Consider the following 460,297-nt stretch of genomic DNA (forward strand, 5'->3'; position numbering starts at 1 on the left):
CGTTATAGCACTCGGTGGTCCCGCTCTCGCCGGCCTGAAAGCGCAGATCGAATTCACGCGTCTCGCTCAGACCAATGAGGGCATGACGTTGGTCGACGGCAAGGATAAGTTCGAGTCGCACACCTACACGTTTGCTGGTTTGTCGGACATGCTTACGCAGTTCGCTCAGCAACTCTGTGGGGCACTCGGAATGCCTTTCACCCGACTGTTCGGGCAATCTCCGACTGGTCTTAGTGCCACGGGCGAAGGTGAGATGAAGCAGTGGCACGAGAAGGTGAAGCAGCAGCAAGAACGCCGGCTTCGTAATCCGGTTCACCGCCTCCTCTCGGTCATGTCTATGTCGACGCTTGGAAAGCCGCTCGATGATGGTTTTCAGTTTGAGTTCCGTAGCCTCCAGGAAATGAGCGAGGCGGAGAAAGCGGAAATAGCCACCAAGAAGACGGCGGCAGTCGTAGAGGCTGTTGACGCGCAGTTGGTGAAGCCATCCGTCGGCATGAAGGAATTGAAGGCGTCGGCGCCAGTCTCCGGGTTGTTCGGAAACATTTCGGACAAAGACATTGCCGAGGCCGAGAAGTTGGAGAAAGAGGCTCCTCCGCCAGAACCCGACGAAAACCCGCCTGATATCCCGAAGAACCCGACGAACGATTCATTCTTCAAGCGGTTCATGAAACGCTAATGCTGACCATTGACCGCAAGCGCGAACGGGAACGCAATCCGGTTCGGACCAAGCGCGCTGAGTTGCGGTACGGGTCTCAGTTGCGCAAGGTGGCCGAGCATGTCGGCGCGATTGTGCGGCCGTTCACCCCTGGCGATATGAGCCAGGTGCCGACGATCACGAACCTGCTCGACGCGTATTCATCCATGCTGCGCAATTGGGCGATTCAGACTGCCAGCAACATGCTGATGGACGTAGCGCTGCAGGACAAAAACGCATGGATGGAGCATGCGAAAGACATGTCGCGAGGCATTCGCGAAGAGATTCGCAACGCGCCTACTGGATCAGTTTTGCGAGCACTTCTCGAAGAACAGGTCGGACTGATCCAGAGCATTCCGCTGGATGCGGCGCAGCGGGTTCATCGGCTAACGCTTGAAGGGCTGGAGAATTCGACCCGCGCATCCGAGATAGCAAAAGAAATCCTTCGCACTGAAGACGTCACGAAAAGCCGCGCCACGCTGATTGCGAGAACGGAAGTGAGCCGGAGCGCAACAACGCTGACGCAAGCAAGGGCGCAGTCGATTGGCTCGCCTGGGTACATTTTCACGACGTCCCATGATTCCAATGTGCGCCCGTCGCACAAAGCCATGGACGGAAAGTTCGTTGCATGGGATGACCCGCCGACGCTGGATGGCCTCACCGGACACGCTGGTTGCGTTCCCAACTGCCGATGCTGGTGCAAAGTTGTTCTTCCCCGATAGCCCGCCCCGAGCGGGCTTTTTTACGCCCAAGGCTAGCTGATGGCACTCCCCGATTTTGTATTCACTGGCGAAGCGGTCATCGCCGCGAACGGTGTATCGCAAGTAGTTGCCGTTCCGGCGACCGGCACGCCGACGCAAGTCATTCTGACCAACCTCGGGCCGGCGGTGGCCTACGTCGGCTATGGCGCCACGGTCACGGTTGCCAATGGGCACCCGCTTGTGCAGAACGTGCCCGTCACGCTGAACCTCAATGCGAATACCAATCTGTCGTTCATTACGACCGGAGATCCCGCAGCAGTTCGCATTAGCGCCGGGAAGTGATGCATGACGTGCCAATGCGATTCTTGCAAGCGGACGCGAACGAACGATGCTGTAACGGCGTCGGGATTCTTCTCCACTGAACAACTCGGCCCCAAGCAGTCTTTTACTCCCGAAGGCTATTTGCTTTGCGAAGAGGTGCCGATCGCTCGTACCGGTGTGCAGGACTACGCCGAGATGGAGCTTGAAGGGATCGATGGTAAGGATGGGGTGATTGAGGTAGAGCGCGATGAAGATGCGGTGTTCGATCCTGAGACGATTGCAAGCTTTCTCGGCAAGCCGGTCACCCTGAACCATCCCAATGATCCTGTCACCCCCGACACATGGTCCTACCTTGCGAAGGGAACCGCGCACAACGTGCGGCGCGGCGAAGGCGAGCAAAGCTACCTGCTGCTCGCCGATCTGCTGATCACCGACAAGGGCGCAATCAACGAGATTCGCAATAACGGGCTGAAGGAAATCTCCTGCGGCTACGACGCCGAATACGAGCAAATCGCGCCTGGGCGGGCGCGTCAAGCGTCCATTGTGGGAAACCATGTGGCGCTTGTTAAGAACGCCCGCTGTGGCCCTGTCTGTAGTGTCCAAGACAGTTCAAAACTTTTGGGAGATTTCCCCATGGCAGCAAAGAAGGCTGTGCAAACGTCCGGCTTGATGGACAAGTTGCGCAAAGCGTTTATGACGCGCGATACGGACGAGTTTGAAAAAACCTTGTCCGAAGTGAAGGATGAGGATGGCATGGAAAAGAATGTTCCTGACATTCATATCCACATGCCCGGCGCGGAAAAAGGTGCGGACGAGGCAACCAAGGACGAGTCCGAAGCTGATCCGATGGCAAAGTGCATGGCCGCTATCGAATCGATCGCACAGTCTGTGGCTGCGATCGGCGAGCGCGTCGGCAAGCTCGAATCTGGTAAGACCAACGATTCCGAGGAAGAAAAGAAAGAAGAAACCAAGGACGCCGACGGCGACGATGAAGAGGGTGACGGCGACGACACCAACGATTCGGACGAGTCCGAAGAGAAGAAGGAAGACGATAAAAAGTCGACCAAGGACTCTGCCGCGTTCAAGGACGAATTCCAGGATGCCAAGGCACGCGCCGAAATCCTCGCTCCGGGCGTGAAGCTTCCGACGTTCGACTCGAAGGCTGAAGGCAAGAAGACTGCGGATTCGCTCTGTGTGCTTCGCCGCCGCGCCCTGCGCGCTGGCCTCGAAAACGGCAACGGCGAGCTCGTGCGCGCGATCGTCGGCGACTCGGACGTTTCGAAGATGAGTTGTGCCGCGGCGAAGATGGCTTTCCATGCGTCGTCGGAACTCGTCAAGCAGAAGAATGCACGGCCGTCGAATCAGACCAACGATTCCAAAGTCGAGCAGAAGAAAGACCTCAACCAAATTCACGCCGATTTCTGGGCGAACCGTAAGTAAGGAGCCGACATGCCTTCGTTGCAAGCTTATACATTTCGCATGCCGGCTGGTTTCGCCGGTGACCTTCAGCGCGCCGAGATCGCTACGATCGAAACGCAGCAAATCAACTCCGCCGCTCCGCCGACCGTGTTCGGTGTAGCCGTCAAGTTGGTGGGTGGCCTCGTCACGCCGATCAACAACTCGGCAGACACCGCGGCCCTGGTCTACGGTATCAATCTGCGCGCGTACCCGATTCAAGGCAACGGCAGCGACCCGCTCGGCACGTCGACGCCCCCGACCTCGGGCGTGACCGACGTTCTCAAGCGCGGCTATGTGGACGTCTCGCTTGGCGGCACGACTGCGGCAGCCAAGGGCGGCACGGTATATGTGCGCGTCGCAACTCCTTCAAGCGGTAAGCCCCTTGGTGGTTTTGAGGCAGCGTCCGACACGACCAACACTGTGGCGCTCCCGTCGAATACGTACTTCACCGGCCCCGCCGATGCGTACGGGATCACGGAAATCGCGTTCAACATCTAATCCCGGCGCATAACAGCGCAGCACAGAGACCCGCTTCGAGCGGGTTTTTGCATTTCTGGAGCATCAAAAAATGGACATGTCTGTTCAAAAATTCCTCAAGCGCCGGGAAATCGCCGAGGCGTCGCGGAAAGCAATCCGCCGCTTCACAGCCGACGAACAATTCACCTACGACCGAGCAACGGTTGACTCGACCGGCGTGTTTCTGGTCGGGCAACTTGAGCGCCTGGATCAGACTCTCAATGAGCCGCTGGTCGAATTTACCTGGTCGCGCGACATCGAGATCCGCACCGACGTTTCGCCGGCTGATGAAATCGCATCATGGACGAACTCCGCGTTCGCCATGTCGGGCGGCATCAACCCGGGCGGCCTGAACTGGATCTCGAACGAAGGCAACGCAATCGCCGGCCCGTCGCTCGATATCGGCAAGACGCCGCAACCGATGCGCCTCTGGGGCGCTGAAGTCAAGTACACGGTGCCTGAGCTGGTGAAGGCTCAGAAGCTCGGCATGCCCGTCGACGCGCAGAAGGTTGAGGGCATGAACCTCAAGCGCAACATGGACTTGGATAACATCGTCTATTTCGGCGATTCGAGTCTCGGCTTTACCGGCTTGGTGAACTCGAACAGCTCGGTCGGTAGCTTCCAGAACGTCGCAAACGGCGCTGCAAGCACGCCGCAGTGGACCACCAAGACAGCGCTGGAAATCCTGAAGGACGTCAATGAAATCCTGACGACTGCATGGTCTGCGTCGGGCTGGAAAGTTCTTCCCGACACCTTGCTGCTGCCGCCTGCGCAATTGGGCTATGTCGCCAGCCAGCCAGTCAACCTGGCCGCGCAAGAGACGATTCTTGCATACATCATCAAGAACAACATCTGCGCCCAGCAAGGCCAGCCGCTCAAGATTTTGCCGCTGAAATGGCTGATCGGCGCGGGCGTTGGCGGCACGCCGGGCACGCTCGGCACGGTCGACCGCATGGTGGCGTACAACAAGAGCAAGAAGTACGTTCAGTACCCGATGACGGAACTGCAGCGCACGCCGCTTGAGTATCGCTCGCTGTTCCAGATCACCACGTACTGGGCGCGCTTTGGCCAGGTGGAATTCCGCTATGGCACCACGTTGGCCTATCGCGACGCGATCTAAGCGGGCCGCGCCGGGCGCTGTAATATAAGCACTCGGCGCATCACCAAGGAAGGATCATGGCACGAGTAGCCAAACAGGACTTCACCCTGACCCGCGACGACTGCCGGCCGCTGTATTTCGTGACCGGACAGGATATCCCGGCTGAATACGAAAACCATTGGTTCGTGCTGCACCATACAGACGAAGCGCCGGTTGCCGATGTAGAAACAGACGAAAAACGCAAGCCCGGCCGCCCCGCAAAGGCGTAACGCATGAACCCCACTCAATTTCGTCTCGACTTCCCGGAATTCGCGGATGCGACGCAGTACCCTGACTCGCTGATCTCGTTCTGGCTTGGCGTGGCTGCTTCGCTTGTAAATGCTTCGCGCTGGATGGAGTTGACGAATCTCGGGCTCGAACTGGTGACGGCACATCATTTGGTGCTGTCGGCTCGCGACGAACTCGCCGCGGCGACGAGTGGCGTTCCCGGAGAATTGAAAGGACCGACATCGGCGAAGTCAGTCGATAAGGTGAGCATCAGCTACGACACGTCCGCTGCGACTTTGAGCGACGCGGGCATGTGGAACCTGACCAGCTACGGTGTGCGCTTCCTTGGCCTCGCGCGTTTGATGGGTGCCGGCGGGTATCAGACTGGCGGTTGGTGCGTATGACAGTAACGATTACCAAGGACCGGTTGTCCGCGGTGCTAAAGACGATCGGGGATCTTGCGAAGAAACAAGTGTTAGTCGGAATCCCCGATGGCTCCCCAGAGAACACGGATAAACCGATCACGAATGCGCAGATCGGCTACATCCAAGAGAAGGGTTCGCCGGCCAAGAATATCCCGGCGCGGCCATTTCTTGTGCCGGGCGTTGCCTCGGTGCAAGACCAATGCTTCGACAAGTTGCGCGACGCAGCAAGCGCAGCGCTCGATGGTCAGCCGTCCGGAGTGAATCAGGGGCTGACTTCCGCCGGGTTTATTGCCGAAGAGGCGGTGAAAGAAAAGATCAACAGCAATATCCAGCCTGAACTGGCTGAGTCGACGCTTGCCGCGCGCCGCGCGCGGGGCGTCACTCGAACCAATACGCTGGTGGATACGGCGGGAATGCGCAATTCTGTGACTCACGTCATACGCGATAAGTCGTAGAATCTTTGTGTGGTGAATGCGCAGGCTGATGCGCAGCCAAGGTAACGCCCTTACGTGCGGGTTGTGCTGAGAGATCCCGCCCCCAATCCGGAGATCAGTACCGGACACCACATTAAGCCCTGACCTAAAAAGTCGGGGCTTTCTCATTTCTGGAAATAGCATGCCGCTTTTAGACGTAAGTGACGTCCTGCTAGATCCAGAGTTCTTCGATTTCGGCCTCGTTTGCTACCGCAACGCGCAGACAGTCGACGGAACCGGCATCGCATCGAACACGACGACCTCAACGCCATTCGGTGGCGTCGTCACGAACAACGCTGGCGACTTGCTCGTGCGCCTCTCAGAAGGCACGCGCATCAAAGGTTCGATCACGATTCACACGAAATTTCGTCTCACTGCTGGAGCCGATGGTGTAGGTGCAGACGAAGTGACGTGGCAATCAAATCGCTACACGGTGTCCAACGTCGGCAACTGGTCGACGTACGGCGCCGGCTTCATGACAGTCAACTGTGATTTGATTCCGCTCTCAGGGGGCGCCATTGCCGGATAGCTCTACAGGCGGGTATCTCGTACCGGCCGCGCCTACGCCGCCAGTTGAGGATGCCGCCTTAGATGCGATCTTCCAGGCGATGATCGTCGGCCTGACAGGCTTGCCGGGTAGCATGGTACGGCCCCGCTGGCAGCCGGTGGTTCCGATCCAGCCAGACCCGAGCATGAACTGGTGCGCTATCGGTATTACAGATATCGATCCCGACGCTAACCCGTTCATGATGCACAACGGTGCGGGGCAAGGCTCGGACACGATGCTGCGGCACGAAGTCATCAAGTTGGCTGTCAGTTTCTACGGCCCCAACGCGATGCAGTACGCAGCACAGGCGCGCGACGGTCTGTATGTATCTCAGAATCACGCGATGCTCACGGCCAACAATATGGGCCTCGTGCGCGCGGACAGAATTATGGCTGCACCAGAGTTGGTAAATCAGCAATGGATTCGCCGGTTTGATTTCGACATCACGATTCGACGGCAAGTAGTGCGAACTTACAACGTGCTGAACGTGCTGTCGGCTGAAGGAACCGTAGATTACGACCCGCGCACCATCCCCTTCAGCGTTACCGATTAACAGTCCACACACGTTTTCCTAAGCCCGCCGCGCGCGGGCTTTTTCTATTGGGATCTCCATGACGACGAGTCAATTACCCATCTCCCGTTTGATTAACGGGACGGTGAATCTGTCTCCGAACGCGGCTCAGGCTCAGAACCTGAACACCGAGCTGATTCTTGGCTCGTCGCCCGTGATCGATGTAGTTTCGCGCATGCGCTCATATCCGAGCCTGACGGCGGTGGCCGGCGACTACGGCACGGCCGCACCCGAATACTTCGCGGCAAATGATTGGTTTGGTCAGTCGCCACAGCCGGCTTCGGTCTTGATCGGCCGATGGGCTCAGACCGCGACCGCAGCGCAGTTGTTTGGCGCGTCGCTGTCGGTGGCTGCGCAACTGATGACAGCATGGAACGCGGTTACAACCCCGGCTTTCTCGATCACGATCAACGGCACGCCTTTTACCATCTCGCCGGCCAGTTTCGCCGCGGCTACGAACCTCAATGGCATTGCGGCATTGATTCAGACCGCGCTCGCCGCGGCTGTGGCCGGAAGCACTTGCGTGTGGAATTCGAGCTTTGCTCAGTTCCAGATCACGGACGGCGTGACTGGCGTCACCTCGACGCTCAGCTTTGCGAGTGCGCCGACGGCATTCGGCAGTGTGACTTATGCGGTCAACCCGACCGCAGCGGCCACCGTCACGATAGGCGGCACAGTGGTGACCTATGTCACGGCTATTACGAGCGGCCCGCAAATCCTGATCGGCGCAACGCTTGCCATAACGCTCGCGAATGCTGTCACGTTCCTGAATCAGTCGGCAGATACGAATCTGGTCAAGGCTACCTATTCGGTGAATGCAGCCGGCACGGCGCTTCAGATCGTCTACAAGACGCCCGGCACCGCAGGTAATGCGTTCACCCTCGCAGGGTCAGTTGGAACCGTATCGGGCGCTACGCTATCGGGCGGTACTGGCACGGATATTTCGGCATTGCTCGGCATGACAGTGACTTCATCGGGCGCCTATGTGGCCAACGGCGTCGCGGCAGAATCAGCGCTGGCTGCGGCGACTCTCTTCGACAACAACTTCGGTCAGCAATGGTATGGCCTGACGATCTGCGGCGCGGCCGATTCCGATCACCTCGCAGTTGCTGCATTTATTGAGGCAACGACCAACAAGCATTTTTACGGTGTGACGACGCAAGAGGCCGGTGTTCTAGTGGCCGCAGTCACGACCGACATCGCTGCCGAACTCCAGGCGCTCGGTTTCAACAAGACCTGCGTGCAGTATTCGAGCAGCAGCGCCTACGCGGTGAACTCGTTACTCGGTCGGCAGTTGACGGTCGACTACACGGGCAACAACACCGTGATCACGCTGATGTACAAGCAGGAACCAGGCGTTCAGGCGGAGACGCTGAATTCAACGCAGATCGGTGCACTCGAAGCCAGCAACTGCAATGTGTATGTCGCCTACAACAATGGCACAACGATCATCGAGCCTGCCGTCGTGTGTTCGGGCGAATACATCGACACCATCGTCGGCATGGATGCATTCGTGATCGACGTGCAGACGGCTCTCTTCAATCGCCTCTACACCAGCACGACGAAGATCCCGCAAACCGATCCGGGGATGCATATCCTCGCGACGGATATTGAAGGCATCTGCCAGCAATACGTGAACAATGGACTGTTCGCCCCGGGCACGTGGACGACGGGCGGCTTCGGTACGTTAAACGAAGGTGACTTCTTGCCGAAGGGCTTCTACGTCTATCAGCCTCCGGTTGCGTCCCAGAGTCAAGCGGCACGCGCTGCTCGGCAGAGCGTGCCATTCCAGATCGCCGTGAAGCTCGCTGGTGCGGTCCACAAAAGCAATTTTGCAATTTCCGTGAATCCCTAATCGAGAGCAAAAATGAGCACGTATTCATTCATGAACTTTTCCATGACCTTAACGGGTCCTGGAGGCGCGATTGCTCTCGGTGATGGATCGGGGGATGCCAAGGAAGGCGTTACTTTCGAATTCGTCGAGAACGCCAACACGATGGTGATCGGTGCCGACGGTACGCCGATGCACAGCTTGAACGCAAGCAAGGGCGCGAAGGCCACGGTTCGATTGCTCAAGACCTCGCCGACGAACGGCCTGCTCAGCGCCATGTACAACTTCCAGCGCACGAGTTCGGCGAACTGGGGGCAAAACGTAATGGCAGGGTCCGACATTGTTCGCGGCGAGCAGTATTCCTGTCAGCAGGTTGCATTCTCCAAGTTTCCGAACAATACGTATGCGATGGAGGCCGGCACAATCGAGTGGAATTTCGATATCGGCATCATGGACCCGGCTTTGAGTTTGGGGATCTAAGTCATGAGTGAACCAGTTGATATCGGCGGCCATCTCTACCGCGTAGGGCATATGGACGTGCGCAAGCAGTTTCACGTCGCGCGCCGGATCGGTCCTGCGATGCTGGGGTTCTTGGGCGGCAGCATGCTCAAGGGAGCCAAGCTCTCCGACATGATCGGACCGGTGGTCGACGCTCTCTCGAAGATGAGCGACGAGGATTCCGATTACGTTCTCGATCAATGCCTGGCTGTCGTCACGCGCGCGCAGAACGGCGGCGAGTGGGCGCGCGTCATCGCTCCGAGCGGCGGCCTGATGTTCCAAGACATCGATCTCGCCCAAATGCTGAAGCTAGCTCAAGCGGTGTTGAAGGAGAATCTTCGCGGTTTTTTTCCTACCGCGGCTCCGGGTTCGAGCCAAGGGTAGGCCCGGGCATAGATCTTCTATCCCTACCGGATGGCGAAGACTGGCTTATGCGTCCGGTGGTCGAAGGGATGTGCAAGTACGAATCGCTGAAAGACGGCTCGCTCGATCTTGAAGACCTGATGCGCATGAATGACGCGCTCAATGTGCGCGATGAAAATAATAGGCGGCTTCAAGAAGCGGCCGAACGGGATCGGCCATGAACGATGATGTTTTGAAAGAGTTTTTGGTGTCACTCGGATTCAAGGTCGACGTCGTGTCGATGAAGAAATTCACCGACTCTGTTGCGACCGTGACTAAGGGCGTCATGGCGGCTGGCGTGGCCGTTGCTGCAACTGCAACAGCCATCGTCGCCGGCGTGGCTGTCATCTCCAATCAAATGGAGAAGCTGTATTACGCGTCACAACGTACCGGTGAAACCGTTGGCAACCTGATGGCGCTGCGTTACGCGGCTGGGCAGATTGGGCTGACTGCAGATCAGGCTCAAGGTGCGCTTGAGGGCTTCGCGCGCACGCTTCGGCTGAACCCGGGAACGAACAACCTGCTTACGTCGCTGGGCGTAACCGGGGATGGTCCGGCGGCCAAATTCGAAAGCTTCGTCGAACAGATGAAAAAGCAGAAGCCCTATGTGGCTGCTGCATACGCAGGCTTGTTCGGGATTGACCCGGACACGCTGCTGATGCTCGAAAACGGTCTTCCGAAGCTGGAGGCTGCGCAAGATAAGTATCGTGAAAAGTTGGCGGCGTTTCACATTACTCCGGATCAAGCTGCGGAAGCAGGCAAGGACTTCGACAATTCGATTCGAAATCTGGCAGATGACATACATCTGTTTTGGGTGCTCCTTCAAGAACACTTGGCGCCAGTCTTAAGCACGATCACAGAAAAGTTTACGAAATGGGAAGAGTCCCATGCCGACGTAGTGGCCGGAAAGATCGCGACAGCGCTTGAGGCGGTTGCGAACTGGGTGGCGCAGATCAACTGGAGTGAGGTCGGTAAAGACGTCGATATATTCCTGACCAAGGCGTGGGAAGTGGCGAAGGTTATAGGCAATATCATCGGCGCATTCGCAAATGTCGCGAAGTTCCTAGGGGGTGGCAGTTCAGGGGGCGGGACGCCGAGCAGCACAGACGGATCAACGCCAGCGCAGGCCGAACAACACCCGGGAGAGACGCCATTCACCGCTTGGATTCGGCGGCACGTTGATAAGTGGCGGGATGATTTCAACGGAACCCATTCGAGCGAGAATGGCGGATTCCAGGCCGACGGAAGCATTGTCGAGGTCCCGGCGGCCAATGGCGCGCCGCGCGGTATTCGCAACAACAACCCCGGCAATATCCGAGCTGGCAGCTTCGCGAATCATGCTGGTGCCACCGGTGATGACGGTGGTGGTTTCGCTACGTTCGCATCGATGCAGGAAGGCACGCAAGCGGCAATTCGCCTTCTGCAAAGTTACGCGGCCCGAGGCTATGACACCGTTAAAACGATAATCTCCCGATGGGCGCCGGGTAGCGAAAATAATACTGCGGCGTATATCGCCGATGTCGCAAAGAAGCTTGGCGTATCGGCTGATGCGCATCTTTCTGGCAACCAGCTAAGCACGGTTGCGCAGGCAATTTTCGAGCATGAGAACGGGCTAGCGTCAGGCAACGGGGCGGCACTAATGTCTTCTGCCAGAAATACCCGGCTCGGAGGTGCGGCTCTTAGCGGGCGCTCAGTGACGGTAACGCAGAAAACAGATATTCATGTCAACGGCTCGGCAGATGCGCATGGCACGGCGCGCGCAGTTGCTAGCGAACAAAGCCGAGTCAATGGTGATCTGGTCCGCAATTTCTCTGGGGTGGTGGTGTGAGCATTCTTGGCAACGCTGCCGCGGTCGGACAGATCGCACTCTCGCTGTTGGTGGTAAAGCCGAAGAGAGGCTTTTATCCATCAACAGGGTCAACGGCTACCGCATTGGTGGCTCAAGTGACCGTCGAAGAGATGCACCAGGACGAAGCTGAAATCACGGAGAACCCGGTCGAACAGGGGGCAGTAATTGCAGATCATGCGTTTGTTCGCCCTGCCGATGTCGTTATTACGGCGGGTTGGTCGAACAGTCCAAGTAATTCCGGGCCGGTCAATCAGATCTTGGGTGCGGCAGCCAATTCTAGTGGCGCGATTAAAGCCGTGATTGGTGCGGCTGAACTGGTGGGAGGCGTGGTTAATCTCTTGAGCGGCGGTCAGGATGCGGTAACGCAGGCGTATCAAAGCCTACTGAACACATATCGATCAAGAGCGCTGGTCGACGTCTACACAGCGCGCCGCATCTATAAAAACATGCTTATCAAGAGCATGGCGCTGACGACAGATCAGAAGACCGAAAACTCGATGATTATCAGGATCACGTTCCGGCAGATATTGATGGCACAGACGCAAACGGTGACGCTTCCGGACTCATCGGTGATGGCTAATCCAGAGAAGAATGCTGTAACCGAGACCGGGGCGACATCGTACCCAGTGCCGGCACCGAACATCAATGTGAGCGCGCTCCCATGAGTACGTATTTGGAGATCCCGCTCTCCGCGAATCCCCAGTCATTTAAAATTTCATTGGTTGGTGTGACCTACGAAATGACGGTCGTATGGAACACGCCGAATGCATCTTGGGTACTCGATATCGCCGACGCGAGCGGGAATCCAATTCTGTCCGGCATTCCAATGGTGACAGGTGCCGATTTGCTTGAACAATACGCGTACCTGTCGTTCGGGTTTCAATTGGTGTGCCAGACCGACAACGCCCCTGATGTAGTGCCAACTTTCGCCGATCTTGGCACTACTGGGCATTTGTATGTGATCACCCCATGAGTAATCAGTTCGGGCGCAAGGCGTCCTTGGTCGTGAGCGCGGGTGTGCAGCCTGGCGCGCCGGGGTTGGAGCTTTCGGAGTTACGCTTCAAGTTCTTTACGCGCGTTGCCGACGAACAAGCGCCCAACACCTTATATGTGCGTATCTACAATTTGTCAGCAGGAACGGTCAATAAGATCGGCAAGGAATTTAACTCGATTACCTTGCAAGCCGGTTATGAAAACGGCGGGAACTACGGGGTCGTCTTCCAAGGAACCATCAAGCAAACCGCGACGGGTAGAGAGCGAAGCGTAGACAACTATGTCGACGTGTGGGCGGCGGACGGCGATGAATTTTATAATTTCGCCGTGATCAGCCTAGCGCTGAAGGCCGGGCAGACCCCCGAGCAAGTGATCAATGCGATTCAGAGCGCTCCGTCTGTCAACGGGGTGTCAGCGCTCCCGTTTGCTGGTGATGCGTCCGGGTTAATTGCGGGGGCTGGTGGCGGGACGGCTCAGGCGCTTTCCCGTGGGAAGTCATTGTTTGGGATGACTAGGGACTACGCGCGAGACTGGTCCAATAAGTATGGGTATAGCTGGTCGATGCAGAACGGCCAGTTTGTCGTAGTGCCGATCACAGGATATCGGCCCGGTGAGGCTGCCGTGCTGTCGTCGACAACTGGGCTCATCGGCATTCCGGAGGCGACTGCGGATGGCGTGAAGGCGCGCGCGCTTCTCAACCCGTTAATCCGCATCGGCTGTCTCGTACAGATAGCGCAGTCAGATATTAACCAGATCACGACGCAGCAGCAGGGCCTGACGTACTCGCCCGCAGTTGCTACTGTCACCACTGCAGCTGGCTTCTACCGGGTGCTGGTAGCCGAGATGTCCGGTGACACGCGTGGCAATGACTGGTTTTCGGATCTTACATGTCTGGCAGTCGATATATCGGCAAGCGACCAGAATGAATCGGTCAAGCCGTACGGTTAATTGTGCAGGTTATCGATCATCGAAGGACTTGTAACTCCCGCAAATGGGAGTCCATCCTTCATGATTCCCCAGACGACTGGTAGGTAGCCGTCCTCCATCTTGACATTCATGGGCGTTCCGGCCGGCACGAACTGGCATCGGTAATCGGACGGTTTAGGTTCTGCCCCGACGTCATACCCATTAACGAGCGCAGCCCTCTTTCGGAGTTCAGGAGAGAGGGATCGCTGAGCGTGCCGAGCCGCATTAATCTGGCCGAAAAGCCAATTCGCCTCATCCATTGACGGGCAAACGATCGCTCCATCTACAAGATCCATGCCCTTCGCTGTCGGCTGAGAAAACGCCGGCGCAGACGCAAAGACCAGCAACAGCACAATATTTTTCATGGTGTCTCAAGGCAAAGATGCAACAGACAGAACGCCTAAATTCGTTCAGTGAGGCGCTTCTATCGGCCTTGGACGGCAGGCAGGCCAATATCTGGACAACATTGCCGGGGATCATCGAGCAAGTCAATGGTAACGGCACTGTGGTGGTTCAGCCGGCCATTAAAGCGCAGGTCAGATCGCCAAATGGAACCATGCAGTGGGTGGCATTGCCGCTGCTGCTGGATTGCCCGGTCGTCTACCAGCGCGGCGGGAACTGCACCTTCACGTTTCCGATCGCGAAGGGCGACGAGTGCCTTGTCTCCTTTTCCTCGCGCTGCATCGATGCGTGGTGGTCGTCGGGAGGCGTTCAGGTTCAGTCAGAACTGCGGATGCACGACCTATCCGATGGGTTCGCGACAGTCGGGCCCTTTTCGCAGGCGACGCTGATTTCGGATATCAGCACGACGACCGCACAACTGCGAAGCAATGATGGTTCGACGTATGTCGAGCTAGACCCGGCCGGCAAGGTGGTGAATGTGGTCGCGCCGGGCGGCATGACGATCACGGCACCAACTCTGACCGTTACCGGCGTGATCAACGTCGAGAACCAAGCCGGCGCCACGAACGCATCTACGTACAACGGAAGCATTGCCACAACCGGCGATGTGGTTGCCGGGACCGTCAGCCTGCAGAACCACTTGACCAGCGGCGTCCAGCACGGAACAGATGAAAGCGGGCCTCCAGTGTCCGGCACGTAACGCTCAACCAGCCCGCTTCGGCGGGCTTTTTTACGCCCATACGACATGAGATATCGCGAACTGACGGCAACAGGCGACATGCAGTTCGGGCAATCGCAAGTCAATTTTTTGGTGAATAGCCCCGCCACCGTCGCGCAAGCCGTCCTCACCCGCCTGAAGTTGATTCAACTCGAATGGTTTCTCGATCAGACGGCCGGCGTCCCGTACAGCACCGACATTCTCGGTGCTGACACCGGGTCGACCCGCGATCTTGCTTACCAGACCGTGATTCTTGAAACGCAGGGCGTGACCGCTATCACCGAATACGCGAGCTATCTCAACCCGGCGACGCGCGCGTTCACCTTGGCAGCGACGATCGACACGATTTACGGCACGACCACAATCACGACGGGCACCTGATGGCAACGACTTACCCTCTGGCAACGCTCTCGGCTCAGATCACGTCGGCCGGTATTTCAGCGCCGTCGTATGCAGAAATTTTTGCTTCATTGCAGGCCAGTTATCAGTCGATCTACGGCAGTGACATTTACATCGACCCAGACAGCCAAGACGGCCAGATCATCGGAGTTTTCGCTCAGGCTATCAGCGACTGCAACCAGACTGCAATCACCGTCTATAACGCCTTCTCGCCGACGTATGCGCAAGGCGCAGGGTTATCCAGTGTCGTGAAGATCAACGGCATCCAGCGCGAGATCTCGACTTATTCGACGGCTCTACTGACGATCGTCGGGCAAGCTGGGCGCACGATCAATAACGGCATCGTGCAGGACGCATCGCAGAACAACTGGGCTCTTCCTGCGCTTGTGACCATTCCTCCGTCCGGAACCATTTCGGTTACTGCGACGTGTCAGACGATTGGCGCGATTACGGCTCTTCCGAACACGATCACGAATATCACGACGCCGCAGCAGGGCTGGCAAACAGCGACTAATCCTGCGGTATCGGAGCCGGGCAATCCTGTCGAAATGGATGCAGCGCTTCGTCAGCGTCAGACCATCTCGACGTCGCTTCCGGCTTTGACACCGCTCCAAGCAATTATTGGAAACGCTGCCAATGTGGTCGGGGTCGGCCGCTATGCGATTTATGAGAACCCGACGAAGATCACGGACAGCAACGGCATCCCCGCGAACAGCATTGCAGTTGTTGTCGAGGGCGGTGATGTCACGCAGATTGCGACTGCCATCGAGGTTAAGAAATCTCCTGGTACTGGGACATACGGCACCACCTCGGTGATTGTCTACGACCCGTCTGGCGTGCCGATTGATATCAGTTTCTTTGAACTCACCGAAGTACCGATTTTCGCACTGATCGATATCACGCCGCTGGTCGGGTATTTGTCGACTACGGGTGTGGCTATCGAGGAATCAGTTTCAGCCTTCATTGAAGCGCTCGCGATTGGCTCCGGCGTGAATCTGAATAAGGTTCTTTCGCCAGCCGGCCTTCAGGGTAATGCGGCGATTACAGCCACGGGCTTGACCCAATCGCAACTCACAACGCTGGCTGCGACCTACGACATCGATTCGGTGTACATGGCGCGCGCCGACATGAGCGTGATTGGCGGTCCTTATGGCGCAGGCGCAGTAGCAGTTTCGGTAACCAATCCGACGAATTTCTCGGTCGGCCAAGGCATTACGTTGATCGCCAGCGACTCATCGCAGATCGCCGCCGCGGTGACGTCGGTCGTCGGCTCGGTCGTCGGATTCTCGCCAGCCATTCCATCCGGAAAAACGATCAACAACGGCGCGCTGATTTATGTGGCCGGCAACCTCGCGATCGCGTTCACCGAGGCCGCGGCATGCAGTTCGGCCAATATCCTTTTGAGCACGTAAATGTCGGCAGATATCTACGCGTACACGTCGCTCATTACGAGCCAGCACAATGTCCAGCCGAATTTCATGGCCACGGTAGCAGCGCTCGTGCAACCGGCGGCCGATCTTCAAGCGGTTCTCAATAGCATTCCGGCCCTGTACGACCTGGATGTTGCGGTAGGTGTTCAGCTTGATACGGTTGGGCAATGGGTCGGACAAACCCGGAATCTGAAAGAGCCGATCACGGGCGTGTATTTCAGCTTCGATACCACCGGCCTCGGTTTCGATCAGGGAACATGGCTTGGCCCGTTCGACCCAACGTCAGGACTTGTCGCGCTGCCTGATGACTCATATCGGATTCTGCTTTACGCGACCATCGCCGCTAATTCATGGGACGGCACTGTTCCATCTGCTTATGCGATCTGGGGAACGCTCTTCGCCTCGCTTGGGTATGAAATCCTGATTCAGGATAACCAAGACATGACGATGGGGATCATCCTCATCGGGCCTACGCCAAACGCTGTGACGCTCGCTCTTTTCTCCGGCGGTTATCTGAATCTCCGGCCCGCAGGAGTGCTGATCGAGTTCTACGGGGTCCAATCTGTTCAGAATGCTCCCGTCTTTGGGTTTGACGCCTCGCTATCTGCTTTTTTGATTACCTCCGGCGGGCAGCAAGTCGTCACTGCAGGAGGAGAGGCCGTGATAGTTGGCGGCACTGGCGGCGGATCAAGTGTTGCAGGCTTTGATATAGGGGCGTGGTTCACCTACATAACCCCAGCATAAAACCAAATACAGCCACCTTCGGGTGGCTTTTTTATTGCCCGCTCGGAGCATAAATGGCTGTTGAAAATGACTTCTTGGTGTTCGCTGGCCAATCCGGCGCGAACGTCGTTCCGCAGAGCTCGTATGCGGGCCAAACGTGGCAGCAGGGCGGATTTGTAGCTGGCATCGCCCCGTCTGCACAGTTGAATAAACCGTGGCGCCAGTCGAGCATCATGGCAGCGGTGCTTGCGCAGTTCATCGTCAACAACAGTGGTCAGCCCGCGATTGACGACGGCACGACCGCGACATTGTTGGCGAATCTGCAGGCCGCTATGTCGGCTATTCATGGGTTCGCCACTTTTACGTCGAGCGGAACATTCACCGCGACTTACACGGGCACCCATTTTGTAAGTGGCGCTGCCGGCGGCGGCAGTGGCGGTGGCGGCGGCAGCAATAACATTACCAACGCCGCAGGCGCATGTGGAAGCGGCGGCGGTGCTGGGATGCCGGTCTTGCTTCAGGCATTCAACCTAGTACAAGGGGTTGTTTACACCGTCACCATCGGGGCTGGTGGCGTTTCAGTGGCCGGTGCGGCCCAAGGGGTTGCAACTGCTCCTAATGGCAACCCTGGTGGCAATGTTGTATTTAGCGGCTCCGGGATAACTACCTTAACTCTCACGGGCGGAAGTGGCGGCCTCGGTGGCGGTCAAGGCATCAACACGGGAAATGTGAGTGGGCCAATCGGAGGGACCGGGTTTCCTGCTGGCGGACCGGCCCCAGATGGTCTGAATGCTGGCAGTGTCCAGGCATATGCGGCTGTAGGAGGAGGAGGAGCATCGGGGCCATTTGGCGGCGGCGGATTCGGGGGGCGTGCTGGCCAGGGCGGCGGCATAGCAGCAACACCAGGTTATGGGTATGGCGCCGGCGGCGCCGGCGGCGGGTCTGCCTATGGTATCGGCGGGGCTGGTGCCGCATCAAGCGCTGGTATGCCCGGCTTCTTAACGATCGAATGGTAAGCAATACGCCGCCGTCATCTCGTCGCATTACAACCACCTTCGCGGTGGTTTTTTATTTGGCACTCACATGACCGTTACTGGCGAGCAGTTAAAGCAGTTCCCCTCAGCGGGAGCAACGCAAGACGCGGATCTGGTCTATACGTCTCAGAGCGGAGCCGAGGCAGCCACGACTGCGGGTCAGTTAGCGGCCTATGTCAATGCCAAAGTAAATCCGGCCAATCTCACTTTCAGGAACACGCTCACCGGCGCGGAGAAGATCGCCATTCTGCAATCGGGATCGCTCGTCTACGCCACGGTCACTGATCTCACGACGACGAACGCCACGGTTGAGACATTTACTGCTGGCCCGACATTCACTGGTTCTATCAGCGGCACGACGCTAACGTCCAGCGCCGTAACTGGCACCATCGCGATTGGGCAAACAGTTTTCGGCGCGGGCGTCACTGCGGGCACGACCATTACTGCCGGTTCTGGCACATCATGGACGGTAAATCACTCGCAAAGCGTCACCAGTGAATCGATGGGCGCCGCGAGCGCCTCTCAATTCGCACCTGGCTTTAGCACGAGCATTGCGCTCGCTGGAACCTATGGGGCAATCGCTAACGTTCCGATTTACTTCGATTCTGATCGGCAATGGGATTGCACTCTCGCCGGCCAAGTTCTTAGCTTTAATCCGACGGTTCCTCTAGGAGTTCTGGCGGTCTATGCCGCAGGCGGTTCGACGCGCACAATCGGCGTGCCAAGCTCCGGCACTGTCGGCGACGCTCAACTGTCTTGGGGGGCGATCCTTCCGCGGGTGCTCGGCTCGGTCGCAGCACTTCAAAACCTGAACGTAGCCATCTACCAGCGAGCATCCACGAACGCCTATTACCCCGGTGGACCTGGAGCCGGCGATTACTGGTACGACTCGACGTGCCCGCAGTCGAGCGCCAACGGTGGGACCATCATCACGAGCAACACCGGAACAGGCTGCTGGCGTTTGATTCCGTGTGGCGCGGTTACGCTTTTTCAGTTCGGCGCCAAAGGAAATTCGAACGGCACAACGGGAAACGGGGCCGATGACACTGCTGCAATTCAGGCTGCCGTAACATGGCAATCGACAACTGGCGCGCCGATCGTCGCAAACTCTGTTTCTGCTACATCCGCATATCGCACCACCGCTCCGATTACGTCGTCTGCTACCTTCAATATGCTGGGCGAGGGCTGCGAGCTGTTCAAGGGTGCAGCTGGCACACCCACAAACGGGCGCGGCCCGGGTTCATGGTTTTACTTTGATCACGCCGGACAAGGATTCGCTGTCAACAGTGGAAATTCCACGCTAGTCACCGCGACGGTTAAGGGCATTGGAACGATGCGCAACCAACCGACGCCAAACGGGGGCGCGTACACGCCAGCAGCGAACGATTTCGATTTCTATTTCTACGATTGCGAATTGGAGATGGACGACTTTGTCACGCTCAATCCGACCAAAGGCGTGATGTTCACTTCCGGCGCGATGTCGCAATCGCGCGCCTCTATCCGGCACTGGAAGGGGCAGCCGTTGTCGGTCGGTTTGCAAATTGACATGGCCGCAGACGTGGTGAAAACCGACGACATCCACTTCTGGCCGTTCTGGTCATTCGACGTGGGCGTGACGAACTACACGCTGGCGAACGGGATCGTTTATTACTCGGGGCGGAATGATAATCCTCAGTTGAGCAATATCTTTGCGTATTCGTACGCATACGGTGTTTTGCTTTATCTGGCCTCTCAGGGCGCGACCAGCAAATTTGCGGCAGTAAATTGCGATTTCGATTCGGTCGGGGTTGCCAGCCTCTATGTGGGTGCGAATGTGTCATCGTTCGTCGGCTACCTGTCGAATTGGGTAGCTCAAGGGCCGAATGGAGCAGTCGGAACTGGCATTGTCTTTGACGCTGCGTCGTCTGGAAATGAGCTTCTTCTCAGCAATTGTGATATGGGCAATTTCCCCGGGAGCGCTCTTTTCATCGGCGGCACGGCAAACAACGTGGTGCGGATGTCTAACACGCGGCTTTATTCGTACAACCAAGCCAACACAGGGAGTCCTGCCGTCGGCATCACCGCGAATAATTTCCTCTACTACGCCCCGGCGACTTGCGCGTTTCTCGCTCCAGGCAGTGGTGCGCTTCCGTTTGGCGCTACTGGAACGATCGTCTCAGGGGTGAGCGCATGGGCAGCGGCTACGCAGACGACCGATGCAAACGGGCTCGTTACCGTCACCCATAGTCTCGGACATACGCCGACGGTCGCGTTTGCGATTCCGACTGGCACGACCGCCGCACTATCGATGAATGCTATCGCGGTGACCCCAACGACAGCCGTGTTCAAGGTTTTTAATCCCACTACTGGTGCGGCCTTGGCTACCACATCGGTTCCATTTTATTGGACCGTATCCTTTTAATCGGGATGTCAATGAAACGTCTTATAGCCATCGCGCTTGCGCTGTTCTGCGCTTCTTCCTTTGCCACGACCCCCAGCCCCGTTTCTCTTCTAAGCACAGCGGGATCAACATCCGGTCAGGCCATCGTGTCTCCTGGTCCGGCAGGTCCTGCTGGTTGGGGGAATGTCTCTGCCGCTGCTTTGACAGGCATAACACCTGCCATAAACGGCGGCACAGGCGTCACCACGGCTGCGGCAGAATTGGCGAGAATTGGCGCAGGGAGCACTGCTAGTCCGTTGTCTCAATTCGCATCAACCACCTCGGCGCAATTGGCTAGCGTGATTTCGGATGAAACTGGCTCGGGCAGCGCGGTATTCGGGACGTCTCCAACAATCGCTACCCCGGCCATCACTGGCGGTACGATATCGGGGACGCCAATCAGCGGCAGTACCGGGTCCTTCACGACATTGGCGGCCAGCAGCACGGTAAGCGGGGCCGGGTTCACTTCGTTACTGGCGCCCTATGCTCCGCTGGCCTCCCCAGCGCTAACCGGATCACCCACCGCGCCATCTGCCGCCGCGCACAACAGCTCCACGCTGCTTGCCACGACACAGTTCGTCGAGAATGAGTTGGCGAACCCACCAGCGATCGGAGCCGGGACGCCGGGGAGCGGCGCTTTTACGACGTTGATTTCGTCGAGCAATTCTAAGGTGTTCGCGCAAAACTCAGGCGGTCAGTCAATTGCAAACAGCACCGCCACGACGGTGACAGGCTGGACAACGGTGTTCGATACCAATTCGAACTTCGTCGCGAGCACAGGCGTATTTACAGCGCCGCGGGCCGGTCAGTACCTCGTGAGCGCCAACGTGACCTATGCGGCAGCCCCATGGTCTGCAAGCACGGTGGGGCAAATATTCATCCTCAAGAATGGGACGTCTCTTGCGGCTACTGGCGCTGCTGTAGGCGCCGCAGCAACAGAAGCGCTGCGAGTTGGCTCCCTGATGATTATTGTCAACTGCGCTGCGGCCGATACGATTACGGTTCAGACATCGCAGAATTCGGGGGCCGCAGTTGCGCTCGCGGCAACTGCTTCTTTTAATACGCTATCCATTACCGAACTTCCGTAAATCTTACTCTGGTGTAATATCTCGCCATTCGAAATAGGGGCGAGTCATGCGGAGAGCAGGGTATTTTATAGGGTTGGTCTTGGCGTGCTGCCTGTCGATTTATCTGTTCTTCTATAAGCAAATCGACAGCGGAATGACCGTCATCTATGGTGATGCGTATGACGCCGTCATTCAGTCTGTCCTGATATCCCACTGGTTCGAAGTCTTCAAGTTGCACCACGTCTGGAACGAGCCGCTTTATTTCTATCCATATCCAGACGTGCTCGGCTATAACGACGGCTATTTCATCAATGGCTTGATCGCCAGCGTCTATCGCCTGTTCGGGTTCAACCTACTACTGAGCAATGAATTCTGCTCGATGACGATCCGCACGATTGGGTTCTTCTCGATGGCGGCTCTGCTTCGACGCCTCAAGTGCGGCGACATTGTGAGCATTCTCGGCGCGGCGCTCTTCACGCTTTCGCTTGCGATCTCGGTTCACGCCGGCAACGGCCAGCTTCTCGATGTGAGCTTCGCGCCCGGGCTTGCGTTGCTTCTGCTCAATGCAGTTCGATCGATCGACAAAGGGAATGTCAGGTCGGCTTTCTGGTGGCTCGCAGGCTTTATCGTGCTGTACGGCGCGTTCCTGATGAGCGGCTTTTACATGGCGTGGTTCTTCGGGCTGTTCACGATCCTGTTCGTTGTGGCGCTCGCGGTAGTGGATTTCGATTATCTGAAGGGCCTCGTATGTCGGTCACGGGCTCTCCTGTGGTATCTGCCTGCACTGTCATTCATTGCCCTGATATCGGTCGCACCGTTCCTCTACGTCTATCTTGCGACGCTAAAATCGACCGGCGGCCAGACCTACGAAGCCCAGAAGCTGTACATGCTGTATCCGATCGATATTTTCAATGCGGGACTGTACAGCGCGATTTGGCATAGCACATTTGCCGCTCTGGATCAGAAACTCCCCGGTCTTTTCAGGATCGGCGTGACAAGCAACGGCTTCACGCCGGACGTGATCGCTGCGATGGCCGTGATCGCCGCGGTGCTGTTGCTCAGAAAGTGGAAGTCTGTGCCGCGCGCCTATGTGGCGCTGGCTCTCGCGGTGTCCGTCGGGCTACTTCTGCCGCTGACGGTTGGCGGGTATTCGCCGTGGTTTCTTGTGAACGTCCTGATACCTGGCGCGCGCGGGATGCGAGTAGTTGGGCGTTTCTACCTGTTCCTGTCGTTTCCCGTGGCCGTCCTGATTGCAGTGTTCATGTCACGCCTCAAGCTGTGGTTCTCGACAATCGCGATGCTGGTGCTTTGCGCCACTCAGGTGAACGCTTCTCCGTATGTAGCGCTGAACGTTCCGGCCGAGATGGCGATAGCTGAGCACGCCGGCCAGCCGCCAGCGTCCTGCAAATCGTTCTACGTGGTGAATCCGAGCGCCTCAACCTCAGAAACCGAGCTTCTGTACAAGCAGAACATGCATGCCATGCTGCTCGCGGATCGATTCGACCTTCCGACGCTCAACGGATTTGCGTCATTCAACCCGCCAGATTGGGTATTCCGCCAGCAGCCGGACTACCAGGAGAAGGTGAAAGCCTACATTCTGGCGCACCGACTCGAAAACGTCTGCGCCTATGATTTAGGAACTGGCGCCTGGTCGAGATAATGTGCGGCCTGATGCATCGCCTCGCCACTGGCTTTCTGCTCAGCGGTGGGTGCGAGGAAATAAAACGATAGCGCTACCACTATAGCCAGTGCTGCTGCGCCTATTAGGCCATTGGAAACTCTCATAACCTCTCCTTATATTTTGTGACCAGATCTTACCGCAAATTCTAAGATGAGCATTTTCCGCCCGCGAGGCGGTTTTTGCGTTCAAGTTTCGCAGCACCGCAAGCCGCCCTCCGAGGCGGTTTTTTATTGTCTGGACCGCATGGACGACCACATGATGACCGTCACCAACGAAGCGTTGCAGGCACAGATAAAAGGCCTTGATGAGAAGGTCGATGAGCGTCACCAGAACAATTCGAGGTCTCTAGAAGAGATCGGCAGAAAGATGGACACGCTGATCGAACTGAACCTCGGACAGAAGCTCCAGGCGCAATTGATCGGGCAGCTCAGCGAGAAAGTGGATTCGCACGACGAGGCGTTCAAGGATTTTTACAAGCGCCTCAACAAGGCCGAATCCACTATCAATGTTCACGGCTGGGCGTGGAAGATCACCGGCACTCTTTTGCTTGCATGCCTGCCGGTCTGCGGCTGGATCGTTGTTCAGATTCAAGAGTTCTACCAAAATTTTCAACATGACGAAGCTCGCGTGGCGACGCTCGAATTTTTAGTGCAGGGCCGCACGACGCCCGTGCTTCCGCCAGCGCAAACATCATCTGGTAAGTAGAGGTTGCCATGCAATATTCCCAGGAAGGTCTATCGCTTACCGAGTCCTTTGAAGGCTGCAACCTAACTGCCTATCAAGATTCAGTTGGCGTCTGGACGATTGGCTATGGCCACACGCAGGGCGTCGCGCAGGGCATGACCTGTACGCAGACTCAGGCCGAGCAATGGCTACTCGCCGACGTCGCCAATGCTGAAGCCGCGGTGAATCGACTCGTGCACATCGCGATGTCGCAAGAGGAATTCGACGCCCTTGTCGATTTCACCTTCAACCTCGGGATCGGCAACTTCGCAGGCTCGACATTGCTGAGGCTGCTCAATGTGCGCGACATCGCAGGCGCCGCCAACGAGTTCGAGAAGTGGGATTTAGCTGGCGGTGTCGTAGTCGCCGGCCTCTTGCGCCGTCGTCAGGCAGAACAAGCGCTGTTCTCGCTCGGGGCTGATTTCAGCGGTTCGACCACATAACACACCCCGCACCACCGAATACCCCAGCCGCCTCGCGCGGCTTTTTGCATTGAAGAGGCGGCATGGCTTATAGCAAGAGCGTCGTCTTCACATCGCTGCCAGTGGTTCTGCCAGCGGACTTCAACCCGGCAGATAACACGATTTACGCGTGGGGTGCTGCGGGTGCGCCCGGCTATGGAGAACTGCCCGGCGGCGCCGGCGGCGCCATTGCATGGCTGTTGAATTATGCAGGTACGCCTGGCGCGACTGTCACTTCCCAGATCGGCGTAGCGGGCACGTCCGGCACGTCCGGGTCTACCAGCGGCACAGCGGGCACGGACACGTGGTTCGTCAGCACGACGACCCTTTTAGCAAAAGCGGGGCAGCCCGGCACGTCGGCCAATACCGCACCGCTCGGCGGTCAGGCTTCCGCGTGCGTGGGGACGGGCAAGTTCTCGGGCGGCAGCGGTGGCATCGGTGTCAATGCGGCCGGTGGGGGTAGTGGCGGTGCTTCGGCTTCGCCTACTGGCGCTGGAGCCAATGGAGCTACGGGAACCACGACCGGTGCAGTGGGTGGCGCTTCACCTGGCGCTGGCGCTGGCGGTCTAGGCGCGCCGATTACCCCGGGCACTGGCAACACTTCAGCGAATAACGGCGTCAGCAACGTCCTCGGCGGTGGTGGTGGTGGTGGATGCGGTGAAACATCTGGCGGTGCAGGCGTCGGCGGTAACGGCGGTTTCCCGGCCGGCGCGGCCGGTGCGGGCCAGTTCGGTACAGCAGGCGGAACAAGTGCCGGAGGCCAAATCGTTGTTTCTTACAACCCGGTCATCGCCTCCCTCGTCTGGGACAACAACGCGATGTATAGAAATTTCCTTGTGAGGTAGCAACGTGCCGAGAGTTTATACAGTCGAGTTCAATGCAGTGGCATTGAGCGCGCAGCAGGATTTGATCTCCTTGCTCGCTGGCACGAATCAGCCAGTGATCATGATGGAGCTTGGCTTATCGCAAAGCACGGACGTGAGCGATGCCAACGAAAAGGAATGGAACCTTGTCCTGAAATCCGGTGCGACGTCGGCCGGCTCGGCCGGTAGCAGCTATACCCCCGTTCCTATCGACTTCGGTGATTCCGCGGCTGGCGCCACGGCGCGCACCAACGATACAACGATCGCTTCGGCTGGCACGATCGTCACGCATCTGGCATGGAACTGGAACGTACGCGTCCCGTTTCAATACATCTGGATGCCTGAGACGCGGATCGTCATTCGCCCCGCGCGCCGGATTGTTTTCGGGCTGGCAACAACCCCTAACGCGGCGACGACTTGTTCGGGCTATGCCGTATTTCAAGAAATTGGTTGATTTTTAAGCGAGATAACGATGGCAATCGTAACGACGACGCATGGCGATATGGATCAGGCGGATCTGCTGAAACTGGAAGGCGGTTTCGAAAACGACAATGAGATCGTGACGTGGGTGCAGTACCACCTTCCGGCCAGTGGCGAGATGGTCCACCGCAGCGCTCATGTGCATTTGAAAGATCCGGTCGCCGCGGAAGCCATTGCTGCGATGCTCGGCTAATCCACCACTTTTTATCAGCGAGATAACTCATGGCTAGTAACGCACAGGCAATGGTCACTTCGTTTAAAGTCGACCTTCTCAACGGATTGCATGCCTTCGGCGCAAGCGTGATCCGAGCGGCAACCACGAAAGACACGTTCAATGCAGCCCTATATTTGACGGGTAGCAGCATCGGCGCAGCAACGACGGCATATAGCGCAACCGGCGAAGTGACCGGCACCAATTACACGGCCGGCGGCGTCGCTGTCACGACCGGCACTGCGCCGGCTGCATCAGGCACCGCGGCAATCTTTACGCCGTCCGCATCGATCGTCTACACGAACGTCACGCTTGCGACCGCCTTCGATTGCGTGTTGATCTACAACAACACGGCCTCGGGCAAGAATGCCGTCAGTTCACACACGTTCGGCGCGCAGACCATCACGGCCGGAACGCTCACCTTGACGATGCCGGCTGGTGGCTTAGGCACTTCGCTTCTGCAGATCACCTAACGCGAGGTCGTTATGGCCGGCGTGTTTCGTGTTCCATTTTTCCGGCCGCCGCAACCATCACCGATTGCCACACTCACCGCTCAATCAAGCGCGGGTGCCGCGCTCACTGGAAATTCAGGCACGGGATCGGTGGCCGGCGTCACCGTTTCCGTCACGATTGGGCTAACTGGAAACTCAGCAACCGGCTCGGTCGGTTCTATCGCACCGAATCTTGGCGCGGCTCTGTCTGGCAATGTCGGAATCGGCGTCGTAGGTTCTGTAGGACCGGCTGCGACTTTCGCGCTGAGTGGTAACGCAGGCACAGGAGCGATCGGCTCTCTAGTTTCAAGCCAAGGCATCACGGGCAACGCAGCAACCGGCGGCGTTGGATCTGTAGGCGCTGGCGTCACCCTGGTCATTACGGGTAATTCTGGCGTTGGCGCGGTTGGCTCGCTTAAGCCGAACGTCTCCGCGGCGCTCACCGGGAACAACGCGACGGGCGCAGTAGGCAATGTCGCGCTCGTGACTGGATTGACCGGCGTTGCGGGTTCCGGTTCGGTTGGCGCTGTCGGCGTCAAAAACACGCCTGCCGCGCTCGGTGGGAATACCGCCACCGGCAGCGTCGGTTCGGTCTCGCAATCGGTCTCGATTACGCTTTCGGGCAACGCGGGTGTCGGCTCCGTCAATAGCCTGGCGCTCGTCACTGGTCTGACTGGTAATTCGGCAACTGGTAGCGTCGGCGCGCTTGGCGCAAAGCTCTCTCTGCCGGTCACTGGTAACGCGGGAGTTGGTTCAGTTGGTTCAGTCTCGGCCGGCGGCGCAGGCGTCGTATCACTGTCGGGCAATAGCGGTACCGGCGTTGTTGGAAACATAAGCGCAGGCATCACGCTCGCTCTTACCGGGAACGTCGGCACGGGTTCAGTTGGGTCAGTAGCGCCATCCAGATCAGCAGCGCTGGCTGGGAACAATGCGACCGGCTCCGCAGGATCGTTGATCGCTGGAAGGGCGCTTTCAGTTTCCGGAAATAGCGCGACAGGTTCTGTGCAGTCGCCTACAGAAGGCATTGCGATAGGTCTGTCTGGTAACGCCGCGGCTGGCTCAGTCGGCACCGTGGCAATCACTGGCGGGGCATCGATAGCGCTAACGGGGAATATTTGCGCGGGATCGGTTGGGTCATTAACCGCAGCTACGTCGATACCCATCCCGCCGATCGTGTTCACGGTCGCTGCGGAAAACAGAGCATTCACGGTTCCCGCTGAGTTGCGGTCCTTTGCGGTGCCAGCCGAGAACCGGTCATTCACCCTCGCCGGGCAGAACAGAAGTTTCGTTATCCCTGCGGAGGTACGAACTTTCGTGGTCGGCCGCCAGTAATCTTTTTCGGAGCCGCAATGTCGTTCCCAAGTTTTAACAATGTGCCTCCCAAAGATCCTTTGGACGTGCTGCCATACGCGTTCGATTGGACGGCATTTTTGCCCGTCGGCTCAACGATCGTCAGTGCAACGGTCTCCGTACCAAGTGGAATCACGCTAGTTGCGCCAGCCGTCGTCAATGGCTCGGTCGTGAACTTCACGCTGTCGGGTGGCGTGGCAAACAACGCTTACCTGATCTCCTGTTTCATTCAAATGAACCCGCCTGATGCGGCCAACCGATCGTTCACGCTGAACGTCAAAAGCCTTTAGTCCGGTCCATTGACAACCTTGCGCCATCTGTTTGTCAACCTTAGCTAGCAGTTTTGTCAACCAACCGGCCCTGAGCCGGTTTTTTTACGTCTTCAACTTTTAGGAAATCATCATGACCAAGACCGTTCTCGTTGTTCTCTCCACCGTCGACTCCGACCAGCCCGCAGGAACCGCTGCTCAAGGCGGCATCACGTTCACGCTTTCGAATGGCGCGCCCGCTCAGATGATCGCCGCCGCTCCGTTCTCGGCATCGTTCGCTGACGTTGCCTTCGGCTCGTACACCGTGACCACGCAAGCCGTCGATATCAACGGTCAGCCGGTCGGCGCACCGTCCGTTTCTGAGGCCTTCAACGTCATCGACGACTCGGTGAAATACCAGTTGCCGGGCGGTATGACGATCACGGTGAGCTGAGGTGTTCACGGCATTGCGTAGGCTGCCCGCTTGGTGGCCGGTCTGGTGCCGCCGTCGAAAGCCGGTGGTCTACCAGATGCCTCATTCGTACAAGATCCACATCCACAAGTAGCCGCCTCCGGGTGGCTTCCTCGTTTCTGGAGGTTCCATGAACTGGAATCTGTTCCTGCAATTCATTGGCTACGCGTTTTTGATCTCGATCTACGCGATCTTCGCTTGGTCCGGAAAGGTGCCAGTCGAAGGCTTCATTGTGGTCCTCGCAAGCGCGTTGTCCACCCTGAGTTCGGCGCATATTTCGGCTTCCGCAGCCAAGCGTGCGTCTGATGCGGCGCAAGCAGCAAACGACGCCGCATCGACGCCTGCGGCTCCCGCGCCTTCACCAACCGTCGTAGTCCAGTCGTGATCCGCGCCGCGCTCGTCCTCATGGCGCTGACGCTCTGCTCGTGCGCCGGGATCTCCACTTACGATGTCCGTCCATATTACGACGCCGCGACCGGGCAGCAGGTTTGTTGCTCAGCCGTCATTACGAGTGGACGCGATGTGGCGAGCGCAACGGTTGACGTCACCAAGTACGCCGACGGCACCGTCACAGTTCATTTCGCTGAAAACGGTGTGAACGCAACGGCGCCGATTGCTGCAAATGCTGAAACGGCTTCCGCGGTCGCGGGTGCTGTGTCCAATGTGGCGGTCTCCGCCGCGAAAATCCTCCACTAGGAACCATCATGAAAACGTTGTTCATCGCCGCGCTTGCGGCTATTTGCGTTGGCTTCGCGGGTTGTGCATCCACGGGCACTCCGCAGACAGCCACTCAGTTGCTGGCAACCGTCCACGCCGATATCACGACCGCGTGCACCGTCGCCGGCCCAACGCTCGCTTCCATGCAGACGATGGAATCAGGGTTGACCGCCGATCAGGCTGCGATCGTCGACAAGGTCTATGCGGACGCGACTGCATTCTGCTCGGCGCGCTCGACGATCAGCGTCGCGAGCATTGCCGACTTTGCGAACACCGCCATCCCCGCCGGTTTGAAATTGGTCAATGCCTCATCGCTTTCGACGGACGACAAGACGTTGATCGCCATTGGCGTCATGGCGCTTCAGGCATCGCTTAACGCCGCGCTGGCGCAATACAACTCGGCATTGCCGGCTGCCGTTCCGACTGCAGCTTCCGCCCCCGCCGCATAACACCCAGGTCGTATCAACGCAGGAGCCAACAATGGCACCAGTAATCACATCGCCCGTGCCGGGCGCGACGGTTAGCGGCACAGTCAATCTCATCGGAACTTATGGAGGCGTAACCGGAGAGGTCATGAACGGTACGACCGTCATCGGTACGGTGGTTCTCGTGCAGCCGGTGCCTTTCAGTGTTCCTGTCGATACGACGCAACTCGCGAACGGAGTCCAGCCGCTCTCATTTAGCGACGGGGTGAATGTCGCCACGGTGAGCGTCATCGTGAACAACGTCGTCGCGCCTCCTGTTACGACTCTGACGATCAGTTCCCCCGCGGCCGGAGCGGCAGAGGGCGAAACGTTCAGCGTTACCGGAATCGCTGGCTCGCAATGGGTCAACGTGTCGGTATTCGATGATGCGACTGGAACGAAGGTCGGCACGGACGTCACACCTGGCGTCGGCGGCGCGTTCACGATCCCGGTCAACATGGGCGCGCTCTCAGGCACGCGCCAGATCGACGTAATCGGGTTCACCGTGCCAGCGGGTCAATCGGGTGGCACTCAAGCAACGGCGTCTGTATCCGTGACGATCACGCCCGCGCCCACATTGGCTGTGAGTGCCCCAACAAACGGATTCTCCCAGGCATCACCGGTGACTGTATCGGGCACCACCAATCAATCGAGCGTTGTCATCTCCAACGCGGCCGGTGCGGTGCTCGCCACGGTCACGCCGGCCAATGGCGCGTTCAGCACCAGCCTGACTCTTGCGGCTGGCTCCTACGCTCTTTCGGTGAGCGCCGGGACGGCCACGCCGGTCGCGGTGTCGGGTACGGTGACCGCGGCGCCGCCGGCAGCCAAGCTGCCGTATTGGGCTGTGAACTGTCACTACAATCAAGGTGGCTGGTATTCGCAGACTCCGATCGCCACGCAGGTCGCTCTGATGCAACTGATTGGCGCGGAAGGTTGTCGGCAGGATATGTACGACGTCGGCGACGCACAGACCATTGCGGGTCTTATTTCCCAGTTCGCGCCGATCAAAGTCTTGCCGTGCTACATCCCGACGTACTCGGGAAGCACCGCGCAGGTCTACGCAGCTGCATACGCCGATGGGCAAACCCTAGCCGGTCTCTTCGCTGGGAAAGTTCCGATGGTCGAAATCGGCAACGAGTGGAACCTGGCCGACATCTCTGGCAATGCCCAAGGCAACTTGCCCTCGAACTTTAACGAGTCTGAGACGGTTTACTCAATGGCCGTTATGGCTGGGTTCTGCGAAGGCTTCCGCTCGAAAGATCCGACTTCGCAGACCCTGCTCGGCGTCAACACGACGTATGTGGAGTTCGGCTGGCTGCAGATGATCGTCAACAATACCCTGCCGAATGGTTCTGCCTCCGGCTATACGATCAATTTTGACGTGGCGACATGGCACGACTATCAGACTGGCGGCGATATGGCCAACACCTCGACGCCCTCAGGCAACGTCAACGTGCTGCAGTCGATCAAGGCCATCACCAGCAAGCCGATCTATTTCAGCGAATGCGGGGCTGGGAATCCAAATCTGAGCGTGGCAGCGACTCAAGCCTATATCTCCAGCCAGTTGCCGGAAATGCTGGCAGATTCGCAGGTCGAAGGCTCATGTTGGTATGAACTGGTTGACTTCACAGATGGAGACTATGGTCTTGCCGACTCGAACGGCAACATCAAGGCGCAAGGGACCGCGCTCAAGAACTTCATCGCGGCGAATCCGAGATGACGGCTGCAATGAAATCAACTGGTAGGTTATCCTGATTATATGGAGTAGAATGACGGAAGCCCATAAGCGCTACCAACGCGAACGGGCCTCCTAACCAACAACACTTCTATCTCGGAGAAGCGATGTCAGCTGCTGTCCAGTATACCGTAGGTCAACGTTTCAATTCCCTTTCATACCTGAGAGACGAGCCTCCACGAGGGAGGGCGCGCATGGCGACCTTTCTGTGCGATTGCGGCCGGGAAACTCTGACCTATGTCGGCAACGTAAAGAAAGGGCACACAAGGTCCTGCGGTTGTCTGAAGGAAACAAGGAGTCGCAACCAAGCATCAAAAATCGAATATGCCGAAGGTGATCGACTGCACTCGGTAACATTTATCAGGGATGCGCCCTCTCTGCCAAAGCAGCGCAAAGCAGTTTTCCGTTGCGATTGTGGTAATGAGTTCGTTGCTTATATTAACAACGTCAAGAAGGGAAATTCGAAGTCTTGCGGATGTATCCGAGATGCGAAACGCCCATTCAATAATCTAAAGCATGGTCGTGCAAGAATCGGCGACAGAGCCTATAAGTCATGGACTCACATGCTAGGGCGATGCAACAACCCCAAGGACGCGAAGTACCCGGATTACGGTGCGCGTGGGATTAGTGTCTGCGAGCGCTGGTTATCATTCGAGAATTTTCTTGAAGACATGGGTGATCCGCCGCGTGGGACCACGATCGACCGGAAAGAAAACGACGGCAACTACGAGAAGTCGAATTGCCGCTGGGCCACTCCGACACAACAAGCCAACAACCGCCGTTCAAGTCGGTTTTTAGAATTTGAGGGCGAGCGTTTAACTGTCGCTGAATGGAGTAGGAAGAGGGGGATTGATTATAGCGTCCTCTTATATCGCATAAACGCTGGATGGAGCGCCGGCAAGGCATTATCCGAGCCGATCCGAGTCTGGTAGGTAATCTGAAAAATATTGCCCGCAGGAATAAACGCCTGCGGGCTTTTTTACGCCCATAGGAAACGCAATGTCCAAACCCATTCGGGTCGCTCTCAGCGGCTCGGGATTCCGGCTGGGCGCCCATCTTGGAGCGCTTCAGGCTATTGAAGATGCAGGCTATGAGGTGGTTGAGATAGCGGGGACGTCCGGCGGATCCATTGTGGCGAGCCTTTACGCATCCGGCATGACGCTCGATGGATTGCGAGTTCTTTGTATGACGCTCAACTGGGCGCCGTACATGACATTCTCGCCTTGGACGCTGCTGACCAGGCAGGTGCTGTGCACCGGCAATGCGTTGCTTGATTTTCTGACGAGACAGACCGCGGGGAAGAGGTTTTCGGATCTCGCGATTGACCTGAAATGCATCGCTTCCGATCTGGTGACCGAAAGTGAGTTTCAGTTCAGCAGACAAAACACTCCAGATATGTCGATCGCCCTGGCTGCACGCGCATCTGCGTCCATACCGATTGTGTTCGCACCGGTTGAATATGGCGCGGGAGTGTATCAGGACGGGGGAATGTGCGACAACATCCCGGTCTCCGACCTGACCATTGATGCCATCCCGCGCATTGGTATCTACCTGCAGTCGAATGACCCTCCGCTGCTTCCCAATAAGCGGAGCATTATCGACCTGGCGCCACGGATGATCGACTTGCTACTTGCGTCCAATGAAGCGGCGCACGTTCATCTTGATACAAAAAATGGCGCACTGATTGTCCCGGTTGAAACGGCTTATGCATCAAGCTTCGATCGCAACATGTCGCTCGACATCAGGCAAAGATTATTCAATGACGGCTATGCCGCTGCGGCCGCTGCGCTAGCTAAGAACGCTACGCCGGCGGCATCATAACCCTCCTGCGCCGCCCCAGATCACCTTTCCAGTGCCGCCGATGGCGTCTCCGGATGAGGTACCGCCCGCGCCGGCAGAGCCTGTCGGCCAACTGACGGCCGATGCACCGCCACAACCGCCCTTCAAGTTGCTAGAAGAGACACCGCATGCGCCCGCGCCCGCAATAGGCGCAGCATCAAGTTCGACATTCGGAAGCATGATCTTCACGTAGCCATTTTTCTCGAGCATGTCGGCAGCGTTGCGGAGCGCCTGGACATCTTCCTTGTCCGTGAACTCATACCAGATTGTTGTTTTCATTCTTTCTCACTGATTCGCCCGCACAGCATCGCGCACATGGTTGGGCGACGAGTCGTCTGGCGGTGCGGTGGTCTCGCCGCCCGTCAGGGCACCGTGGGTGTGACCAATTAGCCATTGATCGAGATATACGCCCGTAGCGACGGCAGGAGCAAGGGAGTCAATCAGTGGTTCCCAAAGCCTAGCCATAAGCCGAGCACGGTAATCAAGGTCCGTTTCCGCGCCAGCGCGCGGAAGATCTACGCCTCGCATCGCCCCGATTCTGTCGAGTCCATATCCGGACTCAAGCACTACGGTTTGCCGCGGGTCGATCAGGCTCATATTCAACATTTCCCCTCCTTCGGCACCATCACGTCAACCGCCTTCGCCACCAGTTCAGCCGCTTGGGCTGCGCGCTCTTCGAGTTGCTGGATTCGGGCGAGTAGGGCGGATTCGCGGCTCACCAGCGCGTCGAAGGCTTCGAGAGCCTTGTCTTTCCGATATTCGTTTTCGTCAACATCATCGACAAGGTAGGATTCTTCCTCGAAGAACTCCTCGATGTAGCGCCGCAAGTCCGCGTTTGTGCACGGCATTTCATCTCCTCTCGCTATAAGCGACGATCAATCAGCCCGCACTAGCGGCGCGCCAACCACTACCGCCTGTCCCTTTGCCCCGATCTGCAAGCAGAGTCGGCTATGAGGCGGCTCGTCTCCATAATCCACCCGCCATGCGTCGTAAGGGTCTTCCACATCGGGAAGGCGGTAGACGTCGCCTTGTTCGCCGGAAGGGTGACAAATAGCATCTCCTTCCCGAATCGGGTTCCCCTCGTAATCTGGCCACGGCGCCATTCTCATAACTTCCTCCAGTTCACCACCATCCCCGATCCGGCCGAATATCCGGATGCTTCTCTCCCGGTTCAGTCGGCTCGTTCCCAGTTAGTCCCGCTGCGAACAGCCGCCACCGCGTGTCACTCGGCTCGGCGTGCCCATGTTTTTTGCACCACCGAAGCGTCAGAATCGTCTAGAAGTGCTCGGCCTCGTAACCCTTCATACACTCCCACATTATCGCAGTGCGCTCGGCCCAGAATTCTGCGGCGTTGGAGCCGTCGTCGGTTTCCATCTCAAATTCTTACGTCTGCTCGGAGAAACAGTTTACCCCGCAGTCGCCCTCCAAGCCCCGTTCGATTTTCAGGGACAATCCCGGGGACAATTAAGGGGTAGGCAGGGGTATGGCGGAACAGAAATTTCATGATAATCAACGCGTTATTTCCCCTATGGTTCCCTGTATACCCCTGCTATTTGGGCCTTTCACCCATACTCGGCTGGATTCGACGCCTGGAATGCAAGGAAAAGAACTGGGGTTCGGTCTGTACTTACCAAATATTTCCAATTGACCCAACTGTTGTTCAAGATGCGCGTAAATGGCCGGCAAGCGTGTTTTTTTAACGAGCGGCGTGCGGTACGCTAGGGACACGATCAGGGCTGGTCAAGAATTTTACTTAAGGCTTACGATGCCTTCTGAGCGTTAGCTACGCGACTGGTCGCTGCATTGCATGCGCGGTAAGTCAGGGTAAGGAGCCTGGAAAATATTGCGGTCATTCTCTGATGATCACAGACTGTTACGCGCGATCATTCGATGTGGGAAGACAAGTTGGCGAGTTGTCACATATCTGCCATGGGCGGAAGCGCACACGACGCAGCGGGCTGCCGCCAGCGTGGAGCGAGTCGCGCTGGTTGTCGTTATCATCGAGGCTACGGCGCTCAAGGCCAATGCCCCGGATTGAACCTGACGGCCTAAGCCGCTCACGGGGTAAGCGAGGCGCCGGGTGAAAGAAATCAAGGATCTGATCAGTGCATTGGTGGAGCACGTAAGTGTAGGCCGAAGCTGAAGGTGATGTGGCTTCTCCCCTCGCTAGTTCCAAAACATGGCTCATCGGAGTTGGCATATGTTGAAAACGGTCGCAACCTCTGTATTGCGTCCTGGGATGTTCTTGCACAGTCTGGATCGGCGCTGGCTTGATCACCCATTCTGGAAGAACTCTTTTTTGCTCACCGCTATCGATATCGAGAAGATCGTCGCAAGCGGAATTACATCCATCGTGATCGATACGGATCGAGGCCTGTCATCCCCTGAGGACGGCCTTGGCGAACCGGTCGACCCGTTCGACGCCGCCAGTTCGAGCAGCCAGACGGGGGACGTCCAGCCACTCGCCACGGGAGGCGCCGCGCGCCCGCATCTGCCGCGAAGACCCGTAGGCGAGGAAATCGAGCACGCAAAGCGTCTGTTCGAATCGGCCTCCAATGAGATGAAGGTCGTATTTCAGCAAGCCCGCATGGGGAGAGCCGTGTCCGGCGCCAGCATGATGCCGTTGGTGCAGAGCATTGCTGCGTCCGTTATGCGCAACCCGTACGCATTGACCAGCGTGGCGCGCCTGAAGCACCACGACGGCTACACGTATATGCATTCCGTTGCCGTGTGTGCGCTGATGACGGCGCTGGCGCGTGAACTCGAACTTGACGCACCGGAGGTGCTGGAGGCCGGCGTGGCCGGTTTGCTGCATGACCTCGGCAAGGCGCTCATGCCGCTCGCCGTGCTGAACAAGCCCGGGAAGCTGAGTGTGGAAGAGTTCGAGGTCGCCAAGAAACACTCCTACGACGGCTGGCAGATGTTGCAGTCAGCCGATGTCAGTGACGGGGTGCTGGAGGTCGCACTGCACCACCACGAAAAGGTCAATGGCCATGGGTATCCACATGGGCTCAAGGACAAGGCCATACCGCTTCTGGCACGCATGGGAGCGGTCTGCGATGTGTACGACGCAGTCACGTCGGACCGGCCATACAAATCGTCCTGGCATCCGACCCAGGCGCTTCGCAGCATGGCGTCGTGGGAGGGACAGTTCGACAAGACCATTCTCGCCGCCTTCGTCAGCACGGTGGGCATCTATCCGGTGGGCTCGCTGGTCCGGCTGGAGTCCGGCTTTCTTGCTGTCGTACTCGATCAGGGCAACGGCTCGATCCTCACACCGACCGTCAAGACATTCTTCTCCTGCAAGTCGAATCAACCGGTCTTCCCTCAGATAGTAGATCTAAAGAAATCAAAGGGTGCCGACCGGATAGTGGCTATTGAAGATCCCAAACAGTGGAACCTTCCACAGCTAAACGACCTTTGGTTGAATCAGGCTGGACCCTTTGTGTAAGCCATGCGGGGTGCGCCAGTGGAGTTTGCATTGCATCGTCTAGCCAGATCCGGGCCGCCCCGGGTTTACTTAAGCGAATCATTCGGACGCCGCCATTCCGGCTTGACTGCGTAACGCCGAAATTCCATTCCGGTCAGACACGAAATCACATACGCGTGATTGATCAGGCGTGGCGCGAAAAGAGCGCCGGCTGACTTGTTGCGTTCGCGCTCCCGTCCAGGTAATGCCCGGTAAGCAGATGGCATCTACAGCCCGTAATTGCCGAAATGCCCCTCTTCCAAGCGCTCTAATCTCTCTCTGCGTGCATGGAGTCCTCTGCGTTGGCTCCTTCAAACGCACATCAGGTCCATGACGTGAAGCTGCGTCAGGCGCCTCGGAGTTCCGGCCGGTCCATACCGCAGCAACGACTGTTGAGGGAGAAAAATCTTGCGGCGCTGCATTTTCATCGCGATGCTCTTTTGCATCCTCAATCTTCAAGCGTGCGCCAATTCGGTAGAAACGTTTGCCCTAGGCGGAATCGTCGGCGCAGTGGCGGGCGTATCGGCCATTGTCTGTGCGGTTGGATGTAAATGACTCGCGCCACGAAGCGCACAAGTGCACGCGACGTTCCCCGCCGCACCGCCTCACTCGCGCGGCACAACACCCAGCATGCGAGCCAGGGGCTTGGGAATGTCACTCGGTTCCACTCGTTACCGGAACCCTTGCACTCGCTTGCGGATCACGGCGTCATACCGGTCATGCAGCAAACACTGACAACCGAGCTTTCGCACAATTTGAGCGAAACAATGATCGAGCGGCTTCTTAAGCGCAACGACGTTGTATTGCTGATGGAGTGCGATCAAAAGGTGAGTCGCGTACCCTATCGCGGCAAGCAACGCAGGGGCGACATACTGCGCTTCCTGAGAATAGCGGGCCCACAGGTGCGGGCGCTGGTGTATAGCCACCAGGCTGAAGAGGGACCTGTCTGGATCGACGTCATGTCGGGCGAAGTCTCCGCCCGGTAACAGAGCGCCAGCATCCGCCTGCTCTTCTCGTGTCTCGTGCCGCTTTCGGGCCGATGCAAGGCAGTGTCGATTAGCGCCGCTTCAACTGCGGTAAGGACACGTTGTTAATGATTCTGTATTTTATGAACCAACGAGACGCCATCAGGTATCTCGTGGAAGTCCGGCGCGACACGTTAGCCAGGCCAAGCTCGAGAGTCATCGTTAAAACGCATTTGCATGAAACTCCCGGGCTTGAAGGCGTCGAACGCGTTCTGCTCGACGTGAGAGCCTCACGTACTGCCTATTTCGTGGAATGCGGTTCGACGGTGGGGGACCGGATCGTGTTTATTTCCTGAATGCCGTGCCCCGCTGATCGCGGGGAGCCGTTGACAGGAAGCCATGGCAGGGAGCGGGCTTCTTGATACGTTCGATCATGCCGCTTCGAATCGCCACTCCTCAAAGCTTCTTAACTCCCCGGTCTGGATGTCGACCCATAACATATCTCCGTCGGATGTGTGGCTGAAGACCAGTGCGCGAACCTCGCGCTGACTATCCAGAAATCCCAGCACCGCTCGCAGCGTGTGCTTACCTCGATACCGAATTGCACGGCTTGCCACACCTTGACCGCTAACTAGCATGATGGGATTGATGCGCACTTTGCAAGCAATCTCGCCGGTCGTGGAAAAATTCATTTCATCCTCCAAGTACGTTCAATACTCAGTGATAACGTCAGCGGTGCGAACAACCTTAGGTTACGAAAGACCCGGTAAGAGAATTGACTAAAGGACGCTATTTGCTTTAGAAGATAGGCCCTCAATTGCCGGATCGCCAAGGTCGAGTTTATTGCATTCAACGTCAGCAAAGAAATATAAAGATCGCACCCTTAGCAAGCTGCCGACTAAGCGGAACGTAATGACCGTGTTACCGGATCTTTCATTGTCTTGGCCGCATCGCTTAGTGCATAAGACCGTCGTCAAGCTTGCCGGCGTCAGCTTCTTACCCCGCCTTTCCAACACTACAGATTCATGCTTGCCAGGTCGATATGACGTCTGGGCGAATGAATCCGTGCACTCGCCAATCAATCATACGCAGCACTGAGAATTTGCTCCATGCAGCCGATTCGGCATCACGGAACAACCAACCGAGAGACACCATGGCACTCGATTCCAGCATGTCAATTTCATCTTCTGATTTTCCCAACAGCACGGCAAAGCCATCGGCTAGTGTGCCTGCCAGCGCGCTTCCCGAGCGGCAATCGACAATATCTTCTGGAAGCGGCGACGCATTAATGGCGGCGCTCAAGCTTACGTTGCAACGCCTGGGGCTAGACCCAAGCGGGTTCGCGCCAGCCAGTGACGGCTCTACGGACACTGATTCCTTTTCGGGAAACTCGGGCACTACCGCCGAGTTGCAGGCGCGCGGCGAGACGAACAAAAGCGCAGGCAAGCAATTCCTGGTAGCGCTGTATCAGGCGCTTGTCTTGCAACACGGCCTCAATGCGCCCGCCCTGCAAGAGAGCGATGCGACGACAGCGGACCAGGTGACATCAGCCTATGTCGATCTTGGTTCTTCCATAGAAGAGCTTGCGAAGACAGTCCGGTCTACCTCCATAAGTCGCGATGATCCGGCCGACACCTGGGACTGGCAACTCGATGACCCGCTGGGGTCCACGTCCGGCAGTGATGATAGTGCGAGCGACAGCACCGCAATTTCTGGCGCTGTGGGCACGCTCGACAACGCATTGCAATCCTATGTAGCACCGGACGGGGATGCGGGAGAGGTGTCGTTAGCAGATGTTCTTGATGGATTGAGCGAAGAGACGAAGGGCATCAGATGGGATCCGATCGGACTGCTGGTCGATGTAAAGATCTAGGCTTCGCGGTGCCGGATGATCATCCGCGGCGCAAGCCGGGCGCTGGCATTGATTGCGGCGGAGACAGTACGGTAAGTGCTGGTAAGGAGTCGAGAAAAAGCGCTGATCTTTCATTAATCAACCTTAGCCGTTAGGCGTGATCATTCAATGTCGAAAGAGAGTTCTAGCGACCTGGCATGCATTCAAGTCTGCTTGAGGCTGCCTCGATCCCTTCATCCTTATTGAAAGCGAGCCCGACCATGAATGTGAACAACTATAGCCCCGCACAAAGTATCGCGCCGACACCCATGCGCCCGACCGGCGGCAGCTCAGGCAGCGCAGCCGGCAATAGCGTTAAAACAGATGCACCATCGCTGCCGATCGAGCAAGCGACTCCCCCAACGCTGCCGTCGAACGGCCTGGTTGGCACACGCATCAATACCAGCGTCTGAAAGGGTAGTGGTCCCATTTATGTTTAATTTGCGGTCTTACAAACGCTACGTGCGGCTGGCGGCATGCCTGATGGCAGGCGTGGTCATATTGCCGATGGAAGGTTGCGCGGTGGCTGCACTGCCGTGCCGCCTGGTGTCGGCCACGCTCAAGATCGTGCCAGCCGTGGGGCATGCGGCCGCGGCGCCGTTCGATACATGCGCCGATGCTATCGATTGATAATGACCGGCTCGCCGCTAGAGATGACAAGCGGCGAGCGCGACTCATAGCTTGGCGGCAAGTTGGCAATCCAGACGCCGGCCATTATTTCATCATGCCGCGCGTGGCTAAGTACCTTATTCCGGCGAACCATTAAAAACATGAACTCGTTAAAGTTTGCGATTCTGGCTGGCAGTATGGTTTCGTTAGCTGGATGCTCCGGCGGCTCGAATTCTATCGTCGATATGCCGACGTTCGCGCCAGTCGTGGTCTCAAGTCCGTTGAATATTGAAACGGGCGGCGCGATCTTCCAGGGTGGCAATACGCTGGCCTTGTACGAAACGCCTCGCGCGCAGCACGTGGGCGACGTGTTGACGATTCGTCTCTCGGAGTCCTATTCGGCTAATAACAGCGGCAATGCCTCAGCTGACCGGGCAAGCGAGATCAGCGCGGAAGCAGCAGACAAGTCCAGCGGCGCAGCGGCGCGACTGGCCAAGCTGTTTAACGTCGGGTCCGCTAGCACGACGTTCAAAGGGCAGGGAGCAGTCACCAACACGACCGGGATGACGGGGACGCTGGCGGTGTCGGTTATCGCCACGCTGCCGACCGGGAATCTTGTGGTCGCGGGCGACAAGATCATTGCGATGAACCAGAACCGCGATCGCCTGCGGCTGTCGGGTATCGTGAATCCCAAGGACATCGAGGTTGGAAACTACGTGTCGTCCAGCAAAGTTGCCAACGCCCGCATTGAGCAGGCCGGTGTCGGGATGCTCGCCGATGCAACTACGGTGGGCTGGCTGCAGCGAATGTTTCTTAGCGTGCTGACGTTCTGATCCCGCGAGGGCCGGGGTTGGCGCCGGGTCGCTGGTGCCGGACACTCCGGCATCCCGGCTGAGCACTTCAAGCCAGTGTCTTTCCCGCTGATTAGTTCGGCCGGGATTGCAAGACTGCCGGCTATCTTTCCGACGGTCCCGGCACATCCGAAGAGATCATCCGGTTCAGCGCCCGCATGGCGGGCGCGCGCTTTGCGGAGCGCTTTATGGAGCGGATGGATGTTTCGCCAACGTGCTCAGATCTTCATCCAGGCTCGTGCGAATGGTCGTAATTGCCTGGTCCACGTTGGCCGGGTGCAGCAGGTTACGCGCCAGTGCTTCATAGACGTATTGGCGGATTGCCGGGACCTGCGTCTTCAGCAGGACATCGTGGTAGACATCCCTCATCTCGCTTTCCCGGCCGTTCAGGTCATATAGCCTTTGCAAATGCTGAAGATCATTAACCACCGCAAGGCTCGCTCCGAAACCTTCGCGGCCAACCCGGCCGTCATCCAGATTGGATGACGAAGCGCTTTGAGCGAATGCGCTGCCGGCACCGGTTGCCAGGACGCTTGCGAGAAGGAGGGTTTGGGTAAGTTGTTTCATGATTATCGAGTAGGACTTCGCTTAAGCGGAAGTCGAGTAAGAAATGACAATGCAGCCTCACCGTCGACAGGCCACACACTTCCAACACTGCTGATCATTCTCACTGGCGACAGCCTTGTATGCATTGACTAAGGAGAGGGCGGGGCATGACTGCGATCAAGCCATTCCTCCCCATTGCTTCGTCAATTTGCAGGGTTATGATTGCGCACTTTCACTAACGGTGAAACGTCGAGCAACATACGCGTTCGCCAAGTCCTTTCTGAATCTTATAAATAATTTCGCCGCGTTTATTCGCTTGGGGAAGAAGAGTGCGTGCGTTTAGGAAATGATAGGCAATTAAAGGAAATACTCCGTAAGCCTTAGGGCAAAGCCTTGTCTTTTCCACGCAATTTACTTGAGAGGAAAGGAGCATCATTTGGTTTAGGGAAGCTTGTTACCAATACAATGTGGCACTGCTCCTAACGTTTTCGTCAAACGATCAATTGATCGATTCATCGACGATGTTTTTTTGGGCTCTGTAAAATTCGCGGAGGGAGCATGTTGCTAATCGGCGGTGCGGTAGGTTTCATGTCCGGGGTTCTGCTTATGTTTTTCCTCCTGGGACTTCGGGCGTCTGAGGATCGGGTAATCGATTTCAACGGCACTCTGATTGCGCATAGCCGGCCTGAAGCGCGGACCCGGAGCGGGGAGCCGTTCTTGCAAGTGCCCGGTTCCCGGGCTTGAATCGCGGGCTTAGCGTCATTGCGCTGGCCGATGCACCTGTCGAGCAGTTTGTATAAGAAGAGGATTACGCCAATGGCGAAGAAAAGCATTAGTGAAGACGCTCAGGACGTGATGCGGGCGGCCATCCTGATCGAACTCGGTGCGCGTATTCAAGTGCTGGAAAGTGAAGTCAACCTCTCTCGTGACCGCATGATTCGCCTTTATCAGGAAGTAAAGGGCGTGTCTCCGCCGAAGGGCATGCTGCCGTTCTCGGTCGACTGGTTCCTGACATGGGCGCCGAATATTCACGCATCGCTTTTCTACAATATCTATAGGTTCCTCAAGGATCTCGCAGGCTGTTCGCATTTCGATGCATTGACGAAGGGCTATCAGCTTTATCTCGAGCATTGCGAGCGTCACGACAGTTACATCATGTTGAGCTTCACGCGCGCCTGGACGCTCGTGCGTTTCTTCGATGCCGGCATCCTTCAGTTGACCCGCTGCTGCAACTGCACGGGCAAGTTCGTCACGCGCAAGCAAGACGCAGCTCACGGCGCGGTGTGCGGCAGTTGCCAGCCGCCGTCACGGGCTGGCAAAAGCGCCAAGGCTGCTCCGCGGATCACGGATCACGAAACCGCAGGTGAATGCGGCGCTGCACAGCCCGAGGCCGTGGAGGAGTTGGATTCGACGCTACCCGTTTGCGTCGACGTAGAGCAAGCTCGGCACGAAGCATCCTACGGGCAGGCCGCCTGAGCCTCGCTATAGAGTCTGCGAGTCCCGGTTGGGTGTCACCGGGCTCGTGATGAAGCCGCGGCCTTTCTGGCCGCATTGGCGCTTCAATCTCGAATCAATCCGACGTTGCAACCACCATCTTGTCGATGAGCGCCGTGACCTTGGTCGACGTGCTCGCGAAGCGGTCGAGCTTCGCGCCGCTCGTCGCGTAGCTCGCGGCGACCACGATCTTTCCGCGTTGGAGCAACGTGAGGTTGATGGCGGAAAGGTACTGGGTGTATCCGTCGGTGAATGTCCGGTGCCCCCAATCCGTGGCGGCGCTATAGACGAGTGTGGCTTCGCAATTGGCGGGTGATGTCCCTGGCGCATACACGGTCGACTCCACTCCGCGTTTGTGCAACGCGTATTGCAATGCGGGGACGAAGTCGCCAACGGGGACCAGGGAATTCCACTCGATGCACACGGCATGAAGAGATGCCCGATCGCCATTGATAACGGTGGGTGACGCGTGATTGGACGCAATGCTCAAGCCGGCTTGTACGACCGAGCCGGCTGCATCGACCGCGGAGATCACGGTCAATGCGCACCCGGATAACAAGCATGAGCTGAGCGCGGCGCAGATGAGCGAAACATGACGCACAGATCGATTAACCCGGCAAGCGATGCCGCCGGTTGGTTTGGAGATCTCGGTCATGCCGAGGCGAATGACGGGTTCGACAATGGCCGAACTGCATCCTTCAACCCTACATTCGATCGAGCTGACCATGACACTGCCACTCCTGGTTTGCGTTCTTCAGCGGGTAGCGAGCAGGTGCAATTCGTGTGAAGCTTGCACGCTTGCGGTAAGGCTGGCTCGACCCGATGCGCTCTTGATGATGAAATGACCGCGATAACGACAAGTGACATTGCTGCTGACTTGCATGATTGACTTCCGGGGATAAAGAGGGCGTTTGTTGCGATTCGACTTGTGCAAGGCAATGGATCGTCTGACCGCAATTCCATGGTCGCGTATTTCAGCCGACGGTGAAACGGCAAGCAACAGACGGCTCCCGCGCGTCCTTTCTCAACCTTTCCGCAGCGCTCGAAAAATCATGCAGCTTGCACGGGAGGAGCACTTGCCAACTTGCATCAGCTCGCATCGACGCTGCTGGTCTTCCATTGCTGCACAACGGACTTCACCCAGGCGTCGGGCGCTTTCAGCAGATAGACGAGGGTGGCGTTGCGCGTGGCCGGCAAGAAACGCAAGGTGATCGAGCTCACCGCGTTGTCCCATTCGTAGACCGGTAGCGCGTTGCTTGCAGAGGTGGAGGCCGACGCGTGGGCGCCAGCCCGCGGCGCGCCATAGCGGTCCGCAAGCGCGTGGCGCAGATCGGCTGCGGTGCCTTCGTCTATGACGAACGACATTTCGTATAGCCTGAAGGTGGTTTGTCCGTTGACTCGTGCGAAGCGCAGCATGTGGTCCTGCGCCGGCGCACCGTCGACCACTGCGCGTGATATCGACCAGACACTGGCGCGTTGATGCGCCCAGCGGCAGGCAACCGTCAGGCTTTCGCGTGTCTTCAGGCTCATGCCAAGGGAGCCGGCGATCACATCGGTTTCGCACACGGGCACGCTGTCGATCGGGGTCGCCCTGACGGTCGCGCCAGCCTGGAATGCGTCGAGGGTGATGCCCAGAGGAATTCCACGGAACTCGAAGGGCGTATCTTGAAGGCGCCTTTTCTGATCACCGGCTTGGCTTCTGGAGCTGCCCGCATCGTGCGCGACCGGGTCTGCGTGAACGTTGACGAACGGAGTGAGCGACAGCACTCCGGCAGCTAGCGCAAGTGCGCAGGCAAGAAGGGTGGGTTTCATGGTTCAGCCGATCGCCAACGCAAGCATGTCGAATGACATGCTTGTGGTTTGTTCCGAGAACCTGGCGCTTTGCGGCGTTGCTGAAGGCCAATGACCGCATTGACCGCATTGGGCCGTTGTGGGCACGTGAAGCCGGTTTGAGAAACCAGCAAATACTCGATTGCCGTGATGGGTCATGATAAGCCTCGCGTAGCGCATTGATTCCCAGCTTCTATTCGACGCCACGCATCGCAGCCCCGGGCTTGCGGGTGAACGATGCGCGGTGAAGCGTATTACGTGTCGAATCATCGCACCGGGTTTGGGCGTGCGATATGAGAAGGAGTGCGCGGTTTCCCGCAGTGCTTACGAGCTGTTTCCGCTGCTTACCAATTTTTAGTCAGAACATCGTGTTGTCGTTAGCCGCGTGCTCGGGCACCGGTTCAATCACATCCCAATGTTCGGCAATCTTGCCGTGATCGACGCGGAAGATATCGACGATGGCGTTGCCCCGATCTTGCGGGTTGCCGGTCGAATGAACATGAAGGAACACGAGATCCCCGTCGGCTGCGCTGCGCACGATTTGCGAGCGTGCCTCGGGGTTTGCCTTGAAGCGCTCCGTAAAGAAGCTGATAAACGGCGCCGACCCGCTTGGCACATGCGGGTTGTGCTGAATGTAATTCGGCGCGAGCACGGTGCTGGCGATGCTCAGGTCGTGCTGGTTGAATACCGTGTCGTAGAAGCGCACGACCAGTGCGCGGTTGCTTTCCTCCTGGGCGAGATTGCGCGTTCCCGTATAGGCCGGCATGGCGCTATCTTGCGCGCAGGCGGCATGGCTTGCGACCATGGCAAGCAGTGCAGTAGCGGCGAGTGCACGGCGAAGGAAGGGTGTCTTGGGCGTCATATGAAGTCCGTTAAGTAGTAGTTTGCAGGCAGGTTGCAGGCTCAGTGGTCATCTCAGCGCAAGCGCCAGTTCCACGAACTGCTGAACGCGTGAGTTCACATCGCCATGACGATGAGCGATATAAAGCGTCGTCTTGGTATCGTCGTCATCGAGTTCCCTGAACACTACGCCTGGTATCGCGATGGCCTTCAGCGTGGCCGGCACCAGCGCGATCCCCAGGCCGGTTGCTGTCAGACCGATGAGCGTGGACGCCTGCTGCGCTTCCTGGACCACGTAAGGCTCGAAGCCGCGCTTGGCGCACAACGCCACCGTTTGCTCGTGTACGGCTACGCCCGCCTGCCGAGGATATGCAATAAAGGACTCGTTGCGCAGGTCTGCGATCTTGATGGACTTGGCCTTGGCAAGCGGATGGCCCGCATGCATCGCGAGCAACAGCGGCTCTTCGAGCAACGGTGTAAATACCAGGTTCGACGGCGGCGTGGAGAGCGGCAGGCGCAGGAGTCCGACATCGAGATCACGGGCGTCGAGCTGTTCAATCTGCTGCGACGAAGACAACTCATGCAGTGCGATCTGCACGTTCGGCCGCTGCGTACGGTAGGCGTGGATCAACCGTGGAAAAAGTGGCGATAACGATGACGCATTCGTAAAGCCTAGCCGCAAGCGCCCGACCTGTCCGCTAACCGTCTGCCAGACATTTTCTTTAGCGAGGTCGATGCGCGCGAGGATGTGCTTCGCATCGTTCATCAGGGAAAACCCGGCTTCGGTCAATGCCACCGAGCGACTCGTCCGATGAAAGAGCCGTGCGCCGAGTTCGGTTTCGAGCGCCTGGATCGCGAGACTCAGGGGCGCTTGCGTGATACCAAGCCGTTCAGCGCTGCGCCGGAAATGCAGTTCCTCTGCGAGCACGACGAAATACTCAAGATGCTTGACGTGCATTGATTGTCTCTGTGAATCAATAAGTTTTTCTAGAGAATAAATCAGAATGGATTCTGAGGCGATACTTGTTCCGAAGCCAAATAACAGAGGGAGACAACATGAACGGTATCGAACTGACCGAGCGCTTGCGCGCAGGCGTTCCCGTCTACGCGCTCGGGATTCGCGCGTCGCGAACCACGGATGTCGTGCGCTGGGCGAAGGCGACGGGCTACGACACCATATGGATCGACATGGAGCACAGCACGCTGCCCGTCGATACGGTGGCGCAGTTGTGCTCATGCGCGGTCGATCTCGGCTTGACGCCGTGGGTCCGCGTCCCGGAGCGTGACTACGGCACGATCAATCGCGTGCTCGACGGCGGGGCGCTAGGCATCATCGTCGCGCGGGTGGAGACGGCGGCGCAAGCGAGAGACGTGGTGACGGCAACGCGGTTCCCGCCGCTTGGCCAGCGCTCGCAACTCGCGACGCTGCCCTATGTGAACTTCGAAAAGCTGCACGCCCGCGAACTCAATCAAACGCTCAATGACGCCACCGCAATCAAGGTGCTGATCGAGAGCCGCGCGGGTGTGGAAGCGGCCGATGCGATAGCGGCCGTCGACGGCGTGGACATACTCGCAGTCGGCTGCAACGACCTGAGCGCGGACCTGGGACACACCGGCGAGTCGACGCATCCCGAGGTTGTGGAAGCATGCCGGCGCGTGATCACCGCTGCCCAGCGCTGCGGCAAGGTCGCGATCGTCGGTGGCATGCCGGACAGCGATGCATTGACGAGCCTCAGGAACGAAGGGGCCGCGCCCTTCATTTTCGCGGGCATTGACACGGACCTGTTCCTGAATGCGCTGCGTCAGCGAATGGAGAGCAGTCGTGCGGCGTTGCGCTAAGCCATTCAAGTACTCCAAATCAAATCCAACAAACCTGACTATTCACGACCTACTTTCATGGCCGAAATTCCGCTGATATCCACACCGATGCGTGCGTTCGACACGCTGTCACGCCCCGCCTTCGAGATGCCCGCTCATGCTTGCGATGCGCACATGCACGCGTTCGGCCCGCAGGCGCTGTATCCCCACGTAGAGCATCCGCACTACACCTTGCCGGACGGCAAGCTCGACGCTTACTTGCAGTTGATGAACGTGCTTCAACTCGAACGGTTCGTGATCGTGCAACCGAGTTTCTACGGCACCGACAACCGCTGCCTGATCGACACCTTGAACGCTGCCGGACCGATCGCGCGAGGCGTGGTGATGATCGATGAGGGTACCGACGCAGCCACGCTTGATGGCTACCATCGGGCAGGCGTTCGTGCCGTGCGGCTCGACCTGTTCGCGCGCTCGGCTTGGCCGACCGAAGAGATTCAGCAGTACATCACCCGCATGGCGCGGCTGTGCACGAGCCTCGGATGGCATGTGCAGTTCTACGCGCCGGGCTGGGTCGTGCGCAACCTCATTGCCTTCCTTGCGGATGTGCAATCGGACTTCGTGATCGATCACATGGGGTACATGCTTGAAGAGGACGGTCTCACGCCGACGGATTTCGAGCGCCTGCTGAACCTGCTCAAGGACGGCAACTGCTGGCTCAAGCTCAGCGCGCCTTACCGGATCGCTAAACATCGCGGATATGACGCTGTTGCGCCAATGGCGCAGAAGATAATCGACGCGGCGCCGCACAAGGTGATCTGGGGTTCCGACTGGCCGCACATTCCCGATTCGACTCGCGACACCGGTGAACTGCTCAATCTGCTCGGCGCGTGGACGGACGACCCGGCGATACGCCAGATGATTCTCGCCGACAACCCCGCACGTCTGTTCGATTACTGACCTGCATCACGGAGCCTTCAGGCGATGACTTATCAACCGCATCCCGCCTTTGCCGCGCTGTTCCGCGCGTTTACATCCGACCCGGCCAGTATCGGCAACCAGTTGACGCAACAGATGATGCAGCGCGAAGCGGACGCGCCGCTGTTGGTATCGACCGGCTCGGATATCGTGCTGTTTCCGGGCGGCGGCCGGCCCGCGTCTATCGAGAGTTTTCGCAAATCGACGCGGGGCTTCATTGAACTGACCGCCGTGTCGCACCTGCCGCTTGCCGTTGCCTACCTCGCCCGGATGCGCGAACTGGGTACCTGTGAGAACGCCTGGCAGCACGAAGCCATGAAGTTGATGGTTCATGCGCGCACTACGCTCGAGGCCAATTCACCGGCGCTATGGCGCGACGAGATCGCTGTCCGGAGTCTGCAGGGCTTCGACGTGAAGCTGGCAAACCTGGTCGACTACACGTGCGCCACCACCATCGATTTACTCGAGCGCGTGGTGGACGAACCCGCGTTGATGAGTTTCGATTTCTTGCGTGACAACTATTTCGCGCCACTCGATTCCGATGCGGTTGTGGTGCCCATGAACGACGTGATGTTCGCGACCTTCGGTCTCGCGTTCCTGGATATCGTGTATCGGATCGGCAATTGGCTGCGTGCACAGGAACTCGACTGGGCTCGGCTGATGGTGCTGGTCAGCGGCAGGTCGGGCCGCCCGACGGCGGGTGCGACCTGGGCAACCAACAACATGTGCCATCTGGTTTGGCGTGTCTCCGGTGGGGCATTGCCGCCGGAACGCGTGTTCGTGGCGCCCCATGCACCATCGTTCTCGGTGGCTGAGTTGCCGGACGAAGCAGGCCTGGTTGCGCTTGAGAACAACTATCGGATGCTATGGCTGAACACGCGCGCAAGCATAGACGTGGCGCGTGAGTTGTTTCCGGATCATCCGGGATATCGCTTTGAGCCCGCAACCGCCGAGAGCATGCCGCCGATTACGTCGGTGAACGACCGGGATGCCACGACCGCGCGACTCAGACGCATCATGGAGGACCCGTCGCAACTGTTGTCGAACTGCGTGGCGGACTACATTGTCGATCAGTTGCAGGCCAACGGAAACCATCCGGAGCGCGTGGAGATTCCGGGCTTTACGAACGTGACGTATCCGGGGCCATTGATGAGCTAGTCCCGCAGCAGATGCAGCAGGAAACAAGACATCGGCATCGCAGGGCGGTGGTGCCGGTTTGTATAGAAAGCCCATTATGGAGACGTCACATCATGAATCATTTTGAAGCCGCATCCTCCGGAGGCCGGGCTGTCCGCTCGGTCCTCAGCATCACGCTCGTCTGCTTCGCGGTCTCCATGATCGATGGGTTCGACACGCTGATGCTGTCATTCGTCGCGCCGCTGCTGGCGAAATCGTTGCAGATCGATCATGCGTCGCTCGGGCGTGTGTTCGGCGCCGGTTTTGTCGGCACGGTGCTGGGCTCGCTGATCATCGGCCCGCTTGCCGATCGTTTCGGCCGCAGGAAAATGCTGGTGCTGGCACTGGTCGTGACCGGAGGCTTCACACTGGCCTGCGCATTCGCCAGTTCGGCAGGCACGCTCGCTGCGTTGCGGTTTCTCGGCGGCCTCGGCATGGGCGGCGCGATTCCCCCTATCGCCGCAATCACGGCCGAGAGCGCTTCGTCGGAACGCCGCTCGTCGCTGGTCATCCTGATGTTCATCGGCTTCCCGCTCGGTGCGGTCGTAGGCGGCGCGATCACCGCAGCGGTGATGATGAAGTTCGGCTGGCCATTCGTGTTCCTGATGGGCGGATCGTGCGCGCTGGCGGCCATCATCCCGGTGCTGCTGATCCTTCCGGCGGCGACGCCGGCCGAGACGACGATCAAACCTGTTCTGCAAACAAGCGACGGTCTCGGGGGCGATCTCATGGCCCGGTTCGTCGGCAACCTGTTTGCCGAAGGGCGTCTCGCCGCGACCTTCGCGCTCTGGTTCGGCGTGCTCGCCAGCATGATCCTGTCAGGCTTCCTGGTCAGCTTCATGCCAACCATCCTCAACCTTAACGGCGTGGCGCCCGACCGGGCTGCGCTGGGCGCGGTCGTGATCAACGTGGGGGCGATCGCCGGAGCGTTGCTGATCTCGCTGATCGTGAGGCGGGGAGCGCCGTTCGTCGCGGTGGCCGTGGCGTTTGTTGCCGGCGCCGTGATGGTCTTCACGCTCGGCCGGGTGATTGGCGCGGGCAACGCGGCGTTCGGCTTGCTGTTCCTGGTGGGCGCGTGCATCGTCGGCGGCCAGTTGACCTTTCCGGCGATAGCAAGCTGTCTCTTTCCGACCGGCGTACGCGCAGCGGGCGTGGGCTGGACACTGGCGATCGGACGCACCGGGTCGATCATCGGACCTGTGGCCGGCGGCATCCTGCTGGCACAGAACTGGTCCCTGGGGCACCTGTTCCTGGCGGCTGCGCTGCTGGCGTTGTTCGCGGCGCTTGGCATCACGCTGGCCAATTCATGCCGCCCGCGCGACGACGGCACCCTGCGCCGCAAGCCGCTTGAAAAATTATTGATGACAGGACAGGAGGTTGGTAATGGGAAACACTGAGGCGCACAAATCGCTCCTTACGCCGGTGCAAAGGCTGGCGACCAGCGGTGCGCGCGCGGTCGAAGTATTCAACACCGACGGGCGCTTCTTTGCTGTCATTCCTCAACTGGCGCGTGATATTCCCGGGCAGGCGCCCGGAATGAACGTGGGTGACAGCGACGTCGATGCATTGATCTATACCTGGGAAGCGGGGCGGCTCGTCGAGCACGACGCACTGGCGGTACCGGGCGGAGAAGATGCAGAGTACTTCGAGATTGGCGGCCGGCGTTTTCTCGCGACCGTAGGCGTGCGCTCCGGCAGCGGCCCCTATACGCTCGACAGCGACGCGATCCTGTACGAACGGGGCGACAATCAGTGGATTGCGTTTCAGCGCTTTCCGACGTTCGCCGGCAAACAGTGGCGCTTTTTCTCTATCCGCAACCGGCATTTCCTGGCGCTGGCCCAGGGTGTCACGGTCGAAGGCGTGACGCCAGATAATCCGCGTGAATCCTGCATTTTCGAATGGGATGGAAATCAATTCGGATTGCTACAGACACTGGACGGACGCTGGGGTTACAACTGGGCGTTTATCACGTTCGGGGGCCAACACTACCTGGCCTACGCGGATCATGTCAGCGGCTCTTCGATTTATCGCTGGCGGGGTGAGGGGTTTGAGGTTGTTCAACGCTTCGACGAACCGGGTGGACGCGCATTCAGCTTCTTTATCGAACAGGATGCGTTGTGGATGGTGCACGCGAACCTGATGGGAGAGACGCGCTTGTTCCAGTTCGACGCCGCCCGGATTCAGTTCGATCCGGTCCAGTCGCTGGGCACGGCAGGCGGGCGCGAGCTGCGGCTGATCGACGGTGCGCACGGCCGCTATCTGGTGCGTGTATGTTTCATTACCGGCACTCCCCATGCGCCGCATACGCAGCAGCAATCGCAAATATTCCTGTGGAAACAGGGGCGTTTCGAGCTCGTCGATGAGTTCCCCACTTCGGGCGGGACGGACGCCGCCGCCTTCATGGCGCAAGGGCAGCGCTATCTGCTCGTCAGCAACGCCCTGGCAGAGGACGTGCGCTTTCGTGTAGATAGCGTGCTTTATCGATTCGATGGCTGAACGTCCATGCGATTCTGACACGCTCCGAGTTATCACCTACAATCATATTAAAGGTGATAACTCGGAGCGCCCATGTCATCGTTTCACGAACTCGCTTTTCAAACGCTCTTCGCGCAATTGGAGGACACCGCGCAGTCGCAAGCGGTCATTCCGCTTGAGTCGCCCGGTTTGAAGATCGAGCGGACGGTGAAGGGTATCGACTATGTGTATTGGCGCAGAACAAAGGCCGGCAGGCGGGAAGAGGAACTGCTCGGGCGTGCCGACGCTCCCGCCACCGCCGATAAACTCGTCAAGCTCGAATCAATTCAAGCCGAGCAGAAGACGCTGATGTATCGATCGTCCCAGCTCCGCAAGGCAGGCTTCGCAGCCGCCGATAATTCGGCGGCGCTCACGATCGCGTCCATCTACAATGCCGGCATCTTCGAGCACGGCGGTGTGCTTGTCGGGACGCACGCTTACGGCACTCTGATCAACAGCCTTGGCATTCGATCGCCTAAAAACTACCTGACTGCCGATGTCGACATCGGCACGACGCAAGGAATAACGGTCGCGATCCCGGAAGACAAGAGCTTTCTTGAGGTCTTGCGCAATAGCGGTCTTCAATTTTTGGAAGTCCCTCGCCTTGATCCGGGGAAACATGCAACGTCTTTCAAGGTGAGGGGAATAGATCTCAAGGTGGATCTACTTGTTGCAGGTGACGATACATACGCGTCCAAGCCGATTCCCGCGTTGAAGGCGCATGCAATGGGGCTGCCCTTTTTTAAGTATCTGATGGCTGAGAAAGCGCCAGGCATTGTGCTTGGGCGAGATCACGTCGTGCCGGTGAAGGTGCCGAGTCCGGCCAGGTTCGGCATTCACAAGCTGATTGTCAGCACGCTTCGCTCGAAAACGAGCGCATTGAAAGATGAAAAGGATCTGCATCAGGCGGTGACGCTCATTAGTGCCGTGCTGCAAAAGCATCCGACCGATCTTGATGATGCTGTGGCGGCTCTGGACTCGAAGGGGCGCAAGCGGGCTGCATCGGGAGCACGTAACGCCATGGCCATGATGTTGGATATTTCCCCCGAAGCCGAGGATTTCCTCGCGAGTTTGGCCGGATGAAATATCAAAGTTATCACCTCTGTTTAAATTAAAGGTGATAACTTTAACAGCGGAAAAAACGCGATCCACTCGGGCGACGCCCTCATCCAATCATCCGATGAAACGAACGCCACGCCGCGCGTGACATCCCGCGACATAATTGTTGGATGGAGATCGCGCGGTCATTCATTCATACTTCACTTCGTTGCAGGAACGCCAGAACGCGCAGATCTAACGCAGATTCAATGCTGATCTAACCCGGCGCTTTCCGCACGCAGAGAGCGCCGATGATCAGCTATCCAAACTTGTTTATCTCATCGGACGACGTGATTGAACAATCGAGACACGATGGTGTCGATGAGAGGATGAACATGCTGAATATTCTTAAGATGTTGGCCGGACGAAGCACGCTTCGCGCACTGTCCGCCTTGGCCTTCTGTGCCGTTTTGCTGACTGGCTGTGCTGGCGGCGTGACCAACGTGAGTGCTTTTCCCGCGGCGACGCAGGTGCGGCCGGAGACCATTTATGTCTACGCGTTTGAGAGCACGCCGGAGCAGGTGAAACTCGACGGTGGTCTGCTCCAGAAGGTGAAGACGCAATTCGACGGTGCGTCGGCCATGAAGAAGCAAGCCGACGACGCGCTCGAAGTGCGCGAGCAGGTGGCCAATGAAATCGTCAAGCAACTCCAGTCGATGGGCTTGCACGCAGTACGTGCGGATTCCCCCGCGCCTACCGACCGGAACATCCTGATCGTGCAGGGCAGCTTCGAGACTATCGATGCCGGGAATCGCCGCCGCCGGATGCTGGTCGGTCTGGGCGCGGGGAAAAGCCAGGTCGGCACGTCCGTGCAACTGGTGTATCAACCGGCGGGCGAAACGCCGAGGCTGGTACAGAGTTTCGAAGCTAACGCGGACAGCGGCAAGGCGCCCGGCGTGGTGGAAACAGCGGGTATTGGCGCCGCTGCCGGACACGTCGCGACATCGGCAGCGGCAGGCGTGGGTCTGCATGCTGTGTCCGAGACCAAACACGCCGGAGTGTCGGAAGATGCGAAGCGCCTGGCCGATTCCGTCGCGAAGCAGGTTGCGCAGGTCGGCGTGAGCGAGGGCTGGATGACGCCTGACCGGATCAAGGGCTAAGACCCGGGCCGCCCCATGGAAGAACCGGCGGCATCCAGCTTGATCGAAGTACTCATTCAGTATTCATGCAGCGGTCGCGGTCAACTGCCTTAGCTGTTCCAGCAACATGACGGCGGGGCGCGGCAGGATGCCCTGGCGACGTCGGAAGGCCGTTAGCGTGCGACGCGCGGCGAGCCCTGGAATGGGCAGGGTATCGAACACGCCGGCCGCGCTTTCGGTGTCGTACATGGGAGCGGCCATCCAGCTTAAAAACCCCGCACGCGTGACAAGACTCTTCAGGACAGTAATGGATCGTGTCTCGACCGCGATCTCCGGCATGGGCAGCCCATGCTCGGCAAATACACGCTGCATGTGCTCGAATGGGCCGGTGCCCCGAGGCGGGACGCACCACTGCTGATCGAGGGTATCCGCCAGGCAGAGCTCCGTTTTCGCACGCAGCGGATGATCGAGCGCAGCAACCACGTAGCTCGTGTCCTCCCAGCAACAATCGGATATGGCTGTAATCTCCTCCGTATCGGGCGCTGCCATGCTGAGCGCCAGGTCGATCTCCTGCTTAAGCAGGCTGTCGGCGAGCCGGTCCCACACGCCCTCAATGATCTGCACGCGCAAGTTCGGCCAACGAGCAAGCACGCCGCTGACCGCCAAGGGCAGCACTAGGGTTGCAATGCTCGCCACGGCGCCTACCCGGATCGTGCCCTTGGCGAGACCGCGGATCGCGTCGATCTCTTCGCGCGCATTGTCGGCTTCATGCAGCAGCAGGGTGGCGTGAGGGAGCAGGGCCTCGCCAATCGCTGTCAGCTGCATGCCCTTCGAATGACGTTCGAACAGAGGGGCGCCGAGCTCTTCCTCCAGCCGCTTGATCGTCCGGCTCAAAGCGGGCTGCGTCACATGGAGAACCTCCGCCGCGCGACCGAGGCTGCTGCTTTCGACGATTGTCGTGAACGCATGAAGCTGCTGAAGACTAAAGGTCATGATTGCTTGGGAGCGGAAGGCTAAAGGGGAAGCAGATCAACGCAATGTTCGCTTAACAATAAAGGTTAAAACGAAAATGTGTGCCGGAGAGCGGGGTTTGCGGGTGGAAGCCGCTTTCTGGAAGCTGGATGTAACGCGGCATGGACGTCAACGTGACGGGCGTGTTCCGGAGCTCGAAGAATGGATTTCGACGATGCCGAAGCATGACCTATCGCCGCAACAATATATCGTGCATAGCTTTCCCGCTATGGGTTGAAACGATTGACGGTGATAAGTTTCGCTAGCTTCGACATGATCGAGTCGAAGACAAAACGCATGAAATTCGGGCGGCGATTGATTACCGGCCGGTTCATCCGCGTGGCGCTCACGAGCGCCACGCGTGTCAAGCTGTCCGCGCTCACAATGACAATTGCAATCAGAGTCGATACCGACGCTACCATCCAGATCCGCAGCTTCGCGCGGAGCATCGGCCAAATCGTGCTGCAGAGAAACGCCGCGACAGGCGGGATCCTGGTCCTCGCTTTGTTGTGCTTTAGCCCCCGCCTTGCATGCGCATTGTTACTAGGCACGCTGACGGGCAATGTGCTCGCGCATATCTTCGATGACCATGGTTCGCCGGCAACGCGCAACGACTTGCATGGCTTCAATGGAGGGCTTGCGGCACTTGCTGCGTTCACTTTCATCCATGACGATTCGCGCGCGAGCGCCGTCGCAATTCTCGCGGCCGTGTTAGCCACCGGTTTGTCGGACAGGCTCACGCGGGCGCTCAGCCGTTGGAATTTGCCGGCCTATTCGAGTCCTGCAGTGCTTGTGACATGGGCTTGGCTGCCTTTATTCGCGGACCCATCCGTCCCAAACGCGACAGCGAGAGTGACTGCCGCGGTGAGCGCGGACAGCGTTATAAGTTTGCTTTTTAGCGTCGCCCCTGCCTTCCTTCGGCCCGGCCTCCAGGATATTGTCGCAGGCCTGGCGCCGATCGCTTTTGCCGCGGGGCCTGCTGCGGGGGCTTTGATTCTCGTCGGCCTCCTGGTGGCGAGGCCATCACGCGCCGCATGGGCGCTTGGTGGTAGCGCGCTCGGATTTGCGCTGTATGCGGTTATCGGCACATCCGCGGGCATGCTGCAGAGCGGGGCATGCGGCTTCAATCCCGCACTGGCGGCGCTTGCGACGTGCCGGTTCGGTGTCAAAGCGGCCCTTTCATCCATCGGTTTGGCCTTGCTGATCGAGCTCGCGGCGTCAGCAGTTGGCATACCCGCGATGACTGCGCCTTTCGTACTGGCTTCGTGGGCTGTGCAGTTGCTCGAGCAGCGCTTCAATCCACGTACAGACCACAAAGACACCCATGTCGCTCACGCACAAAACTGATCGCGGCGCTCCTGCTTAAGCTCCATCGAATCGCTTAGGCGACACTGCCGGGGCGGCTAGAAATATTCCAAATGGATGTTTTGAGGGTATATCCATTGCCGCAAGTGAGCGGCGACGACGTCCATGAAGGCCGTCGGCCCGCAACAGTAGGCGTGGGTATTTGATGGAGCCGCTTCGACGGCATAGCCCACCGCACGGTCGGTTGCCTCAGGCGTGAGCCCATAGTGATAATGGACTTGTCCGCTGTGTTCCATTTCGCTCAAGCGATCCTGAAACGCAGCAAACTCGGTCGATCGCGCGAAATAGTGCAAATCAAACGGGCGCTGATTAAATGCCAGCTCTTGAGCCATCGATAGCAACGGCGTGATTCCAATACCTGCAGCGAACAGGAGCGCCTTCTGCGAAGAGTCGAACAACTGAAGATTGTTACGAGGCAGGCCAATGAAGAGTTTGTCTCCTTCAAGAACGTCCCGGTGGATAGTGGCTGACCCTCCCCGGGACCGGCTATCCTCCTTGATCCCCAATACGTAGGCATCCTTGTCCGTGGGACCGTTGCAGAGCGAATACTGACGAACGATGCTTTGAGCGCATTTGTGCTGAGGGATGTGCACGTCAATGTACGCGCCTGCCGCGAATGCGGGGAGCTTGACTTGTGCGTCCGCGACTAACTCCAGGCCGACAATGTCCTGTGCCACGGCCCATTTCCTACGAACAACAACAGCAAGCGTATCCATTTCGGTTTCCTGATTAATAAGTGTGAGCGATCGAAAATTAATAATTCATTTACATCCAGATCCAAAGAATTTTTATAAGTAACTCAGCGCGCACGGTCGCTTCCGGGGCCAGGTGGGAGCGCATGGGTCTAGTGAAGCAGGCGATCCGTTTAGGGACGAATCACAGCAAGGTGACAGGAAAATCGTACCGGGAAAACACTGCCTGGACGGTCGGCAATCTGAGTGCGAATGTCGCTGGCGCCACTTTAAATAGCGGTCGGAAGATACTCGTGAGCGATCGTGGTGTTCCTCAAATGTAGCGGTTTGTCACGCTCAGGGATATGCAGTCGCGACGAATTGCAGGTATACCGCAAATGCGATCTTGCTCATCGGGGCAGCGTTTCCGCATTGACGGAGGTGACGGCGGCAGCGTCAAAGATCGTCGAGCATGTGGAGACGGTGAGGTGATGGCGTGGGTCGCGTTTGATCGATTTATTCTCAGCCGCCAAGCGCCGCCTGATTCAAAGTCATGCGAAAAAGTAATGCCTTTTTCTTAAAAAGGCAATATTCACGATGTGTGCGCGATTGGATAATCATGCAACGGATTAAGCGCTCACTCACTGGATTTTCAGGAGGCATTTGCATGACAGGCAGCACCCCACAGCAAGCTGGTTCAAGTCGCGATCAACGCGCGTGCATTACGGTTCGCGACGCCGTGATCGATTTCATGCGACGCGTGGGAATGACGTCGGTATTTGCGAACCCGGGGTCGACCGAGTTGCCGATGTTCCGCGATTTCCCGGCTGATTTCCGCTACATACTCGGGCTTCAGGAAGCCGTTGTGGTCGGCATGGCCGACGGTTATGCGCAGACAACGGGTAACGCCTCGCTGGTAAACCTGCACTCGGCAGCAGGTGTCGGCAACGCGATGGGCAATATTTTTACGGCGTTTCGCAACCGGTCGCCGATTGTCGTGACCGCCGGACAACAGGCCCGTTCGATCCTCCCGTTCGACCCCTTCCTGGCGTCGACGCACGCAACCGAGTTACCCAGGCCTTACGTGAAATGGAGTATTGAACCGGCGCGCGCTGCCGACGTGCCGCTGGCAATCGCGCGGGCTTATCGCATAGCCATGCAGGAGCCGCGCGGACCTGTGTTCGTTTCTATTCCTGCTGACGATTGGGATCAGCCGGCGGACTATGTGCCGGTGAGTGACGTCAGCACGGTGACGCGGCCCGATCCGGTCATGTTGGCGCGCATGGGTGACGCGCTCGATCAATGTGCGCGGCCTGCGTTTGTCGTTGGTGGCGGCGTGGACCGCGCGGGCGGGGTGGACGAAGTAGTGCGCCTCGCCGAACGTCATCAGGCCCGCGTGTTTGTGGCGCCAATGTCGGGACGCTGCAGCTTTCCCGAGGATCATCGGCTGTTCGCCGGTTTCCTTCCCGCCATGCGCGAGAAGATCGTCGAGATATTGGACGGCCATGATCTCATCTGCGTGCTCGGTGCTCCCGCGTTCACTTATCACGTGGAAGGCAACGGTCCGCACGTCCCCCCGGGCGCGCAACTATTCCAGCTTGTCGATGACCCTGGTGTGGCCGCCTGGACCCCGACCGGCACGGCGACGGTCGGGAACATCCGGCTGGGCATCACGGACTTGCTGGCGCGGCCCGCGCCCAGGGCACGTCCGCTGCCGCCCGTTCGCCGCGCGCCTCCACGTGCCGAGGCTTCGTCACTCATGTCGGTGGCATTCGTGTTGCAAACGCTTGCCGAAATACGCAACCCGGCCGATATCGTGGTTGAAGAAGCGCCGAGTGCCCGGCCGGTCATGCAGGAATATCTGCCGTTCACCCGCAGCGGCACGTTCCTGACCATGGAGAGCGGCGGCCTTGGATACGGCATGCCCGCGGCAGTGGGCGTCGCGCTCGCCAAACCGGGTACCCGGGTAATCGCGCTGATTGGCGATGGTTCCAGCATGTACTCGATTCAGGCCATATGGAGCGCGGTTCAGCTAAACCTGCCTATTACGTTCGTCATCCTTAACAACTCACGATACGCGGCATTGCAGGATTTTGCACCGGTGTTTGGCTTCGCACCGACCGATCCGGTACAGGGAACCGACCTTCCGGGTCTGGATTTCGTGACGCTTGCTGCCGGCATGGGATGTCGCGGCGCGGCGGTGAGGGAGGCCGCCCGCTTGAAGGACGTATTGAACGAGGCTTTGCACACCGCCGGGCCGATGCTGGTCGAAACCATCGTGGCTTAGCGCGCGTGGCGCAACGACCACGCCTTACATAAAAATCATCAGGAGACAGACGATGAAAACCATTACCATGTTGATCAACGGCGAGGCGGTCCAGGCAGCTAACGGCGCGACCTTCGAGCGCAGCAATCCACTGGACGGCGAGGTGGCCACGCGTGCACCGGCCGCATCGGTGGCCGACGCGCTCGCCGCGGTCGACGCCGCCGCCAGTGCATTCCCCGCGTGGTCCGCTACAGGACCGGGCGAGCGACGCGCACTGTTGATGCGTGCCGCGCAAGTCATCGAAGCAAAGCGCGCCGCCTTTGTGTCCGCCATGGCGGCGGAAACCGGGGCGTCGGCTATCTGGGGCGGGTTCAACGTGCATCTGGCTGCTTCCGGACTCATGGAGGCAGCGGCGCTCACCACGCAAATCGCCGGCGAAATCATTCCATCCGATGTACCTGGCAGCCTTGCAATGGGCGTGCGCCAACCGGCCGGTGTGGTGCTCGGGATGGCGCCGTGGAACGCGCCGGTGATCCTGGCGGTGCGTGCTATCGCGTTGCCGCTCGCGTGCGGCAACACGGTCGTCCTCAAAGGGTCCGAGATATGTCCGGCAACGCATGGCCTGATCATCGACGCCTTGCAGGAAGCCGGATTTCCCCCGGGTGTAGTGAACTTCGTGACGAACGCACCAGCGGATGCCGGCCCGGTCGTTGAAGCGATGATTGCTCATCCCAAGGTGCGGCGCGTCAACTTCACGGGTTCGACTCGCGTCGGCAAGGTCATTGCTGCAAGCTGCGCGAAGTACCTCAAACCAGCGGTCCTGGAGCTTGGCGGCAAGGCGCCGCTGCTTGTGCTGGACGATGCCGATCTTGACGCCGCAGTCGATGCGGCCGTGTTCGGTGCGTTCGCCAACTCGGGACAAATTTGCATGTCGACGGAGCGCATCGTGGTGGATCGCAAGGTGGCCGACGCGTTCGTCACCCGGTTCGCCGCCCGGGCGGTCGAACTGCCGCTGGGCGATCCGCGCAACGGACCGGTCGTGCTCGGCTCGGTTGTCGACATGACTACCGTCGCACGATGCAATGCGTTGATCGACGATGCACTTGCGAAAGGCGCGCAGCTTGTGTGCGGTGGCAAGGCCAGTAGCACGCTGATGCCGGCCACGTTGCTGGACCACGTCAGCGCCGACATGCGGATCTACCACGACGAATCGTTCGGACCGGTCAAGGCGATCGTGCGCGTGAACGGCGACGAAGAGGCCATTGCCTGCGCCAACGACAACGAATTTGGTTTGTCTTCAGCGGTGTTCAGCCGGGACATCGCACGCGCGATGAATGTTGCGAGGCGCATTGAGTCAGGGATCTGTCACATCAACGGCCCGACGGTGCACGACGAGGCCCAGATGCCATTTGGTGGTGTCAAGGGCAGCGGATTCGGTCACTTTGGCGGCAAGGCGGGCATCGCGGAATTCACGGATCTGCGCTGGATCACTGTGCAAACCACGCCGCGTCATTATCCGTTCTGATGTTGGGACGCGTGGCGCGTACGGCCGCGTCGTCCCCAACGGTAAGGATCGTTAAGCGATCCTCATAAAAGCTTTTTGCAAAGCAAGCGAAAAGACGGATACCCCCACTAGTAGCAAGTTGAGAAGGTCATGCAAGAAGGTCATGACTTTTACGCTAATTGGCAATATCAAAAGAGCGAACCTCGCTCACATAATTCGCTCAAGAAAATAAAGATGTGCGGGTCGAACCTGCGCAAAAACAGGAGACAGTCATATGACCAGCTACGTACCTCCCGCTGTGTTCGCCGGAACCGCGCAGTCGGAACATGATCAGACGATGGAGCCGGAGGACACGAGCAAGACAGTGGACATTGGGCGCGTGCTGGACGACGGTCCATTCACCATATTCCAGAAGCTCATTGTCCTGCTGGCGGCGCTCTCGATCATTGTCGATGGTTTCGACAGCCAGTTGATCGGCTTCGCCATCCCCATGCTGATCAAGGAGTGGGGTATAGCCCGCAACGCGTTTGCCCCGGTGGTTGCGGCAGGACTGATCGGCATGGGAATAGGCAGCGCCTGCGCTGGTTTGTTCGCGGATCGTTTCGGCCGGCGCTGGGCGGTGATCGGCAGTGTGCTGGTGTTCGGCGTCGCGACCTGCGCGATCAGCGTTGCCCCGAACCTTGCGGTGATTGCCGCACTGCGCTTCATCGCCGGGTTGGGAATAGGGGGAGCGTTGCCGACCTCCACCACGTTGACGGCGGAATATACGCCCGCGCGAGTGCGCACCATAGCGGTCACGGTCACGATCCTTTGCGTGCCTCTGGGAGGCATGGTGGCGGGATTGTTCGCCAGCGTGATCCTGCCGTCCTATGGGTGGCGCGCGTTGTTCCTGACGGGCGGCGTGCTGCCGCTGATGCTGGCGGTGTTACTGCTGTTCGCGCTGCCTGAGTCGCCACGCTTCTTGTCGCGTCGCCCGCACCGCTGGGCCGAACTGGCGGCGCTGCTGGGCCGCATGTCACGCCCGGTCGCGAAAGATGCAAGCTTCACCGACATCCGCGAACGCGATTCAGAGAAGCACGTAGGGTTCACCGCGCTTTTCAAAGATGGCCGCGCGTTGGACACCGTTGCGATCTGGTGCGCATTCTTCATGTGTTTGCTGGCCGTCTACGCTGCTTTCAGCTGGCTGCCGACCATGCTGGCCAACGAGGGTTTGTCGATGCAGTTTGCCGGCTACGGGCTGACGGCCTATAACCTGGGCGGTGCGATTGGGGCGTTGGCGTGTGCGGTCACCATCGCACGATTCGGTTCACGCTGGCCGTTGATCATCTGTTGTTCTGGCGCTGCCGCCAGCGCGTGGCTGCTGCTGACAGTGGACGTCCCACGGCATGTAAGCGTGCTGATGTTGGGACTTTTCACACATGGCCTGTTCGTCAACGCGGTGCAGTCCACCATGTATGCGCTTTGCGCCTACGTGTACCCGACGGGAGTGCGTGCGACCGGAACGGCCTCGGCGCTGGCATTCGGGCGGATAGGCGCCATTGTCAGCGCATTCGCCGGCGCCGCGGTCATTACCGCGGGCGGCGCGTCGTCGTACCTGGTGATGCTGGGCGCGGCAATGACCGTGGTGATGATCGCGCTTGCGCTCGTGCGTCGACATATACCGAGTGCGATCCGATAGAACGCCGGACGTACTTGCATCGAATCTTCCGATGTGGTGTTGAGTGATCCTCACCCCCGCACGCTTCTGACTGATCAGGTCGTTCAAGCGGAATTCGAATTTCTTGAAATATGAATAAATTAGCATACCTATTAAATATTGATTGCCAGGTCTGAAACAACACAGGAGGGTCGAGCGCGCAACATGCTTGACCGTCGTCGGAACAAGAAATTTTCAACCTGCATTCCAAAGCGCAGGTCAGGGGACACGGAGACCATGAAATACAAAATTGCATTGTTGGGCGCACTGCTCTCGATCAACGCGGCGCCATCTCTTGCGCAAAGCAATGTGACGCTCTACGGGATTATCGACACCGGCGTCGAGTTTGTGACGCATGCCGATGCATCGGGCAGCAGCGTGGTACGGATGCCGGGTGTGACGGGTGAACTGCCATCGCGATGGGGCATTCGCGGCAACGAGGATCTGGGCGGCGGCTGGTCGAGCATCTTCACGCTGGAAAGCGGCTTCAATACCAAAGCCGGAACGCTGAACCAGGGTGGCCGCCTTTTCGGCCGGCAAGCGCTGGTCGGTTTGACGGGACCGTATGGCAGCCTGACGTTCGGGCGCCAGTACACCATGACGTACTGGGCTATCCTCGACTCTGATCTGCTCGGGCCGGACATCTATGGCGGCACGGGTTCCTTCGACCAGTATCTGCCCAGCGCGCGCAGCGACAACACGATTGCGTACAAGGGAACCTTTGGCGGCCTGACCGCCGGTGCGACCTATTCCTTCGGCCGTGATTCGGCTGGCACCGGAAATTCACCGGGGCAGGGCACGTGTGTCGGCTCGGTCCCGGGCAGCCCTCAAACCTGTCGCGAATGGTCGGCCATGCTGCGTTATGACTGGAAGGGATTCGGCGCTGCTGCAGCCTACGACGAACAACGCGGCGGCCCGGGCGCCTCGGCGAACTTGTTCGACGGCACGCCGACATTCGCGTTGACCAACCCGGGCGACAAAGATATCCGCATGCAGTTGAACGGCTACGGGGCGATCGGAAAACTGAAGATCGGGGGCGGCTGGCTTGGACGGAGGGTGGAGACCGTTTCAGCCGCCACGCCCAACGTGAGGTCGGATCAGTTCTATCTGACGGCCGCGTATCCGGTTACGCCCGCGTTCCTGGTGGACGGCGGTATCTACCGGATCGTCAACCGGCAGGACGACACGCGCGGCACGATCGAGGTGCTGCGCACGACCTATTTTCTGTCGAAGAGTACGGCCGTGTATTTGCAAGGAGCGTATCTCGCGAATAGCGCGAAAGCCGCCTACACGGTGAGTCAGGGCGGAGGCGGTACGACGCCTGCAGCGGGCGCTGGGCAACTCGGTGTAATGGCCGGATTGCGGCACAGTTTCTAGCTGTTTGAGATCTCTCTCGCTACCCCGTTGAAGTCTGAGCGGTTAAGCGCGTCCGATGACAAAAACACCACGTCCCGGGGCCGGTTTGATCACTGGCCCTATCCGCGAAAAGGCTTTATTTTCCGGAAAATCTGCCATTTCGCATTAATTTTCCATTTTTTTAACATGCACCATAAGGGGGCCAGGCGCGCTGGGGCACGCGGCGAACCCATTCAACGATGACAATAGTTGCAAGAAAGCCAGTCATTCCCGCGCTAACCGGCGTTCGCTTCCTGGCAGCGTTGAGCGTTGCGCTCTACCACCTTTCGCCTGATGTCGCCGCGTCGTTAGGGATTTCGCCATTTTATTTCTATGAGAATTCGGGCGACCCCGTCGAACTGTTCTTCATTCTTTCGGGGTTTATCCTCACCTATACGCATCCGGAAATGGGCGGCGCGCAAGCGCCTGCCGTACGACAGTTCTATTTTTCCCGGTTCGCAAAAATCTACCCGATCTATTTGCTGGGATGGATCGTATTTGCCCCGCTGGTGTATTCGAACCTCGTTGCGTTGCACGGTCACTCGGCCGGTTTATATGCGCGGCTCGCGTTTTACGGGGTGTTTTCCCTGGCGTTGCTACAAGCCTGGACGCCGGTCACCGCAAACGCCTGGAATACCCCGGGCTGGTCGCTCTCCGCGGAAGCGGTCTTCTACGCGTCGTTTCCCTTCCTGTTTGCTTTCCTGAAAAATCGCAGCGTCGGCGTGCTGTTGAGTTTGATCGGAGCGTGCTGGTTATTTTCCGTTATTCCCACGTTGACGCTATCGTTGCTGCCAGCGTCATTAGGACAGGCGCATTGGTTGCAAGATCTGGTCAAATTTATGCCGGTGCTTCGGATAGGCGAGTTTATCGCCGGGATATGCATGGCGCGTCTTTATCTGAGCCAGGGCGTGGCTAAGGCATTCATCTTCGATGTAGCAGCTTTCGCAGCTTTGGCCGCCGCAGTTGCAGTCATCGTGTTTGCGAATCACGTGTTGGCCAAGGCGTTGCTATTCCCCGCCTTTATCCTGCTTCTGTATTTTCTGGCACGCGCGAAAGGGGTGCTAAGCGACTGGCTTGGGAGCAAGCCCATGGTCCTGCTAGGGGAAGCGAGTTTCGCGTTCTACATCCTGCACGTGCCGCTTTTCAGGTATGCAAAGATGCTGTTCCCGAGCGTTGCCACGGCTCCCGCTCCATTCGTGGCGTTTTTGTTCGTGCTAACGGCCGTGTCGATCTTCAGCTTCCTGTCGATTGAAAAGCCCTTGTGCGCATACCTTCGCAAAGCCTATAAAAGCTCGCGCTCACCGCGTGCGATCCGGCAGCCTGAGCACGCGCATTAAGTCTCGGATTGCCCTTGCAACGGGGCAGCACGCTTTCGACGCTTCAATCTGAATCGTGTAACTGGATCGAATGCCCGGGACGCTTGAGAAGTCCCGTAACAGAGAGGGCTTAAGGCGCGCTGTCGACTTCCTGACGAGTCGGAATGGAGGGTTGTGCGCCGGCGCGTGTAACGGAGATGGCAGCGGCTCTCTGCGCAAGGCTGATCGCCGCCTCTATGGGTTGGCGTGCGGCCAACTGAGCGGCAAAGACGCCGATGAAAGTATCGCCGGCAGCAGTCGTGTCCACCGCGCTCACCTTGGGCGCGGGGTAGTGCGTGCCTTCGCCTGCCTCGGGTAACAGATACGCACCTTGCGATCCAAGCGTCACGATGACGTTACGCGCTCCCGCTCGCTGAAGTTCTTTAGCCGCCCTGCGCGCGCCGCTTTGCGATTCGACCGGCAACCCGGCGAGGATCGCGGCTTCGACCTCGTTCGGAACCAGATAATCGACCAACGGCAGCCACTCGGGCGGCAGCGGACCGGTTGCCGGCGCCGGATTTAATACGGTCAGCTTACCGAATCTCCGAGCGGTGACAAGCGTGGCATAGACGGAATCCCATGGGGTCTCGAGCTGACACACCACCACGTCAGCGGCCTTGATCACCGCCTCATGGCGCTTGACCATCTCGGGAGTGACCTGGCCGTTGCTGCCGGGCACCACCACGATCGTGTTCTGACCGTCGTCCGCTACGGTAACGATCGCGACGCCGGTCGGCACTGACGGGTCGGTTTCGACGGCGCTGCAATCGATCCCTTCCGCTTCGAGATCGGCCAGCCGTAATGTGCCGTTGGCGTCGCCGCCCACGCATCCGGCCATGACCACGTGGCCGCCGATACGTGCAGCCGCAACCGCCTGGTTGGCGCCCTTGCCGCCGGAGATCTGCGCGAACTCATGGCCGCTGATCGTTTCGCCCGGACGCGGCAGGTGCGGCGAGCGCGCGACCAGATCGGTATTGATACTCCCCATGATGAGGACGGAGCCTTGCTTGTTTTCTTTGGACATTTCAATTTCTCCTGCTGGCAAACGGGTCGATCATCGGGCTTGAGCTTTGGTTAAGTACGCGCGGTAAGCACACTGGTCCCAAGCCGGGCGCCACAGACGTCACCCATAATTGGGACGCACGGGCGCTCGGGACCAGGCGCTGCCTACGCTTACACGGTGCGTCGTTTGCTGCGGTACGTATCCAGCACGACCGCAACCACGATCACCGCACCGGTGATGATCCGCTTGGTCGGCTCGTTCGCACCGATTTGCGCGAGACCGGCCGCCAGCACCGAAATGATCAGGACGCCGAAAAACGTGCTGATGACAGAACCGCGTCCACCCATCAGGCTGGTACCGCCGATCACAACTGCGGCAATCACCTGCAGTTCGATCCCTGATCCGGCATTGGGGTCAGCCGCTTCAAGCCGGGAGATCTGGAACAGGGCGGCAAGACCCGAGAGCAGGCCCATCAGCGCAAACACGATGATCTTATACGGGCGCGGGTTCACGCCAGCCAGCCGCACGGCTTCCTCGTTGGTGCCGATACCGACCAGATAGCGGCCAAAAACCGTTCGCGTGAGCACGAGTTGCGCCACGACCATCACGGCGATAGCAATCAGGAATGAAGGGGAAATGCCGAACGCGATGGGATTCGAGAGAAAGTCGAAGGCGTCGCCGATGTACGCCGTGCGCGAGTTCGTCATCTGGTATGCAAGACCGCGTGCCGCTTCCAGCACACCCAGCGAGACGATGAACGAAGGGATGCGCCAACCCACTGTTACGGCGCCAGTCACGCAGCCGGTAAGCGCTGCACCGGCCATGCCGAGCAACGCGGCCGGCAGCGCCCCCCAGTGCCATTGCAATGCGGCGACGCTGGTCACTGCCGCGCCCAATGCCAGCACCGATCCCACTGACAGATCGATACCCGCAATGATCAGCACGAACGTCATGCCGACCGACATCACCACCAGATCGGGAATCTGGTTTGCGATCGTGCTGAAGGTGTCGTAGCTCAAGAAGTGCGAGCTTAGCACGGAGAACAGCGCGATCATGGCGATCAGCGCGCCCAACAGGCCCAGGTAGTTCGAGAAACCCAGCCGGGTGCCGATCGGCTTCGCGCTCTTGGGCGGCTCCGTCTGCGACTTCGGTGTAGTTGTTTGTACAGTCATGACTGGTGCTCCGTGATTGAGGTGTCCGGCGTCCCGTCGCGCGGCGTGTCGACGCCCGGTTCAATAGATTCGCTGAGAATTTTATCGCGGGCTGCATAACCCGAGAACGCTGCGGCCAGCAACGCGTCCTGCGACCAGTTATCGCGTTCGAAGACGCCGGTCATGCGTCCCGCCGACATCACGCCGATCCGGTCGCAGATCAGCATCAGCTCGCGCAGGTCGCTGGAGACCACCACCAGCGCGCGGCCCTCGCGCGCCTGGGCGCCCATCAGCGCATAGATATCGAACTTGGCGCCAACGTCGATGCCGCGCGTGGGTTCGTCGAAGAGCAGGACGGTGCAATCGCGGGCGAGCCAGCGCCCGATCACTACCTTCTGCTGATTGCCGCCCGACAGTTCGGACACCGGTTGCGCGGCGCTCGACGTGCGAATCCGCATGGCGTCGATCTGCTTCTGCGCGAGTGCGGTCTCTTGGTGGGCATCGATGAAACCGTACTTCGATACCGCGCCGATATTGCCGAGCGAAATGTTCGCGGCGATCGGCTGGGGCAACAACAAACCTTCGCCCTTGCGATCTTCGGTGATGAGCGCGATACCCTGGCTCACAGCATCGGAGGGCGACTTGATGCTGACGGTCTTGAGCTCCCCACCGCGATGCGCGATCGAGATGCTGCCGCCATCCGCCCGATCCGCGCCGTAGATCAGCCGCATGAGTTCAGTTCGGCCCGCGCCGATCAGCCCGCTCACGCCGAAGATCTCGCCGGCCTTTACTTCAAACGATACGTCGCGCACGGCGTGGCCGCGCGTCATGCCCTGCACCTTGAATGCAGTCGCGCCGATCCTGCGTTCACCGAGGTCGATACGCTCGCCAATATCGCGTCCGACCATCAGCGTGACAAGCTTGTCGCTGCTGAGGTTGCTCATGGTGTCGACGTGGACCAGCCGGCCGTCGCGCAACACAGCCGCGCGTTCGGCGATGCGCGCCAGTTCTTCCAGCCGATGCGAGATGTACACCAGCGCAACGCCGCGCGACTTCAGGCGCTCGACTTGCTCGAACAGCAAGTCGACTTCGCGCGCCGTGAGCATGGCGGTGGGTTCATCGAGGATCAGCATGCGGCAATCGCCGATCAGGTTGCGCGCGATCTCGACCATCTGCTGATGGCCAATGCCGAGTTGACCCACGAGCATATCCGGGTCTATGGCATCGAGGCCGACCTGGGCCATCGCCTGACGCGCGTCTTCGCGCAGCGTCGTGCGGTCGATCCAGCCCAGCCCGCGTTTTGGCAGGCGATTCAGAAAGAGGTTTTCAGCCACGGACAGCGTGGGCAGCAGGTTCAGCTCCTGCATCACCATGCGCACGCCGAGCGCTTCGGCGCTACTGCGGCTGGCCGGTGCATATGACACACCGCCGAGTTGCATGGAACCGGTGGTGGGCGTGACAAGACCGCCTACGATCTTCGAGAGCGTGCTCTTGCCGGCGCCGTTTTCGCCTGTCAGCGCGAGCACTTCACCAGGACGCAATTGAAGCGAGACGTCCGTGAGCACCGGTTCGACATAGGTCTTGCCGATCCCGTTAATGGTCAGCACCGGCGCTATGTCGGCGGAAGGGACGATTGAACTTGGCATCGCTTATGAGAGGCTAGGGCAGCTACATGAATGCGAGTTGCGCCCCGGCGATCAAGCACCGGGGCGCACCACACGTTTGGACATTTGGAGCTCAAGCCGCACGCGTCGGAACACTCTACGCTGCTTGCGAAATTTCGGCATGCATGCGTCGTCGTGACCCATTGCGGCTTGCCACGACGACTTATCACGACGACGCATACCGGTCGGCTCGAGGCCGGCCGACTTACTTGGTGACCAGGTTGACCGGCGTTTCCACCACGCTCGACAGTTCCGACTGCTTCTGATGCGCGGAGAGCGCCTTCAAAGCGGTGTCGATACCAAATACCGCCTGTTTCGCGGCGTATTGGTCGGCGGTCGCCAAGACCCGGCCGTCGGCCAGCATCGGCTTGATGGCGTTGATGTTGTCGTAACCAACCACGTATACCTTGCCTGCCTTGCCGGCTGCCCGCACTGCAGCAACCGCACCAAGCGCCATGTTGTCGTTGCCGCACAGCAGCGCCTTGATGTTCGGGTTCGCGTTCAGGATCTGCGATGCCACCGCGTTGCCCTTGTCGATTTCCCACTCGCCGGATTGCAGTGCAACAACCTTCATGCCGCCTGCCTGCATTGCCTGCTTGAAGCCGGCCGTGCGTTGCTGCGCATTGGTCGTGGTCGACACGCCTTCGATAATGCCGACTTCATCGCCGGATTTCAGTTTCTTGGCCAGGTAGTCGCCCACCAGTTTCGCGCCCTTCGCGTTGTCCGGGCCGACGAACGGCACGTTCAGGTCTTTCGACTTGAGCACTTCCGGATCGAGCTGGTTGTCGATGTTCACCACGATGATCCCTGCATCCACGGCCTTCTTGATGACCGGAACGAGCGCCTTGGAATCAGCGGGGGCGATCACGAGCGCATCGACCTTCGAGACGATCATCTGCTCGACAATGCGGATCTGGCTCGCGGTATCGGTTTCATCCTTGATGCCGTTCGAGATGAGCGTGAACTTGCTGGCGTTATGCGCCTGATAGTCCTTGGCGCCGGTTTCCATGGTGAGGAAGAACTCGTTGGCGAGTGACTTCATCACGAGGGCGACAACGGGCTTTTTAGCCGTTTGAGCGAATGCCGACGAAACCGGCAGGAGTGAAAATGCGGCAAATACCGCGGTTGCAGCGAGTACGCGGCGCCGTGCTGGGTTGGCTTTGCGGGTCATAGAGTCTCCGTTAGTTCGCTCTTCGGTCTACTGAGGGATAGCCGTCGAATCGTTCAGGCAGTTAGTCGATTGGTCGATTGCTCGGTGCATCAATTTGAATGACATGCTTGTTGCCGCTTTGCTTTAACGCTGATACGTGAAAACCCGATGCATGAGCCAAGGCGTGAATCCAAGCGGCAATCCGGCCCATCGGGGTCTAATGCTATCCTCGCGAATCGCGATATGCTACGTCTAAAATCGAAAGCGAGCGTTTCAAAAATGGAACACGTTGACTGGGACGATCTGCGGCTTTTGCTCGCCATCGCCCGCGAAGGAACCATGAGATCAGCCGCGGCGGCGTGTGATCTTAGCGCGGCGACGCTGTCGCGCCGCCTCACCGAGCTTGAAAGAAGATTAGGTGAACCCCTGATTGACCGCGTGCCTTCGGGCTGCGCAGTCACGGCGTTCGGGCAGCGGGTGCTCGCATGGGCCGAGCAGATGGAGGCCCTGGCGCATCAGATCGAACGGGCCGGAGATGTCACGGGTTCTCACGGTCTTGAAGGTACAGTCAGGATCAATGCGGTCGAGTGGATGTCCTACATCCTGATGAAGTTGCTGGGCTCCTTCCAGGAAAGGTTTCCCGGACTGGCCATTGAAGTGCTGACCTCGCAGCAGCCGTACAACCTAGCCCGGCGCGAAGCCGACATTGCCATCTGGTCGGAATGCCCGGACGAGGGTGACTTGTATGTGCGCCGGATCGGCAAAGTCCGCTTTGGTTTATACGCATCGCGGGACTACTACCTGCGTCACAAGGTGGCGATCAAGAAGAAGGAGTGGAGCAAGCTGTCCTTCGTCGGTTATGACGAGCGCCGGGGCGATCATCCTGCGGCCCGCTGGCTCAAGACGCTGCCGGGCGCGCCCGCGCCTAGCCTTCGCAGCAGCTACGTGCTGGGCGTGTTCGACGGCGTGCTGGGCGGCTCGGGCCTGGGCGTGCTCGCTCAACTGGCGGGAGATACGACGAGCGATCTGGTGTGCATCGAACCGCATATCAGGGAGCTGGATCAGGATGTCTGGATGGTCCTGCACCCGGCGCTTCGCGGCAGCGAGCGCATACGGGCGGTGTCGAACCTTGTCGCCGATATTTTCAGGTGACGACGGCCTTACGCTTAGCCTCTTGAGGGGCGCATGCCGCGGCGCTTCACCGAGCATGGGGATTATCCGGTCCTGCAATTTTCATTTAACGAGCACGGTTTTTTGAAAGCTGCCAATAAATATCGGCGCAATCTATCTGCGATAATCCGTTCGGTTTCGCTTTGTTCAAAGAACTCGGAAATTCCATGCAATCCAATAATAAATGGCGGTACGGGGTAGTTCTGTGGGCGGGGGCGGTGGTCTGCACGGCGGCGTGCGTCGCACCCACTGCAATGGCGGCAACGCCTGCAGGGCAGGATTCGTCGTTGGCAGCGGGGAATGCGCTTGGCGACACGAGTGCGAAACGCGGTCTGCTGACCAACGGCGCGGCTGACGAACCGCAGGCGCCGGGCAACGGCAACATTACCGAGTTGCAGCAGATGATCCGCGACGGCAAGGTCGTAGAAATGCGCACGACTTATAACGGCAGCTATGGTGCGAGCATGTTGTTTTATCCGGACCAGATGACGTATTACGTCGCGCTGTTCCAGCAAAAGAAGTTCTGGCGCGTGATCAAGACGCAGACCGATACGCGTGCCGAAGCGGTCTATGGGGACTTCGCGAAAAACACGGCGCTGCTTGCCGATTCGGAAATTCGCCGGGAGAAGCTGCAGGCTGAAAATGCCTTCGCGGATCGGCTGATTGCGTTGCAGCAGAACCGGGCGAACCGCTTGCAAGCGGATGTCGATGTGGCGCGCGCGCAGCAAAGCCAGGTCGTTGATCGTCAGGCGCAACAAAGGGACGCCATTGTTGCCTTGCGGGCGCAGCAGGACGCGGCTCAGGCTGAATTGCGTGCGTTGCAGACCAAGGTGCAGGATCTTCAGCGTCAGGCGGATGGGGATTTGATGCCGGTGCAGTGAATTTCGCGGGGCTTGGGGGGCGGGGGCGAGGTTCTGCGGCTAGGTTTCTGCGTTTGCGGTTGGGGTCAGTGCCAAGCGCCACCAACACACGCGAGCGCTTGCTAATGAAAAAGATAACGGAAAAAGGCCGCGCCATGACAGATACCACGCCGGAAAAGGTTGCCCACACGATCAAAGAGTTTTGCGCGCTCTATCACATCGGGCGCACGCACTATTACGCGCTGCAAGCAAGCGGCGAAGGCTCGGTCGAACTACGCGCCGGGCCGCGCAAGGTGCTAATTACGCGCCGCAGGGCTAAAGCGTGGGAACGGCGTTTCGAGAAGCAACCCGTAAACGGTGATAGCGTCAGCGACGCGGCATAAGTCTCGCGACGCCGATAGCGACGAAGGAAGGCCCGCGCTGCGGGCCGATGACCTAAGCCTTTGTCGAATCCCCCGGCTCGCTTTCCGTTGTGATCGACAGCTTGCCTTTTAGAATCTGCGATCTGGACGCAAGCGTAAGCAAGATCATTCCGCCCAAACGTCGGGCGAAATCATCATCGAGTCGGTTTTGAAAATCATCCAACGGAAGGTCAAAGCTAGTACGCCTAGCCAGTGCTCCGGCAATGTCATCGACTGGAATATGAAACGTTGAAATCGTGTTCGTTTCCTCGTTGTACAGCGACACGCTGCATGTCGGACGTTTTGATAACATTAATACCCTCTGCACTGTTGATAGTTGGCGAAAGCGCGACTTTTGCATTCTAAAAAATAAGCGGGGCTTTTGAACATCGCTCCGCCCGCCGAACATAGATCCATGTCTAGTTCGTACTTTGCGAAGCAATCAGCCTCCTGTTCCTCGCCCACGCCGCGCGCCGCTATCGACATTACATCATCGCCCGTCACGCTCTTGACGTACTCAAACGGCGCCGCGTCGCCCAGCGGCGTGGTGACGCTTCCAACGTCTGTTACATCGCCAAGATCGAAAGCGGCATCGTCACCGGACGATGGCAGCGCAGACGCAACACCGGAAACCACGGATACAACCGATGCCGCAAGCGCGCTTGCCGCCTCTCTGGCGGTGCGAGCGGCAATGTTACGCGCTTGCGCTTCCGCCATCGTTTCAACGTGCCGGAAGGGTTTTTGTAGTGCCCGAGCTTCTCGTGCGATGCGTTCGTCTATCTCCTGGTTATACGCCTTCAGGTCATCTCGGTATGCCTTCGAGCGGGCCGCGTAACTGCTGGCGCGTTCGGCAATGTCCCGTTGATACGCTTCATAGTCGAATTCTTGCTTCGGAACAAAACCGTCGTGAGCGATGTAAGCGGGTTCCGCTCGAACAATCACCACGTCCCCGCTGCGCAGTTCCTGACAAAGCGCTTCGATAATGTTCTTGGGGCTTTCACCGTAAGGGCTGGGCCGGTAAGCCGGGAACGAACCGATAAGAAACTTTTGCACCCGCTCCACTAGCTCGGGCTGGCTCGCCCAATGCTCGATATTAGCGGCTCTGAATAGAGCTTTTCCAGCGTCTAGCGCTTCTTGCTGCTCTTTCGTTCTCGTGTTTCGTGCGTAGTCCCACTTTTTGTAAAGCAGGTAGCGATAGCGACCATACCGCATCAATTCGATTGTCATCTCAGTTATTTTGTTGTTGCAACACCCCGAACGCTAACGCACTTTTCCGCGCGTCCATCTCAATAAACTGACGCGCGGATGGTGACTCTTACGGAGTGCGCATCAAGGAGTTTTGCGTCAAGGGCTTTGCAGCAACGCGCGGATGGTATCGACGCGCCAGAACAGACGTTGTACACGTCAACAGGCATAAGGGATCCGTGCAAAGTCGCGTTAGGCGCGGATACGGTGATCGACGGCTACATTGACCGCTATGTGGTGAGCATCGACGCAGGCGCGCATACGATGCAAATCATCGGACGCGGCAAGTGTTGTGACTTGGTTGATTGCACGCTCGAATATCCGGGTACCCGCGACTCCCATCCCCCAAAGCTTAGTACCTTAAAACGCCTCTTTAACCCCCGCCCGGCTCACGGCTTTCCCACCCACCAGACAGACGATCAACGCGGCTAGCAACAGCGCACACAACGCGAGACGCAACCCCAGGAAACCTGCGCCCAGCCCAATCAAGGGCGGGCCCACCAGAAAGCCGGCATAGCCCGCCGTGGCGGCCATGGACACACCAACGGCCGGCGTTGTTGTAGAACGGCCCGCAGCACTAAAGATCACCGGCACGATGTTAGCCAGACCAATTCCCACAAGCGCAAACCCCACGCAAGCAGTGACCACGTTTGGATACCCCAGCACCAGCGCCAAGCCAAGCGCTGCGATAAGCCCTCCGCTAGCGACCACTACGCTCGCGCCCAAACGTCGAACCGATACATCGCCGACCACGCGGCATGCCGCCATCGCGAAGGCAAACGACGAATAGCCGAGCGCCGCCGCGCTCGCTTGCGTGTCGAGTGCCGAGCGCAGGAACACCGCGCTCCAGTCCGCCACCGCCCCTTCAACCAGCATGCAGAGAAAGGCGAGGGCGGCGAGTTTCATGACGCCTGCACTAGGCAAAGTGAAACCGCTAGCCGACGCCAATGCCCTCGGTCCAATATCCCGCAGCGCAAATACAGCGCTTGTCAAAACCAGCACGCCGATAACGACGTCAGGCAGCAGCAATCCGCCTATCGTGCCGATGCCGTTGGCCTGAAGCGCCGCACCCCCCGCTGCGCCTAACAGACCACCCATGCTCCAGGCCGCATGAAACGACGACATGATGGGCGACTGCCATTCGCCTTCGATGGCACTGGCATGTCCGTTCATCGATACATCCAGTGCGCCGTTCGCGGCGCCTAACGCAAACAGCACGACGCATAACAAGGCAAAGTCCGGGGCTAGCGCGGGCAAGGGCAGCCCAATGACAAATGCAACGCCCAGGAATGCGGTGACGCGGCCGCTTCCAAAGCGTGGCGCCAGCCGGCCCGCTAGCGGCATCGCCACAATCGCGCCTAAGGCAAAACAAAACAGCGCGATCCCGAGCGATGTATCGCTTAGCGACAAAGCTTCCTTGATCCGCGGGACTTCGACGGCCCACGCGCCAATGCCCAGCCCGTTACCGAGAAAGACCGCCGTGGTGGCAATGCGTTCAGCGACGGGCTTCATGATCGAGCCTCCGCGTGAGCCACGATCACGTTGCCGCAGATCTTTTCGAATTCGGCTAGCCGTTGCACGGACACATCCGGCTCCACGATCAGATGCTCGACACTGGAGGTTGCCGCTACAAAAAAGGGCGCCGAAGTCATCAGTTTCTCCGACGTCATCGCGATGGCGACCTGACCGCTTGACTTGACCATCGCGCGTTTAAGCTCGGCTTCCTCCGCCTCGAACGCCGCCACGCCCTCGTCCGGGTCGATGGCGCATGCGCCGAGGAAACAGAGGTCAGCCTTGATCTGCTGGACCTGCAAAAGCGCGGTGGACCCGAGAGACCCCGCTCCACGCGCGCTCATCCGGCCGCCAATCAGGATGACGTCGAAGCCGGGACGATCGAGCAAGCGCGAGCAGGCATCGGGGGAATTGGTCACCACCGTGAGCCCCGCGTTGTCCGGAAGCGCCGCGGCGATAGCGACGTTGGTCGACCCGGCATCGAGCAGGATGATGTGCCCCGGCCGGACGATGGACACCGCCGCAACAGCCAGTCGGGCCTTTCGGTCGGCCGCTTCGCGCAGACGGGTGGACCCGGATGGTGTAGCGGGCGAGATCAGCAGCGCACCGCCGTACACACGCTTGCAATGGCCCGCGTCGGCCAGATCGCGCAGATGGCGGCGAACCGTGTGCTCGGAGGTGTTGAATTCGAGCGCGAGTTCGGTCGCCAGCACGCGGCCGTGCGTTTGGAGCCTGCCCAGTATCAGCTTTGCACGTTCGTCGGGAAGCAGCCCGTCTACGGCATCACGCCGGGTTCTTTGCATGTCGTTGGCCTCTGTTTGCGCTTATTCAGTCGTCGTCAATCGATCATAATCGAGCATAATGTATCGTAAACGAGATAATCCGGGCAAATTTTTTTGTACAGGTCTTAGGAGGGCGCGCGTCCCGTCGCGCGCATCAAACGCGGATAGCATTGACGTCGAGCGTTATCCTGACGTGCCGTCGCAAACGGTGATGGCAGATGCCGCCAGAACGTGCGGTGCGGATGTGGAGATGTGGACCTGAAGGATTGCCGCGGCAACAGAGGGAACAAACTTGGAACTTCGACACTTAAGGTACTTCGCGGCGGTCGCGGAAAATCAAAGCTTCCGGCTGGCCGCTGAGCATATCAATGTCACGCAGCCGGCGATTACTCGCCAGATACAGGATCTCGAGCAGATGCTGGGTGCGCGGCTTTTCGACCGCACGCCGCAGGGCGTCAAGCTCACTGTCGCGGGCGATTTATTCCTGCGCGAAGTTCGCAAGTCGCTCGGCATACTCGAGTCGGCCACGCGCGCGGTGAGGCTGGTTGCATCGGGGCTCCAGGGCACGTTAAGCCTTGGCGTGGTCGACAATGCAAGTTGGGACGGCCTGGTTCCTGATGCGTTTAACAGTTTTCAGCGCGAAGCACCCGAGGTGAGCATTCATCTGGCGCCAATGAACACGCCCGAGCAGGTCGCCGAGATCCTTGCCGGAACGCTGGACGGCGGGTTTATCTACACCTACGGCGAGCTTCCGCGTGCGCTGCGTGTGTTGCCTCTGGTCATTGACGATGTGGTGGCCGCGGTACCGCGAAGCTGGAATCTTCCGCAGGGCCAGGCGATTTCCGCGCGTGAGCTGAACGGCCGGCCGATGGTTTGTTTTCCGCGGCAAACGTACCCGGCGTATTACGACATGCTGGTCAGCGCGTGCAGCGAGGCCGGATTGACGCTGGACGTGGTGCAGGAAGTGCCGACCGAGGCGGCGATCCTGTCGCTCGTCTCGGCCGGCATGGGAGCCGCGATCGTCAATGCCGCGAATCTCGGGCGGCCGCCGGCACGCGCGCAGTTCCTGCGCTTCACCGACCTGTCGGTGCGGATGCCGCTGGCCTTCGCTTATCTGGAGACGAATCCCAACGCGGCGTTGCAGCGGCTGCTTCGCGTTCTCGGCGCAATGGTGCAGCCCGACGTGAGCGTAGCGGCCGTTAAACAGCGGTAGGGGCATCATTAATTGCCGCAGACAAGCCGACCATCACTCGAAAGATCTTCACACGAAGCGCCAAGCGAAGCCGCCGTTGCTTTGGGCCGAGACATCCCCCACCTCCACCGCACCCGCCGATGTCCCGGCAAAGTGCGGCGTGAACACGGTCGCGCCCGTTTCGACTGCCCGGTCGAGTACCCATCGGCGGGAGACAGTTGCACGATGCTGGTCGGCACAAAACACCGAACTCCACGCCGGACGATAGACCTGGATCGGGTGATGCCATACATCGCCGCTAAAGAGCGCGTGCGCACCCGCCGACTCGATTTCGATCGACATGTGCCCGGCGCTGTGACCCGGCGTCGGATGGAAGCGGATGCCCGGCAGATATTCGCCGCCCTCGGGACCAATTTCTTCGGCGAGTCCCGCGTCGATCACGGGCAACACGCTGTCATCGAAAACCATGCGCCGGCTCTCGCCAGCGGGTGTATCGAAGTACTCTCGTTCGACGCGTGAGAACACGTAACGCGCGTTGGGAAAAGTGGGCACCCAACGGCCGTTGTCGAGCCGGGTATTCCAGCCGACGTGGTCCACATGCAGGTGCGTAAGCAGCACGAAATCGACCTCTTCGGGCTTCACCCCCGCGCGCTCCAGCCGCTCGAGATACGGTGTATTCAGTTGATGGAAGAGGGCGCTGAATGGACGGTCCTTATGATTACCGCTTGCGGTGTCGATCAGGATGACCTTGCCGCCGACTCGCAGCACCCAGGTATTGACGTTCAGGACGAAGTGTTCGGCGGCCGCATCGACTTGGCCGTTGGCGAGCCATGCTCGATGCTCTTCAATGACAACGGGGTCGAAGTCGGGGAACAGCTTGCCCGTCTTCAACTGAAACTGTTGTTCGGTCACGCGGGTGATCAACGCATCGCCGATGCGGTAGGTTGTCGATGGTTCATCCATGTGGGGTCTCCGCTTGCGACTTTCGCGATTCAATAGGATTCAGCAGCATGGCGACCGCACCGGCGAGCGCGATGGCGACGATGGTCAGCATGCCGGCCTGCATGTCGCCGGTGAGCGTCTTGACGACACCGATGATGATCGGACTGGCGAAGCCGCCAAGCGCGCCGCAAATGTTGATGAAGGCAATGCCGCCCGCTGCCGCTGCCGTGCCCAGGTACCCCGCGGGGAGCGCCCATAGAACAGTGTAGGACGCCCAGAGCATGGCGGTAGACAGCGCGATGGCAGGCAGCGCGACGCCGAGCTTGTCTGGGTACAACCCGGCGATGGCCAATGCGACGGCGCCCACGATGCTCGCGATCGCACTATGGCGGCGGCGTTCGTTGCGACGGTCTGAGCTGCGGCACAGCCATCCCATTGCGGCAATGGCTGCAACGTAGGGTAAGGACGACCAAAGGCCGATCGCCATTGTGCCCGCAACGCCAGCGGTCTTCAGGATAGTGGGCAGCCAGAAACTCACTGTATAGATCCCCGCGATCACGCAAAAATTGCTGAAGGCAAGCGTCAGCACGCGCGGGTCGGAGACAACGGTTCTCAATGATTGATGCCGCGCTTCGCTCGCCGCACGGTTCAGGCGTTGCGCATCGAGATCAGCGGCAAGCAATGCCTTCTCTTCATCGGAAAGCCAGTTTGCCTGCTGCGGACGATCATCGAGGAAGAAGAATGCAATCACACCCAGCACGCAGCACGGCAGGCCTTCGACAATGAACATCCACTGCCAGCCTTCAAGTCCATGCGTGCCTGCCAGCGTAGTCATGGCCCAGCTCGACAGCGGTCCGCCGATAACACCGCCGATCGGTCCCGCCCACATCACGACGGCCATCGCGCGAGCGGTGCGGGACGGCGCGTACCAGTAGGTCAGGTAGAGCACCATTCCCGGTGCGAACCCCGCTTCGAAAACACCGAGCAGAAAGCGCAGGGCGTAGAACGTGTGGATGTCCCGGACGAACAGCATCGACGCAGAGGTGAGGCCCCACAGCACCATGATGCGCGACAGTGTCTTGCGGGCGCCTATCCTTGGCAACAGCAGATTGCTGGGAATTTCGAACAGCACGTAGCCGATAAAGAAGATGCCCGCAGCGACGCCATAGGCCGCGTCGGAGAACGAGAGCTGGTTCTGCATCTGCAGCTTCGCAAAGCCGATGTTGATGCGGTCGAGGTACGCGAGCATGTAGCACAGCGTCAGGAACGGCAGTAGGCGCCAGGTGATCTTTCTGTAGAGCGCATCGCGTGCGTCGACGCCTTGTGTCAACGGGATGGCGGACATGGTCGTCTCCGGGTTCATTGCGCGTGGTGATTGGAAGGGGATGCCAGATCGGATGCCACGAGCGCGACGCAATCACCCGGCTCGACGCTCGCAAACGAACGCACGATGACGACCACGCCCGCGCTGCGGAACTTCAGCTCGATGGGTTGGGCCCACGGCGCGTGCGGATCGAATATGCGTCCGGCCAAGTCGCCGGCGCTCACGCGGTCGCCGAGCGCGAATACCGGCTCGAAGATCCCGCGCGTGGCCGCAAAGACGTAATGGCGCTCGCCTTCAACCTGCAGCCAGCGCGTGTCGTGACGCGGCGCCGGCAACGCCTCACCGGAGCAGATGCCGAGCGCCGCGAGCACGCGCTGCAAGCCTTCCTCCACGATCGCCAGGCCTTGCGGATTACACGTCGCGTAGCCGCCGAACTCTCCGCACAGGAAGAGCTTCCCGTGTCGCTCGATGGCGGCGCCATAGGTGCGGTCCTCGCCAAGCAGGTCCATGACCATCGCGTTGGGAGCGGCGAACGCATCGACAATCCGCTGATATTCGCGGCGTTGGCCGGCGTCGGCCGGTGGTGCGACCAGCAGCGTCGGCAGATGATCGAACGACGCGCCTCCTGAGTGGATATCGAAGATGAAATCGGCACGGGGAAACAACTCGGTGTCCACGTAGTGCGCAATCATCTCCGTGATGGAGCCATCGCGATGGCCCGGGAAGATCCGGTTCATGTTTGCGCCATCTATGGGCGAGGTCCGCCGCCCCGCGAGAAACGCGGGAAAGTTGAGACCTGGCACGACGATCAGGCGACCGCTGATCTGCATCGACGGCATGCGTTGCAGCAGTTTCATCAGCGCGATTGGGCCTTCGTATTCGTCGCCGTGATTGCCGCCGGTGAGAAGCGCTGTTGGACCATCGCCGAGCTTCAGCACGGCGATCGGGATCGGGATGTGCCCGTATGCGGAGCGGTCCACGGAATGCGGCACGCGCAATGTGCCGGTCTGAAAGCCTTCCTGCTCGAAATCGATATCCGTCGAGATGCGCGAGCGGTCGGTGGCCATGGTTCGTCTCCTGGGTATTGGCATGAGGTGCGGCGGTGAATGCAAACAACACGCAAACGACGCTGCAATGCCCGTACTATCGGAAATCGATGTGGTTTATGCCAATGCCGATTGATGGCTTGCGTGATGCCTCGGAGGCATCACGCTTCAGCGAGGGAAGGCGTACAAGTCCTGTGGCGGATTCAGATGGAGGACGTTTGCTTGCGTGAGAGCGAAGTGATCCTTGTCGGTCGTTGTTCGGAAGAAGTCGACCCGCTGCGGACTCTGGACCAAGCTCGCAACGTCCGCCGCTTTCAGGGGATAGCAGTCGTTCATTCCTTCGAGCCGGTCGAGTGGCCCGTATTGCCGGATACAATAAAGAGCTACCCGATTCGTCCAACAACGACCTGATCCGATCAATGCGCAATCCTGCTAGAGCCGTCCTTCTCGGTCCGTTACTGAAAGGTGTTTCACGTTCCTTCTATCTCACTCTGCGCGTATTGCCCGCTGGCATGCGAGATCCGATTGGCATCGCGTATCTCCTGGCACGCGCGGCAGACACGATCGCGGATACTTCGATCGTGCCGCCGGGGCAACGGCTGGATCTGCTCCTGTCGCTTCGCAGACAGGTCAATGGCGCCTCTGACGAAGGAGCGCTGGCTCGTATTGCTGTAGAAATGGCTGGTCAGCAGACGCAGTCCGACGAAAAGGTTTTGCTTGAGTCGCTCGGTGCGGCGCTGACGGTGCTGTCTCAACTGAGCGAGTCAGATCGGCAAGCGGTACGTGGGATTGTCACTACCCTCACAAAGGGCATGGAATTTGACCTGCGTACTTTCCCCAACGAATATTCCGGGCAAATCGTTGCGCTTCAGGAATTGGACGAACTCGATCTATACACCTATATGGTCGCGGGATGCGTTGGGGAATTCTGGACACAGATGACTTACGCGCACGTGCCGGGAACATTTGATGGAGGCCCTGAAACGATGTTGGACCGCGGCATTCGTTTCGGAAAAGCGCTGCAGATGACAAATGTCTTGCGGGACTGCGGCAAAGATTTGCGCATCGGGCGCTGTTACCTTCCCGCCACGATGCTTGATCGATCCGGCTTGCGTCCGGAAGACCTGTTGCTACCGAACGCTTCGCTTCGTGCCCGCCCGCTTATGTTCGAACTGGTCCACAGGACTCTCGATCACTTCCGTGAAGCCCTCGAATACACGCTCGCTATTCCCGCGTCTTCCGTTCGACTGCGGCTTGCCTGCGTATGGCCAATCCTCATCGGGCTGAAGACGCTATTGCTCCTTGTGAACAACGATGATTGGCTGGATCCGGAAAAGGTATCCAAGGTACGACGTAACGACGTTTACCGAGTGATCGCTTATTCAGTGCCGATGGTGCTGTCGAACAAACTACTACGTATCTGGGTTGAGCGACTGATGGGAAGAGTCAGAGCCGGAATGAAAGACTGAGCGTTGGGTGTGCGTGATTGAACAGATTCACCTCGCAATTGGAATATGACATGCTGATCCGGCCGCAGTCGCTCAAGTCGCGCGGTGCTAACAAAGATCAAAGCCGAAAATCCCGATGTGATCATGTACGGTGATACTGACGCGACGGGGGGGCACTGGCTAAGCAGGCGGTGCAACTCGGATTGCGGGCGAAGATTTTAGGCGGCGATGGCATGTGCACTGAATCGTTGTCGACTCTAGCTGGCGAGTTGCACATCCTCGGATCGTTCCACGCGCACCCGGTCATAAGTGATCGACCAGGCAGGTTTTGGCGAAACGCAGCACACTGTTGGTCGTAGCACTGCGAGCCGGCCGAGCTGCCGGGCGACAGACTGATCTCCCAAGCGATATTCTCCGATGAATTTCCCTTCGCTGCGTGACTGGACTTTTTCGCTAAAGACCTTCTTCGCAGGGATGCTCGCGCTTTACATCGCGTTCTACTTCGACCTTCCGAGACCGTACTGGGCGCTGGCATCGGTCTATATTGTGTCGAACCCGTTTGTCGGTGCGACCCGGTCGAAGGCGCTTTATCGCGTGATCGGCACTGTGCTTGGCGCACTCGCCTCCATCGCCCTCGTGCCGCCTTTCGCGGAGACCCCTTATCTGTTGAGCGCGCTGATAGCGCTATGGACAGGCGTGTTCGTCTACATTTCGATCTTGACGCGAGCCGCACGCAATTACGTTTTTCTGCTCGCCAGTTATTCGCTGTCTGTCATTGCTCTGCCGGCACTGTCGAATCCGTTGAGCATCTTCGATGTGGCCGTGGCGCGAACCGAAGAGATTACGCTTGGCATCGTCTGCGCGAGCATCGTCGGCAGCGTTTTTTTCCCGAGCCGGCTCGCGCCGACACTGATCGAGCGAACGGACTCGTGGTTTCGGGACGCCGCTCTCTACGCGAACGAGTCGCTGGCGGGCCGGGTCGCTGGTGCGCTCGTTTCGGGAAGCCGGCAGAAGATGGCCTCGAGTGTCCGAGGCTTCGAATTCCTGTTGAGCCAGTTGGCCTACGATCACGTCAGTCCGGTAATTCTCGCTCGCAGCGAGGAACTGCAAGGCCGGATGCAACTGATACTGCCCATCACCGCAGCGCTCGCAGACGTGCTCGCGGCCGCGCAGAAATCGGGCCCCGACATTCCTGCGGGCTTAGGCGAACTGCTGCGCGATATCGGGCGCTGGATGGACGCGCCGCTCAGCGACGACCCCGAGCGCGAGGCGCCGCTATTGCGAAAGCGTATTGCGCAACTGGATCCGGCGCGCAACGAACCGACGACATGGCAGGCGGCATTGTTATCCAGCGCGCTCTGGCGCTTGCGGCAAATGGTCGATCTGTGGGTCGATTGCCGGACTTTACGCCTTAACATCGTTCACGGAAGAGGGGCCTGGCGGCCGCGGTTTCGTCATTGGCGGCTCGGCGCGCAGCACGCTTTTTTCGACCGGGGTCTTGCTTTGTTCTCCGCCAGCTCGGCGGCGCTGGTCATCTTCGTTTCGTCGTGCCTGTGGATTGCTTCGGGATGGCAGGAAGGTGCGGCAGCGGTGTCGTTGGGCGCTATCGGCGTCTGCTTTTTCGCCGCGCTGGACGAACCCGTGCCCATGATGATTACTTTCCTGAAGTGCGCGGCGATGGGCGTCGTTATTTCGGCGTTCTATCTGTTTGTCGTGTTGCCGAGTGGCCAGGATTTCCCTTTGCTGGTCATTTTCTTCTCGTTCCTGTTTGTTCCGCTTGGGCTGTTGATGCCACGTCCGAAATGGGCGTTGATTTCGACGCTCGTAGCGTTGACGACCGCGACCTTTCTCGGTATCGACAACGCCTATGACGCCAACATCCTGAACTTCCTGAATGCCAATCTCGCGGGGCTGGCCGGCGTGATTTTCGCTTCGGTGATGACAGGGGTCATCCGCCCGTTCGGAACGGATGCGGCGACGGCACGACTGACCCGGTCCAGCTGGAAGGATGTCGTTTTAAGCGGGACCGCTCTATCGATGGATCAGCAACGCGATCTGAACGCACGCATGCTCGACCGGCTCGTGCAGTTGATTCCGCGCGTGGCGCCGAGCGACGACTACAAGCACCCGTCCACTGAAAGCCTGCGCGACATGCGCATTGCGCTCAATACACTCGACCTGCGCAGACTCTCGGGCAAGTTTTCTGGAGAGTTGCCGGTCGTATTGAATCGTGTGCTTGACGAAGTGCGATCGCACTATGAACGATGCCTCGAATCCGGCGAGCGCCAAAGCGTACCGTCGACTCTTGCGGCCGACGTCGATGCCGCCATAGCGCGGATCATTGCTGACTTTGCGGCCGACCCTGATGCGCCTGGCTACAGGCGGCGCAAAGGTGCGCTGCATGCGCTCATCGGACTGCGCCTGTCGCTGTTCCCAGGCGCGGCGCCTGACGACGCGTCCTGATCGGTGAGCGGTCGCGAGGACGAGCATTACGCCCATCCTCCGCAAAACAAAACCCGCTCTAAAGAATACGGTCCAGCGCCTTCGCGAGCCTGTCCACTGCCCCCTCGACGTCTCGCAGTTTGTCCAAGCCGAATAATCCGATGCGGAAGGTCTTGAAATCTGCAGGCTCATCGCATTGAAGGGGAACGCCGGGCGCGATCTGCAAGCCGGCATCAGCGAACTTCTTGCCGGATCGTATTCCGTCGTCGTCCGTGTAGCTGACTACAACGCCCGGAGCTTCAAAACCTTCCGCCGCCACACTCTTGAAACCCTTGTCAGCGAGAAGTGAGCGGACGCGCTTGCCGAGTTCGAGTTGCTCCGCTCTCACTTTATCGAAGCCGTATGCATCGGTCTCTTTCATGACGTCACGCAGCGTCGCGAGACCGTCCGTGGGCATCGTGGCGTGGTACGCGAACCCGCCGTTCTCGTAGGCTTCCATGATTTGCAGCCATTTGCGAAGATCGCAAGCGAAACTGGTGCTGGTCGTTGCGTCGATTCTTTCGCGGGCGAGCGGGCTAAGCATGACCAGCCCGCAGCACGGTGACGCGCTCCATCCCTTTTGCGGCGCGCTGATCAGGACGTCCACGCCGCACTCGTTCATATCGACCCAGACCGTGCCGGAAGCGATGCAATCCAGTACAAACATGCCGCCGACGGCATGCACAGCGTCGGCCACCGCGCGCAAATAAGCGTCCGGCAGCATGATCCCGGATGCAGTTTCGACATGCGGTGCAAAGACCAGATCCGGCTTGTTTTCCCTGATCGCCGTGACCACATCTTCGATCGGCGGCGGTGCATAGGCCGCCTGCCTCCCTGGTTCGACCGGACGCGCCTTCAGCACGATCGATTCAGACGGAATGCCGCCCATGTCGAAAATCTGCGACCAGCGAAAACTGAACCAGCCATTGCGGATGACCAGACACTTCCTGTTCGTCGCAAACTGCCGGGCAACGGCTTCCATGCCGAAAGTCCCGCTGCCCGGGACGACAACGGCCGACTTCGCGTTGTAGACTTTTTTCAGGGAATCGGAAATATCGCGCACGACTCCTTGAAAGAGCTGCGACATATGATTGATTGATCGGTCGGTGTATACGACTGAATATTCGAGGAGTCCCTCGCGGTCGACATCGGGAAGTAGGCCTGGCACGTTTGTCTCCGGTTACAGACGAATATGATGATCGAAAACAGATTCTAACGAAAGCGACCTGTGGCTGAGGCAAAAAAGCATTTTGGCGTTGGTGCAGTTGTACCAGATCGCGAATGCCGCTTGATCGGGGCATCGTTTTATTCGTTGGTTTGCGCACGCATGAAGTTGTGAGGCCGCTGTGTAGTGCTGTTTCTGTCCGTTGGTTTCCAGCAAGAAATCTGGATGATAGTAATGGGAGATCAATAAGGCATCCTTTTTAATTGCCATCTCACTGAACATCTCTTGCAGACGTTGTTTAGCGGAAAAGGAAAAGGAAGACGAAAAGGCAGCGGCCATGACGGATCCTCGACGGCTACACCAACTCGGTGAGCAAATCCCCAAGGTCAATACCGTTCTTCGCCTCGGTCATCAAATCATCGGGCACGGGGCCTTCGCGGCTAAGGTCGACAAGTGCCTGATTCAGATTCACATACGGCCGCACGCGATGTTCGTATGCGGCAAAGGCTTGCGCCGGATGATCCCAGTTCCGGACCAACTCGCGAACCAGCACAAAAGCGCCGACGAGTGCGAGGCTCGTGCCTTGACCCGAGAATGGCGACGCACAGTGCGCCGCGTCACCGGCAAGCACGACGCGGCCTTTAGACCACGACGGCATGCGGATCTGTGCAAGCTCGTTGTAGTAAAACTGATCGGTCACTTTCATCGCGTCGATGAAGCGGGGGAAATCGCCTTTCAAATGAGCACACTGGCCAGCCACCAGTCGCTTTTGCGCTTCCGTATCGCCTCGCGCCACCGCGGGCTCGGGTATCGCGAAACCAACGCCAATCCGGAGTTCGCGCTTGTCGTGGCTTGGATAGATGACGTAGCCGACGCCGCCCTCGCGATGCCCGAGTTGCCAATCGATCAGACCAATCAGGTTGGGCGTCGAAAAAAGAGCGAGCACCACTCCCAACGGAGCGACAACCGTGGGTTCATCGTCGAAACATTGCTTGCGGACGTTGGAGTAGATTCCGTCAGCGCCAATCAGCAGATCGAATTGCCTGTCCAGGCCGGATGCGAATGTCACCACCACGCGATCACCCTGATCATCGATCGAGCGAATGCTGTCGTCGTAGATGAATTCGACACGGCCGCTCATCGCGCCCATCAGAAGTTCGCAAAGATCATCGCGGAAAATTTCAATGTCATCGCTGTCGAGCCGGCCGGCACTGAAGGTGCGTTCTTCGGTACGTTGCGTCTCGTTGCCGTCGGCGTCGAGCATCGACATGCCCTTGAGCTGTGTCCGCAATGCGCGTGCGTCGTCAAGCAATTTCATTGCGTTGACCACATCGAGCGCGACACCACGGATGTCGACAGCCTGGCCGCCTCGGCGAAATTCCGAGGAGCGCTCAACCAGCGTGGTAGTGAATCCCTCGCGATCGAGCCAGTAAGCCAGCGCCAGGCCGGCGACGCCGGCACCAGAGATTAAGACCTTGCCATTCATCATCAACCTCGTCATCGTTCTGGATGCAGGGGCAAAATGAGCTGCGCGCAGGCTTAAAGACTTGCGCTCCGACTTGCCGGCGTCGGCGATAAAGTATATGAAAAACCAGGCTGGATCGCGGGAATTTCCGGCAGGCCACCGACCGCTCAGATTTGCGAAATGCCGTCCGCTCGTTCCGAGCGGCCGAGGAAAAAGCCCTGCGCGCTGGTACATCCGGAGGCCCGGACAAAGCTCAGTTGCTCGTGCGTTTCGATGCCTTCTGCCGTAGTGGGAATGCCCAGCTCATGGGCTAGCGCCACGATGCCGCGAATCACCGCCGCCGACTCCCGCCGATGAATGGCTTCGCGCACAAACGAGCTGTCGATCTTCAGCGTGTCGAACGAAAAGCGGCATAGATTGGACAGCGTGGAAAAGCCCGTTCCGAAATCGTCGAGCGCGAGTCCGATACCCATCGCGCGAAGTTTTTCAACGTTGCGCCGGGTCGGGACATCGTCGGTCATGAGCACGGTTTCCGTGACCTCGATGTTCAGCCGCGAAGGCGGCAACCCCGACTCCTGCATGACCGCCGCAACCAGGTCCGCGAATGAATCTTCCCGCAATTGCACCGGCGACACGTTCACCGCCACGACCACCGGCTCTCGCCAGCGGGCCGCTTCCGTGCAGGAGCGCCGGAGCACCCATTCACCCAGCGGCAGGATCAGGCCCGTCCGCTCTGCAATGGGAACGAAGGTCGTGGGCGGCAACTCGCCTCGCGTGGGATGGGTCCACCGGACTAGTGCTTCCCGGCCGGTGACGAGCCCGCTGGCCAGATTGACGATCGGCTGATATTCCATCCGCAAGCCGCTGCCGAATGATTGAAGCGCGCCTTCCAGGTCGCTTCGCAGCAGGCTCAGGCTGTCGTCGGAGGCGTGCGCCTTGGCATCGAATACGGCAAAGGCGCTCTTGCCGCTGCGCTTGACTGCGTACAACGCGCGGTCGGCGCATATCAACAGTTGTGGCCCCGTTTCCCCATGTTCGGGATACTGCGAGATTCCGACGCTTGCGCCAATCCGCACCAGCGCCTCGTTAAGCACGAATGGACGCGCCAGGGTTTTCACGATCTGATCCGCCAGCAGCCGGACCTCTTCGCTGATGGCGGCGTCGCTGGAGATGGCGACGAATTCATCGCCCGCCAGACGGCCGACAACGTCCCCTTGGCGCAACACCGCTCGCAAGCGCTTGGCGGATTCCTGAAGCACCAGGTCGCCGGCGGCGTGCCCGAGGCTGTCGTTGATTGCCTTGAAACCATCGAGATCGATGAGAAGCACCGCGAAGGACCCGGGCCTGACCGCCGGCTCGGTATCGGTACGGTTCAGCAGGAGTTCGCTGATGCGGGCGCGATTCGGCAGGCCCGTGAGGCTGTCGTGACGGGCGAGGCGGTTGCTGGTTTCCTGCGCGAGCAGTAGCGCTACGGTGTCCTTGTTGCTGCGGATAGCGACCGTGAAAAAGCCGGCAGCGCAAAACGGCGCCTGGAACAGCAAGACGATTTTTCCAGAAGACGGGGACAGCGCGGCGCCAATTGCAAGCAGGGTAAAGATGACCGAGATCTGGATCAGGACGAGCCGGGGTACGCCTGCGTTGCGGCCGGCCAGCCCGCCCACCACGCCAACCGCGCAAACGTTGCCTAGCAGGAAAAGCGTCTGGTCTCCGCTGATATTGCACAGCAGGGCGCCGAGTCCGAGAAGCGCGCTCCACAGGATGCTGGCGAGCAGGAACAGCGATGTCGGCGTGGGCTCGTTGCGCTCGCTGCGCTTGCAACAGATGGCGATCAGAGACAGCCGCACGATCAGGAGTGCGATCACGCCGAGCGTCCATAACGCGTAGCCCACGTTCGGATAAAGATAATAGGCGGTGGCGCAAACGCTGATCTCGCACACTGACGCCATCGCGATGGACGCCGTCCTGGTGAACAGGTTTGACAGCAATATCTGTCGATTATCTGCGCTCAGGTCTTGAGCGGATCCTACTAGCCATTTGAAAAACGGCAACCTCGGTTCACTAAACGCCATGGCATGCGCAATATAGGTAGGTACTTGGTTATCGGCGCGACTGGCTTTTTTCTGATCCGTAATTATCCCGGTAAATGTGTCCGTTGCTCGAATAATCTGATGTTACGCCCGAGCGACTTGGGCGGATATCGGGAAAACAGAGGGCGCATGTGTGACGGACGCTCCAGCCAAGCCAGGACTGGTAGCGGGTCAGGCGGAAAACATCGGGAGGAAGACCGAGGCGGCAAGAGGCAATCTGGCTTAGGGAAAATAATGCCGATCGACGTTTTTTTGCGCCGCCGCATGACAATCCGCGGCGAATGAGAACGAGATGCCAGTGTTGAACTGCGCGTTCGCCTTGCGTCGAAGACAAAATGCAGGGAATCGAGAAGGGCTACGCTGCGCAGCAAGTGGCGTTAGCCTGTCGCCGGGCCAATGGCGACTGAGTTGAACGAGTTGGACCGGGCACTTGCCGAAGCATGCGCGACGAGTACTTATCAGAGTCGTACGTCACTTGGACGCGGCGCACTGCCTAAGAAGTGCACCGCGTTGCCGCGTCAAATCAGAACCGATGGATGATGCCGACACCCGCAGCAAACTGGCTGGGAGATGAGGACGGCGCGGATTGATAGCCGTCGCCAACCGTCGCGGTCGCGTTGATGATGCTGCTCGCGCCAGCCGTTCCGAGTGTCTTTCCGTTCGCGCGCTGATAGGCCTGCAATGCATAGAGGCCGGTGCGTTTGGAGAGCGAATAGTATTCGGACAGGTTGAACTGTTGGTACTGCGCGGAGCTGGTGATGCCGTTGGCTTTCGTCGCACGCGTATAGCTGTAGCCGGTAGCCAGGTCGAGCAGCGGCAATGCCTTCCAGTGCAGCACCGCGCCGCCCGTATTGAAGATCGCCGTGGTCTTGAAGCTCGAGTTGATACCGGGGATGTACTGCACGTTCGAGTACGACAAGGAGATATCCAGCGTCTGCGTGAACGTATAACCGCTCGTCACGGCAATTCGCTGCTGCGCCTGCGCGGTCTGATATCCGTTCGTGATCGCCGATACGCCCGACTGGCCCGCGGAATTGGTGGTGGAGTCCGTACCAAAAGCACCGCCGCCCGGGGTCGAGTTGTTGATCCGCGTGATACCCGCGGCAATTCCGAACGGGCCGTTGAGGTACTGGAGCGCACCGCTCCATGTCGAGCCCTGGTTCACGCTGCCTGGAACGCCGGCAAACGAATACGAACCGCTGGCAGTGAAGCCGAACAGTTTGGGCGACGTGTACACGAGCGAATTATTGGCGCGATAGATCGTGTCCATTTCGTCGAGGTCGCCCGGATGGGCACCGAACGCGCCGGTAAGCCAGTTCGTCGGGCTATAGGGCGAAAGCAGCGTGTAGTAGGACGTGTATTGACGGCCGGCGGTGAACGTACCGTAGACCGGATTCGTCAAGCCGACCCATGCCTGCCGGCCGAACATGGCGTTCGTGTATTGCTGGGCGCCCGACGCCGCGTTAAAACCCGACTCCAGCTGGAAGATGGTCTTGGTGCCGCCGCCCAGGTCTTCCGAGCCCTTGAGGCCGAAGCGGCTGCCTGCCCAGATACCGGAAGCCATTTTTATGTTGGAACGTCCGCCCTTGTTTGAACCCAGCGTCGTCTGGCTGCTCTGGTAGGACATGGAGTCATCGACAATACCGTACAGCGTCACGCTGTTTTGAGCGAAGACCGGCGAGGCGAGGGTAGCGAGGCTGATCAATACGGCTTTGTTGACCGCTTTGTTGACGGCTTTTTTCGTGTGGCGTGACTGCATGTCTTATTTCCTCTTGTTGTGTGAATGATTGCGACGTGGCCAGCAACGTCGCGGGCTTTTCCTGCTTGCATAACGAAATTGCTCAACGGCACACTACTTTCAGGCGATGTCTCCCGAATCGCCTGGAGATTCATCGGTAATCCTTATAGAATTCCTCCGTAACCGGATTCCGGAGCACCACGGACACCCGGACGCACCGCAAGCAGATGACCGTCGTGTTCGTTCGCGTTGCTCGCCGGACGAATCGATGTAACAAAGAGCGTGTCGAGTTCGCGGCCGCCAAACGTGCACATCGAGGGTTTCGTGACCGGCAGCGCAATGCTTCGGTCCAGGCGGCCGTCAGGCGTGAAACGCAGCAACAGACCCGCGTCGTTGGCGCAGGTCCAGTAGCAGCCGTTGGTGTCGACAGCCGCGCCGTCCGGGCGGCCCGCAAACTGGTTCAGGTCGGCAAAGACGCGACGGTTACGCGGTTCGCCGGTATCGACGTCGTAGTCGAACGCCCAGACGAGCCTGCGCGCCGGATGCGAATCGGAGAGATACATCGTCGTGCCTTGCGGCGACCAGGCGAGTCCGTTCTGCACGATCAGCCCATCGACAATGGACGCGGACAGAGTGCCGTCGATGTCGTATCGGTACAGCGAGCCGGCCGGGTTGGCGGCAGCCATTTCCTGGACCATCGTGCCGGCCCAGAAGCGGCCTTGACGATCGCAGCGGCCGTCGTTGAAGCGCATGCCCGGCAGCGGAAAAACCGGTGCCGCGAGCTTGCGTACACTCGCTTCATGCGCAGCCGGCAGCGTAACCGCGAAGAGTCCCGACTCGCATCCGGCGAGCACGATGCCGTGACGGTCGAAGGTGATGCAGGCCACTTTTTCGGGCAAGCGCCACTCGGTGCGCTTGACCTCGCCCACGACCAATCGAGCGATCTTGCGGGCGGGGATATCGACCCAATACAACGCTTGTTCCTGTTCCCGCCAGACCGGGCTTTCGCCTACTTCGCAAGGTGCCTGATCCGCGGCTTCGAGGCGTTCGACCGCCAGTGTTTCGGGTTGCATGTTGTTCATGACGAGGGTCTCACCGGCCAGTGCAGCCGGCTCATTACTGTGGGCAATTTCGCGCAGATGTGGCTAAGCGCGGCGTTCAAGACGGGCGTCGAGCCGGTGCGATGCGCGCTTCGCTTCGCGCATCACAACGCACCGTGACCACGCGCTAGGCACCGGCCGGACTCGGAAGGTTGGCCTCCGTGCTGCGATTGACCAGCGCAGGCCGCACCAGCGTCCAGAGCAGGGCGACGCCGATCAGGTCGCCGAAGCCGAGCGCGACGAAGAACGGTGCATAGCCGATGGTCGCGACCAGCCCGCCGATCACAAGCGTGAAGATCAGGTTGCCGAGCCCCGCTGACAGTCCCGCGAAGCCCGTGACGGTTGCCACTTCACGACGCGGGAAGAGGTCGGCGGACATCGAAATGACCGCGACGGAAAGCGTCTGGTGCGCGAAGCCGCCGAGGCACAGCAGGAAGATTGCCATCCCCGGGTCTTTTACATAGCCCACGCCTGCCATGGAGATCATGATCAACGCGCCGATCGTGAAGACAATGCGCTTGCCGTTGATCACGGCAATGTTGAAGCGCTTGTTGAGGAACAGCGAAATCGATCCGCCCATCAGGCAGCCCACGTCCGCCGCCACGAACGGCAGCCACGCTGTCATGGCAATGGCCTTGAGGTCGAAGCCGCGTGCCTGATGCAGGTAGAGGGGCATCCAGAACACGAGCGTGGTCCACACCGGATCGGCGAAAAAGCGCGGCAGCGCGATGCCCCAGAAGTTGCGTTGCCTGAAGATCGCGCGCAGGTTGGGTTTGGCGCCGTTGTCGGAGAGTTCGGCGTGCTCACCTTCAACGATGTACGCCGCTTCCGTTGCAGTGAGCGCCTTGTGCTCGCTCGGGTGCCGGTAGAACACGATCCACAGCACTGCCCATACGAGGCCAAGGCAGCCTGCGATGACGAAGGCCATCTCCCAGTTGTACTTGAGGATCGACCAGGCGATCAGCGGCGGCGCGGCGATGGCGCCAATCGATGTGCCGATGTTGAAGATGCCTGCCGCCAACCCGCGTTCACGTGCGGGGAACCAGAACGCGGCCATGCGCATGCCGGCTGGAATGAACGATGCCTCGGCCAGCCCGAGCAAACCACGCAGCACGAAAAGGCCGACCCAGCCGCTTGCAAAACCATGGGCGATACACACCACCGACCATGCGACGCCGCAGATCAGGAAGCCGAAGCGCAGGCCGATCCGGTCCATCAGGTAGCCCGTCACCGGACCGCCAAGCGGGTACATCACGAAGAACGCGCCGGTAATCCAGCCGTACTGGGCGGTGCTGACGTGCAGGTCCTGCATGACCGTGGGAGCGGCGACGCTCAGCGAACTGCGCGCCAGATAGTTCATGACCGTGCCGAGGGTCAGCAGGCCGATCATCCACCAGCGCAGCCCTCTCAGTTTGATTGCCATGTCGGTTGTCTCCGGTTTTTGTTTTGTCAGCCGCTCGGACGGCTGCGGTCGCTGCGTGCGCGTTCGGCGTTCTTCATCCGACCCATTCGGGTTCGATGACAAGGCGCAACTTTCGCAGCGGAAAGGTATGTTGGTGATCTGAGCGCATCGTATGTCAGATGACTTATCTCGTGCAACATGCGCGACATCAACGTTTACACCAGTAATATCTTCTGCGGATTTCTGATTTTTGCGCTTATTAGTCGTTAATATGATCAGAGACTGCAGCCGAGGCCGCTTTGGTTTAGTTGAGCGTGGATTTAATATCAAATGACGTCAGACAACAAAGGGCTTTTACTAAGGCTTTCAAACGGGTATCGCCGGCGAATTCAGCCTGAGATTGAGCGCCCCAGGACGCCGGACGAACCCGGTTACAAAGCCTGTGTTGCTAAAGAAAGACAGTGCTACTTGGATAAGACCCGGAACCTAAACAATAAACGGAAACTCCCCTTCGGGCAGTGGATCACCGGAAGCAAGCCTGCCAACCAGCTCCGGATACGGCGGTGACGTCTCGCCGCCCCGATCCACGTAGTGCGCGCCATCGCCGAGCCACCGGAACGACACGACTCGCCGCGACTGCTGGCCCCCAACATTACCCGGCGCGCCATGCACCGTATGAAAGTCAAACGCGATGGCGTCTCCCGGCTCCAGATCCCAGCCGAGGATCCGATAAGCATCCCGGTTTGCATCGATGTCCGGCATCTCTTCCAGCCGATCCGATTTATGGTCATACGCCACGCCGCTGAACTTGCGCGGACGGAACAGCTTTCCCCATTTGTGCGACCCGGCCACGAATTCAACGCATGTCTCACGCGGCACCGGATCGAGTGGAATCCATAGACTGACCGCTTGCTCGGCGCTCACGCAGTAGTAGGGCTCATCGTGATGCCATGGCGTGAGCTTCGCCGCGCCGGCTTCCTTCACCAGCACATGTTCGTGAAAGATGCGTGCACGCTGCGAGCCCATCAAAGCCTGAGCCACCGATGCAGCCGGACTGTGCTCGACGAAATCCTTGAACGGCTCGATGCGCTGCCAGTTGCAGTAGTCGCCGAAGAAGCGGCCGGTCGTTTTCTCGGGCGTGTAGTTCCTGAACGAAGGTCCCGGATGAGTGGCGTTATATTCGACGCCCGCGCGCAGAGGCTCAACCCAGTCCTTGAACACTCCGCGCAAGACGGCGGCGCCGTCCAGCTCAAACGCTTCCCGTTCTGTTGCCAGCATGCTGCTCTCCTTTAATGTTTAATCAAGCGGCGTCATGCGTCGGGTCTCCTGCCGACGCGATCGTCACTAGCGATAAAAGACAAACACCCGCTCCCTTGAAGCCTTCAGCTTCCCGGCAACGCCGCTGCGGCGCTGCGTCCGCGAAGCCAGTTGATGCTGGTGAACAGCGCCACCGCAAAGAGGATCAGCATGGTGGCGACAGCGAGTATCGACGGATCGATGGAATCGCGAATGCCGCTCCACATCTGCCGTGGAACGGTTCGCTGATCCGGGCCGCCGATAAAAAGAATCACGATGACTTCATCGAACGAGGTGGCAAACGCAAAGACGCTGCCTGTCGCCACGGCCGGCGCGATCAACGGCAACGTGACGCGCCGAAAGGCGATCCATGGAGTCGCCCCGAGTCCCGACGCCGCACGAATGAGACTCTGGTCAAACGAGAGCAGGGACGCCGTCACGGTGATCACCACGAACGGCGTGCCGAGCGCAGCATGCGCAAGCACCACGCCCACGTAGGAGTTGACCAGACCGAGCGGGGCGAAGACCAGATAGAACCCGGCGGCAACGACCACGATGGGGATGATCATCGGCGAGATGAGCAGCGGCATGATGACCGCGCGAAACGGAAAGTTCGCGCGGCTCAGGCCCAGCGCCGCGAGCGTGCCGAGGCAGGTGGCAAGCACCGTGGACGCGGCGCCTATGCCGATACTGTTGAAGAACGCACGTTGCCAGTCGCTGCTGCCGAGCGCTTTGGCGTACCAATGCAGCGAGAAGCCTTGCATCGGATAAGAGAAGTACGAACCGGTGTTGAACGACAGCGGCACGATGGCCAGAATGGGCGCGATCAGGAAGAACAGGATGAGCGCTGAATGCACGCGCAACCACTTCGACGCTATGCGTTCGGAGAGCACGAGATGGCGCTGGCTTTGCATGAGTCCTTCTCCCTTAGCCGAAGCGCAGCCGGTCGATGCCGACAAGCCGGTTGAACACAAAATAGAACACGGCCGTGAAGATCACCAGATACGCCGACAACGCGCCGGCAAGCCCCCAGTTAAGCTGTTCGTTCGTCTGCGTCGCAATCAACTGGCTGATCATTTCGTCGCCGGCTCCCCCCAGCAACGCAGGCGTGATGTAGTAACCCAGCGCGAGCACGAACACGAGGAAACAGCCTGCGCCGACACCCGGCAAAGTCTGCGGCACATAGATGCGGATGAACGCCGTGACCGGATGCGCGCCGAGCGATTGCGCTGCGCGCATGTAGACCGGCGACACGCTCTTCATGACCGAATAGATCGCGAGGATCATGTAGGGCAGGAGAATATGCGTCATGCCGATCAGCACGCCGGTTCGATTGAACAAGAGCGGCAGGGGATGGCTCACGAGACCCAGCCCCACGAGCATGCTGTTGATGACGCCGCTCGGTTGCAAGAGGACGTACCACGCGGTCGTGCGCACGAGCAGCGACGTCCAGAACGGCACGATCACCAGCAGCATCAGGCGATTGCTTTTGGCGGCCGGCAAGGTGGCGAGCAGATACGCGACCGGATAACCCATCACGAGGCACAACAGCGTGACCGATGCACTGATCCACACGGTGCGCGCAAACGCGCTGACGAACACCGAGCTCTCAGCGGGCAGGGACGCGATCGACCCTTCAGGCGTGACGGTGGCGTCCACAGCGCCCAACAGATAATCAGGCGTAGGCGAGACAGCGGAGCGCTTCAGGATGCGCCAGATGTCATGCGTACCCCAGCGCGGATCGAGTTCGATCAATGCCGGTTTCCAGGCGGGTGGCGCAGTCTCGGGCAACTGTCGCGCGGTCCGCATCAACAAGCTGCGAAACTCCGGCAAATAGAAATTCAGCCGCCGCGCCACGGTTCCCAATTGTCCTTCCGCAGACGCCCGGCGCATATCGGCCGCCAGGATGGCAAAGGTATGCTCGTCGGGCACACCTTCGCCGTTCCACGCCTTGAGCGCCTGTGACAGTGCCGGCAGATTCACCGGCACTTCGCGATTCTCGACACTGCGAGAAAGCAGGATCGCGATCGGCGCAATGAAGGTGGCGAGCAGGAACAACAGCAGCGGCAGCGCAAGCAGGAGCGCCTGGACCGACGCCCGGCGACGCGTCCTGGCGTACGCCGCGCGGCCGTCGGCCCCGAACCCCGTGGAGGGTTCGCGCTCAGCCGGTTCCTGCAGATTGCTGGTCACTGTCACGGTCACGGGTCGCCTTACTGTGTCAGCCAGACCTGGAAGCGCTTGTTGATCTGGTCGGCGTTATCCGCCCAGAAGCTCGCGTTGATCTGCAGCGCATGCTTGAAGTTCGCGGGAGCCGTCGGCAAGTCGTTCAGGCGATCCTTGGCAATCAACGGAATCGCATCCTTGCGTGGCGGCGCGTAAGCAATGTACTTCGTCAGGTCTGCGTAGCTTTGTGCGGTCGAGGCGGATGCGATGAACTTGGCCGCTGCGTCGCCGTTCTTCGCGCCCATGGGAATGCCCCACCATTCGAAGTCATAGACCTGGCCGTCCCACACTGACACGAATGGCTTGTGGTCCTTGTGCACCGCGTCGTCAATACGCCCGTTATAGACTTGCGTCATGACCACCGCGCCGTCGGAGAGCAATTGCGGCGGCTGCGCGCCGGCTTCCCACCAGACGATGCTCGGCTTGATCGTGTCGAGTTTCTTGAACGCGCGGTCGACGCCGGCGGGCGTGCCGAGCACCTTGTACACATCAGTCGTTTTCACGCCATCGGCGAGCAACGCCCATTCGAGCGTCACCTTCGGCGACTTGCGCAAGCCGCGTTTGCCAGGGTATTTCGTCAGGTCGAAGAAGTCGTTGATCGTGGTCGGCGGGGTCTTGAGCTTGGTTGTGTCGTAGGCGTACACCGTCGACCAGACCATGGCGGCTACCGCGCAATCCATGATCGAACCGGGGATGAAAGCGCTGGTGTTGCCGAGCGACTTGCGGTCGATCTTGCGCAACAAGCCTTCGTCGCAACCGGTGATGGCGTCGTTGGATTCAAGGTCGATCAAGTCCCAGGTCGGGTTCTTGGCCTGTTCCATGGCGGACAGCTTGGCGAGGCCGCCGTCGTACGATTCCGTCGAGAAGCCGATGCCGGTCGCTGCCGTGAACGGTTCGAAGAACGCTTTCTTCGCCGCGGCCTCGTAAGCGCCGCCGAAGGTCACGACCGAGATGGTATCGGCTGCATGCGCGGTCGCGCAAAACAAGCTGGCTGCTGCAACGGTGAGTCCGGCGATGCCCGTCAGACCGGTTCGAACGAGTGTTGCTTTCATGTTAGTGGACTCCTGCGGTGATGGACGGAGCAGGGCCGCGGGTAACTGCAGCGGCCGTTGCGAGGATCTTGCAATCATCGTGGCGCCATGCCACGGCGGTTGCACTGCCGAGTGACGGAAGATCGTGGTGCTGCGTATTCGGGACTTTGACGATGAGGTTATCGCCATGACCAAGCTCCCCGAGTTTCAAGTGAACGCGGTGATGATCGCCGCAATACACGAGTTCTTCCACGCGCGCGCTCACCACATTGGTGTCCGCAGCGTTCTGCCCGGCGTCAGCGGACGCTATGTGCGCGCGCTCGGGGCGCAGCGCCAGCATCGCTTCCTCGCCGTTGCGCAGGCCCCGCCCGCAGCGGCCGCGAATGACCGCGCCGCCCGGCAGTTCCAGCGTCGCCCAGCTTGTGTCTTGATCGAGCACACGACCCGTCAGGCCGTTGTTCTCGCCGACGAAATTCGCCACGAACGCGTTGTGCGCGTTTTCATAAAGTTCGGTGGGGGTGGCCGCCTGCTGGATGCGGCCGTCGGAGAACACGGCGACCCGGTCCGACATGGTCAACGCCTCCGCCTGGTCATGCGTCACATACACCACCGTCAATCCCAATTCGCGATGCAGCCGCATGATTTCGTATTGCATGGTTTCGCGCAGACGCTTGTCGAGTGCGCCGAGCGGTTCGTCCATCAGCACCACGCTCGGCTCGAACACAAGCGCACGGGCGAGGGCGACACGCTGCTGCTGTCCGCCGGACAACTGCGACGGCCGGCGGGAAGCCAGTTGCGGCAACTCGACCATCTCCAGCGCCCGCTTCACGCGCGCCTTTTGTTCTGCTTTGCCGATACCTCTTACCGACAACGGAAACGCGACGTTCTGTTCGATCGTGAGGTGAGGGAAGAGTGCGTAGTTCTGGAACACCATGCCGATGTCGCGCTGATGCGGCGGTTTATCGTCGAGGCGTTTCCCGTTCAGGCGGATCTCTCCCTGCGTCGCGGATTCGAAGCCGGCAAGCATCATCAACGTGGTTGTCTTGCCGGAACCGGACGGTCCGAGCAGCGAGACGAATTCGCCTTTCGCGACGTCGAGATCGAGCCCTTCCACGACGTAATGAACGCCGTCATACGTCTTGCTCACGCCCGCGAAGGAGATGAAGGAGTGGGTTGACATCGTGTCGTGGGCTCCGGGTTTCAGATCGGTGTTGCGTTGCGTGTTGCGTCGTGCGCTTTAAGTCGTGTTTCAGGCAAGCTGCTTCGCGAGATAACGCGCGAAGTCGTAGTTCGGCCGTTCGAGGTGACTGAGATGGCCGGGTTTTGCAAGCGGCGCTTGCACGCCGCGGAACACAGCCTGCACGCCACGCCGGTCTTCCTCGTTGACCGCATCCAGCAACTCTTTGAGCGACGCCATGTATTGCGCGGCCTTTGGATCCGCGATGAACTCAGGCGCCAGCCCGCCGCCGAAGCGGATATGAACGCGGCTCGTGCCCAGCGGCTGCAGCACGAGATACCAGAAATAGCCCGGCGTCAGCGTGACAAGATGGGTCGGGTAGATCGCGATCAGCGCGGTCGTCTTGCGCCAGTGCCCTTGAAGACGCTGGTTTTCCGGATGCGCCTGACCAATTGGCAGGGAAGCTTCCTTGGTGATCCAGTGGTAGTTGAACGCATCGTGGCCGGCTGGGCATTCCATTTCGTCGAGGCGCGAATGCGGCCCGACAGTCGCCCGATGCAGCATGGGCAGGTGGTAACTCTCCATGAAGTTTTCGGCGAGGATTTTCCAGTTCGTATCCCACACGTGCTCTTCGTAGAACGTTTCCTTGTAATCGGTCATGCCATAGTCGGCAATCAGGTCCGTGAGGCCGGCAAGCTGCTCCGAAACCGGCGGCGCATCCGCGTCGAGCGTGACGTAGATCCAGCCTTGCCATGCTTCGCATCGCACCGTGGGTAATCGATAGCTTTCCTTACAAAATCCGCTTTGACGCTCCATCATGGGGGCGCCGTGGAGCTTGCCGTCGAGCGTGTAATTCCATGCGTGATAGGGACACACGATGCGCCTGGTGTTGCCGCGCCCTTCGAGCAACACCGACATCCGATGCAGGCACACATTGGAGAAAGCCTTCAGTTCCAGATGCTCGTCGCGCAGGACGACGATCGGCTGTCCGTCGATATCCGCTGTGAGATAGTCGCCCGCTCCGCCAAGCGCACTCGCACGGCCGACGCACAGCCATTCGCGGCGAAAAATGCGTTCCTGTTCCAGCGCCAGGAAATCGGGTGATGTGTAGACGGCGGGCGGCATCGAGCGTGCATCGCTGAACGGGCGTTCGCAGTTGACCTGCAACTGGCGGACGATTTCCTGGCCAGCGCCGGAGGCTGTCGACGCCGCTGTCGACGTTACCGCCGAGGATGCCGTTGAAGAACCCATCGCGCCTCCCTGTCCCACTCAGTGAATGTCGCAACCCGCTGCATCTGGGCCGCTGGTTGCTCGCTGCATGGACATCAATCTATCAAGTCAAATTACCAGCCAAAATATTGTTTTTGCATGTAGAACCAAGCTTTTTCCTATCTAGCGGGGTGTCTCGATGTACACGTTCCCGTGCGCTCAACCGCTGTGCTGGCGCCTGATTTCCGCTTCACAGAACGCGGCGAAATGCTGGACGACTTGCCGGAGTTTCATGCTTCTGGACTGGGCAATGCCAAGCGTAGTCGCTTTTACCTCGTCCTTGAACTGCTTGATGACAAAGTCTTCACCGTCAACGGTGCGGCTTGATTTGAGCGGGAAGTTGAGAATGCTGTAGCCCAGGCCGTTCGCTACCATGCCGCGGACAACTTCAGGCTGGGACGACTTGAACGCGGCGATTGGCCGGTCGCCGACCGCGTTGAAGAGTCCGGCGAAGTATTCGCGGCTGTGCGGCAGGTCGAGCATGACGTAGGGCTCGTCGCGCAGGTCGGCCAGTGCGACGCTGCGCGCGCGTGCCAGCCGGTGCGTCCTGGGCAGGATCACATAGGGTGGCAGCGAGAGCAGCGGCGTGAAGGCGATGTCGTCAGTCAGGTCGAGGTTGTAAGTAAGCGCTATATCGAGTGAACCGTCGTGCAGGCCCCGCAGCAAATCCTCCTGATGCGCCTCGAGCGTGCGAAACGCAATGCCCGCATGGTCGGCCAGGAAGCGGCTCATCATTGCGGGCATGAGCGGCGGCGCGAGCGAGACAAGGCAGCCGAGCGTGATGGCGCCGGACATGCCGCCGTCCATTTCCTTGGCGGCCGTCTGCAAGTCCTCCGCGTTCTTGAGCAGGTCGCGTGCACGCCCGAGCATGTCGCGGCCCGCTTGCGTCAGGGATAACCCGCTTGCGTGATGGCGGATAAATAGCTGGACACCGAACGACACCTCCAGGTCCGCCAGCGCCGTGGAGATGGACGGCTGGGAGATATGCAGCAGCTTGGCTGCGGCGGTGAACGACAAGACTTCCGCCGTGACGACGAAGTACCTTAACTGACGCAGCGAATAGCGTAATTGCGCAGGTTCCATAATCGGCCCCGTGGTCTTTTCTAGTAGTTATTGTGCGTGGACATAAATAAGCTTGCATAGGCAAAAGCGATGATTTGCATTTTTGAAATATGTTTTTCGGATGCGTCACCCGAGCGTAGATTTTGCGAAAGGCCAGTGCAAACGCGAGGGGGACGACATGCAACGAGACAGCGGTTCAATGGAATGCGTAGCGGAAGGTGACCATGGTGCAGCCAGCGAAGGAGACGCCTTGCGCGCTGCGTTTCTGGATTCCATGGCGTCGAACTCCACCTCGGTTCACGTGGTGACGACCGGCGCCGGCGACCAGCGTTTCGGCGTGACGGTCAGTGCGTGCAGTTCAGTGTGCGCGGACCCGCCCACGTTGCTGGTCTGCATCAACACGCGAAGCCCGGCGAATGCGGCGGTCGCAGAAAACGGCGTGTTCGCGGTGAACCTGCTCAACGTGGCGCAGCGCGGTATAGCGGATACCTTCGCCGGCCGCTCGGCAACGGCCAAGCCCTTCGACTTTTCCTGCTGCACGCATACGGCTGGTTCGCTGGGCGTACCGCTTATCGATGGTGCGGTGGCTGCGCTCGAATGCCGTGTAGTGGCCCAGCAGGTTATTGGCACGCATACGGTGTTTTTCGGCGAAGTGGTGGCCGTTACTCGCGCGCCGGTGACGCACATGCCCTTGCTTTACTGCAAGCGCGACTATGGCCAGTTCCTGGCTTTTTAGACGCTCGGACAGTCAGGCGCCCATGGGCTTGACCCCTTTCCCGCACGATATTCCTAACGGACCGAGGCACAGTAAATGATCAGAACCGGCGAGCAGTATCGCGATTCCATTCGTGACGGACGGCAAGTCTGGATCAACGGCGAACGCGTGAACGACGTGACCACGCATCCCATGTTCAAACCTATCGTCGATATCCGCGCGCGCATTTACGACATGGCGCACGAGAAAGCGACGCAGGGCGCGATGAGCTACGTCGATGAAACCACGGGCGAGCGCAACGCCATTGGCCTGAAGCTGCCGTACACGCAGCAGGATTGGCACGACAAGCGGCTGGCGGTGGATACCGTGCTCGACGATGTTGGCGGAATCGCTACGCGGGTGGGAGATGAAACCATCGGCGAGATGTGGTCGCTGTATGACGGCAAGGATGTGCTCAACGAAGTGGACCCGCGGTTTGCGGAGAACATCGAGCGCCACATTCATCGCACCTTGCATGAAGACCCGTTCCATGTGTCCGCGAACACGGACCCGAAGGGCGATCGTTCGAAGCCGCCTCAGGAGCAGGACCCCGACATGCTGCTGCATGTAGTGAAAGAAACCGATGCCGGCATTGTGGTGCGCGGCGCCAAGTATGAGACGGCGGCTGCGTATGCGAACCAGGCGTTCGTCAAGCCGACTATCGCCAATTGGGGTGACGCGAAACTTTCTGACTATGCAGTCGGGTTCATCGTCAACATGTCTGCGCCGGGGCTCAAGTTTATCTGCCGCACGGGCTTCGCGGGCCGGGCGAATGCGGACGACTATCCGCTTTCCAACCGCTGTGATGAAATCGACACGCTGCTGATCTTCGACAACGTCCTGATCCCGTGGGAAGACGTGCTGTTCTATCAGCACACGAAGGCCGCTACGTTTATTCGCGCCACGCTGCATCGCTATAGCGCGTTCGCGTTCGTTCAGCGCAACCTGCGTCTGGCCGACCTGATGATTGGCGCCGCGTTGTTCAATGCGCGTCAGACGGGGCTGGAAAAGCAGCAGGCCGTGCAGGAGAAGCTGTCTACTCTCGCGGTGTACCGAGAGACCATCAACGCGCATTTGACTGCGTCCATTGCATGCGGTGAGCGTAGTCCGGCGGGGCTGATGATGCCCAACCAGTCGCTGCTTTATACCGGCCGCGTGCAAGCCTGTTCGCGGCTTCACGAGATGATGCATCTTGCTCGCGAGTTGTGCGGCGGGCAGATTTGCGTGACGCCGGATGCGGCGTCGTTTGCGAATCCCGAGATCAGCGACTGGCTCGACAAGTACTACACCGTCAATGAAAACTGGGTCTCCGATGACCGCCGCAAGCTGCTGGCGTTCGCCCGCGATTTGCTGAATTCCGACTACGCCGGACATCGGCTGACGTTCCAGTTGTTTGCCCAATCGCCACCGTTCGCGCACTTGGGTGCTGTGTACCGCAACTTTGATTTCGACAGTACGCTTGGTTTTGTGAAGAAGGCCGCGAACCTGTCGGACCGTGTTGTTCAATCCAGCGCAGAGCCGCGGCTCAAGCGCGTAGTATGAGGTGTCCATGAGCCATACCCGCATCCGCAAATTCAACACTCGCGAAACTTATCCCGAGCAGAAACTGAACAATGACTTGTGCCAGGCGGTGGTCGCGAACGGCACGGTGTACTTGCGCGGCCAGATAGGCCAGGATCTGGATACGCGCGAATCCGTGGGGGTAGGCGACGTTGCCGCCCAGACCGAAAAAGCCATGGCGAACATCGCGATGCTGCTGGACGAAGCCGGCAGCAAGCTTGAGGATATCTGCAAGATCACGGTCTATCTCGTCGATGTCCGATATCGCGAGGCAGTCTATACGGTGATGGGCAAGTGGTTGAAGGGCGTGTATCCGGCTTCCACCGGGGTCGTGATTTCAGCGCTCGCGCGGCCCGAGTGGCTGGTCGAGATCGACGCGATCGCCGTCATTCCAAACAGTTGAGCGGAGTCTTTCTATGACCTTTTCACTGGCTGGCCGATGTGAGCGGACAGGCATGGTTGGCGGTATCGTGTGCAGTTCGAGCATTGCGGTGCCTAGCCGTTGCTTGTGGGCGAGTCCGCACGGCGTGGTGTTGAGCCAGAACGTGACCGATCCGCGTCTTGGCGTGCTTGGGCTTCAATTGCTGGCGCAGGGGTTTGGGGCGCAGAGTACCCTGAGGCAGTTGCAGGACGCACGGCCCTACGCCGAGTGGCGACAGCTTGCGGTATTGGACGCCGACGGTTCGCGAGACGCGGTGACCGGTGCGAAAGGGCTTGGCACTATCGCGACGAAGGCGGGGCGTGATTGCATCGCGGCGGGGAATTTGCTGGCGCATGATGGCATTCCGGTTGCAATGGCTGATGCCTTCGACGCGTCTAATGCGAGTTCACTTGCCGAGCGTTTGATTCTGGCGCTGGAAGCCGGCGCGGCGGCAGGCGGTGAGGCGGGGCCCGTGCATTCAGCGGGTTTCTGCGTATACGGGCGGGATGTCTGGCCGCTTGCGGAGTTGCGGGTGGACTGGTCCGATGAACCCATCGCTGATTTGCGTGCGCTTTGGCAGCGCTATGAGCCGCAGATGAACGACTACGCGACGCGTGCGAAACGCCCTGAGCAGGCGCCGTCGTATGGGGTGCCTGGAGATTTGTAGGTTTCGTTCGCACTTGGGGTTGGGGGGAGGTTTTGGGGGTAGGGGTTGGGGTCAGTGCTGGGGTGCCAGGTTCCTGCGTTAGCGGTCGGGGTCTATGCCGGGTTGCTGCTTTCGGCCTTAGCGGTCTGCTTGAGTTGGCTCATTTCTTTACCACTATTAGCCACTGCGCGTGGCGGCGCGTCATTTCTTTGTCCAAAGCGACAAAGAAACGAAGCAAAGAAAGCGCTTTCAAAACGAGGGCTCGTAAGTTGACCTAGCGTGCAGTTTTTATGTTTTTGGCACCCCAAAAGCACGGTGCTCGCCAGAGCGACGGATGTGTGAAACCCTCCTTCTCCGAACACCGATACCCACACGCTTCGCCACCAGTGACTGAACCTGCCCAAGGAGCACCCCGCGCTATCCGCGAAAAACCATCCACCAAATTTGTACGCATGCCGAACTACATGGGCAACCCACCACGAAACGAGTTTGCCAAAATGTGCGAGGCCATAGCCGGCGGAAATTGCGTGTGGGCTATGCAAACGCCTACCAAAAAATAAAGCAATCAATATGCGTCCAGCCGTGATGCGGTCCCCGGATACATTCGGGCAGACCACGCAGCTGATCTGTCAGAAACTCAAGGGGTGGGCTTTGTTTCCAAGAAGATAGCAGCGCTGACAACACAACCAACCTACAAAAAATGGAGCCGCGAAGGGCGCGTGAGGCGGTACGAATTCCTTGGCAATCGTGCTTGCCCGAGAGCGTACGGGGCGAAGCGTGTGCGTGTAAGAATTCGCGAGAAGGAGGGTTTCAAACATCCGTCGCTCTTGCGAGCACCGTGCTTTTGGGGTGCCAAAAACGCACAAAGTGCACGCTAGGTCAACTTACGAGCCCGCGTTTTGAAAGCGTTTTCTTTGCTTCGTTTCTTTGTCGCTTTGGACAAAGAAATGACGCGCCGCCACGCGCAGTGGCTAATAGTGCTAAAGAAAATAGCTCACTCACGCAGACCGCTAACCCTGAAAGCAGCAACCCGGCAACGACCCCGACCGCTAACGCACGAACCTAGCAACCCAGCATTGACCCCGACCGCTACCGCAAGAACCTGGCACCCCAGCACTGACCCCAACCGCTAACCCCTGAACCTGGCACCCCCGTATTAACCCCCCCGAGTGCGAACGCCCCCCAACCGTATTGTCTGCGCACTGAAAGGCCCGCCTAATTATTGTCTAAGCATGCTGGCATAAGCTTCACTCAAAGAACGGCTATAGGGCATACGCGCGGTGTCTATCCCTGCCTCAGAAGAGTCCCCAAGCCCCCGCCACCCGTCGTACAAACCATTGCTATTCTCAATTACGCAGACCTTAAAGGTCTTTAACCAGCAAGTACGCCCGATCCGTTAGGATTTACTGAGAAATTTTCCGTAATCCATCGAGGAGGGCAATCCTTTGGCATCGAAGACGGAGCTAAAAAGATTCAGGTCGAACCTGGCCGACGAACTCGACAGCGCGGCGCTTTACGAAACGCTGGCGAACGTCGAGCAAGATGGTTCGAAGAAGGCCATTTATGCGGAACTCGCTGCGTCCGAGTTCGAGCACGCGCAAGTGTGGCGAGAGAAACTTCGGGCGAACGGCGTCAAGGTCCGAACGCATCAGTACAGCGCCAAGACCCGGGTCATGCGCTCGCTCGTGCGAGTCTTCGGGCCGGATTTCGTGCTGCGTACGGTCGCTGCCGCCGAATACGCGGACAGGGACAAATACGCCGGACAGCCGGACGCCGCGCAAATGGCCGAGGAAGAGCATCGGCACGCGGATATGGTGCAAAGCGTGGCGAATCGCAAACGCCCGGAGAAGTCCAAAGGCGCGGAAATTGCCGACGCGGAGTCATGGCACAAGGGCGTTTCGTCGGGCAACGATTTACGGGCGGCTGTCCTCGGGGCGAACGACGGCCTGGTATCGAATTTTTGTCTGATCATGGGAGTAGCCGGAGCAGGGACCAACAACAAGACAATCCTGCTGACAGCCTTCGCCGGTCTGATCGCCGGCGCATGTTCTATGGCGCTGGGCGAGTGGCTTTCCGTAACGAACGCGCGGGAACTCGCGCGCACCCAGATCGCGAAGGAGGCGGACGAGCTTGAACACACGCCTGATGCCGAGCGGCACGAACTCGCGCTCATCTATCAGGCAAAAGGTCTGGATAGCGATGAAGCCAAGCGGGTCGCCGCGCAGATCATGCGCGACAAGGACAAGGCGCTCGACACGCTGACACGTGAAGAACTCGGCCTTGATCCCGCGGAGTTGGGCGGCAATCCGTGGTCGGCAGCCGGCGTGTCGTTTTGCCTGTTCTCCATCGGGGCAATTTTTCCGGCGATGCCGTTCCTGTGGAGCACCGGACTCGCGGCAATCGTCCAGTGTGTTGCGTTAAGCGCGTTGGCGCTCGCGGCGATCGGCGTGTTCACGTCGCTTTTCAATGGACGCGGTGCGGCGTTTTCGGCGATCAGGCAAATCGTTATCGGGTGTATTGCAGCGACTTTCACGTTCTGCGTAGGGCACTTGCTTGGAGTGTCAATATCCTGAGGGTTGCATGAGCTTGAATGATGTAGGCAAGTGTTTTAGCCACGGAGTTTTCGCGGAGCAACGCAATGAAAGCTAAACCGACGGGGGTGCGCCTCATGCCCGCTGCCGGCATGACGGCCTTTGCGCTTGCAGCAGGTTTCTACGCGTACGGGACGTCGACGGGCACGGTCGCTTCGCTCTACAGCACGCTTGGGAATATTGTCGGCGTTTCCGTTGGTCTTGCGTTACCGGCGCTCGAGGCGATTCGCGCGCGACGCGCGATGTATATGCTCAGGCTGGAGCGCTTGCGTGAGACGGTCACCATAGTCAACATCGGCCGCGGGCTCGCCGATCAGGCAAACGCCGCACTGTGTAGCGGTGAGCGCGACAGCAGCTATTTCCAGCGGACCTACAACCGCTCCCGGATCGAACACGCATGCCGGCTCGTCGACCAGATCGAGCCGGCTTCACAGACAAGACGCGCGGACCATGCCGTTGCCGACACGCGGCGTGACCTGCGCACATTCTTCTCTCTCCTCCACTGTGTGGCGTCCGATTTCGGGGATTTTCAGGCGGTGCCGGAACCGGTGGTCATGAGGCTGCGGATGTCGTATGGCAATCTGGCGCAAGACCTCGATTGCCTCGAAACCGAGTGTCGGCGGCTGGAGGAAAAAATCGACTTCTGGCACGTTGCCCGCAAGGTTTGACCGCCGATGTTCAAGTAGCGTGGCGGCTACCGGTCTGCATATTGGTGGTCGCCGCCGCTTCCTGAGTTGTCGACGAGGGGCACTCCGTGCTTCTGCGCCAGCGCAAGTTGCCATGCGAGCAGTCCGGGAACGAAGACGAGCAGGTCGCGCAAACGCCTTGCGCCCGCGAGCGCGAGACTCATGGACGGATCGAGGCCCAAGGCGCCCCCGATCAGAACGAAGCCACCCTCCTGAACGCCCAGCGCGCCGGGTACAAAGAACGCGGCGCTGCTGAGTGCCTGAATCAAGGACTCAAGCACGACCGCTTCAGCGAAACTGATCGGCGAACCGAGAAAATAGAGCGCCAGCCAGATCTCGAGAGAGGTGGCGAGGCACTGCAGCGGTTGCCAGATGAACAGATAGCGCAACACAACGCCGTGTCTTCTCCAGATCAGCTTGATCGACTGGTCGATGCGTAGTGAAGGACCGGCGAGCGCCGCAATCTGGCCGCTTGTCAGGCGATTGAACATGCGGGTCACTCTTTCGAACAGGTTCACGTGTTGGATCAGTGCAAAGCCTGTCAGGAGCGGTGCGAGCAGGGCGAGCCCCCAAAGCACATCCACGGCAAGCTGACGTTCACCAGGTGTGGCGTGGCCCAGCAGGAACACGATGCCTACCAGCGTGAACACGAGCTGGCTGATCAGAGTGAGCTGCATGTCGACGACCAGGCTCGCCACAGCAGTCGACGCCCGCAACCCGGCGCGGGTCAACAGCCGGAACGAGACGATCTCGCCGCCGATCCGCGCAACAGGAAGCAGGCTGTTCACGGACTCGCGAATCCAGACCAGCCGCAGCATGGACATCAGGCTCGGGCGTCGCGGTCCGATGATGAGCGTTTGCCAGTCCCGGGCATTGGCGAGCATCGGCAGCACATGGGCAGCGGCTGCCAGGACAAGGCCGGGACCCGCGGTGAGCAACAGCGCGAATACCGAGCGCGGATCTTCGCGCCACACTAGCGCCAGTGCGACGATCAGTCCAAGCGCGGCGATTGCACGGCCCAGATATTTAGTCATGCCATGTAAATGGATAAATTAAACCGCAATGCTCACTTCTCCCCAAGCGGATAAAGCAGGCCATCGCGGCCGACTTTGAACTTGAACCCTCTCCAGAGTACGCGCGTCGAGAAAAAGCTGCTGACGAAAATGGCGAAGCAGACGAGATCCCAGATCGGCAACAACCACAGATCCCCCGAGGCCTGGCCAAGCGCATGGTCCAGTTGCAGCTTCAGCGCGAGCCGCGTAAGGAGTGCCGCGAGCGTGAGCGGCCAGGTCCACAGTGCGGCCCCGGACAACGCGATCGCCAACAACGCGAACACAAACGGATGCGTGAGCGCCGATCCAAGGTGACCGGCCGGGTCGATGGTTCGAATGGTACGGCTCCAGCGCAGTTCGTGAGAGATCAGTTGCGACGCACTGGTCTCAACGCAAGCATGCGTCACGATGATCGGCGGAACAACAACCTTTTCTCCCAACTGCCGCACCGCTTCGCCAATTGCATGGTCTTCGGCAAGATGATGGGTGAACTGCGAGAAGCCGCCAATTTTTTCGAGCGTCGCCCGGCGCAAGGCGATGGTCTGTCCGAAACAGGGGCGGGCAAGCCGAAGCGCCATGCCGACCACGACGCTTGGAAGAAACTGGTAGTTGCTGGCCTTGGCGGACAGTCGAGGCCAGAAACCTGCATCCGGCAACCCGCGATAAAGACAGGTGACGAGGCCGACTCCCGGATTTTGCAACTCGCCGACAATACCTCGCAGGTAGCCGGGACTGACCCCCACGTCGCTATCGGCGAACACCAGGATGTCGTGGCGCGCATCGGGCAGCATATTGAGGATATTGCTCATCTTGCGGTTCGGGCCATACAGCCGGGAATCGATCACGACCGCAATCTCGGCGTGAGGGTGCAATTGCCGCAACCGCTCCACCACATCGAGCGCGGGGTCCGTCTTGTCGTGGACGCCGAACAGGTACTGTACGGGACCGGCATAATCCTGCTTGCAGAATCCCGACAGGTTGTCGAGCAGCGCTTGTTCATTCCCATGCAAGGGCTTGATGATGGTCACGCCCGGAAACGAACTGGGCTCCGCGCAGGGGCGTGCAAGAAAGCGCCTCGTCAGCGCCGCGGCCGCCAGCATGTAGAGGATCCCGAAGACAGCGCTTGCGCCGCACACATAGGCCGCTAACCCAAGCGTCAGGTGGACCATATGCGGGCTGCCTGCGTGGATGGCGAATGCGACCAGCAGGACGGCGCCTGCCAGCCACGCAGATCTCACGGTCAGCCTTCGAAGCCTTTTGTGTCGTGTGGGTGACAAGCCCGGAAACTGAGCGGGCACGTCTGGCATGTCGGGCGCCCGGGGGATCATGCCTCGTGAGCCCGCAGGAACTTGAAGAACTCCACGCCTTCGCGCAAGCGCCGCTTCATCATCTCCCAGCTCATCAGCATCTCGCGGACGATTTCCCAGATCTTCGACGGCCTGAAATAGAAGCGCTTATAGAACTCTTCGAGGCCGTGATAAATCTCTTCGCGCGACAGATGCGGATAGCCGATCGCCGAAAGCTGGACGCCCTTCGAACTGACGAGATTGATGACCTTGTTTTCCTGCAGCCAGCCATTGTCGACCGCTTGCTTGTACAAGGTCGTGCCGGGATAAGGCGCGGCAAGCGACACCTGGATGGTGTGCGGGTTAATGTCCTTCGCGTATTCGATGGTCTTCTGGATCGTCTCGCGGGTTTCGCCCGGCAGGCCGAGGATGAACGTACCGTGAATCTTGATGTCGAGCTTGCGGCAATCTTCGCTAAAGCGCCGGGCGATATCGGTACGCAAGCCTTTCTTGATGTTGAGCAGGATCTGGTCGTCGCCCGACTCGTAGCCGACCAGCAGCAAACGCAGGCCGTTCTCCTTCATGACTTTTAGCGTGGCGTAAGGCACGTTCGCTTTCGCATTGCAGGACCAGGTGACGCCAAGCTTGCCGAGTCCGCGCGCTATTTCTTCCACTCGCGGCTTGAAGTCGGTGAAGGTGTCGTCGTCGAACATGATCTCCTTTACCTCAGGCATGTTGTCCCTGATCCACTTCACTTCTTCGAGCACGTTGTCCACCGAACGCGTGCGGTAGCGATGTCCCCCGACGGTCTGCGGCCAGAGACAGAAAGTGCACTTCGACCTGCAGCCGCGCCCGGTATAGATCGATACATAGGGATGTTTCAGATAGCCAATGAAGTAGTTCTCGATCTTCAGGTCGCGCTTGTAAATGGGTGCGACAAACGGCAACTCATCCATGTTCTCGAGAATCGGCCGGGCCTCGTTGTGCATGATCCCGCCGTCGGGCAGGCGGTAGCTCAGGCCGGGAATCGATGCAAGCGGCAAGCCTTGTGCTATGTCCCGGCAGGTAAAGTCGAATTCCTCCCGGCACACGAAATCGATTGCCTCGCTGGCGACGAGCGAATCGTGCGGGTCGACCGCGACCTTCGCGCCAACCATGCCTACCAGCACCGCCGGCTTCCTTTGCTTTAACTGTTCGGCGAACAGCGTGTCGGTAGGAAACGACGGCGTGCTCGTATGAATCACGACGAGATCATATTGTTGTGCGATATCGAGCGACGCTTCTACCGAGAGACCATCGGCGGGAGCATCGAGCAAACGGCTTCCTTCAATCAGGGCCGCTGGCTGGGCGAGCCATGTCGGGTACCAGAACGACCGGACTTCGCGCTTGGCCTGATATCGCGAACCCGCTCCGCCATCAAAACCATCGTACGAAGGGGCCTGCAGGAACAGCGTTTTCATGGGTACTCCGGAAGGGCGCGATTTGGATAAATACAGGGACTGATTGGACGGAACGAACGTTACGGCCGTGTGATGAAAGGCTTGATCATGTCGAATAAAGCTGAGGTTCAGGGGGCGGCGTACTGAACACGAGTCTTGCGAAAAGAAAATGTCTTTCAAATGAAAATGAAAGTTAGCCGATAGCCTTTAGTGATTTATATCGGCGCGTGCTCCTGGCGAAAGGCGCACAACGCCCCTCACGCCTGGCGAACAAGTCGACAGCGTGACAGGCGGGAAAAATGTTGATCGCAAACACGCAAAAAGTGTCGTGGCGCGGACCGTGGAAGTAAAATAGACCGCCTTACTTAGCCGATAGTTAGGCAACCTGAATCGTTTGTAATCTTGCTAATAATCTTGTTTCTGATTTACTCGAACGGAAGACACTCGCATGCGCATCCTGGTCGTAGAGGACGACGAGTTGATCGGTACCGCGATTGCTCGCGCACTGCACGATGCGGCTTATGTCGCGGACTGGGTCATGGACGCGCCCTCGGCAACGGGCGCGTTGCTCGGCCGCGAGCACGACGCCGTGCTGCTCGACCTGAATCTTCCTCATGGCGACGGCCTGAGCATCCTGCGCGACCTTCGCAAGCGCGACGCCGATACACCGGTCCTCATCATGACTGCGCGCGATGGCGTGGATGACCGTATCGAAGGGCTTGACAGCGGGGCGGATGATTACCTGGTCAAGCCGTTCAACCTGAACGAAATGCTGGCGCGGCTGCGTGCCGCAACCCGCAAGCTCGGCCACCATCCCGACGCCACGCTTTCAAGCGGCAAGCTGTCGCTCGATCCGCGCACGCTGGTCGCGGTGTATAACAATGTCGAGTGCCGTTTGTCGGGTCGCGAGTTCGCGGTGCTGAGGGCGCTGCTCTCGCGTCCCGGCATCATCCTGTCGAGGAGCGAGCTTGAGAACCGGGTCTACGGCTGGAACGAGCAGGTCGACAGTAACGCCGTCGAATACCTGATCCATACAATCCGGAAGAAGATCGGGCACAGCGCGATTCGCAACATACGAGGTGTGGGATGGATGGTCGACCGCGACGAAAGCCACGCTCGCTGACAAGACAACTGACGTGGTCGATCATCGGCATCATCGTGGTGTTTGCGATGATGGGCGGCGCGCTGTCATTCGCCGGCGGGTACCGGGAGGCGAGCCGGTTGCAGGACAGCCATTTGCATGACATCGGCGTCTTGATCAACAGCGGCAAGCTGATGCTCGCGTCGGCTACCGTGACGTGGCCCGATGCGCATGGCAACGGCATGTCGATGATCATTTCACGGGTGAGTCCGGGTGAACCTGAAACCGGTATCAACGTGCCTCTGCCGCCACTTGAAACCCTTCCTGACGGGTTCCAGAACGTCGACTTCGAAGGCAGGCGCTGGCGCGTCAATGTGCAGACGCTGCAGGGCGGCGACCGCCTGCTGGTGGCGGAGCGCTCGACCATCCGGGACGAGATCGCTCATGACGGCTCGCTGCGAACGCTGTTGCCCATGCTCGCGCTGACGCCGCTTCTGCTGATTGTCATCGCGCTGATCACTCGCGGCGCGCTGGCGCCGGTACGCCGCCTTGCAGCCATCGTGGACGGGCAGGACGAGGTCACGCTCGACGCGTTGTCGGAGGTGGGAATCCCGAAGGAGTTGCTGCCTTTCATCCGCTCGATCAATCGCCTGATCAGCCGGCTCAAGGACGCCATGGCTCAGCAGCGGCGCTTTATTGCCGACGCTGCGCACGAGCTGCGCTCGCCGCTGGCCGCGCTCACGTTGCAGGCCGAGAGTCTCACGGCGGCCACCGGCCCGGAGGACGCTCGAGGGCGGCTGGAGGCCTTGCAGGCTGCGGTGCATCGCACTGCAAGACTGGTCGAACAACTGCTCGCGCTGGCCCGTTCACAGCATGCAGCCGCGCCCGCGCATTCGCTTGTGTCGCTTCACCGGCTTGCGACCGATGCGATCCAGGACGCGGTCAACGTAGCCAATGCGAAAAACGTGGATCTCGGACTCAAGCAGGTGGACGACATCCAGGTCGACCTGGACGCCTCAGCCGTCACCATTGCACTGCGTAACCTGGTCGACAATGCGGTGAGGTATGTGCCCGAAGGCGGCAAGGTTGACGTTGCCGTGGTGAACCGCGAAGGCTATCTCGTTTGCAGCGTCAAGGACTCGGGACGAGGTGTTCCCGATGACCAGCTTGTGCGCGTGACCGAGCGGTTCTATCGCGTACCGGGGACGGTGTCTAGCGGTAGCGGGCTCGGTCTTTCGATCGTTTCGGAGATCGCTCGGCGCAATGGCGGACGGCTGGAACTGCAGAACGCGAGCGATGGTTTTCACGCGACTTATTATCATTTGCTTTAGCGCGCATAGCCTAAGTCTGCGCTAAGGCAGCCGTTTTATTAATAGGCAGTCCGGGTTCATTCGCTCTTGCGGGCCGCAACGTGCGCAAACCATGTGAACGGTCAGCTCCCAAACAAACATTCTCCTTGGCTCCTCCTCGATGCAAACAAGCGAAACCCCCGCCTTCGGTGCACCCGCCAGGCTCTTTCATTGGCTTACCGTGCTTTTGCTAATCGTGCAGTATGCGATCGGCTGGCTGATGCCCGATGTCCATCATGACACGCGTCCGGTTGGTTTGATCGGGCTGCATCTGTCTGTCGGCGCAACGATCGTGTTGCTGGTACTGGTGCGGCTCGCATGGCGTGCCGGCCACAAGCCACCCGCCGAATCGCGTACCTTGCCACCGCTAATGAGAGTGGCGGCTGGCGCAACCCATGGATTGCTCTACGCGCTGCTGATTGCGCTGCCGCTAATGGGGTGGGCAAATGCGTCGGCGCGAGGTTGGGCCGTGTCGCTGTTCCATGTCGTGCCGCTGCCTGCGCTTGCTGCCACGGGTTCAGCGCTTGGGCATACGCTTGGCGACGTCCATAAGCTCACCGCCTGGGTCCTGCTCGCGCTCATTGGACTGCACGTGGCTGCTGCGTTGTTCCACCAGTTCGTCATGCGCGATGGCACCCTGGGCAGGATGTTGCCTGGCGTGCGCAAGACGCGCTGAGAGTGCGCCGAGAACGGCCGAACGATTCACCCGCGTGGCGCGTTAAGGTAATCGAAAAATTTCGGTAATAGCGATGACTCGTTGCTGATCCAGACTAATGAGAAGTGCGTCAATTGAATCGGGGCGCGTTGCTGCTCACTAAAACAGTTCGATGGTCTGGAGATACGGGAATGAATAATCGATTTCGCCTTGCAGCAACGGCGAGCTTGCTGGGGGCGTTCATGTTGGCTGCCTGCAGCACCGGCAACATGACTACCGCCGCGACGGGCAACGGGATCACCAACGCCCGGCGCGTGCTGCTTGTCAGCATCGATGGCCTGCATGAACAGGATCTTGCGAACTGCACGGCGGCGAAGACCTGTCCCAACATTGCATCGCTCGCCCAGACCGGTGTCACGTACTCGAACGCGTACACGCCTGGATTGTCCGACTCGTTTCCAGGGCTGGCCGCTATCCTGACGGGCGGCTCGCCAAAGTCAGCGGGTTTGTTCTACGACGTCTCTTATGACCGCACGCTCTACGCACCGGGCGATACGCAATGCGCCGGTCCCCAGGGCTGGAATGTCGTATTCGATGAAACCACAGGGATTGACGCGATCAACGGCGGGGCGCTGACCCATCTCGATGGCGGGGGTGCGTTCAACCCGCAGGCCATTCCGAATGCAAAGATCAATGGCGTCTGCACGCCGGTCTATCCCCATAACTACCTGAAGACCAATACGGTCTTCGAAGTGGTGAAGCAACAGCTCGCGAACGCGCGCACTGCATGGGCCGACAAACACGCCTGGGGTTACGACTGGGTGAACGGACCGTCGGGCAAGGGCGTGGACGACCTCGCGCGCACCGAGATCAACTCCGTGGACCCGGCCACGAAAACCGACTACACCGACGTCTACACGCACACGGAAAAATTCGACAACCTGCACGTGCGGGCCATCATCAACCAGATCGACGGGAAGGATTCGAGCGGTGAGAACAGTGCCAGCGTGCCCACACTGTTCGGAACCAATTTGCAGACCTTGAGCGTGGCGCAAAAGGCGCCGAATGCAAGCGGGGGCGGCTACACCGATCCGCAGTTCACACCGGGTCCGCAAGTGGCTGCCGCCATAGCCTATGCAGACAACGCGCTGGGACAGATGGTGGCTGAGCTGAAGGCGAAAGACCTTTACGGCTCGACGGTCATCATCGTTACATCGAAGCACGGCCAGTCGCCGGCCGACCATACGACACTGGTCAAGAACGGCGACACGCTCACCGCGTTGCTCGAAGCGAATAACGCTCTTGATCGGCAAGGCAAGTTCGGACAAGCGGCGACGAAGAGCGGCAACCTGAATGACGGCTCGGGCCTGGCCGGCACGGGCCTGGTGCAGACCGACGATCTTGGTCTCATCTGGTTGCGCGATCAGTCGCAGACGGGCGCCGTCGTTGCGTCGCTGAAAGCAAATCTTGCGTGTACACCTAAAGGTATTTGCGCCGATGGACCGCAAGCATCGATCCTTTCAGGCGCAGCGCTCGCCGCGAAGTTCGGTGACCCCGCGCAGGGCCGTGCGCCCGACATCATCGTGCAGCCTAATCCGGGCGTGATCTATACGAAGAGCAAGAAGAAAGACGCGGAGCACGGCGGCAATGCGCCTGACGACAGCCATCTGGGCCTGCTCGTGTCGTATCCCTCGCTGCATCCCGCGACTATCGCCAGCACGGTCAGCATGACGCAGGTCGCGCCGACTATCCTGAAGTCGCTTGACGTCAATCCCATGCTATTGCAGTCAGTCGCGCAAGAGGGGACGCAGGTGCTGCCTGGCCTGGGATTTTGATGAAGGATGCGAATGTTGGGGGCACCGGCGTGGCAGCCGCATCGATCAGGTCGATGCGGTCCGCGCCTTGCGGCAACAGCGCGCCTAGTTATACCCAAGTATTGCAATGGCGGTGATGTCGGCGCGATCGGACACATTGCACGCGAGAACGGTCATGGGCGCCTGGAGCATCGACACATAGGAGGAGCACTGCTTTTCAGTTTTGGCTGCTGCCTTGGATACTGCGCTACGGCTTACTGCCGGCGATGAGGTCGAGGCATTGAGATGATTGAACGTCTTCATGTTGAACACCACTTCGTTTAGTTATCGACGAAAACAACGGCGTGCCCGGGTAGACGTATGCGCAATCGCGCAATCCCGAGAACAAACACCGGACAGCCGCAGTTCGTGTTCTTCCAGTAAGCGCTAACTGCAGGGTTCGGGACATCGGTAGTGTTACCAATGCGGCAGCGCAAACCCGCGCTGGCCGGGCATTTCCCGCGTTAAGCGTATGTTTAGGGCAACAGTATTGAAGGCCCGCAGGCGCTAGCGCCATTGGCTTGGCTTGGTTTGATTGGGATGATCGGTTCTCAGGGTTTAACCGGAAGCACAATTTCCCAGGCCGAAATCAAAGGCTTATTCGACATCACCGCGCGAGGTGCAGTTGGTGTGACCGGTTGGCGGCTCACAAGGCGGATACGTTTCAGGAACAACCACGCGAACAGCGATGCGGTGTGCCGCGATGCAGACGTGGTGTACTGTTTTCCGAAGGTGTTGCGGTTCCATCAAGCGCCATGCGGGAGTACAAAACAATCTCTGCTTTGCATCACCTGGGCGCGCATGAACTCAAAGCCGAGTCACCTGACGTACCCGCTTTTATTCAGCCAGCGGGCGGTTTGACGTTGCCTCGGGCTCTTCGCCAAATCCTGCTGTTTCCGTCTCCGGCTGGCTCGCATCCCGCGCCTTCTCATCTTGCGCCGCACCTCCAAGACCTAACTGCTGCCTTGCTTTCTCCCAATACTCGTCCGCGCGTCCGTCAGGACTACCGTCTTGTTCCCAAAGATGGAACGCAAGCGTACGAATCTGCTCTTCCGACATCTGGACGTCCATAGTCTGCCCCGTAAAAGTGAATACCTGATCCGAAAAACATCGGTCAACGCAAAGGCGTGACCGCGTGAAGCTCGCTTGAGCTTAACGACACAGGCAGCAATTTTCGTGACACCTGAACATTGAGGATGGGGTATCGGGTCGCGTTTGAACAGGCGGCGACGTGGGGGTCAGAGCCGCAAGTTAACGTCTGAGGAAAGAACTGCCGCGAGGGGCGCGTGCGCAAAGACAGGGTGCCTGAGTTTGGTCGCGTCGCGCGCAATCGGGCGATGAAACGCCGCTCCAATACGGTCGTCATTCACCAGCGGCCGTATCGGATCACATTGCTTGTGCCAGGCATCGCATCGCCCGAATACTTCAAGTACTAAAAAATCACATACACCTTGCGCATGGCTTCTTCCACTTCCCACAGCCCTTCGGTATTCGCTTCGAAAAACAGCGTGTCACCGCTCTCGAAGTGAATCGTGTCTTCGCCGTCCGCCGTAAAGCGCCCGCGTCCCGCCAGGAAATGCATCACTTCCGCCTGCTTCACCGAGCGCCGGTATGTCCCCGCCGTACATTCGAAAATGCCGGTATCAATCGCTTCGGCGCCTTCGATTACGCGTTGCACGCCCGAGACTTTGATCGGCGTCGTGCCGGGCAAGCCCGCGGTGCCCCAATCCTCGAGATTTTGCAGGCTGACGCTCTGCTTGATTTGTTGAACCTTCATGTGGACCTTATTGATTCGTTATATGCCAAGCTTGACGTCAGGCAGCGCTATCCCGCTCTACCGTTCGCTCGATTTTCCCCAGGCGCACGACGGTCACGCCCGGACGCAATTGCCGAAGCGACGGCATCACCAGCATGCAGTCGTCGTAAGGTGTGTGAATCGGCTCGCCGTTCGACCAGCCGATCAGGCTTCCCGCTTCGGGGAAAATTTCCAGGCCCGTGTAAGGCGCGGCAAAGCGAAAATCCATGCTCTGCGCGACGACCGGTTGCGTCACGCGTACAACATGCATGGTTTGCGGCAGGGGGCTTAGCCAGTCGCTCGGTAAGTCCTCACTATCGATCACGCCGGATAGCAACAGGAAGCGCGCGGTCGTATCGCGGGCGACGGTGACAGCGCTGCGTTCCCAATGCTGTCCGCATTCGATCAGCAACGCGTTCTTCGGGCTGGCGGCGTCGCCGAAACCCTCGTAATCGCGCATCCGGCGGCCTTCGGGATGACCTTCATCGCAGATCACCGTGGCAGGCGTGCCGAGCCGCAACGACAAGTCGATACCCTTGTCCAGCGGACCCGCAACAATCAGCGGCTTGCTGCGTTCGTGCATTGAATGGAGGTCGAGCAGGGCGTCCACGGTATCGATGACCGGACGCATCTCGCGAGCCCGGGCGAGCTCGCTGGACGTGTGCGATGTGTCGTCGAGCACCTTGCTGGTCCACACGCGGTTGAAGTCCTGATCGACGAAACGGGCGGCGTCGGGCTTCGAAGCATCGAAGCTCGCATACGCCGCGACGTTCGCGAACGAGAGCGTCAGGCGGCCGCGCCGCGGCCGCAATTTCAAGTGCAGCAACGCGTCGACCACGATCGCGCCGCACACCTCGTTACCATGCGTCAGCGCGTTGATCATCACGTGTGGTCCCGGCGCTCCGGAGTCAAACGTGTGCACGTACGGAATGCCCGACCCGGACTCCGCATGCACCGAGATATCGGGGAACGTGACCTCGATCGGATAGTTTTCAGCCGGCGTGCTCATGCGAGGTTCCCCTGACACAGGTACTTGATGGAGAGGTAGTCATCGAGGCCGTACTTCGATCCTTCGCGTCCATAGCCCGATTCTTTTACGCCGCCAAAGGGCGCCGCTTCGCTGGCCAGCGCGCCTTCGTTGATACCCACGATACCCGCTTGCAGCGCTCGCGATACGCGGTCGATACGCCGCACATCCTGGCTGTAGAAATACGAAGCGAGGCCAAACGGTGTGTTGTTGGCGGCTTCGATGGCTTCGGCTTCATCGTCGAAACGGAACAGTGCTGCGACCGGTCCGAAGGTCTCTTCGCCGCACAGGAGCATCTCGTGGGTGGCGTCGGCGAGCACGGTCGGCGCGTAGTAATTCGGGCCGAGTTCGGGCAGGCGCTTGCCGCCAGCGAGCACGCGCGCGCCGTGCGCGAGGGCGTCGTCTACGTGGCGAGCGATCTTGTCGATTGCACGGCTGTTGATCATTGGACCGATCTGCGCGCTGGCGTCGGTGGCCGGTGCGACCTTCAGCTCGGCCACGCGACGGCTCAGCATGTCGGCGAATTTATCGTAGACGCCTGCTTGTACATACACGCGGTTGGGGCACACGCAGGTCTGTCCGCCATTGCGGAACTTAGAGGCGAGCAGGCCCGTGACGGCGGCGTCGAGGTCGGCGTCATCGAAGACAATGAACGGCGCATTGCCACCCAGTTCCAGCGATAACTTCTTCAACGTCCCCGCCGATTCACGCGCCAGGTACTTGCCCACCGGCGTCGAACCGGTGAACGTGATCTTGCGTACCCGCGAGTCTTCAAGCCAGTCGGCAACGGTCGCCACCGCATGATCCCGCGAGGCCGTGATGAGGTTCAGCACGCCTGCCGGCACGCCGGCTTCATGCGCCAGCAGCACCAATGCCGATGCAGTCAGCGGCGTGTCTTCAGCGGGCTTTGCGACCACCGTGCAGCCGGCTGCGAGCGCCGGGGCGATCTTGCGCGCGATCATCGCAAGCGGGAAATTCCACGGCGTGATGGCAGCGACAATGCCGATGGGTTCCTTCACCGCCGTCATGCGCTTGCCGCGTTGCTGCTGAGGAATGATGTCACCGTAGATGCGCGTGGCTTCATCGGCGAACCAGGCGACGTACGACGCGCCATACGCCACTTCGCCCCGGCCTTCAGCTAGCGGCTTGCCTTGTTCCAGCGAGATCAGCGCGCCGAGCGCGTCCTGATTCGCCAGCATCAGCGCGTGCCATTTATGCAGGATCGTCGCGCGTTCTTTCGGCAGCAAGTCGCGCCACGCGGGCGCCGCGCGAGCGGCTGCGTCGGTGGCGGCGCGGGCGTCGGCGGGGCTGCTGTCGGCGACTTGCGTGATGAGCGTGCCGGTGGCCGGATCGGTGACGGCGAAGCGCGCGCCGTCAGCGGCCGCGCACCATTGGCCATCGATGAAATTGTCCGAGCGGATCAATTCCTTCAGTTCGAATTGGCGTGTCATAAGTCCATGCTCCTGATTTAAGCCAACTAATTTAAGCGCAATACTTCAATCCTGCTGGTTTGAGCGCGCAGCCTCAAGCCAGCCGTGCCGCAATCGCCTGGCCGACTTCTGTTGTGTTCGCCTTGCCGCCGAGGTCGCCGGTATGCGGGCCTTCCTTGAGCGTTGCTTCAATAGCGGCGAGGATCGCGTCGTGCGCGTCTTTTTCCGGGCCTTTGAAGTCTCCGAGGAACTCGAGCATCATGGCGGCCGACCAGATCATGGCGACCGGGTTCGCGATGTTCTTGCCCGCGATGTCCGGCGCCGATCCATGCACCGGTTCGAATAGCGAGGGGAATTTGCGCTCGGGATTCAGGTTGCCCGAAGGCGCGAGGCCGATGGTGCCGGTGCATGCAGGGCCCAAGTCCGAGAGGATATCGCCGAACAGGTTGGTCGCCACGACCACGTCGAAGCGGTCCGGATTGAGGACGAAGCGGGCGCACAGGATGTCGATGTGCTGCTTGTCCCATTTCACGTCCGGATAGAGCGCCGCGACTTCAGCGGCGCGCTGGTCCCACCACGGCATGCTGATGGCGATGCCGTTGCTCTTCGTGGCGACGGTGATCTTTTTCTTCTCGCGGCGCTGCGCGAGATCGAATGCGAATTTCAGCACGCGTTCGCTGCCGTGGCGCGTGAAGACGGATTCCTGCAGTACGAACTCGCGGTCCGTGCCTTCGAACATCACGCCGCCCACCGATGAATATTCGCCTTCGGTGTTTTCGCGCACGATCCAGAAGTCGATGTCGCCGGCCTTGCGGTTCGCTAGCGGCGAGGGCACGCCTTCGAACAAACGCGCGGGGCGCAGGTTGATGTACTGGTCGAATTCACGGCGGAATTTAAGGAGCGAGCCCCATAGGGAGATGTGATCGGGGACAGTGTCGGGCCAGCCGACCGCGCCGAAGAGGATGGCGTTGCAGTCCTGCAGTTGCGCTTTCCAATCGTCGGGCATCATTTGGCCGTGTTTTGCGTAGTACTCGCAGCTGGCCCATTCTATGTGCTTGTATTCGATTGATATGCCAAAGCGCTTTGTCGCAGCGTCGAGGACGCGGATGGCTTCGGGCATGACTTCGGTGCCGATACCATCGCCGGGGATGATTGCGATTTTGTAGGTCTTCGTCATGGTTTGGGTCCTGTTAAGGGTTTCTATGTGTCAGGGTTTTGTTTGCGAATTGGGGCGTTGGGATGTTGCGGTAGCGGTCGGGGTCATTGCCGGGTTGCCAGGTTCCTGCGTTAGCGGTCTGGGTCGATGCCGGGTTGCTGCTTTCGGCGTTAGCGGCCTGCTTGAGTTGGCTCATTTCTTTACCACTATTAGCCACTGCGCGTGGCGGCGCGTCATTTCTTTGTCCAAAGCGACAAAGAAACGAAGCAAAGAAAGCGCTTTCAAAACGCGGGCTCGTAAGTTGACCTAGCGTGCACTTTGTGCGTTTTTGGCACCCCAAAAGCACGGTGCTCGCCAGAGCGACCGATGTGTGAACCCCTCCTTCTCCGAACACCGATACCCACACGCTTCGCCACCAGTGACTGAATCTGCCCAGGGACACCCCGCGCTATCCGCGGATAACCCCCCTCCGAATTTGTACGCTCGTCGAACCTCGTCGGTGACCCGCCAAGGGGCAAAGCCGTAGGTATGGTTGGGGGCTTTGGTTGTTATTTTATTCCGCTCCAGAAGGCTTAAAATCAGTGTTTTGGTTAAGCCACTCTGCACGAAGCGTGAACAATGAATATCCCGTCTTCCCCGAATCTCGATGATCTCCGCGTCTTCTGCACCGTCGCCCGCAAGTCCAGCTTCAGCGCGGCAGCGGAGGTCCTCTCTGTCTCGGCGGCGTACGTCAGCAAGCGCGTGAGCGTGCTCGAAAACGACCTGGGTACGCGTTTGTTGCATCGCTCTACGCGCCGGGTCGCCATTACCGAGGCGGGCGAACGGGTTTATGCGTGGGCGGAAAAGATCCTCGATGACGTCGACCATCTCGTCGAAGACGTGTCCACCACTCGCCGTATTCCGCGTGGCACGCTGCGCATTTCCAGCAGCTTTGGTTTCGGACGGCATATCGTGGCGCCCGCGCTCGCGCGTCTCTCCGACCAGCATCCGCAACTGAGCGTGCGCCTGGACCTGTTCGACCGGCTGGTCGATGTGGCGGGAGAGGGCTTCGACCTGGATATCCGGATTGGCGACGAGATCGCAGCGCATCTGATTGCCAAGCGGCTGGCGTCGAATCATCGGGTGTTGTGCGCTTCGCCGGATTATGTGGAACGTCATGGCGCGCCTAAGCAACTGGCCGATCTCGCGAGCCATGCGTGTCTGGCCATCAAGGAGCGCGATCATCCGTTCGGTTTGTGGCGCTTGCATGTGCGTGGCGAACCGGTTTCGATCAAGGTGACCGGGCCGTTGTCGACGAATCACGGCGAGGTCGCGGTGCAATGGGCGCTGGCCGGGCGCGGAATCGTGCTGCGCTCGCTGTGGGACGTTCGCCCCTTGCTTGAGAGCGGCCAGTTGGTGCAAGTGCTGCCTGAAGTCACGCAGCCCGCCAACGTCTGGGCGGTGTACCCGGCGCGGCTGGCGGCATCGGCGAAAGTGCGGGTATGCGTGGACTTTCTCGCCGATGAGTTCGCGCAATGGAACCTGCCGGCGCCGTAAGATTCGCTAACTGTGATTCTGTGAAAACAGGCTTTCGAGCGGGTAGTGGTTCTTCACGAACGCCGACTTGATGATGATAAAGCTGAAGTACTTCTCAATGCCTATGTCACGCTCGAGCAAGCCTTCAATGATGCTTTGGTAATGACTCACGCTGCGCGTGACGAACTTGAGCAGGTAGTCGTATCCGCCGCTTGCCAGATGGCACTCCACGATTTCATCCACGTCCTTGATCGCCGCGACGAACTTGATGAAGTCCTCGCGGCGATGATCGGCAAGCGTCACTTCGGTGAAGACGATCTGGACGTCGCCGAGCTTTTCCAGCTGGATCTGCGCGCCGTATCCGACGATATACCCCGCCTTCTCCAGCCGCTTCACACGGATCAGGCATGGGCTCGGCGAGAGCCCGACCGCGTCGGCCAGCTCGACATTCGTGATGCGGCCTTTCTTCTGCAACTGCGAAAGGATGCGCAGATCTATGCGGTCAAGCTTGCCTTCGCTGCTCATCGTCAGGGGGTCTCTCCAGTTGCGTGGGATCGTTTCGACAGTGGCGTCTCACCACTGTCATTCGATCTTATCACGCAGCTACGTGGGTTTTCACCTCGCCTTGGGCTGCGCTTGCGGCTCCGGCTGGCGCGGTCTTGAGCTTCAGTGCGGCGCGGACTTCGGGTTCGGCGAGCACGTCGTCGAGTGTCTTCTCAAGGCGCTCGAACATCAGGTCGAATTCGGCGTCCGTATAGCTCAGAGCCGGCGCGAAACCCAGGATGTTGTCGCCGAACGCGCGGAACACAAGGCGGTTCCGGTAAGCGGCGGCGGTGATCCGCTCGGACAGGTTGAGCGCTGCGTCGAAGCCTTGTCTGGTTTCCTTATCGGAGACAAGTTCAAGCGCGCCCAGCAATCCGCGATGGCGTGAATCGCCGACCAGCGGATGCGCCAGCAGCGCGTCGAGGCCGCGTGCGAAACGCTCGGCGTGACGAACGCCGTTCTCGAGCAGGCCGCCTTCGTGATAAAGGCGCAGCACTTCGAGGCCAATCGCCGCGCTGACCGGATGCGCCGAATACGTATGACCATGTCCGACGATCGCGGCAGCGTCGCCGTTTGCGATGCCTTGGTACACAGCGTCCGACATCAGCACCGCGCCCATGGGTGCGTAACCGGCCGTCAGGCCCTTGGCGACCGTCATTAGGTCCGGTTCGACGTCTTCAGCCTGGCAGGCGAACAGCGGGCCGGTACGGCCGAAACCGGTGATGACTTCATCGGCGACGAACAGGATGTCCAGCTTGCGGCAGGTTTCGCGCATGGCCTTGAGCCAGCCGAACGGCGGCACGATCACGCCGCCCGAGCCCTGGATCGGTTCGCAGAAGAACGCGGCGACGTTGTCCGCGCCGAGTGCGGCGACCTTCGTTTCCAGTGCGGCGACGGACGCGGCGATAAGCGCTGCGTCGTCGGCGAAATTGTTGCGATACGCGTACGGCGACGGGATGTGATGCTGGTTGGGCAGCGGCAAGTCGAAGTTGCGATGGAACGCCGGCAGGGCGGTGAGTCCTGCGCCGACCGCCGATGAGCCGTGGTAACCCCGTTCGAGCGCGATGATGTGTTTCTTCGATGGCCGGCCGGTCGCGTTGAAGTAGTGCGTGATGAAGCGCACTGCGGAGTCGACCGCATCCGATCCGCCCAGCGTGAAATACACGTGCTGCAGCGAGGCGGGCGACAGCTCGACCAGTTTCTCGGCCAGTTCGATCGCGGGTGCGTTGCCGAAGTGGAAATAGCTGGTGGCGTAGGGCAGGCGGGTCATTTGTTCGGCCGCTACTTTCACGATGCTGGGTTGGCCGTAGCCGACGTTCACGCACCAGAGGCCGGAGAAGGCATCGAGGAGTTCGTTGCCTTCGGCGTCGCGCAGGAAGGCGCCGCTGGCGGATTCGAGGACGGTGACGCCGCGGGCTTCGTGAGCGCGGTAGTTGATGACCGGATGAATCAGATGCTTACGGTCGGCTTCGATGAGCGATTGGATCGACATGGGGAATTTTCTCGTCGCGGAAAGGGGCTGATGACCGTTCCATACTAGAGAAGGATGGCAGGAGTCCGACGCCCTAAACAATTCGTGAAATAGCGCGGATGCCGCGTTTTGCAGCGCGCCCGCAGCATTTTGTGCCGCGGACGCATAAAAACACTGGTTTGCCCTGATTTGCCGGGTTGAAGGGCCAGGTTCAGTAACCGCGGCTGCGATCGATTTGTCCGATCATCGGCATGCCTTCGCGATGGCGCCGCAGGTTCTCGAGCACGACTTCGACGGCGCTGTCCGGCCGTGTTTCGCTGGCGATGTGCGGTGTGATGCGCACGCGCGGGTGTGTCCAGAGCGGATGGGTTGGCGGGAGGGGTTCGGGGTCGGTGACGTCGAGAATGGCGTTTTGCAGCTGGCCGCTTGCGAGTGCGGCGAGCAGGTCGTCCTGATTGAGATGCGGTCCGCGGCCGGTTTGAATCAGCGATGCGCCCGTTGGCAGCTTGTTGAATAGCGTGGTGTTCAGCATGCCGCGGGTGGCGTCGGTGAGGGGGAGCAGGCAGATCAGGATGTCGGTGCGGGCGAGGAACGTGTCGAGCGTGTTCGCGCCGGCGTAGCATTCGACGCCTTCGATATCCCGGCCTGAGCGGCTCCAGCCGGCGCAGCGGAAGCCGAATAGTTTCAGTTGTTCCAGTACGGCATTGCCTAGTACGCCGAGGCCGAGTACGCCGATGCGTCGGGATGACGCTGCGCGTACTGGCAAGGGGTTCCATGATTTTTGTTGCTGTTGCAGGTGGTAATCGAAGAGATCGCGGTGGATGGTGAGCACTGCGTGAGTGACGTATTCGACCATTCCCTCGACGATGCCGGGTTCGATCATGCGGACTACCGGGATGTGTTCCGGCACGCCGGAGAGGTCGAATTGATCGACGCCGGCGCCGACCGAGAAGACGACTTCGAGGTTCGGCAGAGTGCGTGCGGGGTCTTCGGGTGGTTGCCAGGCGGCGAGGTAGCGGACCTTCGCGGGGTCTCCGGTTTCCGGCCACACGTGGAAGTCGATGTCAGGGGATTTTTGGGCAAAGAGCCGTGCCCATTGGGCTCCGCGTTCGGGACTGCCCTTGTAGAGAAATGTCATTTCGCTCGCGCCGGTGGACGGGGGGTGGTCGGGGTGCTGGGTTCTGGGGTTAGCGGCCGGGGTTGATGCCGGGTTGCCAGGTTCGTGCGTTAGCGGTCTTAGTCATTGCCGGGTTGCTGCTTTCGGGGTTAGTGGTCTGCTTGAGTTGGCTATTTTCTTTAGCACTATTAGCCACTGCGCGTGGCGGCGCGTCATTTCTTTGTCCAAAGCGACAAAGAAACGAAGCAAAGAAAGCGCTTTCAAAACGCGGGCTCGTAAGTTGACCTAGCGTGCACTTTGTGCGTTTTTGGCACCCCAAAAGCACGGTGCTCGCCAGAGCGACGGATGTGTGAACCCCTCTTTCTCCGAACACCGATACCCACACGCTTCGCCACCAGTGACTGAACCTGCCCAAGGGACACCCCGCGCTATCCGCGAAAAACCATCCACCGAATTTGTACGCATGCCGAACTACATGGGCAACCCACCACGAAACAAGCTTGCCAAAATGTGTAAGGCCGCAACCGCCGAAAATCGCGCGCCGACCACGCAATGCCTACCAAAAATTAAAGCAATCAATATGCGTCCGGCCGTGATGTAGTCCACGAAGACATCACGCACAGCGCGCAACCCACCCGTCAAGAACTTAGGGAGTGAGCTGTTTTTCCACGAAGATAGCAGCGCTGACCAATCAACCAACCAACAAAAAATGGAGCCGCGAAAAGCGCGTGAGGCGATGCGAGTTTCTTGGCAAGTGTGCTTGCCCGAGAGCGTACGGGGCGAAGCGTGTTCGTGTCAGGATTCGCGAGAAGGAGGGGTTCAAACATCCGTGGTTCTGGCGAGCACCGTACTTTTGGGGTGCCAAAAACGTAGAAACTGCACGCTAGGTCAACTTATGGGCCCGCGTTTTGAAAGCGCTTTCTTTGCTTCGTTTCTTTGTCGCTTTGGACAAAGAAATGACGCGCCGCCACGCGCAGTGGCTAATAGTGATAAAGAAAATAGCTCACTCACGCAGACCACTACCCCTGAAAGCAGCAACCCGGCAATGACTCAGACCGCAAACGCACGAACCTGGCAACCCGGCACTGACCCCAACCGCTAACGCAGGAACCTGGCAACCCGGCATCAACCCCATCCGCTAACCCTAAACCCCCACATGCCCAAAACCCCAAGTGCCAACGCCCCCCCGGGGGCTCCTTACATCATGGCCTGATTAATAATCCCAAACTGCTTAACGTCCGCATCGGCGGGAGGAAAAGGGGCCTCCGAACCCTTCGGCCCATTCAACACCATCTTGACCACCGTATCCACCCTCGGCAAACCCAACCCGTCCAACCACTCCGTCAACCCGCTATCCCCCGGGGTATCGATACGAACAAACACCCCCTCGTTCAACGCCAGCCAATGGCTGATCAACGCCTTCGCACGGCTCGAATCAGGCGCATCCGGCGCCACCACCGGCCCAATCGCAAAGCCACGCCCAAAACGCCTGAACAAAGCAAATCCAAGCAACTCGCCATCGTGATCCAGCGCAATGCCATCCGCACTCTCAAGCAACGCCGGCAATACCTCACCCCGATCCAGCCCGCACGCCCGCGAAGCCAGCTCGATCAACTGAGGCGTGTCGTTAGACCCCAGCGGCCGCAACCGCTCACCCGGCGGCAACGACACCAATGGCGGCTGAAACGCCGCTCCCTGATGCTGGTCCAACGTGCCAACAGCCCGGAATCCCAACTTCTCATACAACGGCTGGCCAGCCGGCGTCGCGTGCAAAAACGTAACGCGCCCACCCAGCCGCTCAAGCACCAGTTCCATCAGCCGCTTGCCAATCCCCCGGCCCTGCCATGCCGGCGACACAATCACCATCCCCAACGACGCACGCTCAGCACCATAAGTCCAGCACAACGCCGTGCCAATCACACCCTCCGCCACCTCGGCGACAAACCCCGCGCCCGCCTGCACCACGAAACGCCAGTCGTCCGCCCGATGCGGCCACTTCAGCTCAACGGTCAACGCATGCGCCGCAGCAATATCGTCGCCGGTAAAGGCCCGATAGGTAATTTGTTCGGTAACTCGTTCGTTGACTTGCTCGGACACGCCGACCTCCCTCGATGGCTTTGACTGCAGCCGCTCAGCAACCTTCCTTCAGGCCTTCTTCTATCAAGCTCAACTCAACCTCAACTCAAGCTCAGGTTTCACGCCGCCACTCTCGCATCCCACAACGAACGTGACTAGGACGATCTTTTCATGAAACGACCCCAAACCCGGGTCGCACCCACTTCGCACCAACTTCAATGCAAAACGGCATGTCGGCGCCCTCATAACGCGTGCGATCTGCCGAGCCGCTGTTTTTGTCGGCGATAAATGCTGCGCACCTGGCCCTACGATTTCATAAGGTCGCGCAGCATCCGCGGCCGCTTTTGCCACCGCTTCTGCCACCGCTCCCGGCACCGCTACTCAAAGGACCTCTATATGGATAGCTTCGATCCCGCCGCCGTCACCGTGCGCAGCGGCCATTTCATCGGCGGCGAATATGTGGATGAAGGCGCACGCCGCATCGAGGTCGCGCGCCCGTCGGACGGCGCGGTGTATGCATCGGTGCCGCTCGCGGACGCGGAGATGATCGACCGCGCGGTCGAGAACGCATGGCAGGCATTCCGCGCAAGCGGCTGGCGCACCATGCCGCCGCGCGAACGCGCCCGGATCCTGCGCCGTTTCGCCGATCTGATCGCGGCCGATGTCGACACCCTCGGCCCCCTGGAAGCGCTCGGTTCAACCCGCCCGATCCGCGATGCCACCGCCTGGGACGTGCCGTTCACCGCCGAAGGCATCCGCTTCTACGCGGAGTTCGCCGACAAGATCGGCGGCGACGTGGCCGCCACCGATCACGATCACCTGGGCATGACGATCGCCGAACCGTATGGCGTGATCGGCGCTATCGCCCCGTGGAATTTTCCGTTGGTGATGGCATCGTGGAAGATCGCGCCGGCGCTCGCGGCCGGCAATGCCGTCGTCCTGAAGCCCTCCGAAATGACGCCGTTCTCGGTGCTGCGCCTAGCCGAACTCGCCATCCGCGCCGGCATTCCGGCGGGCATTTTCAACGTCGTGCAAGGCGATGGCCGCACGACAGGCGACGCGCTCGTGCGGCATCCGAAAATCTCCAAGGTCACGTTCACCGGTTCCACGCGCACCGGTGCGGCCATCATGGCCGCGTGCGCCGAAACGGGCACCAAGCCGGTCACGCTGGAACTGGGCGGCAAAAGCCCGCAAATCGTTTTCGCCGATGCCCCGCGTCTCGACGCTGTCGCGCGCCGTATCGCCGGGGCCATTTCGGGTAACGCAGGCCAGGTGTGCGTCGCAGGTTCGCGGCTGCTGGTCGAGCGGTCGCTCGCGGAGCCGCTGGCCGAACGCATCCAGGCGGTCTTCAGCGAACTGAAAGCGGGTGCGACCTGGACGCCCGGCACGACGCTCTCGCCGATCATCTCGGAACCGCAGGCGGCGCGTATCGAAGCGATCGTCGGACGCACGCTCGCCGGTGGCGCGACCCTGCGCTGCGGCGGCGCACGGGCCGATGGCGGCGGTGCCGGCTCGTTTTATGCGCCAACGCTGCTGAGCGGCGTGACCCAGCAATCGGAAGCGGTTCGCGAGGAAGTATTCGGGCCCGTGCTGACCCTGCAAACCTTCGACACTGAAGAAGAAGCGCTCGCGCTCGCGCAGCACCCCGACTATGGTCTCGCGGCCGGCGTGCACACAGGGGACCTTGGCCGTGCGCTGCGGCTGGTCCGTGGCCTGGAAGCCGGCACGGTATGGGTGAACCGCTACGGCAGGACGTCCGACTTCATGATCCCGACGGGCGGTTACAAACGCTCGGGTATCGGCAAGGATCTCGGCCGCCAGGCTTACGAAGCGAACCTTCGCTTCAAGAGCGTGCTGATCGATCTGCGCGAGTAGATCCGTGGGCCCGAGCCCGCCCGGGCATACGAAAGGAAGGGCAAACCCTGAGGCCGCGAGGGGGCCTGAAGCCCAACCGCAGACTGTGCTACGGACACCCCGCAAAACGCATGTTTTATGTTTTTGGATTGCGCGAATCAGGGACATCTTTGTTTTTGCGCTGATTAAATCTCATACAGGAATGCGCTTTCCTGTTTTCGCCACTGAACCCCTCGCGGGTTCATACCAACGATAGGACTATCACCATGATCGAATTCGAACCGAAGTACATCACCTTCGATTGCTACGGCACTCTGACCAAATTCCGCCTCGCCGACATGACGCGCGAAATGTACGGCGACGTGCTGAGCGGCCCCGACATGGACAAGCTGATCGCCTTCTTCTCAGGGTATCGCCGCGATGAAGTGCTCGGCGCATGGAAGCCGTATCGCGATGTGATCGTGAACGCGTTCAAGCGGGCCTGCAAACGCATGAACGTCGAATTCGATGAAGCCAAGGCAGAAACGTTCTACACCGCCGTGCCCACCTGGGGTCCGCATCCGGACGTGCCGGAAGGCCTCTCGCGCCTGGCGAAGAAGTACAAGCTGGTGATCCTGTCGAATGCGTCGAACAACCAGATCCAGAGCAACGTCGACAAGCTCGGCGCGCCGTTCCATGCTGTGTTCACCGCCGAGCAGGCGCAGTCGTACAAGCCGCGCATGCAAGGCTTCGAGTACATGTTCGACCAGTTGAACTGCAACCCGGAAGACGTGCTGCACGTGTCGTCGAGCCTGCGCTATGACCTGATGACCGCACACGACATGGGCGTGAAGCACAAGGCGTTCGTCAAGCGCGGCCATGAACCGTCGACGCCGTACTACGAGTACACCGAAGTCGACGACATTCCGCATCTCGCCACGCTGCTCGGCCTGTAAGCCACTCTATAAGCCGCCCTATGAAGCTCGACTCCTACTGGCTCGACACCGCACCGCCGCTGCTTTCAACGAGCTCTGGTCCGGTCGATGGTCATGTCGACGTGGCCGTGGTCGGAGCGGGCTTCACGGGATTGTCGGCGGCGCTGGCGCTCGGCAAACGCGGAGCATCTGTGGTGGTGCTGGACGCCGGCCGGATCGGCGGCGGCGCGTCGGGACGCAATGGCGGTCAGGTCAATACCGGTGTTGCGCAGGACTTCGCCGCGCTGGTCGAGCAGCTTGGCGTGGAGAAGGCGCGTGGGTGTTACCGGGCGTATGCGGCCGCGGTCGATACCGTCGAACGCCTGATCCGCGAGGAGCAGATTGATTGTGATTACCTTGCGTCGGGGAAGCTGAAGCTCGCGTCCAAGCCGCATCATCTCGCGCATCTCGAGAAGACGGCGGAAGTGATCCGGCGTGAAGTCGATGCCGACATCGAGATCATCAGCCGCGACCGGATCTCGACTGAAGTGCAGTCGGACAGTTTTTTTGGCGGCCTGCTGCAGCGGCATGGCGGCCAGATGCACATGGGCAAGTTCACCGTCGGTCTCGCGGACGCCGCTGCACGTCACGGCGCGAAGCTCTACGAGAACGCACCCGTGACGTCGATAGAAAAGGCTGCTGGCGGCGGGTATCGGATCGTATCGGCGCGGGGCGAAGTTCGCGCCAGGCAGGTGTTGATCGCGACCGGACCGTCGCGGCAAGGGCCGTTCGGCTGGTACCGGCGACGCTTGGCGCCCGTGGGTTCTTTCATCGTGGTGACCGAGCCGTTGCCGGTCGAGCTGATCAACCAGGTCTTTCCGAATCTCCGCGCATACACGACGTCGCGCCTGATGCACAACTATTTCCGCATCACGCCCGATTCGCGTTTGCTCTACGGCGGCCGCGCACGCTTCACGGCCTCCGAGCAGCCCTCGGACGCGAAGAGCGGACGCATCCTGCAGGACGGGCTCGCTGCGATGTTCCCGGCGCTGGCGCAGGCGCGTATCGATTATTGCTGGGGTGGTCTCGTCGATATCACCGCGGACCGGCTGCCGCGTGCGGGCCAGCATGAAGGCATCTATTTTTCGATGGGTTATAGCGGCCACGGCACCCAGATGTCCACGCACATGGGACAGGTGATGGCCGATGTGATCGACGGCCGCGAGAGCGCGAATCCGTGGCGTGAATTCGAGTGGCCCGCGATTCCCGGCCACACGGGCAAGCCCTGGTTCCTGCCACTGGTCGGCACGTACTACCGCATCAAGGACGTGTTTTATTGATTTCTTAGCCTTACAGCCTCGCCCCCTTCGCCCCCTGTTATGCAAGCTTGAATAAACCAAAACCAACCCAGCCACCCTCGCGGAGAAGTCTCAATGAAACAAGAAAATCTGCAACACGCCGATGCCCCAGCCGGGACTGAAGTGACCGAACTCGAGCGCCTGACGCGCCGGGGCGCGTCACGGCGCGAGGTGCTGCGCGCGCTGACGGCGGCCGGCATGGCATCGCTCACCGGAGCAGGGTTGCTCACCGCGAGCGGCGCTGCGTTCGCCCAGGCGAAGCCGAAGCAGGGCGGCAAGATCCGCGTGGCGACGCAGTCCGCGTCCGCCGCGGATACGCTGGATCCGGCCAAGGGCGCGCTTGGCACGGACTACGTGCGTGCATTCATGGTCTACAGCGGGCTGACCGAACTGGATTCGCATCTCGGCGCGAAGATGGCGCTGGCGGAATCGCTGGAAACAAAAGACGCGACCGTGTGGGTCGTGAAGCTGCGTAGCGGCGTGCAATTCCACGACGGCAAGGCGCTGACGCCCGCCGACGTGATCTATTCGCTGATGCGCCATAAGGACCCGGCAACGGCATCGAAGGCCAAGACCCTCGCCGACCAGATCAAGGAAGCGAAAGCCACGGGCCCGAATGAAGTCACCATCACGCTGGAAGGCGCGAATGCCGACCTGCCGGTGATCCTGGCGACCTCGCACTTTCTTATCATCAAGGACGGCACGACCGACTTCAAGACCGCTGTTGGCACCGGTCCCTTCAAGATCAAGGACTTCTCGCCGGGCGTGCGCACGGTTGGCGTGAAGAACGAGAACTACTGGAAGCCGGGCATGCCGCATCTGGACGAAGTCGAGCTGATTGGCATCGGCGACGAATCCGCGCGCGTGAATGCGCTGCTTTCCGGCGACGTGCAACTGATCAACGCGATCAGCCCGCGTTCGACGGGCCGCATCAAGGGCACGCCGGGTTTCACCGTGCTGGAGACGAAGACGGGCCAGTACACGGACCTGATTGTTCGCGACGACGGCGGGATTTCCGGCAACGACGATTTTCGTCGGGGTATGTTCTATCTCATGGACCGCGAGCAGATTCGCCGCGCCGTGTTCCAGGGTTTCGGCACGATCGCCAACGACCAGCCGATCGATCCGACCAACAAGTACTACATGCACGGTATTCCCCAACGTCCCTACGATCCGGAGAAGGCCAAGTTCTACTTCCAGAAGGCGAAAGTGGGCAGCACGCCCGTGCAGATCTTTGCATCACCGGCGGCTGACGGCTCAGTCGAAATGGCCGTGTTGCTGCAGCAGGCCGCGCCCGCAGCGGGCCTGAACCTGCAGGTCACGCGTGTGCCCGCTGACGGCTACTGGTCGAACCACTGGATGAAACATCCGCTCGGCTTCGGCAATATCAATGCTCGCCCAAGCGCCGACGTGCTGTTCACCCAGTTCTTCAAGTCGGACGCACCATGGAACGAAGCGAACTGGAAGAGCCCGAAGTTCGACCAGATGCTGCTCGCGGCGCGCGGCGAACCGGACGACGCCAAGCGCAAGCAGATCTACGGCGACATGCAGGTGCTGGTGCACGAGAACGGCGGTGTCGGCATTCCGATGTTCCAGAGTTCGATCGACGGATACACGACCAAGCTCAAGGGCCTGGGTTCGATTCCGCTGGCAGGCCTCATGGGCTTCATGTTCGCGGAGCACGTCTGGCTGGAAAGCTGAAGCGGGTCCTGGTGGCCCCTTGAATCAGGCAGTAAAAGCACGCCGCCCGCGCGGGGCGTGCCGTTTCAACCCCGGAGGCGGATTATGAAAGCACACGCGTCACGACTTATTGCTGCTCGCCTGGGCCTCGCACTGCTCACGCTGCTGATTGTCTCGGCAGTGGTGTTCGGCATTACGGGGCTGCTCCCCGGCGACGCCGCGCAGCAGGCGCTCGGGCAGGCCGCCACACCCGAAGCGGTGGCAGCATTGCGCCACCAGTTCGGGCTCGACCAGCCGGCCTTGCAGCGCTACTTCGAGTGGCTCTACCTGGTCGTCACCGGTAACTTCGGTACGTCGTTGTCGAATAGCTTGCCGGTCAGTCAGCTGATCGCCACGCGTTTGCCGAACTCGCTCGTGCTGGCCGGACTCACCGCGCTGGTGTCCGTCCCGGTCGCGCTGATTATCGGTATCTCGTCGGCGATGTTTCGCGGCTCGCTCCTCGATCGCGTGCTTAACGTGCTGACGCTGTCCACGGTCGCCGTGCCCGAGTTCCTGATCGCGACCATCGCCGTGCTGGTGTTCGCCGTGAAGCTGCGCTGGTTGCCCGCGTTGTCGTATCTGTCCGAGGTGTCGTCGTTCGGCGGCCTGTTGCGGATCTACGCCATGCCCGTCATGACGCTGTGCTGCGTGCTCGTCGCGCAGATGGCGCGCATGACCCGCGCCGCAGTGCTCGACCAGCTCAATGCATCGTATGTCGAGATGGCGATCCTGAAGGGCGCGTCTCCCATGCGCGTGGTCCTGCGCCACGTGCTGCCGAACACCATTGGCCCGATCGCGAATGCGGTGGCGTTGAGCCTGTCGTACCTGTTCGGCGGCGTGGTGATTGTCGAGTCGATCTTCAACTATCCGGGCCTCGCCAGCCTTATGGTCGACGCCGTCACGAACCGCGACATGCCGCTCGTGCAGGGCTGCGTCATGGTGTTCTGCGCGGCTTACCTGCTGCTCGTGCTGATAGCAGATCTTGCTCAAATCGTATCCAACCCGAGGCTGCGTCAACGATGAACCGACCCGCCAACTCCTCCATTCACCATCCCGGCACTGAGCTCTACGAAATGGGTCTCGAAGACATGGGCCTCGATGAAATCGTCAATGAACCGGCCGTGCCGGAGCCTGAGCTTGCCGGGCCGAAACCGGGCATGCTGAAACGGCTGCACCGGCGCTTCTCCGTACTTGGTTTGATCGGCCTCGTGCTGGTCGTATTCTGGATGGTCATTGCGGTCATCGGCCCGTGGATTGCGCCTTACAAAAGCGGGGCGCTGTCGTCCGTCGATGTATTCGCGGGTTCAAGCCACGCGTTCCTGCTGGGCACCGACTATCTCGGCCGCGACATGCTGAGCCGGATTCTCTACGGCACGCGCTATACGGTCGGGCTGGCGTTGGCCGCGGCGTTGATGGCGAGTCTCATCGGCACGTGCTTCGGCTTGATCGCCGCGGTGTCGGGCCGCTGGGTCGATGAAATCCTGAGCCGCCTGTTCGACGCGTTGATCTCCATTCCGAGCAAGGTGCTCGCGCTGGTCGTGATCGCCGCGTTTGGTTCGTCGATCCCCATGCTGATGGGTGTCGCCGCGCTCGCCTACATACCCGGCGCGTTCCGCATCTCGCGCTCGCTCGCGGTCAACCTGATGACGCTCGAATACGTGCAGGTCGCGCGGGCTCGCGGCGAACGGCTGTTCTACATCGCGCGCGTGGAAGTGCTGCCCAACATGATCCATCCGATGCTCGCCGACTTCGGCCTGCGCTTCGTGTTCATCGTATTGCTGCTCAGCGGCCTGAGTTTCCTTGGCCTCGGGGTGCAGCCGCCCAATGCCGACTGGGGCTCGCTCGTGCGCGAGAACATCGGCGGGCTGTCTGAAGGGGCGCCTGCGGTCATGATGCCGGCCATCGCGATCGCGACGCTGACCATTGGCGTGAACCTGCTGATCGATAACCTGCGCCGCCGCGGCGGCCGCGGGCAAGGAGCTGCGCAATGACCGCCCCCACAATCGACATGATTCAAGTGAAGGGCTTGCGTGTGGTGGCAGGCGCCGCACCCGATGCGGTGACGGAGATCGTCAAGGGCGTCGACTTTTCGGTGAAGAAAGGCGAAGTGCTGGCGCTGATCGGCGAGTCGGGTTCCGGCAAGACGACGATCGCACTGGCGCTGCTGGGCTATGCGCGGCAAGGCTGCTCCATTAGCGGCGGGTCGGTGCGTATCGGTGAGACCGAAGTGCTTGAACTCGACCAGCAAGGCCGCCGCGCGCTGCGTGCCCGGACCGTGGCCTATGTGGCGCAAAGCGCATCTTCCGGGTTCAATCCGGCGCGCACGATTATCGATCAGGTGACGGAACCGGCGCTGCTGCATCGGCTCATGACGAAGGACGCGGCACGTCGCAAGGCGATCGAGTTGTTTCGTGCGCTGGCGTTGCCGGAAGCGGACACGATTGGCGAGCGCTATCCGCACCAGGTCTCGGGCGGGCAGTTGCAGCGCCTGATGGCGGCCATGGCGCTGATTACGGATCCTGCGGTAGTGGTGTTCGACGAGCCGACGACCGCACTCGATGTGACCACGCAGATCGAAGTGCTCGCGGCGTTCAAGAAGGTGATTCGCGAGCTGGGCACGACCGCTATCTACGTGTCGCATGATCTGGCGGTGGTCGCTCAAATGGCGGACCGGATCGTCGTGCTGAACGGCGGCCGGGTGAAAGAAAATGGTCTGGTGGCGCAAGTGCTCGACGCCCCCGCCGATGCCTACACGCAGCAACTGCTCGCCGCCACGCGGCGGCCGGAGCCGGTGTTGTCGGTGCAGACCGCGGCGCAGAAACTCGCGCCGCCCTTGCTTGAAATCCGCGGGCTGGCGGCGGGTTATGGCCGTATCGACCGCTACGGCGCGCCTGCCGTGCGCGTGCTCGACGATGTGAGCCTTTCCATTCCTCGCGGCAGTACGCTGGGTGTGATCGGAGAATCGGGTTCAGGCAAGACGACGCTCGCTCGCGTCGTAGCGGGTCTGGTGGACCGGGCGCGCGGCGAAGTTTTCTTCGACGGCAAACCGCTCCCGGCTCAGCTATCGAAGCGGACTCCTGATCAATACCGGCAGATCCAGATCGTGTTCCAGAACGCCGATACCGCGTTGAACCCGAGCCATACCATTGCCGATATCCTCAGCCGGCCGCTCGCTTTTTATCATCATCTGCGCGGGTCGGCGGCACGCAAGCGGACGATGGAACTGCTCGATCTGGTCAAGCTGCCGGCATCGATTGCACAGCGCACGCCGGGCGGTTTGTCGGGCGGCCAGAAGCAGCGTGTCAACCTGGCGCGTGCGCTTGCAGCGGACCCCGCGCTGATCCTCTGCGACGAAGTGACGTCCGCGCTCGACACCGTGGTCGGTGCGGCGATTCTCGACCTGCTCGCGGAACTGCGGCGTGAGCTGGGTGTGTCGTACATGTTCATCAGCCACGACATCTCGACGGTGCGTTCGATCTGCGACGAAGTGATCGTGCTGTACGCGGGGCATCGCGTAGAGGCGGGCGAGCGCGACGTGCTCGCGGCGCCGCCCTATCACCCGTACACAGGCTTGCTGGTCGACTCCGTGCCGGAGCTGAAACCCGGCTGGCTCGACGCACGCCGCCTGATCGGCATCGCCGCGTTGCCGCAGATGGGCGAAAGCGCTGACATAGCCGAGCTGTGCAGCTTCAGGGCGCGTTGTCCGGTTCGTATCGACGGTAAATGCAACGCCACGCCGCCTGCCATGAAGAAGCTGCCTTCGGGCGCGGAAATTCTTTGCCACCATTCAACGGCCGAGCTGAGCCGGCTCCAGACAATCGAGGCGGTCGAAGCATGAGCGGACGGTTCGTGCGGCTGGCGGAAACGGGGCGCAAGACGTTTGTGATTACGGTCGATGGCGTGGCGCGGCAGGCGGCCGTTGGCGACACGCTGATGGTCGCGTTGCTGACCGGCACGAGGACCTTGCGCGACTCCGAGTTCGGCGATGGCAGGCGCGCAGGTTTCTGCCTGATGGGCGCATGCCAGGATTGCTGGGTCTGGACCGCCGACGGCGACCGGTTGCGTGCGTGCACAACGCCGGCGGTAGAGGGGATGTCGATCGTCACGCAACTGGCTACAGCCGGGGAGGGTGTATGGCCGCGCGGGTAATCGTGATCGGCACGGGGCCGGCAGGCGTGCGGGCAGCCGAGGCGCTGGTCGAAGCGGGTCTGCGGCCTACCGTGATAGATGAAGGGCGGCGGGATGGCGGGCAGATTTATCGACGCCAGCCGGAGGGGTTCACACGCTCTTATGACACGCTCTATGGCACCGAAAGTGCGCGCGCGGCGGCCCTCCATCAGAGCTTCGACGCGCTCAAGAGCCGTATCGACTACCTGCCTGAAACGCTCGTCTGGAACATCTCGGCGAACGCCGTGCATGTTGTCAGCGCAACGTCCTACCGTACACTCGAATTCGATTCGCTGATCATTTGCAGCGGCGCAACGGACCGGCTGATGCCGGTCAAAGGCTGGCAGTACGCCGGCACGTATAGCCTGGGCGGTGCGCAGGTCGCGCTGAAGTCGCAGGGGTGCTCGATCGGTTCGCGAGTCGTGCTGATGGGCACCGGGCCGCTGCTTTACCTTGTCGCTGCGCAGTATGTGAAAGCGGGCGCGGCGGTGTCCGCTGTCTTCGATACCTCCACGCTTTTACAACGGCTCGGTGCGTTGCCGAGGCTGCTCGCCATTCCCGCCGCGCTGAAGAAAGGCATCGCTTTGATGGGAGTGCTGAGGAAAGCGCGGGTGCGGGTGTATCGCGGCGTGCGGCCGCTGGAAATAAGCGGTTCACCGGAGCACGGCGTGAGCCACGTCGAGGTCGCGCTGCAAAGCGGCATGCCCATGAAGGTGGCCTGCGACGCGGTCGCGCTGGGTTATCACTTGCGCCCTGAAACGCAGCTCGCCGATCTGGCCGGCTGCGAATTTTCTTTCGATGAAGCCGCGCAGCAATGGCTTCCCGCTACCGATGAAGACGGCCGCAGCAGCGTCAAGGGCGTCTATCTGGCGGGCGATGGCGCGCGTATTCGCGGCGCCGATGCCGCCGAACGATCGGGCCGTCTCGCCGCGCTCGCTGCCATGCAGGATGGCGGCTTGAAGGTCGAAGGGCTCTCGGCCTTGCGAGAACAACTGAAGGTCTTCAGCCGCTTCGCGGCCGGTTTGCGTGCGGCCTTTCCATGGCCGGCCCGGTTCGCGGGCATGCTGCCGGACGAGACTATCGTGTGCCGTTGCGAAGCCATCACCGCGGGTGAATTACGTCGTGTGGTGCGCGAAACCGGCGCGAAGGAAGCGAATCGCGCCAAGGCGTTTTCGCGTGTGGGCATGGGCCGGTGCCAGGGCCGCTTCTGCGCTCACGCAGGAGCGGAAGTGATCGCGGCGGCGGCATCGGTGCCGCTGGCTTCTGTAGGGCGGCTGCGTGGACAGGCGCCCGTGAAGCCGTTGCCTGTGGCGTTGGTCGAGGAAGAGGAGGCGAGCGAATGACCACATCACAACAAGTCGCTCATCAAGCTGAACGCCGAGCCGATGTGATCGTGATCGGCGGCGGCATCATGGGCACGACCACCGCGTTTTTCCTGCGACGCCGCAACCCCGCTTGTTCCGTGATCCTGCTCGAGCGCGGCCTGACGGGTCAGCAAGCGAGCGGCGTCAACTTCGGCGGCATCCGCAGGCAAGGGCGTGCGCTGCCGCAACTTGCTATGGCGAATCGCGCGCTCAATACGTGGCAGCGTTCGAAGGAACTGCTGGGCGACGACGTCGAATTCTTGCCGTCGAGTCATACCCGGGTCTGTTATCACGCACACGATGCGGATACCTTCGATCGCTACGCCGCCGATGCTCGCGCCTACGGTCTCGAACTGGAAGTGCTGCACGGCCGGGCGATGTTCGATCGCTTCCCTTTTCTTGGCCGCGAAGTGCTGGCCGCTTCCATCTCGCCGCTCGATGGTCATGCGAACCCGCGCCTCGCAGCACCCGCCTTCGGCCGTGCGGCAGCGCGTCTTGGCGCGCAAGTGGTGGAGCACACGGAGATCGCGCATGTTGAAAAGGATGGCGATGGTTTTCGCGTGGAGACCACGGCAGGCGTCGTGTATCGGGCAGCGCAGCTCGTGATTTGTGCGGGCGCGTGGGCAAGCCGGCTCACTGAGCAGTTCGGCGAGCCGGTGCCGCTGCGTGCAAGCGGACCGCAAATGTCGGTCACCGAACCCGTGCCGTATGTCTTCAAGGCGTCGATAGGCGTGTACACATCGATCAAGCAGGAGGGCATCTACTTCCGCCAGATTCCGCGCGGCAACATCATCATAGGTGGCGGGCCGCCCGGTCCCGCCGATGCCGTGACGCGACGCGCCTCCGTGCTGCCAATCAACACCGTGCGTCAGATCGCGCAACTGCGCCGCCTGGTACCTTCGATGGCTCCGCTTCACATTATCCGGGTCTGGAGCGGAGTGGAAGGCTACCTGCCCGACAGCGAGCCGGTGATCGGGCGGAGCTCAACGACCGACGGTCTGTTCTATGCGTTCGGCTTTAGCGGCTCGGGATTCCAGATTGGCCCGGGCGTAGGCGAGACGCTGGCCGAGTTGATCGATACCGGCAGTACACCCATTCCGCTTGAGCCGTTTTCGATCAGCCGGTTCGCGGCGTTTGCGGCTGCTTCTGCTTCTGCGTCTGCCTCTGCCTCGCAAGCTCAGCCTGTGGTGGCGTCATGAAGCAAGCGATGCCGCTGACTGAAGCACGGGCGTTCATCGAGGCGCACTTCGATGAACCCGTCACGCTTGCCCAACTTGCCGAGTTGTCGGCGCTTAGCGTGTCGCGATTCGCGACCGCGTTCCGGCAACAATTTGGTTCTTCACCGTATCGCTACTTATGCGGACTACGGATCGAGCGTGCGCAAGCATTGTTGCTGGCGGGCGTGCCGGGATCGGTGGTGGCGGCTGAAGTCGGGTTCTTCGACCAGAGTCATTTCGCCCGGCATTTCAAGCGCTTCTGCGGCATGACGCCGAGCATGTATTTGAAGCGCTCGCGCGCCCGTTGTTCATTGCAGGCGAGCGCCGGGTTGTTGCGTGGCGCCGGCAACGGAACTGAGTCGGTGGAGCAGCGCGCGCTTGCTTGCTCAGTCAGCGAATTAGTCAGCGAATTAGTCAGCGAATCGGCCTGACCTCTCTCTATGAGCTTCGCATCCGAAGGATGCGGAGCACCTTTGAGCGATATCCCTCTCTCCTGTTAAGCGCGTCCTCCCCTAGCCCTTACGCTATTATTCCGCAGACCAAAGCCGTGGTTCATCGACTCGCCTCATCGCTTTCTGGTGAGGTTTGATCGCGCGTCCGAAGATCGGGCCGCCCATGAACCGATGGACCGCCATGTAGCAATTCAATACGGGGATTGACCGATGCAACCCATGCGAGTGTCAGAAAAATGGTTTCACCGGGCGCTCTGGTTGATCGCCTTCGCGTTTGCGGGTTTCCTGATTGGCCTGGGTGGGCTGGTTGTCGGGAATCTCCCTGGTGTCGAAGCGCCGCCTACGCTGGACTCGCTGATCGATCCGGGCGCCAGCGCCGCGATAGAAACATCGATTAAACAAGCGCAAAGCAATCTCCGCGATGGCGAGAGAGCGGAAGAATCCGCGCGCCTCAAACTCCAGGCCGCGACGGCCGAATATACGAGCGCGCACGAAACGTTCTCTAACTGGCTGGCTACCCGCACGGCGACGGAACAAGCCGATCAAAACAAGGAGCTTGTCAGCCGCACGCATTCGCTTGAGACGCTCAATGACAACGTCCGAACCGCACAAAGAGCGCTGGACCAGATAGAGCAAACCAACGCGCAGACCCGGCAAGGACTGGAGAAGCAACGCGCAGCAGAAGCGTCGCTTCGTACCGAGGCTGAGAAAAAACTCGATGCGCTTCAGCGCGGCATCGACATGAAGAATTTCCTCATCCGGCTGGCGATCACTTTGCCTTTGCTGGTAATTGGTGGATGGCTGTTTGCAAAGCATCGCAAGAACCGTTACTGGCCCTTTGTGTGGGGCTTCATATTTTTCGCGTTGTTTGCGTTTTTCGTGGAGCTGGTTCCGTACCTTCCCGACTATGGCGGTTATGTCCGGTACATCGTCGGCGTGATCGTGACCATCTTGGTCGGACGTTATTCCATCAATGCCTTGCAGCGCTACCTGCAAAACCAGAAATCCGCGGAGACGTTACCCGATGACCAGCGTCGCCAGGCGCTGAGTTACGACGTTGCTCAAAGCCGCTTTGCGAAGGGCATCTGCCCGGGATGCGAACGCAAGGCCGACCTGAGCAATCCGAAACTCGACTTCTGCATGCACTGCGGCATCAGCTTGTTTGACGCATGCGCCTTTTGCGAGACGCGCAAGAATGCGTTCGCACATTATTGTCCCTCGTGCGGGAAAGAGGCGGTGGCCGCCAAGTAGCCGCGGGTTCGTTGGGGCAAGCGCGTAGCCTCGTGAAACGCCGAGCCAATGTTTTTGCAACGTGGTCGAACATGAAGGTCATATCGCGAAGGTGCAATCGCTCGGCCACTTCCTTGCACCTTCGCAGACCACTGCGTCAGTGTGCGTTACGAGCCGTATCGACCCAGCCGTCGAACTGCGTTTTGTTCGCGGCCAGCCACTGGTCGGCCAGTGTCGAGACGACCGTGGTTGCGCCATTACCCTTGCTGATTGCAAGCTCCCATGCCGACCATGTCTCCGATGGAAAACGGATCTGCTCGACGAGCTTCTTCACGACCGGATTGGCCGCAATAAATTGCTTGTTAGCGACCGCGCCATAGTTCCAGGACGCCATCGCCATGCGGCACGGATTGGCGCCGCCCGCACACCCTTCGACACCATTCACGAGCGCCGAGCCGTGGTTCGGCACGTTCGGCGGCAATGCGTCGGTGGGCGTTGGCAGCCATACGACGTCCTTGCCCGGAACCAGCACGTTGACCGTCCATGACGGACTCCACGCATAGAAGAACGCCGGCTTGCCTTCCTTGACGCGAGTCACGACGTCCGCCATGAGCGCCTCGTATTTGCCGCTTACGGGATGCACGGTCTGCCGGAGTCCGAATTTGTCCAGCTGATAATTGACGACGTCACCGCAACTCCAGCCCGGATCGCAGCTGATCAGTTGCGCCTTGTTATCGTCACCAAACAGCGCAGCGATCTTCGGGTCCTTCATCTGGTCGAGACTGGTGATGTGGTGCGCCAGCGCGGTCTTCTTGTCGATCAGATAGCCGTTGATACCGCCGCCGATGATCTCGCCGCCGCCGACCATTTCCGCCTGGTTCTGGACCACTCGGAAATCAGGTTCGCTCTGCGGAAAATTGACGTCGGTCTCCATGTCGACGTCGCCTTGCGCGACCGCCTGAAAGAACAGCACGGTCCCCATCGTGCTCAGGTTCACCTCGTAGCCGAGCGACGTGAGCGCCTTCTTCACAATCTGCACCGCAACGTAATTCGCGCCCAGACTGTCGGTCTGCGCATAATGAATCGTCTTGCCCGCGCCTGGCTGCGCCTGCGGGGATGCGGCCATTGCAGGCGTTATCGGTGCTGTGAGTGCTGTCAGTGCCAGGCCCGCCGCGACTGTTGCCGCTCGCATCATTGCTTTCATGAACGTCGTCTCCCTATGTAGTATTGAAATCGAATTCAAGCTAACCAGCCCATGCAAAGCCGTCGCATGCGAGCGCCTCCGGATCACGACCGCCAGCGCGTCCTGCTCATCAAGCGCTCGCCTTTTCGGCCTCCATCTCCGCCATGTCCTGGAATCGATCGGCAATGCGCGGATGAGCGCGCCCGCCGTCCGCCGCGCCGATCGCGATCAGGATCTCGTCCGGCCCGGGAGCATCCGCGACCTGGAACGTCGCCGTGATGAAGTGCGACCGCTTGCCCGTTTCTGACTTGTGGATCATGGGCACAGACAGGAGCGCGCCTGGGGCTGAGCGCGTATTGGTGAAGCTGAGAAAGGCCGTACCGTTGACCGCCTCGCGGAACATATTGCCAAAGCGAAGCGTATGGATCAGCGCCGAACCGTGTTCGATCTCACCGTTGACGCCAACGGTCGCCGCCTTGCCATACGCCTCTACTCGATCGGCCGGCATGATGGCCACAAGCCGACGTGTCATCTCGGCGCCCAGCACGGGAGCCAGTCGCAGGATCTCCGGCCGGAGGTCTTCCACGAAGCCCTGACCCGCCCACGGGTTGCGGACTATTGCTGCTACGACCACCGTCGTGATGGGCCGCTCTGCTGCCCGGCCACCCTCGATAACGGTCTCTTCAATAAACGTCGCGATCTTGCGAATCCCGGTTTCCATTTACGCACTCCATTGGCTAGCGTGGTTAGGTTCGTCCTATCCCGAATGCTAACGATGCGAACCGGGTGCGTCCTCCGCGTCTTCGGCGGATGAATCTTTTATTTTTTGCTACGTTATGTCGTATATTGAAATAAGACTTTTGGATGCTTTGATATGCCAGATCAATTGTCGCGGATCATGTCGCTGCGTGATGTCGCGAGCCAAATCAACTCGGACGGCGACCTCGATACGCTGCTGCGGGACCTGATCCAGGCGGCATGCAGACACGGCTCGTGGGACCTGGGCTCGATCATGACCGTGGACTTGGCGCACGGTTACGCGCTGGTTACCGCGCGTCATGAGACCAATGCGATGCTGCGGCGCCCGCTGGGAGATCGCTGGGAACTGGCGACCAGTCCCGCGCTGGTTGCCCTGCAGCGTTTCGAGCCCGTGTACATCCGCGACGCGCGTGAGTCCGTTGAATTCCCTGGGTATCGGCTTGAAGCGCATGAGCGCGGCTATTGCACCGTGCTGATCTATCCGATGGCGAGCGTCGATGTAGAAGGACGGCCCATGGTCATGTCCGTGACGTCGCGCAAAGTGGTCGATGTGTCCGCGGATGATCTCGCGTTCATGGGGATCATCGTGCATCTGGGAGCGATTGCGATTGAGCGAGCGCATCGTCATCGCGCGCAGATTGCTGCGGCCGAGCAATTGCGTCGCGTGCTGGGCGCACAGGGTTCGCTATTGCAGGAAGTGCTTGCGGGCGGTTCCATAGAATCGCTCACGGCCATGCTCGGCGATCTTCTCAATGCCCCTGTGCTCATTCTGGATTTCTTCGCAAGCACCCTGCTTGCGTCCGCGTCGCCGCTGCCGGGTGTCCATGACGACGCGTGGCGCCTCATGCTCGAAGGCGCGACGGGCCGCCAGATTCTTGGCGAGGTCCGGGACGCTGCCACCACGCGGCGCGCCGAGACGATCACGCTCCACCTTGGCGACAAGCTCTCGCTCGACGCGCGCATAGAACCGCTCATGGTCGACGACGAAGCGGTCGGCGCGCTGCTGACCTTCGACAAGTCCGACCCGAATGATCTTCAGAAACTCCTGATCGAAAGTGCGAAGTTTGCGCTGAGCGTGCAGTTGATGCGCAGCGTCATTCGCTTTCGTTTCGAGACGCGAACGCTGACCGAATTGTTCTTCGAGATCGTCGAACGGCGCTGGCGCGACGAGCAGGATATGCTGCGCCGCGCCCGCCGTCTCGGGCTGTCGCTCGCGTCGCCCATGCGCATGCTCGTGACTGATTTTCCGGATCGTACGGACGGGTCCGCCGATCTTTCCATCGATGCCCATCGCGCAGTCGCGCAGCTCGCGGCGCAGTTGCATGTTGCGGTGCACATCGTGACAGTCGGCGGGGCGCTGGTGTGTCTCGTGCCGCAGGAAGAGGGCATGGAACTGGACCGGGTCGCGCGACTGGCGCAGCGCGTCTCCGAGACCTTGTTCCGGTCGTTCGGCAGTGAACCTATCGTAGTCGTCGGCGATACGTGTGAAGGTCTGGAATCGATCGCGAAGGAATGGGAGCGCTGCTGGCGCATGATCCGCGTTGCCCGCACGTTTGGCAGGCGGGGCGCCATGACCGTCCCCGACTTCGGGCCGTTGCCCATGCTGATAGGCGCCGCCGATTCGGCCGATGTGCGCAGCTTTATCGACGGCGCCATCGGCCGGGTAGTGGAATACGACAAGAAGCACAAGTCGGCCTACCTCGAGACGCTGGCCGCCTACGTTCGCTCGGGCTGCCGCAGTCAGCATTGCGCCGATGCGATGGAGCTTCACGTGACGACGCTGCGGTATCGCCTGTCGCGGATCTCGGACCTGTTCGGCATTCAGGTCGAAACGCCTGAACAGCGTTTCGCCATCGAGCTTGCGTTGCAACTGCACAGCCTGGTCGATAGCACCATACCGTCCGCGAAGCACGCGAAGCCGATACCTCGAATGAGAGGGTAATCAGCCTCGGATGTCCTCCGATCCGGCGGAAGAAATCATATTTTGCATGGCTTAACTTAGACCTCAACGTAACGACGTTCGAGGTGAAGTTCATGCAAGCCGATGTTTCAGATAAACCTGTCGCTGTCGATCCCGTGGCCTTACGCCGGGCGTTCGGCACGTTCGTGACAGGGGTGACGGTCATCACCACGCGCGACGCCGAAGGCCGTCCGCGCGGGATGACGGCAAACTCGTTCACGTCGGTGTCGCTCGATCCGCCGCTTCTGCTCGTATGCGTAGGAAAGGGCGCCTCGAGTTTTCCTGTCTTCCAGCATACCGATCACTTCGCCGTCAATCTGCTGCACGAAGCGCAGACCGACGTCTCCAATCTGTTCGCCTCCAAATCCGCCGATAAATTCGCCGCCGTCAGTCACGACGGCGTGCACACCGGCGCCCCGGTCCTGACTGAATGCCTGACGTGGTTCGACTGCACGGTTCACGACCGGGTGGATGCAGGAGACCACACGATTCTCATCGGCCGCGTGCAGGCCTTTGGAACGAGTCCTTCAGCACCGCTGGGCTTTTGCCGCGGCCGCTATGCGCAAGTGAAGAATCCCTTGCCGCCCGGCTGGCTTTCATCGCACAACATGATGGTCGGCTATCTCATCGCGGCAGAAGGGTCGCTGCTATTGGCCGGCGATGGCAAGAACGGCTGGACGCTGCCAAGCGCACCGCACCGTCTCGTCAACGGCCGGCTTCCCATTGCGGGAGGAGACGATCTGGAATTGCTGCCCGACGATACGTTCCTCTATTCCGTCTTCGACGCAGCCGGCAGCGACTCCGGTTACCTGATCTATCGCGCCCGGCTGGCGCTGCCGCGCGCGGCTTGCGAGATCCCTGAAAACTTCCGCTTCTTCCCGCTCGATCAGCTTCCGTACGACGACATTCCAACGATGGAAATACGCGGCATGCTGCGGCGCTTCGTGACCGAGAGCGCAGGCGGACGGTTCGGCATCTACATGGATTCACACGATGGCGGCCGTGTCGCGATGGTGAGCGCGGCGCAGCCCCACACAACACATGCAGCAGCATTTGCAACCTTGATTCCGGAAAGGACATGATGAAAACGACAGTCGAAAGTTTGCAAGGGTCGAGACAAAATCTATTCATCCATGGAGAGTTCACGCCTCCACGCAGCGGCCAGTATGTATCGAGCTATGACCCCACGACGGCGCTGCCCTGGTACGAGTTTGCGCAGGCGAATGCCGAGGACGTGGATGCCGCCGTGCGTTCAGCGCAAGCGGCGCTGAAGAACCCGGCATGGCGCCGGATCACGCAAACCGATCGCGGCAAACTGGTGCGCCGTCTTGCGGATCTTGTCCTCGCGAACGCTGACGAACTGGCGCTGATCGAATGCCGCGACAACGGCAAGCTCATCAAGGAAATGCGCGCGCAGATGCGGGCTATCCCTGATTCGTATCTCTACTTTGCCGGCATGGCCGACAAGCTTCAGGGCGACACGATTCCCGTCAACAAGCTCGATACGCTGAACTTCAACCTGCGTGAGCCGATTGGCGTGGTGGGGATGATCATCCCGTGGAATTCGCCCCTGATGATGCTTACCGGCACGCTCGCACCGTGTCTCGCGATAGGCAATACGGTGGTCGTCAAACCGTCGGAACACGCGACGGCCTCAACACTCGCGCTGGCTGAACTGGCGATTCAAGCAGGCTTTCCACCGGGCGTGCTCAACGTGGTCACGGGCGACGGTGCCACCACCGGCGACGCGCTCACGCGTCACCCCGGCATCTCCAAGTTTGTGTTCACCGGCAGCACGGTGACCGGTCGCAAGATTGCCGGCAACGCGGCGGAAAATCTTGTCCCCTGCCAGATGGAACTCGGAGGTAAGTCGCCGCACGTCGTGTTCTCGGATGTCGATGTGGAACGGGCGGTGAACGGTGTTGTATCGGGCATCTTCGCGGCGGCCGGGCAGACCTGTGTGGCGGGTTCGCGCTGCTTCGTCGAGGCGCCGGTGTATGAGCGTTTCGTCGAGGCTCTGGTTGAGCGTACTCGTCGGGTCAAGGTCGGACACCCCATGGCCGACGACACCGATATCGGGCCGCTCGCGCTTGCCAGTCAGCTCGATAAGGTCGTGGGTTACGTCGCGTCCGGTGTGCACGAAGGCGCAAAGATCGCGGCAGGCGGCGGCCAGCCAAAAGACTCTGCTTTATCACGCGGCTGGTACTTCGAGCCGACTGTCATGACGCAAGCTCGCAACGAGATGCGCTTCATGCAGGAGGAGATTTTCGGACCGGTGGTGGGCGTGGTTCCGTTCAACACGGAAGAGGAACTGATCGCGCTCGCCAACGCCACCGAATACGGTTTGGCCGCGGGCATCTGGACCCAGAACATCGACCGCGCGCTGCGCTTTGCACGCGACATCGAGGCGGGCACGGTGTGGGTCAACACCTATCGTTCAGCAGCTTATATGTCCGCGAACGGCGGCACCAAGCGAAGCGGTTACGGCCGACGCGGCGGCTTCGAAGTGATGCGCGAGTTCTCGCGTCTGAAGAACGTCGTGATCGATTACTCGGGCGCCATGCAGGACCCGTTCGTGATCCGTTTGCGCTAAGCCATGCGCGTTGCTAATAAAACCAAATCAAGAGACCCATTATGAAATTTGCCATCTCGATCAGCATGGAGCGGTTTTCGCCGAAGGATTCAATGTCGACCGCCATGTCCAATATGCTTGCGCTCGCCCGCATAGCCGATGAAGGCGGGTTCGAGACGCTCTGGACCGCCGAGCATCACACGATTGAATGCACCGTCTCGCCTAATCCGTTCACCATCCTGACGTGGTTGTCGCAGCACACCCAGCGCATCAGGCTCGGCACGGCGACGCTGGTCGCGCCATATTGGTCGCCGATCCGGCTCGCAGGCGAAGCCGCCATGTGCGATCACCTGACCGGTGGACGCCTCGAATTCGGCATTGCGCGCGGAGCGTATCAGTACGAGTTCGATCGCATGGCTGGCGGCATTCCTCAACAAGAGGGCGTGGGCTATATGAAGGAGCTCGTGCCGGCCGTGCAGAAGCTGTGGGCAGGGGACTACGCCCATGACGGACACTACTGGAAGTTTCCGCTTGCCACCTCCGTGCCCAAGCCATTGCAGCAACCTCATCCGCCTATCTGGGTCGCCACGCGGGACCCCGGCAGTTTCGACTGGGCGGTGGGAATTGGCGCGAACATCCTGTCGACCCCGTTGTCCTCTCCGCCGGCTGAGGTCGCCGTGCTCGGCGAGAAATTTCGCAAGGCAGTTGCCGACCATCCGGAACATCCGCGCCCCCGATTCATGATGCAGCGGCGCACATGCGTCTACGATCGCCCTGATGACTGGCAAACCGTGGTGCGCCACAGCGTGGACTATGGCCGCACCTTCGAGAACCTCATGCAGAACATTGGCACCGTCACGGCGGGTTTTCCCGAGCCCGTGCCTTACGAGACCGTGGCGAATCGCGCCAACTACGATCCGGCCAACATTCGCGATAACCTCATGTTCGGCACGCCGGACGAAGTGATCCGCAAGCTCCAGATCTATGAGGATCAGGGCGTCGATCAATACTGCCTGGGGCTCTCGTTCAACCTGCCGTTTGAGCTGCAGGTCAAGACGTTGCGCCTCTTTATCGATGAAGTGATGCCGCACTTTGCCGCCCGCGATGCCGCTCTCGAACGGGAGTCACGGGGCGAGCGGAAGACTGTTGCCGCCGCGGGGTACTGAGTCATGGACGCCGCCAGGACCTCAATTACTCAACCGGCGAATGAACGCACATTCAGCGGCCGTGGTGTTGAGCTGAATTATCGGCTTCAGGGTGAGGGTTCGCGCTCGCTGGTTTGCATCCACGGCGTGGGGTCGAGTCTCGAAGCGTGGGAAGGCGTCGCGGCAAAACTCAGCGATACCTTCCGCATCCTGACGCTGGATCTGCGTGGTCATGGACGCTCGTCGCTGATCAAGGGTCGATATGAAATCGATGATTTCGTCGGGGACGTGCTGGCTCTCGCTGATCACGTTGGCTTCGAACAATTCGACCTCGCCGGCTTCTCACTCGGCGGCCTGATTGCGCAGCGGCTGGCGCTGACGCATGGGACGCGATTGCGCAAGCTCGTGTTGCTGGCGACTGTCGCGGGCCGTACGCCCGAGGAGCGTGAGCGGGTCGCGGCAAGGCTTGCTGCACTGCAAGCCGGCGACCGGGGCTCGCACTACGATGCGTCGTTGTCGCGCTGGTTGACCGAAGGGTTTCAGGCGCGTCATCCTGAACTCGTCGAGCGCATGCGTCAGCGCAATGCCGAGAACGATCCCGACTGCTATGCAGCCGCTTATCGCGTGCTGGCGCAAACGGACTTCGGTGGTCTTATCGATCAGATCGGTGTGCCTACGCTGATCGCTACCGGCGAGGAGGATCAGGGTTCCAATCCGCGCATGGCGCACTTCATGCACGAACGCATTCCCGGCTCGCAACTCGAGATCCTGCCAGCCTTGAGGCATTCGATCCTGATCGAAGCCCCGGACCTTGTCGCGACGCTGATGCGCGGTTTTCTGGCGAGTGATGATCAGGAGATGAGCCGATGATTGTCGAAGAGCGGATCTATCGGATCAGGAACGGCTGCATGGGCCGTTATCTGCAACTTGTACGCGAGGAGGGGCTGGCGATCCAGCAGCCCATACTCGGCGGTCTCGTGGGGTATTTCACCAGCGATATCGGCCCCTTGAGCCAGGTGACGCACTGGTGGGCTTATGCAGACCTTCAGGACCGGGCGCGCCGCCGTGAGCAACTGGCGAATGATTCACGATGGCAGGCTTTCCTGCCCAGGCTGTCAGAGAACATCGAGCAGGCGGAAAACCGGATTCTCGTGCCGACGGACTTTTCACCGTTGCAGCATCTGTCACGTTCCGCAGGCTTTCATGAGGAGAAGAGACTATGACCGAGCGCTTGAAGATCGAGCACTTGTACAAGGTGTTCACGGACAAGCCGGAGAGGGCGCTGGCGATGCTGAACGCCGGGAAAAACAAGTCGGAGGTGCAGGAGACGCTCGGCCAGGTCGTCGGACTCGACGACGTTTCCCTGAGCGTGCCGTCGGGTTCGATGTACATGATCATGGGACTGTCCGGCTCGGGCAAGTCCACGCTTGCTCGCTGTATCAATCGGCTCAACGAACCGAGCGCCGGAAAGATCCTGCTGGACGGCGAGGACATCTGCACGCTCGATGAAACCGGATTGCGCGAGGTGCGGCGCAATCGCATCTCCATGGTGTTCCAGCATTTCGCGTTGCTGCCCAACCGGCGTGTCATTGAAAACGTTGAGTTCGGATTGAAGCTGCGCGGCATGTCGGCGCCGGAGCGACGCAAGCGCGCCGAGGAAGTGCTGAGTGTGGTCGGCCTCGCGCGCTGGGCATACCACATGCCGCATGAACTGAGCGGCGGCATGCGTCAGCGCGTGGGTCTCGCGCGTGCGCTCGCGACCGACGCCGACATCCTCATCATGGACGAAGCATTCAGCGCGCTGGACCCGCTGATCCGCACCGAGATGCAGGATGAACTACTGCGTCTGCAGCGCACGTTGAGCAAGACGATCCTGTTCATCACGCACGACTTCCAGGAGGCGCTCAAGCTTGGCTCGCGCATCGCCATCATGTCGGAGGGACGGCTCGTGCGCGAAGGCACGCCGCAGTCCATCGTGCTTGAACCCGGCAGCGAGTATGTCGCCGCGTTCACGCGTGAAGTCGACCGTGGACGGCTCTTCGATGCCGCGTCGGTGATGACATCGCTCGTGCCCATCCTGCGCGGCCCCGACGGGATCGTGCTGGGCGATGCTTCAGGCGAGCCGGGATCGGGCTTCATGCTCGACGCCGATGAACGCATCCTCGGCACCGTGACGGCGTCCGGGATCGAACTGGCGCGCGGCGGCTCCATGCCCCGGCCGGACACGCGCTTCACCTGCGTGCCCGCCGATACCAAGCTCGTCGATGTCGCCGGCAGTTATCGCGCCGGTGGAGCGATCGGCGTCATAGATGACACCGGCCGTCTGATAGGCCGTCTGGAAGCCGGGCAGATTCTGGCAGGCATTGGCGCCCCTGGCGCCGCGGGAGTACGCCATGTTAATTAAAGCCGATGATCTCGCAGGCCTGCCGGTCGGCGAATGGATCCAGCACGGCGTGCAATGGATCGCGCTCAACTTGCGGCCGTTCTTCCTGCTCATCAAATGGCCCGTCGAACGGCTGTTGAACTTCAACGACAGCATGCTCCATGCAATTCCGTTCCCGGTCATGTTGTTGTTGATGTTCGTGCTCGCGTGGCGCTTGGCGAGTCTTGGGGTCGCCGGGTTCACGTTAGTAGGGTTGATCGTTATCGCGATGCTCGGCGTCTGGGATCAAGCCATCACCACGCTCTCGCTGATCGCCACCGCCATTGTGTTCTGCGCGGTGATCGGTATTCCGATCGGCATCTGGTGTGCGCGCAGCGACCGGGTCTGGCGGATCGTCCGGCCGGTGCTGGACATCATGCAGACCACGCCGACGTTCGTGTATCTCGTGCCCGTGGTGATGCTCTTCGGCGTGGGCACGGTGCCGGGCGAAGTCGCGGTCGTCATTACGGCCATGCCGCCGCTGATTCGCTTCACGCACCTCGGGATTCGCATGGTCGACCATGAGATCGTTGAGGCGGGTCTCGCTTTCGGTGCGGACAAACGCCAGCTCCTGTGGGAGGTTCAGTTGCCGCTGGCCATCCCGACTATCCTCGGCGGTCTCAACCAGACCGTGCTCACCGCCATGGTGATGTCGGTCGTGATCGCGATGATCGGTGCGGAAGGTCTCGGGCTTGTAGTGCTGCAAGGGCTGGGTCGTCTTGATGTCGGTCAGGCGGCCATTGGCGGTATCGCCATCGTGCTGCTCGCGATGATGCTCGATCGGATCACCCAGACGCTGGCCCAGTCGAAGGGTGGAACCAGGAGCGCGCTTCTGCCGGTGCTGGCAAGGTTCATCCGCGGTGGACGCATTCCGCGGGGCACGCCGGCAGACACGGCCCACGATGCCGAAAAGGCCCTGTGATAATAGTCAGTGAACCTAAGCAAGCGTCTGGTTTTAAAACCAGGCAATCGAACGATCACGAAAGAGGAGCATTGATGAGAGCATTTGTCCGGGCAGCGAGCTTACTTGCTGCCGTCGCAGCCGTCGGCCTGACATCGGCTAACGCGATTTCTGCCACACCTGCGCTGCCAGGAGATGGCAAGACGATTCGCTACGCACAGGGCGACAGCCTCGGTGGCAACTACGTCGCGGCGCAGATCGTGATGAAAGCGATGAAAGCGCTGGGCTACGACGTGAAGATGAGCACCATGAACACCACGCTGTTCTTCCAGGCCGCGGCGCAAGGCGACGAGGATATCGCGACCGATGTGAATTTCCCCCAGCGCGAGCCAGGCTTTCGGGCGGTTGAAAAACAGGCGCAAATTGTCGGCAACGGCATGATTGTAGGCGGCGGCATCAACGGCTATGTGATCGACAGGAAGACGGCGCTTGCGTACAACATCATTAGTCTCGACCAAATGAAAGATCCCAAGATAGCGGGTCTTTTCGGCACCGACGGCAAGGCGGAACTGATCAGTTGCGACCCGGGCTGGAGTTGCGGTGACGTGGTGGATTACCAGCTGGATAAATTCGGCCTCAAGCAAACCGTCCACGCGGTGCGCGGCAAATACGAGGCATTGATGGTCGATGCGGTGACGCGCGTGAAGAGCGGCAAGCCCGCGTTTTTCTACGCATGGAGTCCGTCGTGGGCAACCAACGCGCTGGTTCCGGGAAAGGACGTGGTATGGCTGCCGACGCCCGCGGATGCCATGCCGCCCAACGTGCCGAACAAGGCCACGGCGTTATTGAAGGGCGTTGAAGGTTGTGCCGGCGGTGCGGACCCGTGCCGCATGGCGATGTCGTCATGGAACTTCGATTCCGTGGCGAACAAGGAATTCATCGCCGCCAATCCGGCCATCAAGACGCTGATCGAACAGATCAAATTCCCCGTCGCGACATGGTCGCAGTGGGAGTATGCAATCAGCAAGAACGGCGGGTCTTCGCCGCTGATTGCGAAGCTGGCCGATGAATGGCTTGGAACCAACAAGCCGCAATTCGACCAATGGGTTGCAACCGCGAGCAAGGCGCGATGACTGAGCCGTTCCGATGCCGATCCGTGGATCGTTCAGTCCACTGCACAGCAGCGCTCAGGCGATCACCCGGAAGAGCCAATAGAGTCCCGCTGCCAGCGCAATGGACGCTGGCAGCGTCAGCACCCAGGCCAGCACCAGGCTTCTCAAGGTGTTCCACTGGAGGCCCGAGCCATTCGCGGCCATCGTGCCCGCAACCCCCGATGTCAGTATGTGCGTAGTCGATACCGGAAGTCCGTACAGATCCGCGGCTCCGATGGTCAGCATGGCGACCACCTCCGCCGATGCGCCTTGGCCATAGGTCAGGTGCTGCTTCCCGATTTTTTCCCCGACCGTCACCACAATCCGCTTCCAGCCGACCATTGTGCCGAGCCCCAGTGCAATGGCGACCGCGACCTTGACCCAGGTCGGGATGAATTTGGTCGCGTGATTAAGCTGCAGGTTGTAGGCGTCGATGATGGCCAGCTCATCAGCCGTGAAGGTGGGCAGCTTCGATTTCTCCATCAGACGAATTGCTTCCGACACCAGATACATGCTGTTGCGTACATTGTCGACCAGGCTGGGCGGTACGGTACTCATCGATCCGGCTGAAGTGATTTGCTGGGCGACGGTGTCGGTGAGTTGTTTTACCGCCGGCAATGTTGCGTCTGTCATTTGGCGGGTTCGCACGTAGGTTTCCACGTCTGCACGAGCGTTTGCAGACGCGGGCAAGCCGGCGCCGTACTTGTCGAACACGGCCGATGCCTGATGGGCGACATTCACGAAGGCCTGGGTTTGCTCGGGCGTGACTGCTTTGTTCAGCGCATAGGCTGTCGGCACCGTGCCTATGAGGATCAACATGATCAGGCCCATGCCCTTCTGCCCATCGTTCGATCCATGGGCGAAGGAGACGCCCGTACAGGTGAGGATCAGCAGGCCGCGAATCCAGAATGGCGGCGGTTTATTGCCGACAGGTTCAGCGTAGAGCGCGGGGACACGTACCACGGCCTTGAGTATCAACAAGAGCAGACCGGCGAGCAGGAAGCCGACGATAGGCGAAAACAGGAGTGATTTGCCGACACCGACGGCCTGCGCCCAGTCGACCCCGGTAGTACCTGAGGGGCCGCGCATCAGTTGATTCATCAGACCAACGCCGATGATCGAACCAATCAGCGTGTGTGAGCTGGAGGAGGGAAGTCCGAGGTACCACGTTGCCAGGTTCCAGACGATCGCCGCGATCAGCAGCGCAAATACCATGGCGAAACCCGCGTGCCCACCCACCTGCAAAATCAGCTCGACGGGGAGCAACTGGACAATGCCGAACGCCACCGCGCCGCTGGAGACCAGTACGCCCGCAAAATTCCATGCACCCGACCAGAGCACGGCGAGATTCGGCGTTAGCGAGTGAGTGTAGATAACGGTCGCTACGGCATTCGCGGTGTCGTGAAAGCCATTGACGAACTCGAAGCCAAGCGCGATCAGCAACGCGAAGCCGAGCAGGACGTAGGGGAATGCCGAGCTTTGTTTAACGGGCTCGAGGTCTATTACCAGATGGACTGCGACGTAGGCGACGCCTACCGCGATGATCAGCAGGAAGATTGCCAGGCCGGTGCTACGGGTACGCTCACTGACACTTGTCTGAGGAAACATGAGATCAGGCATGATCATTTCCTGTGGCCGCTGGTTTGCTATCGTACAACTCGCATTAATTGTAATCAGTGAAGGATTTGTGGCATTTATATTTCGGATACCTTTCCATTGCATTTAATATGTTGCTACTAACCTGGCTGCGTCCCTTAAGGAAATCATTCGCTGCGCGGTAGAATTCGAGTGAATACTCGCTTTTTACCAGGTTACATCGTGACGAAAATCAGACGTCAATCATTAAAGCCGCGCAAGATTCCACAGCAGTCCCGTGCCGAACAAACCGTCGCCACGATCCTGGAGGCAGCGGCCCGGGTGCTCGAAACGAAGGGGATGGACGGGATGAATACCAATCTCGTCGCGCAGCGTGCGGGCGTCGGCGTGGGTTCCCTGTATCAATACTTTCCTAACAAGGACGCGATCATCGTTGCCCTGAGCAAGCGGGAAGGGGCCGTGTTTTTTGCAGAGGCTGAAGGCGCATTGAGTGAGCCCACGGGTCAGAGGGCATTGGAGCACCTGATTACCGTCTCGGTCCGTCAGCAACTGCGTCGACCCGCGCTTGCACGCGCGCTCGATTTCGAGGAAAACCGTCCCGCCATTGCCAGCGAACTGGCGACATCGAAGGCCGCTTTTCGCGAAGTGATTCGACAGATCCTGGCCCGTGAAGATATTCCACCGCAGCCAAACCTGGAGACCACGACCGACGACCTCGTCGTCGTGCTTCGCGCGATAGTGGATGCAGCAGGGGAGCGCGGGGAATCGGATCGAAAGGATCTGGAAAGCCGCGTTAGCCGTGCCTTGTTCGGATACCTGGGGATCGTGGTTCGTCAGCCCGAAAAGTCACGAGCCCGGAAATAGCCGGCTTCGCAGGTGTGTTTTCCGCAGCGGCGGAAATGCGAGCAATCGTTCAGATCAGTGGTGTGGCAGACGCGTAAACCCCCGCCGTTACAAGGCCTCGCGCCAGGGTAAGTGCGCTGTCCGATGCGAGTTTAAAAATCGAGCAATTACTCGCAAAATGGACGCCGTGGAGCACAGCACGACCGGCACAACCGCTATAGGCGCCGATCGGCGACCACTCCCTTTACAGCGCATTTCAACCTGTCTGCGAGATCGACCATGAATCTTCATAAAGAAGCAAAGCTGAATCACCTGAGCTTTCCCACTACCAACGTAGCCGAGACGGCTGCATTTTTCGAGAAATACCTTGGCTGCGAGATCGTCGCCGCTGGAGAGAGCTGCCTGCTCAAACGGAATGGCTTTGACATCGTTCTGGATCACGTCGCGGAGGACGCGCCGGCGTGGCCCAAAAATTTCCACTTCGGCCTGGAAGTCGACAGCCTGGATGACGTCCATATCCTCTATAAGGAATTCCTGGAGGGCGGCGTTCGCATGGAAACAGAGGTATTCAACAACTCGCGTGGCTCGCGGTTCTTTTGCCGCTCACCGGGTGGCGTCCTGATCGAGGTCAACACTCGAGCAGATATGCAGAAGCAGGATGAATGGCAAAAGCTGTTTTAAGGGAAGACGCGAATGGCATACGAAACGTATGCCGCCATTTCCGTTTAGTGAGGTTCAATACCTCGGCGCTGACATGCCGGCAGTGACTGCAAGAGCAATGGCGACGACGCCTTCAGTCGTAAGAGAAGACGCTGCCGAATTTGTCCATGCGTTCGAGCGCCATGCCCGAGCCACGCACGACGCACGTCAGCGGAGCTTCAGCGACGAGCACCGGCAGGCCGGTTTCCTCGGCAAGCAGGCGGTCGAGGTCGCGCAGCAGTGCACCGCCGCCCGCGAGCATGATGCCGCGTTCGGCGATGTCGGCGCCAAGTTCAGGCGGCGTGTTTTCAAGCGCGATCTTGACCGCTGAAATGATCTGGTTCAGCGGGTCGGAGAGGGCTTCGAGGATCTCATTGCTGGATACCGTGAAGCTACGCGGTATTCCTTCGGACATGTTGCGGCCTCTCACGTCCATTTCCCTGACTTCGGAGCCGGGGAACGCGGAGCCTATCTCCTTCTTGATGGCTTCGGCGGTCTGCTCACCGATGAGCATGCCGTAGTTGCGACGGATATAGTTGACGATCGCGTCGTCGAATTTGTCGCCGCCGACGCGCACGGAACCTTTGTACACGATACCGCCAAGCGCAATGACCCCTACCTCGGTGGTGCCGCCGCCGATGTCGACCACCATTGAGCCGGTGGCCTCGGACACGGGCAGGCCGGCGCCGGTTGCGGCCGCCATGGGTTCTTCGATCAGGTAGACCTGCGACGCGCCGGCGCTATGCGCGGCTTCCTTGATCGCACGCCGTTCGACCTGAGTGGATCCGCACGGCACGCAGACGACGATCCGCGGCGATGGCGCCAGCATGCGGTGCTCGTGCGCCATCCGGATGAAGTGTTTGATCATCTGCTCGGTAATGCTGAAGTCGGCGATCACACCGTCCTTCATGGGGCGTATGGCTTCAATGTTGCCGGGCACCTTGCCGAGCATCTGCTTGGCTTCCTTGCCCACGGCCAGAATGGTTTTCTTGCCATTCGGGCCGCCTTCCTGACGAATCGACACGACCGAAGGTTCGTCGAGGACGATACCCTTGCCGCGCATGTAGATCAGCGTGTTTGACGTGCCGAGATCAATGGCCAGGTCGTTGGAAAAATAACTGCGTAGAAAACCGAACATTCAAAATCCTGTGTTGCTTGGCGCCAGGCGCCTGGCCCATCCACGTGCGACCAGGCTGCGGTCGGAAGCGGGAAGAGTAACAGTTTCGGGGGAACGGAGCCGCAGCGGCGCACGCAGGCCATGAGAACGGTCACATAAGCGCTGTTGAACGTGAGCACGGCTTGTACTGCGTCGCCGGCTTCGATCAGGGCTTCGCATCGTCTGGCTTCCAGCCCATGGCCGCGGCAAGGCGGCTTTGTACCGGGACGAGCTGGTCATCGGTAGTCGCCACCAGCCACAGACGTGCGCGCTCCACGATCTGGCGGTTGTGGTCCTTCAATGGGCCCATTGCACTAGCTGCCTTCCAGACCACGGGGCCGACTTTGCTCTTCCTGCCCGACACCGCGCCGACCAGCAGGCAATAAGGTCCCAGCGGAAGCGATACAAACGGAAGGCCCGGGCTGACTCGCACGCGCCAGTCGATGAAGGGCGTCTCGCTGATCAGCAGCGGCGTGGGCAAACCGTAAAGCACACTGAAATCGTACAGCGCCAGTTGCTCCCGCATGCCGGTGTAGATACGTCGTATGTCCTCGACAACCGCCGCGCGGATCTCGTCGTCAAACATGGCCTCTTGCGCATAGCGGGCCTGTGCTTCGCGAGCTTCCTGTTGATAGGCGCTGAACAGGCCGAGCTCCACGCAATCCTGCACTGCACGCTGAACCTCTGCGACAGATCCGGCGTCCTCCGGCGTGCCTAATTGCGCGGCCCGCAAGAACCGGGCAAGGCCCGCGTCCTGGATCGCAGGACCTTCTACGGAGGCATCGTCTCGAGCGTCCTTGTCGAGGGGCACATAGACATATTTTTCGGCTGCGAAATGCGATTTCTTGCCTTCATCAAACTTGATTTCGCCATCGATGTAGTCGAGATAGCGAGTTCCAATCCGGCCGTGCTCCCAGATCCAGTTCTTCAGGAGCGGACGTAGCGGATGTAGTCGGTCGTGATCGGCCATTGAAACCTCCAGGTGCCCCAGTATAGTTCCAAGCCGGGTTTCACTTGAACCGGAGAGACGCGGGCGCCGTCTTTCCTTCTGTATGCAGGAAGATCCGATATTGCGCGTGAACTAGCTCGTGACCGCACGCCGCATGAGTACAAACGGCAAGCCCGAGTCACTCAATGGGTACTTTTGAACGATCGCTCCGGAACTGATTTGAGGTCGTCGTGCGTGCCCGAAAGGTCTCCAAGCCATATCAGCTCTGCGAAGCCCCTATTTCCGGCTTGGCAAAAACCCCGCTTCGAATATTTATTTTGAGCATTGACATATGACGACACACCTCATACTCTGAGCATCATTGCAGGTTGCCCCGAGTGTGTAAAAAGCATGATCGTTCGTGAGCGTGGGGCTAGGTAGCGTCGCGACTGATGGCCACCACGGGGGTCAGGAATTTGTAATTTGCATAACTAATTAAAACCTTGAAGCAAAAACCCACCAACGATTGAGGAAGTCAATGATGAGCCGCTCTTCGCGTTCCGCTATTGCCGTTGCCCTTGCACCTGTTTTTTTTACTTCCTCCGTGTTTTGTTCAGTCGCGTATGCAGCCGATGCGACCATTGGATTTGCCGCACCTCTGACTGGCGGGTCGGCCCATTACGGGATCGACTTGAAACACGGGGTAGAGTTGGCAATTGAAGACGCCAATGCGAAAAGCATCGTCATAGGCGGACAACCTGTGCATTTCGTGCTTGATTCAGAGGATGACGCCGGCGACCCCCGCACAGGCACGCAGGTCGCTCAAAAGCTTGTCGACGCGGGCGTGGTCGGCATAGTCGGGCACTTTAATTCCGGCACGAGTATTCCGGCATCGCGGATTTACTACAATGCCGGCATCCCGATGGTTTCGCCCACGGCGACCAATCCGACCTTGACGTCTCAGGGCTTCAATACTGTCTTCCGCGTGACGAATTCCGACTCGCAGATGGGACAACTCGCGGGACGATCTGCGGTGGAATCGTTGAAGGGGAAAAGTATCGCCGTCATGGACGATCGCAGTGCGTTCGGGCAGGGCATGGCTGACGAGTTCGTCAAAGGCGTTGAGAAATCGGGTGGCAAGATTGCGGACCGGGAGTTCACGACGGACAAGGCGGTGGACTTCAAAGGTCAGCTTACTCGCATGAAGTCGATTAACCCGGACGTCGTTTTCTGGGCAGGCCTGGATCAGCAGGCAGGGATGGTCGTAAAACAGATGCGTCAACTGGGTATGAAGGCCACCTTCCTGGGCGGGGGCAGCTTCGAGAACGAAACATTTCTCCAGGTGGCGGGTCCTGACGCAGACGGCGCCATGTCGTGGGACTACGGCGTTCCGTTGTCGCAGTTAAAAGCAGGCAAGCAGTTCGATGAGCGCATGAAGGCGAAATATAACCAGGGCGTTGTGGCTTATTCACCCGCAGCATACGACGCAACCTGGGTACTTGTCCGCGCCATGCAAAAAGCCAATTCGACCGATCCGAAGGTGTACGCGCCGTTTATCAAATCAGTCACGTTTGAGGGAATCGCGGGAGATGTTGCGTTCATGGCGAATGGCGACATGAAAGATCCTGCGGCCACGTTTTACAAAGTGACTGACGGGAAGTGGGTTCCGCAGGCAATCGCTCACGGCGACAAGGTCGAGACGTTGAAGAACTAAAGCCGGACTTGTTCAGCACGACCGCCGCCTAAGTAAAACACTTGCAGCAATTAACCGGTAGCGGTCGAGCATGTTGATCCCGAAGCTGCTGCACAAAGCGTGCTTACAACGAATCCGCAACGAACTAACTACCATCGGTCGTGGATGCGTTTGAAAGGTTGTGGTAACGCTCAAGGCTTTCGTTCAGATGCCGGCGCATCGCGCGGCGTGCAGCAACCTCGTCCTGCTTTTCGATTGCGTCAAGGATGGCGCTGTGCTCCCGCTGAATCCGTTTGATATAGATCTTGCGCTCCTTCGCATCGGCCTTGGCATGCTTGAGCCTGAGGTCAATTGTGATTTCCTGTCCAAGCGAACGAAGGATCGAAGTAAAGTGGGGATTCTCAGAGCACGTTGCCACCGCCAGATGGAACTCGAAGTCGGCGCGAGCGCACTCTGCTTCGTCATCGGGATTCAGGTGGTCCATCCGGGCGTAGACCTGTTTCAGCGCTTCCAGATGTTCGGCAGTCCGCCGAATTGCCGCAAAGGCAGCGGTCTCCGTTTCCACCCCAATGCGCAGCTCGAGAACATACATCGAGTTGTTCAACGTCGATGTGTCAATAAACGAATTCAGCGAAGAATGCGCGTTGGCTTCGGCTACGAATACGCCGACACCATGGCGGGCGATAAGACGTCGACCCAGCTTCAACGACGCAACAGCTTCACGTATGACCGTGCGACTCACGCCGTACTCCGTGCAGAGTTCGGGCTCGGTCGGCAATTTCTCGCCTGGCGAATATTCACCGCGCTCGATCTTGTCCGTCAGCGCCTGAATGACGAGTTCGGTGAGGCTTTTACGGCGTCCGGAGCTTGAGGCGTTCTTAAGGAGGGTTTCAGCGTCGATGGTTGACATTCCGCGTACTCCGCACCGGATCGAGGCGGGAAGGGCTCTGCAATTGTCGGATGCAGACACACCGCATGTCGAGCGACTGCGCTCAGTTCGGCGTATGACCTAGGCCGTGTGACATCACATGATGTTATCACACGGTTTTGGCAGATATCTGGCTCTCGCGACTATCAGGTTATAGCCTTGTTGCTGAATCAGACGTAGATGTACCCGCCGCTCACGACGACGTTCTCACCCGTCGCATAGCTATTGCGGCTGCTCGCCATCATGATGACCCATTGCGCGATCTCCTCCGGTTCCGCCGCTCGACCCAAGGGGTTTGCGGCTGCAAGCTCACCGAGGAAACCCAGCTTTTTCGCCTTGTCCGTGGCGAAGCCGGCGGGCGCGACCGAGTTGATGAGAATCGCGTCTTTCGCAACTTCCTGCGCAAAGGACTTCGTCAGGCTGACGACCGCCGCTTTTGTCGCGGCATAGTGAGCGTTTTGCGGATGCGCCTTGAAGGCGTCGACGGAAGTAATGTTCACAATACGTCCCGACACGTTCGTCTCGAACCTGGGACGTGCGCGCATGTGCTCCACCGCTGCGACCATGATGTGGTAAGTACCCTTTATGTTGACTGCGTTCTCAAGATCCCAGTCGTCATCCGAGATCTCGAGCAAGGGGCGCCGCGGGTAGATAGCGGCGCTATTCACCACGCTGTCGACGCGGCCGAGCGCGGCAACTGCCTGTCGAAAGGCTTCATGTGCAGGCTCCTTGAGCGTAATGTCGCCGGCAACCCCAAATACTTCGTAGCCCTCACTTCGAAGTTGGGCTACGGCTTCATCAAGAGAGGCGCGATTTTTATCGATGAGCGCAATTGCGGCAGCACCGTCTTTAAGCATGAGCCTTGCCACCGAGAGTCCGAGTCCAGCCGCACCGCCCACAATTACCGCACGTTGATTCTTCATGTGTTCGCCTTTAGGTTTTCGACGTTTCAATCATTGGTTCGCAACGATCTGGGAGCCGCCGGGGGCTTGATCGGTTGGAAAGACTTCCAGTCTCGACACGTTCACGTAGTTCGGGAGGTTCAATGTCGCTGCGATCAGTTCAGCGATGTGCTCCGGCTGGATCGAACGGTATGAATCGTAGAGCTTCTTGTTTGCACCGTCTTCACCAAGTGCGGTTCGATAAAGGCTTGTCTGCACTCGACCGGGCGCAACCTCAGACACACGCACGCCAGTACCAAGAAGGTCGCAGCGAAGGGAATCGCAAAACATGCTGATGGCTGCTTTTGTCGCTCCATAAACGGCGGTGTTTGGATGGGGGAAGCGACCGGCACTGGATCCAATAAAGAACAGGTGACCGCGCTTACGGCTGATCATGCCCGCGAGGGCCATCTGCGCCAGGTGCAGCGGCGCCCGGAGATTGACGTCGATCATGCTGTCGACGTCCACCGGCGAGGTTTCGGAAAACCGTCCAAGGGCGGGCAGCAGGCCGGCATTGTTCACGACCACATCGATCTCGTTGGAAGAGAACAGGCCGCCCAACTCCGCAACATCCTTTAGATCCAAAACGATGGGTGTCAGATCACACTCTTTTGACAACGCGTCCAACGCGGCTGCGTCCCGACCCAACGCGTACACGGTGAGCCCCTCTGCTACCAGGCGCTTCGCGATTGCACGACCGATCCCGCTCGATGCACCCGTCACCAACGCTGTTTTATAGCTGTGCTTGGACACTTGCAATCCTTTGATAGTGGACTTCGTGTGGTCGTCTAAATGACGCCTTCTTCCAGGAATGGCCGGTTTTCGACGACACGTTCATAGCCGAGGGGGGACAGGTCAAGCGCTCGATAGCTGCCGTAGGTAATCAGCTCGCTTAACCCCCGCCCGATGGCCGGCGATTGTTGAAGTCCGTGTCCGCTGAATCCGTTTGCGAACAGGAAGTTGGAAACCTCCGAGTGGGGACCAACAATGGCATTGTGATCAAGCATGCAGAAGTCGTAGTGCCCGGCCCATGCATTCACCACTTTGATGGCTTCAAAAGCAGGGACGCGTTCGGCGAGAGCTGGCCAGATAAGCTCATCGAATTCATTGTGCAGCACATCAAAGTCCGTTACGTCAGCGAGCGGGTCAGGATCTGGGTAGCATCCAGTCAGGTAGTACTGGCCCTCGGGGCGGAAGAAAATGCCCGTGATGTCGATCGTAAGCGGCACCTTGCCGGGCAGAGGCGTGCGGCAATCAAAGACAAACAAACAGCGCTTGCGCGGTTCAACCGGAATATCCAGCCCCGCAAGCCGGGCGACGGCCGGGCCGCGCGTACCCGCCGCATTGACCAGATGACCGCATCCAATTGTTTCACCTGACTTCAGGACGACCGAGGTGACGGTTGTATTTTCCCGGTTGACGGCCACCACTTCATTTTCGATGTATTCGATACCCAGGGAGCGGGCTTTGCGGCGCATTCCTTGCAGCAACCCGTAGCTATCGAACCATCCCTCGCCGCTTTGTCCATATACCCCATTGACGAGCTGGTCTGGATTGAGCCACGGAAACTTCGCCTGAAGTTGCTCGACGTCGAACAGCGCAACATCCGCGTTATTTTCTCGTTGTGTGATGAAGTTTCGCTCGAGTGCTGCAGCGCCGGCAGCGTTGCCAAGATACAGGTAACCGTTTTCCTTGAAACCCAGCTCGGGTGAATCGCCGTCAACGGCGACGCGCTCATGAAAGCTGCGGATAAACTCGGTTCCGAATTGCGAAATCCTGATGTTGAGCGGATTGGAGAACTGGTGTCTGATCGACGCACTCGACAGGGCAGTTGCCGACTGCGCATAGGACCAATCGCGTTCTACCACCAGCACCGACCCCTTGAAATCCGGGTTGGTCGCGAGAAAGTACGCCGTCGCGCTGCCGACTACCGCACCACCCACGATCACCACGTCATAGTGCGCTTTAGTTGCTTGCTGTGCCATAGCCATTGCCAGTCGTTATCATAGTTATTCAGGAATGCTAGTCAACCTTCGGATCTTCAAAGTGACCATCTGCCGCAAATTGGCCGCCTTGGAAGCGGATCGCGGGATGCCGCGGGTCCGGTATGGGTGTCTTTGAAAACACATCATCCTGGAAGATGTCGGCCGTATCTTTGGGACGGTATCCGAGGTAGCCGGCCTGCGTGTTATCCCAGAAATTGGCGCTGTTGTCCGAGTTCCCGTAGACAATCATGTGACCGACGCTCGAGGAGACTAGCGCGCGCACGACGAGACGGGCGAAGTCGTCATAAGAGAGCCACGTCGCAAGCATTCGCCGGTCAACGGGTTTGGGAAAGCACGAACCTATCCGAAGACATACAGATTCAATGCCGAACTTGTCGAAGTAGTAGCGCGACAGGTTCTCGACGAAGGCTTTGCTTACGCCGTAAAGGCTGTCCGGTCTTTGCGGGACGTCTGCATCAATGGTTTGTGTGCACTCGTAGAAGCCGATTGCATGGACAGAGCTTGCATAGATGACACGTCTTACGCATAGTTGTCGCGCCGATTCATAGATGTTGTAGCTCCCGACAATATTCGAATCGAGAATCACCTGAAATGTGTTTTCTCGCGGAGCGCCACCTAGATGGACGACCATGTCGACGTCTTTCATCATCTCGAACACGGCACTTTTATCCGCTAGATCGCAGATCACGTGTTCTTCGTTCTCAGCGAGTTCACCCAGCGCTGAACGATCGTTGAGGCGAAGCGTTGACGCATACGGTTTCAGCGCTTCTCGCAAGACCGTACCGAGCGCACCGGCGGCGCCCGTTATCAAAATTCTCTTGAACGGTTTCGTGGTCACTTCAGCCATGGCAAAGCTCCTTATTTTCCTGCTGATGCGGTGAGTTCTTCGAGCGAAGTACCGTAGTCATCACGCAGTTGAACCTCTGAAACATATTCGTTGCGGACATCGCGAATCATGGCTTCAGGGGATCGTTGTTTGGGCACACCTATGCCGCCGCCGCCCGGCAGCGACAACACAACGCGCTCGTTCTCTCCCACGGCCTGAGTCCCTTTGCCGCGCATTTTGGTGCCATCCGACAAGGCCACTTGACCGGGCGCGCCGGGCTTTCCACCCGACTGCCCGCGTGCCGGATGATCGATTCGGTCGAACATCGCGTTGAAGCGAAAGTGATAACCCTTTCGCGGTCCTATCTCGACAATCTGACCCAAGCCGCCGCGATGCATGCCGGCGCCGCCCGATCCCGAACGCAATTCCTTGCGCCACACGACAATCGGGCCCACCTGCTCGGTTGCTTCAACGGACATGGCGTGCACACCGCTAGGAAATGCGGTGGCCGACAAACCATCGAGCTCCGCGCGAGCGCCTGTGCCGCCGCTGTTAAACATCAGGATCTCTGCGCCCTTCAGCCCGTCTTCGTTGTTGACGGGCCGGGCGCTAACGTGAAGATTCCAGAGCGCGCCGGCGCCTTCGGCCGGAACGCGCCCGGGAAGGAATTTGTGCAGCGCGCCGAGGACAAGGTCAGGGACGAAATGTCCCAGCACATGGCGAACCGACACCGGACTTGGCCGCTGCGCATTCAGGATGCAGCCCTTCGGAGCCTGGACGCGAAAGGGTTCGAGCGATGCCGCGTTGTTCGGAACCTCGGGAGCGATGATGCATTTAAGACCGTAGCACGCGTAGGCTTTGGCATAGATGAGCGGAACGTTGATCCCGAACGGACTTGATGGCGCCGAGCCATCGAAGTCCGCCAGCAAGTGGTCATCGGAGATAGTTAGCTTTACTTGCAATTTAACCGGGACGTCGTAACCGTCGAGCGTCATCTCGTTGGTTGCGCTGCCCTTGGGTAACGCGGCTATGCGTTCGAGCGTGGCTTCCCGGCTTCGCGCGAGGATGAACTCGCCAATGCCTTCGACGTCGGCGAGCTTGAACTCCTTGAGCATTTCAATGAGGCGTTTATGACCCGTTTCATTGCACGCGGCTAATGCATACAGATCGCCCACCACCTTGTCGGCTTCGCGCACGTTGTTGCGCAGGATATTGACAAGATCACGGTTCACCTCGCCACGATCGATCAAACGCATGATCGGCACGAAGAGACCTTCTTCGTAGACTTCCCTGGAATCGGGACCAAAGCCTCTGCCGCCAATGTCGACCACATGTGCTGTGCTTGCAAAGTAGCCGATCAACTCGCCGTTAAAGAATGACGGTGACACCACAGTAAAGTCATGAAGGTGGCCGGTTCCTTTCCATGGATCGTTGGTCAGGTACACGTCGCCTTCATGCATCCGGTCGACGCCAATGTCTTCCATGAAATGAGCGACGGCCTCCGCCATTGTATTGACATGGCCCGGCGTGCCGGTGACGGCCTGGGCGAGCATTCGACCGCGTTGATCGAAGATGCCCGCCGACAAGTCCCCGGCTTCACGAACGCTTGTACTGAAGGCGGTCCGTATCAGAGCCATTGCCTGTTCTTCGACGACGGAAATCAAGCGATTCCACATGACTTGCATGTGGATTGTTTCGACATTGCTTAACGCCATTTTTTACTCCCGGTTCGCCGCGCTGGCGCTCAATGCTTTCGTGACCACCAGCAGGCAACCGTCAGGTTGCACGGTGGCGTCAAAGGAAGATGTCACAAGAGTGGCCGTTTCCGGCTCGACAATGACTGCCGGGCCACGCACGCAAGTGCCAACCGGCATCGCGCTGCGTTCCACGATCGCTGCATCGACGAACTGGTGCAAAGCCGCGTCGAAGATCCGGCGTGTCTTTTGAGGGGTTATATCCGTGCGTTCGCCAACCAGTTTCAAGCGCTCGACGGGCGGCAGGGGCGAACTTGCTTTAACCGCCCAACTGACGATCTCGATGTCAAGGCCCTCAATCGGGCGACCAAAGAATTGCGTATAGGCCGTCGTGAACAGATCGGCGAATGCTGTTCTATCAGCTCCTGTGAACGTCCGATAGGGAAGGGCGATAGGGATTTCCCAACCTTGCCCGACATAACGCATGAACGCTTTCACCTCCACGACAGGTTCGATCGACCCCGAGCCCTGACGTGCGAAGCGAACCGCTTCTTCGCTGAGTTGGGTCACCACGCTGTTCAATGCGGCTGCATCGAAATCGGCAAATCGCATGCTTGCGCTACGGACACTTTCATATCCGAACGGGGCGCGCAGAAAGCCGATAGCCGAGCCGACACCTGCGCCCGGCGGCACGAGAAATTTAGTGATGCCGCTCTTCTCACACAGGCGCGCCGCGTGGAGTGGTCCCGCGCCGCCAAACGTGATCATCGTATAGTCGCTGATGTCTTTGCCGCTCTCTACGGCATGGACTCGCGCGGCGTTGCTCATGTTTTCGTCCACGACCTCGGCAATTCCGTACGCCGCTTCTTCTGCGCCCAGATCTAACGCAGCGCCCACTTGAGTGATCAACGCATCCGAGGCGGCGCCAACCGATAGCGGAATGGAGCCACCGGCAAAATCGTCTGGATCAATTCTTCCCAAGAGCAAGTCAGCGTCGGTGACCGTTGGCTGGGTACCGCCACGTTGATAGCATGCCGGTCCGGGTTCAGAGGCTGCGCTATGCGGGCCCACCCTGATTTGACGCATGACATCCACAGCGGCGATCGAACCGCCGCCCGCCCCGATCTCCACCATTTCGACAACGGGGATAGAGATCGGCATGCCGCTTCCTTTCTTGAAGCGATAGGTGCGTGCGACCTCGAACGTATTTGCCGTCTTGGGCGTGTGGTCATCGATCAGACAGATCTTCGCGGTGGTCCCGCCCATGTCGAATGAGAGTACCGAGTTCAAGTCGTAACGGGCCGCTATATGCGCTGCGAAGATGGCGCCGCCAGCCGGCCCTGACTCAACGAGTCTGACCGGAAACTCAGAGGCGCTTTCGACCGATATGATCCCTCCGCCCGAATGGATCACAAAGATCGGGCAATCGGCGCCGGCTTGGCGTACCTCACCGATCAGGCGATCGAGATACGATTTCATGATCGGGCGCACATACGCATTGGCGCACACGGTGTTGAAGCGTTCGAATTCACGTATCTGCGCGGAGACCTCGGATGAAATCGAAATGGATACGTTCGGAAGCCGCGCGAGGAGCGCGTCACGCATCTGCCGCTCATGGCTTCCATTCACATAGGCGTGAATAAATCCAATGGCGACGCTTTCATAGCCGCCTTGTTCGATCTTATCGATCAAGGTTTGAATAGCTTGATGGTCTGGAGCGAGCAACACACCGCCCTGGGCGTCCAGACGTTCGGCGAGCGTGTAGCGGTCGCAACGCTCAACGAGTGGGGGAGGCAATTTGATATTCAGGTCGTACTGCTCGAAGCGGTTTTCGGTCCGCATTTCGATCGTGTCCCGGAACCCCTCGGTGGTGATGAACGCTGTCTTTGCGCCCCGGCGTTCAATCAGTGCGTTCGTGGCGAGTGTCGTCCCGTGGATGATTACGCCAATGTCCCTTAACCCGATTTCGGCCTTTGTTGTGACGATTTCAATGCCCCGGATGATCGCGCGCTCAGGCGCCGTGTAATCCGTGAGGACCTTGGTCGAAAAAAGTTTGTCGCCAAGTTCGAGCGCGACGTCGGTGAACGTTCCGCCGATATCAACACCCACTCGTGCCTGCGCGGGACTGGCCACTGTAACCCTCCTGTTGAACCGTTTAATGCTTCGGCTAAGTGCCGGGCACATCATCGAATTGGCTTATATGTCGCATGCATCTCGCGTGCGGCCTTGGGTCTGAACTGCGGCTCTGGCTTGCTCGGACGGACCATCGTTCGCGATATGAGCTAGCCAATTTAAGCTCGTTGACATATGATGAGTGACGTCATACAGTGCTGTCAACCAAGACAATTTAATTTTATTTTTCGGCAGCAACTTTGGGGCGATCGCAGGGCGTTTTTGTATCAGCGATTGCAGCGATTGCGTGCGAAGGGCAGGCGTCGCTTCGTCTCCAAGTAGCGTCGAACCCCGGTTGAACTAAGACATTATCCGCATCACGTCACGGAGAACGCTTCTCGATGATCTCTACATCCGATCCGCATTTCAATCGCAAACCAAGGAATATCTCCGAGCAAGAGTGGGACACACGGGTGCAGCTTGCTGCCGCATACCGCCTGGCCGCAAAGTTCGGAATGACCGACCTGATTTATACGCATATTTCGGCTCGCGTTCCAGGTACGAAGGATACGTTCCTGATCAATCCGCATGGCTGGTTCTTCGATGAGATCACCGCGTCGTCGCTCGTTAAAATTGACGTGCAAGGCAGTCCCGTTGGAGACGAGCGTTTCGAGGTGAACGCCGCAGGCTTCACGATCCATAGCGCTTTGCATCTTGCCCGCCACGATTCCGAATGCGTGGTCCATCTTCATACTTCCGCCGGAATGGCGGTGGCTGCAATGGAATGCGGGCTGCTGCCGCTTAACCAGATCAGCATGCAGTTCTATAACCGGGTTGCGTATCACAACTATGAGGGCATTTCGCTTGAGCTCGATGAGCGAGACCGCATAGTGCAATCGATGGGGGACAAGGATTACCTGATACTGCGGAACCATGGGCTTCTTACAACGGGACGGTCGATCGCTGAGGCGTTCACGCGCATGTACTATTTGAACAAGGCGTGCGAGATTCAAGTCACGACTTTATCTGCCGGCCAGAAAGTGACGATTCCGTCGCCGGAGGTGTGCGAGCACGCGGCCAGGCAACATGATGACTACGCGTACCTGGACACCGTTCATCTGGATCGTGAATGGACAGCGCTGTTGAGGCTGCTTGAACGGGACGGTGGGAATTATCGATGCTAAAGCTGGCTTAGAGCGAGGGCGGCTTTTTTCCGGTCGACAGGATCAAACGCCGTTCTTCGCTCCGGCAGTTATCGACAGGTAATGGATGATTTTTTCGACGGCCTGTTCGACAGACACGTTAGCAGTGTCGACTACAAGACGCGCTGAGTCCCATGGATCATATTGACGTTCAAGCACGCTCTGCCATGTTGGTAACTTGTGGCCAAGGATGTCGGCCCGTCTGCCCTCGACTCGATGACGGTGCGTCGTTGTATCGGGACAAATCAGCTCGATCTCGACGATCCGCACACCAGCCTCTAGCGCTACTTTCCTCCAGGCGCTACGTGTAACGTGCAACGAATTGACTGAGTCCGCGACGACGGTCAACCCGAGGCGCAAATTGTCGCCCGCCACTGCATATCCCGCCAGATAGCCCGCAGGTCCGATATCCGTCTGGTCGCTCCCGGACGCGATGAATGCCTGCTCCAACGTGTCGATACGCAGATAAACCGCAGCGAGCTTGCGAGCGAGCGCTTGGGCTATTGTTGTCTTTCCGGTTCCTGGTAGCCCACCGAAGGCAATCAACATTTTCGTCGCTCCCTGTGTATCGGATCGTGTCGCGGGTTTCTGCGGCAACCTCCAGTGGTCGGTGTCTACCAGTCACTCCACTGCTTTGCCGAGCGTCATCAAATCCGGCTAGATAATTTGCTCCGTACGTACGATCAAAAGTGCTCATCCGCTTACAGAGACTCGATTAATCGGCCTGGGGCAAGAAGCCGAGACTACCAAATAATCGCTCTGACGGGTCGTTGCCAACAGTGATCATCGCGGAGCATTCCTGGAAACCGAGCGTTGCAAGCGACGACAGTGCTGCATTTACCAACATGCGGCCGTCACCCGATTGTTTATGCGAAGGCGTAGTAGCCACAACCGCGATGACCGGGCAACCATAGGGTTTGTAGTCACAGACGAGGCACGCAGATCGAAGGCGGCCGGTGTGTTCAATTGTCCACGACGCGGCTGGAATCCATTCTCCATACTGCCCTTCGATGATTGACGTTGCCTTTGACGCGTATTGCGTTTCGGTCTGACCAGCATCATCGATCGTGCCGAGGAACGCGTTAAAAAAGAGCGCGCCTAACGCAGGTATGTCTTTCGGCGTTAAGTGGCGCAGATGGGGCGGATTCTTACCCGCTCGACGGTCCGCCAACAAGGTGCGCTTCCAGAGTCGGGCGTTACGTTCGTGCGTCGTTGCCTGCATCGTTTGCTGTTCTCCCTAACATCATCGAATATCCCTTCGCGGCAGGCTTTTACCGGTCAGCAATTGGTACAAGTCGACCCTGAATCATCCGTCGACCGGGCATGACTTCCACTGCAGCTTTTAAAATTGAGCGGTCATGTGCGCAGTGATGTCGGTCGGAAAGCGCGCGGTACATTATGTATTTGCCACCAGCAGTTCTTCCGCATTGTCTGGCGGGCGCAGGCCATCGGTCCTGTCAGCGAAGTAGCGCTGCGTAAGATCAGCCGCCGAGACATGCCGTGCTTCTTTAAAGCCCGCGTCGCGCGCCAGCGTTTGAATCTCCGACGGCGTGAAGAAGCTGAGGAACGGCGTTCCGCTTGCCCGCGCTCCCTTCTCCGCCATCTCGAGCCCGGGACGTATCTCGGGGTCTGCCAGCTCCAGCGGGAGCAGGAATGTCATGGCAAGCGTCGATCCCGAGGCGAGGGCTGCGACCTGGCGCAGCGTGGCTGCGTTCGCCTCCTTGGTGAGGTACATGCTGACGCCCGTGGAGACCACGATGGCAGGCATGCTGTCATCGAAGCCGGCTGTCACTAGCTCATCTCGCCAAGCTTCTCCCGCCTCAAAATCAACCGGCACGAAGTGCAGCCAGTCCGGGATGCCGAAGCCGAGTTCGGTCAGGCGCTGACGCTTCCAAGCCTGAGGACCGGGCTGGTCGACCTCGAACACCCGAAGGCGGGATGCGATCTCCGGCCTGCGCTGCGCAAAGCTGTCAAGGCCGGCGCCGAGGATGACGTACTGACTGACCCCATGACCAGCCTGTTCCACTACCAGGTCCTCAATGAAGCGGGCGCGAGCCACGATCGAGGCGCGAAAGGGCCGGGTGAACTGCGGGTCCATGTCCCCGCGGCTGCGCCAATCCTTGCCCGGGGCCAGCAGCTTCAGGCCGATATCGTCTTTCAGCACATGCGGCGGCGCGTCGGCTTCGATATGCAGAGCGCGCCACAAGGCGACTCGTGCTGCTGTGCTGTCCGGCGCTGCATCTGGCGTGTCGTTCATGATTTCCAATCCTGTTTTTTCGCGTTCGTGTTCGTCTGAAGCATCAGATCTTGACGCCGCCATTTAGACGCAAACGATCAATCATGAAGAAAACTGCGCACAGAGCGCGGCCAGATCGCGTCGCACCCAGGCTGCGTCGGCTTCGAATTTCTCAACCGACATACCCGGTTGCCGGAACAACGTGAATGCCACCTCGGCTCCGGCGCCATTTTGAAAGACGCGCATCGGCACATAGATTTCCTCGCCGCTGCTCAGGCGAACGTAATGGTCCATCACGCCAAACTGATTGTGAGCGGTAAATCGAATGCTCACGCTGCCCTCCGGGCCATGAGCTTTCCAGTGATCCCCGCACTCTTCGAGTGCCGAATCCGCCATTCCCGACGCCCAACTCTGGAATGACTCAGGACGCCATATCGCGTTGTACAGGTCTTGCCAATCGCGATCGACGGAGACGCTTATCGTTAATACATCCAGCATCGATTCACTCCTCGAAAACGGCCCTGACTTTGAAGTCCAGGCGATGACAAACCACTTACTCTGCCGTCCACTCGGCGAGCTTGGCGACAGTATTCATGTTGCGAGCGGTTCCAGTTCCGGCAGCCGCGATTTTCAACTTTGAGTGGGCTATTCCGTCTTTGTAGTGCACGTAGATCTCACGTGTCCCGAGTGCGATTTCTTCTGTTTGCTGACCACTCACACTATCCAGCAAGTCTGCGGGAGGCGGTGCATCGAGAAAGATAGCGACGGTTCGATTCGGCGCCGCCGAGCTGAAGGGATTGTTGGCAAGAATCGCCGCTAACTCAGCGCCCGTCCGGACCAGGACACCTACCGGCTTTCCCGCATAAGTCTCAAGGGCGCGCTCCAGTTTCGCTTTCACGGATTTTTCCGAAAGCTTGCTTTCGAATACAACATTGCCGCTGGCGATATACGTGCGCACATTGGAAAAACCAACGGATTCGCACATTGCGCGAAGTTCGGACATGGGGAGCTTGCCGGTGCCGCCAACATTCACGGCCCGCAAGAGAGCGGCGTAAGTAGTCATCCAGGCATTCTATTGCCATTTCTATCTGCATGGCTCTGCTCAGACCTTCCCAGGCGTATGCACAGCAGCGCCCCCACGGCCAACGCCGCCGCAGCCGTCTCCAGCGATCCCGAGAACGAATGATGCGGTGCGTACATCGCATTGGCGACAAGCGGTCCCACGATCTGCCCGATGCCAAAGCATGCGGTCATCACAGCGAGAATGCTCATGCGCATCGTGTGTGCAACCCGGCGGGCTGCGAGCATCGAAATAGTGGTGGTGCCCATGAACGTGCCGCCCACGATCAACGCGCTGCCGAGGAATCCAACCGCGTTCGGCGATACGACCGGCAAGAGGACGCCGAGCGCTTGCAGCGCGAGATTCAGGAACAGCGCGCGTCGTGTACCAAGACGCATATGGATTGCGTGCCAGATGAAACACGACGGAACCGCGCCCAGTCCAAACAACGCCCAGACCTGGATCGGATCGATTGAGCCCAGTGCGTTCCGGACAAAAAACGGCAGATAGGTCGCGGTGATGATGTAGCCGAATCCCGCCAGCCCGTAGAGCGCGATCAGCCGCCCTGCATCGAGCGCGGGGAAGGCCTCGTGTCCGTGCAAGCTGGCACGCGTGCCGGGAGCGTCAACCGGGCGTGCATCGAGACTCGGCAGCGCAATTGCACCAAGGATCAATGCGCCTGCTGCCAACACCCACCAAAGCGCGGCGCTATGCAGATCGTATGCACGTCCCGCGATCAGCATTTCCGACGACAGCACAATGCCCATGCCGACACCCGCATAAAGCAAGGGCGCGCCGTGCGTGTGGCCGCGATGTTGCAGCAGCCAGAGCGAAGCCGCCACCATGGTGACCGCGCTGACGGCGCCCGTGATGCCGCGCATCGCAATGATCAACCAGGGCGCACTCAACAGCGCCGTCAGCCCGAGACAAACCACGATGCCCGCGAGCGCGAGCATGCACAGCCTTCGCGAGTGTCGCGGATGCATTGCAGCAGTCAGCAGCGCTCCGGCCAGATAACCCGCATAGTTCGCCGATGCAGCGAGCGTGCCCTGGTGCACGCTCAGCACGGCATCGCTGACCATGACCGGGTAGATGCCCGTGAACGCAAAGCGTCCGAACCCCATTCCGACTGCCATGACGAGAGCGGCAACCAGTGCCGCCATGCCTTGGCCAGCAGTCGATGAAACCTGGCGAATCGTGCTCATGATGCTTTTCTCCTTGCTGCGTGATTCTTCGATACAAATGGCGCAAGCGCTTCGCGCAGCGCGTTGAAAGCCGCTGTCTCGTAGCCGTTTCGATGGATGAGCCACGTATCCACCTTCGCCACGACATGCGTGCGCAACGCCGGCGGTTCGCGCAGCAACTCGAGCACGCTGCGCGGCACGAGCGATACGCAACCACCCGCCGCGACGCACGCCAGCATGGTGTGATACGACCCGACTTCCTGGATGTCGAGCGGCGACCTGTCCTGACCGAGCCATTCTTCAGCGAGCACGCGGTAGCTGCAGCCGTCTGCGAATGCAGCAAGCGAACGCACGCGGATATCCGCGCCCTGGCGAATGGCGGCATGTCCGGGCGGCAGCACGAGCAGGATTTCCTCGCGAAACACGGGTTCCGCGTGAAGTCCGACTGCCTCCAGATCCGATGCCGACGCCATCTCGCCGCACGGCGGCAGCGCCGCGAACGCGCAATCGATCAGACCATTGCGAACCTGTTCGATCAGTTGCCGCGAGGGCGCGGTCGCTATCCTGAGCTGGACGTCGGGGTACTGCACGTGAAGGGCTGAAAGCGGTCCCGGAAGACGAGCCGCCGCCGTGCTTTCCATGCTGCCGATTCGCAGCGTGCCCGACGGCGCTTGCGGGCTTAGCACTTGTCGCGCTTCGTCGGCCAGCGCGAGCATGCGGTTGGCGTAGCCTAGAAAACGTTCGCCTTCCGTGCTCAGCGTAAGACGGTTGCCGTCGCGCCGAAACAGCGCCACGCCCAGTTCCTCTTCGAGCTGCTGGATTCGCGTGGTCACGTTCGACTGCACGCGCCCGAGGCGCTTGGCCGCCCGGGTCACGCTGAGTTCGGCGGCGACGACGCGAAAAATGTCGAGAGTGGTGTGATCCATGAAAATCTCAATTAGAGAACGATATAAACATCATATTCCCAAATTGAGATAATATGCAAGCGGTCTACTTCTTTGCGATGGTGACCCGGATCGACGCTCATGCGCCCGGCCATCGCCCAACGCCTGACAGAACGATCGAGGCCCACATGGAACAAGCAACCAGTTCATTTATGCCGCGGGACGCCCAGGTCCCAGGGCTTAGCTATGCCGAACGCAACGCGCCATACTGGCGGCGCAATCTTTTCGTCTGCGTATTCGGGTCTTTTACGACACTGCTGAGTCTCAGCATGCTGTTGCCGTTCCTGCCGCTGTACGTACAGCAGCTGGGCGTGAGTTCTCCGGCGGCGATCGTGCAGTGGTCGGGTATCGCATTCGGCGCAACGTTCTTCGGCACCGCGATTACAGCGCCGCTTTGGGGGCGCCTCGCGGACCGTTATGGCCGCAAGCCCATGCTGATCCGTGCAGCGCTCGGCATGGCCATCGTGATGTCGATGATCGGCCTCGCGCACAACCTGACCGAGCTTGTGGTGTTGCGGCTGATCGCGGGGTTGATCGGCGGTTATGCGTCCGCGTCGATCGTCATGGTCGGCACGCAAGCGCCACGCGAACGCGCGGGATGGGCACTGGGCGTGCTGTCGACGGGTGCGCTCGCGGGCAATCTCGTGGGACCGCTGGTGGGTGGTTTCCTGCCGACCTATGTCGGCATTCGCGGCACCTTCTTCGTGGGCGGCGCGATCATCGCCGTGGCGGCGCTGCTGACCATCGTGCTTGTACGCGAAGACTTCGATCGAGCGACCGATGCGAAGAAGCGTGTCGATACTGGCGCGGCCTTGCCTCCGGTCATGAACCAGCGAGTGATTCTCGCGCTGCTGGTGACAGCGATGATGGTGTTGCTCGCCAACATGTCGATCGAGCCAATCATCACCGTTTATATCGGGCAACTCGGCGTGCCGGGCGACCATGTTGCGCGCATGGCCGGGATCGTGATGGCGGCATCGGCGTTCGGCAGCATGTTGACGGCCGCGCGGTTTGGGGCCCTGGCTGATCGCATCGGCAGCTCGAAGGTCATCATCGGATGTTTGATTGCGACCGGCGTGGTGCTGGTGCCGCAGGCGTTCGTCACCGACTGGTGGCAGTTGGCCATTCTGCGCGGCTTGATGGGCATGACGCTCGCGGGACTGCTTCCATCGATAGCCAAGGAAATCCGGCACGCGGTCGCCGACCACAACTCCGGCAAGACGCTCGGGTATCTGCAGTCCGCCCAGTTCAGTGGGCAAGTCATTGGCCCGTTGATCGGTGGGCTGATCGGCGCGCATGTGGGCTTGCGTGCGGTGTTTTTTGTGACGTCGTCGTTGTTGCTTGTATGTGCCGGGTTGAATCGGTGGGCGAGCGTTAAGTCAGCGAAGTAGGGATGCCGTCTATGACGGATGCATCAATGTCGCAAGATGAGGGATTCAGCCTGTAGCCAATCGCGAAACGCCGACAGGCGCGGCAGTGCCGCGCACTCAGGCCGATAGACCACGTAATACGCGAGTTGCAACGGGCAAGCCTTGCTGCTGAAGAGCCGGACGAGGCGGCCAGCCGCGAGGTCATCGTGCACCATGACACTCCGGCCAAGCGCAATGCCGTGGCCGTCGATTGCGGCTTGCACCACGGCCGCCGAGTTGTTGATGCGCAGTCCGCGATTCGACGCAACGTCATTGACACCAGCCTTCTCGAGCCATGCGCGCCAGGTCGGGAAACCCGAGCTGCTTTCCATCGAAAGGTCATGGATCAGCGTGCGTCCCTTGAGTCCGGACAGGCTCCGGAGCCCGCCATTCCTGCGCCGGAATTCGGGTGAGCAGACGGGGTAGATCTCTTCATCGAACAGCTTATCGGCAGCGAGGCCGGGCCACGAACCCGAGCCATATCGGACGCCGATGTCTATGCCGTGGGCCGTGAAATCAAGCAGTTTCAGGCTTGTATCGAGACGCAGGTCGGTCTCCGGATAGGCCTGCTGGAAGCGGTCGATTCTTGGCAGCAACCACTTCGCGGCGAACGCCGGGCTCGTTGTCACGGTCAGCACGCCGTTTGTCGACGCTTCCTGCAGGCGTGCAAGGCCGAGGCTCAGCCGGTCGAAGCCGGCGCGGATATCCGGCAGCGCGCGTTCTGCGATCTCAGTCGGCGCAAGCCTGATGGCGCCGCTGGCGCTGCGGTGAAAGAGCGGAGTCCCCAGCCACTCTTCGAGGCCACGGACCAGTTGCCCCACAGCGGCCGACGTGACGTTCAACTCCGCTGCCGCAGCGGAGAAACTTTGATGTCGCGCGCTTGCTTCAAATGCACGAAGCGCGTTCAAGTGAACCGGATATTTCATAAACTACAAAGATTTTCTTTATCGATTGGCAAGATTAACTGATTTGTCCGCGCGACGCGGTGTTTCTACACTGGCTCCATGCTTTGGAGGCGTCGACGCTAACTGCCTACCGCCTCCAGCACTCGGTGCGAGCCATCTCGCGGAAAAGAACAGCAGGCAAAAAGGTGATGATAATGAATAGTTTTTCTTTAAAGGTTGCGATTGTAACCGGCGGCGGTTCAGGTATTGGCAAGGAAGTGGCGAAGCAGCTTGTTGCCGCGGGCGCATCGGTCGTCATTGGCGGGCGTGACGCGTCGAAGCTCGCGCAGGCGGCGAAGGACATCGACCCGAGTGGCGCAAAGGTGCGCTATCACGCCGGGGACATCGCTCTGCCTGCGACGGCTGACGCGTTGGTCGAACGGGCGACGCAGGCCTTCGGCGGTGTCGATATCCTGATCAACAACGCCGGCGTGTTTCGTCCCAAGCCTTTCCTCGAGGTGGATGAAAAGGAATACGACTGGTTCATCGACACCATCCTGAAGGGCAAGTTCTTCATGGCCCAGGCTGCGGCGCGTGGAATGAAACTGCGCGGAGGCGGTGCGATCGTGCAGACCGGTTCGCTGTGGGCACTGCAGGCAATCGGCGCTACGCCGTCAGCAGCGTACTCCGCTGCGAATGCGGGCGTGCATGCGCTGACCCGCAATCTCGCGCTCGAACTCGCGCCGCTGAACATCCGGATCAATACGGTCGCGCCTGCAGTCGTCGAGACCCCGGTCTACAACACGTTCATGACCGACGATCAAGTGAAGGAAACGCTGCCGTCGTTCAACGCCTTCCATCCGCTTGGCCGCAACGGTCAGCCTGCCGATGTCGCATCGGCAATGCTCTTTCTCGCGTCCACGGAGGCATCGTGGATTACCGGTACGGTGCTGCCGGTCGATGGCGGGGTAACCGCGGGCCGGATCTGACGGGTTCGCTGCTGACCCTGGCTTATCGGGACTTCGTTCGGCATGCGCGTGCTTGTGCGCACGCGCATGCCAATGAAATAGAATGAATTCGCCAGGACAACCTCGGACAAAGCCATGGATCAGCAGCAATGGGATTTACTCGATAGCTATATTTGTACTCGACTGGTGCCGCCGGACGAGGCGCTGGAGGCGGCGTTGCGATCCAGCGCGCAAGCGGGTTTGCCGTCCATCAATGTCGCGCCCAATCAAGGCAAGTTTCTCCAGTTGCTGGCGCGCATACGCGGGGCTCGGCGGATACTTGAGATCGGAACGCTCGGCGGATATAGCTCCATCTGGCTTGCGCGCGGGCTTCAGCCGGGAGGTTCCATGGTGACGCTTGAGGCCAACCCGGACTACGCTGCCGTTGCCATGCACAACATTGCGTTCGCGGGATTGTCGGAAACGGTGTCCGTTATCGTCGGTCCGGCGGTAGATACGCTGGCGCAACTGATAGACGATAAAGCCGAACCGTTCGACATGGTGTTTATCGACGCCGACAAGAAGACCTACCCGGATTATTTGCGGTTGTCGCTTGAGCTCTGCCGTCCCGGTGCAATCATCGTTGGCGACAACGTCATCAGAAAGGGCAGGATGGCCGACTTCACCAGCACGGACCCTGATGTGATTGGGTTGCGGAAGTATTTCGAATTGCTGGGCAGTCATCCGAAGCTTGACTCGACCGCGGTACAGACGGTCGGTTCGAAGGGATGGGACGGATTTTCGATTTCGATTTTGTCGGCTTGACTGGTCTGGCTTGCGCCGCCGCACGGCGCGAGCGAAACCAATCCGCTACCGCGCTGCCTGCATAAAACTGCGGACCTTGTTTTCATCGACGGGATTCCACCATACGCCCCCGACCTTCAACGAACTGGCGACGATCACACCGTCAACCACCGACAGGATCTCCGCGATGTTGCGTTCCGTGCAACCACTGCCGACAAGCAGCGGCAAGGTGGTCGCATTCCTGATCTGCCGCAAATAGTCGGTACTGGCCGCATCCCCCGTGCGTTGCCCCGTCGCGATGATCGCATCGGCATCGAAGAACTCCACATCGCGTACCAGCTCTTCCAGCGACCGGTCCGATACGATTGCATGCGCGCCATGCTTGACGTGGGCATCGGCGAAAACGCGGATGCCGTCGGCGCGCAGCTTTGCCCGGTAGCGCAATGCAAGCGCCGCCGCGCCTTCTATCAGGCCTTCGTTTGCGACATACGCATTGGCCCACTGATTCACGCGCACGAACGCCGCGTTGCTCGCAGCAGCAATGGCAAGCGCGGGGACGGCCGCGTTGGCAAGCACGTTGATACCGATCGGCAAACCGGTTTCCCGGGCAATTCTATCGGCGGCAACAGCCATAAATGCCGATGTTTCAGGGCCGATATCGTCCGGCTTTGAAAACGGCACGTCGCCGTGATTCTCGACGATCAGACCATCGACGCCGCCTTTCGCATAGGCCACGGCGTCGGCGAGCGCGGCGCTGTACATCGCCTCGCTCGATGCGCCCTGATACCGTGGCGAACCGGGAAACGCCGGGCAGTGGATCACGCCGATCACCACACCGCGTGGGCGTCCAAAAATCTGTTCGACGCAATCGGTGCGTCCGCGGCCAACGCCAGAAGAAGTGTTCATATCGATTGAATTCAGGTTAGAGAGTTGAATAGCGCGAAGAATTCGGCGCGGCTGGGGAAAGCGGCCTGCGTACCCTTCCTTGCGACAGCAAACGCGGCTGCGCTTTGCGCGCGCTGCAATGCAGACGTCATGGCCATGCCCTGCGCAAGTGCCGCGAGGAGGGTGCCGCAGAACGCGTCGCCGGCGCCCACGGTGTCGATGGCGTTGACCGTTTTTGCCGGTATCAGCGCCGTGTGCTCGTGACTGCACCAGAGGACGCCTTCGGACCCCAGCGTGACGATGACATCGCCTGCGCCCGACGCCCGCAGCGAACGCGCGGCGTCCTCGGGGTTCTCCAGCCGCGTCAGCGTCGCGGCCTCTACGCGATTGACCACGAGGACGTCAACGTGGTTCAGCAACGGGCGGCAATCGAAGCAAACGGGCCCGGGGTTGAGCAAGGTACGACGTTCGCCCACATGCGCGTGATGCAGGAGCCCGGCTGTGATGGCTTCGCCCAGGTTGCCCTGCAGGGCTATCCAGTCACCGCTGCGGGTTGCATCGAGCACCACGTCCGGCGAGGGCACATAGCGAGCCGCTGCATCGTTGCGAGTCACGATCGTATTCTCGCCTCGCGGGTCGACCGTCACGATCGAGATATCCGTCATGCACGGCAAGCGGTCGATATGGCAGGTGTCGATACCTTCTTCCGCGAGCCGGGCCAGGAAACGATCGCCATCGGCGTCGTTGCCGAGTGCAGCAAACAATTGCACCTTGGCGCCCGCGCGTTGTGCCATCACCGCCTGATTCGCACCCTTGCCGCCGAAGTCGTGCAACGTATCGATAGCAAGCGAAGTCTCGCCGGCAAGCGGCAAGTGATCGACCCGAAACACCAGGTCGATTGCCGCATTGCCGATAACGCAAACGCGCGCTTCATTCGCGTTCATTTTTCATCCGCGGTTAGCCAGTCCAGACAATTCGTCCATAGCCGCGCGTTACCTTCCCAGGCTGAGAACTCCGGCGGTAGCCAGTGACTCGACATATCACTGGTCCACGCCAGCGTGCGTCCGCTACCGTGTGTCCCGGCGACTAACAAAGGGTGGCCCGTTTCGGGGACGGTTGCGATCAGCGTCGCACCCGTTTTCAACTGCACTTCGTTATAGCCCAGCAAGTGAGGCCACTGCGTTCCAAGCCCCTCGACCACCGGGTGCGTAGCCACCACGTCAGGGGTGAATCCTTCCGGGACTTCAACACGATCGTCATAAGGCAGGCAGGTGACCGGCAACACATCCTCGACCGGTGTGTTGCGGAACCGCGCGCTGCCGTTGATGCCCTGGAAGCTCAGGTAACCGCCGATCATCATCAATCCGCGCCCGGCCTCTACATACTCCCGCAGCAGCTTCAGACGGTTCGGCGTGCGCTGGCTCTTGACCCACGTATCAGGATGCAGCAGCAACGTATTCGCGCCGATGTCGGAAAGAATGATCGCGTCATAGGCAAGCAATCCGTCAAGCGTGGAGGGGAAGGCTTCCTGCGCTTCGTGGCTTGGCATATGCGTGATTGCATAGTCGCTGTCCTTGAAGATATCGAGGAAGATCGTAGCGCCGTTTTGATAGGTCACGGTTGGAAACTGGTCGAAGCCCTTGATGTGCGTCGACATGCTCGTCCAGCTCTCTCCGGCGAGCAAAACAGATTTGGTCATGCATGTGCTCCTTAAGCGCGCGGCGGACCGTGTCGGCGGCACGCGGCGCAAGGTGGAACCGGTTCACATCGTCTGGTGCGAACTGCCGTTATATGCCCGAGAAAACTCTCGCCGGGTTCGCAATCATCATTGTTTCAATCTGCTCGTTCGTGACACCATGGCGTCGCAGACGAGGCACGAAGTATTTGAGGATGTAGCCGTAACCGTGGCCGCCAAAACGCGTCAGCATGATCTTCATGAACACGTCCTGCGACATGAGGATCCTGTCGATAAATCCGGCATCGATCAGCGCCTTGATCGCGCGGGCATTCTCTTCGTCAGAGGGCGATTGCGCGTTCTCGTCGGCGTAGAAATACTCCATGCCGATCATGTCGTACTCGAGCCAGGCGCCGCGTTCGGCGAGTGAGTGCTGGTACTGCACGTCCATGTGGCTCGGGTTCATGTGGCACAGCACGGTGTGGTTCAGGTCGGCGCCTTCTTGCGCCACGATATCGAGTACGCGATGCCCGTGCCGGACCCAACCGGGCAGATGCACGGACAAAGGCACATGCGTTGCCGCACTCGCTCGGGCAGCCGCACGCAGCGACTTTTCCTCGTTGGCAGTGAAAGCTGCCGAGACGCCTATCTCGCCGATCATTCCGGCGACCACGCCGGGCTTTTCAGCAGCACCGCCAACGTCGGCAATCAGTTGAGCGGCCAGTTCATCGATCGACTTGTGTTTCACATAGTCGGGATGCGAAGGTTCGAGATAAAACCCCGTCGACATCACAATGTTCAGGCCGGTGCGGCGTGAGATCCGTTGCAGCGCGGCGGGGTCTCGTCCAATGCCGAGATTGGTCGGATCGACCACCGTATCGCCACCCAGTTCGCGGAAGCGCATCAGTTCTTCAACGGCGACGTCGGCGTCGAACAACTGGACGTTGTCGCGGTTCATCAGCGGATTCATGCGCAGTGCGCCCAGGATGCCGATATGAACCTTCTGCTCACCGATGAACCGGTCGCTGCAGCAACTGGGCGGTACCCACTTCCCCGATGCGTCCAGCAGGATGTGTTCATGCATCAGCGTGACCCCCATTTGCGCGACGGGGAGCGCTCCGAGCACGGTCATCACATGCCCGCTGCCCACGCCTATCGGCAGCGGTGCGTCGTGGCGGAAGATCGAACTCATCGCTTAGCCTTTCTTGCGCCGTTGCGCCGAGAAGATGCGCGTATTGAGCCATATCGCAAGCAGCATGATCGCTCCCTGGATGATCTGCGTATAGAAGGGCGAGACGTTGATCAGGATCAGCCCGTTGCCGAGCACGGCGATGGTCAGCGCCCCCAGCAAGGTGCCGAGAATGGTTCCTCTGCCGCCAAAGAGATCCGTGCTGCCCAGCACAACCGCAGCGATCACGGCGAGTTCAAAACCGACACCCTGGTTCGACGATCCGCTGCCAAGCCGTGCAGTTGTGATAAGTCCGGCGAGACCCGCAGCCGCGCCGCTGAGGACATAGACTTTCAGGGTGACGGCGCGCACGTTGACGCCCGCGCGCCGCACGCCTTCCGAATTGGTGCCTATGCCGGTGACATAGCGCCCGAAGCGCGTATGCCGCAGCGTGACCCATCCCGCGAGCAGCGTGACGATCGCAATGACCGCAGGCGTTGGCACGCCGAGCAAACGGCCGCGGCCGAGTTCGACGAACCAGCCGTCGTTTTCGATCGGCACGGAAAAACCCTGCGTGATCAGCAACGCAATACCGCGCACGACTGACAGCGTCCCCAATGTGACGATGAACGCCGGCATGCCCGCAAACGCGATGAAGTAGCCGTTGATGGCGCCGATCAGCGCACCCAGCGAGAGGCCACCGAGCAGCACGACAATACCCGGCGCACCGGCGCGCAACGCGATGGCCGAGAGCGCGCCCACCAGCGCGAGCGTGGAGCCGATCGACAAGTCGATACCGCCCGTCGTGATGACGAGCGTCATGGTCGTGGCGACGATCAGCAGCGGCGCGCTTTGACGGAGCACGTTGAGCAGGTTGCCGGCGGTGAGAAAGGTGTGCGTCGTGAGCGTGAAGGCGAGGGCGCAGACAATGAAGAATGCTGCGATGCTCGCTACGCCTGCATTGCGGCCGAGCAAGTGCCTGAGCGACAGGCGCGGCGCCTTGGACTTGTTGTCGTGCATGGCGAGTTCCATGTCAATTCTCCGCAAGCGCGCGTGCCGATCGCGCGCTGAACTTGTGGCCCACGATCAGATCGACGATCTCCTCCAGATTCGTCTCGCCGATCTTCCGGTCCGCGACGTTCTGGCCTTCGTACATCACGCTGATGCGGTCGCACACGAGGAACAGGTCCTGCAAGCGGTGGCTGATCAGGATCACGCTGACACCGCGCTCGCTGATCGTGCGCACGAGTTCCAGCACCGCTTCGACTTCGGCCACGGCCAGCGCGGCCGTGGGTTCATCCATGATCAGCACTTTCGGATCGAACGATACCGCCCGCGAAATGGCAATGGCCTGCCGCTGACCGCCCGACAGGTTTTCCACATCCAGCTTCGTGCTCGGGATGCGGATGCCGAGGTTGCTCAGCATGTCGCGCGCGTCATGATGCATCTTGCGATGATCGAGCACCTGCACACCGCAGATGCGGCGCATGGGCTCGCGGCCGAGGAACAGGTTGCCGGCCACATCGACCGTATTGCACAGCGACAAATCCTGATAAACCATTTCGATGTGATGCGCGCGAGCATCGCCCGGGTCGGAGAAACTGACCCGCTTGCCGTCTATCTCGATGCTGCCGCTGTCCGGTATCACCGCACCCGACAGCACCTTCGAGACGGTCGACTTGCCCGCGCCGTTGTCGCCAACGAGCCCGAGCACTTCACCGGGCATCACATGCAGGTCGACGCCGCGCAACGATTGCACGGCGCCATAACTCTTGGTGATGTTCTCCATGCGCACGCGCGGCGTTGCAGCATCGGTTTGCATAACGTTCTCCGAGGAAGGCTCAGTTGCCGGGCTTGATTGAAGGGCTTACTTGAAGACAGCCCGGTATTTACCGACGTTCGCCTTGGTCACGATCGTCACCGGCACCGAGATGTTTTTCTGGACTGGCTGCTTGTTGATGAGCTTCATCGCGGCATTCACGGCGGCATGGCCTTCGCCTTCCGGGTCCTGCTGAACCACTGCTGTCACGAAGCCGGCATCGATGCCTTTGATGGCCTGCGCGCTCAAGTCCCAACCGACAATCTTCACCCGGCCGGTTGCGTCCTGTGCTGTTGTTGCCGCGACGAGACCGATCAATGCAGGCTCACCGGTTGCATAGACGATCTGCAAATTCGGATTGGCGGAAATCAGGTTTTCGGCGGCGGTTTGCGCTTGATCCTGAACGTTTTGCCCATCGACGGTAGAGACTATCTTCGCACCCGGCACCGTCGCGATGCCCGCCTTGAAGCCATCGAGGCGGACGTTCTGGATGAACGAATTCAGCGCGCCCACCACGCCAATGTTCGCGTTGCCGCCAAGATTGGTCTTGATGTAATTCGCCGTGTACTTGCCGATGTCTTCGCCGACTTTCTTGTTGTCCACGCCGACTTGCACCGCATTGTCGCCATCGACGATAGCGTCGATGGTCACCACCGGAATGCCGGCTTTCTTGGCCTCCGTGATGGCGGGCTTGATGCCGTTCACATCGATCGCGACCACGAGAATGGCGTCGACCTTTTGCTGGATATAGGTTTCGATCGCGTTGTTCTGCGCGCTCGGGTCGTTGTTCGAGTTGAAGATGGCCAGCTCGACGCCCGCGGCTTTTGCAGCTGCTTGTGCTCCCTGGTCCATCTGCGTGAAAAACAGCGCTTCCTGGTTGATCTGCACCATGGCGATCTTCTTGCCTGCCGCCACTGCACTGCCTGCAATGGAAAGCAGGGCGGCGCTCAACAAGACGGCGGTCATGCGGCGGAAATTCACTGCTGCGCTCATTGGAATCCCTTTCCTGGTTGATCCGGACGTGGCTCACGCGCTCCATGAGCGCCCCGCGGCCGGTGGTTAAAGAAGGACTTCATGGGCGCAACCGACATTGCGCCGTTCGCTTGTAAACCGGTTTATAAAAAATTAATCCGCGAGTATTGGCCTGTCAACTATTTCAAAAAAGGATGCGGGTAAGTACGGAGGGAAGCGATTGTCAACCGGAGCGCGGCGGGCCGACCGATGCGCGTTCGATCAACTCGACCGGCAGGCGGCGCACGGCGGGCGAAGAGGTGGCTTGTCCGGTGAGCATCGCGACCAGCAGGGCGACGCCGGTCCGGCCAAGCTCGGCGGCCGACTGGCGCACCGTGGTGATCGGCGGCATCAGGAGGCTGGCGAATTCCATGTCGTCGAAGCCGACTATCGACATGTAGCCGGGCACGTCCAGCGCGCGTTCGCGCAATGCATCGAGCACGCCGACCGCGATGTAGTCGCTGGTGGCGAACAGCGCGGTGGGCGGTTGCGCGCACGCGATCAGGTCTGCGCCCGCGGCGCGCCCGAAGCGGCGGTCGTAGGCGCCGTAGCGCACGAGGTCAGCATCGAAGGGGACTTGGGCTTCGGCCAGCGCCCGCCGGTAGCCCTCCAGCCGTTCCTGCACGGTGAACAGCGTTTCGGGACCGGTCACGTGCGCGATCCGCCGATGTCCCGCGTCAAGCAGATGGCGAGTCGCCAGATAGCTCCCTTCTACGTTGTCGACGAACACCTTGGGCACGTCGGTACCCGGCACGTCCTCGTCGACCAGCACGATATTGGCGCGCTCGCCAATCAGGCTGCGCAGCGAGCCGTCGTCCGGGCGATTGGTCGCGAAGATCAGGCCGTCGAGGTGGCGGGTGTCGAGCCAGCGCAGATAAAGCGCCTCACGCTCGAGCTTGTTGCGCGTGATGCAGAGCGCGAGGCCATAGCCACTTTCGGAGGCGGCTTCCTCCACGGCATCCGCGAGCTCGGCGAAAAACGGATTGGCGACTTCGGGCATGGCGAGGCCAATGGTCTCACTGCTGCCGATGCTCAGGCGCCGGGCCAGACTGTTCTGGCGATAGTTGAGCGCGACGACGGCGTCGTCCACGCGCTTGGCGGTCTCGGGCGGTAGCGCGAGGCTGCCGTTCAGGTAGCGCGAAACGGTTGCCTTCGACACATCCGCCAGTTCGGCGACATCGCGAATCGTGGGTACTTTTGCCACTTGAGGGGTCCCCGCTGGAGTGGAACGTAGTGTAACGCGGGGGATTTTGTTGAAGGGGGGCTTCGTGGAAGCCCCGAGCGCAGGACTTTCTGCTATTAGAGTAAGTCGTTGAAATCGATACCTGGTTTAACCAAGGCGAGGAACGATATTGCGGCTTCGGTTTCATCGGTGATCGGCTGCATATGGTCGCGTTCACGTTCCGAGATGAAACCATGCGCGTCATCAGCCTTCGCAAGGCGAACGCCAGAGAGGTGAGAGATTATGAGCAAGCGTGAAAAAACCACTGCGGAAATCGAACATGAATTCGATTCAGCGGAAGTGCCAAGCGCCAACATCAAGGCGATGCGGCCGTTCTCGGAATTGCTGGAAAAGAAGCGCATGGGCCGTCCACCCAAAGAGAGCCCAAAGGTGCTTGTCACCAGCCGGTACGACGCCGACATCATCGAGCGGTTCAGGGCCAAGGGTGATGGCTGGCAAACACGCATGAACGATGCACTGCGCACGTATCTGAAAGAACACCCGCTATAACGGAGGCTTATTTTGGGGGCCTATCCCCGCGCTACTGACTCACAGGATTCACCACCACCCCACTCGCCGGGCTCCCAGCACTCGCCGCTTCCACCGGATGCCGCGGATCGTGCAGCGCGCTGTCCGACCAGCCGCCGCCCAGGTCGCCGATCAGCGTGGCGGCATCGAGCAACCTTGACTGCTGCACGTTCAGCGCGGTTTGCTGATTGTTCAACTGGGTCGCTTGCGCGGTCGCCACCGTGGTGTAGTCCACGGTGCCCGCCTGATACTCGTTGAAGGCAATCTCGGCGCCGCGGTTTGCATCGCGCACGGCGGCATCGAGCGCGTCGGACTGCTCGGCGAGAATACGCAAGCCGGACAAATCGTTCTCCACATCTTCAAACGCGGTCAGCACCGTGCCGCGGTAATTGGCGACAGCCGCCTGATAAGCCGCCTTGGCCGCAGCCACTTCGCCGCTGCGCTCGCCGCCGTCGAACAGCGTTTCAGTCGCGCTGCCACCGAGCGACCAGACGTAGTTGGCCACCCGCAACAAGCCGCCCAACGGCGACTGCGTAAAGCCGTCCAGTGCGGACAGCGACACCGTCGGGTAATACGCGGCGACCGCGACCCCGATGGCCGCATTCTCCGAGGCCATCTGGCGTTCGGCCGTCGCGATATCGGGCCGGCGCTGCAGCAACGTCGATGGAACTCCAACCGGAATGGCCGGCAGCGTGGGCATCGTGGTGCTGTGCGGGATGACCAGGTCCTCAGGGTTCTTGCCGACCAGCACCGCTATCGCATGTTCGTTTTGAGCGCGTGCCACACCGAGCGCAATCAGGTTCGACTGCGCGGTTTCGAGCTGGGTGCGCGCGGTGATCACGTCGGAAGGCGCGATGGTGCCGAACTTGTCCTGATCAGACACTACGTCCAGAAAGTGCTGGTACGCCTTGACCGTTTGCTGCAGCAAGTCGATATCAGCGTCGCTGACACGCAACTGGATCACGGCGGTCGCGAGCGCAATCTGTTCGGAGAGCGTCGCATTGGCGAGCGTCGCTTCGCTGGCCTGCGCGGTCGCGGCGTTCTCTTCAATCGTGCGGCGCACCGAGCCCCACAGGTCGGGCGCCCAACTGACGTTACCTTCGAGCGAGGCCGAGTTGTTCACCGTCTGGATGTTGGCCAGGCTGCGGCTTGCGCTGCTGCTCGACGTACCCGTTGCACTGCGCTGCCGCGTGCCCGAACCGGTCACGCCAATGACCGGAAACAGGCCTGAGCGTGCAACCTTGACCTCGGCGATCGCTTCCTGGTATTTGGCATAGTCCTGGGCCACGGTCTGGTTGGACACCTCGACCTGCGGTTCGAGTTCGTCAAGCAGCGGGTCGTTGAAGCCGGTCCACCACGCACCTTTCGGCCCGCTCGCATTCGGCTCGGCCTGGGTCCACCCGGGCAATTCGCGGAAGGTCGCGGGAACGTTGACCTGCGGCCGGTGATAGTCGGGACCGACCATGCAGCCGCCGAGCAGCAGGGCCGCCGCGGCGGCCAGGGGTTTGGAGGAAATCTTCATCTTCATGCCTTCGTATCCGTTTGCCCCGATTGCTCCGGCGGCCCCATTTGTTCAGCTTGCCGGTTCCACGGCAATCCGGAAGACCACTTGACGAGCTTGGAGCGCAACCGGTCCAGGTACAGGTAGATCACCGGTGTGGTGTACAGCGTAAAGACCTGGCTCAGGATCAGGCCGCCCATCACGGTGATACCCAGCGGCTGGCGCAGCGACGCGCCCTGGCCGATGCCGATCGCAAGCGGCACCGCACCGAGCACGGCCGCGAACGTGGTCATCATGATCGGCCGCAGACGCACGACGGCGGCGGCATGAATCGCCTCCTTGGCCGGCATGCGTTCGTTGCGCTGCAACTGGATCGCCACGTCGACCATCATGATCCCGTTCTTCTTGACGATACCGATCAGCAAGATCATGCCGATCAACGCGATCACGGAGAACGGCGTGCCAAAAATCAGCAGCGCGAGCGTGGCGCCGATACCGGCAGAGGGCAGCGTCGACAAGATCGTGAGCGGGTGAATCGAACTCTCATAGAGTACCCCCAGCACGATGTACACCACACCTAGCGCCGCGAGGATCAGCAGCGGGATGGTGCCCATCGACTGCGCATAGGCTTGCGCCGCGCCCGCGAACGCACCGTGGATGCTGGCCGGCATGCCGATTTCGCGCTCCGCGTCCTGAAGCGCCACCTGGGCCTTGCTGAGCGACCCGCCGGCGGGGAGGTTGAAGGAGATCGTTGCGGCTACCAGCCCGCTCTGATGGTTCACCTGTGTCGACGTATGGTTGTTGACGTAGCTCGCGAGCACCGGCAGCGGCACCATGGTCTCGGCCGAGGTGCTGTCCGCGCTGCCGCTCGAACTGCCGCCCTTGCTGTTGGAGATGCTGTTGTTGGTCGCGTTGGCTTGCGCGTTCGAATTCAGCGAGTTGGTGCTCGACGACGAACTCGACGCCGTGCTCACCGCGCTCGCGGCCGTCACGCCCTTGACGGTTGCACCCGGCATTTGCGTCTGCTGCGAACCGGTCGGATTGCCCGCCGCCGTGCTCATGAAAATCTGGTTGAGCGTCTGCGGATACTGCCAATATTGCGGCGCCACTTCCATCACCACGAAGTACTGGTTAAGCGCGTTGTAGATAGTCGATACGGTCCGCTGGCCGAACGCGTCATACAGCACGTTGTCGATCTGGTTCGGCGCAAAGCCATAGCGAGCCGCCGTGGCGCGATTGAAATTGACGTAGGTTTGCAGACCGTTTTGCTGCAGGTCCGAGTTGACGTCGAGCAACTGGTCGTGGTCCTTGTTGAGCGCGGTCACGAGCTTGGGCGTCCATGCGAACAGCGCGGCGGAATCATCGCTGGTCAGCGTGTACTGGTATTCAGCGGCTGACTGCCGTCCGCCAATCCGCAGATCCTGCTGCGCCTGCAGGAAAAGCCGTGCGCCGGAGACCGCGTTCAGCTTGGGCCGCAAGCGGTTGACCACTTCTGTTGCGGTTGCATGTCGCTGCGCCAGCGGCTTGAGTTCAATGAACACGTTCGCGGTGTTCAGCGCGCGGCCGCCGGTAAAGCCGGCCACCGACTGAACCGCCGGATCCTTCTGCACGATCGACTGCAACTGCGCGAGTTTCTTTTCCATCGCGGGGAAGGAGATGCTCTGGTCGGCAATGATCTGGCCGCCCAAAATGCCGGTGTCCTGCTCCGGGAAGAAGGTAGCGGGCAGCAGCTTGAACAGGAACACGTTGGCGACCAGCAAGCCGATCAGTAACAGGATCACCAGCAGCGAATGGTCCAGCACGGCAGTGAGCGAGCGCGAGTAGGCGTTCTTGAAACGATCGAACTGCGCCTCGACCCAGGTCGCCCAGCGAGCCTTCGAATGGCCGGCGTGCTCGCGGCTCAGTACATACGCGCACATGGCCGGCGTGACCGTGAGCGAGATCACGAGCGAGATCAGGATGGCGATCGACAGCGTCACCGCGAACTCGTGGAACAGCAAGCCGACAATGCCCGGCATCAGCAGGATGGGCAGGAATACCGCGATCAGCGAGAGGCTCATCGAGATCACCGTGAAGCCGACTTCGCCGCTGCCTTTCAGCGCAGCTTCCTTAGGACTCAGACCCAGTTCGAGGTGGCGCGTGATGTTTTCCAGCACCACCACGGCATCGTCGACCACGAAGCCGGTGCCAATAGTCAGCGCCATCAGCGAGAGGTTGTCGATGCTATAGCCGAGCAGGTACATCGGCCCGAAGGTGCCCACAATCGATAGCGGCAACGCCACCGCCGGCACCAGCGTGGCGCGCGGCGACTGCAGGAAGATGAACACAACCCCAACCACCAGCAGCACGGCGATGAACAACGTGCGCTCGGTGTCCGCCACCGACGCCCGCACCGACTCCGAGCGATCGATGGCCACGCCCACGTGGACGCTGCTCGGCAGTGTCGCCTCGATGGCCGGCAGCACGTTCCTGATCTGCCTGACCGTATTGACGATATTGCTGCCGGGCATGGGGTACACGATCACCAGCACGGCCGACTTGCCGTTATAGAGCCCGGCGTTGCGGATGTTTTCGTTGGAGTCCCTGACCTGGGCGACATCGCGCAATAGCACGGGCGCGCCGTTGCGGTAAGCGACGACCAGGTCGCGGTAAGGCGCCGCCTTATTGATCTGATCGTTGGACAAGATCACGTAGCGCTGGTCGCCCTGTTCGAGGTGGCCCTTCGCGCTGTTGGCGTTCGCCGCGCTGATGGCCGCGCGCACGTCCTCGAGGCCAAGGCCGTAGCTGTTCAGCTTGCCCGGCTGCAACTCGACGCGCACCGAGGGCAACGCGCCGCCGCCCAGCGTGATCTGGCCCACCCCGCTGACCTGCGAGAGTTGCTGCTGGATCACGGAATCCGCGGAGTCATACAACTGCGCCTTGGTGAGCGTGTCCGAGGTCAGCGAGAGCACCATGATCGGCGAATCCGCGGGGTTGTACTGGCGATAGCTCGGGTTGCTGCGCAGCGTGCTCGGCAAGTCTGCGCGCGCCGCCTGGATGGCCGCCTCGACGTCGCGCGCGGCGCCGTTGATGTCGCGGTTCAGGCCGAACTCGACCACGATCATCGACGAGCCCACATAACTGATCGACGTCAGCTCTTCCACGTTGGCAATCGTGCCGAGCCGCCGTTCGAGCGGTTCAGCCACGGTGGCCGCCATGATGCTCGGGCTCGCGCCCGCCATGTTGGCCTGCACCACGATCACCGGAAAGGCGATATTGGGCAGCGGCGCGACCGGCAACTGGAAGTAGGCGAGCGCGCCGGAGATCAGGATAGCGATCGCCAGAAGGGTGGTCGCAACCGGGCGCCGGATGAATAACGCCGATATGTTCACGGCGTACCCTCCTCCGGAACCGGTGGCGTGTCAGGTGTGTCGTTACCACCCCGGCGCTTGCGCCAGCGCCTCGTGCGCTCCGCCATGCGGTCGAAGAACAGATAGATGACCGGCGTGGTGAAGAGCGTGAGCACCTGGCTCAAGGTCAGCCCGCCGATGATCGCCAGACCCAGCGGGCGGCGCAACTCCGAACCCGTGCCGCTGCCGAGCAGCATGGGCAGGGCGCCGAGCATGGCGGCGAGCGTGGTCATCAGGATCGGCCGGAAGCGCAGCAGCGACGCTTCGAAGATCGCCTCGCGCGGCGCCTTGCCGTGGTTGCGTTCGGCGTCGAGCGCGAAGTCCACCATCATGATGGCGTTCTTCTTGACAATACCGATCAGCAGCACGATGCCGATGATGCCAATCACGTCGAGGTCGCTGCCAGCGATCATCAGCGCAAGCAACGCGCCAATCCCCGCCGATGGCAACGTGGAGAGGATCGTGACCGGATGGATGAAGCTCTCATACAGCACGCCCAGCACGATGTACACCGCCACCAGTGCCGCGATCAGCAGGTACACCTCGCTCGAGAGCGAGTCTTGGAACGCTTGCGCGGCACCCTGCAGCGAGGACGTGATCGACGGCGGCAGGTTGACCGCCTGTTCGGCGGCGTGGACGTCCTTGACCGCCGCACTCAGCGATGCACCCTTCGCGAGGTTGAACGAGATGGTGACGGCCGGGAACTGCGCCAGATGGCTGATCACGAGCGGCGATTTGACGATCTGGATCTTGGCGATCCCGGAGAGCGGCACCTGGCCGGTGCTGCTCGTCTGGCTCGGCAGATAGATATCGCCGATCGATTGCACGGTGGGCAGCGATTCGGGCTTGGCGACGAGGATCACCCGGTACTGGTCCGACTGCTGGAAGATGGTCGAGACAATCCGCTGGCCGAGCGTGTCGTACAGCGCGTTGTCGACGGTGGCCGGGGTGATGCCGAAACGCGCGGCGAGCTGCCGGTTGACTTCGACATTCACGCTCAGGCCGTCGGTGTTCATATCACTTTGCACATCGGCGATCGATGGAATCGCCTTCAGGCGTGCAACCAGTTCAGGCACGTACTTCTGGAACGCCTGCTGGTTCGGTCCGCGCAGCACGAAGCTGTACTGGTTCGGGGAGACCGTGGTGTCGAGCGTCAGGTCCTGCTCCGGCTGCATGTAGAGCTTGATTCCGGAGACATTGGCGACTTCGTCCTGCAGGCGCCGCGCGATCTCCTGCGCCGTGTCCGACCGTTTATCGCGGTCGCGCAGGTTGATCAGGAAGCGGCCGTTGTTCAGCGTCGAGTTGGTGCCGTCGATGCCCACGTAGGAGGTGAGCGAGACGACATCGGAGTCTTTCAGGATCGCATCGGCGAGTGCGCGCTGGCGCGTCACCATCGCCTTGTATGAGACCGAGTTGTCGGCCACGCTGATCCCTTCGATCACACCGACGTCCTGCACCGGGAACAGGCCCTTCGGGATCACGATGTACAGCACGGCCGTCAGCACGACGGTGCCTACAGCCACTATCAGGGTCAGGATCTGGTGATCCAGCACCCAGAGCAAACCGCGTTCGTAGGCGGCGAGGGTTTTGTCGAACAGGCCCTCGCTGATGCGCTCGAAGCGGCTCGGATGGCGTTCGGCCTGGGCCTTCAGGAGGCGAGCGCAAAGCATGGGCACCACCGTCAGCGAGACCACCGCGGACAGCACGATCGTGACCGCGAGCGTCACCGCGAATTCGCTGAAGAGGCGTCCAATCACGCCGCCCATGAAGAGCAGGGGGATCAGCACGGCGATCAGCGAGATGGTCAGCGAGAGAATCGTGAAGCCGATCTGCCCGGCGCCTTCGAGCGCCGCCTCAAGCGGCGTCTTGCCTTCCTCCAGATAGCGCACGACGTTCTCGATCATCACGATCGAATCGTCGACCACGAAGCCGGTGGCGATGATCAACGCCATCAGCGAGAGGTTATCGATGGAGTAGTTCAGCTGGTACATCACGGCCAGCGTGCCGATCAGCGACACCGGCACCGAGATGCTCGGGATGATGGTTGCCGGCACGTTGCGCAGGAACACGAAGATCACCGCCACCACCAGCACGATCGCGAGCCCGAGTTCGAGCGCAGCGTCTGACACCGACGAGCGGATCACGCCCGTGCTGTCCGAGACGACCGTGACCTTCATGCCGGCCGGCAGCGTGGATTCGAGCTGCGGCAACTGTTTCATGATCTGGTTCACGGTGGCGATCACGTTCGCGCCCGGCTGGCGCTGGACGTTCAGCACGATGGCCGGCGAGCCGTTGTACCAGGCGCCGCGCTCGACGTCCTGGGGCGCCTGGCTCACGTTGGCGACGTCTTTCATGAACACCGGCGCGCCGTTCTGGTAAGCGATCACCGTGTCAAGGTAGTCCTTCGGATCGCTGATCTGGTCGTTGCCGTTGATGGTGTAGTCGAGCTCCGGTCCGTCGAAGTTGCCCTTCGGCTGGCTGACGTTGACGTAGCTGAGCAGTGTGCGCAGATCGTCGATATTCAGGCCATAGGCTGCCAGCTTGTGCGGGTCCGCTTCCACGCGGATAGCGGGCACATTGCCGCCGCTGGTGGTCACCACACCCACGCCCGACACTTCCGAAATCTTCGTCCCGAGGCGGTTGTTGGCGGCGTCTTCCAGTTGCGTGAGCGACATCGACGTCGAGGTGACCGCCAGCGTCAGGATCGGCTGGTCGGCCGGATTCACCTTCGCATAGGTCGGCGGCGCGGGCAGGCCGGTCGGCAGGAAACTGTTGGCGGCGTTGATCGCCTGCTGGACATTCTGCTCGGCGATATCGAGGTTCAGCGACAGGTCGAACTGCAACGTGATGACCGAGGCGCCGTCCGAACTGTAGGACGTCATCTGCTGCAAGCCCGGGATCTCGCCCAGTTGCACTTCGAGCGGCGCGGTCACCGTGGTGGCCATCACGTCCGGGCTCGCGCCCGGATAGAAGGTCTGCACCTGGATGGTCGGATAGTCGACGTTGGGCAGCGAGGAAACCGGCAGCACGCGCACCGCGACGAGGCCCACCAATACGAGGGCGATCATCAGCAGCAGCGTGGCTACCGGTCTGAGAATAAACAGGCGGGAGATATTCATCGGCGCGTGGCTTCAGCCTTTACGAGGCAGCATCGGCCGCGGCTGCGCCCGAGGCGCCGCCGTGGGCGTGCTTGTGCTGACCCTGTGCGCCGCTGGCCCCGCTTGCGGCGGTCGCTGGCGCTTTGGCACCGGCGCCGTCCGATGCGGGCTTCGCCGCAGCCGCCTGGATCTTCGCGCCGTCGCTCAAGCGGTCGGTGCCGTCGGTGACCACGATGTTGCCCGCCGCAAGCCCTGACGTGATGACCGTGTTCTTGCCGTCGCTCGGGCCGAGCGTGACCTTGTGCACGGACACGGAGTTATCCGTATTCACCAGGTAGACATAGTCGCCTGGCGCACCGGTTTGCACAGCCGGCGTAGGCACCAGTACGGCGTTTTGCAAGGTATCGACGAGCAGCTTGACGTTGACGAACTCGCTTGGAAACAGCGCCTCGTCGTCGTTGGGGAACGTGGCCCGAAGGGTAATCGTGCCCGTGCTCGTTGCCATCTGGTTGCTCACTGCATAGAGCGTGCCGGTGGCGATCTCCTTCGAGTTGTCGCTGCTGTACGCGGTGACCGGCAGGCTCGCGCCGCCGTGCATGCGCTGCAGCACGTTCGCGAGCGAGTCTTGCGGCACCGTGAACTGCACGGTGGTGGGCTTCATGGTGGTGATGACCACGATACCCGGTGACGACGAAGCGGTGACGTAGTTGCCCGGATCGACGAGGCGCAGTCCGACGCGCCCTGACACCGGTGCTGTGATGCGGCAATAAGCCAGGTCGAGATCGAACTGCGCGATGTTGGCCAGGTCGACCTTCACCGCGGCCTCGTCCTGTTGCACGAGGAACTGCTGGTCGGCAAAGGTCTGCTCGGCAATGGACTTGCGCTCGTTCAGCTGCGTGAAGCGGACGAGGTCGGCGCGTGCCTGTGCAAGCGCAGCACGGTCCTTCGCAAGGGTCGCCTCGGCCTGTTGCTTGTCGATTTCATACTGGCGTGGATCGATCTGGGCAAGGAACTGTCCTTTCTGCACGTCCTGGCCTTCGCGATAACCGACAGCAGTCAGGTATCCGCTCAATTGCGGCAGCACGGTCACGGTGGCGGTGGGGGTCACCGTGCCCAGTTCGCTCAGGACTTCCGGCATCGAGCCAAGCGTCGCGGTGGCGACCGTCACCACTTGGGGCGGCGTCGCGCGCTGCGGCTTCTTGGCCCGCATCAAATGCACGACCACGACTGCGATCAGCACCAGCACCACCAACAACAGCAAGACACGCCAGCGCGTCGAGCGCTTTACCTGCGTGGAACCGGTGTCGCTCATACCGCTCATACCTGCGCCCTCCGAAAACAATCTTTGCCCTGGATATCCGGGTGGCCCGCTGAAGAAGCCGGCCCGGCAAGTGCCGCATGTCTCTGATCCCCAGTTCAGCCGGGGTATGACGGAAGCTCCGTCATGGTCCGCAAGATAGCTCGCTGAGTCAGCGGGGTATTCCTGCGGTTTTATTCGTTAGCGAAGAAGCCCTTGGGCAAGATCCGGCACGACGCAGGCGTGCTCTTCGATTCGCCTTGTGGCTGCTTCTTCAGGTCTCATTCCAGGTTAAGCGGACATGGCGTGGCATCGAAAGTATTGCGTCCTTTGTGATCGAACGAGTGCATACAAGTTCATTGGGCCGGATGCAATGCCATCCACGACGACTGGATAAGACCGTATCGCAGTGTAACGAACCGGAGGCTGATTGATGAACGATCGTGTGGGGTGAAGCATTCCGAACCATTACGATAAGAGCGTGCGTAACGCCGCGTAATACGACGGCGGACTTTCTTAAGAAAGTACCGCAAATGGCATCGATATGGGGTGCTATCGATAGTTGTCAGGTTTAAGAAAGCTAAAAGAAAGCTATGGATGCGCGAGCAATGCGCGGATGCCGGGATTTGAACCGAGATGAATTACAAATTGCTTGTGGATTACTAACTAAATAGTCGCGCGACGCGCCGTCGATGTCATTTGCCTGGACTTCAGGTTGATCCTGATCGACGCGGTCCGGTGGATGCACGCACAACCAGTGTCGGCGGTGGGGCGATAACCATGGTTGGCTGCATCGCGGGTGCGTCAATGAGCTTGATCAACCGGTCGACGGATAACTCGGCAATGGCTGCGGTCTGGATCGCGACGGTCGTCAAGGCCGGGTGCACCTGATGTGCGAGCTGGATATCCGTAATGCCGATGACCGACACATCGTCCGGCACCTTGCGGCCAAGCGTGATCAACGCCTGCGCGGCGCCAATTGCCAACAGGTCATTGGTCGCGAAAATGGCGGTGAGGTGCGGCCGGTTCGACATCAACTGCATGCAGGCGGCATACCCTGCGTCGATCGAGTCGCGGATCTGCAGCACGGCCGCGGCGTCCGCTTCAATCCCGGCCGCGCGCGTGGCGGCGCGAAAGCCGTTGGAACGGGCATCCTGCAAACCGCCGCAGCCATCGCCGATCAAGAGGCCGATCTCGCGGTGGCCAAGTTCAAGCAGATGTCCTGCGGCCAGCGCGCCCGCTTGCGCGAAATCCACGGCAATGCAGGGCAGGGCGGGCGGCGTCTCGGGATGCTCCCACATGGCAAGCAAAATCGGCGCGCTATGCATGGCGGAGGCGCACAGGTCGTTGATGGCAATGTCCGTGTTCATCACGAGTACGCCATCCGCCAGCGTTCCCGCGATCTGGTTCAAGTAGGCGCGGCCGATCTCCGCGTCGTCATCGGTATTGCAGACCATCAGGAAGTGGCCTGCCTTGCGGGCGGCGCGCTCGGCCGCCAGCACGAACTCGGGATAGAACGGGTTCGAGATATTGGAGAGCATCAAGGCTAACGTCGACGAACGGCCCTCGGCCAACGCACGCGCGTTGAGGTTAGGCCGATAGCCGAGATCGGCAATCGCCTTCAACACGCGGTCGGCCGTTTCCGGGCGGACTTTCTCGCGGTTGCGCAGCACGTTGGACACGGTCGCCGCGGTGACATGCGCGCGCTTCGCAACTTCGGACAAGGTGACCATTTTTAGGTTTTTCCCACATTCAGGGAATGCGATTCAAATGTTGCAAGCGATGGGCGACGTTGATAACTTCTGGAAAACACAACGGAGACGCTCACCATGACTTCTTGCATCGTACCCGAATTTAAGCGGTTAAATACACGCCACATAACGATCTGCCGCTCATTTTACGCAAAAATTTAAGCGGTTAAATCCGGGAGACAGACATGGCGGCAATTCGTCTTGTGAACGTACAGAAGTCATACGGTGACCACCCGCCGGTAATCCGGCGTGTGAACCTCGATATCGCACAGCACGAGTTTTGCGTTTTCCTGGGGCCGTCGGGTTGCGGCAAGTCGACCCTGCTCCGAATGATCGCCGGTCTCGAAGACCTGAGCGAAGGCGAGCTGCATATTAACGGGCGTCTGGTGAACGATGTGCCCGCAGCGTCGCGCGGCGTCGCGATGGTGTTCCAGAGCTACGCGCTGTTTCCGCACATGAGTGTGTACGACAACATGGCGTTCGGCCTGAAACTCGCGAAGCAGCCCAGGGATGTGATCGACCGCAAGGTGCGTGACGCCGCGCACATCCTGCAACTGGACAGTTACCTCGACCGGTTTCCCAAAGCGCTTTCCGGTGGGCAAAGGCAGCGGGTCGCGATTGGCCGGGCGATTGTGCGCGAGCCAGGCGTGTTTCTCTTCGATGAACCGTTGTCGAACCTGGATGCAGCCCTGCGCGGCCAGACGCGGGTGGAAATCGCCCGGCTGCACCAGCGCTTTGCCAACGCGAGCGTGGTCTATGTGACCCACGATCAGGTCGAGGCGATGACGCTCGCCGACAGGATCGTGCTGCTGCACGCAGGCGCGGACGCGGAGCGCTTCGGCAGCATCGCGCAGAGCGGTGCGCCGCTCGAGCTGTATCACCATCCGAAGTCGCGCTTCGTGGCGGGTTTCATCGGCTCACCGAGAATGAATTTCATCGATGCCGTTGTCGAGTCGATCGGGGCCGGGAGTGTGACGGTCAAGCTGGCGACAAGCGGCGAACGGCTGGCAGCTCACGTCGATGGCCAGCGCTTGCAGCGCGGCCAGCCGGTCACGCTCGGCGTGCGCCCCGAACATCTGCGACTCGATGGCAGCGAGCAGTCCATTCAGTGCGTGACCGTGTTGTCGGAGCGGCTTGGCGAGCACAGCTATGTGCATGCGGATCACGCAGCCGGCACGCTCGTCGCAAAAGCGCCCGGCGATACGTCGATCAGTCCAGGCGAGCGAATCCGCGTTCATGTTCCGGGGTCGGCTTGCCACGTGTTTGACGCCGATGGACTCGCGCTTCGACGCAGCACGCTCGAACCTGAACGAGTCGCAGCTTAGTCGTATTAGAAGCGCAGTAGAAGCGCATCGCGTTAAAACCCAATTCCGCCACAGAGCGGGTTACATCGTCTGGCAGTTAATCGCTGTCAGCTAACAAGGTAGTCAAGGAGACAAAGATGATTGCTCATCGCCTTCGCAGTCTGGCTCATGCATCAGCGGCGCTCGCGCTGGTAGCAGGTGTGCTCTGCTGCACCGTGGCCGACGCCGCCACACTTACGGTCAACGTATCCGCACGCGGTAACCAGCGTTCGACCTGGCAAGACGCATTCGACAAATTCAAAAAAGCCAATCCCGACGTCGACCTCAAGGTGACCTATATCACCGAAGAGGCGTACAAGGTCCAGATGGGCGGCTGGCTCGCGACCGATCCGCCTGACGTGGTCTCGTGGCACGACGGCGAACGCATGGCGTATTACGCGCAGCGCGGCCTGCTGGAAGACCTGTCGCCGGACTGGAGCAAGAACGGCTGGTCGCAGCAATATGCGTCGGTCAAGGAAGCGTCCACCTACAAGGGCAAGCAATACGCGGCGCCGCTTGGCTACGACGCTTACGGCTTCTTCTACCGCAAGGACCTGTTCGAGAAGGCTGGCATCAAGGGCGAGCCGAAGACCTGGGATGAATTCCTCGATGCCTGCGCGAAGCTGAAAGCAAGCGGCGTTGCGCCAATAGCGGTAGCCGCACGCGATAGCTGGACGCTTGCTGCATGGTTTGACTATCTCGACCTGCGTATTAACGGCAATGCATTCCATCAGCAATTGATGGCAGGCGAAATTCCGTACACCGACGCACGCGTGAAGAAGGTTTATATCGCGTGGAAAACGCTTATCGATGACCACTACTTCATTGACAACGCGCTGTCCTACGATCTCGATTCCATCGCGCCGTTCCTCGCGAACGGCAAGGCTTCGATGATGCTGATGGGCACGTTCTTCTCGGCGAGCATCCCGGCCTCCATCCGTCCGCAAACCGGCTTCTTCCGCTTCCCGGTGATCGACGCGAATGTGCCGACGGCCGAAGACGGTCCGGTCAACGTGCTGCTGATTCCGGCGAAGGCAAAGAACAAGGCTGATGCCCGCAAGCTGCTGGCCTTCATGGAGACGCCGCAGATCAACGCCGATCTCGCGAAGGGTTGGGGACAATTGCCGTCGAACAGTCAGTCCGCTGCGCCCGACGATGAAATTTCCAAGGTCGGTTTCCAGACACTCGCGAATACGAAGGGCGGCATTGCGCAGTTCTACGATCGCGACATGACGAAGGAAATGGCCGACGAAGGCATGAAGGCGATGCAGCAGTTCTATAGCGATCCGTCGCAACTCGACGCCGTGCTCGTTCGCCTCGAAGCGACTCGCAAACGTATCTATAAGAAGTAAGCCCTCGGCGCCAGCGGTTGCATGTTGAATGATGGTGCAACGGCTGGCGCTCGCACTCGATCCCTGACGAGGCCCGATCATGTCTGATTCCGTAGCGCGCCGCTTACCCGCGGCCCGGCGCCGGCACGTCCCTGCTACACGCCGTCATCAGCATCGCGCCGCATTTTTCTTCCTGCTGCCGGGTTGTGCGCTGTTTTGCCTGTGCGTGGTTTATCCGATCATCAGCAGCATTAATCTCAGCTTCTATAACTGGGACGGAATGACGCCGAAGACTTTCGCCGGCTTCGATAACTACATCGAATTGTTTCACTCGGACACGTTCTACACGGCGCTCAAGAACAACCTGATCTGGCTCGCGCTGTTCCTGCTTGCGCCTCCCCTTGGCCTGCTGTTCGCGTTGTATCTGAATCAGCATATCCGTGGGATGCGCATTGTGAAGTCGCTGTTCTTTGCGCCATTCGTGCTGTCGGGCGTGGTGGTGGGTCTCGTGTTCAGCTGGTTCTATGACCCGGGCTTTGGTCTGCTAAGACTGATTGTCGGCCACGGCATTCCTGTACTCGGCGATCCCCATACGGTGACGCTCGGCATCATCTTCGCCGCGCTATGGCCGCAGACGCCGTTCTGCATGGTGCTGTACCTCACCGGTCTGACGGCCATCAATCCGGAAGTGGTCGAGGCGGCCCGCATGGAAGGCGCGAAGGGCGTGGCGCTGCTATGGCACGTGATCCTTCCTCAATTGCGGCCCGCTACTTTCATGGCCGTGGTGCTCACCGTGATCGGTGCGCTGCGCAGCTTCGACCTGATCGCCGTGATGAGCGGCGGTGGTCCGTTCGACAGTTCCACCGTGCTTGCCTATTACATGTACGACCAGGCGATCAAGTACTACCGCGAAGGGTATTCCGCAGCGATTGCAGTCGTGCTGTTCGCCATCATGCTCGTCTATATCGTGTTCCACCTGCGCCGCATGCTGCGCGAAGAACGCTGATTTCCAGGAGTTACGTGTCATGTATCCACTTCCCGTCGAACGCTGGAAACCGCTTAACAGAAGGTTGTACAAAGCCTCGCTGCCGCTTGCATTGCTGATATGGCTATTGCCCATGCTGGCCGTGCTCGTTACCTCCATACGTTCTTCCGATGAACTGTCGCAAGGCGACTATTGGGGCTGGCCGAAGCATTTTGCGCTGATCGAAAACTACGGTACGGCGCTTACGCAAACGCCGATGCTGCATTACTTCGCCAATAGCGTGCTGATCACGGTGCCATCGGTGATCGGGGCGATCGTGCTGGCTTCCATGGCGGGCTTTGCTCTGGCTACCTACAAGTTCCCGGGCAATACGGCTGTGCTGTTCGCGTTCGTCGCCGGCAACTTTGTGCCGATCCAGATCCTGATGATCCCGGTACGCGACATGGCGCTGAAGGTGGGCCTGTTCAATACCGTATGGGCGCTGGTGATTTTCCATGTGTCGTTTCAGACCGGTTTTTGCACGCTGTTTCTGCGCAACTTCATCAAGCAGTTGCCGTTCGAATTGATCGAGGCGGCACGCGTGGAGGGGGCGAGCGAATGGACGATCTATCTGCGCATCGTGCTGCCGTTGATCCGGCCCGCGCTCGCCGCGCTCGGCATCCTCGTATTCACGTTTGTCTGGAACGACTACTTCTGGGCGCTGTGCCTCACGCAAGGCGATGACGCCGCGCCGATCACCGTGGGCGTCGCTGCGCTTAAAGGGCAATGGACGACCGCGTGGAATCTTGTGGCCGCCGGTTCGGTTTTGGCCGCGTTGCCTTCCGTGCTGATGTTCTTCGCGATGCAAAAGCATTTCGTCGCCGGTCTGACTTTTGGTGCAAGCAAGGGCTGATCGATTATGCGTCGCTACGGTTGGCACTTGAGCGTTGGTTGTTGGTTAGTGTTTCGGGGGCGGCGCTGGGTTGGTGCTTTCGGCGTTAGTGGTTGGGGTCAGTGCTGGGTTGGTGCTTTCGGCGTTAGTGGTCGGGGTCAATGCCGGGTTGCTGCTTTCGGGGTTAGTGGTCTGCGTGAGTGAGCTCATTTCTTTATCACTATTAGCCACTGCGCGTGGCGGCGCGTCATTTCTTTGTCCAAAGCGACAAAGAAACGAAGCAAAGAAAGCGCTTTCAAAACGCGGGCTCATAAGTTGACCCAGCGTGCAGCTTCGATGTTTTTGGCACCCCAAAAGCACGGTGCTCGCCAGAGCGACGGATGTTTGAACCCCTCCTTCTCGCGAATCCTGACACGAACACGCTTCGCCCCGTACGCTCTCGGGCAAGCACCATTGCCAAGGAAACCCGCACGGCCTCACGTCTGTTTGATGCCGCGGCTCTTCGCAGTTTAGCTGCTTGGTCGGCATGATCGGCCCCGGCTTTTTTTGCTGGTAAGGCCTCATCTATCCGAGCAACTTGTTTCGTGGTGGGTTGGCGACGTGGTTCGGCGTGCGTACAAATTCGGAAGATGGTTGTTCGCGGATAGCGCGGGGTGCCCCTTTGGCAGGTTCAGTCACTGGTGGCGAAGCGTGTGGGTATCGGTGTTCGGAGAAGGAGGGTTTCACACATCCGTGGCTCTTGCGAGCACCGTGCTTTTGGGGTGCCAAAAACGTGGAGGCTGCACGCTGGGTCAACTTACGAGCCCGCGTTTTGAAAGCGCTTTCTTTGCTTCGTTTCTTTGTCGCTTTGGACAAAGAAATGACGCGCCGCCACGCGCAGTGGCTAATAGTGATAAAGAGATTAGCAAACCTAAGCAGACCACTAACCTTGAAAGCAGCAACCCGGCACTGACCCCAACCGCTAACCCCGGAACCTAACCCCCCAACCGCTAACCCCAAAAACCAGCCCCATCCAACCCCGAGTGCGAACGAAACCCACTCCCGATAACCTCTAACGAGACTTTCTCATGCAACTTGGTGTGTGTTATTACCCGGAACAATGGCCCCGTTCAATGTGGGCCGACGACGCAAAGCGTATGGCCGAACTTGGCATCACGCATGTGCGGATTGCTGAATTCGCGTGGAGCAGGATGGAGCCGCGCGCAGGTGAGTTCGTCTGGGAATGGCTTGACGAAGCGATCGAGACGCTGGCGGCTGCAGGGCTGAAACTCGTGCTGGGCACACCGACCGCGTCGCCGCCGAAATGGCTGATCGACGCGTATCCGGACGTGTTGCCGGTGCGCGCGGATGGCGTGCGCTGGAATTTCGGTTCGCGTCGTCATTACGATATTTCCAGCGACATCTATCGGCGTGAATGCGTGCGTTTTGTCACCGCGATGGCGCAGCGCTATGGGCGCAACCCCGCTATTGTCGCTTGGCAGACCGACAACGAACTCGGTTGTCACGATACCGTGCCGAGTTATTCTGCCGCCGCGCTGAAGCGCTTCCAGGCATGGCTGCAGCTTCGCTATGAGAGCGTCAGTGCGCTCAATGAAGCGTGGGGTAACGTATTCTGGAGCATGGAGTATTCATCGTTCGACGCGATCGAATTGCCGAACCTGACACCCACGGACGCCAATCCAATCCATCTGCTCGACTTCCGCCGTTTCATGTCGGACGAAGTGGCGAGTTTTCATCGCGAGCAGATCGAGGTGCTGCGGCAGCATGCGCCCCATGCCGATCTGCTGCATAACTTCATGGGCTTTTTCACGACTTTCGATCACTACCGCTTTGCTGAAGACAACGCGATCGACGTGGCTGCGTGGGACAGCTATCCGATTGCGCGCACCGAGTCGATTGCGCTGCCGGAAGAGCAGAAAGCGCGTTACGCGCGAACCGCGCATCCCGACGTGTCCGCATTCGATCACGATCGTTATCGGGCGATAGGGGGCGGACGTTTCTGGGTGATGGAGCAGCAGGCGGGACCCGTGAACTGGGCATCGTGGAACCCGGTGCCAGCCAAGGGCATGGTCAGGCTCTGGGCTTATGAGGCGTTCGCGCACGGGGCCGAACTGGTGTCGTATTTCCGCTGGCGTCAGTGTCTGTTTGCACAGGAACAGATGCACTCCGGGCTCAACCTGCCGAATAACGAATTGTCCCCGGGCGGCGTTGAAGTGCAGCAGGCGGCGCGGGAGATTGCGGCATCGAAGGCGTTGTCGGAACTCGGCGCGCCGACGCACGCCGCTACCGCGATCGTGTTCGACTACGAGACGCAATGGATGTTCGAGATTCAGCGTCACGGCAAAACGTTCGACTACCAGATGTTGGCGTTCGACTACTATGAGGCGCTGCGTGAACTCGGCCTGGACGTCGATATTGTTTCGAGCAAAGCCGATCTGTCGTCGTACCGCTTGGTGGTTGTGCCGAGCCTTGCGGTCATCGATGAAACGCTCGTCAGCCAAATAGAAAAGAGTTCTGCGCAATGGGTATTCGGTCCGAGGAGCGGTTCGAAAACGACTGCGTTCGCTATCCCTTCCGACCTCCCGCCCGGTGCGCTGCAACGGGTATTGCCGATGCAGGTGCTGGAAGTCGAAACACTGCGCCCGACGCTCACGCCCGCGCTTTCTTTCGGTGACACGCAGGGTCATGCAACGCATTGGCGCGAGCATGTCCGCGCGAACGGTGACACGCGCGTCGATGCGCAGTTCGAGGACACATGGCCGGCCGTGCTGAGTCACGGAAAGGTTCGATATGTGGCGGCGTGGCTGTCGCACGAATTGCATCGCGCGGTGCTGGAGCACGCGGCGAAGGAGGCCGGGATTGCGACTCAACTGCTGGCTGAGGGCTTACGCGTTCGCCGCCGAGGCAACCTGACTTTCGCGTTCAACTTTGGCGCGCAGCAAGTGCAAGCGCCTGCACCGGTCAATGCGACGTTCGTGCTCGGACAGCGGCAGCTTGCAACCGGCGATGTCTGCGCGTGGAGCGATGCGTCTGGCAGTTGAGGTGGCAACGGTCGGCGTTCGCAGCCGGCCGCTCCCATGACAAGATCAACGAAGAAGCGGCGCTTACTGGGCTTGTGCTGCCAAAGGCACGATCGCCGCAATGCGCCAGCCTTCGGCGGTCCGCACAGCAACCTCATAGACGAGGTATGGGGCGGGCTTGCTCGGCGCGTCCAAGGGTCCGCCCGTGATCTGCGTCTCCGCATACACCTGGGCAACATCCGCAGTCAGGGGAATGATTTTGATGCTCTCGACATTCGGATCGAACTTCCACACGCCTTTGAACGTTTCCTTGAAGTGCGCGATCAGCGCCGGCTTTCCCCAGAAACGGTACGGGCGGGCGACTAACGCGACGGGGTCGGGTTGACCGGCCGGCGCCGACGCGAATACGCCCTCGAACGCCACTATGTCATGGGCGGTGGCGGCAGCCGCCTGACGAAGAAAAACATCCTTGACCTCTTGCCTGTCCTGGTCGGTGAATTCATGCGTTGCTGCGGCGTAGGCCGACAGATGCGCAGCGCTCAGGATCACAGCGGCGATGAGCGAAGCGAGCGGTTTCCGACTGCGTTGAATAGTCATGAATATAGTCTCATATACCCGTATCGAGGATTTTTTTGCGGCGATAGAACGGGTATCTTTCGCCGCATGCCACGGGGTGATCGTGTTGGGTATTGCGCTCGCGCTATCAGGAAGTGGCTTGTTCGGCGTCGAGTTCCAGTTGCGTGATCCGAGCCATCATTCGCCGCATTGCTAACGCGTCCTGTTTGCCAAATTCCTTTTCAAAGCTTGCCTGGGCCATCAGCCAATACGGCTTGCTTTGCGCCTCGATGCCGACGCCTGCAGTGGACAACGCCACTTCACGCTCCCGGCGGTCCTCGCGCCCGACCCGAATTATCACAAGCCCGTCGCGCTCGAGCGGGCGCAGGTTGTGCCCCATCGTCGCCCGATCCATCGACAGGAGATCGGCAAGCGCGGCCATGGTAGTCGGGCCGCGGTTCGCGAGCAGGCTCAGGATGGTGTATTGCGTGGCGCGCAAACCCGTGTCCGCCATGCAGGCATCGTAGAAACGGGTCAGGCGCCGCGCGGCTTTACGCAGCGCAGTGTTGTTGCAAATGCCCGGATTGATTGGCAGGCGAGACGCAGTCATGTTCGATCAAGCGACGAGGATATTTGCCGGCATTATTATGGGCATATAAGTCGATTGTCAAGCGGATCAGTGCGGACGGATGCTTCGCAAGCGTCCTGTAAACGCAGGTGAGCGGCGTCATTACACCCGGCTTGCAGTCGCTCGATGCAAGCCGGGGCGTGGCGCTCAGGCAGTCCCCGGCCTATAGGTCAGCCGACTCGTCGCCCCTCGACCGGGTATCCGGGATCGGTGTAGCCGGGTGTCGACGCATGCCCCGGTGCAACGAGGCTATCGACGAGCTTTTCGTCCTCGGGTCCCAGTTGCAACTGCAGCGCCTCGACATAGCTGTCCCACTGCGCTTCGGTACGCGGACCGGCGATCGTGCTGCTGACAATGCGGTTCTTGAGCACCCATGCGAGAGCGAAGGCAATGGAAGTCGTTCCACGCTTCGCGGAATGATCCGCGATAGTGTTTGCAATCCTAAGCGATTCCGGACGCCACTCGGTCTGTTGGATTCGTTTGTCGCCACGGCCTGCGCGCGAGTCGGCGGGCGGCGGCGCATCCACCGCATATTTGCCGCTGAGGACGCCACGCGCGAGGGGACTGTATGGCACCACGCCCAGACCGTAGTGCGCCGCTGCCGGCAGCTGCTCGACTTCCGCGGTGCGGTCGACAATGTTATAGAGCGGTTCGCTCGCGACGGGGCGGTCAATTCCCATCTGATCGGCGAGACGCGCGATTTCGGCAATGCGCCAGCCACGGAAATTCGACAAGCCGAAGTAACGGATCTTGCCCTGGCGAATCAGATCACCGATCGCACGCACGCTTTCGTCCAGCGGTGCGTCAACAAGCGCCCGGTGAAAGTACAGAATGTCGATGTAGTCCGTGCCCAGGCGCTTCAGGCTCGCTTCAACGGACTGGATGATCCACTTGCGCGACTGACCCTGCTCGTTCGGGCCTTGCGTCGCCGGATAGCCGAACTTGGTGGCGACGACCCAGTTGTCCCGGTGTTCAGCGATCGCCCGCCCAACGATTTCCTCCGAACGACCCGCGTGATAAACGTCGGCGGTATCGATGAAATTAACGCCCTGGTCGAACGCCTTGTCGACGATGCGCTTTGACGTCGCCTCATCCGTTTCGCCGCCGAACATCATCGCGCCCAGACACAAGGGCGAGACCTTGAGTGCGCTGCGGCCCAGATACCGATAGTCCATTCAATTTGCTCCATTCAAGTAACGCTCGCGACAAGCAAGCGCCAGGAAAATTTGATTCGACAGATCAAGCGCCGCGATTATCGAAGGCTTGCCTTGCAATGGGCAGCGCCGTCATTGCCGTCGGCCAGCCAGAGTAGAAAGCGAGGTGAGTGATCAGCTCGATGAGTTCGTCGCGAGTCACCCCGTTGTTCAGCGCCTTGCCGATATGAAACGCAAGCTCGTTGGTGCGATAAAGCGCGACGAGACTGGCGACCGTGATCAGGCTGCGATCACGCGGAGAAAGCCCGGGGCGCTCCCAGACGTCGGCGAACAGGACCTTGTCGGAGTATTCCGCGAGTGCGGGTGCGAAGTCGCCGAACGCCTTGCGTGCAGCGGTGGGTTCGTTAGTCATCAAGTCATCTCCAACTCTGGGTCTGGGCCACGGTCGTGTGCCTGAAGCGCTAAATTTACCGCCTGTGTCGGCATGTGACTAGACGGTGGAATCGGCAAGCTCATATGAGTGGGATTCATGAATGGCTCACCAAAAAAACTTCAAAGAGCGGCTTGACATCACGCGATGACCCTCTATAGTTAACTCCATGGTTAAGTTTAAGGAAAACGCATTGGATCGCACCTTCGCTGCGTTGGCTGACCCAACGCGGCGTGCGCTCCTTGCACGTCTGTCCGCGCATGCGGACCTGTCCGTCAGCGAACTCGCGCAGCCGTTCGAGATGTCGTTGCCGGCCGTGATGAAGCATCTGGATGTTTTGTCGGATGCTGGTCTGATTACGCGCGCCAAAACGGGCCGCACCGTCGCGTGCCGGCTTGCCGCCGGACCGATGGAGGAAGCAATGGAATGGCTCACCCGCTACCAGCGCTTCTGGACCGATACCCTTGATCGCCTTGCCGCTTTTGTGGAGGAAGACCCATGCCCACCCAACCCAGTCTCACGCTCCAGCGCCACATCAACGCAAAGCCCGCCAAAATCTACGCCGCCTGGACGGTCCCGTCGCAAATCGTGAAGTGGATGCATCCGAACAATAACGACGTGGTTCACGCGGAGATGGACGTGCGGGTCGGTGGGCGTTTTCGCATTTTGTTGCGCACGCCCGAGGGTGAGGAGCACGACGTGAGCGGCGTCTTTCAGGAAGTCATTCCGAACGAAAAACTCGTCTACACGTGGGCATGGCGCAGCACACCGGAGCGCGAGTCCCTTGTGACGTTCACGCTGCGCAGCGAGGAGGACGGCGAGCGCACGTTGCTCACGTTAAAGCATGAGCAGTTCGCGGATGCTGAAGCACGAGACAATCACGAGGTTGGCTGGAACAACGTACTCGACGAACTTGCACGGCAATTTGCCTGATCACAACAGGAGGATCCAGACATGGAACCGCATCGAATTGTTTCAAGGGAAGAATGGCTTGCGGCGCACAAGGCGCATCTGGCCGAGGAAAAAGCGTTGACGCATGCACGCGACGCGCTCGCCGAAAAGCGCCGCGCGTTGCCCTGGGAGAAGGTCGGCACAACTTATGCGTTCGACACGCCGCAAGGCCGCAAGACGCTCGCTGAACTGTTCAACGGACGCAGCCAGTTGATCGTCTATCACTTCATGTTGGGGCCCGACTGGGAGGAGGGTTGCCCGGGCTGCTCGTTCGTGTCCGATCATATCGACGGGGCGTTGCAGCATGTCGAGCGGCGTGATGTTGCGTACGTCGCGGTATCGCGTGCGCCGCTCGAGAAAATCGAAGCGTTCAAAAAACGCATGGGTTGGCAGTTCCGCTGGGTGTCGTCGTACGGCAGCGAATTCAACTACGATTATCACGTGTCGTTCACGCCTGAGCAGAGGGAAAAAGGTCAGGTGTACTACAACTTCGAGACGAGCGACGTCACGAAGGGCGGATTCGACAGCGACGAATTACCCGGGCTCAGCGTGTTCTACAAGGACGATGCGGGTGATGTGTTCCATACGTTCTCGGTATATGGACGCGGCGGCGAGCCGATTATCGGCACTTATACCTTGCTCGACCTCACCCCGAAGGGACGAGACGAAAAGCGCAACATGATGGAATGGTTGCGTCTTCACGATCGTTATGACGACGTGCGTAACGGTGCGGATACCGGGACAGCTGAGACTTCGAAGAACGAAGGCGGACGCAGTTGCCACTAGCCGTTCGCAGTGGATTCAAACACTGCGAAGAGTCATGGGCGCCGCGCGCCGGCAGCGGGTGCGGCGCCTCTAAATCCATAGGAGAAACGCCCGTGATGGACCGCATCATGGCGATGCGGACATTCGTGCGCATTGTCGACACCAATAGCTTTACCCGTGCCGCAAGCTCGCTTGGAATTCCGCGCGCAAGCGCCACAACGCTGCTGCAGAGCCTTGAGGAACTGCTTGGCATCCAGTTGCTCGTGCGAACCACCCGCCGCCTCAACCTGACCGCCGAGGGGGCAGCCTATTACGAGCGTTGTGTGCAGATTCTTGCCGACATCGACGACATCGAGGCAAGCCTGCAGCATACCGACGACCGGCCGCGCGGGAGGTTGCGGGTTGAATTGCCGGCGGCAGTCGCCAATGCGATCGTGCTTCCCGCACTCGATGACTTCCACGCGCGCTACGAGCACATCTCGCTTGCGTTCGGCGTCAGCAACCGGCAGGTCGACCTGGTCGGTGACGCGATCGATTGCTGCATCCTGCTTGGCGCATTGCCGGATGCAGGGCTGTCGGGTCTGTCGGTGCGCCGGCTTGGCGCACTGGAGCATGTGACCTGTGCGAGCCCGCACTATCTCGCGCGGCAGGGCATGCCGCTGCGGCTCGAGGAGCTAACCGGTCACGTCGCGGTGAATTGCATGTGCGCGCGGACCGGGCGCCCGGAGGACTTCGGTTTTCAAGTCGATGGCGACACGGTCAACGTGCCGCTTGGGGGCTTCGTGCAGGTCAGCGACGAGCATGCTTATCTGGAGTGCGGGCTGCGAGGACTAGGGCTGATCCAGCCGCCGCGGACGCTCGCGCAGCCGTATCTTGACTCCGGGCGGCTGCGTGAAGTGCTGCCGCGCTACCGGCCCGCAGCCGTGCCGGTGTCGGTTGCCTGTCTGCGTCATCGCCTCGTTCCGCCGCGGGTGCGTGCGTTCGTCAACTGGCTCGCAGAACTGTTCGAAACCGCGCGGCACGTGAGTCATGAGTTGCCACTCGAAATACCACATGAACGCTCAGGCATGCGCCCGATCCTGCGTGGGCTGGAGGCGGACGAACCGGTCTGAGCGAGCGGAGCTTTCGACCCGATTTACTCCGCGTCCAGCCAGGAATCGAGACCCACGCGGAACGCGACGGCCGCAATCACCGGAACCGTCAGCATCATGACGATGCCGAAGTTCTCGATCATGTCGCCGTACATGATCGGTTTGTACAGAACAATGCCCGAGACAGCAACGAAGGCGATAAAACCGACGAGCACCATCAGGCTGCTGCGCAGCGCATTGGACGGTTGCCAGCGCCGCCGCTTTTGCGGGGCGCTGATCCGCTCCGGGGTCGACGGAGTCTCGGATTCTGGTTTCGGTTGATTTTCTGGCATGGCGCAGCAAGGTGAGGGGCGGCCGAATGCGTAAATGACGCTCTGCACTCGGGTTTTTCAATTGGAACATGTCCTGGCGCGTAATGCCAATCGTAACAAGGCGATGGGCATACCGGCATAGAACAATTGTGGCACAGGCAGAGTGCCCTGAGCAGAACGTCTTAAGTTCATGCCCGTGGAACGTAACGGTTTGCCATCGGCGAGGGTCACCGGCGATCCGAATACGCACAACGCGCGGCGCTTTCATTCTCCATTCATGCCGCGGCTCCTGTAAAAAACGCACTAGAATGTCTGCCGGCGCCATCATTCTCAAGTGTCGGCGAGAGGCAGCGCGATCCCACCGATCAAAACTTGATAAACAGGTTCGTCGACAAGACTTCTTCGATAGAGGAAAACGTGAGTTCATTGCTTGCAGGCAGATGCCTTTGCGGCGCAGTCCAATACGCAGTGAAGGACGAGTTCGTTTATGCATTGAACTGCCACTGTTCAAACTGCCGGCGCGCGACGGGTTCCGCGTTCAAGCCATTCGCGGGAATCGAGCGTAGCAAGTTAAACATTATTCAAGGGCACGGCGACCTTTTGATTTTCGGTGACGAGAACGCTGCTCACGATGTTCATTGCAGGATCTGCGGGAGCCTTTTGTTTTCCGTGGTGCGTGAAGGCGAGTTTGTGCACGTCACTTTAGGAACGCTCAGCGACACTCCAAATATTCGCCCGAGTGCACATATTTTTGTCGGGTCCAAAGCGCCGTGGTATTCCATCACCGACCAATTGCCGCAGCACGACGAATTTGGCTAGCATGATGAGCCGGCGATCACGGCCGATTTCATGTCCCGATCGAGCGTGGTTTCATCAGGCAGTGATGGGGCAATCAACCATCGCGTTGTTCCAATATCCTTAATTGCGTCGTGCGGACAACTGCTGCAATCTGGCGGTCTTCATACGGCTAGCAAAAGATCCAAAAAATTCTTCCCGTCCTATAAGGTTATTCCAGTTGTACTGGTACAAAACCAAATATAATTCGGAATACGTAGTAATAAAAACCACGCCATCGCTGACCAATCTTGCCGCTGTACGGATGTCAATCCGCGTGAGCAGGGCGCACGCATATCACGAGATCTGGCAGCGCGGGATCAATTCACGATGTCGCCTATCTAGAACCCTTGCCATTTAGCCGCAGCACTGATTTCGACCGGATGACTCACTCCCTGACGTTTAGCGCGAGCGAATGATAAGCGGCAAGCTGACTGAAGCTTGATCCGGAACAAAATGCGCCATATCCCGCAACGGTTCAACCCTTTGAAGAGCCGGTGCGCGTAGGCGTTTACACCGCCGCATTGAGAGCAGAGCGTCTGAATTATGCGGTTTCCCGCAAGCTAACCCCGCCGTTACGCATCTTTAAGCTGAACCTAATCCCTGCTTTCGCACAATCGAATTCCAGCCGGATTTTTGTGTCGGCAACCTTCGGTCTACCTCGTGATTGAACACGAGGCAACACCCGGGAACGAAACGCGGAGTCCTGTTCGTTCCAACATCGAAGCTTGGCTCTTGGAGATGGTTATGAACGGCCGGAAAGGATTGGTTAAATTTGGCGCGCTGCTCGGCATGGGCGGAATGGCGTTGGCCTGCTCGGCCGCGGCGGACGCGGGCGTTGTAGTGGGTGTGGCGGGTCCGATGACGGGGGAGTACGCCTCAGGAGGCGACCAGTTTCGCAAGGGCGCGGAGCAGGCGGTGAAAGACATCAACGCGGCAGGCGGTGTGCTTGGACAGCAACTCGACCTGGTTGTGGGTGACGACGTCTGCGATCCCAAGCAGGCAGTTTCCGTTGCAAACAGTTTCGTGAACAAGAAAGTCGCGTTCGTCGACGGTCACTGGTGCTCCAGTTCCACGCTGCCCGCATCCGATGTCTACAACGACGCGCAGATTCCACAGGTCACCGTGTCGACGAACCCCAAGATCACGGAACGAGGCATCAAAGGAGTCTTCCGTATCACCGGCCGCGATGACCAGCAGGGAGAGGTTGCGGCCGACTATATCGCTACACACTTCAAGGGTAAGAAGATTGCCGTCATTGATGACAAGACCGCGTATGGCGGCGGCCTGGCTGACGAGATCGCCAAGGACCTTGCCGCAAAGCAGACCCCTGTGGTACTGCGCCAGTCGATCACGGCCGGTGAGAAGGACTACTCGGGCCTGATCAGCAAACTGAAGGCGAACGGCGTTGAGGTCCTCGCGTACGGCGGCTACTACCAGGAAGTGGCGCTGATCCTGCGGCAAGCGGCGCAGGCCGGGCTCAATCTGACAGTCCTGGGCGGCGACACGCTCACGAACAATGAACTGGTCACGGCTGCGGGTCCGGAAATCGACAAGGTCCTGTTCACGTTCCCGCCTGACCCGCGCAAGAGTGCGGCCGCTGCGAAAGTGGTGGCCACGTTCCGTGCGCAGAAGATCGAGCCGGAAGGCTACATGCTGTACTCGTACGCTGCCATGCAGGTGTTTGCAGAGGCAGCCAAAAAGGCCAACTCCACCGACTATGCGGCGATCGTGAAGCAGCTTCACAACGGCTCCTTCAATACGGTGGTGGGTCAGGTGGACTTCGACGCGAAAGGCGATCTCAAGAGCCCCGGATATGTGGTCTACCGATGGAAGGGCAGCAACTACGAGTATGTGAAGTGACGAGTCCTTTTCCGTCGGCGTAATACGAAAGGAGGCGGCGCGCCGGTCCGCTGCGCTGCCTCCGAAGCAGATTGATCGGAGAGGACATGAGCCAGGCATTGCAACAACTGATTAACGGGCTGACCCTGGGAGCCGTCTATGGGCTGATTGCGATCGGCTATACGATGGTGTACGGCATTATCGGCATGATCAATTTCGCGCATGGCGATATCTATATGGTCAGCGCTTTCATTGCCGTCACGTGTTTCACGCTTCTCGCAAACAGCGGAATCTCGTCCGTGGTGGCGAGCATTGCAATCACGTTGATCGTATCGATCGCACTGACGTCCGTGTTCGGCTGGACTGTCGAGCGTGTGGGCTATCGGCCGCTGCGCGGATCGAATCGTCTCGCACCGCTGATCTCGTCAATCGGGATTTCCATCTTCCTGCAGAACATGGTCCAGCTTACCCAGGGCGCACGGGTCAAATCGATTCCGCCGCTGGTAACGGGAGGTGTGAACCTTTTCGCGGGCGAAGGATTCCACGGCCCCTACGTCTCGTATGTGCAACTTCTGATCGTGGCAGTGACGATCCTGCTGATGATCGCGTTCACGTTGTTCATCAATAAAACCGCTTTCGGCAGGCAGCAAAGAGCGTGTGAGCAGGATCAAAGGATGATGCAATTCCTCGGCTACAACGTGGATCGGATTATTGCGCTTACCTTCATGATAGGAGCTGCACTGGCCGCCGTCGCAGGCGTGATGGTGACGCTGTACTACGGTGTGATCGACTTCTCCATCGGATTCGAGGCGGGTATCAAGGCATTTACCGCAGCGGTGCTTGGTGGAATTGGCTCAATCCCCGGAGCGATGCTGGGCGGTGTGATCATCGGCTTGATCGAAGCATTCTGGTCTGCTTACCTTTCACCGGAATACAAAGATGTGGCTACGTTCGTGATTCTGATTGTTGTCTTGATGTTTCGCCCATCCGGGCTTCTCGGCCGCCCCGAAGTGGAGAAAGTGTGATGAGTTCGACCGCCACGCAAGAAATGAATCTGCACTTTCGTGTCAAGGACGCGCTCGGCGCGGCGGTGGTCGCCGGCCTTGTCGGCTTGCCGATGCTGGGTTTGACGACGCGAGACGGAGCCAATGGCCTGGAGGTTCAGACTCGATGGGCGCTGCTGGGCGCTTTCATCGTCATCGCATTTGCCGGGCGCATCACATTGCAAATGCTGCTCCAGCGCTTTCATCTGTTTTCAAGGCGGCGATTGCGCGCCAGGCCCGTTTCCGAGGTCACCGGCAACGGTTCGCTCGTGTGGGCCGGCGCTGCATGTGTGGCATTCGCCGTGCTGCTCCCCGCGCTGTTCGCAGGAAACCGCTATGTAGTCGATACAGCGACGACCGTACTGATCTACGTGATGCTCGGCTGGGGCCTGAACGTGGTTGTCGGTCTGGCGGGTTTGCTCGACCTGGGCTACGTCGCGTTTTACGCAGTTGGGGCGTACACATACGGCCTGTTATCGACTCATTTCGGTCTCGGCTTCTGGCAGTGTCTGCCGATCGCCGGTGGGCTTGCCGCCACGTTCGGCGTGGTGCTCGGCTATCCCACGCTCAGACTCAGGGGCGACTATCTGGCCATCGTGACGCTGGGATTCGGAGAGATCATACGGTTGGTGCTCGTCAATTGGGGCGATGTCACCGGTGGGCCAAATGGCATCTCGTCCATTCCGAAACCGACATTCTTTGGCCTGCCCATGCAGGCGCCGGGAGAGGGTCCTACGTTTGCCTCCGTGTTCGGCCTCGATTACTCGCCCGGTCAGAGGGTCGTCTTCCTGTACTACCTGATCCTGATACTTGCACTGCTCACAAACCTCCTCGTCTCGAGACTCAGGCGCTTGCCCGTCGGACGCGCGTGGGAAGCGGTGCGCGAGGACGAGATCGCCTGCAAGGCAATGGGCATCAACGTGACGAATGTGAAGCTGTCGGCTTTCGCAACCGGTGCAATGCTGGCCGGATTCGGCGGCGTTTTCTTCGCGGCACGGCAGGGGTTCATTTCGCCGGAGAGCTTCACATTCTCGGAGTCGGCCACGATCCTTGCGATCGTGGTGCTGGGCGGCATGGGCAGCCAACTCGGTGTCGTCCTTGCGGCTTCGCTGCTCGTGATCCTGCCGGAGTTGGGGCGCGATTTCTCCGAGTACCGAATGCTGCTGTTCGGTATTGCTATGGTCTTCATCATGATAGTGCGGCCCGGCGGACTCATCAGTCATCGCCGTGCCACTGTCAGCGTTCCAGGCGTGGAGGCGAAGCCATGAATGCCGGCAAACCGCTGCTCAGCGTGGAGTGTCTGACGATGCAATTCGGCGGACTTCGCGCAATTGAAGACCTCTCCATGAGCGCGAGATCCGCAGAGGTGACTTCAGTGATCGGGCCGAACGGAGCCGGAAAGACGACCCTGTTTAACTGCTTGACTGGCTTTTATAAGCCCACTAAAGGTTGCGTCACGCTGACTCATCCGCACCATGGCGAACTCCGGCTTGATGAAATGCGCAACGTGGATGTTGCGCGGGTTGGCCAGGTCGTCAGGACGTTCCAGAACATACGGCTGTTTCCGCGTATGACGGTGCTCGAAAACCTGATGATCGCCCAACACAATGTCTTGCAGGAAGCGTCGAGGTTCTCGATTGCCGGGATGTTCTGTTCAAAATCGTACCGGCGTGCGAACGATAAGGCCATAGAAAACGCCTTGACCTGGCTCGAGCGTCTAAGCGTTCGAGAGTTAGCCGATAAACCCGCTGGTGACATGCCATACGGGGTTCAGCGCCGGGTAGAGATCGCGCGTGCGATGTCTGCGGGGCCAATTTTGCTCTGCCTGGATGAACCGGCTGCCGGCCTTAATCCGCGCGAATCGTCTGAACTCACAGCGCTGTTGACCGCGCTCTCCAGGGAGCAGGGTATCGGCATACTGTTGATCGAGCACGATATGAGCGTAGTCATGAAAGTTTCGGACCATATTGTCGTCCTCAACCATGGCAAGAAGATTGCAGAAGGGCAGCCTGACGCCATCAAGGCGAATCCCGATGTGATCAGCGCTTACCTGGGAGAAGATGACGAGACGTCGTTACACGATGAAGCATCGCAGGGGAGATCGACACATGCTTAGGATTACCGATCTAAGTGCCCACTATGGCAGCGTGCAAGCGCTGCGCGGTGTCGGCCTGATTGTGAATACCGGCGAGATTGTCACGTTGATCGGTGCGAACGGCGCTGGCAAGTCAACCCTCATGAATTCGATCTTCGGCTATCCCCGCGCGAGTAGCGGCAAGGTCGAATTCGATGACCGGAATATTACGGGCCTGGCATCGCATGCGATCGGCAAACTCGATATTGCCGTGGTGCCCGAGGGACGCCGCATTTTTCAGCGGATGACCGTTCTCGAGAACCTCCTGATGGGCGATACGTCGGATAACCGCAGGACCGGTGATGACCTCGAGCGTATGTACGAGATGTTCCCGATCCTCAGAGGCCGGGCCTCGCAGCGCGCGGGCACGCTGTCGGGAGGCGAGCAGCAGATGCTCGCCATTGGCCGCGCATTGATGTCGCAGCCGAGGTTGTTGTTACTCGACGAACCATCGCTTGGTCTCGCACCCATTTTCATCAAGAAGATTTTTTCGGTCATCAAGGAGTTGAACGAGCAATTCGGCATGACGATCCTGCTTGTTGAACAGAACGCTCATCATGCGTTGCGTGTTGCACATCGAGGCTACGTTCTTCAGCATGGACAGATTGCCCTTGAGGGGAGCGGCGCCGAACTGCTGGCTAACCCCGCAGTGCGGGCAGCGTATCTTGAAGGTGATGCCGCTCAGCTGGATGCGGCTTGAGCGTAAGTGTCCTGGAAGGCGCTCAGGGATACTCTGTGGAGGCGAAATGCAGCAGTTCTCCGCAGATCGGCAGACGCCTTGCAAGGATTCGTAAAGGCTATGGTGACGCAGGGTTCTATGACCTGTGCCGGTGCACGTGCCGCCGGCAAATGTGCAGAATTCCGCGCAAATTAGCCGAGCCCCTTCAAGACCGGAATCTTGTAAAGATCCAGAATGCTGTAAACCGATTCGACCGCTACGCCGGGACCGATCCTCACAGTTTCGCGCGGAAAGATCGCCGCATAAGGGAACGAATCCAACAGGCGTAGGCTAACGGCCGGCACGCTCAATAAACAGGTATTTATGGAGTAATCGTATGAAAGTGCTCATCGTTTTTGCCCACCCCGAACCTAAGTCGTTCAACGGTGCGCTGAAAGATACGGCTGTGTCGACCCTGAAAGAAGCGGGTCACGAGGTTCAGGTGACAGACCTATACCAACTGAAGTGGCGGCCCGAACTCGGCCCGGAAGACTTCGTGGGTGAGCGCCTTGACCCCGACTTCCTCGACCTTTCGGCGGAACAGGAGCACATGTTCGGGACGTCGACGAAGCCGACGCCCGATGTCTACGCCGAACAACAGAAAGTGCTCTGGTGCGATCTGATCATCTTCCAATATCCCATGTGGTGGTTCGGGATGCCGGCAATACTGAAGGGCTGGGTGGACCGTGTAATGACGCGTGGATTCGCGTATGCCACTGGCCGGAAATACGACACCGGTATGTTCAAGGGCCGTCGTGCAATGGTCTCGGCCACGACCGGAACGGCCTCCAGTCTTTACGAACCGGATGGCGTCGACGGTGACATCAACCACATTCTCTGGCCAATCCACAACGGGATCTTCAAGTACCTCGGCTTCGACGTACTGCCGCCACATATGTCCTGGATGCCGGGTCGTGTGACGCCCGGGGAGCGGCAGGACTACCTCGACAGTTACGCAGCGCGTTTGCGCAATATCGAAAGCACGGAGCCTTTGTTTTTTCATCCTCATGCGGACTATGGTCCGGACCAGCGCCTGAAGCCCGGAGTCGTAGCCCGTTCCGGATTCCAGTGGAACCCAGCCACCGGACCGTCGCATGCCGAGGCGGCAGAAACTTTTACGCCGACGAGGATTGCCAAGGCCGGTTGATCCGTCATCAAAACTCACCAGGAATCAAACGCGAAATGGAAAAGCTGCCGATTTTTCAAAAGCTTCATCATGTCTGCATCGTGGTTCGTGATATCGAGCACGCTGTGAAGTATTACGAGTCGATCGGAGTGGGCCCCTGGACTGATTTTCCGCCGATGGATGCGTACGAATTGAACGGCTACGATCGTGAAGCCTTCCTGAAGATGCGCTACAAGTTCGCCAACATCGAAAATGCGCAACTGCAGCTTTGCCAGCCGGGTGAAGGAGACACACCGCAACGACGTTTTCTGGAGACGCGCGGCGAGGGTGTCTTTCATCTCGGTTTTTCTGTCGAGAGCTGCGACAAGGCAGAGGAACAGGCAACGAACGCCGGACTGGATGTTCTCGCGCGGGGACGTCTTGATGATCGAAGCGGGTTCACGTACTTCAAGACCGTCAACGAAGGGGCCGGGGTCACGTTGGAGGTCCGCGCGCCAAGCAGCAAGGGACCTCAAGGTATCAAGTCCTGATGTTTTGCGAGTGCCGACAGGTAATGCCCAGGTCAAATTGACTTAACCGCTTTTGCCACCGCCCCGCGGCTTGCCGCGGGGCTTCAACACTTTCACCGCATGACAAACGGGTTCGCAGTCTTGACGCCCGTATTGATCCACACGCTCTTCGTTTGCAAATACTCGCGGATCGCGTCGATGCCGTTTTCGCGGCCGAGTCCGGAATCCTTGTAGCCGCCGAACGGCGACATATAACTCACTGCGCGATAGCTGTTCACCCAGACCATGCCGGCCTGCAGTTTTTCGGCGACACGAATTGACCGGCCGATATCCTTCGTCCAGACGCCTGAGCCCAGGCCGAAGCGCACATCGTTGGCAAGCGCGACCGCCTCGTCTTCGTCCTTGAACTTGATGATCGACAGGATAGGACCGAAGACTTCTTCCTGCGCAATTCGCATTTTGTTGTTCACATCGCCGAAAATGGTCGGTTCGATGAACCAGCCATTGCCGCATTCGGGCGCACTGCCGGGTTTTCCGCCGAGCAACAAAGCAGCGCCTTCCTGCTTCGCGGTCTCGATGTAGAACAAGACCTTCTGGTATTGAGGGCGTGTAGTTACCGGCCCGACCTGTGTATCCATACTCGAGGGATCGCCCATTTTCGCGGTCCGTGCCAGGGTCAGGAGTTTGTCGACGAACGTCTCGTAGATGCTTTCCTGCAACAACAGCCGCGAACCCGCAATGCAGGTCTGTCCGGTCGCGGCGAAGATGCCTGAGACCGCACCATTTACGGCGTCGTCCAGATCGGCATCGTCGAAAACGATATTGGGCGACTTCCCGCCGAGTTCGAGGCTCACGTGTTTGAACTGTCGAGCTGCCGCTTCGTTGATCTTGCGGCCCGTGGAATCTGCGCCGGTAAAGGTGATCTTCTTGACTAGCGGATGTTCAACCAAAGGAGAGCCAACGTCCGCACCGAATCCGGTCACGACGTTTATTACGCCCGGCGGAAAGCCGGCCTCAGTGAACAACTTCGCGAACTCGATTGTCGACGCTGAAGTGAACTCGGATGGTTTGATCACTATCGTGCAACCTGCGGCTAACGCGGGCGCGATTTTCCACGTGGCCAGCAATAGCGGTGAATTCCACGGCGTAATGGCAGCAACGACACCTAGCGGCTCATTGCGCGTGAAATTGAAGTAGCCCTTCTTGTCGAGCGGAATGACGGTGCCCTGAACCTTGTCCGCCAGGCCGCCAAAGTAGTAATACCACTGGGGCAAATATTGGCATTGGCCGAGCATTTCCGCCATGAGCTTGCCGTTGTCCCGTACTTCGAGCTCGGCAAGCTTCTGCGCGTCGCGTGCGATCAGGTCGCCCACGCGATGAAGCAGCAGACCTCGCTGGCTCGGAGACATCTGCGACCATGGCCCTGTACTGAATGCGGCATGCGCCGCCTGCACAGCGCGATCGACGTCAGTGCCATTGCCTTTTGGGATTTGCGCCCAGGTTTGCGCCGTAAAGGGGTTTTCAGTATCGAACCATTCGCCCGATGCCGACGGGCATGATTCGCCATTGATGAGCATTCCAAATCGTTGCATGACTTTCGTCTCCTGTTGAACTGGTGCTATCGCATCACGTGCTAACGGGCAGGCGTCGCTGAGACTCGGCCAGTATTTCCTGGGCTTTTAAAATGACCGGCCGGTCGACCATGCGGCCGTCCACGGCGACGGCTGCTCCATGGGATGCAGTTGCGCCTTCAACAACCCGTCGCGCCCATTCCAGATCTTTCACAGTGGGGGCGAACGCCGCATTGACTGCAGCTACCTGCCTGGGGTGAATGCAAAGCTTGGCGCCGAAGCCGAGCCGTTTTGCGCGGAGTGTGTCGCGCGTGATCTGCTCGGCGTCGTCGAGTGTGATACTGACGCCGTCCACCGGTGGAAGCAAATTGCCGATGCGGGAGGCGAAGACGATCTGTGAGCGGAAGTAGAGAAGTTGCTCATCGTCGCCATCTATGCCGAGATCGAGCTGGAAATCCACATTCCCGAATACGAGGCGGTTGGTTAGCCGGTGCTGGGCTATGGCGACCACATTTCGAAAGCCCTGGGCGGTTTCGATCATCGGCAAGATGTCAGTCGGCTTGCCGGCGAACTCGCAGAGGAAGATGTCGTCGATGCGTTCTGTCTTCGGCAGCATGACTGCGGTGACGCACGGGGCGCGGCACAAGGCAATGTCGTCGCGAAACCATTCGCTGTTCACGTCATTGACGCGTACGGTCACCGGTGTACGACTGGCGGACAGCCACTCGGCAAGCGCGGCCCGTGCGACCTTCTTCTCGATCGGCGGCACTGCGTCCTCCAGGTCGATCACGACCACATCGACACCCGATGCAGCGGCCTTGGCAAACCTGTCTGGCCGGTTGCCGGGAACAAAGAGATAGGACCGGGGAGCAAGGTCAGCCATGGTGAATTTCCAGTATCGATTCAGGGAGTAGCTTGGGTACGACAACAGCTTCCGTAATCGCCCATATCGACGCAACTGCGCGCTTGAGTTCGTCTTCGGTGGCCGCATTGCCATACATACCAAGCGTGATGGTTTTATGCTCGAGTTCAGTACGCGAGAGTGTGTTGCCCGGATCCCCCTTGGGATCATCCACGCGGCCTTCGAAAGTCCGGCCATCTTTCGTCTGAACCGTGACTTTCCCGATCCAGCGCGACGGATAGGCTGTGTCGACCTCTTGGTCGAGCACCATCGAAACCTTGTTGCAGAAGTGCGTGATGGCGCTTTCCTTGTAATGGCCGTCGAACTCACGTACGCCCGCATGGCCGAACTCCGCAACCAGAGCAAGCACGGTGCCCATGGAAAACTTCGCCTGATGGACTGTCTTTGGATCGGTTACGGGTCCAAGGACATCGATGGCAGCCTGATGAACATGAGTCACCACCGTCTCGATGTCATCTGGCGAGAGCTTCTCACGCTGAATAACCTGCAGCAGGGCATCGGCCGCCGGATGAGTGTGCCGGCAGGACGCGTGATATTTGAACGACGTTTCGATCAGCGCCCATCGCCGGCCTAGCGCTTCGGTGAGCTTGTCTGGATATGTTTGCGCAGACATGCCGGCGCCCATGCCTTTTGCACCCTCGAAGATATCCTTCGCGCCCGTGAAGCCGTCGGCCGCCAGGTAGGCTGCCAGAAGTCCGTTCGACGCAGCTTTAGCCGTATGCAGTTGCTTGGAGTCCGCTGCGTCTTTCAGGAACTCCCAGAGTCCGGCTGCTTGCGTGCCGGCAGAGCCGAACGCATTGACCATCTGCTCGTCGTTCAATCGCAAAAGGTGTCCGGCCGCCGCGGCGGCTGCGATCGTACCGACTGTGCCGGTGGTATGAAAAATCTTGTAGTGCGAGCGACCGAGAAATTCACCGGCGCGAATGCCCACCTCATACCCTGCGACGCACGCCGCGATGAACTCCTTGCCGCTTCTGCCAAGTGCTTGCGCGACGGCCCACGCCGCGGGAAACACGACGGTGGCCGGGTGCAGGACTGAGCTGTTGTGGAGGTCGTCTTGTTCAGCGAAATGCGATGCGGCCGCGTTGATCATCGCCGCGAAAAGCGGGCTGGTCGATCGTCGCGAGATCAGCACTTCACAGGGACCGGACTGCGGACCAAAGTCAAATGCCTGTTTCTGGATCGTCTCAACGGGGCGAGCTCCACGGCCGGCTAGTGCCGAGCCGAACCAGTCAAGGAACAGATCTTCCGTGCGGTCCACCACCTCCTTCGGAATCTGCTCAAACTCGAGATTGGCCGCGAACGAAGCAAGAATCTGGGTGTTGCTCATGAAAGGCGTACCTTGGAGAAAGGGTTAGACGATGGCTGCTTCGCGAAGCGCGCGGATGGCATCGGTCGAAAAGCCCAATTCACTCAAGAGGGCGTCTGTGTGTTGGCCTAGCGCGGGAACGGCGTCCAGCCGAACTTCGATCGCATTGCTGATGCCGGGTGGCAGCAATGCAGGGATCTTTCCAGCAGGCGAGTCGACCGTGACCCAGCGATTGCGCTCCTGCAGTTGCGGATGCGACCACACGTCGGCCATGTCGTTCATGCGGGCGTTGGCAATCTGCGCTGCATCCAGCCGGCTGATGACTTCTTCGGAAGTCAATTCGCTGAAGGCCGCCACGATAATGTCGCGGAGTGCCTGCCGGGCCGCTGTTCGTTTCGAGTTGGAATTGAAGCGGGGATCCGTTGCGAGTTCAGGCGCAAGGAGGACCTGTGAGCAGAAGACTGCCCATTCACGTTCGTTCTGCAAGCCCAGCATCACGGTCTTTGCATCGCCGGCAGGGAAGGGCCCGTAGGGATAGATCGTCGCATGAGCGGCCCCCGCGCGAGAGGGAGGAGGTGCCCCCTCGAATGCGTAGTACATGGGGTAGCTCATCCATTCCACCATGCTCTCCAGCATCGAAACGTCTATGTCTTTTCCCAGGCCGGTCTTGCCTCGTTGCAGAAGCGCGGAGAGGATGTTGGTGTACGCATACATCCCTGCAGCAATATCAGCGATGGAGCAGCCCGCCTTGGCCGGTGAATCCGGGTCTCCGGTAATAGAAAGGAATCCTGATTCACTCTGGATCAGCAGGTCGTAGGCTTTCTTGTCGCGGTACGAGCCATCGGATCCATAACCCGAGATGTTGCAGACAATCAGGCGCGGATACTTTTCATGCAGTGCTTCAAACGACAGTCCCAGCCGCGCGGCCGCGCCGGGCGCAAGGTTTTGCACCAGCACGTCGGTATCTTCCAGCAAGCGCTCGAGGATTTCGTTTGCCTGAGGAGCCTTGACGTCCAGCGTCAGACTTTCCTTCGAGCGATTGCACCATACAAAATGCGAGGCCATGCCGTGCACGCGCTCATCGTAGGCACGGGCGAAGTCACCAACACCTGGGCGTTCGATCTTGATCACGCGTGCGCCGAGATCTGCAAGTTGACGCGTACAAAACGGTGCTGCAATCGCGTGTTCGAGGGTGATGACCTTCACGCCGTCTAGCGGTTTCATGTTCGCCTCGTCAAAAGGAACGCGGCAGACCGAGCAGATGCTCGGCTACATACGAAAGAATGAGATTGGTCGAGATGGGCGCGACCTGATAGAGCCGTGTCTCGCGGAATTTGCGTTCGATGTCGTACTCGTTTGCGAACCCGAAGCCACCGTGAAATTGCAGGCAAGCGTTTGCCGCCTCCCACGAAGCATCCGCGGCGAGCAGCTTTGCCATGTTGGCTTGCGCACCCGCCGGCCGCCTGGCGTCGAAAAGCTCGCAGGCCTTATATCGCATCAAGCTCGCCGCTTCCACGTTGACATACGCACGCGCTATCGGGAATTGCACGCCCTGGTTTTGTCCAATCGCGCGGCCGAAGACGACGCGGTCTTTAACGTAATTGCAGACCTTGTCGAGGAACCAGTATCCGTCGCCGATGCACTCGGCAGCGATGAGCGTCCGTTCAGCATTCAAGCCATCGAGGATGTACTTGAAGCCTTTGCCTTCTTCGCCGATGAGGTTTTCCGCCGGGATCTCGAGGTTGTCGAAGAAGAGTTCGTTCGTCTCGTGATTGACCATGTTCGGGATGGGGCGCACCGTCATGCCTTTGCTGATTGCCTGATGCAGGTCGACCAGGAATATGGACATGCCTTCCGATTTCCTTGCCACCTGATCGACAGGCGTGGTCCGCGCCAGCAGAATCATCAGGTCGGAATGTTGAACCCGGGAGATCCAGACCTTCTGTCCATTGACCACATAGCGGTCGCCGTGGCGGACCGCGGTCGTCTTGAGCTTGGTGGTGTCGCTACCCGTCGTCGGCTCGGTTACGCCCATCGATTGCAGCCGCAACTTGCCGCTGGCGATATCCGGAAGGTAGCGAGCCTTTTGCTCTTCGGAACCATGCCTGAGCAGTGTCCCCATGTTGTACATCTGCCCGTGACACGCACCGGAATTGCCGCCGCTGCGGTTGATCTCTTCCATGATCACCGACGCTTCAGTCAGTCCGAGCCCGGAGCCGCCGTAGTCCTGGGGAATGAGGGCCGCGAGCCATCCCGCGTCTGTCAGGGCTTGCACGAAGGTCTCGGGATAGGCTCGCTCCTCGTCTACCTTGCGGAAATACTCGGCCGGAAAATTGGAGCACAGGTCACGAACCGCTTCGCGAATGTCCTGATAGGGGTCAATGTCAGCCAACACTTGTCTCTGCTCCTTTATCGTCATTCCTGGAAAATACCTGCGGGCGCCGCCAGCTTGCCCTTAGTTGTTTGCGGTTAGCGTCGCTTCTGCGTCGACGCACAGCACACCATCGGAATTGGCCGCCCAGAGCTTCACCTCGGTCGATCCGGGAGCATGTGCTGCAAAGATGTGAAACGGGGCGTGATCAAAGAGCGGATTGACCGCTTTGAACGAGAAGGAAGCGATCGATTTACCGGGAATGTTGCGCCGGACGAGATCGATCAGCAACGTTGCAGTCAGTGGCCCATGGACGACCAACGCGGGATAACCTTCCTGCTCACGCGCGTAGGTGCGGTCATAGTGAATGCGGTGCCCATTGAAGGTGTCGGCGGAGTAGCGGAACAGCAGGACCGGGTCGGGCACGATCTCCCGTTGCCACGTGAACTCCGTAGGCGCCAATGGGCCTGTCGCCGCGGTGTATGCGGTCGTCGAGGACTCGCGGTACACAATGTCTTGCTCCTCGGAAATCAGCGGACCGTCGAGGTCTTCCAGTTCATGACGCAGACGCACAAATACGAGCTTCCCGGTGCGCCCATCCTTCTCTGCTACGTCGAGTATCTGGGACGTTCTGGTGACTTCGCTACCGACCACGAGTGAGCGGTCGAACCGAACCCGGCTGCCCGCCCACATGCGTCTTTGCAGGGGTACGGGCGGCAGGAATCCACCGCGTTTCGGATGCCCGTCCGAGCCGATGTTCGATTGGGAAACAATATGAGGAAAGAGCGCCCAGTGCCACAAAGGCGGCAACGGACTGCCGATGCCTGCCTCGCCCTCAAATTCCAGCGTGGCCGCAAGCTGGCTGGCAAGCCGAGGAGAGACGAATTCCTGTTCGGTCTGTGTACGGCCGATCCAGGTGCGCAGATAGTTGAGTTCAGCAGTCATGGGGGCGTCGGGAAGCGTCGTTGAAGCTAGATTGACGCACCGGCGCGCTGACTACAATTTGTGTCTTGAGAAGAGGGCTTTAAACGCAGACTAAAGCTGACCGTCAGGCTAGGTGGGAGGCTAGCTGAGCCGCGGCTTCGGACCCGCTGTCGTTTTTGCACTTTTGCGTGAGGAGGTCGACCAGTTCGCGCGCGAACGACGGCAACAGGTCGAGGTTGCGCACGCAAATCAACAAGTTACGCGTGGCCCAGTCGTCTTCGATTTCAACTAGCTTGATATTCATGGTCTTGACGTAGCGCACCGCCGATGAACACGGCAGCACGCCGATCCCGACGTTGGCCTCGATCATCCGGCACAACGCTTCAAAGTTGCCGACCTCGATGCGCACCTGGAGTTTCTTGTGCATGTCGTTTGCAACCCGATTCAGGAAGGTGTGGATTGCGCTGGCTTCAGGCATGCAGACGAAGTCGTACCCGGTTGCCTCTCGGAAAGGAATCGACGCCTTCTCGCTCAGGGGATGCGAATTCGAGACCGCCAGGATGAGCCGGTCTGATCGATAGGGCAGGACCTGCAAGGACTCGGGTCTGACATTGCCTGCCACAATGCCGACATCTGCGGTGCCTTCACTGACTGCACGCACCACATCATGGCTCAAGCGCTCGCGGAGCTCGACGTTCACGTCAGGATGCTCGGCGAGGAAGTCACGCAGGTCGTTAGGAAGAAATTCAGTGGTGGCCGTGGTGTTTGCAAAGATCCGCACATGACCTTTGACGCCGCGCGCGTACTCCTGCATGTCGCCGCGCAGCTGTTCGAGTTGCGACAGCACGAGCCGGGCGTGATGTAGGAACGCCTGACCCGGTGGCGTGAGGGTCACACCCTGGCTCGTCCGATACAGCAGCTTTGTCCCCATGCTTTCTTCGAGATTCTTGATGCGGGTGCTTGCTGCGGGTACTGACATATGGAACCGCTCGGCACCGCGCGTCAAGCTGTCCGTCTCGGCAATACACGTAATGAGACGAAGATCCACCAGATCGAAATGCATGGCCATGATGCGTGCTCCGAATGAAGAGATGCTCCCGTTGACCCAAGTGTAGCAAATAGCATAAATCCGCAAATCCGTATTTACTATATCTTGGGGATGATTTGAAGGAATCCTTTCTATAAATGGACCATTGGCTTGCATGCGGTACTTACGCATTTTTGCAACTATGCAAAACGCCGCAAATATTAAAGGAAGTCCGATCAAGACCGGAACAATTTCGCGCCGGACAATGGCTTCTCGGTAGCGTGCCGTGCTCGTCGGGCGGCCGCGCAGCCAGAACCATTCAACCTGGAGAAAGCGATGCTGATTGCACCGTTCAAGAACGAGCCGTTCGATTTGTTCGACACCGAAGATGCTAAGGCAGATATGCAGCGGGCTTTGAAAAAGGTGCGTTCCGAGTTTGGCCAGACGTATCCGCTGGTGATCAATGGCGCGCGTGTGCAGACCGAGGCGAAACTCGTCTCGACGAATCCGTCGAATCCGCAAGAGATCGTCGGCTACACCGCCAAGGCGACGACACAGCACGCGGACGCCGCACTGGATGCAGCATGGGCAGCATTTGAATCGTGGAAGCGCTGGAGCCAGGAAGACCGGTCGCGCGTCATGCTGAAGGCAGCAGCCATTATGCGTAGGCAGAAGCGCGAACTGGAGGCGTGGCTGGTCTATGAAATCGGCAAGAACTATGTGGAAGCAAGCGCCGAAGTCGCGGAGATGATCGACTTCACCGAGTACTACGCACGCCAGGCGATCAGGCACGTGGGCGCCCTGGGGTCGCTGGTCGATGCTCCGGGCGAAGAGAACGAGAGCTTCTATATTCCGCTGGGCGTAGGCGTCACCATTTCGCCGTGGAACTTCCCGATGGCGTTGATGACCGGAATGACTGTCGGCGCGATCGTGGTGGGTAACACGGTCGTTTGCAAGCCCGCTGAAGACACGGTGGTTTCACTCGCGAAGATCTTCGACATCTTCGCGCAAGCGGGCCTGCCGCCCGGCGTGGTGAACTACCTGCCGGGCACCGGCCGGGAGATCGGCTCATATCTGGTCGCTCACCCCAAGACGCGCTTTATCAACTTTACGGGCTCTCTCGCGACCGGTGCGCAGATCAACGAGTCCGCAGCGAAACTTGCCCAAGGCCAGAAATGGATCAAGCGGGTTTTCCTTGAGCTTGGCGGCAAGGACGCAATCCTGGTCGATGAAACTGCGAACCTCGATGACGCGGCGACTGGCGTTATCCAGGCCGCTTTTGGGTACTCAGGTCAGAAATGTTCTGCCTGCTCGCGTTTGATCGTAGTTGATTCAGTCTACGACGCATTGCTCGGGAAGATCGTCGCGAAAGCAAAGGAACTGGTAGTCAGTGACGCCAGGGACAATCCAAGTTTCGGTCCGGTGTGCAACGAATTGCAGTACAGGAAGGTGCTGTCATACATCGATATCGGCCACACCGAGGGCAAGCTGCTGACCGGCGGCAAGGCCGTGGAGAATGCAGCGGGCTTCCTGATCGAGCCGACCGTCTTTGGCGACGTGTCGCCTCGCGCGCGCATTGCGCAGGAGGAGGTGTTCGGCCCGTTCGTCGCCGCCATCCGCGTCAAGGATTTCGAAGAAGGCCTGGCCGTTGTCAACGACACCGTTTACGGCTTGACAGGCGCGCTCTTCTCGAACGACCGCCGTCGCATAGAGCGAGCCCGTCGCGACTTTCATGTCGGAAATCTTTACTTCAATCGCAAATGTACGGGTGCTCTCGTTGGCATTCAGCCGTTCGGTGGTTTTAACCTCAGTGGCACCGACACCAAGACGGGAGGTCCTGACTACCTTCTGCAGTTCCTGCAGATGAAGTCGGTGGCTGAGCGTTTGTAAAAGCAAGTGCTGTCAGGTCCGTGACCCTCGGGTGGTCCCTGGTGACGGGTCAGATTGTCCAATTGAACGGAACAAATAAAATGGGCTTCATTGCAGATCGCATTGGCCAGATCGCCCCCGCGCAAACCATGGCAATGGCGGCAAAAGCGGCCGCACTGCGGCGAGAGGGGAAGAACGTTATCTCGCTGTCGCAGGGCGAACCAGACTTTCACACACCCGGGAATATCCAGGCTGCGGCTATTCGTGCGATGCGCGAAGGCAAGACACGTTACACCGAGGCGGCCGGTGTTCGAGAGTTGCGGGAGGCGATAGTTGCGAAGTTGAAGCGGGACAATGGCGTTGATTATCCGGTTGATTGCGTCAGCGTATCGGTCGGCGCGAAGCAGGCTATTTTCGCGGCATTTTTTGCCTCGCTGAATCCGGACGATGAAGTGATCGTGCCGGCGCCTTGCTGGGTCTCCTATCCGGAGATCGTAAAGATGGCGAATGGGATACCTGTCGTCGTGGAGTGCGGCGAAGGGGCGGGGTTCAAACTCACGGCTGCTCAGCTTGATGCGTCAATCACGCCGCGTACGAAGTGGCTGATGCTGAATTCGCCATCGAACCCGACTGGCGCCGTGTACTCGGCTGACGAACTCAGCGCGATCGCGGAGGTGCTTCGTCGACACCCCCAAGTCTGGGTTCTGTCCGACGATATCTACGAAAAGCTCATCTATACCGGCAGACCGTTCGTTAATATCCTGAACGTCGCGCCGGATCTGAAAGAGCGCACGCTGATCATCAACGGCGTGTCGAAGATGTATTCGATGACAGGCTGGCGGATCGGCTACTCAGCCGGACCCGCGGTGCTCATCCGGGCCATGAATCTGGTGCAAGGCCAGATTGTGACCAGCGCATCGTCGATATCGCAGTACGCTGCGATTGAAGCGCTCACAGGGGACCAGTCCTTTGTCGAAACTTCGCGGGTCGCTTTCGATGAACGCAGGAAGCTGGTCGTCAAGACATTGGGTGACATACCGGGCCTAAGAAGTAATCAGCCCGAGGGCGCGTTCTATGCCTTCGTCGGCTGTCACGGAGTCATTGGAAGTCGTACGGCGAAGGGGCGGTTGCTTGAAAGCGATCATGACTTTGTCATGTACCTGCTGGAAGAGGCGAACGTGGCCGTCGTTTCGGGTTCGGGTTTTCTGCTCTCGCCGTACTTCAGGCTCTCTTATGCGGCGTCCATTGAAGAATTGAACGAAGCGTTGAGCCGGATTCGCGCCGCGTGTCAAAGCCTCGAAACAGTGGTTGTCTGAGCGTCTGCTATTTACATTGCCGGGTTCCCATTCGAAGGTAAAGCATGAGCGAACGAATTGTCATCACGGGGGGCGGTGCGATTGGCTGTTCCATAGCCTATTTCCTGAGTCTCCAGGAATCTGCCAACCGTGAGATCTGGGTGATAGAAAAAGATCCGACCTACAGAATTGCATCGTCGTCGCTATCAGCCAGTTCGATCCGCCAGCAGTTTTCCACACCAATCTGCATTCAGCTATCGCAGTTCGGTTACGAATTTTTCTCCGCCTGCGAGCGAGAGAAGGCGCGATACGGTAGCGGAGTCGATCTGGTGGATTGCGGATATTTATTCGTTGGGAATGCTGATCAAGAGAAGGCTCTGCGCCGTCGAAGCACCCTTGCCAGATCGTTAGGTGTCGAATTGCGGGAGCATTCCGTCGAAGAGCTGCTGCGGCGCTATCCATGGATGAATGTCGGTGATCTGACTTACGCCGTCGAGGGTCTTGCCGGCGAGGGCTGGTTCGATGGTTACAGCGTCATGCAATGGTTCAGGAATCGTGCGCGCGAAGCGGGTGTCCACTTCGTCACGGGTGAAGCGGCGGGTTACCGTATGCGCGCAAACCTGATCACTCATGTGGAACTGAAGGACGGGCGGAAAATCGCTGGAAACAAGTTTGTCAATGCCAGCGGCGCGTGGTGCGCAGATCTTGCAAGAAGCGTGGGTGTCGATCTGCCGGTTCGGCCGAGGCGGCGTTCAGCGTTCGTCGTGTCATGCCCGACGTCGATTCCGGATATGCCGATCCTGATCGATACCTCGGGCGTGTACTTGCGCCGTGAACAGAACCATTTCCTGTGTATCGTCTCGCCCTCCGCGGAGCTTGACCCGGATTACCCGCCCCTTGACGTGCAGTTCTCCGAATTCGACGAGGTAATCTGGCCGACCTTGGCCGAGCGAATCCCTGCGTTTGAAGCGCTTCGTGTGGAACACGCCTGGGCCGGCTACTATGAATACAACATCCTCGACCAGAACGGCATCGTCGGTCAGTCGGGGCCGGAGAACTCGTTCGTGGCGGCAGGTTTCAGCGGCCACGGCATGATGCACAGTCCGGGAGTGGGACGGGCCGTTGCCGAGTTGTTGAGCTTCGGCGATTTCAAAACGCTGGACCTCTCGCCTCTGTCGCCGGCGCGGCTTACGTCGGGACGACTGGTGATTGAAGAGGGTGTTTACTAACTACTGGCGCTCGTGACCAGCCGCTTTATCAGTGAGGGTTCAGGCCACGCCCTCGCGCGTTTCTATATTGCCGGGGCGTGAGGTGCGTGGCAGATTTGAATTGACGCGTGAACGCGCTGTGATCGGCGTAACCACAGTCCGTCGCAATTTCCGTGATGCTGTTATCAGTCGTTTCCAACAGCTTGCACGCGTGATCGATCCGCATTTTCATCAGCAACTGTTTGGGCGTGAGATGAAACACTTCACGGGTCAGACGCTCCAGGGTGTCGACGGAGATGGAAGCGCGTTGCGCCGCTTCAGTGACCAGGATGTTCTGTCCAAGGTTCTGTTCCAGGTAATCCAGATATTCGAGCAAACGCCGGTAGCCGTGGTGACGTTCGTCAGGCCGAGGCAGATCGCGCGATATGCCGATCAATCCGATCGCCTGCCCGTCTTCGTTGAGTACCGGAAACTTTGAGCTCAGGCACCAGTATCGATGCCCCATTCCTGCGGAGTAGAGGCGCAGCCGATCGATAATGGGAGACCGCGTTTCGATAACGTTCAAGTCCTGCGCGCTGGTGCTTGCACCCGTCACCGGGAATAGCTGGTCAGCGGTCTTTCCGATCACATCGTCGCGTGACAGTCCGCTTCGGGTGATGAGGGTTTGATTGACGGACAGATAACGCGCCTGCGCATCCTTGATGTAGTACAGCACATCCGGGAAGCAGTCGAAGACGCGCTCAAGCATCTCAGGCTGGCGATCCAACTGGCGAAAGACCTCCACCAACATATCGGAATAGGCCTTGGCGGGCATGGGGGATCAGTGTGAAGTCACAATTGATCCCGATTGTACAGGGGCGAAAAAGAGGCTGAGACCCGGAAATGCGGGCTCTTCCGCCCGCATTCTTAAAGAACGCTCCAGTGCTCGTTTACTGACTTGCGTGGGCCTTGGCGCCCAATAGCGCTTCCCGGAAACGGCTGCGCAGATACGGACCGTCCCGGGGCGGAAGGGCGGTCGGTTCGGGATCGGTGCCGACCTTCACGGTGGCGAGGACCGGACCCGTAGCCTTGAGAATGACGTCGATGTACTCCTCGAGTTCGTTCTCAGCACGGATCGTCGTTGCCTTTTCGAATCCAGCGGCGCGTGCAATGCCAGTGATGTCCACCCCACGGCCTGCGTGCGCCAATTGCATGCCCGTCTCCGCGTAGTGTTCGTTGTCGATTACGACGATCGACAGATTGGCGGGTCGATCCACTCCCACTGTCGCGAGCGACCCCAGGCCCATCATCATTTCACCATCGCCCACGAATACGATCACGCGCTTTTCAGGTTGGGCCAGTGCCACGCCCAGGCCGAAGGTGACGGCGCCACCCATTGCCCCCCAAAGATAGAAGTTCTGTGGCGTGTCGCCGGCGGCTGCCACGTCGAAGGTCGGATTGCCAAGGCTGGTTACAGCCAGCACATCCTGCTGCCGATCGTGGAGAATCCGCTTCACCGCCAGCCGGCGGTTCAAGGGTTTCGTCTGCTGTGTCATGGTTGAGCTCACTGATGACATCACTTCTGGAAGTTCTTGGTGCCGATGACACGCTGTCCGATGAGGACAGCAACCATGCGGGACGTGTTGTAGCCGAAATTCAACGCGGCGCGCACGGTCTCGGCGACGTCGTCGGGATCATCGGCGCGGTAGACGTAGACGCCCGCTGATTCAAGGGCGGCCTGCGTGGATTTGCCCATGGCCACTTGCCAGGGATTGAATTCGCCCCACTCTCCGCGCATGGTGACCAGCATCACGATCGGCATGCGGCATTCGTGCTGCAGCGAGAGCATGTTGATGCAGTTGCCCACGCCGCTCGACTGCAGGAGCAGTACACCGCGCTGGCCGCCGACCCATGCGCCGCCCATCATGGCCACCCCTTCTTCTTCGGTGGTCAGGGAAACAGCGTGAATGCCGGCGTCCGCTTCGCAGCGTTCGATTAAAAGTTTGTGCCCCGCATCCGGCACGTAGGCCACTTGCCGCACGTCAGCGGCTTTGAAGTGCTCGAAGATTGTTTCCGGCCAGTTGGCTGACATGGTGACGAGTTTGAGTCGATAAGTTGAAGAAAACGGATAGCCGTCGCGTCAAGCAAAGCTGATGCATTGCCGTGCTTCGATAAGTGACAGCGTGCAACAACCGAAGTCTTTGCTCAATTACTGGTTGCGGAAGGCGCGATTAGGCTGGGGTTAACGCGCGTTGGGGAATTAGCCGGCGTGCTCGCATCCGCCTTCGAGCAACCAAAATGCCGCGTTCCAGAATGCCGAATTCCAATGATTGCTTCAGGTAAGCAGACTGGCGTGCAAACGGATTGGAGAAGGGACGATGGAGATCGATATGAGCGATGTCAGGACGGCAGCGGCCTTGGCCGCCAACGCCGAGGACGCCGCCATCTGGCGGTGGTTCGCACCGCTTCTCGAGGAGCGGAGGATCCGTTGGTGCTGCAGCGGAGACCGCTGGCTCGTGAGCGTGAATAACAGGCACGTGGCCACCGATAGCAGCTTCGACAAAGCCATCCGGATCGCGAAGGCCAACGTGGATACGTTGACGGGGCCGCCGCGCAGCAAACGGGCGGCCTGAGCCATGGGCCGCAGAAAGCGGCCTTCACACCGCGCGTATCAGCCCGGCAGTTCCATCACCTGTCCGCTGCGATTCCTCACGCTCGGCCGCTCCGATACCTTTGCCTGCCACGCAGACAAGGCCGAACAATCGTCTGGAATCGCAATGCCTGCGGCGCCTGCATGCAAGAGCGCAGCATAGACCGTGATATCGGCCATCGAGAAATCATCGCCGGCCACGTAGGGGTGCGCTTTAAGGACCCCGTCGAAGTACTTCATGCCGCGCACGAACTTCTCAAGGTGGCGCTCGCCCCATTCCTTCCGGTGCGCCCACTCGGGGCTCTTGTAGGCTTCCAGGCGTGCACCCAGTCCGGGCGTTGCATGGTGAAAATAGATGCCGACGGCATCGATGAGTTGATCGTCAGCCCGTTTCTGCATCATGTGGATGACCGCTTTGTCCTTCGGCGTCTTGCCGGTGAGCGTGGGCTTTCCATCCAGGTTGTCGAGATATTCCGTAATCGCGACGCCTTCCGAGATAAACGTGCCATCGTCGAGTTCGAGAACGGGAACCGTTCCCGTCGGATTGATGGCGAGAAACGCGCTTTGCTTGTGCTCGGCCGCAAACAGATCCACTTTCACGAATTCGATTTGGGAATCCAGTCCCTTCTCGGCGAGGACGATGCGAATGCGGGCCGGATTCGGGAAACCAGGGATGTCGTAAATTTTCATGATCAATTCTCCGTGTTATCTATCGATAGGTAAGGCGCGGAACGAAGCATGAAAGGTGAAGGTCGCGATGTCAACAACTATCTATCGATAGGAAAGTAGAACGATGGTGCTTATCTATCGATAGGGATATACTCACCGCTACCTATCCAGTGAAGACCCCTGATGACCACCCCAGACACCAAGGAACGAATCATGAGCGTGGCGCGGCTCATGGTGCAGGCGCACGGCTACAACGCGCTAAGCTTTCGTGAAATCGGAAAAGAGGTGGGTGTGTCCAGTGCGAGCATCCACCATCACTTTCCCACCAAAGGCGATCTTGGCGCCGCGCTGGCGCAACGCTACACAGACGACGGCAGAGTGGCGCTTGATAAGTTGCTGGCTACGTCCAAAGACGCTCACAAATGCATGACGGGTTACGCGGCGATCTTTCGAGCGGCATTGCTCAATGACAATCGGATGTGCCTTGTCGGACTGATGTCCGCCGAATACGAGGACTTGCCCGACGAAGTGCGAACAGAGGTGGACCGATTCGCCGACGTCAACGTCAAATGGTTGACTGAGGTGCTTTCACTTCGAAAGGCCAAGACAGGCAAGGATGCAATTCAACACCAGGCGCTTGCGATCTACGCTGCAATTGGAGGTGCTCAGCTCGTGGCGCGAGGGCGGGGCGACATCGCCATGTTCGACCGCGCGATTACCGGATATCGGGCGGCCGGGTTGATTCCTTGAAAGCGCTTTAGGGCGATGCCCGGTGGATTGAGGGAATTGTCAGCGCCACAGCGCATGCTTTTTGCTTGAGCGAAAGTGCATGCCGCCGGAGCGGCAAACAGGCTGGCGACAAGCCCAACGTACAAGGGCCACTGCCCGCCAATCCGCATGGGAGGAGCTATGCCAGGAAGCAATGACCGGGTACGCGCTGCAATTCTTGCCATGGCGGTTTCACTGCTTGCCTCATGTGGCGGAGGCGGCAGCGGCTCGAGTGGCGCGCCTTCTCCGCCTGGCGGCATCGATCTGCAGGTCGTTTCGTTCGGCGACAGTCTGTCGGACGTCGGGACCTACGCGCCGCTCGCCAGCGCGGTAGGCGGCGGTCGTTTCACGACCAATCCGGGGCAGGTGTGGACTCAGGATGTCGCGCAGTATTACGGCAACACGCTCACGGCTGCCTATACGATCGACATCACTCACGAGTTGAAGGCGCAAGGCGGTCTAGGCTATGCGCAGGGCGGTGCGACCGTGGCCACGCCCGCAAACCTGTATGACTTCCTGACTGACGTGATCGGCAATATAGAAATGCCCGTCAATCAGCAGGTTTCGAGCTATCTGGCCGCTCACGGCAGCTTCAACTCCAATCAACTGGTGCTGGTCTGGGCTGGCGCAAACGATGTACTTCGCGCAGGGACGCTGCCGGCCGCGGCGCCGACCGTGCAGACGGCGGCAAGCACCCTGGCTCAAGTTGTCGGACAGATCGTGCAGGGGGGCGCCACTCATGTGGTGTTGGTCAATGTCCCGAATATCGGACTGACTCCCAAAGGCATTACATCGGCCGATGGCGGGGCAAACCTGACCCAGTTATCGCAACTGTTCAACAACGACTTGAACGCTGCCCTGCAAGCCGATGGCCTGCAAGGCAAGGTGATCCAGATCGATGCTTACACATGGGCGGATCAGATCATCGCGAACTTTCAGGCGAATGGTTTCGTCGTGTCGAACACCGCCACCGCCTGCGACCCTTCGAAAACGCCGGATGACACGGCGCTGCTCTGCTCGCCGCCCACCTACGCGACATCCAATGCCGATCAGACGTACATATTCGCCGACGACATTCATCCGACAACGCGTCTGCATTCCCTGTTCGCGCAGTACGTGGAACAGCAGGTTGCCGCAAGCGGTCTTGGTCATTGACGCCGGGTGAGCATCATTGACGACCGGCGCTTCGCTAGCGTGCCTTGCCGCGCGTACTTTTCCGGGGGCTACCGGAGCGAGGCGCGTCTTTATCCGGCAACGCGCCGCCGCCGTTCATCTGCTCCATCCACGACAAGGCGTCGATGTACGACAGGAACTGCTCCAGATACCCCGGCGACAACTCGCGCATCAGCGAGAGCGAACGATGCACGAGGCTGCTCGAATTGAGCGGACCGGCATTGCCGGGGACTTGCGCGAGCGACTGTCGAAATTGTTTTTCGGCGCTGACCCTGGTCCAGGTTTTCCGGAAGTAATCGAGCACTTCCATATCTGGATAGGACGCGGGGCGGGGCAGGGCGTGACCCTCGTCGCCATCCGCCGGAGCACGGCTGCTCACGTACTCGATCAGCCCGGCAAGCGCACCGTGAGCAGGCTCACCGGCACTGGCGGTTTGGGGCGCGGCATTCTCGAGATCGTCGGCATACGCCTGAAGCAGTTTGGCCAGCCTTTCATTCAGGATGCGTCGTGCCTCGCCGCTATGGCCGGCCGCTCGCCGATCCAGCGCTTCCATTAAATAAAACCGGACGGGGTCCAGCCGATCGGCGCCGCGCTCGCGCCACGCATCGAGCGTCGAGCGGACACTGCTCGTTACATCACCAGCGTCGCTATTCACCGGACTTCACCGCTGCGCTCGACGGCCGTGGGACCGGCGCTATTTCCACGCGCCGGTTCTTCGCCCGTCCTTCGTTATCGGAATTCGAACTCACGGGCTGCTGCGAACCGAACGCGGCTGCGAATACCGAGGAGGAGGGGACACCCGCATCGATCAACGCGCGGGTCACCGTCAACGCGCGCTGGGCCGACAGCTCCCAGTTGTCGGCAAAGCGGCGGTTGCCCTCTCGCAACTGCCGGTCATCGGTAAAGCCGCTCACCATCAGGATCTGCTCGTTGGCCCGGAGATAAGCGCTCAGCGGCCCGGCGAGGCTCTTCAATACGTCGCGGCCTTCGGGCTGCAACTGATCGGAGTTGAGCGCGAACAACACGCTGCCGTTGATGCCAATACGTCCGTTGACGAGCGTCACCCGGCCGGCCGCCAACGGCCCGGCCAGCGCCTGCTCCAGGGTCTTGCGGCGCTGCGTTTCCAGCTGCCGCTGCTTGACCTCTTGTTCAAGCTTGGAAGACAGCTCAAGCTGCACGCCGATGACGCCAATCATGATCAGCATGAACGCGCCCAGCAGCACCGACATCAAGTCGGCGAACGCGGGCCATACAGGCGCGGCCGTCTCCACGCCGCCGTCGATATCCTCGCTCATGCAGCTTCGGCTCCGGCGGACGCACGCCGTCCGGCGAGCTGTTGCAGGTCTTCAACAATCTGCTTCTGCGACATCATGCTCAAGTCGATGACTTCCCGAGCCTGCGCCACGTAATAGGCGAGCTGTTCGTCGCTGCGTGCGAGCGATTTGTCCAGCGCGCTTTCAATCCGCTGGAGATGCGTCACCAGCTTTTCGTTCGAATCGCCGAACACCTGTACGGCCATGCCGAACGCTTCGCCCAGGCTCGCGACCTCGACCGCGCTGCCGGTGACCTGTGCGGCCACGGCGCCGAGCTTGGCCGTCTCGGCTTCAACCTTGTCGGCGAACTGGGTGCCCACGTGCTCCAGCAGACCTGCTGACGTCGCGACCAGAGCGTCGACGGCTGAGCGCTGCTCGGTGGATGCGTGGTTCACCGCATCGAGCAGGGTTTCCAGTGTCGCCAGCAGACGGCTGCGCTCCTCGAGCATGGCGGTGTCGCGGACCATGCTGTCGGAGAGCTTCTGGCGCAGTTCGGCGACGACTTCGGCCGCAGCCTTGGGAGCTTCGGACGCCGCCTGCACGAGCCCGGAAATCTCCGCGATCGTGTTGCTGGCATGCGCCTGCGTCTGGGCCGATATCTCGTGCGCGGTTCGCTCGAGCGTGTCGCAGATTTCCTGCTGCCGGTTCGCGGTGCGCGTACCGACCTGCTCCCATTCTCGGCTCAGCGTGGCGGCCATCGAAGCAAGCGTCTCGGTCCATGCCGCCAGCCGCTGCTGATCCCGCGATGCCAATTCCGCCTGCAGGTTCGCCGCGGCCTTGGGCGCTTCCGACGCAGCTTGTACCAGCCGGTCGATTTCGGCGATCGTGTTGCTGGCGTGCGCCTGCGTCTGCTCCGATATATCGCGTGCGGTTTGCGCCAGCGTGTCGCACATTTCCTGCTGCCGGCTCGCGGTGCGCGTGCCCGCCTGCTCCCACTCGCGGCTCAACGTAGCGGCCATCGAACCGAGCGTCTCGGTCCAGACCGCAAGCCGTTGCTCGTCCCGCGATGCCAGTTCGCCCTGCAAGTCCGTTTGCGATTGGCCTACGGTGCGCAGCAGCGAAGCCGAATGCTGCTCGAAGGTCGCGGCAGCGTTGGCCAAGGCCTGCTCGTTGTGAGCCGCCAGCGTTTCGCCGGCGCGTTCCTGCCGTGACAGCGCTTCGTTCCACGCCACGGACACACTGCCTGCCGTAGTGTCCAGACGCGCGGACACGCCTTCCAACAAACCTGCCGAACGTTGCTCGAAGGTTTCGGTGAATCGATCCAGCGAACTGCCCAGTTGCTGGACCAGCGCTTCGCTTGCGCGCTGGTGTCCCTCCAGCGCCTGATTCCAGATGCCGGCCACGGTGGTGGTGCTCGCCTCGAAGCCGCTCGACAGACCGTCCAGTTGCTGCTGCACGGCGTGAGTGACGGTGGCGTGCAACGAAGCCGTCTCGCGCGCAAGGCCCGCCATCGTGGCTTCCATGACCGGCTGCAGCGCCGCGCCGGCGGCGCGGGTGCTGTCGGCGACGCTCTCCTTCAACGAGCGTTCCACCGATGAAGCGAGCCGCGCGTAGGTGGCCTCGGTCTTGTCGTGGAAAGCCTCCTGGCTTGCGATCTGCCGCGCGTTCACGGCGAGGTTCTGCTGCTCGATGGCGGCCATCATCATCTGCAGACGATTGACCAGTTCAGGCATCCCGTCGGCCTGCCGCTGCAGGAGCTTGAAGGTTTCCTCGCGCTGATGGTTCTGCGAGTAGATGCGTAATGTGGTCGCGATCTTCATGTCGAGCATCTGCCCGGCTTCGATCCGCTCGCGCCGGCACAGCGCGGATAGCAGCCCGAGCATGGCGGAGGTGGCCACGCCCGCAATCGAGGTGCCGAACGCAAAGCCCAACCCCTTGACCGGTGCGGCCAGCGAATCGCGGATAGCCTGCAGGTCCGTCGCGCTTTCCAGCGCCACGCCTGTCCCTCTCAGGGTCGCGACCATGCCCAGGAGCGTGCCCAGCATGCCCAGCAACACGAGCAAGCCGACCAGGTAGGGCGCAAGCGCGGGGCCGGGCAGCGCGATACGCTCGCCTTCGACACGCAGCCGCACCGGGTGGCGCAAGCTAGGATGCAAGCGCTCAAGCCACGCGGCGAGTGCGGGCGGAGGTCCGGACAGCTCCGTGACGGCCATCGTCAAAGTTGAAGTGGCCTGGCTGTAGCGTTGCAACTCGAGCGCACCCGCCAGATAGCAGGCAGCCACCAGCATCGTGACGGCCAGCGCCAGCGTGTTCGAGCCGACGTAGCCCGCGCCGATCCAGCACACAGCGGCCAGACCTACCAAAAAAACGACAAGATTCAGATATCTGGACATAGCGTCCCAGTTAGCGGGTACGAAGGGCCGCGAGCAACCCTTCGACCGGTTGAAAACGAAGATCCAGTTCGGCCAGCAGCACGCTCTGCATATCTTTGCGGAACACGTTCAGCCACGCGCCCGGCGTAACCGTCGGGGCGTCCTCCGGCGCCTGGGCGTCGGCGAGCGTCTCCCGGCCCGCTTTGCGCAAGCGTTCGAAGTGCCCGCCGAGCAACCCGGGCACGGTGGCCAGCAGACTCCGCTCGCGCGGGCTCAGCGCGCGCTCCATGACGGCATCGACCTCAGCCAGCCGGCTCATGCCGGGTGTCCCGGCGGAAAGCTTTGCCCGCAGGCGGCTACGCAAGTTGCCGATGCCCGTCTCCATCGTCTGTTGCATGGACAGATAGATCTGACGAAAAGCCGCGTAGTCGACGGCAGCGTCCATGGACACTCCATGAGCGGATGTTCTCGCGCCTTGGTGCCGCCTGGCGGCGGTGGGCGCACCGCCGGCGATGGCATGCACCAGCGTGCCGCGCACGCGGGCGCAATCGGCCTCCTCCGCGCTGACAGGGGCTTGCGCGCCGGGAGCGAGAGCAGGCACATGGCCGCCAAGCGCCGTGGACAGCGCGATGGCGTCCGTCCAGTGCAGCCATTGGCTCAGCCGGTCAGAGAGCGACTGTCTGGATTCGGTAACTTCGACATCCGCCAGACGTGCCAGCAAGCGAATAAGTGTCGGACCGCTGAAAGCTGTGCGCTGAGGGGCTTGCACCATACCACCAGTGTCAAAAAGTCCGCTAGTTTACACGCGGACGCGATCGCTGCTGTCTGTGTGTTGATCAGCAGGGCGCGCGAGTAGAAATTTCAGGGCGTTCGACATGCCGCTAACGATGCCGGAACGTCGGGCTCGGTCTTAGCCACAGGTGTAGTCGGTGACGGGCGCTACAACGTTTTAGCGAGTTCGCCAGAGAACAAAAGCGTGAAAGAAGAGACTATCGCGGGGACGCATCTCCCGGACATGGACCTGACTTTGATACAACAGAAGCCGCTGGCAGCATACGTCACTCGACGCGGATATCATTGCGAACAGCAGGCCCTGCCCAACCACGAAAGGAGAATGTCCGGATGATTCACGTCATTGCCACGATCACCGCGCTGCCCGGTTCACGCGACGCCGTGCTGGAACTATTCAGCAAGAACCGTCCAGCAGTGCTGGCCGAAAATGGATGCATCAGCTACGAAGCGGTAATCGACGTACCGGATTTCGGGGCGATTCAGACACCGCTCGGCAATAACACGTTTGCCGTGATTGAACGCTGGGAAAGCGCCGAAGCGTTGAAGGCGCATGGCGCCTCTGCGCATATGGCCGAATACGGGCGTAACACGAAGCCGTTGCTCGCCAGCCGCGTTATTAATGTGCTCGAAGCCTGCTAAGACGCAGGCCTGCATGGACGCGCCTGCGCTGAGCGCAGCATGGATGAAGGACCTATCCGGTGCGCCGTGCGAAACCCGCGCGGCGTCGCACTGATCGCTATGGCTAGCGCCGCAATACACAAGACGCGTTCAGGCACATGCTAAGCCGGCTCCGTTACACGAATGACGATGCCTTCGTCGCCGGCGAGCACCCAGCCGGGTCCTGCGATTCGCTTCCCCTCATGACCGCCCATCGTCGATAACACCACGATTCCCTGAGGCACCTGCACCGGCGCATCCCCTCCGGCCATGTTCAACGCGATGAAAAACCGGTCGCCGCCAAAGCTGCGTTCATAGGTCAATACGCTCCCGCTGGAAGCCACCCGTTCGATCGCGCCTTCCACCAACGCCGGTTCGCTTCTGCGCAACGCCAGCAAGCGTCGATAAAACGTCAGCATAGACGATTCTTCGCGATCCTGATCAATTACGTTGACACCGTCGCCTCTGCTTATTGGCAGCCAGGGCACGCCGCTCGAAAAGCCCGCGTTCGGCGATCCATCCCATTGCATGGGCGTTCGTTCCGGGTCGCGGCCCTGACCGATGCCGGGTTGTCGCAACTCGGCAGGATCCTGTACGCGATCGGGCGGAATCACACCATCCGCCATGCCGATTTCATCACCGTAATAGAGCGTGGGCGTGCCGCGCAGGGTGAGCAGCAACATCGCGGCGACTCGCGCCTGGCGCGCGCCGATGCGTGACGCGACCCGCGGGTTATCGTGATTGCCGAGCACCCAGTTCGGCCATGCATGCAAGGGGAGCGCATCGTCGTATTCGGACACGATTCGCGCAATCTCCGCCGCGTTCCAGGGCGCGCTGATCAGTTGAAAGTTGAACGGCATGTTGGCGCCGTCGCCATTCGGTCCGTAATAGCTGACGAGTTGATGCACGGGCAAATAAATTTCGCCGATAAGCACGCGCTCGCCGTATTCGTCGAGCGTCGCGCGCATCGACCGGACGATGTCATGGACTTCAGGCTGGTCTTCCGTATACGTCTGCAACTGCCGATGATGATCCGGTTCACCAGCCCTGAACTGCGGGTTCGGCGGATTGTCGCGGAAGAGGGCGTCCTTGATCAGCAACCAAAGTACATCCACACGAAAGCCATCGACGCCCCGATCCAGCCAGAACCGCAAGACGCCCTCCATTGCCGTGCGTACCTCGGCATTGCGCCAGTTGAGATCGGGCTGTTCGCGCAGGAAAGCGTGATAGTAGTATTGGCCCGTGAGGGCGTCCCACTCCCATGCCGAACCGCCCATGCGGCTCAGCCAGTTGTTCGGCGGCCCGCCATCGGGAGCGGGATCGCGCCACAAATACCAGTCGCGCTTCGGGTTATCGCGTGACGAGCGGCTCTCCTTGAACCACGGATGCTGGTCGGAGGAATGATTGGGGACAAAGTCGAGCAATACCTTCAGGCCCAGTTCGTGCGCATGTGCCACGAGCCGGTCAAAGTCGCCAAGCGTCCCGAACACCGGCGCGATGGCGCAATAGTCGGCGACGTCGTAACCGAAGTCGGCCATGGGCGATGGGTAGACAGGCGAGATCCACACGGCGTTGACGCCAAGCGTGCTGAGATAGTCCAGGCGTGCAGTGATGCCCGCGAGATCGCCGATGCCGTCGCCGTTTTCGTCCTGGAAGGATCGCGGATAGACCTGGTAAATCACGCCTCGCTGCCACCACGCCAAGTCTGACATTTTCGTTCCTCGAATGACTGCACAGGTTGGACCCAACGGGCAGACTTAAATGCTAAACGACCTCTGGTACAAGAATGCAGTCGTCTATTGCCTCTCGGTAGGCACGTTCATGGACGCTAACGGCGACGGCGTCGGCGACTTCCAGGGCCTTATCCGCCGCCTTGATTACCTGCAAGGCCTCGGCATTACCACTATCTGGCTGATGCCGTTCCAGCCGTCACCCGGCCGCGACGCCGGATACGACATCTCGGACTACTACAACGTCGATCCCCGCTACGGCACGCTAGGCGATTTCGCCGAGTTTGCGCATGCCTGCCATCAGCGCGGCCTGCGAGTCATGATCGATCTCGTGGTCAACCACACGTCCGATCAGCACGCATGGTTTCGCGAAGCACGTAGCGATCCCGACTCGAAATATCGCGACTGGTATGTGTGGTCGGAGAAGAAACCGCGCAATGCCAAGGATGGAATCGTGTTCCCGGGCGTTCAGAAGTCGACGTGGACGTACGACAAGCAAGCGGCGCTTTGGTACTTCCATCGTTTCTACGATTTTCAGCCGGACTTGAATACCGCCAACCCGCACGTGCAGGCGGAGATACTGAAGGTGATGGGTTTCTGGATTCAGCTTGGCGTGTCGGGTTTCCGGATGGACGCCGTGCCTTTCGTGATATCCACAAAGGGCGCCAAGGTCACTAAGCCGGTCGAGCAGTACGACATGCTGCGCACGTTCCGGGAGTTCCTGCAGTGGCGCAAGGGCGACGCGATCATCCTCGCGGAGGCGAATGTCCTGCCTGATACTGACCTGGATTATTTCGGCGATGACGGCGAGCGTCTTCAGATGATGTTCAATTTCCAGGTCAACCAGAATACGTTCTACACGCTTGCCAGCGCGGATACGGGACCGCTGAAGAAGGCGCTGCTGGCGACCAGGCCGCGGCCGGCAACCGCGCAATGGGGCGTGTTCCTGCGCAACCACGATGAACTCGATCTCGGCCGCCTGACGCCCGAGCAACGTGCCACGGTATTCGCGGCCTTCGGCCCGGATCCGGATATGCAGCTATACGAAAGGGGCATCCGCAGAAGGATTGCGCCGATGCTCTCCGGCGACCGGCGTCGTCTTGAACTCGCCTACAGCTTGATGCTGACGCTGCCGGGAACCCCGGTGTTCCGATACGGCGATGAAATCGGCATGGGCGACGATCTGCGCCTGCCGGAACGTGAATGCGCCCGCACGCCGATGCAGTGGTCGAGCGAGCCGCATGGCGGTTTTACCAAGCACGAACGGCCCGTTTCGCGCGTCATTTCGGGTGGTCCGTACGGATACGAACGGGTCAATGTGGCCGACCAGCGGCGCGACCCCAATTCGTTCCTGAACTGGACGGAGCGGCTGATCCGCATGCGTCGGGAGGTGCCTGAGATCAGCTGGGGCGACTTCGCGGTCCTACGCGTTTCCCGCAACGATGTCCTCGCCCTGCGCTACGACTGGCGCAACAATTCGGTCTTGTGCCTGCATAACTTCAGCGCCGAGGCGTGCACCGTGAAGTTCAGGTCGGGCTGTGCGAATCCCGGCGAGGACATGCTCGTCAACCTGCTGTCCGACGACCACAGCCAGGTGGGCGCCGACGGCCGCCATAGCGTGGTTCTCGAGCCTTATGGTTACCGGTGGTATCGCGTGGGCGGGCTCGATTACTTGCTCAAGCGCAGCGAAGTGTAAGGTGCGGCTGCGTTCGTGAAATGCGGCTAATGCAACGCCGCCCACGCGAGAGATAAGGAAAAGGCCGCCAGGACAATCGATGCACCACGCTGCATGTGCACCGGACTGAGCCGCATCAGGCGGCCGCTGCCGAGTTCTGCGCCAAATGCGATCCACGCCAGCCCGATCGGGACTAGCAGGGCAGTGAAGATTGCCATCGCTTCAACATAGGCGCCCAGGCTCTCGAACGCAGCCGCCGGAAAAATCGTGCCGCCGAACAGGATGGCTTTCGGGTTGAGCAATGTCGCGGTGAACAACACACGCAGGCCGATCGTCCCTTGCGCCGATGAAGGCAACGAGTCCGCTGTTTGCCACATGCGCACCGAGAGGTAGGCAAGATAGAGGCCGCTCGCAATACGCAGGAGCGTCGGCAGCCAGGTGAGCGAGGTCGCCGCATGGGACAGGAAATATCCCCAGCCTGAAATCGACACGAGGTAGCCGGCGAATTCGGCGGCAGTCAGATGGGCGGAGCGCTTTAAACCCCGCCTTAGACCGGCGGTAGCGAGTAACGTGTTTGTTGGACCCGGCATGACCAGCACGATGGCGATGCCTAACGTCATCAGCGTGGCGCTTGAAGTTGAAAGCATGGATTGGCGGTAGGAAAGCTGAATTCAGGTTGTCGGAAACAGGGGTATTTCAGTGTTGTTATCGATGTGCGCAAAGTCTTGCTTCGGATTTCATGCGAATTGTTGCGATGTCGGGTCGCTAGGCAGTCGGCTAAATGCGATTGTCGGCGATTCGGACCGCAATGTCGAACGGTCGAAATGAGCCGCAAGCGTGAATTGGAATTTTCAAGTCGGCGGACGTAAGCCAGACGATCAGCATTCCTATTGATAATCCTTCGACACGCAGAGGCCTGAACGCAACGTCCGGTGGACTCACCAGCCAGCCCCGTAGAGAAGTGTCGCGAGTGACGGTGTCGGCGGAATCGACGCGCCGACGCGCGCCTTTGTGACCGTCAACCCGCCCGTTAACGCGAAAGTGTCACTTGATTTTTTACATAAATAATAATATAAACACGAATCATTCTTATTTGTTGAATAAATGAACGGGAGTGCGCATTCCTCGGGCTGGCTTGAACCGTCAGCATCCGGGATCGCGCTCACACGCTCATTCGGGGGTTTAACGATGTGTCGCGGAAAAAGGGCGGGTAGACGGTTGCCGCTCAATAAAAGGGCGCCGCTCGTCAGCACTTTGCTGGCAGCAGGCTTGATCGGAATGGCAGCACGGCCGGCAATGGCCGATACAACCAGCAGCACGGCAGTTCCAACGACCGATGAATCGGGCGCCCAGCAGCTTCCCGCGGTAACGGTCACCAGCCAGCGGGCACAGGGCTTTGCGCCTAAGTCCGTCGAAACGGGCCCGTATCGGGGAATGGATGTGCTGGACGTGCCCGCGACCGTAAATGTGGTGACGCGCAGCGTGATGGATGCTCAGGGAGACACCGGCCTTTACGACGCGCTGCGTAACGTAGCCGGCGTGACGCGCCAGCAGCTCAGCGGTCTTGCCTACGACAACCTGGCGATCCGCGGCATTCCGCTCGACAACCGCGCAAGCTTCTACTTCAACGGCATCCTGCCAATCGACAACAACATCTGGATGCCGATGGAAGACAAGGAGCGCGTCGAAGTCCTGAAAGCGGCGTCCGCGCTTTACTACGGATTTGCCGCGCCGGCCGGCATCGTGAACATGGTCACCAAGCGCGCGGGTACCGAGCCGGTCACGAGCGTCTCGCTGCTCGGCGACTCGCGAGGATCGTTCGGCACGCATGTCGACATCGCCCGGCGCTTCGGCACGGACGACCAGTTCGGCGTGCGCGTCAATGCGATGGATGAGCATGTCGAGGCGCCGATCGAGGGCGATCACGGTTATCGGAAGTTCATCAGTGCGGCGCTCGACTGGCGGGTGAACAGCCGCCTGACGCTCCAGTACGATCTCGAACACATCGAGACCAGCATTGTCGAGCAAGCGGGCATCGTGCCGCTCGCGGCGAACAAACAGGGCGTCATTTCCCTACCCGGCATTCCTGATCCAAATAAACTGCTCTCAGGCGCAGGCTATCCGACGCGTTCAAGCGCAGACACGAACCTGTTCCGCGCCAACTACGCTTTATCGGACAACTGGAGCGTGAACCTTGCAGCGGGCGAGTCGATCACACGGCGTGATCGCTGGAACTGGGTCTTCCAGAAATACAACGTGACAACGGGCGCCGGCACCGTGCAGGCCACCAAGCAATTTGGTCAGCGGTACCAGAACGAGACGGTCCGCCTCGAGACGAACGGCGTGTTCAATACCGGTTCGATCGCTCATGACCTGACGATGGGCGTCTCGCAGGACTGGATGTATCAGCCGAATTTCACGTCCTACACGTTCACTGCGGCGCAAAACCTTTACAACCCCGTCGACATCACCACGCTGACGCCAAGCGGCACGCCCAAGCAGTTCTACGCGCAGCATGTGCGCAACGGCGGCGCCTATGTGTTCGACCGGATCGACCTGACCTCACGGCTGCAATTCATCCCGGGGCTAAGGCAATCCGAATACATCACGTCGCAAGCGGGAACGCCCAACTCCGACATCAGCAGGACCACACCGTCCGCCAGCCTGAGCTTCAGGGTGACGCCGAGCACCAGCGTCTACGCGAGCTATGTCGAAGCACTGGAGTCCGAAGGAAGTGCGCCGTCTACCGCCGAAAACGCCAACCAGATCCTGCCCGCCGGTGTCAGCAAGCAGGAAGAAATCGGCGTGAGGACCCGGATCACGAACAACATGCTTGCGTCGGTCGCGTTGTTCAATTTGCGTCAGCCATCGACCGGTACCAACGCCGACAACGTCTTCGTGATGAACGGCAATGCGCGGTATAGAGGCGTCGAATTTTCGCTGCAAGGCGATCTGACGCGCGATCTGTCGGTCATCGCTTCCGCGGTCTATCTGGATGCGACGCAGGTCGATTCTCCCGATCCGACGCTGGTAGGCAAGACGCCCGAAAACGCTGCTCACGTCACCGCGAGCCTGTTTGCCGACTACCGCATACCGGCGGTGGCCGGGCTCTCGATCAATGGCGGCCTGTACTACATCGGGCCTCGCGCGGTGAACGATCTCGACCAGGCGTCGATAGGTGGTTATACGTTGCTCACCGCCGGCCTGCGCTACACGACGCGCCTCTTCGGCAAGCGGGCGACGATCCAGGCGAACCTCGAAAACGCGACCAACAAGCGTTACTGGAGTGCAGTCGGATCGAACCAGATTGGTGTTGGCCTTGGCCGCACGCTCGAGCTTAGTTCTACGTTCGATTTCTAGCGCTTCGCGCTTCCCCCCACAGCCCACCCACACGAAACCATGCAGGCAAGCACACTAAAAAACAACGCCGAACCGGCGGCGGCATCCCAGGAAAGCGCGCAAAAATCGCGCTCTCGACGCAGCACTTTTCTCAAGTGGCTGCGCCGCGTTCACGGCTGGATCGGATTGTGGGGCGCGGTGCTCGGCCTGCTATTTGGCGTGACAGGGATCCTGCAGAATCATCGCGCGACGATGAAAATCAAGGTCGGCGGTCCCAGCGTATCGACGATCCAGGTCGCCATGCCGACGCCGGCGCCCAAGTCGCCTGCTGAGCTTGCGCAATTTCTGCAGGGCGAATTAAAACTCGACCGGCCTGCCGAGCGAGTGACGCGTGAAAAGGCCAAACCCGTCACGTGGGGCGACCAGTCGGTGATTCAGCCCGAGCACTGGGTGATTCGCTTCATCGCGCCGCATTATCTGGTCACGGCGGATACGTGGAAGGGCGCAAACCTGGTCAACGTTGAACGTCGCGACCAGGGTTTGCTCAACACGCTTGAAGGGTTGCATCGCTCGGAAGGCGCGGGTGTCGGCTGGATCCTGTTCGCGGATTCGATCGCCGGCAGCTTGATTCTGCTATCGCTTACCGGCGTGCTGCTCTGGACCGAACTGACTCGACGCAAGACGATCGGCGCTTCGATCTTCGTCGTGTCGCTGGTGACCATGATCGTGATGGCGTTGCAGTCCGCGTAGCGTGTAGTTGGGGCCGGTCATCCAGTCCGATGCGCACGAAGTACAACGGATGCCGGCCTGCCAGTTCGCGGGTCTAATGGCTCTTGCAGCGCGCTCAGCGTCAGTCCGCTAGACCTGATGAGTTCGAGCCACGTGCCCAAGGTCCTGAAGTACCAGGGCGGGGCATCGGTGAACGCAGGGCCGAACCCTGCCCATGAACCTGGCCGCCAGCCGTCGACGTACGGCAGGTCACCACATGCAACCAGCGGATGCAGCGTCTGCACGATCAAGGCGCCATCCGGCTTGAGCAACGTGGGAATGGCTCGCAGCAGGTCGTCCACCGATTCCTTTCCGAGCAATGAGAAGTTGCAGACCACGACATCGGCGCTGACTGACAAGCGCCCTTCGGCGATTTCTTCGTAAGACATCACGCGGCTGTCGACCACGCCCGCCTGCCTCGCAGCCAGTGCCAATGCCGGCACCACATCCACCGCCGTTACCTCGATCCCATTCTGCTGTAAGGCAAGGGCAAGCCAGCCTTCGCCACAACCCAGATCGATGACCGTCCGTGGTCTGCACGCGAGCACCGCGTCCAGGATTGCGCGATCGGTCACCAATCGACGGCTCTCGATTTCGCCTGCACGTACCGCAGTCGTCCAGGGCGAAGCGTTCCGCTTCCAGGCCTCGATTATCTGGCCGTCGCTCAAAGCTTCGATGCTCATCGCTTGTCCTTTCTTTATCCAGATTGCAAATCATCCCACAGGGCTGATCCATGCGAATGGCCGCCGAAAGCATCGCTGAACCCTCCCCAAACCCAAACTCACGCAATCAAGCTTTCATAAACATGACGGCTCTCGTGTAAGGGTTTTAGCGGATGCCAACGGGGGATTTGCTTGCTATTCTTGGCACAGATGAAATAAATTACAGCAGACGAAAAAAAATTCATTTTTCGTTTTTGCACGTGGAGAAGACATGACGAAGTCCGCCGACAGGCGTGATGCCGAAGACAGTCTCGCGATCAGGGCGGCGTGGTTGCACTACGCCGCGGGGCAGACGCAGGCCGATGTCGCCATGCGCCTAGGAGTCAGCAACGTCAAGGCGCATCGGCTTATCACGCGCGCCAACCAGAGCGGCGCGGTGAAGGTCACGATCGATGGCGACGTGGCCGAATGTGTCGTACTGGAAGCCGAACTTGGCGAGCGCTACGGGTTGGCCTATTGCGAAGTAGTCCCGGATCTACATGAGGTTGGCTTGCCGCTACGTGCCCTCGGCGTTGCCGGCGCGCACTTTTTGCAGCGCGAAATTGCGGCGCGCCAAGGCGGCGTGATCGGCATGGGGCACGGCCGGACGCTTGCGGCCGTCGTGGCTGACATGCCGCGCATCGATGCCGGCAAAGTGCGTTTCGTGTCGCTGCTGGGCGGCGTCACGCGCAACTACACGGCGAATCCGTACGACGTCATTCACCGTCTGGCAGAGAAAACCGGCGCCGTGTCTTACGTGCTGCCGCTGCCGTTTTTCGCCAATACCGCTGAAGACAGGGAGGTATTGCTGTCGCAGCGCGGCGTGCGCGAGGTGTTCGATCTGGCGGCGCATGCGGACCTGATGATCGTCGGTATCGGCTCTGCACAGCCCGACGCGCAACTCGTTGCATCGCAGATGATCGAACCGGCAGAAATCCGCGAAGTACGCGATATGGGCGGCCAGGGCGAAGTGCTGGGTCACTTTTTCGATGACGCCGGCAAATCTGTCGAAACATCGTTGGCGGCTCGCACGGTGGCGCCCAATCTCGCTGACCTGACCGGGCGGCGCATTGTCGCCATCGCCGGCGGCGCCGAGAAGGTAGACGCGATTCGTGCCGTTCTGAACAGTGGGCTCCTCAGCGGATTGATAACCGATGAAGCCACGGCGCTGGCCTTGAATCGCGGAACGATCAACGAGGAGGCGGCGTGATGGCTCCGTCATCGATCGCCAGTGCCGGACGCGATCTCCTGATCGGTATCGACGCGGGTACGTCGGTCATCAAGGCGGTGGCCTTCGACTTGGCAGGGCGGCAAGTCGCGGTGGCATCGGTTCCTAACCGTTACACCACGAGCGCCGATGGCGCGGCCTTTCAGTCACTGGACCAGACGTGGGCGGACTGCGCGCAGACGCTGCGTGATCTTGGCGCCAAGATCGAGGGCCTGGCTCGCCGCACTGCGGCGATATCGGTGACGGGGCAGGGCGATGGCACCTGGCTGGTCGGCGCGGAAAACAAGCCCGCGACCGACGCATGGCTCTGGCTGGACGCGCGTGCCGCGGATACGGTGCGGCGTCTACAAGGAAGCCCAACAAGCCGTGCTCGCTTCGAGGCCACCGGCACCGGGCTGGCGGCATGCAGTCAAGGCGCGCAGATCGCGCACATGGACGCGACCACGCCCGAGGTGCTCGACCGTTCCGAAGTCGCATTGCATTGCAAGGACTGGCTGTATCTCAACCTCACCGGAGTTCGCGCGACGGACCCGTCGGAAGCGAGCTTCACCTATGGCGACTTCCGCACCCGGCGTTATGACGACTCGGTGATCGAAACGTTGGGGCTGTCGGCGCGGCGTGGCCTGTTGCCGGAAATCATCGATGGCACCGAGATCACTCATGCGCTGTCGCCTGAAGCTGCAGCGGCAACGGGCCTGTTGGCCGGAACGCCGGTGTGCCTGGGGTTTGTCGATATTGTGCTGACGGCATTGGGCGCCGGCATTCACACAGAGGGCGCAGTGGGCGCCACCTGCTCGATCATCGGATCGACGGGCATGCATATGCGTGCAGTGCAGAACACTGATGTCTATCTCAACGCGGAGGGCACGGGGTACGTCATCGCGCTGCCGATACCGGGCATGTCGGCGCAGGTGCAGTCGAACATGGCGGCGACGCTGAACGTCGACTGGATCCTGAATCTGGCGTGCGACCTGCTTGCGGAATTCGGCACGCCGCTCTCGCAAAGCGAGCGGGTGAAACGCATCGATGGATGGCTGCAAGCCGGCCGGCCGGGCGCGCACCTTTACCACCCCTATATCTCCGATGCAGGCGAACGCGGCCCGTTCGTCAACGCCAACGCGCGCGCCAACTTCACAGGACTCACCAGCGAAAGCCGGTTCCCGGATTTGCTGCTTGCGGTGGTCGAAGGACTCGGCATGGCCGCGCGCGATTGCTATGCAGCAATGGGCGGCGCGATGCCGGCAGAGCTCCGCCTGACCGGCGGTGCAACCCGGTCGCGTGCGTTGCGCGCGGTGCTCGGCGCGGTGGTCGGCGCTCCGGTGCGAACGTCCACGCGCGAAGAAGCGGGCGCGGCGGGCGCGGCCATGATGGCGGCGGTCGCGCTTGGCGTTTATCCCGACATGCAGGCGTGCATCGCCGAGTGGGTGACTCCGCTGCTGGGGCCAATCGAGACACCCGATCCCAACCGGATGCAAACCTATGCACAGGCGTTCCCTGTCTATCAGAAGGCGCGACACGCTCTGGAGCCCGTGTGGGATGAAATGGCACGGCAGGCGCGGGGCAGGAGTCATCCCGGAGCCATTGGCGCCGTCAATAAAGAAGTCGAACGGAGGGCAGTGAGATGAACGGCAGCCAGATGGTCGACCTGTTCGTCATTGGCGGTGGCATCAACGGCGCGGGCATTGCGCGCGATGCTGCGGGACGCGGGCTGTCCGTGATCCTGTGCGAGAAGGACGACCTGGCGCAGGGTACCTCGTCGCGCTCGGGCAAGCTGGTGCATGGAGGACTGCGCTATCTTGAGTACTACGAATTCCGGCTCGTGCGTGAGGCGTTGATCGAGCGCGAAGTGCTGCTCAACGCGGCGCCCCATATCATCTGGCCGCTGCGTTTTGTACTTCCGCACAGTCCGGACGATCGCCCGGCGTGGCTGGTGAGGCTGGGACTGTTTTTATACGATCACCTTGGCGGGCGCAAGAAGCTGCCGGGCACGCGGACCCTCGATCTGCGGCGCAGTCCGGAAGGCGCGCCGATCAAGGACGAGTACCACAGGGGTTTCGAATATTCCGATTGCTGGGTCGATGATGCGCGCCTCGTGGTGCTCAACGCCGTGGACGCGGCGCAGCTCGGCGCGCAAGTGCTTACGCGCACTGCATGCGTCTCGGCGCGGCGCGAAGGCGGGGCGTGGCGCATCGAGTTGCGCAACACGCGCAACGGTGCAACGCGCGTTGTCACCGCCAAAGCGCTGGTCAATGCCGCCGGGCCGTGGGTGGCTGATGTCATCGAACGTGCGGGTGGTCATTCGACCCGCAAGGTGCGGCTGGTCAAGGGCAGCCACATTGTCACCCCCAAGTTCTGGGACGGCCCGCATTCGTACCTGGTGCAGAACCACGACAAGCGGGTGATCTTCATCAACCCCTACGAAGGGGACAAGGCGCTCATCGGCACCACGGACATCCCCTGGGACGGCGCGCCTGAGAACGTATCGATCGACGAAACGGAAATCGACTACCTGCTGGCTGCGGTAAACCGTTACTTCAAGCAACCGCTGCGGCGCCAGGACGTGGTGCAGACCTTCTCCGGCGTGCGCCCGCTTTACGACGACGGCGCAGGCAATCCTTCAGCGGTGACGCGCGACTATGTGTTCGACCTCGACACCAATGGCGGCGCGCCCCTGCTCAACGTCTTCGGCGGCAAGATCACAACCTTTCGCAAGCTCTCCGAGCACGCGCTGCAACACCTGCGGCCAACCTTTCCCGACATGGGGAAAGACTGGACGTCGACGGCAACGCTGCCTGGTGGAGAGATCGAGAACGCCGACGTGCCGAAATTCATCGCGCGTTTGCAGCGCGAGTTTGGCTGGTTGCCACGGGACCTGATGCTTCACTACGCGCGGACCTATGGTGCGCGCACGGCACAGGTGATTGGCTCCGCCAAGTCCGTTGCCGATCTCGGCCGCCAGTTCGGACCGAATTTATACGAGGCCGAGGTGCGTTACCTCATGGCGCAGGAGTGGGCCGAGACGGCGCCGGACATCCTGACGCGGCGCACCAAGCACGGACTGCACATGAGTACTGAGCAAACGGCGGCGTTCGGCGCCTGGTTCGACGGCCTCGATAGAAAAACCGCCTGACGCTTCTGCTGAACCACACATAACACGAGACGCACATGGCTTTCACTCTCGCACTCAACACGAATCCGCTGGTGAATCGCTTTGCCGAGCCGGATGACCTCATCGACGCCATCGCGCACAAGATGAAGATCCGCGACGTGCAGCTCACGCATGAGTTCATCAACCCGTCGTGGCCCGCTGCAGTCACCCGGCGTCTCACGCGCCAGATGCGTGCAGCGATGGCGCGAACCGGCGTGCGCATCACATCGGGCATGACGGGTCCCTATGGGCGGCTCAACCACTTCGGTCATCCGGATGCCGATGTCCGGCGCTATTACGTCGACTGGTTCAAGACCTTCGCGGACATCACGGCGGACCTCGGCGGCAATTCGATCGGCACCCAGTTCGCCATTTTCACCTACCGCGACTACGACGATGCCACCCGTCGCGAGGCGCTGATCCAGACCGCCATCGATTGCTGGGCGGAGGTCGCGGAACACGCCAAGCGTGCCGGGTTGCAATACGTGTTCTGGGAGCCGATGTCGGTCGGGCGCGAGTTCGGCGAGACGATCGCTGCCTGCATGGCGCTGCAAAAACGGCTGAGCGCTGCAAACATGGCGGTGCCGATGTGGATGATGGCCGACATTGATCACGGCGACGTCACCAGTTCGAACCCCGACGACTTCGACCCCTACGCCTGGGCACGCGCGGTGCCGCGCGTCTCGCCCATCATCCACATCAAGCAGTCGCTGATGGACAAGGGCGGTCACCATCCTTTCACCGCCGAGTTCAACGCACGCGGGCGCATCCAACCTGGTCCGCTGATCGAAGCCATTCAAGCAGGCGGTGGACAGGATAACGAAATATGCCTGGAGTTGTCGTTCAAGGAGCGCGAACCGAAGGATCGGCAGGTCGTTGAGCAGATCGCTGAATCGGTGGCGTTCTGGGCTCCGCATTTCGATACCGGTGTTTCCGACCTGAACATCTGAAGGGGAGATTGCCATGCAAGATCCGATCACACAGAAACTGATCAACGACGGCAATGCCGCCGTCGACGAGATGCTGGACGGCGTGATGGCCGCACACGGCAACTTGCTGCGCCGCCTCGATGGCTCGCCGCGTGCGATCGTCGCGCGTCACGGACCGCGTCAGGGAAAGGTCGCGCTGTTGATCGGCGGCGGATCGGGACACGAGCCGACGTTTTTGGGCTTCGTCGGCAAGGGATTGGCCGATGCAGCGGCGATCGGCAATGTGTTCGCCTCTCCGCCGCCGCAACCGGCCGTCGATGCGGCGCTGGCCACGCATGGAGGCGCCGGCGTGCTGTTCATGTACGGCAACTATGCCGGCGACGTGATGAATTTCGACATGGCCACCGAATTGCTGGAGCTGGAGGGCGTCGAGGCGCGCACGGTGCTGACCACCGACGACATCGCTTCCGCGCCGCGTGACAAGCGCGACCAACGGCGCGGCGTGGCCGGCAATGTGTTCATTTTCAAAGCTGCTGGTGCAGCGGCCGATCTGATGATGTCGCTGGACGAAGTGGAGCGGGTGGCGCGTCATGCCAACGCCCGCACTTACACGTTGGGCGTGGCGCTCGCACCGTGTTCGCTGCCGCAGACGCGGCGCGCGAACTTCGAGATCGCAGCGGGTGAGATGGAGATCGGCATGGGCATCCACGGCGAGCCGGGGATGCGTCGCGAGGCGCTGCGTCCAGCCGATGCCGTGGTCGACGAGATCATGGACGCCATCCTCGCCGAGATGGGCGCGACCAAAGGAGAGCGCGTGGCGGTGCTGGTGAACTCGCTTGGCGCCACGCCTTTGATGGAGCTGTACATCATGAACCGCCGCGTCACGCAGCGATTGGCCGAGGCGGGATTGATCGTGCATCGCACGCAGGTTGGACCGCTATGCACGTCGCTCGAAATGGCCGGTGCGTCGATCACGCTGATGCATCTCGACGATGAACTGCAGCGCTTGCTGGATCATCCGTGCGAGTGCGCGATGTATCAACAGGGGACCGGGCGATGCTGACGACCGCTGACATCGCGCGCTTGTTCCGCCAGCTCGCCGGGACCATCCGCGCGGCGCGAGATGAGCTGTGCCGGCTCGACGGTGTGATCGGCGATGCCGACCACGGCATCGCGATGGCGGACGGATTTGCCGCGGCATCCGGTGCGATCGATGCGCTGTCTGCTGAAGCAACGCTTGCCGATCAATTCAACGCCGCGGCAAAGGGGTTCCTGAACGCGGTCGGCGCCTCGTCGGGGCCGCTTTACGCGACCGCGTTCATGCGTGCCGCAAAGGCTGCCGGGGCGCGTTCAAACATGCCGCTGAGCGAGGCGCCGGCGCTGATCGTCGCGATGGCCGAAGGCATCCGGTCGCGTGGCAAGGCGGAGCAGGGAGAAAAAACCATGGTCGATGTCTGGACGCCCGCCGCCGCAGCGGCGGAGCAAGGCATGGCGAGTGGACTGACGCTGCCCGAGATCATGGCGCGGATCCGCTACGCCGCCGCTGAAGGCGCCGAGTCGACCAAATCGATGGTCGCGACCAAGGGGCGCTCGGCGCGTCTTGGCGAACGGAGCCTTGGACATATCGATCCTGGCGCGGCATCCGCGGCGATGGTGCTCAACGTGATCGCTGATGACTGGGGGCAACGTGGCACAGCATGAAGTAGTGGTCAAAGCGAAGGGATTCACCCCGTCCGCTTTGCATTTGAATTTGCATAGTTCAGAAGTACGGGAGACAACGTCATGAGCACACTTACCCCATCGATGAACCGGCGCTCCAAGCGCAGCATTCGCGCAGCCATCGCCGCAGTGCTGGCAGTGATCCTGCTCGTGGCGATGGCCTTCAGCACCAAGGTCGTGAAGATCGGGTCTGCAGGCGACGCGCAAGTCAAGACCTTCGATCCCGCGGCCTACGGCGAAGCGCAGTTTCCGAAGACACAAGCAGCGATCGACGGCCGCGCAGTCAGCGCCGACACGCTGGCTGCGGCCATCGCCAAGGACCAGGACGCCGCCGGCAAGCAGTACGGCGTGGCAGGCGGTGGCATCGGCCCTGAGATTTCGGTCAAGTTCACCGGCGTAGCGGGCAGTGAAGATGCCGGGATCTATACCGTGAAAGTGCCGAACGTACCCGACTCGGTGATCATCCGCGTGCAGACCGGGCCGGCGATCAACGGCACGGATCTGCGCGATGCCACCGGCACCATCGGCTTCGAGCAATTCACCAACCAGATCGACTACCAGAATGCCGGATACGCGATCAACACGGCGATGAAAAAGGCGGTCCTGGCGAAGGTTGATACGACCAAGCTGACAGGCAAGACCATTTCGGTTGTCGGCGTCTTCCAGTTGATCAACCCGAACGGCTGGCTGGTGACGCCGGTGAAGCTGGACGTGAAATGAGCACGCTAAACGAAACCCGTCGGACCCAACCCGTGGCCGACGAAGTGCTGCTGTCGGCGCGTGACATCGTCAAGTCATACGGCGGCGTGCATGCGTTGAAGGGCGTGAACTTCGATATCCATCGCGGCAAGGTCACCACGCTCTTCGGCGAAAACGGCGCGGGCAAATCGACCTTGATGAAGATCCTCGCCGGGGTGGAGACGCCGACATCGGGGCGTATCGAACTCGATGGTCAGCACGTTGAGTTTGCTTCGTCAAACGATGCGCGCGACCATGGCATCTCGATCATTCACCAGGAGTTGAGTCTCGCACCCAATCTCAGCGTGCGCGACAATATCTTCATGGGCCGGGAGCTGCGCACGGCCACCGGCGTCAACTTCGCCGAAGAAGCGCGGCAGGCACGCTCGCTGATGGCCGATCTCGAGGAAGAGATCGACCCGATGACGCGCGTCCAGGACTTGCGCCTGGGCCAGCAGCAGGTCGTCGAAATCGCTCGCGCGCTCTCCGTTGAATCGCGCATCCTCATCATGGATGAGCCGACTTCGGCGCTGAGCGCGTCCGAAGTCGAGGTGCTGTTCAAGGTGACCCGCGACCTGACCAGCCGCGGCGTATCCATTGTCTATATCTCGCATCATCTCGAAGAGGCTCTGCAGATTACAGACTACGCCGTGGTGCTGCGCGACGGCAGGATCACGGCAACTGCCGAGGCCAAGGATATCGACCTCGCCTGGATCGTGCGCAACATGGTGGGAGAGAACTTCGACCTTGGCTCGCCGCCAACAGGCTACGCGTTCGGCGAAGTTGCACTGGCTATCGACGATGTGAGCGTGGCCGACGACGCCGGGTCCGGCATGTCGGTGGTGGATCATCTGTCGCTCGAGGTGCGCGCGGGAGAGATCGTGTGCATCTACGGTTTGATGGGGGCGGGGCGGACGGAACTGCTTGAAGCGGTTGCCGGCCGCTCTCAGGTGTCCGGTGGCAAGGTCCTTCTGGAAGGCGAGGACATTGCCTCCCTGAGCATCGCCGGGCGGATTGCCCGCGGCCTTGTGCTGGTGCCGGAAGATCGGCAGCGCGATGGCCTGGTGCCCACCATGAGCGTCGGCACGAACCTGTCGCTCGCGAGCATCGGCACCTTCGTCAGGGGGATGCTGCTGTCCTTCCCCCGCGAGCGGGCGCTCGTCGATCAATCGATCCGAAACGTTCACGTCAAGACGGCAGGCCCGGGCGCACCTATCGGCTCCTTGTCCGGCGGCAACCAGCAGAAAGTCGTGATCGGCAAGATGCTCGCCACCCGCCCGAAAGTCATCCTGCTCGACGAGCCCAGCCGCGGCATCGACATCGGCGCCAAGGCCGAGGTCTTTCGCTTGCTCAGCGAGAGCGCCACGAAGGGGTTGGCCGTGGTGTTTTCCACGTCGGAAGTGGGTGAATGCCTGAGCATTGCGCATCGCATCGTCGTCATGCGCCGCGGCAAGATTTCAGCAGAATTCGGCACCGATGCCACCAAAGACCAGATCATGGCCGCCTCCGGCGAAGCCGTGGTGATCTGATCATAGAAATGCATGGAGACTAGAACATGAACGACTCCGCCAAACCTTCCACGTCAACCCGCGCCAGCCGGTTCGGCGACGGTTTCGACCTGGGCAAGATGCTGCTCGAAGGACGTGCGTTCTTTGCGCTGATCGTGATCATCATCGTATTTTCGTTTCTCTCGCCGTATTACTTCGCCACCGAAAACTTCCTGACGATGGCTTCGCACGTGGCCATCTACGGCATCCTCGCGATCGGCATGCTGCTCGTGATCATCAACGGGGGTATCGATCTCTCGGTGGGGTCCACGCTTGGCCTGTCCGGCGTGGTCGCGGGGTTCTTCCTGCAAGGCGTGACGCTGAACCTGTTCGGCGTCGTGCTGTATCCGGCGGTCTGGGTCGTGGTGGTGCTGTGCTGTTTGCTTGGCGCCTTTATCGGCCTGGTCAACGGCGTGCTCATCGCGCGCTTCAAGGTGCCTGCCTTCGTCGCTACGCTCGGCGTGATGTACGTGGTTCGCGGATTAGCTCTCCTGATGACCAACGGCCTGACCTATAACAACCTGGGCGGCCACGCGGATCTGGGCAACGTCGGCTTCAACGGGCTTGGCTTCGATCGCCTGTTCAATGTGCCGGTTGGCGTCCTGATCCTCGCAGTGATCGGAGTCCTGGGCAGCATCATGCTCAACCGCACGGCCTTCGGCCGCTGGCTGTATGGCTCCGGCGGCAACGAGCGCGCAGCCCAGCTCTCCGGCGTGCCGGTGAAAAGAGTTCAGATCAGCGTGTACATGCTCTCGGGCGTCTGCGCCGCCATCGCCGGGTTGATCCTGTCCTCGCAGCTCACCTCCGCAGGTCCGACGGCCGGCACGACCTATGAACTCACGGCCATTGCCGCGGTGGTGATCGGCGGCGCGTCGTTGATGGGGGGCACCGGCAATATTCGCGGAACGCTTCTCGGGGCCTTCGTGATCGGTTTCCTGTCCGACGGTCTGGTGATCATCGGCATCTCTTCTTACTGGCAGACGGTGTTCACCGGCGCGGTCATCGTGCTCGCGGTGTTGCTCAACGCCATTCAATATCGCCGTCGGGTCAAGCGTCCTGCGCCGACCGCCGGCCAACCCACTTCTCCACAAGGCGGCAAGGCTTAAGCCGCGCCACCGGTCCTTGAGAAGAATGTCTTATATCGACGTTATCGCCAATCAAAAACGGAGACTTACCATGACAACCAAGAGAAGAACCCTGCTGCTCGCCGCCGTCGCCATCGCTGCGCCTCTGTTCGCCACGCAAGCTCACGCGGCCGGAGGGCTCGTGACCATCATCGTCAACGATCCCTCTAATCCGTACTGGCTCACCGAAGGCAACGTTGCCGCGGCCGAAGCGAAACGGCTCGGATACACCGCTAACGTCGCAGCTTCGAAAGGTGACACCAACACCGAGAGCCAGTTGATCGACACCGCCATCACCAACAAATCGGTCGCGATCATTCTCGATCCCGCGAATGCGAGCGGCTCCGTCGGCGCGGTGAAAAAAGCGGTTGCGGCCAACATTCCGGTGTTCCTCGTCAATGCCGAGATCAACCAGGAAGGCCTGGCCAAGGCGCAGCTCGTGTCCAACAACGCCCAGGGTGCGGCGCTGGGTGCGCAGCAATGGGTGAAGGACGTCGGATCGAAGGGCAACTACGTCGAACTGCTGGGCGCGCCTTCCGACAACAACGCCGCTACGCGTTCCAACGGGTATACGTCGGTGCTTAGCCAGTATCCGGACCTGAAGAAGGTCGGGTCGCAAGTGGCCGACTGGGATCGCACCAAGGGTTTCAACGCGATGCAGAGCCTGTTGCAAGCTCACCCGGACATCATTGGCGTGATCAGCGGTAACGACGAAATGGCGCTTGGCGGGATTGCCGCGCTCAAGCAGGCAAACAAACTGTCGAGCATCAAGGTGGGTGGTTTTGACGGATCGCCAACGGCAGTGGCCGCGGTCAAGGCCGGTGAGTTGCAATACACGGTGCTGCAGCCGGTGGCCACGTTTTCCGTCAAGGCGGTGCAGGAAGCCGATCAGTTCCTGAAGACCGGCAAGACGGGCGCGAAGACTGAAAAGCAGCTCTTCGATTGCGTCCTGATCACCAAGGCCAACGTGGATAAGTACACCTCGGCATTTACGCTTTCGAAGTAATGCCATGGCTCGAATCCGCAGGGCGCCGAAAGGTGCCTGCGGTTTTTTCACGCTGCGCGCCGGGGTAGCGGAACCCACCCCGGCGCGACGCACAGCAGCACCGGTTCGTGCATCCGATTGACGACATCACCATGACCCATTCCCCTTTCTGGATCGGTACCAGCTGGAAAATGAACAAGACCCTGGGAGAGGCGCGCGTTTTTGCCCAGGGCCTGCTTACGGATGCCTCGGACCCGCGCATGCAGCGCTTCGTGATCCCGCCGTTCACCGCGATCCGCGAGGTCAAGGCGGTCCTCAAGGACACGACGGTGAAGGTCGGCGCGCAGAACATGCACTGGGCGGATCACGGCGCCTGGACCGGTGAAATCTCACCGGCGATGCTCGTCGATTGCGCAATGGACCTGGTCGAGCTCGGCCACTCCGAGCGGCGCGAGCATTTTGGCGAGACCGATGAAAAGGTCGGACTGAAGGTCGAAGCGGCGGTGCGCCATGGGCTGACGCCGCTGATCTGCATTGGCGAGACGCTGGCCGATCGCGAAGGCGGGCGCGCAGCCGAGGTGCTGGCTGCCGAAGTTCGCGGCGCGCTGGGTCGACTGAAGCCGGAACAACACACTGCCCCGATCCTGCTTGCATACGAGCCGGTTTGGGCGATCGGCGAGCACGGCATACCGGCGAGCGCCGACTATGCCGATGCTCGCCAGGCCGAGATCATCGAGGTCGCGCAAGAGATTCTTGGCCGCCGCGTGCCGTGCCTTTACGGCGGCTCGGTGAACCCCGGCAACTGCGCTGAACTCGCTGCGTGCGCGCACATCGACGGGCTGTTCATCGGACGCTCCGCCTGGGACGTCACCGGGTATCTGGACATCCTGGAGCGCGTCAAGGCAGTGCTCTGACTGGTCCGGATGCGTGGAACTTTAACTGAGGGAGATCTTCATGAAACTTGCAATTGCAGGAGATAGCGCGGGAGAAGGGCTGGCCCATGTGCTGGCTGAACACCTGAAGGACCGCTTCGAAGTCTTCGAGGTGTCGACCAACGAAGCTGATCCGAAGGAGTTCTATGCAAACCTGTCCGACCGCGTGGCTTCAGGCGTGATGCGCGGCGATTACGACCGCGCCATCCTGGTCTGCGGCACGGGGATCGGCGTCAGTATCTCGGCCAACAAGGTGCCCGGAATCCGCGCTGCGTTGTGCCACGATACCTATTCCGCGGAGCGCGCGGCACTGTCGAACAATGCACAGATCATCACGATGGGTTCGCGAGTGATCGGGACCGAGGTGGCCAAGACCATCGCCGATGCGTTTCTTGCACTGACCTTCGACGAGAACGGCCGAAGCGCGGGCAACGTGGCGGCGATCAACGAGCTTGATTCCAAATACCACGGTTAAGCATCGGCGCAAGTGTTGGCGGCATGGCGACGATCATGCGCTGCCGGCGGGCATGTTGAAGCAAGCCTCATTCTTTACCGCTTCCTGCGCTCCGAGGGACTTCGCGGCAGCATCACAAATGGACCGGAGACACGATGGAGACATATCTGCTCGGCCTCGACAGCGGTTCGACCGCGACGAAGGCCGTTATCTTCGACACCGCCGGCCGTACCGTAGCCGTTGGATCCCGGCGTGTGGAGCAGCGGCAGCCGCGCCCCCGTCACGTCGAGCGGGACATGCAGGAAACCTGGGCCGCGGCAAGCGGAGCGATTCGCGATGTGCTGGAGCTCAGCCATGTGCCCGCAGACGCGATCGCGGCCGTCGGGGTAACCGGGCACGGCGACGGCTTGTACCTGGTCGACCACGACGGTGCTCCGCTAGGACCCGGAATCCTGTCGCTCGATAGCCGGGCCTTCGACATTCGCGAGCAATGGCGCGAAGCTGGCCTGTTGCCACGGGCGCTGGAATTGACCGGGCAGCAGCCGTATCCGTACGCCGCTGTCAGCCTGCTGAAATGGATCCAGGTCAACGAGCCTGAGCGGTACGCGAAGATAGGCCATGTGCTCTTTTGCAAGGACTGGCTGCGTCTGTGTCTGACTGGCGTCGCGGCGACTGATCCGACGGAAGCCAGTTCATCCTTTACCGATGTCCGCACACAACAGTACAGCGCGGACGTACTGGAGCTATACGGCCTCACGTCTATTGCTCCCGCGTTACCGCCAATCTTGCCGTCTGGGGCAATTGCTGGACGTGTCACCGCACAAGCTGCCGCACAGACGGGCCTGAAGGAGGGTATGCCTGTTGCCTGCGGATTGCACGATGTCACCTCCAGCGCCCTGGGGATGGGTAACACGGAGCCGGGTATCGTGTCGATTACGGCGGGGACATTCAGCATCAATGAGATCCTCTCTGATCGTCCTCAACTGGATCCGCGCTGGTCGTGCCGCAATGGCACCCGTCCCGGGCAATGGATGAACATGTCGATTTCACCGGCTTCGTCGAGCAATGTCGACTGGTTCCTGCGCGAGTTTTTCTCGCACGAAGCGCAACAAGCTGCAGAACGTGGATGCTCGCTGTTCGACCTGATCGGCGACGAATTGCAGGCTGCGTTCGCCGAGCCGAGTTCCGTCATGTTCCATCCATTCCTGTTCGGTTCCCCCTTCGAGCAGCCCGCAAGCGCTTCGTTCTTCGGCATCCGCGGCTGGCACCGCCGTGCCCATCTGGCGCGTGCGGTGCTCGAAGGCATGGTCTTCAATCACCGATACCACGTCGAAGCACTGACCAGCGTGCTTCCCGCGCGCCGGGCGGGTTTGACCGGTGGAGGGTCATCGAGTCCCATGCTTGCCCAGTTGTTTGCCGATACCCTAGGGATTCCTATCGATATTCCGGAGAATCAGGAAGCCAGTGCGCTGGGCGCCGCGCTCTGTGCCGGCGTGAGCGCGGGAGCGTTTGCATCGCTGGCGGAGGCCGGCACGAAAGCATACCGCATCCAGCGAACGCACCAGCCGGACCCGGTGCGTCACGGCCAGCTCACCGAGGCGTACACCCTTTACATGCAACTCATTGCAGGCATGAAGCCATTGTGGCCGGCGCTCGATCGCGCAGCCACGGGGTATTGACGATGCGATTGACGATGCGATTGACGATGCGATTGACACGAGACAAGTGATGACCGAACGATCCCGCGAATTTTTTCTCGACCGGCTTGCGCAACGACGCCGTGTCAGCGTGCTGATTATTGGTGGCGGGATTAACGGTGCAGGGCTGTTCCGCGACCTGTCGTTGCAGCAGGTCGACTGCTTGCTGATCGATAAGGCGGACTTCGCCTCAGGCGCAAGTTCGGCGCCATCGAGGCTCATTCACGGCGGCTTGAAGTACCTTGAAACCGGAGAATTTCGTCTTGTCGCCGAATCCACGCTGGAACGCAACCTCTTGCTGAAAAACGCGCCGCACTTCGTCCGGCCGCTTGAGACGGTGCTGCCGATTCATTCGTACTTTGGCGGCATCGTCGCGTCCACGCTGCGATTTTTCGGTGTCAAGTCGAAGCTCGCCGACCGCGGCGCGATCATTTCGAAACTCGGTCTCTCGATCTACGATTTTCTCGGCCGCCATCACCGGACCATGCCTCGCCACCATGTCGCGCTCAGGAGACGTTCGCTGCAAGGTCTTCCGTTGCTCGATCCCGCCATCAAGGCAACCGCCACGTATTTCGACGCACAGGTGACACAGGCCGAACGACTGAACTACGAACTGGTCGCCGATGGGCTGGCCGCTTGCGAGGAAGCCGCGGCGGCAAACTACATGACGGTTGACCACGTGGAAGGCGACACGGTCTGGCTAGGGGATCTCGTGTCTGAGCGGCTCTTTCCTGTGACAGCGACCGTCATCATCAACGCTGGTGGTGCCTGGATCGACAGCGTGAACCGGTCGCTCGCCATCGAGCGAAAGTACATCGGCGGAGCGAAAGGATCGCACCTGATCGTGACGCATCCGGAGCTCCATGCGCAACTGCGGGGCCGCATGGTGTACTTCGGCTCGAAGGACGGCCGCATCTGTCTTGCCTATCCGTTCATGGATCGGCTGCTGATTGGTTCGACCGATATACGCGTGAGTGATCCCGATCAGGTCCGCTGTGAGGACAGCGAGGTCGACTATATGCTCGGCGTCTTGCGTGAAATATTTCCCCGCCTGGAACTGGATGCATCGCACATCACGTTCCGTTATAGCGGCGTGCGGCCGCTGCCGTATTCCGATGCCGCGAATCCCGGCGACGTGAGTCGCGATCACGTGGTGCACGTCGATCATCTGCCCGATACCGCGATTCCTGTGCTCTCGCTGGTCGGCGGCAAATGGACAACGTTCCGGGCGTTCGCCGAATCGGTCGCCGACGATACCCTCAAGCGCCTCGGGCGGTCGCGCCGTGTCAGCACTCGCGACGAAGCCATTGGTGGCGGCCATGAATTTCCGCTTACCTCCGCGAATCGGGCTGCATGGATCAGCGAGTTGGCTGAGCGTAGCGGTATTCCCGTTGCACGAGCTGAAACCTTGTTCTCGCGTTACGGCACGAGCGCATCGGTCATCGCAGCATTCTGCTCACGGATTCAGGACGCAGCGCATGACAACCCGCTCGCCAGTGAACCGAGTTACACCGTGCGGGAGATTCAGTACCTATGCGAGCACGAAGCGGTGACGCATCTTGCGGACCTGCTTTTCCGACGGACGACGATCGCGATCTCTGGCCAATTGACCGGCGCCTTGCTGGATGAGATTGCGGTGGTTGCGGCGGGCGCGTTGGGATGGGACGCGGTCCGCATGCGGCAGGAAATTGAAGCGTCCCGCGACATCGCCCGGCAGCGCCACGGCATGGTGCTTCGCGATACAGAGCTTGCGCATTGACTCAGGCGCCTGAGACCGGACGAAGTCTGATGCGTGAATTGGCGCTCGAGGCACTGGATCCGTCAGGCGATCTTTCAAGAACGGACGAGTGCGCGGTCAACACAAGAGTCCGGCTTCGAAACGCGCCTGCCGCCTGAAACTACTCGCTGGCAGATTCGATAGGAACGCCGGCATCGCTGCCGGCCGCCGAGTCTCGCCGTGGGCGGCGAACCGCTCTTACCTTGCCGCTGGTTCCTCCGCCGCAGAAGAATTGCTCACCGCCATCGGACTCGAGCCCTGACACGTAGACTCCAGTTGGCATCTCGAGGCTCTCCAGGACCTCTCCCGTTTGCGAATCGATATGTCTCAGCTCGCTCGCATCATCTTCCCAGGTGCCGTGCCAGAGATCTCCATCAACCCATGTCACGCCGGTGACGAAGCGGTTGGATTCTATGGCGCGAAGAATCGTCCCCGTTTCAGGATCGACCTGATGAATCTTCCGGCTCCGATACTGCCCCACCCAGAGCGTCCCTTCAGCCCACGCGAGCCCCGAATTACCACCGCCATCCGGCGCCGGGATCGTGGCGAGCACCTGACCGGTTTTCGGATCGATCTTCTGGATACGATCGCCGTCGATTTGAAACAGGTGCCGGCCGTCGAAGGCCGTTCCCGCGTCGGCGGGGACCTTAAGCGAGCGTAGCGACGGGTTGGCGCTCGCCGGATCGAAGGCGTTCAGCTTGTCTCCGGATCCAAACCAGACGTGCTGACCGTCATACGTGACGCCATGCACGCTATCGATACCCGGAAAGGGTCCATATTCACGGATGATTTCTGCCTCTGCTCGTTTCATAGTGGCATCCTAATCATTAGGTAAGTGGAGCGGGGAGTAACAAGCTTGTCGCGAATCCCGGCACCGGCGGGGTCAACCAGCGACGTGCCCGCCCACGGCCAAACGACTGCACCCGGCCTTCTGCCGAAAGCACGTCGAGTGAACGCTGCACGGTGCGCTGGCTGGTTCCAAGCACAAGCGCGAGAGCCGAGCTCGTCCACGACTCGCCGTCGGCGAGGAAGACCAGCACCGCCGCATGTTTGTCTTCAACGGGCCGGGCCAGTACGACGACCTCGCGTGCGGCACGCGGCACCAGTACAAATCCTCGCTTCGTCGCGCTTACGCCGGCGAGCGTCCCGAGCACCGCGCGAAGCCGTCCGACTTCAACACGCAAGCGTGCGCGATGCGATTCATCGGCGTGTTTCGCCCGGAATGCCCGCGCGACGAGCGTGTCCCTGGGCACGTCGTCGGGCCACGCTTCGCCCAGCGCACGGGCGAGCGCGAACAATACCGGACGCCTCGCGAGCGAGACCACGGTGCCTGTGTCGCGCACGATCTGGCGGCACGCGTCCACCACCAGCGCCTTCGATGCCAGCAACGCCTCGACCTCATCGAGCAGCATGAGCCGTTCCTCACCACTCGCAATCGAGCGCGCGGCAGGCGTATTCAGTATGAGGGATGCGCTTTCGACCTCTGCGGTGAGCGCAGGAATACCCGCATGCTGCGCGGCGTGTGCGGCCCGCGCAAGCGCAGCGCGCGCCGTCTTTGCCTGGAGGCGCCGCATGGCGATGCCCGTCACTACAAGCTCATGCGCTACCCTCAACGCGGACGGGAAGGGCGTGGGGTCAAGCCTTGCGAGCGCCTGTTCGGCCGCGTCGAGATGTCCGATCAGGAGCAGGCGCCGGACCGCGAGATACCGCGCATGGGCGGCGTTCACGCGATCGCCGTGTGCTTCGAGCGTCGCTCGTGCTGCGTCGAGCGTCTTCACGGGCCAGCCCAGGTCTCTCGAGGCGAGCGCGATCTCGGCCTCGGCGACGACACACCTCGCGCGGGCCACGGCTTCCTTCGGACCGAACGCGCGCGCCGCACTTCGCATGAGGGCCTTCGCTCGAACCAGATCGCCGAGTTGCGCCATCGCGATGCCTCGAAGCGCGAGCGCGGGCGCGTCGTCGCGCAAGGCGATCCGGTTCAGCGCGCCGAGCGGGTCACCGGTGGCAAGCGCACGCGCCGCGACCGCAATCAGTGGGTCCATGGTCTACCTGAATCCCGCCACACTTGTCACTCCCATCGTTCGATGCACGGTACTAATCTATCACCTAACGAACGACGAAGACCACCCAACGGAGGCAAGGACGATGACGACACACGCAACCGGGACACGTGAAGAATGGCTCGCAGCGCGGCTCAAGCTGCTCGAGGCGGAGAAGGAATCCACACGGCGCGGCGACGAGCTGGCGCAGCAACGTCAGGCACTGCCGTGGGTTCGCATCGACAAGGACTACCGGTTCGAGACCGATGAAGGGAGCGCGTCGCTGGCAGACCTCTTCCAGGGACGTTCGCAACTCCTCGTCTATCACTTCATGTTCGGGCCCGACTACACGGCAGGGTGCCCGTCATGCTCGTCGATCGCGGATGGGTTCGACGGCGTGGTTGTGCACCTCGCGAATCATGACGTCACGCTGTCGGCGGTGTCGCGGGCGCCGCTCGCGAAATTGCAGGCGTACCGGCGCCGGATGGGGTGGACGTTTCCCTGGGCGTCTTCGTTCGGCAGCGACTTCAACTTTGACTTCAACATCTCGCTCACGGAGCAGCAACAGCGCGAGGGCACGGTCGAATACAACTACGTTCGCGAGGCGCCTATGGTCGACATACCCTCGCGTACGACCCCCGACGGGGTCACTACGTTCGCAACCATGTCCGGCACCGACACGGCTACGTACGCGCGCGAGCGACCGGGCGTCAGTGCGTTCGTGCTTGAGGACGGCGTGGTCTATCACACCTATTCCTCCTATTCGCGTGGCGTGGACGGCCTCTGGGGCATGTACCAGTGGCTTGATCGCGCGTCCAAGGGGCGCAACGAGACAGGTGTCTGGTGGAAGCGTCACGACGAGTACGGCAAGCGCTGAGCGAGATCGTGCTCGTTCGCGCAAAACGGGAGGCAGGAGATGCCACAAAGCATGGGTTCCGAACGCGTTTCCCAGCGGGTGTTCTTCGGCGTCTCTGCGTTGCTTTTCGGCGCCAGCGCGACGGTGACGATCGTCTGGTGCGCGTCCATGTCGGCGATGGGCGAGATGCCGATGCCCGGCGGCTGGATGATGTCGATGGCATGGATGCGAATGTGCGGACAGACATGGCCCAATGCAACGGCGTCGTTCATCGGCATGTGGGTCGCGATGATGGTGGCGATGATGCTGCCATCCCTCGCTCCCATGCTCTGGCGCTACCGTCAGGCCTTGGGCAGGACAGGTGCAACTCGCGTGCGATGGCTGACCGTGCTGGTGGGCATCGGGTACTTCTCCGTGTGGGCCGTATTTGGAATGGTCATGTTTGCGCTGGGCAGCGCGCTGGCGTCCCTTCAAATGCAGGCGCCAACACTGGCGCGCATTGTTCCGATCGCGTCCGGCGTGGTCGTCGTGATCGCTGGTGCGCTTCAGTTCACTGCGTGGAAGGCGCATCACCTTGCTTGCTGCCGGGGTGCGCCGGGGCACGGCTGTACGTTGCAGGCGTTGCAGCCGTTGCAGGCAGGCGCCGGCACGGCCTGGCGACATGGCCTGCGCCTCGGGCTTCACTGCAGCACGTGTTGTGCCGGCCTGACGGCGGTCCTTCTCGTGATCGGCGTGATGGATCTGCGCGCGATGGCCGGCGTGACGGCACTCATTACCGTCGAACGTCTCGCACCGGAAGGTGAGCGCGTGGCGAGAGCGATCGGAGCCATCGTCGTTGTAATCGGGTTGGTCATGCTCGTTCGAGCAATGGGGCTTGGATGAAGCATCACGGTGCCGGTTCGGGCGCGACGGCTCACGCTTCCGGCACTCGCTTAAACTCCTAAGCCAAACTCAGCAAAACTGACTACTTTCGCGCCACAAGCCTGGGAAAAATCCACGTCATAGCTCGAAAAGAAAACCGTCCGGTCTGCACCCAGCGTCCTGAACAAATCAATCAGGACAGCACGCGCGGGGGCATCGAGGCCGGCGGCTGGTTCATCCGCGATAACGACCTTCACATCGCCCAGCGCCGCCGCCGTCAGGAAGATTTTCTTGCGCGTGCCAAACGACATTTGCTCGAAACGCTTCTCCAAGTGTGGCGTCAAGCCAAAGCGATCCGCCAGGTCGAGCGTGCGACTGTCGACGGTTGTTTTCCTGTTCGCTGCCACCAATTCCAGATACTCGCGGCCCGTCTGCAGCGAGTACGGCATGCAGTCGTCCGGTACGTATGCGAGCAGGGACTTTGCCTCGAGCGGGGCGGCACGCAGGGAATGCCCGTCTATCCATACCTCGCCGTGATCAGGTTCGATCTCACCTGCGAGAATGCCGAGCAACGTGGATTTGCCGCTGCCGCTTTCATCGTTCAGCGCCACGCATCCAGCGCCGGCGCTATAACGCAGTGCATGGAAGATGACGCGCTCGTCGTAACGTTTACAGAGGTTCTCGAATCGAAGCATGGGTTGCAGACTTTGTCAGAAGAAGAATGGACGCGCGATCGGCATTGTGCCGGACGGCGAGCGTTGCGCGGCAATTGATATCGCGGCAAGTGTAGCAGCGCAGGCAGGCGCGCTTTGACGGACGAGCGCGCCAAATTCCCGATAGGCATGAATCGTCATGAATGATTCGATATCCTTACGGCTTTGAAGCGCGCGGGAGGACGGCTGCAACGGGACGTTCTCGTACCGGACAATCCCCAGGTCGCTCACAACAAACTCTGACCAGGCCTGATGTAAATTATCGAAGAACATCAGTCTCAAGCGATCGCACAGCGATGCCACGTTCACGCGTACGACCTGATCATCCGACCCGGGCCACCAGCTTAAATAAGGGCGCGCTGTCAGATGTTGGCTGCGAAGCGTTTCGAGCAATTCGGGCTTGCGTAATTTCGCCGCGCCGAATGCATCAGGAAAGATATTCGCCAGTTCGCGCAGGGTATGCAGGCGAAATAGTTCGTCTATTGTCAGTGCCGGGTCGGGATCGACCCATCCCAAAGCGTTGAGAGGATTGAGAGCGTCTGTTGGGCTGCCTATCTCGTCATAGGCCAGCGCGCTTACCCGGAACAGTGGCCCGGCGCGCATCAGCGGGCGCATCAGCAGTGCACGGGAAGCCAGGGGCAGCGTGGAGAACGCGCTCAGGAAAGCACGTTCGTCGTCGATCCACAGGTCGTCGTACCGATCGGCGAGCCATTGGAGAGCGAACTCGAAATTGCGGAGATAGTAGAAGCGCCGTTGGGATTCAGCCTGCCCCGCTAATGCAAGGTCGATCATGATAACTGTATGGATGTACAGTTATCATGATATCGCCAAATTGCCAGGCACCGTTCGTCGTTCCGGCAGGATTGACGGGTGCAAACGTCGGGTATCGATAAAACGGAACGGAAATTCCAATCGTCCTAACAAACAAGCCGGCGAACGGCACCGTTTGGCGCCCTGCAGAAACCTTGACTTTGGCGGATATAGGCTAGAGTTTGACGCATCCAATCTTCCGTTTGAGCGCGTAAGTTATCAATTGCAAGACCGCAGCGCATGCGCGTTCCTTTTTGCGCTGCATCCATGCGAGTGAAGGTCGGTGAAGCTGATGTTATCCGGGTGTCGGATGTGCATTTCCAAGCTACGGGACAGACACTTATGTTGAGCATTCCTAAGAGGACATTCCTCGCGGGCCTCCTTCTGGGTGCCCTGGTGATCGGCGCATCTGTAATGCGGTCAGGCGAAGACAAACTGCCGGGGGCGCAATCAGGCTCGCAACGCGACGGTGCTTCCATTTCCGGCGATCCGGAGGATGGCTGGGGCGAATCCGAGAGATCAAATTCAGCTTCAGCGAGCAGCCATTCCGACGATATCGCCCATATTCTTCAGGCAATTCGGGAAAACCTGAAACGCAACGATCTCGCTTCCGCCAAGGTTCTATTAGGGGCGGTTCAAACGCTTCACATGGACGATAGCCGCGCGCTCCCGCTTCAGAAAGAGTTGCAGGCGCGTGAGGAAAAAGTTGACTCAGTGCCGCCTGTTACGCCGCCTGACAACTCGCGCATTACGGCAAAGTCGAGTCGGCCTGCAACGCGTTTGCCTGCGAGAGCCGAACGTTCACATAAGGGCAAATCCCGGGTGCGCGAACATGCGATCGGCACTTCTCTTGAGTCCTTGGCTGGGGATACGCCACAGATCAAAACTCTATCGAATAGCGCTGTAGAAACCGAAGCAGCAAGCCCGGCCTTGGGAGCCGGAAGTGAAAATCCAGGTTCGCCAGAGGGAGCGCCAACCGCAGCCAGCACGGCACCACGGCCAGCGTTGGTTCTCGCAAGGCCGCGGGTCAAGGAAGTGCTGCCGGTAGTACAGCCTGTAGCGCCAAAGCCGCTTCCAATTCAATCCGATCAGGCTCCAAAGACGCGTGCACAGGTGCGAGCAGAGCTGGCTCGCGCTCGTGCGGATGGGTCGATTCCGCGTTTTGGCAATCCCAATCCTGCCGGACCCGGTGGCGTGCCGAGCAGTATCAAGATGGAATTTGGCAGTGAGTAACCGAACCGTGCTGCGATCCGCGATCAGTTCACGCGGCCTTTAGCCTTTTTTGATAAGTTCGGTCGATCTCTTGGCACCTCGTTGACGGGTCCTTGCCTAGTCTTAAAGACAAAGACCTATCAATCTGTCAGGAGACAAATCGTGGACCTGCTTTTTATCGGCGCAATCATCGCCTTCTGGGCGGTTTCGTTCGGGATGGCTATTGGCTGCGACAAGCTGCGCCGTACTTCGCATCATCGTGAATAGTATGGGTTGTGGCATTCGCGGATGACCGGCGCCATCGAGCGGGATGCCCGATGGCGTCATCTACATCTAAGCGGAGGACATCCGCAACGCGGCTCTCAGCAACAGCCGCCACGTCCCGACGTATCGAGCCGCATTCCATGCAGCCCGCGGTAAGGCGGCGCCTCCGGCGAACTCCATCCATCGAGCATCCGGGGCGCGAGCCGATATACCTCCACGCCCAGCGGCCGGCAAACTTCGAGCGGATCGCGCGCGTCCGGACCCCACATCGGCAAGGACAAATCGCCGCCCGGGCAAGTCGACAGCGCGCACAACAAATCAATCTCCGCGAAGAACTCCAGATAGTCGCCTTTCTTTGCCGGACATGCCTTCATGAAATACTGGTCGTTCAGATTGAGCCCGGTGCACTGGAACACGTTCAGTACATCGTGCACATCGAATTCGGTGAGACCGTACGGGGCGATCGCGCGCGTCAGGTTCGAATGGCAATGGAAATCGAAATCTTCGCCGGTCAGCATCCGGTTCACATACGGATCGCAGCGTGTGCCCAGCAGGTCGTGAACGCGGCCGCCGTGTTCGTCGACTCCGTAGTCGGCCAGGCTGTCGTCGGTGATCGTCACGAGCGGCCGGAGATAGGGCAGGGTCGACCACAGCCGGTCGAATGTGCTCACATGCGCCTGCTGCAACTGGCGCGTGCGTGATGCCCAGAAGCGCTCACGCGGATTGTGCAGGTTCCAGATGTTGAGATCCGCGACCTGCGGGCCTTCAATGGTTACGATCCGGAACACATGTCCGGCCGGTACCTTCCACGCATAGCCGGAGCGGATTGGCACTACCGCCGAGTCCACCAGCGTGCGCGTTTCCGGCGCGGTGGCAACCCGCGTATAAAAGTCCCGGTCCACTTCGAGCGCGGAACCCTGGGTTACCTGATAAGCGGCAGGGTAGTTCAACATGGTTCTGATTCTCCTGAATGAATCGATGCGAGGCGCCAGGCCTCGCTCGCGAAAGGGACCCTCGAAAGAAGCGGTTCAGAGAAGGTCGATCAGCGCTTCTTCAGAGCGGTCCAGGTAGTCGGAAAGTTTCTTGCTCGCCCGCTTGTGTTCCCCGGCCACGATCAGGTCGTAGAGCTCCCGGTCACGCTCGATCCACGGCAACTGGAAACGCCGTTCGTCGGGTGCGGCGGAGAACAGCAAGCGCAACTGCGCGAGAATCGTGCGGAAGAACTGGTCGAGCAGCGCGCTGCCGATCATCTCCACAATGTGCTGATGAAACCGCAGGCTATGCGTGCCCACGCTTCGCCAGTCTTCTTGCGACGCGGCTTGCGCAGCGGCATCGCAGGCAGCGGCCATGGCGCGCAGCACGGCCGGGTCGGGCGGGTCGGTCTTTCCCGGCAGCGCAATCGCCTGCAATTCCAGGGTGCGGCGGACCCGGAAGATATCGCGGACGTCGGTGCGGGTGAGCGTGCGCACCACCACGCCTCGATGCCGGTAGTGCACGGCCAGTCCTTCACGGCAAATCTGCCGCAGCGCCTCGCGAAGCGTATTGCGCGAGACGTCGTACGCCTTCGTGAGATCGGCTTCGGTGAGCGCAGTGCCGGGAGACAGGTCGCCGCAGATGATCTTGTCGCGGATCTGCGTGACGATGCGCTCGGTCACGGACTCTTCTTCGATGTGCTCGGTCACGGTCTTGTTCTTGGTCACGGCGCGGTTGAAATCGGTTACGGAATCGGACACGGAATCGGTTACTGAATCGTTCGCTGAAACTGATCGGGTCATGCGATCTGAAGGTCTTTAAGAAAGTGCGCGACGCGGGAATCCTTGTCGAACGCGGTCATGACGTGGGGCGCGGCATCCGCCACGATCGAGCCATTCTCCAGGAAGATTATCCGATCCGAAATGCGGAAGGCGAAATTGATCTCGTGCGTGACGATCACCATTGTCATCCCTTCGCGCGCAAGCTGCTCGATGACTTTCAGGACTTCAGCCACCAGTTCGGGATCGAGCGCGGAGGTCGGTTCGTCGAAGAGGACGATGGATGGTTTCATGGCCAGCGCCCGCGCAATCGCCACCCGCTGTTGCTGGCCGCCGGAGAGCTGGTGCGGATACTTGTGCGCATGCGCGGCCAGTCCGACTTTTGAAAGCATCTCCATGCCGAGCGCGCGCAGAGCCGCCTTCGAGCCGCGATTGTGATAGCGCGGCGCCAGCGTCACGTTGTCGAGCACGCTGCGATGCGGGAAGAGATTGAAGCTCTGGAACACCATACCTATATCGACAATGCCACGCATGTGCTCGCGATGCGACACCGCTCGTCGCGCTCGGCTTGCACCCCATTGGAATAGCTTGCCGTGAAGCATGATCTCACCGTCGTCGAGCGCCTCAAGACCATTGAGCGTGCGGATCAGCGAAGTCTTGCCCGATCCTGACGGCCCGATCACCGAGATGACTTCGCCCGCCTGCACCTTGAGGTCGACGCCTTTCAGCACTTCGTGCACGCCATAGCGCTTGCGCAAGCCCACCGCTTCAAGCGCGACACGCCCGGTCTTTTCGACCTGCGCCGTTGGTGTGTTGATGGACGCCGCCGACTCGGCAGGACTGAACGCCGCGGGCTCCCTGCGTGCAACATCAAGGCGCTGTTCGAGCAGTTTCAGCGCGTACCCGACCACGGTCACGATCAACACGTAGTAGAACGACACTGCGAGCATCGTCTCCAGGACCTTGAAGTTCTGCGTGTAGAGGCGCTCACCCACGAGCAATATTTCGGCGAGCGAGATCACGGACACGAGCGAGGTGAGCTTGACGATCGTGATGTATTCGTTGACGAGCGACGGCAAGGCGACGCGAAACGCCTGCGGCACCACCACCAGCCGCTGCAGCCCGAGGTAGCGCAACCCCAGCGCGCGGCCGGCCTCGAACTGGCCCCGACCAATGGAAAGCAACCCGCCCCGATGAATCTCCGCTATATAAGCGGCTTCGCTGATCGACAGCGCAATCAAGCCCGCCCGAAACGGGTCGGCGAGCACCATGCTCGACGCCGGGAACACTTGCGGGAGGTTGTACACGAAGATCAGCAGCACCAGCAACGGTAAGCTGCGAAACAGCCAGATGTAAGCCGAGCACGCCACGCGCAATGATGCGATGCGAGACTGCTTGCCGAGCGCCAGCAGGAACCCGGCCACGATGCCAATCACCCACGTCGCCATGCTGAGTTCGACCACGCGCCAGGATGCGCTCCAGAATGCCTTGTCGGCGAGTAGCGACAGGGCGTAGTGCCAGTCAAAAATCATTCATCTTTCTCCGCAGGGCAACGCGGCCGTTCAAACGCGCCGCGTTGTCCGTGAAGGGTGTGGGACTGGCATATGCTGCCAAACATGACGCTCAATTCGTCGCGCCGAGTGCTTGTGCGATTTCCGCGCCGGTCGGCTCGGCGACGTTGTAGCGCTTGAGCAGCGTGGCGTACTCGCCGTCATGCTTCATCGTGTCGAGCGCACCCTTCACCGCCGCAAGCAGCGCTGGATCGTTCTTGGCCACACCCAGGCCGACCACCACCGGGAACAGCGGCGTAGTGGATGTGATGGCAAGGCGCCCACTCATCTTGTCGACGGCCATCTTCGCCACGGCCGAGTCCTCGAACTGCGCATCGACAGCGTGGGCCAACAGCGCTTGCGAGGCTTGCGGCGAGGTCTCGAACTCGCGTACATCGATAGGTGCGAGGCCCTTCGTTGCACAGGTGTCCTGACTGACTTTCGCCAGCTTGGGAATCCACGAGGCGCCCTTGATCGAACTCACGCGTTTGCCGCACAGGGCTTCGGGCGTGACGGGGGCGAAACCGCTGCCGGCCAGCGCAAGGAGCGAGCCGCCGGTCTTGAAGTAGGGCACGAAATCGATCTGTTTCGCGCGCTCGGGCGTGACATAGAGCGCGGACGCAATGATGTCGATGCGCTTCGCGTTGATCCCGAGGATCAGGTTGGCGAAACGCGTGTCGACGAACTGCGGCTTGAGTTGCAAGTGCGACGCGAGCGAGGTCATGAAATCAGGATCGAGTCCGGCGGGCGTGTCGCCCTCCATGAATGCGTACGGCGGATAGGTCAGGTCGGAACCAATGGTGAGCGTGCCCGAGGCGATGGTGGGCGGCGCCTGTGTGGCGGCGTTGGCCTCACCCTGCAGGACCAGCAGCATCAGACCTGTGAGCCCGGCAAGCAGGGCGCGACGCGGCGAGAAGGACGGACGATATGCATGCATGGACGTTCCCTTTCTGAAGAAAGGATCACTCTCGGCGATCCTGATTGTTGAACAATATATGTAATGTTGTTCAACAAAATAAGAATGTCAAGAATTTGTGAAACGTCGGATGGAGGCGTCTTTGATCGTCTGCGAAGTGCCGGCGAAAGCAGAAAATCGTGCGTTCAACGCCACTGTGGATCGCGTTCGTTGCGACGAATAGTGGCGAAGCGCTTTCAATGAGGACGTGCTGGATGACGGGCAGCGGACAGCCGTGGCCGTGCATGGAAGGGATTGGTCAGGACATTCGCGCGACGGTGGAAGCGGACCGTTATTCCCGTCGTGACGGGACCGGTGACCGGGCGGATTGGGTCCGCTACTGCCTTGGCGGAAAATACTCGGGTGGCGTGGGACGGGTCACGAAGAGGCTATCCTCAGCTTCCTCGGAGACCGTACGCGCGGCGCTGGAGTTAACCAAGCGGCGCCGGCGTCCAAGTGCGTCTCGGTCCGGGCTATCAGGACAATATGGAGAAACGTAGGGACGCAACAGCATTGCCTATACCGTTGCGGCGACGCTTCCGTTTCCGTGTGGGCCCGGTCGAAGTGCCCGTGCCTGTAGCCTAATGGGTGCAAAGGAGGCTGCGGGACAGCCGCAAACCTCCTGCTCTCACATACGATTAATCGGCAACGTTCTCGGAATCCGGAACGGCCAGCTTTTCAGCAACCGGTGCGTTCTCAGCTACCGGTGCGTTCTCGACCACCGCTTCGCTCTCAGGCACTGCCGCCTTTTCTGAAGCCGCGGCCTTCGACGCGACTCTGGCCAGACGACCTTCTTCGAGCTTTGTCGCGCGGACACCGTCTTCAGGCGACACCCGTCCGGCTTCTTCTCCGGAGAGATCAACGCGGATCGCGCCTTCAACCATGGATGTCCAGTAACGGCTGCCACGGCACCAGATCTTGATCGCGGCGCGCAACTCCGTCTCGCTCAGCGCGAGTTCCGTGGCATGCGCGAGAAGATCTTCGAAAATTCCGATCTTCAGCGGCACCTTCGGCAACGGATTTTTCGGGAAGGCTTTCGGAAACCTTTTTTGCAGTTTTCCGATGGTCAAGACGACGGGGTCCACGGGTTTCGACCTGACTGCGACAGGAGCGGGAGCAGCAGGCCTGGCCGCGGGCCGGGGATGGCGCGGCGGCTTCGCGACAGGTTTCGAGTCCGGCGCGGAGGCCTGCTTCGAGATCGGCTTGGCTGTCGGCTTCGGGGCGGGCTTCGAGGCAGGCTTATGCGCAGGCTTCGCCACGGGCTTGGATTGCGCGCGTTTCGCCTGTTTTTCTTTCTCGAGTTGTTGTTTCAATACAGCGAGCTGTTCAAAGCCCATAGCACATGACCAGGCAAGTAAAACGTCAATTCTAGCAGCCCGCCGCGCCCGGCGTTCTGCAAGCCCGGGCGGGGTGGGCAATCCTCAGGCAATTGCGGCGCCTGTCGACGCCCATGATCGCCCCGAAATGGCCGTCAGACGTCGGCAAATAGCGGGGTTAACCAAGATGACATCTGCAAACCACGGACGCTCTCGAAGCCCGCTAACCAGCCCTCGGGAGCGTCCACCGCCGCAACTGCGGCAATCGTTCAGAGCGCGATTTCAGTTCCAAGCCGTGCGAGGAACTGACCCAGCCAGCGGGGATGAGCGGGCCACGCCGGGGCCGTGATGAAATTGCCGTCGGTGACCGCGCTGTCCACCTCGATGTCCGCATACTCTGCGCCGGCCAACCGGACTTCCGGCGCGCAAGCGGGGTAGGCGGAAATCCGCTTGCCGCGAATCACATCGGCGGCTGCCAGCAACTGCGCGCCGTGACAGACGGCTGCAATCGGTTTTTCCGCAGCAGCGAACTGCCGTACGATTTCGATCACCCGATCGTTGAGCCGCAGATATTCCGGCGCACGGCCGCCGGCGATCATCAGCGCGTCGTAGTGGGTGACATCGACGTCATCGAAATTTGCGTTCAGCGCGAACAGATGTCCCGGCTTTTCAGTGTAGGTCTGGTCGCCCTCGAAGTCGTGAATCGCGGTCTTGATCCTGTCGCCGCTCTTCTTTCCAGGGCACACGGCGTGCACTGTATGGCCGACCATTTGCAGCGCCTGGAATGGCACCATCGTTTCATAATCTTCCGCAAAATCGCCGGTCAGAAATAAGATCTTCTTGGCTGCCATCTTGTTCTCCTGTCAAAGAAAATCACGCACGAACGCGGCCCGGCCAAACCGGAACCACTCGATTCATCTTAGCGTGTCTTCATGGCAGAACGGGGATACTTTGCCGCTTGCCGGATAAATCGCGATTGAGCATCGAACCGGAGACAGCGTTTTCTCAAGCGCATTTTCCACCAGAGGCTCGCCATTTTTTGCTAACGTGCGGAACCCTCGCCGGACCGCGCGACAATGACGCGGCTGTGGCCCTTCGAACCTGGTTCCCAACAGTCCCTCCCTGACATCCGACCCGCATGACCGATCCGCTGATTCCCGCCACGCTTGCATTCCGCCCCAATGGGTCGCCGTATTCGCCGGAATACGGCGATATCTATCACAGCATAGTGGGCAGTCTTGCCCAGTCGCAGCATGTATTTTTGCAGGGCAACGGTTTGCCCGGACGATGGCAAGGCCGTCAAACGTTCACTGTGCTCGAAACCGGTTTCGGCATGGGCATCAACTTCCTGACGACCTGGTCCGCGTGGCGCGCGGACCCCGAACGCGGCGAACGGCTGCATTTCGTATCGATCGAAAAGCACCCGTTTTCAGCGGACGATCTGCGTCGTGCCTACGCGGTGACCGTGGACGATGCATCGGTCCTCGCACTCGCGGACGGGCTCATCGCCGCGTGGCCGGCAATGGAACCGGGCACGCATCAACTCGATTTTGACGATGGCAGCGTCACGTTGACGCTTATATTCGGTGACGCAGTGGCTATCCTGCCCACCCTGCAATTGCGCGTCGACGCGTTTTATCTCGATGGTTTTGCGCCGGCGAAAAACCCTGAACTCTGGACGCCCGCGATCTTCAGTTCACTTGCCGCGTTGGCAATCGACGACGCGACGTTTTCCACCTACACCAGCGCCGGCGATGTGAAACGCGCGTTGCTGCAAGCGGGTTTTGAATATCGGAAAGTAGCAGGCTTTGGATGGAAACGCGCGATGCTCGTGGGCCGCTTTGCGCCGCGCTAAGAGGCGGGCGGCAAGCCGTATGACGCGTGTGCGTTGCGCTCGTTGGCTAATCGATGATCAATGGAGCAAAGTACGTCCACCGCCCGAGCGCTTGGACCCGATGGCGGCGGCATGCCCGATCGAACAGTTGACGGCCGTCGGCTTCACTATGTCGGGAGCATCGCAATAGACTCCGTAGACGCCCACGCTGCCTTGGCAAAATGAAATCCAACCGACGCCAAGGCGCGATACATCATTTACTGAATAGGGAAATCCCCAATGGCCGATCAATCCCACAAGCCTGATCACATGCAAGATGAGAAGCAAGCCCCGGCCCCCGCGACCGGCATGAAACGAGGCCTGACCTCGTACGGCGACCAGGATTTTTCGCTGTTCTTGCGCAAGGCTTTCATCAAGGGCGCCGGTTATACCGACCAAGCCTTGAACCGGCCGGTGATCGGTATCGTCAATACGGGCAGTGCGTATAACCCGTGTCACGGCAACATGCCGCAACTGATTGAAGCGGTAAAGCGCGGTGTGATGCTTGGCGGCGGCTTGCCGATGGACTTCCCGACCATCTCCATTCACGAAAGCTTTGCGTCGCCTACCTCCATGTACCTGCGCAATCTTATGTCGATGGATACCGAGGAAATGATTCGCGCGCAGCCCATGGATGCGGTCGTTCTCATAGGCGGTTGCGACAAGACCGTGCCCGCGCAATTGATGGGCGCAGCGTCCGCCGGCGTGCCTGCCATCCAGCTCATCACCGGGTCCATGCTGACCGGCTCGCACCGTGGCGAACGCGTGGGCGCATGCACTGATTGCCGTCGCTACTGGGCCAGGTTCCGCGCATCCGAGATCGACGAGGAAGAGGTCGCCGACGTCAACAACCAGTTGGTCGCAAGCGTGGGAACGTGTTCGGTCATGGGCACCGCGAGCACCATGGCCTGCGTCGCGGAAGCGTTGGGCATGACGGTTCCCGGCGGCGCGTCGCCTCCTGCGGTGACGGCCGACCGGATTCGCGTGGCGGAAGAAACGGGCGCACAAGCGGTTCGGATGGCGCTCGACGGTCTCACCATCGACAAGATCCTGAGCGTCAAAGCCTTCGAAAATGCAATGCGTGTGCTGCTGGCCATTGGCGGCTCGACAAACGCGATCGTTCATCTGACTGCGATCGCCGGACGACTGGGGCATCGGATCGATCTGGACACGCTCGACAGGATGGGCAAGGAAACGCCCGTATTGCTGGATCTGAAACCGACTGGCCAGCACTACATGGAAGACTTCCACAAGGCGGGCGGCATGGCTACGTTGCTGCGTGAACTCAAGCCGTTGCTCCATCTGGACGCGCTGACGGTCACCGGGCGCACGCTTGGGGAGGAGCTTGAGCTTGGCGGACCCGGATATCAGCAGGATGTTGTACGTTCATTTAGTGATCCGATCTATCCCCAAGGCGGACTGGCGGTATTGCGCGGCAATCTCGCGCCGGGTGGCGCGATCATCAAGCAATCGGCTGCCGATCCGGCGTTGATGGAACATGAGGGGCGTGCGGTCGTATTCGACGATCTCGAGGACATGATCAGCCGTATCGACGACGAAGCGCTCGACGTCACCGCGCAAGACGTTCTTGTGCTGAAGAACATTGGCCCGGTCGGTGCACCGGGGATGCCCGAAGCGGGTTATATCCCCATTCCACGCAAGCTGGCGCGAGCGGGTGTCAAGGACATGGTCCGGATCTCCGATGGCCGCATGAGCGGCACCGCGTTCGGCACGATTGTGCTGCACGTCACGCCGGAAGCGGCGATCGGCGGCCCGCTTGCCCATGTCCGCAACGGGGACCGGATTCGTTTGAGTGTGATCAACCGGGAGATTGCGCTGCTTGTCCCGGAAGCTGAATTGCATCAGCGTGCGCTCGACAACCCGGTGCATCGCCCGACTGCAGGACGTGGTTACCGGAAGTTGTTTTTGCAGACGGTGACGCAAGCGGATGAGGGGGGGGACTTCGATTTCCTGCAGAGCGAAAGTCTGCAGCAGGCGAACAAGGCGGGTGAAAAATAGAACGTGTTGGCGGGCTAAAAAAGTCGCTTTCCGGCCCGCGCCTGGTGCTCAGGCAAATACACAGGCCGTGTGCGGCGCAACCGTATCAACCGTATTGCGCCGCAACAGGAACTAGTCCTGGTCGAGTCCCGATGGTGTCTCTGCGTCCCGCATGTTGTAGGCGGACAGGATCCGGTACAGCGTCACCCGGGATACACCGAGTTCGCGCGCCGCATCGCCGACGCGTCCGCGATTTCTCAGCAAGGCCATTTCGATTGCCTGCCGTTCGCCCACTTCGCGCGCTTGCGCAAGGGACATGGGCACGCACTCGGCAAACTCGCCGAGTTCGAGATCATGCGCGCCGATCAAGCGGCCTTCGGTCATGACAATCGCGCGCCGGACGCGGTTGATCAGCTCTCGCACATTGCCAGGCCAGCTATAGTTATGGATCGCGGCGATGGCGTCAGGGGCGAAACCGCGGATGCGCCGGCTAGCGTCTTTCTCGAATCGATCCAGCATGTGCCGGGCCAGCAATTCAATGTCCTTGCCCCGTGCCCGCAACGGCGGCTCTTCGATCTGCAGCACGCACAGCCGATGGTAAAGGTCAGAGCGAAACCGGCCTTCAACCATGGCCGTCTGCATGTCCACGTGAGTGGCCGAAACAATGCGTACGTCCACCAGCGTGGACTCATGGCCGCCCAGGCGCTCGATCTTGCGTTCCTGAAGAAAGCGCAACAGGCTCGCCTGGCTCTCCAGCGGCAAGTCGCCTATCTCATCGAGGAACAGCGTGCCGCCGTTCGCCGCTTCAACGCGCCCGATCTTGCGCTGATTGGCGCCGGTGAACGCACCGCGTTCATAACCAAATAACTCGGACTGCAAGAGATGAGCGGGGATGGCCCCGCAGTTGATCGCGACAAACGGTTCGTTGCGCCGCACCGAGCGCGCGTGAATGGCGGCCGCGGTCAGTTCCTTACCCGTTCCCGATTCGCCGGAGATGAACACCGGGGCATCGGTCATGGCTACTTTGCGGATCGCGCGAAAGAGCGCGAGCATGGCGTCGCATGAGCCGATCATGTCGCCTTCGGCGTTGCTGTCGTTCTTCACGTTGACCGGGTCGCGTGAGCCGCCGTCATGCAACGCAGCGATTCCATATGCGTGGCCCAGCGCGTTCAGGATGCGCTCGCCCGACGCGGGAAGCGTTACATAATCAAAGCAAAAATCCCGGACGAGACGCCTGATAGTTGAATCTTCAAGTTGCGCCGGCGACAAGAGCGCCAGCCAGCCCACAGTTTTTACCGATAGCCAGGTTTCCGCCAGCCGCAGATTGGCTGCAACGTTGCGCGCCGAGAAGTCGAGTAAGCCCCCGCTGGGCTTCGATGAGAAATTCTCCGGCTCACGGTCCAGTTCCAGGGATTTGACCGTCCAGCCGCGTGTATCCAGGAGCGAGCGAAGTTCGAGCGTCAAAGGATCGCCTACGTAAAACAGATGCCTGGGAAGCGATGAAGAATCAGCCATGAAAATCATACCGGTTAGTTATAGCGAACACCGCTATCAAGACGCTGCGGGGTCAGCACATTCTGGGCACGTTGCGAAAATTGCAGTTGCAGGCCGTACGAACACTGCACGTGCCTTAGTTATATCGACTCAGTACGAGAAAACTTGAAGGAATCGAAGGTTGATCGGCTGTCGGTGGTCATGCCATAAAGCCCCGTTGGAATTTCGCGTTTGTCTTCGGTTTGTCTTCGATGAGCATCAAGAAGAAACACGTAGCAAGTTTCTTGTTCCCACCGGCAAGCATTTTTTGCGGCAACCCGCTTTTATAGCTCTTAATAGCACATGTTATCTGCGCGTGTTGGCGGGCCGTTTACTTTTTGCCGCCTTGTCTCATTATTTCACGATAGTTCACGTTCGCTCCATGACGGGTATCGACAACGCTCGATCGCCATGAGAACGCAGCACGTCCGGCGAGTTCGAATCACGTGCTGATTAACGAGTTTCGGCATCGGCAATGGAGGCAAATAATACTAATCTAGGCTGAAAGCAGCGCTTTAGCCAGATTATTTGTATGAAGGTAACGAAACCCCGATTAGCGGGGCTGGGCGCATATCCGATGTATCGGGTTACCCCTAACCAGCCTTATCCCAACACCAGCCCCGCACCTTTGAGCGCATCGCGAATTCCAAGCGCGGGATAAGCCTGGTCGACGGTGCGCATGTCCGCACGCGTCTCCTCGACAATCCAGTCCCGGATCGCTTCGACTATAGGACGCATCGGCCGGTTTTCTGGCGATACCAGACAACAACGCCTGCTGGTCACGAGCAACTCCTGCTCGGCCGGCAGCAACGCGCCTTCCGCCAGCCAGTGCGAGACGACGTTGAGCCAGCCAAGCGCGATTCCTTGCCCCAGCAGCGCGGCCTGCACGACGATCGCGTAGTCGTTGAAGCTCAGCATGCTGGCCGCACGCCGCTTGTGTTCGCCAAACGCGCTGAAGCGGTCATGCCAGCCGCGCTCGCCATCGTCCATGACGATCACGGTGTCTCCATGCGTGCCGGCCTCATCCAGCAGCGCCTGTTCGTGATACCGGCGGTTGCACACGGGCAGCAGCACTTCAGGCATCACCAGCACGCTGTTCGCGCCTATCTCGTCCTGCGTCATGAAGCGCATGCCGAGATCGACGTCGACAAGCGGTCCGCCAATACGCCCGGAGATCAGTTGAAAGCGCAGGTCGACAGAAGGAAATGCCTGGTTGAGCCGGTTCATGCGCGGCATCAGCCAGTGCGTGGTGAATGCGGTCGACACCGATAACGTGACCGACTCCACGCCGGTTGCGCGCGCCTCGATCTCGCGGATCGCACCTTCGATGCCGCTAAAACCCTCGGAGATCTTCCGGTAGAGGATGCGGCCGTTCTCCGTCAGCTCGATGCCCCCGCGCACGCGCTCGAACAAACGCACGCCCAGATGGTCTTCCATGCGCGCCAGCATGCGGCTCACCGCGGGCTGGCTCACGTACAGCTCTTGCGCCGCGCGGGTAAAGTTGCCGCAGCGCGCGGCGGCTTCAAACACGAACAGCGCATTCGCGCTCGGCAGTTTCTTGCGTAGATTAGGCATGACCTCATGTTATGCCTGATCCAACAATTCGGGAATTGCCGCCAATAAAAGCGCACCGTATATTTTGATCAACCGAAGACTTACATGGCGAGAAAACACGGTATGGATGCAAGGGCGAAAGCAGGTGTATCGATCCGGTCTGCCACGAAGCGCTACGGTTCCGTGGTAGCGCTGGACGACGTATCGCTCGATATTGCACCCGGCGAATTCGTCTCTCTCTTGGGGCCTTCCGGTTCGGGCAAGACCACGTTGCTCGGCATTCTTGGCGGCTTTGTCCAGCCTAGCTCCGGTGCGGTGTGGGTAGGCGAGCGGGATATTACATACGCGCCTCCGCACAAGCGCGACATCGGTATCGTGTTCCAGAACTACGCGCTGTTCCCGCATATGACGGTTGGGGAGAACGTCGCGTTCCCTCTGCGCGCCCGGCGTCAGCCGAAGGCGGGCTGGGCCCGCAAGGTGTCGGATGCCCTGGCGATGGTCGAGCTGGCCGGTTATGAAAGCCGTGGTGTTGCCCAGTTGTCGGGCGGCCAGCGCCAGCGCGTGGCGCTGGCTCGGGCAATGGTCTTCGAGCCGCAACTGATCCTGATGGACGAACCGCTGTCCGCGCTGGACAAGCAGTTGCGCGAGACCATGCAGATTGAATTACGCCGCTTGCACAGGAAGCTGGAAGCGACGATTGTCTATGTCACCCACGACCAGCGCGAGGCGCTCACCATGAGCGACCGCGTGGCCGTGCTGCGCAATGGCCGGCTGGTCCAGATCGATACGCCGGAGCGCCTCTATGACCGCCCGTGCGATGCGTTCGTGGCGAGTTTCATCGGCGAGGCGACCTTGCTCGACGTGACCCGTGCCGGCGATGACGCCGTAACGCTCGGCGGAGTAGTGCTGCGGACGGCACATCCTTTGCCGCCCGGCGAGAAGCTTTTGCTGGCGGTGCAGACCGAGAAGCTGGTGATTGACGGCGGGTATGAAAGGCCCGGCGTGAACAGGTTGGTGTGCCGTGTCAGCGAGGTGCTGTACCAGGGCGAGAGCTTGCGCGTGTTCGCCACGCTCGCCGACGGTACGCCGATCAGCCTGAGGCAGCCCGGCAGTCACGACGCACGGCAACGCATTCCCGCGCCCGGCGCGGAGATGACGGTCTTGCTCGATCCGCAGGACACCATCGTTGTACCTGCCTGAATTTTTCGTATGCCCGTGAAGGCGGGCAATACCGTCGGGATTCAACACAAACTATAGAGGATGACGAATCATGAAGCTGAAGGATTTCAAGGTACTGACGTTCGATGTGGTCGGCACGCTGATCAACTTTGAAAGCGGTGTGCTGGCGTCGGTACGGCGTCTGGGCGGCGCAAAGGCGAAAGATCTAACCGATGACCAGATCTTCGAACCCTATATGCGTGGCCGTGCAGCGTTTCCCGGCCGTTCCAGCCAGGCGATGGCAAGCGTCTATCAGTCGCTCGCCAACGAACTTGGCTTGCCCGCGGATGACGAGACCGCTGCTGCGTTCCAGCGCGATGTGCTGGATTGGCCCGCGTTTGAAGACTCGGTGGCGGCGCTCAAGCGGCTGCGCAAGCACTATCGGCTGGTTGCCATGACCAACGCAGACCGCGTGGCGTTGTCGGCCTACGCTCATACGCTGGGTGATCCATTCGACGACACCGTGTGTGCCGATGAAACCGGCGTCGCCAAACCGGACCCGCAATTCTTTGCGTATAACCGCGGTCGTCAGGCTGCATTCGGCTATAAGTTCAGCGAGATCCTGCATACGGCGCAAAGCCAGTATCACGACATTGGTGTTGCGACCGAACTGGGTTACGCGACCTGCTGGATCGAGCGTCGTCAGGGCATGAAGGGTTTTGGCGCGACCCCCACGCCCAGCGCCGTCATCACGCCGACGTTCAATTTCGCCACACTCGCCGCACTCGCGGACGCAGTGGAAGCCGAAGCGCGCGCCGCATGAAGCGTGAGGTGATCCCACCCTCGCTATGGATTGACATGGCGGGTGCCGCGCCGTTGGCGGACGCGCCCGTCAGTACGGGCGCTCCGCTCGATCGCGATCTCTCTGTGGAGGTAGCGGTGATCGGCGCGGGCTACTCGGGTTTGTCAGCGGCGCATGCGTTGCAAAAGCGCGGCGTGCAAACAGTCGTGCTCGATGCCAATCCGGTCGGCTGGGGTGCGAGCGGGCGCAATGGCGGTGTGGTGTCGTCGAAGTTCCGCTTGTCGTTTCCCGCAATCGAGCGTTTGCATGGCATTGCAACAGCGAAGACCATGCATCGCCTCGCGCACGACGGGGTGCGCGTGGTCGAGCAGTTCATCGATGAATTCAAGCTTGACCGCGCCCGCTTCGAACACACCGGCAGCTTGCGCTGCGCCCACACCGAACGCGCATTCGCCTCCATTCGCGCCGAGGCGGAGTGGGTCAGGCAACAACTCGGCGACACCACGATGACCGTTCAATCGCGCGCCGAGGTCGAGCATGAAACGGGATCGACTGCGTTTGTCGGCGGCGTGCTGAGCACGGATGCAGGCACCATCCTGCCGCTTGAATATGTGCGTGGAATTGCCGCCGGACTCACGCGGCGCAAGGTGGATATCTACGAATCGACGCCTGTCCTCGAGATGATCCGTGCAGACGGCAGCGGTGGCGTAACCTTGCGCACGCCGAACGGCACGGTCCGTGCGAAGCAGGTGATCGTCGGCACGAATGCCTATTCGAACCTGACGCCCGCAACCGCCGCTTACCAACGCGAACTGGTGCCGTTCCGCAGCGCGATGATCGCGACGGAACGCTTGCCTGCCGGACTCGATTCCCGCCTGATGGTCGAGCGCCGCAGCTATACCGAAACGCGCCGCATGATGAAGTGGTTTCGCAAGGTTGACGGCCGCATGCTGTTCGGCGGTCGCGATGCGTTTGGCAAGGAAGGGCAGACGACCGGCTTCGATGCGTTGCAGCGCGCGATGATCGAGCTCTTCCCGGATCTGGCCGGCGTGCGCGTAGAGTACCAATGGTCGGGTTATGTCGGCATGACGTTCAACTCGCTGCCGCATGTGGGCCGCAGTGACGACACGACGACTTTTTGTCTCGGGTATAACGGGGCGGGCGTTGCAATGGCCAGTTTGCTCGGTCAGCAAGCGGCAGCGCTTGCCTTGGGCGAAACGCCGGAGCTTTCGCTGCTTGCCGCGCCCGGCCTGAACCCGGTGCCTTTCCATTCGCTGCGTGCGCCGGGCGTTCGCCTGGTGGCCGCGTGGTACCAATTCCTCGATGCCGTGGGGGCGTGATGAGGGGCGCCGCACAGACCTTTCAAGGACAGACAGCCATGCACGCAACGCCTGCCGATCCTTCCGTCCTGCATCAACGCCGCGAAGATCGCGCGATGCTGCTGCTGATGACGCCCGCTCTGTTGGTGATCGTGTTGCTGCTGGTGGTGCCGCTTGCATGGCTCTCGTGGCAGTCCATCTGGAATCACGGTTTCACCTTCGAGAACTACCGGCGCATGTTCTCGGGCGTGTACCTCGACACGTTCTTGCTCACCTTCAGGCTCAGCGTGATCGTGACGATCGTGACCTTGCTGCTCGGGTATCCGGTGGCGTATCTGGCGGCGTCCGTACCGCCGAAGGTCAGTGCGCTGATACTCGGCATGGTCATCCTGCCGTTCTGGACCAGCGTGCTGGTGCGTACTTATGCCTGGCTCGTGTTGCTGCAGCGCACCGGCGTGGTCAACAAGGCGCTGATGGCAAGCGGCCTGATCGATCATCCGTTGCAACTTGCTTATAACCAGCTCGGCACGGTGGTCGCCATGGTGCATATCCTGCTGCCGTTCATGGTGCTGCCGCTTTATTCGGCGATGCAGAAAATCCCGCAGAATCTCTCGCAAGCCGGCGCAAGTCTTGGCGGCTCGCCGCTGCATGTGTTTGCGCGCGTGTTCCTGCCGTTATCGATGAGTGGGGTGGTGGCAGGCGTTACGCTCGTCTTTATCCTGTGCCTCGGCTTCTACATTACGCCCGAGCTGATGGGCGGCGGCAAGTCGGTCATGGTGTCGATGGTCGTGAGCCGCAATGTCGAAATCTACAATAGCTGGGGCGCGGCGAGTGCGGTGAGCGTCGTGCTGCTGGTCTGCGTGTTCGCCATCTTCTATGCAGCGAGCCGCGTGGTTCCGCTCGAAAAAACCCTGGGTGCGAAATGAGCGGGACGACCCACATGAACACTATGAAACCGCTCCCGGTCGGCCGCATCGTCCTTGGCTTTGGCGTCGTACTGATCCTCGTGTTCCTGATGGTGCCGATCCTGATCGTCGTGCCGCTGTCATTCTCCGACACGCGCTTCATGACGTTCCCGCCACCCGGGTACTCACTGCGCTGGTATCACGCGTTCTTCAGCAATCCTGCGTCGATAGATGCTGCGCGAACCACGCTGATTGCGTCGACCAGTGCCGCGCTGATCGCCACGCCGCTTGGGGTAGCGGCCGCTTATGCGATCCAGAACGGCACGCATCGCAGCATGCGTTATCTGCGCACCGTCCTCATGTTGCCGCTCATGGTGCCTATTATCATTGTCGCGGTGGGTGTGTTTTTCGTGTACTCGCAGATGGGATACGTGAATACCCTCGGTGGCTTGATTGTCGCTGACACCATGCTGGGTTTGCCTTATGTGCTTATTTCCGTAGGCGCCGACCTGCGTACCTTCGATCCTACCCAGGAGATGGTCGCGCGCAGTCTCGGCATGAACCGCTGGCGCAGCTTCATGACCGTCACGCTGCCGCAGATCAGGTCGAGCGTGATTTCCGGCGCGGTGTTTGTATTCATCCAGGCGCTGGATGAGACGGTAGTCGCGCTGTTTGTATCCGGTGGCTCGAACCAGACGCTCACGCGCCGGATGTTCGTCACCTTGCGCGACGAGATCGATCCGACCATTGCCGCGATCAGCACCATGTTGACTGCCCTGACGCTGTGCCTTGTAATGATCGTGGTCGTGAGCCGCAAGTCATCCGCACGCGCCTGAACGAAACTTGACGAGGATCAGAATGAGCCATGCACTGCAGTTTTATATAGGCGGCGAGTGGGTCGCACCAGCGGGCGCGGCACGCTTGCCGGTCATCGATCCCTCAACCGAGGAGGCCTTCGCCGAGATCGCGATGGGCACGCCCGCCGATGTCGACCGCGCGGTCGCCGCGGCGCGCCATGCGTTCGCGTCGTTTTCATTGACCTCACCCGACGAACGGCTTGCGTTGATCCGCAAGATCCTGGAAGCGTACGGTGAACGTTATGACGAAATGGCGCAGCTCATCTCGCGTGAAATAGGCGCACCGCGTGCATTGGCGCAGGGCTGGCAAGCCGGACTCGGCACGCGGCATCTGAAGGAACTGATTCGAACCTGCGAGGCATTCACCTGGCAAAGAAGCAAAGGGACGACGCTCATTACGCATGAGCCTATTGGCGTTGTTGCGTTGATTACGCCGTGGAACTGGCCGATCAACCAGATAGTCTGCAAGGTTGCTCCGGCTATTGCAGCGGGTTGCACGATGGTGCTCAAGCCTAGCGAAGTGTCGCCGTTGAACGCGCTTCTCTTCGCGGAGGTGCTGCACGCGGCAGGTGTTCCGCCGGGCGTTTTCAATCTGGTGAACGGCGATGGCCCGACGGTTGGCGCGGCATTGTGCAGTCATCCCGATGTGGACATGGTGTCGTTCACCGGATCGACGCGCGCGGGTATCCAGATCGCCGCGCTGGCCGCGCCGACCGTCAAGCGTGTGCATCAGGAACTGGGCGGCAAGTCGGCGAACCTGATTCTCGATGACGCCGATCTCGACGCTGCGGTGACCGCGGGCGTCAACGCTTGCTTCGGCAACAGCGGCCAGTCGTGCAATGCGCCCACGCGCATGTTCGTGCCCGCCGCGCGCCATGAGGACGCGGTGGCCATTGCACGCCGGGCGGCTGAAGCCCACGTAGTTGGTCCCGCCGATGCGCCCGGCATCACGCTGGGACCCGTGGTCAGCGAATTGCAGTTCGAGCGGATCCAGCGCTTGATTCAAACCGGCGTTGACGAGGGCGCGCGCGTGGTGACGGGCGGCCCCGGCCGGCCTGAAGGACTGACACGTGGCTACTTCGTGCGGCCGACCGTGTTCGCCGGCGTCTCCCCTGACATGACCATTGCACGTGATGAAATCTTCGGTCCGGTGCTCGCTATCCTGCCGTATCGCGATGAGGAAGATGCGATCGCCATGGCAAACGACAGCGTGTTCGGCCTGGCGGCCTATGTGCAATCCGCGGATCTCGAGCGCGCCCGGCGCGTCGCGTTCCGCTTGCGCGCGGGCAGCGTCCATCTCAACTATCCCGCTTGGGATGCGGGTGCGCCGTTCGGTGGCTACAAGCAGTCGGGCAATGGCCGGGAGTATGGCGAATGGGGCCTCGAGGCATTTCTCGAGGTCAAGGGCATCGTGGGTTACGGCGCTTGACGTGCTTCCGAGCGGATCATGTCCGCGATCCGCTCGGCGATCATGATGGTCGGTACGTTCGTGTTCGCGCACGGAATGGACGGCATCAGCGAGGCATCGCAGACGCGCAGGTTCTGCACGCCGTAGACGGCGCCCGACGCGTCCGTGACGGCTGCCGGATCATCGGCGGAACCCATCCTGCATGTTCCCGAAGGGTGCCATGTGCCACCGACCGAACGCGTGACGAACTGCGTTAGTGCGTGGTCGTCGGCGAGGAGGTCATCGATGGAAACGCCTTGCGTCACCAGGCGGCGAATCAAGCCCTTTCGCCACGGCCCGGCCCAATCCAGCAGTGCGCTCAACGCGCCGCGTTGAATCGCGTTGGCGGCTCCCGGTACAGCGACTTTCGCGACCCGGGGGGAATAACTCGATGGAAAGATGGCGCCCTGGTGCGCTGCCATGGAGGGGTCCGCCAGCGTCTCTGCGCCGAAGCGAATGGCAAGCTTCAGGCGTTCCAGGTCGCGTGAGTCGGAGAGCATGTTGAACTCGACGGCGGGTTCATCGAGCGGGTTCGCCGATGTCAGCGTGACCGTGCCGCGCGAGTACGATTTGTTGACCCAGAAGAAGATCGTCCCCAGCCGATAACCAATCGAATGCCAGCCTGAACGTGACAGGATTGCGCCGTGCATGTCGCCCTCAACCGTTCCTGGCAACCCTGACGAAAAGCGCACGATGGCCTGCTCATGGTGTTCATCGGGGAAGGGCGTGCGAGAGGACTTCGGCAGGAAGGCCGACACGGCGATGGACGGATGTTCCATCAGGTTGCCGCCAACTCCGGGCCGGTCCGCAAGCAGTGGAATGTGCAGTGCAGCGAGGCTGTCTGCCGGACCGATGCCGCTGCGCAGCAGGATCGCGGGGCTATGGATCGCGCCCGCGCACACGACCACCTTGGCGGCGTGCACGGCCTCGCCGGAACCGAGTAGTGCACCGATTGCCTGGGTGCCGTCGAACATTACACGGTCCACACCCTCGCCGGTCCTGATCGTCAGGTTGGGGCGTTGGCGTACGGCATCCGTGAGATAACAGACGGAGGTTGGGATCCGTTCACCCGTGGCGCTGACTGCAATTGCGCCTACGAAGGTTCCGTCTTGCCACGGACCGTTTTGATCATCGAGGCGGGGATGACCGCGCTGTTCAAGGGTTGCCAGCACGGCGCGTACGAACGGCGAGATACGCGGCCATTCCGTGCGTTTGATGCGCAGCGGACCGGTCCCGCCGTGCAGTTCACCGGCGAAGTCCACATCGGTTTCCAGCTTGCGAAAGTAGGGCAGGCAGGTGATCCAGTTCCATCCGTGCGCGCCGAGCGTTTCCCATTCGTCGTAGTCGGCGGGGGCGCCGCGATTGGCCATCAGTGCGTTGATGGCCGAGCCGCCGCCGAGGATGCGTGCCTGTTCGTAACGGCGGGGTTGTGTTGCGTTGCTCATTCTGGCGGTGAGGCGCTGCCAGATGTTGGCGGTGTCGAGATACGCACGGCCGGGATAGCGGCTGCGAATGGCCGCGGGCATGCTGGCAGCGGAAATGGGCCGGCCGGCTTCGATCAGGCAAATGGTTTTGCCGGGGTCTTCGGATAGGCGTGTGGCGAGCACGCATCCCGCCGAGCCACCGCCGAGGATGAGATAGTCGATCAAGTTCTGCCTATTGTTTCGTTCGCACTCGGGGTTTGGTCCAGGTTTTGGGGGTAGCGGTTGGGGTCAGTTCCAGGTTCCTGCGTTAGCGGTCTGAGTCAATGCCAGGTTCTTGCGTTAGCGGTCGGGGTCAGTGCCGGGTTGCTGCTTTCGGGGTTAGTGGTCTGCGTGAGTGAGCTATTTTCTTTATCACTATTAGCCACTGCGCGTGGCGGCGCGTCATTTCTTTGTCCAAAGCGACAAAGAAACGAAGCAAAGAAAGCGCTTTCAAAACGCGGGCTCGTAAGTTGACCCAGCGTGCAGTCTCCACGTTTTTGGCACCCCAAAAGCACTGTGCTCGCCAGAGCGACGGATGTTTGAACCCCTCCTTCTCGCGAATTCTTACACGCACACGCTTCGCCCCGTACGCTCTCGGGCAAGCACGCTTGCCAAGAAACCCGCACGGCCTCACGCGTATTTACCGCTACAGGTCTTCATGGGTTAGCTGCTTGGTCGGCATGATCGGCATGATCGGCGCCGTTATTTTCGTCGGTAGGGCCTCATCTATCCGAGCACCTTGTTTCGAGGCGGGTTGGCGACGTGGTTCGGCATGCGTACAAATTCGGTGGGTGGTTGTTCGCGGATAGCGCGGGGTGCACCTGTAGCAGGTTCAGTCACTGGTGGCGAAGCGTGTGGGTATCGGTGTTCGGAGAAGGAGGGGTTCACACATCCGTGGCTCTTGCGAGCACCGCGCTTTTGGGGTGCCAAAAACTTGGAAACTGCACGCTGGGTCAACTTACGAGCCCTCGTTTTGAAAGCGCTTTCTTTGCTTCGTTTCTTTGTCGCTTTGGACAAAGAAATGACGCGCCGCCACGCGCAGTGGCTAATAGTGATAAAGAGAATAGATCACTCATGCAGACCACTAACACTGAAAGCAGCAACCCGGCATTGACTCAGACCGCAAACGCACGAACCTGGCAACCCGGCACTGACCCCGACCGCAAACGCACGAACCTGGCACCCCGGCATAAACCCCGACCGCTAACTCCATAACCTAGCACCCCAGCATTGCCGCCCCACCACAAACCCCCAAACCTCCCCCAAGTGCGAACGCCCCCCCTTACTGCATAAATTTAAGCCACCGTGCCTTGGCCTGAATACCCGGCTCCGACGCCCACCACTCCTCCGACATCAAAGCCTGCCTCCCCGCATTCTCCGGCGAACTTGGCAACTCACTCGCCCGCTTGGCAGTAATCTTACCGGTCTTGAAAGCCGCCGGATTCCCCGGCCCATAATCGATATAAAGCGGCAAGTTAGCCTGCAAATCCGGCGACACCGCCGCGTTCACGAACTGGATCGCCGCCGGCAGGTTCGGCGCATTCTTCAGGATGCACAACTGCGTGTTTTGCAGGATGCCATCGTTGTAAGTAAAAGCGACATCCGGAGTGTCTTTTTGCACGGCGCTTGCGCGGCCGTTCCAGATCATCTCCATGTCTACCTCGCCGTCATGCAGCAATTGCGCCGACTGGCCGCCCGATGTCCACCAGACCGTAATGTCCGGCTTGATCTGCTGAAGCTTCTTGAAAGCCCGGTCCACATCGAGCGGATAAAGCTTGTCACGCGGCACGCCGTCGGCGAGCAACGCGGCTTCGAGCACCGTCTGCGGATCGTTGCGAAGCGCACGCGTCCCGGGGAACGCCTTCACGTTCCAGAAATCCGCCCAGCTTTGCGGAACCTTCTTGAGCGACTTCTTGTTGTAGCCGATCACCGTCGAATAGAACTCGTAAGCAACCGAATAAGGCGTACGGTACTGCTCCGGCATGGCGGCCGCGTTGGGCAGTTTGGAAAAATCCAGTTTCTCCAGCAGGCCTTCACGGCCACCGCGCAAACAATTCGACGTCGGGGTATCCACTACGTCCCAGATCGGCTTTCCGGTCGCGCCTTGAGCCTTGATCGCCGGCCATGCGTCAGGGATGCTGTCCTGATTGACCGTGATTCCGAGTAGCTTCGCAGCCGGATCGAGAATGGCCTTGGTCTGGGCTTCCTGATAACTGCCGCCTTGCGACACGAAGGTGATCTGTCCCGCGGCAAAAGCGGGACCAGTCGAAGCAAGACCAATTAGCAGCGACAGTGCGACGGGGCGAAGCGACAGGGTTCTCATCGACGGCGGTCCTGATGGTTGAGTGATTCGGCTGCGGAGAATGAAGCGGCATGTGGAGTTGCACACGACGTTGCATGCGGCTTGCGCGTTGATTCAAGGTTCGTCGCGCGATCAATGTAATGTCTTCATCGTGCCATGCGGTTCATCCGGACCCGCACGCTCAAACGAACGCTGTTGCAATGCAAGGCAACGTACATGCGGCCGGCATGGGGAAAATATAGGGGGCCATTTTTGAGGAGGCAATGCCGCAATTGTTTGAGTACCCATAACATGGGGTAATGATCGGCCAAGCGCGCATCGCTGCGGTCGGGATTTCCCTAGATCGCGAGCAGCGCTTTTTTAGCGATATTCGAGGCTTTCCCGATTTCTAAATCCGGGCTTCTGCTTTACGATCGAACAATCCAGGACTCCTTGCCCTTCACTATGCTGCGATGAGCGCTGATTCTTTCGACCCCAAGCCTGCCGCCGATCAAATCGACGCTATCTGTTTGCGCCTGTTCGATTCGTGGTGCGATACGAGAAACGTCATCTCGTTGACCTTCCTGCTGCGTTGCTGGCCGTTGATCAGCATGGATGCGGTGTCGCTCAGGCAACTTTGCGATACCCTGGGCGAGCTTCAGGAATCGCATGGCAACGCGTTGGCCAAGGGGCAGGCGGAACTGCTGGTCGAACTAAAACAACGTATTGACGACCTGCAGGTGCATGGCGCGGACGATCGCGCGATTATTCGCCACAGCCGCGATCGCGCATGGGCCACCTCGAAGTTACTGCGGCTTTGCAGGATCGAACCATAGCGCCTTGCGTCCATACGGTACCCACGAGGGCAAGTACGGATTCTTGAGCTCGATGACGGTTCTCGTTTCCAGCTTGAGTTCGGCTAGTTGCCTCGCGAAATGACGGTTGAAGAAGGCGTCGAAACTACCGTCGCGTTCCATTTGCTCCAGCCCGTCGTTGATGCGTGCCGCAAGACGTGGATCGGATTTGCTGATGTAGAAGCATTGGGCAAATGCATACCGGATCAACAGATGCTGCTCGATCGCGAGATCGGGATAACGCGCGCGGTAGGCGGCAAGCTCCCCAGGCGCCTCTGTTACACCGCGAGGAAACATGTCGAAGCGCCCATGCATAAGCATGAGAAACAACGATTCATAGGTATCGGCCGTCCTCACCGGGACATTGTTGTACTCGTATACGCGTACATCGCCCCATAACGCACCCTGGCCGACCGAGAGCGTGCGGAATTGATCCAGCGTCTGCACCCGGGCAATTTTCTCCTGGCTGCCCTTTGAAATCAGCGCGACACGGTAGCCAAGCAAACCCTTGTCGATAGGGAACGGGACGGGGATCATTCCCTCGTCCAGCTCCTTATGACCCACGTCGCTGATCATGATGTTGATGCGTGTGCCCTTGATCGCTTCCAGATGCGAGCGCGCAACGGAGATCTCGTCCGTGTAAGCCTGCTCGACGTAAGGGCCGTATTGCGGCGTGGTTCGCTGCAGCACTTCGGTCAGCAACTCGAACGCATACGCGTAGCGGACCTTGAATTCCTCCGACTTTAGGGGTTTCACCACATCCTGCGCGCACACGGTGGACGTCATCGTGAGCGCGATTAGCCATGCCATGAGGGCAATACGCATGCTTGTCTCCCAAGCACTGGACGCCGGCCGGTTGGCGGCGTTCATGACGGCCTCTGCAGCCGGCCATCCCTGTTGTTTTCTTTGAATTCCTTGTGTTACGCCACCGTTAGACCACCGCCGCCAGAGCGCGCAGAATAGGCAAATGAAGAAACCAAGGCGGTCCTGGGGAAGAACTATGGCGCTCAACACATTCGGCGGACTTTGGGATCTGGTCGGCCGCCACCGCAGCAGTGTCTTGATGCGGCTGCTCGCTACAGTGTTCCTGTTCAGTTGCACGGTCACGCTCACGCTCACAGCGCTTCAACTGTATCGCGATTATCACCGGGGGGTGATGCTCGTCGAAAGCCGGCTGGCGGAGATCGATAGCAGTTATCGGGGCAGTCTGGGCGAAGCGCTCTGGCGGCTCGACCGGCCGCAACTCGAACTCCAGCTCGACGGCATTCTCCATCTGCCGGACATCCGGCTGGCCGAAGTCACCGAGGTGAACGCGAACGACAGCTCCATGGTGGTCTCCGCCGGAAGCCATTCTCGCGGGCCGGTCATGGCGCGCAGTTTTCCGATCGTGTATCGCATCCAGGGCCACGAGGAATCGATCGGCACGCTGCGCGTCGAGGCAACCCTCGCCAACCTGTACAACGAACTGTTCAGGACTGCACTGGTGATCTTGCTGAGCCAGGGCGCCAATACGTTTCTCGTGTCGCTGTTCACCATCTACATTTTCTCGCGGCTCGTCACGCGCCATCTCGCCACGGTGGCGCGGCGGGTCGAAAGCTACGACTTCCGGCAGGCGCCGCAAGCCTTCACGCTGCATCGCCGCCGGCCACGCCGTCCGGACGAACTCGAACGGGTCGTGGCCGCGTTCGACTCCATGTGCGCGCGCCTTCACCGCGCCTATAACGACGAGCGGGAAGCGGCGGAGGGCCGTGAAGCCCGGCGCACCGCCGAGGCGGCCAATCGGGCGAAATCCGAATTCCTCGCCAACATGAGCCATGAATTACGCACGCCGCTGAACGGCATCCTGGGGTACGCGCAGGTGCTCGGCCGGGACCGGACGCTTAGTGAGCGGCAGCGCGACGGGCTCGGCGTGATCCAGCGCAGCGGCGAACACCTGCTTGCGCTGATCAACGACATTCTCGATATCGCCAAGATCGAGGCCGGTAAGATGCCGTTCGATATTGTTGCGGTGTCACTCCCCGGGCTACTGGGCGACGTCGAGGAAATCATTCGTGTGAAGGCCGAGCAAAAGCAGCTGGTCTTCGTGTGCGATGCAGCTCGCGACATGCCTAACGCCGTGCGTGCAGATGAACGGCGGTTGCGCCAGGTACTGCTCAACCTGCTGGCAAACGCAGTGAAGTTCACCGACAGCGGCACCGTGAGCCTGCGCGTGGCGCCCTTGCCGGATGGGCGGATCCGTTTCACGGTGGAAGATACCGGGATCGGCATCGGCGACATGCAACACGAACTGATCTTCGAACCCTTCGAGCAAACCGGCGCCGAACAACGGCATCGTGGAGGAGCCGGGCTCGGGCTTGGCATCAGCCGGCAACTCATGCGTTCGATGGGAAGCGACATCCTGGTCGAGAGCCGCAAGGGCGAGGGCAGCACCTTCTGGTTCGACCTCGAAGCGGTACCGGTCCCGTCCGTGTCGCAAGAGTCCCATGCCGCGTGGGTGGTCACCGGCTACGCGGGAATGCGCAGGAGCGTGCTGGTCATCGACGACGTGGCCACCAACCGCGCGGTGGCGGTCGATATGCTGGGGCAGATCGGCTTCGACATGACCGAGGCGGCCAGCGGTCAGGAGGCGCTGGATAAAGCTCAGGTGAAACGCCCGTCGCTGATCCTGACCGACATTGTGATGCACGAGATGGACGGACTCGAAACCATGCGCCGCTTGCGGCTTCTGCCGGACTTTGCCAGTGTGCCGATCATCGCGATCTCCGCCAGCCCGACGGGCGGCGACGAAAGGCGCAGCTTCAGCGCCGGCGCCGACGCGTTCGTGGCGAAACCCATTCACCTGGACACGTTGCTCACGAAGATTGCGGCGCTGCTCTCGCTCACCTGGACCTATGCGCCGCTTGGCGAGCCGCTGGCCCAGCCTGCTGCGACAATGGAGTGTCCGGCCGTGCCTTCGCAAGAAATGCAGGACCTGCACCGGCTCGCGCGCCAAGGCAACATGCGGGAGATCGTGTTGTGGGCCGAACGCATCGCCATCCTCGACGAGCGCTATAGCGCGTTCGCTGCTGAATTGCGCTCGCTGGCGAAGAACTATCGGACCAAGGCGATCGTGCAATTCGTCGAGCGGCATCTTGAGGAGGGGCACGCGTCATGAATGACACAAACGACACGACCATCGGCCTGGCGCCCGCGACGCTGGAGCCGCCTGCGGTCCTGATCGTGGACGACATGCCCGCTAACCTGAGCGTCGTGGTGGAGAGTCTCGAAGGGCAGGGCTTTCGCGTGCTCGTGGCGCTGGATGGTCTGGAAGCGCTGGAACGCGCGGCGTTCTCGCGACCGGATCTCATCCTGCTCGACGTCAAGATGCCCGGCATAGACGGCTACGAGACCTGCCGGCGGCTTAAATCGAATAGTGAAACCAGCGACATTCCGGTGATCTTCATGACGTCGATGTCCGCGACTGCAGACGTGATCGAAGGGCTGGCAGCGGGCGGCGTCGACTATGTGACCAAGCCGATCCGGGTGGACGAGGTCGTGGCGCGCATTGGCACGCATCTGGCGTTGCGCACGCTGCAGCAGCAACTCGTTACGCGCAACATGCAGTTGCAGCATGAAATTACCGCACGCGAAAAGACGCAGAAAGCATTAAGCGATGCCCGCGATGAACTCGAAGCGCGGGTGGCGCAACGCACCGAGGAACTGGCGCGGGCCAATGTCAGCCTCAACCTGGAGATTGTCGAACGCCGCGGTGTGGAGGCGCGGCTGAAGGAAAGCGAGGCGCGCTTTCGCGCGATCGTGGAGACGAGTCCGGTTCCGTTGTGCATCACGTCCATGCCGGAAGGCGACATCCTCTACATGAACCAGCCGATGCACGAACTCTTCGGACTCGATACGACGCAACCGGCGCTTGGAAACATTATCGACCTGTATGCTGCGCCCAAGGAGCGCGGCGAGCTGGTGTGCCACCTGCGCGACGAGGGAAACCTCAGCAACACCGAGCTGAGTTTCAGGCGGCCGGACGGCACCTCGTTCTGGGCCGTGGCGAACGCACGCGTTGCGACCTACGGCGACGTTCCCGCAATTTATGTAGGGCTATACGACATCACGGCGCGCAGGAAGGCCGACGAGAAACTGCGAGCGAGCGAAGCGAGCCTCGCCAATGCGCAGCGTCTTGCGCGCCTCGGCGACTGGGCATGGGATCGCGATAGCGGGCTCACGCACTGGTCGAACGAGCTCTACCGCATTCTCGGACTGGAACCCTCGGGCGTGAAGCCGTGCTATAGCGTCTATCTCGCGCTGGTTCATCCCGACGACCAGGCCACCGTCAGGCGTGCGGTACGTATGCTGCTCGCGAAGGCACAACCCTTTGGCATCGACCATCGCATCACGGGTCAGGACGGCACGACACGCATCGTCCGGCTCCAGGCAGAACTCGTGGATATGCGAGAGGGGCAGTCGTGGGGTATTGTCGGCACCGTCCAGGACATCACCGAAAGGAAGCGTACCGAGGAGGAGCTGCTGGCGTCGCGCGAACAATTGCGCGAGTTGTCGGCCTATCTGGAGGCAATCCGGGAGGAGGAGCGGCGTCGTATAGCATTGGAGATTCACGACGAACTGGGTCAGTTGCTCACCGCGCTGAAAATGGATGTTGCGCTGCTCAAGATGCGTGTAGTCGCCGACGCGGAAGCGACCCGGAAGATCGATGACATCCGCGAGCTGGTGGAGAAAACCATGTGGATGGTGCGTAACGTTGCGAGCCATTTGAGACCGGCGGCGCTTAACTTCGGTATTGTGTCGGCCTTGGAGTGGCTTGCCGAGGACTTCAGCCGGCGCAACGGCATGCCTTGTCAACTGGTGGTGCGCGGCGGTGAGCCGACCCTTGCGGACGCCCATGCAACGGCCGTGTTCCGTATTGTCCAGGAATCGCTCACGAACGTATCGCGGCATGCCGGCGCGTCGCGCGTCGCGGTGACACTTGTGAGCACTGACCTCGCGCTCGATCTTCGGGTAAGCGACGACGGTCAGGGCTTCGACCTGGAGTCGGAGCAAGGCGGCTACTCGTACGGATTACTGGGCATGAGTGAACGGGCGCGCCTGATAGGCGGGACGCTGCAAGTCGATAGTGCGCCGGGTGCCGGAACCATGGTTTCAATCAATTTGCCGCTGGATAGCGGGCGGGAACGATGATTAGTATTTTTATAGCGGATGACCACGCAATCGTAAGAAGCGGGCTGAAGCAGATCGTAGCCACTACGAGCGATATTACCGTGGTCGGGGAAGCCGGGCACGGGTCTGAAGTCGTCGACAAGCTGCGTGCTTGCCGCGTGGACCTGCTGTTGCTCGATATGACCATGCCGGGCATTAGCGGCGTGGATCTGATCCGGCGCGTGCGGGCGGAACAGCCCGCGTTACCGATCCTGGTGCTGAGCATTCACAACGAGGGGCAGGTGGTGTCGCGGGCGTTACGTGCGGGCGCAACGGGCTACGTGACCAAGGACAGCGACCTTGAGGTCCTGCTCGCCGCGATCCGCAAGCTGGCCGGGGGTGGGCGCTTCATTGATCCGAAGCTGGTCGATGCAATCGTTTTCGATTCGCCTTCCAGCGACGGGCCGCCGCATGAGATTCTCTCGGACCGCGAGTTCCAGGTGCTGCAAATGCTGGCGGCCGGTAATAGCATCAATGATATTGCCGACGCATTGTCGCTAAGTGCAAAGACCATCAGCACGCACAAGATGCGGCTGATGCAAAAACTCGGACTCAATAACAATTCGGAAGTGATTCGTTATGCCGTCCGGCACGGGCTCGTGACTGAGTAAGGAAATGAAAGACTCGGAACACACACTTCGCATACTTCTTTACGAACCTTGAGCATCCGAATCCACAGGCTTGCCCTGTCAGGAAATCCCTATAGTCATTGCAGGATATTCCTAGTTCAAATTCCGCTTCTGCCGACTGGAAAATAGATTGGAACCAGATAGCATGATGTCATGCAAAGGGGTGCGAGGAATAGGCCGGTAGCGGCAAAATCTTCAGGTCTTTAGCAAGGTTTCATAGTGGTCGCTAAAGGTCGCATCGATTCACGTGCTGGTCTGATTGTTTGGTATTTTCATGGCGGGGTGGGGCGGTTGCGATTGTGGTTTGTCACAATCATCCGTCTGCGGCCTGGCTCTCGGTGTTCTTTCATCACGATGGTTCTTGGCAAGTAATCCCGCCGTGCGGGAAGGCTTTGATGGAGCGTGTCCGGGTGGCAGCTTGACGACGCTGGTGAGTTTTACGGAGATTCCATGGACAACAAATCCGGGCTGGAACGACAGGAAGATGTGCATGAGCTTAAAGGCTGGATCAGCGTCTGGTACGACCAGGCGGTCGCCGCGCGGTTCATCGACCCACCGTTCGTTCTTGACGATACGATTGCGGACCGTCTTCAAGGTTACTTCGACGTCGGCCTGACGCCAGACGACGCGGTCCATGCTTTTTTCGGTGTGATGCACTGACGCATTGACGTTCACGCCGCCGCCAACCGTGTATGCGGCAAGTTTTTAGAACCTTCAGCGGCCCATGTGCCGGGGAGGTTGAGTTGTAAGCTGGCTCTCAGTTCTAGCCCTCCCCTCGGAGCTAGAATTTCAGGCGCCGTGTTCGCACGGCGCCTTTTTTTTGGTTGTTGAAGACGATCGCATCAGCGATCGTCCAGGGCGCGAGGTCAGCCCGAGACATCGCCCGACACTTCAGCCGGACACATAAGGCCCATGCTGCAGCTCTGATTTCTCCAGCGCTGCCAGCACGGCGTCGAACACGAGCCGTATGCGTGCGGGCACCGGTCCTCGCTGCGGCCTGTAGACGTAGACCGGCCACGGCTCCGGCGCAATGTCGTCCAGTACGCTGATCACCTTGCCCGCGCGCAGAAAGGGCAGTGCGAGATAGCTCACGATCTGTCCAAACCCCAGCCCCGCAACAACGGCGCGGCACTCGCACTCGCCATCGTCGGTCTGGAACGCAAGGTTCGTCGGCGTCATTTGCTGCCCGTTGGAAAACTGCCAGGGCCACACTCGCCCGGTGTTCCTGTCGATGAATCCCGTCGACGGCAGCAGCGCAAGCTCAGCGAGGTCCGCGGGACGGCCCACGCGTGCAATAAGCTTAGGACTGGCAATGACGGAGAAGCCTACGTGGGAAGCCGGACGCACCACGAAGCGGCTGTCCCGCATGAAGCCGATCCGCACGCCAATGTCGATCTGCTCCGCAATGGGGTCGCTGATCGCATCGGATAAACGCAGGTCGAGCGTGATGCGGGGATGCTTCTCGGCAAGACGCACCAGCGCGGGCATGAGAAAACGCTCACCGATGGACTTGGGTGTGGTCAACCGGACCAAGCCAGCAATCTCGGCATCGATCTCGCTGTCCTTTGGCCTCAAGAGATCATCCATCTGCCGCACGAGCGCGCGCGCCCGCTGTGCAAACGCTTCTCCTGCTTCGGTCGCGCGCACGCGCCGGGTGTTGCGGTGGAAGAGGATTTCGCCCACCAACGCTTCCGCTTCCTGAACGGCTCGCGTGATCGCCTGAGGCGAGGTACCCAGCCGCGTGGCCGCTTCCTTGAAGCTCTGTGCTTCAACGGCCGCGCAATAGATGCGCAACATTTCAAGTCGATTCTGCATGACGGGTTCCCGGTTTTGCTTCCATAAAATGGAATTATGAAATCGTATCATTTCCATTGAATGGCCGGCTTGCGATTCCCATACTGTCTTCTGTCGAGGGGGCGTTCGTCCTCTCAGGAACACAGGAGCCTGTCAGCAATGAGCAATCACGTCAGCAGTGGAATTGAAGGTAAGGTCGTTGTGATCACCGGCGCGAGCAGCGGGCTGGGTGAAGCCACGGCGCGTCATTTGTCGGCGAAAGGGGCGGCGCTTGTATTGGGCGCGCGGCGCCTGGACCGGCTCGAAAGCATTGCCGCCGAGTTGCGCGAAGCGGGCGGCAAGGTCGAGGTAATGGCCGTCGATGTCACCCGCCGCGCAGATGTCCAGGCGCTGGTCGATCAGGCAGTGAGCGCTTACGGTCGCGTGGATGTAGTGATCAATAACGCAGGGTTCATGGCGATCGCGCCCATGTCGGAGATGAAGGTCGACGAGTGGGAACGCATGATCGACATCAACATCAAGGGCGTGCTGTACGGAATCGCCGCCGCGTTGCCGGTATTCCGGAAGCAGGACAGCGGCCACTTCATCAACATTTCGTCGGTGGCGGGCATCAAGGTTTTCAGCCCCGGCGGCACGGTCTATAGCGGCACCAAGTTTGCCGTGCGCGCGATCTCCGAAGGGCTGCGCCACGAAGTCGGCGCTTCGATCCGCACCACGATCATCCTGCCGGGCGCAGTGGACTCCGAACTCAAGCTCGGCAGTTCCCATGAAGAGAGCGCGAAAGTGGTGGGGCAGTTTTATCAGCAAGCGATCCCCGCCGATTCCGTGGCTCGCGCGATTGCCTACGCGATCGAGCAACCGGGCGATGTCGATATCAACGAGATCGTGTTGCGTCCGACCGCGCAGGAATTTTGATTGGGGTACCGGCAGACCGCTTGTCCGGTCCAGTCTCAGGAATTGAACCTGTTCAGCCGGAACGCCTTGGGGTCCACTCCTGGCGAATCTCCGGTCACCAGGTCCGCCATCAACGCGCCGGCTGCCGGGCCAATGCCAAAACCATGCCCTGAAAATCCAGCGGCCAGGAAGAAGCCTCGAATCTTGCCGACCTCGGAGATGACCGGCAGGGCATCTGGCGTGACATCGATAAACCCGGCCCATGTTTGCGCTACCGTCGCATTCCTGAACGCCGGGAAAGCATGCTTCAATTTGCCTAACGCACCGTCGACCATCTTCATCGTCGGCGGCGGATCGAGCGTCCGGCATGCTTCGAACGGTGTGGGGGCGTCGAGGCGAAAGTGGCGCGGTATCTTCAGTTCTTCTACAAAACGGCGGCCTACGCGAAGCTTCAAGTATTTGCGTTCGGACATCCACGCCGGCAAGAACTGGCGGCATAAACGGATGCTATCCGGCGTAAGGTCGGCAATTGAGGCGCCGAGTTGCGAGACTGTATAACCGCCGTCAGCACGCTTACGGCAAGTAAAGTCCGAGCCGTTGATCGCCATCTCCAACCCGGTCTCCAACGGCTCTGTCCGCAGCACCGACGCATGTACCTTCAACTGCGGGAAATCAACCGCATTGTTGCCGCAAAAAAGCCGTGACCAGGCGCCACCTGCCAGCACCACGGACGCACATTTCACCACACCAAGCTCGGTGACAACCGCCGACGTTCTTCCGGCGCTGGTCTCCAGCCCGCGAACCGCGCACTGTTCGAACACCAGCGCACCGGCGTCAGCCGCCAGTCTGGCGATCGCAGCGGTCGCGAGCGCGGGTTCGGCAACGCCATCGCCCGCACTGTACAAAGCGCCGATCCACGGCCGGTTCGAGGCGGGAATAAGACGCGCGAGTTCGTCGCGTCCCAGGAGGTTGCCTTCGGTGCCCGTGTCTTTGGCCGCGTCGAGCCACGCCTGATGACGGGCCATTTCCTTGTCCGTTTCCGCCAGATAGGCGAGGCCGGTGCGCCGATAACCCACGTTGATGCGCGCCTGGATGTCGGCCCACATATCGTTCGCTATAGCCGATAACGGCAACTCTTTCGGATCACGCCCGACCGTGCGAATCCATCCCCAGTTGCGCGACGACTGTTCGCCCGCGACCGTACCCTTTTCGAATACCGCTACACGTACTCCCTTGCGCGCCAGCGCGAGCGCAGTGCTGATGCCAATGATGCCGCCTCCGACGATCGCAACGTCGATCTCCGCGGGCAATGTCGAACGCATGTCATGTCCTTGAAAATAAGCGGTCGATGCTCTCAGTGAGCACGGCTTCGGCTTGCCGACAAGCCCACTAGCGCGACCACGCCGATCACGATCACGTAATAAGCCGGCGACATGATGCTGCCCGTGCGCGCAACCAGGAAGCCGACGACGAGCGGCGTGACGCCGCCGAAAAATGTCTGCGATGCAACGTAGGCGATCGACACGCCGGTCGTCCGGCACGAGGTCGGAAAGAGCTGCGATAGCAGTGAGCCGACCGGCGCGTAATAGAAGCTGTAGAACACCAGCGACATCGCGCATTGAAACAGGATCAGCGACTGGAACGAGGGCGTATGCGTCAACACGAAGAACATGGGAAAGATCATGACCAGGCCGGCGATCAACGCAATCCGCATGACCTTGATGGTGCCGAACCGGTCAGCAGCCAGTCCGCCGAAGATCGGAAAGATCGTGCTCACGAGGCCGCTGAAGATGGATGCAATGAATGCGGAATCCTTAGCTATCCCGAGGTTATTGATCGCGAACGTCGGCATGTAGATGTTCAGGAAACTCGCCACATTGCCCGCCGCCACCACGGCCGCGCCGATGAGCAGGAAGCGCTTGTGGGAGGCAAAGATTTCGGCAAGCGGCCGATGCGGTTTGTCAGCGACTTCCTCGAACTCGCGCGTCTCGTTGATCTTGCTGCGTATATACAGTCCAACCGGACCGATCAGGCAGCCGAAGATGAACGGCGTGCGCCATCCCCACGAATCAACCTGCTCCTGCGAAAGATAGTGATTGATCAGGTAAGCAAACAGCGAGGCGGTCAGCACCGCCAGGCCCGAGGTCGAGAACTGCAGGCTGGCGAAAAACGCTTTTGTGCGCGCGTTTTGCTCGGTCAGGTAAGAGTTCGCGCAACCGAATTCACCGCCGACCGAGAACCCCTGCAGCAGGCGTCCGGACACGAGCAGGGCGGGCGCCCATGCACCAATGACCTTATAGGTCGGAATCACCGCCATCAGGAAGGTGCCGCACAGCATCAGAAATGCAGCGATGGTCAGCGCGGCGCGGCGGCCCCGCTTATCGGCGTAGATGCCCAGCACGACCGCGCCAACGGGCCGTATCACATAGGCGCTCGCGAAGGTCAGCAGGCTGTACAACAACGCCGACTGCGGGTTGCCGGTGGGGAAAAACAGGTGCGAGATGGTGATCGCGAACATGGCGTAGACGAGCAGGTCGAACCACTCGAAAAACGTGCCCACGTTCGCCGCCACCACGTCACGAATCTTGTGCGTGGATGCCTGCGTGGATGACGGAATGCTGTCCGGGCCTATATTGCCGATCGCCTGTTTCATCTCTGCGTCCTGTGTCGTGAGCACCGGCCGGTCAGGGCGCGGTGTGTCCAGTACAGCTAAGTAGGCGCACAAGACTGGCCGCGCCCGGGCGAAAACCTAAACGTAGAAGTGGTTGCTGTTGATGACGAGAATGGTGGTGGGTGACTCCCAGCCGTTTTCCCATCTGTAGCGGTGCCCTGACGGAAAACCATATATGTCCCCGGCTTCCAGCAGCATTTCCTGGTCGTCGACGAACAGGCGCAGCTTGCCGCGCACGACGTAACCAATCTTGTCGCCGGTCTGCAGGACGAAGTTCACGTCGGACACGGCGCCCGCACCGATCTCCATGAGGAACCCTTCCATGACCGAGCAGCCCGCGGGCGTCACCCGGTATTTAGTGACGCCGCCCACGCTCACCGGCTTGCGGTCCGCGAGCCGCACGACAAAGTCTGCGCCTGCGCCATCTTGCGCGGAGGGCGCATTGCGCTCGTCGAACAAGGCGGCGCCATCCACGCCCAGCGCATGGCAGATGTTGCGAAGCACGCGAATGGAAGGGGAACTGATCCCGCGTTCGATCTGGCTGAGCATGCTGACGGACAGGCCGGCTTGCTCCGCCACGTGCTTGAGACGCAGGTCCTGCGCCTTGCGCATGGCGCGCAAGCGGGCGCCGATGACCACGTCCTGCTCGTGCGCAGGGGTGTTCGTCAACGGCAACGAGTCTTCGGACACGGTATCGCCTTGTAGGGACAGTAGATCAATAATTACACTGTGATGAAGTTTCTGCCAAAAAATTATTGTTTTCAAGCAAACAATAAGGATCTGGTGAAATTCTGAGCTAAATTACCCAGACGCCGCGTGAGGTGGCCGGCGACGAATGCCTGCGATTCTTCAGGTCATTCCCCCGTAGCCGCCTGTGAGGAACAGCTTCCCGACCAAGGAAACGAGCCATGCTGAACGACCGCAAGATCAAGCTGGGTTTGTCGATGCGCTACCTCGGCTACCACGTTGCCGCGTGGCGGCATCCTGATGTTCCCGCCGACGGCGCCGTGCACTTCGACTACTTCCTGAAGAGCGCGATCAAGGCTGAAGCCGCCAAGCTCGACATGATCTTTTTCGCCGATGGCCTCGGCATACGCGCGGCGGACGACCCGGCCGGGTCGCTCTGCCGGGACATGCGCAACGTGGAACTGGAGCCTCTTACTCTGCTCGCGGCCCTTGGTGTCTGTACGAAACACATTGGGCTGGTCGCGACGGCGTCCACTACGTATAACGAGCCGTTTCACGTTGCACGGAAGTTCGCGTCGATTGACCACATCAGTGGTGGCCGCGCGGGGTGGAACGTCGTCACCTCCTGGTCGGAACAGGAGGCGTGGAATTTCAGCCGCGACACGCATCTTGGTTATGCAGAACGCTTCGAGCGGGCCGATGAATTCGTCGATGTCGTCAAGGGCCTGTGGAATAGCTGGGAGGATGACGCATTCGTTCGCGACAAGGCCAGCGGCGTGTTTTACGAGCCATCGAAGTTGCACACGCTGAACCACAAGGGCAAGCATTTCAGCGTGAGGGGGCCGCTGAATGCGGCACGCACGCCGCAAGGCCGGCCCATCATTGTCCAGGCAGGTGGCTCGGAGGCGGGCCGGGAACTCGCGGCGAAGGACGCCGACGTCATCTATAGCAACGCGTTCGAACTCACACCCGCGAAGGCTTTCTACGACGATGTAAAAGCGCGCCTGGCCAAACATGGGCGGACAGCGGATCAATTGCTGATCATGCCGGGGGTCACGCTGTACGTCGGCAGGACGCGGGAGGAAGCACAGGCGAAATTGGACGAGCTTCAGGCGCTGATCGATCCGCTAAGCGGGCTTGCGATGCTGCATGGTTATCTCGGTGACCTGTCCGCCTACGATGTAGACGGTCCCGTGCCCGAGGTTGCGATCAGCAGCAACCAGGTGCGCAGCATTGCCGAGAACCTGTTGCATCTGGCGCGTAAAGACAAGCTGAGTATCCGGCAGCTTTATCAGACCTTGGCAGCGGGGAATGGCTGCCGTGTGCTGGTCGGTACGCCGGGTGAAGTGGTGGACGACCTGCAGCACTGGTTCGAGAGCGGAGCCGCCGACGGCTTCAATATTTGTCCGCCGACGTTGCCGCAAGGCATTGATGATCTCGCTGAGCTGGTGATTCCTGAAATGCGCCGCCGTGGCCTGTTTCGAACGGAATATGAAGGCACTACGTTACGCGAGAACCTTGGTCTGAAGTGCGTGGTGTTCGGGGCTTAGCGACGAACCGGCTCAGGATGGCCTCTATCTCCGCAACAGCGGTTGCTGTTCCGGTTTCCTGCGCCATTTGTTTTCCCAGTGTCGACGCTCGCTGTCTTGTCTCTGCACGCTGCGCAAATCTGATCGCCTCTTTAAGTTTCTCCCGGTCCAGCTTGCGCGTTGATACCGCGTGGTCTGCTATGCCCAAGCGGTTCAGTTGATGAGCCCAAAAGAACTGGTCTCCCGCAAAAGGCAACACGACCGACGGCACGCCTGCACGGCACGCCGAGTGTGTCGTGCCGCTACCGCCATGATGTATAACCAGCGACGTACGGGGAAATAGCCATTGATGTGGCGTCTCTTCGATGATGAAGAAATTTTCGGGCATCACCATGTCGGGGGTGCCAGACCAGCCTGGATACAAGAGCACCCGGAGCCCTTTCGTCGCGTCAATGAAAACATCAAGCATGGCTTTCTGGTCGAATCCGACCATGCTGCCGAACCCCAGATACACCGGCGGTTCACCCGCATCCAGAAATGCTTTAAGAGCCGCTGGCGGCGCCCAGGAATCCGCAGGGGCCAGCCATTGCCCGCACAGTCTGGTGTGCGCAGGCCAGTCCCGCGGCTCGGGCACCAGGGCAGGGGAGACGCCATATAGCATGGGGTGCTCTGTCCATGGCTTCTCGCGTGGCAGCAGGCTTAGCACGCTCCGTCTCGCCTCATTTGTCGCTTTGCGGAAAGCGCGCCATAGCAGGCTATTCACTGCCTGATGGCTTGTCCGATTCAACACTGCAGGGATCCAGCGAGGCGGCAGAAACGGCGGGGCAAATGCATGTGTCGGGGAGATGGGTATCAGGCCAGTGCCGATAACGCGTATGCCAAGATGCTCGCCTACGGATAAGCCCACGAAGGCGGCCAGTCCCGACACAATCAGCCCGTCGCAGCCTATGGCCGCCTGGGCGATCTGCTGCATCCAGCTGTGCGCCTGAGCGTTTGCGATACGCGCCAAACCCGCCGCTGTAGCGTTGACGCCCTTGCCGCTGGACACCAGCGCGCTCAACTCGTCTTTCATGTTTCCGCTCAGCGCCGCATGAGGAACCCCCAATGCGCGGGCGCTCCCAAGCGTTGCGCCATCGGCGAGGAGGGTGACGTTGTGGCCCGCATCCGTCAGGGCGCGGCACAGTACAGCCAGGGGTCTCGTGTCGCCTTCGGTGCCGTAGGTCAATGCCAGGAGTTTCATCTGAAGCCCATTTAGTGCTAACTCGGGATGTAGAGAAGATGCAGCGGTCCGCGGTCTACCCGGACCGCTGCATCATTTCCCCGTGCTCAACGTAGGATCGCTCGCATAACCGCTTGGCAGGTAGCCGGTTTTTGCCGCGCTGGCCGGCTCGGCATGGTCGGTTGTCAATCCGAGCGCTTGCCGTTCGAATAAACGCCGGTACAAGCCGTTGTGAAGCTGGATCAGCTTCTCATGGCTGCCTTCCTCTGCAATCCTGCCCTTGTCGAGAACCAGCAGTCTGTCCAGCGCACGCACCGTTGAAAGCCGGTGCGCAACGACCACGGTAGTGCGGCCGACCATCAGCCGCTCCATGGCCTGCTGGATCAGCATTTCGCTCTCGCTGTCGAGGCTCGATGTAGCTTCGTCCAGGATCAGGATGGGCGCATCGGCGAGGAACGCCCGGGCGATCGCCACGCGCTGGCGTTCACCACCCGACAGCTTGATGCCACGCTCACCCACGAGCGTTTCATAACCCTGAGGCAGCGCCGCGATGAAATCGTGGGCGCTGGCCTGCCTTGCGGCACGCTCGATTTCCGCGCGGGTTGCGCCCGGCCGGGCATACGCGATGTTCTCCGCGAGCGAGCGGTGGAACAGCACCGGCTCTTGCTGGACGATCGCGATCTGCCCGCGCAGCGACGCCTGGCCGACATCGGCAATGTTCTGACCGTCGATCGTGATCCGCCCGCCCGAGATGTCGTAGAGCCGCTGGATAAGCTTGATCAACGTCGTCTTGCCGGACCCCGAGTGGCCGATCAACCCGACACGCTCGCCCGGCGCAATCCGCACCGAGAAGTCGTCATAGAGCGGCTTCGTGTGGCCGTCGTAACTGAAGGTCACATGCTCGAAGCGGATCTCGCCTTCACGGATCGCGATCGGCCCGGCGTCAGGCTTGTCTTCCACGCCGAGAGGCTGACCTTCAAGGGAAACCAGCTCTTCCATGTCGTTGACTGAGCGCTGCAGATTGCGCACGTGCATCCCGACTTCGCGCAGATAGCCTTGCAGCATGAAGAACATGGTCAGCGTGAACGTGATGTCGCCCACGCTGGCCTTGTCGGCTTCCCACAGCAACAGCGCAGCACCGAGGATCGCCGCCTGCATGACCACCAGCATGCCGCCCTGCACACCGCCGTTGATCGTGCCGCGTGCCCAGGTGCGGCGCGTGCGGTGACGCCACTTGCCGATCACACGGGCAAGCCGCGCTTCCTCGCGCGTTTCCGCACCGAAGGCCTTGACCACGGTGTTGCAGCTCACCGCATCGGCCAGCGCACCGCCCATGCGGGTATCCCAGGCGTTGCCCAGGCGGGCAGCGGGCGCCACGAAGCCGAGCGACAGGCCGACCGTCACCGCGATATAGAGCAACGACCCAAGGCCCACGACCACGCCCATCACCGCCCAGTGCATGCCGAGCAGCACGGTTGCGCCGACCAGCATCACCAGCGACGGGAGCAAGGCGATGAGCAACGTGTCGTTGAGCAGGTCGAGTGCCCACATGCCGCGCGTGATCTTGCGCACGGTTGAGCCGGCGAAGCTGTTGCCGTGCCAGTCAGCGGAAAACCGTTGCACGCGATGAAACGCGTTGGCGGCAATCTCGCTCATCATCTTGAGTGTCAACACGATGATGTTCATGAAAACGAGCTGACGCAGCAGCGTGCCGGCCAGCCCGAGGCAAGCCAGGATGCTGAACGCGGTCGTGGCTGCACGCCAGGCAAGCTCCTTGCCGGCCGCGCCGGCGGCGAGCGCATCCACGAGCCGGCCTGCGAACAGAGGCGTGAGGACATCGGCGAGTGCCGACAGCAAGGCGAGCACGACAATGGCCACGATGCGCCACGGCTGTTTGCCCCAGTGAACCACGGTGAAACCGAGAACGTCCTTGAACGCCCGTCCGCCGAAATCGAGTTTTTTTGTGTAAGCCATTTGCCACAGCCCGAGGCGCAAAACGCGACGAGGCTATCCGGTCGAGAGAGATGAGAGCGACAGCCGGAGCGCACCTGCATGAGCGGGCGAACTGACGACGAGACTGTCTGGAATTGGCGCAGGCTGCTGTGCCCGCGCTGACGGCGACCTAAACTGGCCGGCGCGCCGAGTAAGCCGAGTGAGGGACGGCGATAGTGAATGTGAGCATTTTTTCGCCTCCCTTTGAGAAATTTTGAGGAATGAAGCTTGAGTGACGTGGGGCCGGGCGGCCATCCACGTCCCAATATTATCAGGCGCGTGTGGCGCTTGCCAACCTCTTTCGGCCGCGCAGATGTTGTCGAGCCGATACAGTCCGGGCGACTGCTGCATGGCACTGCATCGCCGCCGCGCGAACAATCAGAATGCTTGAATGTCCCTTCAATGCAGGGACATTAATGAAAAGACCAGGCTCGTGCTGAGTTATCAGGCTCAGGCGAATCCGCCGAAAACGTCGTTCAATTGCTTGCCGGATGCAGCGCTGCCGAGGCCATCGAACGAACCGGTCTTCATTTGTTCGGCGGCCGTCAGCATGGCCTGCCACGCAACCCGCGCCAACCCTCCGCCGACGCTGATTCGACGCACGCCAAGGTCAGTCAGTTCGGCGACGCTCAGCCCGGGCCGCATCATCAGTACGTTGAGCGGCTTGGGCGCGACAGCGCGCACCATGACGGCTATATCGGCCTTGTCGACCACGCCCGGCGCGTACAAGCAGTCCGCACCTTCGGCCGCAAAGGCCACGAGTTTGTCGATGGACTGGGTGAGCGCACCCGGATCGCTGAGCAGGATTTCGGTGCGCGCGACCAGGATGACGTCATCGCCGGAGCGGTCGATCGCCGCGCGGGCCGCACGCACGCGTTCGACAGCAAGAGCGGTTTCGTAGAGTCCGAACGGTGCTTCCACGTCACGATCTTCAATCGATAAACCCGCCACGCCCGTCTGGATCGCGAGGCTGACGTTGGCCGCGAGCGTGGCCGGGTCGGAAGCGAAACCGGACTCGAAATCGGCGTTCACCGGCAGGTCGACAGCCTCGCAGAGGGCTCCCAGATGTTGCAGGACATCGGAGCAGGTCACTGCGTAGTCGGGCCGGCCTGTGGACCATGCAAAACCTGAACTGGTCGATGCCAGCGCGGCAAAGCCGAGATGCTGCAGCATCCGCGCGCTGCCTGCATCCCATGGGTTGGGCAACACGAAACAACCTTGCTGGTGAAGCGCGCGAAAGGCAGCGCGTTTTTCGGCGACAGTACGGGTCATCGGAACCTCATCAAGTGTGGGCGACTGGTTACAAAAGCCAAGACGTTGAAATGCAATCTCGTGCGCGCGAATCAGGTCCTGAACAACGCTTCGGATGCCAAAGGGTAATCCAGGCCAGATCGCGCTTTATATTCCCGCTCCCGCAGCCTCCAACCCCTCCATGCTCTGCTGGGTCAGCACCGCTTCGCCCGCTATCGCGCGAGCGATCAGCGCATCGGGCTGCGCAACCGGAATTCCCTGCGCCTGGTACCAGGCATCGTCATAGTAGGTGTTGCTATAACGTTCACCGCTATCGCAGATCAGGCTGACGATGGAACCCTCCTTGCCCGCCTGCTTCATGCGCTCGGCCAGATACAGGACACCGACAAAATTCGTGCCGGTCGAGCCGCCGACGCGGCGTCCGAAGCGCCCGGCCAGATAGCGCATTGCAGCAAAGGACAACGCGTCGGGGACCTTGAGCATGGCATCGATACATGTCGGAATAAAGGAGCGTTCAACCCGCGGACGGCCGATGCCTTCAATCCTCGATCCGGCATCGAGCGTCAGGCTGCTGTCCGGCGCGCCCGTGAGCACGCTTTTGAAATGATCGAAAAATACCGAATTCTCCGGGTCCGTGCAAAGAATGCGGGTGGTATGCCGACGGTACGCTACGTAGCGGCCCAACGTGGCGATCGTGCCGCCGGTGCCGCCGCTTGCGACAATCCACATTGGCACGGGGTACTCCTCGTCATCCATCTGCTTGAAGATCGACTCGGCAATATTGTTGTTGGCTCGCCAGTCGGTCGCACGTTCGGCGTAGGTGAACTGGTCCATGAAATGACCACCGGTTTCCGCCGCGAGCCGATGCGATTCCGCATAGATGTCCGCGGGGTTCGCAACCAGATGGCAGCGCCCGCCGTAGAACTCTATCGCCTCGATTTTCATCCGGGATGTACCCGCCGGAATCACCGCGACAAACGGCAGGCCAAGCAGTCTTGCGAAATACGCTTCGGAAATGGCCGTTGATCCGCTCGATGCTTCAACAATCGTGCTCTGCTCGCGCAGCCAGCCATTGCAAAGTGCATAGAGAAACAAGGATCGCGCCAGACGATGTTTCAGGCTGCCGGTCGGATGGCTCGATTCATCCTTGAAATAGAAACGGATGGCGGGATAACCGGGCAAGTCCAGCGGAATCAGGTGGGTGTCGGCGGAGCGGTTGAAGTCCGCTTCAATCTTGCGAATCGCTTCACGGGTCCAGTCGGAACGCGGCATGAAAATCCCCACCCAGTGACGGCTAACAGCGGAACGGCGCGTAAATCCGGCTCAAGCGCGCGGGCTATTGCAGCGTGCTCGCGGCATGGCGTTGTCTGTAACGCTCGGCTTGGCCGGGGGCTCGATGTGAAGCCATCGTACACGAGAGCGGCAGCCCGGTTTTCACATTCGCCACGGGACGCCGTAGGTGTTTTCGCGGCTATCCGACATGCAGCCGGGTCATGCAGCCGGGTGATGAATGCGTCACGAGAAGTCCGTCGAGCGCGTGACCTTTTCCCACGTTTCAATCTCGGTGTTGAGGGCCGCGAGCTTGTCCCTGACCAGGCCGAGCGCATCGGTGCCGAGCAGCAGATGTACCGGCGGATTGTCTGCCGCAATCACCTCCAGCAGCACATGGGCCGCCTTGACCGGATCGCCGGCCTGCTTACCGCTTTTCGCCTCCCGCGCCTGACGGATCGGGGTGAACAGCGCGTCGTAGTCCGCAATGCTGCGATCCGAGCGCACCATCGAGCGGCCAGCCCAATCGGTGCGGAACGAGCCGGGTGCGACGGCGGTTACCTTGATGCCGAAACCGGCGACTTCTTTCGCGAGCGTTTCGGAGATGCCTTCGAGAGCGAACTTGCTGCCGCAGTAGTAAGAAATCCCCGGCATGGTGACGAAGCCGCCCATCGACGTGATGTTGATGATGTGGCCCGTGCGGCGTTCGCGCATGGCGGGGAGCACGGCTTTGATCATCGCTACGGCGCCGAATACGTTGACGTCGAACTGATGGCGCAGGTCTTCAAGCGGCGACTCCTCGAGCACGCCTTCGTGGCCGTATCCTGCATTGTTGACGAGCACATCGATAGGTCCGATTTTTTCCGTTATCGCCGTGACGGCCGGGCCTATAGCCGCGAAATCGGTCACATCGAGCACGATTGCGTGCGCACGACCGGCCGCGAGCGCCTCGAATGGTTGTACGTCGGTCTCGCGGCGCACCGTCCCCACGACTATGTGGCCGGCATTCAATGCGGCGTCTGCGAACGCGCGGCCGAAACCCGAACTCACGCCGGTGATCAGGAAGGTCTTCTTCTTGCTCTGGATGGGGCTCATGGTGTTGCACTCCTTGTCGGTAGTCGTGGATGAGCTGAGCGTCGGGATGTATCTCCGATAACACACGCGACTTCAGCAACGATTGCATGTTAGAAGTGCAGCGCCTGAACGCGAATGCCGGTTCATCTGTGGTGTTTGCCTAATCCTATGAGCCGATGGATTTCTGCTCAGGCAAGTGGCACATTGCAAGCTCACTGCAATAACTGGCGAGACCGGACGTGGCCCTTGAACGCGATGAATACGATGATCGTACGAAAGCGCAGCAACGCATGATCGCGTTGTTGAAGCAGCTGGCGCCGGCGGAAGGGTACAACCTGACGGTGCTGCCCGACGTGCGGTTCCTGCGTTCGAACCGTCCGCTAAGCCGTACCCCCGTGCTATATGAACCGGGCATTGTGATTGTCTGCCAGGGACGCAAGCGCGGGTTTCTGGGCGACGACGTTTATGTTTATGACGCACAGCATTATCTGGCGGTATCGGTGCCGGTGCCATTTTCGATGGAAACCGAGGCAAGCGCAGCCGAGCCCCTGCTGGCTATCTATTTTCGCCTCGACTTCAACGTGGCCGCCGACTTGATGCTGCAGCTTGACGAACGGGCGGGCGGCGTTCCGGCGAAGCCCAAAGGGATGATGTCGACACCGCTCGACGCCAGGCTCGGTTTATCGGTACTGCGGTTTCTCGAGACGATGAGTGTGCCGCTGGAGGCAGAGATCCTCGGCCCGGGACTCGTGCGTGAAATCTACTATCGCGTGCTGACGGGCGAGCAGGGTGGGTCGATGCGCGCAGCACTCACGCGGCAAGGGCATTTCGGCAAGATCGCGAAGGCTCTGCGCAAGATCCACGTGTCGTTCCGCGAACCACTGGATGTCGAGCGGCTGGCTTTGGAGGCGAGCATGAGCGTGCCGTCGTTTCATTCGCACTTCAAGGCAGTGACCAACACCTCGCCGATGCAATACCTGAAGTCGACGCGGCTTCATCAGGCACGCCTTCTAATGGTAAGAAACGACATAACGGCGGCGGTCGCGTGCGCCCAGGTGGGCTACGAAAGTTCGTCGCAGTTCAGCCGCGAATTCAAGCGGCTGTTCGGACGTAGCCCGATAGAAGAAGCGGACCGGATGAAAAAGACCTTCGCGGTTCCTCAAACCGGACACGACTCCATCTACGTTGCGTCGCATTGATCCCCGCATGACGATGCATGATCCGGTTTGATCACCATCAAGCGAAGCGCAAACAGCGCACCTCGCTTCTGCAAATAACGTCGTGATATCAATCCCCGAATTGCTGCACCACGATATTCCATTAATTGGAATTGTGAAATCGCAATATTTCCATTGAGCGGTTGGTGCAGAATTCGCATACTGTTCTGCGAAGGGGCGCTCGCATCGTCGGAGCGTCCGGATTCAGAATCAGAATCGAAACGAAGCCTGGCAGCGCGCATTTATGCGCATTCGCAATTCCGCAGCGGCGCAACCGGGCAATGTCGATACAAGTGAAGTCAGGTTTTGGCGCGGTTCCAGACGTCGTCCAAGCCCGGGAAACCTTCTTATCAAGCTTGTTGCCTGTCGATCCGGCCGTTGTGACACGCGGTGCCGGAGTTACCTGCCGATGGGTGCGGATGTTCGGGGCTTTTTGAACGGACAGCGCGCCCCGGTATCGACGAACGGGCAACGAATCAGCAACAAACCAACGAACCATTTCAAGGACCACACCATGTACAAGACCTATGGCTATGCCGCGCACTCCGCCGATAAGCCGTTTGCTCCCTTCGCCTTCGATCGCCGGGACACGGGTCCGCACGATGTCCGCATCGAAATCCTGTACTGCGGCGTGTGCCATTCGGACCTGCACACCGCGCGCGGCGAATGGGCGGGTACGGTGTACCCGAACGTCCCGGGACACGAAATTGTCGGCCGGGTGACCGAGGTCGGCTCTGAAGTCACGAAGTTTAAGGTTGGCGCGCTGGCGGGTGTCGGCTGCATGGTGGATTCGTGCAGGACTTGCCCGTCATGCCAGGAAGGCCTCGAACAGTATTGCGAAGGCAGCGGATTTGTCGGCACCTACAATGCACCCGATAAACACACGGGTGGCGTGACTTACGGCGGTTACTCCAAGTCGATCGTCGTGGACGAAGCGTTCACGCTGCTGGTTCCCGAGAACCTTGAACTCGCCGCCGTGGCGCCGTTGTTGTGCGCGGGGATCACCACGTATTCGCCGCTGCGACACTGGAATGTCCAGGCTGGACAGAAGGTCGGCATCGTCGGGCTGGGCGGGCTCGGTCATATGGGCGTGAAGCTCGCGGCGGCGTTCGGCGCGCACGTGGTGCTGTTCACCACGTCGGCCGGCAAGATTGAAGATGCGAAGCGGCTTGGCGCGCATGAAGTCGTGATTTCGAAAGATCCGGAACAGATGGCGAAACACGTCAACTCGTTCGATTTCATCCTCAACACCGTCGCGGCCTCGCATGACCTCGACCAGTTCACGGCGCTGCTCAAGCGCGACGGAACGATGACTCTGGTCGGCGTGCCGGAGCATGCTCATCCGTCGCCGTCTGTCGGCAACCTGATTTTCAAGCGCCGTGCACTGGCCGGTTCGCTGATCGGCGGCATTGCTGAAACGCAGGAAATGCTCGATTTTTGCGGCAAGCATGGCATCACATCGGACATCGAGATGATCCGCATGGACGAGATCGACAAGGCCTACGAACGCATGGTTAAAAGCGATGTGAAATATCGGTTCGTGATCGACATGGCGTCGTTGAAAGAAGAGGCCTGATCAATAGGCTCGCCCAAGTCGAATGCGGGTCTGGCGTCCTTGCGATCCGTCCGTTTCGACCGCTGCTTCTCACTACACATCCCCAGAATTGAGGATGCGTAGCGCACGCCAATCGGTTAACTTGTCAGGCAGAGCCGGGGGGCTTAACGTCAACACCGCACTCCGATGGCAAAAGCGAACGTGCCAAAGAATGCTCGCGCGTTCAGCCATACGAAACTGAGAGACTAAGACCCGCCTCGTGCGGGTCTTTTTTTGCGCCGATTTTCAGGTCAGCCCCGTGAACGCGAGTCTCAACGTCAGCGGCTTGCCTTACTTCCGCGTTGGTGGAAGCCAGGATTGGGTGCCGGCGGCCTGATCCTGTTGTTACGCCGCTGCCTCACGATGCGTTCAAAAAATTGGCCCGTCAGTTAAAATGACGTCAAACGATTTAACTGCACGAATAAAACAGGCTTGAATCGGAAATATCGTCCGTGTAGTCTGCGGGACGGCATTTTAAAAGCATGGAGGCTTGCGCGTGGAGAAAACGTCCGCGAGCCATTGACGGGGACCCACCAGCATGTCCGTGAAATGTATTTGACGAGCCGGGAAACCCGCCTGGTTTCCGATATCTTCGCCGTACTTGCCGATTCACTTCCTGAGCAGTTAATGCGGCAGGAAGTGGGCGTTCGCATGCTTAGCTTGTTGCGCGCGGACCATCTCGGGTCTTATGTCTGGGACGAGACGAAGAAGGAATTCGTCAACCGGGTCTCGTTCAACATGTCGGAAGACAACTTGTCCGAGTACGAGAAGTACTACCAGTACCGCGATACCGTGACTCCTCGGCTGCAAAATTGCCGCGAGGCGGTTCGAGTAAGCAACGTGATTCCGCAAGGCGAACTGATGCGCACCGAACTGTTCAACGATTTTTTGCGTCGTGACGGTTTGCACTGGGGCATGAACGTCTATGCGTGGGCCGGCGATTCGAACATCGGCGATCTGCGCATCTGGCGCGGTAAACATAGGGAAGATTTCTCCGATCATGACCTCGCCATGGCCGAATTCATTCGCCCGGCTTTTACCGCGGCACTCGCGCGAGCGCGCGCCGCAGCGGGCATGTCAAAGCCGTCCGGACCGCAAGCCAGGCTGATTTCAGAGGACGTGCTGAAGAACCTGACGGCGCGTGAGCGGGATGTGGTCGGGCTGGTAGTGGAAGGCTTGCTCGACAAGGAAATCGCATTCCGGCTGGGCATTTCTTATACGACGGTCCGGACTCACATCGACCGTTCTTTCCATAAGCTCGGTGTCGGAAGCCGCTCCAAACTGATTCGCGCGGTGCAGGCGAACGGGCAGCAGTAGGGCGGCACGCGGGCGAAGGGGTTTTTTATCGCTACCCGCCCAGCGGAAAATAATTGTCGCTAAATGCTGCGCCCAGCCGAGGGACCGCTTGTGCACGGAATGCGAAGACGAGCGTAATAACCGGTTCAGCAGAAATCCTGTGGAAATGTAAGACCTGCATGGCAACTGAATTAATTTCGGTCTGGCCATTGCAAGCACTGGACACTATTCCTCTTTTGCAGAACAACGGTCATTTACCGCACTGGCCCGGTGCGCGTATGCATTCTAATTATTGTCTTTGCCGGAAGGTGATTTCCAGACCTTACCGCCTGGCGTAAATCCTCAGAATTGAGGATTCGCTATCGGCGAAGTCACGGTATTGTCAGCTCCTTCGTTAGTGGATAAGAGAGAGGGCCGAATATGGAAATGCAATACCGAGGATCGACAATACGACCCATGGTTGCCCCCGCCCAAGGCGCCTTCGATTCATCCGTGATCATCCGGGACGAGCATGGAAATCAACGCTCGCACGGCACCCTTGGCCGTTTCGCGTCGCATAACGCCGCGACGAATTTTGCAGTGGTCTGGGCGATAGCCAGTCTCGACGGAGATACAGTACCGCGAGCGCCGTTCCAGGTTATTTGATGGCGTGGGCCGGCGCCATTCGATATTGGCCCGGCTCTACGAAGCTGCAGCAACGCGCCGCGTGCGGCGGCGTAAGTAAAGGTTGTTGAGAATCAGCGCCGTGCCTGTCATGCAAGCCCCTGCAATCTGCATGGGGGTCGGGATCAATCCGCTTATCGCCGACACTACGAATGTTGTCACGGGCAGCACGTCCATGAACAGCACGCCATTGAGCGGCGTAAGAATTTTGTTCCCCATGTTCCAGAACAGAATGGCGATAAAACCCGCTACAGGTCCCATGTAAAGCAGGTGAGGGACGATGTCGATCAGCATCGCCGTGGTGGGTACCGGCACGACGTGAAGCGCGAACAACAGCACGTTCAGCCCGATGATCGTGCTCAGGCCGAGCACGGTTGTCATCGTCGTGTACTTGAGGGCGGACCAGGTCTTGAAGGTCGACGCACTGAACGTGTAGATCACCCAGCACAGCGCGCCCACCACAATCAACGCGTTCGCCGAGTAGTGCTGAGGCTCGCTCAGCAGCGCCGCAATATCGCCTTTTGTCACCACCAGTGCGACTCCGGCAAACGACATCAGGATAAACAGGAACGAATACAGCGGCGGCAGGACGCGGCGCACGATCGAATTGACGATCAAACCCATCATCGGCTGGGTTGCCATCATGATCGATGCCGTCAGCGCGCCGTCGCGTCCGGCCAGTTGCTGTCCGAGAAAAACAAAAGAACCGAATCCACAAAAACCAATTGACCCCAGCAACCAGGCACGCGCTATAGGTTCTCCTTTGAACCGGAAGGCGCTTCGGCCTTCTTTCACCCGCAACAGGACGATAAACGCGCTGCCGGCGATCAGGTAACGCAGCGACGTGAAGGTGAATGGATCGACATGACGGAGTGCGCTTGTCATGACGGGAAACATGATGCCCATCAAAACTGTCGCGCATACGCAGAGCAACACACCCGTCATGTAACCAGGACGCAGACTGACAAAAGATGCGCCGCGAACCGGGGCAGGGTTTGTCGCTTGGGGCTCGAATAATTTATTCATGACCTATCGTTCAAAAATTAGGGAAAAATTTTTAGAGCAATGCGCGCAGGGTCATATCGACAATGCCGGCCAGCTTCTTTTCGCTGATCTCAACCTTCCCCAGCACCCGCAGTCCTTGCACGATGCATAGCAGGAAAGTGCCAACGTCGTTTTCGTCGAGATCGGCATTGAACTCTCCCGCTTGCTGGCCGCGAATCACGGCCGCGCTCAGTTGGGCGCCAATGCGTTGGAGTGTCGTTTCAATGTAAGGCCGCAATACTTCATCTGCCGGAAGCAGTTCGAGTGCCGCGTTGGTGATGAAACACCCATGGCGGCCGGCAAGGTCGGCGCTCAACCGGGTGTAGTGAAGCAACGCCTCACGCAAGCATTCGCGCGGCGGCAGATCCGCTTGCAGACGCTCTTTGAGCCGGGCAACCGCGCCGTCGGCATACCGTTCGAACGCGACGATCAACAGACCGTGCTTGTCTCCGAATGCGCCGTACAGGCTGCCGCGCAGCAGGCCGGTTGCATCGCATAAGGTGCCCACCGAGGTCGCGTTATAACCGCCTTCCCAGAACACCCGGGCGGCGGAATCGACGACTTCGTCGAGATCGAACTCACGAGGCCGTCCGCGCTCCTGGGAGCGGTCGGCAGGCTGCTGCAGGGAAGAAGTTTTTGTCATGCGTGGATATTATGACCTGTCGTTCAATAAATCAAGGTGGCTTGTGCGCACGGCACAGCAGCACGTGAGGAGCCTCGGCATTGCGCGTTCCTTGCTGAACCGCGAGCCAGGAACGCAAGGCCATTAAATGTGGACTCAGCCCTGTTGTCCCGTCAGCGCCGGGTTGCCCGCCAGGATCTCTACCAGGAAGTCGATGAACACCCGGACCTTGGTCGGCAGGCGGCGGCCGGCAGGGTGGACGGCGCTGATGGCCAGCGGGCCGGGCGCGTAGTCAGCCAGCACGACGCGCAGCGCGCCCGAGGCGATCTCGGGTGCGAACGCCCAGACCGGGGCGTGGGCCAGGCCAAGGTCGGCGAGCACCGCGGCGCGGATCTGCTCGGCGTCGGCGGTACGGAAGTTCGAACGTGGGTGATGCAGAACGGACTTCGACCCGTCCTGGAACTCCCACGGCAGCGGCTCGTGGAGCGGGGCGAAAATCAGGCAGGCGTGCGCGTCGAGGTCAGTGGGGGTCCGAGGCTCGCCGCGAACTGCGAGGTAGGCCGGCGTGGCGACGGTCGCGAACGGCGCCATGGCGATGCGGCGCACGATCATGTTCGAGTCGGCGAGTTCACCGTTGCGGATCGCCAGGTCGACGCCTTCCTCGATCAGGTTGATATTGCGCCCGGAGCCGGTGAGCTCGACGGAGATGTCCGGATAGCGGGCGAAAAACTCGGGAAGGCGCGGCACGATGTAGAGCCGCCCGAACACCGGGGCGACGGTCACCCGGATCAGGCCGGACGGCGCGGACTGGCCGCGGCCAACCAACGACTCCGCTGCTTTGAATTCGTCGACCAGCCGCAAGGCGGATTCATAGAAGATTTGGCCGGCGTCGGTGAGGGTCATGCTCCGCGAGGTGCGGCGCAGCAGTTGCGCCCCCAGGTGGGCTTCGAGGGCGGCGATCTGTTTGCTGACCGCCGACTGGCCGACCCCGGCTTCCCGGGCGACCGCCGAAAAACTGCCGCGTTCGACGACTCGAACGAAGAGGTGCATTGCGTCGAGGCGGTCCATAGAAGATTCCCAATCCATCTGATCAGGAATGGATTGTATTCCCGGGCGGTGGCTTCCGCGCCGAATTGAAATGGATGATCCTCTCGTCAGACGCGGCCGGAGCGTTCCGGCCAAAAACCCCAGAGGATTTCCATGACCACTACCACCACGACGACCTCTATTGAAACCCGGCACGTTCTGTCCGACGACGAGCGCCAGATTGAGCAAGCTGTGCTCGCCGAGATCCATGCGCTGTTCTCGAACCCCACCGGCAATCAGCGCGAGACTTATGACACGATGATCTCGATGACGCCGATCGCCGATGGCGTCACCCTGGAAGCCATCGACCAGGACGGCGTCAGCGGCTGGTGGGTGCGGCCGGCCGGCGCCCCGGCCGACCGGGCGATCCTCTTCCTGCACGGCGGCGGCTACATGCTGGGCTCGGCCAGGGCCTATCGAGGCTTGGCTAGTCAGCTGGCGGTCCGCGCCGGGGTGGCGGCGTTCGTGGCCGACTATCCACTGGCGCCGGAGCATGTGTTCCCGGCCGCGCCCGAGGCCGCCGCCGCCGTTCGCCGCTGGTTAGGCAGCCAGGGTGTGTCGCAGGTCGCGCTGGTCGGCGACTCCGCGGGTGGCGGTCTGTCGCTGAGCGTGTTGGGCGATGCGGCGGCGAGCTCGCCCTCCATCGCGTCCGTCGCGGTCTTTTCGCCCTGGCTCGACCTGGCGATGACCGGCGCCTCGGTCGCCAGTCCCGACATCCACGATCCCATCTTCCAGCCGGAGACGCTTGCCGGGCCGGCCGCGGCCTACCTGGCTGGCGCCGATCCGATGGATGGCCGGGCGTCGCCGCTCTACGCCGTGCCCGAGGTCCTGCCACCGTTATTCATCCAGGTAGGCGGCGACGAGATCCTGCTCGACGACGCGCGACGCTATGCGCAGGCGGCCGCGGACAAGGGCGGTGAGGTGCGGCTCGAGATCTTCGAAGGGCTGCACCACGTCTTCCAGGGTGCAACAAAGGACCTGCCGAGCGCGCGTCGCGCACTGGACACGGTAGCGACTTTCCTGAATCGACATTGGGCCTAGCGCGACGTGTACGGGAGCGCCGCCGGCAGGCAGATCGTGGCGCTTCTGCGGGAGTACGTCTTGTTCCAATGCGCCTTGGACCCCGCTGACCCGGCGTTCCTCATCGCAGCAGAACGGCGCAAACGGACCCGGCGAATTGCACGGTGACGGTTTGTTCGTTTCGCGTCTGCCGCTGGACGAGGCCGATTTCACGCGCGAAGGTTTCGTCACCAAGAGACAACGCGCGCACGGTCTCCGGCACGTGCAGGGCGCACGACTGCGGAATCAGCGCAATGCCCACCCCGTGCGCCACGAGCCCGACGATCCCCTGCAATTCGTCCAGTTCGACGACATCCTGCACCGTCACGCGAATCCGTCTGAGAAAGCGGTCGACGAGGCGGCCCCCGAAGGAGCTCCGGTCGTATCGGATAAAGGGCTCCGACTTGAGCAGCGCGCGCCATGGCCGGTCCGCAAGCTCGCGCGGGACCAGCAGCACGAAGGTTTCGGTGAGCAGCGTGCGCCAGTGCAGTTCGGCCGGCAACGCGAAAGGGGGTTTGATGATCACCGCGACATCGACCTCGCCGGAATCCACCTGTGCGAGCAAGTTGAGCGACACCCCGGGAACCACACGGATTCGCCACCCCGGCGAAGTCTGCCGGAACAGTTCGATTGCATTGACGAGAAACGACGCCTGCGCCGAAGCAATCGCCCCCACCCGCAGCAGCCCGGACTGTTCCACAGCGCCGCCACGCGCGGCGAGGCGGGCATAAACCGACAACAATTCTTCGGCCGTATCGACTGTCTGCTTGCCGGCGGCGTTGAGCGTCGCTGAACGCCCGGTCCGGTCGAATAGCGGGAAACCCAGGTCTTCCTCCAGCCGCTGGATCTGCGCGCTGACGGCCGATTGCGTCAGTCCGATATGCGCCCCGGCACTCGCGAACGTCCCGAAACGCACCACCGCCAGAAAGGTTTTCAGCTCTCGCATCATGTTTTATCGATCGCTTTGGTTAAGCTTTGGCAGGTTTTAATCAATCGATTTTATTGATGCTGAGCTAAAAAAACTATCGTTATTCAACTATTATCGTTGCCCTTAAACTGTCTTCCCATGGCGTGACATTCATTTTTCGCGCACCATGACGGCGGCGCGGACAGACCTTGTCCGCGTCGTCGAATCCGTACCATTCAACCGATATCCGAGCCCGCCATGAGCGACACCACTGCTGCCATTTCCCCTTTTCATCTCGCCTTTCCGGTCCATGACATCGCGGCCGCCCGTGAGTTTTATGGCGACCTGCTCGGCTGCCCGGAAGGCCGGAGTTCTGCCGATTGGGTGGACTTCAATTTCTACGGCCACCAGATCGTGGCGCATCTCGCGCCGGACGAAATTGGTCATCGGAAGACAAGCGAGGTAGATGGCGATGCAGTCCCGGTCCGGCACTTCGGCGTGGTGCTGCCGATGGACCAGTGGCAAGCGGCATCGGACAAACTCACGGCGGCCGGCGTGGAATTCATCATTGAACCGCATGTGCGCTTCAAGGGCGAAGTCGGCGAACAGGCGACCATGTTTTTCCTGGACCCGTCGGGCAATGCGCTTGAGATCAAGGCGTTTGCGAACATTGCTTCGCTGTTTGCGAAGTAGTTTTTTTCCCTCGCCGCCCGTAGCGAACGCAGACACTGAATCATCGGCTGGCTCGCACGCCGCCCGCGCTCTGCTGAGCCGGGTTGTTGAATACGTCGTGCGAACTGCCGGGGAATTACTGAGGCTCGCAGACCACGCTGAACCTCACCAGCGTGGTGGCGCCGAAGGTGTTGCTCAACGCGACATCGGCGGCGTCGCGGCCTCGACCCATCAATACGCGTCCGATGCGCGGCCCGTTGTTGCGCGGATCGAATGTCTGCCACGTGTTGCCCAGATACACCTCGATCCAGGCGCAGAAATCCATGGGTGCGTAGGGCGGCGGCAAACCGACGTCGCTGATATACCCCGTGCAGTAACGCGCCGGAATGTTCATCGCGCGGCATAACGCGACGGCCAGATGCGCGAAGTCCCGGCACACGCCCACGCCTTCCCGATACGCTTCAAACGCAGTCTTGGTCGGCCGCGCGCAGTTGTAGTCAAAGCGTATGTGCCGATGAACATAGTCGCAAATGGCCTGCACCCGGGCGCGTCCGAGCGGCGTATGGCCGAACATCTGCCAGGCGGCTTCGGATAGCAGGTCGGTCTCGCAGTAGCGGCTGCCGAGCAGGAACTGCATGCACTCGTCAGGCAGTTCTTCAACGGCATGCTGATAACCGTTTGGTTCCTGCAATTCCATATAAGCCGGCACGTCGATCAGCCCCTCGGTGGACAGCGTGAGCCAGCCTTGCGGCGCAACCAGCCGGCTGCATAAATTGCCGAATGAGTCGTGATACTGCGAGTAGCGCAGCGCCGGGTTGACCCTCAGGATGTCCGGGACAAGGATGCTCTGCGCACGCGACGCGTGCATGTTCAGCATCAGCAGCATGGGCGTCGGCTGCACGCATTCATAGACCAGTTCGTAACCAACGCGGAGCTTCATCGGACTGACCTTTTTAGGTTGGCGCGCTTAAATGAATCGAGGCGTGGCCGCGAAGATTCGGGCAACGACCTCGCTTGCTTCATCAGGGACGATGGTCAAGCCGGAGTTAAAACCATCGGATTCCTGATTAATGCCTGATCAACCGGTCGATGCCGCCGGCTGGTCCTGCTTGATTTCTGGCTGACTTGGCGGAGCGTCAACCTTCGCTTGCTGCTGCGCACCCGCGTTCGCAATCACCTTATGCACGAAACGCAGCTTGGCGACGACCTTCGGCGAGAGCGTGAACGGGTACGCATCGGCGAGTCCCAGGCTTCGATTCAAGCTATTCAAGGCGTACATCAGGGGAAACCATTGCTTCATGAGTTTATCGAAGCTGGTGTTCTCGATCGGCTCGATCTCGGTGAGCGACGGCTCGTTGTCGGACTTCGGGTCGAGCTTGAATCCGCAGGCAGCGGCAGTGTCCACCGTATCGACAATATGCAGGTAATGCGCCCATGTCTCCGCCCAGTCCTCCCAGGGATGCGTGGTGGCATATGCGCTCACATAGGATTGCTCCCAGTCGGCCGGCGGACCATTGTCGTAATGCGCCTGCAGTGATTGCGCGTAGTCGGCGCGCTCATCGCCGAACATCTCCCGAAACGGCTCTTCCCAGCTCGTATTCGCCACGAGCCGGTCGAAATAGTAGTGACCTATCTCATGCCGGAAATGCCCGAGGAGGGTCCGGTACGGCTCGTGCATATCCGCGCGCATGCGTTCACGCAGCGCGTCGTCGGCTTCGGCTATGTTCATCGTGATGAGGCCGTCGTCGTGACCCGTCAGGACCTTGGCGCCCATGTCGCCGTCCTCGAGAAACTCGAACTGCAAACCGGTTTCCGGATTGGTCCGCCGGGAGTCCGTGTTCAGCCCGAGTGCCGAGAGCGCGAACAGCAAGCGCCGCTTGGCCGTCTCCAGCTTGTACCAGTAGACGCGGTTATTGGGCTGCGTGAGATTGGGGATGGTCTGCGTCAGGCTGCACGCCGGGCACAATACGTCCGGCGAATCGGCCGGGATCATCCAGTTGCAGACATTCTCGAGCGCGTAGTTGTTGCACTGCCGGAACAACGCACCGTTCGCCGATGGATTCAGGGCTTTCCACAGGGTGTCGCCGGCGGGTTCGAACGCGCAAACTTCGGACAATTCAGGCACGAAGCCCAGCAACGCCGCGCAGGATTCGCATTTGACGTTCTCGAAAAAAACGTGATGCTGGCAACGGCCGCAATGAAATGTTTTCATATAAAAGAGATAGGCTGGAACGCGGGGCGTGGTGGCTTGATGGTGACTATTGGTGACTATCAAGCAAGCCACGTGCCGCTGCAGGAACGGTCCGGTCCCGATGCAAGGGGCGTTTTACGCGCCAGTTTGGTGCATCGACGGACACTTGAAACGGCTTGTACGCAGTATTTCGTGCATGCAAGCCGCCGGGAGCCTTGCCCGATGGTGCATTCGACCAAACGGCATGGAGTTTGCTTTTGAAGATTGCCAAAATTCGTCCAGGAGTCAGGTGTGTCAATCCGTGTCGCGTTGAACCATGTCACGCACTACCGTTATGACCGCCTCGTCGGCCTTTCACCGCAGGTCGTGCGCCTGCGGCCTGCGCCGCATTGCCGTACCCCGATCGTTTCCTATTCGATGCGGGTCGAGCCAGCTGAACACTTCATCAACTGGCAGCAGGACGCGTTCGCCAACTACCAGGCGCGGCTCGTCTTCCAGGAGAAAACGCGCGAATTCAAGATCACGGTCGATCTGGTCGCCGAAATGGCGGTGTACAACCCGTTCGACTTCTTCCTCGAGCCCTACGCCGAGAAATTCCCGTTCGCGTACGAACCGGAACTCGCGGTCGAGTTGGCGCCGTATCTGATCAAGCGCGAGCCTACGCCGTTGCTGGCGAAGTTTGTCGAGAGCATCGACAAGACGCCCAAGGTAACGGCCGATTTCCTGGTCGAGCTGAACCAGCGGCTGCAGCACGATATTGGCTACGTGATCCGCATGGAACCCGGCGTGCAGACGCCGGAAGAGACGCTCGAAAAAGCGTTGGGATCATGTCGCGACACGGGCTGGCTGCTCGTTGAAACCTTGCGGCAGCTCGGGCTGGCCGCGCGTTTCGTGTCGGGTTACCTGATCCAGCTCACCCCCGACCAGAAGTCCCTCGATGGCCCGAGCGGCACCGAAGTCGACTTCACCGACCTGCACGCGTGGTGCGAAGTCTTCCTGCCTGGCGCGGGCTGGATCGGACTCGACCCGACCTCCGGGCTGCTGGCGGGCGAAGGGCATATCCCCGTTGCCTGCACGCCTGAGCCGGGGAGCGCCGCGCCGATCTCCGGCGCGGTCGATGAAAGCGAAGTCGAGTTCGAGCACATCATGCAGGTGCAGCGCGTACTCGAAACGCCGCGCGTGACGAAGCCGTACACGGAAGAAGTGTGGAGCGCGGTGCAGAAGATGGGCGCGCAAGTCGACCAGCAACTGACCGACATGGACGTGCGCCTGACGATGGGCGGCGAGCCCACGTTCGTCGCCGTGAGCGATCGCGATGCCGCCGAATGGAACACCGACGCACTGGGGCCCACGAAGCGCGGTTATGCCGTCTCGCTGATGGACAAATTGCGTGCGCGTTATGGCGTGGGCGGTTTCCTGCATCTCGGGCAGGGCAAGTGGTATCCGGGCGAGCAGTTGCCGCGCTGGGCCATGTCGCTGTTCTGGCGCGCGGATGGCGAGCCGATCTGGGAAGACCCGAAGCTCTTCGCCGATGAACGCGATCCCGGCCAGTACACGGCTGAAGACGCACGGCGGTTTATCGAACATCTGGCGGCCAAGGTCTCGCTGGATGCGTCGTATATCCAGCCCGGTTACGAAGACACGTTCTACTACCTGTGGCGTGAACGTCGCCTGCCGGTGAACGTGGACCCGTTCGAATCCGAACTCGACGACGAAATGGAGCGCATGCGCTTGCGCCGTGTGTTCGACGCAGGCTTGTCGCAGGTGACGGGCTATGTGCTGCCTATCGCGCGTGAACGTGATATTCCGATGCAAGCGCCGACATGGGTCAGCGGCCCTTGGTTTTTCCGCGATGGTCGCATGTACCTGATCCCTGGCGACTCGCCGATGGGGTATCGGCTGCCGCTTGAATCGCTGCCGTGGGTGAGCGAGGGGGACTTTCCGTATCAACATCCGCACGATCCGTTCGGGCCGCCAGCACCCTTGCGCCAGGCGATGGAATTGCGCATGCAATATCGCGGGGAAGCGGTTCCTGGGGCGGGTATAGAAGGAAGAGCGGGCGAAGGTGCGGGAGCAGGCACGGGCACGGGCTTAGGCGCCGGTACCGGCACCGGGCGCGCGCCTGCAACCTCAACCCGCGAGCCGTCGCGCGGCGAGTCCGCTTCGTGGATCCGGCGTACGGCGCTGTGTGTTGAAGCGCGAGATCCGGCACGCGCGGCGGGACCGGATGTCGAAGAGAAATCATTCGGAAGCGGCAAGAGCCTGCTGCATGTGTTCATGCCGCCGCTGACCGAACTCGATGACTACCTCGACCTGCTTGCGGCCATTGAGGCAACGGCAGCCGATCTGCGCATGAAAGTGGTGATAGAAGGCTATCCGCCGCCACGCGACGCCCGTCTCAAGATGCTGCAAGTCACACCTGACCCGGGCGTGATCGAGGTGAACATTCATCCGGCGTCCAGCTGGGATCAACTCGTCGATCACACCGAGTTCTTGTATCAATCGGCGCATGAAAGCTACCTCAGCACCGAGAAGTTCATGACCGACGGGCGTCACACCGGCACGGGCGGCGGCAATCACTTCGTGCTGGGCGGCGCGACGCCTGCCGACAGCCCGTTCCTGCGGCGTCCCGACCTGCTTGCAAGCCTGATCGCGTACTTCATCAACCATCCGTCGATGTCGTACCTGTTCTCGGGATTGTTCCTCGGGCCGACGAGCCAGGCGCCGCGTGTTGACGAAGCACGCAACGACCAGCTTTACGAACTCGAGATCGCGTTCAAGGAGATCGAGCATCAGCTCGAACGCCTGGGCGGACGCGATAGCGCATTGCTGCCGCCGTGGCTGATCGACCGGACGTTGCGCAATTTGTTGATCGATGTGACCGGCAACACGCACCGTGCGGAGTTCTGCATCGACAAGCTGTATTCCCCCGATGGCCCGACCGGCCGCCTCGGCCTGCTCGAACTGCGGGGCTTTGAAATGCCGCCGCATGCGCGCATGAGCCTCGTCCAGCAGTTGCTGTTGCGCTCGCTCGTCGCGCGGTTCTGGGACAAGCCGTATACCACGCGTCTCACGCGCTGGGACACGGAACTGCATGACCGTTTCATGCTCAGCACGTTCATCGAAATGGATTTCCACGATGTCATCGCGGACCTCAACGAAGCCGGTTATGCATTCGATGCCGCGTGGTTCGCGCCGCATTTCGAATTCCGTTTCCCGCTGGTGGGCGCGGTCCAGACGAATGGCATCGAACTGACCGTGCGCAGCGCGCTGGAGCCGTGGCACGTCATGGGCGAGCAGGGGTCGCCGGGCGGGACGGTGCGCTATGTGGATTCATCGGTGGAACGGCTCGAAGTGCGGGTGCTCGGGCTCAACGACAACCGCCACGTGGTGACGGTCAACGGCGTGCCGCTGCCGCTGCAACCGACCGGCCGGGTCAGCGAACATGTGGCCGGCGTGCGCTTTCGGGCATGGTCCCAGCCGACTGCGCTGCATCCGTCAATTGGTGTGGATGCGCCGCTCACCTTTGACATAGTTGACACTTGGAGCAACCGTTCCATAGGTGGATGCCGGTATCATGTAGCCCATCCGGGTGGCCGCAACTATGTGACCTATCCGGTCAACGCATACGAGGCGGAAAGCCGGCGGCGCGCACGCTTCTTCAGGATCGGCCATACGCCTGGACGCATGGTCGTGGAGGAACCGAAGCGCAGCCTGGAATTCCCTTTCACACTCGATTTGCGCCGACGGTAGCCTTAACAACTAAAACTGCTCAATTTGGCCTTCCAATCCACGCTTCCGTTTGAAGCAATCACGAACCGCGCGAGTGTGTCGTCACACCTTCGCGCGGTCCCGGCCCGGGAGGGTCACTGGGACGAACTGCGCGACGCGTCGGGCCAGTTGCGCGCTTGCTGGCAGCAATTCTTCGATCTCCTCGGCGACGACGGCATAGCCGGCCTCGACCGGGCGGCCGCGACCATTGCGCAGCAGGTGCGCGACAACGACATCAGCTACAACGTCTACGCGGACGGGGGCGAACCTCGTCCGTGGTCGCTGGACCTGCTGCCGTTTCTTATCGATGAAAACGAGTGGTCGGTGATCGAGCGCGCGGTGACGCAGCGCGCGAAGCTGCTCAATGCCGTAGTCGCCGATATCTACGGGCCGCAAACACTGTTGCACGACGGCCTCTTGCCGCCCGCGCTGGTGTTTGGACATCCGGGGTACCTGCGCTCGGTGAAGGGTTTCGTGCCGCCCGGCTCGCAGTATCTGCAGCTTGTTGCCGTGGACCTGACGCGTGCCCCCAACGGCGCGTGGACCGTGATGGCCCACCGGACGGAAGCGCCTTCCGGCCTCGGTTACGCGCTGGAAAACCGGCTGATCGTCTCCGACGTATTCGCCGAGCCGTTCCGTTCCATGAAGGTCCAGCGGCTTGCTCCGTTCTACTCGCAACTGATCGCGGCACTGGTCCAGGGCGGCCGGGCGCTGATGTCGGGAGAAGGATCGCCGCACATCGCGCTGCTCACGCCCGGGCCTTTCAGCGAAACTTTCTTCGAGCATGCGTTCCTGGCTCGCTACCTTGGCGTCACGCTGGTCGAAGGCAAGGACCTGACCGTGCGCGACGACATGCTGTTCCTGAAGACATTCGCAGGACTGGAACGGGTTCACGTATTGATGCGCCGCCTGGACGATGCATTCTGCGATCCGGTCGAATTGCGCGCCGATTCGACCATCGGTGTGCCGGGCCTGTTGCAGGTGATGCGGGCCGGCAACGTGATGGTGTCCAACGTACCGGGCTCGGGATTTGTCGAATCGCCGGCGCTGCATGGTTTCCTGCCGGCCATCTCGCGGGCGCTGCTAAACGAGCCGCTGGCGCTCGCCAGCGTGCCCACCTGGTGGTGCGGTGAGGAAGCGGCACGCGAAGCAGTGCTGGCGCGTCTGGACAAGGCGTTCGTGATTCCCACCTGGCCGGGCTTGCCGCTCAACGGCGGCGGCCCGCGCGGTTTCGGCGACGGCCTGCAGCCGCTAGCCGGCTGGCGCACGCGCATCGACGCCATGCCGGATGCGTTCACGATCCAGAACCTGTTTCCGAGTTCGCATGCGCCGCGTTATGAAGACAACACGTTGACCGGACGGCCGTCGGTGCTGCGTGTTTTTGCGATCGCGAACATCGATGGCGGCTGGTCCGTCATGCCGGGCGGATTCACGCGGCTTGGGGCCGAGCGCCAGCCGTCGGTATCGATGCAATACGGCAGCAGCAGCGTCGACACCTGGGTGCTGTCGAGTAAGCCGGGTTCAAGCTTCTCGCTGCTCCCCACGCCGATCAAACCGGCTGACCTTGCGCGCAAGCATCGGACGGTATCTAGCCGGGCTGCCGAAAACCTCTTCTGGGCCGGACGATACGGAGAACGCGCCGAGAACAACGTGCGGCTGCTGCGCGTGATCCTCTCGTCGATCGACAGCAACGACTCAGAGGGCATGCTGGAGACCATGGTGGACCTTGCGTGGCAGAGTGGCCTCCTGCCGCCGGGCACGCCGATCCAGGGGCATACGGCGCGCGGGCTCGAACGCTTGCTGGTCGCCAACATTGGCGAGAACGGCGCCGCGGCGAGCATAGGCCAGAACCTGGCGAGCCAGGTGCGCGCGAGCAGCGAGATCCGCGGACGTCTTTCGACCGATCACTGGCGCACGATCCTGGCCGCGCGAAATGATTTCCGCGACGCCATCCAGCACTTCAAGCCCGGACCGGGCGTGGAGCGCTATGACCGCGTGAAGCTCACGCGAACGCTTGAAACGCTGTCGACGCAACTGCTCGCAATCAGCGGCGCGCAAGGCGACCGCATGACGCGCGACGAAGCGTGGAAGCTGGTGTTTGCGGGACGGCACATCGAACGCGTATGGACGATGACCACCTTCCTGCGCGTGGCCGCCGAGCATGGCCAGATGACGACGCCGGCCGGTTTCGATTTGCTGCTGCAATTGTTCGACAGCACGCTCACGTATCGATCGCTTTATCCCGGACGTTTCGAGGTTCCGGCGCTGATCGACCTGCTGGTGGTCGAGCCGACCAATCCGCGCGGCCTGTATGGCGTGTACAAGCGCTTGTGCACCAAGCTCAACGAGATTTCGATTGCGGCCGGCAACACGAACTACGGCGCGTTCAGCGACGCCACGCTTTTGCTCAAGTCGCTGCGAGGACTCGAGCAACTGTGCACCACTGACGAGGACGGCAACTATGGCGAACTCATCCAGGCGTGCGAGGCGCTCGGCGATCACGTGAGCGCCGCTGCGCATGAAATCAGCGCGCGTTACTTCAGCCACGCCAATACGCAGGCATTGCAGGTGTCGTCGTGAAAATTCCGAAAACCACGTTGTGGGTATCGCACCGGACGACCTACCGCTATTCAACCTATGTGGAAACGGCTCAGCATCTCGCGACCATCCGGCCGCAGAGCTGCGCGTGGCAGCGGGTGATCTCGCACACCGAAAGCATTGAGCCGAAGCCGCCGTACATCAACAGTCGCGTCGATACCTTCGGTAACGACGTGCTGTATTTTTCGCTCGAGTCTCCGCACCGCTCATTGCAGATGGTCAGCGAAACGACCGTGGAACTGACGCCGCGATGGGCCTCGCTCGATCCGGCGACCACGCCGGCGTGGGACGAGGTCGCGAAGGGCATGCGTTTTAGCGCCCACGCGCCGTTTCGCCCGGAGACGGAGTTTTGCTTTGCGTCGCCCAACGTCAGTCTCGGGCAGGATCTGCGGGACTATGCAATGGAGAGCTTTCCTGCGGGCATGCCGCTCGCGCAGGGGGCGATCGACCTGATGCACCGGATTCACGCCGACTTCAAGTACAAGCCTTTGGCGACTTCCTACGACACGCCGGCGCATCGCGCGTTCGAAATGCGCCGTGGCGTCTGCCAGGATTTTGCGCAGGTGATGATCGGATGCATGCGCTCGCTCGGATTGCCGGCACGGTATGTGAGCGGATATTTGCGCAATGATCCGGCGCCGGGGCAGGAAAAGCTGATCGGCGCGGATGCCTCGCATGCGTGGGTGTCGGTGTTTTGCCCGGGCAGCGGGTGGATCGATCTTGATCCGACGAACGATGTGCTCGCCGATCTCGAACATGTGACGCTTGCCACGGGGCGGGACTATAGCGACGTGTCGCTGCTGCGCGGGATGATTCTCGGCGGCGGGTCACATCGGATCGATGTTGGGGTGACCGTGCTGGCGATGGACGCCGAGTCTGACTTGGGCGCTGATTAAGGGAGCGTTGTTCGTACGCGCCGGGCGCACTGCAAGCGGTACGCCTGGCGCCAAGCGCTTCTCTTCATTCCGGCGGCGTGCTCTCAAAAGCCGGTTGCTGCTCGGCGAAAGCGGAGAACGCTTGCAGGTTCGGATACTCCGCCGCGATCACAATCTTCGGCACCATCATCTGGGTGAATCTCCAGGCGACTGCGACGGTCACGCCCGCCTGCCCAAGCCCACTTGCGTCTATGGGTAAGCTAGCCAGCGCTAGTTCACCTTCAAGCTCCGCATACGCCGCGAGCACCTGTGCACTGACCCGATCGATCCACGGTTCGTGCTGTTTTTCGACTGGCCGCAAGTTGCGTTCATAAACAATCTGAACTGTCTTGTCACACGCGGCCAACGCGAGGCCGGTGAGTCTGGTCGCGCGTAACCGATCGCCTGCGTGGTTTGGTGTCGAAGTGACGGCTGACCCGGCAACGGCCGTCACGTAGTCGAGGATCAGTGTTGAATCCATCAGGCTTTGACCGTCGTCGAGGATCAAGGTCGGCGCCTTCACGACCGGGTTGAGCTTGCGGAATTCCTCGAAGCCGCTGAACACGGAAACCGGGCGATGCTCGAAATCAAGCGCTAGCAGCTTGAGGCAAATAGCCACCCGGCGCACATAGGGCGAGTCCAGCATTCCGATCAGTTGCATACACTTCCCGTTAGAATATCTATCATGTAGCGGTCTTCATGCGCACTGTCGGCTGCGCTTGCGCAAGGGACATAAGCCCGTAATTTCCATCAGGTTATCCATTTAACCAACGCGTGAAAAGCGACATAAACAAACGTCTTTCGTAAGAAAATCTTACATGAAAAATATCCCGCCTCTTACCGCGCTCCGATGTTTCGAAGCGGCTGCCAGGCTCGGCGGCGTCACGCTCGCTGCGCGCGAACTTCACGTGACGCACTCGGCGGTCAGTCAGCAGATCAGGATTCTCGAAGACAGCATGGGCATTGCGCTCTTCGTGCGTGAAGCGAGAGGATTGCGGCTCACGGAAGAGGGACGACTCTATGCGCTCGAAATACGGTCGGCGCTTCGCGATATTGCGAACGCGACGCTTCTGGCCCAGGCCCGTCCTCAAGAAAGCGAACTGGTTATTGCAACGCTGCCATCGTTTGCGCTGCATTGGCTGCTGCCCCGCTTATCGAGTTTCCGCGAGCATCATCCGTACTACCGGGTGCGCTTGCAGACGAGCCTTGAGATCCAGGACATGCGGCAGGGTCTTGCCGATATCAGCATTCGAATGGGACAAGGACACTGGCCCGGTCTCGCCCAGAAAGAGTTGTTCAGCGACGAACTGCTGGTCGTCGCGGCGCCTCATTTCAATGGAGGCCGGCTTCCTCGCTGCGCTGAAGAAATCCTGGCGTGCCCATTGATCAGAAGCACCGATGCACCCTGGACCGAGTGGTGCCACGCGGCCAATGTGCGCGAACCCGACAACCTGAGCGGACTCTTCGCGAACGATTCGAACATCGTATTGGGCGCGGTGCTGCTGGGCCAGGGTATCGCGCTCGAACGGCGCACGCTCGTTGCAGACGCCATTGCTCGCGGCGGCCTCGTCCAGATTACCGATATACACGTGCCATACCCGTATCCGTACTGGCTGGTCTGGCAGCAGCGTGAAGGGTTGAGCGCGAAGCAGGCGCATTTCACGGAATGGATCGGCGCTGAGGTGAAGCGTTATCTTGCCCGCGCCGCTTGATGGGACGCGGCGCGTTCCGGCTCTCAGATTGATTGACGACGCATCGTGGTCAGTACGATGAGCAATGCCAACGCGAAGAATGCCGCCGAGCCGATCGCAGACACGGTCAAGGCATCGGCCAGGGCGGCCCGGGTTTCGCGCCCTGATATCCCGCTTGCACCGGACACATCAGGCGGATGGCAAGCGAGATTGACGATAACCACCAGCAAGGCCGTCCCAAGCGCCCCGCCGATGTAATGGGTGACAGTCATCATGCCGGCGGCCGCGCCGGCATCGCGCGGCGCGACGCCTGCCAGACCGGCGGTTGCGAGTGGAACCAGGGCGGCGCCGGTTCCCAGTCCAAGAACGACAAGAGAGAAGAACAAGCCTTGCATGGAGGCCGTATCGATCCCGGCTCCGCTTAAGCACAGCATACCGGCAAGGGCGAGGGCAATTCCGCATACGAGCAGGCGCAGGCTGCCCAGGCGCGGCGTCAGCCACGGCCCGCCGTAGATGACCATCAGGAATTGCGCCAACGAAAGCGGCACGAACGAAAGCCCCGCCCGGAGCGGGCCGAGTCCCGCCACTTCCTGAACATATTGAGTCAGAAAGAAGAAGGTACCGAGCATGCCGCCAATGAGCAGCATCCTGGCGGCGTAGGCGCCCGAGCGCGACGCAGAACTGAAGAGTGCAAGCGGCGTGATCGGTTGCGCCGCACGCTTTTCGATAAAAACGAATGCGCAGAGCAACGCTGCGCTGGCCGCGAGGGTTGCAGCAATCACGGGGCCGGGATTCGCCGAGCTTGCGTGGATGAAACCGTACACCATGAGGCTCATGGCGAGCGTGATGGTCACTCCACCCGCAATGTCGAGACGTCCGCCAGCAGGCTTTGAGCGCGGCAGATCACGCACTCCGACGATCAGCAGTACGATACAGATCGGCAGGTTGACGAACAGCACCCATCGCCACGAGACAAGCTCGGTCAGGATGCCGCCAAGTACGAGTCCGACCGCGCTGCCAATACCCGAAACGGCGGTATAGAAACGGATCGCCCGTGCGCGCGGCGCCCCCTGCGGAAAAGCGAGCATCAACAACGCGAGTCCCGCCGGCGCGGCAAACGCTCCGGCGGCGCCTTGTACTGCGCGCGCGGCCAGCAACCAGCCGGCGGACTGGGCAAAACCGCCTGCGAGCGACGCAACGGTGAACACCCCATTCGCCACGATGAAGACGCGCCGGTGCCCGATCAGGTCACCCGTGCGGGCGCCTAGCAGCAGTAACCCGCCAAACGTCAGCATGTAGGCATTCTGAACCCAGGACAGGCTCGCCCGCGACAGGCCTAGCTCCATGCGAATGTGCGGTAGCGCGGTATAGATCACGGTCCCGTCGAGGACGACCATTAACTGGCAAGCGAGAATGGCGCCTAGCGCCCATTCGAGGCTGCGCTGCGAACGAAGTCGGCGCGTCTTGCGTGCACCGGGCCGTAACGGTGGCGTCATCTCATCCCTGTGCTTCGGCGGCGAGCGACGCGATGTCGGAAAGGGACAGGCCTAACTGCTCGTGCAGGAAGCGGACCATGGTCCAGTGAGGAAGCGCATTTTCGTCGAACGGGCCGAACGTGCCTTGATAGAGCGGCAACCAGCGCAGTGCTTCCTCGATCAGCTGTGTCCGGCTGGGTTCCTGGTGATATGACGAGAAAGCAAGGCTGCGATGCTCGATGAAGAAGCCGCCGGGCAGACCCTGCTCGCAGAGCTCGCGATATGGCCGCGTCTGCAGGATCAGGTAGTGCCAGATTTCGTCGATTTCCTGTTCGACAGGAAGGAACAGGCCGCCCAACTGCTTCGGGTAGCGGGATATCAGGTACAGATAGCGCAGACACTCGACAACCTGATGTTCGACGCGTACTCGGGGCGCGCCGGTGCGACGCGTGAAATAGGTCACGACTTCGTCGTAAAGCGCAGTCGGCAGCAAGGTGCTGACGTCCACGGCGCGGACAGGCGATAGGGTGGGAAGCATAGGATTTGAATTGAGTTGGTTGAGTCCAGGCACGTCGAACCCCGACACGCCCTGAGGACGAGCCCCTCTGTGTCAGATGGGGTCAGTGGAAGCCGGCTGCATGACGAGCCACGCGTACTTTCCTGACCGGCCGACGGGAAGGTGGGCCTGATGTTCAATTGCACAATCCAGGCCTGTTGACGCGCGCAGCGCGTTCGACAGATTCGCGACCGTGCAATCCCCGAGCGGTTCACCGTCAAATGTCGTATAGCAAAGTCGATCGCCGGACGGTTCAACGCACAACTGATAAATAAATACGTTGGGCGATGTAGCGCAGATCAGATCGTCGACATCGGCTTGGGAAAAAATGCCTCGCGATGTACTCAGCATTTCCTTCTCACGACCGCAGAAACGGACAATGCTCGCCGGATCATCGGAGCCGTCCGCCGTTTGCACGCAGTCGCCCGAACGGTAGCGGATCAACGGCATGTACGGATTACGCACACTGGACACGATCAGGCTATAGATACGGCTGCCCGGCGCGAACGGCTGTAGCTCAAGACTCATCTTGTCGAGGTAAGGCAAGTACTTGCCGTCCCGGTCGCTGTAGTAAAGATAACCAAGCTCAGTACTGCCGAAGAGATCGACGACAGGGCAGCCGAGGTAATCGATCAGGAAGCGGCGCACGTTAGCAGGTGTGTATTCGTAGGCGTGCACGACACTGGCCGGTTGACGGAACCGATGCGTCTGTCCGAACTCGTCGAGCTTAAGCAGAAAATGCACCAGGTGATAACTGGAGCAGTCGAGATGGTAGAGCCTGTCCGGGTGAGCTCGCCAGACTGTTTCCAGATCACTCAGCATCTGCTCGATGTCAGCGCGATTCCAGCATGCGGGGTCCAGCTTCCGATTCAGGTAAAGCGTGCGTTCGTCGAGACGGCGGGCGGCGGGGCTGGCCGTGTCGGATGCCGATAGCCCGAATTTCCGCGCGTTGACCCGGGCGACGTGTTCCGTGGCGAGGACGGTCGTGAGGGATACACGCTGGCAATGTTTCTGCCATGTAAAGCCGATATCGGGATGCTCGCTCCACAGCCGGTAATACGAGTGCAGCAGGAAGTATGGCGGCCGGATGATCTGCATCCGCGCATGATGGGTACCGGTCGAAAGCACGCATTCGGCGGCGCCGGTCTCGAGCGCCTGTGCAAGCGTTGGGGTCATCCAGTTGTCGGGAAAACCGTGCGCGATGGCGGGTTTTTCGAGTATAGGAAAGAAATTTTGTGCGATTGATGGCCGGTATAGGGGAATGTTTCTAACATACGCGATCATCTCGGCAGAGGGCTGATTTTTCATGGACGTTAAAGATGAGAACATGCCCGTAACGCGGCGAACAATAGCCGCCCGCTGAAGCGGGCGGAGCGCAAAGCAAGCTATCTACTGCCTGCCAGGACGGTGAGTCAGCTGACGCAGCCAGCCTTCGGAAGCTGCTTGCCTTGAGCAATCGAGACGCAACCTTCCTTGGCAAGCGCAGGGCTGGAAATACACCCCTCTTTCTGAGCCGAGACGCAACCGGCATTTTCAGCCGAGTTCGCACTAACCCATTTGTTCCATACGTTATCCTGTGCAATCTTGCTGATCAGATTTTTCATGATTATCTCCAGAGAGGAACGCTACAGTTGACCGCCGAAATGGCGGAGTGAAAAACAAGGTACGTACTACAAACTAAAATGATTAGTTGGGGAAGACTGGTTGTCCTGCCGCACTGGCTGCCTTGGGCGATGGAAATGCACGCCTTCCTTGGCAACCGCCGGGTTGGAAATGCCCCGTCCTTCTGAGCTGACGTGCAACCGGCGTTTTGAGTCAAGTTCGCGACGACCCATTTATTCCATAGGTTGTCCTATGCGATTTGACCAATCAGATGTTTCTTGAGTATCTCCACATGTTGATCAGCTGCTTTGGTAGATTAGGTAAGATCATTGTAGATAAGTTCCAAGCGTTTCGAAAGCTTTCCTGAAATTAAATACATTGATCACGTGTGTCAGGTTTTGCCGATCAGGATTGCGCTACAGCGACGGCCTTGCAACCTTGCATTTGAGAGGGCTACGGGGATATCCCCGTCCCCTACTCAATGACCTTCATTTGAAGGGCGGCCGTTTGAAGAACGCCAGACGCCGCTGCAAACCCGGTCGTTCTCGCGCCGTGCGTTCAAGCTGCTGGCATTCCACGTGAATGCCGCGCTCGGGGGCGTCGGCGACGAATTTATCGATTAGCTCGCGCACATCGGGATCGACGAAGTCGGCGCGGCTTGCATCCACGATGACCAACGCGTTGTCCGGAATCTGCCGCAGGTGATGCGTGAGCGACACCTTGCCAAGAAACGACACGTCCTTGCGAAACGACAGCAGGAAGTGATCGTCATGCTGCGCGATGGTGATAGGCCGCTGCAGGTTCGCGTGAATCGCGAGCCCCATACTGCAAGCAATCCCAAGCAAAATGCCAATTAGCAGATCCGTCGCGAGCACGCCCGCGATCGTCACGATGAACGGCGCAAAGCGTTCGAGTCCCTGCTTCGCAACCGCCACGAATAACGAAGGTTTCGCCAGCTTCAGTCCGGTGAAGATCAGGATCGCGGCGAGACACGCCAATGGAATCAGGTTGATCACGGCCGTCAGCGCGAACACACTTGCCAGCAGCAAGAATCCGTGTACGACGGCGGACAAGCGGCTCTGCGCGCCCGCGTGGACGTTGGCGGAACTACGCACGATGACCGAAGCGATCGGCAACGCACCGATCGCACCTGCCATCATGTTGCCGATACCCTGCGCCTTGAGTTCCCGATCCGGATGCGCGGTGCGCTTCTTCGGGTCGATCTGCTCGACGGCTTCAAGGCTCAGCAACGTCTCCAGGCTTGCGACGATGGCAAGCGTCATCGCGAGGCGCCAGACATCGGGATTGATGAGTTGCTCGAAGTTGGGCCAGTCGAGCGCGGCGTTCAACGCGGCAAATGACGCGAGCGAGGGCAACAACACGCGATGCTCCGCCGGCGGCGCAAAGGCGGGTGCTGCGAAGTCGAGCACCAGCGTGATCGCAATGCCGAGCATGACCACCGCAAGCGGTGCGGGTAGCAGGCGTACCAGCGTGAAGCGGCGCATCGCTTTCGTTTCCCAACCGGCCAATATCGCGATGGAGAGCACGGCAACGGCGCAAGCGGTGAGCGACATCGCGCCCAACGGCGTGTCGAGTATGCCCGGGGAGTGTGCGGCAACCTGGGCGCTGCCGGTGGCGAAACCTGCGGCAAGCGGCGCCTGCTTGATGATCAGCAGCAAGCCGATCGCGGCGAGCATGCCCTTGATGACCGATGACGGCACGTATCCCGCGAAGCGCCCGGCTTTCAGCATGCCGAAACCGAACTGGATCACGCCCGCGAGCATCACGGCCATCAGGAAGGTCGAAAAACTGCCGAGCTTGGCGATGCCGTCCACGACGATGACGACGAGTCCCGCCCCAGGTCCGCTCACGCTAAGGTGCGAGCCGCTGAGCAGCGCCACGACCAGGCCGCCGATAATGCCCGACAGCAGGCCGGCAAATGGTTCGACGCCGGATGCGTTGGCGATGCCAAGGCATAGCGGCATCGCGACAAGAAAGACGACGGTGCCCGCGAACAGGTCACGCGGGAAAGTTGAAAACGTTTCACGTAGGTTCATGTTTTTTTTGGCGCGAGTTGAACCACGCGATGCCCGCGAAGGCATCGAACGGTGAAGGGTTGAAGGGGAGGATCGAGCGGCTAGTGGGTGATAGTTTTGTTCAAGCGCTGGGCGGTGTCAGGCTGCGGTGCGGGATCTGCCACCCCATTCGAAGAGGTGGCTTTGTCCCCAATGCAGGCGTCGACCGGGTCACCGCACGAAAGAACCTTCGTGCGGCCGTTGCTCAGACCGAAGATCCAGCCGTGAACGCGCGGTGCGTGCCTGGCGTCTCGCACGATGGGCGTGTTGCGTAGCGCGCGTACTTGTTCAAGCACGCTCAGTTCAGCCAGCCGGTCGATGCGCGAATCCATCGTGCCGATGGCGCCAAGTTCAATGCTGTGCTCACGAGCGAGCGCACACAGCGGCGCAATGCGGCGGTTCACGTGGGGCAGGGCGTCGGACAGCGGCAGCAAGGACGCTCGCACGCCGCCGCAGCCGTAGTGCCCGCACACGATTACGTCATCCACTTTCAGGACCTTCACCGCGTATTCGAGAACGCTCATGGTGTTGTCATCGTGCGGTGAAAAGAGGTTCGCGATGTTGCGATGGACGAATAAATCACCGGGCTTGGAGTGTGTAATGGTTTCGGCCGGTACGCGGCTGTCCGAGCAACCAAGCCACAGGACGGTCGGACTTTGGCCCTGAGCCAGGGTGTCGAAGAAACCCGGGTCGCGGGCGGCAACCTCAGCCGCCCAGCCGACATTTTCAACCAGCATGCGTTTGGTTCGGTTCATGGCTCTCAGCTCCAAAAGCGTAACGAAAGGGGGCAACACGGCAGGGTTCAAAGCATTGCTGGAAAGAGGTTTCCCGCGTAGTCGCCACGTTGCGAACAATCTTACGAATCGCTTTTCATGGAAAAGTTCAACCGGAATTGATCCGGCTGTGACATACCGGAATATTAAAAGTAAGGTATGCAAAGTGATTAAGAACCAGCTTTAATTGAGCAAAACCGGTTCGGCTAAGCAGGAGCTAAGTTTGCCTCTGTAACGTCTCCCACATGCAAATTCCTGCGCATTTCTGGAGAAACCTTATGCACCGCCATGCCAAACTTTCTCTGGCGGCCATCGTGAGTGCCGCGACCTGTGCCGTAGCCTTCGCCTCGAACGGCGATATGGATCGCGAGGCCATGGCGATCATCAAGGCCAGGATTCCGCTCAGCCTGGCGGTCACGATTGCCGAGCACTATGCCAATGGCAAGGCGTTGCAAGCCGAGTTTGAGAACTCGATGAGGGGCTGGGTCTATGACGTGGAAGTCGTCAGCGGAGTCAAGGTTTTCGATGTCACGGTCGATGCCGACAATGGCACAGTCATTTCGTCCGTCGAGGACAAACCGGATCACGATGACTACCACTTCAAGAAATACTCGCAGTCCTCCAGCACGGCAGGATCGCTTCCTGTGCGTTGAGCCGGCCCGGAGGCCTCTTGGAGCCCCTCAATGTGTCGTTCTGCTGACGACACCAGCGATCCTACGTAGACAGAGGCCCTGCTGCCCGGGACGCGTCGGCCAGTGGAATGGAGATCGCAACGCTCAAGCCGGTTTGCTGCGCTTCGTCTGAGAACTCAAGGCGAATCTCCGCGCCGATGTGGCTGACAATGGTTTGGACGATGGCAAGGCCCAGGCCCGAACCGATCTGCTCGCTGCCGAGTGCGCGATAGAAGGGGGCGAAAACCTGATCCCGCTCGGCCAACGGGATGCCAGGGCCGTTGTCCCGGATACGCAGCACGACGCGCCCCTCTGTCGCACTGACGGAAAGGTCGACCCGGCCGCGCTGCGGTGTATAGCGGATAGCGTTATCAACCAGGTTCTTGACCACTGCGATCATGTCCAGCTCATTGACCCATGCCCGGGCGTCTTCTGCCCCCTCGATCCCGATGTCGATGTGCCTGGCCTCGGCCAGTGGCATGAGGTCCTCCAATACACGGCGGTAGATGCCATGGATGGATACCGGCGAGCTCGGCGATTCGCTGGACGACTGCGCCTTGGCGAGCGTCAGGAGTTGATCCAGCAGGTTGCTGCCGCGTTCGATGCCCCGCCGTAGCGCCGCCAGCCGCTCACGCGCCGGGCCGGACATTTCCGCTTGCGCGAGCCGTTCCGCTTGCAGCGATAAAGCGGTCAGCGGCGAGCGCAGTTCGTGCGCTGCATCTGCAACAAAGCGACGCTGGGAATCCATCGACCGGGCAACGCGGGCGAGCATGCGATTGATCGCCACCACGAATGGAAGCACTTCGGTGGGAAGGTGGCTTTCTTCGATGGGGTGCAGTTCCTGCTCTGCACGCTTGTCGATTTCCCTGGAGAGCGTCGCCATGGGCCGGAACATCTTGCGTACCATGCCGGCGACGACCAGCAGCAGGACCGGCACGAGAATCAGGAAGGGCGTGACGGTGCGAAGCGCGCCATCGCGGACAATCTCATTGCGCAAGCCTGACGCCTGGGCGACGGCAATGCGTTCGCCGGCCGCCGTCGTCTTGATCATCACACGGAACGTCTCGCCGCCGGCCTCCAGCGTGTGCAGGCCATCGGCCAGCGTCGGAGGCAGCAGCAGCGATCCGCCGGCATCCGCGCCAGCCGGAGATGGATTGCGCTCGCCCAGGCGCTGAGCGATCACACGCGATTTTTCATCGTTGCCTTTGAGACGGGCATCGGTAGCGGGGGAGGTCGGCGACAGGCGCTGCCGAACCATAAGCTGCGCTACCTGGCGAAGCACATCATCTTGCAGTCCGTGCGCTTCATCGAAGGCGGCCATGAACGAGAATACGCCGGCCGCGACCGCAACGATGAGAATCACCAGAGACAGGATGAAGGATAGCCTGAGCTGAATCGACTCGTTCAAGCGCCTCTTGAGACCCTCCATCCGACCCCCCTGACGTTCTTGATAATCTCGCTGCCCAATTTGCGCCGCAGTGCATGGATCAGAAACTCGACGGCATTACTGCCGACCTCTTCCCCCCAGCCGTAGATGTGATCCTCCAGCTCGCTACGAGACAGGATGGCCCCGGGCCGAATCAGCAAGGCTCTCAGCAACGAGAACTCGCGATTGGACAGTTGCACCCGGCAACCGCCATTGACGCTGGCCTCTCTCGTGACCGGATCGAGAGAGGCCACGCCGTTGCTGAGAAGGGGCGCGGCGTTGCCGGCCTTGCGACGCAGCACGGCCCGCATCCGGGCGAGCAGCTCCGCCATCTCGAAGGGCTTGACCACGTAATCGTCGGCTCCGCCATCCAGGCCGCGCAGGCGGTCATCCAAACCATTGCGGCCCGTAATGATGAGAAGGGAAATCGGGTTGTCGTTGGCGCGGACGCTGGTCAGCACGTCCAGGCCATCCTTGCCGGGCAGCCCCAGGTCGAGCAGCACCAGGTCATAGTGCTGGCAAACCAGTGTCGTGAGGGCGGTCTGTGCGTTCTTGACCCAGTCAGCCGCATAGGACGCATCTTTCAATGCGCCACGGATCGCTTCACCGATCATGAGGTCGTCTTCGACCAGCAATACTCGCATTCCCCCTCCGTGCAAGCGTTATTCAATGCGCCAAGGCCGCCGTGAAATTCAAAATGCACTGTGTCACGTCGTCCGGATTCGACAATTGAATCCAATGCCCGGCGTTTACCGGGCACTTCACCAAATTGCGGACGCCGCCCGGCATGGTCCTGACCGGCTCTACCATGGTTGCTTCCTTCACGAACGCGTCACGGGTCGGCACAATAAGCTGGATGTTTTGCAGCGGCACCCGGTCATACGTCGCAAACAAAACGCGCTGTGGAATGTTTGCGCGGTACAGGTTGGCGCCGGCCGACGAATCACGCGCGTTGATGACACGCTGCTTGTCGCCCTGGATGAAGATCAGGAAGTTCAACAACTGATCGCGCACAAACGTCGGTTGCGGCAATTCCACCAACGGTATGTAGCTCGACGCGACGGCTTGCTGCACAAGGTCGGACCACTCGGCCGGATTCAGCAGATTGCGCTGCAGCCAGTGGCTCAGCAGGTCCATCGACGGACCCGAGATCGACGTGAAGGAGGCGATCTTTCCCGCCATCGACGCCTTGGCCACGGATTCCCACGTCTGGATGCTGCCCCAGTCGTGTCCGACCAGGTGCACGCGCTGCCCTGGCGCGCTCGCATCGAGCACGGCGTTCAGGTCGTCTGACAGATTCGGCAAGGCGTAACTCGCCGTCAGCGGCGGATGATCGCTGGCGCCCGCGCCACGCGTATCGTACGTAACCACGTGGAAATGGTTCGCCAGTCTTGCGACGACCTGATCCCAGACAGCAGCCGTGTCCGGATAGCCGTGCACCAGCACGATCGTGGGCGCGTTTTCCGGTCCGTATTCATATACGGCCAACCGCACGCCGTCCTTGCTCGAGACAGTGCGCCGGCGGGCGTCGGGTACGGGCAGGGTTGCCTGGGTGCGCGCTCAACGCGCTCTGCTCCGAATCGACGCCCGGTGAAGGCGCGGCCACTTCCGCGGCCTGCGCGCCGACGCAAGAAGCCGACAACACGACGGCGAGCATCAACGCGTGCGCGTTGGTGAACACCTTGTCCCGCCACGACGCGGACACGCCGATCCCGGCATCTTCATGTTTTGCGAACATGGTCATTTTTTTCTCTCACTGCGAACGATCAACCTGAATGGGCAGGCCGCTCGCCTCCGGCAGGACGCAAGCGGCCGCCGACGGTGCTTAAAGCGCGGGTACCCACACGGAGATGCCAGGTCCCGGCCCGGTCGGAATCGGGGCGCCCACGATCGCGTCGGTCGCGGGATCGATCACGATGATCTGGCCCGGGCCGAGCAGTCCCGGGCCGATCAGATTGCCGAACAGCACAGCTTCGCCAAGCGGTGTCTTCAGGAATGCGGAACTTGGACCCATGTCGCTGATATAGCCGCGCGTACCGTCCGCGCTGAACGTGATTCCCGTGGTCGAGCCCGCTGTCTTGATTTTGCCGATGATCTTGTCCGTTGCGACATCGACGACCAGTACACCGGTTTCGCCAAATAGCGTGACGTAGAGTTTCTTGCCGTCAGGAGAGAGCGTCGACGTGAACGCACCGGGATCGGTCGGCAGGTAGGTTGCGCTGCCGCTCGTCGGAATTGATTTGATCAGCTGCCACTTTTGCAGATCGATGACGCCGATGGTGTTGACGGTGTCCGTATAGAGTTTCTTGCCATCCTTGGTGAATGTGAACCAGAACGTCAAGGTCCCGCCTGACCAGATAGGAGGCCGAACGGTGCGCCCGGTCTTCGGATCGTAGGCGCCCAGGAATCCGGTTGCAAACCCGACATAAAGATTACCGTCGGGACCACTGATGGAGGCGACCGGAATATCCGGGAACGTCAGGCGGCGCACGATCGCATCCGTTTGCGTACTGATCACGTCCACGCCGAAGTTCACTTCCGGCAGATAGATCTCCGTGCCGTCCAGTGACGTGAACGCCCCGAGTGGTATGCCGCCTACGCGGATGGATTTGTTGGTCCCCGTGCGCCGGTTGATGATCGTGACCGTCGGTGGCTCGACGCCGAAATTGTCGCTGTAGATCTTGCCGCCGTCCAGGGTCGCGGCCAGGACGGCTGGCCGGCTACCGAAAGGAAGAACGGCGATGTCATTCACCGGCACGCGCCGGATGATCTTCGCCGCTGCGGTGTCGATGACTGCAATCTGGTTCAAGTCGACTTCCGGCACGTAGAGCTCGCCGACCGGTCCCGCGGCCGCCGCAGACGCGTAGGCCAGGATGCCCGCCGACGACAGCGCGCACACCAGACTGGCGAGCGCGCATCGCCATTGCTTCATGAAGCGCATATAGCCTCCTGCTGATTCAGGTGAGAATTCAAGGCAATCAGATGTTCGTGCTGACCGGAATGCGACTGGGCAACAGATATCCGTACGCATATTTCCTGGCCTGATTGCGCTGCACGATCTGGGATTCGACGCTCTTCAGCGCCTGCCGGAATCTATCCAGAGGTCCGCCAGCCTGGACGACCCTGGCATCCGTCAGACTCGGGAGATAAGGAAATTCGTGCTGGCGGTAATCGCCAAGAGGGCGGTAGTGAACGCCTCCGAGCAGCGACAGGAAATTCAATTGCTCGATGTCGGTCAGCCGCGACTGCGGCATCAGGGTGAACCAATTCACCTCGCTGTTACCCGTCACCTTTGCTGCGGACGTCGCCGCGCCGGCCATCCCCGCAAAGGCCGGGATATAGGTCATGTAATCCCGCTGCGGGTAGTTGACCGCCGCGTGCTGCGCGCTCGCGGTAAAGATGATCATGGTCAATATGTCGATCAGCTGGGCGCGGTTGTTGATGGTACGGAAACCCTTCACCTTGCCGTTGTCCTTGACGTCCGCCGTCCACGCCGCAAGCTCTGTGTCGCCGGTTACATCGGCGTCCGACAAATAGTAGATCGCGACGTAATCAGCGACCCATTGCCTGATCGCATTCCAGACCAGCAGCGCATCGTCGCGGTACGGATACTCCAACAAGGTAGAATCCGTATCGACACCTCTCGATTTCAGGTCCGCCGGCAGCATGGATGCATAAAAGTCCAGAAGAAGGCGGTCAATCCCTGAGCATCCCTGAAGAATGCCGATAGGCGCGGCCAGTATCACGTCACCGAAGGTGCCTGGTCCCATGATGACTTTTCCGGCCAGGTCGTTGATGAACAGAGTTCCTTCGAAGTGAGGCACGAGGAGCGCGTTGAGGGGATGGCTGGATGCCAGTTGCCGGTGAGTCGCAATGGTGAACGCCTCCGACAGCAAATGCGTCCGCCCCAGGTGGACGAACATTTCGTGGTAGTTGAAATCAGCCACCTGGATGACCGTCTTGGCCATCTGCCAGGTCCAGTAGGTCGCGCTTTCCGGCGCCGGCGAACGCATGATGATCGGATGCGTGCCGGGCGCCTGTCCACATTGAATGGCAACGGGTTGCAATGCGCCGCCACCGGCCGGAACCGCAAAGAGAGCGATCGGCGCGCTTGCGTAACCGGTCTTGCTCAATAGCTTCGAAACAGGCCGTTCGTCTCCCATCGCACCTAGCGCGGCATAGTCGGCCAGGAAGAGGCGGCCGGCGGCGCTCGCTTGTTGCAGCGTGTCGGAGGCGCCCATGACTGCTTGATACTGGACGTTCGTCAGGGGGAATTTGCCGGGCAGCGACGAGGCGCGCGTGAGCAGCATCGGATTGGGGCCGGCGACCCGCAGGTGGGCAAACATCTCGTCATCGCGGAAATTCTGCGCGATCGCGGGCCTTGGCAGCGTGGCGAACATCTGGTCGTAGCGGGCGAGGCTTGTCGCGTTGTCGTCCTTGAACCCGTTGCTGTCGCTCAAGGCGGATACTTTCGTCTTGAGCGACGCCTGCAGCGTGGCAAGTTGATTCACGACGCCGCTCAAGGTGCTCTCGAGTGATTGGGCCTGGACGGCGAGCGCCGCCGAATTGGCATCGCCGGCACCCGCCTGCGCGCGCAGCTCCGAGAAAGAGGACTGGATCGCCGCCAGTTGGCCGCGCAAAGTCGTCAGCTGTGAAAAGTGTTCATTCAAACCGCCTGCCTGGGTAGGGACTACTTGCTTGAGCAGCGAGGCAATCGCGTTGATCAGCAAGTCCGCTATCGTGGTCGCCGCGGCCAACAACCATTCCAGCGTGGGCATATTGTCCAGAGGAACGGTCTGAGCCATCGGGACGCCCGACAAGTTGGGTGACGTCTCGGTCCACACATACTTCAATTGATTTGCCAGGAGGGCTCCCTTGCGTAGCGATCTGCTCAGGAACACGTCATTCTGCGGCAACACGGGTATTGCGCCGGGGACCGTTGCCGCAGCTATTTTGTTATTTAGGATCGGTAATCCAAATACAAGCCCGGTGGCCTTGAATATCTCTCTGCGCTTCATTTTCTGTACCTTGTAGATTCGTCAATCAAGATTGCCGTTCGGTCCATGGGCTCGATGTCGACACATATCCCATGCCGCATGCGCTGGGTGGAATTTGAATATTAGGTTTACTAACTAAATAGAATATAAAAGCTCATCTATTACCGCGCCTCTATTTACGACTGCGCCCGTGTTTTTACTTCATCTGAGCGCCGGCAATTTTTTATGGATCAGCCAAATTCGGCACTATCCGCCACGAAGATGGTTCCGCGATACAAGACGGGTGGCGCCGATTAAACCCTTGTCCGACATTTTTATTTTGTTGGTCGCCCAAATTGTGTGGTTATCAAAGCCTCATTTGAGGGAAAGCCAATCCTGTAAACCAGATCGAAATTATTCTCCACTCCCGATTTTCATTCGGGAAAATTGATGGCTTTAATCGATCGATTTTCGGATTCAAGCTTCAAACGCTAAAAGCTGGCGTTCTCTCTGCGTCGCATCAATCGCAAGGCAAGATTTAATCATTCCGATCGGTAAAGGCGGGCGAGCGTCTCGGGGAACTCGCCTTTTTATTTGTCTCTCAGCGGTCAATCCTTTTTCGCGTTTTCTGAGTAATAGCATGTAACATTCGTCCAAACATTTCAAGGAACAATTTGTTGAATATTGTCGCGAACGTTTAAAGTCGAATTATTGGGCGGTATGGAAGGAACGCCGCGAGTCTCTTGAATCATGGCTTCGACTGCGTCCGGCATGCACGATCGCCCTCCCGAAACTCGCGCAAGTAACTCAAGCACAGGGAGAGCGTCTCGATGAAGAAGATTGAAACAATAGTCCTGGTAGCCGATCTCGCAGGCACGGCCGTGTTCGCCGCTGAAGGCGCGATCGCCGCCATGCGGGGTGGACTCGACCTGCTCGGGGTGATGGTCCTGTCGTTTGCCGTGGCGCTGGGCGGCGGCGTGATTCGCGATCTGCTGATCGGCGCGACGCCGCCCAATGCCGTGCGCGACTGGCGCTATCCGGCGCTCGCGTTTCTCTCGGGATTACTGACCTTCATCTTTCACAGCGAGGCACGCACGCTCTCGGCGCCCTTGCTCATGGTGCTGGACGCAGCCGGGCTTGCGCTGTTCGCGGTTGCGGGCGCGCAGAAGGCGCTGAACTATGGCATCGGGCCTTTCATATCGACACTGATGGGTACGATCACCGGCGTGGGCGGCGGCGTTATACGCGACATCCTGCTGGCCCGCGTGCCCATGGTTCTCGTCGCCGATATCTATGCGAGCGCCGCGTTCGCGGGAGGGGTCGTGCTGGTCGTCAGCCGCAGGTTTGGACTGTCGCCAATGGCGGCCGCGATCCTCAGCGGCGCCGCGTGTTTCATCTTGCGCGTGGCGTCTGTCACGTATGGGTGGCAGTTGCCGAAGGTCGCGCACTGGTGAAAATGGCAGGCGCATGCGCCGGCGGCGGCCTTGGCTTCAACCCGCGATCATCCCGGGAATCTCGGCGACCAGTGCGTCGATAGCACGCCGTGTCTTCAACGGCAGGTAGCGCGTTTGCGGCCACACCGCGTGAATATCCTGAGGCAGCATGCCGCAGCTGTTCATGACCACCACCAGTTCACCGGTCTTCTCATAACGCGTCAGCAGCCAGCTGGGCAGCCACGCCAGCCCAAACCCTTCGATAGCCGCCGCGGCTATCGCCTGCACATCGTCCAGGCTCACTTGCGGCTGGATGCGCGCCTGCCGCACCTGTCCGTCGATATCCCGCACCTGCCAGGGCGACAACGCGCCGGCGCGCGAGTAAGCAATGCCCGCATGTCCGTCCATCTCTTCGATACTCGCAGGCAGCCCGTGCCGCGCCACATACGACGGCGCGGCGCCAATGCTCGAGTACTGCGTACCCAGACGGCGCGCCGCGAGGCTTACGCTATCGCGTAACTCGCCGATACGAATCGCGAGGTCGAATCCTTCTTCCACCAGATCCACCGCGCGATCGCTGAACGAAATGTCGATCTGCAATTGCGGATGCCTGGACGCTAAGCGCAACAGCACCGGCGCCACGCAGAGATGGCCGAACGCGATGGGCACGCTGACGCGCAAGCGGCCACGCGGTTCGCGCCGGCCGCTTTCCAGATCGGCCTCGGCCGCATCCAGTTCGGCCAGCGCGCGCACGCAGCGATCGTAGTAAGTCTGGCCGTCTTCGGTCAGGCTTTGACTGCGCGTGGTGCGATGGAGCAAACGCACGCCGAGACGCGATTCAAGCCGCGTGATCACCTTGCCGACGGCCGAGCGCGTCAGGTTCAAACGCTCGGCGGCCAGTGCGAAACTGCCGGATTCGACCACCTGGACGAAGGTTGTCACGCCATGGAGCTTGTCACTCATACCCGACCCTTATTGGTTCCATACAGGATTCATTGATAGGAAATCAATGAATCAATGAGTACTTCAGTTCCCTCTATATTACCTTTTCACCCGCAGGCGCCACACGGTGCACACCCCTCGAATTTTTAGTGAGCGGGTCCATTTACTCTTCCCGGTGTAAATTAAATATGCAGAGTTATCGAATCGAACTCAGTGGTTTAGTCAGTGCGGTCAGTGCGCGTTGCAAGTCAGCGCACCAACGTTTCAAACCCACATGCGGGAGGCGCGGATAGCCGGAACATCTGGCCAACCCGTGATATTCATGACACTCGCTCATCCCCACAAAAACACAATTGCATTAGCCGCCATTTGTCTGGCGTCGCTCATGTTCGGCCTGGAAATTTCAAGCGTACCCGTGATATTGCCAACCCTTCAAAAGGTATTGCACGGCGATTTCAAGGAAATGCAATGGATCATGAATGCCTACACCATTGCCTGCACGACGGTTTTGATGGCGACCGGGACGCTCGCGGACCGGTTTGGCAGGAAACGTATTTTTATGATCGCTATTGTCCTGTTCGGTATCACATCGCTGATTTGCGGAATGGCGCAGGGCGTTTCCGTGTTAATCGTGAGCCGCTTTCTTCAAGGCATAGCCGGCGGGGCCATGCTGATTTGCCAGGTGGCTGTTTTATCGCATCAGTTCCAGGAGGGACAGGCCCGTACCAGAGCCTTCGGCGCCTGGGGGATCATATTCGGCATCGGCCTGGGTTTTGGGCCGATTGTGGGCGGGGTCATTGTCGCGGTGTCGGATTGGCAGTGGGTGTTCCTGATCCACGTTCTGATTGCGACAGTGACGTTGATTCTTGTTTTTAACGGGGTTCAGGAATCCAGCGACCCGCAGGCGAAAAAGCTGGACCTGGCTGGAATGGTCACGCTTTCCCTGTCGGTTTTCGGCCTTGCGTATTTCATTACGCAAGGGTCCGACCTTGGTTTTACCAGTACCGCGGGCATCGGCATCATTGCCGCGGCGGCGATCAGTTTTATTCTCTTTATAGTTGCGGAAAAGAGCAACGCTCATCCGATGTTCGATTTTTCCGTGTTCAGGATACGCAATTTTTCGGGCGCGCTGTTTGGATCGATGGGTATGAACTTCAGCTTTTGGCCGTTCATGATTTATCTGCCAATTTATTTCCAGAGCAGCCTGGGATACAGCAGCGTCACTGCCGGATCTGCACTTCTGGCTTATACGCTTCCCACGCTGGTGATACCCCCGCTGGCCGAGCGTCTTTCGCTTCGGTATCACCCGGGCGTCGTCATTCCGCTTGGCCTGTTCACCATTGGTGCGGGTTTTATCGTGATGCGCGCGGGCAGTGGTGCGGAGCATGCGAGTTGGCTGAGCATGCTGCCGGGGTGCCTGTTGGCCGGCATCGGATTGGGCCTGACCAATACGCCCGTGACCAATACGACGACCAGCTCGGTTCCGAGCACGCGGGCAGGCATGGCTTCGGGCATCGACATGAGTGCGAGGCTCATTTCTCTGGCCGTCAATATCGCGCTGATGGGATACATCCTGATAGAAGGCATCCTGTCGTCCTTAACGAGCACATTTGCCGGGTCTCTCGATGCGCGACAACTGAGATCGCTGGCTGAACGAATAGCCGCAGGCGATGTTGCCTCTCTCAAGCAGTGGGTTCCGGAGCTGGCCTCCCTGGATTCATCAGGGGCGGCCGTTCATGCCGCGCTCGTGCATGGCTTCGGCCTGGTCATGCTGTACGGCTGTATTGGCGTGTGGGTGCTGGCCGTGGCCAGTTTCGCGATGTTCGGTCCGAGGAAACAGGTGCGTCAGACCAGTCCGGTGGTTTGACGGGAGGTTCACGGTTCCTGGCTGATTGAGCACTGGGAGCGCCCTCAGCACGAATGGCGTGATTGCATGATTCAGATTGCATGACTCAGATCGCATGACTCAACGCGCGGGGATCCCAGTCTCCTTCGCGCCACCGTCTCTTTTTAGATCATTTTCGGCTCATTTTGTGTCGTTGACTCATTCTTGAATCATTTTTACCTCACTCTCACATCAAAATCAGCCGTTCGCATCGAATTTGATCTAAGATTGACTCAAGAGTCATTCTTAGATCATTTTCAAACTTTCGAGCCCCTCACCATGGCAAGACGCGAGCTTTACGGCGCTATTTTGGAACTCCTGGCAGAACGCGCCTACGCGGGTCAGGACCTCATGTCACGCGCTGACATAGCCATGGCGCTCGGCGCTCCACCTGCAACGGTCCTGCGTTACATCGACAAGCTCATCGGCGACGGAAAGCTTGAACGGATTGGAGCAACCTCTGCGGCGCGCTATAGATTGTTGTGGCGAACGATTCCACATGCCGTTCCAGTCGTCATTGCACATTCAGGCAACGCAAAACCGACGGCTTCGCCGGTTTGGTCCGAGGCTGCGGCAGCGCTGATCGCAGAACTGGACGTGCCTCTGGGTGCGCGCCGGCCCGTCAGTTATCAACGGCGTTTCGTTGACGGCTATGTCCCCAACCAGAGTTTTCTTCTTCCACAGACTCTCGCGAATGATCTGTATAACGAAGGAAGATCGCCCGGCCAGCAGCCCGCTGGAACCTACGCGCGCAAGGTCATCGAACCGCTGTTGATTGACCTGTCTTTTTCGTCGTCAAGGCTCGAGGGCAATCGCTATTCGAGGCTCGACACCGAGGTCCTGTTCGACGCGGGAACCGCGGACCCCGCCGATAAAGACGCGACCATGCTGCTCAATCACAAGAGGGCGATCGAATTCCTGATTGACGATGTGCCATCGTACGGATTGACGACCATGGTTGTTCGCAACCTCCACACGCTGTTGATGCAAGGCCTGCTCAATGACGAGAACTCACTTGGCTCGATTCGCGAAAGAGTCGTCAGCATCAGCAACACCGTTTATATCCCGTCTCATGTGCCTTCCCTGCTTGGCGAAATGCTGGAGGAAATCACCGAGAAGGCGCGTCACATTAAAAATCCGGTCGAAGCCGCGTTTTTCCTTTGGGTGAACCTGGCCTACCTGCAGCCTTTCGAGGACGGCAACAAACGCACTGGTCGCCTGAGCGCCAACATCCCGCTGCTGCTGTACAACTGTGCGCCGCTCAGCTTTCTGGATGTGGGTGACGAAGACTATGCCCGTGCAAAAATCGGTGTCTATGAGCGGCTTGACACGAGTATTGCGGCCGATCTCTTTGCCTGGACTTATCGCCGCTCCATTGCCAAGTATGCGGCGCAGATCGACGCCGCCGGAGTGCCGGATCCGTTCCGTGCAAGGTATCGCGAAGCCATCAATGAGATGGTCTCGCGGATCGTGCGGGATCGGGAAGCACTGGGAGCGGTGATCGCCGAGTTCAAGCTTCGGGACGACGAAGCGGCTCGCCTTGGCGACATGGTGAGAGGTGACATTTCCCGGCTCGGCGAGCACAACTTCGCCCGTTATCGATTGCGATTGAAAGAGCTGGAGCAATGGATATCGGCTGGTCGCCCGTTAATCGACTAGCAAGCAGCGCCGCAATCCAGCCGGGGAAATCCTTAAAAATTTGAAGCACGACCGCTTACTCTTAAGCCTCTGTTTACCTATCATGTAGAGGTGAGTACAGAGGACGCGGGAGGGCATCATGGACCAGTTTGTAAACACGGTAATGGATATCCTTGGTTCCGCGTCGCGATTAAGCCTGCACAGTTCCGCCATCGATTTGATCAACGTGCTGATCGGCCTAGGCGGCCTCGCGCTGGTAGCAATTATCCTGTTAATTAACGAGTCGAAACGGCCGGGTCAAAACCGCGAGCGCACGGATGATCATCACCGGCATTGGTGGATGCATCATCGGCACTGAGTAGCGTGCGGGTGTCGTTTTTGGTACGGCTTGAGCGGAATTCCGGGCCGGTCGCCAGAGTGTTGAATTTTCCAAAGCGAGTCGTTCTGATTAATAATCAGGATACCTACTAGTACTGGAAATGCCATTGCTGCCTGAGCATCCATCGCGTGCCTCTAAACGCTCGCGTCCATCGCAATCGTAACAATTCTGCATGCTTCTGACCGTGTGATAGCGCGGTTATGAACCATCGCAACGCGCCTCATCCGTCGTGTCATCGCGGTCCCGGACCCGCTCAGGGGAAACCCTCTCGATGAAAATACATTTTTTTCCAGAGAAATTTTGTGTAAATATACTTTCATCGTCACTTCCTCGGCTTCCCGCTGATCCTTCTTCATGGCAGATCATCCGCCCGCTGTATCCGGGCCGTCCGGACTGAGTATCGCGGCGACTATCGTGGCGGCAATGCCTGGTCTTACGCCGATCCATCGCCGCATGGGCGCCTATGTGCAGGCCAACTTGTTCCGTGCGGCGACCATGCGCATCGACGAACTGGCGGACGCCGTCGGCGCCTCCGTGGCGACTGCAAACCGCTTCGCGCGTGCGCTCGGCTTCGACGGTTATCCGGCATTTCGCGGCGCGCTGGTGCGCGGTTTCGAAGCGACGCTCGCGCCGGTCGAGCGCTTGCGTTCGGCGCAGGAATCGCCTGCGAGCGGTGACGAATTGCTCGGCGCGTCGCTTGAACAGGCCGAAGTCAATCTGCGTTTGACACGCAGCGCCATTGACGGCGCCGCGGCGGATGCAGCGGTCGAAGCCATTCTTGCTGCGCGTCGCGTGTTCGTGCTTGGCGCCGGCTCGAGCGCGTTTCTGGCGGGGCTGATGGAGCACGGCCTGATGCCGTATCACAACAACGTGCAATCGCTGGCGTTCGTTGGCGGGCCGACACACGCAGCGCGCCGTCTCTTTAGCGCCGGCGAGGGCGATCTCGTGATCGGCATTGCGTTTCCGCGTTATGTCGACGACACGATCCAGCTCGCGCGCCGTGCCGCAAGCCTGGGCGCCCGGGTGCTGGCCTTGACCGACAGCGTCAACTCACCGCTCGGGCAGTTCGCAGACCTGACGCTGTGCGTGCGCTCGGAACGGCGGCTCGCGGCAAACTCGGACGCAGCGGTGCTGGCCGTGATTGAAGCGCTCTGCGACGCCGTTGCATATCGCACCAAACGCTCGGCGAAAGCGGCCGCGGACATGACCGAATTCGTCTTGCCATGGCTGACCGAGATGCCGTCCAGCGATAGCAGCCCGTCGACGCCGGGCCCGTCGAATCGTCCCGCGACCAAAGCCCGGACGTCCGGTACTCCACGCCCCAACAAGAAGCCGAAACGATGAATCCGACCGCAGTCATTGCCATTCACGGCGGCGCAGGCACCATCCTGCGCACGCTGATGGAGTCCGACGCAGAGCAGCGCTACCACACGAGCCTGCACGACATCCTCGCAGCAGGCCAGGGCGTTCTGGCCGCCGGCGGCAGCGCGCTCGACGCCGTGAGCGAAGCCGTACGCCTGCTCGAAGACAACCCGCTCTTCAACGCGGGCCGGGGTGCGGTGTTCACCGCCGACGGCACGCACGAACTCGACGCATCGATCATGGACGGCAGCACGCTTGAGGCCGGTGCGATCTGCTGCGTCAAGCGCGTGCGCAATCCGATCCTGGTTGCGCGCCGCGTGCTCGAGGCAAGTGAACATGTGATGTTCACGGGCGCAGGTGCGGAAGCATTCGCTGTGGCGCAGGGGTTTGAACCGGTCGACCCTTCGTACTTCCATACCGATGCCCGTCACAAGCAATGGCTGCTTGCACGCGGCCAGCAGCGCGTGATGCTCGATCACGACGGCGCCACGTTGAAGGATGGCGACGCGGAGCCCATGCCACACGAACCCATCGATCCGAATCGAAAGTTCGGTACAGTCGGCGCGGTTGCGCTCGATCAACACGGACACGTGGCTGCCGCCACATCGACGGGCGGTGTCACCAACAAGCAGGTCGGACGGGTGGGTGATGCTCCGTTGATCGGCGCGGGCTGTTATGCGGACGATGCAACCTGTGCGGTGTCCACCACAGGTTCGGGCGAGATGTTCATGCGGATGGTCGCCGCTTACGACGTTGCGGCGCAAATGGCGTATCGCGGGGTGTCGCTGGAAGAAGCTGCAGCCGATGTCGTGATGAAACGCCTGCCGCGTATCAATGGACGCGGTGGTTTGATCGCCGTCGACGCACTCGGCAACGTCACGTTGCCGTTCAACACAGAGGGCATGTACCGCGGTTTTGCGCGGGTCGGAGAAGTACCCGTCACGGCAATCTATCGCTGACGTTCGTTCATCTTTCGTTCGTTCACCTGTCGTGCGGCACTGCGCGAATCATCGCCCGCGCCGCGTCAATTCCTTGAGGAAAACATCGTGCCGATTTCACCGCACATTGCACGCTCGCGTCTGGACACCTTGCCGCCGGAATGCGTGCTCGCCGTTGACGATCTTTCGATCGCGTTCCGCCAGGGCGACAAGGCGTTCAACGCGGTGCGCAACCTGTCGCTGACGGTCGATCGCGGCGAGACACTGGCGATCGTCGGCGAATCAGGGTCGGGCAAGTCGGTGACGTCGCTTGCGCTGATGCGCCTGATCGAGCATGGCGGCGGTCGCATTGCCGGTGGCTCCATTGCGTTCCGGCGGCGCGACGGCCAGGTGCTCGATCTCGCGCGCGCCTCGTCCGCCACGATGCGTTCAATCCGCGGCGCGGACATCGCGATGATCTTCCAGGAGCCGATGACGTCGCTGAACCCCGTGTTCACGGTGGGCGATCAGATTGGCGAAGCGATCGCGCTGCATCAGCACAAGAGTCGTAGTGCCGCTCGCGCAGAAACCTTGCGTTTGCTTGAACTCGTGAGGATTCCTGAGGCACGCCGTGTGGCCGCGCGGTTTCCGCATCAGTTGTCGGGCGGCATGCGACAGCGCGTGATGATTGCCATGGCGCTGTCATGCAAGCCCGCGCTGCTGATCGCCGATGAACCGACCACCGCGCTCGACGTCACGATCCAGGCGCAGATCCTGCAGCTGATCCGCGGCTTGCAGGACGAGATGAACATGGGCGTGATCTTTATCACGCATGACATGGGCGTGGTCGCTGAAGTGGCTGATCGCGTGCTGGTGATGTATCACGGCGAGAAGGTGGAGGAGGGCGCGTCCGGCCCCCTGTTCGCGGCGCCCGTGCATCCTTATACGAAGGCGTTGCTGGCCGCCGTTCCGCGGCTTGGCGCGATGTCAGGCACCCACTCGCCGGCCAAGTTTCCGATTCTCACCGTGGAACGGGCGGGCGCCGATGAAACGCTGGTCCCGGCGCCGGCGGTCGCGCACGAAGCGCAGCCGGCTATCGCCGATACCACGCCGCCGATCCTGCGCGTGCGTGATCTGGTCACGCGCTTTCCGGTCCGCACGGGTCTGTTCGGCCGCGTGACGGGCCGCGTGCATGCCGTCGAACGCGTGAGCTTCGACTTGCGTCCCGGCGAAACGCTTGCGCTAGTGGGTGAATCGGGCTGCGGTAAATCCACCACAGGCCGCTCGCTGCTGCGGCTCGTTGAAAGCCAGAGCGGTTCGATCGAGTTCGACGGCAACGAGATCAGTTCGCTGACCGGACCCTCCTTGCAAGCGTTGCGCCGCGATATCCAGTTTATTTTCCAGGACCCGTTTGCATCGTTGAATCCGCGCTTGACTGTCGGCTTCTCGATCATGGAACCGCTGCTGGTGCACGGTGTATCGCAAGGCGCCGAGGCGCAGGCGCGGGTTGCATGGCTGCTTGACAAGGTGGGGCTGCCGGCCGAAGCGGCGCGCCGTTATCCGCACGAATTTTCGGGCGGACAACGCCAGCGCATAGCCATTGCCCGTGCGCTCGCATTGAACCCGAAAGTGGTGATCGCCGATGAATCCGTCTCGGCGCTCGATGTGTCCGTGCAGGCGCAGATCGTGAACCTGATGCTCGATCTGCAACGCGAACTCGGCGTGGCTTACCTGTTCATTTCGCATGACATGGCGGTGGTCGAACGGGTCAGCCATCGCGTGGCGGTGATGTATCTCGGCCAGATCGTCGAGATCGGGCCACGCCGCGCGGTGTTCGAAGGACCACGCCACGCCTACACGAAAAAACTCATGGGTGCGGTGCCGGTTGCTGACCCGGCCCGGCGTCATGCGAAGCGCGTGCTTGCCGTCGACGAAATGCCAAGCCCGATACGCGCGCTCGACGACGAGCCGGTCTTCGCTCCGCTTGTCATGGTCGGCCCGGACCATTTTGTTGCAGAGCACCGGATTGGCGGTGCTTACTGATCGCCTCTGATCGATTCTGATCGCCCGATGCGCGGGACGTTTTTTACCTGTTTTCACTATCAAGCTGCCTGGAGCCCACCCTTATGAACTCGCTTGTCCTGTCTTCTCCGTTTCGTTTGCGTGCGCTGCTGGCCGGCGGCGCGATAGTCTTCTCGATGCTTGCGAGCGGCTTGGCGCACGCCGAACAAACCGCCGTGATGGCCGTCGCATCGACCTTTACAAGTCTCGATCCCTACGACGCCAACGACACGCTCTCGCAAGCCGCCGCGAAGTCGTTCTATCAAGGCCTGTTCGGTTTCGACAAGGACATGAAGCTCGTCAATGTGCTGGCAACCAGCTACGAAGCGAGCCCCGATGCGCGCGTCTACACGTTCAAGCTGCGCCAGGGCGTCAAGTTCCAGGATGGCACCGACTTCAACGCAGCGGCGGTGAAGGCCAACTTCGACCGCGTGAACGATCCGGCGAACAAGCTCAAGCGTTACAACCTGTTCAGCCGCATCGATAAAACCGAGGTCATCGATCCGTACACCGTGAAGATCACGCTCAAGACGCCGTTCTCTGCTTTCGTCAACGTGCTCGCGCATCCGTCGGCGGTGATGATCTCGCCGGCTGCCATGACGAAATGGGGCAAGGACATCGGCTTTCATCCGGTCGGCACGGGCCCGTTTGAATTTGTGAAGTGGGACCCGGCGGGCGATCTGACCGTGAAGAAGTTCGCGGGCTACTGGAAGACGGGGTATCCGAAGATCGATGCGATCGACTGGAAACCGGTCGTCGACAACAACACGCGTTCCGCGCTGATGCGCACCGGCGAAGCCGACTTCGCGTTCCAGGTGCCTTATGAACAGGCCGCCATGCTCAAGACCGATCCCAAGGTCGACCTGTTCGCGGGGCCGTCGATTATCGTGCGTTATATCAGCCTGAACGTGACGAAGAAACCGTTCGACAACCCGAAGGTCCGCGAAGCGCTGAACTACGCGGTGAACAAGGACGCGCTCACGAAGGTGGCGTTCTCGGGCTACGCCACGCCGGCCGACGGTGTCGTGCCCCAGGGCGTGGACTACGCGTCGAAGACGGGGCCTTGGCCGTACGATCCCGCGAAGGCGCGCGCCCTGCTGAAAGAAGCCGGCTATCCGGACGGTTTCGAGTCCACTCTCTGGTCGGCGTATAACAATTCGACGTCGCAGAAGGTCATTCAATTCGTGCAGCAGCAACTCGCGCAGGTCGGCGTGAAGGTGCAAGTGGAAGCGCTCGAAGCAGGCCAGCGCGTGGCGAAGGTGGAGAGCGCCCCGGACCCGGCAAGCGCGCCCGTGAGGATGTACTACGCCGGCTGGTCGTCGTCGACCGGTGAAGCCGACTGGGCGATCTCGCCGCTGCTGGCGTCGGCTTCAATACCGCCGAAGCTCACGAATACCGCTTACTACAAGAACGATACCGTCGACGCGGACCTGTCGAAGGCGCTCGAGACCCCCGACCGCGCGCAGAAGACGACGCTGTACACGGACGCGCAAAAGCGTATCTGGACCGACGCGCCGTGGATCTTCCTGGTCCAGGAAAAGGTGCTCTATGCGCGCAGCAAACGTCTGTCGGGCGCGTACGTCGCGCCGGACGGCTCGTTCAACTTCGACGAGATCGCGATCAAGTAAGGTTGTTTGCGTGGTCCGGCTCGTCATGCCGTACCGCTTCCGTATTCTCTTTTGCTGTCGTGGGCTGTGGCCGGGAATCTCCGGTCATGGCGGCTGCATGACAGCCGGGTCGCCTTCATGCTGAACTTTCTCTGCAAACGTCTCCTGGGCCTGCTGCCGACGCTTTTCATCGTCGCGGTGCTCGTGTTCCTGTTCGTGCATTTGTTGCCGGGGGACCCGGCGCGTCTTGCCGCCGGTCCCGAAGCCGACGATGCGACCGTCACGCTGGTGCGCAGCGACCTCGGCCTCGACAAGCCGCTGCCGCAGCAATTCGTGCACTTTTTCTGGCGCATCGCGCATGGCGATTTCGGTGTCTCGACGCGCAGCAAGCGGCCTGTCAGCGAGGAGATCAGCGAGCGGTTCATGCCGACCTTGCTGCTGACGCTGGTGAGCATGGTGTGGGCAGTCGTGTTTGGGATGGCGGTGGGGATAACGTCGGCAGTGTGGCGTAATCGATGGCCTGACCGCCTCGGCATGACCTTGGCGGTATCGGGAATCTCATTCCCCGCGTTCGCGCTCGGCATGTTGCTGATGGAAGTCTTCTCGGTGAAGCTGGGCTGGCTGCCGGTGGTCGGTGACGGTTCCTGGAAGAGCTACGTGCTGCCTTCAGTAACGCTTGGCGCAGCAGTCGCCGCTGTGATGGCGCGCTTCACGCGTGCTTCCTTCGTCGAAGTGATGCATGAGGACTTCGTGCGCACCGCGCGCGCCAAGGGCGTGCCTGAGTGGCTGGTGATCGTCAAGCACAGCCTGCGCAACGCGATGATTCCAGTCGTCACCATGATGGGGTTGCAGTTTGGCTTCCTGCTAGGCGGCTCCATCGTCGTTGAAGTCGTATTCAACTGGCCCGGGCTCGGGCGCTTGCTGGTCGATGCCGTTTCCATGCGCGACTATCCGGTGATCCAGGCGGAAGTGCTGCTGTTTTCGCTCGAGTTCATTGTCATCAATCTGGTTGTCGACGTGCTCTACGCCGTCATCAATCCGACCATCCGTTTCAAGTGAGGTCCGCATGAGCACGACAGGCAGTGAGACGAGTATCGTGGCGCCGGTGACGCAGGCTGACAGTGCGATCCGCACGCCCTGGGGCGAGTTCTGGCGCAAGTTCCGCAAGCAACATGTCGCGCTCGCAGCGGGCGTGCTGGTGCTGCTGCTTGTGGTGGTGGCGATCGTGGCGCCGCACATCGTTCCGTACGATCCGGAAAACTATTTCGACTACGACGCGTTGAACGCGGGTCCATCCATGGCGCATTGGTTCGGCGTCGATTCATTGGGCCGCGACATCTTCAGCCGGATCCTGTCGGGCACGCGTATCTCGCTGGCTGCGGGTTTCCTGTCGGTTGCTATAGGAGCCGCGATCGGCACTTTCTTCGGTCTGCTTGCCGGTTACTACGAAGGATGGTGGGATCGGATCACCATGCGCGTGGCGGACGTCCTGTTCGCGTTTCCGGGCATCCTGCTCGCGATCGGCGTGGTGGCCATTCTCGGCAACGGCATGGTCAACGTGGTCTGCGCGGTGTCCATCTTCAGCATTCCGGCGTTTGCGCGGCTCGTGCGCGGCAATACGCTGATGCTCAAGCAACTCACCTATATTGAAGCGGCGCGGAGCATAGGCGCGTCGGACTGGACCATCATCGTGCGGCATATCCTGCCGGGGACCATATCGTCGATCGTCGTGTATTTCACGATGCGTATCGGTACCTCGATTATCACCGCGGCGAGCCTCTCGTTCCTCGGCCTTGGCGCGCAGCCGCCAACGCCGGAGTGGGGCGCGATGCTCAACGAAGCACGCGCCGACATGGTGACGGCGCCGCATATCGCGTTGTTTCCGAGCCTGGCCATTTTCGTGACCGTGCTCGCGTTCAACCTGCTCGGCGACGGCTTGCGTGACGCGCTCGATCCAAAGCTCGACCGGCCATGAGCGATACGTGTTTGGCGCCTTCTATTGGCGTATTGCCTCGCGGGCCGCTTGGAACGATCGCCGATGTAGCGGGCGTAAAAGTAGGCCATTGCACGCTGGATGACGGGCCGGTTCAAACCGGCGTCACTGTCATTCATCCGCATGGCGGCGATCCGTATCGCAGCAAGGTCCCGGCTGCGGTGAGCGTGATCAACGGCTTCGGCAAGAGCATCGGTCTCATGCAGGTCGAAGAGCTAGGGGTGTTGGAGACGCCGATTGCGTTGACGAATACGTTTGGGGTAGCGGCGGTTGCTGAGGCGCAGATTCGCGCGGCGATCCAAGCAAATCCCGAGGTCGGGCGCGAATGGCCTACGGTGAATCCGCTTGTTTTCGAATGCAATGATGGTTACCTGAACGATATCCAGGCGCTGGCGGTTACGGGCGAACACTATCTGCGAGCGAGCGGTGGGGCGAGTGCCAACGTAGCCAGCGGCTCGGTGGGCGCCGGGCGCGGCATGTCGTGCTTCGATCTGAAAGGGGGCATAGGCACGGCTTCACGCGTGGTATCCATAGCCGGGCAGACGGTCACTGTCGGCGCTTTGGTGCTCGCTAACTTCGGCCGGCTGCCAATGTTGACGCTCGCAGGCAAACCGGTCGGCCGGATATTGGCGGACCGGAACGCCCATGCCGCTGCTATGGAACCGGAGCAGGGCTCGATCATCATGATCATCGCTGTAGATGCCGCGCTCGATGCGCGCCAACTGAAACGCCTGTCCATGCGCGCTGCTGCGGGTCTGGCGCGCACGGGTTCTGTCTATGGACACGGCAGCGGAGATATCGCCTTGGCGTTCTCCACGGCCTACACAATCCCCCACAACGTCACCCATATTCCTCATCCCCCCATCCTCGCCGACACCCGCCTCGACCCGCTCTTCCAGGCCTGTGCGGATAGCGTCGAACAGGCTATCGTCGATGCGCTTTGGAGCGCTACCTCGCTATCGGGCCGCGATGGCCATCGACGTCTTTCATTACTCGATGCAGCGCCCGATCTCGCGCAGCTACTAACTTGACCTGGCTTTAATTTTCCCCATGAACGTCCTGATTTCAGTCGATATAGAAGGCATTGCTGGTGTGTTCCATCCCGAGCAAACGCGTGCGGGCAACGGCGAATATGAACGCGCTCGCCGCTGGATGACGCTCGAGGCAAACGCCGCGATACAAGGGGCATTCGCGGGCGGCGCAACGCAGGTCTGGGTCAACGATTCGCACGGTGGGTTCCGCAACTTGCTGCCGGATCTGCTCGATGCTCGCGCGCAAGTCGTGCTGGGCAAACCCCGGACGCTTGGGATGATGGCGGGGCTCGAATACGGAGCTGCTCTTGTATTCATGATCGGCTATCACGCGATGTCGCAGAGCCGCGGCATCCTCGCCCACACCATCAATAGCTTCGCGTTTGCGCGCGTGCTGTTAAACGGCGTGGAGACCGGTGAAGCAGGGTTGTACGGTGCACTGGCTGCGCAATACGGTGCGCAGGTCGCGCTGCTTTCAGGCGACGATGTCTTCGCCGAGGAAACGCGGCCGCAATTTCCCGATGCCAGCTTCGTCGTTACCAAGAACGCGACCGGTCACGCGAGCGGCGTGACACAGACGCCGGAAAGCGCGTGCATCGCGATCGAGCGTGCGGCGCGTGCGGCTGTTGAACGTCACGTGGCGGCGGGCACGATCCGGCATGACGCTCGCGTGTCATCCGCGCCGGTCGAATGCGAACTGCGCGTGCAGACCACCGCGCTTGCTGATCTGTTTTGTCAGTGGCCATCGCTTAAGCGAGTCGATGGCGTGACGCTGCGCTTTAACGCACCGTCCGCCGAACATGTGGTGCGTATGTTGAACTGTTTATCGGCGATGTCGTTCATGCTGCGGTGAGAGGCCGAGGCGGCGACCAAAACAGGTCGCGGGGTTGCTGCTCGGACTCAACTCTACTCAGAAGAAGCGAGCCAAAACGATCCTTCCATCACACTGACGCATTTACCGCCAATGCGGACCCGTGTCTTGCCATTGTCGGTATCCACGCTGGCGATCAGGACGCTCGGCCGCCCCATGTCTACGCCTTGACTCACTCGCAGCACCAGTTCTGACTGACCCCGGACCTGGGCAACGAGTGCCGCCATGGCGGCAGTTGCGCTGCCTGTCGCCGGGTCTTCGGTCATGCGGGGCGTGAACATGCGGGCCTGCACATCGCAACCGGCGGCAGTCGCGTCCGGGCCTGCATCGCGGGTATAGGCGTAGATCGACGTTGCGCCGTCAATGGGCAGCAAGCCTTTGTAAGCGATGAGGTTAGGCGTACACCGGCGGAGCGCATCCCGGGACGCGAGTTCAGCAACGACGAACGGCAGGCCGACAGAGGCCACCTGGGGTGCGTGAGCGTCGATGAGGACATCGGCGCAATCGAGCGAAAGACACTCGGCCACGCGCTCTTGCGGCACTTGCGACAGCCTGACCAATGGCTCGGGCGCAGTAAGTTGCGCTCCGACCAGCTTGCCGTTTTCTTTCAGTTGGATGACTGGAACCAGGCCCGCGGCTTCCTCAAACACGAGTTGATCCGGCAGGGGTGTCGGGCCCGATGCCGCTCTTGTGGCCAATACAAACGCCGTGCCGATGTTCGGATGTCCGGCGAAAGGTACTTCGCGGCTCGGCGTGAAGATTCTCACCCAGGCCGTGTTGGCGGGATTGCGTGGAGGCAGTACAAATGTAGTTTCGCTGTACCCGAATTCGGCGGCGATCGCCTGCATCTGTTCCGTCGATAAACCTTCAGCATCCAACACGACAGCGACCGGATTGCCCTTGAACTTCTCGTGCGTGAATACATCTGCCGTGACATAACGACGGTTCATGAATGCCTCCCTGGCTTGATAGTGCCGACCAACGACGATTCGCCATTATTGCTTCGGGAATGGCCGGGGCACCCTATACAGATAGGCGAGGATGGATCGGGCCAGTCCACCTGATCCAATGCGTTCGTGTGCGACTGGCCTTGCGCAACAAAGTCCCTTCACACGGTCCGCAGCAATCCGCGTTTGCGCAACATAGGCTCGGCACGAGGATCGCGGCCACGAAAAGCGCGGAACGCCTTGCCCTGTTCGCGGCTGTCGCCCGCGCTATACACGTACCGATGCAGCTTGTCCGCCAGCGCCGGATCGAATGCATTGCCGGCTTCTTCGAATGCGTCGAACGCATCGGCTTCCAGGACCTCCGCCCACATATAGACGTAGTACCCGGCGGCGTAATATCCGCCGCTGAAGATATGGCCAAAGTGGGGCAGCCGGTGGCGCATGCCCACCTCGCGCGGTACGCCTAGCCGCTCCCGCTCGTCTATCTCGAACCGGGCGATATCGATGCCGGCAGGATCGCGACGCTGATGCAGCGCCATGTCGATCAAGGCTGACGATGTGTAGGCAACGGTGTTGAACCCCTGGTTGAAAGTCTGCGAAGCCCTGATGCGTTCGATCAGCGCAGCGGGGATAGGCTCGCCCGTCGTCACATGGCGCGCGTGCTTCGCGAGCACCTCCGGCACCGTGGCCCAGTTTTCCATCAACTGAGAGGGAAGTTCCACATAGTCTTGCGGGACATGGGTACCCGACAGGCGACCGTAATTTACATCGGACAGCAAGCCGTGCAGGCCGTGACCGAACTCATGAAACAGCGTGCGCACGTCGTCAAAACTCAGCAGCGTAGGACCATCGTCAGTGCGGGCGAAGTTGTTGTTGTTCACCACGATCGGCGTCACCTTGCCGCCATGACGCCTTTGCCTGCGATAAACATGCATCCATGCACCGCCCTGTTTATTCGGCCGGGCATAGTTGTCGCCAAGGAAGATGCCCACCAGTTCGTCTGCGCGTCGCACCTCCCACAAGCGCACGTCCGGGTGATACAGCGGCACGTTGGTTCTTTCGATAAACCGCACGCCGAACAGGCGTTCCGCGCAATCGAACATGGCGGCGAGCATTGCGTCGAGGCTAAAGTACGGTTTCACTTGCGCGTCATCGAGTGCAAAGCGCGTAGCCCGTACCTTCTCGGCGAGGTAATACCAGTCCCACGGTTCAATGCCGGCAGGTTCCCCCAGCGCGGCAGCCTGCGCAGCCAGAGCCTTGCGCTCCTGTGCAACGCTCGCCTTCGCCGGCTCCCATACCTGGCTAAGCAGCGCGTGGACCGCAGACGCTTTGCCCGCCATGCGATCGGCAAGCGCATAGTCGGCAAAGTTTTCGTAGCCGAGCAAACCTGCTTGTTCTTGCCGCAGCATCAGTATCTCGCGAGCGATTGGCCTGTTATCGCGTGCCGGGTTTTCTCCGCGACTGGTCCAGGCACGCCATGCCGTCTCACGCAGATCACGGCGTGTAGACCAGGTAAGAAAGGGCTGCACCAGTGAACGTGACAGCGTGATGACATGGCCTTCCATACCGCGTTCCTTCGCGGCGCCGCGTGCCGACTGACGCAGGAAATCGGGCAAACCGGCCAGGTCCGCTTCCAATATCAGCGGCAACTGGTAGCCGGATTCGTCCGCGAGTATGTTTTGCGCGAACTGCGTCTGCAGATTCGCGAGTCGCGTGGCAATGGCCGCAAAACGCTCACGGGCGCGCCCTTGCAGCGTGGCGCCGGTACGGACAAAGTCGGTATGCATGCGTTGCAGCAAACGCTGCTGCTCTTCGTTAAGATCTAGCACCGCAACTTGCTGGTGGACAGAATCGAGCCTTGCGAAGAAACCGGCGTGCATGGCGATTTTGCTGTCGTGCGCGGCCAGCAGCGGCGCCATCTCGCGCTCCACGGCCTGCAACGCGGCCGGCGACTCCGAGGCGCACAGGTTTTCGAATGTGAGCCGCACACGATCGAGTGAGGCGCCGGCCGCGTCGAACGCAGCCACGGTATTGTCGAATGTAGGTGTGGCCTGATTGTCAGCAAGCGCATCGATTTCCGCCAGATGCTGCTCGAAGAGCGCCGCGAATGCGGGTGCGAAATGTTCGGGCCGGATCTGGTGGAAGGGCGGCAATTGGTAGGGCGTTTGCCAGTCCTGCAGCAGCGGGTTGCGGTTGTCGGTCATGTCGATCCGCCTGTTCGGTATTGATGGTCACGAAGTGAACATGATATGACATCAAGCTTATAGGTTTTCGAGCCGGGTCTGATCGGGCTAGTGATCGGGCAAGCAAGAGCGAGTGCTACCCTGGATAAGTGACAATGCAAACCATTATTGTGTCGAACTGGCAGGAGTTCATGAGGCTCACCATAGAGCTCGACGGCTGGGCGTTTCGCGGTCAGCAAGACGCACGATGGCCGTTGCAAAGTTCGTTATCGCGCTACCTGTCCGCGTTCGTGCCAGACCGCTCGGCGTGGCGAATTCAGGAGCAGCGCGCCATTCGTATCTTCAGGCGAAAGGCGCATAACTATCTTTCCGATGTCCGTGCGCTATCCGACGACCTGCGTTGCCTCGGGCTGATGCAGCATCACGGCGCGCCCACCAGACTGCTTGATTTCACCAAGTCGCCTTTTGTCGCCGCGTTCTTTGCGCTCGAGCGCGCTGTGACCGATGCAGCCGTTTTCGCGGTCAACACCCCGGCGTTGTGGACGAATCGCGCAGTCCCTGTTTCGGCGCCGCATCTTGTGCGGGAGATGATCGACCCGCGCCTGCCCGGAAATTTCGAAAGGTTTTATCTGAGCGATGAAAACCCGGTCATGTGGTTTGGGGAACCCGCTGAAATGGACCAGCGGCTGATCGCGCAAGCGGGCACGTTCGTGTTGCCCGGCCTGCTGCATCAGCCGCTCGACATGATCCTCGATCAATACACCTGCAGCGACGAACTACTGCGCAAGATCGTGTTGCCGTCGAACTTACGCGACGAAGCCATGCGTTCGTTGTACAGGATGAACATCACGAATGCATCGCTCTTCCCGGACCTCGAAGGACTGGCGCGTTCCATTGCGCTGGAACTGGAGATCGTATGGCCGGCGCTTGATCATCGGCTATAGAACCGCCAGGTTTGTGACAGATTCATCAAGAAACCCTTCGGCGCGCAGATACGCGAGATATAGCGGAATCAGTTGCTCGTAGTCGACCGTCAGTTGAACATCGTGCCGCGTCAGTTCAGCTATCGTGGCGCTCTGCTCAATTGTCAGCGGCTTCTCAGACAAGTCCCCGGTATAGAAGTCGCGAATAAGAGCGAGGCCATTCGATGACGAGAGACCGGTCAACCGGTGCTGCCATTCGAGTGGTGTTTCCGGCAGCACCTTCAAGCCGTCTTTGGCAAGCAAGTCGAACCAGCGCCGCTGGCTCAGCGTCACCGGATTGCTGAGATTCGCCACGCGCAAGCCATCGCGGTGACTTAGCGTCAGCGCGACGATCGCGCGAGCAAGCTGGTCGACGGGCATCATCTCGACTTCCTGGCCGGTATCCGGAAAAGTCCCCAGTTCGATGCAGCCCTTGTTGTAGAGCCAGAAGTGGTTGCTAGCGTAGTTGCTGTAGCCGCTGCGGCTGTCCCCGGTAATGTTGCCGGGACGCGCGACGATGACCGGTAGTCCGAAACGCCGGGCGCACTCGGCAACGCGTTGTTCGCCGGCCCACTTCGTCAGCAGATAGCCGTTGTCCATTTGCGGACGGCCGGGTTGCACCTGCTCCTCGATTCGCGTCACCCCCTCTTGCATTGCCGGTGCCGACATCGTTGAAATGAAACACAGCGGCTTTTGCCGTTGCGTCAGTGCGAGGCGCAGCAAGCTCTCGGTGCCGTCGACATTCGCCCGCTTCATTTGCGCATAGCTGTGCAGGTGATGGACGAACGCGCCGCAATGCAGAATGGCGTCGACTTCGCCAGCCAGCCGATGCCATTGCACGGAATCAAGTCCGAGATCCGGCGCGGCGAGATCGGCGGCGATCACTTCAACGCGCGAGAAATCTATCAGGAGTCCTGCCTCCTGTGCCTTGCGTCGCAAATCCTCCTCGCCTGTGGCAGCGCTATCGCAGCGTTGCAGGCAGACCACCTTGTCAACACGTTTGACCAGATCATGGAGCAGATAGATGCCGAGGAACCCGCCGGCGCCGGTCAGCAACATCGAACCGACTGGTGCCGTTCGAGTCTCTTCAGGGAGCGGTGGCGCAGGATCGTTGATGACTAGCGGCGTCGCTGCATCGGCTATCGCGAGTTCGATCATGCCTTCCTGCTGGCCGGCCGCGAGCGAGGCGACAGTCGACGATCGATAGAACGCCGACATCGCGAAATCGATGCCCAGCGTCTCGCGCGCTTCTGCCTGCATCCGGACAGCGAGAATCGAATTGCCGCCCAGGTGGAAGAAATTGTCGTCCCGGCCGATGCCGTTCAGTTGCAGCAGTCTCTCCCAAAGGTCGGCGATCCGCCGTTCGACGCCATCACGCGGCGGCGAGCGGCTCGTGCTCCGCGGCATCGCGGGAAGCGCCTTTCGGTCGACCTTGCCGCTGGAGGATGCCGGAATCGCATCGAGCTGCATGAACCACGCCGGCAGCATGTAGTCCGGCAACGCGTTTGCCACGTGTTGGCGCAAGACGTCTTCGTCAAGAGCCGCATCTGTCTCAGCGACGTAGTACGCCGCGAGGTAACGCTGTTCGCCTTCACCCCATACCGTGCAGGCTGCGTGCGCCACACCGGCCGCAGCCGCGATGCAGCTCTCGATTTCCCCGAGTTCGATGCGAAAGCCACGCAGCTTGATTTGCGCGTCGTTGCGGCCGCAGTATTCGATCGTGCCGTCGGGCAGGAAACGGCCGAGATCACCGGTCCGGTACATCAGGGCATAGGATGTCTGATTGAACGGGTCGACGACGAAGCGTTCCATCGTCATTGCCGGTTGCTTCACGTAGCCGCGGGCGAGATTGTCTCCACCAATATAGATTTCGCCGACCGTTCCTGGCGGCGTCAGTTGCCGTTGCGCGTTCAGCATGTAGAGGCGATATCCCGGCAACGGCTTGCCTATGATCCGGCTGGGACCGTCCGGCATCACCTGGCCACACGAGGCCATGACCGTGATTTCGGTCGGCCCGTAGAGACTGAGGAGCCGCGTATGCGAGGCCCACCACCTGGCGGTCGGCTCGTCGATCGTATCTCCGCCGAACCCGAGCAACCGCAAATCGGGCAGCGCTTCGCGGGGCAGGCTTTGCACGACCACCGGCGCGAGCGACGCATGCGTGACTCGGGCGTCCTTGAGCAAGCGGTGCAGCCTGACGGAATCGCGGCGCACCTCCTCCGGCAGCACGACCAGGGTGCCGCCGTGCAACAGCGCGAGAAAGATATCGAGCACGCTCGCGTCGAAGTTGGTCGAAGCGGCCAACGTGCTGATGCTGCCCGGCGTGTAGTCGAACTCAAGGCGCGCCCCTTCCACCATCCGGACCACGCTGTGGTGCTCTACCAGAACGCCTTTCGGCTTGCCGGTCGACCCGGAGGTATGGATCACGTACGCGAGGGCGTTCGGCGCGACCGGCGCGAGGGCGGCCGTGGGCGCGAGTGTCCGCTTGGCCAGATCCGCCGGATCGATCCGGTGCAATCCGGCGAGTCCGGCGGTATCGAGTGCGAGCCAGCTTGGCGCGTCCGCAAGGACGGTTTCAATCGAACAGTTCTCGACGAAAAAGCGCAGCCGCTCTGGCGGATAGTCCGGGTCGAGCGGCACGTACGCGCAGCCGGCTTTCAGCACGCCCAGCACCGTAGCCACCAGCAGTGTGCCCTTGTGCATGCTCAGGCCGATACACGTGCCCGGCGCCATGTCCGAGGCGAGACTGTAGGCAATGCGGTCGCTCAGCAGATCGAGTTCCCGGTAGGTGAGCGCCTCATCGCCGAAGCGGACCGCATCCTGCGTCGCGAACGTCGCAACAGCTTCCGCAAAGCGCGCCGGGATGGATGCCGGCGCATCCGGCAGCGGATGCTCGCATGCGAAACTCAGGCATTGCGCGCGTTGACGCTCGCTCAAATATCCCAGCTCGCCAACTTGCGCGCCGGGGTTCTGACCGGCTGTCCCGATGAGCGTATGGAACACCTCGGCCATCCGCTCCATCGAGCTTGCGAACAGCTGCGAGCCGTCGTATTCGAACCGGCCATCCAGTCCGCCGTCCCGGCGCACATAGAAGATCGCCGAGAGATCCGCTTTCGACGTCAGCGATGGCAATTCTTCGGCCTGGTACGACGCATTGCCGATCCGGCCCTCCAGATCAATGCCGCTCTGCAGACTGAAAATTGTATTGAGAGAGCCGAATTGCACGTTGTCCGTGTCATAAGGCGTCGCCAGCAGATGGTCCTGGTCGTCGAGCATCTGGCGCTGGACCGCCCGGGCGAGGTCGGAGAACGTTTGGCGCGGCTCGATGCCTTGTACGAGCACGGCCATTGACATTAGCATCCCATAGATATCTTCGCTGCCGGCCACGTCGCGGCCGGCGTTCGGATACGCGCAGGCGAGACGTGCTTGCCCGCTGACGCGCCAGATCCAGACCAGGTACAGGGCGAACAACACCGGTGGCAACGTCATGCCGTGCTGCTCCGCGAACGTCTTGAGGCGCTCCACGTGCTCCGGCCTGACAGACACTGCTAATGACCGGTTCGCGTTTTCCGTGCGCCGCAGCGAATCGAAGGGCAATTCTGTGCGCAGCGTGAGCCCTGCCAGCTTGCAGGCCCAGTAATCGCGAGCCTCGATAAATAAGGGCGACGCCCTCATCTGGTGCTCCCACTTGCAGTAGTCGAACCATGACAGCGGGCGCGGCGCAAGCGGCTGACCGTCGTAGCGCCGTGCAAGTTCGTCCAGCAGCAGGTTGAGCGACCAGCCGTCAAAAATCGCATGATGGATGCACAACAGCAACGTGGTGGAACCGTCGTCCGGGCACAGCAGCAATTCGGCGCGCCATAGCGGCGAATCGCCGAACGGCAGGCGCTCTTTTCGCAACGCGTCGGCCCGTGCGGCGATGGTCTGTGCGTCAGCGCTTTCGACGCGGATCACCGGCGTGACTGCCGGACCCGCCTGGAGCAGCAACTCTGTGTCGCGCTCGATCAGGCACGCGCGAAACAGGGGATCATGGCCGAGCACGCCGGTCAGCGCCTGATGCAAGCGCAGCGGATTCGTTTCGTGGGTGAAATTGACCCGGACCACGATGTGATAAGTGTTGTCGTCCGGCTTGGCGATCGAGCGGTTGACCATCATTCGCACAAGGAGATTTGCAACTGGTACCGGCACGGGTACGGACACCGCGCTGCCCGACGCCGCGATCAGCTGCGGCAAGGCAGCCTCGAGCGGATCGCTGCTGCGCGCGTGTGTGCAGAACGCGCTGAATACCGGATGCTCGAACAGAGCCTTGAGTTTGACGGGAGTGTTCAGTGTCGAACTCACGCGGTTGCGCACGAGTGTCGCGAGCAGGGAATGGCCGCCCAGCTGAAAAAAATGGCTGCTTGCGCCGATGCTCTCGATCGGCACGCCTAGCGTGTCGGCCCAGATCGCGCGCACGCCCCGTTCAAAGGCATCAGGTTCACGCTCACTTTCCTGGTGGACCAGCGCTTGCGGCTCAGGCAACCTTGAGCGGTCGATCTTGCCGTTAAGATTTAGCGGCAGTGCGGCCACCTGGATCAGGAACGACGGCACCATGTAATGCGCGAGGCTGTTCGCCAGCCGCTGGCGCAACACTTCGGGATCCAGATTATTGCTGACGTACCATGCGACGAGCGCCAAGCCATTCTGGCGCTTGCACGTGCCGACATGCACGCCGTTCACTTCGGGCTGCGCCGCAATGACGCTTTCGATTTCGCCTGCCTCAATTCGGTAGCCTCGGATCTTGACCTGGAAATCACGGCGGCCGAGGAACTCGATCTCGCCATTCGGCAGGAAGCGTCCGAGGTCCCCGGAACGGTACAGGCGGCCGGCGCTGAACGGATTGGGCGCGAACTTCTGCTCGGTCAGATCGGGCCGGCGCAGATAGCCGCGTGCCACCGACATCCCGCCGATACAGATTTCGCCAACGCCGCCAAGCGGGACAGGCTGCCCCCGATCATCCAGCAGATGAATCTGGTAGCCGGGTAAGGCGTGACCCAGATGGTTTGCCAGCTTGCACGAGCCAAAGGTGTTCTCGGTTGCAATCACCGTGGTCTCGGTCGGACCGTAGATGTTCGACAGCCGTAGCATTTTTGACCAGAAACGGATCGTGTCGTTATCGCTGGTTTCGCCGCCGCATAGCACCGTAGCGAGATCTGGCAACGGCCGGCGCGGCAACAGCTTGAGGATCGCCGGCGGCAGGAATGCGTGGCTTATCCGGTGCGTCTGGAGGAACGCAAACAGCGCCTCGGCATCCGTGCGGATCGCTTCCGGGGCAATGATCAAATGACCGCCGTGCGTGAGGGGATTGAATATTTCCAGCACGCTGGCATCGAAGTTGACCGATGCGAATTGCAGCCAGCGCGTACCGGCGGAGCGCTCGTAGAGGCCATCGAGCGACGCAATGAAATGAGCGAGCATGCCGCGCTCGATCACGACGCCTTTCGGTTTGCCCGTGGTGCCCGAGGTATAGATCACGTAGGCGGTGCGTGCCGGGGCAGCAGAGGGCTGCATGAACGGCGCGCTTGCCGGAGCGCCCTCCAGGAGTTCGCTGAGCAGGTGCACCGGGCAATCGACGGCAGCCCTCACGCGCTCGAGCGTCGCGGCATCGACGATGACTCCGGCCAGTTGCGCATCGTGGCCTATGTAACGCAGCCGTTCGTCCGGCATCTGCGGGTCAAGCGGCACATAGCCGGCGCCGGCAGCAAGCACGCCGAGGATTGCCGGCACGATCTGCGCACCGCGCGACATGCAAACACCTATGAGGGTGTCCGGCGCCGTTGCGCCCAAAGACGCAGCCACGCACTGCAGGGCGGCCGACAACTCTGCGTAATTGTAGACAGCGTCAGGGCCGCTCACGGCCGGAAGTTGACCATGCCGCCGGACGGCCTGCGCAAAGAGGTCGAGCACATCCGTGGCAGGCACGGCGAACGGTCCGCCATCCGACCACGCGAGCCGGCTCGCGTGCAGCGCCGGCGTGTACAGGTCGATGGCGTCGATCTCCTGATCAAGGACATCCCGCAGGCGCATGAGCAATGCCATGCCGTGTTCGAACGCCATGCGCACACCGTCCAGCTCCTGCGGATGGCGGAGCTGAATGTGCAACGAAACTTGCTCGCGCACATCAAGGTATATCGCCACATCATGATGAGGGGCGCCGCGGGAAAACGGCGCGAGCAGCGTCGCCTTGAGTGTGCCGAGCCGAAGCGCATCGTAGGGCAGTGAATCAGCCTCGCACAGCACGTTGGTAGCGCTGACGTATCCTGGTATGCGGTGCTCCATCTCGTCCAGCACCTCGAACGCCGGAACATCGCCGTGGAAGTAGTTCATGTCGAGCCGCGCGGCCGCATGGCGCAAGAACTCGCGCAGTGTCATCGAATCATCGAACTCCGTCCTGAGAACGCGCCGTCGCTCATCAAAACCGATGCCGGTGCTCGTTCGCCCGCAACCTCGCTGGTGATAGGCGGTGAGGACTGTCGAGTTGGACGTGAGACGGTGCAGCAAGACGTGGACGCACAACAAAAGCAGAACGTCCGGCGCCATGGCAAGCGTATCGGCCAGGGCACAAAAATCCCGGCTTGCCGCAGCGTCGAGGGAGGTGGTGAAGCAGTTTTCGGCCGATCCGTTTTCGTTGCGCGGCGCATGCCATTCGAACGACGATTTGCCAAGCTGTCCTATCCAGAATTCGAGACTGGTCGCGAGGTGTTCGCTTGCCAACAACGACTGTTCCGCTTCGAGCAGACCCCGCTGGTCGAGGCCGAGCGCCGGCGCGAGTGCTTCACCGCCATAGGCATCCGAGAGCGCGTCAAACAGCGACTTCAGCGAGAAGCGGTCGAGCAGCGCGGGGTGACACGCGAAAACGAGGAAACTTTGTTCTCCCGCGAGCAGCAATGTGAACGACCAGGGCAGCCCCATGTCCATGCGGAACTTGCGTGCACACAAGCCTTCGATCAACGAAAGCTCAGTCGCTTGGGAGCGTTCGCCAATATCGATGATCTTCAGCTCGAAGCCGGCATCACGCTGGACAATGAAGCGTGTGCCATCCTCCGAGTCGATGGTGCGGTAGGCAAGCTGTTCACAGTGATTGGTCGCCTGGGTAATGGCGTCGGCGAGGCGAGTTGCATCGGGGTGGGCGTCGAGCCGGTAGACCGCGCACACGTTGCGAGCGGTGTTGCTGCGGGCGAGCGTGCGTTCCTGGGACTGGGTCAATGCTAGAGACTGGAATGCCATCTGATTACCTCGTTCTGTATTGAACATCAGGAAATAGACCATGTGCTGTAGCAGAACCGTTCGCCGCGCATCTGCACATCGATTCGATCTATGGATGTGAACGCTAGTTATCTGAGGTATTGCGGACAATCAGATTTTTCTGAAAGACTGACCTCGAAAGTTGTTCGTAATAGAGCGTCCCGGTCACGGAATCAGAACGGGAGCGTGCAATGGCCGGCTTTGAATTCATGGGAACTCACCCAGGACTGCTCGCTGGAGACAAATCGACGCCGGCGCACCAGGCGTATAGCGGGAGGGAGTTAAGGCTTGAAGCTTTTCGGAAGCGGCTGACCATGCCTGATAAAAAGCCGGGCCAGATAGGAGGGGGACTCGACGCCCACCGCCATCGATGCAGCCAGCACCGTGGTGCCTGACACGCTTAGAAGTTCTGCTGCGCGCGCAACACGCTGCCGGGTCTGGTAATCGCCGATACTTTCGCCCGTCGACTCACGAAAAATGCGGGTGAGATGGCGGCGGGACAACGAGAATTCGTCAGCAATCCGATCGAGATCGAGTTGCTCCGTCAGCGTGGCGTTCAGGAACAGTTTGATGTCGTCGATCAGGTGCTTGTTTCTGTCCACAGGGCTCGCGCGAAGTGCGGGACTCAATCCCGCTTCAACACACGCGCTCGCCACGAGACGATCGACCAGATCCTGCCGATACCGCGAGAAGTCATCAAGCTCGTGGTGCGCAAGCTCGCTCTGCAGCCGGATCGCGCTGAGCAGGGACCTATTGACACTGCAGACCGCGATCTTGTTCACGGACAACGTCCTGTTCGCTTTTCTCTCGCAGTATGAGACGAAATCGCTCTCGACATACACGGCGATATGTTCGTTCTCCGCGCAGTGACTTCCTGTCTCATGAAGAAGACTGGGGCGGACAACCGCGAGCGTGGCCGGGGCAATTTTGACTGGCAGGTCATTGGCTTCCGACGACAGCGCAAGCACGCCGCGCCGCGGCACGAGGAACATGTATTCCTCGTGTTTGTGCAATGCGGTTGAGTATCCGGTTTCCGCGACACGACACACCGCCGAGACATGGCCCGGAGGAATGTGCGAGGACGCGGTTTGATACGTCATGACGTGCTGTCCATCGAGAACGGCTAAGGATGTGAACGCTTAAATGAACGCGCCTGCCCTGCGAGGCGACTCGGAGAAGTAGCATAACACCGGCAAAAAAGTCTTTCCTCGGCCAATTGAACCGGGCATCGCCGACTGTATTTTCAGCGCAAAGTTGCTGGAGCAAAGCTCACGAAGAGCGGTTCATCATCTGGCATGGCCCGATTGTTATCAAACAATGGCCCGAGTGAGCGCGAAAAAACAAATCGACTCGCGCATGCTGGCAGCAGGATAAAAGGAGTCGATCTTGCTAATAGTTGCCAATGGAGTTTCCATTCCGCCTTGCCCGACGCGCACCGGTCAGCGTCGCACGCACGCTGTATCGACCAGGAGCAACGGGCGAAATCGTGCCATCGACGGGTACCTTTCAAACGCCATTGCGGCATCGAAGGGGCTTGTATGAGCGCGCACGAAATTCATCTCGTACGCGTTTTCGCAGCGAGCAAAGGCGGCGGCAATCCCGCGCCGATCATCCTGAATGCGGATGGCTTGTCGGACCATGAGATGCGTTCGATCGCCGGGGAGTACGGGCACGAAAGCGCCTTCGTACTGCGTCCGGAGAGTGCCGGTCACACGTTCCGGTTGCGTTTCTTCGTGCCGAATCATGAGATGGAGATGTGCGGCCACGCAACGCTGGGTGCGCTGTGGCTTCTCCAGAAACTGGGCGTATGGACCACGAAGTGGGCATCGATCGAAACCAAGAGCGGTGTCGTAGAGGCACGGATCACGCCCACCACCCATGGGATCGAAGTCAGCCAGCCGGCAGGCGTAGTGCAGCCTGTGGACGATGCTGGCCTGCTCGCCGAAACACTCGATGTAATGAACTTATCCGCCAGTGACCTGATGCCGATCGGCATTGTCAACGCGGCCACGAGCCGTACTAAGACGCTGATCCCGCTCAAGTCCGTGGCGCAGTTGCATGCGTTGCGGCCGACGTTCGAACGCGTTGAAGCGTTGTGCAGTTCGTTGAATTCAACGGGCTTGTATCCGTTCGCTGTCGATGCAGGCACATCGCTAGCGCTCCAGGCGCGCCAGTTCCCCCGCTCTTCCGGCTACCCCGAAGACGCCGCGACCGGCATCGCCGCGGCTGCATTGCTGTACGGCGCCCGGCACTATGGATTGCTTGCCGGGAGTGCGGACAGCGTGCATGTCCGCCAAGGCGTGGCAATGGGCCGGCCATCGGAAATCTTCGTTGAATTCCGCGATCCGCTCGACACTGCTCTGGGCTGCTGGATCAGCGGCGCCGTGCAGTGCGACGGTCCGGCCGGTCACCAGGCCGATGAGTTGCATCAGGAAAGACCATGAACTTCTACACGAATGAAGAGGTGGTCTCGGTGCTGTCGCCTCAGACCGCTATCGATGCGCTTCGTGACGCCTATCTCGAGCTGGCGCGCGGCGACGCCGCCGTGCAGGTTCGCAGCCGCATTGCGATTCCGGCTGCCAAATTCAGCACGATGTCCGCCATGCTCGGAGCTGCGAACGTCGCGGCGGTCAAGATGTACACGACGCTCAACGGGCAGTTCTCGTTTTTTATCGCGTTGATCTCACTGGACGACGGACGGCTGCTCGCCATGATGGAAGCCGACGCGCTGACGCGTTTGCGCACGGCCGCTACAACGGCGCTTGCGGCGCAGCATCTGGCGAGACCCGCGAGCAGGAGCATCGGCATATTCGGAAGCGGTGTGCAGGCGAGCGCTCACGCGCAGATGCTGATTCCGAGGTTCCCTATTGAAGACGCGCTGATACGCAGCAGCAACGTTGAAAGTGCGGAGCGGCTCGCCGCGGACTTGCGGCAGAGGTTCAACGTGCGCGTCTCGGTAGCCTCAGCCGAGGAGGCGGCCGGATCGGACATCGTGGTGCTCGCCACGCGAGCTTCCACCCCCGTCATACAAGGTAAGTGGCTCAAGCCCGGAAGCTTTGTTGCCGCCATTGGAGCGACGCGTCCCGACCAGCGCGAGATGGACGACGAAACGATCAGCCGCAGCGCAGAAATTGTGGTCGACTGGCTTGAGCAAACGCCGGCCGAGTCCGGTGATCTGGCGCTTGCGCCGCCCGCATTGCTGGCAGCCAGGAAGATCACCGACCTTTGCGACGTGATCGAGGCCGGCCAGACGCGGCAGGACGACTGTGCGGGCATTGTGGTGTACAAGGCGGTCGGCATGGCTTTGCAGGATGCTGCCATTGCCAACCTCGTCCATCTGACACTCGGCAAGAAGGCTACGTCCACCGCATCATGAGAGCGCGCCGGGTTGCGCTCATTGACACGACCAACCGCCACTACAGGGAGATTCAAATGAATATTTTTCACCGAGCAGTCACGTTTGCAACATTAGGATTCCTTCTATTATCGACGAGATCAGTGTTTGCCGATGACCTGGGGCCTACGCTCGACAAGATTCAGAAGTCCGACGTTGTCGTGATTGGTCACCGCGAGGCGTCCATCCCCTTTTCTTACTACGACGCGAACCAGCACGTCATAGGTTTCTCGCAGGATCTTTGCCAGAAGGTCATTGACGCCATCAAGGTGAAGCTGAACAAACCAAGCCTTAACGTTCGCATGATTCCCGTGAATTCACAAAACAGGATCTCACTGGTCCAGAACGGATCTGTCGACCTGGAATGCGGGGTCACGACCAATACGAACGCGCGCCACGCACAAGTTGCGTTTTCCGATACCTTCTTCGTCACGCTTACGCGTCTCCTGGTCAGCAAGAGTTCGGGCGTGAAGGATTTCTCCGATCTTGCCAATCAGACCGTCGTGACCAACGCGGGCACGACCGCTGAAGCCATTTTGCGTCGCATGAATGTCGAGAAGAAATTGAACATGAACATTATCTCGACCAAGGACTACGGTGAGTCGTTCCTGACTTTGCAAACCGGCCGCGCCAAGGCTTTCATGCTGGACGATGTCCTGCTGTACGGAGCGCGCACATTGGCCAGCACGCCCTCTGACTGGACGGTGACCGGCACGGCGCAATCGAAAGAGCCCTACGCGTTCATGATGCGCAAAGACGATCCGCAGTTCAAGCAACTGGTCGACGACGCACTGACCAAAACCATGAAGTCGGGCGATATCAATGGCTTGTTCGCGAAGTGGTTCCAGAAGCCTGTGCCGCCTAAAAATATCAACTTCGATTTCGCGATGAGCCCTGAGTTGCGGACGCTTTACGCGAATCCGAACGATCAAGCTGCCTATTGAACATCGGGAGAACATCGGAACATCGGGGCGCGAAAGAACGAACGGAAACCGCATCAGGAGGAAATACATGGCCCATGGCCTCGATACAACCAAGGTGACCCAGCGAGCGCAGGTCACGCCGGGCGAACTCGACACGCCCGCGATCCGCCAGGCGCGAGTCGATCTCGCAGCGTGCTTTCGCATGGCGGCGCGGCTTGGCATGCAGGAGGGCGTTTGCAATCACTTGTCGGCGGTGCTTCCCGGTCGCGATGATTTGTTCCTCGTGAATGCGTTCGGGTACGCATTCGAGGAGATCACTGCGTCGAACCTGCTGGTCTGCGACCTGGATGGCAATGTGATCGAGGGGGAGGGTATCCCTGAAATCACGGCGTTCTATATTCATGCACGCGTCCATCTACGGCAACCCCGGATCAAGGTCGCGTTCCACACGCACATGCCGAACGCGACTGCATTGACGATGGTGCAGGGCGCTCCGTTGCTCTGGGCCGGGCAGACAGCGCTCAAGTTTTTCGGCAGGACCGCCGTGGATCCGATCTTCAACGGACTCGCGCTCGATGAGTCCGAGGGCGATCGGATTGCCGACGCCATTGGCACTGCCGACGTGGTGTTCATGAAGAACCATGGCGTCATGATTGTAGGCGGCAGCATTGCGGACGCATGGGACGACATGTACTACCTGGAGCGAGCCTGCGAGGTTCAGCGGCTGGCGCAATCCACGGGGCTTGCGTTGCAGTCGATCGATCGCGACATGGCCGCACGGACTTATCAGCAGATGCGCTCGGGCGGCCGTGAAAGCGCACGCCGCCATCTCGAGAGCATCAAGCGAATCCTGAACAAGCACGATCCGGATTATTCACTTTAAATTCGCGAACTCGCTGCGCTTTGAGATCGCTTCGGACTATCCCGAAGTGTATTTCTTGTTTTTGGTATTTTTCCGTTGAATATGTTTGCCTAGACTCCGTTTCAGATGCAGCAGCCTCTCCTGACAAAGGGCGTTGCTGCAGCAATGGGGAGAGCGGTGCCCGCACGCCGCACCTGTCTGGATGAATAGAACAAAACGGAGATAGATCATGTCTGAAAACAGCTACGAAACGGGTCGGCTCAATTTGCCGTTCGTGGGCATCTGCACGTTCGCGAAATCCCCATTGTGTCTTGACTGGGACAAGATCGATGCGGACGTCGCGGTCATGGGCGCGCCTTTCGACTGCGGCACACAGTGGCGCGCCGGGGCACGCTTCGGCCCGCGTTCGATTCGCGATGCGTCGACGCTGTTTTCGTTCGGCCACGGCGGCGCGTACGACTTCGAAGACGATGTTATCTATCTGCCAAGCGACGAAGTTCGTATAGTCGATATCGGCGATGCGGACATGGTGCACACCAACACTGAAAAGAGCCACGCAAACATCGAGTACGGCGTGCGCAAGATCCTCGCGGCGGGCGCGTTGCCGGTGGTGATGGGCGGCGATCATTCCATCAACATTCCGTGCATCAACGCGTTCGAAGGCCAGGAGCCGTTTCATATCGTTCACATCGACGCGCACCTTGATTTCGTCGACGAGCGTCATGGTGTGCGATACGGCCATGGCAATCCACTAAGGCGCGCGGCAGAGAAAAGCGTGGTGTCGGGCATGACGCAGATCGGCATTCGCAACGTGTCATCGACTGCACGCGAAGGCTACGCCCAGGCTCGCGAGATGGGCTCCGACATTATCTCGGTGCGTGATCTCCGGCGCCTCGGCATCCAGGGCGTGCTGGACCGTATCCCGAAGGGCGTGCGCTATTACCTGACGATCGATATCGACGGTTTCGATCCTTCGATCGCGCCGGGCACGGGCACCCCGAGCCACGGTGGTCTGCTGTACTACGAAGGACTTGAACTGGTCGCGGGCCTCGCGGAGCAGGGCGACGTGATCGGCATCGACCTCGTGGAAGTGGCGCCCGACTACGACCATTCGGCCTCGACTTCAATTCTTGCGGCGCAATTGCTGCTGAACACCATCGGCCGTGTCATGCATCAACGCAAGGTCAAACGAAACCTTTCTCGCTGATCCACGCGTTAATCCAAGCGTTAACCCACTCGCTATTTGCCGCTTCGCATGGTGTGGTCCAGTTGCCGGGCAGCTGCGCGCAACTGCTTGCAAAAGACCTGAACGACCCGCGCCGGTTCGCCCCCCTTGCGCGTGATGATCTGGAAGTCCAGATGAGTCGCGTAGTGCCCGGGATCGATGCGGGTCAACAAGCCGCTGTTCACCCAGGGTTCGGCATAGTGCGGCGGCAGGAAGCCGATGTAGTTGCCGGACAGGATCAGCATGGCCCGGCCTTCGACGTTATCGACGGAGGCCGCGGCTTCCGGCATGTGGAGCAACTTCAATTCCTGGCTGCCGAGATAGGCGCGGGCTGCCAGCCGCTGCTTGCTGAGCAGTGAAACAGGAACCCGGCCGCTCGCCCGTTCGTGCAGCGGATGGGTCGACGCACAGTAGAGCCCTTGTTCCTCACGATAGAGCGGCATGTAATCGAGGCCGGGAATCTGCGCGGGGAACGGGCCGACGGCAAGATGCAGACGGCCATCGAGCACATGCTGCTCCATGCTGCCGGGCGCCTCGATCTGCACATGCAGGCGCACTTCCGGCGCCATCTGGCCGAACTCTCGAATGGCTGTTGGCAGAGGCGAGCACTGGTCGGTCAACGTCGCTTCGATCATGCCGAACCGCAGCACGCCGGACAGCTCATTGCGCAGTGCGCCGGCTTCCATTTGAAACGTGTCGACGGCCCCGAGCAGACGTTGCGCGGCGGCGTGCAATTGCGCGCCTTCCTCGGTGAGCCGGAAACCGGCGCGTCCGCGTTCACATAGCCGCAGCCCGAGTCGCGTCTCCAGTTGCGACATGTATTCGCTGATGCTCGATGCACCGATATTGAGAATCGGCTGGGCCGCGGCGAAGCCACCGCATCGCACGATGGTTTCGAAGATCCGCAACAGCTTGAGATCCGTGTCCTGAACTTGCATCGTGGCGCCCCTTGTCACTTCGGGAATTTCCGAAATGTGTTCCATCAATCATGCATTTTATTGAGGAATTTGGCTACGCAGAATTGCTGTCAACCCCGCCGTCCGCGCCTCGGAAGAGATGTCGCGGCGCACGGGGCCACACGCTGTTTTCTGTGCCCGCACTGATAGGCTCGCCCCTTGGCGACGACACGGTCTGGCACGCCACACGAGGTGAGGAGAGCATGATGAACAAGCCCTATGCAGGTGCAAACCGTTTGATAGCAGTCGCTTTGAGCATGATCTCCCTGATCGCGACGGCCGGTGAGCAGGTCGTCAAGATCGGTTTGACGGGGCCATTGACCGGCGCGCAGGCTGCCATTGGCAAGGACGACGAAAACGGCGTGAGAATGGCGATCGAGCGCCTGAATGCAGAGGGTCTCGTGATCGGCGGCCAGAAGACGCGCTTCGAACTGGTCTCACAGGATGACGCCGCCGACCCGCGTACCGGCATGACGGTCGCGCAAAGCCTGGTGGACGCGAACGTCAAGGTTATTTTCGGGCCGTTCAATTCCGGCGTCGCGATTCCGACTTCGAACCTCGTGAACGTGTCGGGCATTGTGATGGCGACCGTCGCGTCGAACCCGTCGATCACCCAGCACGGTTATCCGTTCGTGTTTCGCATCTCCGCCAGCGATACGCAACTTGGCAGCCGGATGGGGGAATTTGCCGCAAAGGCGCTGAAGGTCAAGCGCATTGCCGTGATCGACGATCGCACTGCGTACGGCCAGGGCGTCGCGGACGAGTTCATCAACGCGGCTAAAGCCAATGGCATCGAGATCGTCGATCGCGAATATACGACCGACAAGGCGACCGACTTCGTCTCGATCCTGACGCACGTCAAGGGCTCGAACGCCGAAGGGATTTTCTATGGCGGTTACTACGCTCAGGCCGGCGCGCTGCGCAAGCAGATGAAGCGTCTTGCGATGAATGGCTACCTGCTGGGCGGCGACGCAATGTGCAATGCAGAACTGGCGAAACTTGGCGGCGACGCGATCGACACGCGCGTGTATTGCCCGCAAGGCGGCCCCGTTCTCGATCAGACGCCGGAAGGCCGGCAGTTCAAGGCGGACTACAAGCAACGCTTCAATACCGATCCGCTAACGTATAGCGCTGCCTTGTACGATGGCGTGAACATCGTCGCGCAAGCGATGACGAAGGCCAATTCGATCGAACCGGCCCAATACCGCACCGCGCTGGCGAACATGGATGCTCGCGGTGTTTCCGGGCACTACCAGTTCGACAAGAATCGCGATCTCACGGATTCTCCCATCACCATTTATAACTATCGAAATGGCGAGCCGACGCCGCTTGCGTCCGCACAACCCTAGGCTTGCGGCATTCGCGCCGCTTGCGCGACCATTCGGTAACTCACGCGGCGTGCTCGAGAAGGGTGTCGGAAAGGGCGAATTGGCGTGCGATCGATGCCAGACGATCTCGCCATTCCCATTTGCCGAAGACATCGTGCACGTTTTGCAGGCAGCTGAGTAACTCGACGGTTGTCGGATCGTACACGTTGATCCGTGAACGCAATAATGCGCGTTTGAGCGCTGCGACGCCCACGTCCATGTAAGCCGGCACGGAGCGCACGGACGCCCCGATGTAGCGCACGGGTACGCCTTCCATGGCGGTCATGTGATCTCGGGCGGCAATGAAATTGCCTACCGGGCATCCCCCGCAATACCCACGGTATGCGCCGCCTCCGTGCGGTAATAGCGCAGCGTGGCCTTGGGCGAACAGGTGAAGCGCGGCTTTATCGAAAATCTCTTGGTGAGAGAGAAAGTGCAAGGTTTTCATGATCGGCTCCTTTGGTCGGCACGCGGTGGATATCCGATATTCTTAGTATGTATATCGGCCCCATGGGAACCGGCCGATATGCTGACTAACCCGATATCGCCATCCCGGGATGTTTGAATTCGAACGGAGTGCAACAGGGGCTCGCGAATCGCTGGCATGAAAATCGAGGTTTGCGAAAGGGCAAGGGCTGTCGTCTCGCTACGCCGGGACGAGAGAATCCGGCGATTCGCAGCGCTGTTTCAGCACTCTCATGTACGTAGAGGCAAGGTTCGGCATCCCACCGTCTTCCAACACCTGAGATAGCCGTCTCGCTGCCGCCTCAATTGTACGGAGAGCTAACGTTGTCAGTTGGGCATCATGCTGACGCAGCATTTTCTCGACGTAGTGAGCGTGCTCGGACTTCAACGTCCATTCGCCCGCCATTTTTGCATGCGCAACACTTGCCTTGATCGTCAGTTCGGCGGCAACGCAGGTCTCGAGCAAATCCTCGTCCGCGTCCATGCCGCATATGAAGTAGGTCAGATAGGCGGTTTGCAACAAGTCAGCGGCGATCTCTGCATGGCCGAAACCCTGGCGCATGGCGACCAGCGCCAAATGATTGCGCAGCGACGCAGCCTGGAAGGCCGCCGCCGACATTGGCAGGAGATCGGACCGCCTCAGCTGTTGCCGCTTGGCCGTCCCTCGATTGCTCGAGTGGGTGTCGGTTTTGCTCATTATCGATTCCTATGCTAACCGTCGGAATGCAAGCCCACGTGCGCCAAATTGCTTGCGACGGGTAATTTTAACGGGCGCCGGTGAATGCGATCGAGCGAACTAGGGACGTTTAGCGCCTCTATTTGATCGAATGCCGGTCGGCCTGCGGAACGAGTAAATGAGTTTGCGATACCCGGATGCCTGCATTCGGCAAGCACGGGTCAAGTTTTATGCGGCTTGGGGGGCTCGACGCGGAGCGACGAAACCGCTGATCTTCCGTTTTCGACTTTCCCCTCAATCGCTCTCAGTTTCTTTAAGGACTGCCGTTGCCGCTTCGCAAGCGCCGCGCAATTGCTCGCGCATCAGGTCCTGAACGCGTTTATCGCCGGTGGAGATCGCGTCCTTGATCTTCACGGCCTGTTCAAACGATGCCCGCATGCGCCCGCCGCGGGCCATCGCAATGCGTCGCAATCGACGCACGGGGCCCATCAGGCTCGCGTGCGTCGCCTGCAGCGTACGGTTGTCGGCGAGGGTCATCACGATCGAGTAGAAGCGGTCGAGCGCATCGACATAGGCCGCGGGGTCATCGGCGCTCACGTTCGCGCGCATCTCGCCTATGACGTCTTCCAGTTGAGCGCGCCCGAGCGTCGTGATGTTCTGTGCACAAAGCTGGACCGCGAGGCACTCGAGCGCGGTTCGCACCGTGTAGATCTCCGCCACATCGCGCAGCGTCACCGACCGGACGAACGCGCCAACACGCGCCACCACCGTCACCAGACCCTCACGTTCAAGCTGTGCGAACGCTTCACGCATGGGCGTGCGGCTCACGTTCAACTGCTTCGCGACCTGTACTTCCGACAGCCGGCTTCCCGGCGCCAGCACGCCTTCCACGATCGCTTCGCGCAACGCGGGGACCACCACGCCGTCGCTGAGCGAGTCGCTGGATGCGTCGACTGTGCGCATCTTCGAGTGATATTTGCGTCCGATCGCGTCGAGCGCCTGATCCGGCGCATCGATGAGATTTGCCGTTTGAGCGCGTTTCGTTGCAGAGGCCATTGACTTTCCGTTATCCAGTGAATACGCTGTATACAGCTCATACAGGCAATTATACAACAGGAGGCTGCTTGGATCACGCGCGCTTGCCGGACCCGGTCGTTATCGATCGATCGGGCGAAGTTCTGACCTTTACCCTGAACAATGCCGAAGCCGGCAATGAAGTCACCGCGCCGATGTTCGACGCCATGATCGCCGCCCTGCGCAGTGAAGCGACCGTGCCCACGGCGCGCGTGCTGCGTATCCGCGCACGCGGCGATGTGTTCTGCACGGGGCGCGAGCGCGCCGGCACGGACGCGGTGTCCATTCATCATGAAGTATCGCGGCTGATCGAGTTGAAGCGGTTATTGCGGGCGTCTTCCATGATCACGATTGCCGAAGTGCAGGGCAACGCGTTCGGCTTCGGCTTTGGTCTGGCGATCCTGTGCGACTTCACGCTCGTATCGAGCAGCGCGAAGCTTGCCTTTCCCGAGATGCGCAAGGGCTTGCCGCCGGCCGCGATCATGGCCTACCTTGGCCGCTACACCTTGCCCAAGCAAGTGTTCCCGATGGTTCTTTTCGGCGATGCAATCACGCCCGAGGCGGCATTGAATGCCGGTCTCGTGACCCGAGTTTGTCCGCCCGATACGCTGCACGCCGAAGCCGATGCACTCGCGGAACGAATCCTCGCGCTCGACGACACCGGCGCGCGGCAGTGCAAGACCTTCTTCCAGGCGACCGAAGAAAGTTCGCTCGAGCATAACTTCCGATGCGCGACGGAAACGCTGACGGTCTCGGCGTTGCGACTGATGGCGCTGAAGTAATCGGTCATGTATTCGCTCATGTATTACGACAAACCCACGAAGGTTTGCAGGAGACGCAAATGAATGTGAATGCAGGCGCACGTCTGGACCGGCTGCCGGTATCGGGCTTCCACAAGCGCATCATGTGGCTGATCGGTATCGGCATGTTCTTCGATGGCTTCGATATCTACGTAGCCTCCACGGTCCTCGGCGCCACGTTGCAAAGCGGCTTTTCGACACTCGGCCAGAATGCGCTGTTCGTATCGCTGACATTCCTCGGGATGATGCTCGGCTCGCTGGCCACGGGTTTCCTTGGTGATCGATTCGGCCGTCGCTTTACGTACCAGACCAATCTCATGATCTTCGGCATTGCGTCGCTGGGCGCCGCGATGGCGCCGAACATGCTGGTCCTGATCGCGTTCCGCTTCGTGATGGGACTCGGGCTTGGCGCGGAAAACGTCGTCGGATATTCCACGCTCACCGAATTCGCGCCGCCTGCGTCACGCGGCAAGATGCAGGGACTGATGGCCGTGTTCGTCGTCTCGGGATTGCCCGTAGCGGGACTGATCGGACTCGTGCTGATTCCCGCGATGGGCTGGCGAGCCATGTTCGTGCTTGGTGGAATTGGCGCACTTGGCGTCTGGTATGCGCGCAAGTCGTTGCCGGAGTCGCCACGCTGGCTTGAGTCGGCAGGTCGTCATCAGGATGCCGAAGCGATTCTTTCGAAGATCGAGAGTGAGGTAAAGGCAGAACACGGGGGCACGTTGCCGGCGCCGTCGCCCAAGCCTTCGGTTGCGCCCTCGCGTGCGCTGGGCTCGCTTTTTACGGGCGCAATGCTGCCGCGCATGATCGTTGGCTGCGTCACGCTGGTGGTGATCAATACCTTGTTATACGGTTTCGTGACCTGGTTGCCGACGTTTTTCGTCCATCAAGGATTCAGCATTGCGAAGTCGTTTGGCTACGCGCTCGTGATGTCGCTAGGCGCGCCTATCGGCTCGGGCATCGGTGCGCTGACTGCCGACAGGTGGGGCCGCAAGCCGACCATCATCGGCGCGTCGGTCCTCGCCATTATCTTCGGCGCAATCTATCCGTTCGTGAGCAACCCGATCATGTTGCCGGTCGTCGGCTTGCTGCTGGTGATCCCTATTTATGTACTGGTCGCATTGCTATTCGCGATCTATGTGCCTGAGCTGTTTCCGACCGAAGTGCGCCTGCGTGCATCGGGCATCTGCAATACCCTTGGTCGAGGGGCGACGATCGTCACGCCTTTCATTGTGGTGGCGCTCTTCGGACATTACGGCGTGGTCGGCGTGCTTGCGCTGATGATCGGCTTGCTGGCAATTCAAATCGTGGTGGTGGCATGGCTTGGCGTCGAGCCGACCGGCCAGCGCCTGGAAGACATTCAGCCGACTGACGCGCCCGCGCGTCTTGATATCGGCGTTGACAGGCGGGTTTCCCCGCTCAAGTAATCACGGAGAAAGCAAGATGGATGCAGTGAACAAGCAGTTCCTGAGTGCGCAGTTGTTTATTGACGGGAAGTTCGTCGATGCCGCGTCGGGCGAGACCATGGACATCATCAATCCGGCCGACGGCGCTGTGATCGGCACGTTGTCGAAGGCATCGGCTCAGGACGTGGGACGTGCCGTGCAGTGCGCGCACGATGCCTTTGAAAGCGGTGTTTGGCGCGACATGCCGTTCACGCAACGCGCTCGTATCCTGAACCGTTTCGCGGATCTGTTCGAAGCGGACCTGGAGAATTTCTACAAGCTGGAGACGCTCAACAATGGCCGGCCAATCGTTGAGACGCGTGCGCAGATCTCGCGCTTGCCGCAGTTTTATCGATACTTCGCAGCGCTTGCACTCACGCGCCGCAGCGACGTGATTCCTATAGAAGGTCCGTATCTCTGCTACACGCAGCGCGTGCCGCTCGGTGTGTGCGCGCTGATGACGTCGTTCAATCACCCGTTGATGATTCTGTCGAAGAGCCTTGCGCCGGCGCTCGCCACGGGAAATAGCGTTGTGATCAAGGCGTCGGAGCAGACCCCGCTCACCACGGTGCGGCTGGTCGCGTTATTGCAGCAGGCGGGCGTTCCTGACGGCGTGGTGAACGTCATTAACGGCGAGGGTAAGGAAGCAGGCGCTGCGTTGGCCCGTCATCCGCTGATCGCGAAGGTCGTGTTCACCGGAGGTACGGAAGTGGGCCGCTCCATAGGCGAGGCGGCGGCGCAGACGTTCGCGCTGACCACGCTTGAACTGGGCGGCAAGGGAGCAGTGATCCTGTTCGACGACATGGACATTGATCGCGCGGTGAACGGCGCGGCGTTCGCGGCGTTTATCGGCGCCGGACAGACTTGCGTGTGCGGTGCGCGCCTGCTTGTGCACGAGTCCATCTACGAGAAGTTCCTCGAAAAATTCCGCGCGAAGGTCGAGGCAATTCGCGTGGGGAACCCCGCCGATCTCAACACGCAACTGGGCCCGGTGATCTCCGAGCGTTCGCGTACGCGCATTCTCGGCATGCTGGAACGGGGGATCAAGGACGGTGCGAAGTTGCTCGCAGGCGGCGGTATTCCGGCACATCTGAACGAGGGCTTTTATCTCCAGCCTACCGCGTTCTACGATGTCGATCCGAAATCGGAACTGGGGCAGGGCGAGGTGTTCGGCCCTGTTACCGTGATCATGCCGTTCAAGGACGAAGCGGACGCGCTGCGCATTGCCAACGACACGCAGTTCGGCCTCGCGGCTTCTGTCTGGACAATGGACGTGGCGCGTGCTCATCGCGTGGCGAGCAAGCTGGTGTTCGGCATGGTCTGGATCAACGATCATCATCGGCTGGATCCGGCCTCGCCGTGGGGCGGCTTCAAGAACAGCGGTGTAGGACGGGAAACCGGGATCGAATCCTTCGATCAGTTCAGCGAGCCGCGTGCGGTAACCGTCAATACCAGCGGCGCCACGGTCGACTGGTACGCCGACGATGGTCAGCTGAAGCGACTCAACTGAAGCAACTCAACTGAAGCAACTCAACTGGCGCAACTGCAGCAGGTTAGTCAACCGTCGTGTTCAGTGGCATTGTCTCGCCTGACTAATGTGCGCCGCTGAACGCTCGACACGTGCTCAAGCATGCGCCGTGCAGCCAATTCGCTATCGCGGGATTTTGCGTCGTTGACCCTATCCCCATGCCGCCGCATGGTTGATCACAGCGAAGCAGGGAGCATTGCGGAACTGATTGCGATCACTCTTTCCAGGTCACGCAGGTTACTCGTGTTGGTCTTGCGCAGGATGGCCTTGACCTGGCTTCGGATCGTCTCAGACGATACACATCTCGTCCTTGCAACGTCCTCGGCGGTCGCACCTCCGCCGAACGAAAGCGCGACGGCCGCCTCGGCTTTTGTGAGTCCATACAGGTCGCACATCAGGCCAGGGTGCGGCAACGAAGGATGGTTCAAAGGGCGCACGACGATCATTGCTGTGCCTGGCTCGATGCGGCAGCCGTTCCCGGTTCGGGTTCCGGGGCCGGAAAGGAAGTGGGTCATCGCAGGAGAGACGAGGACGGCAAGCGAGGCTCGGCTCGCGGGTTCGTCGCGTGTATTGCGCATCCTTAGCGCACATCCCGAAGCACCTTTTGCGACTGCGGCAACGAGCTGGCTCAATCTTGAATGATCGTCGGGGTGGCGTGCCGAAAGTGTTGCGTTACCCGGGCTCGGGTCCGGCCCGGCACGGCTCACCGTCATGCCGCAGACTCCGTTCGTCAGTGCGACTGCCGCTGCATTCGCGTGTTTGACGCGCATGTTCCCGTCTACGACCATCACGGCGATCGAAAGGGCATCCAGCGCGCCGGCGCCAAGCCTGGATGTATCCGGCTCGAACCGCTTGCGCAACTGAAGCGCGCGTTGCAGGTGAGGCATGAGCGACTGCAGCGTATGCCGGTCGCGCTCGTCGAACGGTCCTGCTGCGGCGTCGCGTGTAAATGCGATCGACACAGCCGTTTCCGCGCTCAGCAATCCGCCAATCATGTGCCGGAAACCGGCGTGGCGTCCGTAGTCGTTATAAAACTCGCTGTTCAAAAACTCACGATCCGGCACGATATCTTCGCCGCGCACGACCCGCCCGACAGGGGCGAAACCGCTACGAATCGCGTTTTGCGCTTCCACGCGCCAGGGAGAGATGTCCCGATAGTAATGGCGAACCCGCTCATCGTAAGTGCCGGGCTCCAGGAAGACATTGTGTTCTGTCCCATTCGCAGCGGGAAGAACCAGGCTGGCTTGCTGGGCTCCCGTCAGCATGAGGATGTGGCGTGCTACCTCCGGCCAGGTCGTGCCCTCAGCCAGGGCGGCCGCGTAGATAAGGTCGATAAGATCCGCAAGCCCGGACTGCGGCACCTTGGCCTCCGACAAATGGGAAATGAGATTCCGGTAGAGAAACCAGTTTAGTCAATTCAACGGATATCACCAGATTCTTACTACGCTGGTCGATCCGTTCTGGCGAAAGCGGCTTGAGCTGTTGAAACGCCATGACTTCAGGTTCGGTATCGAGGTCTTTCCTATCAGTTGCCGGATAGCTTGTCTTATCGTGTGGCAGACCTTTGGTTCTGTCCGAAGTAAGCGCTTCAAATAGAAATGCACGCGCAAAAGTGACGGCTTCTCCCTCGTTTTCATCAACGCCTTAGTCAGCGGCGGAATGCGTGCCGCCTGCGCCGCTATCACCAATTTTGGGGATGAGCGGCAGGCACCCGGCAGCCATACTCCCGCTACGGTCCAATGCCGTTTCGCAATCAAGTGAATCTCAGCTCGGGGCAACTGCTCAGATTGACGCCCACGTGATAGCTGGTCGCGCGAAACCAGCCGTTTTTATCCCCAGTTTTGGTGATGGAAATTGCATCGGTACTTAGCAGAATTCGCACACGCCAGATTTTCGGTACCGTGAACCTTACGTACTCCTCCTTCAATGAATGAGCAGCGCGCTGGTCTGGTTTTGTGATTCAGCGCTAGCCGCTTTCAGTGTATGCAGCCGTCCAATCGCACGGCTTCCATTAATACAGATACAGGTCTCAAATGAAATTGCTTTCATCTATTCCGCGTTCGTCTGCCGCTGCGAAACTCGTTGTGATTGGCTCATTAGCCGGACTGTGAGCACTCCGCCGGTCAGTTGATCCCGCGCTCATTCTGCGCTCATTTTCCGCGTACATCATGCGTTCAACGCAAGAGCGGGATTGGCTTGCGATAACGCACAGGCTGACGGCCAAACGCACAGCAATGCCCACCCCATGATTCACAAAGGAGGATCGATCATGAAAAATGACAGCGAAACAACAGAGCGGCTTTATATCGATGCATTACTCGACCAGCTTGGAATGCGGCCGGACAAACCCGTGCTGCGTTATCTTCATGCTGACGTGACCGGCGACGCGCTGCGTCGCTCGATCTTCCGCTATGCACGTGCGCTCCAGGCACTCGGTATTGGCCGAGGCTCTCTGCTCGCATTGCTCGCACCCAATTGTCCCGATGCACTCGCCATCCGCTACGCGGCGAATCTTCTTGGCGCCGCGACGCTGTTCATGCCTGCGCTCGCGAAGCGCGATCAACTCAGTGCACTGCTTGCCAGAATCCAGCCCACGCTCCTGGTCGTGTTCGGAGAAACAGAGCATCTCGTGCCTGACGACGTGACTGTGCGCGTCGTGCCAGTGGGTTTTGACATGGATACTTTTCGGCTGGACCGGCTTGCAGCAACACAGTCAGATCGGCCGCTGCACAGCCGCGCCATGCCCGATGATCTCGCGGTAATCGTATCGTCCGGCGGCACGACGGGCATGCCGAAATGCAGCCGGCGATCGTTCGCGGCATATTCGGCAATGGTCAAGGCAGAGAAGGCGGAAGACAAGCGACAACTCATCAACGGCGCGCTCGCCTACATTTCACAAGTGCTAGTGGACTCGACCTTGATCGGTGGAGGCACGGTCGTGCTCGAGCGCCAATACGACGCTGCCGCGACGCTCTCCGTGATCGAGTCAGAACGCATCACCGACTTGCTGCTGGTTGAGCCGCAGCTTTTCGAAACGATGGATCATCCGGATGCACGCTGGCGCGATCTGTCGTCGTTGCGTTCGATTGCACACATCGGCGGCTCGGCGCCCGCGGTTCTGCGACAACGCGCAATCACGCGGTTCGGCCCGGTGCTCAAGCATATGTACGGCGCAAGCGAAGCGGGTCTGGTGAGCGTGCTTGCAACGCCTGCGTACGAGGCGACCGTCAATATGCCATCCGGCGCAGGGCGCATTGTGGATGGCGTCGAGGTACGCATCCGCCGCGCGGACGAACGATTCGCGGATGTCGGCGAGATAGGCAACATCGAGGTGAGGTCGGGTTGTGTGGCGCAGGGCTACTACAGGCAGCCGGAAGCGGAGTCGCACAAGTTTCGCAACGGCTGGTGCCGGATGGGCGACGCCGGTTTCATCGACGAGGATGGCCACTTGCATGTTCTCGGGCGCGCGTCCGATGTTGCGGTAATCGACGGCGTTTGTATCAGTCCAACCAAGATCGAGGAAATCCTCTGCTGGCTGCCTGACGTACGGTATGCCGCGGCGTATGCACCAGGAAACGGTTCGGCGGCCTATACATGGAACGCGTTGGTTGAACCATGGGCAGGAAGACGCGTGGAGCTTGCGCGATGCGTCAGCATTCTCGAATCCGTGTTCGGCGCTTCCATTTCGAACCGGGTGAACATTATCGCGGTCGATCGCGTGCCACAAACCGAACAGGGCAAAGTGGACCGCATGGCGATCGAAGCTGTTCTTCAGGATGAGCCGCACAACAGAACGCGCCGGATCGAGCTCAATCCGCAGTCGCGCCGGCAGACAAGCCTGGCCGACGCGCCAGTGTGATTCACGCTCTCAAGCGATGGGCGTGCTGCCCAGCCTCGCCGGCTACGGTTTAACCCGCATTAGTTCGTCATCATGCGTCGCGGCCCGTGAAGTAATTCAGCGCTAATTCTTCGACGTCACCATGGCATCTATGTACTCACTGGATATCTAAATCATGAAACGTTTACAACTCGTGTGCGTGGCCACACCTCTATGCCTGATCGCCCTCTCGTTGACCGGGTGCGCCGTCATTCCTCCCAGCGGCCCGACCGTGGTTGCGTTGCCGCCCAAGGGAGAGTCGCTGAGCAAATTCCAGCAGGAAGATTACGCCTGCCGGGATTATGCGTTCCGCTCTGACAACGCATCGCAACCGGCGGCAGCGGCGACCAATGACGGTCTGCGCACCGGAGCGATCGGCACCGTAGGCGGTGCGGCGGCAGGCGCGCTGTTTGGCGCGGCAGCAGGCGATGCAGGTATTGGCGCGGCAATCGGCGCCGGCGCCGGCTTGCTGCTCGGCAGCGCCGTGGGTTCCAACGGCGCCCAGGCCACCTCGGAGAGTCTGCAAGCACGCTACGACGCCGCCTATTCGCAATGCATGGCGTCCAAGGGAAATGAAATCACGCACCCGGCCGTCTATTCGACCGCGCCCATGTACGCACCGCCGCCGGTCATGGCTGCGCCGGTCGTCTATGGTTATCCGCAACCGGCTTTCGGCTACTGGTAATACGGATGACGCCCCGTTCGCTCGCGGCGACATAATTTTTCCCTAACTTGGCGCTTATACGATGTATCCAGTCGATGCACACCGGCACTTGCGGTGAACAACGCCTGGCAAGTTTCATTTTGTAGTACGCGTGCCCGATTCGAAAGGGTACTTATCATCAGCCCGGGCATTCATCCTCGAAGCCGGGAGTATCGATTTATCAACAAGCAGGACCCTGCCGCCGCGAAGGCGGAAAGACCCGCAACACTATCTGGAGAATGTTATGAAACACCTTGTTATTGCGACCGCCGTGTTGGCCAGCGTATGTGTGTCCTCCGTTGCTTTTGCACAATCGGCAAAGCCAGTCACGCCCGCACAAATGAGCTGCTCGGATTTCCTTGCCGTGGACGATGCCTATAAACCCGCGCTCGTCTATTGGGTCTCAGGCGTCGACAAGCTGGGCGTGAAGGAAACCGTGACGACAGTCGTCGATGTTGGAACTCCGGTAGCCATGGTAGTTGGCGAGTGCAAGCAGACGCCGAAGGCAGCGTTCGCGAGTAAAGTGCGCGACCTGTACAAGAGCGGTCGAATCTCGCTGTTCAGCCACAGCTGAGCGTCCCACTTCAATTTTTAAGCTTGTATTTTAGCGAACCATTTATGGAAGGAATATAGATCATGAAGATCAGCTATCCTCATCAAGTAGAATTGATTAACGCGTCAAAGTTCGGCATTGAGCATGTCGAAATGATGATCGAAAAATTGAAAACGGAATGTCCCGATGCGTTCCATACGGACAGCACGCTGGCAAAGCGTAGGTTCCATCATAAACCGACCTCTGACACCCCTTGTCGTGGCTTCGTCGCCGATCGGGATTCGTGAGTGTGTCGGGATAGCTGGCTGCCGGCAGCCAGCTATCCGCCCGCGCTCGCTGGCGAGCGTGACCATCGCGCAAGAACGCCCCATTTCTTGAATCCGGTGCTTGATCTCTACCCATCGACGTTACGCGTGCTCACAACAATCACCGCACCTAAGGTCCGCGCCGCCTGCATGCGGGGCGACCTCAAAATCCCCAACGCCAAACCTTTTGCCGCCCGGTGGAACACCGGACTTGCTGCCTGTTGAACCCGCCGGATCGGACGCCGCGCAACCCATAGCCTCTTGCGCGCCCATTCCTATCATTTGCAGCATGACTGCCACGGCGGCTCGGCCTGAATCACCCAGCCCACGCGATCGAAGGAAACCGTTTCCACATGGATCACTATGTCTTTTCTGCCATCGTGCTTCTGCTCATTCTTTTGGGCGCAGCGCTTGGGTCGCACGTACGCGCAAGACTCGCAGATCACCATTTCTCGGAAGACTCGCTTGCCGCGATGCGCATTGCCGTTGGTCTGGTGGCAACGCTGTCGGCGTTAGTGCTCAGCCTGCTGATTTCGTCCGGAAAGTCCTCGCTCGACCTGGTCAACACCGCGCTCCAGCGCAATAGTGTCGCAATGATCCAGCTGGACCGAAATTTGTCGCAGTTTGGCCCATCGGCTGAAGGTTTGCGCGTCGACATCAAGAACGACTATGCGCGATGGATCGCCTTCCTGTTTTCCAACGAAAGGGGAACGACCGCGGAGGCGGAATCGCGCGAAATCCTCGCGACTACCTATGATATTCAGGGGCGCATTTTCGCTTTGCAGACCCTCGGCCCTTCGCAGGAAAAACGCCGTGATCATGCGATGGAACTTTGGGACAACATATTTGCGGGTCGATGGTTTGCGCTCGAACACAGGAGGGGCTCGATTCCAAGCCCTCTCATTGCGATCCTGGTGGGATGGCTGGTTGTGATATTCGGCATATTCGGCTTCAGTGCGCCAAGAAACTGGAGCATGTGCGTTGTATTTCTTCTTTGCGCATTGTCGGCGACGACCGCCGTGTTTGTGGTCCTCGATCTCGACACGCCATTTCAGGGAATGGTCAATCTGTCAAAGACGCCGATGATGGATGCGCTCAAGTTCATAGGACGATAACCTGAACGTGGCGATCGACGCCGACTCTTAAACAGCCGGCGTCGATCGCTCAGGCGAGCAGGATGAGCCTGAAGTCAATGCGCCGGAATCTGCCACGCATCGCGCAACAGTCTCAGGAAGTCGGCTTCCCGATCGCAATGGCTACGGTCCGCCATGACGGCCTCGTTGCATAGCTCGATGATGTCGCGACGCAGTTGCCGGTCGTGCACATCGGCCGCCAGCCAGGCGAGTGTCTCGGGATTGACCTGACATACGTCGCTCCAGCTCAGATACCCGGAGCGCGTCAGGTCTTCGTAAAGGGTTTGCACGATGGAGAGCAAACGGCTGCGATCCAACGACAGCCGGCTTTCCATGCCGCAGCGATCGAGCGCCTCAAGTTCCGTGAGGCCAAGGTGTCCGTCGGAAAGCAGGCATGCCGCCAGGATGCGGCCCGCGGCCTCGGGACTGTTGCGATGATAGTGACGCATTCTCTACTCCTTGTTATCTCGGCAGGAACGGCCCGGTGATATGGACTCTGAAATGATCCAGATGAATCGCCGTGGCGATTCCGTTCAACCTATTTATCCACTAAATAAGGATGACGAATTGATTGGGATGTCATGCCGAGGATTGGGTTTATCGTTCAATGAATCTTGGTGATCGCGTGGCCGCCGGTCAGAGGCGAATATCGCAATCGATGCCGGTGCCCAGATTATCGGGCGTCAGCCGCCGACGCCTCGGCCCAGGGTGTTGCGGCACGACGCGTCGAGCCGCCAATGACTTTCCGGAGACAACCTGAATCGGCGTGTTCGTATGGCGCCGTACCTCGGAGGCAACGTCCGCGCTCAGCCAGCGCAACCAGCCCGATTTCCGCTCGCCGAGAAGAATCAGATCGGCACCCGACGTCTCGGCGGCAGAAGCGATCGCTCCGCCTACCGTTTGACCCGCTATCGGCAGCGTGACCATACGGGTTTCGGCGGGACGTGAATGGTCGGCAAGCACATTCGCCGCTTGCGTGACGATTTCTCGTCCATGTGTTTCCAGCAACTCGACCGCAAGTCCGAAGTCGTAATCCATGGGCCCCATCCAGCAGGGCGCGGGGTCGACCACGTGCAGCACAAAAATGCGTGCATCGTATTTCCTGGCGATGTCGATGGCCGATTCCAATACCGTATCGACCGAGCTTGCACTAACCGCAACTAGAATCCTGGTGAACATTCCGGGTGCCTCTTTGTAGTGGAACAGTGGAACACTGCGGACTGTGCCGTTCGTGATCCATGGCCGTATCATCACGCGGCAGAGTGAGAACAAAATTAGCGCGTGATGCGTTGCAGCCAACCTCGAAATCAAACGTGCCAGTCACGCGGCGCGCCACTTGAATACAAGCTGACCGGCTGGTGGTTCATCTCGAACGCGTGCATGCGACGTTCGAGATCGACGAAGTCGACTGACTCCCCCAGATAAGCCTCGCGTTTCTGCTCTTCAGTCGTGAAGAAAAATTCATTCAGCGTATTGGTGAATTTTGCAAACATGATGCACTCCCGTCAGTGATTCGATTGATGGCGGACCGGCGGTCCGCCTCGTCGCGACGAATGCAGCAGGCAATTGGAATGAGCCGTTAAACAGGGTGCCGCTCGTCGATGGAGTGCATCGTAGGCCTGAAGAGTGAGCGGAGAATGAGCAAGGCTTGCTATTGAAAAACATCGGACAGGAGGGCCGTTGAACCTCCTGTAACACGCGACGGATAGCATGCGTGGCGCATGCGAGATTTTGTTTTGCCACTAAAGTCCGCCCCGCGCGCGCCGTTAACTACTTGACGGCATTTCGGCGGACGCATAAGAGCTCGGTGTAGAAGTTCACTTACCTTATTCGACGGAATAGGGTTCGATACTAGGATAAGCCGTTGAATCGGCGACAGGGGATCTGGATATGGGCGCAAAAGGACCGTTAGCCGTTGTCAATGTAACCGAGTGGATCCGGCGTACGGCGCTCACACTCAGTTCGCGAAGCGCGAGCACGCGCCGGGTCGATGCTGCATACACCGCCTGGTGCACAGCGCGCTTCGACCAACTCAAGGCTGCCACCCTGCGCGACGCGCTCGACGACTACCTGGCCGAGAAAGGCGGTGTCTGGTCGCGAGTACCGCGCAACACGGAAAGCGGCGGCCTGATGGAATACATATTCCGGGAGGCGACAGCCGTTGCGCCGCCCCGGCCGTCAGCCGCAGCCGCACGCAGCAAGATCCAGACATTCGATATCCCGCATTCGCGCTACGGCGTGCTTTACCTGTTGGGCAATATCGACATCGACATGAACTGCTTCACCATCGCGATGGAGGGCGTAGGCGCCGTGGGCGGCGCAGTCGGATCGGGCTTTGCGACCAACATGCAACATTTGAACAGCGCCACGCAGGGCGCCCGGCATGTCGCGGTGGCTGGGCACCAGGTGTCCGCTCAGGCGATCTCCAGGGGCGCCGCGACGGCCGTCAAACTGGTGCCCAAGGCAGGCAAGACGATCGACTCGACCTTCGGCATCAGTGACCCCAATGGCCGCGAGCGGCTATGGTCTCCCACAGGCACCGTCAGGCCCGGCATGGATAACGCCGAAAGCCCGGTTGTAAAGTCCAAGGTGACCTGGACCTACCCGGTGACCCAGGCCGGCTTTGACATGATCAAGGACGATCCAGCCTTGTTCCTCAACCCGTGGGTGCTGCCTACGACCTTGGTCGGCACGGCGTTCGTCACCATTACTGAAACGCTTAACAACTTGCGCCGCGAGATAGACAGCGCCGTCACGTGGGCCTTCGAGAAAATCAAGAATGCCTTGCTCGGCTCGTCTGCCGGCACGTTCAACCTGGCCGGCAGCATCGTCCGTTCGCTGATCAAGGTCGTCGTCACACAGTGCCTCGCCAGCGCGGCGCCTTTTATTGGTGCTGCCATGGACATTGGCGCGGGCATCGTCAAGACCTTGCGCGCGGCGGCGGAACAGGTCGGCGCCTGGCTGCAACGGCGGCGCATCGAGCTGAATCCCGGACACCCGGAACTGATTGCCGCGGCGCTCGAGGGCGAAATGGAATCGGGCATCTTCCAGGGCCTGTGGACCACGCTGAAAGGGGTGATTTCCATGGCGCTGAACTCCTTCCTGCCGGGCGCAGGCAGTCTCGTGTCGGCGATTGTCACGGGCGTCGAGTGGCTGGTGAAGTTCACCTTCCGCTTGTGGGAGCAAAGCAAGATCAAGGCGTTTCTCGTCAAGGCACGCGAGTTCTACCTGGCGGAGCGGGAGCTTGCCACGCGCGACCCGGGCCCGCGCGGCCTGGAGTTCCAGCCGAATATGGACCCCACCCGAGGCGGCATCATTCACGACCTGGAGAAGTTCAAGGCGTTCTTCCAGGAGGGTTGCGACGCGAGCCCGCTGATCCCGATGCTCACGCTCAATACCGGAATTTGCGGCAGCCTGATGACCCTCGTCAACTTGTTCAGGGACGAGGAGAAAACGGGTCGCGAGGTGGTTGATCGAGCGACCTACGACAGCGGCGTAGCCTACTTTTCCCGGCTGAAGGGTTTCGGCGCGCGGTATTTGCAGACTGCCGGCTTCAAGTTCCAGGCACGTCAAACAGAAACGCGCGGTGGTATTCAAGGCCTGCTCGATCACGCCGTGCACCACCACGGCAACGATACGATGGCCGGCAAGGCCGCGGCGTTCATTGCGGCAACCTAGGCACTGTGCGGCTCGTGTGCGCGCCTGCTTGGGAGGCGCGCACGCTGTTCTGCCCAAGCGTCGGCAGGACCTCGCATCGTCGTTCGTTCACAGACGTTCGCCAGCCCGATGCGAGGGCCGTTCCCGCCGGACACTCGTGCGTCCTTGACCGACCGAATTCACTCCTTTCGTTTTAACCGCGAATTAGACCTGATAGAACGTCCTGCCGCTTAGGCATGCTGACTATAAAACGAGCGTGCTTAAAGCCGATTTTATGATTGTCATAAAGCAGCGATATTTTATAAGACAAATAACCGCACAATGTCTTTGTATTAATTAGATGAATGATCTAACTTGATATTGATAAGACAAATAAAATCCGAAAGTACTGTCTCTAAAGCCCCGTCATAGGGACTAACCCGAAACCTGAGGAAAAGGTCTAAAGAACCGAAACCCCCGGCCGATATACGTATGAGGACTTTTAGCGGCGTTCGCGCGCGCCCGTCCTCGTACTGCAATTCCTGCGTGTTCTTCGCCGAATTACCTGATTTTCCGGTCGCCTTCGAATCCGGGCGAACGGGACGGTTCCTCAAATGCATTCGAGCTTCCCTGGGAGATACGTATGTCCAATAGTTTGCAGAAGTGGGTCGGGCGCAATCGTCCGCCGCGCGTCCAGATCACCTATGACGTGGAAATCGGCGACGCAATTGAAAAGCGCGAATTGCCGATGGTCGTCGGCCTTCTCGCCGATTTATCGGGTCAACCGGCAGAGCCACTGCCCAAGCTGAAAGAACGCCGGCTGGTCGAAATCGATCGCGACAACTTCGACGAGATCATGAGCAAGATCGCACCGCGCCTCGACCTGTCGGTTCCCGACACGATGAAAGGCGAAGGCAACCTCAAGGTCGAACTTAACTTCGCCAAGTTCGGTGATTTCCATCCGGAAGCGATCGTTCAGCAAGTTCCGCGTTTGGCCAAGCTGCTCGAAGCACGTCAGCAACTGCGTGACCTGCTTGCCAAGCTCGACGGTAACGACGAGCTCGACCTGATGCTGGAGCGCATCGTCCAAAACTCGGAGGAGCTGAAGAAAGTTCAAAGCCAGGCTCACGCCGGGGACAAGCCGGTGGCCGTGGCTGCCGCCGACGAAGCCACACCCGCCGCTTAATGCCCGCAACGGGACGCAATGGCATTGCATGCCCACAACCGCGGGCGTAACGAACTTTCATAGGTGATCCAGATGGCAAGCAAGAATGCAGCCGGCACGGCGGCAAGCGATACCCACGATACCCACGATACCCAGACACTCGAAGCACCGGCATCCGGCGCCGAACTGAGCCTGCTTGAACGCATCGTTCATGAAGGCAACATGGCGGTCGAGGAGTCGCAAAGCGTCTACGCGAAGAAGCTGATCGGGCAACTCGCGTCGCAGATTCTCGACGAAGGCATGCGCACGAGCCCGGACAAGAGCGTTGTCGCGATGATCAACGAACGCGTCGCTGAAATCGATTCGCTCCTGACCGATCAGCTCAACGCGATCATGCATGACCCGTCATTCCAGGCGCTCGAAGCGTCGTGGAGTGGTTTGCACGACATGGTGTACGGCACCGAGACGAGCACGAAGCTGAAGTTGCGCCTGCTCAACGTCACAAAGAAAGAACTGCTGAAGGATCTTGAAACGGCCGTCGATCACGACATGAGCGTGCTGTTCAAGAAGATCTACGAAGAAGAGTACGGCACGTTCGGTGGCTATCCGTATTCGCTGCTGATCGGCGATTACAGCTTCGGCCGTCATCCGCAAGACCTCGCGTTGCTCGAACGCATTTCGAAGGTCGCCGCTGCCGCCCACGCACCGTTCATCACCGCGGCTGCACCAAGCCTGTTCGACATGAAGTCGTACACGGAACTGGGCGTGACGCGCGATCTCTCGAAGACGTTCGAAAGCGCTGAACTCGCCGCATGGCGCAGCTTCCGCGATTCGGAAGATTCCCGCTACGTGTCACTCGTGCTGCCGTCGTACGCCGCGCGTTTGCCGTATGGCGCGAAGACCAAGCCGGTGGACAGCTTCAGCTTCGAAGAAAACGTCGATGGCACCGACCACAGCAAGTACCTGTGGGCCAACTCGGCTTACCAACTGGGCCTGCGCATTACCGACGCCTTTGCCAAGTACAACTGGTCGACGGCCATTCGCGGCGTTGAAGGCGGCGGCAAGGTGGACGGCATGGTCGCTCACACGTTCAAGACCGGCGAAGGCGATGTCGTGCTGAAGTGCCCGACCGAAGTGACGATCACCGATCGCCGCGAGAAGGAACTGAACGACCTCGGCTTCATCGCGATCGTCAATTCGAAGGGCTCCAACTTCGCGACGTTCTTCGGCAGCCAGACCGCCAATCGTCCGAAGGCCTACAACAAGGACTCGGCGAACGCGAATGCGCAACTGTCGTCGCGCCTGCCGTACGTGCTCGCCGCTTCGCGTTTCGCGCACTACCTGAAGGTCATCATCCGCGACAAGATCGGCAGCTTCCAGACGCGCGCCGATGTCGAAAGCTATCTGAACAACTGGATTGCCGACTACGTGCTGATCAATCCGTCGGCGTCGCAAGCGTCGAAGGCGCGTTATCCGCTGGGCGAAGCGCGGGTGGACGTGACGGAAGTGCCGGGCAAGCCGGGTGCGTATCGCGCCACCTGTTTCCTGAAGCCGCATTTCCAGATGGAAGAACTGACCGCTTCGATTCGCCTCGTCGCGGAACTGCCGGCAGCGGCAGCCTGATGCATTGCGTGCGGCCCGGCCGCACGCAAGCTTCGCTAAATCTCACCCAATAAACCAGGACAGTCATGGATACGATTCTTCTCTCCATCAAGGACATCAAGGGTAACGCGATGATCGACGGCTACGCCGATCAGATCGTGATCCACTCGTTCTCGCACTCCGTTTCGCTGCCAATGGGCATGGACGCGACCAATACGGAACGCACGCTCGGCCGCCCGAACTTCCAGGAGTTCTCGTTCTCGAAGAGCACCGACCAGGCAACGCCGGGTCTGTTCGCGGCTTGTGCCCAAGGCACCAAGCTCGGCGACGCAACGCTCTCCATCGGCCGCAACGAAAACGGCAAGTTCATGCTGCACATGAAGTACGTGCTGACCAATTCGATGGTGTCGTCCATCGGCACGAGCGGCGGCGGTGAAATGGGCGACACGTTCTCGCTCAACTTCACGCAGATGACGTCGCAATACACGCAGCAGAACATCGACTCGACCAAGAAGGGCAACGCATCGTTCGGCTGGGACCTGTCGAAGAACGTCCCGGTTTCGCCACCGGCCTGATAGCCGGGGATGGGCCGCGTCAGGCGAAGGACGTTTCACAATCTGCTTATCAGTATCAGGAGTATTCGCGTCATGCCGGCAACTTCAAGGGGTTCAGCCATGCCCTTGTTCGACCGTCTCGCCGCAGGCGGCGAGACCCAATCCCCGGGCAGGAATGTGCTGCGGGATTCGGTGGCGCGCGATCTGGGCAGGTTGCTGAACACGCGTTCGCGGCTCACCTTCGAGGCGTTCGGCGCAACCGATGGCAGTGTCATCGACTACGGCGTGCCGGACTTCTCGGAGCGTTCGTTGCGATCGGGTGACGATCGTGACGCGATTGCTGCTGCGATCCGGCACGCGATTCAGTTGTTCGAACCGCGTCTCAAGGATGTCACCGTCAGTTTTGCCTTTCCCGCCGATCACGCGCCCGACGCCATCCTGCTGATCGGCGGCCAGATTCGTGAAGCAACCGGCGTGGGCCATGTTGCTTTTGAACTGGCGTCGTCGGCGGGTCAGTACACCGCGGACCCGCGTTGGGTGGAACATGGCTGATCTCGCCCGCGACGATATCCTCCAGTACTACAAACGCGAGCTGTCCTATCTGCGCACGCAAGGCGCCGATTTCGCGCAACGTTATCCGAAGGTTGCGGCGCGGCTTGCGTTGCACGGCACGGAATCGCTGGACCCTCACACCGAGCGGCTGATTGAAGCCACGGCATTTCTCGCGGCGCGTGTGCATCGTGATCTCGATCAGGAATTTCCTCAGGTTGCTTCGGCCTTGATGGACAACGTTTGCCCGTCGCTCGTTCAGCCGATACCGTCGATGACCGTCGCACAGTTCGAACTCGATCCGAGCCAGGGCAAGGTGACGGCGGGTTTCAAGGTGGCGCGTCATACGGGCTTGCAGGCGTTGACCGAGAGCGGTGATTCCTGCCGCTTCCGCACGGCGTGGGAGACGGTGCTCTGGCCGCTGCGGATCAGCCGGGCCGCGTTCGGCGACGACTCCACGCTGCGACTCACGCTCGAGTGCGAACCGGGCGTCGATTTCTCGGAGCTCGAACTGAAGCAATTGCGCATCCATTTGCACGGCGACTGGATGACGACAATGCCGCTCTATGAATTGCTGGCGTCGGGCGTGACCGATGTATCGGTGCGGCCGGAGAGTGGTGGAGGTGTCGTGTTGCCCGCGTCGGCATGGCGCGAAGTGGGCTACGCGGAAGCCGACAGCGTGCTGCCGCAGCCGCCGCATGCGCAGCCGGCTTATGGGCTGATGCAGGAGTATTTCGCGTTCCCGCGCAAGTTTCATTTCTTCGATCTGCATCATCTGGCGGGTCGCCTCGGCACCGGCCGCACGTGTGAAATCGTGCTGCATCTGGAGCGGGTGCCGCGCGGACTCGGCATGCTGGGCGCGCAACATTTCAAGCTTGGCTGCACGCCGATCGTGAACCTGTTTTCGCAGACCAGCGAGCCCATCGCGATCGATCATCGGCAGTACGAATATCGGCTGGTCGCGGACCAGCGGCGCGACGCCATGACCGAGATCCATTCGATTGTCTCCGTGGTCGCGTCCGACCCGTCGATGGAACGCTCGGCGACCGTGCCGGGGTTCTCCGCGATCGATCATGTAGACGCGAACGGCGCGACAGTCTTCTGGTCAGCGCGCCGCGAGCATAGCCTGCGCGAGAACGTGCAGGGCACCGACATGTTCCTGAGCTTCGTCGATGCAGGCAATGTCGGCAGCCAGCCGACCGAGCCGGTCGTCTACGCGAACGTGATGTGCACCAATCGGCACCTTGCCGAACAGTTGCCGGTCGGCGCGCGAATGATGCTGGAAAAGGTCTCGCAGAACGTGCGGGTTCGTTGCCTTTATGAACCGACTCTGCAGCGCAGTCCGCCGCTCGGCAGCGAGACGCTGTGGCGGCTGATCTCCATGCTGACGCTCAACTATCACTCGCTCGTGAGTGGCGCGACGGGGCACAAGCAGTTGCAGGAAATGCTGCGTCTGTTCGCGTCGGACAGCACGCGTGAGCAGGACCAGATTCACGGCATCAAGAGCATTCAGGCGCGCAACGTGACCGCGCATGTCGGCGCCGACGCATGGCGCGGATACTGCCGCGGCACGGAAGTCAGCATCGAGTTCGATCCGCATGCGTTCGTCGGTGGCTCGCCGTTGCTGATGGGCGCGGTGCTCGCGCGCTTTTTCGCGATGTACACATCGGTCAATTCTTTTGTGCGGTTGGTCGTGCGCCGTGGAGACGAGATATGGAAGCAATGGGAACCGATGACCGGTTGCCAGCAGCTGCTCTGATCGCCCGGCTCATCGCGAATCCGCAAGGGTTCGATTTGTTCCAGGCCATCAGTCTGCTCGAGCGCGCAGTGCCTCACGGGCGTCCGCTCGGGCGCGGCAATGGCGCGGGCGAAGGCGTGCGGCTGAGCGGCTTCGTGTCGCTTACTTTCGAGCCAAGCGATGTGCGCAGCGTGCGGCAAGGCGAACTGCCGAAGCGCCGGTCCGCTCATGAAACGAATGAAGTTCATGAAGCACACGATGCACACCGTCCGGCCTACACGCTATCAACGCCGGTGTTGACGCTGGCCGGCGCAAACGGTCCGTTGCCCATGCCGTTCACCGAACTCGTGCTGGAAGGCCGTGCGCAGCGCGACTTGGCAACCGCTGATCTGCTCGATATCTTCAACCATCGCTTCCTGTCGTTTCTCTATCGCAGCCGCAAGAAGCACGCGCCGGGTCTTAACTGGCGCTCACCTCATTCATCGGCGCTGGCTGCCTGTCTCGATTCGTTGAGCAACCTCGGGCTGCGTGGAGCATTGCGAGGCCCGCACGGCGAACACCTGTGGCTGCGCCACGCCGGACTGCTCAGTGCCGCGCCGCGCTCGATGACGGGCCTGCTCGCGTTGCTGTCCGACCGCCTCGGGATGCCGGTGCGCGGTGTGCAGTTTGTCGGTGGCTGGCGTGAGATCGACAAGACGGATTCGCTGCGGCTTGCGCGCGTGGGAACGCGTGCACCCCGGCTCGGCGGGCAGAGCATGCTCGGGCGCCGGGCATGGGACCAGGCGGCGGGCATTCGCATCGAGTTCGCTGATCTTTCGCGTGCGCGCTTTGCCGCATTGTTGCCCGGTGGCCCGGATCATGCGCTGGCGCAATGGCTGATTCGCTGCTACGTGCAACAGGATTTCGATGTGGAGTTCGTGCTGAAACTCGCGCCGCAAAAAGTGACCTGCGCGCTCGGCGGCCCGAATGCGGCCCGGCTTGGCTGGACCTCGTGGGTGACTGGCACGCAGGGCAGCGAAGCACGCGAGACCGATACACCCTATAAATCCGGTACGACTACCGCGGCGCCGGCTCCGGTTCGGCTAACGCTGCGCGCGGCCGGCGAACCCAAGCGTCACTACGAAGGATGCAGCGCATGAACATTGATATCCGTACGCTGCTGAGCCGGCTCAACCCGGAGTGCAAGCACGCGATGGAACAGGCCGCGCAATTGTGCGTGCGGCAGACGCATTACAACGTCGATGTCGAGCATCTGCTGCTGACATTGCTGGAACTGGATGCGCCTGATCTGCACGCGATCCTCGCGCATTTCCAGATCAAGCCGGACGCGTTGATTGCGCAACTGCAGAAATCGGTTGACCAGTTCAAGCGCGGCAACGGCCGCACGCCGGCCTTGTCGCCGAATTTCTCGTCGCTGTTCCAGGAAGCGTGGTTGTTGAGTTCGATGCTGCTCGCCGAGCAACAGATCCGCTCGGGCACGTTGTTGCTCGCACTGCTCGAAGTCGACAGCTTGCGCGGTCTGTTGCTCGATTCGGCGCCGGCGTTGCTGAATATTCCGCGTGCGGCTTTGCGCGAACTGTTGCCTACTTTGCTGGCCGATTCGGCGGAAGACGCCGGCGGTGCCGCTGCGCGCAGCGCAGCGTCAACTGGCAAAGCCACCGACAGCGAACCGTCGCCATCACAACCGGCGATGCCGTCAATGCCTCGCGGTCAAGCAGGCGGCACGCAGCGCACAGCGCTTGACCAGTACACCGTCGACCTTACCGCTTTAGCCCGCGAAGGCGCGATCGACCCGATCCGTGGTCGCGATGCGGAGATCCGCCAACTGATCGACGTGTTGCTGCGACGCCGCCAGAACAATCCGATCCTGACCGGCGAAGCGGGTGTCGGCAAGACGGCAGTGGTCGAAGGTTTCGCGCAACGCATCGTGCAGGGCGATGTGCCGCCCGCACTGGTGAACGTGTCGGTGCGCTCGCTCGATCTCGCGTTGTTGCAGGCCGGCGCCGGCGTGAAGGGCGAATTCGAAAATCGCCTGAAGTCGGTGATCGCTGAAGTGAAGGCGTCGCCGATTCCCGTGATCCTGTTCATCGATGAAGCGCATCAGTTGATTGGCGCGGGCGGCAGCGAAGGCCAAGGCGATGCGGCCAACCTGCTCAAACCGGCGCTGGCGCGCGGCGAACTGCGCACCATCGCTGCGACGACATGGGCCGAATACAAGAAATACGTTGAACGTGACCCGGCGCTTGCAAGGCGCTTCCAGGTGGTGAAGGTCGAAGAGCCGACCGAAGCGGTGGCCATCGATATGCTGCGTGGCATGGTGCAAAAACTCGAGGAACATCACGGCGTAGAAATTCTCGACGACGCGGTGCGTGATGCGGTCAAGCTATCGCATCGCTACATTTCCGGACGCCAATTGCCCGACAAGGCGATCAGCGTGCTCGACACCGCCTGCGCGCGGGTCGCTATCGGCCAGAACGGCGTGCCGGAGGAAATTGAAGCATTGGGCCGCTTGATCGAGACCAACGAGAACCAGTTGCGCATCCTGCGTCACGAGGCCGCCACCGGCAGCGATCATGTGGACGCGATCGCCGCCGTCACGAAGCAACTCGAAGAACATCGCGCACAGCACGCGCGGCTAAGCGACAAGCTCGCCACGGAAAAGCACGCGGTGGGTGAAATCATCGCGTGGCGCAAGAAGATCGGCCTTCATCTGGCGGACGAAAACAAGGCGGCGGAAGGCGAGGATAGCGAAGACGGCGCGTCGTTGACGGCGAATCTTGCACGTCTTGAGAAAGGGCTCGAAGCCGTGCAAAGCGATGAGCCGATGGTGCCGGTCTGCGTCGACTCCAGCACGGTGGCCAAGGTGATTTCAGGCTGGACCGGGATTCCGGTTGGCCGCATGCTCGCCGATGAACTGCACACGGTGCTGTATCTGCAGGACAAGCTCGCCGAGCGCGTGGTCGGCCAGAACCAGGCGCTCGATGCCATCGCGCGCCGGGTGCGCACGTTCCGCGCCGATCTCGACGATCCAGGCAAGCCGGTCGGCGTATTCCTGCTGGTGGGTCCGAGCGGAGTGGGCAAGACCGAAACGGCATTTGCGCTCGCGGACACGCTGTACGGCGGCGAGCGCAACATGATCACGGTGAACATGTCCGAGTTCCAGGAAGCCCACAGCGTGTCGGGCCTGAAGGGCGCGCCGCCCGGTTATGTCGGCTATGGACGCGGCGGCGTGCTGACCGAAGCGGTGCGGCGTCGCCCATACAGCGTCGTGCTGCTGGACGAAATGGAAAAAGCCCATCCTGACGTGCTCGAACTGTTTTTCCAGGTGTTCGACAAGGGCGTGATGGAAGACGGCGAAGGCGTGCCGATCGACTTCAAGAACACGCTGATCCTGCTGACATCGAATGCGGCCCAGGACATCATCACCGACGCGTGCCAGGGCGGCCGTCGCCCGGAACCCGAAGCGTTGACCGAACGCCTGCGTCCGGCGTTGCTCAAGCAATTCAGCCCTGCGTTTCTCGGCCGTCTCGTGCTCGTGCCGTATTACCCGCTCGGCGACGCGCAGATCACATCGATCGTTAACCTCAAGCTCACGCGGCTCGCGCAACGTTTCGAGCGCAATCATCATGCGCGCCTCACGTGGGATGAACCGTTGGCTGCGCTGATCACCGAGCGCTGCAAGGAAGTCGATAGCGGCGCGCGCAATGTCGATCACATCCTGACGCAATCGGTATTGCCCGAGCTGGCGCGTCAGGTGCTGGAGCGCATTTCGATCGCGGAACCGTTCGGCGGCGTGCACCTTGCGCTGAACGGCGCAGGCGGCATTGAATTCCGCTTCCTGTCTGTCGAGGAGGCGTAGAAACATGTCGACTGTGCCCAGCCAGGCTGACTGCTTTGTGTCGGTCGCGACGCCGTTCGGTGCCGATGTGCTGCTGCTCGATGGGTTCGGCGGTCGCGAGGCGATCTCCGAGCCGTTTCATTTCGACTTGCGGATGCACTCGACGAACAAGGCGCTGGATGCACAGACGATCATCGGCAAGGGTGTGACGGTAACGGTCAAGGATCAGGTCGGCACGGCGCGTTACTTCAACGGGATCGTGAAGCGCTTCGCGCATACGGGCGCGAACTCGCAGTACGGCTTCTACTCGGCGGAACTGGCGCCGCGCTTGTGGTTGCTGACGCTTGGTCAGGACCGGATGATTTATCAGAACCAGAGTGCGCTCGATATCATCAAGGCGGTGCTCGGCACTTTTCAGGTGCCGCTCGATTTGCGTATCAGCGGCGACTATGCGGTGCGTGAGTACTGCGTGCAGTACGACGAAAGCGCGTTCGATTTCATCTCGAGGCTGATGGAAGAAGAGGGCATCTTCTACTTCTTCACCTTCGCCAATGGCGCTCACACCATGGTGCTCGCCGACAGCGCATCGGCGCATGAAGTCGGCCAGACCACGCTGTATTTTTCGCCCGACAGCAGCGTGGCGCCGCGCGCCGAACGAGTCGCTGAGTTCGCGATGACGCAGGACATTGTGTCCGGTGAACACGTGCTTGCCGATTACGACTATCTCACCGCGGCCAGTTCGACGGCATCGTCGAGCGCGAGCGCTTCCGTGCCTACCGGGCGGCGCTATACGTTTCCCGGCAAGTACGCGACCAGCGCGGAAGGCACGCGGAAGTCTTCTGTCCGGCTCGCCGCGCAAACCGTCCAGCAGCAGACCGGTCGCGGCGCAGGTTACTGCTACGCGCTGACGGCAGGCACGTCGTTCACGTTGAGCGGGCATGTGAACAGCGCGCTGAATGTGTCGTATGTGGTGCGCGCCGTCACGCACACCGCGTCGAACGATACCTACAGTAACGAGTTCAACGTGTTTCCGGAATCGGTGCCGTTTCGCGCGCCGCTCACGACGCCGCGTCCGCTCGTCGCCGGCACGCATACAGCGAAAGTGGTCGGTTCATCGGGGGAAGAAATCTGGACCGATTCAAACGGCCGCGTGAAGCTGAAGTTCTACTGGGACGGCAGCGCCGGTGCAGATGAAAACAGCTCGTGCTGGGTGCGCGTATCGCAATCATCGGCGGGCCAGGGATGGGGGCATCTGTTCCTGCCGCGCATCGGGCAGGAAGTGGTCGTGAGTTACGTCGATGGCGACCCCGACCGGCCGCTCGTGACCGGCAGTGTCTATAACGGCGAGAACGCGACACCCGTCGCGCTGCCTTCGATGCAGACGCAAAGCGTGATGCGCTCGCGCTCATCGAAGGGCGGCACCGCCGGCAACGAAATCCGCATGGAAGACAAGCTCGATTCCGAAGAGCTGTATTTCCACGCGCAGAAAGACATGAACGTCGCCATCGAGAATGCGCTGACCACGACCGTGATCGCCGGCGCCGAATCGCATGTCATCCAGAAGGGCGACCGCACGATCGACGTGCAGACCGGCAAGGAAACGCACACCGTCAAGGGCACGCGCACGCTGGATGTGACCGGCGATGAGACGCACACCAACCATGCCGCGTTCACGCAAAACGTCAGCGGCAATTACACGCTCAAGGTCACCGGCAACCTGGTGATCGACGTCACGGGGTCGATCAGCATCAAGGCGGGCACGTCGCTGGCCAGCGAAGGCGGCACGACGCACGCAAGCAAGGCGGGCACGACCCTCAGCAGCGAAGGAATGACGATTTCACACAAGGCATCGGCGACGCAAACCGTCGACGGTGGCGGCATGCTCGCGCTCAAAGGCGGGCTGGTCAAACTGAATTGAGGCAAGCGATCGAAACTTTCCTGTCACCGCCGGCCGCCACGCCTGACGCTTCATCGTCAGATGAAGTCACGCAGATCGTCGAAGAACGCGACGAAGCGGGGCGCGTGGTCGGCCGCGCGTCGTTGATGGCTGGCGTGCCGCATGGCGAGAGCACGCGCTATGCGGCCGACGGCACCATGCTCCTGCAGGCCAACTATGCGCACGGTGCATTGAACGGACCGCTGCGCTCGTTCGACGAGCAAGGCGCGCCGCTGCAACACGCGCATTACCTGAACGGCAAGGTCCATGGCGTGGTGACGGTCTATCAGGACGGCTGCCTCGCCGCGCGTCAGCACTACGTACAAGGCGTACTGCACGGCGAGAGCGTGTCTTATGCGCCATCGGGACTCGTCACGTCGCGGATGACATATGAGGCAGGCAAGCTCGATCGTGAGGCGTTGTTCATGACCGACGGCGTCATCGTCCGGCGCATGAACTATCGGCATGGAGTGCTCGAAGGCGAAACGCGCGAATACGCACGCGACGGCGCGCTGGTTCAGTCGTCGCCTTACCGGGCGAATCTGCTGCATGGGACCGTGCGTCGCTACGCGCCCGACGGCAGCGTATTCGAAGAGCGTGTCTTCCAGCAGGGCAAGCCGCAAGGCGAATGGCGCAGCGTCGACGCAGCCCCGGCAGCGGGAAGCTCGCCGGGCGCGCCGCGGCTGGTCAAGCATTTTGAAAAATGGGTGAGGGGCTAGACGTGGGCATTCAGGTCACAGCAGGGACCACGCTGCAATGCAGCTTCGGCGCGGCGCCCGGAACGCTCGGCGTGCTGCCGCTGAACGCCGTGCTGTCCGGCGCGCCGGCGGCAACCGTGATGGATCACCTGCCAATGGTCAACGTGATGCCCTTCGGCACCTGCATGTGCATGGGCAATCCGATGGTCGCCGCCGCAACCGCCGCCGCGCTCGGTGTGCTGACGCCCATGCCTTGCCTGCCGGTCACGGCCGCGCCGTGGGTGCCGGGGTCTCCAACCGTACTGATCGGTGGACAGCCGGCACTGCAGAACTCGTCGAAGCTGATGTGCTCGTGGGGCGGCGTGATCCAGATCGTCGCGCCCGCACAGTTCACCACTATGGTTCCTTGAGGATAAACCCCCATGCAGCAATACGTTTTTTCGATGACATCACGCATGGTGACCATCGCCGCGGCCTGCGCGTTGTTGCTCTGTGTCCTGCTGTTTGTACTGGGCATCGAGATCGGCGCGCGGTTTAACACGACGCCGCCGGCCGACGCTGCCATGACGTCGTCCGCTCACTCGGTGGTCTCCACCGACACTGTCCCGCCGCAGCCGGCAGCGCAAGGTGCAAATGACCTCGCCGCGGTTCCCGCTTCTTCGACTCTCTAAGACTGGTGCTTTTCATGTCGTCTCTGCTTCGTATCTTTTCAAGGTTTACCCGGACCCTCGACCAGCGTGCGCAGGCAGCACGTTTTACGGGCGGCATGCTGCTCGCGGCCATTGTCACGCTGGCCGCGTTGCCCGCAGATGCCGCGAGCAATCGGCCGGCACCTGCTGCCGCGCCTGCCGCCGCTGCCTCAGCCACGGCCCCGGCCGCCTTGCCGGTGACATCCACGGGCTTGGTCCAGATGCCTGACGGCCGGCTGCTCGCGCCTGAGTTCGCACGCATCATCGAACGGGGGGAGCTGGTGGTCGCAGTGCTGGGTGTCGACCAGCCGCCGTTCTTCGAAGAACGCTTTGGCCAGCTGACCGGACTCGACATCACCCTCGCCGGCGACATCGCCAAAAAGCTCGGCGTGAAGGTGCGCTTCAATCGCGATGCAAAGACTTTCGATGACGTTGTGAGCCTTCTCGCTAAAGGCCAGGCGGATCTGGCCGTTAGTAAGTTGTCGCGCACGCTGCCGCGCGCGCAGGTGATCAGTTTCAGCACGCCTTACCTGAGCCTGAAGCGTTCGCTGCTGCTCAATCGTGTGAAGTTTGCGCAGCTCGCGCATGGCCGGGGGGTACCGGAAGTGATCCGTTCGTACGATGGCTCGATCGGCGTAGTCGCCAATTCGTCGTACGCCAGTTATGTCGTCACCAATTTTCCGAAGGCGCAGGTACACAGTTATCCGACCTGGGAGTCGGTGCTCCGCGCGCTGAATATGGGCGAAGTAACGGCGGCTTATCGCGACGAGTTCGAGGTGAAGCGTGTGCTGAAGCTGGACCCGACCGCGTCGCTGCGGCTTCGTGTCGTCACGCTGCAGGACCTGGAAGACACGCTCGCAATCGGTGTGAACGTTTCCGAGCCGACATTGCTCGCGTTCATCAACCAGTTCCTGGCGGAGCGCAGCACCAAGTTCGATGTCAGCACGGTCCTGCAAGCCACTAACGACTGATAAGCACACGATAAGCACACACATACGCGAGAGAGCAGACCATGAATTCCAGCAGGATCTATGCATTCGCCCTGAACCCGTGGGTGGTGATCGGCAGCCTCGCGATCGGTGGCACGCTCGGCTTGCTGTTGCCCGTCGAGGCGCAGAAACTTGGCTTCATCGGCGATATCTATGTCGACTTGCTGAAGATGACGACCTTGCCGTTCATGATCTCGGCGGTCATCTTCAGCTTGCAGCGCCTGTTCCGCGACGGCGGCACCTCGCGCCTGTTGGTTCGGGTGGTGACGGTGTTCCTGTGCGCTTCGGCGACCGTGGCGGTGGTCGGCGCGATCGTGTTGCTGGTGCTTCATCCCGGCAAGAACCTGTCGAGCGCGACCATGCAGACGTTCGGCCTGATGGTCGGCAGCGACAGCACCTCCAGCGACACCGTGATGAGCCTGTATGGCGCCGATGTCGCGCAACCGTCGCTCAGTTTCTCCGACGTGCTAACGAGCCTCGTGCCGACCAACATCTTCGCGGCGCTCGCGAACGGTGACGCGCTCAAGGCGCTGGTGTTCGCACTGCTGTTCGGTCTTGCGGTCGGGCGTGTGCCCGAGCGCATTTCGGCCGGCCTCAGCCAGTCGCTCGAAACCATCTATCACGCCTGCCAGAGATTGATGCACTGGCTCAGCTATCCGCTGCCGCTGATCCTGATTTGCATGAGCGCCGCCCAGCTCGGCAAGTCGGGCGTGGGACCGCTGCACGCGATGCTGCACTTCGTCATCGCGTTTTTCATCGCGTCCGTATTGTTGCTGCTGCTCGCGACCGCGATCATTTGGAAACGTTCGAGCCATAGTCTCGGCAAGACGCTGGACGAGTTGCGCGCGCCGTTTGCACTCGCACTTGCGACCCGCAATAGCGCGGCATGCATGCCGAGCATGATCGAAAGCCTCGTCGACGGACTGGGCTTTGCACGTTCACGCGTCGAGTTGCTGGTGCCGCTCACCATCTCGCTGCTGCGTGTCGGACCGATGGTCTATTACGTGTGCGCCACGCTCTTCATCGCGCAACTGTATGGGCACGCGCTTGGCATCGTCGAGCTGGCCACGGTGCTGCTTGCATCGGTGCTGGCGGGGTTTGCATCGGCGGGCATGACCGGGCTCGTCACGGTGTCGCTGGTGGGCATGACGTGCGCGTACCTGCGGCTGCCGTTTGAAGCCGCGTTCATCCTGTTCCTCGCGGTCGATCCGTTGTGCGACATGCTGCGCACGCTGATCCTCGTGATCGGCAACGCAGCCGCGGTGACGCTGATCTGTCCGCGTCCGCTGAAAATCTAGGACCATCGATGGCACTCATCGGAATTCTCGGCGGCATGGGACCTCTCGCGACGGTCGACTTCATGGCGAAGGTCGTGCAGCTCACCGACGCGTCCTGCGACCAGCAGCATCTGCCGATGCTGGTCGCCAATCTGCCGCACGTCGCGGACCGCTCGCGCGCCATTCTCGGCGACGGCGAGGATTGTCTCGACGGTCTGCTGGAGGGTATCGACCTGCTGAACCGCAACGGCGTGGGACTCGTCACGATCCCGTGCAATTCCGCTCATCACTGGTATGCGCAGATGCTGGCGCGCAGCGACGCGCCGGTGCTCCACATCGCCGATGCCTGCGTCGCCGCAGTGCCCGATTCGGTGCGGCGCGTGGCTGTGCTCGGCACCGGCGGCACGCTGGTGTCCGGCTTTTACCAGGCGGCGTTGGCCGCGCGCGGCATCGAGCCCGTGGTGCCGGACGCGAACATGCAACTGCAGATCGCCGCGTGCATCCATGAGGTCAAGGCTGGCGCACTCAAGCATGCCGCCGGGCATCTGGCATTGGTGCTCGACAAGCTGGCCGCACAGGATGTGCGCGTGGCGGTGATGGGTTGCACGGAGATTCCACTGGCCGCACGGCATCTGCCGGATTCACCGCTGACGTTGATCGACAGTTCCCTGGAGCTGGCGCGCGCCACGGTATCGTTCGCAGTCGCGCGCGGCTGGAACCGGCCGCAATGAAGACTTTGCAGACGCTCTCGCAGAGCACCCTGGGCTTGCTGCTGTGCCTCGCGGTGGGCGGCCTGTGCGGCGTGTTCGCCGCGCCGGCCGGCGCATTCGCGTATTTCATCGGCGAGATGTATCTGTCGGTCGTCAACATGGCCGCTGTGCCGCTGCTGGTGGTGGCGACGTTCTTCGGATTGCGCCAGGTGCTGGCGTTGCCGAGGCCGGCCATGCGCACCGGCACCATCGTCGGTCTGGCTGTCGGCCTGGTCGTGCTGTGCGCTATCGGCGGCACGCTGGCCGGCGTGCTCATGATGCCGGGGCAGCATCTCTCCATCGCAGCGCATGAACAGCTTGGCGGACTCGTCCTCAAAAGCGCGGGCGATGGCGGGGAAGTGCGCGTCACGCTGCTCGGCCAGGCGGCGCACGCTGCGTCGGGCGTGGGCGCCTATGGCGTGCATGACCTGTTTCCAGACAATTTCTACCGGGTGCTCGCCGAAGGCCGCTCGCTCGGCATCCTGACCGGCACGATCCTCTTCGGCATGGCGTTCGCCACGCTTTCACGCGATCAGTCGAACATGTTGAACAGCGTGTTCGAGGGCGTGTACAGGACGCTCGAAGTCATCATCGCGCATGCGAACCTGCTGATTCCCGTGCTGGCGTTCGGCATGGCCGCGCATCTCACATCGCATACGGAGCGCGCCACGCTCAGCGCCATGGGCGGTTTCCTGCTGTGCTTCCTGCTGGTCACCGTGTTGCTTGGCGGCTTCGCCCTGGCGATGATCACAACGCGCAGCAGCCAGCCGCTGGGGCACGTGATCAAAGGCCTGAAGGCGCCGCTGCTGGTAGGCCTCACATCGGGCAGCGCGACCGCGCCGATCCCGCACACCATCGAAGCGATGAGCGCGGGGCTGGGCTTCAGCCGCGGCATTGTCGAACTGGTGGTGCCGTTCGGCTCGGTGTTCGTGCGGGCCGGCTCCGCACTCTACTTCGCGCTGGCGACGGTGTTCGTCGCGAACCTGTATGAGCGGCCGCTCGATGCCGGCGACATCGCGATGATCGCCGCTGCTGCCGCGTTGGCCTCATTTATCTCCGCAGGGCAAAACGGCGTGGCGACAGTCGGTTATACGGGCGTCGTGCTGTCGTTCCTGCACCTGCCGGTGGAAGCCGCCGGCGTGCTGTTCGTCACCATCGATCTTATCTGCGAAGGGCCGCGCAACGTGCTGAGCCTGTTATCGGTGTGCACGGTGATTGCGCTCGTGTCGGCAGGATTGCCTTCCGAGCGGACCCAGTTTGCCGATGGGCATCAGCATGGCGGTCCCCAGCTCGCACAGGTGCTGCGCTTCGAGTTCACGCGTGCGCAACTCGTGCTGGCGGTAGGCTGCGCGGCGGTGGCGGCGTCGCTGATCGTATTGATGGGCATTGGAGTTGGAGCGAGATGACGAACTGGTCGATGAGCGATGGTGTGCGCTGCATGTCGCGTCGCGGCGCTCGCCTGTTGGTGGCAATCGGCTGCGCTTGCATACTTGCTGGCTGCGGCATGATGGGTTTGAGCGGAGAGAAAGCGTCGTGGTCGCAGGTCACGCTGAGCGCCAGCGACGACATGAACAACAACAGCCCGCTGGCGGTAGACGTGGTGCTGGTGAGTGACGAAGCGATGCTCGCACGGATCGCCGAGCTGCCCGCATCGAAATGGTTCGCCGGGCGCGCCGATCTGCTCAGTACGTTCCCGAAAAGCCTGCGTTACCGCAGCTGGGAGTTGGTGCCCGGCCAGCGGGTCGACCTCTCCGACGATGCATTCACCGGTCCGCGTGTCGTCGCGGCTTTTGTGTTTGCCAATTACCCCGACCCCGGCGCGCATCGCGTCCGGATACAAAAGTTCAGCGGCCGCCTCGTCGTGCAGCTGGACAGCAATAGTTTTTCAGTCGCGGATACGAAATGACAGCGTGTGAGCGCCAATTAAAAGATGACGCCGCCAACCTGGCGGATGCACACCGACTCGCGAACGAATGCGGCGTGTGGAGGAACAACCATGGCTAACCCGGTCACCGATCGCATCGAATGGTACGAGGGCATGCTGCTGTCCCCGCAGCACTTTCAGTTGATGGCTGCGCGGGTCGATTCGCTCGTGGCGTGGCAGACCCTGGCCGCCGCGCCATTCAGCTGGGGCGTGCGGCGCCTGGTGTTCGATAACGGCCTGTTGCCGACCGGACTCGTGCGGATTCTCGAACTCGACGCGATCATGCCCGACGGCACGGCGGTGTCCTATGCGGCCGAGTCGAGCCAGCACGGGCGGCTCGAACTGTCGCTGGAGCCGTTTGCCGAGCAGTTGGCGAAGGGGCCGCTCGATTTCTATCTCGTGCTGCCGGTCGCCGCAACCATGCGCCGCGATGCGCAGGTGAAGCGCTTCCGTTCGAGCGCTGGCGTGCCGGTCGAAGACGAAGTGTCCGATGCGCCGCCTGCCGATATCCCGCGTCTCCTGCCGAATCTCGCGATTACCGCGGGCGAACCGCCTTCAGGAATGCATGTGCATGTGCGGCTCGGCTCGGTGTATCGCGACAACGAGGTGGTGCGGCTCGGCGACTGTCTGCCGCCGCTGCTCGAAATAGCCCGCGACAATCCGTTGTGGACCGCGGTTGCTTCGTTGCTCGGACAGTTGCGCGGCAAGGCGGCCTTCGTCGCGCGGCAGACGGCGAATCCGTCGTCGAAGGTGGACGACCGCCTGACTCAATTGGAATTGAAGGATCGCCTGCGCAGCCTGCTGAGCGCGTTGCCGCTTGCAGAAGCGGTGCTGCGCACGCCGCATCTGCATCCGCTCGCGCTGTTCTGGTCGCTGGCGTCGTTAAGCGGAGCGCTTGCCACGATCAAGCCCGGAGGCCTGCCCCCGGTGCCCCCTGATTACGACCACGCAGATCCGCTGGCGGTGTTCACGCCGTTGTTGCGTTCACTGCGCGAAGCGGTGTCCGAAGTCAGCGAGGACTACCGCGAACACAAGTTCGATTTCCGCCATGGCGCGTTCGAAATCGGCTTGCAGCCGGACTGGGTTGGTGAGCGTCTCGTCGTAGGCCTGCGCGGCCAGTCCGAGCGTGACCTGCTTGCTTGGATGGACGGTGCGGTGATCGGTTCGCAATCCGTGTATGCGTCGCTGCGGGCGCGCCGAGTACTGGGCGCCACGCGACGCGGCGTCGATTATGCGGAAGAGCTTGGGATCCGCTCGGGCTCCGGCTACCTGCTGTTCGAGATCGACGCTGAAGCGGCGCTCGTGCATGCCACGGAGCCGCTGGTGATCGGGAATCCGAATGAAGGCGCGAGCGCGCAACGGCCGCAGGAAATGCTGCTGTTCGTGAAGGGCTGAAGCCCGCCGAGACAGTGAAGATGAAAGCAACGATGAAGGTACGCTGAGCATGGCACGCAATCGACCGCTTGAACCCGAAGAAGACGACCTCGTGACTGAACAGTTCCGGGTTTTCCTCGATGAGCTCGTCAAGGCGCAGGCGCGCTTTTCCGAAGTGCCCGGCACCGATCCGGATGTCGCCGCTCAGGGCCTGAGCCGTCATCTTCTGAATCTGCTCGAGGTACAGACGCTGCAATCAAGGCGCGACACCACACGCTTCGAAATGGAAAACGTCGCCGATGCGCGTTATCTGAAGACCGTGCTCGCCGATGAAATCCTGCTCAATACGCCGTGGACCGGCCGCGAGCGCTGGACCGCGTACCTGCTTGAATCGACGCTGTTTCGCACTAACGTCGCAGGCGACCTGGTGTTCCGCCGCATCGAGCAACTGCTGTCGGACCGCGAACCGTCGCGCCGTCACGTCGCGCGGCTTTACCTGTTCGCGCTCGCGATGGGTTTTCAGGGCCGCTTTCGCGATGCCGATGCGGCCCCTCGGCTGCGCAGCTACCGCGAGGAACTCTACGAGTTCGTCTATCAGCGCCGCGCGGACCTGGGCGGCCGCGACCGCGTGCTGGCCGAGCCGGCGTACGCGAACACGCTGTCGCACGTGGCGCCCCGCAAGCTGCCGACCGTCAGTCGCTGGACAGTCATTTTTCTGCTCGCGCTGGTGTCGTTGCTGGCGATTTCCGAAGTGCTCTGGCTGTGGCAATCATGGCCGGTGCGCGAAGCTTTATATGCCGATCCGGTGACGGGGGTGAGCCAGTGAACTCACTCAAGCTGACCAGGGTTGCGGGAGCGCGAGCATGCTGACGAGCAATCTGTTCCTGTTGTCCATCGGAGTGCTGACGCTGGTGGTATGCGTCGTGCTCGGCGCCGTGCTGTACTTCGCGTTGCATGGCGCGCAAAGCAAGCCGGCCCCGGATCGCAAGATCGTCCGCCTGCGCTCGGATTCACTGCGCAGCGCGTTTCGCCAGGCGGTTGAACTGATCGAAGGGAATATTGCGTCGCGTGCCGAGCGCTACAACATTCCGTGGATCATGATCCTCAACGAAGGCGACGATCCGCGCCCGCTGCCGATCGCGCAGTCCGGCGTCGCGAGCGTGTTGAGCGCTGAGGCGGCCAGCCCGGCTGCCACGCAAGGGATCTCGTGGCATTTCTTCGATCGCGGCATTGTTGTCGATATCAAGGCGGCGTACCTGGGTTCCCCGGAAGACGACGGCGATGAGAAACCCTGGGACGAGTTTCTCGGCCTGTGCCGGAACTATAGGCAGCAGCGGCCGTTCGACTCGGTGGTCATCACCGTACCGGCTGCAACCCTGCTTGCAGACGATACCGACGCGCAACTCGAACTGGTTCGTCATGCGAAGCTTGCGCATCGGCGCCTGTGGCTCGCGCAGAACCGCTTTGCGATGCGCTTCGCGGTGTACGTCGTGGTCACCGGCTGCGAGGCGTTGACGGGCTTCGCCCCGTTTGCCCGCGCATTGCCGGAAGCGTTGCGCGCGAGCATGCTCGGCTGGTCGTCGCCGTATGACTTGTCCACCACGTATTCGTCGGATTGGGTCGATACCGCGATGCACAGCATCATGCGTTCGGTTTCCGATGCGAGCGCGGAACTGTTCGCGCTCGATGCCGGGCAGATGGACGCGCGCCAGTTCCTGCTGTTGCCGTCGCGGATCGAGGCGATGAGCGCGCAACTGCAGCGCTACGTGGATGAACTGCTGCGCGCGAGCGCCTACCACGAGCCGTTCTTCTTCCGCGGCATCTACCTGACCGGCGACAGCAGCGAATTCGCGCAATGGAGCGTGGGGCAGGGCGACGAAGCTGCGGTGAAGCGCGATGCGCTTGCATCGCCTGCATTCAGTGAGGACCTGGCGATGGGCGGTGTGGCCGTCTACGACGCGGGCGATTCAGCGTTGCAGCCGGCCGGTGGCGGTTCGCCCATGGGCCGCCGCGAACCGGGCGGCTCGCTTAACGACCTGATGCTGCAGCCCGCGTTCCTGCGCGATTTGTTCGAAAAGAAAATCTTCCTGGAGTACGGCCTGACGCGGCCGTCGCGCTCGCAATACCTGGCGCGGCCGGTGCTGAGCCGGGCGTTGCGTTGGGGTGGCATCGCGTTGCTCGGAGGCTGGGGTCTCGGGCTGGTTGTTGCGACCGTTCAACTGAGCCATCGCAACGGCGAACTGGTTACCGCGCTCGGCTCGCTGCGCAGGGATGCGCAGGAGCGTGCCGCGGCCGCGCAGCAGGCTCAGGACCTTCCGGCGGATTGGTATCGGCGCAAGGCGCTCTCGCTGATCGCGCTCAACCAGCATCTGAGAACCGACAGCGCGTGGACCGTGTTCATGCCGGGCTCGTGGAGTGTGGTCGACGACCTGAACGCCCACGTGAAAGAGCGCTTCGAGCGCGAATTCGGTGAAATCGCGGTGACTGCGCTGGAGCGTGAGATGTTCTTGCGCGTGAGCCAGTTGACCGGCGAAAGCCGCGATCCGAGCACCGGGCAGTTGATCGTCAACGACGACTGCACGGCGCCGGCAGCGGCGCGCAGCGACGTGCGCGGCGCGTCGAGCCTCTCTGTCGACAACGCGCCGCAAGTGCGCGCGTTGCAGCAGTATGTAGGCTCGGTCGATCAGCTCGACGCCGCGTTGCAGGCGCTGCAGCGCTTGCAGACACCGTCGCCGGACAATGCCGACGCGTTGCGGCTGGTGGTGCGCTATGCGCTTGGCGCCGAACTTCAAGGGAGCGTGGCCGGCACCTTGCCTTACTTCTATCGCGATCCCGCCGGACGCGGTGCGACCAACTACGCGACGAATTTTGCGGCCAACCCCGTGGGCGGCGTCAGTTTGCCGGTCATCCAGCAGGCGCTGCGCTGCACGTTCGACAAGGGCGCGCAACAGGTCGACAGCGGCCTGTTCACCAACAATGCGTTGCTCGCCGCGGAGCGTTCGGTCACCGAGCATCTGAACAACCTGTCGGTGGGTAGCGCAGGCGCGGCGGATTTCACGCAGCTGACCAACAACTATCGTGCGATCGTGGCGGGTATCGATTCGCAGCGCGAACTATTGGCGTCGGGCAACGGTGGCTGGCTGCGCCAGCCGCAATTCACGCCTGGGCCGGTCTATGAACGCACCCTCGCGCATGCGGCACAGAACCGTCTGCTCGGACCCGATCTCGTGGCGCGTATTCGTGAGCGTGACGACACCGCGTTCCAGGCGTTTCGCAGCGAACTCGCACTGCGTTTCGACGCACCCGACGCCGGCCTCGTCTGGCTCGACAAGGACGCGCGCTATGCGGTCTCGCCGACACGGCTTGCGCTGCGCGATGGCCTGTCCAATCTGCTGGGCCAGCCGTTCATGACGGCGCCGCGAGGCCGCACGCTGCCCGATCTCGCTGAAGGCTCGACGATCGTCTGGGATCGTGCGCAACTCGACCAGGCGCTGACGCTGGGCGACGTGCACAAGCGCTTCATGACCGATGGTCTCGCGAGCTTGCCGGCGGCAACGCGGCCGGCGATCGAGCAGGCGCTCGACACGCAGTTCGCACAGTTGATCCTCGATCAGACCGCGGGCGCTGCGACCGTTACTCAAACGCAAGGCGACACGGACAGCGCCGCGTTCGATGCGTCGCGCGCGCGCCTCGTCAGGATCGAATCGTTGCTGGCGGAGATGAATGCCTCGGCTCAGGTCGAAGATCTGGACAGCGTGATGTCGCGCGATGCATCGGCCCATCTGAAACTCGTCGACGATGCGCTCACGCAGTCCGAGTTGTACGCGACTCGCGAAAGCGTCGTGTACGACCACGCCGGCAGTAGCCGCTCTCCCGTGCTGGTGGCGTTCGGCGTTCCCGATGCCGGCGCGCTCGCGGTGTATCTCGACCAGCAATCGGCTCGTGCGCTCGCGCTCGGCAAGCAGGCGTCCACCTATCTGGCCGCGCTCAATGAAGCCGATGCGGCGTCGCCGCTCGCGCAGCGCTGGCAGGCGATCGTGCGCGATCTCGAACGGTATCGCCTGAAAAATCCGAACAGCAGCCTGCTGCGACTCGAGCAGTTTGTAGCAACAGCCGCGGCCGACCCGGGTGCGGGCAGTTGCATGGCTAAGTTTGCCGGCCGGCCTGCCGCGAACGGAGCCGATGACTACTTTGCGGCGTTGCATGCGCGTCTCTACGATAGCCTGCTGACGCGTTGCAGCCAGAACTACGTGTATGACTTGCGGCAGCAGTGGGACAGCTTCGCGACGGCGTTCAACCAGAACGTCGCGGGGCGGCAACCCTTCAGCGGCTCCATGCTGATTCACGTCGTGAACCGGGGCGACGCCACACCGGCGGATTTCGGCGAGCTTGGTCAGGTGCTCAAGCGTTACGCGGCGGTGTCGGACACGTTCCGCGCCACGCGCACGGGGGCGGGCACGCAGACGTCGTTGACGAACACCTCGGTGCGCCAGTTCATCGACAATTTCGATCAGGTCAGGACGCTGCTCGCGCCGCTTTATCCCGCTGACGATGGTGCGCCGACCGGTTACGACGTAGGCGTCGAATTCCGCGCCAATCGCGGCGCTGAAGTGGCTGCGAACCAGGTGATCGACTGGACCTTGTCGATCGGTTCGCAGAGCCTGTCGTTGCACGACGCTCCGCACGCGCTTCACTGGGATTACGGCACGCCGGTCACGCTGGTGCTGCGCTTTGCGAAAGACTCGCCGCTCGCGGCGGCAAGCGACCCGCAGCAGCGCGCACTGTCCACCGACGGGCACACGCTTACCTGGCAATTCGCCGACCCTTGGGCGTTGCTGTCGTTCATCGGGCGGCAGCGCGTGCCGGATGCGAGCCTGAGAGGCGACAGCGCGTCGCAATTGCTGAGCTTTGATTTCCCGCTTGTTACCACAAGCCCGGCCGACCTCGCCCTGTTGCCGAAGCAGGCGCGGGGCAGCGTGTTCCTGCGCCTCACGCTGATGCCTGCCGGCAAGAAAACCCCACTGCCGTGGCCTGGCAGTTTCCCGGCGCGCGCGCCGGACTGGACCGCGTTATGAAACTGGCTGACACAATGGACTCCGCGCTGGACTCCGCGCTGGATTTTGCACCGACGGCGTTTGGCGTCGACCTCAATTCGCTGCTTGCACCGGTAGAAGGCGGCGAGGGCGGCGCGGGCATTTCGCTGCGCTACGACGCGCTCTACCAGCGGATTCGCGATGCCCGGCATCAGGACGATGCAACGCTGCCGATGGGTGAATGGGAGCGCCCGCTGGTCAAGGCCGACTGGAAGACGGTCGCGGCGTTATGCAGTGACGCGCTAGGCAACCGCAGCAAGGATTTTCAGCTGGCCGCATGGCTGTGCGAAGCGTGGACGCGTCTGCACCGGATCGACGGCTTTGTTGCCGGGACGCGGCTGCTGGCCGCTCTGGTCGAGCGCTATTGGGACCACGCATGGCCGCAGATCGAGCACGACGACGTGGACGCGCGGATCGCGCCGTTCGTCTGGATGAACGATGCCTTTTCGTTGATGCTGTCGTTGCATGTGCCGTTGATGACCATCGAGGGGCGTGAACCGTCCGACGTTAATCTCGACGACTGGCAGCGGGTTCTGCAGCTTGCCGATGACGATGCCGGCAGTGGCGTCTTAACGCGCGATCTGCTCGCGCAGAATCTGAACAAAGGGCGCAACCTTGAGAGCCTCCGATCATTGCATCAGCAACTGGACGGCGCGCTCGGCGCCTGGCGCTCGCTGACCGGCCTGGTCGACGAACGGCTGCACGACGATGGTCCGAATCTTTCGCGCGTGAGCGACGCGTTGGCGCGCCTCGCGCGTGCGACGACCAGCCTGCTTGGCGAGCACGCGCTACCGCAGATTCAGCGGACGCCGCTTGGTGGCGGGCAGGACAAGCTCACGCATTTGCCGTCGGTTGCAGAGGGGTTTGCGTCTGCGGAACACGGCGGGCCATTGGGATTTGAGGTGCTCGCCGGCGATTCCCAACGCGAGGCGGCACAGGGGCGCAATGCGGCTGTGGCGGCATTGCCGGCCCGTATCGAGAACCGTGCGCACGCCTACCAGCTGATTGAAATCGTCGCACGTTATCTGGAGGAAAACGAGCCGCATAGTCCCACGCCGTATCTGCTCAAACGAGCCGTCTCGTGGGGACAAATGCCACTCGCGAACCTGATGCGCGAGATCGTTCGCACCGAGGGAGACTTGACGCGTTACCTCGCGCTGCTCGGGCTGGAATAGCGCAAGCCGGCACAAAAACCAATCACATTCCGCGCGGTTTCGTGCGGATGCTCGGGCCGGTGGTCAAGCCCCGCACCCGCAATCATTTCCTGAACGCAGCCACTGCCGCGCGTATCGCGGCAGCTGGCCGTGTCAGTCCAACGTCACCTCAATCACTCATGGAAGGCAAGCGGCCGGCCGAAACGGGCCTGCCGTCAAGCTGACGTGCGGCCCGGTTTGAGCCGCCCGGAGCGGATTCCCGGATGTCCGCCTCCTGGCCGCTAGGGTTATCTCGGACTTTGGCAAAGGAGGGAGCGGCGCACAATGTCCGCTCGCAGCTTTGTTTGCCCGGGGTTCGTTCGCTCGCCGCTGATCGAGGAGACATCATGAGCGCAGGCTTCCAGCACCCGTTTCTATCGTCGCCGCGCAGTTCGGAGCGCGGCAAGGTGGTATCCGCCCGTGAAGCCGTACGGCTGATCAGACCCGGCGATACGGTCGCGACGGGAGGTTTCGTCGGCATTGGTTTTGCCGAGGAAATAGCGATCGCGCTCGAAGCGCTCTACCTCGAGGAGAACAAGTCGACCGGCGATTTTCCGCGAGACCTGACGCTTGTGTATGCCGGAGGGCAAGGAGACGGCAAGTCCAAGGGCTTGAATCATCTGGCGCACGTTGGCCTGGTTCGCCGGGTCGTCGGCGGTCACTGGGGTCTGGTGCCCGGGCTGCAGCGCCTGGCGATAGATGGCCTGATCGAGGCTTATAACTTGCCGCAGGGCGTCATCTCCCAGATGTTCCGGGACATCGCCGCGCATCGTCCAGCGCATCTTTCGACCATTGGCCTGGGCACGTTCGTCGACCCGCGTCACGGCGGAGGAAAGCTCAACTCCCGCACCACTGAAGACCTGGTCAGCCTGATTTCAGTCAACGGGAAAGACTGCCTCCTCTACAAAACGTTTCCAGTCAATGTCGCAATCGTGCGTGGGACGACCGCCGACGCGAGCGGCAATCTGACGATGGAAAAGGAGGCATTGACGCTTGAGGCGCTGTCCATTGCGATGGCGGCGCGGAACTCTGGCGGCATCGTCATCGCGCAGGTCGAGCGGATCGCCGACACGAACACGCTGAACCCGCGGCAGGTCAAGATCCCGGGAATCATGGTCGACTGCGTGGTTCTGGCGCAACCATCGAACCACTGGCAAACCTTCGCCGAACCCTACAGCGCCGCGTTTTCAAGCGAGCTTCGCGTAGCGGCGAGCTCCGTCGCGGCGATGCCGATGAACGAGAGGAAGGTCATTGCCCGCAGGGCAGCGTTCGAATTGATGGCCAACAGCGTGGTCAATCTCGGTATCGGGATGCCCGAAGGCATCGCAAGTGTGGCCAATGAAGAGCAGGTAATCGACCTCTTCACGATGACGACCGAGCCCGGCGTCATTGGCGGCATCCCTGCCGGAGGTCTCAATTTCGGCGCTGCGACGAACACCCAGGCGATTATCGACCAGCCATATCAATTCGATTTCTATGACGGTGGCGGCCTCGACATCGCTTTTCTCGGGCTCGCCCAGGCGGACCGCGAAGGCAATCTCAATGTCAGCAAGTTCGGTCCGAAGCTCGCGGGAGCAGGCGGGTTCATCAATATCAGCCAGAGCGCCAAGAAGGTCGTATTCGTCGGGACATTCAACGCGGGGAAGGTGGATGTAGAGATAAAGGATGGCCGCCTTATCATTCGCCAGGACGGTACGTGCAGAAAATTTGTTGATGCAGTAGAGCATCGGACGTTCAGCGGTCAGTATGCGCGTGAGCGCGGGCAGCCCGTGTTGTACATCACCGAGCGCTGTGTTTTTTCGCTCAGTCAGGACGGACTTGAGCTGATTGAAGTCGCACCGGGTGTGGATGTGCAACGCGACATCGTCTCCCAGATGGGATTCACCCCCGTCATCAAGGCGCCGCCGCGACTCATGGACGAACGCATTTTCCTTGGTACGCCGATGGGCTTGCGCAGCGTTCTGCTCCGGCTGAAATTGAGCGAGCGCTTTAGCCTCGACACCGAAAAGAATATGTTCTTCATCAACTTTGAAGGGCTGGACGTGGTGACTCTCGATGACGTCGATGCGATATACGCCGAGGTTGAGTCGCGGCTGAGCCGTGTTCTGTCGCGTCCACACGCTATCGTCAACTACGACAATTTCACCATTCGCCCCGAGATCATCGCCGACTATTCGAAGATGGTTTCCAGGCTGGTGAGTCAGTTCTATTCGGCGGTGACGCGATACACGACCAGCAGCTTCCTGAAAATGAAGCTGGGTAGCGCGTTGAGTGAGCGGGGTGTTTCCTCTTATATCTACGAGAGCCCGGAGGAAGCAGCAGCACAAAAAGACGGCGCGGGCGGGCGCTCGGCGCTGCACTGAGCGTCTCTCCCGGCCGGGAAGACATTGTCTGAACGCCGGATCCGGATGCGCTCGGGCAAACCGAGCCGCCGCCTATGGGATCGGGCGGCTCAGCACTATCGGCAACAGGACTCCTCGCGTTCCTGTAGATCCGCGATCTTCGCTATGCGGCATCCATCACGCGGTTCTTGAGTTCATCGACGAGTACGCGGGTGTTCTCCGAGTAGTCGACCGGAACGATGACCAACTGCACGCCGCCTTCGCGAAACGCCGCTTCAAGTGTCGGCGCCAGCGCATCGGCCGACTCGACTCGCCGTCCCTTGGCCCCGTACGCATCCGCATACTTGACGAAATCGGGGTTGCCGAAAGTGAGACCCCAGTCCGCGAAGTTGTCGACGGCCTGTTTCCATCGGATCATGCCGTACGCGTCGTCCTGGATGATCAGTACAACGAGGTTAAGCTTCAGCCGGACGGCGGTTTCGAGCTCCTGCGAGTTCATCATGAAGCCGCCGTCGCCGCATACCGCCATCACGCGCCGGGCAGGGTAGAGCAGGGCCGCCATCATGGCCGACGGCAGGCCGGCGCCCATCGTCGCCAATGCGTTGTCGAGCAGCAGCGTGTTGGCGTTGCGTGTGCGGTAGCAGCGCGCGAACCAGATCTTGTACATGCCGTTATCGAGTGCGACGATGCCGTCGACCGGCATGACCTCGCGCACGTCGTGGACGATGCGCTGCGGCGTCAGCGGGAAGCGTGACTCCTGCGCCCGGTCCAGCGTGCGTCTCAAGATGCCTTCGCGCAGCGGCGCCAGTGCAGCCGCGTTCGGAAGCTTGCCTTGAACGTGATCGGCAAGCCGCGCGAGACTCAGGCCGAGGTCTCCCACCACTTCGGCATGCGGGAAGAACACCTGTTCGACGTGCGCTGGCGTATAACCCACATGAATGACCTTGGGCCCTTTCGGCCCCATGATGAACGGTGGTTTTTCGACGGTGTCGTGCCCGATCGCGAGGATCAGGTCGGCGCGGTCGATCGCCTCGTGCAAGTAGTCGCGCGCGCTCAGCGCGGCCGTTCCCATCCAGAGTTCGCTGGCCTCGTCATGGCCGACGGCGGCAACGGTGCCCTTGCCCATCTGGGTGTTGAAGAACGGGATACCGGTGGACCGGATGAACTCGGTTAATTGACCCACCAGCCGCGGCCGGTTGCTGGCGGCGCCGAACATGACCAGCGGACGCTCGGCTTTCATGAGCAAAGATGCCGCCCGTTCAATGGCGGCCTCTTGCGCCACCGGAAGTTCAACGGGATGCAGCGGAACGAGCGCTATGTCGTCGCTCACCTCGACGGCGGCCACGTCTTCCGGCAACTCGAGATGGACCGGACCGGGCCGCTCCTCCGCAGCCAGCCGGAACGCTTCGCGCACCACGGTGGGAATACTGCTCCCGCTGACGATCTGCCGGGACGCCTTGGTCAGTGGTTTCATCGTGGCGACAATGTCGACTATCTGGAAGCGCGCCTGGTTCGCCGTCATGATGGGTTTCTGCCCGGTAATGAGCACCATCGGCATGGCGCCAAGATGCGCGTAAGCGGCGCCGGTCACCAGGTTCAGCGCGCCGGGGCCGAGCGTCGCCATGCAGACGCCCGGCCTTCCTGTCAGGCGGCCGTGGGTCGCCGCCATGAAGGCTGCAGACTGTTCATGGCGGGTCAGGATCAGCTGGATGCTGGAGCGCCGCAGCGACTCGACGACGTCAAGATTCTCTTCGCCGGGCACGGCGAAAATGCGATCGACGCCTTCATTCTCAAGTGCCTTGACGAACAGGTCGGATGCTTTCATGAGTATTCACCTTGTTTCTTCAGACCCTTAGCCGGTCCTGGGCCGAATCAGTGGACGTGCTGCTGGCAACATGCAATCGCGGTGCGAACCGGCGCGTTTCACCTGCCGGCTGATCGCCCTCCAGTATGCGCGAGTTGGCGAGTCGCATGAGTTCTGCCGGCTCTCGTGTTTCGATCACTTCTCAGCGGCGACAATTTTGTCTTTCATCGCGCTGCTCAAAGAAGTAATGAATGTACGCCCGAATGTACGTTCGCCGCTTGCAGCATCAATTGCCAGGCGAACGATTATTGATTCCCAACCCTTGCATGTACCAGGCAAGGCAAGCGACCCTTTGCCAGCGGATTCATCAGGAACAGGTCCTCCGTCATCTTTTGCCAGCCACGGGGAGCCCGGTACTCGAGCACGCTCAAGGTCGCTATGGCTGATGACCAGCTGCGCAGGCGCGCCGCGATCTCATCGCTGTTAATGCCCCAGGGCATAGGAGGCAGGCGATAGTGCGGCGTTTGCATGACGCCCCATTGGGTGAGCTGGGAAAACCACCGCGGAATGACGTCGAATGCAATCTCGGCGCCCGGGAAACGCTCGACGATCCTGATAAACAAGCGTCGCACCGCTTCCGGCTCCAGATACATGAAGAGGCCCTGAACAACGATGAATACATCCGGGTTCGCTTCGATCCCTTCGATCCAGCCTGGCTCGACCACGCTCGCGGCGACGTGACGAAAGCGTCTGGTCGCTGGAAGAAAGTGCTGACGCAGTTCGATTGCAGCCGGCAGGTCGACCGTGATCCAATGCATCCGCCCGTTGTCCACGCGATGAGCCTGCGTTTCGAGGCCTTCACCGAGCGATACGACCAGGCCGTCCGGATGCCGTTCGAGCCATCGTGTCAACAATTGGTCTATCCTGGCCGCCCGTGCGGCAAACGAACCGACGGGTTCTCCAAAACGACGCACGAAATCGTAGTCGATGGCATTGCAGATGCGCACGCTGTCGGGGTCATTGAGAATACCGTCAGGGCGGCGCGCTTCGCACGCACGGTCGTAGAGCGTCCACAGCATGGTTTCCGACACACCGTCCAATTTGCATTGGATCTTCGGGAAAGTCTCGGCGCTGTGATCGCGAGCCTGCGGAGGCGCGTCACGAAGTGGTTCGCCTAGAACGGCGGCTGTCAAAGCACACCTAGACGCTTGGCATTTGCGGTCGCACGGTCGTAGATGGGTGCGAGACTCTCCTGGACCACACGCGCGGTCGAGTTGGCCAGCTGTAACGGATTGGCCGGAGATGCTGCTGCGATCTTCAACAGCGCTGCCTGGCGTTCAAGCCATTGTGTCAGGGATTGGCTCGACCCCAAGGATGAGGCCGCGGCAGACGTAGCCCAGATATGTTTGCTGGTATCGGTTGCCAGCGCCATGCCCAGATTGACGAATCCTGAACCCATCGCCTGGATTGACTCGGACGCCGCCTCGCTCTTTTCCTGGCTCATCAGGCTGAATTCGACCCGGTCCCGCTCGTTGGGGAGCGGCCCTGCCATCGCCATGCGAGTGGTGCGAACTTTAACGACTTGTGCGGTCGCGCCGAGCATTTCGCAGGTCTCGGTGAAAAGGCGCATCCAGTTCCTGGAAAGTTCACTGAGAGACGGCGAGAAAGTCGAGTAAGGCATGAAGTGCTCCAGGGTCGGTCTGCCTGATACGGATACCTAATAAAGATATCAACCACAGTCAATGAATGAGCCAAATCGGAAATTTGGTGTGTGAATCAGGGTTCATGCAGGAAAAAACTGCCGCTTCGTCATAACCATGTTGATCAACAAACAAGACAAGGCGGTGAACCGGCATCGGTTCCGTCTGCGCTCGTTGTGATCACCGGTTTCAACCCCGCCGAGTTGGAAGACGTTCAGGTTCCGATACGCGATGTGCATACCGTGCCTGCACTTTAGTAAGGTTTCTGCGACCGGCATGAGCCGTCAAGTCGCCGTCGCTCGGCTACAGCATAGGCCGATAATTGTTGCGTCGCAACAATTCATTTGCAGATAACTTTGGCCTCGATGCAATCTATTCGCCGGGGCCAGGGGATCGGAGCGGGAAAACGAACATGGCTGCCGCGAGGCCGATTGCCCCGCCGAGTAGCGTCTCCCAGGCGCGTGCCGCGAGCAGGGGGATTGAATGCACACCACTTGCCGCCAGCGTGACGATCAACGTAAAAGCGAACGCCGCGCAGGCGATGTCATAGCGCTCCGGCAATGCCATCGTATAGACGACCATGGCGAGTGCAGCCACAGCCCAGATCAGCAGCGGTGCATGCTCGGCGACAGGCAGACAGGCAAGGCCTAACGGAACGCCGATCAATGTGCCAATAATGCGGCGACGCACGCGTTGTTTGGTGCCGCTCGCCGACCCCGCGACGACGTACGTGCATGCAGTGATGGCCCAGGCAGATTCGTCCAGGCCGATCAAGCCGTTCAGGGCCACGATGATCAACGCGCCGGCGGCCGCCTGGCACCCCATGAAGAACTCCGGCGAGCATCTCCGCGAACCCGATGCCGTGCCGGCCGCGAGCGCTGCTATCTGGACGGGGCGCTCCGCGGGCCCGCTTAGCACGCGTGGCACGATCGCCGCCAGTGCGGCGATCAACGCGGCAATCCCAATGGCCCCCAGGTCGGCGGCCGTCAGCCGGGCGCCGTAGGCGAGCAACTCCCCAATATATATTTGCGACCCGATTCCGGCGCCCAGCACCCCGAATCGCTTCAAATAGCCGACCAGGAATGCGCCGGTCACAAGAATCAGCTCCGGACCTGCCCGCCCGGCAAGCTGCAATGGCCGGAGGAAAAGCACGAACAGGATCGCGCCAAGTGCGGCCGCAAAACTCAGCAGCAGGAGATCACGGCTCGACTCGGCGCGCGTCGTTTTTCCCTCGGACACGCTCGCCCAGAGCGCGAAGCTGCCAGCGAGGTAACCCAGCGATACGCTGCTGGGCACACTGTGCGCAATATCCTGCAGCGTCCCGAGCGCGGCCGCGATGCCGTACGCCGTCACGAGCCGCAAGCCCTTGATGCGACGGTGCGTACCGGGATCGACCCGGTCGAGCCAACGGCCAACTGCCTCTACAGGCCGCAAGATGCCCCGACGAAAATTCCCACCATGGTCCATGGAGCTTTGCGGGTCGTCATTCATTGGCTTCACCGTGTCGTTTGGCGGGGCTCATTCGACTAGGAGCGTCAATGCGAGGTTATCTGGTCGGGGGAAAAACGGGAAGTATCGACCCGGATGACGGCGTGATCGTGTTGAGACCGCACTTAAGGATGAAAGGGGGTTTCGGCATGCTTTGCGCCATTTTGTTACTCTCGCTGCGCACTGCCTTTTTCCTGAGGCAGAAGGACTGAGGCACAGGGACTAAGACCCAAGGACTGAAACACAAGGACTGAAACACAAGGAGCTGTGAGCATGACCGATTCGTCTGACTACGTGCCGCCGAAGGTTTGGACATGGAATAAATCCGATGGCGGCCGCTTCGCGAACATCAACCGCCCGACGTCGGGGCCGACCCACGACAAGGACCTGCCGGTGGGCCTCCATCCTCTCCAGCTTTACTCGCTGGCGACACCGAACGGCGTGAAGGTCACGACGATGCTGGAGGAATTGCTGGCACTCGGCCATAGCGGCGCGCAATACGATGCCTGGCTGATCAGGATTGGCGACGGTGAGCAGTTCGGTAGCGGCTTCGTCGAAGCGAACCCGAACTCCAAGATCCCAGCGCTCTTGGATCGAAGCGGCCCGAAGCCGGTCCGGGTCTTCGAGTCCGGTGCGATTTTGCTATACCTTGCCGAAAAATTTGGCGCTTTCCTGCCGACGGAGCCCAGCGCGCGCGCCGAATGCCTGTCATGGTTATTCTGGCAGATGGGCAGCGCGCCCTATCTGGGCGGGGGCTTCGGCCATTTCTATGCTTACGCGCCGACGAAGATTGAATATGCGATCGATCGGTTCGCGATGGAAACGAAGCGTCAGCTCGATGTGCTCGATAAGCAGCTCGCCGGCAACGAATACGTGGCCGGCAGCGAGTACACCATAGCCGACATGGCGATCTGGCCTTGGTATGGTGGCTTGGCAAAGGGTTGGCTCTACGAGGCGGCAGAGTTCCTGGCGGTGCAGGACTATCAGCATGTTCAGCGCTGGGCTGATGCGATCGGCGAACGCGCGGCCGTGCGGCGTGGGCGGATGGTTAACCGCGTTTTTGGCGAGCCATCCAGTCAACTGCACGAGCGCCATGACGCCGCGGATTTCGACACCAGGACTCAGGACAAGTTGACGCCACAGGAGGAGTGAAGCGCAGGGGCATCACGGCGGTCCTTCATGCCGGGGACGTGGACCGTCACCATTTGTACAGGGTACGGCCGATTCCTGGCACGCTTGTGTAGTCCTTATGATTGGATGGCGCCTTGGCGCCATCGCAACACGCAAGGACACCGTCCTCGACCGGCTACGGACACCAACAAAGAGCTTCGTCCTATTCAGCGTCGGGGACGAAGAGCATGGAGATATAGAGAATCGTGGAAGCGACTATGATCCCGACACCGACAAAGACTTTCGTCCGGTTGAATTCAAGTCCGCCATCTATCGCAACTCCGATGCCAACGACCGAAGATAACGTACCAATAGCAGCAAGACCGATGTGAATTTTGCTGAGCAGTAATCTGCGGCGCAGCGGCTTATCTGGATTAGAAGTTTTCGGTGCCATTTGGAATATCCTCATTGCACGGTTGCGAGCACTGGCTTTCCAGATGCTCGGAGAGTCGACCCAGCACGGACCCTAAACGGACCCGCACGGCGACTCCCGGATAAAACCCGCTGGTTCAAGGTCGCAAACCGGAGCGGCCTGGAACTGCTGTCCTGGCGCACTCGGGGAATGTGCAACTAATGAGTCCTTCCGCCGCCGAGCCGGGCTTACGGCTATCAGACCACCGCCCGACGTTCGCCGAGCGTGTCTTCTGGAATCGTTACACAGACGCCTCTTGGCCACATCGCTTCTTGGCCAATGTTTGCGCGAGCGCAAGCAATAAAGGCTCGGGCTGCAGGCGTCGGCTCAATGCCGCTGCGGTAAACAACGGCCGCTCCGGCGTCAAGCGCGTCGACGGTGTAGCCTGGCAACAGCCGCAACAGCTCGCCACGCTGTTCGTCCTCAGCGACTGAGCTAGCCGGCACGACAGAAAAGCCCATGTCTGCAAGCAAACCCGCATGGACGGCAGTTGCGCTATTGACCGTATATGCAGGTGTCAGCGCGACTTGCTCTCGTTGTCCTGTCGAATTCAAAAACAACAAACGTGCATTGGCAGTCGCGATGGACAACGCAATATAGGCATGGTTGCAGAGGTCCTGAGGCACGCGCGGCGTACCGTGAACTGCAAGATAGCGCGACGTCGCAACGCATATCATTGGGCTTGTCCAGAGTGAGTACGCCGCGAATTCCTTTTCGTCGATATCGACATTGGCAACGAGCGCAACGTCGTAGCTTGAATCCAGCCAATTGTCGTCACGTTCTAGAACGGCCAGTTGCAAATCTACATTCGGGTAACGACGATGAAAGGCGCCAACCAGAGAAGTCAACGAGGACAGCGGTAGCGTGTTGGACGCGACGATTCGTAGCGTGCCGCCAGGCTCATCCTCCGTGTGACGAACGGCTCCCTCCAGATGATCAAGGTGTTCAAGCCAGACGCGGCTCGTTGTTAAATAGTTGAGACCGGATGGTGTCAACCTGACTGAGCGCGTCGAACGGTCCAGCAGTTGCACGTTCAAGCGGGCTTCCAAAGCCGCGATGGTCCGCGTCGCGCAGGCGTTGCTCAATCCCAACTCTCTCGCGGCGGAGCGGAAGCTTTTGAGTTCCGCGATGCGTACGAATATGCGCATGCTCTCGATCAGCTTCATTAAATCTTCTCCGTTGATCTGACAGGCAGTGGGCCGAAAAACATTCTTCGCAGCTTGTCGTGGCCGATCACGCGTGCCAATTCGGCGAGCACACAGTAGTTGGTGATCAGCGTCGCCAGCAGGATCTGGATGGCCCAGAAATGCGCCCAGTTCATCTCGGCGAGAAGTTTCTGATTGGCGGCGAGCAAGCCGGGCGCTTCCTTCCAGTACTCGTAAACGCGTTCCAGATAATGAACGATCAACGCCACCACGGCGTAGATGGCGGTCTTCCAGCCTGCATTCCAGATCAATGGCTTGTCGGGAAAGCGATTGATGAAAGGCAGCAGGTTGGCAAGTAGCACGGATTTCCCGAGAATCAGGGCGGCGACGGTTATAGAGGCGGACGTCGGCAGCGTGATGCCGGTGCCCCGGGTCATCAGCGCGCGAATGATCACGACAATATGGAGGATGACGAAAAAAAAGATTGTCGGTGGCAACATTTCCATGAAGCCATGCTTGATCGTGGCGGTCAGTTTGCTCATGGTCCTTTTCTACGATGGTTGGCTTCCCCAGCGGCCGCTTGAGTCGCGAGACGCAACGCGTCCCGATCCAGTGGGGACTACAACTTGACCGCTTATGAAAGAGGCTTCGTTGTACAAAATGGCGCCGATGCGACGTGCAGGCAAGACGTCGCGATAGAGATGTGTTCACCGATGAAATAGTTCAAGCGAACATTTCTGACCGATAGTGAAACGCGCCGCTTGAGTCAAGGGATTTTTGTGGCCGTAAGCTCGCTCGCGCGTTGCAGATCGAGGTCGTGGCGCAAGGCGTCGAGACGGAGTCGCAATTCCGTACGCTCGGCGAACTTGCCTGCGATCAGGCGCAGGGTTTCCTGTTGAGCCGACCGTTGCCCGCTGCCGAGTTCCTTGCGTTCCTGCGTTGCGCCGCGGACCGGATCGTCGTCGCCAGGAGCGTTTGCGTCGCGCCCGCAGGGTGAGGGCGCCCGCGCCCGAGGTCAGCAGGGACCGTTATTGTTAGATGTCGCTTGCGTTGTCTGCGAGCTCGACACGGTTGCGGCCCGCCGCCTTGGCGCTATAAAGTGCGCGATCGGCGCGAACGATCGTATCGTCAACAGACTGGCCTGAGCGGTGGCCCGCGACGCCAGCCGAGAACGTAAAGTGCATATCGCCCAGCTCGCTTGTGACCCCAAGCACGGCGATGCGCTCCCGTAGCCGCTCCATCGCGTCGAACGCGTGCGACACGTCGGTCTCCGGCATCAGGATCAGAAACTCTTCTCCTCCCCAGCGCGCTACCGTGTCGACACTGCGCATGCTTGCGCGCGCGACCTCGGAGAAACGACGCAGTATCCGGTCGCCGCCGGCGTGGCCGAAGCGATCGTTGAGCTGCTTGAAATGGTCGAGATCGAGCAATGCCACGGAAAATGACTGCACCGCACGGTCCACGCGGGTTACCTCGGTCAGCAGCAGTTCACGGGCGCGGCGACGATTGGCGAGGCCCGTCAGATCGTCGAGCGTTGCAAGGTCCTGGATGCGGTCCAGTGCCGCCTTCAGATCCAATCGTTGTTGTTTCAGCCGTGCCTGCAATGAGTTGAGCCTCATGGCGAGCGCCGATACCCCCGGCAACGTAATCATGCATACGAGGAAGTTGGACAGGTCCACGACCGTTGAATAGCGGCCTGGCCAGCGGGCATGCATCCATACAATGACCGCGCCCATGACCACGAGCGCAAACACCGTCAATTGAACCATGCGGCGCCACCCTATGGAGAACGCGCCAAAGTTCAAGACAACGACGAATGGAAGCAGAACGGCGCTTCGCGCGGCGCCCGTGATGGTATACCCCGCCATGACCGCGAAAATGGCGAACACGATCTGCGCCTGGCTCAGCGCCGCGTCCTCGAATCGGCGGCTCCAACCGCTTCGGATCAGCACATGAAAAGCGCAGAGGCAGATCAGCACGCACACAGCCCACGCCACGATGGCGTCGCCCGAGACGACTTTGGAGCGCGTGAACAAGCTCATTACCCCGGCGCAACCCGCATAAATTGCAAAGGTCAGCCACCAATGCTGGAGCCTGATCCTGGTGTTGCGCTCATCGGTCCAGAGTGCGATCGCGAGACGGCGCTGCAATGGAAATCTCATACGTTAGGGGTCGCCTCAGAAATCGGATTTTTCGTACGATAGACGATTGCCCGATAAATGAACCAAAGATCATCGTTCACGCTAAATGGCTTACGGACAGCTTTCCTGCGGGATGGAGCTGAGCCCGCATTGTCGCTGCGAGTCGGTAAGATCTGACAAAGGAGATGAGCAAAAATCAGCAATTTTGTCGAGTCCGGAAAAAAGTCAAAATACAAACACCGTGCCGGTGCGCGGTCAGCATCGCGAGTTCGACTTATAAACGCGTGATACTGTGGCAGCAAAATTACCCGGCCTGATGTCAAATCTTGTCAGGCCAATCGAATCATGACGAATGCAAGGGCTCCGTCAGGGCCCGTCCTTCAGGCATCGACAACCCAGAAAGGATTTGCACGATGGCCAAGATCTCTGCAGGAGTAGGTCCACAATTCCCACAAGTCGTCGTCCTGTTCGGCGCCACTGGCGACCTGGCGCGACGCAAGCTTTTGCCAGGCTTGTTCCATTTGGCGAGCGCAGGATTCATTCCGGGCTGCAGGATCATAGCCGTCGCGCTCGACGACATTCACATCGACGATTTTCGTCGCACGGCGCGCCAGGCGCTTGACGAGTTTTCTTCTCGCAAGGTCGCCCAGACGGAGTGGGACACGTTCGCCGCCAATCTCGACTACGTGCCGCTGACAGCAGGAGCGGAGGCGCTCAAGGCGGCCGTGCTGAACGCCGAGATGAGTTTCGATGGCGAATGCCGGCGCTTGCACTACCTGAGCGTTCCGCCTAACGCCGCACTCTCCGCGGTTGGCATGCTCAAGGAAGCGGACCTCGTGGACCGCTCGCGGATCATCATGGAGAAGCCGTTCGGAACGGATCTGAAGAGTTCTGTTTCGCTGAATGCCCGGTTACACGAAGTCTTCGAAGAAGAGCAGATCTTCCGGATCGATCATTTTCTGGGGAAGGAGCCTGCCCAGAACATCCTCGCGTTCCGCTTCGCGAACGGCCTGTTCGAGCCGATCTGGAACCGCAACTTCATTGACCACGTGCAGATCGATGTGCCCGAAACGCTGGGCCTCGGCAAGCGCGCGGGATTCTACGAGCAAACAGGCGCGTTTCGCGACATGGTCGTCACCCACCTGTTTCAGATTCTCGCGTTCATGGCAATGGAGCCGCCGACGTCGCTGGAACCGTCGCCCATCAGCGAGGAAAAGAACAAGGTTTTTCGCAGCATGCTGCCGATACAGCCAACGGATGTCGTCCGGGGGCAGTACACCGGTTATCGATCCGAAGAGGGCGTCAGTCCCGAATCGGAAACGGAAACATTCATTGCGTTGAAATGCTCGATCGATAACTGGCGCTGGGCCGGCGTGCCATTTTATCTGCGCACGGGAAAGCGGCTTGCCGAGGGGCAACGCATCATTTCCATCGCCTTTCGCGAGCCGCCGAAGAGCATGTTTCCGGCTGGGTCAGGTGTCGGTTCCCAAGGACCGGACCATTTGACGTTCGACCTGGCGGACGCCTCGAAGATGTCGCTTTCGTTTTATGGCAAGCGCCCGGGTCCCGGGATGCGGCTGGACAAACTGAGCTTGCAATTCGCCATGCGCGATACCGGCCTGATTGGCGATGTACTGGAAGCGTACGAGCGATTGATCCTCGACGCCATGCGGGGAGACCGGACGCTTTTCACGACCGCCGAGGGCATTGAGCGGTTGTGGCAAGTCTCGACGGCCTTGATCGAATCTCCTCCGCCGGTTCGCTTCTACGCGCCCGGATCGTGGGGCCCGAATGCTATCCATCAACTCGTCGCGCCCCGGGCGTGGCGGCTTCCCTTCGAGCGAGCGTGGCGGGATCCAAACGCCCTGGGTAGCTGACTCGTCCGGTGCACATCACGCATCCGATGCGATTTGCCTCCTGCTCGCGACGCGCCAGCGCACTGGCCATCGATTCGATCTGGTGGACCGTGATTGCGCTTTTCATCCCTCTCGGTCCATCGATGGACGAGTTGCTCATGGCGCCGGAGTCCTTCGCTTCGACCATTCTTCTTTGGTTGGCGATAGGCCAGTGCATACCCATACTCGTGACCGGAGTCCTGTGGGCTGTGTGGGGCACATCGCCGGGGAAACGGGCGCTGCATCTGCGGATTGTCGATGCAGACACAGGAGAACCGATGACAGTAAGGCAAGCCGGTCTGCGCACGCTGGGCTACCTGCTGAGCTTTGCGACATGCGGCGCAGGATTCCTGTGGGTGCTATTCAACCAGCGAAAACAGGCGCTGCATGACCGGATCGCGAATACCGTTGTGATCGATGACGGACCCGGCAAGAAGCTGTAACCAGGTCCTGTTCACCGAGGTGAGCGACGATGCGTCGCCGGTCGTCAGAGCGCGTCTGCAGGCGCACGAACCCATCCTTCCATCAGCACCCGGGCGCTGCGGCTCATGATGGCCTTGGTGACCTTCCATTGGCCCTCTACAAGGCTCGCCTGAGCTCCCACGCGCAGCGTGCCCGATGGATGTCCGAAGCGCACGGTGCCGCGTCCTTCGCCGCCGGCGGCGAGACTCACGAGCGTTCCCGGAATGGCCGCAGCCGTGCCTATCGCCACGGCTGCCGTTCCCATCATCGCGTGATGGAGCTTGCCCATCGACATCGCGCGCACGAGCAGATCGACATCATGAGCGGCAACCTGCTTGCCGCTGGACGCGACGTAATCAGCGGGCTTCGCGACGAAGGCAATTTTCGGCGTGTGCTGCCGGCTCGCGATCTCGTCGATATGTTTGATCAGCCCCATGCGAATCGCGCCATGCGCGCGGATGGTCTCGAAGATCGCCAGCGCTTTCGGATCGCTGTTGATCGCGTCCTGCAATTCCGTGCCGGTGTACCCGATCGCCTCCGCATTCACGAAGATGGTCGGGATGCCTGCGTTGATCATCGTGGCCTTCAGCGTACCGATGCCGGGAACCTCGAGATCGTCGACGAGATTGCCCGTCGGAAACATCGCACCGTCCGCGCCGTCTTCGTCGGCGGCGGGGTCCATGAACTCGAGCTGCACTTCGGCAGCGGGGAAGGTGACGCCGTCGAGTTCGAAGTCGCCGGTTTCCTGCACGGCGCCCTTCGTGATGGGTACATGCGCGATGATCGTCTTGCCGATGTTCGCCTGCCAGATGCGCACGATGGCCACGCCGTTATCCGGCACGCGCTCGGGATCAATGAGTCCGTTGCTGATCGCGAACGGCCCCACGGCGGCGGAGAGATTGCCGCAGTTGCCGCTCCAGTCGACAAATGCGCGATCGATGGCGACCTGACCAAAAAGATAATCGACGTCGTGATCGGCTTTGCTGCTCTTCGCGATAATCACCGTCTTGCTGGTGCTCGACGTGGCGCCTCCCATGCCGTCGGTCTGCTTGCCGTAAGGGTCCGGGCTGCCGATCACGCGCAAGAGCAGGGCGTCGCGTGCCGCACCCGGCACGCGGGCGGCTTCGGGTAGATCCTGCAGGCGAAAGAACACGCCTTTGCTGGTCCCGCCACGCATGTAGGTCGCGGGAATCCTGATCTGGGGTGCGTGGGCCATGATGATGTTGTCCTTGTTTATATGGTGCAGCCGGGCGCGGTAAGCATATCGCTCACCGCCCGGCTTCCGTTGCTAAGCCGCCGCCTGCGACGATTCAAGAAAGTCCTGCGCGAAGCGCTGAAGCACGCCGCCCGCTTCGTAAATCGATAGCTCTTCCGCGGTGTCGAGGCGGCAGGTCACCGGCACTTCCACGCGCTCGCCGTCCCGGCGATGGATCACGAGCGTCAGGTCGGCGCCCGGCTTGCGTTCGCCGGCCACATCGAACGTTTCGGTACCGTCAATACGGAGCGTCGTGCGGTTGACGCCGGGCTTGAATTCCAGCGGCAGCACACCCATGCCAACCAGGTTCGTGCGGTGAATGCGCTCGAACCCTTCGGCGACGATCGCTTCGGCGCCCGCGAGACGCACGCCCTTGGCGGCCCAGTCGCGCGAGGAGCCTTGGCCGTAGTCCGCGCCGGCGATCACGATCAGCGGTTGCTTGCGCTCCATGTAGGTTTCAATGGCTTCCCACATGCGCGTCACCCGGCCCTCGGGCTCGATGCGGGCAAACGAACCCGCCTTCACCTTGCCATCTTCGATCACCATTTCGTTGAGGAGCGTCGGGTTCGCGAAAGTGGCGCGCTGGGCGGTCAGGTGATCGCCGCGATGTGTGGCGTACGAGTTGAAGTCCTCTTCCGGCAGGCCCATCTTCGTGAGGTATTCGCCTGCGGCGCTATCGGCGAGGATGGCGTTCGATGGCGACAGGTGATCGGTGGTGATGTTGTCGCCCAGCACGGCGAGCGCTCTCATGCCCTGCAACGTGCGCTCGCCGGCAAGCGCGCCTTCCCAATAGGGCGGGCGGCGGATATAGGTGCTCTGCGGACGCCAGTCGTAGAGTGGGGCGGCACGCTCGCCGGCATCGGCGGCGACCGCGAACATCGGCTCATACACCTTGCGGAACTGCTCGGGCTTTACGCTGGACGCCACGATCGCATCGATCTCTTCGTCCGACGGCCAGATGTCCGCAAGCCTCACCGCGTTGCCATCGGCGTCAGTGCCCAGCACGTCCTTCTCGATGTCGAAGCGGATCGTGCCGGCAATGGCGTAAGCGACCACCAGCGGCGGCGACGCGAGGAACGCCTGCTTCGCATACGGATGGATGCGGCCATCGAAGTTGCGGTTTCCGGATAGCACGGCGGTCGCGTACAAATCACGATCGACGATTTCCTTCTGGATCACCGGATCCAGCGCGCCCGACATGCCGTTGCACGACGTACAGGCATACGCCACCACGCCAAACCCCAGCTGTTCCAGTTCCGGCAGCAGGCCGGCTGCCTCGAGGTAAAGCGTGACCGCCTTCGAGCCCGGCGCCAGCGACGTCTTCGCCCACGGCTTGCGGGTGAGGCCACGCTGGTTGGCGTTACGCGCGAGCAAACCGGCGGCGATCATGTTGCGTGGATTGTTGGTGTTGGTGCAACTCGTGATCGCGGCGATGATCACGGCGCCGTCCGGCATCAGGCCTGGCTCGTTCTCGACCTTGCCGCTGATGCCGCGTGCGGCCAGCTCGGACACGGGCAGCCGGCGATGCGGGTTGGACGGCCCGGCCAGCGTACGAACCACTGTGGACAGGTCGAACTGCAATACACGCTCATAGTCGGCGTTCTTCAGGGTCTCGCCCCAAAGGCCGGTTTCCTTCGCGTACGTTTCCACCAGCTTCACGAGTTCGTCGTCGCGGCCGGTGAGCTTGAGATACTTGATGGTCTGCTCATCGATATAAAACATCGCGGCCGTGGCGCCAAATTCGGGCGCCATGTTCGCGATGGTCGCGCGATCACCGAGCGTCAGGTTCGCCGTGCCTTCGCCATAAAACTCCAGGTAGGCGCCAACGACTTTTTGTTTGCGCAGGAATTCGGTCAGCGACAGCACCACGTCGGTGGCCGTAATTCCCGGTCCCGGCTTGCCGCTCAGTTCGACGCCAACGATATCCGGCAGCCGCATGTACGAAGCCCGCCCCAGCATCACGCTTTCGGCCTCCAGACCGCCCACGCCGATCGCGAGCACCCCCAGCGCGTCGACCATCGGCGTGTGCGAATCGGTGCCGATGAGCGTGTCGGGAAATGCCACGCCGTCCTTCACCTGCACGACCGGGCTCATGCGTTCGAGGTTGATCTGATGCAGGATGCCGTTGCCCGGCGGAATCACGACAATGTTCTTGAAAGCCTTCTTCGTCCAGTCGATGAAGTGGAAGCGGTCCTCATTGCGACGATCTTCGATGGCCCGGTTTTTCTCGAACGCGTCCGGATCGAACCCGCCGCGCTCGACGGCAAGCGAGTGGTCGACCACGAGCTGCGTTTCCACCACCGGATTCACCAGCGCAGGATCGCCGCCTTGCGCCGCGATGGCATCGCGCAGGCCGGCCAGGTCGACAAGCGCGGTCTGGCCAAGAATATCGTGGCACACGACGCGCGCCGGAAACCAGGGGAAATCCAGCTCGCGCTTGCGTTCGATGATCTGCCTGAGCGATGCGGCGAGCGAGACCGGCGGGCAACAGCGCGCGAGGTTCTCGGCGAGCACGCGTGACGTGTACGGCAGCGTGTCGTAAGCGCCGGGCTGGAGTTCTTCGACCGCGGCACGCGTGTCGAAATAATCGAGCTTGGTGCCGGGAAGGGGTTTGCGGTTTGCAGTATTCATACCGTGGGGGAATAAATAGTAATGGTCGGGATAATTGCCGCCAAGGTGATCAAGACCTTGCCGGTCAACCATCCCGTGTCACGGTCAGCGCTTCGCGAGCGGCACGAAAGGCAGATCGTCCGGCCCCGTATAGTTTGCGCTCGGGCGAATGATCTTGTTGTCGATGCGCTGCTCAATGATATGCGCAGCCCAGCCCGATGTGCGCGAGATCACGAAAAGCGGCGTGAACATTGCGGTGGGCACGCCCAGCATGTGATACGAGACCGCGCTGAACCAGTCCAGGTTCGGGAACATCTTCTTCGCTTCCCACATCACCGACTCGAGCCGCTCGGCGATGTCGAAGAGCTTGGTGTTGCCCGCTTCCTTCGACAGCTTCTTCGCAACTTCCTTGATCACGACATTGCGCGGGTCCGAGATCGTGTACACCGGATGGCCGAAGCCGATCACGACTTCCTTGTTCTCGACGCGTCGTTTGATATCGGCTTCTGCTTCGTCAGCCGTCTGATAACGCGATTGAATGTCGAATGCGGCTTCGTTGGCGCCGCCGTGCTTCGGGCCGCGCAATGCGCCGATTGCGCCGGTGATCGCCGAATAGATGTCCGAGCCCGTGCCCGCGATCACACGGCCGGTAAATGTCGATGCATTGAACTCGTGTTCCGCGTACAGGTTCAGCGATACGTGCATGGCGTCGACCCACGATTTCGACGGCTCCTTGCCGTGCAGCAGATGCAGGAAGTGTCCGCCGATGGAGTCATCGTCGGTTTCGACCTCGATGCGCTTGCCGTTGTGCGAATAGTGATACCAATAGAGCAGCATCGAACCAAGCGACGCCATCAGGCGATCGGCAATATCCTTCGCGCCCGCGATGCTGTGGTCGTCCTTCTCAGGTAGTACCGTGCCGAGGACCGATACGCCGGTGCGCATCACGTCCATCGGATGGGCGGACGCAGGCACGCATTCGAGTGCGGTCTTCAAGTTTGCGGGCAATCCACGCAGCGCCTTGAGCTTGGCCTTGTACGCGGTCAGCTCGGCTTGCGTGGGCAGCTTTTCATGCACCAGCAGATGAGCAATTTCCTCGAACTCGCAGGCGCCCGCGAGTTCGAGAATGTCATAGCCGCGGTAATGCAGGTCGTTGCCCGTGCGTCCGACTGTGCACAGCGCGGTGTTGCCCGCTGTCACGCCCGACAGCACGACCGACTTCTTCGGTTTGAATGCGCCGGTAGCCGGCGTGGTGGTGTTTGCGTCGCTCATGGGTATGTCGTCTCCAGCGTAAGGGTTATTTTTTCGTGGCGAAGAGCGCGTCGAGCTTGTCTTCGTACTCGTGATAGCCGAGGTATCGATACAGGTCGGCGCGCGACTGCATCGTTGCGACGGCGGCTTTCTGCGTGCCGTCGCGCAATACCGTCTGGTAGAAGTTGAGCGCCGCCGCGTTCATCGCACGATACGCACCGCAGCAGTAGAGCGCGATGTCGACATTGGCTTCGCGCAGCTCATCGGTCGTGAAGAAAGGCGTCGAGCCGAATTCGGTCAGGTTCGCCAGGATCGGCACCTTCACCGCGGCCTTGAAGCGGCGGTAATCATCGAGCGATTGCATCGCTTCGGGAAAAATCATGTCGGCGCCGGCTTCGACATACGCCACCGCGCGTTCGATCGCCGCATCGATTCCTTCCGCTGCCGCCGCATCGGTACGCGCCATGATGACGAACTGGTCGTCGGTGCGGGCATCGACGGCGGCCTTCACGCGGTCGACCATTTCGTCCATCGGCACGACTTCCTTGCCCGGCCGGTGACCGCAACGCTTCTGGCCGACCTGGTCTTCCAGATGCACGGCAGCGACGCCTGCCTTGATGAACGAGCGCACCGTGCGCGCGATGTTGAAGGCGCCGCCCCAGCCGGTATCGATATCGACGAGCAGCGGCAGGTTCGACGCGTCCGTGATGCGGCGTGCGTCGATCAACACGTCGTCCATCGTGCTGATGCCGAGATCGGGGATGCCGAGCGAATTTGCCGCCACGCCCCCGCCTGACAGATAGAGCGCCTTGAAGCCGACGGCTTCAGCCATTTTTGCAGCGTAAGCGGTGATCGCGCCGACCACCTGCAAGGGCTGCCCTTCAGAGACTGCCGTGCGAAATCGCGCGCCGGCGCTGGTGGGTTCCTGTTTAGCTGAATTCAATTGTTCGCTCCGATAAAGGTGCACTTTCAGACGCAAAAGACGGGCCATGCATGGAGAGCACGGTAACTATCTGATTTTCATGGCTATTTCAAAATGCTCTGCTCACATCTAATTGCGAAAATGAAATACAGATTTCATATTCGAAACCCCGGTGCATAATAAGCGTGCCCCCATTCGTTGCTCCGCCTGTCTCTTATGACCTCTGAAATCTCCGATTCCGTTGAACGCCCCCGCCTTTGGGCGATGGGTATAAGCCGACTACAAGACCTGTTTTTCGACATTGCGAACGAGTATGGCGCACGCGCCGACCTGCGCATCGTGTCGCGTGGTTTCGAGGACGCGGTGAAGGAAATCAGCGCGGCGGGCGAGGCGGGGCCTGATGTGGTTGTCGCGGGTGGCGCGAATGGGGCGTTTCTGAAGTCTCGGGTCGATGTCCCCGTCGTACTGATCAACCCGACGGGTTTCGACGTGATGCACGCGTTGGCACGAGCACGGCGCAAAGCGGCATCGGTGGCCCTCGTTACCCACGGCGAAACGCCGGATGAGGTTCGCCGGTTCGTCGCCGCCTACGATATCAAGGTCGTATTCGCCTCGTATCAATCCACGGAGGATGCGGAGAATTGCGTGCTCGATCTTCGCGATCGGGGAGTGGGGGCCGTTGTCGGTCCCGGACTCGTCACGGATCTGGCCGCGCGTGCCGGCATGGAAGCCGTGTTTCTCTATTCGCGCGCGTCCGTGCGCTCAGCGTTCGACACGGCGCTGGAAGTTGCGCAGGCGACTCGAACCGAGGCGCTGCGTCGTCAACGGCTCGATAACCTGTTGCAGCACATGCGCGACGGCGTCGTCGCGCTCGACGATCAGGGTAGGGTCGAGGCGATCAACCGGCGCCTGGCGGAGGTGCTTGGCATCGATGCGGCGAACGCCGTGGGCCGCTCGCTGCTCGAACTCGCGCCGGATATAGCCGCGGCCTTGCCGGACGCCGACGGCGACGCGCTCGGCTCGATACGCGGCGTGAGCTATGTCGTGCATCGCGGCCCGCTCGCGACACATGGTGCAGCGGCCGGGACGGTCCTGACGTTCCAGGAATCGCGCGCCGTCGAGCGGCTCGACCGCACGCTGCGCTCGACGCAGCGGCCCCGCCAATTCACTGCGCGCTACCGGCTCGATGACCTGGTCGGCGAATGTGCGGCCATGCAACGGGTTCGCACGCTCGTTCAACGCTACGCGAAATCGAACGCAACGCTGCTGATTCTCGGTGAAAGCGGGACCGGCAAGGAGATGGTCGCGCAAAGCATGCATCAGTTGAGCGCCCGGCGAGACTTCGCGTTTGTCGCGATCAACTGCGGCGCGTTCCCGGAGGCGTTGCTCGAAAGCGAGTTGTTCGGCTATGAGGAGGGAGCGTTCACCGGGGCGCGCAAGGGCGGCAAGGCCGGGCTGATAGAAGTAGCGCATCGCGGCACGCTGTTCCTCGATGAAATCGGCGAGATGCCCTTGCCGCTGCAAAGCAGGCTGCTGCGCGTATTGCAGGAACGTGAGGTTGTGCGGCTCGGCTCGACGGAACCCACGCGCGTCGATATACGGGTGATCGCGGCGACTCACCAGGCGCTGACCGATGGCATTGAGGCCGGCACATTCCGCGCGGATCTTTACTATCGGCTCAACATCCTGAACATAGGCTTACCGCCATTGCGCGAGCGGCCGGCGGACCTGATGCCGCTTGCCATCGAACTGCTGCTGCAGGTGGCGAAGCGCGAGCCGCAGCTGCGTGCGCGGGTCCGTAATGCAGAGGCCGCTGCGCGCGCGCTTGGCGGGATTGGCGACACACTGTCCGCCTATGCATGGCCGGGCAACGTGCGTGAATTGCAGAATGTGATTGAACGGATTGCCGTCGAACTGGCCGATGCGGATAGCGCCGGAGCAAGCGCGCTAACCAGTGAGGATTTGCACTCGATTGCGCCGGAACTCTTCGAGGCACGTTCGCGCGCGCTTTCAGGCGAGCTCTCAGGCGAGCGAGAGGAAGCGCTGACGCTGCGCGAGCGCAGCCGCCACATCGAGGCGGACGAGATCCGCGCGGTACTCGCTGCCTGTAACGGCGACCGGGAGGCCGTTTGCAAGGCGCTCGGAATCAGTAAGACGACGCTATGGAGAAAATTGAACGGGGTCGCAAGTCGCAGGTAAAGCGGGAAGGACAGGGGGATTTACGGGGAGCTACCGGATCAACGTCACCAGTTCGGTTGGCTGCATGGCGAGTTCCCATCGTTCGCAGTACTCTGCGCATGCCGCGCACCCGTACCATTCCACCCCGCAATCACAAATCACAGAACGCGTTGAGATGTCGGCACCGCCCTCGTCATGGGCGATTCCGGCATCCCAACGCGTCTTCGGGATCAACGGTTGCTTGTGAGCGTCTCGAATCGAAACGACGCAATACATTGGTTTAGCTGTCGACCCTGATCTTCGAGCGAGTTCGCCGCCGCAGCGGCTTCCTCCACGAGTGCGGCATTCTGCTGGGTCACCTCGTCCATCTGGGTGATGGCATGGCTGACCTGTTCGATGCCCTTGCTCTGCTCGGTCGATGCGGCAGCGATTTCACCCATGATGTCGGTCACGCGAGCGACCGCTTGAGTCACTTCCGCCATCGTTGTGCCTGCTTCGTTCGCGAGGGTCTCTCCCTGCCGAACCTTATGCACCGATGTACTGATCAGCTCCTTGATCTCTTTCGCAGCACTGGACGAACGCTGCGCAAGGTTACGCACTTCGCTCGCGACTACCGCAAAGCCGCGTCCCTGTTCACCCGCTCGTGCAGCTTCCACGGCGGCATTAAGCGCCAGGATGTTCGTCTGGAAAGCGATGCCTTCAATGATGCTCGTGATGTCCGCGATCTTGGCCGAGTTCGCGCTGATATCTCCCATTGTGTCGACAACCCGACCGACCACACCGCTGCCCTTGAGCGCGACTTCCGATGCGTTCGCGGACAAGGTGCTAGCCTGCTGGGCATTCTCGGCGTTCTGTTTCACGGTAGAGGTAAGCTCTTCCATGCTCGACGCCGTTTCCTGCAGCGAGGCCGCCTGCTGCTCGGTGCGAGAAGAGAGGTCCGTGTTACCGGTGGCGATTTGACTGGAGCCTGTCGCAATGCTGTCTGCAGCTGTGCGCACGCGGCCGATCAGGTTCACGAGACTGATCTGCATTTCACCCATCGATGCAAGCACGCTTCCCGCGGGGGCGTTCGCGGCGCCCGCGACCGGGCTGAGATCGCCTGCGGCGACGCGCTGTGTCACATGGGCGAGATCGGTCGGCTCCGCACCGAGAGCGCGCATCAATCTGCGCGTAATGATCACACCGGCCAGTACCGCCATCGCGATCGCGGCAAGACATATTGCAATGAGCAGGTTGCGTTGGCTGGAAAACTTATCCTCGGCTTCCTGAACCATGTTCGTGGCACGCTGGTGTGTCACGTCCGCGTAGTCGTTGGACGCCTTGATCAGCGAAGTAAGCAAAGGCCTGCATTTCGTATTGATCTCCTCGATTGCCGCATCGCGTTGGTTGCTCGACGCAAGGCGATTGATATCCAGAGCGACCGGGCGATACAGCGCTTCAACGCGCGATATTTCCGCGGCGAGGCTACGCGCCTGATCACTCATGTCGTGAGCACCCGCCACCATGGCGTTAAATTTTTCCAGGCGGCTCTCGACCCTTTGTTCCGCATCGACAACTGCGGCTTTCTCGATCTCCACATCAGCCGGCTTGGTCACGAGCACCAGGTTGCGGACTGCCACGGCGCGTTCATCTACGGCCGTGCGGATGGACTCGGCCATTTCTGCCCGCGCGTTGATGCCATTGACGAAGCCGTAGAAGCGGTCGTTGGCGTCGTTCAGTGACTTAAGCGACATCCCCGATACGATCAGCACAACAAAGGCGAGCAAGCCAAATGCGATGGAAAGTGCACCCCTCACCGTAAGTCTTTTTGATTTCATCCCTCAACCCCAAATATTGTTATCGCAGAAAGTGTGTTTTCTTGCGGCTCTCTTGCTATGGATGCAGACCATCAATGACGGACGAAACAATGGCCGCTGCCATTGGTAACGGCATCGCCTTGTAATCGCGCAGGGTGGACATCCCTTGGTCATGTTTGCGCAAAGGTTTGCGTGGAATTTATTTTTAGGGATGGGTGAAAATTGGCAGTCTGCGTCACCGGTTCATGGGCGCGCTCGCGAGCATAAGCCTCTACATGCGCAGGGACCGTTCTTCGCAAACCTGCTGGAGGCGGTCTCCTGCTCAGTGCAGCTTGATCAAAGGATGCGCACGCCGCCGCAACCAATGACTTGCCGTATCGAACGCCATGCGGGCGAAGCCCGTCAGGGTCATTACGTGCTTGCGGTAGATCAGCTTGTACACAACCGTCGCAAGCCAGCCATCGACGAATATCGGCCGGGCTCGCAGCCCGCTCAGGCTGCCGATGGCTCCTTGGTTGCCGAACCCGACCAGCGTGCCCGCGTCGCGGTAGCTGAATTCCGGCAGTGCCCGCCCAGTGACGCGGCACTTCATTGCCTGGGCGAGGAACACCGCCTGCTGGTGTGCGACCTGGGCGCGCGGTGCGAGAAAAGCATCCGTGCCGTGCGACGGACACGCGGCACAGTCGCCAAGCGCGAAGATGTTGGTATCGGTTGTGGACTGCAGCGTGCGGTTCACGAGCACCTGTGCGCTCCCGTTCACGGCAACGCCATCCGTTGCGCGAAGCACCGGTGGCCCGGCTATGCCCGCCGTCCAGATAGCAATGTCACTCGATAGTTGAACACCGTCGTGCGTGAGAACCGCGTCTGCGCGCACTTCGGTGACGCGCGTGCCGGTCAGCAGTTCGACACCGAGACTGCCGAGCATGCGTTGCGCGCGATCGGAGATCTGGCTGGACAACGCAGGCAGCACCCGGGCACTGCTTTCGATTAGCCGGATGCGGAAGTCGCGCACCGGGTCGAGTGCAAACAGGCTGTAGCGATTGAGCAACCGCACGGTATCGCGCAACGCAGCAGCTAGTTCAACGCCCGTTGCGCCGGCGCCCACTATGTTGATCGACACGGGCTCGGCCGTCTGTGCCGGGTTCATGCGGCGTGTATGGTTCGCGCGAATGCATGCGTCCAGCAGCTTGCGTCTGAAGGATTCCGCATGCACGACCGATTCGAGCGGCAGCGCGTGCTCGGCCGCGCCGCGCACGCCGAAGAAGTTGGTCACGCTGCCCAATGCGAGGACCAGGGTATCGAAAGCGAGTTGCCGGGCGGGCAGAATCTCGCGCCCATCGGCATCGTGCGTTGCGCCGATCATGGCGAGCCGCTCTGCGCGATCGATGCCGGCAAGTTCACCCTGCTCGAATTCAAAGCCGTTGCGTTTCGCCTGCACCGCGTATTGAAGCTGATGCGTGGCCGGATCGATCTGTCCGGACGCGGCTTCATGCAGCAGCGGCTTCCAGAAGTGAGTGGGTGATCGGTCGATGAGCACGATCTGCGCGTCACCGGTCTTTCCGAGCGTTTCGCCCAGACGTGTCGCCAACCCGAGACCGCCAACACCGCCACCGACGATAACGATCCGATGTGGTCCCTGGCAGTTCGAGCGTGCTGCGTGTCGATCAATTGCGGCCATGATGTCTGTCCTCCTGGAGCGTTGCGTTGCGTCGGACTGTTTTTCCGGATCACCACGAACATGTTGATGAAACCTTGCGCAAGGTCATCGACACGTTCTCTGAGGCCGAGTATAGAATCCGATAAAACCACAGCACAATTTAATGTTTCTACTCAATATATAAGCTTTAACCTATGCTAAAAGCCGCGACGTTCCGTCAGTTGAAAACGCTTCATACCGTGGCGAAG

General features: G+C 60.4%; 411 protein-coding genes and 2 pseudogenes (2 of these 413 cut by a window edge). 237 read left to right on the top strand and 176 right to left on the bottom strand.

Annotation, left to right across the window (positions count from 1 at the left end; all coding sequences use genetic code 11):
* The 19 genes from ACSOSP_RS28230 to ACSOSP_RS28320 all read left to right on the top strand — a co-directional run.
* On the top strand, positions 1-676 hold the 3' end of the coding sequence (locus ACSOSP_RS28230; RefSeq protein WP_455311741.1) for a DUF1073 domain-containing protein. The gene continues 761 nt to the left of window position 1, outside the view; the window shows 676 of its 1,437 coding nt (coding positions 762-1,437); its start codon lies off the left edge, out of view; its stop codon occupies positions 674-676.
* Positions 676-1,416: a phage head morphogenesis protein gene (locus ACSOSP_RS28235; RefSeq protein WP_455311742.1), complete on the top strand. Its 741-nt coding sequence runs from the start codon at positions 676-678 to the stop codon at positions 1,414-1,416. The genes ACSOSP_RS28230 and ACSOSP_RS28235 overlap by 1 nt, the downstream gene beginning before the upstream one ends.
* A gap of 39 nt (positions 1,417-1,455) precedes the next feature.
* Positions 1,456-1,737, top strand: a complete 282-nt coding sequence (locus ACSOSP_RS28240; RefSeq protein ID WP_455311743.1) for a hypothetical protein — start codon at positions 1,456-1,458, stop codon at positions 1,735-1,737.
* Positions 1,738-1,740: 3 nt separating this feature from the next.
* The gene (locus tag ACSOSP_RS28245; RefSeq protein WP_455311744.1) at positions 1,741-3,156 is read left to right on the top strand and encodes a DUF2213 domain-containing protein; all 1,416 of its coding nucleotides are present in this window, start codon (positions 1,741-1,743) and stop codon (positions 3,154-3,156) included.
* Between the two features lie 9 nt (positions 3,157-3,165).
* On the top strand, positions 3,166-3,672 hold the full coding sequence (locus ACSOSP_RS28250; RefSeq protein WP_455311745.1) for a structural cement protein Gp24: 507 nt from the start codon (positions 3,166-3,168) through the stop codon (positions 3,670-3,672).
* A gap of 70 nt (positions 3,673-3,742) precedes the next feature.
* Entirely contained in the window at positions 3,743-4,810 is a 1,068-nt protein-coding gene (locus ACSOSP_RS28255) for a DUF2184 domain-containing protein (RefSeq protein WP_455311746.1), read from the top strand.
* Between the two features lie 56 nt (positions 4,811-4,866).
* On the top strand, positions 4,867-5,058 hold the full coding sequence (locus ACSOSP_RS28260) for a hypothetical protein (protein ID WP_455311747.1): 192 nt from the start codon (positions 4,867-4,869) through the stop codon (positions 5,056-5,058).
* A 3-nt stretch (positions 5,059-5,061) separates the two neighbouring features.
* On the top strand, positions 5,062-5,460 hold the full coding sequence (locus tag ACSOSP_RS28265; protein WP_455311748.1) for a DUF4054 domain-containing protein: 399 nt from the start codon (positions 5,062-5,064) through the stop codon (positions 5,458-5,460).
* Positions 5,457-5,936, top strand: a complete 480-nt coding sequence (locus tag ACSOSP_RS28270; protein ID WP_455311749.1) for a hypothetical protein — start codon at positions 5,457-5,459, stop codon at positions 5,934-5,936. Before ACSOSP_RS28265 ends, ACSOSP_RS28270 begins: the two co-directional genes overlap by 4 nt.
* Before the next feature lie 160 nt (positions 5,937-6,096).
* Positions 6,097-6,483, top strand: a complete 387-nt coding sequence (locus ACSOSP_RS28275) for a hypothetical protein (protein ID WP_455311750.1) — start codon at positions 6,097-6,099, stop codon at positions 6,481-6,483.
* Positions 6,473-7,054 carry a phage neck terminator protein gene (locus ACSOSP_RS28280; protein ID WP_455311751.1) on the top strand — a complete coding sequence of 194 codons (582 nt, stop codon included), beginning with the start codon at positions 6,473-6,475 and terminating at the stop codon, positions 7,052-7,054. The genes ACSOSP_RS28275 and ACSOSP_RS28280 overlap by 11 nt, the downstream gene beginning before the upstream one ends.
* Before the next feature lie 58 nt (positions 7,055-7,112).
* Positions 7,113-8,927 (top strand): DUF3383 family protein, encoded by a 1,815-nt coding sequence (locus ACSOSP_RS28285; protein ID WP_455311752.1) that lies wholly within the window; start codon positions 7,113-7,115, stop codon positions 8,925-8,927.
* 12 nt (positions 8,928-8,939) lie between these two features.
* Complete coding sequence (locus tag ACSOSP_RS28290) at positions 8,940-9,383, top strand: phage protein (RefSeq protein ID WP_455311753.1); 444 nt, start codon at positions 8,940-8,942, stop codon at positions 9,381-9,383.
* A gap of 3 nt (positions 9,384-9,386) precedes the next feature.
* Positions 9,387-9,785 carry a phage tail assembly chaperone gene (locus ACSOSP_RS28295; protein ID WP_455311754.1) on the top strand — a complete coding sequence of 133 codons (399 nt, stop codon included), beginning with the start codon at positions 9,387-9,389 and terminating at the stop codon, positions 9,783-9,785.
* 47 nt (positions 9,786-9,832) lie between these two features.
* The gene (locus ACSOSP_RS28300; RefSeq protein WP_455311755.1) at positions 9,833-9,985 is read left to right on the top strand and encodes a DUF6889 family protein; all 153 of its coding nucleotides are present in this window, start codon (positions 9,833-9,835) and stop codon (positions 9,983-9,985) included.
* The gene (locus ACSOSP_RS28305) at positions 9,982-11,631 is read left to right on the top strand and encodes a hypothetical protein (RefSeq protein WP_455311756.1); all 1,650 of its coding nucleotides are present in this window, start codon (positions 9,982-9,984) and stop codon (positions 11,629-11,631) included. Before ACSOSP_RS28300 ends, ACSOSP_RS28305 begins: the two co-directional genes overlap by 4 nt.
* Complete coding sequence (locus ACSOSP_RS28310) at positions 11,628-12,317, top strand: phage baseplate protein (RefSeq protein ID WP_455311757.1); 690 nt, start codon at positions 11,628-11,630, stop codon at positions 12,315-12,317. Before ACSOSP_RS28305 ends, ACSOSP_RS28310 begins: the two co-directional genes overlap by 4 nt.
* Positions 12,314-12,625, top strand: a complete 312-nt coding sequence (locus ACSOSP_RS28315) for a phage baseplate plug family protein (RefSeq protein WP_455311758.1) — start codon at positions 12,314-12,316, stop codon at positions 12,623-12,625. The genes ACSOSP_RS28310 and ACSOSP_RS28315 overlap by 4 nt, the downstream gene beginning before the upstream one ends.
* Positions 12,622-13,593, top strand: a complete 972-nt coding sequence (locus ACSOSP_RS28320; RefSeq protein WP_455311759.1) for a phage protein — start codon at positions 12,622-12,624, stop codon at positions 13,591-13,593. The genes ACSOSP_RS28315 and ACSOSP_RS28320 overlap by 4 nt, the downstream gene beginning before the upstream one ends.
* Here the strand turns inward: ACSOSP_RS28320 and ACSOSP_RS28325 are convergent.
* A complete protein-coding gene (locus tag ACSOSP_RS28325) occupies positions 13,590-13,976 on the bottom strand; it encodes a hypothetical protein (protein WP_455311760.1) in 387 nt (128 codons plus the stop codon). The genes ACSOSP_RS28320 and ACSOSP_RS28325 overlap by 4 nt on opposite strands.
* A gap of 17 nt (positions 13,977-13,993) precedes the next feature.
* Between ACSOSP_RS28325 and ACSOSP_RS28330 the strand changes: the two genes are divergently transcribed.
* The 23 genes from ACSOSP_RS28330 (at position 13,994) to ACSOSP_RS28440 (ending at position 33,520) form a co-directional block, all read left to right on the top strand.
* The gene (locus ACSOSP_RS28330; protein WP_455311761.1) at positions 13,994-14,713 is read left to right on the top strand and encodes a Gp138 family membrane-puncturing spike protein; all 720 of its coding nucleotides are present in this window, start codon (positions 13,994-13,996) and stop codon (positions 14,711-14,713) included.
* A gap of 45 nt (positions 14,714-14,758) precedes the next feature.
* Positions 14,759-15,112, top strand: coding sequence for a hypothetical protein (locus ACSOSP_RS28335; RefSeq protein ID WP_455311762.1), 354 nt, complete (start codon positions 14,759-14,761; stop codon positions 15,110-15,112).
* Positions 15,112-16,542, top strand: coding sequence for a baseplate J/gp47 family protein (locus ACSOSP_RS28340; RefSeq protein WP_455311763.1), 1,431 nt, complete (start codon positions 15,112-15,114; stop codon positions 16,540-16,542). The genes ACSOSP_RS28335 and ACSOSP_RS28340 overlap by 1 nt, the downstream gene beginning before the upstream one ends.
* A complete protein-coding gene (locus ACSOSP_RS28345; RefSeq protein WP_455311764.1) occupies positions 16,543-17,304 on the top strand; it encodes a DUF2612 domain-containing protein in 762 nt (253 codons plus the stop codon).
* 53 nt (positions 17,305-17,357) lie between these two features.
* Positions 17,358-18,299 carry a phage tail protein gene (locus ACSOSP_RS28350; protein ID WP_455311765.1) on the top strand — a complete coding sequence of 314 codons (942 nt, stop codon included), beginning with the start codon at positions 17,358-17,360 and terminating at the stop codon, positions 18,297-18,299.
* A 67-nt stretch (positions 18,300-18,366) separates the two neighbouring features.
* Positions 18,367-20,718, top strand: a complete 2,352-nt coding sequence (locus tag ACSOSP_RS28355) for a hypothetical protein (protein ID WP_455311766.1) — start codon at positions 18,367-18,369, stop codon at positions 20,716-20,718.
* An 11-nt stretch (positions 20,719-20,729) separates the two neighbouring features.
* The gene (locus tag ACSOSP_RS28360) at positions 20,730-21,824 is read left to right on the top strand and encodes a hypothetical protein (RefSeq protein WP_455311767.1); all 1,095 of its coding nucleotides are present in this window, start codon (positions 20,730-20,732) and stop codon (positions 21,822-21,824) included.
* A gap of 133 nt (positions 21,825-21,957) precedes the next feature.
* Positions 21,958-23,463, top strand: coding sequence for a hypothetical protein (locus tag ACSOSP_RS28365; protein WP_455311768.1), 1,506 nt, complete (start codon positions 21,958-21,960; stop codon positions 23,461-23,463).
* Between the two features lie 171 nt (positions 23,464-23,634).
* Positions 23,635-24,189 (top strand): hypothetical protein, encoded by a 555-nt coding sequence (locus tag ACSOSP_RS28370; protein ID WP_455311769.1) that lies wholly within the window; start codon positions 23,635-23,637, stop codon positions 24,187-24,189.
* An 8-nt stretch (positions 24,190-24,197) separates the two neighbouring features.
* Complete coding sequence (locus ACSOSP_RS28375) at positions 24,198-24,650, top strand: lysozyme (protein WP_455311770.1); 453 nt, start codon at positions 24,198-24,200, stop codon at positions 24,648-24,650.
* A gap of 62 nt (positions 24,651-24,712) precedes the next feature.
* Positions 24,713-25,513 carry a hypothetical protein gene (locus ACSOSP_RS28380; protein WP_455311771.1) on the top strand — a complete coding sequence of 267 codons (801 nt, stop codon included), beginning with the start codon at positions 24,713-24,715 and terminating at the stop codon, positions 25,511-25,513.
* Between the two features lie 4 nt (positions 25,514-25,517).
* Entirely contained in the window at positions 25,518-25,985 is a 468-nt protein-coding gene (locus ACSOSP_RS28385; protein WP_455311772.1) for a hypothetical protein, read from the top strand.
* 18 nt (positions 25,986-26,003) lie between these two features.
* Complete coding sequence (locus tag ACSOSP_RS28390) at positions 26,004-26,204, top strand: hypothetical protein (RefSeq protein WP_455311773.1); 201 nt, start codon at positions 26,004-26,006, stop codon at positions 26,202-26,204.
* A gap of 29 nt (positions 26,205-26,233) precedes the next feature.
* Positions 26,234-26,695, top strand: coding sequence for a hypothetical protein (locus tag ACSOSP_RS28395; protein ID WP_455311774.1), 462 nt, complete (start codon positions 26,234-26,236; stop codon positions 26,693-26,695).
* 12 nt (positions 26,696-26,707) lie between these two features.
* Positions 26,708-28,045 (top strand): beta strand repeat-containing protein, encoded by a 1,338-nt coding sequence (locus ACSOSP_RS28400; protein ID WP_455311775.1) that lies wholly within the window; start codon positions 26,708-26,710, stop codon positions 28,043-28,045.
* A 17-nt stretch (positions 28,046-28,062) separates the two neighbouring features.
* Positions 28,063-28,353, top strand: coding sequence for a phage fiber-tail adaptor protein (locus tag ACSOSP_RS28405; protein ID WP_455311776.1), 291 nt, complete (start codon positions 28,063-28,065; stop codon positions 28,351-28,353).
* A 112-nt stretch (positions 28,354-28,465) separates the two neighbouring features.
* The gene (locus tag ACSOSP_RS28410; RefSeq protein ID WP_455311777.1) at positions 28,466-28,765 is read left to right on the top strand and encodes a hypothetical protein; all 300 of its coding nucleotides are present in this window, start codon (positions 28,466-28,468) and stop codon (positions 28,763-28,765) included.
* Positions 28,766-28,913: 148 nt separating this feature from the next.
* The gene (locus ACSOSP_RS28415; protein ID WP_455311778.1) at positions 28,914-29,168 is read left to right on the top strand and encodes a hypothetical protein; all 255 of its coding nucleotides are present in this window, start codon (positions 28,914-28,916) and stop codon (positions 29,166-29,168) included.
* The gene (locus tag ACSOSP_RS28420) at positions 29,165-29,479 is read left to right on the top strand and encodes a hypothetical protein (RefSeq protein WP_455311779.1); all 315 of its coding nucleotides are present in this window, start codon (positions 29,165-29,167) and stop codon (positions 29,477-29,479) included. Before ACSOSP_RS28415 ends, ACSOSP_RS28420 begins: the two co-directional genes overlap by 4 nt.
* 8 nt (positions 29,480-29,487) lie before the next feature.
* Complete coding sequence (locus ACSOSP_RS28425; RefSeq protein WP_455311780.1) at positions 29,488-29,949, top strand: hypothetical protein; 462 nt, start codon at positions 29,488-29,490, stop codon at positions 29,947-29,949.
* A 31-nt stretch (positions 29,950-29,980) separates the two neighbouring features.
* Complete coding sequence (locus ACSOSP_RS28430; RefSeq protein ID WP_455311781.1) at positions 29,981-31,684, top strand: hypothetical protein; 1,704 nt, start codon at positions 29,981-29,983, stop codon at positions 31,682-31,684.
* 209 nt (positions 31,685-31,893) lie between these two features.
* Positions 31,894-32,631, top strand: a complete 738-nt coding sequence (locus ACSOSP_RS28435) for a hypothetical protein (RefSeq protein WP_455311782.1) — start codon at positions 31,894-31,896, stop codon at positions 32,629-32,631.
* A gap of 67 nt (positions 32,632-32,698) precedes the next feature.
* Positions 32,699-33,520: a patatin-like phospholipase family protein gene (locus ACSOSP_RS28440; protein ID WP_455311783.1), complete on the top strand. Its 822-nt coding sequence runs from the start codon at positions 32,699-32,701 to the stop codon at positions 33,518-33,520.
* Here ACSOSP_RS28440 and ACSOSP_RS28445 read toward each other — a convergent pair.
* A complete protein-coding gene (locus tag ACSOSP_RS28445; RefSeq protein ID WP_455311784.1) occupies positions 33,515-33,817 on the bottom strand; it encodes a hypothetical protein in 303 nt (100 codons plus the stop codon). The genes ACSOSP_RS28440 and ACSOSP_RS28445 overlap by 6 nt on opposite strands.
* A 320-nt stretch (positions 33,818-34,137) precedes the next feature.
* Positions 34,138-34,386 carry a hypothetical protein gene (locus tag ACSOSP_RS28450; protein WP_455311785.1) on the bottom strand — a complete coding sequence of 83 codons (249 nt, stop codon included), beginning with the start codon at positions 34,384-34,386 and terminating at the stop codon, positions 34,138-34,140.
* A 1,352-nt stretch (positions 34,387-35,738) separates the two neighbouring features.
* Between ACSOSP_RS28450 and ACSOSP_RS28455 the strand changes: the two genes are divergently transcribed.
* The 3 genes from ACSOSP_RS28455 to ACSOSP_RS28465 all read left to right on the top strand — a co-directional run bounded on the left by ACSOSP_RS28455 (position 35,739) and on the right by ACSOSP_RS28465 (position 38,328).
* On the top strand, positions 35,739-36,989 hold the full coding sequence (locus tag ACSOSP_RS28455) for an HD-GYP domain-containing protein (protein WP_455311786.1): 1,251 nt from the start codon (positions 35,739-35,741) through the stop codon (positions 36,987-36,989).
* Between the two features lie 569 nt (positions 36,990-37,558).
* Positions 37,559-37,993 carry a hypothetical protein gene (locus ACSOSP_RS28460; protein WP_455311787.1) on the top strand — a complete coding sequence of 145 codons (435 nt, stop codon included), beginning with the start codon at positions 37,559-37,561 and terminating at the stop codon, positions 37,991-37,993.
* 122 nt (positions 37,994-38,115) lie between these two features.
* Positions 38,116-38,328, top strand: a complete 213-nt coding sequence (locus ACSOSP_RS28465) for a hypothetical protein (protein ID WP_455311788.1) — start codon at positions 38,116-38,118, stop codon at positions 38,326-38,328.
* Between the two features lie 75 nt (positions 38,329-38,403).
* Here ACSOSP_RS28465 and ACSOSP_RS28470 read toward each other — a convergent pair whose 3' ends face one another.
* Entirely contained in the window at positions 38,404-38,664 is a 261-nt protein-coding gene (locus ACSOSP_RS28470) for a hypothetical protein (RefSeq protein WP_455311789.1), read from the bottom strand.
* Positions 38,665-39,125: 461 nt separating this feature from the next.
* Between ACSOSP_RS28470 and ACSOSP_RS28475 the strand changes: the two genes are divergently transcribed.
* The 4 genes from ACSOSP_RS28475 to ACSOSP_RS28490 all read left to right on the top strand — a co-directional run bounded on the left by ACSOSP_RS28475 (position 39,126) and on the right by ACSOSP_RS28490 (position 41,305).
* Complete coding sequence (locus ACSOSP_RS28475) at positions 39,126-39,845, top strand: hypothetical protein (protein ID WP_455311790.1); 720 nt, start codon at positions 39,126-39,128, stop codon at positions 39,843-39,845.
* A 239-nt stretch (positions 39,846-40,084) separates the two neighbouring features.
* The gene (locus ACSOSP_RS28480) at positions 40,085-40,276 is read left to right on the top strand and encodes a hypothetical protein (protein ID WP_455311791.1); all 192 of its coding nucleotides are present in this window, start codon (positions 40,085-40,087) and stop codon (positions 40,274-40,276) included.
* A gap of 19 nt (positions 40,277-40,295) precedes the next feature.
* A complete protein-coding gene (locus ACSOSP_RS28485) occupies positions 40,296-40,493 on the top strand; it encodes a DUF6726 family protein (protein ID WP_455311792.1) in 198 nt (65 codons plus the stop codon).
* A gap of 176 nt (positions 40,494-40,669) precedes the next feature.
* Complete coding sequence (locus tag ACSOSP_RS28490; protein ID WP_455311793.1) at positions 40,670-41,305, top strand: flagellar basal body L-ring protein FlgH; 636 nt, start codon at positions 40,670-40,672, stop codon at positions 41,303-41,305.
* 204 nt (positions 41,306-41,509) lie between these two features.
* Here ACSOSP_RS28490 and ACSOSP_RS28495 read toward each other — a convergent pair whose 3' ends face one another.
* A complete protein-coding gene (locus ACSOSP_RS28495) occupies positions 41,510-41,890 on the bottom strand; it encodes a hypothetical protein (protein WP_455311794.1) in 381 nt (126 codons plus the stop codon).
* 795 nt (positions 41,891-42,685) lie between these two features.
* On the opposite strand from ACSOSP_RS28495, the gene flhC reads away from it, so the two are divergent.
* Positions 42,686-43,345 carry a flagellar transcriptional regulator FlhC gene (gene flhC, locus ACSOSP_RS28500; RefSeq protein WP_455311795.1) on the top strand — a complete coding sequence of 220 codons (660 nt, stop codon included), beginning with the start codon at positions 42,686-42,688 and terminating at the stop codon, positions 43,343-43,345.
* Between the two features lie 94 nt (positions 43,346-43,439).
* Here the strand turns inward: flhC and ACSOSP_RS28505 are convergent, their stop codons facing one another.
* From ACSOSP_RS28505 to ACSOSP_RS28520, 4 genes are all read right to left on the bottom strand, one after another.
* Positions 43,440-44,090, bottom strand: a complete 651-nt coding sequence (locus ACSOSP_RS28505; protein WP_455311796.1) for a hypothetical protein — start codon at positions 44,088-44,090, stop codon at positions 43,440-43,442.
* Positions 44,091-44,452: 362 nt separating this feature from the next.
* Entirely contained in the window at positions 44,453-45,175 is a 723-nt protein-coding gene (locus tag ACSOSP_RS28510) for a hypothetical protein (RefSeq protein WP_455311797.1), read from the bottom strand.
* A 376-nt stretch (positions 45,176-45,551) separates the two neighbouring features.
* A complete protein-coding gene (locus ACSOSP_RS28515; RefSeq protein ID WP_455311798.1) occupies positions 45,552-46,055 on the bottom strand; it encodes a nuclear transport factor 2 family protein in 504 nt (167 codons plus the stop codon).
* A 48-nt stretch (positions 46,056-46,103) separates the two neighbouring features.
* Positions 46,104-46,991, bottom strand: a complete 888-nt coding sequence (locus ACSOSP_RS28520) for a LysR substrate-binding domain-containing protein (protein ID WP_455311799.1) — start codon at positions 46,989-46,991, stop codon at positions 46,104-46,106.
* A gap of 98 nt (positions 46,992-47,089) precedes the next feature.
* On the opposite strand from ACSOSP_RS28520, the gene ACSOSP_RS28525 reads away from it, so the two are divergent.
* The 7 genes from ACSOSP_RS28525 (at position 47,090) to ACSOSP_RS28555 (ending at position 54,714) form a co-directional block, all read left to right on the top strand.
* A complete protein-coding gene (locus tag ACSOSP_RS28525) occupies positions 47,090-47,872 on the top strand; it encodes an HpcH/HpaI aldolase family protein (protein WP_455311800.1) in 783 nt (260 codons plus the stop codon).
* Positions 47,873-47,929: 57 nt separating this feature from the next.
* Positions 47,930-48,808 carry an amidohydrolase family protein gene (locus ACSOSP_RS28530; RefSeq protein WP_455311801.1) on the top strand — a complete coding sequence of 293 codons (879 nt, stop codon included), beginning with the start codon at positions 47,930-47,932 and terminating at the stop codon, positions 48,806-48,808.
* 24 nt (positions 48,809-48,832) lie between these two features.
* Entirely contained in the window at positions 48,833-49,984 is a 1,152-nt protein-coding gene (locus ACSOSP_RS28535; RefSeq protein ID WP_455311802.1) for a DUF5624 domain-containing protein, read from the top strand.
* Positions 49,985-50,076: 92 nt separating this feature from the next.
* Positions 50,077-51,399 carry an MFS transporter gene (locus ACSOSP_RS28540; RefSeq protein ID WP_455311803.1) on the top strand — a complete coding sequence of 441 codons (1,323 nt, stop codon included), beginning with the start codon at positions 50,077-50,079 and terminating at the stop codon, positions 51,397-51,399.
* The gene (locus ACSOSP_RS28545) at positions 51,386-52,498 is read left to right on the top strand and encodes a hypothetical protein (protein ID WP_455311804.1); all 1,113 of its coding nucleotides are present in this window, start codon (positions 51,386-51,388) and stop codon (positions 52,496-52,498) included. The genes ACSOSP_RS28540 and ACSOSP_RS28545 overlap by 14 nt, the downstream gene beginning before the upstream one ends.
* 72 nt (positions 52,499-52,570) lie before the next feature.
* Positions 52,571-53,599, top strand: coding sequence for a GSU2403 family nucleotidyltransferase fold protein (locus ACSOSP_RS28550; RefSeq protein ID WP_455311805.1), 1,029 nt, complete (start codon positions 52,571-52,573; stop codon positions 53,597-53,599).
* A gap of 350 nt (positions 53,600-53,949) precedes the next feature.
* Positions 53,950-54,714: a DUF4410 domain-containing protein gene (locus ACSOSP_RS28555; protein WP_455311806.1), complete on the top strand. Its 765-nt coding sequence runs from the start codon at positions 53,950-53,952 to the stop codon at positions 54,712-54,714.
* A 63-nt stretch (positions 54,715-54,777) separates the two neighbouring features.
* On the opposite strand, the gene ACSOSP_RS28560 is transcribed toward ACSOSP_RS28555, so the two are convergent.
* Positions 54,778-55,686 (bottom strand): LysR family transcriptional regulator, encoded by a 909-nt coding sequence (locus tag ACSOSP_RS28560; RefSeq protein ID WP_455311807.1) that lies wholly within the window; start codon positions 55,684-55,686, stop codon positions 54,778-54,780.
* A gap of 267 nt (positions 55,687-55,953) precedes the next feature.
* On the opposite strand from ACSOSP_RS28560, the gene ACSOSP_RS28565 reads away from it, so the two are divergent.
* Positions 55,954-57,051, top strand: a complete 1,098-nt coding sequence (locus tag ACSOSP_RS28565) for an urea transporter (RefSeq protein WP_455311808.1) — start codon at positions 55,954-55,956, stop codon at positions 57,049-57,051.
* 56 nt (positions 57,052-57,107) lie between these two features.
* Here the strand turns inward: ACSOSP_RS28565 and ACSOSP_RS28570 are convergent, their stop codons facing one another.
* Positions 57,108-57,785 carry a ferredoxin reductase gene (locus ACSOSP_RS28570; RefSeq protein WP_455311809.1) on the bottom strand — a complete coding sequence of 226 codons (678 nt, stop codon included), beginning with the start codon at positions 57,783-57,785 and terminating at the stop codon, positions 57,108-57,110.
* Between the two features lie 622 nt (positions 57,786-58,407).
* On the opposite strand from ACSOSP_RS28570, the gene mdlC reads away from it, so the two are divergent.
* The 5 genes from mdlC (at position 58,408) to ACSOSP_RS28595 (ending at position 65,938) form a co-directional block, all read left to right on the top strand.
* Positions 58,408-60,027 (top strand): benzoylformate decarboxylase, encoded by a 1,620-nt coding sequence (gene mdlC / locus ACSOSP_RS28575; protein ID WP_455311810.1) that lies wholly within the window; start codon positions 58,408-58,410, stop codon positions 60,025-60,027.
* A 52-nt stretch (positions 60,028-60,079) separates the two neighbouring features.
* Positions 60,080-61,531, top strand: coding sequence for an aldehyde dehydrogenase (locus ACSOSP_RS28580; RefSeq protein ID WP_455311811.1), 1,452 nt, complete (start codon positions 60,080-60,082; stop codon positions 61,529-61,531).
* 316 nt (positions 61,532-61,847) lie between these two features.
* Entirely contained in the window at positions 61,848-63,188 is a 1,341-nt protein-coding gene (locus tag ACSOSP_RS28585) for an MFS transporter (protein ID WP_455313698.1), read from the top strand.
* A gap of 255 nt (positions 63,189-63,443) precedes the next feature.
* Positions 63,444-64,583: a porin gene (locus ACSOSP_RS28590; RefSeq protein WP_455311812.1), complete on the top strand. Its 1,140-nt coding sequence runs from the start codon at positions 63,444-63,446 to the stop codon at positions 64,581-64,583.
* A 218-nt stretch (positions 64,584-64,801) separates the two neighbouring features.
* Entirely contained in the window at positions 64,802-65,938 is a 1,137-nt protein-coding gene (locus ACSOSP_RS28595; protein ID WP_455311813.1) for an acyltransferase family protein, read from the top strand.
* Positions 65,939-66,047: 109 nt separating this feature from the next.
* On the opposite strand, the gene rbsK is transcribed toward ACSOSP_RS28595, so the two are convergent.
* From rbsK to ACSOSP_RS28615, 4 genes are all read right to left on the bottom strand, one after another.
* The gene (gene rbsK / locus ACSOSP_RS28600; RefSeq protein WP_455311814.1) at positions 66,048-66,980 is read right to left on the bottom strand and encodes a ribokinase; all 933 of its coding nucleotides are present in this window, start codon (positions 66,978-66,980) and stop codon (positions 66,048-66,050) included.
* Positions 66,981-67,129: 149 nt separating this feature from the next.
* Positions 67,130-68,131, bottom strand: coding sequence for an ABC transporter permease (locus ACSOSP_RS28605; protein WP_455311815.1), 1,002 nt, complete (start codon positions 68,129-68,131; stop codon positions 67,130-67,132).
* Positions 68,128-69,756, bottom strand: a complete 1,629-nt coding sequence (locus ACSOSP_RS28610) for a sugar ABC transporter ATP-binding protein (protein ID WP_455311816.1) — start codon at positions 69,754-69,756, stop codon at positions 68,128-68,130. The genes ACSOSP_RS28605 and ACSOSP_RS28610 overlap by 4 nt, the downstream gene beginning before the upstream one ends.
* Before the next feature lie 223 nt (positions 69,757-69,979).
* Positions 69,980-70,945, bottom strand: coding sequence for a substrate-binding domain-containing protein (locus ACSOSP_RS28615; protein WP_455311817.1), 966 nt, complete (start codon positions 70,943-70,945; stop codon positions 69,980-69,982).
* A gap of 258 nt (positions 70,946-71,203) precedes the next feature.
* Here ACSOSP_RS28615 and ACSOSP_RS28620 point away from each other — a divergent pair, with 258 nt between their 5' ends.
* From ACSOSP_RS28620 to ACSOSP_RS28630, 3 genes are all read left to right on the top strand, one after another.
* On the top strand, positions 71,204-72,076 hold the full coding sequence (locus ACSOSP_RS28620; RefSeq protein ID WP_089164221.1) for a LysR family transcriptional regulator: 873 nt from the start codon (positions 71,204-71,206) through the stop codon (positions 72,074-72,076).
* 185 nt (positions 72,077-72,261) lie between these two features.
* Entirely contained in the window at positions 72,262-72,975 is a 714-nt protein-coding gene (locus ACSOSP_RS28625; protein WP_455311818.1) for a DUF2968 domain-containing protein, read from the top strand.
* 104 nt (positions 72,976-73,079) lie between these two features.
* The gene (locus ACSOSP_RS28630; RefSeq protein ID WP_455311819.1) at positions 73,080-73,337 is read left to right on the top strand and encodes a hypothetical protein; all 258 of its coding nucleotides are present in this window, start codon (positions 73,080-73,082) and stop codon (positions 73,335-73,337) included.
* 52 nt (positions 73,338-73,389) lie between these two features.
* Here the strand turns inward: ACSOSP_RS28630 and ACSOSP_RS28635 are convergent, their stop codons facing one another.
* Entirely contained in the window at positions 73,390-73,641 is a 252-nt protein-coding gene (locus ACSOSP_RS28635; protein WP_455311820.1) for a hypothetical protein, read from the bottom strand.
* 26 nt (positions 73,642-73,667) lie between these two features.
* Positions 73,668-74,582, bottom strand: coding sequence for a hypothetical protein (locus ACSOSP_RS28640; protein WP_455311821.1), 915 nt, complete (start codon positions 74,580-74,582; stop codon positions 73,668-73,670).
* 78 nt (positions 74,583-74,660) lie between these two features.
* Between ACSOSP_RS28640 and ACSOSP_RS28645 the strand changes: the two genes are divergently transcribed.
* The gene (locus ACSOSP_RS28645) at positions 74,661-75,032 is read left to right on the top strand and encodes a phage baseplate assembly protein (protein ID WP_455311822.1); all 372 of its coding nucleotides are present in this window, start codon (positions 74,661-74,663) and stop codon (positions 75,030-75,032) included.
* Here the strand turns inward: ACSOSP_RS28645 and ACSOSP_RS28650 are convergent.
* Complete coding sequence (locus ACSOSP_RS28650; protein WP_455311823.1) at positions 74,961-76,112, bottom strand: MFS transporter; 1,152 nt, start codon at positions 76,110-76,112, stop codon at positions 74,961-74,963. The genes ACSOSP_RS28645 and ACSOSP_RS28650 overlap by 72 nt on opposite strands.
* Entirely contained in the window at positions 76,109-76,915 is an 807-nt protein-coding gene (locus ACSOSP_RS28655; protein WP_455311824.1) for a DeoR/GlpR family DNA-binding transcription regulator, read from the bottom strand. The genes ACSOSP_RS28650 and ACSOSP_RS28655 overlap by 4 nt, the downstream gene beginning before the upstream one ends.
* Before the next feature lie 271 nt (positions 76,916-77,186).
* On the opposite strand from ACSOSP_RS28655, the gene ACSOSP_RS28660 reads away from it, so the two are divergent.
* A complete protein-coding gene (locus tag ACSOSP_RS28660) occupies positions 77,187-78,107 on the top strand; it encodes a LysR family transcriptional regulator (protein ID WP_455311825.1) in 921 nt (306 codons plus the stop codon).
* Between the two features lie 48 nt (positions 78,108-78,155).
* Here the strand turns inward: ACSOSP_RS28660 and ACSOSP_RS28665 are convergent, their stop codons facing one another.
* Genes ACSOSP_RS28665 through ACSOSP_RS28675 form a run of 3 tightly spaced genes read right to left on the bottom strand, consistent with a single transcriptional unit; the run spans position 78,156 to position 81,419 of the window.
* Positions 78,156-79,049 (bottom strand): MBL fold metallo-hydrolase, encoded by an 894-nt coding sequence (locus tag ACSOSP_RS28665; protein ID WP_455311826.1) that lies wholly within the window; start codon positions 79,047-79,049, stop codon positions 78,156-78,158.
* Complete coding sequence (locus ACSOSP_RS28670; protein ID WP_455311827.1) at positions 79,042-80,373, bottom strand: MFS transporter; 1,332 nt, start codon at positions 80,371-80,373, stop codon at positions 79,042-79,044. Before ACSOSP_RS28670 ends, ACSOSP_RS28665 begins: the two co-directional genes overlap by 8 nt.
* Positions 80,374-80,387: 14 nt before the next feature.
* Complete coding sequence (locus tag ACSOSP_RS28675; protein WP_455311828.1) at positions 80,388-81,419, bottom strand: succinylglutamate desuccinylase/aspartoacylase family protein; 1,032 nt, start codon at positions 81,417-81,419, stop codon at positions 80,388-80,390.
* A gap of 398 nt (positions 81,420-81,817) precedes the next feature.
* Between ACSOSP_RS28675 and ACSOSP_RS28680 the strand changes: the two genes are divergently transcribed.
* From ACSOSP_RS28680 to ACSOSP_RS28690, 3 genes and pseudogenes are all read left to right on the top strand, one after another.
* A complete protein-coding gene (locus ACSOSP_RS28680) occupies positions 81,818-82,867 on the top strand; it encodes a phytoene/squalene synthase family protein (RefSeq protein ID WP_455313699.1) in 1,050 nt (349 codons plus the stop codon).
* Positions 82,868-82,945: 78 nt separating this feature from the next.
* Positions 82,946-83,115 (top strand): annotated as a pseudogene (locus ACSOSP_RS28685) (branched-chain amino acid ABC transporter substrate-binding protein); the annotation flags it as partial.
* A gap of 148 nt (positions 83,116-83,263) precedes the next feature.
* A complete protein-coding gene (locus ACSOSP_RS28690; protein WP_455311829.1) occupies positions 83,264-85,309 on the top strand; it encodes an FUSC family protein in 2,046 nt (681 codons plus the stop codon).
* A 58-nt stretch (positions 85,310-85,367) separates the two neighbouring features.
* Here the strand turns inward: ACSOSP_RS28690 and ACSOSP_RS28695 are convergent, their stop codons facing one another.
* The 14 genes from ACSOSP_RS28695 to ACSOSP_RS28760 form a co-directional block, all read right to left on the bottom strand.
* Positions 85,368-86,495 carry an aminotransferase class V-fold PLP-dependent enzyme gene (locus tag ACSOSP_RS28695; protein WP_455311830.1) on the bottom strand — a complete coding sequence of 376 codons (1,128 nt, stop codon included), beginning with the start codon at positions 86,493-86,495 and terminating at the stop codon, positions 85,368-85,370.
* A gap of 12 nt (positions 86,496-86,507) precedes the next feature.
* Complete coding sequence (locus ACSOSP_RS28700; protein WP_455311831.1) at positions 86,508-86,831, bottom strand: hypothetical protein; 324 nt, start codon at positions 86,829-86,831, stop codon at positions 86,508-86,510.
* 16 nt (positions 86,832-86,847) lie between these two features.
* On the bottom strand, positions 86,848-87,981 hold the full coding sequence (locus ACSOSP_RS28705; protein WP_455311832.1) for an FAD-dependent monooxygenase: 1,134 nt from the start codon (positions 87,979-87,981) through the stop codon (positions 86,848-86,850).
* A gap of 143 nt (positions 87,982-88,124) precedes the next feature.
* Entirely contained in the window at positions 88,125-90,026 is a 1,902-nt protein-coding gene (locus ACSOSP_RS28710) for a putative bifunctional diguanylate cyclase/phosphodiesterase (protein WP_455311833.1), read from the bottom strand.
* 541 nt (positions 90,027-90,567) lie between these two features.
* Positions 90,568-91,803, bottom strand: coding sequence for a porin (locus tag ACSOSP_RS28715; protein WP_455311834.1), 1,236 nt, complete (start codon positions 91,801-91,803; stop codon positions 90,568-90,570).
* A gap of 143 nt (positions 91,804-91,946) precedes the next feature.
* Positions 91,947-92,855: an SMP-30/gluconolactonase/LRE family protein gene (locus ACSOSP_RS28720; RefSeq protein ID WP_455313700.1), complete on the bottom strand. Its 909-nt coding sequence runs from the start codon at positions 92,853-92,855 to the stop codon at positions 91,947-91,949.
* A 154-nt stretch (positions 92,856-93,009) separates the two neighbouring features.
* Complete coding sequence (locus ACSOSP_RS28725) at positions 93,010-94,305, bottom strand: MFS transporter (protein ID WP_455311835.1); 1,296 nt, start codon at positions 94,303-94,305, stop codon at positions 93,010-93,012.
* Between the two features lie 465 nt (positions 94,306-94,770).
* On the bottom strand, positions 94,771-95,562 hold the full coding sequence (locus ACSOSP_RS28730) for a phytanoyl-CoA dioxygenase family protein (protein WP_455311836.1): 792 nt from the start codon (positions 95,560-95,562) through the stop codon (positions 94,771-94,773).
* 104 nt (positions 95,563-95,666) lie between these two features.
* Positions 95,667-96,494 (bottom strand): ABC transporter permease, encoded by an 828-nt coding sequence (locus tag ACSOSP_RS28735; protein WP_455311837.1) that lies wholly within the window; start codon positions 96,492-96,494, stop codon positions 95,667-95,669.
* Between the two features lie 13 nt (positions 96,495-96,507).
* A complete protein-coding gene (locus ACSOSP_RS28740) occupies positions 96,508-97,770 on the bottom strand; it encodes an ABC transporter permease (protein ID WP_455313701.1) in 1,263 nt (420 codons plus the stop codon).
* Between the two features lie 20 nt (positions 97,771-97,790).
* Positions 97,791-98,855, bottom strand: coding sequence for an ABC transporter substrate-binding protein (locus ACSOSP_RS28745; protein WP_455311838.1), 1,065 nt, complete (start codon positions 98,853-98,855; stop codon positions 97,791-97,793).
* A gap of 1 nt (position 98,856) precedes the next feature.
* Positions 98,857-100,014: an ABC transporter ATP-binding protein gene (locus ACSOSP_RS28750; protein ID WP_455311839.1), complete on the bottom strand. Its 1,158-nt coding sequence runs from the start codon at positions 100,012-100,014 to the stop codon at positions 98,857-98,859.
* Between the two features lie 69 nt (positions 100,015-100,083).
* Positions 100,084-101,262, bottom strand: a complete 1,179-nt coding sequence (locus ACSOSP_RS28755; protein ID WP_455311841.1) for an aromatic ring-hydroxylating oxygenase subunit alpha — start codon at positions 101,260-101,262, stop codon at positions 100,084-100,086.
* Positions 101,263-101,439: 177 nt separating this feature from the next.
* Positions 101,440-102,363, bottom strand: a complete 924-nt coding sequence (locus ACSOSP_RS28760) for a LysR family transcriptional regulator (protein ID WP_455311842.1) — start codon at positions 102,361-102,363, stop codon at positions 101,440-101,442.
* Positions 102,364-102,520: 157 nt separating this feature from the next.
* Between ACSOSP_RS28760 and ACSOSP_RS28765 the strand changes: the two genes are divergently transcribed.
* The 6 genes from ACSOSP_RS28765 to ACSOSP_RS28790 all read left to right on the top strand — a co-directional run bounded on the left by ACSOSP_RS28765 (position 102,521) and on the right by ACSOSP_RS28790 (position 108,982).
* Positions 102,521-103,078 carry a flavin reductase family protein gene (locus tag ACSOSP_RS28765; protein ID WP_455311843.1) on the top strand — a complete coding sequence of 186 codons (558 nt, stop codon included), beginning with the start codon at positions 102,521-102,523 and terminating at the stop codon, positions 103,076-103,078.
* Positions 103,079-103,153: 75 nt separating this feature from the next.
* Positions 103,154-104,638, top strand: coding sequence for a 4-hydroxyphenylacetate 3-hydroxylase family protein (locus tag ACSOSP_RS28770; protein ID WP_455311845.1), 1,485 nt, complete (start codon positions 103,154-103,156; stop codon positions 104,636-104,638).
* Between the two features lie 7 nt (positions 104,639-104,645).
* Complete coding sequence (locus ACSOSP_RS28775) at positions 104,646-105,059, top strand: RidA family protein (protein ID WP_455311846.1); 414 nt, start codon at positions 104,646-104,648, stop codon at positions 105,057-105,059.
* Between the two features lie 13 nt (positions 105,060-105,072).
* Positions 105,073-105,744, top strand: a complete 672-nt coding sequence (locus tag ACSOSP_RS28780; protein WP_455311848.1) for a DUF1028 domain-containing protein — start codon at positions 105,073-105,075, stop codon at positions 105,742-105,744.
* A 1,424-nt stretch (positions 105,745-107,168) separates the two neighbouring features.
* On the top strand, positions 107,169-108,296 hold the full coding sequence (locus ACSOSP_RS28785) for a VIT1/CCC1 transporter family protein (protein ID WP_455311850.1): 1,128 nt from the start codon (positions 107,169-107,171) through the stop codon (positions 108,294-108,296).
* 65 nt (positions 108,297-108,361) lie between these two features.
* Complete coding sequence (locus ACSOSP_RS28790; protein ID WP_455311851.1) at positions 108,362-108,982, top strand: hypothetical protein; 621 nt, start codon at positions 108,362-108,364, stop codon at positions 108,980-108,982.
* Between the two features lie 26 nt (positions 108,983-109,008).
* Here the strand turns inward: ACSOSP_RS28790 and ACSOSP_RS28795 are convergent, their stop codons facing one another.
* The 3 genes from ACSOSP_RS28795 to hpnJ all read right to left on the bottom strand — a co-directional run bounded on the left by ACSOSP_RS28795 (position 109,009) and on the right by hpnJ (position 112,798).
* Positions 109,009-110,034 (bottom strand): lysylphosphatidylglycerol synthase domain-containing protein, encoded by a 1,026-nt coding sequence (locus tag ACSOSP_RS28795; RefSeq protein WP_455311852.1) that lies wholly within the window; start codon positions 110,032-110,034, stop codon positions 109,009-109,011.
* 32 nt (positions 110,035-110,066) lie between these two features.
* On the bottom strand, positions 110,067-111,221 hold the full coding sequence (hpnI, locus tag ACSOSP_RS28800; protein WP_455313702.1) for a bacteriohopanetetrol glucosamine biosynthesis glycosyltransferase HpnI: 1,155 nt from the start codon (positions 111,219-111,221) through the stop codon (positions 110,067-110,069).
* Positions 111,222-111,376: 155 nt separating this feature from the next.
* Positions 111,377-112,798 (bottom strand): hopanoid biosynthesis associated radical SAM protein HpnJ, encoded by a 1,422-nt coding sequence (hpnJ, locus tag ACSOSP_RS28805; protein WP_455311853.1) that lies wholly within the window; start codon positions 112,796-112,798, stop codon positions 111,377-111,379.
* Between the two features lie 427 nt (positions 112,799-113,225).
* Here hpnJ and ACSOSP_RS28810 point away from each other — a divergent pair, with 427 nt between their 5' ends.
* The 4 genes from ACSOSP_RS28810 to ACSOSP_RS28825 all read left to right on the top strand — a co-directional run bounded on the left by ACSOSP_RS28810 (position 113,226) and on the right by ACSOSP_RS28825 (position 117,697).
* Positions 113,226-113,900, top strand: coding sequence for a response regulator (locus tag ACSOSP_RS28810; RefSeq protein WP_455311854.1), 675 nt, complete (start codon positions 113,226-113,228; stop codon positions 113,898-113,900).
* Complete coding sequence (locus tag ACSOSP_RS28815; RefSeq protein ID WP_455311855.1) at positions 113,864-115,189, top strand: ATP-binding protein; 1,326 nt, start codon at positions 113,864-113,866, stop codon at positions 115,187-115,189. The genes ACSOSP_RS28810 and ACSOSP_RS28815 overlap by 37 nt, the downstream gene beginning before the upstream one ends.
* A 139-nt stretch (positions 115,190-115,328) precedes the next feature.
* Positions 115,329-115,883: a cytochrome b gene (locus tag ACSOSP_RS28820; RefSeq protein ID WP_455311856.1), complete on the top strand. Its 555-nt coding sequence runs from the start codon at positions 115,329-115,331 to the stop codon at positions 115,881-115,883.
* Positions 115,884-116,053: 170 nt separating this feature from the next.
* Positions 116,054-117,697: an alkaline phosphatase family protein gene (locus tag ACSOSP_RS28825; protein ID WP_455311858.1), complete on the top strand. Its 1,644-nt coding sequence runs from the start codon at positions 116,054-116,056 to the stop codon at positions 117,695-117,697.
* A gap of 84 nt (positions 117,698-117,781) precedes the next feature.
* On the opposite strand, the gene ACSOSP_RS28830 is transcribed toward ACSOSP_RS28825, so the two are convergent.
* From ACSOSP_RS28830 to ACSOSP_RS28855, 6 genes are all read right to left on the bottom strand, one after another.
* On the bottom strand, positions 117,782-117,979 hold the full coding sequence (locus ACSOSP_RS28830; protein ID WP_455311859.1) for a hypothetical protein: 198 nt from the start codon (positions 117,977-117,979) through the stop codon (positions 117,782-117,784).
* Between the two features lie 573 nt (positions 117,980-118,552).
* Positions 118,553-118,786 (bottom strand): DUF2934 domain-containing protein, encoded by a 234-nt coding sequence (locus ACSOSP_RS28835; protein WP_455311860.1) that lies wholly within the window; start codon positions 118,784-118,786, stop codon positions 118,553-118,555.
* 361 nt (positions 118,787-119,147) lie between these two features.
* On the bottom strand, positions 119,148-119,492 hold the full coding sequence (locus ACSOSP_RS28840; protein WP_455311862.1) for a cupin domain-containing protein: 345 nt from the start codon (positions 119,490-119,492) through the stop codon (positions 119,148-119,150).
* A 37-nt stretch (positions 119,493-119,529) separates the two neighbouring features.
* Positions 119,530-120,519 carry a M14 family metallopeptidase gene (locus ACSOSP_RS28845; protein WP_455311863.1) on the bottom strand — a complete coding sequence of 330 codons (990 nt, stop codon included), beginning with the start codon at positions 120,517-120,519 and terminating at the stop codon, positions 119,530-119,532.
* Positions 120,516-121,988, bottom strand: coding sequence for an NAD-dependent succinate-semialdehyde dehydrogenase (locus tag ACSOSP_RS28850; RefSeq protein WP_455311864.1), 1,473 nt, complete (start codon positions 121,986-121,988; stop codon positions 120,516-120,518). The genes ACSOSP_RS28845 and ACSOSP_RS28850 overlap by 4 nt, the downstream gene beginning before the upstream one ends.
* A 73-nt stretch (positions 121,989-122,061) precedes the next feature.
* The gene (locus ACSOSP_RS28855; protein WP_455311866.1) at positions 122,062-123,144 is read right to left on the bottom strand and encodes a tartrate dehydrogenase; all 1,083 of its coding nucleotides are present in this window, start codon (positions 123,142-123,144) and stop codon (positions 122,062-122,064) included.
* Positions 123,145-123,741: 597 nt separating this feature from the next.
* On the opposite strand from ACSOSP_RS28855, the gene ACSOSP_RS28860 reads away from it, so the two are divergent.
* Positions 123,742-124,659: a LysR substrate-binding domain-containing protein gene (locus tag ACSOSP_RS28860; protein ID WP_455311868.1), complete on the top strand. Its 918-nt coding sequence runs from the start codon at positions 123,742-123,744 to the stop codon at positions 124,657-124,659.
* 6 nt (positions 124,660-124,665) lie between these two features.
* Here ACSOSP_RS28860 and ACSOSP_RS28865 read toward each other — a convergent pair whose 3' ends face one another.
* The 4 genes from ACSOSP_RS28865 to ACSOSP_RS28880 all read right to left on the bottom strand — a co-directional run bounded on the left by ACSOSP_RS28865 (position 124,666) and on the right by ACSOSP_RS28880 (position 129,866).
* Positions 124,666-125,163, bottom strand: a complete 498-nt coding sequence (locus ACSOSP_RS28865) for an Lrp/AsnC family transcriptional regulator (RefSeq protein WP_031360829.1) — start codon at positions 125,161-125,163, stop codon at positions 124,666-124,668.
* A 70-nt stretch (positions 125,164-125,233) separates the two neighbouring features.
* Positions 125,234-126,673: an aminotransferase class III-fold pyridoxal phosphate-dependent enzyme gene (locus tag ACSOSP_RS28870; RefSeq protein WP_455311870.1), complete on the bottom strand. Its 1,440-nt coding sequence runs from the start codon at positions 126,671-126,673 to the stop codon at positions 125,234-125,236.
* A 190-nt stretch (positions 126,674-126,863) separates the two neighbouring features.
* Positions 126,864-127,790, bottom strand: a complete 927-nt coding sequence (locus tag ACSOSP_RS28875; RefSeq protein WP_455311872.1) for a 2-hydroxyacid dehydrogenase — start codon at positions 127,788-127,790, stop codon at positions 126,864-126,866.
* Positions 127,791-128,966: 1,176 nt separating this feature from the next.
* Positions 128,967-129,866, bottom strand: a complete 900-nt coding sequence (locus ACSOSP_RS28880) for a GNAT family N-acetyltransferase (RefSeq protein ID WP_455311873.1) — start codon at positions 129,864-129,866, stop codon at positions 128,967-128,969.
* A gap of 375 nt (positions 129,867-130,241) precedes the next feature.
* Here ACSOSP_RS28880 and ACSOSP_RS28885 point away from each other — a divergent pair, with 375 nt between their 5' ends.
* The 12 genes from ACSOSP_RS28885 to ACSOSP_RS28940 all read left to right on the top strand — a co-directional run bounded on the left by ACSOSP_RS28885 (position 130,242) and on the right by ACSOSP_RS28940 (position 144,120).
* The gene (locus ACSOSP_RS28885) at positions 130,242-131,720 is read left to right on the top strand and encodes an aldehyde dehydrogenase family protein (RefSeq protein WP_455311874.1); all 1,479 of its coding nucleotides are present in this window, start codon (positions 130,242-130,244) and stop codon (positions 131,718-131,720) included.
* 245 nt (positions 131,721-131,965) lie between these two features.
* Positions 131,966-132,634: a haloacid dehalogenase type II gene (locus ACSOSP_RS28890; RefSeq protein WP_301787489.1), complete on the top strand. Its 669-nt coding sequence runs from the start codon at positions 131,966-131,968 to the stop codon at positions 132,632-132,634.
* 20 nt (positions 132,635-132,654) lie between these two features.
* Entirely contained in the window at positions 132,655-133,932 is a 1,278-nt protein-coding gene (locus ACSOSP_RS28895; RefSeq protein ID WP_455311876.1) for an NAD(P)/FAD-dependent oxidoreductase, read from the top strand.
* Between the two features lie 93 nt (positions 133,933-134,025).
* Positions 134,026-135,651, top strand: coding sequence for an ABC transporter substrate-binding protein (locus ACSOSP_RS28900; RefSeq protein ID WP_455311877.1), 1,626 nt, complete (start codon positions 134,026-134,028; stop codon positions 135,649-135,651).
* 84 nt (positions 135,652-135,735) lie between these two features.
* Complete coding sequence (locus ACSOSP_RS28905) at positions 135,736-136,692, top strand: ABC transporter permease (RefSeq protein ID WP_455311878.1); 957 nt, start codon at positions 135,736-135,738, stop codon at positions 136,690-136,692.
* Entirely contained in the window at positions 136,689-137,660 is a 972-nt protein-coding gene (locus ACSOSP_RS28910; protein WP_455311879.1) for an ABC transporter permease, read from the top strand. Before ACSOSP_RS28905 ends, ACSOSP_RS28910 begins: the two co-directional genes overlap by 4 nt.
* Positions 137,657-139,507: an ABC transporter ATP-binding protein gene (locus tag ACSOSP_RS28915; RefSeq protein WP_455311880.1), complete on the top strand. Its 1,851-nt coding sequence runs from the start codon at positions 137,657-137,659 to the stop codon at positions 139,505-139,507. Before ACSOSP_RS28910 ends, ACSOSP_RS28915 begins: the two co-directional genes overlap by 4 nt.
* The gene (locus ACSOSP_RS28920; RefSeq protein ID WP_455311881.1) at positions 139,504-139,818 is read left to right on the top strand and encodes a (2Fe-2S)-binding protein; all 315 of its coding nucleotides are present in this window, start codon (positions 139,504-139,506) and stop codon (positions 139,816-139,818) included. The genes ACSOSP_RS28915 and ACSOSP_RS28920 overlap by 4 nt, the downstream gene beginning before the upstream one ends.
* Positions 139,803-141,179, top strand: a complete 1,377-nt coding sequence (locus tag ACSOSP_RS28925; protein WP_455311883.1) for an FAD-dependent oxidoreductase — start codon at positions 139,803-139,805, stop codon at positions 141,177-141,179. The genes ACSOSP_RS28920 and ACSOSP_RS28925 overlap by 16 nt, the downstream gene beginning before the upstream one ends.
* Complete coding sequence (locus tag ACSOSP_RS28930; RefSeq protein ID WP_455311884.1) at positions 141,176-142,399, top strand: NAD(P)/FAD-dependent oxidoreductase; 1,224 nt, start codon at positions 141,176-141,178, stop codon at positions 142,397-142,399. Before ACSOSP_RS28925 ends, ACSOSP_RS28930 begins: the two co-directional genes overlap by 4 nt.
* Positions 142,396-142,848, top strand: a complete 453-nt coding sequence (locus tag ACSOSP_RS28935; RefSeq protein ID WP_455311885.1) for a helix-turn-helix domain-containing protein — start codon at positions 142,396-142,398, stop codon at positions 142,846-142,848. The genes ACSOSP_RS28930 and ACSOSP_RS28935 overlap by 4 nt, the downstream gene beginning before the upstream one ends.
* Positions 142,849-143,088: 240 nt before the next feature.
* Positions 143,089-144,120: a serine endopeptidase gene (locus ACSOSP_RS28940; RefSeq protein ID WP_455311886.1), complete on the top strand. Its 1,032-nt coding sequence runs from the start codon at positions 143,089-143,091 to the stop codon at positions 144,118-144,120.
* A 136-nt stretch (positions 144,121-144,256) separates the two neighbouring features.
* On the opposite strand, the gene proX (ACSOSP_RS28945) is transcribed toward ACSOSP_RS28940, so the two are convergent.
* Positions 144,257-145,303, bottom strand: a complete 1,047-nt coding sequence (gene proX, locus ACSOSP_RS28945; protein ID WP_455311888.1) for a glycine betaine/L-proline ABC transporter substrate-binding protein ProX — start codon at positions 145,301-145,303, stop codon at positions 144,257-144,259.
* 109 nt (positions 145,304-145,412) lie between these two features.
* Positions 145,413-146,003, bottom strand: a complete 591-nt coding sequence (locus ACSOSP_RS28950; RefSeq protein ID WP_031356849.1) for an amino acid synthesis family protein — start codon at positions 146,001-146,003, stop codon at positions 145,413-145,415.
* Positions 146,004-146,156: 153 nt separating this feature from the next.
* Between ACSOSP_RS28950 and ACSOSP_RS28955 the strand changes: the two genes are divergently transcribed.
* The 9 genes from ACSOSP_RS28955 (at position 146,157) to proX (ACSOSP_RS28995) (ending at position 156,174) form a co-directional block, all read left to right on the top strand.
* Positions 146,157-147,983 (top strand): helix-turn-helix domain-containing protein, encoded by a 1,827-nt coding sequence (locus tag ACSOSP_RS28955; protein WP_455311890.1) that lies wholly within the window; start codon positions 146,157-146,159, stop codon positions 147,981-147,983.
* 92 nt (positions 147,984-148,075) lie between these two features.
* Positions 148,076-149,083: a flavin reductase gene (locus ACSOSP_RS28960; protein WP_455311891.1), complete on the top strand. Its 1,008-nt coding sequence runs from the start codon at positions 148,076-148,078 to the stop codon at positions 149,081-149,083.
* Positions 149,083-150,594 (top strand): aldehyde dehydrogenase, encoded by a 1,512-nt coding sequence (locus ACSOSP_RS28965; RefSeq protein ID WP_455313703.1) that lies wholly within the window; start codon positions 149,083-149,085, stop codon positions 150,592-150,594. The genes ACSOSP_RS28960 and ACSOSP_RS28965 overlap by 1 nt, the downstream gene beginning before the upstream one ends.
* Positions 150,595-150,635: 41 nt before the next feature.
* Complete coding sequence (locus tag ACSOSP_RS28970; protein ID WP_455311892.1) at positions 150,636-151,739, top strand: LLM class flavin-dependent oxidoreductase; 1,104 nt, start codon at positions 150,636-150,638, stop codon at positions 151,737-151,739.
* A gap of 3 nt (positions 151,740-151,742) precedes the next feature.
* On the top strand, positions 151,743-152,588 hold the full coding sequence (locus ACSOSP_RS28975; protein ID WP_455311893.1) for an alpha/beta fold hydrolase: 846 nt from the start codon (positions 151,743-151,745) through the stop codon (positions 152,586-152,588).
* Entirely contained in the window at positions 152,585-152,941 is a 357-nt protein-coding gene (locus tag ACSOSP_RS28980; RefSeq protein WP_455311894.1) for an NIPSNAP family protein, read from the top strand. Before ACSOSP_RS28975 ends, ACSOSP_RS28980 begins: the two co-directional genes overlap by 4 nt.
* Complete coding sequence (locus ACSOSP_RS28985) at positions 152,938-154,122, top strand: quaternary amine ABC transporter ATP-binding protein (protein WP_455311895.1); 1,185 nt, start codon at positions 152,938-152,940, stop codon at positions 154,120-154,122. The genes ACSOSP_RS28980 and ACSOSP_RS28985 overlap by 4 nt, the downstream gene beginning before the upstream one ends.
* Positions 154,112-155,062, top strand: a complete 951-nt coding sequence (locus ACSOSP_RS28990) for an ABC transporter permease (RefSeq protein WP_455311896.1) — start codon at positions 154,112-154,114, stop codon at positions 155,060-155,062. Before ACSOSP_RS28985 ends, ACSOSP_RS28990 begins: the two co-directional genes overlap by 11 nt.
* A gap of 74 nt (positions 155,063-155,136) precedes the next feature.
* Complete coding sequence (gene proX, locus ACSOSP_RS28995) at positions 155,137-156,174, top strand: glycine betaine/L-proline ABC transporter substrate-binding protein ProX (RefSeq protein WP_455311897.1); 1,038 nt, start codon at positions 155,137-155,139, stop codon at positions 156,172-156,174.
* A gap of 54 nt (positions 156,175-156,228) precedes the next feature.
* Here the strand turns inward: proX (ACSOSP_RS28995) and ACSOSP_RS29000 are convergent, their stop codons facing one another.
* Positions 156,229-157,812, bottom strand: a complete 1,584-nt coding sequence (locus ACSOSP_RS29000) for an inorganic phosphate transporter (RefSeq protein WP_455311898.1) — start codon at positions 157,810-157,812, stop codon at positions 156,229-156,231.
* 198 nt (positions 157,813-158,010) lie between these two features.
* Here ACSOSP_RS29000 and ACSOSP_RS29005 point away from each other — a divergent pair, with 198 nt between their 5' ends.
* Both ACSOSP_RS29005 and ACSOSP_RS29010 read left to right on the top strand, forming a co-directional pair.
* Complete coding sequence (locus ACSOSP_RS29005) at positions 158,011-158,652, top strand: TetR/AcrR family transcriptional regulator (protein WP_455311899.1); 642 nt, start codon at positions 158,011-158,013, stop codon at positions 158,650-158,652.
* Between the two features lie 258 nt (positions 158,653-158,910).
* Positions 158,911-159,312 carry a VOC family protein gene (locus ACSOSP_RS29010; RefSeq protein WP_455311900.1) on the top strand — a complete coding sequence of 134 codons (402 nt, stop codon included), beginning with the start codon at positions 158,911-158,913 and terminating at the stop codon, positions 159,310-159,312.
* A 112-nt stretch (positions 159,313-159,424) separates the two neighbouring features.
* Here ACSOSP_RS29010 and ACSOSP_RS29015 read toward each other — a convergent pair whose 3' ends face one another.
* A complete protein-coding gene (locus ACSOSP_RS29015; protein WP_455311901.1) occupies positions 159,425-160,468 on the bottom strand; it encodes a rod shape-determining protein in 1,044 nt (347 codons plus the stop codon).
* A gap of 184 nt (positions 160,469-160,652) precedes the next feature.
* Positions 160,653-161,456: a hypothetical protein gene (locus ACSOSP_RS29020; protein WP_455311902.1), complete on the bottom strand. Its 804-nt coding sequence runs from the start codon at positions 161,454-161,456 to the stop codon at positions 160,653-160,655.
* A gap of 496 nt (positions 161,457-161,952) precedes the next feature.
* On the opposite strand from ACSOSP_RS29020, the gene ACSOSP_RS29025 reads away from it, so the two are divergent.
* Positions 161,953-163,128: a branched-chain amino acid ABC transporter substrate-binding protein gene (locus ACSOSP_RS29025; protein WP_455311903.1), complete on the top strand. Its 1,176-nt coding sequence runs from the start codon at positions 161,953-161,955 to the stop codon at positions 163,126-163,128.
* Positions 163,129-163,252: 124 nt separating this feature from the next.
* On the opposite strand, the gene ACSOSP_RS29030 is transcribed toward ACSOSP_RS29025, so the two are convergent.
* The 7 genes from ACSOSP_RS29030 to ACSOSP_RS29060 form a co-directional block, all read right to left on the bottom strand.
* Positions 163,253-164,017, bottom strand: a complete 765-nt coding sequence (locus tag ACSOSP_RS29030) for a FadR/GntR family transcriptional regulator (RefSeq protein WP_455311905.1) — start codon at positions 164,015-164,017, stop codon at positions 163,253-163,255.
* A 188-nt stretch (positions 164,018-164,205) separates the two neighbouring features.
* Entirely contained in the window at positions 164,206-164,958 is a 753-nt protein-coding gene (locus ACSOSP_RS29035) for an SDR family NAD(P)-dependent oxidoreductase (protein ID WP_455311907.1), read from the bottom strand.
* 30 nt (positions 164,959-164,988) lie between these two features.
* On the bottom strand, positions 164,989-165,729 hold the full coding sequence (locus tag ACSOSP_RS29040; RefSeq protein WP_455311908.1) for an SDR family oxidoreductase: 741 nt from the start codon (positions 165,727-165,729) through the stop codon (positions 164,989-164,991).
* A 35-nt stretch (positions 165,730-165,764) separates the two neighbouring features.
* Positions 165,765-166,961, bottom strand: a complete 1,197-nt coding sequence (locus ACSOSP_RS29045) for an NAD(P)/FAD-dependent oxidoreductase (protein ID WP_455311909.1) — start codon at positions 166,959-166,961, stop codon at positions 165,765-165,767.
* Between the two features lie 37 nt (positions 166,962-166,998).
* The gene (locus ACSOSP_RS29050) at positions 166,999-167,829 is read right to left on the bottom strand and encodes an NAD-dependent epimerase/dehydratase family protein (protein WP_455311911.1); all 831 of its coding nucleotides are present in this window, start codon (positions 167,827-167,829) and stop codon (positions 166,999-167,001) included.
* A gap of 11 nt (positions 167,830-167,840) precedes the next feature.
* Complete coding sequence (locus tag ACSOSP_RS29055) at positions 167,841-169,523, bottom strand: hydantoinase B/oxoprolinase family protein (RefSeq protein WP_455311912.1); 1,683 nt, start codon at positions 169,521-169,523, stop codon at positions 167,841-167,843.
* 3 nt (positions 169,524-169,526) lie between these two features.
* Positions 169,527-171,635, bottom strand: coding sequence for a hydantoinase/oxoprolinase family protein (locus ACSOSP_RS29060; protein WP_455311913.1), 2,109 nt, complete (start codon positions 171,633-171,635; stop codon positions 169,527-169,529).
* 380 nt (positions 171,636-172,015) lie between these two features.
* On the opposite strand from ACSOSP_RS29060, the gene ACSOSP_RS29065 reads away from it, so the two are divergent.
* A complete protein-coding gene (locus tag ACSOSP_RS29065) occupies positions 172,016-172,798 on the top strand; it encodes a class II aldolase/adducin family protein (protein WP_455311914.1) in 783 nt (260 codons plus the stop codon).
* A gap of 42 nt (positions 172,799-172,840) precedes the next feature.
* Here the strand turns inward: ACSOSP_RS29065 and ACSOSP_RS29070 are convergent, their stop codons facing one another.
* From ACSOSP_RS29070 to ACSOSP_RS29100, 7 genes are all read right to left on the bottom strand, one after another.
* Entirely contained in the window at positions 172,841-173,365 is a 525-nt protein-coding gene (locus ACSOSP_RS29070) for an AAA family ATPase (RefSeq protein WP_455311915.1), read from the bottom strand.
* A gap of 166 nt (positions 173,366-173,531) precedes the next feature.
* Positions 173,532-174,038, bottom strand: a complete 507-nt coding sequence (locus ACSOSP_RS29075) for a GNAT family N-acetyltransferase (RefSeq protein ID WP_455311916.1) — start codon at positions 174,036-174,038, stop codon at positions 173,532-173,534.
* A gap of 174 nt (positions 174,039-174,212) precedes the next feature.
* Positions 174,213-175,073 (bottom strand): class I SAM-dependent methyltransferase, encoded by an 861-nt coding sequence (locus ACSOSP_RS29080; RefSeq protein ID WP_455311917.1) that lies wholly within the window; start codon positions 175,071-175,073, stop codon positions 174,213-174,215.
* A gap of 81 nt (positions 175,074-175,154) precedes the next feature.
* Positions 175,155-175,550 carry a polyketide cyclase gene (locus tag ACSOSP_RS29085; RefSeq protein ID WP_455311918.1) on the bottom strand — a complete coding sequence of 132 codons (396 nt, stop codon included), beginning with the start codon at positions 175,548-175,550 and terminating at the stop codon, positions 175,155-175,157.
* A gap of 55 nt (positions 175,551-175,605) precedes the next feature.
* Positions 175,606-176,115, bottom strand: coding sequence for a DUF1697 domain-containing protein (locus ACSOSP_RS29090; RefSeq protein ID WP_455311919.1), 510 nt, complete (start codon positions 176,113-176,115; stop codon positions 175,606-175,608).
* A complete protein-coding gene (locus ACSOSP_RS29095; protein WP_455311920.1) occupies positions 176,112-177,317 on the bottom strand; it encodes a YbfB/YjiJ family MFS transporter in 1,206 nt (401 codons plus the stop codon). Before ACSOSP_RS29095 ends, ACSOSP_RS29090 begins: the two co-directional genes overlap by 4 nt.
* On the bottom strand, positions 177,314-178,222 hold the full coding sequence (locus ACSOSP_RS29100; protein WP_455311922.1) for a LysR family transcriptional regulator: 909 nt from the start codon (positions 178,220-178,222) through the stop codon (positions 177,314-177,316). Before ACSOSP_RS29100 ends, ACSOSP_RS29095 begins: the two co-directional genes overlap by 4 nt.
* A gap of 146 nt (positions 178,223-178,368) precedes the next feature.
* On the opposite strand from ACSOSP_RS29100, the gene ACSOSP_RS29105 reads away from it, so the two are divergent.
* Complete coding sequence (locus tag ACSOSP_RS29105; protein WP_455311923.1) at positions 178,369-179,631, top strand: MFS transporter; 1,263 nt, start codon at positions 178,369-178,371, stop codon at positions 179,629-179,631.
* Positions 179,632-179,654: 23 nt separating this feature from the next.
* Here ACSOSP_RS29105 and gcvA read toward each other — a convergent pair whose 3' ends face one another.
* The gene (gene gcvA, locus ACSOSP_RS29110) at positions 179,655-180,575 is read right to left on the bottom strand and encodes a transcriptional regulator GcvA (protein WP_455311924.1); all 921 of its coding nucleotides are present in this window, start codon (positions 180,573-180,575) and stop codon (positions 179,655-179,657) included.
* 173 nt (positions 180,576-180,748) lie between these two features.
* Between gcvA and ACSOSP_RS29115 the strand changes: the two genes are divergently transcribed.
* Both ACSOSP_RS29115 and ACSOSP_RS29120 read left to right on the top strand, forming a co-directional pair.
* The gene (locus ACSOSP_RS29115) at positions 180,749-181,522 is read left to right on the top strand and encodes an SDR family NAD(P)-dependent oxidoreductase (RefSeq protein WP_455311925.1); all 774 of its coding nucleotides are present in this window, start codon (positions 180,749-180,751) and stop codon (positions 181,520-181,522) included.
* A gap of 114 nt (positions 181,523-181,636) precedes the next feature.
* On the top strand, positions 181,637-182,305 hold the full coding sequence (locus ACSOSP_RS29120) for an O-methyltransferase (protein WP_455311926.1): 669 nt from the start codon (positions 181,637-181,639) through the stop codon (positions 182,303-182,305).
* Positions 182,306-182,350: 45 nt separating this feature from the next.
* On the opposite strand, the gene ACSOSP_RS29125 is transcribed toward ACSOSP_RS29120, so the two are convergent.
* The 8 genes from ACSOSP_RS29125 to ACSOSP_RS29160 all read right to left on the bottom strand — a co-directional run bounded on the left by ACSOSP_RS29125 (position 182,351) and on the right by ACSOSP_RS29160 (position 190,046).
* A complete protein-coding gene (locus ACSOSP_RS29125) occupies positions 182,351-183,190 on the bottom strand; it encodes a BtpA/SgcQ family protein (protein ID WP_455311927.1) in 840 nt (279 codons plus the stop codon).
* Positions 183,191-183,201: 11 nt separating this feature from the next.
* Positions 183,202-184,113, bottom strand: a complete 912-nt coding sequence (locus ACSOSP_RS29130; RefSeq protein ID WP_455311928.1) for a ribokinase — start codon at positions 184,111-184,113, stop codon at positions 183,202-183,204.
* The gene (locus ACSOSP_RS29135) at positions 184,110-184,868 is read right to left on the bottom strand and encodes a glutamine amidotransferase (protein WP_455311929.1); all 759 of its coding nucleotides are present in this window, start codon (positions 184,866-184,868) and stop codon (positions 184,110-184,112) included. Before ACSOSP_RS29135 ends, ACSOSP_RS29130 begins: the two co-directional genes overlap by 4 nt.
* 88 nt (positions 184,869-184,956) lie before the next feature.
* On the bottom strand, positions 184,957-186,036 hold the full coding sequence (locus ACSOSP_RS29140) for a phosphotriesterase family protein (RefSeq protein ID WP_455311930.1): 1,080 nt from the start codon (positions 186,034-186,036) through the stop codon (positions 184,957-184,959).
* Positions 186,037-186,039: 3 nt separating this feature from the next.
* Positions 186,040-187,044: an ABC transporter permease gene (locus ACSOSP_RS29145; RefSeq protein WP_035565133.1), complete on the bottom strand. Its 1,005-nt coding sequence runs from the start codon at positions 187,042-187,044 to the stop codon at positions 186,040-186,042.
* Between the two features lies 1 nt (position 187,045).
* Positions 187,046-187,834 (bottom strand): ATP-binding cassette domain-containing protein, encoded by a 789-nt coding sequence (locus ACSOSP_RS29150; protein ID WP_455311931.1) that lies wholly within the window; start codon positions 187,832-187,834, stop codon positions 187,046-187,048.
* A 45-nt stretch (positions 187,835-187,879) separates the two neighbouring features.
* Complete coding sequence (locus ACSOSP_RS29155) at positions 187,880-188,824, bottom strand: substrate-binding domain-containing protein (RefSeq protein WP_455311932.1); 945 nt, start codon at positions 188,822-188,824, stop codon at positions 187,880-187,882.
* Positions 188,825-189,026: 202 nt separating this feature from the next.
* On the bottom strand, positions 189,027-190,046 hold the full coding sequence (locus ACSOSP_RS29160) for a LacI family DNA-binding transcriptional regulator (protein WP_455311934.1): 1,020 nt from the start codon (positions 190,044-190,046) through the stop codon (positions 189,027-189,029).
* Between the two features lie 164 nt (positions 190,047-190,210).
* Between ACSOSP_RS29160 and ACSOSP_RS29165 the strand changes: the two genes are divergently transcribed.
* Both ACSOSP_RS29165 and ACSOSP_RS29170 read left to right on the top strand, forming a co-directional pair.
* Positions 190,211-190,321, top strand: coding sequence for a hypothetical protein (locus ACSOSP_RS29165; RefSeq protein ID WP_455313704.1), 111 nt, complete (start codon positions 190,211-190,213; stop codon positions 190,319-190,321).
* Positions 190,308-190,574, top strand: coding sequence for a BrnA antitoxin family protein (locus ACSOSP_RS29170; protein WP_455311935.1), 267 nt, complete (start codon positions 190,308-190,310; stop codon positions 190,572-190,574). The genes ACSOSP_RS29165 and ACSOSP_RS29170 overlap by 14 nt, the downstream gene beginning before the upstream one ends.
* Positions 190,575-190,605: 31 nt before the next feature.
* On the opposite strand, the gene ACSOSP_RS29175 is transcribed toward ACSOSP_RS29170, so the two are convergent.
* The 5 genes from ACSOSP_RS29175 to ACSOSP_RS29195 all read right to left on the bottom strand — a co-directional run bounded on the left by ACSOSP_RS29175 (position 190,606) and on the right by ACSOSP_RS29195 (position 201,610).
* Positions 190,606-192,120 (bottom strand): efflux transporter outer membrane subunit, encoded by a 1,515-nt coding sequence (locus ACSOSP_RS29175; RefSeq protein ID WP_455311936.1) that lies wholly within the window; start codon positions 192,118-192,120, stop codon positions 190,606-190,608.
* A complete protein-coding gene (locus ACSOSP_RS29180; RefSeq protein ID WP_455311938.1) occupies positions 192,117-195,464 on the bottom strand; it encodes an efflux RND transporter permease subunit in 3,348 nt (1,115 codons plus the stop codon). The genes ACSOSP_RS29175 and ACSOSP_RS29180 overlap by 4 nt, the downstream gene beginning before the upstream one ends.
* Positions 195,461-198,601 carry an efflux RND transporter permease subunit gene (locus ACSOSP_RS29185; RefSeq protein ID WP_455311939.1) on the bottom strand — a complete coding sequence of 1,047 codons (3,141 nt, stop codon included), beginning with the start codon at positions 198,599-198,601 and terminating at the stop codon, positions 195,461-195,463. Before ACSOSP_RS29185 ends, ACSOSP_RS29180 begins: the two co-directional genes overlap by 4 nt.
* 19 nt (positions 198,602-198,620) lie before the next feature.
* Positions 198,621-199,892, bottom strand: a complete 1,272-nt coding sequence (locus ACSOSP_RS29190) for an efflux RND transporter periplasmic adaptor subunit (protein WP_455313705.1) — start codon at positions 199,890-199,892, stop codon at positions 198,621-198,623.
* Between the two features lie 695 nt (positions 199,893-200,587).
* Positions 200,588-201,610, bottom strand: coding sequence for a LacI family DNA-binding transcriptional regulator (locus ACSOSP_RS29195; RefSeq protein ID WP_455311940.1), 1,023 nt, complete (start codon positions 201,608-201,610; stop codon positions 200,588-200,590).
* A gap of 203 nt (positions 201,611-201,813) precedes the next feature.
* Between ACSOSP_RS29195 and ACSOSP_RS29200 the strand changes: the two genes are divergently transcribed.
* The 5 genes from ACSOSP_RS29200 to ACSOSP_RS29220 all read left to right on the top strand — a co-directional run bounded on the left by ACSOSP_RS29200 (position 201,814) and on the right by ACSOSP_RS29220 (position 209,199).
* A complete protein-coding gene (locus tag ACSOSP_RS29200; RefSeq protein WP_455311941.1) occupies positions 201,814-202,953 on the top strand; it encodes an ABC transporter ATP-binding protein in 1,140 nt (379 codons plus the stop codon).
* A gap of 116 nt (positions 202,954-203,069) precedes the next feature.
* Positions 203,070-204,323, top strand: a complete 1,254-nt coding sequence (locus tag ACSOSP_RS29205) for an ABC transporter substrate-binding protein (RefSeq protein ID WP_455311942.1) — start codon at positions 203,070-203,072, stop codon at positions 204,321-204,323.
* Between the two features lie 79 nt (positions 204,324-204,402).
* Positions 204,403-205,308 (top strand): carbohydrate ABC transporter permease, encoded by a 906-nt coding sequence (locus ACSOSP_RS29210; protein ID WP_455311944.1) that lies wholly within the window; start codon positions 204,403-204,405, stop codon positions 205,306-205,308.
* Between the two features lie 19 nt (positions 205,309-205,327).
* Positions 205,328-206,179: a carbohydrate ABC transporter permease gene (locus ACSOSP_RS29215; RefSeq protein WP_455311946.1), complete on the top strand. Its 852-nt coding sequence runs from the start codon at positions 205,328-205,330 to the stop codon at positions 206,177-206,179.
* Positions 206,180-207,225: 1,046 nt separating this feature from the next.
* The gene (locus ACSOSP_RS29220) at positions 207,226-209,199 is read left to right on the top strand and encodes a beta-galactosidase (RefSeq protein ID WP_455311947.1); all 1,974 of its coding nucleotides are present in this window, start codon (positions 207,226-207,228) and stop codon (positions 209,197-209,199) included.
* A 63-nt stretch (positions 209,200-209,262) separates the two neighbouring features.
* Here the strand turns inward: ACSOSP_RS29220 and ACSOSP_RS29225 are convergent, their stop codons facing one another.
* From ACSOSP_RS29225 to ACSOSP_RS29240, 4 genes are all read right to left on the bottom strand, one after another.
* Positions 209,263-209,775, bottom strand: coding sequence for a YybH family protein (locus ACSOSP_RS29225; RefSeq protein WP_455311949.1), 513 nt, complete (start codon positions 209,773-209,775; stop codon positions 209,263-209,265).
* A 106-nt stretch (positions 209,776-209,881) separates the two neighbouring features.
* Positions 209,882-210,343, bottom strand: coding sequence for a MarR family winged helix-turn-helix transcriptional regulator (locus ACSOSP_RS29230; RefSeq protein ID WP_455311950.1), 462 nt, complete (start codon positions 210,341-210,343; stop codon positions 209,882-209,884).
* 188 nt (positions 210,344-210,531) lie between these two features.
* On the bottom strand, positions 210,532-211,536 hold the full coding sequence (locus ACSOSP_RS29235) for an aldo/keto reductase (protein WP_455311952.1): 1,005 nt from the start codon (positions 211,534-211,536) through the stop codon (positions 210,532-210,534).
* Between the two features lie 64 nt (positions 211,537-211,600).
* On the bottom strand, positions 211,601-211,927 hold the full coding sequence (locus ACSOSP_RS29240) for a carboxymuconolactone decarboxylase family protein (protein ID WP_455311953.1): 327 nt from the start codon (positions 211,925-211,927) through the stop codon (positions 211,601-211,603).
* Between the two features lie 187 nt (positions 211,928-212,114).
* Here ACSOSP_RS29240 and ACSOSP_RS29245 point away from each other — a divergent pair, with 187 nt between their 5' ends.
* The 4 genes from ACSOSP_RS29245 to ACSOSP_RS29260 all read left to right on the top strand — a co-directional run bounded on the left by ACSOSP_RS29245 (position 212,115) and on the right by ACSOSP_RS29260 (position 214,773).
* Positions 212,115-212,537 carry an ArsR/SmtB family transcription factor gene (locus ACSOSP_RS29245; protein ID WP_455311955.1) on the top strand — a complete coding sequence of 141 codons (423 nt, stop codon included), beginning with the start codon at positions 212,115-212,117 and terminating at the stop codon, positions 212,535-212,537.
* Complete coding sequence (locus ACSOSP_RS29250) at positions 212,444-212,878, top strand: SRPBCC family protein (protein WP_455311956.1); 435 nt, start codon at positions 212,444-212,446, stop codon at positions 212,876-212,878. Before ACSOSP_RS29245 ends, ACSOSP_RS29250 begins: the two co-directional genes overlap by 94 nt.
* 21 nt (positions 212,879-212,899) lie before the next feature.
* Positions 212,900-213,682 carry a DUF899 domain-containing protein gene (locus tag ACSOSP_RS29255; protein WP_455311958.1) on the top strand — a complete coding sequence of 261 codons (783 nt, stop codon included), beginning with the start codon at positions 212,900-212,902 and terminating at the stop codon, positions 213,680-213,682.
* A 92-nt stretch (positions 213,683-213,774) separates the two neighbouring features.
* The gene (locus ACSOSP_RS29260) at positions 213,775-214,773 is read left to right on the top strand and encodes a LysR family transcriptional regulator (RefSeq protein ID WP_455311960.1); all 999 of its coding nucleotides are present in this window, start codon (positions 213,775-213,777) and stop codon (positions 214,771-214,773) included.
* A 23-nt stretch (positions 214,774-214,796) separates the two neighbouring features.
* On the opposite strand, the gene ACSOSP_RS29265 is transcribed toward ACSOSP_RS29260, so the two are convergent.
* Positions 214,797-215,132: a hypothetical protein gene (locus tag ACSOSP_RS29265; protein ID WP_455311961.1), complete on the bottom strand. Its 336-nt coding sequence runs from the start codon at positions 215,130-215,132 to the stop codon at positions 214,797-214,799.
* A gap of 348 nt (positions 215,133-215,480) precedes the next feature.
* Here ACSOSP_RS29265 and ACSOSP_RS29270 point away from each other — a divergent pair, with 348 nt between their 5' ends.
* From ACSOSP_RS29270 to ACSOSP_RS29305, 8 genes are all read left to right on the top strand, one after another.
* Positions 215,481-215,882, top strand: a complete 402-nt coding sequence (locus ACSOSP_RS29270) for a GFA family protein (protein WP_455311963.1) — start codon at positions 215,481-215,483, stop codon at positions 215,880-215,882.
* A 762-nt stretch (positions 215,883-216,644) separates the two neighbouring features.
* A complete protein-coding gene (locus tag ACSOSP_RS29275) occupies positions 216,645-217,760 on the top strand; it encodes a branched-chain amino acid ABC transporter substrate-binding protein (protein WP_455311964.1) in 1,116 nt (371 codons plus the stop codon).
* A 74-nt stretch (positions 217,761-217,834) separates the two neighbouring features.
* Positions 217,835-218,764 (top strand): ABC transporter permease subunit, encoded by a 930-nt coding sequence (locus ACSOSP_RS29280; protein ID WP_455313706.1) that lies wholly within the window; start codon positions 217,835-217,837, stop codon positions 218,762-218,764.
* Positions 218,764-220,050 (top strand): high-affinity branched-chain amino acid ABC transporter permease LivM, encoded by a 1,287-nt coding sequence (gene livM, locus ACSOSP_RS29285; protein WP_455311965.1) that lies wholly within the window; start codon positions 218,764-218,766, stop codon positions 220,048-220,050. Before ACSOSP_RS29280 ends, livM begins: the two co-directional genes overlap by 1 nt.
* Complete coding sequence (locus tag ACSOSP_RS29290; protein WP_455311966.1) at positions 220,047-220,898, top strand: ABC transporter ATP-binding protein; 852 nt, start codon at positions 220,047-220,049, stop codon at positions 220,896-220,898. Before livM ends, ACSOSP_RS29290 begins: the two co-directional genes overlap by 4 nt.
* Positions 220,891-221,616: an ABC transporter ATP-binding protein gene (locus ACSOSP_RS29295; protein ID WP_455311968.1), complete on the top strand. Its 726-nt coding sequence runs from the start codon at positions 220,891-220,893 to the stop codon at positions 221,614-221,616. The genes ACSOSP_RS29290 and ACSOSP_RS29295 overlap by 8 nt, the downstream gene beginning before the upstream one ends.
* A 355-nt stretch (positions 221,617-221,971) precedes the next feature.
* A complete protein-coding gene (locus ACSOSP_RS29300; RefSeq protein ID WP_455311969.1) occupies positions 221,972-222,781 on the top strand; it encodes an NAD(P)H-dependent oxidoreductase in 810 nt (269 codons plus the stop codon).
* A gap of 35 nt (positions 222,782-222,816) precedes the next feature.
* Entirely contained in the window at positions 222,817-223,290 is a 474-nt protein-coding gene (locus ACSOSP_RS29305; RefSeq protein WP_455311970.1) for a VOC family protein, read from the top strand.
* A 92-nt stretch (positions 223,291-223,382) separates the two neighbouring features.
* Here the strand turns inward: ACSOSP_RS29305 and ACSOSP_RS29310 are convergent, their stop codons facing one another.
* The 7 genes from ACSOSP_RS29310 to ACSOSP_RS29340 form a co-directional block, all read right to left on the bottom strand.
* A complete protein-coding gene (locus ACSOSP_RS29310) occupies positions 223,383-224,861 on the bottom strand; it encodes an aldehyde dehydrogenase (protein WP_455311972.1) in 1,479 nt (492 codons plus the stop codon).
* Between the two features lie 34 nt (positions 224,862-224,895).
* On the bottom strand, positions 224,896-225,723 hold the full coding sequence (locus tag ACSOSP_RS29315) for an HpcH/HpaI aldolase/citrate lyase family protein (RefSeq protein WP_455311973.1): 828 nt from the start codon (positions 225,721-225,723) through the stop codon (positions 224,896-224,898).
* Complete coding sequence (locus ACSOSP_RS29320; RefSeq protein ID WP_455311975.1) at positions 225,716-227,092, bottom strand: MmgE/PrpD family protein; 1,377 nt, start codon at positions 227,090-227,092, stop codon at positions 225,716-225,718. The genes ACSOSP_RS29315 and ACSOSP_RS29320 overlap by 8 nt, the downstream gene beginning before the upstream one ends.
* A 24-nt stretch (positions 227,093-227,116) precedes the next feature.
* Positions 227,117-228,295, bottom strand: a complete 1,179-nt coding sequence (locus ACSOSP_RS29325; protein WP_455311977.1) for a CaiB/BaiF CoA transferase family protein — start codon at positions 228,293-228,295, stop codon at positions 227,117-227,119.
* Between the two features lie 10 nt (positions 228,296-228,305).
* Positions 228,306-229,466, bottom strand: coding sequence for an acyl-CoA dehydrogenase family protein (locus tag ACSOSP_RS29330; RefSeq protein WP_455311979.1), 1,161 nt, complete (start codon positions 229,464-229,466; stop codon positions 228,306-228,308).
* Positions 229,467-229,526: 60 nt separating this feature from the next.
* Positions 229,527-230,387, bottom strand: coding sequence for an FAS1-like dehydratase domain-containing protein (locus ACSOSP_RS29335; protein ID WP_455311981.1), 861 nt, complete (start codon positions 230,385-230,387; stop codon positions 229,527-229,529).
* A 103-nt stretch (positions 230,388-230,490) separates the two neighbouring features.
* A complete protein-coding gene (locus tag ACSOSP_RS29340) occupies positions 230,491-231,435 on the bottom strand; it encodes a LysR substrate-binding domain-containing protein (RefSeq protein ID WP_455313707.1) in 945 nt (314 codons plus the stop codon).
* 294 nt (positions 231,436-231,729) lie between these two features.
* Here ACSOSP_RS29340 and pruA point away from each other — a divergent pair, with 294 nt between their 5' ends.
* The 3 genes from pruA (at position 231,730) to ACSOSP_RS29355 (ending at position 235,786) form a co-directional block, all read left to right on the top strand.
* Complete coding sequence (gene pruA, locus ACSOSP_RS29345) at positions 231,730-233,283, top strand: L-glutamate gamma-semialdehyde dehydrogenase (protein WP_455311983.1); 1,554 nt, start codon at positions 231,730-231,732, stop codon at positions 233,281-233,283.
* An 80-nt stretch (positions 233,284-233,363) separates the two neighbouring features.
* A complete protein-coding gene (locus ACSOSP_RS29350) occupies positions 233,364-234,578 on the top strand; it encodes a pyridoxal phosphate-dependent aminotransferase (RefSeq protein WP_455311984.1) in 1,215 nt (404 codons plus the stop codon).
* A gap of 44 nt (positions 234,579-234,622) precedes the next feature.
* Entirely contained in the window at positions 234,623-235,786 is a 1,164-nt protein-coding gene (locus ACSOSP_RS29355; protein WP_455311985.1) for an NAD(P)/FAD-dependent oxidoreductase, read from the top strand.
* A gap of 28 nt (positions 235,787-235,814) precedes the next feature.
* Here the strand turns inward: ACSOSP_RS29355 and ACSOSP_RS29360 are convergent, their stop codons facing one another.
* The 3 genes from ACSOSP_RS29360 to ACSOSP_RS29370 all read right to left on the bottom strand — a co-directional run bounded on the left by ACSOSP_RS29360 (position 235,815) and on the right by ACSOSP_RS29370 (position 237,836).
* Entirely contained in the window at positions 235,815-236,579 is a 765-nt protein-coding gene (locus ACSOSP_RS29360; protein ID WP_455311987.1) for a helix-turn-helix domain-containing protein, read from the bottom strand.
* 115 nt (positions 236,580-236,694) lie between these two features.
* Entirely contained in the window at positions 236,695-237,300 is a 606-nt protein-coding gene (locus tag ACSOSP_RS29365) for a thiamine pyrophosphate-dependent enzyme (RefSeq protein ID WP_455311989.1), read from the bottom strand.
* A 20-nt stretch (positions 237,301-237,320) separates the two neighbouring features.
* Positions 237,321-237,836 carry a thiamine pyrophosphate-binding protein gene (locus tag ACSOSP_RS29370; protein WP_455311990.1) on the bottom strand — a complete coding sequence of 172 codons (516 nt, stop codon included), beginning with the start codon at positions 237,834-237,836 and terminating at the stop codon, positions 237,321-237,323.
* A gap of 286 nt (positions 237,837-238,122) precedes the next feature.
* Between ACSOSP_RS29370 and ACSOSP_RS29375 the strand changes: the two genes are divergently transcribed.
* Positions 238,123-238,377 (top strand): hypothetical protein, encoded by a 255-nt coding sequence (locus ACSOSP_RS29375; protein WP_455311992.1) that lies wholly within the window; start codon positions 238,123-238,125, stop codon positions 238,375-238,377.
* A 38-nt stretch (positions 238,378-238,415) separates the two neighbouring features.
* Here the strand turns inward: ACSOSP_RS29375 and ACSOSP_RS29380 are convergent, their stop codons facing one another.
* Positions 238,416-239,084 (bottom strand): glutathione S-transferase family protein, encoded by a 669-nt coding sequence (locus tag ACSOSP_RS29380; protein ID WP_455311993.1) that lies wholly within the window; start codon positions 239,082-239,084, stop codon positions 238,416-238,418.
* Between the two features lie 162 nt (positions 239,085-239,246).
* Between ACSOSP_RS29380 and ACSOSP_RS29385 the strand changes: the two genes are divergently transcribed.
* Complete coding sequence (locus ACSOSP_RS29385) at positions 239,247-239,813, top strand: TetR/AcrR family transcriptional regulator (RefSeq protein ID WP_455311995.1); 567 nt, start codon at positions 239,247-239,249, stop codon at positions 239,811-239,813.
* Between the two features lie 159 nt (positions 239,814-239,972).
* Positions 239,973-240,986, top strand: coding sequence for an SGNH/GDSL hydrolase family protein (locus ACSOSP_RS29390; protein ID WP_455311996.1), 1,014 nt, complete (start codon positions 239,973-239,975; stop codon positions 240,984-240,986).
* Between the two features lie 34 nt (positions 240,987-241,020).
* Here the strand turns inward: ACSOSP_RS29390 and ACSOSP_RS29395 are convergent, their stop codons facing one another.
* From ACSOSP_RS29395 to ACSOSP_RS29410, 4 genes are read right to left on the bottom strand one after another with little or no spacing between them, the layout of a single operon-like run.
* Positions 241,021-241,659: a DUF2894 domain-containing protein gene (locus tag ACSOSP_RS29395; protein WP_455311997.1), complete on the bottom strand. Its 639-nt coding sequence runs from the start codon at positions 241,657-241,659 to the stop codon at positions 241,021-241,023.
* On the bottom strand, positions 241,652-242,299 hold the full coding sequence (locus ACSOSP_RS29400; protein WP_455311998.1) for an OmpA family protein: 648 nt from the start codon (positions 242,297-242,299) through the stop codon (positions 241,652-241,654). Before ACSOSP_RS29400 ends, ACSOSP_RS29395 begins: the two co-directional genes overlap by 8 nt.
* On the bottom strand, positions 242,296-244,650 hold the full coding sequence (locus ACSOSP_RS29405) for a DUF802 domain-containing protein (RefSeq protein WP_455312000.1): 2,355 nt from the start codon (positions 244,648-244,650) through the stop codon (positions 242,296-242,298). Before ACSOSP_RS29405 ends, ACSOSP_RS29400 begins: the two co-directional genes overlap by 4 nt.
* Before the next feature lie 10 nt (positions 244,651-244,660).
* Complete coding sequence (locus tag ACSOSP_RS29410; protein WP_455312001.1) at positions 244,661-245,401, bottom strand: DUF3348 domain-containing protein; 741 nt, start codon at positions 245,399-245,401, stop codon at positions 244,661-244,663.
* 350 nt (positions 245,402-245,751) lie between these two features.
* Between ACSOSP_RS29410 and ACSOSP_RS29415 the strand changes: the two genes are divergently transcribed.
* On the top strand, positions 245,752-246,060 hold the full coding sequence (locus tag ACSOSP_RS29415; RefSeq protein ID WP_455312002.1) for a putative quinol monooxygenase: 309 nt from the start codon (positions 245,752-245,754) through the stop codon (positions 246,058-246,060).
* Between the two features lie 140 nt (positions 246,061-246,200).
* Here the strand turns inward: ACSOSP_RS29415 and ACSOSP_RS29420 are convergent, their stop codons facing one another.
* Positions 246,201-247,790, bottom strand: coding sequence for an alpha-amylase family glycosyl hydrolase (locus tag ACSOSP_RS29420; RefSeq protein WP_455312003.1), 1,590 nt, complete (start codon positions 247,788-247,790; stop codon positions 246,201-246,203).
* A gap of 49 nt (positions 247,791-247,839) precedes the next feature.
* Here ACSOSP_RS29420 and ACSOSP_RS29425 point away from each other — a divergent pair, with 49 nt between their 5' ends.
* On the top strand, positions 247,840-249,504 hold the full coding sequence (locus ACSOSP_RS29425) for an alpha-amylase family protein (protein ID WP_455312005.1): 1,665 nt from the start codon (positions 247,840-247,842) through the stop codon (positions 249,502-249,504).
* A 26-nt stretch (positions 249,505-249,530) separates the two neighbouring features.
* On the opposite strand, the gene ACSOSP_RS29430 is transcribed toward ACSOSP_RS29425, so the two are convergent.
* Both ACSOSP_RS29430 and ACSOSP_RS29435 read right to left on the bottom strand, forming a co-directional pair.
* Positions 249,531-250,130: a LysE family translocator gene (locus ACSOSP_RS29430; RefSeq protein WP_455312007.1), complete on the bottom strand. Its 600-nt coding sequence runs from the start codon at positions 250,128-250,130 to the stop codon at positions 249,531-249,533.
* Between the two features lie 291 nt (positions 250,131-250,421).
* On the bottom strand, positions 250,422-250,802 hold the full coding sequence (locus tag ACSOSP_RS29435; protein WP_455312008.1) for a hypothetical protein: 381 nt from the start codon (positions 250,800-250,802) through the stop codon (positions 250,422-250,424).
* Here ACSOSP_RS29435 and ACSOSP_RS29440 point away from each other — a divergent pair.
* Together ACSOSP_RS29440 and ACSOSP_RS29445 are read left to right on the top strand one after the other, a co-directional pair.
* The gene (locus tag ACSOSP_RS29440; RefSeq protein ID WP_455312009.1) at positions 250,780-252,843 is read left to right on the top strand and encodes a TonB-dependent siderophore receptor; all 2,064 of its coding nucleotides are present in this window, start codon (positions 250,780-250,782) and stop codon (positions 252,841-252,843) included. The genes ACSOSP_RS29435 and ACSOSP_RS29440 overlap by 23 nt on opposite strands.
* A 39-nt stretch (positions 252,844-252,882) precedes the next feature.
* Positions 252,883-253,572 carry a PepSY-associated TM helix domain-containing protein gene (locus ACSOSP_RS29445; RefSeq protein WP_455312011.1) on the top strand — a complete coding sequence of 230 codons (690 nt, stop codon included), beginning with the start codon at positions 252,883-252,885 and terminating at the stop codon, positions 253,570-253,572.
* A 17-nt stretch (positions 253,573-253,589) separates the two neighbouring features.
* Here the strand turns inward: ACSOSP_RS29445 and ACSOSP_RS29450 are convergent, their stop codons facing one another.
* On the bottom strand, positions 253,590-254,273 hold the full coding sequence (locus ACSOSP_RS29450) for a class I SAM-dependent methyltransferase (protein ID WP_455312012.1): 684 nt from the start codon (positions 254,271-254,273) through the stop codon (positions 253,590-253,592).
* Positions 254,274-254,523: 250 nt separating this feature from the next.
* On the opposite strand from ACSOSP_RS29450, the gene ACSOSP_RS29455 reads away from it, so the two are divergent.
* From ACSOSP_RS29455 to ACSOSP_RS29520, 14 genes are all read left to right on the top strand, one after another.
* A complete protein-coding gene (locus tag ACSOSP_RS29455; protein ID WP_455312014.1) occupies positions 254,524-255,501 on the top strand; it encodes a sugar-binding transcriptional regulator in 978 nt (325 codons plus the stop codon).
* Positions 255,501-257,144, top strand: coding sequence for an FGGY family carbohydrate kinase (locus tag ACSOSP_RS29460; protein ID WP_455312015.1), 1,644 nt, complete (start codon positions 255,501-255,503; stop codon positions 257,142-257,144). Before ACSOSP_RS29455 ends, ACSOSP_RS29460 begins: the two co-directional genes overlap by 1 nt.
* Positions 257,141-258,649: a glycerol-3-phosphate dehydrogenase gene (locus ACSOSP_RS29465; RefSeq protein ID WP_455312016.1), complete on the top strand. Its 1,509-nt coding sequence runs from the start codon at positions 257,141-257,143 to the stop codon at positions 258,647-258,649. Before ACSOSP_RS29460 ends, ACSOSP_RS29465 begins: the two co-directional genes overlap by 4 nt.
* A gap of 35 nt (positions 258,650-258,684) precedes the next feature.
* Positions 258,685-259,617, top strand: a complete 933-nt coding sequence (locus ACSOSP_RS29470) for a sugar phosphate isomerase/epimerase family protein (protein WP_455312017.1) — start codon at positions 258,685-258,687, stop codon at positions 259,615-259,617.
* A 13-nt stretch (positions 259,618-259,630) separates the two neighbouring features.
* Positions 259,631-260,659 carry a dihydroxyacetone kinase subunit DhaK gene (locus tag ACSOSP_RS29475; RefSeq protein WP_455312018.1) on the top strand — a complete coding sequence of 343 codons (1,029 nt, stop codon included), beginning with the start codon at positions 259,631-259,633 and terminating at the stop codon, positions 260,657-260,659.
* A complete protein-coding gene (gene dhaL / locus ACSOSP_RS29480) occupies positions 260,653-261,297 on the top strand; it encodes a dihydroxyacetone kinase subunit DhaL (RefSeq protein WP_455312020.1) in 645 nt (214 codons plus the stop codon). The genes ACSOSP_RS29475 and dhaL overlap by 7 nt, the downstream gene beginning before the upstream one ends.
* 81 nt (positions 261,298-261,378) lie before the next feature.
* Positions 261,379-262,035, top strand: a complete 657-nt coding sequence (locus ACSOSP_RS29485) for a DUF2291 family protein (protein WP_455312022.1) — start codon at positions 261,379-261,381, stop codon at positions 262,033-262,035.
* A gap of 44 nt (positions 262,036-262,079) precedes the next feature.
* The gene (locus ACSOSP_RS29490) at positions 262,080-263,582 is read left to right on the top strand and encodes a sugar ABC transporter ATP-binding protein (RefSeq protein ID WP_455312023.1); all 1,503 of its coding nucleotides are present in this window, start codon (positions 262,080-262,082) and stop codon (positions 263,580-263,582) included.
* A gap of 26 nt (positions 263,583-263,608) precedes the next feature.
* Positions 263,609-264,706: an ABC transporter permease gene (locus ACSOSP_RS29495; protein ID WP_031356735.1), complete on the top strand. Its 1,098-nt coding sequence runs from the start codon at positions 263,609-263,611 to the stop codon at positions 264,704-264,706.
* A 70-nt stretch (positions 264,707-264,776) separates the two neighbouring features.
* The gene (locus tag ACSOSP_RS29500; protein ID WP_031356734.1) at positions 264,777-265,730 is read left to right on the top strand and encodes a D-ribose ABC transporter substrate-binding protein; all 954 of its coding nucleotides are present in this window, start codon (positions 264,777-264,779) and stop codon (positions 265,728-265,730) included.
* A 107-nt stretch (positions 265,731-265,837) separates the two neighbouring features.
* Positions 265,838-266,623 carry a triose-phosphate isomerase gene (locus ACSOSP_RS29505; RefSeq protein ID WP_455312024.1) on the top strand — a complete coding sequence of 262 codons (786 nt, stop codon included), beginning with the start codon at positions 265,838-265,840 and terminating at the stop codon, positions 266,621-266,623.
* 40 nt (positions 266,624-266,663) lie between these two features.
* On the top strand, positions 266,664-267,116 hold the full coding sequence (derI, locus tag ACSOSP_RS29510; RefSeq protein ID WP_455312025.1) for a D-erythrulose-4-phosphate isomerase: 453 nt from the start codon (positions 266,664-266,666) through the stop codon (positions 267,114-267,116).
* A gap of 134 nt (positions 267,117-267,250) precedes the next feature.
* Positions 267,251-268,774, top strand: coding sequence for an FGGY-family carbohydrate kinase (locus ACSOSP_RS29515; protein WP_455312026.1), 1,524 nt, complete (start codon positions 267,251-267,253; stop codon positions 268,772-268,774).
* Between the two features lie 49 nt (positions 268,775-268,823).
* Positions 268,824-270,551, top strand: coding sequence for a glycerol-3-phosphate dehydrogenase/oxidase (locus ACSOSP_RS29520; protein WP_455312027.1), 1,728 nt, complete (start codon positions 268,824-268,826; stop codon positions 270,549-270,551).
* A 139-nt stretch (positions 270,552-270,690) separates the two neighbouring features.
* On the opposite strand, the gene ACSOSP_RS29525 is transcribed toward ACSOSP_RS29520, so the two are convergent.
* Both ACSOSP_RS29525 and ACSOSP_RS29530 read right to left on the bottom strand, forming a co-directional pair.
* Positions 270,691-271,380, bottom strand: a complete 690-nt coding sequence (locus ACSOSP_RS29525; protein WP_455312028.1) for a Vgb family protein — start codon at positions 271,378-271,380, stop codon at positions 270,691-270,693.
* A gap of 16 nt (positions 271,381-271,396) precedes the next feature.
* The gene (locus ACSOSP_RS29530; RefSeq protein ID WP_455312029.1) at positions 271,397-272,611 is read right to left on the bottom strand and encodes a helix-turn-helix domain-containing protein; all 1,215 of its coding nucleotides are present in this window, start codon (positions 272,609-272,611) and stop codon (positions 271,397-271,399) included.
* A gap of 103 nt (positions 272,612-272,714) precedes the next feature.
* On the opposite strand from ACSOSP_RS29530, the gene ACSOSP_RS29535 reads away from it, so the two are divergent.
* Entirely contained in the window at positions 272,715-273,485 is a 771-nt protein-coding gene (locus ACSOSP_RS29535) for a DUF899 domain-containing protein (protein WP_455312031.1), read from the top strand.
* Positions 273,486-273,536: 51 nt separating this feature from the next.
* A complete protein-coding gene (locus ACSOSP_RS29540) occupies positions 273,537-274,346 on the top strand; it encodes a DUF2182 domain-containing protein (protein WP_455312033.1) in 810 nt (269 codons plus the stop codon).
* Between the two features lie 50 nt (positions 274,347-274,396).
* Here ACSOSP_RS29540 and ACSOSP_RS29545 read toward each other — a convergent pair whose 3' ends face one another.
* A complete protein-coding gene (locus tag ACSOSP_RS29545) occupies positions 274,397-275,020 on the bottom strand; it encodes an ABC transporter ATP-binding protein (protein ID WP_455312035.1) in 624 nt (207 codons plus the stop codon).
* A 15-nt stretch (positions 275,021-275,035) separates the two neighbouring features.
* Positions 275,036-275,830, bottom strand: a complete 795-nt coding sequence (locus tag ACSOSP_RS29550; RefSeq protein WP_455312037.1) for a hypothetical protein — start codon at positions 275,828-275,830, stop codon at positions 275,036-275,038.
* A gap of 360 nt (positions 275,831-276,190) precedes the next feature.
* Here ACSOSP_RS29550 and ACSOSP_RS29555 point away from each other — a divergent pair, with 360 nt between their 5' ends.
* Together ACSOSP_RS29555 and ACSOSP_RS29560 are read left to right on the top strand one after the other, a co-directional pair.
* Positions 276,191-277,081 carry a DUF4148 domain-containing protein gene (locus ACSOSP_RS29555; protein ID WP_455312039.1) on the top strand — a complete coding sequence of 297 codons (891 nt, stop codon included), beginning with the start codon at positions 276,191-276,193 and terminating at the stop codon, positions 277,079-277,081.
* A gap of 141 nt (positions 277,082-277,222) precedes the next feature.
* Positions 277,223-277,327: a potassium ABC transporter ATPase gene (locus ACSOSP_RS29560; RefSeq protein WP_455312041.1), complete on the top strand. Its 105-nt coding sequence runs from the start codon at positions 277,223-277,225 to the stop codon at positions 277,325-277,327.
* A 95-nt stretch (positions 277,328-277,422) separates the two neighbouring features.
* On the opposite strand, the gene ACSOSP_RS29565 is transcribed toward ACSOSP_RS29560, so the two are convergent.
* The 6 genes from ACSOSP_RS29565 to ACSOSP_RS29590 all read right to left on the bottom strand — a co-directional run bounded on the left by ACSOSP_RS29565 (position 277,423) and on the right by ACSOSP_RS29590 (position 283,747).
* Positions 277,423-278,277 carry an urea carboxylase-associated family protein gene (locus ACSOSP_RS29565; protein WP_455312042.1) on the bottom strand — a complete coding sequence of 285 codons (855 nt, stop codon included), beginning with the start codon at positions 278,275-278,277 and terminating at the stop codon, positions 277,423-277,425.
* Between the two features lie 75 nt (positions 278,278-278,352).
* A complete protein-coding gene (locus ACSOSP_RS29570) occupies positions 278,353-279,057 on the bottom strand; it encodes a GntR family transcriptional regulator (RefSeq protein ID WP_455312043.1) in 705 nt (234 codons plus the stop codon).
* A gap of 38 nt (positions 279,058-279,095) precedes the next feature.
* The gene (locus tag ACSOSP_RS29575) at positions 279,096-280,607 is read right to left on the bottom strand and encodes an amino acid ABC transporter permease/ATP-binding protein (protein WP_455312045.1); all 1,512 of its coding nucleotides are present in this window, start codon (positions 280,605-280,607) and stop codon (positions 279,096-279,098) included.
* 91 nt (positions 280,608-280,698) lie between these two features.
* Positions 280,699-281,499 (bottom strand): ABC transporter substrate-binding protein, encoded by an 801-nt coding sequence (locus tag ACSOSP_RS29580; protein ID WP_455313708.1) that lies wholly within the window; start codon positions 281,497-281,499, stop codon positions 280,699-280,701.
* 719 nt (positions 281,500-282,218) lie between these two features.
* Positions 282,219-282,917 (bottom strand): ProQ/FinO family protein, encoded by a 699-nt coding sequence (locus ACSOSP_RS29585; RefSeq protein ID WP_455312046.1) that lies wholly within the window; start codon positions 282,915-282,917, stop codon positions 282,219-282,221.
* A gap of 248 nt (positions 282,918-283,165) precedes the next feature.
* The gene (locus tag ACSOSP_RS29590) at positions 283,166-283,747 is read right to left on the bottom strand and encodes a DJ-1/PfpI family protein (protein ID WP_455312047.1); all 582 of its coding nucleotides are present in this window, start codon (positions 283,745-283,747) and stop codon (positions 283,166-283,168) included.
* Positions 283,748-284,034: 287 nt separating this feature from the next.
* Here ACSOSP_RS29590 and mnmD point away from each other — a divergent pair.
* Both mnmD and ACSOSP_RS29600 read left to right on the top strand, forming a co-directional pair.
* Positions 284,035-284,748, top strand: a pseudogene (gene mnmD / locus ACSOSP_RS29595) (tRNA (5-methylaminomethyl-2-thiouridine)(34)-methyltransferase MnmD); the annotation flags it as partial.
* Between the two features lie 291 nt (positions 284,749-285,039).
* Entirely contained in the window at positions 285,040-286,788 is a 1,749-nt protein-coding gene (locus ACSOSP_RS29600; RefSeq protein ID WP_455313709.1) for an IlvD/Edd family dehydratase, read from the top strand.
* Between the two features lie 111 nt (positions 286,789-286,899).
* Here ACSOSP_RS29600 and ACSOSP_RS29605 read toward each other — a convergent pair whose 3' ends face one another.
* Both ACSOSP_RS29605 and ACSOSP_RS29610 read right to left on the bottom strand, forming a co-directional pair.
* Positions 286,900-288,282: a sigma 54-interacting transcriptional regulator gene (locus ACSOSP_RS29605; protein ID WP_455312048.1), complete on the bottom strand. Its 1,383-nt coding sequence runs from the start codon at positions 288,280-288,282 to the stop codon at positions 286,900-286,902.
* 621 nt (positions 288,283-288,903) lie between these two features.
* Positions 288,904-289,875, bottom strand: a complete 972-nt coding sequence (locus ACSOSP_RS29610) for a LysR family transcriptional regulator (protein WP_455312049.1) — start codon at positions 289,873-289,875, stop codon at positions 288,904-288,906.
* 102 nt (positions 289,876-289,977) lie between these two features.
* Here ACSOSP_RS29610 and ACSOSP_RS29615 point away from each other — a divergent pair, with 102 nt between their 5' ends.
* The 6 genes from ACSOSP_RS29615 to ACSOSP_RS29640 all read left to right on the top strand — a co-directional run bounded on the left by ACSOSP_RS29615 (position 289,978) and on the right by ACSOSP_RS29640 (position 296,324).
* Entirely contained in the window at positions 289,978-291,054 is a 1,077-nt protein-coding gene (locus tag ACSOSP_RS29615) for an ABC transporter ATP-binding protein (protein WP_455313710.1), read from the top strand.
* A 70-nt stretch (positions 291,055-291,124) separates the two neighbouring features.
* The gene (locus ACSOSP_RS29620; protein WP_455312050.1) at positions 291,125-291,835 is read left to right on the top strand and encodes an HAD-IA family hydrolase; all 711 of its coding nucleotides are present in this window, start codon (positions 291,125-291,127) and stop codon (positions 291,833-291,835) included.
* Positions 291,836-291,870: 35 nt separating this feature from the next.
* Positions 291,871-293,154 carry an NAD(P)/FAD-dependent oxidoreductase gene (locus tag ACSOSP_RS29625; RefSeq protein ID WP_455313711.1) on the top strand — a complete coding sequence of 428 codons (1,284 nt, stop codon included), beginning with the start codon at positions 291,871-291,873 and terminating at the stop codon, positions 293,152-293,154.
* A 38-nt stretch (positions 293,155-293,192) separates the two neighbouring features.
* Positions 293,193-294,059, top strand: coding sequence for an ABC transporter permease (locus ACSOSP_RS29630; protein ID WP_455312051.1), 867 nt, complete (start codon positions 293,193-293,195; stop codon positions 294,057-294,059).
* 23 nt (positions 294,060-294,082) lie between these two features.
* Positions 294,083-294,874 (top strand): ABC transporter permease, encoded by a 792-nt coding sequence (locus ACSOSP_RS29635; RefSeq protein ID WP_455313713.1) that lies wholly within the window; start codon positions 294,083-294,085, stop codon positions 294,872-294,874.
* Positions 294,875-294,896: 22 nt separating this feature from the next.
* Positions 294,897-296,324 carry an aldehyde dehydrogenase family protein gene (locus tag ACSOSP_RS29640; RefSeq protein WP_455312052.1) on the top strand — a complete coding sequence of 476 codons (1,428 nt, stop codon included), beginning with the start codon at positions 294,897-294,899 and terminating at the stop codon, positions 296,322-296,324.
* Here the strand turns inward: ACSOSP_RS29640 and ACSOSP_RS29645 are convergent.
* The gene (locus ACSOSP_RS29645; protein ID WP_455312054.1) at positions 296,312-297,991 is read right to left on the bottom strand and encodes a GMC family oxidoreductase; all 1,680 of its coding nucleotides are present in this window, start codon (positions 297,989-297,991) and stop codon (positions 296,312-296,314) included. The genes ACSOSP_RS29640 and ACSOSP_RS29645 overlap by 13 nt on opposite strands.
* 1,096 nt (positions 297,992-299,087) lie before the next feature.
* Positions 299,088-300,128, bottom strand: a complete 1,041-nt coding sequence (locus ACSOSP_RS29650) for an ABC transporter substrate-binding protein (RefSeq protein WP_455312055.1) — start codon at positions 300,126-300,128, stop codon at positions 299,088-299,090.
* Positions 300,129-300,616: 488 nt separating this feature from the next.
* Here ACSOSP_RS29650 and ACSOSP_RS29655 point away from each other — a divergent pair, with 488 nt between their 5' ends.
* A complete protein-coding gene (locus ACSOSP_RS29655; protein WP_455312056.1) occupies positions 300,617-300,922 on the top strand; it encodes a hypothetical protein in 306 nt (101 codons plus the stop codon).
* Here ACSOSP_RS29655 and ACSOSP_RS29660 read toward each other — a convergent pair.
* Positions 300,893-301,765 carry a substrate-binding periplasmic protein gene (locus tag ACSOSP_RS29660; protein ID WP_455312057.1) on the bottom strand — a complete coding sequence of 291 codons (873 nt, stop codon included), beginning with the start codon at positions 301,763-301,765 and terminating at the stop codon, positions 300,893-300,895. The two genes, ACSOSP_RS29655 and ACSOSP_RS29660, sit on opposite strands and share 30 nt — an antisense overlap.
* 175 nt (positions 301,766-301,940) lie before the next feature.
* Between ACSOSP_RS29660 and ACSOSP_RS29665 the strand changes: the two genes are divergently transcribed.
* The 4 genes from ACSOSP_RS29665 (at position 301,941) to ACSOSP_RS29680 (ending at position 307,434) form a co-directional block, all read left to right on the top strand.
* The gene (locus ACSOSP_RS29665) at positions 301,941-304,094 is read left to right on the top strand and encodes an ATP-binding protein (RefSeq protein WP_455312059.1); all 2,154 of its coding nucleotides are present in this window, start codon (positions 301,941-301,943) and stop codon (positions 304,092-304,094) included.
* The gene (locus ACSOSP_RS29670) at positions 304,091-306,127 is read left to right on the top strand and encodes a response regulator (RefSeq protein ID WP_455312060.1); all 2,037 of its coding nucleotides are present in this window, start codon (positions 304,091-304,093) and stop codon (positions 306,125-306,127) included. Before ACSOSP_RS29665 ends, ACSOSP_RS29670 begins: the two co-directional genes overlap by 4 nt.
* Positions 306,124-306,756, top strand: a complete 633-nt coding sequence (locus tag ACSOSP_RS29675) for a response regulator (RefSeq protein ID WP_455312062.1) — start codon at positions 306,124-306,126, stop codon at positions 306,754-306,756. Before ACSOSP_RS29670 ends, ACSOSP_RS29675 begins: the two co-directional genes overlap by 4 nt.
* Positions 306,757-307,224: 468 nt before the next feature.
* Positions 307,225-307,434 (top strand): hypothetical protein, encoded by a 210-nt coding sequence (locus ACSOSP_RS29680; RefSeq protein WP_455312063.1) that lies wholly within the window; start codon positions 307,225-307,227, stop codon positions 307,432-307,434.
* 231 nt (positions 307,435-307,665) lie between these two features.
* On the opposite strand, the gene ACSOSP_RS29685 is transcribed toward ACSOSP_RS29680, so the two are convergent.
* Positions 307,666-308,589, bottom strand: coding sequence for a LysR family transcriptional regulator (locus ACSOSP_RS29685; RefSeq protein ID WP_455312064.1), 924 nt, complete (start codon positions 308,587-308,589; stop codon positions 307,666-307,668).
* A gap of 138 nt (positions 308,590-308,727) precedes the next feature.
* On the opposite strand from ACSOSP_RS29685, the gene ACSOSP_RS29690 reads away from it, so the two are divergent.
* Positions 308,728-309,483 carry an SDR family oxidoreductase gene (locus tag ACSOSP_RS29690; RefSeq protein ID WP_455312065.1) on the top strand — a complete coding sequence of 252 codons (756 nt, stop codon included), beginning with the start codon at positions 308,728-308,730 and terminating at the stop codon, positions 309,481-309,483.
* A gap of 35 nt (positions 309,484-309,518) precedes the next feature.
* On the opposite strand, the gene ACSOSP_RS29695 is transcribed toward ACSOSP_RS29690, so the two are convergent.
* The 3 genes from ACSOSP_RS29695 to ACSOSP_RS29705 all read right to left on the bottom strand — a co-directional run bounded on the left by ACSOSP_RS29695 (position 309,519) and on the right by ACSOSP_RS29705 (position 312,823).
* Complete coding sequence (locus ACSOSP_RS29695; protein WP_455312066.1) at positions 309,519-310,784, bottom strand: NAD(P)/FAD-dependent oxidoreductase; 1,266 nt, start codon at positions 310,782-310,784, stop codon at positions 309,519-309,521.
* A gap of 32 nt (positions 310,785-310,816) precedes the next feature.
* Positions 310,817-312,115: an MFS transporter gene (locus ACSOSP_RS29700; RefSeq protein ID WP_455312068.1), complete on the bottom strand. Its 1,299-nt coding sequence runs from the start codon at positions 312,113-312,115 to the stop codon at positions 310,817-310,819.
* Between the two features lie 96 nt (positions 312,116-312,211).
* Positions 312,212-312,823: a helix-turn-helix domain-containing protein gene (locus tag ACSOSP_RS29705; protein WP_455312070.1), complete on the bottom strand. Its 612-nt coding sequence runs from the start codon at positions 312,821-312,823 to the stop codon at positions 312,212-312,214.
* Positions 312,824-313,041: 218 nt separating this feature from the next.
* Between ACSOSP_RS29705 and ACSOSP_RS29710 the strand changes: the two genes are divergently transcribed.
* Positions 313,042-314,370, top strand: coding sequence for an LLM class flavin-dependent oxidoreductase (locus ACSOSP_RS29710; RefSeq protein ID WP_455312071.1), 1,329 nt, complete (start codon positions 313,042-313,044; stop codon positions 314,368-314,370).
* On the opposite strand, the gene ACSOSP_RS29715 is transcribed toward ACSOSP_RS29710, so the two are convergent.
* From ACSOSP_RS29715 to ACSOSP_RS29735, 5 genes are all read right to left on the bottom strand, one after another.
* A complete protein-coding gene (locus tag ACSOSP_RS29715) occupies positions 314,321-315,589 on the bottom strand; it encodes a glycosyltransferase (protein ID WP_455312072.1) in 1,269 nt (422 codons plus the stop codon). The genes ACSOSP_RS29710 and ACSOSP_RS29715 overlap by 50 nt on opposite strands.
* Positions 315,590-315,661: 72 nt before the next feature.
* The gene (locus tag ACSOSP_RS29720; RefSeq protein WP_455312073.1) at positions 315,662-317,542 is read right to left on the bottom strand and encodes an ABC transporter ATP-binding protein; all 1,881 of its coding nucleotides are present in this window, start codon (positions 317,540-317,542) and stop codon (positions 315,662-315,664) included.
* A 468-nt stretch (positions 317,543-318,010) separates the two neighbouring features.
* Positions 318,011-318,832 (bottom strand): isocitrate lyase/PEP mutase family protein, encoded by an 822-nt coding sequence (locus ACSOSP_RS29725; RefSeq protein ID WP_455312074.1) that lies wholly within the window; start codon positions 318,830-318,832, stop codon positions 318,011-318,013.
* A gap of 126 nt (positions 318,833-318,958) precedes the next feature.
* On the bottom strand, positions 318,959-320,083 hold the full coding sequence (locus ACSOSP_RS29730; RefSeq protein ID WP_455312076.1) for a PLP-dependent cysteine synthase family protein: 1,125 nt from the start codon (positions 320,081-320,083) through the stop codon (positions 318,959-318,961).
* Positions 320,084-320,326: 243 nt separating this feature from the next.
* Complete coding sequence (locus tag ACSOSP_RS29735) at positions 320,327-321,175, bottom strand: oxidoreductase (protein ID WP_455312078.1); 849 nt, start codon at positions 321,173-321,175, stop codon at positions 320,327-320,329.
* Between the two features lie 269 nt (positions 321,176-321,444).
* Here ACSOSP_RS29735 and ACSOSP_RS29740 point away from each other — a divergent pair, with 269 nt between their 5' ends.
* The 3 genes from ACSOSP_RS29740 to ACSOSP_RS29750 all read left to right on the top strand — a co-directional run bounded on the left by ACSOSP_RS29740 (position 321,445) and on the right by ACSOSP_RS29750 (position 325,282).
* Entirely contained in the window at positions 321,445-322,353 is a 909-nt protein-coding gene (locus ACSOSP_RS29740; protein ID WP_455313714.1) for an AraC family transcriptional regulator, read from the top strand.
* Positions 322,354-322,885: 532 nt separating this feature from the next.
* On the top strand, positions 322,886-323,947 hold the full coding sequence (locus tag ACSOSP_RS29745) for an NAD(P)-dependent alcohol dehydrogenase (RefSeq protein WP_031362821.1): 1,062 nt from the start codon (positions 322,886-322,888) through the stop codon (positions 323,945-323,947).
* Positions 323,948-324,514: 567 nt separating this feature from the next.
* Positions 324,515-325,282, top strand: coding sequence for a response regulator transcription factor (locus tag ACSOSP_RS29750; protein WP_455312080.1), 768 nt, complete (start codon positions 324,515-324,517; stop codon positions 325,280-325,282).
* A gap of 660 nt (positions 325,283-325,942) precedes the next feature.
* On the opposite strand, the gene ACSOSP_RS29755 is transcribed toward ACSOSP_RS29750, so the two are convergent.
* From ACSOSP_RS29755 to ACSOSP_RS29765, 3 genes are all read right to left on the bottom strand, one after another.
* Positions 325,943-326,809 carry a DMT family transporter gene (locus ACSOSP_RS29755; RefSeq protein ID WP_455312081.1) on the bottom strand — a complete coding sequence of 289 codons (867 nt, stop codon included), beginning with the start codon at positions 326,807-326,809 and terminating at the stop codon, positions 325,943-325,945.
* A 172-nt stretch (positions 326,810-326,981) separates the two neighbouring features.
* Positions 326,982-327,611: a TetR/AcrR family transcriptional regulator gene (locus tag ACSOSP_RS29760; RefSeq protein ID WP_455312083.1), complete on the bottom strand. Its 630-nt coding sequence runs from the start codon at positions 327,609-327,611 to the stop codon at positions 326,982-326,984.
* A gap of 135 nt (positions 327,612-327,746) precedes the next feature.
* Positions 327,747-328,658 carry a LysR family transcriptional regulator gene (locus ACSOSP_RS29765; protein WP_455312084.1) on the bottom strand — a complete coding sequence of 304 codons (912 nt, stop codon included), beginning with the start codon at positions 328,656-328,658 and terminating at the stop codon, positions 327,747-327,749.
* A 132-nt stretch (positions 328,659-328,790) separates the two neighbouring features.
* Here ACSOSP_RS29765 and ACSOSP_RS29770 point away from each other — a divergent pair, with 132 nt between their 5' ends.
* Positions 328,791-329,717, top strand: a complete 927-nt coding sequence (locus tag ACSOSP_RS29770) for an alpha/beta hydrolase (protein WP_455312085.1) — start codon at positions 328,791-328,793, stop codon at positions 329,715-329,717.
* A 100-nt stretch (positions 329,718-329,817) separates the two neighbouring features.
* On the opposite strand, the gene ACSOSP_RS29775 is transcribed toward ACSOSP_RS29770, so the two are convergent.
* Positions 329,818-330,684 carry a LysR family transcriptional regulator gene (locus ACSOSP_RS29775; protein WP_455312086.1) on the bottom strand — a complete coding sequence of 289 codons (867 nt, stop codon included), beginning with the start codon at positions 330,682-330,684 and terminating at the stop codon, positions 329,818-329,820.
* Positions 330,685-330,900: 216 nt separating this feature from the next.
* On the opposite strand from ACSOSP_RS29775, the gene ACSOSP_RS29780 reads away from it, so the two are divergent.
* Entirely contained in the window at positions 330,901-331,335 is a 435-nt protein-coding gene (locus ACSOSP_RS29780) for a VOC family protein (RefSeq protein ID WP_031362830.1), read from the top strand.
* Positions 331,336-331,450: 115 nt separating this feature from the next.
* On the opposite strand, the gene ACSOSP_RS29785 is transcribed toward ACSOSP_RS29780, so the two are convergent.
* Entirely contained in the window at positions 331,451-332,254 is an 804-nt protein-coding gene (locus tag ACSOSP_RS29785) for a transglutaminase-like domain-containing protein (protein ID WP_455312087.1), read from the bottom strand.
* A gap of 138 nt (positions 332,255-332,392) precedes the next feature.
* Positions 332,393-333,526: a zinc-binding metallopeptidase family protein gene (locus ACSOSP_RS29790; RefSeq protein WP_455312088.1), complete on the bottom strand. Its 1,134-nt coding sequence runs from the start codon at positions 333,524-333,526 to the stop codon at positions 332,393-332,395.
* 270 nt (positions 333,527-333,796) lie between these two features.
* On the opposite strand from ACSOSP_RS29790, the gene ACSOSP_RS29795 reads away from it, so the two are divergent.
* Genes ACSOSP_RS29795 through ACSOSP_RS29805 form a run of 3 tightly spaced genes read left to right on the top strand, consistent with a single transcriptional unit; the run spans position 333,797 to position 340,770 of the window.
* Positions 333,797-337,258 carry a transglutaminase family protein gene (locus ACSOSP_RS29795; RefSeq protein ID WP_455312089.1) on the top strand — a complete coding sequence of 1,154 codons (3,462 nt, stop codon included), beginning with the start codon at positions 333,797-333,799 and terminating at the stop codon, positions 337,256-337,258.
* Positions 337,259-337,282: 24 nt separating this feature from the next.
* Complete coding sequence (locus ACSOSP_RS29800; protein WP_455312090.1) at positions 337,283-339,856, top strand: circularly permuted type 2 ATP-grasp protein; 2,574 nt, start codon at positions 337,283-337,285, stop codon at positions 339,854-339,856.
* Positions 339,853-340,770 (top strand): transglutaminase family protein, encoded by a 918-nt coding sequence (locus tag ACSOSP_RS29805; RefSeq protein WP_455312091.1) that lies wholly within the window; start codon positions 339,853-339,855, stop codon positions 340,768-340,770. The genes ACSOSP_RS29800 and ACSOSP_RS29805 overlap by 4 nt, the downstream gene beginning before the upstream one ends.
* A 64-nt stretch (positions 340,771-340,834) precedes the next feature.
* On the opposite strand, the gene ACSOSP_RS29810 is transcribed toward ACSOSP_RS29805, so the two are convergent.
* Positions 340,835-341,449, bottom strand: a complete 615-nt coding sequence (locus ACSOSP_RS29810; RefSeq protein ID WP_455312092.1) for a glutathione S-transferase — start codon at positions 341,447-341,449, stop codon at positions 340,835-340,837.
* A gap of 157 nt (positions 341,450-341,606) precedes the next feature.
* Between ACSOSP_RS29810 and ACSOSP_RS29815 the strand changes: the two genes are divergently transcribed.
* Positions 341,607-342,500, top strand: coding sequence for a LysR substrate-binding domain-containing protein (locus ACSOSP_RS29815; RefSeq protein ID WP_455312093.1), 894 nt, complete (start codon positions 341,607-341,609; stop codon positions 342,498-342,500).
* Between the two features lie 23 nt (positions 342,501-342,523).
* Here ACSOSP_RS29815 and ACSOSP_RS29820 read toward each other — a convergent pair whose 3' ends face one another.
* From ACSOSP_RS29820 to ACSOSP_RS29845, 6 genes are all read right to left on the bottom strand, one after another.
* A complete protein-coding gene (locus ACSOSP_RS29820) occupies positions 342,524-343,975 on the bottom strand; it encodes an MFS transporter (RefSeq protein ID WP_455312095.1) in 1,452 nt (483 codons plus the stop codon).
* Between the two features lies 1 nt (position 343,976).
* A complete protein-coding gene (locus ACSOSP_RS29825) occupies positions 343,977-344,492 on the bottom strand; it encodes a hypothetical protein (protein ID WP_455312096.1) in 516 nt (171 codons plus the stop codon).
* A gap of 72 nt (positions 344,493-344,564) precedes the next feature.
* The gene (locus tag ACSOSP_RS29830) at positions 344,565-345,686 is read right to left on the bottom strand and encodes a hypothetical protein (RefSeq protein WP_455312098.1); all 1,122 of its coding nucleotides are present in this window, start codon (positions 345,684-345,686) and stop codon (positions 344,565-344,567) included.
* A 236-nt stretch (positions 345,687-345,922) separates the two neighbouring features.
* Positions 345,923-346,114, bottom strand: coding sequence for a hypothetical protein (locus ACSOSP_RS29835; protein WP_455312099.1), 192 nt, complete (start codon positions 346,112-346,114; stop codon positions 345,923-345,925).
* A 486-nt stretch (positions 346,115-346,600) separates the two neighbouring features.
* A complete protein-coding gene (locus tag ACSOSP_RS29840; protein ID WP_455312100.1) occupies positions 346,601-348,169 on the bottom strand; it encodes a SulP family inorganic anion transporter in 1,569 nt (522 codons plus the stop codon).
* Positions 348,170-348,249: 80 nt separating this feature from the next.
* Positions 348,250-348,942 (bottom strand): carbonic anhydrase, encoded by a 693-nt coding sequence (locus tag ACSOSP_RS29845; RefSeq protein ID WP_455312101.1) that lies wholly within the window; start codon positions 348,940-348,942, stop codon positions 348,250-348,252.
* Between the two features lie 296 nt (positions 348,943-349,238).
* Here ACSOSP_RS29845 and ACSOSP_RS29850 point away from each other — a divergent pair, with 296 nt between their 5' ends.
* Entirely contained in the window at positions 349,239-349,613 is a 375-nt protein-coding gene (locus ACSOSP_RS29850; RefSeq protein WP_455312102.1) for a PepSY domain-containing protein, read from the top strand.
* Positions 349,614-349,674: 61 nt separating this feature from the next.
* Here ACSOSP_RS29850 and ACSOSP_RS29855 read toward each other — a convergent pair whose 3' ends face one another.
* The 6 genes from ACSOSP_RS29855 to ACSOSP_RS29880 form a co-directional block, all read right to left on the bottom strand.
* Positions 349,675-351,060 (bottom strand): sensor histidine kinase, encoded by a 1,386-nt coding sequence (locus ACSOSP_RS29855; RefSeq protein ID WP_455312103.1) that lies wholly within the window; start codon positions 351,058-351,060, stop codon positions 349,675-349,677.
* Positions 351,036-351,701 carry a response regulator gene (locus ACSOSP_RS29860; RefSeq protein ID WP_455312104.1) on the bottom strand — a complete coding sequence of 222 codons (666 nt, stop codon included), beginning with the start codon at positions 351,699-351,701 and terminating at the stop codon, positions 351,036-351,038. Before ACSOSP_RS29860 ends, ACSOSP_RS29855 begins: the two co-directional genes overlap by 25 nt.
* A 22-nt stretch (positions 351,702-351,723) precedes the next feature.
* Complete coding sequence (locus ACSOSP_RS29865; RefSeq protein ID WP_455312105.1) at positions 351,724-352,545, bottom strand: alpha/beta fold hydrolase; 822 nt, start codon at positions 352,543-352,545, stop codon at positions 351,724-351,726.
* A complete protein-coding gene (locus ACSOSP_RS29870) occupies positions 352,532-352,795 on the bottom strand; it encodes a hypothetical protein (protein WP_455312107.1) in 264 nt (87 codons plus the stop codon). Before ACSOSP_RS29870 ends, ACSOSP_RS29865 begins: the two co-directional genes overlap by 14 nt.
* Before the next feature lie 87 nt (positions 352,796-352,882).
* Entirely contained in the window at positions 352,883-353,998 is a 1,116-nt protein-coding gene (locus ACSOSP_RS29875; RefSeq protein WP_455312108.1) for a YncE family protein, read from the bottom strand.
* 37 nt (positions 353,999-354,035) lie between these two features.
* Positions 354,036-355,862 (bottom strand): lipoxygenase family protein, encoded by a 1,827-nt coding sequence (locus tag ACSOSP_RS29880; RefSeq protein WP_455312109.1) that lies wholly within the window; start codon positions 355,860-355,862, stop codon positions 354,036-354,038.
* A gap of 1,001 nt (positions 355,863-356,863) precedes the next feature.
* Here ACSOSP_RS29880 and ACSOSP_RS29885 point away from each other — a divergent pair.
* The gene (locus ACSOSP_RS29885) at positions 356,864-357,487 is read left to right on the top strand and encodes a trimeric intracellular cation channel family protein (protein WP_455312110.1); all 624 of its coding nucleotides are present in this window, start codon (positions 356,864-356,866) and stop codon (positions 357,485-357,487) included.
* A 36-nt stretch (positions 357,488-357,523) separates the two neighbouring features.
* Here ACSOSP_RS29885 and ACSOSP_RS29890 read toward each other — a convergent pair whose 3' ends face one another.
* Positions 357,524-358,429 (bottom strand): LysR family transcriptional regulator, encoded by a 906-nt coding sequence (locus ACSOSP_RS29890; RefSeq protein WP_455312112.1) that lies wholly within the window; start codon positions 358,427-358,429, stop codon positions 357,524-357,526.
* A gap of 301 nt (positions 358,430-358,730) precedes the next feature.
* Between ACSOSP_RS29890 and ACSOSP_RS29895 the strand changes: the two genes are divergently transcribed.
* The 11 genes from ACSOSP_RS29895 to ACSOSP_RS29945 all read left to right on the top strand — a co-directional run bounded on the left by ACSOSP_RS29895 (position 358,731) and on the right by ACSOSP_RS29945 (position 372,134).
* The gene (locus tag ACSOSP_RS29895; RefSeq protein ID WP_455313715.1) at positions 358,731-360,275 is read left to right on the top strand and encodes an MFS transporter; all 1,545 of its coding nucleotides are present in this window, start codon (positions 358,731-358,733) and stop codon (positions 360,273-360,275) included.
* Between the two features lie 183 nt (positions 360,276-360,458).
* The gene (locus ACSOSP_RS29900) at positions 360,459-361,952 is read left to right on the top strand and encodes a Fic family protein (RefSeq protein ID WP_455312113.1); all 1,494 of its coding nucleotides are present in this window, start codon (positions 360,459-360,461) and stop codon (positions 361,950-361,952) included.
* Positions 361,953-362,070: 118 nt separating this feature from the next.
* A complete protein-coding gene (locus ACSOSP_RS29905) occupies positions 362,071-362,289 on the top strand; it encodes a hypothetical protein (protein ID WP_455312115.1) in 219 nt (72 codons plus the stop codon).
* Between the two features lie 375 nt (positions 362,290-362,664).
* Positions 362,665-363,654: a MurR/RpiR family transcriptional regulator gene (locus tag ACSOSP_RS29910; RefSeq protein ID WP_455312116.1), complete on the top strand. Its 990-nt coding sequence runs from the start codon at positions 362,665-362,667 to the stop codon at positions 363,652-363,654.
* Positions 363,651-364,631, top strand: a complete 981-nt coding sequence (locus ACSOSP_RS29915; RefSeq protein WP_455312117.1) for an isoaspartyl peptidase/L-asparaginase family protein — start codon at positions 363,651-363,653, stop codon at positions 364,629-364,631. Before ACSOSP_RS29910 ends, ACSOSP_RS29915 begins: the two co-directional genes overlap by 4 nt.
* 87 nt (positions 364,632-364,718) lie before the next feature.
* Positions 364,719-366,632, top strand: coding sequence for a dipeptide ABC transporter ATP-binding protein (locus tag ACSOSP_RS29920; RefSeq protein WP_455312118.1), 1,914 nt, complete (start codon positions 364,719-364,721; stop codon positions 366,630-366,632).
* An 83-nt stretch (positions 366,633-366,715) separates the two neighbouring features.
* A complete protein-coding gene (gsiB, locus tag ACSOSP_RS29925; RefSeq protein WP_455312119.1) occupies positions 366,716-368,278 on the top strand; it encodes a glutathione ABC transporter substrate-binding protein GsiB in 1,563 nt (520 codons plus the stop codon).
* Positions 368,279-368,395: 117 nt separating this feature from the next.
* Positions 368,396-369,316: a glutathione ABC transporter permease GsiC gene (gsiC, locus tag ACSOSP_RS29930; RefSeq protein WP_455312120.1), complete on the top strand. Its 921-nt coding sequence runs from the start codon at positions 368,396-368,398 to the stop codon at positions 369,314-369,316.
* A gap of 7 nt (positions 369,317-369,323) precedes the next feature.
* The gene (gsiD, locus tag ACSOSP_RS29935) at positions 369,324-370,232 is read left to right on the top strand and encodes a glutathione ABC transporter permease GsiD (protein ID WP_455312121.1); all 909 of its coding nucleotides are present in this window, start codon (positions 369,324-369,326) and stop codon (positions 370,230-370,232) included.
* The gene (locus tag ACSOSP_RS29940) at positions 370,229-371,281 is read left to right on the top strand and encodes a DmpA family aminopeptidase (protein ID WP_455312123.1); all 1,053 of its coding nucleotides are present in this window, start codon (positions 370,229-370,231) and stop codon (positions 371,279-371,281) included. Before gsiD ends, ACSOSP_RS29940 begins: the two co-directional genes overlap by 4 nt.
* A 19-nt stretch (positions 371,282-371,300) precedes the next feature.
* The gene (locus tag ACSOSP_RS29945) at positions 371,301-372,134 is read left to right on the top strand and encodes a M55 family metallopeptidase (protein WP_455312124.1); all 834 of its coding nucleotides are present in this window, start codon (positions 371,301-371,303) and stop codon (positions 372,132-372,134) included.
* Positions 372,135-372,187: 53 nt separating this feature from the next.
* Here ACSOSP_RS29945 and ACSOSP_RS29950 read toward each other — a convergent pair whose 3' ends face one another.
* Both ACSOSP_RS29950 and ACSOSP_RS29955 read right to left on the bottom strand, forming a co-directional pair.
* Positions 372,188-373,102 (bottom strand): PhzF family phenazine biosynthesis protein, encoded by a 915-nt coding sequence (locus ACSOSP_RS29950; protein WP_455312125.1) that lies wholly within the window; start codon positions 373,100-373,102, stop codon positions 372,188-372,190.
* Between the two features lie 158 nt (positions 373,103-373,260).
* On the bottom strand, positions 373,261-375,303 hold the full coding sequence (locus ACSOSP_RS29955) for a M3 family metallopeptidase (RefSeq protein ID WP_455312126.1): 2,043 nt from the start codon (positions 375,301-375,303) through the stop codon (positions 373,261-373,263).
* A gap of 134 nt (positions 375,304-375,437) precedes the next feature.
* On the opposite strand from ACSOSP_RS29955, the gene ACSOSP_RS29960 reads away from it, so the two are divergent.
* On the top strand, positions 375,438-376,226 hold the full coding sequence (locus ACSOSP_RS29960; RefSeq protein WP_455312127.1) for an FRG domain-containing protein: 789 nt from the start codon (positions 375,438-375,440) through the stop codon (positions 376,224-376,226).
* Here ACSOSP_RS29960 and ACSOSP_RS29965 read toward each other — a convergent pair.
* The gene (locus tag ACSOSP_RS29965; RefSeq protein ID WP_455312129.1) at positions 376,221-383,510 is read right to left on the bottom strand and encodes an amino acid adenylation domain-containing protein; all 7,290 of its coding nucleotides are present in this window, start codon (positions 383,508-383,510) and stop codon (positions 376,221-376,223) included. The two genes, ACSOSP_RS29960 and ACSOSP_RS29965, sit on opposite strands and share 6 nt — an antisense overlap.
* A gap of 299 nt (positions 383,511-383,809) precedes the next feature.
* A complete protein-coding gene (locus tag ACSOSP_RS29970; RefSeq protein ID WP_455312131.1) occupies positions 383,810-384,628 on the bottom strand; it encodes a helix-turn-helix transcriptional regulator in 819 nt (272 codons plus the stop codon).
* 438 nt (positions 384,629-385,066) lie between these two features.
* Between ACSOSP_RS29970 and ACSOSP_RS29975 the strand changes: the two genes are divergently transcribed.
* The 5 genes from ACSOSP_RS29975 (at position 385,067) to speB (ending at position 389,914) form a co-directional block, all read left to right on the top strand.
* Positions 385,067-385,972 (top strand): PhzF family phenazine biosynthesis protein, encoded by a 906-nt coding sequence (locus ACSOSP_RS29975; RefSeq protein ID WP_455312132.1) that lies wholly within the window; start codon positions 385,067-385,069, stop codon positions 385,970-385,972.
* A complete protein-coding gene (locus ACSOSP_RS29980; protein ID WP_455312133.1) occupies positions 385,969-386,904 on the top strand; it encodes an ornithine cyclodeaminase family protein in 936 nt (311 codons plus the stop codon). The genes ACSOSP_RS29975 and ACSOSP_RS29980 overlap by 4 nt, the downstream gene beginning before the upstream one ends.
* A 56-nt stretch (positions 386,905-386,960) precedes the next feature.
* Positions 386,961-387,866, top strand: coding sequence for a glutamate/aspartate ABC transporter substrate-binding protein (locus ACSOSP_RS29985; RefSeq protein WP_455312134.1), 906 nt, complete (start codon positions 386,961-386,963; stop codon positions 387,864-387,866).
* A 67-nt stretch (positions 387,867-387,933) separates the two neighbouring features.
* A complete protein-coding gene (locus ACSOSP_RS29990) occupies positions 387,934-388,728 on the top strand; it encodes an aldolase (RefSeq protein WP_455312135.1) in 795 nt (264 codons plus the stop codon).
* A gap of 208 nt (positions 388,729-388,936) precedes the next feature.
* Positions 388,937-389,914, top strand: coding sequence for an agmatinase (speB, locus tag ACSOSP_RS29995; RefSeq protein WP_455312136.1), 978 nt, complete (start codon positions 388,937-388,939; stop codon positions 389,912-389,914).
* 32 nt (positions 389,915-389,946) lie between these two features.
* Here speB and ACSOSP_RS30000 read toward each other — a convergent pair whose 3' ends face one another.
* Complete coding sequence (locus ACSOSP_RS30000; RefSeq protein ID WP_455312137.1) at positions 389,947-390,870, bottom strand: LysR family transcriptional regulator; 924 nt, start codon at positions 390,868-390,870, stop codon at positions 389,947-389,949.
* Positions 390,871-391,094: 224 nt separating this feature from the next.
* Here ACSOSP_RS30000 and ACSOSP_RS30005 point away from each other — a divergent pair, with 224 nt between their 5' ends.
* On the top strand, positions 391,095-392,237 hold the full coding sequence (locus ACSOSP_RS30005; protein ID WP_455313716.1) for a branched-chain amino acid ABC transporter substrate-binding protein: 1,143 nt from the start codon (positions 391,095-391,097) through the stop codon (positions 392,235-392,237).
* Positions 392,238-392,277: 40 nt separating this feature from the next.
* On the opposite strand, the gene ACSOSP_RS30010 is transcribed toward ACSOSP_RS30005, so the two are convergent.
* The 3 genes from ACSOSP_RS30010 to ACSOSP_RS30020 all read right to left on the bottom strand — a co-directional run bounded on the left by ACSOSP_RS30010 (position 392,278) and on the right by ACSOSP_RS30020 (position 394,452).
* Entirely contained in the window at positions 392,278-392,703 is a 426-nt protein-coding gene (locus ACSOSP_RS30010) for a hypothetical protein (protein WP_455312138.1), read from the bottom strand.
* A gap of 198 nt (positions 392,704-392,901) precedes the next feature.
* The gene (locus ACSOSP_RS30015; RefSeq protein WP_455312140.1) at positions 392,902-393,417 is read right to left on the bottom strand and encodes a hypothetical protein; all 516 of its coding nucleotides are present in this window, start codon (positions 393,415-393,417) and stop codon (positions 392,902-392,904) included.
* Between the two features lie 273 nt (positions 393,418-393,690).
* On the bottom strand, positions 393,691-394,452 hold the full coding sequence (locus tag ACSOSP_RS30020) for a GntR family transcriptional regulator (RefSeq protein ID WP_455312141.1): 762 nt from the start codon (positions 394,450-394,452) through the stop codon (positions 393,691-393,693).
* A gap of 68 nt (positions 394,453-394,520) precedes the next feature.
* Between ACSOSP_RS30020 and ACSOSP_RS30025 the strand changes: the two genes are divergently transcribed.
* From ACSOSP_RS30025 to ACSOSP_RS30035, 3 genes are read left to right on the top strand one after another with little or no spacing between them, the layout of a single operon-like run.
* Entirely contained in the window at positions 394,521-395,252 is a 732-nt protein-coding gene (locus ACSOSP_RS30025) for an enoyl-CoA hydratase/isomerase family protein (protein ID WP_455312142.1), read from the top strand.
* 59 nt (positions 395,253-395,311) lie between these two features.
* A complete protein-coding gene (locus ACSOSP_RS30030) occupies positions 395,312-396,700 on the top strand; it encodes an MFS transporter (protein WP_455312143.1) in 1,389 nt (462 codons plus the stop codon).
* A 16-nt stretch (positions 396,701-396,716) separates the two neighbouring features.
* Entirely contained in the window at positions 396,717-398,228 is a 1,512-nt protein-coding gene (locus tag ACSOSP_RS30035) for an aldehyde dehydrogenase (RefSeq protein WP_455312145.1), read from the top strand.
* 194 nt (positions 398,229-398,422) lie between these two features.
* Here the strand turns inward: ACSOSP_RS30035 and ACSOSP_RS30040 are convergent, their stop codons facing one another.
* A complete protein-coding gene (locus ACSOSP_RS30040; RefSeq protein ID WP_455312147.1) occupies positions 398,423-399,607 on the bottom strand; it encodes a helix-turn-helix transcriptional regulator in 1,185 nt (394 codons plus the stop codon).
* 908 nt (positions 399,608-400,515) lie between these two features.
* Here ACSOSP_RS30040 and ACSOSP_RS30045 point away from each other — a divergent pair.
* From ACSOSP_RS30045 to ACSOSP_RS30065, 5 genes are all read left to right on the top strand, one after another.
* Positions 400,516-402,105: a class I adenylate-forming enzyme family protein gene (locus ACSOSP_RS30045; protein WP_455312148.1), complete on the top strand. Its 1,590-nt coding sequence runs from the start codon at positions 400,516-400,518 to the stop codon at positions 402,103-402,105.
* Positions 402,106-402,256: 151 nt separating this feature from the next.
* Positions 402,257-402,808: a glycine zipper family protein gene (locus ACSOSP_RS30050; RefSeq protein WP_455313717.1), complete on the top strand. Its 552-nt coding sequence runs from the start codon at positions 402,257-402,259 to the stop codon at positions 402,806-402,808.
* A 262-nt stretch (positions 402,809-403,070) separates the two neighbouring features.
* Positions 403,071-403,400 carry an HdeA/HdeB family chaperone gene (locus tag ACSOSP_RS30055; protein WP_455312149.1) on the top strand — a complete coding sequence of 110 codons (330 nt, stop codon included), beginning with the start codon at positions 403,071-403,073 and terminating at the stop codon, positions 403,398-403,400.
* A 62-nt stretch (positions 403,401-403,462) separates the two neighbouring features.
* Positions 403,463-403,666: a hypothetical protein gene (locus tag ACSOSP_RS30060; RefSeq protein ID WP_455312150.1), complete on the top strand. Its 204-nt coding sequence runs from the start codon at positions 403,463-403,465 to the stop codon at positions 403,664-403,666.
* A 371-nt stretch (positions 403,667-404,037) separates the two neighbouring features.
* A complete protein-coding gene (locus ACSOSP_RS30065; RefSeq protein ID WP_455312151.1) occupies positions 404,038-404,799 on the top strand; it encodes a bestrophin-like domain in 762 nt (253 codons plus the stop codon).
* 74 nt (positions 404,800-404,873) lie between these two features.
* Here the strand turns inward: ACSOSP_RS30065 and ACSOSP_RS30070 are convergent, their stop codons facing one another.
* From ACSOSP_RS30070 to ACSOSP_RS30080, 3 genes are all read right to left on the bottom strand, one after another.
* Entirely contained in the window at positions 404,874-405,266 is a 393-nt protein-coding gene (locus tag ACSOSP_RS30070) for a TerB family tellurite resistance protein (RefSeq protein ID WP_455312152.1), read from the bottom strand.
* A 187-nt stretch (positions 405,267-405,453) separates the two neighbouring features.
* On the bottom strand, positions 405,454-405,996 hold the full coding sequence (locus tag ACSOSP_RS30075) for a universal stress protein (protein ID WP_455312153.1): 543 nt from the start codon (positions 405,994-405,996) through the stop codon (positions 405,454-405,456).
* Between the two features lie 128 nt (positions 405,997-406,124).
* On the bottom strand, positions 406,125-406,310 hold the full coding sequence (locus ACSOSP_RS30080; RefSeq protein ID WP_455312154.1) for a DUF3563 family protein: 186 nt from the start codon (positions 406,308-406,310) through the stop codon (positions 406,125-406,127).
* A gap of 397 nt (positions 406,311-406,707) precedes the next feature.
* Here ACSOSP_RS30080 and ACSOSP_RS30085 point away from each other — a divergent pair, with 397 nt between their 5' ends.
* The 22 genes from ACSOSP_RS30085 (at position 406,708) to ACSOSP_RS30190 (ending at position 436,184) form a co-directional block, all read left to right on the top strand.
* Complete coding sequence (locus tag ACSOSP_RS30085) at positions 406,708-408,495, top strand: hypothetical protein (protein WP_455312155.1); 1,788 nt, start codon at positions 406,708-406,710, stop codon at positions 408,493-408,495.
* A gap of 601 nt (positions 408,496-409,096) precedes the next feature.
* Positions 409,097-409,639, top strand: coding sequence for a type VI secretion system contractile sheath small subunit (gene tssB, locus ACSOSP_RS30090; protein ID WP_455312156.1), 543 nt, complete (start codon positions 409,097-409,099; stop codon positions 409,637-409,639).
* Between the two features lie 72 nt (positions 409,640-409,711).
* Positions 409,712-411,241 (top strand): type VI secretion system contractile sheath large subunit, encoded by a 1,530-nt coding sequence (tssC, locus tag ACSOSP_RS30095; RefSeq protein ID WP_455312157.1) that lies wholly within the window; start codon positions 409,712-409,714, stop codon positions 411,239-411,241.
* A 65-nt stretch (positions 411,242-411,306) separates the two neighbouring features.
* A complete protein-coding gene (locus tag ACSOSP_RS30100; RefSeq protein ID WP_455312158.1) occupies positions 411,307-411,795 on the top strand; it encodes an Hcp family type VI secretion system effector in 489 nt (162 codons plus the stop codon).
* A gap of 72 nt (positions 411,796-411,867) precedes the next feature.
* The gene (gene tssE, locus ACSOSP_RS30105) at positions 411,868-412,326 is read left to right on the top strand and encodes a type VI secretion system baseplate subunit TssE (RefSeq protein WP_455312159.1); all 459 of its coding nucleotides are present in this window, start codon (positions 411,868-411,870) and stop codon (positions 412,324-412,326) included.
* The gene (tssF, locus tag ACSOSP_RS30110) at positions 412,319-414,082 is read left to right on the top strand and encodes a type VI secretion system baseplate subunit TssF (protein WP_455312161.1); all 1,764 of its coding nucleotides are present in this window, start codon (positions 412,319-412,321) and stop codon (positions 414,080-414,082) included. The genes tssE and tssF overlap by 8 nt, the downstream gene beginning before the upstream one ends.
* Positions 414,037-415,200, top strand: coding sequence for a type VI secretion system baseplate subunit TssG (tssG, locus tag ACSOSP_RS30115; RefSeq protein WP_455312162.1), 1,164 nt, complete (start codon positions 414,037-414,039; stop codon positions 415,198-415,200). Before tssF ends, tssG begins: the two co-directional genes overlap by 46 nt.
* Entirely contained in the window at positions 415,197-417,920 is a 2,724-nt protein-coding gene (gene tssH, locus ACSOSP_RS30120) for a type VI secretion system ATPase TssH (protein ID WP_455312163.1), read from the top strand. The genes tssG and tssH overlap by 4 nt, the downstream gene beginning before the upstream one ends.
* A gap of 4 nt (positions 417,921-417,924) precedes the next feature.
* The gene (gene tssI, locus ACSOSP_RS30125; RefSeq protein WP_455312165.1) at positions 417,925-419,817 is read left to right on the top strand and encodes a type VI secretion system tip protein TssI/VgrG; all 1,893 of its coding nucleotides are present in this window, start codon (positions 417,925-417,927) and stop codon (positions 419,815-419,817) included.
* Entirely contained in the window at positions 419,814-420,554 is a 741-nt protein-coding gene (locus ACSOSP_RS30130; protein WP_455312167.1) for a toxin-antitoxin system YwqK family antitoxin, read from the top strand. The genes tssI and ACSOSP_RS30130 overlap by 4 nt, the downstream gene beginning before the upstream one ends.
* A gap of 2 nt (positions 420,555-420,556) precedes the next feature.
* Entirely contained in the window at positions 420,557-420,943 is a 387-nt protein-coding gene (locus tag ACSOSP_RS30135; RefSeq protein ID WP_031362887.1) for a DUF4280 domain-containing protein, read from the top strand.
* Positions 420,944-420,955: 12 nt separating this feature from the next.
* A complete protein-coding gene (locus ACSOSP_RS30140) occupies positions 420,956-421,204 on the top strand; it encodes a hypothetical protein (RefSeq protein WP_455312169.1) in 249 nt (82 codons plus the stop codon).
* 14 nt (positions 421,205-421,218) lie between these two features.
* Positions 421,219-422,193 (top strand): transporter substrate-binding domain-containing protein, encoded by a 975-nt coding sequence (locus tag ACSOSP_RS30145; RefSeq protein ID WP_455312170.1) that lies wholly within the window; start codon positions 421,219-421,221, stop codon positions 422,191-422,193.
* 41 nt (positions 422,194-422,234) lie between these two features.
* Positions 422,235-423,509: a dicarboxylate/amino acid:cation symporter gene (locus ACSOSP_RS30150; protein WP_455312171.1), complete on the top strand. Its 1,275-nt coding sequence runs from the start codon at positions 422,235-422,237 to the stop codon at positions 423,507-423,509.
* A gap of 8 nt (positions 423,510-423,517) precedes the next feature.
* Positions 423,518-424,219 (top strand): aspartate/glutamate racemase family protein, encoded by a 702-nt coding sequence (locus ACSOSP_RS30155; protein ID WP_455312173.1) that lies wholly within the window; start codon positions 423,518-423,520, stop codon positions 424,217-424,219.
* Positions 424,216-425,643: a dicarboxylate/amino acid:cation symporter gene (locus tag ACSOSP_RS30160; protein ID WP_455312175.1), complete on the top strand. Its 1,428-nt coding sequence runs from the start codon at positions 424,216-424,218 to the stop codon at positions 425,641-425,643. Before ACSOSP_RS30155 ends, ACSOSP_RS30160 begins: the two co-directional genes overlap by 4 nt.
* 161 nt (positions 425,644-425,804) lie before the next feature.
* Positions 425,805-426,143 (top strand): hypothetical protein, encoded by a 339-nt coding sequence (locus tag ACSOSP_RS30165; protein ID WP_455312176.1) that lies wholly within the window; start codon positions 425,805-425,807, stop codon positions 426,141-426,143.
* A 90-nt stretch (positions 426,144-426,233) separates the two neighbouring features.
* On the top strand, positions 426,234-427,556 hold the full coding sequence (gene tssK, locus ACSOSP_RS30170) for a type VI secretion system baseplate subunit TssK (protein WP_455312177.1): 1,323 nt from the start codon (positions 426,234-426,236) through the stop codon (positions 427,554-427,556).
* A 49-nt stretch (positions 427,557-427,605) separates the two neighbouring features.
* Positions 427,606-428,361, top strand: coding sequence for a DotU family type IV/VI secretion system protein (locus tag ACSOSP_RS30175; RefSeq protein WP_455312178.1), 756 nt, complete (start codon positions 427,606-427,608; stop codon positions 428,359-428,361).
* A gap of 37 nt (positions 428,362-428,398) precedes the next feature.
* Positions 428,399-432,610: a type VI secretion protein IcmF/TssM N-terminal domain-containing protein gene (locus tag ACSOSP_RS30180; protein ID WP_455312180.1), complete on the top strand. Its 4,212-nt coding sequence runs from the start codon at positions 428,399-428,401 to the stop codon at positions 432,608-432,610.
* Positions 432,607-433,803, top strand: a complete 1,197-nt coding sequence (gene tssA / locus ACSOSP_RS30185; RefSeq protein WP_455312181.1) for a type VI secretion system protein TssA — start codon at positions 432,607-432,609, stop codon at positions 433,801-433,803. The genes ACSOSP_RS30180 and tssA overlap by 4 nt, the downstream gene beginning before the upstream one ends.
* Positions 433,804-434,168: 365 nt before the next feature.
* Positions 434,169-436,184 (top strand): acyl CoA:acetate/3-ketoacid CoA transferase, encoded by a 2,016-nt coding sequence (locus ACSOSP_RS30190; protein ID WP_455312182.1) that lies wholly within the window; start codon positions 434,169-434,171, stop codon positions 436,182-436,184.
* A gap of 142 nt (positions 436,185-436,326) precedes the next feature.
* On the opposite strand, the gene ACSOSP_RS30195 is transcribed toward ACSOSP_RS30190, so the two are convergent.
* From ACSOSP_RS30195 to ACSOSP_RS30210, 4 genes are all read right to left on the bottom strand, one after another.
* Positions 436,327-437,988, bottom strand: coding sequence for an acetolactate synthase large subunit (locus ACSOSP_RS30195; protein ID WP_455312184.1), 1,662 nt, complete (start codon positions 437,986-437,988; stop codon positions 436,327-436,329).
* 284 nt (positions 437,989-438,272) lie between these two features.
* Positions 438,273-439,046: a class I SAM-dependent methyltransferase gene (locus ACSOSP_RS30200; RefSeq protein WP_455312185.1), complete on the bottom strand. Its 774-nt coding sequence runs from the start codon at positions 439,044-439,046 to the stop codon at positions 438,273-438,275.
* A gap of 110 nt (positions 439,047-439,156) precedes the next feature.
* Positions 439,157-439,648 carry a polyhydroxyalkanoate granule-associated phasin gene (locus ACSOSP_RS30205; RefSeq protein ID WP_455312186.1) on the bottom strand — a complete coding sequence of 164 codons (492 nt, stop codon included), beginning with the start codon at positions 439,646-439,648 and terminating at the stop codon, positions 439,157-439,159.
* Positions 439,649-440,039: 391 nt separating this feature from the next.
* Complete coding sequence (locus ACSOSP_RS30210; RefSeq protein WP_455312188.1) at positions 440,040-441,158, bottom strand: FUSC family protein; 1,119 nt, start codon at positions 441,156-441,158, stop codon at positions 440,040-440,042.
* 270 nt (positions 441,159-441,428) lie between these two features.
* Here ACSOSP_RS30210 and yghU point away from each other — a divergent pair, with 270 nt between their 5' ends.
* On the top strand, positions 441,429-442,307 hold the full coding sequence (gene yghU, locus ACSOSP_RS30215) for a glutathione-dependent disulfide-bond oxidoreductase (RefSeq protein ID WP_455312190.1): 879 nt from the start codon (positions 441,429-441,431) through the stop codon (positions 442,305-442,307).
* A 181-nt stretch (positions 442,308-442,488) separates the two neighbouring features.
* On the opposite strand, the gene ACSOSP_RS30220 is transcribed toward yghU, so the two are convergent.
* From ACSOSP_RS30220 to ACSOSP_RS30230, 3 genes are all read right to left on the bottom strand, one after another.
* Positions 442,489-442,719 carry a hypothetical protein gene (locus tag ACSOSP_RS30220; protein ID WP_455312191.1) on the bottom strand — a complete coding sequence of 77 codons (231 nt, stop codon included), beginning with the start codon at positions 442,717-442,719 and terminating at the stop codon, positions 442,489-442,491.
* 215 nt (positions 442,720-442,934) lie between these two features.
* A complete protein-coding gene (locus ACSOSP_RS30225) occupies positions 442,935-443,903 on the bottom strand; it encodes a LysR family transcriptional regulator (RefSeq protein WP_455312193.1) in 969 nt (322 codons plus the stop codon).
* Positions 443,903-444,424 carry a hypothetical protein gene (locus tag ACSOSP_RS30230; RefSeq protein ID WP_455312195.1) on the bottom strand — a complete coding sequence of 174 codons (522 nt, stop codon included), beginning with the start codon at positions 444,422-444,424 and terminating at the stop codon, positions 443,903-443,905. Before ACSOSP_RS30230 ends, ACSOSP_RS30225 begins: the two co-directional genes overlap by 1 nt.
* 275 nt (positions 444,425-444,699) lie before the next feature.
* Here ACSOSP_RS30230 and ACSOSP_RS30235 point away from each other — a divergent pair, with 275 nt between their 5' ends.
* A complete protein-coding gene (locus tag ACSOSP_RS30235) occupies positions 444,700-444,879 on the top strand; it encodes a hypothetical protein (RefSeq protein ID WP_455312196.1) in 180 nt (59 codons plus the stop codon).
* A gap of 37 nt (positions 444,880-444,916) precedes the next feature.
* Here ACSOSP_RS30235 and ACSOSP_RS30240 read toward each other — a convergent pair whose 3' ends face one another.
* Positions 444,917-446,044, bottom strand: coding sequence for a diguanylate cyclase (locus ACSOSP_RS30240; RefSeq protein ID WP_455312198.1), 1,128 nt, complete (start codon positions 446,042-446,044; stop codon positions 444,917-444,919).
* A gap of 392 nt (positions 446,045-446,436) precedes the next feature.
* Here ACSOSP_RS30240 and zwf point away from each other — a divergent pair, with 392 nt between their 5' ends.
* Together zwf and ACSOSP_RS30250 are read left to right on the top strand one after the other, a co-directional pair.
* The gene (gene zwf, locus ACSOSP_RS30245; RefSeq protein ID WP_455312200.1) at positions 446,437-447,900 is read left to right on the top strand and encodes a glucose-6-phosphate dehydrogenase; all 1,464 of its coding nucleotides are present in this window, start codon (positions 446,437-446,439) and stop codon (positions 447,898-447,900) included.
* Between the two features lie 26 nt (positions 447,901-447,926).
* Complete coding sequence (locus tag ACSOSP_RS30250; protein ID WP_455312202.1) at positions 447,927-448,361, top strand: RDD family protein; 435 nt, start codon at positions 447,927-447,929, stop codon at positions 448,359-448,361.
* Positions 448,362-448,405: 44 nt separating this feature from the next.
* On the opposite strand, the gene prpF is transcribed toward ACSOSP_RS30250, so the two are convergent.
* From prpF to prpB, 4 genes are all read right to left on the bottom strand, one after another.
* The gene (gene prpF / locus ACSOSP_RS30255; RefSeq protein WP_455312204.1) at positions 448,406-449,596 is read right to left on the bottom strand and encodes a 2-methylaconitate cis-trans isomerase PrpF; all 1,191 of its coding nucleotides are present in this window, start codon (positions 449,594-449,596) and stop codon (positions 448,406-448,408) included.
* 72 nt (positions 449,597-449,668) lie between these two features.
* Positions 449,669-452,266, bottom strand: a complete 2,598-nt coding sequence (gene acnD, locus ACSOSP_RS30260) for a Fe/S-dependent 2-methylisocitrate dehydratase AcnD (RefSeq protein ID WP_455312205.1) — start codon at positions 452,264-452,266, stop codon at positions 449,669-449,671.
* A gap of 84 nt (positions 452,267-452,350) precedes the next feature.
* On the bottom strand, positions 452,351-453,517 hold the full coding sequence (prpC, locus tag ACSOSP_RS30265) for a bifunctional 2-methylcitrate synthase/citrate synthase (protein ID WP_455312206.1): 1,167 nt from the start codon (positions 453,515-453,517) through the stop codon (positions 452,351-452,353).
* 25 nt (positions 453,518-453,542) lie between these two features.
* Positions 453,543-454,439: a methylisocitrate lyase gene (prpB, locus tag ACSOSP_RS30270; RefSeq protein WP_455312207.1), complete on the bottom strand. Its 897-nt coding sequence runs from the start codon at positions 454,437-454,439 to the stop codon at positions 453,543-453,545.
* A gap of 195 nt (positions 454,440-454,634) precedes the next feature.
* Between prpB and prpR the strand changes: the two genes are divergently transcribed.
* Positions 454,635-456,617, top strand: coding sequence for a propionate catabolism operon regulatory protein PrpR (gene prpR / locus ACSOSP_RS30275; protein WP_455312208.1), 1,983 nt, complete (start codon positions 454,635-454,637; stop codon positions 456,615-456,617).
* A gap of 209 nt (positions 456,618-456,826) precedes the next feature.
* Here prpR and ACSOSP_RS30280 read toward each other — a convergent pair whose 3' ends face one another.
* Together ACSOSP_RS30280 and ACSOSP_RS30285 are read right to left on the bottom strand one after the other, a co-directional pair.
* On the bottom strand, positions 456,827-458,413 hold the full coding sequence (locus tag ACSOSP_RS30280) for a methyl-accepting chemotaxis protein (RefSeq protein ID WP_455312209.1): 1,587 nt from the start codon (positions 458,411-458,413) through the stop codon (positions 456,827-456,829).
* 301 nt (positions 458,414-458,714) lie between these two features.
* Complete coding sequence (locus tag ACSOSP_RS30285) at positions 458,715-460,070, bottom strand: NAD(P)/FAD-dependent oxidoreductase (RefSeq protein WP_455312210.1); 1,356 nt, start codon at positions 460,068-460,070, stop codon at positions 458,715-458,717.
* A 173-nt stretch (positions 460,071-460,243) separates the two neighbouring features.
* Here ACSOSP_RS30285 and ACSOSP_RS30290 point away from each other — a divergent pair, with 173 nt between their 5' ends.
* A protein-coding gene (locus tag ACSOSP_RS30290) for a LysR family transcriptional regulator (protein ID WP_455312211.1) crosses the window boundary here: on the top strand, positions 460,244-460,297 show its start. Its footprint extends 900 nt past the window's final position; the window shows 54 of its 954 coding nt (coding positions 1-54); the start codon lies at positions 460,244-460,246; its stop codon lies off the right edge, out of view.

Source organism: Caballeronia sp. KNU42 (genome assembly GCF_053760385.1).

What these genes read in the sequence shown, in the direction of transcription:
- ACSOSP_RS28235 (WP_455311742.1), top strand. Translation starts at nt 676, where the DNA reads ATGCTGACCATTGACCGCAAGCGCGAACGGGAACGCAATCCGGTTCGG.
- ACSOSP_RS28240 (WP_455311743.1), top strand. Translation starts at nt 1,456, where the DNA reads ATGGCACTCCCCGATTTTGTATTCACTGGCGAAGCGGTCATCGCCGCG.
- ACSOSP_RS28245 (WP_455311744.1), top strand. Translation starts at nt 1,741, where the DNA reads ATGACGTGCCAATGCGATTCTTGCAAGCGGACGCGAACGAACGATGCT.
- ACSOSP_RS28250 (WP_455311745.1), top strand. Translation starts at nt 3,166, where the DNA reads ATGCCTTCGTTGCAAGCTTATACATTTCGCATGCCGGCTGGTTTCGCC.
- ACSOSP_RS28255 (WP_455311746.1), top strand. Translation starts at nt 3,743, where the DNA reads ATGGACATGTCTGTTCAAAAATTCCTCAAGCGCCGGGAAATCGCCGAG.
- ACSOSP_RS28260 (WP_455311747.1), top strand. Translation starts at nt 4,867, where the DNA reads ATGGCACGAGTAGCCAAACAGGACTTCACCCTGACCCGCGACGACTGC.
- ACSOSP_RS28265 (WP_455311748.1), top strand. Translation starts at nt 5,062, where the DNA reads ATGAACCCCACTCAATTTCGTCTCGACTTCCCGGAATTCGCGGATGCG.
- ACSOSP_RS28270 (WP_455311749.1), top strand. Translation starts at nt 5,457, where the DNA reads ATGACAGTAACGATTACCAAGGACCGGTTGTCCGCGGTGCTAAAGACG.
- ACSOSP_RS28275 (WP_455311750.1), top strand. Translation starts at nt 6,097, where the DNA reads ATGCCGCTTTTAGACGTAAGTGACGTCCTGCTAGATCCAGAGTTCTTC.
- ACSOSP_RS28285 (WP_455311752.1), top strand. Translation starts at nt 7,113, where the DNA reads ATGACGACGAGTCAATTACCCATCTCCCGTTTGATTAACGGGACGGTG.
- ACSOSP_RS28290 (WP_455311753.1), top strand. Translation starts at nt 8,940, where the DNA reads ATGAGCACGTATTCATTCATGAACTTTTCCATGACCTTAACGGGTCCT.
- ACSOSP_RS28295 (WP_455311754.1), top strand. Translation starts at nt 9,387, where the DNA reads ATGAGTGAACCAGTTGATATCGGCGGCCATCTCTACCGCGTAGGGCAT.
- ACSOSP_RS28300 (WP_455311755.1), top strand. Translation starts at nt 9,833, where the DNA reads ATGCGTCCGGTGGTCGAAGGGATGTGCAAGTACGAATCGCTGAAAGAC.
- ACSOSP_RS28305 (WP_455311756.1), top strand. Translation starts at nt 9,982, where the DNA reads ATGAACGATGATGTTTTGAAAGAGTTTTTGGTGTCACTCGGATTCAAG.
- ACSOSP_RS28315 (WP_455311758.1), top strand. Translation starts at nt 12,314, where the DNA reads ATGAGTACGTATTTGGAGATCCCGCTCTCCGCGAATCCCCAGTCATTT.
- ACSOSP_RS28320 (WP_455311759.1), top strand. Translation starts at nt 12,622, where the DNA reads ATGAGTAATCAGTTCGGGCGCAAGGCGTCCTTGGTCGTGAGCGCGGGT.
- ACSOSP_RS28325 (WP_455311760.1), bottom strand. Translation starts at nt 13,976, where the DNA reads ATGAAAAATATTGTGCTGTTGCTGGTCTTTGCGTCTGCGCCGGCGTTT.
- ACSOSP_RS28330 (WP_455311761.1), top strand. Translation starts at nt 13,994, where the DNA reads ATGCAACAGACAGAACGCCTAAATTCGTTCAGTGAGGCGCTTCTATCG.
- ACSOSP_RS28335 (WP_455311762.1), top strand. Translation starts at nt 14,759, where the DNA reads ATGAGATATCGCGAACTGACGGCAACAGGCGACATGCAGTTCGGGCAA.
- ACSOSP_RS28340 (WP_455311763.1), top strand. Translation starts at nt 15,112, where the DNA reads ATGGCAACGACTTACCCTCTGGCAACGCTCTCGGCTCAGATCACGTCG.
- ACSOSP_RS28345 (WP_455311764.1), top strand. Translation starts at nt 16,543, where the DNA reads ATGTCGGCAGATATCTACGCGTACACGTCGCTCATTACGAGCCAGCAC.
- ACSOSP_RS28350 (WP_455311765.1), top strand. Translation starts at nt 17,358, where the DNA reads ATGGCTGTTGAAAATGACTTCTTGGTGTTCGCTGGCCAATCCGGCGCG.
- ACSOSP_RS28355 (WP_455311766.1), top strand. Translation starts at nt 18,367, where the DNA reads ATGACCGTTACTGGCGAGCAGTTAAAGCAGTTCCCCTCAGCGGGAGCA.
- ACSOSP_RS28360 (WP_455311767.1), top strand. Translation starts at nt 20,730, where the DNA reads ATGAAACGTCTTATAGCCATCGCGCTTGCGCTGTTCTGCGCTTCTTCC.
- ACSOSP_RS28365 (WP_455311768.1), top strand. Translation starts at nt 21,958, where the DNA reads ATGACCGTCATCTATGGTGATGCGTATGACGCCGTCATTCAGTCTGTC.
- ACSOSP_RS28370 (WP_455311769.1), top strand. Translation starts at nt 23,635, where the DNA reads ATGAGCATTTTCCGCCCGCGAGGCGGTTTTTGCGTTCAAGTTTCGCAG.
- ACSOSP_RS28375 (WP_455311770.1), top strand. Translation starts at nt 24,198, where the DNA reads ATGCAATATTCCCAGGAAGGTCTATCGCTTACCGAGTCCTTTGAAGGC.
- ACSOSP_RS28380 (WP_455311771.1), top strand. Translation starts at nt 24,713, where the DNA reads ATGGCTTATAGCAAGAGCGTCGTCTTCACATCGCTGCCAGTGGTTCTG.
- ACSOSP_RS28390 (WP_455311773.1), top strand. Translation starts at nt 26,004, where the DNA reads ATGGCAATCGTAACGACGACGCATGGCGATATGGATCAGGCGGATCTG.
- ACSOSP_RS28395 (WP_455311774.1), top strand. Translation starts at nt 26,234, where the DNA reads ATGGCTAGTAACGCACAGGCAATGGTCACTTCGTTTAAAGTCGACCTT.
- ACSOSP_RS28400 (WP_455311775.1), top strand. Translation starts at nt 26,708, where the DNA reads ATGGCCGGCGTGTTTCGTGTTCCATTTTTCCGGCCGCCGCAACCATCA.
- ACSOSP_RS28405 (WP_455311776.1), top strand. Translation starts at nt 28,063, where the DNA reads ATGTCGTTCCCAAGTTTTAACAATGTGCCTCCCAAAGATCCTTTGGAC.
- ACSOSP_RS28410 (WP_455311777.1), top strand. Translation starts at nt 28,466, where the DNA reads ATGACCAAGACCGTTCTCGTTGTTCTCTCCACCGTCGACTCCGACCAG.
- ACSOSP_RS28415 (WP_455311778.1), top strand. Translation starts at nt 28,914, where the DNA reads ATGAACTGGAATCTGTTCCTGCAATTCATTGGCTACGCGTTTTTGATC.
- ACSOSP_RS28425 (WP_455311780.1), top strand. Translation starts at nt 29,488, where the DNA reads ATGAAAACGTTGTTCATCGCCGCGCTTGCGGCTATTTGCGTTGGCTTC.
- ACSOSP_RS28430 (WP_455311781.1), top strand. Translation starts at nt 29,981, where the DNA reads ATGGCACCAGTAATCACATCGCCCGTGCCGGGCGCGACGGTTAGCGGC.
- ACSOSP_RS28435 (WP_455311782.1), top strand. Translation starts at nt 31,894, where the DNA reads ATGGCGACCTTTCTGTGCGATTGCGGCCGGGAAACTCTGACCTATGTC.
- ACSOSP_RS28440 (WP_455311783.1), top strand. Translation starts at nt 32,699, where the DNA reads ATGTCCAAACCCATTCGGGTCGCTCTCAGCGGCTCGGGATTCCGGCTG.
- ACSOSP_RS28445 (WP_455311784.1), bottom strand. Translation starts at nt 33,817, where the DNA reads ATGAAAACAACAATCTGGTATGAGTTCACGGACAAGGAAGATGTCCAG.
- ACSOSP_RS28450 (WP_455311785.1), bottom strand. Translation starts at nt 34,386, where the DNA reads ATGCCGTGCACAAACGCGGACTTGCGGCGCTACATCGAGGAGTTCTTC.
- ACSOSP_RS28455 (WP_455311786.1), top strand. Translation starts at nt 35,739, where the DNA reads ATGTTGAAAACGGTCGCAACCTCTGTATTGCGTCCTGGGATGTTCTTG.
- ACSOSP_RS28460 (WP_455311787.1), top strand. Translation starts at nt 37,559, where the DNA reads ATGACTCGCGCCACGAAGCGCACAAGTGCACGCGACGTTCCCCGCCGC.
- ACSOSP_RS28465 (WP_455311788.1), top strand. Translation starts at nt 38,116, where the DNA reads ATGAACCAACGAGACGCCATCAGGTATCTCGTGGAAGTCCGGCGCGAC.
- ACSOSP_RS28470 (WP_455311789.1), bottom strand. Translation starts at nt 38,664, where the DNA reads ATGAATTTTTCCACGACCGGCGAGATTGCTTGCAAAGTGCGCATCAAT.
- ACSOSP_RS28475 (WP_455311790.1), top strand. Translation starts at nt 39,126, where the DNA reads ATGGCACTCGATTCCAGCATGTCAATTTCATCTTCTGATTTTCCCAAC.
- ACSOSP_RS28480 (WP_455311791.1), top strand. Translation starts at nt 40,085, where the DNA reads ATGAATGTGAACAACTATAGCCCCGCACAAAGTATCGCGCCGACACCC.
- ACSOSP_RS28485 (WP_455311792.1), top strand. Translation starts at nt 40,296, where the DNA reads ATGTTTAATTTGCGGTCTTACAAACGCTACGTGCGGCTGGCGGCATGC.
- ACSOSP_RS28490 (WP_455311793.1), top strand. Translation starts at nt 40,670, where the DNA reads ATGGTTTCGTTAGCTGGATGCTCCGGCGGCTCGAATTCTATCGTCGAT.
- ACSOSP_RS28495 (WP_455311794.1), bottom strand. Translation starts at nt 41,890, where the DNA reads ATGAAACAACTTACCCAAACCCTCCTTCTCGCAAGCGTCCTGGCAACC.
- flhC (WP_455311795.1), top strand. Translation starts at nt 42,686, where the DNA reads ATGGCGAAGAAAAGCATTAGTGAAGACGCTCAGGACGTGATGCGGGCG.
- ACSOSP_RS28505 (WP_455311796.1), bottom strand. Translation starts at nt 44,090, where the DNA reads ATGGTCAGCTCGATCGAATGTAGGGTTGAAGGATGCAGTTCGGCCATT.
- ACSOSP_RS28510 (WP_455311797.1), bottom strand. Translation starts at nt 45,175, where the DNA reads ATGAAACCCACCCTTCTTGCCTGCGCACTTGCGCTAGCTGCCGGAGTG.
- ACSOSP_RS28515 (WP_455311798.1), bottom strand. Translation starts at nt 46,055, where the DNA reads ATGACGCCCAAGACACCCTTCCTTCGCCGTGCACTCGCCGCTACTGCA.
- ACSOSP_RS28520 (WP_455311799.1), bottom strand. Translation starts at nt 46,991, where the DNA reads ATGCACGTCAAGCATCTTGAGTATTTCGTCGTGCTCGCAGAGGAACTG.
- ACSOSP_RS28525 (WP_455311800.1), top strand. Translation starts at nt 47,090, where the DNA reads ATGAACGGTATCGAACTGACCGAGCGCTTGCGCGCAGGCGTTCCCGTC.
- ACSOSP_RS28530 (WP_455311801.1), top strand. Translation starts at nt 47,930, where the DNA reads ATGGCCGAAATTCCGCTGATATCCACACCGATGCGTGCGTTCGACACG.
- ACSOSP_RS28535 (WP_455311802.1), top strand. Translation starts at nt 48,833, where the DNA reads ATGACTTATCAACCGCATCCCGCCTTTGCCGCGCTGTTCCGCGCGTTT.
- ACSOSP_RS28540 (WP_455311803.1), top strand. Translation starts at nt 50,077, where the DNA reads ATGAATCATTTTGAAGCCGCATCCTCCGGAGGCCGGGCTGTCCGCTCG.
- ACSOSP_RS28545 (WP_455311804.1), top strand. Translation starts at nt 51,386, where the DNA reads ATGGGAAACACTGAGGCGCACAAATCGCTCCTTACGCCGGTGCAAAGG.
- ACSOSP_RS28550 (WP_455311805.1), top strand. Translation starts at nt 52,571, where the DNA reads ATGTCATCGTTTCACGAACTCGCTTTTCAAACGCTCTTCGCGCAATTG.
- ACSOSP_RS28555 (WP_455311806.1), top strand. Translation starts at nt 53,950, where the DNA reads ATGCTGAATATTCTTAAGATGTTGGCCGGACGAAGCACGCTTCGCGCA.
- ACSOSP_RS28560 (WP_455311807.1), bottom strand. Translation starts at nt 55,686, where the DNA reads ATGACCTTTAGTCTTCAGCAGCTTCATGCGTTCACGACAATCGTCGAA.
- ACSOSP_RS28570 (WP_455311809.1), bottom strand. Translation starts at nt 57,785, where the DNA reads ATGGATACGCTTGCTGTTGTTGTTCGTAGGAAATGGGCCGTGGCACAG.
- mdlC (WP_455311810.1), top strand. Translation starts at nt 58,408, where the DNA reads ATGACAGGCAGCACCCCACAGCAAGCTGGTTCAAGTCGCGATCAACGC.
- ACSOSP_RS28580 (WP_455311811.1), top strand. Translation starts at nt 60,080, where the DNA reads ATGAAAACCATTACCATGTTGATCAACGGCGAGGCGGTCCAGGCAGCT.
- ACSOSP_RS28585 (WP_455313698.1), top strand. Translation starts at nt 61,848, where the DNA reads ATGGAGCCGGAGGACACGAGCAAGACAGTGGACATTGGGCGCGTGCTG.
- ACSOSP_RS28590 (WP_455311812.1), top strand. Translation starts at nt 63,444, where the DNA reads ATGAAATACAAAATTGCATTGTTGGGCGCACTGCTCTCGATCAACGCG.
- ACSOSP_RS28595 (WP_455311813.1), top strand. Translation starts at nt 64,802, where the DNA reads ATGACAATAGTTGCAAGAAAGCCAGTCATTCCCGCGCTAACCGGCGTT.
- rbsK (WP_455311814.1), bottom strand. Translation starts at nt 66,980, where the DNA reads ATGTCCAAAGAAAACAAGCAAGGCTCCGTCCTCATCATGGGGAGTATC.
- ACSOSP_RS28605 (WP_455311815.1), bottom strand. Translation starts at nt 68,131, where the DNA reads ATGACTGTACAAACAACTACACCGAAGTCGCAGACGGAGCCGCCCAAG.
- ACSOSP_RS28610 (WP_455311816.1), bottom strand. Translation starts at nt 69,756, where the DNA reads ATGCCAAGTTCAATCGTCCCTTCCGCCGACATAGCGCCGGTGCTGACC.
- ACSOSP_RS28615 (WP_455311817.1), bottom strand. Translation starts at nt 70,945, where the DNA reads ATGACCCGCAAAGCCAACCCAGCACGGCGCCGCGTACTCGCTGCAACC.
- ACSOSP_RS28620 (WP_089164221.1), top strand. Translation starts at nt 71,204, where the DNA reads ATGGAACACGTTGACTGGGACGATCTGCGGCTTTTGCTCGCCATCGCC.
- ACSOSP_RS28625 (WP_455311818.1), top strand. Translation starts at nt 72,262, where the DNA reads ATGCAATCCAATAATAAATGGCGGTACGGGGTAGTTCTGTGGGCGGGG.
- ACSOSP_RS28630 (WP_455311819.1), top strand. Translation starts at nt 73,080, where the DNA reads ATGAAAAAGATAACGGAAAAAGGCCGCGCCATGACAGATACCACGCCG.
- ACSOSP_RS28640 (WP_455311821.1), bottom strand. Translation starts at nt 74,582, where the DNA reads ATGACAATCGAATTGATGCGGTATGGTCGCTATCGCTACCTGCTTTAC.
- ACSOSP_RS28645 (WP_455311822.1), top strand. Translation starts at nt 74,661, where the DNA reads ATGGTGACTCTTACGGAGTGCGCATCAAGGAGTTTTGCGTCAAGGGCT.
- ACSOSP_RS28650 (WP_455311823.1), bottom strand. Translation starts at nt 76,112, where the DNA reads ATGAAGCCCGTCGCTGAACGCATTGCCACCACGGCGGTCTTTCTCGGT.
- ACSOSP_RS28655 (WP_455311824.1), bottom strand. Translation starts at nt 76,915, where the DNA reads ATGCAAAGAACCCGGCGTGATGCCGTAGACGGGCTGCTTCCCGACGAA.
- ACSOSP_RS28665 (WP_455311826.1), bottom strand. Translation starts at nt 79,049, where the DNA reads ATGGATGAACCATCGACAACCTACCGCATCGGCGATGCGTTGATCACC.
- ACSOSP_RS28670 (WP_455311827.1), bottom strand. Translation starts at nt 80,373, where the DNA reads ATGTCCGCCATCCCGTTGACACAAGGCGTCGACGCACGCGATGCGCTC.
- ACSOSP_RS28675 (WP_455311828.1), bottom strand. Translation starts at nt 81,419, where the DNA reads ATGGCCACCGACCGCTCGCGCATCTCGACGGATATCGATTTCGAGCAG.
- ACSOSP_RS28680 (WP_455313699.1), top strand. Translation starts at nt 81,818, where the DNA reads ATGCGCAATCCTGCTAGAGCCGTCCTTCTCGGTCCGTTACTGAAAGGT.
- ACSOSP_RS28690 (WP_455311829.1), top strand. Translation starts at nt 83,264, where the DNA reads ATGAATTTCCCTTCGCTGCGTGACTGGACTTTTTCGCTAAAGACCTTC.
- ACSOSP_RS28700 (WP_455311831.1), bottom strand. Translation starts at nt 86,831, where the DNA reads ATGGCCGCTGCCTTTTCGTCTTCCTTTTCCTTTTCCGCTAAACAACGT.
- ACSOSP_RS28705 (WP_455311832.1), bottom strand. Translation starts at nt 87,981, where the DNA reads ATGATGAATGGCAAGGTCTTAATCTCTGGTGCCGGCGTCGCCGGCCTG.
- ACSOSP_RS28710 (WP_455311833.1), bottom strand. Translation starts at nt 90,026, where the DNA reads ATGGCGTTTAGTGAACCGAGGTTGCCGTTTTTCAAATGGCTAGTAGGA.
- ACSOSP_RS28715 (WP_455311834.1), bottom strand. Translation starts at nt 91,803, where the DNA reads ATGCAGTCACGCCACACGAAAAAAGCCGTCAACAAAGCGGTCAACAAA.
- ACSOSP_RS28720 (WP_455313700.1), bottom strand. Translation starts at nt 92,855, where the DNA reads ATGCAACCCGAAACACTGGCGGTCGAACGCCTCGAAGCCGCGGATCAG.
- ACSOSP_RS28725 (WP_455311835.1), bottom strand. Translation starts at nt 94,305, where the DNA reads ATGGCAATCAAACTGAGAGGGCTGCGCTGGTGGATGATCGGCCTGCTG.
- ACSOSP_RS28730 (WP_455311836.1), bottom strand. Translation starts at nt 95,562, where the DNA reads ATGCTGGCAACAGAACGGGAAGCGTTTGAGCTGGACGGCGCCGCCGTC.
- ACSOSP_RS28735 (WP_455311837.1), bottom strand. Translation starts at nt 96,494, where the DNA reads ATGCAAAGCCAGCGCCATCTCGTGCTCTCCGAACGCATAGCGTCGAAG.
- ACSOSP_RS28745 (WP_455311838.1), bottom strand. Translation starts at nt 98,855, where the DNA reads ATGAAAGCAACACTCGTTCGAACCGGTCTGACGGGCATCGCCGGACTC.
- ACSOSP_RS28750 (WP_455311839.1), bottom strand. Translation starts at nt 100,014, where the DNA reads ATGTCAACCCACTCCTTCATCTCCTTCGCGGGCGTGAGCAAGACGTAT.
- ACSOSP_RS28755 (WP_455311841.1), bottom strand. Translation starts at nt 101,262, where the DNA reads ATGGGTTCTTCAACGGCATCCTCGGCGGTAACGTCGACAGCGGCGTCG.
- ACSOSP_RS28760 (WP_455311842.1), bottom strand. Translation starts at nt 102,363, where the DNA reads ATGGAACCTGCGCAATTACGCTATTCGCTGCGTCAGTTAAGGTACTTC.
- ACSOSP_RS28765 (WP_455311843.1), top strand. Translation starts at nt 102,521, where the DNA reads ATGCAACGAGACAGCGGTTCAATGGAATGCGTAGCGGAAGGTGACCAT.
- ACSOSP_RS28770 (WP_455311845.1), top strand. Translation starts at nt 103,154, where the DNA reads ATGATCAGAACCGGCGAGCAGTATCGCGATTCCATTCGTGACGGACGG.
- ACSOSP_RS28775 (WP_455311846.1), top strand. Translation starts at nt 104,646, where the DNA reads ATGAGCCATACCCGCATCCGCAAATTCAACACTCGCGAAACTTATCCC.
- ACSOSP_RS28780 (WP_455311848.1), top strand. Translation starts at nt 105,073, where the DNA reads ATGACCTTTTCACTGGCTGGCCGATGTGAGCGGACAGGCATGGTTGGC.
- ACSOSP_RS28790 (WP_455311851.1), top strand. Translation starts at nt 108,362, where the DNA reads ATGAAAGCTAAACCGACGGGGGTGCGCCTCATGCCCGCTGCCGGCATG.
- ACSOSP_RS28795 (WP_455311852.1), bottom strand. Translation starts at nt 110,034, where the DNA reads ATGACTAAATATCTGGGCCGTGCAATCGCCGCGCTTGGACTGATCGTC.
- hpnI (WP_455313702.1), bottom strand. Translation starts at nt 111,221, where the DNA reads ATGGTCCACCTGACGCTTGGGTTAGCGGCCTATGTGTGCGGCGCAAGC.
- hpnJ (WP_455311853.1), bottom strand. Translation starts at nt 112,798, where the DNA reads ATGAAAACGCTGTTCCTGCAGGCCCCTTCGTACGATGGTTTTGATGGC.
- ACSOSP_RS28810 (WP_455311854.1), top strand. Translation starts at nt 113,226, where the DNA reads ATGCGCATCCTGGTCGTAGAGGACGACGAGTTGATCGGTACCGCGATT.
- ACSOSP_RS28815 (WP_455311855.1), top strand. Translation starts at nt 113,864, where the DNA reads ATGGATGGTCGACCGCGACGAAAGCCACGCTCGCTGACAAGACAACTG.
- ACSOSP_RS28820 (WP_455311856.1), top strand. Translation starts at nt 115,329, where the DNA reads ATGCAAACAAGCGAAACCCCCGCCTTCGGTGCACCCGCCAGGCTCTTT.
- ACSOSP_RS28825 (WP_455311858.1), top strand. Translation starts at nt 116,054, where the DNA reads ATGAATAATCGATTTCGCCTTGCAGCAACGGCGAGCTTGCTGGGGGCG.
- ACSOSP_RS28830 (WP_455311859.1), bottom strand. Translation starts at nt 117,979, where the DNA reads ATGAAGACGTTCAATCATCTCAATGCCTCGACCTCATCGCCGGCAGTA.
- ACSOSP_RS28835 (WP_455311860.1), bottom strand. Translation starts at nt 118,786, where the DNA reads ATGGACGTCCAGATGTCGGAAGAGCAGATTCGTACGCTTGCGTTCCAT.
- ACSOSP_RS28840 (WP_455311862.1), bottom strand. Translation starts at nt 119,492, where the DNA reads ATGAAGGTTCAACAAATCAAGCAGAGCGTCAGCCTGCAAAATCTCGAG.
- ACSOSP_RS28845 (WP_455311863.1), bottom strand. Translation starts at nt 120,519, where the DNA reads ATGAGCACGCCGGCTGAAAACTATCCGATCGAGGTCACGTTCCCCGAT.
- ACSOSP_RS28850 (WP_455311864.1), bottom strand. Translation starts at nt 121,988, where the DNA reads ATGACACGCCAATTCGAACTGAAGGAATTGATCCGCTCGGACAATTTC.
- ACSOSP_RS28855 (WP_455311866.1), bottom strand. Translation starts at nt 123,144, where the DNA reads ATGACGAAGACCTACAAAATCGCAATCATCCCCGGCGATGGTATCGGC.
- ACSOSP_RS28860 (WP_455311868.1), top strand. Translation starts at nt 123,742, where the DNA reads ATGAATATCCCGTCTTCCCCGAATCTCGATGATCTCCGCGTCTTCTGC.
- ACSOSP_RS28865 (WP_031360829.1), bottom strand. Translation starts at nt 125,163, where the DNA reads ATGAGCAGCGAAGGCAAGCTTGACCGCATAGATCTGCGCATCCTTTCG.
- ACSOSP_RS28870 (WP_455311870.1), bottom strand. Translation starts at nt 126,673, where the DNA reads ATGTCGATCCAATCGCTCATCGAAGCCGACCGTAAGCATCTGATTCAT.
- ACSOSP_RS28875 (WP_455311872.1), bottom strand. Translation starts at nt 127,790, where the DNA reads ATGACATTTCTCTACAAGGGCAGTCCCGAACGCGGAGCCCAATGGGCA.
- ACSOSP_RS28885 (WP_455311874.1), top strand. Translation starts at nt 130,242, where the DNA reads ATGGATAGCTTCGATCCCGCCGCCGTCACCGTGCGCAGCGGCCATTTC.
- ACSOSP_RS28890 (WP_301787489.1), top strand. Translation starts at nt 131,966, where the DNA reads ATGATCGAATTCGAACCGAAGTACATCACCTTCGATTGCTACGGCACT.
- ACSOSP_RS28895 (WP_455311876.1), top strand. Translation starts at nt 132,655, where the DNA reads ATGAAGCTCGACTCCTACTGGCTCGACACCGCACCGCCGCTGCTTTCA.
- ACSOSP_RS28900 (WP_455311877.1), top strand. Translation starts at nt 134,026, where the DNA reads ATGAAACAAGAAAATCTGCAACACGCCGATGCCCCAGCCGGGACTGAA.
- ACSOSP_RS28905 (WP_455311878.1), top strand. Translation starts at nt 135,736, where the DNA reads ATGAAAGCACACGCGTCACGACTTATTGCTGCTCGCCTGGGCCTCGCA.
- ACSOSP_RS28910 (WP_455311879.1), top strand. Translation starts at nt 136,689, where the DNA reads ATGAACCGACCCGCCAACTCCTCCATTCACCATCCCGGCACTGAGCTC.
- ACSOSP_RS28915 (WP_455311880.1), top strand. Translation starts at nt 137,657, where the DNA reads ATGACCGCCCCCACAATCGACATGATTCAAGTGAAGGGCTTGCGTGTG.
- ACSOSP_RS28920 (WP_455311881.1), top strand. Translation starts at nt 139,504, where the DNA reads ATGAGCGGACGGTTCGTGCGGCTGGCGGAAACGGGGCGCAAGACGTTT.
- ACSOSP_RS28925 (WP_455311883.1), top strand. Translation starts at nt 139,803, where the DNA reads ATGGCCGCGCGGGTAATCGTGATCGGCACGGGGCCGGCAGGCGTGCGG.
- ACSOSP_RS28930 (WP_455311884.1), top strand. Translation starts at nt 141,176, where the DNA reads ATGACCACATCACAACAAGTCGCTCATCAAGCTGAACGCCGAGCCGAT.
- ACSOSP_RS28935 (WP_455311885.1), top strand. Translation starts at nt 142,396, where the DNA reads ATGAAGCAAGCGATGCCGCTGACTGAAGCACGGGCGTTCATCGAGGCG.
- ACSOSP_RS28940 (WP_455311886.1), top strand. Translation starts at nt 143,089, where the DNA reads ATGCGAGTGTCAGAAAAATGGTTTCACCGGGCGCTCTGGTTGATCGCC.
- proX (WP_455311888.1), bottom strand. Translation starts at nt 145,303, where the DNA reads ATGAAAGCAATGATGCGAGCGGCAACAGTCGCGGCGGGCCTGGCACTG.
- ACSOSP_RS28950 (WP_031356849.1), bottom strand. Translation starts at nt 146,003, where the DNA reads ATGGAAACCGGGATTCGCAAGATCGCGACGTTTATTGAAGAGACCGTT.
- ACSOSP_RS28955 (WP_455311890.1), top strand. Translation starts at nt 146,157, where the DNA reads ATGCCAGATCAATTGTCGCGGATCATGTCGCTGCGTGATGTCGCGAGC.
- ACSOSP_RS28960 (WP_455311891.1), top strand. Translation starts at nt 148,076, where the DNA reads ATGCAAGCCGATGTTTCAGATAAACCTGTCGCTGTCGATCCCGTGGCC.
- ACSOSP_RS28965 (WP_455313703.1), top strand. Translation starts at nt 149,083, where the DNA reads ATGAAAACGACAGTCGAAAGTTTGCAAGGGTCGAGACAAAATCTATTC.
- ACSOSP_RS28970 (WP_455311892.1), top strand. Translation starts at nt 150,636, where the DNA reads ATGAAATTTGCCATCTCGATCAGCATGGAGCGGTTTTCGCCGAAGGAT.
- ACSOSP_RS28975 (WP_455311893.1), top strand. Translation starts at nt 151,743, where the DNA reads ATGGACGCCGCCAGGACCTCAATTACTCAACCGGCGAATGAACGCACA.
- ACSOSP_RS28980 (WP_455311894.1), top strand. Translation starts at nt 152,585, where the DNA reads ATGATTGTCGAAGAGCGGATCTATCGGATCAGGAACGGCTGCATGGGC.
- ACSOSP_RS28985 (WP_455311895.1), top strand. Translation starts at nt 152,938, where the DNA reads ATGACCGAGCGCTTGAAGATCGAGCACTTGTACAAGGTGTTCACGGAC.
- ACSOSP_RS28990 (WP_455311896.1), top strand. Translation starts at nt 154,112, where the DNA reads ATGTTAATTAAAGCCGATGATCTCGCAGGCCTGCCGGTCGGCGAATGG.
- proX (WP_455311897.1), top strand. Translation starts at nt 155,137, where the DNA reads ATGAGAGCATTTGTCCGGGCAGCGAGCTTACTTGCTGCCGTCGCAGCC.
- ACSOSP_RS29000 (WP_455311898.1), bottom strand. Translation starts at nt 157,812, where the DNA reads ATGCCTGATCTCATGTTTCCTCAGACAAGTGTCAGTGAGCGTACCCGT.
- ACSOSP_RS29010 (WP_455311900.1), top strand. Translation starts at nt 158,911, where the DNA reads ATGAATCTTCATAAAGAAGCAAAGCTGAATCACCTGAGCTTTCCCACT.
- ACSOSP_RS29015 (WP_455311901.1), bottom strand. Translation starts at nt 160,468, where the DNA reads ATGTTCGGTTTTCTACGCAGTTATTTTTCCAACGACCTGGCCATTGAT.
- ACSOSP_RS29020 (WP_455311902.1), bottom strand. Translation starts at nt 161,456, where the DNA reads ATGGCCGATCACGACCGACTACATCCGCTACGTCCGCTCCTGAAGAAC.
- ACSOSP_RS29025 (WP_455311903.1), top strand. Translation starts at nt 161,953, where the DNA reads ATGATGAGCCGCTCTTCGCGTTCCGCTATTGCCGTTGCCCTTGCACCT.
- ACSOSP_RS29030 (WP_455311905.1), bottom strand. Translation starts at nt 164,017, where the DNA reads ATGTCAACCATCGACGCTGAAACCCTCCTTAAGAACGCCTCAAGCTCC.
- ACSOSP_RS29035 (WP_455311907.1), bottom strand. Translation starts at nt 164,958, where the DNA reads ATGAAGAATCAACGTGCGGTAATTGTGGGCGGTGCGGCTGGACTCGGA.
- ACSOSP_RS29045 (WP_455311909.1), bottom strand. Translation starts at nt 166,961, where the DNA reads ATGGCACAGCAAGCAACTAAAGCGCACTATGACGTGGTGATCGTGGGT.
- ACSOSP_RS29050 (WP_455311911.1), bottom strand. Translation starts at nt 167,829, where the DNA reads ATGGCTGAAGTGACCACGAAACCGTTCAAGAGAATTTTGATAACGGGC.
- ACSOSP_RS29055 (WP_455311912.1), bottom strand. Translation starts at nt 169,523, where the DNA reads ATGGCGTTAAGCAATGTCGAAACAATCCACATGCAAGTCATGTGGAAT.
- ACSOSP_RS29065 (WP_455311914.1), top strand. Translation starts at nt 172,016, where the DNA reads ATGATCTCTACATCCGATCCGCATTTCAATCGCAAACCAAGGAATATC.
- ACSOSP_RS29070 (WP_455311915.1), bottom strand. Translation starts at nt 173,365, where the DNA reads ATGTTGATTGCCTTCGGTGGGCTACCAGGAACCGGAAAGACAACAATA.
- ACSOSP_RS29075 (WP_455311916.1), bottom strand. Translation starts at nt 174,038, where the DNA reads ATGCAGGCAACGACGCACGAACGTAACGCCCGACTCTGGAAGCGCACC.
- ACSOSP_RS29080 (WP_455311917.1), bottom strand. Translation starts at nt 175,073, where the DNA reads ATGAACGACACGCCAGATGCAGCGCCGGACAGCACAGCAGCACGAGTC.
- ACSOSP_RS29085 (WP_455311918.1), bottom strand. Translation starts at nt 175,550, where the DNA reads ATGCTGGATGTATTAACGATAAGCGTCTCCGTCGATCGCGATTGGCAA.
- ACSOSP_RS29090 (WP_455311919.1), bottom strand. Translation starts at nt 176,115, where the DNA reads ATGACTACTTACGCCGCTCTCTTGCGGGCCGTGAATGTTGGCGGCACC.
- ACSOSP_RS29095 (WP_455311920.1), bottom strand. Translation starts at nt 177,317, where the DNA reads ATGAGCACGATTCGCCAGGTTTCATCGACTGCTGGCCAAGGCATGGCG.
- ACSOSP_RS29100 (WP_455311922.1), bottom strand. Translation starts at nt 178,222, where the DNA reads ATGGATCACACCACTCTCGACATTTTTCGCGTCGTCGCCGCCGAACTC.
- ACSOSP_RS29105 (WP_455311923.1), top strand. Translation starts at nt 178,369, where the DNA reads ATGGAACAAGCAACCAGTTCATTTATGCCGCGGGACGCCCAGGTCCCA.
- gcvA (WP_455311924.1), bottom strand. Translation starts at nt 180,575, where the DNA reads ATGAAATATCCGGTTCACTTGAACGCGCTTCGTGCATTTGAAGCAAGC.
- ACSOSP_RS29115 (WP_455311925.1), top strand. Translation starts at nt 180,749, where the DNA reads ATGAATAGTTTTTCTTTAAAGGTTGCGATTGTAACCGGCGGCGGTTCA.
- ACSOSP_RS29120 (WP_455311926.1), top strand. Translation starts at nt 181,637, where the DNA reads ATGGATCAGCAGCAATGGGATTTACTCGATAGCTATATTTGTACTCGA.
- ACSOSP_RS29125 (WP_455311927.1), bottom strand. Translation starts at nt 183,190, where the DNA reads ATGAACACTTCTTCTGGCGTTGGCCGCGGACGCACCGATTGCGTCGAA.
- ACSOSP_RS29130 (WP_455311928.1), bottom strand. Translation starts at nt 184,113, where the DNA reads ATGAACGCGAATGAAGCGCGCGTTTGCGTTATCGGCAATGCGGCAATC.
- ACSOSP_RS29135 (WP_455311929.1), bottom strand. Translation starts at nt 184,868, where the DNA reads ATGACCAAATCTGTTTTGCTCGCCGGAGAGAGCTGGACGAGCATGTCG.
- ACSOSP_RS29140 (WP_455311930.1), bottom strand. Translation starts at nt 186,036, where the DNA reads ATGAGTTCGATCTTCCGCCACGACGCACCGCTGCCGATAGGCGTGGGC.
- ACSOSP_RS29145 (WP_035565133.1), bottom strand. Translation starts at nt 187,044, where the DNA reads ATGGAACTCGCCATGCACGACAACAAGTCCAAGGCGCCGCGCCTGTCG.
- ACSOSP_RS29150 (WP_455311931.1), bottom strand. Translation starts at nt 187,834, where the DNA reads ATGCAAACCGATGCTGCAACGCCGCGCGTGCGCATGGAGAACATCACC.
- ACSOSP_RS29155 (WP_455311932.1), bottom strand. Translation starts at nt 188,824, where the DNA reads ATGAGCGCAGCAGTGAATTTCCGCCGCATGACCGCCGTCTTGTTGAGC.
- ACSOSP_RS29170 (WP_455311935.1), top strand. Translation starts at nt 190,308, where the DNA reads ATGAGCAAGCGTGAAAAAACCACTGCGGAAATCGAACATGAATTCGAT.
- ACSOSP_RS29175 (WP_455311936.1), bottom strand. Translation starts at nt 192,120, where the DNA reads ATGAAGATGAAGATTTCCTCCAAACCCCTGGCCGCCGCGGCGGCCCTG.
- ACSOSP_RS29185 (WP_455311939.1), bottom strand. Translation starts at nt 198,601, where the DNA reads ATGAATATCTCCCGCCTGTTTATTCTCAGACCGGTAGCCACGCTGCTG.
- ACSOSP_RS29190 (WP_455313705.1), bottom strand. Translation starts at nt 199,892, where the DNA reads ATGAGCGACACCGGTTCCACGCAGGTAAAGCGCTCGACGCGCTGGCGT.
- ACSOSP_RS29195 (WP_455311940.1), bottom strand. Translation starts at nt 201,610, where the DNA reads ATGGTCACCTTGTCCGAAGTTGCGAAGCGCGCGCATGTCACCGCGGCG.
- ACSOSP_RS29200 (WP_455311941.1), top strand. Translation starts at nt 201,814, where the DNA reads ATGGCGGCAATTCGTCTTGTGAACGTACAGAAGTCATACGGTGACCAC.
- ACSOSP_RS29205 (WP_455311942.1), top strand. Translation starts at nt 203,070, where the DNA reads ATGATTGCTCATCGCCTTCGCAGTCTGGCTCATGCATCAGCGGCGCTC.
- ACSOSP_RS29210 (WP_455311944.1), top strand. Translation starts at nt 204,403, where the DNA reads ATGTCTGATTCCGTAGCGCGCCGCTTACCCGCGGCCCGGCGCCGGCAC.
- ACSOSP_RS29215 (WP_455311946.1), top strand. Translation starts at nt 205,328, where the DNA reads ATGTATCCACTTCCCGTCGAACGCTGGAAACCGCTTAACAGAAGGTTG.
- ACSOSP_RS29220 (WP_455311947.1), top strand. Translation starts at nt 207,226, where the DNA reads ATGCAACTTGGTGTGTGTTATTACCCGGAACAATGGCCCCGTTCAATG.
- ACSOSP_RS29225 (WP_455311949.1), bottom strand. Translation starts at nt 209,775, where the DNA reads ATGACTATTCAACGCAGTCGGAAACCGCTCGCTTCGCTCATCGCCGCT.
- ACSOSP_RS29230 (WP_455311950.1), bottom strand. Translation starts at nt 210,343, where the DNA reads ATGACTGCGTCTCGCCTGCCAATCAATCCGGGCATTTGCAACAACACT.
- ACSOSP_RS29235 (WP_455311952.1), bottom strand. Translation starts at nt 211,536, where the DNA reads ATGGACTATCGGTATCTGGGCCGCAGCGCACTCAAGGTCTCGCCCTTG.
- ACSOSP_RS29240 (WP_455311953.1), bottom strand. Translation starts at nt 211,927, where the DNA reads ATGACTAACGAACCCACCGCTGCACGCAAGGCGTTCGGCGACTTCGCA.
- ACSOSP_RS29245 (WP_455311955.1), top strand. Translation starts at nt 212,115, where the DNA reads ATGGTTAAGTTTAAGGAAAACGCATTGGATCGCACCTTCGCTGCGTTG.
- ACSOSP_RS29250 (WP_455311956.1), top strand. Translation starts at nt 212,444, where the DNA reads ATGCCCACCCAACCCAGTCTCACGCTCCAGCGCCACATCAACGCAAAG.
- ACSOSP_RS29255 (WP_455311958.1), top strand. Translation starts at nt 212,900, where the DNA reads ATGGAACCGCATCGAATTGTTTCAAGGGAAGAATGGCTTGCGGCGCAC.
- ACSOSP_RS29275 (WP_455311964.1), top strand. Translation starts at nt 216,645, where the DNA reads ATGAACGGCCGGAAAGGATTGGTTAAATTTGGCGCGCTGCTCGGCATG.
- livM (WP_455311965.1), top strand. Translation starts at nt 218,764, where the DNA reads ATGAGTTCGACCGCCACGCAAGAAATGAATCTGCACTTTCGTGTCAAG.
- ACSOSP_RS29290 (WP_455311966.1), top strand. Translation starts at nt 220,047, where the DNA reads ATGAATGCCGGCAAACCGCTGCTCAGCGTGGAGTGTCTGACGATGCAA.
- ACSOSP_RS29295 (WP_455311968.1), top strand. Translation starts at nt 220,891, where the DNA reads ATGCTTAGGATTACCGATCTAAGTGCCCACTATGGCAGCGTGCAAGCG.
- ACSOSP_RS29300 (WP_455311969.1), top strand. Translation starts at nt 221,972, where the DNA reads ATGAAAGTGCTCATCGTTTTTGCCCACCCCGAACCTAAGTCGTTCAAC.
- ACSOSP_RS29305 (WP_455311970.1), top strand. Translation starts at nt 222,817, where the DNA reads ATGGAAAAGCTGCCGATTTTTCAAAAGCTTCATCATGTCTGCATCGTG.
- ACSOSP_RS29310 (WP_455311972.1), bottom strand. Translation starts at nt 224,861, where the DNA reads ATGCAACGATTTGGAATGCTCATCAATGGCGAATCATGCCCGTCGGCA.
- ACSOSP_RS29315 (WP_455311973.1), bottom strand. Translation starts at nt 225,723, where the DNA reads ATGGCTGACCTTGCTCCCCGGTCCTATCTCTTTGTTCCCGGCAACCGG.
- ACSOSP_RS29320 (WP_455311975.1), bottom strand. Translation starts at nt 227,092, where the DNA reads ATGAGCAACACCCAGATTCTTGCTTCGTTCGCGGCCAATCTCGAGTTT.
- ACSOSP_RS29325 (WP_455311977.1), bottom strand. Translation starts at nt 228,295, where the DNA reads ATGAAACCGCTAGACGGCGTGAAGGTCATCACCCTCGAACACGCGATT.
- ACSOSP_RS29335 (WP_455311981.1), bottom strand. Translation starts at nt 230,387, where the DNA reads ATGACTGCTGAACTCAACTATCTGCGCACCTGGATCGGCCGTACACAG.
- ACSOSP_RS29340 (WP_455313707.1), bottom strand. Translation starts at nt 231,435, where the DNA reads ATGGCCATGCATTTCGATCTGGTGGATCTTCGTCTCATTACGTGTATT.
- pruA (WP_455311983.1), top strand. Translation starts at nt 231,730, where the DNA reads ATGCTGATTGCACCGTTCAAGAACGAGCCGTTCGATTTGTTCGACACC.
- ACSOSP_RS29350 (WP_455311984.1), top strand. Translation starts at nt 233,364, where the DNA reads ATGGGCTTCATTGCAGATCGCATTGGCCAGATCGCCCCCGCGCAAACC.
- ACSOSP_RS29355 (WP_455311985.1), top strand. Translation starts at nt 234,623, where the DNA reads ATGAGCGAACGAATTGTCATCACGGGGGGCGGTGCGATTGGCTGTTCC.
- ACSOSP_RS29360 (WP_455311987.1), bottom strand. Translation starts at nt 236,579, where the DNA reads ATGCCCGCCAAGGCCTATTCCGATATGTTGGTGGAGGTCTTTCGCCAG.
- ACSOSP_RS29365 (WP_455311989.1), bottom strand. Translation starts at nt 237,300, where the DNA reads ATGACACAGCAGACGAAACCCTTGAACCGCCGGCTGGCGGTGAAGCGG.
- ACSOSP_RS29370 (WP_455311990.1), bottom strand. Translation starts at nt 237,836, where the DNA reads ATGTCAGCCAACTGGCCGGAAACAATCTTCGAGCACTTCAAAGCCGCT.
- ACSOSP_RS29375 (WP_455311992.1), top strand. Translation starts at nt 238,123, where the DNA reads ATGGAGATCGATATGAGCGATGTCAGGACGGCAGCGGCCTTGGCCGCC.
- ACSOSP_RS29380 (WP_455311993.1), bottom strand. Translation starts at nt 239,084, where the DNA reads ATGAAAATTTACGACATCCCTGGTTTCCCGAATCCGGCCCGCATTCGC.
- ACSOSP_RS29385 (WP_455311995.1), top strand. Translation starts at nt 239,247, where the DNA reads ATGACCACCCCAGACACCAAGGAACGAATCATGAGCGTGGCGCGGCTC.
- ACSOSP_RS29390 (WP_455311996.1), top strand. Translation starts at nt 239,973, where the DNA reads ATGCCAGGAAGCAATGACCGGGTACGCGCTGCAATTCTTGCCATGGCG.
- ACSOSP_RS29400 (WP_455311998.1), bottom strand. Translation starts at nt 242,299, where the DNA reads ATGAGCGAGGATATCGACGGCGGCGTGGAGACGGCCGCGCCTGTATGG.
- ACSOSP_RS29405 (WP_455312000.1), bottom strand. Translation starts at nt 244,650, where the DNA reads ATGTCCAGATATCTGAATCTTGTCGTTTTTTTGGTAGGTCTGGCCGCT.
- ACSOSP_RS29410 (WP_455312001.1), bottom strand. Translation starts at nt 245,401, where the DNA reads ATGGTGCAAGCCCCTCAGCGCACAGCTTTCAGCGGTCCGACACTTATT.
- ACSOSP_RS29415 (WP_455312002.1), top strand. Translation starts at nt 245,752, where the DNA reads ATGATTCACGTCATTGCCACGATCACCGCGCTGCCCGGTTCACGCGAC.
- ACSOSP_RS29420 (WP_455312003.1), bottom strand. Translation starts at nt 247,790, where the DNA reads ATGTCAGACTTGGCGTGGTGGCAGCGAGGCGTGATTTACCAGGTCTAT.
- ACSOSP_RS29425 (WP_455312005.1), top strand. Translation starts at nt 247,840, where the DNA reads ATGCTAAACGACCTCTGGTACAAGAATGCAGTCGTCTATTGCCTCTCG.
- ACSOSP_RS29430 (WP_455312007.1), bottom strand. Translation starts at nt 250,130, where the DNA reads ATGCTTTCAACTTCAAGCGCCACGCTGATGACGTTAGGCATCGCCATC.
- ACSOSP_RS29440 (WP_455312009.1), top strand. Translation starts at nt 250,780, where the DNA reads ATGGCCGATACAACCAGCAGCACGGCAGTTCCAACGACCGATGAATCG.
- ACSOSP_RS29445 (WP_455312011.1), top strand. Translation starts at nt 252,883, where the DNA reads ATGCAGGCAAGCACACTAAAAAACAACGCCGAACCGGCGGCGGCATCC.
- ACSOSP_RS29450 (WP_455312012.1), bottom strand. Translation starts at nt 254,273, where the DNA reads ATGAGCATCGAAGCTTTGAGCGACGGCCAGATAATCGAGGCCTGGAAG.
- ACSOSP_RS29455 (WP_455312014.1), top strand. Translation starts at nt 254,524, where the DNA reads ATGACGAAGTCCGCCGACAGGCGTGATGCCGAAGACAGTCTCGCGATC.
- ACSOSP_RS29460 (WP_455312015.1), top strand. Translation starts at nt 255,501, where the DNA reads ATGGCTCCGTCATCGATCGCCAGTGCCGGACGCGATCTCCTGATCGGT.
- ACSOSP_RS29465 (WP_455312016.1), top strand. Translation starts at nt 257,141, where the DNA reads ATGAACGGCAGCCAGATGGTCGACCTGTTCGTCATTGGCGGTGGCATC.
- ACSOSP_RS29470 (WP_455312017.1), top strand. Translation starts at nt 258,685, where the DNA reads ATGGCTTTCACTCTCGCACTCAACACGAATCCGCTGGTGAATCGCTTT.
- ACSOSP_RS29475 (WP_455312018.1), top strand. Translation starts at nt 259,631, where the DNA reads ATGCAAGATCCGATCACACAGAAACTGATCAACGACGGCAATGCCGCC.
- dhaL (WP_455312020.1), top strand. Translation starts at nt 260,653, where the DNA reads ATGCTGACGACCGCTGACATCGCGCGCTTGTTCCGCCAGCTCGCCGGG.
- ACSOSP_RS29485 (WP_455312022.1), top strand. Translation starts at nt 261,379, where the DNA reads ATGAGCACACTTACCCCATCGATGAACCGGCGCTCCAAGCGCAGCATT.
- ACSOSP_RS29495 (WP_031356735.1), top strand. Translation starts at nt 263,609, where the DNA reads ATGAACGACTCCGCCAAACCTTCCACGTCAACCCGCGCCAGCCGGTTC.
- ACSOSP_RS29500 (WP_031356734.1), top strand. Translation starts at nt 264,777, where the DNA reads ATGACAACCAAGAGAAGAACCCTGCTGCTCGCCGCCGTCGCCATCGCT.
- derI (WP_455312025.1), top strand. Translation starts at nt 266,664, where the DNA reads ATGAAACTTGCAATTGCAGGAGATAGCGCGGGAGAAGGGCTGGCCCAT.
- ACSOSP_RS29515 (WP_455312026.1), top strand. Translation starts at nt 267,251, where the DNA reads ATGGAGACATATCTGCTCGGCCTCGACAGCGGTTCGACCGCGACGAAG.
- ACSOSP_RS29520 (WP_455312027.1), top strand. Translation starts at nt 268,824, where the DNA reads ATGACCGAACGATCCCGCGAATTTTTTCTCGACCGGCTTGCGCAACGA.
- ACSOSP_RS29525 (WP_455312028.1), bottom strand. Translation starts at nt 271,380, where the DNA reads ATGAAACGAGCAGAGGCAGAAATCATCCGTGAATATGGACCCTTTCCG.
- ACSOSP_RS29530 (WP_455312029.1), bottom strand. Translation starts at nt 272,611, where the DNA reads ATGGACCCACTGATTGCGGTCGCGGCGCGTGCGCTTGCCACCGGTGAC.
- ACSOSP_RS29535 (WP_455312031.1), top strand. Translation starts at nt 272,715, where the DNA reads ATGACGACACACGCAACCGGGACACGTGAAGAATGGCTCGCAGCGCGG.
- ACSOSP_RS29540 (WP_455312033.1), top strand. Translation starts at nt 273,537, where the DNA reads ATGGGTTCCGAACGCGTTTCCCAGCGGGTGTTCTTCGGCGTCTCTGCG.
- ACSOSP_RS29545 (WP_455312035.1), bottom strand. Translation starts at nt 275,020, where the DNA reads ATGCTTCGATTCGAGAACCTCTGTAAACGTTACGACGAGCGCGTCATC.
- ACSOSP_RS29550 (WP_455312037.1), bottom strand. Translation starts at nt 275,830, where the DNA reads ATGATCGACCTTGCATTAGCGGGGCAGGCTGAATCCCAACGGCGCTTC.
- ACSOSP_RS29555 (WP_455312039.1), top strand. Translation starts at nt 276,191, where the DNA reads ATGTTGAGCATTCCTAAGAGGACATTCCTCGCGGGCCTCCTTCTGGGT.
- ACSOSP_RS29565 (WP_455312042.1), bottom strand. Translation starts at nt 278,277, where the DNA reads ATGTTGAACTACCCTGCCGCTTATCAGGTAACCCAGGGTTCCGCGCTC.
- ACSOSP_RS29575 (WP_455312045.1), bottom strand. Translation starts at nt 280,607, where the DNA reads ATGATTTTTGACTGGCACTACGCCCTGTCGCTACTCGCCGACAAGGCA.
- ACSOSP_RS29580 (WP_455313708.1), bottom strand. Translation starts at nt 281,499, where the DNA reads ATGCTGCTGGTCCTGCAGGGTGAGGCCAACGCCGCCACACAGGCGCCG.
- ACSOSP_RS29585 (WP_455312046.1), bottom strand. Translation starts at nt 282,917, where the DNA reads ATGGGCTTTGAACAGCTCGCTGTATTGAAACAACAACTCGAGAAAGAA.
- ACSOSP_RS29590 (WP_455312047.1), bottom strand. Translation starts at nt 283,747, where the DNA reads ATGGCAGCCAAGAAGATCTTATTTCTGACCGGCGATTTTGCGGAAGAT.
- ACSOSP_RS29600 (WP_455313709.1), top strand. Translation starts at nt 285,040, where the DNA reads ATGCAAGATGAGAAGCAAGCCCCGGCCCCCGCGACCGGCATGAAACGA.
- ACSOSP_RS29605 (WP_455312048.1), bottom strand. Translation starts at nt 288,282, where the DNA reads ATGGCTGATTCTTCATCGCTTCCCAGGCATCTGTTTTACGTAGGCGAT.
- ACSOSP_RS29610 (WP_455312049.1), bottom strand. Translation starts at nt 289,875, where the DNA reads ATGCCTAATCTACGCAAGAAACTGCCGAGCGCGAATGCGCTGTTCGTG.
- ACSOSP_RS29615 (WP_455313710.1), top strand. Translation starts at nt 289,978, where the DNA reads ATGGATGCAAGGGCGAAAGCAGGTGTATCGATCCGGTCTGCCACGAAG.
- ACSOSP_RS29620 (WP_455312050.1), top strand. Translation starts at nt 291,125, where the DNA reads ATGAAGCTGAAGGATTTCAAGGTACTGACGTTCGATGTGGTCGGCACG.
- ACSOSP_RS29625 (WP_455313711.1), top strand. Translation starts at nt 291,871, where the DNA reads ATGGCGGGTGCCGCGCCGTTGGCGGACGCGCCCGTCAGTACGGGCGCT.
- ACSOSP_RS29630 (WP_455312051.1), top strand. Translation starts at nt 293,193, where the DNA reads ATGCACGCAACGCCTGCCGATCCTTCCGTCCTGCATCAACGCCGCGAA.
- ACSOSP_RS29635 (WP_455313713.1), top strand. Translation starts at nt 294,083, where the DNA reads ATGAAACCGCTCCCGGTCGGCCGCATCGTCCTTGGCTTTGGCGTCGTA.
- ACSOSP_RS29640 (WP_455312052.1), top strand. Translation starts at nt 294,897, where the DNA reads ATGAGCCATGCACTGCAGTTTTATATAGGCGGCGAGTGGGTCGCACCA.
- ACSOSP_RS29650 (WP_455312055.1), bottom strand. Translation starts at nt 300,128, where the DNA reads ATGAGAACCCTGTCGCTTCGCCCCGTCGCACTGTCGCTGCTAATTGGT.
- ACSOSP_RS29660 (WP_455312057.1), bottom strand. Translation starts at nt 301,765, where the DNA reads ATGCGTATTGCCCTCATGGCATGGCTAATCGCGCTCACGATGACGTCC.
- ACSOSP_RS29665 (WP_455312059.1), top strand. Translation starts at nt 301,941, where the DNA reads ATGGCGCTCAACACATTCGGCGGACTTTGGGATCTGGTCGGCCGCCAC.
- ACSOSP_RS29670 (WP_455312060.1), top strand. Translation starts at nt 304,091, where the DNA reads ATGAATGACACAAACGACACGACCATCGGCCTGGCGCCCGCGACGCTG.
- ACSOSP_RS29675 (WP_455312062.1), top strand. Translation starts at nt 306,124, where the DNA reads ATGATTAGTATTTTTATAGCGGATGACCACGCAATCGTAAGAAGCGGG.
- ACSOSP_RS29680 (WP_455312063.1), top strand. Translation starts at nt 307,225, where the DNA reads ATGGACAACAAATCCGGGCTGGAACGACAGGAAGATGTGCATGAGCTT.
- ACSOSP_RS29685 (WP_455312064.1), bottom strand. Translation starts at nt 308,589, where the DNA reads ATGCAGAATCGACTTGAAATGTTGCGCATCTATTGCGCGGCCGTTGAA.
- ACSOSP_RS29690 (WP_455312065.1), top strand. Translation starts at nt 308,728, where the DNA reads ATGAGCAATCACGTCAGCAGTGGAATTGAAGGTAAGGTCGTTGTGATC.
- ACSOSP_RS29695 (WP_455312066.1), bottom strand. Translation starts at nt 310,784, where the DNA reads ATGCGTTCGACATTGCCCGCGGAGATCGACGTTGCGATCGTCGGAGGC.
- ACSOSP_RS29700 (WP_455312068.1), bottom strand. Translation starts at nt 312,115, where the DNA reads ATGAAACAGGCGATCGGCAATATAGGCCCGGACAGCATTCCGTCATCC.
- ACSOSP_RS29710 (WP_455312071.1), top strand. Translation starts at nt 313,042, where the DNA reads ATGCTGAACGACCGCAAGATCAAGCTGGGTTTGTCGATGCGCTACCTC.
- ACSOSP_RS29715 (WP_455312072.1), bottom strand. Translation starts at nt 315,589, where the DNA reads ATGAAACTCCTGGCATTGACCTACGGCACCGAAGGCGACACGAGACCC.
- ACSOSP_RS29720 (WP_455312073.1), bottom strand. Translation starts at nt 317,542, where the DNA reads ATGGCTTACACAAAAAAACTCGATTTCGGCGGACGGGCGTTCAAGGAC.
- ACSOSP_RS29725 (WP_455312074.1), bottom strand. Translation starts at nt 318,832, where the DNA reads ATGACCCGTACTGTCGCCGAAAAACGCGCTGCCTTTCGCGCGCTTCAC.
- ACSOSP_RS29730 (WP_455312076.1), bottom strand. Translation starts at nt 320,083, where the DNA reads ATGCCGCGTTCCGACTGGACCCGTGAAGCGATTCGCAAGATTGAAGCG.
- ACSOSP_RS29735 (WP_455312078.1), bottom strand. Translation starts at nt 321,175, where the DNA reads ATGAGCCCCATCCAGAGCAAGAAGAAGACCTTCCTGATCACCGGCGTG.
- ACSOSP_RS29740 (WP_455313714.1), top strand. Translation starts at nt 321,445, where the DNA reads ATGATCGCGTTGTTGAAGCAGCTGGCGCCGGCGGAAGGGTACAACCTG.
- ACSOSP_RS29745 (WP_031362821.1), top strand. Translation starts at nt 322,886, where the DNA reads ATGTACAAGACCTATGGCTATGCCGCGCACTCCGCCGATAAGCCGTTT.
- ACSOSP_RS29750 (WP_455312080.1), top strand. Translation starts at nt 324,515, where the DNA reads ATGTATTTGACGAGCCGGGAAACCCGCCTGGTTTCCGATATCTTCGCC.
- ACSOSP_RS29755 (WP_455312081.1), bottom strand. Translation starts at nt 326,809, where the DNA reads ATGACAAGCGCACTCCGTCATGTCGATCCATTCACCTTCACGTCGCTG.
- ACSOSP_RS29760 (WP_455312083.1), bottom strand. Translation starts at nt 327,611, where the DNA reads ATGACAAAAACTTCTTCCCTGCAGCAGCCTGCCGACCGCTCCCAGGAG.
- ACSOSP_RS29765 (WP_455312084.1), bottom strand. Translation starts at nt 328,658, where the DNA reads ATGGACCGCCTCGACGCAATGCACCTCTTCGTTCGAGTCGTCGAACGC.
- ACSOSP_RS29770 (WP_455312085.1), top strand. Translation starts at nt 328,791, where the DNA reads ATGACCACTACCACCACGACGACCTCTATTGAAACCCGGCACGTTCTG.
- ACSOSP_RS29775 (WP_455312086.1), bottom strand. Translation starts at nt 330,684, where the DNA reads ATGATGCGAGAGCTGAAAACCTTTCTGGCGGTGGTGCGTTTCGGGACG.
- ACSOSP_RS29780 (WP_031362830.1), top strand. Translation starts at nt 330,901, where the DNA reads ATGAGCGACACCACTGCTGCCATTTCCCCTTTTCATCTCGCCTTTCCG.
- ACSOSP_RS29785 (WP_455312087.1), bottom strand. Translation starts at nt 332,254, where the DNA reads ATGAAGCTCCGCGTTGGTTACGAACTGGTCTATGAATGCGTGCAGCCG.
- ACSOSP_RS29790 (WP_455312088.1), bottom strand. Translation starts at nt 333,526, where the DNA reads ATGAAAACATTTCATTGCGGCCGTTGCCAGCATCACGTTTTTTTCGAG.
- ACSOSP_RS29810 (WP_455312092.1), bottom strand. Translation starts at nt 341,449, where the DNA reads ATGCAACTGATCGGAATGCTGGACTCGCCCTATGTGCGCCGGGTGGCT.
- ACSOSP_RS29815 (WP_455312093.1), top strand. Translation starts at nt 341,607, where the DNA reads ATGAAAAATATCCCGCCTCTTACCGCGCTCCGATGTTTCGAAGCGGCT.
- ACSOSP_RS29820 (WP_455312095.1), bottom strand. Translation starts at nt 343,975, where the DNA reads ATGACGCCACCGTTACGGCCCGGTGCACGCAAGACGCGCCGACTTCGT.
- ACSOSP_RS29825 (WP_455312096.1), bottom strand. Translation starts at nt 344,492, where the DNA reads ATGCTTCCCACCCTATCGCCTGTCCGCGCCGTGGACGTCAGCACCTTG.
- ACSOSP_RS29830 (WP_455312098.1), bottom strand. Translation starts at nt 345,686, where the DNA reads ATGACCCCAACGCTTGCACAGGCGCTCGAGACCGGCGCCGCCGAATGC.
- ACSOSP_RS29835 (WP_455312099.1), bottom strand. Translation starts at nt 346,114, where the DNA reads ATGAAAAATCTGATCAGCAAGATTGCACAGGATAACGTATGGAACAAA.
- ACSOSP_RS29840 (WP_455312100.1), bottom strand. Translation starts at nt 348,169, where the DNA reads ATGAACCTACGTGAAACGTTTTCAACTTTCCCGCGTGACCTGTTCGCG.
- ACSOSP_RS29845 (WP_455312101.1), bottom strand. Translation starts at nt 348,942, where the DNA reads ATGAACCGAACCAAACGCATGCTGGTTGAAAATGTCGGCTGGGCGGCT.
- ACSOSP_RS29850 (WP_455312102.1), top strand. Translation starts at nt 349,239, where the DNA reads ATGCACCGCCATGCCAAACTTTCTCTGGCGGCCATCGTGAGTGCCGCG.
- ACSOSP_RS29855 (WP_455312103.1), bottom strand. Translation starts at nt 351,060, where the DNA reads ATGGAGGGTCTCAAGAGGCGCTTGAACGAGTCGATTCAGCTCAGGCTA.
- ACSOSP_RS29860 (WP_455312104.1), bottom strand. Translation starts at nt 351,701, where the DNA reads ATGCGAGTATTGCTGGTCGAAGACGACCTCATGATCGGTGAAGCGATC.
- ACSOSP_RS29870 (WP_455312107.1), bottom strand. Translation starts at nt 352,795, where the DNA reads ATGTTCGCAAAACATGAAGATGCCGGGATCGGCGTGTCCGCGTCGTGG.
- ACSOSP_RS29875 (WP_455312108.1), bottom strand. Translation starts at nt 353,998, where the DNA reads ATGCGCTTCATGAAGCAATGGCGATGCGCGCTCGCCAGTCTGGTGTGC.
- ACSOSP_RS29880 (WP_455312109.1), bottom strand. Translation starts at nt 355,862, where the DNA reads ATGGCTCAGACCGTTCCTCTGGACAATATGCCCACGCTGGAATGGTTG.
- ACSOSP_RS29885 (WP_455312110.1), top strand. Translation starts at nt 356,864, where the DNA reads ATGAAGAAGATTGAAACAATAGTCCTGGTAGCCGATCTCGCAGGCACG.
- ACSOSP_RS29890 (WP_455312112.1), bottom strand. Translation starts at nt 358,429, where the DNA reads ATGAGTGACAAGCTCCATGGCGTGACAACCTTCGTCCAGGTGGTCGAA.
- ACSOSP_RS29895 (WP_455313715.1), top strand. Translation starts at nt 358,731, where the DNA reads ATGACACTCGCTCATCCCCACAAAAACACAATTGCATTAGCCGCCATT.
- ACSOSP_RS29905 (WP_455312115.1), top strand. Translation starts at nt 362,071, where the DNA reads ATGGACCAGTTTGTAAACACGGTAATGGATATCCTTGGTTCCGCGTCG.
- ACSOSP_RS29910 (WP_455312116.1), top strand. Translation starts at nt 362,665, where the DNA reads ATGGCAGATCATCCGCCCGCTGTATCCGGGCCGTCCGGACTGAGTATC.
- ACSOSP_RS29915 (WP_455312117.1), top strand. Translation starts at nt 363,651, where the DNA reads ATGAATCCGACCGCAGTCATTGCCATTCACGGCGGCGCAGGCACCATC.
- gsiB (WP_455312119.1), top strand. Translation starts at nt 366,716, where the DNA reads ATGAACTCGCTTGTCCTGTCTTCTCCGTTTCGTTTGCGTGCGCTGCTG.
- gsiC (WP_455312120.1), top strand. Translation starts at nt 368,396, where the DNA reads ATGCTGAACTTTCTCTGCAAACGTCTCCTGGGCCTGCTGCCGACGCTT.
- gsiD (WP_455312121.1), top strand. Translation starts at nt 369,324, where the DNA reads ATGAGCACGACAGGCAGTGAGACGAGTATCGTGGCGCCGGTGACGCAG.
- ACSOSP_RS29940 (WP_455312123.1), top strand. Translation starts at nt 370,229, where the DNA reads ATGAGCGATACGTGTTTGGCGCCTTCTATTGGCGTATTGCCTCGCGGG.
- ACSOSP_RS29945 (WP_455312124.1), top strand. Translation starts at nt 371,301, where the DNA reads ATGAACGTCCTGATTTCAGTCGATATAGAAGGCATTGCTGGTGTGTTC.
- ACSOSP_RS29950 (WP_455312125.1), bottom strand. Translation starts at nt 373,102, where the DNA reads ATGAACCGTCGTTATGTCACGGCAGATGTATTCACGCACGAGAAGTTC.
- ACSOSP_RS29955 (WP_455312126.1), bottom strand. Translation starts at nt 375,303, where the DNA reads ATGACCGACAACCGCAACCCGCTGCTGCAGGACTGGCAAACGCCCTAC.
- ACSOSP_RS29960 (WP_455312127.1), top strand. Translation starts at nt 375,438, where the DNA reads ATGCAAACCATTATTGTGTCGAACTGGCAGGAGTTCATGAGGCTCACC.
- ACSOSP_RS29965 (WP_455312129.1), bottom strand. Translation starts at nt 383,510, where the DNA reads ATGGCATTCCAGTCTCTAGCATTGACCCAGTCCCAGGAACGCACGCTC.
- ACSOSP_RS29970 (WP_455312131.1), bottom strand. Translation starts at nt 384,628, where the DNA reads ATGACGTATCAAACCGCGTCCTCGCACATTCCTCCGGGCCATGTCTCG.
- ACSOSP_RS29975 (WP_455312132.1), top strand. Translation starts at nt 385,067, where the DNA reads ATGAGCGCGCACGAAATTCATCTCGTACGCGTTTTCGCAGCGAGCAAA.
- ACSOSP_RS29980 (WP_455312133.1), top strand. Translation starts at nt 385,969, where the DNA reads ATGAACTTCTACACGAATGAAGAGGTGGTCTCGGTGCTGTCGCCTCAG.
- ACSOSP_RS29985 (WP_455312134.1), top strand. Translation starts at nt 386,961, where the DNA reads ATGAATATTTTTCACCGAGCAGTCACGTTTGCAACATTAGGATTCCTT.
- ACSOSP_RS29990 (WP_455312135.1), top strand. Translation starts at nt 387,934, where the DNA reads ATGGCCCATGGCCTCGATACAACCAAGGTGACCCAGCGAGCGCAGGTC.
- speB (WP_455312136.1), top strand. Translation starts at nt 388,937, where the DNA reads ATGTCTGAAAACAGCTACGAAACGGGTCGGCTCAATTTGCCGTTCGTG.
- ACSOSP_RS30000 (WP_455312137.1), bottom strand. Translation starts at nt 390,870, where the DNA reads ATGCAAGTTCAGGACACGGATCTCAAGCTGTTGCGGATCTTCGAAACC.
- ACSOSP_RS30005 (WP_455313716.1), top strand. Translation starts at nt 391,095, where the DNA reads ATGAACAAGCCCTATGCAGGTGCAAACCGTTTGATAGCAGTCGCTTTG.
- ACSOSP_RS30010 (WP_455312138.1), bottom strand. Translation starts at nt 392,703, where the DNA reads ATGAAAACCTTGCACTTTCTCTCTCACCAAGAGATTTTCGATAAAGCC.
- ACSOSP_RS30015 (WP_455312140.1), bottom strand. Translation starts at nt 393,417, where the DNA reads ATGAGCAAAACCGACACCCACTCGAGCAATCGAGGGACGGCCAAGCGG.
- ACSOSP_RS30020 (WP_455312141.1), bottom strand. Translation starts at nt 394,452, where the DNA reads ATGGCCTCTGCAACGAAACGCGCTCAAACGGCAAATCTCATCGATGCG.
- ACSOSP_RS30030 (WP_455312143.1), top strand. Translation starts at nt 395,312, where the DNA reads ATGAATGTGAATGCAGGCGCACGTCTGGACCGGCTGCCGGTATCGGGC.
- ACSOSP_RS30035 (WP_455312145.1), top strand. Translation starts at nt 396,717, where the DNA reads ATGGATGCAGTGAACAAGCAGTTCCTGAGTGCGCAGTTGTTTATTGAC.
- ACSOSP_RS30045 (WP_455312148.1), top strand. Translation starts at nt 400,516, where the DNA reads ATGAAAAATGACAGCGAAACAACAGAGCGGCTTTATATCGATGCATTA.
- ACSOSP_RS30055 (WP_455312149.1), top strand. Translation starts at nt 403,071, where the DNA reads ATGAAACACCTTGTTATTGCGACCGCCGTGTTGGCCAGCGTATGTGTG.
- ACSOSP_RS30060 (WP_455312150.1), top strand. Translation starts at nt 403,463, where the DNA reads ATGAAGATCAGCTATCCTCATCAAGTAGAATTGATTAACGCGTCAAAG.
- ACSOSP_RS30065 (WP_455312151.1), top strand. Translation starts at nt 404,038, where the DNA reads ATGGATCACTATGTCTTTTCTGCCATCGTGCTTCTGCTCATTCTTTTG.
- ACSOSP_RS30070 (WP_455312152.1), bottom strand. Translation starts at nt 405,266, where the DNA reads ATGCGTCACTATCATCGCAACAGTCCCGAGGCCGCGGGCCGCATCCTG.
- ACSOSP_RS30075 (WP_455312153.1), bottom strand. Translation starts at nt 405,996, where the DNA reads ATGTTCACCAGGATTCTAGTTGCGGTTAGTGCAAGCTCGGTCGATACG.
- ACSOSP_RS30080 (WP_455312154.1), bottom strand. Translation starts at nt 406,310, where the DNA reads ATGTTTGCAAAATTCACCAATACGCTGAATGAATTTTTCTTCACGACT.
- ACSOSP_RS30085 (WP_455312155.1), top strand. Translation starts at nt 406,708, where the DNA reads ATGGGCGCAAAAGGACCGTTAGCCGTTGTCAATGTAACCGAGTGGATC.
- tssB (WP_455312156.1), top strand. Translation starts at nt 409,097, where the DNA reads ATGTCCAATAGTTTGCAGAAGTGGGTCGGGCGCAATCGTCCGCCGCGC.
- tssC (WP_455312157.1), top strand. Translation starts at nt 409,712, where the DNA reads ATGGCAAGCAAGAATGCAGCCGGCACGGCGGCAAGCGATACCCACGAT.
- ACSOSP_RS30100 (WP_455312158.1), top strand. Translation starts at nt 411,307, where the DNA reads ATGGATACGATTCTTCTCTCCATCAAGGACATCAAGGGTAACGCGATG.
- tssE (WP_455312159.1), top strand. Translation starts at nt 411,868, where the DNA reads ATGCCGGCAACTTCAAGGGGTTCAGCCATGCCCTTGTTCGACCGTCTC.
- tssF (WP_455312161.1), top strand. Translation starts at nt 412,319, where the DNA reads ATGGCTGATCTCGCCCGCGACGATATCCTCCAGTACTACAAACGCGAG.
- tssG (WP_455312162.1), top strand. Translation starts at nt 414,037, where the DNA reads ATGGAAGCAATGGGAACCGATGACCGGTTGCCAGCAGCTGCTCTGATC.
- tssH (WP_455312163.1), top strand. Translation starts at nt 415,197, where the DNA reads ATGAACATTGATATCCGTACGCTGCTGAGCCGGCTCAACCCGGAGTGC.
- tssI (WP_455312165.1), top strand. Translation starts at nt 417,925, where the DNA reads ATGTCGACTGTGCCCAGCCAGGCTGACTGCTTTGTGTCGGTCGCGACG.
- ACSOSP_RS30140 (WP_455312169.1), top strand. Translation starts at nt 420,956, where the DNA reads ATGCAGCAATACGTTTTTTCGATGACATCACGCATGGTGACCATCGCC.
- ACSOSP_RS30145 (WP_455312170.1), top strand. Translation starts at nt 421,219, where the DNA reads ATGTCGTCTCTGCTTCGTATCTTTTCAAGGTTTACCCGGACCCTCGAC.
- ACSOSP_RS30150 (WP_455312171.1), top strand. Translation starts at nt 422,235, where the DNA reads ATGAATTCCAGCAGGATCTATGCATTCGCCCTGAACCCGTGGGTGGTG.
- ACSOSP_RS30155 (WP_455312173.1), top strand. Translation starts at nt 423,518, where the DNA reads ATGGCACTCATCGGAATTCTCGGCGGCATGGGACCTCTCGCGACGGTC.
- ACSOSP_RS30160 (WP_455312175.1), top strand. Translation starts at nt 424,216, where the DNA reads ATGAAGACTTTGCAGACGCTCTCGCAGAGCACCCTGGGCTTGCTGCTG.
- ACSOSP_RS30165 (WP_455312176.1), top strand. Translation starts at nt 425,805, where the DNA reads ATGAACAACAACAGCCCGCTGGCGGTAGACGTGGTGCTGGTGAGTGAC.
- tssK (WP_455312177.1), top strand. Translation starts at nt 426,234, where the DNA reads ATGGCTAACCCGGTCACCGATCGCATCGAATGGTACGAGGGCATGCTG.
- ACSOSP_RS30175 (WP_455312178.1), top strand. Translation starts at nt 427,606, where the DNA reads ATGGCACGCAATCGACCGCTTGAACCCGAAGAAGACGACCTCGTGACT.
- ACSOSP_RS30180 (WP_455312180.1), top strand. Translation starts at nt 428,399, where the DNA reads ATGCTGACGAGCAATCTGTTCCTGTTGTCCATCGGAGTGCTGACGCTG.
- tssA (WP_455312181.1), top strand. Translation starts at nt 432,607, where the DNA reads ATGAAACTGGCTGACACAATGGACTCCGCGCTGGACTCCGCGCTGGAT.
- ACSOSP_RS30190 (WP_455312182.1), top strand. Translation starts at nt 434,169, where the DNA reads ATGAGCGCAGGCTTCCAGCACCCGTTTCTATCGTCGCCGCGCAGTTCG.
- ACSOSP_RS30195 (WP_455312184.1), bottom strand. Translation starts at nt 437,988, where the DNA reads ATGAAAGCATCCGACCTGTTCGTCAAGGCACTTGAGAATGAAGGCGTC.
- ACSOSP_RS30200 (WP_455312185.1), bottom strand. Translation starts at nt 439,046, where the DNA reads ATGCTGTGGACGCTCTACGACCGTGCGTGCGAAGCGCGCCGCCCTGAC.
- ACSOSP_RS30205 (WP_455312186.1), bottom strand. Translation starts at nt 439,648, where the DNA reads ATGCCTTACTCGACTTTCTCGCCGTCTCTCAGTGAACTTTCCAGGAAC.
- ACSOSP_RS30210 (WP_455312188.1), bottom strand. Translation starts at nt 441,158, where the DNA reads ATGAATGACGACCCGCAAAGCTCCATGGACCATGGTGGGAATTTTCGT.
- yghU (WP_455312190.1), top strand. Translation starts at nt 441,429, where the DNA reads ATGACCGATTCGTCTGACTACGTGCCGCCGAAGGTTTGGACATGGAAT.
- ACSOSP_RS30220 (WP_455312191.1), bottom strand. Translation starts at nt 442,719, where the DNA reads ATGGCACCGAAAACTTCTAATCCAGATAAGCCGCTGCGCCGCAGATTA.
- ACSOSP_RS30225 (WP_455312193.1), bottom strand. Translation starts at nt 443,903, where the DNA reads ATGAAGCTGATCGAGAGCATGCGCATATTCGTACGCATCGCGGAACTC.
- ACSOSP_RS30230 (WP_455312195.1), bottom strand. Translation starts at nt 444,424, where the DNA reads ATGAGCAAACTGACCGCCACGATCAAGCATGGCTTCATGGAAATGTTG.
- ACSOSP_RS30240 (WP_455312198.1), bottom strand. Translation starts at nt 446,044, where the DNA reads ATGAGATTTCCATTGCAGCGCCGTCTCGCGATCGCACTCTGGACCGAT.
- zwf (WP_455312200.1), top strand. Translation starts at nt 446,437, where the DNA reads ATGGCCAAGATCTCTGCAGGAGTAGGTCCACAATTCCCACAAGTCGTC.
- ACSOSP_RS30250 (WP_455312202.1), top strand. Translation starts at nt 447,927, where the DNA reads ATGCGATTTGCCTCCTGCTCGCGACGCGCCAGCGCACTGGCCATCGAT.
- prpF (WP_455312204.1), bottom strand. Translation starts at nt 449,596, where the DNA reads ATGGCCCACGCACCCCAGATCAGGATTCCCGCGACCTACATGCGTGGC.
- acnD (WP_455312205.1), bottom strand. Translation starts at nt 452,266, where the DNA reads ATGAATACTGCAAACCGCAAACCCCTTCCCGGCACCAAGCTCGATTAT.
- prpC (WP_455312206.1), bottom strand. Translation starts at nt 453,517, where the DNA reads ATGAGCGACGCAAACACCACCACGCCGGCTACCGGCGCATTCAAACCG.
- prpR (WP_455312208.1), top strand. Translation starts at nt 454,635, where the DNA reads ATGACCTCTGAAATCTCCGATTCCGTTGAACGCCCCCGCCTTTGGGCG.
- ACSOSP_RS30280 (WP_455312209.1), bottom strand. Translation starts at nt 458,413, where the DNA reads ATGAAATCAAAAAGACTTACGGTGAGGGGTGCACTTTCCATCGCATTT.
- ACSOSP_RS30285 (WP_455312210.1), bottom strand. Translation starts at nt 460,070, where the DNA reads ATGGCCGCAATTGATCGACACGCAGCACGCTCGAACTGCCAGGGACCA.